This is a genomic window from Chitinophaga sp. RCC_12 (genome assembly GCF_041360695.1).
Taxonomy (GTDB): Bacteria; Bacteroidota; Bacteroidia; order Chitinophagales; family Chitinophagaceae; genus Chitinophaga.
The window spans coordinates 57,672-519,044 of the sequence record NZ_JBFUPS010000002.1 but is presented as its reverse complement, the minus strand read 5'-3'; the positions used below and the strand labels follow the sequence as shown (position 1 = coordinate 519,044).

Annotated in this window: 396 protein-coding genes, 2 tRNA genes and 1 pseudogene (1 of these 399 cut by a window edge); 237 read left to right on the top strand and 162 right to left on the bottom strand. The window is 46.0% G+C overall.

The window, feature by feature from the left end:
* Positions 1-95: 95 nt before the first annotated feature.
* On the top strand, positions 96-461 hold the full coding sequence (locus AB6805_RS07380) for a hypothetical protein (protein WP_370908795.1): 366 nt from the start codon (positions 96-98) through the stop codon (positions 459-461).
* On the top strand, positions 448-993 hold the full coding sequence (locus AB6805_RS07375; RefSeq protein ID WP_370908794.1) for an N-acetyltransferase: 546 nt from the start codon (positions 448-450) through the stop codon (positions 991-993). Before AB6805_RS07380 ends, AB6805_RS07375 begins: the two co-directional genes overlap by 14 nt.
* 83 nt (positions 994-1,076) lie before the next feature.
* On the opposite strand, the gene AB6805_RS07370 is transcribed toward AB6805_RS07375, so the two are convergent.
* From AB6805_RS07370 to AB6805_RS07360, 3 genes are all read right to left on the bottom strand, one after another.
* On the bottom strand, positions 1,077-1,784 hold the full coding sequence (locus tag AB6805_RS07370; RefSeq protein ID WP_370908793.1) for a hypothetical protein: 708 nt from the start codon (positions 1,782-1,784) through the stop codon (positions 1,077-1,079).
* Between the two features lie 62 nt (positions 1,785-1,846).
* On the bottom strand, positions 1,847-2,872 hold the full coding sequence (obgE, locus tag AB6805_RS07365) for a GTPase ObgE (RefSeq protein WP_370908792.1): 1,026 nt from the start codon (positions 2,870-2,872) through the stop codon (positions 1,847-1,849).
* Between the two features lie 166 nt (positions 2,873-3,038).
* Positions 3,039-3,629, bottom strand: a complete 591-nt coding sequence (locus AB6805_RS07360; RefSeq protein WP_370908791.1) for an adenylate kinase — start codon at positions 3,627-3,629, stop codon at positions 3,039-3,041.
* A 281-nt stretch (positions 3,630-3,910) separates the two neighbouring features.
* Between AB6805_RS07360 and AB6805_RS07355 the strand changes: the two genes are divergently transcribed.
* Positions 3,911-6,895 carry a glycoside hydrolase family 3 N-terminal domain-containing protein gene (locus AB6805_RS07355; protein WP_370908790.1) on the top strand — a complete coding sequence of 995 codons (2,985 nt, stop codon included), beginning with the start codon at positions 3,911-3,913 and terminating at the stop codon, positions 6,893-6,895.
* A gap of 81 nt (positions 6,896-6,976) precedes the next feature.
* On the opposite strand, the gene AB6805_RS07350 is transcribed toward AB6805_RS07355, so the two are convergent.
* Complete coding sequence (locus AB6805_RS07350) at positions 6,977-7,432, bottom strand: hypothetical protein (protein WP_370908789.1); 456 nt, start codon at positions 7,430-7,432, stop codon at positions 6,977-6,979.
* A 186-nt stretch (positions 7,433-7,618) separates the two neighbouring features.
* Here AB6805_RS07350 and AB6805_RS07345 point away from each other — a divergent pair, with 186 nt between their 5' ends.
* Together AB6805_RS07345 and AB6805_RS07340 are read left to right on the top strand one after the other, a co-directional pair.
* On the top strand, positions 7,619-8,671 hold the full coding sequence (locus tag AB6805_RS07345; RefSeq protein WP_370908788.1) for a COX15/CtaA family protein: 1,053 nt from the start codon (positions 7,619-7,621) through the stop codon (positions 8,669-8,671).
* A gap of 74 nt (positions 8,672-8,745) precedes the next feature.
* Positions 8,746-10,977 carry a patatin-like phospholipase family protein gene (locus tag AB6805_RS07340; protein ID WP_370908787.1) on the top strand — a complete coding sequence of 744 codons (2,232 nt, stop codon included), beginning with the start codon at positions 8,746-8,748 and terminating at the stop codon, positions 10,975-10,977.
* Positions 10,978-10,979: 2 nt separating this feature from the next.
* On the opposite strand, the gene AB6805_RS07335 is transcribed toward AB6805_RS07340, so the two are convergent.
* Complete coding sequence (locus AB6805_RS07335) at positions 10,980-11,978, bottom strand: alpha/beta fold hydrolase (RefSeq protein ID WP_370908786.1); 999 nt, start codon at positions 11,976-11,978, stop codon at positions 10,980-10,982.
* 264 nt (positions 11,979-12,242) lie between these two features.
* On the opposite strand from AB6805_RS07335, the gene typA reads away from it, so the two are divergent.
* On the top strand, positions 12,243-14,051 hold the full coding sequence (gene typA / locus AB6805_RS07330; RefSeq protein ID WP_370908785.1) for a translational GTPase TypA: 1,809 nt from the start codon (positions 12,243-12,245) through the stop codon (positions 14,049-14,051).
* A gap of 236 nt (positions 14,052-14,287) precedes the next feature.
* Here typA and recA read toward each other — a convergent pair whose 3' ends face one another.
* The 5 genes from recA to AB6805_RS07305 all read right to left on the bottom strand — a co-directional run bounded on the left by recA (position 14,288) and on the right by AB6805_RS07305 (position 19,308).
* On the bottom strand, positions 14,288-15,298 hold the full coding sequence (gene recA, locus AB6805_RS07325) for a recombinase RecA (RefSeq protein WP_370908784.1): 1,011 nt from the start codon (positions 15,296-15,298) through the stop codon (positions 14,288-14,290).
* A gap of 593 nt (positions 15,299-15,891) precedes the next feature.
* Positions 15,892-16,587, bottom strand: coding sequence for a hypothetical protein (locus AB6805_RS07320; RefSeq protein WP_370908783.1), 696 nt, complete (start codon positions 16,585-16,587; stop codon positions 15,892-15,894).
* 10 nt (positions 16,588-16,597) lie between these two features.
* On the bottom strand, positions 16,598-18,085 hold the full coding sequence (rpoN, locus tag AB6805_RS07315; protein ID WP_370908782.1) for an RNA polymerase factor sigma-54: 1,488 nt from the start codon (positions 18,083-18,085) through the stop codon (positions 16,598-16,600).
* A 96-nt stretch (positions 18,086-18,181) separates the two neighbouring features.
* Positions 18,182-18,781, bottom strand: a complete 600-nt coding sequence (locus AB6805_RS07310) for a ribonuclease HII (RefSeq protein ID WP_370908781.1) — start codon at positions 18,779-18,781, stop codon at positions 18,182-18,184.
* Between the two features lie 89 nt (positions 18,782-18,870).
* The gene (locus AB6805_RS07305; protein WP_370908780.1) at positions 18,871-19,308 is read right to left on the bottom strand and encodes a hypothetical protein; all 438 of its coding nucleotides are present in this window, start codon (positions 19,306-19,308) and stop codon (positions 18,871-18,873) included.
* A gap of 208 nt (positions 19,309-19,516) precedes the next feature.
* Between AB6805_RS07305 and AB6805_RS07300 the strand changes: the two genes are divergently transcribed.
* The 3 genes from AB6805_RS07300 (at position 19,517) to AB6805_RS07290 (ending at position 23,180) form a co-directional block, all read left to right on the top strand.
* Positions 19,517-21,679: a S46 family peptidase gene (locus tag AB6805_RS07300; protein ID WP_370908779.1), complete on the top strand. Its 2,163-nt coding sequence runs from the start codon at positions 19,517-19,519 to the stop codon at positions 21,677-21,679.
* Positions 21,680-21,946: 267 nt separating this feature from the next.
* Positions 21,947-22,291: an IPT/TIG domain-containing protein gene (locus AB6805_RS07295; protein ID WP_370908778.1), complete on the top strand. Its 345-nt coding sequence runs from the start codon at positions 21,947-21,949 to the stop codon at positions 22,289-22,291.
* A gap of 121 nt (positions 22,292-22,412) precedes the next feature.
* Positions 22,413-23,180 (top strand): DUF6597 domain-containing transcriptional factor, encoded by a 768-nt coding sequence (locus tag AB6805_RS07290; RefSeq protein WP_370908777.1) that lies wholly within the window; start codon positions 22,413-22,415, stop codon positions 23,178-23,180.
* A 91-nt stretch (positions 23,181-23,271) separates the two neighbouring features.
* On the opposite strand, the gene AB6805_RS07285 is transcribed toward AB6805_RS07290, so the two are convergent.
* The 11 genes from AB6805_RS07285 to rlmD all read right to left on the bottom strand — a co-directional run bounded on the left by AB6805_RS07285 (position 23,272) and on the right by rlmD (position 35,333).
* A complete protein-coding gene (locus tag AB6805_RS07285; protein ID WP_370908776.1) occupies positions 23,272-24,705 on the bottom strand; it encodes an META domain-containing protein in 1,434 nt (477 codons plus the stop codon).
* A gap of 111 nt (positions 24,706-24,816) precedes the next feature.
* A complete protein-coding gene (locus AB6805_RS07280) occupies positions 24,817-25,719 on the bottom strand; it encodes a hypothetical protein (protein WP_370908775.1) in 903 nt (300 codons plus the stop codon).
* Positions 25,720-25,734: 15 nt separating this feature from the next.
* Positions 25,735-26,352, bottom strand: coding sequence for an alpha-ketoglutarate-dependent dioxygenase AlkB (locus tag AB6805_RS07275; RefSeq protein WP_370908774.1), 618 nt, complete (start codon positions 26,350-26,352; stop codon positions 25,735-25,737).
* Positions 26,353-26,393: 41 nt separating this feature from the next.
* On the bottom strand, positions 26,394-27,035 hold the full coding sequence (locus tag AB6805_RS07270; RefSeq protein WP_370908773.1) for a DNA-3-methyladenine glycosylase: 642 nt from the start codon (positions 27,033-27,035) through the stop codon (positions 26,394-26,396).
* Between the two features lie 57 nt (positions 27,036-27,092).
* A complete protein-coding gene (locus AB6805_RS07265) occupies positions 27,093-28,085 on the bottom strand; it encodes a M28 family peptidase (RefSeq protein WP_370908772.1) in 993 nt (330 codons plus the stop codon).
* 20 nt (positions 28,086-28,105) lie between these two features.
* The gene (cysS, locus tag AB6805_RS07260; RefSeq protein ID WP_370908771.1) at positions 28,106-29,605 is read right to left on the bottom strand and encodes a cysteine--tRNA ligase; all 1,500 of its coding nucleotides are present in this window, start codon (positions 29,603-29,605) and stop codon (positions 28,106-28,108) included.
* 143 nt (positions 29,606-29,748) lie between these two features.
* The gene (locus AB6805_RS07255) at positions 29,749-30,891 is read right to left on the bottom strand and encodes an endonuclease/exonuclease/phosphatase family protein (RefSeq protein WP_370908770.1); all 1,143 of its coding nucleotides are present in this window, start codon (positions 30,889-30,891) and stop codon (positions 29,749-29,751) included.
* A 28-nt stretch (positions 30,892-30,919) separates the two neighbouring features.
* Positions 30,920-32,017, bottom strand: coding sequence for an endonuclease/exonuclease/phosphatase family protein (locus tag AB6805_RS07250; protein ID WP_370908769.1), 1,098 nt, complete (start codon positions 32,015-32,017; stop codon positions 30,920-30,922).
* Between the two features lie 42 nt (positions 32,018-32,059).
* The gene (locus AB6805_RS07245) at positions 32,060-32,992 is read right to left on the bottom strand and encodes a rhomboid family intramembrane serine protease (RefSeq protein WP_370908768.1); all 933 of its coding nucleotides are present in this window, start codon (positions 32,990-32,992) and stop codon (positions 32,060-32,062) included.
* Between the two features lie 47 nt (positions 32,993-33,039).
* Positions 33,040-33,867 carry a rhomboid family intramembrane serine protease gene (locus AB6805_RS07240; RefSeq protein ID WP_370908767.1) on the bottom strand — a complete coding sequence of 276 codons (828 nt, stop codon included), beginning with the start codon at positions 33,865-33,867 and terminating at the stop codon, positions 33,040-33,042.
* 5 nt (positions 33,868-33,872) lie between these two features.
* Positions 33,873-35,333 (bottom strand): 23S rRNA (uracil(1939)-C(5))-methyltransferase RlmD, encoded by a 1,461-nt coding sequence (rlmD, locus tag AB6805_RS07235; protein ID WP_370908766.1) that lies wholly within the window; start codon positions 35,331-35,333, stop codon positions 33,873-33,875.
* Positions 35,334-35,408: 75 nt separating this feature from the next.
* Here rlmD and AB6805_RS07230 point away from each other — a divergent pair, with 75 nt between their 5' ends.
* The 6 genes from AB6805_RS07230 (at position 35,409) to AB6805_RS07205 (ending at position 40,710) form a co-directional block, all read left to right on the top strand.
* Positions 35,409-36,815: a redoxin domain-containing protein gene (locus tag AB6805_RS07230; protein WP_370908765.1), complete on the top strand. Its 1,407-nt coding sequence runs from the start codon at positions 35,409-35,411 to the stop codon at positions 36,813-36,815.
* A gap of 125 nt (positions 36,816-36,940) precedes the next feature.
* Entirely contained in the window at positions 36,941-37,645 is a 705-nt protein-coding gene (locus tag AB6805_RS07225; RefSeq protein WP_370908764.1) for a porin family protein, read from the top strand.
* A gap of 150 nt (positions 37,646-37,795) precedes the next feature.
* Complete coding sequence (locus AB6805_RS07220; RefSeq protein ID WP_370908763.1) at positions 37,796-38,416, top strand: porin family protein; 621 nt, start codon at positions 37,796-37,798, stop codon at positions 38,414-38,416.
* Positions 38,417-38,585: 169 nt separating this feature from the next.
* Positions 38,586-39,272, top strand: a complete 687-nt coding sequence (locus AB6805_RS07215) for an outer membrane beta-barrel protein (protein ID WP_370908762.1) — start codon at positions 38,586-38,588, stop codon at positions 39,270-39,272.
* Positions 39,273-39,329: 57 nt separating this feature from the next.
* Positions 39,330-40,004 carry a porin family protein gene (locus AB6805_RS07210; RefSeq protein WP_370908761.1) on the top strand — a complete coding sequence of 225 codons (675 nt, stop codon included), beginning with the start codon at positions 39,330-39,332 and terminating at the stop codon, positions 40,002-40,004.
* 31 nt (positions 40,005-40,035) lie between these two features.
* Entirely contained in the window at positions 40,036-40,710 is a 675-nt protein-coding gene (locus AB6805_RS07205) for a porin family protein (RefSeq protein WP_370908760.1), read from the top strand.
* Positions 40,711-40,987: 277 nt separating this feature from the next.
* On the opposite strand, the gene metF is transcribed toward AB6805_RS07205, so the two are convergent.
* Entirely contained in the window at positions 40,988-41,941 is a 954-nt protein-coding gene (gene metF / locus AB6805_RS07200; RefSeq protein WP_370908759.1) for a methylenetetrahydrofolate reductase [NAD(P)H], read from the bottom strand.
* A gap of 168 nt (positions 41,942-42,109) precedes the next feature.
* Here metF and lptB point away from each other — a divergent pair, with 168 nt between their 5' ends.
* The 8 genes from lptB to AB6805_RS07160 all read left to right on the top strand — a co-directional run bounded on the left by lptB (position 42,110) and on the right by AB6805_RS07160 (position 55,114).
* A complete protein-coding gene (gene lptB, locus AB6805_RS07195) occupies positions 42,110-42,871 on the top strand; it encodes an LPS export ABC transporter ATP-binding protein (RefSeq protein WP_370908758.1) in 762 nt (253 codons plus the stop codon).
* Between the two features lie 22 nt (positions 42,872-42,893).
* Positions 42,894-44,426 (top strand): GH3 auxin-responsive promoter family protein, encoded by a 1,533-nt coding sequence (locus AB6805_RS07190; protein WP_370908757.1) that lies wholly within the window; start codon positions 42,894-42,896, stop codon positions 44,424-44,426.
* Positions 44,427-44,443: 17 nt separating this feature from the next.
* Complete coding sequence (gene fabG, locus AB6805_RS07185) at positions 44,444-45,193, top strand: 3-oxoacyl-[acyl-carrier-protein] reductase (protein WP_370908756.1); 750 nt, start codon at positions 44,444-44,446, stop codon at positions 45,191-45,193.
* Positions 45,194-45,303: 110 nt separating this feature from the next.
* Positions 45,304-45,867 (top strand): RNA polymerase sigma-70 factor, encoded by a 564-nt coding sequence (locus AB6805_RS07180; RefSeq protein WP_370908755.1) that lies wholly within the window; start codon positions 45,304-45,306, stop codon positions 45,865-45,867.
* A gap of 81 nt (positions 45,868-45,948) precedes the next feature.
* On the top strand, positions 45,949-47,058 hold the full coding sequence (locus AB6805_RS07175) for a FecR family protein (RefSeq protein WP_370908754.1): 1,110 nt from the start codon (positions 45,949-45,951) through the stop codon (positions 47,056-47,058).
* Between the two features lie 242 nt (positions 47,059-47,300).
* Positions 47,301-50,471: a TonB-dependent receptor gene (locus AB6805_RS07170; RefSeq protein WP_370908753.1), complete on the top strand. Its 3,171-nt coding sequence runs from the start codon at positions 47,301-47,303 to the stop codon at positions 50,469-50,471.
* 22 nt (positions 50,472-50,493) lie between these two features.
* Positions 50,494-51,975, top strand: a complete 1,482-nt coding sequence (locus AB6805_RS07165; RefSeq protein WP_370908752.1) for a RagB/SusD family nutrient uptake outer membrane protein — start codon at positions 50,494-50,496, stop codon at positions 51,973-51,975.
* Between the two features lie 118 nt (positions 51,976-52,093).
* Positions 52,094-55,114 carry a glycoside hydrolase domain-containing protein gene (locus AB6805_RS07160; protein ID WP_370908751.1) on the top strand — a complete coding sequence of 1,007 codons (3,021 nt, stop codon included), beginning with the start codon at positions 52,094-52,096 and terminating at the stop codon, positions 55,112-55,114.
* A 202-nt stretch (positions 55,115-55,316) separates the two neighbouring features.
* Here the strand turns inward: AB6805_RS07160 and AB6805_RS07155 are convergent, their stop codons facing one another.
* Positions 55,317-56,219 (bottom strand): SMP-30/gluconolactonase/LRE family protein, encoded by a 903-nt coding sequence (locus AB6805_RS07155; RefSeq protein ID WP_370908750.1) that lies wholly within the window; start codon positions 56,217-56,219, stop codon positions 55,317-55,319.
* 153 nt (positions 56,220-56,372) lie between these two features.
* On the opposite strand from AB6805_RS07155, the gene AB6805_RS07150 reads away from it, so the two are divergent.
* Positions 56,373-57,425, top strand: coding sequence for a nucleoid-associated protein (locus AB6805_RS07150; RefSeq protein WP_079471359.1), 1,053 nt, complete (start codon positions 56,373-56,375; stop codon positions 57,423-57,425).
* Positions 57,426-57,848: 423 nt separating this feature from the next.
* Here AB6805_RS07150 and ricT read toward each other — a convergent pair whose 3' ends face one another.
* The 6 genes from ricT to radA form a co-directional block, all read right to left on the bottom strand.
* A complete protein-coding gene (gene ricT / locus AB6805_RS07145) occupies positions 57,849-59,429 on the bottom strand; it encodes a regulatory iron-sulfur-containing complex subunit RicT (RefSeq protein ID WP_370908749.1) in 1,581 nt (526 codons plus the stop codon).
* 146 nt (positions 59,430-59,575) lie between these two features.
* Positions 59,576-60,715, bottom strand: coding sequence for an ATP-binding protein (locus AB6805_RS07140; protein ID WP_370908748.1), 1,140 nt, complete (start codon positions 60,713-60,715; stop codon positions 59,576-59,578).
* Between the two features lie 32 nt (positions 60,716-60,747).
* Positions 60,748-61,362, bottom strand: coding sequence for a hypothetical protein (locus tag AB6805_RS07135; protein WP_370908747.1), 615 nt, complete (start codon positions 61,360-61,362; stop codon positions 60,748-60,750).
* 50 nt (positions 61,363-61,412) lie between these two features.
* Entirely contained in the window at positions 61,413-61,934 is a 522-nt protein-coding gene (locus AB6805_RS07130) for a glutathione peroxidase (RefSeq protein ID WP_370908746.1), read from the bottom strand.
* Positions 61,935-62,029: 95 nt separating this feature from the next.
* Positions 62,030-62,719 carry a ComF family protein gene (locus AB6805_RS07125; protein ID WP_370908745.1) on the bottom strand — a complete coding sequence of 230 codons (690 nt, stop codon included), beginning with the start codon at positions 62,717-62,719 and terminating at the stop codon, positions 62,030-62,032.
* 28 nt (positions 62,720-62,747) lie between these two features.
* Positions 62,748-64,124: a DNA repair protein RadA gene (gene radA / locus AB6805_RS07120; RefSeq protein WP_370908744.1), complete on the bottom strand. Its 1,377-nt coding sequence runs from the start codon at positions 64,122-64,124 to the stop codon at positions 62,748-62,750.
* Positions 64,125-64,683: 559 nt separating this feature from the next.
* On the opposite strand from radA, the gene AB6805_RS07115 reads away from it, so the two are divergent.
* The 8 genes from AB6805_RS07115 (at position 64,684) to pyrH (ending at position 74,206) form a co-directional block, all read left to right on the top strand.
* Complete coding sequence (locus AB6805_RS07115) at positions 64,684-65,373, top strand: zinc metallopeptidase (protein WP_370908743.1); 690 nt, start codon at positions 64,684-64,686, stop codon at positions 65,371-65,373.
* A gap of 252 nt (positions 65,374-65,625) precedes the next feature.
* On the top strand, positions 65,626-68,724 hold the full coding sequence (locus AB6805_RS07110) for a SusC/RagA family TonB-linked outer membrane protein (RefSeq protein ID WP_370908742.1): 3,099 nt from the start codon (positions 65,626-65,628) through the stop codon (positions 68,722-68,724).
* A 17-nt stretch (positions 68,725-68,741) separates the two neighbouring features.
* Positions 68,742-70,133 (top strand): RagB/SusD family nutrient uptake outer membrane protein, encoded by a 1,392-nt coding sequence (locus AB6805_RS07105; RefSeq protein ID WP_370908741.1) that lies wholly within the window; start codon positions 68,742-68,744, stop codon positions 70,131-70,133.
* A 264-nt stretch (positions 70,134-70,397) separates the two neighbouring features.
* Entirely contained in the window at positions 70,398-70,841 is a 444-nt protein-coding gene (gene rplM / locus AB6805_RS07100; RefSeq protein ID WP_079471351.1) for a 50S ribosomal protein L13, read from the top strand.
* A gap of 14 nt (positions 70,842-70,855) precedes the next feature.
* The gene (rpsI, locus tag AB6805_RS07095; RefSeq protein ID WP_079471350.1) at positions 70,856-71,245 is read left to right on the top strand and encodes a 30S ribosomal protein S9; all 390 of its coding nucleotides are present in this window, start codon (positions 70,856-70,858) and stop codon (positions 71,243-71,245) included.
* 92 nt (positions 71,246-71,337) lie between these two features.
* Positions 71,338-72,333: a 30S ribosomal protein S2 gene (rpsB, locus tag AB6805_RS07090; RefSeq protein WP_370908740.1), complete on the top strand. Its 996-nt coding sequence runs from the start codon at positions 71,338-71,340 to the stop codon at positions 72,331-72,333.
* A 133-nt stretch (positions 72,334-72,466) separates the two neighbouring features.
* Positions 72,467-73,291 (top strand): translation elongation factor Ts, encoded by an 825-nt coding sequence (gene tsf / locus AB6805_RS07085; RefSeq protein ID WP_370908739.1) that lies wholly within the window; start codon positions 72,467-72,469, stop codon positions 73,289-73,291.
* 201 nt (positions 73,292-73,492) lie between these two features.
* Positions 73,493-74,206, top strand: a complete 714-nt coding sequence (gene pyrH, locus AB6805_RS07080) for a UMP kinase (protein WP_079471347.1) — start codon at positions 73,493-73,495, stop codon at positions 74,204-74,206.
* Positions 74,207-74,275: 69 nt separating this feature from the next.
* Here pyrH and AB6805_RS07075 read toward each other — a convergent pair whose 3' ends face one another.
* Complete coding sequence (locus AB6805_RS07075) at positions 74,276-75,394, bottom strand: DUF3298 domain-containing protein (protein ID WP_370908738.1); 1,119 nt, start codon at positions 75,392-75,394, stop codon at positions 74,276-74,278.
* An 85-nt stretch (positions 75,395-75,479) separates the two neighbouring features.
* On the opposite strand from AB6805_RS07075, the gene pdxH reads away from it, so the two are divergent.
* Positions 75,480-76,127: a pyridoxamine 5'-phosphate oxidase gene (gene pdxH, locus AB6805_RS07070; protein ID WP_370908737.1), complete on the top strand. Its 648-nt coding sequence runs from the start codon at positions 75,480-75,482 to the stop codon at positions 76,125-76,127.
* Between the two features lie 75 nt (positions 76,128-76,202).
* On the opposite strand, the gene AB6805_RS07065 is transcribed toward pdxH, so the two are convergent.
* The 6 genes and pseudogenes from AB6805_RS07065 to AB6805_RS07040 all read right to left on the bottom strand — a co-directional run bounded on the left by AB6805_RS07065 (position 76,203) and on the right by AB6805_RS07040 (position 81,983).
* Positions 76,203-76,322 (bottom strand): 30S ribosomal protein THX, encoded by a 120-nt coding sequence (locus AB6805_RS07065; protein WP_079471345.1) that lies wholly within the window; start codon positions 76,320-76,322, stop codon positions 76,203-76,205.
* 152 nt (positions 76,323-76,474) lie between these two features.
* Positions 76,475-76,744, bottom strand: a complete 270-nt coding sequence (locus tag AB6805_RS07060; RefSeq protein ID WP_029465307.1) for an HU family DNA-binding protein — start codon at positions 76,742-76,744, stop codon at positions 76,475-76,477.
* A 316-nt stretch (positions 76,745-77,060) separates the two neighbouring features.
* Positions 77,061-77,363 carry a DUF4286 family protein gene (locus AB6805_RS07055; RefSeq protein WP_370908736.1) on the bottom strand — a complete coding sequence of 101 codons (303 nt, stop codon included), beginning with the start codon at positions 77,361-77,363 and terminating at the stop codon, positions 77,061-77,063.
* 12 nt (positions 77,364-77,375) lie between these two features.
* Complete coding sequence (locus AB6805_RS07050; protein ID WP_370908735.1) at positions 77,376-78,140, bottom strand: exodeoxyribonuclease III; 765 nt, start codon at positions 78,138-78,140, stop codon at positions 77,376-77,378.
* 16 nt (positions 78,141-78,156) lie between these two features.
* Positions 78,157-80,880 (bottom strand): annotated as a pseudogene (metH, locus tag AB6805_RS07045) (methionine synthase); the annotation flags it as partial.
* Positions 80,881-80,966: 86 nt separating this feature from the next.
* Complete coding sequence (locus tag AB6805_RS07040) at positions 80,967-81,983, bottom strand: homocysteine S-methyltransferase family protein (protein ID WP_370908734.1); 1,017 nt, start codon at positions 81,981-81,983, stop codon at positions 80,967-80,969.
* A 421-nt stretch (positions 81,984-82,404) separates the two neighbouring features.
* Between AB6805_RS07040 and AB6805_RS07035 the strand changes: the two genes are divergently transcribed.
* Positions 82,405-82,623 carry a hypothetical protein gene (locus AB6805_RS07035; RefSeq protein WP_370908733.1) on the top strand — a complete coding sequence of 73 codons (219 nt, stop codon included), beginning with the start codon at positions 82,405-82,407 and terminating at the stop codon, positions 82,621-82,623.
* Positions 82,624-82,710: 87 nt separating this feature from the next.
* On the opposite strand, the gene recR is transcribed toward AB6805_RS07035, so the two are convergent.
* Positions 82,711-83,331 (bottom strand): recombination mediator RecR, encoded by a 621-nt coding sequence (gene recR / locus AB6805_RS07030; protein ID WP_370908732.1) that lies wholly within the window; start codon positions 83,329-83,331, stop codon positions 82,711-82,713.
* A 60-nt stretch (positions 83,332-83,391) separates the two neighbouring features.
* The gene (locus tag AB6805_RS07025) at positions 83,392-84,849 is read right to left on the bottom strand and encodes an Ig-like domain-containing protein (RefSeq protein ID WP_370908731.1); all 1,458 of its coding nucleotides are present in this window, start codon (positions 84,847-84,849) and stop codon (positions 83,392-83,394) included.
* A gap of 106 nt (positions 84,850-84,955) precedes the next feature.
* Here AB6805_RS07025 and AB6805_RS07020 point away from each other — a divergent pair, with 106 nt between their 5' ends.
* Positions 84,956-85,432 (top strand): SRPBCC family protein, encoded by a 477-nt coding sequence (locus AB6805_RS07020; protein WP_370908730.1) that lies wholly within the window; start codon positions 84,956-84,958, stop codon positions 85,430-85,432.
* Here the strand turns inward: AB6805_RS07020 and AB6805_RS07015 are convergent.
* The 3 genes from AB6805_RS07015 to AB6805_RS07005 are packed head-to-tail and all read right to left on the bottom strand — an operon-like array spanning position 85,419 to position 87,380.
* Positions 85,419-85,961 (bottom strand): hypothetical protein, encoded by a 543-nt coding sequence (locus AB6805_RS07015; RefSeq protein ID WP_370908729.1) that lies wholly within the window; start codon positions 85,959-85,961, stop codon positions 85,419-85,421. The two genes, AB6805_RS07020 and AB6805_RS07015, sit on opposite strands and share 14 nt — an antisense overlap.
* A 23-nt stretch (positions 85,962-85,984) precedes the next feature.
* A complete protein-coding gene (locus AB6805_RS07010) occupies positions 85,985-86,992 on the bottom strand; it encodes a lipid A deacylase LpxR family protein (RefSeq protein ID WP_370908728.1) in 1,008 nt (335 codons plus the stop codon).
* A gap of 16 nt (positions 86,993-87,008) precedes the next feature.
* Positions 87,009-87,380, bottom strand: a complete 372-nt coding sequence (locus AB6805_RS07005; RefSeq protein WP_370908727.1) for an acetyl-CoA hydrolase/transferase C-terminal domain-containing protein — start codon at positions 87,378-87,380, stop codon at positions 87,009-87,011.
* Between the two features lie 220 nt (positions 87,381-87,600).
* Here AB6805_RS07005 and AB6805_RS07000 point away from each other — a divergent pair, with 220 nt between their 5' ends.
* The 6 genes from AB6805_RS07000 (at position 87,601) to AB6805_RS06975 (ending at position 91,203) form a co-directional block, all read left to right on the top strand.
* Positions 87,601-88,101, top strand: coding sequence for an RNA polymerase sigma factor (locus AB6805_RS07000; protein WP_370908726.1), 501 nt, complete (start codon positions 87,601-87,603; stop codon positions 88,099-88,101).
* Positions 88,092-88,565, top strand: a complete 474-nt coding sequence (locus tag AB6805_RS06995) for a hypothetical protein (RefSeq protein WP_370908725.1) — start codon at positions 88,092-88,094, stop codon at positions 88,563-88,565. Before AB6805_RS07000 ends, AB6805_RS06995 begins: the two co-directional genes overlap by 10 nt.
* A 129-nt stretch (positions 88,566-88,694) precedes the next feature.
* A complete protein-coding gene (locus AB6805_RS06990) occupies positions 88,695-89,186 on the top strand; it encodes a hypothetical protein (RefSeq protein ID WP_370908724.1) in 492 nt (163 codons plus the stop codon).
* Between the two features lie 130 nt (positions 89,187-89,316).
* A complete protein-coding gene (locus AB6805_RS06985) occupies positions 89,317-89,808 on the top strand; it encodes a hypothetical protein (RefSeq protein ID WP_370908723.1) in 492 nt (163 codons plus the stop codon).
* Positions 89,809-89,918: 110 nt separating this feature from the next.
* Positions 89,919-90,668, top strand: coding sequence for a metal-dependent hydrolase (locus AB6805_RS06980; protein ID WP_370908722.1), 750 nt, complete (start codon positions 89,919-89,921; stop codon positions 90,666-90,668).
* A 28-nt stretch (positions 90,669-90,696) separates the two neighbouring features.
* Positions 90,697-91,203 carry a GNAT family N-acetyltransferase gene (locus tag AB6805_RS06975; protein ID WP_370908721.1) on the top strand — a complete coding sequence of 169 codons (507 nt, stop codon included), beginning with the start codon at positions 90,697-90,699 and terminating at the stop codon, positions 91,201-91,203.
* Positions 91,204-91,219: 16 nt separating this feature from the next.
* On the opposite strand, the gene AB6805_RS06970 is transcribed toward AB6805_RS06975, so the two are convergent.
* The 3 genes from AB6805_RS06970 to ispG form a co-directional block, all read right to left on the bottom strand.
* Positions 91,220-92,113, bottom strand: a complete 894-nt coding sequence (locus tag AB6805_RS06970) for a LysR substrate-binding domain-containing protein (protein WP_370908720.1) — start codon at positions 92,111-92,113, stop codon at positions 91,220-91,222.
* 200 nt (positions 92,114-92,313) lie between these two features.
* Entirely contained in the window at positions 92,314-92,613 is a 300-nt protein-coding gene (locus AB6805_RS06965; protein ID WP_370908719.1) for a hypothetical protein, read from the bottom strand.
* Between the two features lie 80 nt (positions 92,614-92,693).
* Positions 92,694-94,655: a (E)-4-hydroxy-3-methylbut-2-enyl-diphosphate synthase gene (gene ispG / locus AB6805_RS06960; RefSeq protein WP_370908718.1), complete on the bottom strand. Its 1,962-nt coding sequence runs from the start codon at positions 94,653-94,655 to the stop codon at positions 92,694-92,696.
* Positions 94,656-94,798: 143 nt separating this feature from the next.
* Between ispG and AB6805_RS06955 the strand changes: the two genes are divergently transcribed.
* From AB6805_RS06955 to AB6805_RS06940, 4 genes are all read left to right on the top strand, one after another.
* Positions 94,799-95,662: a helix-turn-helix domain-containing protein gene (locus AB6805_RS06955; protein WP_370908717.1), complete on the top strand. Its 864-nt coding sequence runs from the start codon at positions 94,799-94,801 to the stop codon at positions 95,660-95,662.
* Positions 95,663-95,773: 111 nt separating this feature from the next.
* On the top strand, positions 95,774-97,186 hold the full coding sequence (locus AB6805_RS06950; protein WP_370908716.1) for a TolC family protein: 1,413 nt from the start codon (positions 95,774-95,776) through the stop codon (positions 97,184-97,186).
* Between the two features lie 35 nt (positions 97,187-97,221).
* The gene (locus AB6805_RS06945) at positions 97,222-100,464 is read left to right on the top strand and encodes an efflux RND transporter permease subunit (protein WP_370908715.1); all 3,243 of its coding nucleotides are present in this window, start codon (positions 97,222-97,224) and stop codon (positions 100,462-100,464) included.
* Positions 100,465-100,480: 16 nt separating this feature from the next.
* The gene (locus AB6805_RS06940; RefSeq protein ID WP_370908714.1) at positions 100,481-101,629 is read left to right on the top strand and encodes an efflux RND transporter periplasmic adaptor subunit; all 1,149 of its coding nucleotides are present in this window, start codon (positions 100,481-100,483) and stop codon (positions 101,627-101,629) included.
* A gap of 619 nt (positions 101,630-102,248) precedes the next feature.
* Here AB6805_RS06940 and AB6805_RS06935 read toward each other — a convergent pair.
* The 4 genes from AB6805_RS06935 to kbl all read right to left on the bottom strand — a co-directional run bounded on the left by AB6805_RS06935 (position 102,249) and on the right by kbl (position 106,387).
* Entirely contained in the window at positions 102,249-103,040 is a 792-nt protein-coding gene (locus AB6805_RS06935; protein WP_370908713.1) for a tetratricopeptide repeat protein, read from the bottom strand.
* A 10-nt stretch (positions 103,041-103,050) separates the two neighbouring features.
* Positions 103,051-104,070 (bottom strand): VWA domain-containing protein, encoded by a 1,020-nt coding sequence (locus AB6805_RS06930; protein ID WP_370908712.1) that lies wholly within the window; start codon positions 104,068-104,070, stop codon positions 103,051-103,053.
* 150 nt (positions 104,071-104,220) lie between these two features.
* The gene (gene blaOXA, locus AB6805_RS06925) at positions 104,221-105,030 is read right to left on the bottom strand and encodes a class D beta-lactamase (RefSeq protein ID WP_370908711.1); all 810 of its coding nucleotides are present in this window, start codon (positions 105,028-105,030) and stop codon (positions 104,221-104,223) included.
* 169 nt (positions 105,031-105,199) lie between these two features.
* Entirely contained in the window at positions 105,200-106,387 is a 1,188-nt protein-coding gene (gene kbl, locus AB6805_RS06920; RefSeq protein WP_370908710.1) for a glycine C-acetyltransferase, read from the bottom strand.
* A gap of 379 nt (positions 106,388-106,766) precedes the next feature.
* Here kbl and AB6805_RS06915 point away from each other — a divergent pair, with 379 nt between their 5' ends.
* The 6 genes from AB6805_RS06915 to AB6805_RS06890 all read left to right on the top strand — a co-directional run bounded on the left by AB6805_RS06915 (position 106,767) and on the right by AB6805_RS06890 (position 113,455).
* Positions 106,767-107,252, top strand: a complete 486-nt coding sequence (locus AB6805_RS06915; protein WP_079471317.1) for an RNA polymerase sigma factor — start codon at positions 106,767-106,769, stop codon at positions 107,250-107,252.
* Between the two features lie 23 nt (positions 107,253-107,275).
* Positions 107,276-108,340 (top strand): hypothetical protein, encoded by a 1,065-nt coding sequence (locus AB6805_RS06910; RefSeq protein WP_370908709.1) that lies wholly within the window; start codon positions 107,276-107,278, stop codon positions 108,338-108,340.
* Between the two features lie 19 nt (positions 108,341-108,359).
* Positions 108,360-109,298, top strand: coding sequence for an outer membrane beta-barrel protein (locus AB6805_RS06905; RefSeq protein ID WP_370908708.1), 939 nt, complete (start codon positions 108,360-108,362; stop codon positions 109,296-109,298).
* Positions 109,299-109,327: 29 nt separating this feature from the next.
* Positions 109,328-109,666, top strand: a complete 339-nt coding sequence (locus AB6805_RS06900; RefSeq protein WP_370908707.1) for a hypothetical protein — start codon at positions 109,328-109,330, stop codon at positions 109,664-109,666.
* A 154-nt stretch (positions 109,667-109,820) separates the two neighbouring features.
* Positions 109,821-112,760 (top strand): M16 family metallopeptidase, encoded by a 2,940-nt coding sequence (locus tag AB6805_RS06895; protein ID WP_370908706.1) that lies wholly within the window; start codon positions 109,821-109,823, stop codon positions 112,758-112,760.
* A gap of 128 nt (positions 112,761-112,888) precedes the next feature.
* A complete protein-coding gene (locus tag AB6805_RS06890; RefSeq protein ID WP_370908705.1) occupies positions 112,889-113,455 on the top strand; it encodes a murein L,D-transpeptidase family protein in 567 nt (188 codons plus the stop codon).
* Positions 113,456-113,630: 175 nt separating this feature from the next.
* On the opposite strand, the gene AB6805_RS06885 is transcribed toward AB6805_RS06890, so the two are convergent.
* From AB6805_RS06885 to AB6805_RS06870, 4 genes are all read right to left on the bottom strand, one after another.
* A complete protein-coding gene (locus AB6805_RS06885; protein ID WP_370908704.1) occupies positions 113,631-114,617 on the bottom strand; it encodes an alpha/beta hydrolase in 987 nt (328 codons plus the stop codon).
* A gap of 31 nt (positions 114,618-114,648) precedes the next feature.
* Positions 114,649-116,562, bottom strand: coding sequence for an acetate--CoA ligase (gene acs / locus AB6805_RS06880; protein ID WP_370908703.1), 1,914 nt, complete (start codon positions 116,560-116,562; stop codon positions 114,649-114,651).
* Between the two features lie 112 nt (positions 116,563-116,674).
* Positions 116,675-117,832, bottom strand: a complete 1,158-nt coding sequence (locus AB6805_RS06875; protein WP_370908702.1) for a hypothetical protein — start codon at positions 117,830-117,832, stop codon at positions 116,675-116,677.
* A 266-nt stretch (positions 117,833-118,098) separates the two neighbouring features.
* Positions 118,099-118,374, bottom strand: a complete 276-nt coding sequence (locus AB6805_RS06870; protein ID WP_370908701.1) for a hypothetical protein — start codon at positions 118,372-118,374, stop codon at positions 118,099-118,101.
* Positions 118,375-118,863: 489 nt separating this feature from the next.
* On the opposite strand from AB6805_RS06870, the gene AB6805_RS06865 reads away from it, so the two are divergent.
* Entirely contained in the window at positions 118,864-119,463 is a 600-nt protein-coding gene (locus AB6805_RS06865; protein WP_370908700.1) for a helix-turn-helix domain-containing protein, read from the top strand.
* A gap of 147 nt (positions 119,464-119,610) precedes the next feature.
* The gene (locus AB6805_RS06860; protein WP_370908699.1) at positions 119,611-120,150 is read left to right on the top strand and encodes a hypothetical protein; all 540 of its coding nucleotides are present in this window, start codon (positions 119,611-119,613) and stop codon (positions 120,148-120,150) included.
* Between the two features lie 18 nt (positions 120,151-120,168).
* On the opposite strand, the gene AB6805_RS06855 is transcribed toward AB6805_RS06860, so the two are convergent.
* Positions 120,169-120,726 carry a 5'(3')-deoxyribonucleotidase gene (locus tag AB6805_RS06855; protein ID WP_370908698.1) on the bottom strand — a complete coding sequence of 186 codons (558 nt, stop codon included), beginning with the start codon at positions 120,724-120,726 and terminating at the stop codon, positions 120,169-120,171.
* An 84-nt stretch (positions 120,727-120,810) separates the two neighbouring features.
* On the opposite strand from AB6805_RS06855, the gene AB6805_RS06850 reads away from it, so the two are divergent.
* A complete protein-coding gene (locus tag AB6805_RS06850) occupies positions 120,811-121,557 on the top strand; it encodes a DeoR/GlpR family DNA-binding transcription regulator (protein WP_370908697.1) in 747 nt (248 codons plus the stop codon).
* 26 nt (positions 121,558-121,583) lie between these two features.
* A complete protein-coding gene (locus AB6805_RS06845) occupies positions 121,584-122,738 on the top strand; it encodes an MFS transporter (RefSeq protein ID WP_370908696.1) in 1,155 nt (384 codons plus the stop codon).
* On the opposite strand, the gene AB6805_RS06840 is transcribed toward AB6805_RS06845, so the two are convergent.
* The 4 genes from AB6805_RS06840 to AB6805_RS06825 all read right to left on the bottom strand — a co-directional run bounded on the left by AB6805_RS06840 (position 122,733) and on the right by AB6805_RS06825 (position 125,453).
* A complete protein-coding gene (locus AB6805_RS06840; protein ID WP_370908695.1) occupies positions 122,733-123,395 on the bottom strand; it encodes a hypothetical protein in 663 nt (220 codons plus the stop codon). The genes AB6805_RS06845 and AB6805_RS06840 overlap by 6 nt on opposite strands.
* A 5-nt stretch (positions 123,396-123,400) precedes the next feature.
* Positions 123,401-124,327, bottom strand: coding sequence for a DUF692 family multinuclear iron-containing protein (locus tag AB6805_RS06835; protein ID WP_370908694.1), 927 nt, complete (start codon positions 124,325-124,327; stop codon positions 123,401-123,403).
* 49 nt (positions 124,328-124,376) lie between these two features.
* Entirely contained in the window at positions 124,377-124,622 is a 246-nt protein-coding gene (locus AB6805_RS06830) for a hypothetical protein (protein ID WP_370908693.1), read from the bottom strand.
* A 219-nt stretch (positions 124,623-124,841) separates the two neighbouring features.
* Positions 124,842-125,453, bottom strand: a complete 612-nt coding sequence (locus AB6805_RS06825) for a hypothetical protein (protein ID WP_370908692.1) — start codon at positions 125,451-125,453, stop codon at positions 124,842-124,844.
* A gap of 198 nt (positions 125,454-125,651) precedes the next feature.
* On the opposite strand from AB6805_RS06825, the gene carB reads away from it, so the two are divergent.
* The 5 genes from carB to AB6805_RS06800 all read left to right on the top strand — a co-directional run bounded on the left by carB (position 125,652) and on the right by AB6805_RS06800 (position 134,463).
* Entirely contained in the window at positions 125,652-128,468 is a 2,817-nt protein-coding gene (carB, locus tag AB6805_RS06820; RefSeq protein ID WP_370908691.1) for a carbamoyl-phosphate synthase large subunit, read from the top strand.
* Positions 128,469-128,921: 453 nt separating this feature from the next.
* Positions 128,922-131,018, top strand: coding sequence for a ComEC/Rec2 family competence protein (locus AB6805_RS06815; RefSeq protein WP_370908690.1), 2,097 nt, complete (start codon positions 128,922-128,924; stop codon positions 131,016-131,018).
* Between the two features lie 12 nt (positions 131,019-131,030).
* Entirely contained in the window at positions 131,031-132,545 is a 1,515-nt protein-coding gene (purH, locus tag AB6805_RS06810) for a bifunctional phosphoribosylaminoimidazolecarboxamide formyltransferase/IMP cyclohydrolase (RefSeq protein WP_370908689.1), read from the top strand.
* A 150-nt stretch (positions 132,546-132,695) separates the two neighbouring features.
* The gene (locus AB6805_RS06805; protein ID WP_370908688.1) at positions 132,696-133,274 is read left to right on the top strand and encodes an RNA polymerase sigma factor; all 579 of its coding nucleotides are present in this window, start codon (positions 132,696-132,698) and stop codon (positions 133,272-133,274) included.
* Positions 133,267-134,463 carry a TonB family protein gene (locus AB6805_RS06800; RefSeq protein WP_370908687.1) on the top strand — a complete coding sequence of 399 codons (1,197 nt, stop codon included), beginning with the start codon at positions 133,267-133,269 and terminating at the stop codon, positions 134,461-134,463. Before AB6805_RS06805 ends, AB6805_RS06800 begins: the two co-directional genes overlap by 8 nt.
* On the opposite strand, the gene AB6805_RS06795 is transcribed toward AB6805_RS06800, so the two are convergent.
* The 6 genes from AB6805_RS06795 to mutY all read right to left on the bottom strand — a co-directional run bounded on the left by AB6805_RS06795 (position 134,464) and on the right by mutY (position 140,356).
* Entirely contained in the window at positions 134,464-135,837 is a 1,374-nt protein-coding gene (locus tag AB6805_RS06795; protein ID WP_370908686.1) for a LutB/LldF family L-lactate oxidation iron-sulfur protein, read from the bottom strand. It lies immediately after the preceding gene.
* Between the two features lie 46 nt (positions 135,838-135,883).
* A complete protein-coding gene (locus tag AB6805_RS06790) occupies positions 135,884-136,453 on the bottom strand; it encodes a DUF3109 family protein (RefSeq protein WP_370908685.1) in 570 nt (189 codons plus the stop codon).
* 72 nt (positions 136,454-136,525) lie between these two features.
* Positions 136,526-137,128: a hypothetical protein gene (locus AB6805_RS06785; protein ID WP_370908684.1), complete on the bottom strand. Its 603-nt coding sequence runs from the start codon at positions 137,126-137,128 to the stop codon at positions 136,526-136,528.
* A gap of 22 nt (positions 137,129-137,150) precedes the next feature.
* A complete protein-coding gene (gldE, locus tag AB6805_RS06780) occupies positions 137,151-138,503 on the bottom strand; it encodes a gliding motility-associated protein GldE (protein ID WP_370908683.1) in 1,353 nt (450 codons plus the stop codon).
* 123 nt (positions 138,504-138,626) lie between these two features.
* The gene (locus tag AB6805_RS06775) at positions 138,627-139,085 is read right to left on the bottom strand and encodes a single-stranded DNA-binding protein (protein ID WP_079471287.1); all 459 of its coding nucleotides are present in this window, start codon (positions 139,083-139,085) and stop codon (positions 138,627-138,629) included.
* 197 nt (positions 139,086-139,282) lie between these two features.
* Entirely contained in the window at positions 139,283-140,356 is a 1,074-nt protein-coding gene (gene mutY, locus AB6805_RS06770; RefSeq protein ID WP_370908682.1) for an A/G-specific adenine glycosylase, read from the bottom strand.
* A gap of 220 nt (positions 140,357-140,576) precedes the next feature.
* On the opposite strand from mutY, the gene AB6805_RS06765 reads away from it, so the two are divergent.
* From AB6805_RS06765 to AB6805_RS06755, 3 genes are all read left to right on the top strand, one after another.
* On the top strand, positions 140,577-140,864 hold the full coding sequence (locus AB6805_RS06765) for an HU family DNA-binding protein (protein WP_073084475.1): 288 nt from the start codon (positions 140,577-140,579) through the stop codon (positions 140,862-140,864).
* Positions 140,865-140,888: 24 nt separating this feature from the next.
* A complete protein-coding gene (locus tag AB6805_RS06760) occupies positions 140,889-141,731 on the top strand; it encodes a M48 family metallopeptidase (RefSeq protein ID WP_079471284.1) in 843 nt (280 codons plus the stop codon).
* Between the two features lie 456 nt (positions 141,732-142,187).
* The gene (locus AB6805_RS06755) at positions 142,188-143,738 is read left to right on the top strand and encodes an Rne/Rng family ribonuclease (RefSeq protein WP_370908681.1); all 1,551 of its coding nucleotides are present in this window, start codon (positions 142,188-142,190) and stop codon (positions 143,736-143,738) included.
* 36 nt (positions 143,739-143,774) lie between these two features.
* Here the strand turns inward: AB6805_RS06755 and AB6805_RS06750 are convergent, their stop codons facing one another.
* Positions 143,775-144,101, bottom strand: a complete 327-nt coding sequence (locus AB6805_RS06750) for a cupin domain-containing protein (RefSeq protein ID WP_370908680.1) — start codon at positions 144,099-144,101, stop codon at positions 143,775-143,777.
* A gap of 166 nt (positions 144,102-144,267) precedes the next feature.
* On the opposite strand from AB6805_RS06750, the gene AB6805_RS06745 reads away from it, so the two are divergent.
* The gene (locus tag AB6805_RS06745; protein WP_370908679.1) at positions 144,268-145,938 is read left to right on the top strand and encodes a murein L,D-transpeptidase; all 1,671 of its coding nucleotides are present in this window, start codon (positions 144,268-144,270) and stop codon (positions 145,936-145,938) included.
* Positions 145,939-145,990: 52 nt separating this feature from the next.
* On the opposite strand, the gene AB6805_RS06740 is transcribed toward AB6805_RS06745, so the two are convergent.
* Positions 145,991-146,374: a RidA family protein gene (locus AB6805_RS06740; protein WP_370908678.1), complete on the bottom strand. Its 384-nt coding sequence runs from the start codon at positions 146,372-146,374 to the stop codon at positions 145,991-145,993.
* 98 nt (positions 146,375-146,472) lie between these two features.
* Between AB6805_RS06740 and AB6805_RS06735 the strand changes: the two genes are divergently transcribed.
* From AB6805_RS06735 to AB6805_RS06715, 5 genes are all read left to right on the top strand, one after another.
* Positions 146,473-147,138, top strand: coding sequence for a 3-hydroxyacyl-CoA dehydrogenase family protein (locus AB6805_RS06735; protein WP_370908677.1), 666 nt, complete (start codon positions 146,473-146,475; stop codon positions 147,136-147,138).
* Positions 147,139-147,148: 10 nt separating this feature from the next.
* The gene (gene tsaB, locus AB6805_RS06730) at positions 147,149-147,826 is read left to right on the top strand and encodes a tRNA (adenosine(37)-N6)-threonylcarbamoyltransferase complex dimerization subunit type 1 TsaB (protein WP_370908676.1); all 678 of its coding nucleotides are present in this window, start codon (positions 147,149-147,151) and stop codon (positions 147,824-147,826) included.
* A gap of 213 nt (positions 147,827-148,039) precedes the next feature.
* A complete protein-coding gene (locus AB6805_RS06725; RefSeq protein WP_012788619.1) occupies positions 148,040-148,399 on the top strand; it encodes a helix-turn-helix transcriptional regulator in 360 nt (119 codons plus the stop codon).
* 132 nt (positions 148,400-148,531) lie between these two features.
* A complete protein-coding gene (locus AB6805_RS06720) occupies positions 148,532-149,935 on the top strand; it encodes a rhodanese-like domain-containing protein (RefSeq protein ID WP_370908675.1) in 1,404 nt (467 codons plus the stop codon).
* A gap of 121 nt (positions 149,936-150,056) precedes the next feature.
* Positions 150,057-150,572, top strand: a complete 516-nt coding sequence (locus tag AB6805_RS06715) for a BON domain-containing protein (protein WP_370908674.1) — start codon at positions 150,057-150,059, stop codon at positions 150,570-150,572.
* 70 nt (positions 150,573-150,642) lie between these two features.
* On the opposite strand, the gene AB6805_RS06710 is transcribed toward AB6805_RS06715, so the two are convergent.
* The 5 genes from AB6805_RS06710 to AB6805_RS06690 are packed head-to-tail and all read right to left on the bottom strand — an operon-like array spanning position 150,643 to position 156,632.
* Positions 150,643-151,503, bottom strand: coding sequence for a lysophospholipid acyltransferase family protein (locus AB6805_RS06710; RefSeq protein WP_370908673.1), 861 nt, complete (start codon positions 151,501-151,503; stop codon positions 150,643-150,645).
* Positions 151,504-151,556: 53 nt separating this feature from the next.
* Entirely contained in the window at positions 151,557-153,155 is a 1,599-nt protein-coding gene (nadB, locus tag AB6805_RS06705) for an L-aspartate oxidase (protein ID WP_370908672.1), read from the bottom strand.
* Between the two features lie 19 nt (positions 153,156-153,174).
* Positions 153,175-153,849 (bottom strand): lysoplasmalogenase, encoded by a 675-nt coding sequence (locus AB6805_RS06700; RefSeq protein ID WP_370908671.1) that lies wholly within the window; start codon positions 153,847-153,849, stop codon positions 153,175-153,177.
* Positions 153,850-153,885: 36 nt separating this feature from the next.
* The gene (locus AB6805_RS06695; protein WP_370908670.1) at positions 153,886-155,226 is read right to left on the bottom strand and encodes a PAS domain-containing sensor histidine kinase; all 1,341 of its coding nucleotides are present in this window, start codon (positions 155,224-155,226) and stop codon (positions 153,886-153,888) included.
* Between the two features lie 56 nt (positions 155,227-155,282).
* The gene (locus AB6805_RS06690) at positions 155,283-156,632 is read right to left on the bottom strand and encodes a sigma-54-dependent transcriptional regulator (protein ID WP_370908669.1); all 1,350 of its coding nucleotides are present in this window, start codon (positions 156,630-156,632) and stop codon (positions 155,283-155,285) included.
* 216 nt (positions 156,633-156,848) lie between these two features.
* On the opposite strand from AB6805_RS06690, the gene AB6805_RS06685 reads away from it, so the two are divergent.
* From AB6805_RS06685 to AB6805_RS06630, 12 genes are all read left to right on the top strand, one after another.
* Positions 156,849-158,096: an efflux RND transporter periplasmic adaptor subunit gene (locus AB6805_RS06685; protein ID WP_370908668.1), complete on the top strand. Its 1,248-nt coding sequence runs from the start codon at positions 156,849-156,851 to the stop codon at positions 158,094-158,096.
* A gap of 47 nt (positions 158,097-158,143) precedes the next feature.
* Complete coding sequence (locus AB6805_RS06680; RefSeq protein WP_370908667.1) at positions 158,144-158,833, top strand: ABC transporter ATP-binding protein; 690 nt, start codon at positions 158,144-158,146, stop codon at positions 158,831-158,833.
* Positions 158,834-158,863: 30 nt separating this feature from the next.
* Complete coding sequence (locus AB6805_RS06675) at positions 158,864-161,272, top strand: ABC transporter permease (protein ID WP_370908666.1); 2,409 nt, start codon at positions 158,864-158,866, stop codon at positions 161,270-161,272.
* 2 nt (positions 161,273-161,274) lie between these two features.
* A complete protein-coding gene (locus AB6805_RS06670; RefSeq protein ID WP_370908665.1) occupies positions 161,275-163,632 on the top strand; it encodes an ABC transporter permease in 2,358 nt (785 codons plus the stop codon).
* 10 nt (positions 163,633-163,642) lie between these two features.
* The gene (locus AB6805_RS06665; protein WP_370908664.1) at positions 163,643-166,030 is read left to right on the top strand and encodes an ABC transporter permease; all 2,388 of its coding nucleotides are present in this window, start codon (positions 163,643-163,645) and stop codon (positions 166,028-166,030) included.
* A gap of 2 nt (positions 166,031-166,032) precedes the next feature.
* Positions 166,033-168,426 carry an ABC transporter permease gene (locus AB6805_RS06660; RefSeq protein WP_370908663.1) on the top strand — a complete coding sequence of 798 codons (2,394 nt, stop codon included), beginning with the start codon at positions 166,033-166,035 and terminating at the stop codon, positions 168,424-168,426.
* 71 nt (positions 168,427-168,497) lie between these two features.
* Complete coding sequence (locus tag AB6805_RS06655) at positions 168,498-170,894, top strand: ABC transporter permease (protein WP_370908662.1); 2,397 nt, start codon at positions 168,498-168,500, stop codon at positions 170,892-170,894.
* Between the two features lie 16 nt (positions 170,895-170,910).
* Positions 170,911-173,295: an ABC transporter permease gene (locus AB6805_RS06650; protein WP_370908661.1), complete on the top strand. Its 2,385-nt coding sequence runs from the start codon at positions 170,911-170,913 to the stop codon at positions 173,293-173,295.
* Positions 173,296-173,388: 93 nt separating this feature from the next.
* Positions 173,389-174,054 carry an ABC transporter ATP-binding protein gene (locus AB6805_RS06645; protein ID WP_370908660.1) on the top strand — a complete coding sequence of 222 codons (666 nt, stop codon included), beginning with the start codon at positions 173,389-173,391 and terminating at the stop codon, positions 174,052-174,054.
* A gap of 148 nt (positions 174,055-174,202) precedes the next feature.
* Entirely contained in the window at positions 174,203-175,558 is a 1,356-nt protein-coding gene (locus tag AB6805_RS06640; RefSeq protein WP_370908659.1) for a TolC family protein, read from the top strand.
* Between the two features lie 25 nt (positions 175,559-175,583).
* Positions 175,584-176,969, top strand: coding sequence for an efflux RND transporter periplasmic adaptor subunit (locus AB6805_RS06635; RefSeq protein ID WP_370908658.1), 1,386 nt, complete (start codon positions 175,584-175,586; stop codon positions 176,967-176,969).
* 473 nt (positions 176,970-177,442) lie between these two features.
* Complete coding sequence (locus AB6805_RS06630) at positions 177,443-178,465, top strand: NAD(P)H-dependent glycerol-3-phosphate dehydrogenase (RefSeq protein ID WP_370908657.1); 1,023 nt, start codon at positions 177,443-177,445, stop codon at positions 178,463-178,465.
* A gap of 48 nt (positions 178,466-178,513) precedes the next feature.
* On the opposite strand, the gene AB6805_RS06625 is transcribed toward AB6805_RS06630, so the two are convergent.
* The gene (locus tag AB6805_RS06625) at positions 178,514-178,792 is read right to left on the bottom strand and encodes a hypothetical protein (protein ID WP_079471254.1); all 279 of its coding nucleotides are present in this window, start codon (positions 178,790-178,792) and stop codon (positions 178,514-178,516) included.
* Positions 178,793-179,222: 430 nt separating this feature from the next.
* On the opposite strand from AB6805_RS06625, the gene AB6805_RS06620 reads away from it, so the two are divergent.
* The 3 genes from AB6805_RS06620 (at position 179,223) to AB6805_RS06610 (ending at position 183,382) form a co-directional block, all read left to right on the top strand.
* Positions 179,223-181,496 (top strand): glycosyltransferase, encoded by a 2,274-nt coding sequence (locus AB6805_RS06620; RefSeq protein WP_370908656.1) that lies wholly within the window; start codon positions 179,223-179,225, stop codon positions 181,494-181,496.
* A 7-nt stretch (positions 181,497-181,503) separates the two neighbouring features.
* Positions 181,504-181,872, top strand: coding sequence for a response regulator (locus AB6805_RS06615; RefSeq protein WP_370908655.1), 369 nt, complete (start codon positions 181,504-181,506; stop codon positions 181,870-181,872).
* 73 nt (positions 181,873-181,945) lie between these two features.
* Positions 181,946-183,382 (top strand): sigma-54-dependent transcriptional regulator, encoded by a 1,437-nt coding sequence (locus AB6805_RS06610; protein ID WP_370908654.1) that lies wholly within the window; start codon positions 181,946-181,948, stop codon positions 183,380-183,382.
* 48 nt (positions 183,383-183,430) lie between these two features.
* Here AB6805_RS06610 and AB6805_RS06605 read toward each other — a convergent pair whose 3' ends face one another.
* Both AB6805_RS06605 and AB6805_RS06600 read right to left on the bottom strand, forming a co-directional pair.
* Positions 183,431-184,873: an ATP-binding protein gene (locus AB6805_RS06605; protein WP_370908653.1), complete on the bottom strand. Its 1,443-nt coding sequence runs from the start codon at positions 184,871-184,873 to the stop codon at positions 183,431-183,433.
* A gap of 61 nt (positions 184,874-184,934) precedes the next feature.
* Positions 184,935-186,377 carry an ATP-binding protein gene (locus AB6805_RS06600; RefSeq protein ID WP_370908652.1) on the bottom strand — a complete coding sequence of 481 codons (1,443 nt, stop codon included), beginning with the start codon at positions 186,375-186,377 and terminating at the stop codon, positions 184,935-184,937.
* Between the two features lie 301 nt (positions 186,378-186,678).
* On the opposite strand from AB6805_RS06600, the gene AB6805_RS06595 reads away from it, so the two are divergent.
* From AB6805_RS06595 to AB6805_RS06580, 4 genes are all read left to right on the top strand, one after another.
* Positions 186,679-186,906: a hypothetical protein gene (locus tag AB6805_RS06595; RefSeq protein WP_370908651.1), complete on the top strand. Its 228-nt coding sequence runs from the start codon at positions 186,679-186,681 to the stop codon at positions 186,904-186,906.
* 31 nt (positions 186,907-186,937) lie between these two features.
* A complete protein-coding gene (locus tag AB6805_RS06590) occupies positions 186,938-187,492 on the top strand; it encodes a ferritin-like domain-containing protein (protein ID WP_370908650.1) in 555 nt (184 codons plus the stop codon).
* Between the two features lie 79 nt (positions 187,493-187,571).
* Positions 187,572-188,438: an SDR family oxidoreductase gene (locus AB6805_RS06585; RefSeq protein WP_370908649.1), complete on the top strand. Its 867-nt coding sequence runs from the start codon at positions 187,572-187,574 to the stop codon at positions 188,436-188,438.
* Positions 188,431-189,498 carry a DNA topoisomerase IB gene (locus AB6805_RS06580; RefSeq protein WP_370908648.1) on the top strand — a complete coding sequence of 356 codons (1,068 nt, stop codon included), beginning with the start codon at positions 188,431-188,433 and terminating at the stop codon, positions 189,496-189,498. Before AB6805_RS06585 ends, AB6805_RS06580 begins: the two co-directional genes overlap by 8 nt.
* Positions 189,499-189,516: 18 nt before the next feature.
* Here the strand turns inward: AB6805_RS06580 and AB6805_RS06575 are convergent, their stop codons facing one another.
* Complete coding sequence (locus AB6805_RS06575; protein ID WP_370908647.1) at positions 189,517-189,864, bottom strand: hypothetical protein; 348 nt, start codon at positions 189,862-189,864, stop codon at positions 189,517-189,519.
* A 107-nt stretch (positions 189,865-189,971) separates the two neighbouring features.
* Here AB6805_RS06575 and AB6805_RS06570 point away from each other — a divergent pair, with 107 nt between their 5' ends.
* The 4 genes from AB6805_RS06570 to AB6805_RS06555 are packed head-to-tail and all read left to right on the top strand — an operon-like array spanning position 189,972 to position 195,128.
* The gene (locus AB6805_RS06570; protein ID WP_370908646.1) at positions 189,972-190,757 is read left to right on the top strand and encodes a Ku protein; all 786 of its coding nucleotides are present in this window, start codon (positions 189,972-189,974) and stop codon (positions 190,755-190,757) included.
* A complete protein-coding gene (gene ligD / locus AB6805_RS06565) occupies positions 190,754-193,270 on the top strand; it encodes a DNA ligase D (RefSeq protein WP_370908645.1) in 2,517 nt (838 codons plus the stop codon). The genes AB6805_RS06570 and ligD overlap by 4 nt, the downstream gene beginning before the upstream one ends.
* A 27-nt stretch (positions 193,271-193,297) precedes the next feature.
* Positions 193,298-193,762: a DUF4199 domain-containing protein gene (locus AB6805_RS06560; RefSeq protein WP_370908644.1), complete on the top strand. Its 465-nt coding sequence runs from the start codon at positions 193,298-193,300 to the stop codon at positions 193,760-193,762.
* 16 nt (positions 193,763-193,778) lie between these two features.
* Positions 193,779-195,128 carry a sigma-54-dependent transcriptional regulator gene (locus tag AB6805_RS06555; RefSeq protein WP_370908643.1) on the top strand — a complete coding sequence of 450 codons (1,350 nt, stop codon included), beginning with the start codon at positions 193,779-193,781 and terminating at the stop codon, positions 195,126-195,128.
* Here the strand turns inward: AB6805_RS06555 and chrA are convergent.
* The 4 genes from chrA to asnS all read right to left on the bottom strand — a co-directional run bounded on the left by chrA (position 195,123) and on the right by asnS (position 200,007).
* Entirely contained in the window at positions 195,123-196,283 is a 1,161-nt protein-coding gene (gene chrA, locus AB6805_RS06550) for a chromate efflux transporter (RefSeq protein ID WP_370908642.1), read from the bottom strand. The genes AB6805_RS06555 and chrA overlap by 6 nt on opposite strands.
* A gap of 353 nt (positions 196,284-196,636) precedes the next feature.
* Positions 196,637-197,593, bottom strand: coding sequence for an isopenicillin N synthase family dioxygenase (locus AB6805_RS06545; protein ID WP_370908641.1), 957 nt, complete (start codon positions 197,591-197,593; stop codon positions 196,637-196,639).
* A gap of 45 nt (positions 197,594-197,638) precedes the next feature.
* The gene (locus AB6805_RS06540; protein WP_370908640.1) at positions 197,639-198,160 is read right to left on the bottom strand and encodes an ExbD/TolR family protein; all 522 of its coding nucleotides are present in this window, start codon (positions 198,158-198,160) and stop codon (positions 197,639-197,641) included.
* 407 nt (positions 198,161-198,567) lie between these two features.
* Positions 198,568-200,007, bottom strand: a complete 1,440-nt coding sequence (asnS, locus tag AB6805_RS06535) for an asparagine--tRNA ligase (protein ID WP_370908639.1) — start codon at positions 200,005-200,007, stop codon at positions 198,568-198,570.
* Between the two features lie 444 nt (positions 200,008-200,451).
* On the opposite strand from asnS, the gene rho reads away from it, so the two are divergent.
* Entirely contained in the window at positions 200,452-202,167 is a 1,716-nt protein-coding gene (gene rho / locus AB6805_RS06530) for a transcription termination factor Rho (RefSeq protein WP_370908638.1), read from the top strand.
* Between the two features lie 73 nt (positions 202,168-202,240).
* On the opposite strand, the gene AB6805_RS06525 is transcribed toward rho, so the two are convergent.
* The 10 genes from AB6805_RS06525 to trmB form a co-directional block, all read right to left on the bottom strand.
* On the bottom strand, positions 202,241-202,414 hold the full coding sequence (locus tag AB6805_RS06525) for a hypothetical protein (RefSeq protein ID WP_370908637.1): 174 nt from the start codon (positions 202,412-202,414) through the stop codon (positions 202,241-202,243).
* A 119-nt stretch (positions 202,415-202,533) separates the two neighbouring features.
* On the bottom strand, positions 202,534-203,139 hold the full coding sequence (locus AB6805_RS06520) for an outer membrane beta-barrel protein (protein WP_370908636.1): 606 nt from the start codon (positions 203,137-203,139) through the stop codon (positions 202,534-202,536).
* 63 nt (positions 203,140-203,202) lie between these two features.
* Positions 203,203-203,838, bottom strand: a complete 636-nt coding sequence (locus tag AB6805_RS06515) for a TetR/AcrR family transcriptional regulator (RefSeq protein ID WP_370908635.1) — start codon at positions 203,836-203,838, stop codon at positions 203,203-203,205.
* Between the two features lie 258 nt (positions 203,839-204,096).
* Positions 204,097-204,849 (bottom strand): LytR/AlgR family response regulator transcription factor, encoded by a 753-nt coding sequence (locus tag AB6805_RS06510; RefSeq protein WP_370908634.1) that lies wholly within the window; start codon positions 204,847-204,849, stop codon positions 204,097-204,099.
* Between the two features lie 29 nt (positions 204,850-204,878).
* Positions 204,879-206,963 carry a histidine kinase gene (locus AB6805_RS06505; protein WP_370908633.1) on the bottom strand — a complete coding sequence of 695 codons (2,085 nt, stop codon included), beginning with the start codon at positions 206,961-206,963 and terminating at the stop codon, positions 204,879-204,881.
* 20 nt (positions 206,964-206,983) lie between these two features.
* On the bottom strand, positions 206,984-207,214 hold the full coding sequence (locus tag AB6805_RS06500; RefSeq protein ID WP_370908632.1) for a 4a-hydroxytetrahydrobiopterin dehydratase: 231 nt from the start codon (positions 207,212-207,214) through the stop codon (positions 206,984-206,986).
* 87 nt (positions 207,215-207,301) lie between these two features.
* Positions 207,302-207,745, bottom strand: a complete 444-nt coding sequence (locus AB6805_RS06495; RefSeq protein WP_370908631.1) for an IPExxxVDY family protein — start codon at positions 207,743-207,745, stop codon at positions 207,302-207,304.
* 44 nt (positions 207,746-207,789) lie between these two features.
* Positions 207,790-208,212, bottom strand: a complete 423-nt coding sequence (locus tag AB6805_RS06490; RefSeq protein WP_370908630.1) for an MGMT family protein — start codon at positions 208,210-208,212, stop codon at positions 207,790-207,792.
* Positions 208,139-208,342: a DUF5522 domain-containing protein gene (locus AB6805_RS06485; RefSeq protein WP_370908629.1), complete on the bottom strand. Its 204-nt coding sequence runs from the start codon at positions 208,340-208,342 to the stop codon at positions 208,139-208,141. Before AB6805_RS06485 ends, AB6805_RS06490 begins: the two co-directional genes overlap by 74 nt.
* Positions 208,314-209,021 carry a tRNA (guanosine(46)-N7)-methyltransferase TrmB gene (gene trmB, locus AB6805_RS06480; RefSeq protein WP_370908628.1) on the bottom strand — a complete coding sequence of 236 codons (708 nt, stop codon included), beginning with the start codon at positions 209,019-209,021 and terminating at the stop codon, positions 208,314-208,316. Before trmB ends, AB6805_RS06485 begins: the two co-directional genes overlap by 29 nt.
* Positions 209,022-209,554: 533 nt before the next feature.
* Between trmB and AB6805_RS06475 the strand changes: the two genes are divergently transcribed.
* Together AB6805_RS06475 and AB6805_RS06470 are read left to right on the top strand one after the other, a co-directional pair.
* A complete protein-coding gene (locus tag AB6805_RS06475) occupies positions 209,555-210,022 on the top strand; it encodes an Lrp/AsnC ligand binding domain-containing protein (RefSeq protein ID WP_079471223.1) in 468 nt (155 codons plus the stop codon).
* A gap of 63 nt (positions 210,023-210,085) precedes the next feature.
* Positions 210,086-211,015 (top strand): tryptophan 2,3-dioxygenase family protein, encoded by a 930-nt coding sequence (locus tag AB6805_RS06470; protein WP_370908627.1) that lies wholly within the window; start codon positions 210,086-210,088, stop codon positions 211,013-211,015.
* A gap of 7 nt (positions 211,016-211,022) precedes the next feature.
* Here the strand turns inward: AB6805_RS06470 and AB6805_RS06465 are convergent, their stop codons facing one another.
* Both AB6805_RS06465 and AB6805_RS06460 read right to left on the bottom strand, forming a co-directional pair.
* The gene (locus AB6805_RS06465; protein WP_370908626.1) at positions 211,023-211,730 is read right to left on the bottom strand and encodes an alpha/beta fold hydrolase; all 708 of its coding nucleotides are present in this window, start codon (positions 211,728-211,730) and stop codon (positions 211,023-211,025) included.
* 109 nt (positions 211,731-211,839) lie between these two features.
* Positions 211,840-212,592 (bottom strand): SDR family NAD(P)-dependent oxidoreductase, encoded by a 753-nt coding sequence (locus tag AB6805_RS06460; protein ID WP_370908625.1) that lies wholly within the window; start codon positions 212,590-212,592, stop codon positions 211,840-211,842.
* A gap of 142 nt (positions 212,593-212,734) precedes the next feature.
* On the opposite strand from AB6805_RS06460, the gene AB6805_RS06455 reads away from it, so the two are divergent.
* From AB6805_RS06455 to AB6805_RS06380, 16 genes are all read left to right on the top strand, one after another.
* Positions 212,735-213,454, top strand: coding sequence for a DUF4290 domain-containing protein (locus AB6805_RS06455; RefSeq protein WP_370908624.1), 720 nt, complete (start codon positions 212,735-212,737; stop codon positions 213,452-213,454).
* Entirely contained in the window at positions 213,451-214,761 is a 1,311-nt protein-coding gene (gene murA / locus AB6805_RS06450; protein WP_079471218.1) for a UDP-N-acetylglucosamine 1-carboxyvinyltransferase, read from the top strand. Before AB6805_RS06455 ends, murA begins: the two co-directional genes overlap by 4 nt.
* A 100-nt stretch (positions 214,762-214,861) precedes the next feature.
* Positions 214,862-215,431, top strand: a complete 570-nt coding sequence (gene gmk / locus AB6805_RS06445) for a guanylate kinase (RefSeq protein WP_370908623.1) — start codon at positions 214,862-214,864, stop codon at positions 215,429-215,431.
* A gap of 42 nt (positions 215,432-215,473) precedes the next feature.
* On the top strand, positions 215,474-216,745 hold the full coding sequence (locus AB6805_RS06440; protein WP_370908622.1) for a hemolysin family protein: 1,272 nt from the start codon (positions 215,474-215,476) through the stop codon (positions 216,743-216,745).
* Between the two features lie 619 nt (positions 216,746-217,364).
* Positions 217,365-218,222 (top strand): twin-arginine translocase subunit TatC, encoded by an 858-nt coding sequence (gene tatC, locus AB6805_RS06435; protein WP_370908621.1) that lies wholly within the window; start codon positions 217,365-217,367, stop codon positions 218,220-218,222.
* Positions 218,223-218,252: 30 nt separating this feature from the next.
* Positions 218,253-218,708 (top strand): ribose 5-phosphate isomerase B, encoded by a 456-nt coding sequence (gene rpiB, locus AB6805_RS06430; RefSeq protein WP_370908620.1) that lies wholly within the window; start codon positions 218,253-218,255, stop codon positions 218,706-218,708.
* Between the two features lie 128 nt (positions 218,709-218,836).
* Positions 218,837-220,348, top strand: coding sequence for a M28 family peptidase (locus AB6805_RS06425; RefSeq protein WP_370908619.1), 1,512 nt, complete (start codon positions 218,837-218,839; stop codon positions 220,346-220,348).
* A 406-nt stretch (positions 220,349-220,754) separates the two neighbouring features.
* Entirely contained in the window at positions 220,755-221,291 is a 537-nt protein-coding gene (locus AB6805_RS06420) for an HdeD family acid-resistance protein (RefSeq protein ID WP_370908618.1), read from the top strand.
* Between the two features lie 286 nt (positions 221,292-221,577).
* On the top strand, positions 221,578-222,078 hold the full coding sequence (locus AB6805_RS06415; RefSeq protein WP_370908617.1) for an RNA polymerase sigma factor: 501 nt from the start codon (positions 221,578-221,580) through the stop codon (positions 222,076-222,078).
* Between the two features lie 378 nt (positions 222,079-222,456).
* Positions 222,457-223,527 carry a fatty acid desaturase gene (locus AB6805_RS06410; RefSeq protein ID WP_370908616.1) on the top strand — a complete coding sequence of 357 codons (1,071 nt, stop codon included), beginning with the start codon at positions 222,457-222,459 and terminating at the stop codon, positions 223,525-223,527.
* 314 nt (positions 223,528-223,841) lie between these two features.
* On the top strand, positions 223,842-226,169 hold the full coding sequence (locus AB6805_RS06405; RefSeq protein ID WP_370908615.1) for an ATP-dependent helicase: 2,328 nt from the start codon (positions 223,842-223,844) through the stop codon (positions 226,167-226,169).
* Between the two features lie 5 nt (positions 226,170-226,174).
* Positions 226,175-226,633: a regulatory protein RecX gene (locus AB6805_RS06400; protein ID WP_370908614.1), complete on the top strand. Its 459-nt coding sequence runs from the start codon at positions 226,175-226,177 to the stop codon at positions 226,631-226,633.
* Positions 226,634-226,698: 65 nt separating this feature from the next.
* Entirely contained in the window at positions 226,699-227,502 is an 804-nt protein-coding gene (locus AB6805_RS06395) for an amidohydrolase (protein ID WP_370908613.1), read from the top strand.
* 30 nt (positions 227,503-227,532) lie between these two features.
* Positions 227,533-227,922, top strand: coding sequence for a VOC family protein (locus AB6805_RS06390; RefSeq protein WP_370908612.1), 390 nt, complete (start codon positions 227,533-227,535; stop codon positions 227,920-227,922).
* A gap of 21 nt (positions 227,923-227,943) precedes the next feature.
* Positions 227,944-229,041: an N-acetylglucosamine-6-phosphate deacetylase gene (nagA, locus tag AB6805_RS06385; RefSeq protein ID WP_370908611.1), complete on the top strand. Its 1,098-nt coding sequence runs from the start codon at positions 227,944-227,946 to the stop codon at positions 229,039-229,041.
* A gap of 40 nt (positions 229,042-229,081) precedes the next feature.
* Complete coding sequence (locus AB6805_RS06380) at positions 229,082-230,761, top strand: ArnT family glycosyltransferase (RefSeq protein WP_370908610.1); 1,680 nt, start codon at positions 229,082-229,084, stop codon at positions 230,759-230,761.
* A 253-nt stretch (positions 230,762-231,014) separates the two neighbouring features.
* On the opposite strand, the gene thiL is transcribed toward AB6805_RS06380, so the two are convergent.
* Together thiL and AB6805_RS06370 are read right to left on the bottom strand one after the other, a co-directional pair.
* Complete coding sequence (thiL, locus tag AB6805_RS06375) at positions 231,015-232,049, bottom strand: thiamine-phosphate kinase (RefSeq protein WP_370908609.1); 1,035 nt, start codon at positions 232,047-232,049, stop codon at positions 231,015-231,017.
* 11 nt (positions 232,050-232,060) lie between these two features.
* A complete protein-coding gene (locus tag AB6805_RS06370) occupies positions 232,061-232,831 on the bottom strand; it encodes an inositol monophosphatase (protein WP_370908608.1) in 771 nt (256 codons plus the stop codon).
* A gap of 180 nt (positions 232,832-233,011) precedes the next feature.
* On the opposite strand from AB6805_RS06370, the gene AB6805_RS06365 reads away from it, so the two are divergent.
* Together AB6805_RS06365 and AB6805_RS06360 are read left to right on the top strand one after the other, a co-directional pair.
* Positions 233,012-234,550, top strand: coding sequence for a GH3 auxin-responsive promoter family protein (locus AB6805_RS06365; protein ID WP_370908607.1), 1,539 nt, complete (start codon positions 233,012-233,014; stop codon positions 234,548-234,550).
* 29 nt (positions 234,551-234,579) lie between these two features.
* Entirely contained in the window at positions 234,580-235,218 is a 639-nt protein-coding gene (locus AB6805_RS06360) for a LysE family translocator (RefSeq protein ID WP_370908606.1), read from the top strand.
* A 67-nt stretch (positions 235,219-235,285) separates the two neighbouring features.
* On the opposite strand, the gene AB6805_RS06355 is transcribed toward AB6805_RS06360, so the two are convergent.
* Positions 235,286-236,326: a 2-oxoacid:ferredoxin oxidoreductase subunit beta gene (locus tag AB6805_RS06355; protein WP_370908605.1), complete on the bottom strand. Its 1,041-nt coding sequence runs from the start codon at positions 236,324-236,326 to the stop codon at positions 235,286-235,288.
* Positions 236,327-236,392: 66 nt separating this feature from the next.
* Positions 236,393-236,737: a carboxymuconolactone decarboxylase family protein gene (locus AB6805_RS06350; RefSeq protein ID WP_370908604.1), complete on the bottom strand. Its 345-nt coding sequence runs from the start codon at positions 236,735-236,737 to the stop codon at positions 236,393-236,395.
* A gap of 236 nt (positions 236,738-236,973) precedes the next feature.
* On the opposite strand from AB6805_RS06350, the gene AB6805_RS06345 reads away from it, so the two are divergent.
* On the top strand, positions 236,974-239,175 hold the full coding sequence (locus AB6805_RS06345) for a transferrin receptor-like dimerization domain-containing protein (protein ID WP_370908603.1): 2,202 nt from the start codon (positions 236,974-236,976) through the stop codon (positions 239,173-239,175).
* A gap of 244 nt (positions 239,176-239,419) precedes the next feature.
* On the opposite strand, the gene AB6805_RS06340 is transcribed toward AB6805_RS06345, so the two are convergent.
* A complete protein-coding gene (locus AB6805_RS06340) occupies positions 239,420-241,168 on the bottom strand; it encodes an N-acetylmuramoyl-L-alanine amidase (RefSeq protein ID WP_370908602.1) in 1,749 nt (582 codons plus the stop codon).
* Positions 241,169-241,289: 121 nt separating this feature from the next.
* Positions 241,290-243,083, bottom strand: coding sequence for an acyl-CoA dehydrogenase family protein (locus tag AB6805_RS06335; RefSeq protein WP_370908601.1), 1,794 nt, complete (start codon positions 243,081-243,083; stop codon positions 241,290-241,292).
* Positions 243,084-243,565: 482 nt separating this feature from the next.
* Between AB6805_RS06335 and AB6805_RS06330 the strand changes: the two genes are divergently transcribed.
* From AB6805_RS06330 to AB6805_RS06220, 23 genes are all read left to right on the top strand, one after another.
* Entirely contained in the window at positions 243,566-244,342 is a 777-nt protein-coding gene (locus AB6805_RS06330; RefSeq protein ID WP_370908600.1) for an alpha/beta fold hydrolase, read from the top strand.
* 5 nt (positions 244,343-244,347) lie between these two features.
* Complete coding sequence (locus tag AB6805_RS06325; protein ID WP_370908599.1) at positions 244,348-245,490, top strand: glycosyltransferase; 1,143 nt, start codon at positions 244,348-244,350, stop codon at positions 245,488-245,490.
* A gap of 21 nt (positions 245,491-245,511) precedes the next feature.
* Positions 245,512-246,633, top strand: a complete 1,122-nt coding sequence (locus AB6805_RS06320; protein WP_370909246.1) for an ABC transporter permease — start codon at positions 245,512-245,514, stop codon at positions 246,631-246,633.
* 48 nt (positions 246,634-246,681) lie between these two features.
* A complete protein-coding gene (locus AB6805_RS06315) occupies positions 246,682-247,113 on the top strand; it encodes a hypothetical protein (RefSeq protein WP_370908598.1) in 432 nt (143 codons plus the stop codon).
* A 75-nt stretch (positions 247,114-247,188) separates the two neighbouring features.
* The gene (locus tag AB6805_RS06310) at positions 247,189-248,328 is read left to right on the top strand and encodes a glycosyltransferase (RefSeq protein ID WP_370908597.1); all 1,140 of its coding nucleotides are present in this window, start codon (positions 247,189-247,191) and stop codon (positions 248,326-248,328) included.
* Positions 248,329-248,357: 29 nt separating this feature from the next.
* A complete protein-coding gene (gene gldC, locus AB6805_RS06305) occupies positions 248,358-248,711 on the top strand; it encodes a gliding motility protein GldC (protein ID WP_370908596.1) in 354 nt (117 codons plus the stop codon).
* An 18-nt stretch (positions 248,712-248,729) separates the two neighbouring features.
* Positions 248,730-249,182 carry a GatB/YqeY domain-containing protein gene (locus AB6805_RS06300; RefSeq protein ID WP_370908595.1) on the top strand — a complete coding sequence of 151 codons (453 nt, stop codon included), beginning with the start codon at positions 248,730-248,732 and terminating at the stop codon, positions 249,180-249,182.
* Between the two features lie 105 nt (positions 249,183-249,287).
* Positions 249,288-249,830, top strand: a complete 543-nt coding sequence (locus tag AB6805_RS06295; RefSeq protein WP_370908594.1) for a CvpA family protein — start codon at positions 249,288-249,290, stop codon at positions 249,828-249,830.
* A gap of 71 nt (positions 249,831-249,901) precedes the next feature.
* A complete protein-coding gene (locus tag AB6805_RS06290) occupies positions 249,902-250,678 on the top strand; it encodes an alpha/beta fold hydrolase (RefSeq protein ID WP_370908593.1) in 777 nt (258 codons plus the stop codon).
* A gap of 117 nt (positions 250,679-250,795) precedes the next feature.
* Positions 250,796-251,455, top strand: coding sequence for a CBS domain-containing protein (locus tag AB6805_RS06285; protein WP_079471185.1), 660 nt, complete (start codon positions 250,796-250,798; stop codon positions 251,453-251,455).
* A gap of 238 nt (positions 251,456-251,693) precedes the next feature.
* Positions 251,694-253,109, top strand: coding sequence for a POTRA domain-containing protein (locus AB6805_RS06280; protein ID WP_370908592.1), 1,416 nt, complete (start codon positions 251,694-251,696; stop codon positions 253,107-253,109).
* Between the two features lie 34 nt (positions 253,110-253,143).
* A complete protein-coding gene (locus tag AB6805_RS06275) occupies positions 253,144-254,034 on the top strand; it encodes an NAD kinase (RefSeq protein ID WP_370908591.1) in 891 nt (296 codons plus the stop codon).
* A gap of 156 nt (positions 254,035-254,190) precedes the next feature.
* Positions 254,191-255,057, top strand: a complete 867-nt coding sequence (locus tag AB6805_RS06270) for a DUF6089 family protein (protein WP_370908590.1) — start codon at positions 254,191-254,193, stop codon at positions 255,055-255,057.
* Positions 255,058-255,277: 220 nt separating this feature from the next.
* The gene (locus tag AB6805_RS06265) at positions 255,278-256,039 is read left to right on the top strand and encodes an isoprenyl transferase (protein WP_370908589.1); all 762 of its coding nucleotides are present in this window, start codon (positions 255,278-255,280) and stop codon (positions 256,037-256,039) included.
* The gene (locus AB6805_RS06260) at positions 256,020-258,776 is read left to right on the top strand and encodes an outer membrane protein assembly factor (protein ID WP_370908588.1); all 2,757 of its coding nucleotides are present in this window, start codon (positions 256,020-256,022) and stop codon (positions 258,774-258,776) included. Before AB6805_RS06265 ends, AB6805_RS06260 begins: the two co-directional genes overlap by 20 nt.
* Positions 258,777-258,840: 64 nt before the next feature.
* Positions 258,841-259,356 (top strand): OmpH family outer membrane protein, encoded by a 516-nt coding sequence (locus tag AB6805_RS06255; protein WP_079471180.1) that lies wholly within the window; start codon positions 258,841-258,843, stop codon positions 259,354-259,356.
* A gap of 57 nt (positions 259,357-259,413) precedes the next feature.
* Positions 259,414-259,923, top strand: a complete 510-nt coding sequence (locus AB6805_RS06250) for an OmpH family outer membrane protein (RefSeq protein ID WP_079471179.1) — start codon at positions 259,414-259,416, stop codon at positions 259,921-259,923.
* A 182-nt stretch (positions 259,924-260,105) separates the two neighbouring features.
* The gene (gene rpmH, locus AB6805_RS06245) at positions 260,106-260,261 is read left to right on the top strand and encodes a 50S ribosomal protein L34 (RefSeq protein ID WP_012788729.1); all 156 of its coding nucleotides are present in this window, start codon (positions 260,106-260,108) and stop codon (positions 260,259-260,261) included.
* 13 nt (positions 260,262-260,274) lie between these two features.
* Positions 260,275-260,667 (top strand): ribonuclease P protein component, encoded by a 393-nt coding sequence (locus AB6805_RS06240; protein ID WP_370909245.1) that lies wholly within the window; start codon positions 260,275-260,277, stop codon positions 260,665-260,667.
* A gap of 93 nt (positions 260,668-260,760) precedes the next feature.
* Positions 260,761-260,991 (top strand): membrane protein insertion efficiency factor YidD, encoded by a 231-nt coding sequence (gene yidD / locus AB6805_RS06235; RefSeq protein WP_079471177.1) that lies wholly within the window; start codon positions 260,761-260,763, stop codon positions 260,989-260,991.
* Between the two features lie 51 nt (positions 260,992-261,042).
* On the top strand, positions 261,043-262,716 hold the full coding sequence (locus AB6805_RS06230) for a S41 family peptidase (RefSeq protein WP_370908587.1): 1,674 nt from the start codon (positions 261,043-261,045) through the stop codon (positions 262,714-262,716).
* Positions 262,717-262,902: 186 nt separating this feature from the next.
* The gene (locus AB6805_RS06225) at positions 262,903-264,294 is read left to right on the top strand and encodes a Gfo/Idh/MocA family protein (protein WP_370908586.1); all 1,392 of its coding nucleotides are present in this window, start codon (positions 262,903-262,905) and stop codon (positions 264,292-264,294) included.
* Positions 264,295-264,310: 16 nt separating this feature from the next.
* On the top strand, positions 264,311-265,093 hold the full coding sequence (locus AB6805_RS06220; RefSeq protein WP_370908585.1) for a DUF1080 domain-containing protein: 783 nt from the start codon (positions 264,311-264,313) through the stop codon (positions 265,091-265,093).
* An 81-nt stretch (positions 265,094-265,174) separates the two neighbouring features.
* Here AB6805_RS06220 and AB6805_RS06215 read toward each other — a convergent pair whose 3' ends face one another.
* Positions 265,175-265,780 (bottom strand): superoxide dismutase, encoded by a 606-nt coding sequence (locus AB6805_RS06215; RefSeq protein ID WP_370908584.1) that lies wholly within the window; start codon positions 265,778-265,780, stop codon positions 265,175-265,177.
* A 284-nt stretch (positions 265,781-266,064) separates the two neighbouring features.
* On the opposite strand from AB6805_RS06215, the gene AB6805_RS06210 reads away from it, so the two are divergent.
* The 3 genes from AB6805_RS06210 to AB6805_RS06200 all read left to right on the top strand — a co-directional run bounded on the left by AB6805_RS06210 (position 266,065) and on the right by AB6805_RS06200 (position 268,122).
* Positions 266,065-266,769 (top strand): LuxR C-terminal-related transcriptional regulator, encoded by a 705-nt coding sequence (locus tag AB6805_RS06210; RefSeq protein ID WP_370908583.1) that lies wholly within the window; start codon positions 266,065-266,067, stop codon positions 266,767-266,769.
* 121 nt (positions 266,770-266,890) lie between these two features.
* Positions 266,891-267,100: a hypothetical protein gene (locus tag AB6805_RS06205; protein WP_370908582.1), complete on the top strand. Its 210-nt coding sequence runs from the start codon at positions 266,891-266,893 to the stop codon at positions 267,098-267,100.
* Positions 267,101-267,192: 92 nt separating this feature from the next.
* The gene (locus AB6805_RS06200) at positions 267,193-268,122 is read left to right on the top strand and encodes an SPFH domain-containing protein (protein ID WP_142684834.1); all 930 of its coding nucleotides are present in this window, start codon (positions 267,193-267,195) and stop codon (positions 268,120-268,122) included.
* On the opposite strand, the gene AB6805_RS06195 is transcribed toward AB6805_RS06200, so the two are convergent.
* A complete protein-coding gene (locus AB6805_RS06195; RefSeq protein ID WP_079471170.1) occupies positions 268,123-268,560 on the bottom strand; it encodes a nucleoside deaminase in 438 nt (145 codons plus the stop codon).
* A 50-nt stretch (positions 268,561-268,610) separates the two neighbouring features.
* Positions 268,611-270,719 (bottom strand): NAD-dependent DNA ligase LigA, encoded by a 2,109-nt coding sequence (ligA, locus tag AB6805_RS06190; RefSeq protein WP_370908581.1) that lies wholly within the window; start codon positions 270,717-270,719, stop codon positions 268,611-268,613.
* Between the two features lie 165 nt (positions 270,720-270,884).
* On the opposite strand from ligA, the gene AB6805_RS06185 reads away from it, so the two are divergent.
* From AB6805_RS06185 to AB6805_RS06135, 11 genes are all read left to right on the top strand, one after another.
* Positions 270,885-271,604 (top strand): NUDIX domain-containing protein, encoded by a 720-nt coding sequence (locus AB6805_RS06185; RefSeq protein WP_370908580.1) that lies wholly within the window; start codon positions 270,885-270,887, stop codon positions 271,602-271,604.
* Positions 271,605-272,240: 636 nt separating this feature from the next.
* The gene (locus AB6805_RS06180) at positions 272,241-275,642 is read left to right on the top strand and encodes a methylmalonyl-CoA mutase family protein (protein WP_370908579.1); all 3,402 of its coding nucleotides are present in this window, start codon (positions 272,241-272,243) and stop codon (positions 275,640-275,642) included.
* A 147-nt stretch (positions 275,643-275,789) separates the two neighbouring features.
* Entirely contained in the window at positions 275,790-278,219 is a 2,430-nt protein-coding gene (locus AB6805_RS06175; protein WP_370908578.1) for a beta-propeller fold lactonase family protein, read from the top strand.
* 62 nt (positions 278,220-278,281) lie between these two features.
* A complete protein-coding gene (locus AB6805_RS06170; RefSeq protein WP_370908577.1) occupies positions 278,282-279,712 on the top strand; it encodes a glycoside hydrolase family 125 protein in 1,431 nt (476 codons plus the stop codon).
* 102 nt (positions 279,713-279,814) lie between these two features.
* Positions 279,815-281,596, top strand: coding sequence for a hypothetical protein (locus AB6805_RS06165; RefSeq protein WP_370908576.1), 1,782 nt, complete (start codon positions 279,815-279,817; stop codon positions 281,594-281,596).
* 40 nt (positions 281,597-281,636) lie between these two features.
* Positions 281,637-282,719, top strand: a complete 1,083-nt coding sequence (locus AB6805_RS06160; protein ID WP_370908575.1) for a PA0069 family radical SAM protein — start codon at positions 281,637-281,639, stop codon at positions 282,717-282,719.
* A gap of 580 nt (positions 282,720-283,299) precedes the next feature.
* Complete coding sequence (locus tag AB6805_RS06155; RefSeq protein ID WP_200817306.1) at positions 283,300-283,866, top strand: DinB family protein; 567 nt, start codon at positions 283,300-283,302, stop codon at positions 283,864-283,866.
* 826 nt (positions 283,867-284,692) lie between these two features.
* Positions 284,693-285,757 (top strand): AAA family ATPase, encoded by a 1,065-nt coding sequence (locus tag AB6805_RS06150; protein ID WP_370908574.1) that lies wholly within the window; start codon positions 284,693-284,695, stop codon positions 285,755-285,757.
* Between the two features lie 101 nt (positions 285,758-285,858).
* Positions 285,859-286,590: a hypothetical protein gene (locus AB6805_RS06145; protein ID WP_370908573.1), complete on the top strand. Its 732-nt coding sequence runs from the start codon at positions 285,859-285,861 to the stop codon at positions 286,588-286,590.
* Positions 286,591-286,602: 12 nt separating this feature from the next.
* Positions 286,603-288,015, top strand: a complete 1,413-nt coding sequence (locus AB6805_RS06140; RefSeq protein ID WP_370908572.1) for an RtcB family protein — start codon at positions 286,603-286,605, stop codon at positions 288,013-288,015.
* Between the two features lie 219 nt (positions 288,016-288,234).
* Positions 288,235-289,452, top strand: coding sequence for a sterol desaturase family protein (locus tag AB6805_RS06135; RefSeq protein ID WP_370908571.1), 1,218 nt, complete (start codon positions 288,235-288,237; stop codon positions 289,450-289,452).
* A gap of 62 nt (positions 289,453-289,514) precedes the next feature.
* Here AB6805_RS06135 and AB6805_RS06130 read toward each other — a convergent pair whose 3' ends face one another.
* Entirely contained in the window at positions 289,515-290,015 is a 501-nt protein-coding gene (locus tag AB6805_RS06130; RefSeq protein ID WP_370908570.1) for an RNA polymerase sigma factor, read from the bottom strand.
* A gap of 516 nt (positions 290,016-290,531) precedes the next feature.
* Between AB6805_RS06130 and AB6805_RS06125 the strand changes: the two genes are divergently transcribed.
* The 19 genes from AB6805_RS06125 to AB6805_RS06035 all read left to right on the top strand — a co-directional run bounded on the left by AB6805_RS06125 (position 290,532) and on the right by AB6805_RS06035 (position 311,022).
* Complete coding sequence (locus tag AB6805_RS06125) at positions 290,532-293,000, top strand: SLBB domain-containing protein (RefSeq protein ID WP_370908569.1); 2,469 nt, start codon at positions 290,532-290,534, stop codon at positions 292,998-293,000.
* 42 nt (positions 293,001-293,042) lie between these two features.
* Positions 293,043-294,128, top strand: coding sequence for a lipopolysaccharide biosynthesis protein (locus AB6805_RS06120; RefSeq protein ID WP_370908568.1), 1,086 nt, complete (start codon positions 293,043-293,045; stop codon positions 294,126-294,128).
* Between the two features lie 48 nt (positions 294,129-294,176).
* Positions 294,177-295,175, top strand: a complete 999-nt coding sequence (locus tag AB6805_RS06115; RefSeq protein ID WP_370908567.1) for an NAD-dependent 4,6-dehydratase LegB — start codon at positions 294,177-294,179, stop codon at positions 295,173-295,175.
* Positions 295,176-295,184: 9 nt separating this feature from the next.
* The gene (locus AB6805_RS06110) at positions 295,185-296,330 is read left to right on the top strand and encodes a LegC family aminotransferase (protein WP_370908566.1); all 1,146 of its coding nucleotides are present in this window, start codon (positions 295,185-295,187) and stop codon (positions 296,328-296,330) included.
* A gap of 19 nt (positions 296,331-296,349) precedes the next feature.
* Positions 296,350-296,574, top strand: coding sequence for an acyl carrier protein (locus tag AB6805_RS06105; protein WP_370908565.1), 225 nt, complete (start codon positions 296,350-296,352; stop codon positions 296,572-296,574).
* Between the two features lie 47 nt (positions 296,575-296,621).
* Positions 296,622-297,377, top strand: a complete 756-nt coding sequence (locus tag AB6805_RS06100; protein WP_370908564.1) for an SDR family NAD(P)-dependent oxidoreductase — start codon at positions 296,622-296,624, stop codon at positions 297,375-297,377.
* A gap of 8 nt (positions 297,378-297,385) precedes the next feature.
* Positions 297,386-298,387 carry a 3-oxoacyl-ACP synthase III family protein gene (locus AB6805_RS06095; RefSeq protein ID WP_370908563.1) on the top strand — a complete coding sequence of 334 codons (1,002 nt, stop codon included), beginning with the start codon at positions 297,386-297,388 and terminating at the stop codon, positions 298,385-298,387.
* A gap of 36 nt (positions 298,388-298,423) precedes the next feature.
* The gene (locus AB6805_RS06090) at positions 298,424-299,059 is read left to right on the top strand and encodes an acetyltransferase (protein WP_370908562.1); all 636 of its coding nucleotides are present in this window, start codon (positions 298,424-298,426) and stop codon (positions 299,057-299,059) included.
* A gap of 2 nt (positions 299,060-299,061) precedes the next feature.
* A complete protein-coding gene (gene neuB, locus AB6805_RS06085; protein ID WP_370908561.1) occupies positions 299,062-300,069 on the top strand; it encodes an N-acetylneuraminate synthase in 1,008 nt (335 codons plus the stop codon).
* An 11-nt stretch (positions 300,070-300,080) separates the two neighbouring features.
* On the top strand, positions 300,081-301,019 hold the full coding sequence (locus AB6805_RS06080) for a GNAT family N-acetyltransferase (protein ID WP_370908560.1): 939 nt from the start codon (positions 300,081-300,083) through the stop codon (positions 301,017-301,019).
* A gap of 14 nt (positions 301,020-301,033) precedes the next feature.
* Positions 301,034-302,209, top strand: a complete 1,176-nt coding sequence (gene neuC / locus AB6805_RS06075) for a UDP-N-acetylglucosamine 2-epimerase (RefSeq protein WP_370908559.1) — start codon at positions 301,034-301,036, stop codon at positions 302,207-302,209.
* A 50-nt stretch (positions 302,210-302,259) separates the two neighbouring features.
* Entirely contained in the window at positions 302,260-302,934 is a 675-nt protein-coding gene (locus AB6805_RS06070) for a PIG-L deacetylase family protein (RefSeq protein ID WP_370908558.1), read from the top strand.
* Entirely contained in the window at positions 302,934-303,977 is a 1,044-nt protein-coding gene (locus AB6805_RS06065) for a nucleotidyltransferase family protein (protein WP_370908557.1), read from the top strand. Before AB6805_RS06070 ends, AB6805_RS06065 begins: the two co-directional genes overlap by 1 nt.
* A gap of 1 nt (position 303,978) precedes the next feature.
* Positions 303,979-304,692 (top strand): cytidylyltransferase domain-containing protein, encoded by a 714-nt coding sequence (locus AB6805_RS06060; protein ID WP_370908556.1) that lies wholly within the window; start codon positions 303,979-303,981, stop codon positions 304,690-304,692.
* Positions 304,689-305,624 carry a Gfo/Idh/MocA family protein gene (locus AB6805_RS06055; protein WP_370908555.1) on the top strand — a complete coding sequence of 312 codons (936 nt, stop codon included), beginning with the start codon at positions 304,689-304,691 and terminating at the stop codon, positions 305,622-305,624. The genes AB6805_RS06060 and AB6805_RS06055 overlap by 4 nt, the downstream gene beginning before the upstream one ends.
* A complete protein-coding gene (locus tag AB6805_RS06050) occupies positions 305,602-306,345 on the top strand; it encodes an SDR family oxidoreductase (RefSeq protein ID WP_370908554.1) in 744 nt (247 codons plus the stop codon). The genes AB6805_RS06055 and AB6805_RS06050 overlap by 23 nt, the downstream gene beginning before the upstream one ends.
* A gap of 279 nt (positions 306,346-306,624) precedes the next feature.
* Positions 306,625-307,917, top strand: coding sequence for a hypothetical protein (locus AB6805_RS06045; RefSeq protein ID WP_370908553.1), 1,293 nt, complete (start codon positions 306,625-306,627; stop codon positions 307,915-307,917).
* Between the two features lie 6 nt (positions 307,918-307,923).
* Positions 307,924-309,735, top strand: a complete 1,812-nt coding sequence (locus tag AB6805_RS06040) for a hypothetical protein (protein WP_370908552.1) — start codon at positions 307,924-307,926, stop codon at positions 309,733-309,735.
* 39 nt (positions 309,736-309,774) lie between these two features.
* A complete protein-coding gene (locus AB6805_RS06035; protein ID WP_370908551.1) occupies positions 309,775-311,022 on the top strand; it encodes a glycosyltransferase family 4 protein in 1,248 nt (415 codons plus the stop codon).
* A 13-nt stretch (positions 311,023-311,035) separates the two neighbouring features.
* Here AB6805_RS06035 and AB6805_RS06030 read toward each other — a convergent pair whose 3' ends face one another.
* Both AB6805_RS06030 and AB6805_RS06025 read right to left on the bottom strand, forming a co-directional pair.
* Positions 311,036-311,734 carry a class I SAM-dependent methyltransferase gene (locus tag AB6805_RS06030; protein ID WP_370908550.1) on the bottom strand — a complete coding sequence of 233 codons (699 nt, stop codon included), beginning with the start codon at positions 311,732-311,734 and terminating at the stop codon, positions 311,036-311,038.
* A gap of 15 nt (positions 311,735-311,749) precedes the next feature.
* Positions 311,750-312,481: a TylF/MycF/NovP-related O-methyltransferase gene (locus tag AB6805_RS06025; RefSeq protein WP_370908549.1), complete on the bottom strand. Its 732-nt coding sequence runs from the start codon at positions 312,479-312,481 to the stop codon at positions 311,750-311,752.
* Between the two features lie 465 nt (positions 312,482-312,946).
* On the opposite strand from AB6805_RS06025, the gene AB6805_RS06020 reads away from it, so the two are divergent.
* From AB6805_RS06020 to AB6805_RS05965, 12 genes are all read left to right on the top strand, one after another.
* On the top strand, positions 312,947-313,516 hold the full coding sequence (locus AB6805_RS06020; RefSeq protein ID WP_370908548.1) for a DapH/DapD/GlmU-related protein: 570 nt from the start codon (positions 312,947-312,949) through the stop codon (positions 313,514-313,516).
* Positions 313,517-313,627: 111 nt separating this feature from the next.
* Positions 313,628-314,494 carry a glycosyltransferase family 2 protein gene (locus tag AB6805_RS06015; protein WP_370908547.1) on the top strand — a complete coding sequence of 289 codons (867 nt, stop codon included), beginning with the start codon at positions 313,628-313,630 and terminating at the stop codon, positions 314,492-314,494.
* Positions 314,495-314,510: 16 nt separating this feature from the next.
* Positions 314,511-315,290, top strand: coding sequence for a glycosyltransferase family 2 protein (locus AB6805_RS06010; protein WP_370908546.1), 780 nt, complete (start codon positions 314,511-314,513; stop codon positions 315,288-315,290).
* Between the two features lie 560 nt (positions 315,291-315,850).
* Positions 315,851-316,546, top strand: a complete 696-nt coding sequence (locus AB6805_RS06005; protein WP_370908545.1) for a hypothetical protein — start codon at positions 315,851-315,853, stop codon at positions 316,544-316,546.
* A 16-nt stretch (positions 316,547-316,562) separates the two neighbouring features.
* Positions 316,563-317,693: a DUF1972 domain-containing protein gene (locus AB6805_RS06000; RefSeq protein WP_370908544.1), complete on the top strand. Its 1,131-nt coding sequence runs from the start codon at positions 316,563-316,565 to the stop codon at positions 317,691-317,693.
* 13 nt (positions 317,694-317,706) lie between these two features.
* Complete coding sequence (locus AB6805_RS05995) at positions 317,707-318,735, top strand: glycosyl hydrolase family 18 protein (protein WP_370908543.1); 1,029 nt, start codon at positions 317,707-317,709, stop codon at positions 318,733-318,735.
* A gap of 47 nt (positions 318,736-318,782) precedes the next feature.
* On the top strand, positions 318,783-319,895 hold the full coding sequence (gmd, locus tag AB6805_RS05990; RefSeq protein ID WP_370908542.1) for a GDP-mannose 4,6-dehydratase: 1,113 nt from the start codon (positions 318,783-318,785) through the stop codon (positions 319,893-319,895).
* 4 nt (positions 319,896-319,899) lie between these two features.
* On the top strand, positions 319,900-320,832 hold the full coding sequence (locus AB6805_RS05985; protein ID WP_370909244.1) for a GDP-L-fucose synthase family protein: 933 nt from the start codon (positions 319,900-319,902) through the stop codon (positions 320,830-320,832).
* A 233-nt stretch (positions 320,833-321,065) separates the two neighbouring features.
* Positions 321,066-322,958 (top strand): cytochrome-c peroxidase, encoded by a 1,893-nt coding sequence (locus AB6805_RS05980; protein WP_370908541.1) that lies wholly within the window; start codon positions 321,066-321,068, stop codon positions 322,956-322,958.
* A gap of 71 nt (positions 322,959-323,029) precedes the next feature.
* The gene (locus tag AB6805_RS05975; RefSeq protein WP_370908540.1) at positions 323,030-324,385 is read left to right on the top strand and encodes a N,N-dimethylformamidase beta subunit family domain-containing protein; all 1,356 of its coding nucleotides are present in this window, start codon (positions 323,030-323,032) and stop codon (positions 324,383-324,385) included.
* A gap of 162 nt (positions 324,386-324,547) precedes the next feature.
* Entirely contained in the window at positions 324,548-326,125 is a 1,578-nt protein-coding gene (locus AB6805_RS05970; protein WP_370908539.1) for a hypothetical protein, read from the top strand.
* Positions 326,126-326,358: 233 nt separating this feature from the next.
* Complete coding sequence (locus AB6805_RS05965; protein WP_370908538.1) at positions 326,359-328,260, top strand: ABC-F family ATP-binding cassette domain-containing protein; 1,902 nt, start codon at positions 326,359-326,361, stop codon at positions 328,258-328,260.
* Positions 328,261-328,320: 60 nt separating this feature from the next.
* On the opposite strand, the gene AB6805_RS05960 is transcribed toward AB6805_RS05965, so the two are convergent.
* The 5 genes from AB6805_RS05960 to AB6805_RS05940 form a co-directional block, all read right to left on the bottom strand.
* Positions 328,321-329,502, bottom strand: coding sequence for a glycosyltransferase (locus tag AB6805_RS05960; protein WP_370908537.1), 1,182 nt, complete (start codon positions 329,500-329,502; stop codon positions 328,321-328,323).
* A 4-nt stretch (positions 329,503-329,506) separates the two neighbouring features.
* Positions 329,507-330,619: a DegT/DnrJ/EryC1/StrS family aminotransferase gene (locus tag AB6805_RS05955; protein ID WP_370908536.1), complete on the bottom strand. Its 1,113-nt coding sequence runs from the start codon at positions 330,617-330,619 to the stop codon at positions 329,507-329,509.
* A 355-nt stretch (positions 330,620-330,974) separates the two neighbouring features.
* Positions 330,975-332,381: a hypothetical protein gene (locus AB6805_RS05950; RefSeq protein ID WP_370908535.1), complete on the bottom strand. Its 1,407-nt coding sequence runs from the start codon at positions 332,379-332,381 to the stop codon at positions 330,975-330,977.
* A gap of 169 nt (positions 332,382-332,550) precedes the next feature.
* A tRNA-Arg gene (locus tag AB6805_RS05945) sits at positions 332,551-332,622 on the bottom strand.
* 49 nt (positions 332,623-332,671) lie between these two features.
* Positions 332,672-333,238 carry a MarC family protein gene (locus AB6805_RS05940; RefSeq protein ID WP_111579865.1) on the bottom strand — a complete coding sequence of 189 codons (567 nt, stop codon included), beginning with the start codon at positions 333,236-333,238 and terminating at the stop codon, positions 332,672-332,674.
* Positions 333,239-333,326: 88 nt separating this feature from the next.
* Between AB6805_RS05940 and AB6805_RS05935 the strand changes: the two genes are divergently transcribed.
* The 4 genes from AB6805_RS05935 to AB6805_RS05920 all read left to right on the top strand — a co-directional run bounded on the left by AB6805_RS05935 (position 333,327) and on the right by AB6805_RS05920 (position 340,478).
* Positions 333,327-333,911, top strand: a complete 585-nt coding sequence (locus AB6805_RS05935; RefSeq protein WP_370908534.1) for a helix-turn-helix domain-containing protein — start codon at positions 333,327-333,329, stop codon at positions 333,909-333,911.
* Positions 333,912-334,014: 103 nt separating this feature from the next.
* Positions 334,015-337,227, top strand: coding sequence for a SusC/RagA family TonB-linked outer membrane protein (locus AB6805_RS05930; RefSeq protein ID WP_370908533.1), 3,213 nt, complete (start codon positions 334,015-334,017; stop codon positions 337,225-337,227).
* Between the two features lie 26 nt (positions 337,228-337,253).
* The gene (locus AB6805_RS05925) at positions 337,254-338,840 is read left to right on the top strand and encodes a SusD/RagB family nutrient-binding outer membrane lipoprotein (RefSeq protein WP_111579867.1); all 1,587 of its coding nucleotides are present in this window, start codon (positions 337,254-337,256) and stop codon (positions 338,838-338,840) included.
* Positions 338,841-339,152: 312 nt separating this feature from the next.
* A complete protein-coding gene (locus AB6805_RS05920; RefSeq protein ID WP_370908532.1) occupies positions 339,153-340,478 on the top strand; it encodes a DUF5690 family protein in 1,326 nt (441 codons plus the stop codon).
* An 81-nt stretch (positions 340,479-340,559) separates the two neighbouring features.
* Here the strand turns inward: AB6805_RS05920 and tatA are convergent, their stop codons facing one another.
* The 12 genes from tatA to AB6805_RS05860 all read right to left on the bottom strand — a co-directional run bounded on the left by tatA (position 340,560) and on the right by AB6805_RS05860 (position 351,647).
* On the bottom strand, positions 340,560-340,781 hold the full coding sequence (gene tatA, locus AB6805_RS05915) for a twin-arginine translocase TatA/TatE family subunit (RefSeq protein WP_370908531.1): 222 nt from the start codon (positions 340,779-340,781) through the stop codon (positions 340,560-340,562).
* Positions 340,782-340,910: 129 nt separating this feature from the next.
* A complete protein-coding gene (gene cobC / locus AB6805_RS05910) occupies positions 340,911-341,468 on the bottom strand; it encodes an alpha-ribazole phosphatase (protein ID WP_370908530.1) in 558 nt (185 codons plus the stop codon).
* Entirely contained in the window at positions 341,453-342,229 is a 777-nt protein-coding gene (locus AB6805_RS05905; RefSeq protein ID WP_370908529.1) for an adenosylcobinamide-GDP ribazoletransferase, read from the bottom strand. Before AB6805_RS05905 ends, cobC begins: the two co-directional genes overlap by 16 nt.
* Positions 342,226-343,272 carry a nicotinate-nucleotide--dimethylbenzimidazole phosphoribosyltransferase gene (gene cobT, locus AB6805_RS05900; RefSeq protein WP_370908528.1) on the bottom strand — a complete coding sequence of 349 codons (1,047 nt, stop codon included), beginning with the start codon at positions 343,270-343,272 and terminating at the stop codon, positions 342,226-342,228. Before cobT ends, AB6805_RS05905 begins: the two co-directional genes overlap by 4 nt.
* Before the next feature lie 11 nt (positions 343,273-343,283).
* Positions 343,284-343,796 (bottom strand): bifunctional adenosylcobinamide kinase/adenosylcobinamide-phosphate guanylyltransferase, encoded by a 513-nt coding sequence (gene cobU, locus AB6805_RS05895; protein ID WP_370908527.1) that lies wholly within the window; start codon positions 343,794-343,796, stop codon positions 343,284-343,286.
* 61 nt (positions 343,797-343,857) lie between these two features.
* Positions 343,858-345,186: a DUF5074 domain-containing protein gene (locus AB6805_RS05890; RefSeq protein WP_370908526.1), complete on the bottom strand. Its 1,329-nt coding sequence runs from the start codon at positions 345,184-345,186 to the stop codon at positions 343,858-343,860.
* A gap of 191 nt (positions 345,187-345,377) precedes the next feature.
* Entirely contained in the window at positions 345,378-345,971 is a 594-nt protein-coding gene (locus tag AB6805_RS05885) for a DUF6580 family putative transport protein (protein ID WP_370908525.1), read from the bottom strand.
* 17 nt (positions 345,972-345,988) lie between these two features.
* Positions 345,989-347,935 carry a TonB-dependent receptor plug domain-containing protein gene (locus tag AB6805_RS05880; protein WP_370908524.1) on the bottom strand — a complete coding sequence of 649 codons (1,947 nt, stop codon included), beginning with the start codon at positions 347,933-347,935 and terminating at the stop codon, positions 345,989-345,991.
* 111 nt (positions 347,936-348,046) lie between these two features.
* Positions 348,047-348,697: a tetratricopeptide repeat protein gene (locus AB6805_RS05875; protein WP_370908523.1), complete on the bottom strand. Its 651-nt coding sequence runs from the start codon at positions 348,695-348,697 to the stop codon at positions 348,047-348,049.
* Positions 348,698-348,764: 67 nt separating this feature from the next.
* The gene (locus AB6805_RS05870; RefSeq protein WP_370908522.1) at positions 348,765-349,637 is read right to left on the bottom strand and encodes a DMT family transporter; all 873 of its coding nucleotides are present in this window, start codon (positions 349,635-349,637) and stop codon (positions 348,765-348,767) included.
* A gap of 66 nt (positions 349,638-349,703) precedes the next feature.
* Positions 349,704-350,924: an MFS transporter gene (locus AB6805_RS05865; RefSeq protein WP_370908521.1), complete on the bottom strand. Its 1,221-nt coding sequence runs from the start codon at positions 350,922-350,924 to the stop codon at positions 349,704-349,706.
* Positions 350,925-350,972: 48 nt separating this feature from the next.
* Positions 350,973-351,647 (bottom strand): FadR/GntR family transcriptional regulator, encoded by a 675-nt coding sequence (locus AB6805_RS05860; protein WP_370908520.1) that lies wholly within the window; start codon positions 351,645-351,647, stop codon positions 350,973-350,975.
* A gap of 408 nt (positions 351,648-352,055) precedes the next feature.
* On the opposite strand from AB6805_RS05860, the gene AB6805_RS05855 reads away from it, so the two are divergent.
* From AB6805_RS05855 to AB6805_RS05825, 7 genes are all read left to right on the top strand, one after another.
* Positions 352,056-354,452: a prolyl oligopeptidase family serine peptidase gene (locus tag AB6805_RS05855; RefSeq protein ID WP_370908519.1), complete on the top strand. Its 2,397-nt coding sequence runs from the start codon at positions 352,056-352,058 to the stop codon at positions 354,450-354,452.
* 130 nt (positions 354,453-354,582) lie between these two features.
* On the top strand, positions 354,583-355,461 hold the full coding sequence (locus AB6805_RS05850) for a helix-turn-helix transcriptional regulator (protein ID WP_370908518.1): 879 nt from the start codon (positions 354,583-354,585) through the stop codon (positions 355,459-355,461).
* A 14-nt stretch (positions 355,462-355,475) separates the two neighbouring features.
* Positions 355,476-355,937 carry a DUF983 domain-containing protein gene (locus AB6805_RS05845; RefSeq protein ID WP_370908517.1) on the top strand — a complete coding sequence of 154 codons (462 nt, stop codon included), beginning with the start codon at positions 355,476-355,478 and terminating at the stop codon, positions 355,935-355,937.
* 261 nt (positions 355,938-356,198) lie between these two features.
* Entirely contained in the window at positions 356,199-357,494 is a 1,296-nt protein-coding gene (locus AB6805_RS05840; RefSeq protein ID WP_370908516.1) for a TolC family protein, read from the top strand.
* 13 nt (positions 357,495-357,507) lie between these two features.
* Positions 357,508-358,740, top strand: a complete 1,233-nt coding sequence (locus AB6805_RS05835; protein ID WP_370908515.1) for an efflux RND transporter periplasmic adaptor subunit — start codon at positions 357,508-357,510, stop codon at positions 358,738-358,740.
* Positions 358,737-359,486 (top strand): ABC transporter ATP-binding protein, encoded by a 750-nt coding sequence (locus AB6805_RS05830; protein ID WP_370908514.1) that lies wholly within the window; start codon positions 358,737-358,739, stop codon positions 359,484-359,486. The genes AB6805_RS05835 and AB6805_RS05830 overlap by 4 nt, the downstream gene beginning before the upstream one ends.
* A gap of 12 nt (positions 359,487-359,498) precedes the next feature.
* Positions 359,499-360,719 carry an ABC transporter permease gene (locus AB6805_RS05825; protein ID WP_370908513.1) on the top strand — a complete coding sequence of 407 codons (1,221 nt, stop codon included), beginning with the start codon at positions 359,499-359,501 and terminating at the stop codon, positions 360,717-360,719.
* A gap of 4 nt (positions 360,720-360,723) precedes the next feature.
* Here AB6805_RS05825 and AB6805_RS05820 read toward each other — a convergent pair whose 3' ends face one another.
* From AB6805_RS05820 to AB6805_RS05810, 3 genes are all read right to left on the bottom strand, one after another.
* Positions 360,724-361,050 (bottom strand): hypothetical protein, encoded by a 327-nt coding sequence (locus AB6805_RS05820; RefSeq protein ID WP_370908512.1) that lies wholly within the window; start codon positions 361,048-361,050, stop codon positions 360,724-360,726.
* 139 nt (positions 361,051-361,189) lie between these two features.
* Positions 361,190-361,483 carry a hypothetical protein gene (locus AB6805_RS05815; protein WP_370908511.1) on the bottom strand — a complete coding sequence of 98 codons (294 nt, stop codon included), beginning with the start codon at positions 361,481-361,483 and terminating at the stop codon, positions 361,190-361,192.
* Positions 361,484-361,892: 409 nt separating this feature from the next.
* The gene (locus AB6805_RS05810; protein ID WP_370908510.1) at positions 361,893-362,288 is read right to left on the bottom strand and encodes a nuclear transport factor 2 family protein; all 396 of its coding nucleotides are present in this window, start codon (positions 362,286-362,288) and stop codon (positions 361,893-361,895) included.
* A gap of 142 nt (positions 362,289-362,430) precedes the next feature.
* Here AB6805_RS05810 and AB6805_RS05805 point away from each other — a divergent pair, with 142 nt between their 5' ends.
* A complete protein-coding gene (locus tag AB6805_RS05805) occupies positions 362,431-363,429 on the top strand; it encodes an AraC family transcriptional regulator (RefSeq protein ID WP_370908509.1) in 999 nt (332 codons plus the stop codon).
* Here the strand turns inward: AB6805_RS05805 and AB6805_RS05800 are convergent.
* Positions 363,417-364,004, bottom strand: coding sequence for an SMI1/KNR4 family protein (locus AB6805_RS05800; protein WP_370908508.1), 588 nt, complete (start codon positions 364,002-364,004; stop codon positions 363,417-363,419). The genes AB6805_RS05805 and AB6805_RS05800 overlap by 13 nt on opposite strands.
* Before the next feature lie 146 nt (positions 364,005-364,150).
* Between AB6805_RS05800 and AB6805_RS05795 the strand changes: the two genes are divergently transcribed.
* Complete coding sequence (locus AB6805_RS05795) at positions 364,151-364,432, top strand: hypothetical protein (protein WP_370908507.1); 282 nt, start codon at positions 364,151-364,153, stop codon at positions 364,430-364,432.
* 59 nt (positions 364,433-364,491) lie between these two features.
* On the opposite strand, the gene AB6805_RS05790 is transcribed toward AB6805_RS05795, so the two are convergent.
* Positions 364,492-365,337 (bottom strand): AraC family transcriptional regulator, encoded by an 846-nt coding sequence (locus AB6805_RS05790; RefSeq protein WP_370908506.1) that lies wholly within the window; start codon positions 365,335-365,337, stop codon positions 364,492-364,494.
* A gap of 86 nt (positions 365,338-365,423) precedes the next feature.
* On the opposite strand from AB6805_RS05790, the gene AB6805_RS05785 reads away from it, so the two are divergent.
* From AB6805_RS05785 to AB6805_RS05760, 6 genes are all read left to right on the top strand, one after another.
* On the top strand, positions 365,424-365,822 hold the full coding sequence (locus AB6805_RS05785) for a DoxX family membrane protein (protein WP_370908505.1): 399 nt from the start codon (positions 365,424-365,426) through the stop codon (positions 365,820-365,822).
* Positions 365,822-366,766 carry a polysaccharide deacetylase family protein gene (locus AB6805_RS05780; RefSeq protein WP_370908504.1) on the top strand — a complete coding sequence of 315 codons (945 nt, stop codon included), beginning with the start codon at positions 365,822-365,824 and terminating at the stop codon, positions 366,764-366,766. Before AB6805_RS05785 ends, AB6805_RS05780 begins: the two co-directional genes overlap by 1 nt.
* Positions 366,767-366,845: 79 nt before the next feature.
* Positions 366,846-367,787 (top strand): helix-turn-helix domain-containing protein, encoded by a 942-nt coding sequence (locus AB6805_RS05775; RefSeq protein ID WP_370908503.1) that lies wholly within the window; start codon positions 366,846-366,848, stop codon positions 367,785-367,787.
* 85 nt (positions 367,788-367,872) lie between these two features.
* Positions 367,873-368,613 carry an SDR family oxidoreductase gene (locus tag AB6805_RS05770; protein WP_370908502.1) on the top strand — a complete coding sequence of 247 codons (741 nt, stop codon included), beginning with the start codon at positions 367,873-367,875 and terminating at the stop codon, positions 368,611-368,613.
* A gap of 43 nt (positions 368,614-368,656) precedes the next feature.
* Entirely contained in the window at positions 368,657-369,409 is a 753-nt protein-coding gene (locus tag AB6805_RS05765) for an SDR family oxidoreductase (protein ID WP_370908501.1), read from the top strand.
* An 11-nt stretch (positions 369,410-369,420) separates the two neighbouring features.
* Positions 369,421-369,768, top strand: a complete 348-nt coding sequence (locus tag AB6805_RS05760) for a hypothetical protein (protein ID WP_370908500.1) — start codon at positions 369,421-369,423, stop codon at positions 369,766-369,768.
* A gap of 16 nt (positions 369,769-369,784) precedes the next feature.
* Here the strand turns inward: AB6805_RS05760 and AB6805_RS05755 are convergent, their stop codons facing one another.
* The 12 genes from AB6805_RS05755 to AB6805_RS05700 all read right to left on the bottom strand — a co-directional run bounded on the left by AB6805_RS05755 (position 369,785) and on the right by AB6805_RS05700 (position 381,780).
* Positions 369,785-370,375 carry a 2'-5' RNA ligase family protein gene (locus tag AB6805_RS05755; protein WP_370908499.1) on the bottom strand — a complete coding sequence of 197 codons (591 nt, stop codon included), beginning with the start codon at positions 370,373-370,375 and terminating at the stop codon, positions 369,785-369,787.
* 103 nt (positions 370,376-370,478) lie between these two features.
* A tRNA-Arg gene (locus AB6805_RS05750) sits at positions 370,479-370,550 on the bottom strand.
* Positions 370,551-370,609: 59 nt separating this feature from the next.
* Positions 370,610-372,424 carry a long-chain fatty acid--CoA ligase gene (locus tag AB6805_RS05745; RefSeq protein WP_370908498.1) on the bottom strand — a complete coding sequence of 605 codons (1,815 nt, stop codon included), beginning with the start codon at positions 372,422-372,424 and terminating at the stop codon, positions 370,610-370,612.
* Between the two features lie 29 nt (positions 372,425-372,453).
* The gene (locus tag AB6805_RS05740; protein WP_370908497.1) at positions 372,454-372,741 is read right to left on the bottom strand and encodes a 2TM domain-containing protein; all 288 of its coding nucleotides are present in this window, start codon (positions 372,739-372,741) and stop codon (positions 372,454-372,456) included.
* 84 nt (positions 372,742-372,825) lie between these two features.
* A complete protein-coding gene (locus AB6805_RS05735; RefSeq protein WP_370908496.1) occupies positions 372,826-373,491 on the bottom strand; it encodes a YceI family protein in 666 nt (221 codons plus the stop codon).
* 61 nt (positions 373,492-373,552) lie between these two features.
* On the bottom strand, positions 373,553-375,208 hold the full coding sequence (gene paaN / locus AB6805_RS05730; RefSeq protein ID WP_370908495.1) for a phenylacetic acid degradation protein PaaN: 1,656 nt from the start codon (positions 375,206-375,208) through the stop codon (positions 373,553-373,555).
* Positions 375,209-375,302: 94 nt separating this feature from the next.
* Positions 375,303-376,376: a tetratricopeptide repeat protein gene (locus AB6805_RS05725; RefSeq protein ID WP_370908494.1), complete on the bottom strand. Its 1,074-nt coding sequence runs from the start codon at positions 376,374-376,376 to the stop codon at positions 375,303-375,305.
* A 95-nt stretch (positions 376,377-376,471) separates the two neighbouring features.
* Positions 376,472-377,323 (bottom strand): CPBP family intramembrane glutamic endopeptidase, encoded by an 852-nt coding sequence (locus AB6805_RS05720; protein WP_370908493.1) that lies wholly within the window; start codon positions 377,321-377,323, stop codon positions 376,472-376,474.
* A gap of 79 nt (positions 377,324-377,402) precedes the next feature.
* Positions 377,403-378,647, bottom strand: coding sequence for a DUF1015 domain-containing protein (locus tag AB6805_RS05715; protein WP_370908492.1), 1,245 nt, complete (start codon positions 378,645-378,647; stop codon positions 377,403-377,405).
* A 121-nt stretch (positions 378,648-378,768) separates the two neighbouring features.
* Positions 378,769-379,839: a 3-phosphoserine/phosphohydroxythreonine transaminase gene (gene serC, locus AB6805_RS05710; protein ID WP_370908491.1), complete on the bottom strand. Its 1,071-nt coding sequence runs from the start codon at positions 379,837-379,839 to the stop codon at positions 378,769-378,771.
* Positions 379,840-380,032: 193 nt separating this feature from the next.
* On the bottom strand, positions 380,033-381,013 hold the full coding sequence (locus AB6805_RS05705; protein WP_370908490.1) for a zinc dependent phospholipase C family protein: 981 nt from the start codon (positions 381,011-381,013) through the stop codon (positions 380,033-380,035).
* 158 nt (positions 381,014-381,171) lie between these two features.
* Complete coding sequence (locus AB6805_RS05700; protein ID WP_370908489.1) at positions 381,172-381,780, bottom strand: DUF502 domain-containing protein; 609 nt, start codon at positions 381,778-381,780, stop codon at positions 381,172-381,174.
* Between the two features lie 166 nt (positions 381,781-381,946).
* Between AB6805_RS05700 and AB6805_RS05695 the strand changes: the two genes are divergently transcribed.
* The 6 genes from AB6805_RS05695 to AB6805_RS05670 all read left to right on the top strand — a co-directional run bounded on the left by AB6805_RS05695 (position 381,947) and on the right by AB6805_RS05670 (position 391,754).
* The gene (locus AB6805_RS05695; protein WP_370908488.1) at positions 381,947-382,558 is read left to right on the top strand and encodes a TetR/AcrR family transcriptional regulator; all 612 of its coding nucleotides are present in this window, start codon (positions 381,947-381,949) and stop codon (positions 382,556-382,558) included.
* A 4-nt stretch (positions 382,559-382,562) separates the two neighbouring features.
* Positions 382,563-383,921: a TolC family protein gene (locus AB6805_RS05690; RefSeq protein ID WP_370908487.1), complete on the top strand. Its 1,359-nt coding sequence runs from the start codon at positions 382,563-382,565 to the stop codon at positions 383,919-383,921.
* Between the two features lie 36 nt (positions 383,922-383,957).
* Positions 383,958-385,082 (top strand): efflux RND transporter periplasmic adaptor subunit, encoded by a 1,125-nt coding sequence (locus tag AB6805_RS05685; protein ID WP_370908486.1) that lies wholly within the window; start codon positions 383,958-383,960, stop codon positions 385,080-385,082.
* 29 nt (positions 385,083-385,111) lie between these two features.
* Positions 385,112-388,669 carry an efflux RND transporter permease subunit gene (locus AB6805_RS05680; RefSeq protein ID WP_370908485.1) on the top strand — a complete coding sequence of 1,186 codons (3,558 nt, stop codon included), beginning with the start codon at positions 385,112-385,114 and terminating at the stop codon, positions 388,667-388,669.
* 394 nt (positions 388,670-389,063) lie between these two features.
* Entirely contained in the window at positions 389,064-390,332 is a 1,269-nt protein-coding gene (gene kynU, locus AB6805_RS05675; RefSeq protein ID WP_370908484.1) for a kynureninase, read from the top strand.
* A gap of 9 nt (positions 390,333-390,341) precedes the next feature.
* Entirely contained in the window at positions 390,342-391,754 is a 1,413-nt protein-coding gene (locus AB6805_RS05670; RefSeq protein ID WP_370908483.1) for a 2'-5' RNA ligase family protein, read from the top strand.
* Positions 391,755-391,859: 105 nt separating this feature from the next.
* Here AB6805_RS05670 and AB6805_RS05665 read toward each other — a convergent pair whose 3' ends face one another.
* From AB6805_RS05665 to AB6805_RS05655, 3 genes are all read right to left on the bottom strand, one after another.
* On the bottom strand, positions 391,860-392,606 hold the full coding sequence (locus AB6805_RS05665; RefSeq protein WP_370908482.1) for a head GIN domain-containing protein: 747 nt from the start codon (positions 392,604-392,606) through the stop codon (positions 391,860-391,862).
* Between the two features lie 178 nt (positions 392,607-392,784).
* Entirely contained in the window at positions 392,785-393,102 is a 318-nt protein-coding gene (locus AB6805_RS05660; RefSeq protein ID WP_370908481.1) for a carboxypeptidase-like regulatory domain-containing protein, read from the bottom strand.
* Between the two features lie 261 nt (positions 393,103-393,363).
* Positions 393,364-394,104 carry a Bax inhibitor-1/YccA family protein gene (locus tag AB6805_RS05655; RefSeq protein ID WP_370908480.1) on the bottom strand — a complete coding sequence of 247 codons (741 nt, stop codon included), beginning with the start codon at positions 394,102-394,104 and terminating at the stop codon, positions 393,364-393,366.
* Positions 394,105-394,385: 281 nt separating this feature from the next.
* Between AB6805_RS05655 and AB6805_RS05650 the strand changes: the two genes are divergently transcribed.
* Positions 394,386-396,236, top strand: coding sequence for a 2-oxoacid:acceptor oxidoreductase subunit alpha (locus AB6805_RS05650; protein WP_370908479.1), 1,851 nt, complete (start codon positions 394,386-394,388; stop codon positions 396,234-396,236).
* A 140-nt stretch (positions 396,237-396,376) separates the two neighbouring features.
* Positions 396,377-396,964, top strand: a complete 588-nt coding sequence (locus AB6805_RS05645) for a DUF6134 family protein (RefSeq protein ID WP_370908478.1) — start codon at positions 396,377-396,379, stop codon at positions 396,962-396,964.
* A gap of 57 nt (positions 396,965-397,021) precedes the next feature.
* Here AB6805_RS05645 and AB6805_RS05640 read toward each other — a convergent pair whose 3' ends face one another.
* The 8 genes from AB6805_RS05640 to gldA form a co-directional block, all read right to left on the bottom strand.
* Complete coding sequence (locus tag AB6805_RS05640) at positions 397,022-398,212, bottom strand: Gfo/Idh/MocA family protein (protein WP_370908477.1); 1,191 nt, start codon at positions 398,210-398,212, stop codon at positions 397,022-397,024.
* Between the two features lie 20 nt (positions 398,213-398,232).
* Entirely contained in the window at positions 398,233-399,450 is a 1,218-nt protein-coding gene (locus tag AB6805_RS05635; RefSeq protein ID WP_370908476.1) for a nucleoside permease, read from the bottom strand.
* Positions 399,451-399,554: 104 nt separating this feature from the next.
* A complete protein-coding gene (locus AB6805_RS05630) occupies positions 399,555-400,283 on the bottom strand; it encodes a YqjF family protein (protein ID WP_370908475.1) in 729 nt (242 codons plus the stop codon).
* A gap of 1 nt (position 400,284) precedes the next feature.
* Positions 400,285-400,932, bottom strand: coding sequence for an endonuclease III (gene nth, locus AB6805_RS05625; protein WP_370908474.1), 648 nt, complete (start codon positions 400,930-400,932; stop codon positions 400,285-400,287).
* A gap of 39 nt (positions 400,933-400,971) precedes the next feature.
* The gene (locus AB6805_RS05620) at positions 400,972-401,190 is read right to left on the bottom strand and encodes a hypothetical protein (RefSeq protein WP_370908473.1); all 219 of its coding nucleotides are present in this window, start codon (positions 401,188-401,190) and stop codon (positions 400,972-400,974) included.
* Between the two features lie 112 nt (positions 401,191-401,302).
* Positions 401,303-401,614, bottom strand: a complete 312-nt coding sequence (locus tag AB6805_RS05615) for a septum formation initiator family protein (RefSeq protein WP_370908472.1) — start codon at positions 401,612-401,614, stop codon at positions 401,303-401,305.
* Positions 401,615-401,701: 87 nt separating this feature from the next.
* A complete protein-coding gene (eno, locus tag AB6805_RS05610) occupies positions 401,702-402,991 on the bottom strand; it encodes a phosphopyruvate hydratase (protein WP_079471070.1) in 1,290 nt (429 codons plus the stop codon).
* Positions 402,992-403,089: 98 nt separating this feature from the next.
* The gene (gldA, locus tag AB6805_RS05605) at positions 403,090-404,010 is read right to left on the bottom strand and encodes a gliding motility-associated ABC transporter ATP-binding subunit GldA (protein WP_370908471.1); all 921 of its coding nucleotides are present in this window, start codon (positions 404,008-404,010) and stop codon (positions 403,090-403,092) included.
* 324 nt (positions 404,011-404,334) lie between these two features.
* Here gldA and AB6805_RS05600 point away from each other — a divergent pair, with 324 nt between their 5' ends.
* Positions 404,335-406,023, top strand: a complete 1,689-nt coding sequence (locus tag AB6805_RS05600) for a M23 family metallopeptidase (RefSeq protein ID WP_370908470.1) — start codon at positions 404,335-404,337, stop codon at positions 406,021-406,023.
* A 31-nt stretch (positions 406,024-406,054) separates the two neighbouring features.
* Complete coding sequence (bcp, locus tag AB6805_RS05595; RefSeq protein WP_370908469.1) at positions 406,055-406,516, top strand: thioredoxin-dependent thiol peroxidase; 462 nt, start codon at positions 406,055-406,057, stop codon at positions 406,514-406,516.
* 206 nt (positions 406,517-406,722) lie between these two features.
* On the opposite strand, the gene AB6805_RS05590 is transcribed toward bcp, so the two are convergent.
* Entirely contained in the window at positions 406,723-408,273 is a 1,551-nt protein-coding gene (locus tag AB6805_RS05590; RefSeq protein ID WP_370908468.1) for an SUMF1/EgtB/PvdO family nonheme iron enzyme, read from the bottom strand.
* A 153-nt stretch (positions 408,274-408,426) separates the two neighbouring features.
* On the opposite strand from AB6805_RS05590, the gene porU reads away from it, so the two are divergent.
* From porU to AB6805_RS05550, 8 genes are all read left to right on the top strand, one after another.
* Complete coding sequence (gene porU, locus AB6805_RS05585; protein ID WP_370908467.1) at positions 408,427-411,828, top strand: type IX secretion system sortase PorU; 3,402 nt, start codon at positions 408,427-408,429, stop codon at positions 411,826-411,828.
* 104 nt (positions 411,829-411,932) lie between these two features.
* Entirely contained in the window at positions 411,933-413,105 is a 1,173-nt protein-coding gene (porV, locus tag AB6805_RS05580) for a type IX secretion system outer membrane channel protein PorV (protein ID WP_370908466.1), read from the top strand.
* Positions 413,106-413,228: 123 nt separating this feature from the next.
* Complete coding sequence (gene ispF / locus AB6805_RS05575; protein WP_370908465.1) at positions 413,229-413,717, top strand: 2-C-methyl-D-erythritol 2,4-cyclodiphosphate synthase; 489 nt, start codon at positions 413,229-413,231, stop codon at positions 413,715-413,717.
* Positions 413,718-413,754: 37 nt separating this feature from the next.
* Positions 413,755-414,198, top strand: coding sequence for a dUTP diphosphatase (dut, locus tag AB6805_RS05570; protein ID WP_111579902.1), 444 nt, complete (start codon positions 413,755-413,757; stop codon positions 414,196-414,198).
* A 3-nt stretch (positions 414,199-414,201) separates the two neighbouring features.
* Entirely contained in the window at positions 414,202-415,938 is a 1,737-nt protein-coding gene (locus AB6805_RS05565; RefSeq protein ID WP_370908464.1) for a tetratricopeptide repeat protein, read from the top strand.
* A gap of 24 nt (positions 415,939-415,962) precedes the next feature.
* Positions 415,963-416,799 carry a DUF4292 domain-containing protein gene (locus AB6805_RS05560; protein WP_370908463.1) on the top strand — a complete coding sequence of 279 codons (837 nt, stop codon included), beginning with the start codon at positions 415,963-415,965 and terminating at the stop codon, positions 416,797-416,799.
* Positions 416,800-416,889: 90 nt separating this feature from the next.
* Positions 416,890-418,326, top strand: coding sequence for a murein hydrolase activator EnvC (locus tag AB6805_RS05555; RefSeq protein WP_370908462.1), 1,437 nt, complete (start codon positions 416,890-416,892; stop codon positions 418,324-418,326).
* Between the two features lie 89 nt (positions 418,327-418,415).
* Positions 418,416-419,789, top strand: coding sequence for a murein hydrolase activator EnvC (locus AB6805_RS05550; RefSeq protein WP_370908461.1), 1,374 nt, complete (start codon positions 418,416-418,418; stop codon positions 419,787-419,789).
* On the opposite strand, the gene bshA is transcribed toward AB6805_RS05550, so the two are convergent.
* Positions 419,786-420,925 (bottom strand): N-acetyl-alpha-D-glucosaminyl L-malate synthase BshA, encoded by a 1,140-nt coding sequence (gene bshA / locus AB6805_RS05545; protein WP_370908460.1) that lies wholly within the window; start codon positions 420,923-420,925, stop codon positions 419,786-419,788. The genes AB6805_RS05550 and bshA overlap by 4 nt on opposite strands.
* A gap of 180 nt (positions 420,926-421,105) precedes the next feature.
* On the opposite strand from bshA, the gene AB6805_RS05540 reads away from it, so the two are divergent.
* A complete protein-coding gene (locus tag AB6805_RS05540; protein WP_370908459.1) occupies positions 421,106-422,479 on the top strand; it encodes a M20/M25/M40 family metallo-hydrolase in 1,374 nt (457 codons plus the stop codon).
* 23 nt (positions 422,480-422,502) lie between these two features.
* Positions 422,503-422,892 (top strand): hypothetical protein, encoded by a 390-nt coding sequence (locus tag AB6805_RS05535; protein ID WP_370908458.1) that lies wholly within the window; start codon positions 422,503-422,505, stop codon positions 422,890-422,892.
* A 40-nt stretch (positions 422,893-422,932) separates the two neighbouring features.
* On the opposite strand, the gene AB6805_RS05530 is transcribed toward AB6805_RS05535, so the two are convergent.
* The 5 genes from AB6805_RS05530 to AB6805_RS05510 all read right to left on the bottom strand — a co-directional run bounded on the left by AB6805_RS05530 (position 422,933) and on the right by AB6805_RS05510 (position 428,388).
* A complete protein-coding gene (locus AB6805_RS05530) occupies positions 422,933-423,646 on the bottom strand; it encodes an SAM-dependent methyltransferase (protein ID WP_079471054.1) in 714 nt (237 codons plus the stop codon).
* Positions 423,646-424,410, bottom strand: a complete 765-nt coding sequence (locus tag AB6805_RS05525; RefSeq protein WP_370908457.1) for an EI24 domain-containing protein — start codon at positions 424,408-424,410, stop codon at positions 423,646-423,648. Before AB6805_RS05525 ends, AB6805_RS05530 begins: the two co-directional genes overlap by 1 nt.
* A 190-nt stretch (positions 424,411-424,600) precedes the next feature.
* Positions 424,601-425,614 carry a PorP/SprF family type IX secretion system membrane protein gene (locus tag AB6805_RS05520; protein WP_370908456.1) on the bottom strand — a complete coding sequence of 338 codons (1,014 nt, stop codon included), beginning with the start codon at positions 425,612-425,614 and terminating at the stop codon, positions 424,601-424,603.
* 169 nt (positions 425,615-425,783) lie between these two features.
* A complete protein-coding gene (gene upp / locus AB6805_RS05515) occupies positions 425,784-426,437 on the bottom strand; it encodes a uracil phosphoribosyltransferase (protein ID WP_370908455.1) in 654 nt (217 codons plus the stop codon).
* A gap of 43 nt (positions 426,438-426,480) precedes the next feature.
* On the bottom strand, positions 426,481-428,388 hold the full coding sequence (locus tag AB6805_RS05510; protein ID WP_370908454.1) for a von Willebrand factor type A domain-containing protein: 1,908 nt from the start codon (positions 428,386-428,388) through the stop codon (positions 426,481-426,483).
* A gap of 101 nt (positions 428,389-428,489) precedes the next feature.
* Here AB6805_RS05510 and AB6805_RS05505 point away from each other — a divergent pair, with 101 nt between their 5' ends.
* Positions 428,490-429,581 (top strand): anhydro-N-acetylmuramic acid kinase, encoded by a 1,092-nt coding sequence (locus AB6805_RS05505; protein WP_370908453.1) that lies wholly within the window; start codon positions 428,490-428,492, stop codon positions 429,579-429,581.
* Between the two features lie 55 nt (positions 429,582-429,636).
* On the opposite strand, the gene ade is transcribed toward AB6805_RS05505, so the two are convergent.
* Positions 429,637-431,277: an adenine deaminase gene (ade, locus tag AB6805_RS05500; RefSeq protein WP_370908452.1), complete on the bottom strand. Its 1,641-nt coding sequence runs from the start codon at positions 431,275-431,277 to the stop codon at positions 429,637-429,639.
* Between the two features lie 110 nt (positions 431,278-431,387).
* Here ade and AB6805_RS05495 point away from each other — a divergent pair, with 110 nt between their 5' ends.
* On the top strand, positions 431,388-432,110 hold the full coding sequence (locus AB6805_RS05495; RefSeq protein ID WP_370908451.1) for a hypothetical protein: 723 nt from the start codon (positions 431,388-431,390) through the stop codon (positions 432,108-432,110).
* A gap of 48 nt (positions 432,111-432,158) precedes the next feature.
* Here the strand turns inward: AB6805_RS05495 and AB6805_RS05490 are convergent, their stop codons facing one another.
* Positions 432,159-433,163: a helix-turn-helix transcriptional regulator gene (locus AB6805_RS05490; RefSeq protein WP_370908450.1), complete on the bottom strand. Its 1,005-nt coding sequence runs from the start codon at positions 433,161-433,163 to the stop codon at positions 432,159-432,161.
* A gap of 139 nt (positions 433,164-433,302) precedes the next feature.
* Between AB6805_RS05490 and AB6805_RS05485 the strand changes: the two genes are divergently transcribed.
* The 7 genes from AB6805_RS05485 (at position 433,303) to AB6805_RS05455 (ending at position 443,986) form a co-directional block, all read left to right on the top strand.
* Positions 433,303-433,929, top strand: coding sequence for a hypothetical protein (locus tag AB6805_RS05485; RefSeq protein WP_370908449.1), 627 nt, complete (start codon positions 433,303-433,305; stop codon positions 433,927-433,929).
* A 380-nt stretch (positions 433,930-434,309) separates the two neighbouring features.
* A complete protein-coding gene (locus AB6805_RS05480; RefSeq protein WP_370908448.1) occupies positions 434,310-434,945 on the top strand; it encodes a peroxiredoxin in 636 nt (211 codons plus the stop codon).
* Positions 434,946-435,202: 257 nt separating this feature from the next.
* Positions 435,203-435,766 carry an RNA polymerase sigma-70 factor gene (locus AB6805_RS05475; RefSeq protein WP_370908447.1) on the top strand — a complete coding sequence of 188 codons (564 nt, stop codon included), beginning with the start codon at positions 435,203-435,205 and terminating at the stop codon, positions 435,764-435,766.
* 354 nt (positions 435,767-436,120) lie between these two features.
* The gene (locus AB6805_RS05470) at positions 436,121-437,116 is read left to right on the top strand and encodes a FecR family protein (RefSeq protein ID WP_370908446.1); all 996 of its coding nucleotides are present in this window, start codon (positions 436,121-436,123) and stop codon (positions 437,114-437,116) included.
* A gap of 205 nt (positions 437,117-437,321) precedes the next feature.
* Positions 437,322-440,678 carry a SusC/RagA family TonB-linked outer membrane protein gene (locus AB6805_RS05465; protein ID WP_370908445.1) on the top strand — a complete coding sequence of 1,119 codons (3,357 nt, stop codon included), beginning with the start codon at positions 437,322-437,324 and terminating at the stop codon, positions 440,676-440,678.
* Between the two features lie 20 nt (positions 440,679-440,698).
* Positions 440,699-442,243 (top strand): RagB/SusD family nutrient uptake outer membrane protein, encoded by a 1,545-nt coding sequence (locus AB6805_RS05460; protein ID WP_370908444.1) that lies wholly within the window; start codon positions 440,699-440,701, stop codon positions 442,241-442,243.
* 21 nt (positions 442,244-442,264) lie between these two features.
* Positions 442,265-443,986 (top strand): metallophosphoesterase, encoded by a 1,722-nt coding sequence (locus AB6805_RS05455; protein WP_370908443.1) that lies wholly within the window; start codon positions 442,265-442,267, stop codon positions 443,984-443,986.
* Positions 443,987-444,031: 45 nt separating this feature from the next.
* On the opposite strand, the gene AB6805_RS05450 is transcribed toward AB6805_RS05455, so the two are convergent.
* The 4 genes from AB6805_RS05450 to AB6805_RS05435 all read right to left on the bottom strand — a co-directional run bounded on the left by AB6805_RS05450 (position 444,032) and on the right by AB6805_RS05435 (position 449,655).
* Positions 444,032-444,775, bottom strand: coding sequence for an RluA family pseudouridine synthase (locus tag AB6805_RS05450; RefSeq protein ID WP_370908442.1), 744 nt, complete (start codon positions 444,773-444,775; stop codon positions 444,032-444,034).
* A 15-nt stretch (positions 444,776-444,790) separates the two neighbouring features.
* Entirely contained in the window at positions 444,791-446,476 is a 1,686-nt protein-coding gene (locus tag AB6805_RS05445; protein ID WP_370908441.1) for a pseudouridine synthase, read from the bottom strand.
* 57 nt (positions 446,477-446,533) lie between these two features.
* Positions 446,534-447,577, bottom strand: coding sequence for a 23S rRNA (adenine(2503)-C(2))-methyltransferase RlmN (rlmN, locus tag AB6805_RS05440; protein ID WP_370908440.1), 1,044 nt, complete (start codon positions 447,575-447,577; stop codon positions 446,534-446,536).
* A gap of 149 nt (positions 447,578-447,726) precedes the next feature.
* Positions 447,727-449,655, bottom strand: a complete 1,929-nt coding sequence (locus AB6805_RS05435) for a hypothetical protein (protein WP_370908439.1) — start codon at positions 449,653-449,655, stop codon at positions 447,727-447,729.
* A 201-nt stretch (positions 449,656-449,856) separates the two neighbouring features.
* Here AB6805_RS05435 and AB6805_RS05430 point away from each other — a divergent pair, with 201 nt between their 5' ends.
* Positions 449,857-451,056, top strand: coding sequence for an acetyl-CoA C-acyltransferase (locus AB6805_RS05430; protein ID WP_370908438.1), 1,200 nt, complete (start codon positions 449,857-449,859; stop codon positions 451,054-451,056).
* A 283-nt stretch (positions 451,057-451,339) separates the two neighbouring features.
* Here the strand turns inward: AB6805_RS05430 and AB6805_RS05425 are convergent, their stop codons facing one another.
* On the bottom strand, positions 451,340-451,921 hold the full coding sequence (locus AB6805_RS05425; RefSeq protein ID WP_235015960.1) for an RNA polymerase sigma factor: 582 nt from the start codon (positions 451,919-451,921) through the stop codon (positions 451,340-451,342).
* Between the two features lie 286 nt (positions 451,922-452,207).
* Between AB6805_RS05425 and uvrA the strand changes: the two genes are divergently transcribed.
* Entirely contained in the window at positions 452,208-455,027 is a 2,820-nt protein-coding gene (gene uvrA / locus AB6805_RS05420; protein ID WP_370908437.1) for an excinuclease ABC subunit UvrA, read from the top strand.
* Positions 455,028-455,099: 72 nt separating this feature from the next.
* Here the strand turns inward: uvrA and AB6805_RS05415 are convergent, their stop codons facing one another.
* Positions 455,100-455,540, bottom strand: coding sequence for a DUF4293 family protein (locus AB6805_RS05415; protein ID WP_370908436.1), 441 nt, complete (start codon positions 455,538-455,540; stop codon positions 455,100-455,102).
* Between the two features lie 145 nt (positions 455,541-455,685).
* Here AB6805_RS05415 and AB6805_RS05410 point away from each other — a divergent pair, with 145 nt between their 5' ends.
* The 5 genes from AB6805_RS05410 to sucD all read left to right on the top strand — a co-directional run.
* A complete protein-coding gene (locus AB6805_RS05410; protein WP_370908435.1) occupies positions 455,686-457,998 on the top strand; it encodes an NADP-dependent malic enzyme in 2,313 nt (770 codons plus the stop codon).
* A gap of 218 nt (positions 457,999-458,216) precedes the next feature.
* Positions 458,217-459,248, top strand: coding sequence for a hypothetical protein (locus AB6805_RS05405; RefSeq protein WP_370908434.1), 1,032 nt, complete (start codon positions 458,217-458,219; stop codon positions 459,246-459,248).
* Between the two features lie 62 nt (positions 459,249-459,310).
* Positions 459,311-460,054 (top strand): MlaE family ABC transporter permease, encoded by a 744-nt coding sequence (locus AB6805_RS05400; RefSeq protein WP_370908433.1) that lies wholly within the window; start codon positions 459,311-459,313, stop codon positions 460,052-460,054.
* A gap of 2 nt (positions 460,055-460,056) precedes the next feature.
* Complete coding sequence (locus AB6805_RS05395; RefSeq protein ID WP_370908432.1) at positions 460,057-460,872, top strand: ABC transporter ATP-binding protein; 816 nt, start codon at positions 460,057-460,059, stop codon at positions 460,870-460,872.
* Between the two features lie 226 nt (positions 460,873-461,098).
* Positions 461,099-461,373, top strand: partial view of a succinate--CoA ligase subunit alpha gene (gene sucD, locus AB6805_RS05390; RefSeq protein WP_370908431.1) — the 5' end (the start) only. 613 nt of this gene lie beyond the right edge of the window; the window shows 275 of its 888 coding nt (coding positions 1-275); its start codon is at positions 461,099-461,101; its stop codon lies off the right edge, out of view.

Sequence of the window (461,373 nt, the reverse complement as noted above, 5' to 3'; positions counted from 1 at the left end):
CGTTTCCTTTGCAAGCCCTTGCTCCCGCTAAGTTTTAACATTCCTACACAGAATATGGAATAGCATTTGGCATATACCTGCAAAATGATGTTACCATGATTAATCAGTTTGAAGTGCCAGCTTGCATAGAGGACACGATACCTGCACTAAAAGAAGAACTGCACCAGTTTCCTGCCGTACATCATATTAACGAAACCATGGGCTGCTTTACGAAGTATACCGATAAGCAGCTGAGGGCGCAGAATTTTTCGGCAGCAGGCAAGTGTTTGCAGCTGGCCGGCCGGTTATACGAACGGGGTAATACGGTTGTGAAAGAAGCGATTACCCGTATTTTTTTACCGGTACTTTGCCGGGTTCCCCTGGCAGATGCCGTGAGCCGGATCCGGATGTATTCACTGATACCGGATTCAATTTATCCACTTTACATACAATATCAACTTACTGGTAATGGAAACAGATGAGGAAATTGTCGTTCGGTTAGCTACGGCTATGGACGTTGATTTTGCGCTGCCTATTGTGGCAGAAATGGAAGCCTCTGCGAAGGCAAGAGGTACCGGGATTGCGAAAAGAAATCCCCTTACGATAAAGGAAAAGATCCTGGAAGGGAAGGCCGTTATTGCTTTTACGGCGAAGGGCATATGGGCCGGGTTTTCCTATATACAATCCTGGGAAGAGAACAGGTTTGTATCCAACAGCGGTTTAATTGTAGCGCCGGCATTCCGTGGATTGAAAGTGGCGCAGGCCATCAAGCAGAAAATATTTGAGTTAAGCCGGCTGCTTTATCCAGCGTCAAAAATATTCAGTATCACTACGGGGTTACCTGTCATGAAACTAAATACCCGGTTGGGTTTCGAGCCGGTTACCTATCATGAAATTACGCAGGACCCTCTTTTTTGGGAGGGCTGTAAAAGTTGTGTAAACTATCCTATCCTGGCAAGCAAAAATTACAGGAATTGTTTGTGCACTGCCATGTTGTTTCAGCCTTTTCAATAGTTGGAGTAAGAGTACCCTTATGGTGAAATTACAGCCAATGAATAACCGGCGATGCTTTTGCATTGCTGGTTAATTCATGTGTATTATCCATTAAAGTTTACATCAATGATGAGTAGTTTATTGATCCTGTTGGTTGTTTGTTTGTAGCAACCATCCAGCCGTATATAGTACCGGCTGATTTCAATTTGCAGCGGTGGTTCCGGGAAGTTATTCATTTGGGCAACGCGTGAATATGCGGCAGGGGAATAATGCTGTTTTACATGTTGCTGTAAAGCGTGGAGGGTAGCTGGTGGGAACCGGCGTTTTTCGGCAGCGGTATATGTTCTGCAGATGAAGAAGTTGCTGGCTTCGGGGAACAGTGTTTCCCAGGGAGAGCGGTAATGTTTCCACAGGAGCAGTGGTTCCTGCTCAATAACGGCGCTGGTTTCGTAGCACTGTGATACTTTTATCCTGTTTGATTCGCCGGTGGTAACGGCCAGCATCTGGCCCTCGATGGTACGGAGGTGTGCCAGCCGAAAGTAGAGGGTATCCGGATGCAGTTCAAAGTCGTTGAGTTGTGTATCCGGTATGATCCAGTCGAGGGAGAAATAGCAGTCACCGAAACGGATATACGTAGTAGAGTCGCGGCACACTACGTATACTTCGTTGGAGGCAACTTTCGCTGTTGGTGCAGGCATGGCTATCAGCTGCATGGTATCGATCTGCACCGGTTTTTCCTTTACGGATGTTACGGTTCGATGGCAGGCAGGCAGCAACAGCAATGCGATTGCGGGGAGAAAAAATATCTTCATGGCATACGGGATACTGTACGAACATTGACGTCAGGCATAGTCCCCTTTTACGGAAGGAACAGTTATTCTGCGTCTACAGCGTCGGTAGTATCTACTTTCCTGTTAAGGGCTTCCCACAAGATATCTTTTAATTCACTGAGGCCCTGGTTTGTAACAGAGGAAATAAATACATGTGGAACATCTTCCGGCAGCTCCGCTGATATAGCGGTTTTCAGCTCATCATCCAGCATATCGCTTTTACTGATGGCCAGCAGAAACTGTTTATCCAGTAATTCGGGATTATATTGTTCCAGTTCATTTACCAATACTTCAAAATCTTTGCGGTGGTCTGCACTATCAGCTGGAATAAGGAATAATAATACGGCGTTTCTTTCAATATGTCGTAAAAAACGGTGGCCTAATCCTTTTCCTTCATGGGCGCCTTCGATGATACCGGGGAGGTCGGCGATACAAAACGACTTATTGTCGCGGTATTCCACCATTCCGAGTTGTGGGGTTAACGTAGTAAAGGCGTAGTCGGCCACTTTAGGTTTAGCTGCGGTGATAGTAGACAGGAGGGTGGATTTGCCGGCATTGGGGAAACCTACCAGTCCAACATCTGCCAAAACTTTTAGTTCCACTACTTTCCAGCCTTCCCTGCCGGGCATACCGGGTTGAGCATATTCTGGTGTTTGGTTGGTGGCAGATTTAAAGTAGGCGTTACCTTTACCGCCTTGTCCGCCGGGAATCCAGATCACTTCCTGTCCGTCGTGAAGGATTTCGGCTTCTACCTGGCCGGTTTCTTCGTCTTTAGCCTGGGTACCCAGTGGAACTTCGATGATAATATCTTTACCGAAACGGCCGGTACAGTTGTCGCCGCTACCGTTTTCGCCGTCTTCTGCGAGCAGGTTTTTATGCCAGCGGAGGTGCAGGAGGGTCCACAGCTGTGAATTGCCTCTTAAAATAACATGTCCGCCTCTGCCGCCATCGCCGCCATCAGGGCCGGCCTGCGCATTAAACTTGGTACGCATAAAGTGCATACTGCCTGCGCCACCTTTCCCGGATTTACAAAATACACGGATATAATCTACAAAGTTTGCTTTTTCCACTAGTTCTCAATTTTTAATACTCTGGGGTCCATTACCACAGAAAAACAAAACGCAAAGATCGTGAAGTTTGAGCTAATTAGCACCATCATGTGCCAGGAGCTCTTTACTTACAATCTTTGCGTTGTATAATAAGATGCTAAAAGTCTTAATCACAGCGGGATTCCGCTTACTGCACTTTTTCTCCTACCAGTTCATCCAGTTCTTTGGAGAGCAGTTCGAATACTTCTTCTTCTGTACCATCGCCTTTCACTTTTTTGAATTTGCCGAATTTGGCATAGTGATCAGCCACCGGAGCCGTTTTATTATGGTATTCCACGATACGCGCTTTCACTACATCTTCAGAGGCATCGTCGCTGCGGCCGGAGGTTAAGCCACGGTTCAGCAGGCGTTTAATGAGCGCATCTTCCGGTACTTCCAGTGAGAGAACGGTGGAGATAGACGTTTTTTTCAATGCGAGCAGTTTATCCAGGGCCTCTGCCTGCGCAGTGGTACGGGGAAAGCCGTCGAAAATGAAACCACGTGTATCTGGATTAGCGTCCAGCTTAGAGCTGATCATGCCAATCACCACTTCATCCGGTACCAGCTGGCCCTGATCCATAAACTTTTTGGCTTCCAGTCCCAGGGGTGTTTTATCACCGATCTCGCTGCGAAGCAAATCGCCCGTGGAAAGATGAATAAGTCCGTATTTCTGGATAATGTTAGCACTTTGTGTACCCTTGCCGCTACCGGGAGGGCCAAATAAAATGAGATTGACCATGTTTTATTAAAATCTACTTTACTCGCAAGGTTGCAAATATAAGAAACAGATGAATGTATTGGTAATTAAAATTACGATTGATTAAACTAAATGTAAATATTCTGACAAAATAGTGAACACATTTCAATTTTTTACCAGAATCCATAAAATATCTTCAACAGGGTATTCTAATTTAATGAAATAGTTTGGATCTGACAAAATCATATGATTATTATTAGTAATTCTTTGATATTCAGGGCTGTCGGGCTGGATTTCCGCATGAATATTTGTAAGTTTATGATATGAGGAAACAATTATTGGTTGCAGGACTTACAGGCCTAATGATGACAGGCAGCGCCATTTCTGCGCCCCTGGTATTTAAGGAAAAGAAGAGGCATAAAAAAGTGACTACACAAAAGGTGGCGCCACAGCAGGACAAAGCCTCACAATGGGCAGACAGTGTGTTTCAATCGCTCACCCCCGAAGAACGTATCGCCCAGCTGATCATGATCCGCGCGCATTCCAATCTTGGGCAGGACCATATTAACGCCGTCGTTAAAGATATACAGGATAACAAAGTAGGAGGCGTCATTTTTTTCCAGGGCGGCCCGGTGCGGCAGGCCAATCTCACCAACTACTACCAGTCTATTTCAAAAGTACCCTTGCTGGTAGCCATTGATGGCGAATGGGGGCTTGGCATGCGCCTCGACAGTGTTATTTCATTACCCCGGAACATGATGATAGGCGCCATGCAGGATACCACCCTGGCGTATGATGCCGGAAAGCTCATGGGAAAACAATGCCGTCGCCTGGGTATTCATATTGATTTTGCGCCCGACATGGATGTGAATAATAATCCTTCCAATCCGGTGATCAACGACCGTTCCTTTGGAGAAAATAAATACCAGGTAGCCCGCATGGGAGTAGCTACCATCAGGGGGATGCAGGATGCCGGCATTATGGCCTGCGCCAAACACTTTCCCGGCCATGGCGATACCAATGTAGATTCACACCTGGACCTGCCCACCATCAATAAAACCAGGGCACAGCTGGATTCCCTGGAGTTGTATCCTTTCCGCGAAGCTATTGCCGCCGGCGTGCAATCTGTGATGATTGGCCATCTTTATATTCCTTCTATCGATAAAAAACCAAATACACCTACCTCTATTTCTTATAATGCCGTTACTAAACTGCTGAAGAATGAAATGGGTTTTAAAGGACTGATCGTTACCGATGCACTTGAAATGAAAGGCATCGCAAAATTTTATACCAACGGACAGGAGTCCTTACAGTCGCTGCTCGCCGGCAACGACCTGATGATTCTTCCATCTACCGCAGAAGGCAGCGTGGAGGCCATTAAGAAGGCTATCAAAGCCGGTAAAATCAGCCAGGAAGAAGTAGACGGACGGGTGAAAAAAGTATTGCGCGCCAAATACGAGCTCGGACTATGGCAGCCGCAGCACATCGATACTGATCATCTGGCAGAAGATATCAACGCCAAAACAGATACTTTACGTAAACGTATTGCGGAGAAAGCCATTACCCTGGTACGCAACGATAAGAAACTGGTGCCTTTTTCACCGGCCATGACCCAGCAAAAGCTGGCGGTAATTGCCGTAGGAGCCGATGCCAGCAACACTTTCGTGGAATCGGTGAAGAAATACAAACCCGGTACGGATGCGTTTATTTTCACCTCGCGGCAGTCCGTACAACAGATCGCACCGATCGTATCCCGCATACAGCGCGACTATAAGGCGGTTATCATCAGTTTGCATGACTACAGCCGCCGGCCCGCCGGAAACTTCGGGTTGTCGATGGCAGAGCGGCTGATTATCCGCCAGCTCCAATCGGAAATGCCTTCGGTGACGGTTGTTTTTGGCAACCCCTATGCGATCCAGTATTTCTGCGACGCGCCTCACCTGGTGGCCGCGTATGAAGATGATAGCACCACCCAGAGAGCCGCTGCAGACCTGCTTTTCGGGCAACTGGGCCCATCCGGAAAACTGCCGGTAACCGTATGCCCGGATTTGCCTTCCGGCACCGGCATCACTTATGAAGTGAACAAGTTTAATTTGTTGCCTACCGCTACTGCGCTGGAAGCCGGCATCAATGAACAGGCACTGCTGCAGATCGATGGTTTGGCCAACGATATGATTGCGCGCGGTGCAGCGCCGGGAGCGCAGGTATTAGCCCTGAAGGACGGGAAGATTATTTATAACCGCTGCTTCGGTCATTACGAATACAACAAACAGGAACCGGTGTCGCCCACTTCTATTTATGACCTGGCATCGGTGACCAAAGTATGCGCTACCACCTTATCGGTGATGCGGTTATATGATGAAGGGAAACTGAACCTGGATGCCACGCTGGGCGTATACCTGCCGCAGGTGCTGGGTACAGATAAAGCAGGGTTGCGCATCCGCGATATTCTTTTGCACCAGGCTGGACTGGTAGCTTTTATACCGTTTTATAAGGAAACCCTTTATAACAATGCACAGCCCGATACGGTGTTTTATCACGCCAGTCCGGACGCTACCCACGGCATCCGCGTGGCGGATGAGATGTACATGGAAAACAGCTATGTAGATACCATGTGGCAGCGGATACTGGATAGTAAGTTGTCGCCGCCGCAGGGGTATGTTTACAGCGACTGCGATTTTATTTTCCTGGGAAAAATTGTGGAGCAGTTAACGGGTAAGAAGCTGAACGAATATGTGAGTGAAACTTTTTACGTTCCGATGGGATTGGCGACCACGGGCTTTTTGCCGAGAACGCGTTTTCCTTTGACACAGATTGTTCCTACGGAGCGGGAGTATTCTTTCCGCATGCAGTTATTGCGGGGAGATGTGCATGACCCGGGAGCTGCTATGTTTGGCGGGGTGGCCGGTCATGCCGGATTATTTTCCGATGCGCATGATGTGGCGGTAATCATGCAGATGTTGCTGAACAAAGGATCTTTCAATGGTGTGCAGTATATTAAGCCGGAAACGGTGCAGTTGTTTACGGCATATAACAGCCATATCAGTCGCCGTGGTCTGGGGTTCGATAAGCCGGAAAAAGACAATGCTACCCGGCGGGAACCTTACCCAGCCAGGAGTGCTTCTGCGGCTACTTTCGGGCATACCGGCTATACGGGAACATGTGTGTGGGCGGATCCAACATCGGGGCTGGTATTTATTTTCCTGAGCAACAGGGTGTATCCTAACGGCGGCGTTAACACGAAAATAACGGCGCTGCATACCCGGGAAAGAATGTTTGAGGCCGTGTATGAATCTGTACGTAAATAAGAGATTGTAAATAATAAAAGAAGAGGTGGTACCGTTTTACGGATACCACCTCTTTTCATTTTTCAATTATGCGATGTGGGACTACTCTGATACGGAAACGCTCCTGTTGATCATGGTCTGCGTTTTTATGGCAATAGCTTTTTCTGCCAGTTTGTTTTTTCCGCTTCTGATTTCGAAGATGTAGTCTCCATCCTCAAGAGAACCGAGGTTGTAACGTGCTTCGAAGCGCAGGGTAGCGGGCAGTGTTTCGCGGTGCAGCGTGTTATTGAAATTGTCTTTTATGTAGAGCGTCAGCTTTTCGTTGGAAGGATTATCCACAGAAAGCTGGAATAACAGCTGATCCTTTTGCAATTGCGTGATATGTACGTTGAAAGCCTCAATGGGAGTTTCCCGTACAGGTTTTTCCTTTGCCAGTCGTGCTGCATTATAAGCAAATGTTTTTGACTGTGCCGCAGCATGTAAAATTGGAAACAGGATAGTAACAAATACCAACAAAGCTACTTTGGGTGCTAAAACAACAAAACGTAAATGTTTCATGACATTATTTTTTTAATGTGTTCGTCTTTTTTTTAATTAGGGCGGTATTAGCTAATACAATGGTGCCGTTTAAATTTTCAATGCAAAGCTCCGACCTGCGGATTAACAGAACATTACGCCTTTGTTAAAATAATGTGAGTATTTAACCGGCTTGTTAGGCATTCATTCCCTATTTTTGCACCGTTTATGGAAGCAGTTACAATAAAAAATAACCGCCCCGTGGCCATCTGGTTATATATAGGCGTGGGCATGTTGATAGTTCAGGTATTGCTGGGAGGGATCACCCGTTTAACCGGCTCGGGCCTGTCCATTACCGAATGGCAGCCGCTATTGGGCGCTTTTCCGCCCATGAATGAAGCGGCCTGGCAGAAAGCATTTGACGGCTATAAACAAATAGCGCAGTATAAGTATATTAATAGCCACTTTACCTTATCGGATTTTAAATTTATTTTCTTCTGGGAGTGGTTGCATCGAGATTGGGCAAGGCTGATGGGGTTTGTGTTTATTATTCCGTTTATCTACTTTGTTATTCAGAAGAAGATTAACAAGAGCATGATAAACCCGATGATCATCCTGTTTGTGTTAGGTGGTTTGCAGGGCTTGATAGGATGGATCATGGTGAAGAGCGGCCTGAATGAGGAAAATTTGTATGTTAACCATATCCGTTTGGCCATTCACTTTATATCTGCGCTGGTGTTGCTGGCATATGTGTTCTGGTTTGCGCTGAAGCTGAGTGTGCATCCAATAGAAATATTAAAAGTTCCGGCTTTATACAAACTGAATATCTGGTTGCTGGTATTACTGGTAGTGCAGCTGGTGTACGGCGCCTTCATGGCCGGATTGCATACGGCATTGGTGGCAAACACCTGGCCGGACATCAATGGCTCCTGGGTACCCGCCGGTATGTTTTCACAAGGCGGATTCGCTACAGATATTGCGCATAACCCGATTACCATCCAATTCATTCACCGCGGACTGGCGTACCTGATTACTATTCTCATCGCCATCTGGTGGTGGAAAGCTGCACAAACACCGGCTAACAGCCTGTTACACACCATCCGTTACCTGCCATTGCTGTTGGTATTGCTGCAGGTGCTGCTGGGCGTGCTGACCCTGTTAAACAGCCAGGTGAAGATTCCCATCAGTTATGGAATTTTGCACCAGGGTGTGGGGATGTTGCTGATGCTGTCGCTGATCTGGACCCTGTTCCTCAGCCGGGGCGTGAGAAGCGGGAATTGATTTTCTGCCCGGCGGAAATTCCCGCCGTCATAAATCCGTAAATTTTCCGTAGGTTTATTCGTAATAATCGTCTGATGAAGGTGAAGTTATTACTGATAAAAACTTACTATTCTTTCCCTATACAGTTGCTGCTCCTGCATTTCAGGAAGTACCAGGTATTACTTATTTTTTGGGTGATCCTGTTCAGCACCATCAATGGCGGTTTTGCCAAGGTGTTTGGCGGAGATGCACTTTACCTGGCGCCGGAATACCTGGGCAAAGTAAATTTCTACAGTACTACTATCCTGGGACTAGCCACGGGCATGTTTATCATGAGCTGGCAGATTACCACCTTTATATTGCATACCGGCCGGTTTAAGTTCCTGGCCACCACTTCGCAGCCATTTTTCAGGTATTGCCTTAATAATGCCATCATACCGCTGGTATTTATTTTCAGTATGCTTTACCGCGGATGGGAATACCAGCGTTATGAACAGCTCAATACCGTTCCGGATATCATGTTGCTGGGAGAAGGGTTTATCTGCGGGGTATTGTTTATATTCTTCTTCTGTTTTTTTTATTTTTTTAATGCAGATAAAAATATTGGCCGGCGCCTGGAAAAGCGTTTCGGTAATCCGCGTAACTTCCTGCGGATGATCCTGAAACCCAACCAGGATCCGGATGAAAATGCGCTGCCAGTACATAATTATTTCTCTACACCCTGGCGTATCAGAAGGGCGAGGAATGTGGATCACTACAATAAGCATTACCTCGACAGTATCCTTAAGCAGCATCACTTTGCTGCCATGATCACCGTAGGTTGCTCGCTGGTTTTCCTGGTGATACTGGCTTACATGATGGATTATGATGTGTTCAGAATTCCTGCGGGCGCCAGTGTGCTCATCTTTTTTGCGTTTCTCATCGGGGTGGCCGGCGCCTTTTCCTATATGCTGCAAACCTGGTCTATTCCCATATTGCTGGTGATGTTGTTTGGTTTAAACTGGATGGTGGAACATAACTGGGTAGATAACCGTAATAAGGCTTACGGGTTGAATTACCGGGAGAAGAAGGCCCGTCCGGAATACAGTGTGGCCGCCCTGCAACAATTTTTTACCCGGGAGCGATATGAAGCGGATAAGAAACAAACCCTGCTGATATTAGAGAACTGGAGAAAGAAGTTCCCGGCGGGGAAAAAGCCCCCGCTGATCGTAATGAATTTCAGCGGCGGCGGCAGCCGTTCTGCCACCTGGAGCGTAAACGTATTACAGCGGCTGGACAGTATGCTGCAAGGCCGGCTAATGAAGCATACGGTGCTGATGACCGGCGCTTCCGGGGGCATGCTGGGGGCCAGTTATTTCCGGGAATTGTATTATGAACAGCAGCAGGGGAAGCCTATCCGCCTGTCTGATAATATATATGCAGAGAAGGTATCACAGGACTTACTCAATTCTGTATTTTCTGCTATGGCCGTGAATGATTTTATTACACCGTGGAGAAGTTTCAGTATCGGGAAAAATCACTACGCAAAGGATAGGGGTTATGCATTTGAAATGCAGTTGAATGAGCATACCGACAGTGTGTTGGATAAAACGCTGAAAGACTACCGGGAGCCGGAAGCCCATGCAGAAATTCCCATGCTGATATGGAATGCTACTATTAATGCAGACGGGCGCCGGTTAATGATTTCCCCGCAGCCAGTCAGTTACTTATGCAGTCCGCAGTACCAGTATCCTACACGGCAGGTGAGGGATATCGACGGGGTGGATTTCGGGCAATACTTTGCGGCACAGGATGCGATGGACCTGCGAGTAACCAGCGCGATCCGTATGTGTGCTACGTTTCCTTATGTACTGCCAAATGCGTTTCTTCCCAGCAATCCTATTGTGGATGTGATGGATGCCGGTATCCGCGATAATTTTGGTCAGCAAACCACCTTGCGATATTTATATACATTTAATAAATGGATCAATGAAAATACCAGCGGGGTGATATATATCCAGATCCGCGATACCCGCAAGAATGATATTTCCCCGATCAAAAAAACGAAGGATCTGAGCGACCTGTTATTTGAGCCGTTGTTTACCATGCAGCAGCATTGGAGCGCCATGCAGGATTTTGACCAGGATGATTTACTGAATTATATGGAGGGATATTTTCCGGATAAATTTCACCGGGTAATTTTCCAGTATGTGCCGCAGAAGCAGGACAAGGCGGCGGCTTTATCCTGGCATCTTACCTCCCGGGAGAAGCTGGATATCGCACATGCGCTGGACAATCCTGCGAATCAGAGTGCGCTGGAGTATGTGGTAAAACTGCTGGAGGAATAGCATTATTCTTTCAGGAACTTCAGCAGGGGCGCAATAAATTTCGTATAGGCTTCAATGTGGGGAAGATGTCCTACACCTTCGATAGGTACCAGTGTGGCGTGTGGAATTTTTTTCGCAGCAGCGTTTCCCAGTTCAGGATAATTCCCCATTGTTTTTCGCACTTCTTCCGGAACGTTGGCTTTTCCTAAAGCAGTACGATCGCGTTGCCCTATAATGAGGAGGGTAGGGGCGGTAATATTCTGGAACTCGTACAGCACGGGTTGGGTAAAGATCATATCGTAGGTAAGGGCGGAGTTCCAGGCTACCAGGGAATAGTCGGGACTGCTGGTCCAGCTGGCTTGCAGCTGCGCCCATTTATCGTAGGCGGGCGACCATTTGCCGGCGTAGTAGCTGTCCATCATATATTGTTTGATCTTCTCATAGTTCTGTTGCAGTTCTGCTTTATACCATTTATCTACTGACTGATAGGGCACTTTCACTTTCCAGTCTTCCAGCCCGATGGGATTTTCGAGTATGAGTTTTTCAGTTACCTCCGGGTACATCAATGCGAACCTGGTGGCGAGCATGCCTCCCATTGAATGACCGAGCACGGCTGTTTTGGTTATTTGCAGCGAGTCGAGCAATGTTTTGGTGTTTTGCGCCAATTGTTGGAAGCTGTATTGGAGGTGTTGGGGTTTGGATGACTTGCCAAAGCCGATCTGGTCGGGGATGATAACCCGGTAGCCGTTGTTGCTGAGGTCTGCCGCGGTGCTGTCCCAGTAGGCGCCGCAGAAATTTTTGCCGTGGAGGAGTACAATTGTTTTACCGTTTGGGCGGGAGGGTTGAACGTCCATGTAGGCCATTTGAAGGGCTTGTCCTTGTATTTGCAGTTTCAGGAAATGTACCGGGAACGGGTATTTATATTCAGAGAGGTTAATATCCTGGGCTGGTATTTGTGCGTATATGCGGGAGGTGATGAGGGAGAGGCAGGCGATGGCGAGGAGATATAGTTTCTTTTTCATGCGATCGGTATTAAGCGGTTAAAACGCTGTGGGGTGGGGCAAAATTGACGCCATAAAACTATTTGTTTACAATATTTGGATATAATTAATTGTAAATCAATGATAACCAGCCTATTGCAAGGGCGTTTTCCGGGCTGACCAAATGATTACATTTATTTAAAACGTGACACCTTCATTCTCGCTATGTTTTCGTACCTTTGCGCCTTCTTTTTGTAGCTATTAGCGTAAATTTAGTTAATGGCTGATAGCTAAAGATTTAAGTATATGAACATTCGTAATATCGCAATTATTGCACACGTAGACCATGGTAAAACTACTTTGGTTGACAAAATCCTTCATCAGGCTAATGTATTCCGGGCTAATCAGGAATCAGGAGATCTGATCATGGATAGTAACGATCTTGAAAGAGAGCGTGGTATCACCATATTCAGCAAGAACGCATCTATTGAATATAAGGGAACCAAGATCAATGTGATTGATACTCCAGGCCACGCCGACTTTGGCGGTGAGGTGGAAAGGGTATTGAAAATGGCTGATGGTGTTATCCTGTTGGTGGATGCTTTTGAAGGTCCGATGCCACAAACCCGTTTTGTGTTGCAGAAGGCTTTGCAGCTGAATCTGAAACCTATTGTTGTAATCAACAAGGTAGATAAAGCTAACTGTCGTCCTGATGAAGTACATGATGCAGTTTTTGAATTGTTCTTTAATCTGGATGCAACAGAGGATCAATTGAACTTCCCGACATTTTATGGCTCTGGTAAAAATGGCTGGTTTAACAGTTCATTAGAGCAGAGTGAAGATATTTCTCCTTTGATGGATGGTATCCTCCAGTACGTTCCGGAGCCAACCACTCCAGAAGGTAACCTGCAGATGCAGATCACTTCATTGGATTACTCTTCTTTCCTTGGTCGTATTGCTGTAGGTAAGGTAGCCCGTGCTTCTATCGAAGAAGGACAGTGGGTTACTTTGATGCAGACAGATGGTACCAGCAAGAAGCAGAAAGTGCGTGAGCTGTATATCTTCGAAGCGTTAGGTAAGAGAAAGGTAACTAAGGTATATGCCGGCGATATTTGCGCGGTAGTTGGTATTGAAGGTTTTAACATTGGTGATACTATCGCTGATGCTGAAGAGCCGGAAGCATTGCCAATTATCAGTGTGGATGAGCCTACCATGAACATGTTGTTTGGTATTAACAACTCTCCGTTCTTTGGTAAAGATGGTAAGTTTGTTACTTCCCGTCACCTGCGTGACCGTTTGATGAAGGAAACTGAAAAGAACCTGGCACTGCGTGTAATGGATTCTGACAGTGCTGATAGCTTCATGGTTTATGGTCGTGGTATCCTGCACTTAGGGGTATTGATTGAAACCATGCGTCGTGAAGGTTATGAGTTGACTGTTGGTCAGCCTCAGGTAATTGTGAAGCATGTGGATGGTAAAAAATGCGAGCCGTACGAAACCCTGGTGGTAGACGTTCCGCAGGATTTTGCCAGCAAGGTAATTGATCTGGTAACCCGTCGTAAAGGTGAGATGCTGATCATGGAAACCAAGGGTGAAATGCAACACCTGGAATTTGAAATTCCTTCCCGTGGTTTGATTGGTTTGCGTACACAGATGCTTACTGCTACCGCAGGTGAAGCTGTGATGGCGCACCGTTTCAATGATTACAAACCATGGAAAGGTGCTATCCCAGGCCGTAACAACGGTGTGCTGATTGCCAAAGAAGCTGGTACTACTACTGGTTACTCTCTGGACAAACTGCAGGATAGAGGATCTTTCTTCGTTGATCCGGGAGAAGAAGTATACAAGGGTATGATCATTGGTGAAACCAACAAACCAGGTGACCTGGTGGTGAATCCAAATGAAGGTAAGAAACTGACCAACATGCGTGCGAGCGGAACCGATGGTGCTGCTAACATTGCGCCTAAGATACTGATGACACTGGAAGAATGTATGGAGTACATCCAGCATGACGAGTGTATAGAAGTTACTCCTAACTTTATCCGTATGCGTAAAGTAATACTGGATGAAGAAGAGCGTAAGAGATCAGCTAAGAGCATGAAAGCAGAAGCTTAATTGCTTTTGTTTGTAAGATAATAGTGAAAAAAAACAAAGCCGCTCCGTTTAGGGGCGGCTTTTGTTTTTGGAGGGAAGTAGAGGGGGGACTTCACTCCCGGGCAAAAAAATCCCCGCCCAGGATAAGGCAGGGATGTGCATACTAACCCAATGCTTACTAAAACTAAAACTAACTTCTATGTATGTTTAATACTAAGTTTCAATTCAATGCTTATTCAATTCAATGGCAGCCAATATTAAGCGGCATCCTGCTTTTCCTGAATCTTCACTTTAATCTTGGCTTCGATTTCTGCTGCCAGTTCAGGGTTATCATTCAGCAGTTGTTTCACTGCATCACGGCCCTGGCCTAATTTATTGGTATCATAGCTGAACCAGCTACCACTTTTCTGAACAACGCCATATTCAACACCCATGTCGATGATTTCTCCTGTTTTGGAGATACCCTGACCGTAAACGATATCGAATTCTGCCTGGCGGAACGGAGGGGCTACTTTATTCTTTACCACTTTCACTTTCACGCGGTTACCGATTGCTTCGTCGCCATCTTTAATCTGGCTCATGCGGCGGATATCCAGCCTTACGGATGCGTAGAACTTCAGCGCATTACCACCGGTGGTAGTTTCAGGGTTACCGAACATAACACCTATCTTTTCACGCAGCTGGTTAATAAAGATGCAGCAGCAGTTTGTTTTGGAGATAGTGGCGGTTAATTTACGCAGTGCCTGTGACATCAAACGGGCTTGTAATCCCATTTTGCTTTCACCCATTTCACCTTCCAGTTCACTTTTTGGTACCAGGGCGGCAACGGAGTCAATTACTACTACGTCTACTGCTCCGGAGAGGATCAGGCGATCTGCTATTTCCAGTGCCTGCTCACCGTGATCCGGCTGTGAAATTAACAGGGAATCCACGTCAACTCCCAGTCTTCTGGCGTAGCTGCTGTCAAAAGCATGCTCCGCATCTATAATGGCGCAAATGCCGCCTTTTTTCTGTGCTTCAGCGATTGTATGGATGGCGACGGTTGTTTTACCGGAAGATTCAGGACCATATATTTCTATGATTCTTCCTTTGGGTAAACCGCCAATTCCAAGTGCGATATCAAGGCCCAGGGAACCCGTGGAAATGATCTCCATCGGCGCTTCTGCTTTTTCCCCCATCATCATCACAGATCCCTTACCGAAATCTTTCTCAATCTTGTCCATTGTGAGGCGCAGGGCCTTCAGTTTTTCTGCATTGGCTGTAGACATATAAGTAATGTTTTTACAAATTTAATAGATAGCTGATCACAATTAGAAAGCAAATTAATTGGACTGCTAAGTTATGATCTAATTTTTTATTTTCCTAAATATTTTAGCATTTTCTTTTAAATGCTAAATAAAGTAGTAATCCTTTTCCGTGCTGTTCAAGAACTTCCTGTCAAAAAATTTATTCTTAAAACCTTAAAAGGGTTAACCCCTAATGGCATAACAAAGATGCGAACCCATTACGCATTGAATGTGCGTAACAACAAAACCTCAAAAAAATAATTAGCCGGCGGAAGTGAGAATTCTACTGCATTTTTAAAAAGCGTAGTTATACGCTTGAGTATCAGCGCAGAAAGTTTCACTTTTGTACTGTCAAGTTTAGTTGTTGAAGTTAATCCCCTACTGTTTGTTAAAATTGTTTGTTAGCCTGCCTTGCGGCCTTGCATCCATGTGAAGATGAAATGGTGAAGTGGTCAAGGTTAAACCCCAAAAATTTTTATCGCCGTTCTAAATGTTGTTCTCCCTGATCCCTGGCTGGTGGGCTGACTTGTTTCAGCATTTACCGGCAGGGGAGCAGGGATAGAATGGTGAAATACCTATTTTACGAGGATCCAGCACGCTGCCAGCTGCGAAACAATACCAATCAGGAAACCGATGTAGATTTCACGTGGTTCATGTGCTCCCAGCACCAGGCGGGAGGTAGCTACAATGCCGGCCACAAAAAAAGTAATGACCAGTGGGATGGATACATTCATATGCATTCCCCACATCAGCGATAATAAAAGGCCGATTATGCCGCCCCAGCCTACGGTATGCATGCTGGTTTTTATAAAATTATTGGTAACAAAAGCGATAGAAACACTCAGGAACACGCCCAGGAAAAACGCGGTATAGAATTTTGGCGCCCGGCCTTCCTGTTGAAAAGTATAAAATGCCCAGAAGTAATAAGTGATCATCGCTACGTAAGGAATGATCCTGTCGCGCTGGGTTTTCATATGAACGGAAGAAACAAATTTCAGCGCCTTGGCCAGTAAAAGCGTGAGCACCGGGAACCCGATACTGATAATAGCCACCCTGAAATACAGCATATCGAAGGCGAACCTTTTGCTCAGTGGTTTAAAGGCGACCATATATTCCGGAATGGATTCCAGTACCAGGAATGTTACCAGCAGGGGAATGAACAGCGGATGTGAGAGATAGGAAATGATTAAAGCCAGGGATTTCATTGCCTTTGGAAACTCCGGCTCCAAACGTATATTTCCGTTCCGGTCTAAAACAGCTTGTTCTTGCATGGTATGGTGCTTATAATTCTTTACGTAAACGGGCTACCGGAATATTCAGCTGCTCCCTGTATTTGGCCACCGTACGGCGGGCAATGTTATATCCTTTATCCTGCAGCATCTTCGTGAGGTTTTCATCACTGAGTGGTTTACGTTTGTTTTCCGCTTCAATGAGGTCTGACAGGATCTTCTTTACTTCCCGGGTGGATACTTCCTCGCCGCTGTCGGTAGACAGGGATTCGGAGAAGAAGAATTTCAGTTTGAAGGTACCGAACTCGGTTTGTACGTATTTGCTGTTGGCCACGCGGCTTACGGTAGAAATATCCAGTTGCGTGCGATCCGCGATATCTTTCAGGATCATAGGCTTCATGGTGGTTTCATCTCCCGTAAGGAAAAATTCGCGCTGGTAATCCATGATGGATTCCATGGTAGACAGCAAAGTATGTTGCCGCTGCTTGATGGCGTCTATAAACCATTTGGCAGCGTCTATTTTCTGTTTGATAAACAGTACGGCTTCTTTCTGGCGCTTATCTTTTTTATCGCCCCGGTCGTACTCCTTCAGCATTTCGCGGTAGCCACCGGAAATCCGCAGATCGGGAGCGTTCCGTGAATTCAGCGTAAGTTCCAGTTTACCGGCGTTGTTTAAAATAAAGAAGTCGGGCAGTACGTAGCTTTCTGCTTTATTCAGCGTGGCGAAATTGCCGCCTGGCTTTGGAGTGAGCTTGATGATCTGGGTGATGGCTTCCTTCAGTCCTTCGTCAGAAAGGCCCAATGCCTTCTGGATCTTCTCGTAGTGCTTCTTGGTAAATTCGTCGAAGTAGTTTTCGAGGATGGAGTAGGCGTTTTGCACGCCGGGATCGTCCTGTGCTTTGCGTTTCAGCTGGAGCAGGAGGCATTCTTTCAGATCGGTGGCGCATACGCCTGCCGGATCGAAGTCCTGGATCTTTTTGATCAGGGAGTTGATTTCTTCTTCAGTGGTGTCAATATTCTGTGAAAAGGAGAGATCATCCACCATGGAGCTGATTTCCCTGCGCAGGTAGCCGTCGTCGTCGATGCTACCAATGATATGTTCGGCAATGGCATTCTGGTGGTCGTCCAGCTCGAGCATACCCAGCTGGCTCAATAAGTGTTCATGAAAAGACGTTTCCACCCGGATCGGGATGGTTTTATTGCTTTCGTCCGGATCAGGATAGTTATCGTCACGCAGTTTGTAATCCGCCACATCATCATCTCCTTCACTTACATATTCAGAAATATCGATATTGTCGTATTCATTTTCACTGCCATCGGGCTCAAATTCATCTTCTTCTGCGGGAGCTTCATACTCTTCCTGTTCTTTGAACTCGTCTTCTCCTGCTTCTTCGCCATATTCCAGCGCCGGATTTTCTTCCAGTTCTTCTTTGATCCTTTCTTCCAGGTTCACAGTAGGGACCTGCAGCAATTTCATGAGCTGAATTTGCTGGGGAGAAAGTTTCTGTAATAATTTCTGCTGTTGTGTCTGCTTTAACATAATTATTCCCTGTCAGGGCAAAATTAATAAGTATAAGGTTAACAGAGCTATCGCTGTCAGCATTTAGCTTTTAGATAACCCGTTAACGGCTAAAAGCTATAAATCCAGTTCCAGCTGCTCCGGCAGCAAACGGAATGTTTTGCGGTGAAATGGCGTATCGCCAAATTCCCGGATAGCATCCCGGTGTTGCCTGGTAGGGTATCCTTTGTTCTCATTCCACCCAAAGTGTGGATATGTAGCATGTAACTGCTGCATATATTCATCACGATAGGTTTTGGCCAGAACGGAAGCTGCTGCAATGGAGGCGTATAAGCCATCGCCTTGTATAATACAGGCGTGTGGCGTATTGCCGTATGCATAAAAGCGGTTACCATCTACCAGTATAAATTCAGGTTGCTGCTGTAACTTCTCCAATGCCAGGTGCATGGCTTTGAAAGAAGCTTTCAGTATATTTATCTTGTCTATTTCCACATTATCCACACTTGCCACGGCATAACATACTGCTTTTTTTTCAATCACCTTTCTCAGTTTTTCCCGGTCGGACTGTTTCATCTGCTTGGAATCGTTCAGCAACGGGTGTCTGAATTTCTTCGGCAGGATAACGGCTGCGGCAAACACCGGACCCGCCAGGCATCCCCTTCCGGCTTCATCACAGCCGGCTTCTGTTAGTAATTCCTGATAGTAAGACAGTAGCAAATTCAAATCTATTAAGCCGGGTAAAATTACAAGATTAATGTTCAAGGAACAAGGATTGTGGATTTTTGAAGTAATCCGGCCACCTTCTTTTAATCTTTCTTAAAGAGATCTTTAAAGTCCTGTTTGAAATCGGTCCACTCTTTATCGGATTTTTTCATCAGCTGGTCGGCGGCTTCCCGGGTGCTGTCCCATTTGTCGGCGCTGCTGTTTTTTACGTCGTCCAGCTTTTTATTCATCTGTGCTCTCAGTGTTTCCAGTTTTTTACGGGCGGCCACGCTTTTCTCGTCCCCGTCCTTTTTTAATTCCTGCGTGGTTTGGTCTATTTCTTTGATACGCTCCTGAATAGCTTCTTCCGCCTGTTTCTTTTGCTCAGATAAATAATCGCCCGTGCTGCTGGCGGCAGATTTTATTTCCTGACCGGCTTCTTTAATATCTTCTTTTATTTCTTCTTTCTTTTCCTGCTGAGTGCTACTTTCATTACAGGCAAATAGAGCGGCAATGCCCGCCAGTAAGAATACCTTTTTCATGTTCCGACGATTTTTTTTGTGATTTTTAAATACTGGCACAGCCTTCCGGCCGTACCCCTTTATCAAAACATATTCCAGTTTTTTTGTTCAGGCCCTCATCATATTTTTATATTTATCAGATGTTTGCTGCCGCTGGTCCTTATACCTGCGCCCGGTAACGAAAAATTAGCTAGGTTTGAGGTCCTTAAAAAACAAAACCTGACTTAATATGAGAAAAAAATTACTGGTTTTGCTCTTATTGCTTAGCGTAAGTATCAAATGGGCTAAAGCAGATGAGGGCATGTGGTTGCCTTATTTACTCGGGCAGCAAACGTACAACGACATGGTGAAGAAAGGCCTGAAGCTGACGAAAGAACAGTTGTACAGTATTAATAAAGCCTCCCTGAAAGACGCCATCGTTATTTTTGGTGGTGGTTGTACCGGTGAAATTGTAAGTAATGAAGGTCTCATTTTTACGAACCACCACTGCGGCTACGGCGCTATTGCTGCAGCCAGTTCTGTAGAACACAACTACCTGAAAAACGGTTTCTACGCAAAAAATAAACAGGAAGAAATTGCTTCTGCCCAGTTGTCTGTACAATTCCTGGTACGGGTAGAAGATGTGAGCAAGCAGGTGGAAGAAGCCCTGAAAGGCCTTGATGGTGCCGCAAGAGCCCAGAAAGAACAACAGGTATACGGTGAAATTGTCTCTAAAACCATTGCCAATACCGGTTATGAAGCGAAGGTGGTGCCTATGTTCAAAGGCAATCAATACCTGCTGTTTGTATACGAGCGCTATAAAGATATCCGCCTGGTAGGTACGCCTCCCGAAAGCGTGGGTAAATTTGGCGGAGATACCGACAACTGGGAATGGCCCCGTCATACCGGCGACTTCTCCGTATTCCGTGTATATACCGGCAAAGATGGTAAGCCTGCTCCTTATGCAGCTGATAATGTGCCTTTAAAGCCAAAGCATTTCCTCCCCGTATCTATCAAAGGTGTAAAGGAAAATGATTATGCCATGATCTTCGGTTACCCCGGTGGTACTAACCGTTACGAAACTTCTTACGGTATACAGCTGAAAACAACTATCGAAAATCCTTCCGTGGTAAATCTCCGCGATGTAAGGCTGAAGGCCATGTTTGAGCAGATGAAGAAAGATCCTGCGGTAAAATTGCAGCTGGCTTCTTCCTATGCCGGCATCGCCAACTACTGGAAATTTTTTGACGGCGAAACAAAGCAACTGCAGAAACACGGCGTACTGGCTGATAAGCAAAAACAGGAAGCTGCTTTTGCCAAATGGGCACAAGGCAAACCTGAATTTGCCAATATACTTTCCGACTACGAGGCAGCCTACAAAGCCTGGGCTCCTTACGCCAAACAACGCACTTACCTGAATGAAGGTATCCTGGGCTCGCCGGTAGCCGCTTTTGCAGCGTCTTTAACGGGCGTGGAAAGAGCACTGGTAACACCAGGCGCTCCCAAAGATGCGGTTAAACAGGCCGTAGAAGCAGCAGATAAAGCGCGCAAAGGATTCCTGGAAAGCGAAAACAAACCAAGTGACCAGAAAATCCTTGCTGCTACCTGCCGTATGTTCTATACAGACATCGCCAAAGATCAACAGCCCATCGGTTTTTATGATGCGCTGAAAGCGAAATACGGTCCGCTTGATGAAGACAAAACTTACAATACCTGGGCGGCTTCCTTAATGGCCAACACCTTTATTTTTGATGATGCCAAATGGAACGCATTCGTAGCGAACCCCGATGCAGTAACCCTGCAGAATGACCCGGTATTCGCCTATGCCAGCACATTCCTCAAGAGTTATGTAGGTAAGTATCTGCCGATATACAACCAGTTCAATACTAAAAATAATGATCTGGGCCGCGCCTACCTGAAAGGGGTGATGCAAATGAACCCTAACGCCAACAGGTATCCTGATGCCAACTTTACCATGCGCTTATCTTATGGTCAGGTAAAATCATACGCTCCGCGGGATGCGGTACACTACGACTACGTAACTACTATGAAAGGGGTGATAGAAAAGTATGTACCAGGTGATTACGAGTTTGACCTGCCTGAAAATTACGTAGACCTGTATAACAAAAAAGATTTCGGTCAGTATAAAGATGCTAAACGCAATGATATTGTAGTGGGTTTTATTACTACTAACGATATCACCGGCGGCAACTCCGGTTCTCCTGTTATCAACGCCAATGGTGAACTGATTGGTCTGGCTTTCGATGGCAACTACGAAGCGCTGAGCCATAAAATTCAGTTTGATTCTGAATACAATCGTACTATCTGTGTGGATGTACGTTATGTATTGTGGTGCATCGACAAACTAGGTGGTGCAAAAAATATTATCAATGAGCTGAAGCTGGCGAAATAACCGGCTGGTAAGCGTTTGATCAGAAAGTCCCGTACCGGAATTACCGGTACGGGACTTTCTGCATTAATCACAAAATCATATACCCGTATCCGTAATTCTACGCATTTTTTTGATGAATTGTTTTTTTATTGAAGGAATGATTGTACCTTTGCGTCCGTTTGAATACCGAATATATACTGTTGCCGATAAGAGTTGCAATTGCAATAGTGTTAACCCCGGTGAATTATTTGTAACAGGGTTTGACCCCCCAAAAAGAAGAAAAATAAGATGACACATTTTAAATTGTTTGTGACAGCCCTTATGCTGTTAATTACGGCCATGACGGCTTGTTCCCCGAATTCAACAGAAAACACCGCTGAAGTAGTAACTGTAGAAGGACGTGCAGGAAATTTCCTCCTCATCAAAGGACACGGTTTTAGTGAAGATAAACACGGAAACAAAGTGAACTTTGGTAACGTACCTGCGCAGATTCTGCGTGCAGATGGTAACACCCTCCTGGTACAGGTACCAGCGCAGGCTGCATCTACAGTACCTGTAGTTGTTGCAGTAGGAGATAATGTATCCAACGCGATGTTGTTTGCATATCATCCCAAGCTGGTAGCATCGAAGTAAGCGTGATGAATTAAAATTACGGATGAGGGTTTTATACGCAGATAGTAATGCGAAGATTTTCTTCCATTGGCGGAGCTGTGTATAAAACCCTCATTCGTAATAATGTTTTAATTTGCAGGCTATGTATAAAGAGTTCCGGCCACATCCCCTATTAGCTACGTATGTAGATGCCTACTGGGCAGGAGGCGGTCCGCATTTTGTGCAGCAGCGTATATTACCGGATACCTGTGCGGATATTATTTTTAATATCAGTGAAGATGTTATTGCAGCAGGTGACGGGGTGTTGAAAATAATGCCAGGTAACGCTTTTGTAACAGGTACTATGACTACCTTCTGTGATACAACCATTCACGCAAATACCTATTTGTTAGGAATCCGTTTCAAACCGGGCGGCCTGAGTGGTTTTACCGGGTTGCCTTTGCAATTGATTACAGATGATCATGTTCCCCTGCGGGACATTTCCTCCGGATGGCATGTTGCGCTGGAGCCTTTGCTGCTGAAGGCTTCCGGGATAGTTGGGAAAATAAAATGCCTGGAAGCGTTTCTCTTACAGCGGTTGCCAGGCGGAAACATCATCTCTGAAAAAATACAACATAGTATTACACTGATCAGGCAAACGAAAGGTGATATAGCAATAAATACTTTGGCCGCGCAGGCGTTCATGAGCCCGCGTAATTTTGAACGGCACTTTTTGCAAACAGCCGGCGTATCTCCGAAAATGTTCACACGCATTGTCAGGTTTCTGAGTTTAAAACAGCAGTTGAAAACATTGTCTAATCCCCACTTATTATCGCTGGCGCTGGACCACGGCTTTTATGATCATGCACATCTTACCCGCGAGTTCAGGGCGTTTGCAGGGGAAAGCCCAACAGGTTATATGCAGCGGTGAGACAGGCATTATTTTTAACCGGCGATAAAAAACATTAAAAAAGCAGCAAGAGTCCTTGCTGCTTTTTTAATGTTTTTTACCTGCAAATGATTTACAGTGTTTTATCCTGCATGCCAAATATCACTACAATTTTCCCGTCTTTATACAGGTTTAAAGTTTGTTCGGCCACATCATACCGGAAGGTGTTATCGCTGACAAGTTTCAGGAATTCAGCTTCGCGGCGCATCACTTCAGCATCGGTGCAGGCCATGCGGGTACTGATGGCTTGTGTGAACTTTATTTCACTGCCGCCGGCGCTGTATCCACCGGAAATGCTGTTACATCCACCTTTGCCGTGGAAGCGTTTTTGATTGGTATCAAATTCCAGCCAGATACCTGAGTTGGTCAGTGTGGCATCGTTCAGTTTGATCACGCTCCATTTTTTTGCGCCAATGAAAGCCCACTGCGTGTCGCTTGAGGCGTTGCCTTGCTGATCATTGTCATCACCTTCCAGTGTGAACTGCATCACTAATTTACCACTTTCATAGAGGTCAACGGTTTCGCCGTTTACGGTGTAGGTAAATGTATGTCCGCCGAGTTGTTTCAGGAACTCTGATTCCCGGCGCATTACATCTGCATCTCCGCACATCATGCGGGTGCTCATGGCTTGTGTGAAGGTGATTTTATTTTTAACGGCGGTATACCCACCGGAAATATTGTTACAGCCTCCTTTGCCGCTGAAGCGTTTTTTATCTTCATCAAACTGCAGCCACACACCGGAGTTGCTGATTACTCCTTCATTTATCATTTTCAGGGTCCATTTTTTATTGCCGATAGCTGCCCAGTTGTTGTTGCCAGAAGCATTGTCGTCTTTATTTTCCAGGCGGAATTGCAATACGATATTACCATTTTGGCGGAGGTTCAGCGTTTGACCGGCTACGGCGTATTGAAATGTTTGATCGCCTATTTGTTTCATGAAGGTTGTTTCGCGGCGCATCACATCCCTGTCGGGGCAGGCCATCAGGGTGCCGGCAGTTTTGGAAAAGGTAATATCGCTGCCGGAGGTGGTGTATGCACCCATCATGCTGTTGCAGCCGCTTTTACCGTGCATACGTTTCTGGCTGCCATCGAATTCCATCCAGATGGCGCCATCGGAAATGGCTTCATTATCCATTTTTACCAATACCCATTTCTTTCCGGTGATAGCCGTTGAACCGGTATTGCTGATCTTCTTTTTTTCCAGCACTTTAGCGAGGGTATATTTCAGGGAAGCGCCATCTGCCGGTGGGTTCTTTACCCGGGTAATTTTTACCCTGAGTTTATAACGGTAGCCAGGGGTATATTTAAAGCCGCTGATATTGGTATATAAGTTTGACCAGTCTGTATCATTTACTCCTTTTATCTGCAAACATTCCATGGGAGCCACGCCGGTACAGGGTTCCTTTGATTCTTTTACATAGATGACCTGCGTTTTGGGGGGTGATTGTTTGCTTTGTACCGGGGCCATAAAGGTAGTGGCGAGAGTGATTGCTAATTCGAATAACATAAAATATAGATTTTAATAGTTAACAACAAAAGGAGTCATGAGGTTGTCTCTTTTGAAGGATTGTACTGTATTTTGCAAAAACGCTGCCAGTCTCACTTTCAGGCCCTGGTATTACCTGGTGCTGCTATGGTGGGCCGTTTGACGGGTCTTCCCGATTTGTTTGATGATAGATTCGTAATATCCCAGTTTATCTTTACCGGGCAGGCTTACAATGGTCACATCATTTGCAGTGAGCAGGTCCAGTTTGAATTTAGAGGTTGCCACATATTCTTCCGGGATATAGTAGAAGATGTGATTGGGAACCGGCACATTTTTATGATGAAACTTTTGCCGTGCCCTGTAGGTGAGCAGCCACCAGAGATCAGTTTCCACAAAGTCGAGCGACAGTCCGAAGATGTGTATATCCTCTGTGAAAAAAAGATCGATCCAGGAGTGAAAATATACTTCCCGGGAATGAATGCGCCGGAGCAGGGAGGGCTTGGGTACTTCTTTGGAAGAGTACACGGTGCCGCTTACCACGTAATTGCGCATCAGTTGTAACTGGCCGCCATAGTGTTCAAACCCCAGATTTATGCTCATGGGGTTGAGGCAATCGCCGTGAATATGCCAGTAATGGATATTATCTACTTCATATCTCCTGAAAATACTGTAAAACTTTTCCTTGATGACGCTGGTGTTTTCTAGTGGTATTTGTCCTTCCAGCGTGAATTCATAGTTGGTGGTCAGGATATGTGCAGGCTTCAGTTCGCGGATAGCGCTGTGCAGCGGGTTGGCCTTTATTTCCGCTGCTTTGATAGCGATGAAAGACTTGAGGTCTTTTTCTCTGATACGGTGATTTTTACTGGCGGTTAAAAAGATTTCTTCATACAGGAGCGGAAAAGGTTTTTTATCATCCAGTTCCACGCAATCGCCGGCGTGGCAGAAGGTGATGATGTCCTGCAGCAGGTCTTTCCAGCTTTGGCCGCGTGAGATGTTGTTGATGTCATTTCCGATTAATAATACAAGGTTTTTCATAGTACATGCCATCTTTTAGGGGTGGATAAACCGGAAGGTGAGGTTAATTCTTCCGTTTGATATTTTAGTGGTTTTCGGGACCTGGTGTTCCCAGTATTGCTGTAATGGTCCTTTCATGATGAGCAGGGAACCGTGTTGCAATAATAATTCATACTTCCGTTGGTAATCACTTTTATAGCGCAGCTGAAAGCGGCGGGCTGCGCCAAAGTTCACCGAGGCAATTACCGGGTGATGGCCCAATTCCGGTTCATCATCTGCATGCCAGCCCATAGAGTCGTTGCCGTTGCGGTAGAGGTTGAGCAATACGCTGTTGAACTGTTGGCCGCTCACTGGCGTTATGCGATCGCGTATGTGTTGTAATGCTGTTGTCCATGCTTGCGGGGAGAAGGTATTCCCGGAGAACTTGTAGGAACTGGCAGTGTCGCCATACCAGGCCATTAAACGTGGGAATAACACCTCTTTGCCGTACATTTTCATGGACTCCTGTTTCCAGGTGATGGTTTCCTGCAGTACCTGCATAAAATGATTACTCTCCGCCAGGTTAAAAAACTGCGGATGGTAAGCCAGCTCTCCATTCAGTAATGCAATCTTCCCGGCATCCTCATCGTTAAAAAAACTTCCCTGCACATTCATAACACAAATTTACAACCGTGCTACGCACTGTATATGTCTAGTTATTTATCGGGCGTATTATCTTTCCATGCCCAAAGGTAGCGACAGGCATGTGTACGGTAGGGCGACCATTTTTCAGAGATTTTGACCAGCTTCTCCCGGAATGCTTTTTTGTCTTCCCGGTTCAGCTTGTAGATTTTAATCATCGCCTGCTGTAAACCCCAGTCGTCCATGGCAAATACGTCTTCGCGGCCGAGGTAAAACATCAGCAACATTTCTACTGTCCAACGGCCAACACCTTTGATTTGTGTGAGATAGGTGATCACTTCGTCGTTCCCCATCTTTTTAAGCTTGCTGTCGGTTAGTTTTTCGGCGATGATAAACGCTGCCACATTTTGCACGTAGGTTACCTTGGCATTGGATAAACCGATACCACGAAGGGTTAATGGCGGGGTATCCAGTATCTGCTGCGCTGTTGGCTCCCGGCGGCCATAGAGGTCGAGGAACCGGGAATAGATGACGTCTGCTACTTTGGTGGACAGCTGCTGGCTCATAATGGAGCCAATCAGTTTCAGGCAGATGTTTTTTCGTATAGTCAGCTCCGTTAAAGGACCACTGATAATTTTCTGCAGCTTTTTATCTTTGCTGAGATGGGCTACATAATGTACCGGAACGGCGTCCGGGGTGCTTTTGGACCTGGGCATAAAACTATTTTTAGCGCTAATACGTCACATCACTCTTCACCCCGGACCTTCCGGTTATTAATAACTAAACGGCTGTGTATAGATTACCTGCAACAGTGTTTGTCCGACTGCCTGCAGCGTTTTCTTGTCAATCACATCCATATTGTCGTTTTGTGTATGCCAGTGAGGAGCAAAGTCGTTGTTCGACTGTAACGCAATGATATCGAATGTTGGGATATTAGCGATGGTATTTACCGCGATATGGTCGTCCGTGATAAATGCGCCATTATTTTCATAGCGGAATATATCAGAATAGCCGAGTTTATTGGCTACATCCCAGAACATTTTCATCTGGGCGCCTGCATATTGTTTGGAGGAGCCTTCCATATAGAACTGGGTGCCACGGCCACCTACCATATCCAGCAGGATACCGTAGTTTGCTTTATAGCCAGGGATATGCGGGTTTTTAGCCCAGTACTGGGTACCTAAGCAAAATGAGTTTTCGTCATTTTTAGCGCCGTAATCTTCCACGTCTACCAGCAGGATATCCACGCCGGCTTCCGGTTTTTGTTTGCGGAATTGCCGGGCGGCCTCCATTAGTACGGCAACGCCGCTGGCGCCATCATCTGCACCGTCCAGCTTCTTGGTTTTATCAAAGGCGTCTTCGTCTGCCCAGGGACGGGTATCCCAATGGGCCAGCAGTAAAACACGCTGTTTGGCCGCGGGGTTGAAGCTGGCGATGATATTGATGCAGGGCAGTTTTTCGTTTTTGGGACCGGTAACGGTAGTGCGCTGCACGTACACAGAATCCGCCCAATTGCGTAGGCTGCTGATCAGCCAGCTGGCACATTTCTCCTGCGCGGGCGTATTAGGTATCCTGGGGCCGAAACTTACCTGCTGTGCGGTGTACGCATATGCAGAATCTGCCTGGAAAACGGGTACCGGTACATCCACTTTCGCTACTTTGCTTTCGCCGGTACTGTCGGTGGTGTTATCGGTTGTCTGACTATTCTGCTGGCATGCGCCGGCCAGTAAGGCCAGCGCTGTCAGTGTAATAAGAGCTTTACGCATTATCTTCCGGAATATTTATTTTATTGAAGACTGTAAGATACGGTGCCGTCTTTTTCATCTTTCAGCTGAATGCCTACAGACAATAATTCGTTACGGATTTTATCGGAGGTAGCGTAATCCTTGCGGCTTTTAGCTTCCTTCCGCATTTCAATCAGCATTTTTAATACGCCGTCCAGTTTATTATCTTCCCCGGTGATGGCTTCCTGTTGTATACCGAGGATATCCACGAGATAAGTTTTCCAGGTTTGCTGCAGCAACCGGAAAGTATCTTCGCTGATTTCATGCATTTTTATTTGTCCGCCTTTCAGGGAGTTGATCACTGGTGTGAGCTCAAACAGGTTGGCGAGCACTTTGGCGGTATTGAAATCATCGTTCATGAAATCCGGGCATTCCAGGCACCACTGACGTACCTGTTTATCCAGTTCTTCATTAATGGTCTGGCCGTTGGCAGGGGCATACGTCAGTTTCTGCAGGGTTTCATAAGCAGCCCATAAACGCTGAAGTCCTTTTTCGGCGGCCTGCAGGGCCTCGTTGGAGAAATCCAGGGTACCGCGGTAATGTGTTTGCAGCACAAAGAAGCGGATGGTCATGGGGCTGTATGGCTTTTCCAGCTGGGGGCTTTCACCGGTGAACATTTCGGTGAGCTTTATGGTGTTGCCATAAGCCTTACCCATTTTACGGCCGTTGATGGTGATCATGTTATTGTGCATCCAGTAGCGGGCCATCATATTGCCGTGTGCAATTTCACTTTGCGCAATTTCGCATTCGTGGTGCGGAAACTGGAGGTCCATACCGCCGCCGTGAATGTCGAACTGGGCGCCCAGGTATTTGGCGCTCATGGCAGAGCACTCAATGTGCCATCCGGGGAAGCCTTCGCCCCAGGGGCTTGGCCAGCGCATGAGATGTTCCGGCGGCGCTTTTTTCCAGAGTGCAAAATCTGCTTTGTTATGTTTATCATCCTGGCCTTCCAGTTCCCTGGTGGTTTCCAGCATGTCTTCCAGTACGCGGCCGCTGAGGATACCATAATCGTAGTTGGCGGCGTATTTTTTAACATCGAAGTACACGCTGCCGTCTACTTCATACGCATAGCCTTTTTCTATGATCGTTTTGATCATTTCAATCTGTTCAATGATATGCCCGGTGGCGGTAGGTTCAATGCTGGGTTCGAGGTTGCCAAACTGCAGCATGGCCCAGTGGTACAGGTTGGTGTATTTCTGTACCAGTTCCATTGGTTCCAGCTTTTCCAGTATGGCAAATTTGGAAATTTTATCTTCCGCTGCGCGGCCTTCTTCTTCAAAGTGGCCGGCGTCGGTAATATTACGCACATAGCGTACTTTATATCCCAGGTATTGTAAATAGCGGAATACTACATCAAACGTAATATAGGGGCGGGCATGGCCGAGGTGTGATTCGCCGGACACGGTAGGACCGCACACATACATACCAACGTGGCCCGGGTGTAAAGGTGTAAATACTTCTTTCTGACGGTGTAATGAATTATATATCCTTAGTTCTGACATATGCTGTAAATGACAGATGCCATATAGCTGACATCTTATTTTTTGTTGATGGATGGCAAAGATAAAAATTGTTTTCCTGGTACAAGCAGGCAACAACATCGGTCAGCCCTAAAAATATTATACATTTTCATAATCGATTACAGTTATTTATTTACTTCTACTGCTGTTTTTCCGCTACCTATCAGGCTAAGATTGGCAATTACAGGATAATGGTCAGACAGGTCTGAATTTATTTTCCGGAAGCTGTTTACCTTAAAATGGTTACTGACAAACACATAGTCAATACGTAAGGTAGGCGCCAGCCCTGTAAAAGTACGGCCAATTCCGAAACCTTTTTGCAGAAAAGCGTCCTGGAGATCGCCTTTAATGGTAAAGTAGGTATACGACGCGGGGGTGTCGTTAAAGTCGCCGCAAACGATTACAGGATATGGGCTTTGCCGGATAAAGTTACCTACAATATCGGCTTGTTGACTGCGGCGGATATACGCTTCCCGCATTTTCTGGATAATGCTTTTGGTGGCCTTTAGTCCCGTGTCTTCCTGGTTTTTGATTTTCCTGATGGCAGAATAATCTTTTTCGTTGAAGCGATAGGATTCCAGGTGCATATTAATGATCCGCAGGGTATCCTTATCTTTTACAATATCAGCATAGATAAGGCTTTCACTTCTCGGGCCATCGCTCATTTTCATTTTATCCGATGCTATAATAGGAAAGCGGGAATAGATGATAGATCCCCAGTGTTGCATGCCATCGCGGTTAAAATCGCTGGAAAAGTAGCGGTATGGCAGTTCCATTTCCCGGGAAATATCCTCGCGGTTATTAAAGTCGTTTTTCTTTTCGGAGGTATAAAAATCCTGGAAGCAGGCAACATCCAGCTCTTGTTTTTTGATCATGGCAAACATGGCCTGCCGGTTGTATTTACTGTCCCTTTCGCGGTACAGGCCAAACTGGCTTACATTATAGCTCATTACGGTAAGGGTATTGCCATTGGTGGCTACCTTATTCCCGGCGGGCATTTTAAAGGCCACAAAGGCGCTGATAGATTTCCAGCCGAGCAACAGGGCGATCAGTGACAATAACGTATAACGATAATTAAAAAACAGCCACCCGATCAGGAATATCACCAATAGCCCCAACAGGAACGGGAAGGCCAGCGTAATAAAACTGATGGGCCAGAACCAGGCCGGGGATATATACGGCGCCATACAGGCTGCCAGGAAAAGTAATACCACGGCGAAATTGATGATCAGAAAAAATCCTTTCGTAAATAGTCTTAAAAAGCGCACCGCGTCATACTTTGTTGAAGTACTAAAGTTAGTTTTTTTTCAATGAAAGACAGGCCATAACCGGGAAATGCTCTGATGGCCGGTTATGGAAAACCTTACTTCCGTGGATGTTTACCGCAGGCTGTGCCAGGATGTAGTCGATCCGCAGGGAAGGCGACAGGTAGGAGAGTGTGCGTCCCCAGCCCGTGCCGGTTTTGAGGAAGGCGTCCTGCAAATTGCGGCTGATGGTTTTATAGGTGAACGAAACGGGCGTGTCGTTGAAATCGCCGCAAACAATAACAGGATAGGGGCTTGCGGCAACCAGAGCTGACAGCTGGAGCGCCTGTGAGGATCTTGTTGGGAAAGTGCGCCGCATTTTATAAACCAGGCCTGTACCTTTCGGGGCTTTCATGTTTTCATAATCCTCACCCTTAAACATATACGAAATGAGATGAACATTGAATACCCGGATGGTATCGCCGTTTATGGCAATATCCGCCTGGAGGAAGGTGCTGCCACTGCCAGTACTGCTTTTCACTGAGGGGATGGCCGAAGCAGTAATAATGGGATACCGGGAAAATAATACAATGCCGTAATGCCAGCTTTCCCAGTGGGTTTTATCGCGGGTGAAATAATGATATGGATAGTTCCCGGTGGATGTAATGCGTTGCAGATGCTGTTCGTTCCCCGGTTTATCATTGGTGTAAAATTCCTGCATACAAAGAATGTCCGGGCTGCCGGAGGCAATGGTGTTATAGATCGCCGCTTCTTTGTCTTTATTCGTTACATATCTCTCTAAACCCATACTGCTGGTATTATAGGTCATCAATGTGAACTGCCCGCTGTTGGTTTGTTTGCTGATAATATTTTCCCGGAAGATATGAACGCCCCAGGTAGTTAATGCTGCGGGCATGGCACAGAGTATAGCGATTATATTCATCCACCCGTATTTCCGGTTTTTACGCCAGGCCCATATGGCGGTATATAAAAGGCAGAGCAGGAAGAGAAACGGAAAAAAGAATCCGGAGAAGCCCGCGGGCCACCATTGGCCCGGGTTTACACAGGGAAGGAAAACGCTGAGGAGCAGGGCAGCTATGCTACAAATGTTACTCCAGAGCAAGGTACGGCGTACAATGATTTTCAGCATAGGGGAACAAGCAATTTCAAGGTATTTTAATCCGTCATACTTTTATTCAGTTTTGCTTGCCCGTAATAAAGTATCCCGTTCTTCTGCTGAAAGCGACGATAATCCGTTTTCATTGATCTTATCGAGGATTTCGTTCAGTTTTTGTTCAGGTACTTTGCCAATGCGTCTGTACGGTTGCTGATCAGCATCTGCCGGGGAATTCTTCCTTTTAAAATCGTCCGGGTTAATGCGTTGTGATGCGGGGTGAAATACGTGGGTCAGTTTAAAGGCCAGTTTGTTAAATCCTGCGCCCAAGTCCCTGCCTTTTTTCCACTGGTACATATATAACCAGCCTGCGAGTCCGCCGCCTGCGAGTACCGGGATATAGGTGTATCCATAGCTGGAAGACGCCATTAATGCGCCAACAGAAAGCACAACGAAAACCAGGGTAATGATCCAGAGGGAAATACCTCCTGCCAGTAAAGGGAATATGCGGTAACGCGGAGCAATAGCGGTAACGCCTACAGCGATCGCCATAATACTTCCGGCGGCGCCCAGGGTGTATTCATTGCCTGCGAGTGCATGAAAGGATGGGATCAGCTGCATACCGGCCACATAAAAGAGGTTACCGCAGAGACCTCCGAAGAGATATAACGGTAAAATCCGCTGGTAGCCAGCCAGGTGCTGCATGAAGGTGCCAAAGCACCACAGCCACACCATATTGGAAAAGATCTGCCAGAAGCTGATGTGTGTAAATAGAGAGGTGACCAGCGTCCACGGACGGGTCAGTAATTTGGATGGATCTGCCGGAAGCCTCAGCCAGGTCATAATATCCTGGTGAAACCGGGGCTCACCCACTTGTTCCATCTGGTATATTACAAGCGTAAAAAACAGGAAAACGAAAATCGTAAGATTAACGACCATCAGGTGTGTCACCATATTTCTTCCTTCTCCTAAAGAGAGGCGGGGCAATTTCTCTTTTTCCAACGCATGCATGGTACAAATATTTTTCAATACAAAAATACGTCAATAATACAGTTGTCTTAGTAAAAATCTGTTCTCTTTTTGCTCCAGTTCCTTAGCAGCAGGTAAGCAAAGAGTGCGCCACCGAGGTGGGCAAAGTGAGCCACATTATCTCCTGCTGAGTTCTGGATACCCGAGTACAGTTCACCCAGGATCATGAAGCCAACCACAAACTTGGCCCTGATAGGGATCATTGCAAAGAAATAGAGGTACCGGTTAGGGAACAGGTATCCGAAGGCGAACAGGATACCGTACACCGCCCCGGATGCGCCCAGTGTGGCACCATTGCGGTAATAGCTTACATAATTTTTGACATACAGGCTGGCCATTTCTATGGCTGCCGGGTCGCGGGCGGCCAATGCATTTTTCAGGCTGGCCATGTCGAAGTTGGCGAGGTTGCCGATATCGAACTTATTATCCAGCAACACAAAATTCGAGAAACTGGGATCATTCAGGAACTGCGCTGCATACCTGTTCAGGCTGAGGTTCTCATAAGTGAGTACGCCCATGTGGCACAGTGCAGCGCCCAGTCCGCATATCAGATAGAAAACCAGGAAACGCTTGGGTCCCCACAGGTTTTCCAGGGTGGCGCCAAACATCCACAGCGTAAACATGTTGAAGAGCACATGCGTAATGTTCTTCGGATCATGCAGGAACAGATGGGTAATGAACTGGTGTGGTTTGAATAGTTCGGAGCCCCAGTAGTGAAGGGCAAACAAACGACTCAGATCATAATCAAATTTGCTCAGCAGCGTAATCTGCACTAACCAAACCAAACCATTAATGATCATCAGATTTTTGATCACCATCGGCAGGTACTGAAATTTTCCGGGCCTGTACTCGTTCATTGTTGCTAGTTATTATCTCTTTTTTTCAACAACACCACATTTTCGATGTGATGGGTGTGCGGGAACATATCTACCGGTTGTACCTTTTCCACTGTATAGAGGGAATCCAGCAACGCCAGATCCCTGGCTTGTGTAGCGGGGTTACAGCTAACATATACAATTTTAGGAGCACCGATCTCCAGCAGTTTATTGACCAGTTTTTCGTGCATACCTGCCCGTGGGGGATCGGTAATGATCACATCCGGCTGGCCATGTTGTGCAAAAAACTCGTTATTACAAATATCCACTACATCGCCTGCAAAAAAGGTGGCATTATCCACATTATTACGGGCGGCGTTTTCCTTTGCGTCGTCTATGGCTTCCTTTATCAGCTCAATACCCACCACTTTGCGGGCATTGCGCGATACAAAGATGCCGATGCTTCCGGTACCGCAATATAGGTCATATACGATCTCGGATCCGGTTAAGCCCGCAAAATCCCTTGTTACCTTGTATAACACCTCTCCCTGGTAAGTGTTGGTCTGGAAAAAAGATTTAGGACCTATCTTGAATACAAAATCTTCCAGTTTCTCTTCTGCATATCCTTTACCAAAATAGACTTTTGGTTCCAGGTCGAAGATGGTATCGTTTCCTTTCGGATTAATAGTATAAAGCAGGGTAGTAATGGCCGGTACTGTTTTCAGCAAATGGTCCAGCAGGGCAATCCTGTTGGGCTTGTCTTCATGATGGATCACGAGGTTCACCATGATTTCACCGGTAGTGCAAAGGCGGATCACCAGGTTACGCAGCCATCCCTGTTGGGCACGGATGTCATAAAACGTAAGGTCGTGGGAAACCGCATATTCACGGACGGTGTTGCGGATCAGGTTTACCGGCTCCTGCATCAGGTAGCAGGTATCTATATTCAGTACTTTATCGAAGAGCTTAGGTACATGAAAGCCCAGTGCGGGCCTTACAGGTATTTCGCCGTCGTTGGCCCTGATTTCTTCGCTGGTAAGATATGCTTTGTTGCTAAAGGTAAACTCCAGCTTATTGCGGTAATGCTCGGTATGGGCGCTGCCCAGGATAGGGTCCATTGGCGGCAGGGCCAATTTCCCGATGCGTTGCAGGTGGTCTGCCACCTGTTGTTGTTTGTACTCCAGTTGGAGGGAATAAGGCAGCATTTGCCATTTACATCCTCCGCAGGTACCAAAATGCTGGCAAAAAGGAGTAACTCTTTTATCCGAATAGCTGTGAAAGTGAACTACTTTCCCTTCTGCCCAGTCTTTTTTGTTTTTACCAAGACGAACATCCACCACATCGCCGGGCACTACCCCGCCTTCAATAAATATCACTTTCCCGTCATGACGGGCCAGGGCTTTACCTTCTGCCGCATAAGCAGTAACCGGTACATTTTCTAAAACAACGTTTTTTTTCCTCACGGCTGCAAAGGTAATTGAAATGCTGAATCCTGCATCGTAATTCATACGAATTACCACTCAGCACACCGCTTTCCTTTTTTACTTTTTTCCGCTTACATTTACATATTGCTTTCAAATATTATGCGTAAACTATTTCTACTGCTGATAGCGGCCCTTTTAGCGCAATATAGCCTGCGGGCGCAGGGTTACCAGATTACTGTGAAGCTGAAAAACTTTACCGGCGGGAAGTTTTTCCTGGCCCATTACATGGGCAGATCTACCTACCTGGCCGACTCTGCAGCAGTAAGCCCTGCGGGAGAAGTTGTGCTGAAAGGCAAGGAAAAACTGCTGCCAGGCATTTATCTGCTGGTACTGCCCGGTAAACAGCAGTATGTAGAAACCCTGATAGATAAGCAGCAGGTTTTCAGCGTAGCCATCGACACCAGCGATCTTGTTAATAAAACAGTATACAAGGGCAGCCCCGATAACGAGGGGTTCCTGGCCTACAATAAATTTCTTTTCCAGCAGGAAACGCTGAGCCGCAATATCCAGCAACAGCTGCAAACTGCCCGCACGGCCGCAGATTCTGCCAAGGTGCAGCCATTGCAACAGGAACTGGGAAAGAAGATCCAGGAATTCAGGACCAGCTTTATTGCCCAACATCCCGGCAATATCCTCAGCACCATTTTCCTGGCCATGAAAGAACCGGTGGTTCCGCCGGCACCAGCCGGAGCGGATTCTTTATTTGCCTATCATTATTTTAAAAATCATTACTGGGATGAGGTGGACCTGGAAAGCGACCGCCTGGTGAGAACGCCTATCCTGGAAGGAAAGCTGAAAAAATATTTCACTCAGCTGGTACCGGTACATCCGGATTCTATTATTGTAGACTGTGATGCCATGATTGCCCGTACCCGCAAAAGCAAAGAGGTTTTTAAGTTTGTGTTGTGGTGGCTTACTTATACTTACGAGAGCTCGCCTTATATGGGTATGGACGCGGTTTTTGTACACCTTGTGGAAAAATATTACGTTCCTGGGGAAGCGTTCTGGCTGACGGATGAGCAACTCAATAAAATTGTGGACAGGGCATATACAATGGCGCCAAACCTGATTGGCCGCCAGGCCGCCCCGCTGCAATATAAAGATACTGCTGCCAGGCCGCTTTCCCTGTATAAGACCCCCGCGAAGTTTACGGTCCTTGTTTTCTGGGATCCCACCTGCGGACATTGCAAAACAGAGATTCCCCGTTTGGATTCTGCCTGGAATGCAAGCTGGAAGAGCAAAGGAGTGGCCATGATCGGCGTTAAAACGGAAGGTACCCGTGAGGAATGGCTACAGTTTATCCATGAGCATCATCTTAATGGCTGGATACATGGTTCAGATCCGCAGGGAGAAACGAATTACCGCAGGCTCTATGATGTGTACAGCACACCAATGGTATACTTACTGGATGAAAAGAAGAAAATTGTGGCAAAAAGACTAGGTGTGGAGCAATTGCAGGAGTTCCTGGATAGGGTTGCCCCGAAAGATACTGCCACAAAACTGTAGAAACAGGAGTGTAGAACGTAGAATATATGCCTCTATACGCATTGAAAACCAAATAGTTGATAACTTTTAACATTCCTTTGGCATAGTCTTTGGCTCTGTGGTTGCAGACCATAAAACCAAAGATTATGAAGAAGATGTTATTATCACTCGCAGCGTTAACGATTTCAGTAGCAGCGATGTCTCAGGCGAGAGTTGGGATTAAGGCTGGCTGGAATCTCTCCAACATTACTTATGATAACTCCGGAAATACAGATGATAGTCGTTCATTATCCGGTTTTAATGTGGGAGCCATTGCAGATTTACCGTTAGTTCCAAAGATTTTATCATTTCAGCCCGGTGTATTTTATACCACCAAGGGTACCAAGCTGGAAACAGGAGATAAGAATAATCCCACCACTAATCCTTATGCAAAGTATACCATCAACCCATCTTACATTGAGATTCCGCTGAACTTCGTGGCGAAGTTGCCAATAGGTGAAAGTTCCAGTCTCTTTGCAGGTGTAGGTCCTTATTTTGCATTTGGTGTTGCCGGTAAGCAAAAGTATGAAACGACTTCTATTGCCGGTGTGCATGCCAGTGGTTCAGAAAGTATTAAATGGGATGATGATACCCCGTTTAATGGTGACCCGAATACAGCGTATAATAAAATGAAACGTTTCGACTGGGGCGGTAACGTACAGATTGGTGCAGAGCTCAGCAACTTCCTGGTTTCAGCTCAATACGGTATCGGCTTTGCCAAAGTTAGGTCTGGCGAAGACAATAGTACAGATGATAAGGGTAAAAACCGTGTATTCAGTGTTTCTGTAGGTTATTTGTTCGGTGGAAAATAACCGGTTAATAAACAAATACGGAATTAAATTGTAATAACTGCAAGCAAGCAAAAAACAGGTTCATTCATTAGTTGGCAATCAAAAAATTAGGGAAGCGATACCTGACCTGTGGGTATCGCTTTTTTTAAAATCATTCAAATTACATCACACATGAAAAAGGTATTATTATCTGCAGCCGCATTACTGGTAGCTGGTCTTTCTTTTGGCCAGGCTAAATGGGGTATTGTTGCAGGACCGCAGTTCTCAAGTATGACTGCAAAAAATGCTGTTCTAAGCAGTGGAAAAGAAACCAGCTCTATTCTTACCGGCATAAGGGCCGGGGTTACGGTAGATATTCCGCTGGCAGATGAATTTTATATCGGAACAGGATTACTTTATTCCGGTAAAGGAGGTAAGGACAAGGATACAGATGTGAAAACTACTTTGTCTTACCTGGAGTTGCCTGTTCACTTTATGTTTAAACCGGAAGTAGGTACCGGCAGGCTGGTATTATCCGCAGGGCCTTATTTCGCGTATGGTTTGGGCGGAAAAATGAAGGATACCGGGTTGGGCGATCTGGATATATATGATGATGAAGCCACCGTGTTTAAACAGAAAAGATTCGACGCAGGTTTAGGTATTAATGTAGGTTATGAACTGCCTGTGGGACTGTACTTCGGTCTGAATACCGACCTTGGTTTGGTTAATACGGCAGATAATACCGACAACGACCGTAGCTTTAAGAATACGTCTTTTGGCGTGTCCGTTGGCTATAAGTTTGGTGGCAGGTAAACCTGCTTCCGATGAACTTTTTATTAACCACCCGGGAATTTCGGGTGGTTTTTTATTTTTATGAAAACGTTTGTTTAATTTCGCTTACAATAACCGACTGAGCATTAAGACTTTTCCCCCAAAATGATGTCACTGTGATATTCTTAATCCTTTTATTACCGAACCACTGATGAAAATTTTTACTCCTCTTTTTGTAACAGTATTTTTTGTTACAGTTACCTCACATGCACAGGTAAGTTTGGGTATTCGTGGCGGCTATATCAATACCGGGCTGGAGTCTTCCGGGAGTGGATATGCGCCGGGAACCCAAAAAACGGATAGCTGGCAGGCAAGCTTCTATACGAACATACCGCTGTTTAAAAATGGCTATCTGCAGCCAGGCGTCAGTTACATAAAAAAAGGTGCGGGACTGGAGTATGCGGTATCCCATCCGGTTAACCTGTTTACATCCGGGGCAACAAAGCTGAAACTACAATACCTGGAACTGCCGGTACACCTGGTATATAAGGTGCCGGTAAGCTTTGGTAAACTGCTGGTAGGTGCGGGGCCTTATGCGGCTTATTGTATCCGTGGCGATTACAGTGTAGCGGCTTACACCGAAAATAAACTGGTGCAATCGGGATCCCAACGGATCGATTTTAAGGGGTCTCCCAATATCTTCGGTACTAACATGAACCTGCAACGCTGGGATGCCGGGGTTAACTTTATTGCGGGTTTGGAGTTGAATTGCTGCCTTTCACTGAGTGCACAATATGGATACGGCATGATGGATATCGATCAATCGGTGGATAATAATTATAAAAACAGGTATTGGGGCGTGAGCCTTGGTTTTTTCTTTGACAGGGAAGACTGGTAGTCTTTTTACGCAGGGAACGGTTTTTGTTAACAGGGAGCGGATTTATACTTAAAAAGCATGAAAAGAAATATTCTGATTGTTGTAGCCCTGCTGGTTGTTCAGATAGCAACTGCGCAAGTTAGATTTGGACTTAAGGCCGGCTTTACCGGCGCCAGTATGAAATTGACTGACCCTGCTGATGTTCCGGACCGGAACGAGTTTATGTTGCCTGCTTTTCATGCAGGCATTTTAGCAGATATTCCCCTGGCAAAATGGTTGGCGGTACAGCCAGGACTCCTTTACAGCGTTGCTGGTTACAGAACCCGGCCGGAGCAATCAACCGGGAACTATTACTATATCGTCAAATTCCGGTATAACTATCTTGAATTACCTGTCAACTTTCTGTTTAAGCAAAAACTGGGGCAAGGTAAAATTGTAGCAGGATTTGGTCCCAGCCTGTCTTATGGTATTGGTGGCAAGGCTACTTATATCAAAGAAGGCACTAAAGAAGAAACAAAACGGGTAAAGTTTGACGGCGATGAAGTGGTTTCCGCAAACGCCTCTGAAATACATGCTAACCCGGTAGACGTTTCGGCTAATTTCCTGCTGGGCTATGAGTTTAATGAAGGATTTTTGCTTACAGCAGGTTATTCTTCCGGCTTTATAAATGTAACTACCAGGGAGCATGCAGAAGAGCTGAACCGAAGCTTCCGGATTTCCTTTGGGTACTTGTTTCCCCGGGCCCGCCGGTAGCAAATTGACAGACAACATTCCTTAAACCTATATGAAAAAGAACATCCTGATTATTGTAACCTTGTTAAGTTCGTTAACCCTGAGTGCCCAGGTAAGATGGGGAGTCAAAGCCGGTTTTTCAGGCGGAAACATGAAACTGAAAGACCGCACCCAGATGACATTATTTCACGACCGGACGCTGCCCGCCTACCATGCAGGGATACTGGCAGACATCCCGCTTGCGAAGAGTTTTGCCGTTCAGCCGGCACTGTTATACAGTGTTAAAGGCACCAAAGCCGTTAATACTTTTATGACGGGCATGGGCAGTAACGAGGAAGCTACTACCAGCTACCGGTATAACTACCTGGAGTTACCTGTTAACTTTTTATATAAAGGCGAAGCGGGCAAAGGAAAAGTTTTTGCCGGGCTGGGACCTTATGTAGCCTATGGTATAGGCGGAAAAGTTACTTATAAGGGATACAATGCCGAAACAAAAAAATCCAGGCAGATTAAATTTGATGGAGATGATGTTGCGAACCTGGAAGAGTTACATGCCAACGCCATAGATGCGGGAGTTAACTTACTGGCCGGCTATGAATTTAAAAACGGGTTATTGTTTAGTATAAACTATACTTCCGGCTTTTTAGACGTTAGTGCCAGCGACAGAACCCAGGAAAAGCACCGTTATTTTGGCTTGTCTGTCGGATATCTCTTTACACGAAAATAGTAAGTATACTATACAGACAATAGAAAGACTGCCTCTTACGGCGGTCTTTTTTATTTTTTTTAAAAGAAGATAGGGGTCATTCCTTTTTACCGCGTCTTATTAGCGAAAGATGCCATCGGAAGATGGCTTCGATCATTGGACAGTTATAATTAAAAGTGTGACAGTTATAGGGATATGCCACTACGTATCTACGTGATGGCATTTTTTATATGAAAGACAGCAAAAAAGGGAAAGACTTTCGTCCTTCCCTTCTGCTTTTATAAGGAGTTAGGATAAGCTACATAATTGCTTCCACAGCCTGACGCACCACCTTGGGTTTACCCAGCGTGTAATAGTGCAATACCGGCACGCCAAAGGCTTTCAGTTCTTTCGACTGTGCAATGAGCCACTCAGTACCCACTTGTTCCACATCCTTGTCTGTTTTGCATTTCAGGATTTCTGTAGAGAGGTCTGTAGGGAGGTCCACATGGAAAATACGTGGCAGCATGGTCATTTGCTTCCTGGAAGTTAATGGCTTCAGTCCGGGGATAATAGGCACGGTGATACCCATTTCACGGCATTTGTTTACGAAGTCGAAGAACTTCTGGTTGTCGAAAAACATTTGAGTAACGATATAATCGGCCCCGTTTTCCACCTTACGTTTCAGGTGCGACAGGTCTGTTTGCATATTGGGGGCTTCAAAATGTTTTTCGGGGTAACCGGCTACGCCGATGCAGAAATTGGTTTTTACACCGCTTTGCAGATCATCTTCCAGGTAAACGCCGTTGTTCATATGTGCCACCTGGTCCAGCAATTCAATTGCATAGGAGTGTCCATGTGGGTCGGGTTCAAAGAAAGTTTCATTTTTGGGAGCATCTCCGCGTAAAACCAGTACATTGTCGATGCCCAGGAAGTTAAGGTCTATCAGGGCATTTTCTGTTTCTTCCCGGCTAAAACCGCCGCAAATGAGGTGTGGTACCGCATCTACGTTATAATGGTTCATAATGGCCGCGCAAATACCCACGGTGCCGGGGCGTTTACGGATTTCCACCTTTTCAAAGGATCCGTCCGCCTTTTTCTTGAACATATGCTCGCTGCGGTGGTAGGTCACATTGATAAATGCGGGCTTGAATTCCATCAGCGGATCCAGGTGGTCGTAGATAGACTCAATACTCTTTCCTTTAAGCGGAGGGAGGATTTCGAAAGAAATCAGGGTGTCTTTGGCCTTGGCAATATGTTCAGTTACTTTCATAAAGTTATAAGCTTTGAGGAAGGCGGCTGAATATAAAGCCAGCTTCCTGCTAAAATTACGCGGGCAAAAATAAGATATCCCCTTATTATTATCAGATCATTTTTAATCTTAGGATAACTATAACTAGGCTAACTGAATGAATTGTTTATTTTTGCTAAGTTTGATCATATGACATTAAGAATACATACAGACCAGCTGGTAAAGCGTTACGGCAACAGAACCGTGGTAAACCACGTATCTGTGGAAGTGTCCCAGGGGGAGATTGTAGGGCTGCTGGGGCCTAACGGCGCCGGTAAAACCACCTCCTTTTACATGGTGGTGGGGCTTATTAAGCCCGATGAAGGGAATGTGTACCTGGATGGCCAGAACATTACCAAGCTGCCCATGTACAAGCGGGCGCAGATGGGCATTGGTTATCTGCCGCAGGAGGCTTCCGTGTTCCGGAAGCTGAGCGTGGAGGATAATATTTCCGCTGTGCTGGAAATGACCACCCTGAAAAAGGCGGAGCAGAAAGAGAAGCTGGAAAGCCTTTTGTCTGAGTTCCGGCTCACGCATGTAAGGAAAAGCCCCGGCGACGTATTGAGCGGGGGAGAACGCCGTCGTACCGAGATTGCACGCGCCCTGGCCGTAGACCCGAAGTTTATCCTGCTGGATGAACCTTTTGCCGGTATCGACCCCATTGCCGTAGAGGATATCCAGGGAATAGTAGCCAAACTGAAATACAAAAATATAGGTATCCTGATCACCGACCACAACGTTCAGGAAACATTGTCCATTACTGACAGGGCTTATTTATTGTTTGAAGGTAAAATCCTGAAATCAGGATCCGCCGAAGAGCTGGCAGCCGATGAACAGGTAAGAAAAGTGTATCTTGGCCAGAATTTTATTCTTCGCCGTAAAGATTACCTGGACGAAGCAGCTAAACAATAAAAATAATTCTACAGCATCCTATATGAGAATTTTAAGTCCTGCAATATCACAACTGGCAAGATTGCGAATGGGGCGTATTGCGTATTTCATGCAGTATCCCGTGCAGGTGCAGCAGCAGGTATTCCAAAACCTTATCAGTGCCGCCCAGTATACCGAATTCGGTAAGCAGTACGGCTTTTCAAAGATTTATAAGATAGACGAATATAAACAGCGCGTTCCTATTCATACTTATGATACCATCAAGCCTTATATACAGCGCACGATGGAGGGACAGCAGAATGTACTCTGGAATACACCCATCAAATGGTTTGCAAAATCCAGCGGTACCACCGCGGATAAAAGCAAATTTATCCCTGTAACAGTGGAAAGCCTGGATGAATGCCACTATCGCTCCGGCAGGGATGTGATCTCCCTTTATTACAATAATTTCCCCGACTCCGACGTATTTACCGGTAAATCACTGGTAATAGGAGGCAGTCACCAGGTGAACAAGCTTTCCGAAAACAGCGATTCCTATTTCGGGGACCTGAGCGCTGTAATGCTCCAGAATATGCCGTTTTACGGCAATATGATCCGTACACCGGACCTGGAAATAGCGCTCATGGACGAATGGGAAGAGAAAATAGAACGTATGGCCAACGCCGTGATCCATGAAAATGTAACCTCTATTGCAGGGGTGCCTACCTGGACCATTGTGCTGATCAAACGTATTTTTGAACTCACCGGTACCGACAACCTGGCCGATGTATGGCCTAACCTGGAGCTTTATATGCATGGCGGCGTAAGCTTTACCCCTTACCGCGAGCAGTTTAAAAAACTGATCCGCAAGCCTTTAATGCATTACCAGGAAACTTATAACGCTTCCGAAGGCTTCTTTGCAGCCCAGGATGTGGTAGGAGAAGAAGGGCTGTTGCTGTTCCTCAACCACGGCATCTTCTATGAGTTTATGCCAATGGAGGAACTGGACAAGGAAAATCCGCAAACCCTGCAACTGCAGGAAGTGGAGCTGGGTAAAAACTATGCCCTGGTAATCAGTACCAATGGCGGCTTATGGCGCTATATGGTAGGAGATACCATCCAGTTCACCTCCCTGATTCCTTACCGTATTAAAGTCAGCGGCAGAACAAAGTCGTTTATTAATGCCTTCGGGGAAGAAGTGATCGTGGAAAATTCAGATACTGCAGTGGCCAAAGCCTGCGAAGCTACGGGTGCAGTGGTAAATGACTACACCGCAGCTCCCGTGTATTTCAGTGATCATGGCAACGGCGGACACGAATGGCTGGTGGAATTTGAAGTAGCGCCGGATGACCTGAACCGCTTCATTACGGTACTGGACAGTACTTTAAAAGCCATTAACTCAGATTACGAGGCCAAAAGATACAAGGATATCGCCCTGCACATGCCGGTAGTGCGTGTATTGCCGGAAGGAACTTTTTGCGAGTTCCTGAAAAGCAAGGGCAAGCTGGGCGGACAACATAAAGTTCCACGACTGAACAACGACCGCAAATACCTGGAAGAAATCCTGCAATTTGCGGCAGATCACATGAATGCTTAAAACCTATCAACTATAACATGAAATTACTGGAGAACAAAGTAGCCATAGTAACAGGCGCCAGCCGTGGTATCGGGGAAGCAATTGCTTTGAAATTTGCAGCACAGGGAGCAAACGTTGCATTTACATACGTAAGCTCCGATGAAAAAGCCCAGGCACTGGAAGCAAAGCTCACCGCTTTGGGTGTAAAAGCAAAAGCTTATAAATCCAATGCAGGCGTTTACGAGGAAACTGAAGCGCTGGTAGCGGATGTATTGAAAGAATTCGGTAAAATTGATATTTGTGTAAACAACGCCGGTATCTCCAAAGATAACCTGCTGTTGCGTATGAGCCCTGATCAATGGGATGATGTAATGAACATCAACCTGAAGAGCGTGTATAACATGACCAAACATGTAATACGCCCCATGATGAAGGCAAAAAGCGGTAGCATCATTAATATGAGCTCCGTAATCGGTATCATGGGTAACGCCGGCCAAAGCAGCTATGCCGCTTCCAAAGCCGGTATCATCGGTTTTACCAAGTCCATTGCACAGGAGCTGGGCAGCCGTAACATCCGCTGTAATGCCGTGGCCCCGGGTTTTGTAGAAACAGACATGACCAGCTACCTCAAAGAAGGAGAGGGCGCTGCCAATTATATTGCTCAGATTCCGCTGGGCCGCTTCGGCACACCGGAAGATATTGCCAACGTTTGCCTGTTCCTGGCTTCTGATATGAGCGGTTACGTAACCGGTCAGACAATCAGCACCTGTGGCGGTTTGTGTATGTAATTCAACGAGTTAAAGATGGTAAAACGCAGGTCTATGACCTGCGTTTTTTTATTGAACCTACTTTACGTATCTTTTGCCGCAGTGAACAATCTTGTGGACGAAGGAATACTTTGGAGGAAGTAAGTAAAAATATTAACCGGAAACAACGTCAGCTACCCGCTTTTGAATCATTATTCAAAGAGTATTACGCCGCGCTCTGTACATTCGCCTTTGATTTCGTAAACAGACATGAACTGGCAGAAGAAATTGTGCAGGATACTTTTTTGAAGATATGGGAGAAGTACAGGGAGCTGGACATCCAGGTATCTGAAAAAGCATACCTGTACCGCGCTGTTCAGAATAATTGCCTCAACTACATCAAGCAAAACAAGGTAAAAACGCAATACGGCAGCGAAGAGCTTCAGCAGCTGGAGTCCCGTATTTCCCTGTTCAGCATCACCTCCGGTCATTCGCCGGCAGAAAAACTCGAACAATCCGAACTGGAGCTGATAGCGGAAAAAGCTATCCGCAAATTACCACCCCAGTGCCAGGATGTATTCCGGCTTAGCCGCTTTGAAGAACTGAGTTACCCCGAAATTTCCCGCCACCTCGGCATCTCCATCAACACCGTCAAAACACAGATGACCCGCGCCCTGCAAAGGTTACGCGACGAACTACTCCCTCTTTTGAAGTAGGGGTTTAAAAAAAACAACATTTATTTTCTTCGCTTGTCACCCTACCCGGCATTAAATGTTGTCTTACTACTTGTTTTCTATATGATGGGTCCTAACTATACACAGGAGCAGGCAGATGACCTGATCGCACGTTTTTTATCCGGTAATATCTCCCCGGATGAGCAGGCAGCGCTAACGCACTGGATCAATGCCTCAGCGGAGAACCAGTCTTATTTCCTGCAGCTCAGGGATGCGTGGCAGGCAACGGCACGGGAAGGGAGTTATGATACCGGCGCCGCCTGGGATAGTTTGCAGTATAGCACGGCTATAGAACCGCCATTAGCGCTAAACAAGTGGAAATACTATTTCCGTGTGGCCGCCACCTATACATTGCCTTTTTTAATCGGCGGCGGCCTGGTGTATGCCTGGGCCTCCGGTAAAAAAGATAACAGCAGTAACGCGCTGGTAACGGTGACCAGCCCGAAAGGGGCTACCACCAAAATTGAATTGTCTGATGGTACGGAAGTATGGCTGAATGCAGGCAGCAAGCTGCAGTACGCACAGTCCTACAACCTCCGCGGCCGCGAAGTAAAACTGGAAGGAGAGGCCTTCTTTAAAGTGCATACCAACGCACAAAAGCCTTTTACGGTAAGAGCCTCCGACCTGAGAATACTCGCGCTGGGTACATCTTTCAATGTAAAAGCATACCCGGAAGATAAAACCGTAGTAACCACGCTGGTAGACGGAGAAGTGAAGATAGACGGCAGTAAAACCACTACGCCTTTCGGACTGATGATGAAACCACATCAACATGTTGTGTATAAAAAACCGTTATCAAACGGCAGTGAACAATTGAAAACGCCTGTATCAGGCGGAGACAGCTCCACCGCTGCTCCGATAGAAAGCAGGGAAGTGAACAATACGGAAATATATACCGCCTGGAAAGACGGCAACTGGATAGTGGCCGCTCAAACCATGGAAGAACTGGCGGTAACAATGGAACGCAGGTTTAATGTAAAGGTGATCTTTAAAGAACAGGAACTGAAAGAATACCGCTTCAGTGGCACTTTCCGTCAGGAAACGCTGGAACAGGTACTGAACATTCTAAAGCTCACAGCACCGCTGAAATACACCATCAACAAAGGTGTAGTTACCCTGGCGCTGGACGAAGAGCTGAAAGAAAAATATAATAAAGCATTTAAAAGCCGGTAATGGCCGGATAGAAGGGACAACCATCATTCAATCACCTGTAAAACCAACTTACATGCCGGACATGAAGGACTAAAAAAATTGGGGTAATGCGACTTACCCCAATCAACGAAAATCACTTAATGGCGAATTGCCTTTGCGACGGGCAATCGCCGTAATTATCGTTTAACTAAAATCTATACAAGTTTATGAAATCCACTGCAAACCTGGCGGCATTATTTTGCCCCGGGCGAAAATTATTGCTCATGATGAAATTGACGGGTCTGCTGATTTTCGGAGGTTTTTTACAGGTATCCGCTAATGCATACGCGCAGGATAATATAAAGGAACTGCATGCTGAAAATAAAAGCGTGAAAGATGTATTTAAACTCATCGAAAACAACAGCAATTATCGCTTCTTCTACAACGAGAACTTTACTGATCTGAATAAGGCAGTGACTATTGATGTGAAAGATAAAAAGATCAGTGAAGTGCTGAAGGAACTCTTCAACAACTCCAATGTTACCTTCCGCGTGCTGGAAAACAACCTGGTGGTGATTACTCCCACGGGGACCGCACAGGTGAAAGTAACGGGATATGTAACAGACGCCACTACCAAAGATCCGTTGCCCGGCGTAACGATCACCGTAGAAGGCGCCAGCACCGGCGCGGTAACTGATGCCACCGGTAAGTTCACAATCCAGGCGCCTTCAGAAAACAGCGTGTTGATATTTTCCTACATCGGCTACCTGCAACAGAAAGTAGCAATAGGCGGCCGTTCCGAACTCAATATTAAACTGGAACCGGATACCAAGAAACTGGAAGAAGTAGTAGTAATGGGATACACCACTACTACCACCAAAAACCTCACCGGTGCAGCGCAGGCAGTAAGCGGCGCTAAACTGAAAGACGTTACCGCCAGCAGCATGGATAAAATGTTGCAGGGTAAAGTAAGCGGCGTATTTGTAGGTAATACTTCCGGGGATCCGGCCTCGGCACCCGTTATCCGCATCCGCGGTAACGGAACCCTTACTGCGGGCAACTCCCCCTTGGTAGTAGTAGATGGTATCATTGGCGGATTACCCAACCCCAGCGATATTGAAAGCGTTACCATCCTGAAAGATGCCGCCGCCACTACACTGTACGGCGCCCGCGCCGCCAACGGCGTAATGGTAATTACCACCAAAAGAGGTAAAGCCGGTAAAACCCAGGTAAACTTCCGCACCAACGTAGGAACCGCCCAGCTTAATACAGGACATTTTCACCTCATGAACGGAACAGACCTGTACGACCTGCAGAAAGCCGCAGGCGCCACGCTGGATCCATCTCTCCGTAATATCAATACCAACTGGCAGAAGCTGGCCTTCCAAAATGCCACCAACCAGAACTACGAATTATCTACCAGCGGTGGTAACGAAAAAACAAAGTTCTATCTGGGAGGTAACTACTATAAAGAAGATGGTATCCTGAAAGGTACCGGGGTAGAGCGTTTCAGCGCCCGCCTCAACCTGGATCATAACATTACCGATAAGTTCCGCATCAGCGCCAACTTCGCCGGAACACAAACTTCCGACCACGATAATTCAAACGGCTCATTGTATCAATATTACACCAATCTCCCCTGGGATAAGGCGTACGACGAACAAGGCAAGCCGGTAAACCCACTCACCGCCGCTACCTGGTACGGAAGGGATATGACTAACTTCCTTTACGACCAGCAGTATAACTATATTAAAAATAAAAGGCAGTCGCTCGAAGCACTGGTAAAACTGGAATACGACATCACCAAATGGTTGTCCTTCAGCTCTACCAACCGCGCGCAGTATTATCATTTCAACCAGGAAAGCAACGGGGATGTGCGGACTTCCTCCGGCACCGACGACCGTGGTAACCTGTATAATTACTACCAGGATTCCGCGAGCTATATCAGCTCCAACCTGTTGAAAGCAAGATATACCATCAATAAGGTGCATAACATCGACGGACTGGTGGGCGCTGAGTTTCAGCAGGCCAATCTTAATGATATCAATGCAAAAGGTAAAGGTATTTTACAGGGAGTGGAGGTACTGGATGGTACTTCTTCACCGATGTCTATTGGCGGTACCAAAATAGCCCGCGCCTTTAATTCCTATTTTGTACAGGCGAACTATAACTACAATTATAAATACTACTTCACTTCTTCCTTTAGAAGAGATGGATCTTCCAAGTTTGGCGCCAACCAGCAGTATGGTAACTTCTATGCCTTTGGCGCATCCTGGGCAGCATCTGAAGAAAATTTTATTAAGCAGATAAAAGCCATCACCAACCTGAAGTTAAGGGCCAGCTACGGAACTACCGGTAACGCGGAAATAGGCGACTACAGCGCTATCGGGGCATATTCGATCAATACGCAGTACAACGGTTTCCCCGGTGCTTACCAAAGCGTGTATAATGTACCTAACCTTTCCTGGGAGAAAGCATACAATACCAACATTGGTATCGACCTGGGATTATTTAACCGCATTAACCTGACCGTAGAATTATACCAGAAAGATAACAAAGACCTCCTGTTCAATGTGCCGCTGCCTGCTACTGCCGGTTACAGCTACATTTCACAGAACGTAGGATCTGTGCGTAACAAAGGACTTGAAATCAACCTGAGTACAGATAACCTGGTAGGCGCCTTCAAATGGAGCACCGACTTCAACATCGGCTTCAATAAAAACAGGGTAACCGAACTGTATACCGGGAAGAACCAGATCGTAGATCCGATCAGCGGCTATTTCATCCTGCAACAGGGCCAGGATATGCGCAGCTTCTACATGCGTAAATGGGCCGGTGTAGATCCTGCCAATGGCGATCCGCTGTGGGAAAAACTCGTGACAGATGCCAATGGCAACGTAACCGGTAAAACTACTACCAATAACTATAACGATGCGTCCCTGCAGATTGTGGGTTCTGCCACGCCGAAATTCTTTGGTGGTATGCGTAATACTTTCTCCTATAAAAATTTCCAGCTGAGTGCCTTCCTGGCGTTTGTTTCCGGTAATGATGTGTATAACAGCACCCGTGAACTGATGGACAATGACGGCGCATATTATACCTATAATATGATGTCGCTGGATAAAGACTGGAGCCGCTGGGAAAACCCGGGCGATGTGGCTACCCATCCAAAGTATACTATCAAAGGAAATAAAAACTCACACAAACCATCTTCCCGTTTCCTGGAAGACGGAAGCTACCTGCGTCTGAGAAACGTAAACCTGAGCTATGCGTTGCCTAAAGCCTGGCTGGACCGCGCGCATATTGGAAACGCCAGAATTTCTGTTGGCGGTGATAACCTGTGGACCTTAACCAAATTCTCCGGTCTGGATCCGGAAGTAGATGATCGCGGTATCAACTACATCAAGTATCCGTCCAGCACCAAGTGGTTTGCAGGCCTTGAAATTAATTTTTAACAGGAGCTAAAAAGAGATGATCATGAAACACATGTCAAAATACTTTGCAGGGCTGTTGCTGTTATCAGTGGCCACTTCCTGCTCATTGAAGAAAGACCCGTACAGTGCTGTTCCGGATGATAATATTCTGAAAGATGAAACTAAATGGCCGGCGGCCACTGTAGGTAATTATGCGTTACTGAAAGAAGAAAATTTTACGCGCAACTATTTCCAGATGGGGGAGTTCCCCAGTGACGATGTAGCGCTGAGCGGCGCTACCACCGATGCGCTTTTCTATTCATACACTTACGGGCACCTGACCAACCAGGCCAACGCGCTGCAGATCTGGCGGGCAGGGTATAAGGCAATCAACGGCTGTAATAAGCTGCTGGAAGTAATGACAGAAGGTAAGTCGGACGCCGTGAATAAGATGATCGGGGAAAATCTGTTCATCCGCGCCTTTGTACATTTCAGCCTGGTAAGGTCTTTCGGCCGCCCTTATACACAAAGTCCTGCAACCAACCTGGGCGTACCGGTGGTGACCAAATTTGATATAACTGCCATGCCTAAACGTAGCACTGTACAGGATGTATACGCGCAGGTGGTAGCAGATCTGAAGAAAGGAAAAGACCTGATGGACAACTCCAACACCAACAGCTATGCCACCAAATACGGCGCCATGGCTTTACTGGCAAGAGTGTATCTCTATATGGGAAAAAATGATTCTGCCCGTATTTATGCAGATTCAGTGATCACTTCAGGTCAGTATTCCCTGGTGAATACTTCTGATCTTCCAGGTTATTACACCAAAACCAATGAAAACAACAAGGAAACCATCTTCGCTATTCATCATACCCTGCAGGACGACCGTACCTGGAGCTCTATCGGCTCTATGTATTATATGTCTCCCGGTGGCATGGGCTATGGCGAAATGTATGCTTCCCAGTCGTACCTCGACCTGCTGCACAAATATCCGGCAGATGCCCGTAACTCCTTTGTGCAGGCCGTGTACCTGAAAGGCGCTGATGGCCGGGATTCCGTGAATGCCGGCGGCCAGAAGGTAATGGCTTCCCGCAACGGCGTTCCAAAATGGTATGTGCTGAAATATTCCAACCAGGATAATGTACCTACCCTCAGTTCACCGGTGGTATTGCGCCTGGCTGAAATGTACCTGATCCGTGCGGAAGCGAATGCGAAGCTGAACAATAACGCTGCCGCCATCGATGATGTGAATACCATCCGTAAAAGGGCCGGGTTAAGCGGCGCTGCACTGTTTACCGTATCAGACCTGCATGGCTATGCCTCCGTACTGGATGTAGTACTGGACGAACGCCGCCTGGAACTTGCCTTTGAAACACATCGCGTATTTGACCTGTTCCGCAATAACCGGAATGTATACCGCAATTATCCCGGCGTACAAAACAATCCGCAAACAGTTTCTTATACAGATGCAAGGGTGGTACACTTTATTCCTGAACAGGAAATATTGCTTGATCCTAACCTGGTGCAAAACCCGATTCAATAGTATTACCGGTGAAAGCCCCGTTCTGCGGGGCTTTTGCTTTTATAAAATAATCGGGAAAAGAAACCGCAACAGTAGTAAATTTATAACCGGTGAACATTTAAAAAATTGCTTATTCTTCATGTATCAGACAAACCACCCTTCCCGCAATTTCAGGAGAGGATTGCTGCTGGCAGGACTTACTTTCAGCTTCCTTACCACAGCACTCGCCCAGGAATTGAAGTATACCAATGGCAACAATAACTGGAATGCAGACTCGCTCGGTAACCACCGCGCGGTAGTTTCCTTTAATGGCGCCGCCGGCGTAGCCCGCGTTATAATCCCCTGGCGCCGTAGAGACGAGCATCCGGAGCTGAAACGTATCATTGTTGAAGATGCAAAAACAAAACAAAAAGTTACCAATGTAAAAACGTTGACACTTAACCGTGAGCAGGGCGATATCTGCTTTGAACCAACTTCCGGTAAAGGCGACTACTATATTTATTACCTGCCGTCCAAAAACGAAGGCCGCGACAACTATCCGAAAGGCGTGTACCTGGCGCCGGAACAAACCGCCGATAACAGCTGGCTGCAATCCATACCAGCGGGTATAAAGCCCAATACCACAGTGAAGCAACTGGAAGCTATCGACAGCTTCAATACTTTCTACCCGATGGAGGTAATCGCCACGGAAGCAGAAAGAAAGCAGTTGCTGCTGAAACATCCTGGTGGCGGCTATATGCTGTTTCCCGAAGACAGGCAGTTCCCTATTAAAATGACGGACGACCTGCCACAGCGCTGGATAAAGAAAGGGCCTTCCCAATCCTTCTCCGGCGAAGCCGATAAAGGCGAATACTATGCATTTCAGCTGGGCATTTATGCCCGCCATGAAATGAAGGAGGTACAGATTTCTTTTGCCGACCTGAAAACCACTGGCGGACAAACCATCCCGGCAACGCAACTCAACTGTATCAATACCACCGGTACCACTTACGATGCCAAACCTTTTTCGGCAACGGTGAATATCCCCGAAGGAAAAGTACAGGCCCTGTGGTGTGGGATAGATGTGCCGGAAAACGCTGCAGCAGGCATCTATAAAGGCATTGCCACCATAAAGGCAGTCGGTATGCCTGCCATGCCGGTAAGGATCGCGCTAACGGTAACGAATAAACGGGTCGTGAACAGCGGCTTTAACGAACCCTGGAAACAAACCCGCCTGAAATGGCTGAATTCCACGCTGGCACAGGACGATGCCGTGATTGCACCTTATACGCCACTGGAAATGAAGGACAGCGTGATCAGTTTACTGGGCCGTAAAGTAGGTATCCATAAAGATGGCTTCCCTGCGCAGATCCAGACTTTTTTCACGCCTGAAATGACGTCACTATCCACACAGCCTAAGAATATTTTCACCGAACCGGTACACTTTCATTTCATAGAAGCCGCTACAGGAAAGGATCTTCGCTGGCAAAGCAATGGCTGGAAAGTTACCAGTCAAACGCCGGGAAAAATCAGCTGGAAAGCGGTGAACACCACTACAGGCCTGGAGATGGAAGTAACCGGCACCCTGGAATTTGATGGTTTCCTCGACTATACCGTGAAAGTAACAGCGCTGGAAGACGTATCCCTGAAGGATATCACGATGCACCTGCCGTTTGATAAAGGCGCCGCAAAGTACATGATGGGCCTGAACCAAAAAGGTGGCATGCGCCCGGAAAAGATCGACTGGAAGTGGGACGTGAAAAATAAAAACCAGGATGGCGCCTGGATTGGTGATGTGAATGCGGGCATCCAGTTTAACCTGCGGGATGAAAATTATGTACGCCCGCTGAATACAAACTTCTACCTCCAGAAACCGCTGCTGCTGCCCACTTCATGGGGGAATGGCGATAAAGGCGGTATCACCGTGGGTGAAAAAGGAAAGGCTATACTGGTAAATAATTATAGCGGTGAAAGAACGCTGCATAAGGGAGAGGTACTGTATTACAACTTCCACCTGATCATCACGCCGTTCCACCCGGTTAACACCGATTTCCAGTGGTCTACCCGTTTCTATCACCGGTATAATAACCTCGACAGCATCAAGGCTACCGGCGCCACAGTGGTAAACATTCACCATGGCAACGAGATTAACCCCTGGATCAACTATCCGTTCATTGAATGGAAGGCGATGAAGGACTACATTGCGGAAGCGCGTCAGAAAGGACTGAAAGTTAAGATCTATAATACCGTAAGGGAGTTATCGAACCATGCCTGGGAAACCTTCCCGCTGCGCAGTTTAGGACATGAAGTATACAGTCCGGGCAAGGGCGGCGGCTTCTCCTGGCTGCAGGAGCATGTAGGAAAAGACTACATCGCGGCATGGTTTGTACCGGAGTTTAAGGATGCCGCCATCATCAACAGTGGCATGAATCGCTGGCATAACTATTATGTGGAAGGGATGAACTGGCTGGTGCAAAACGTAGGGATTGATGGTATTTACCTGGACGATGTGGCTTTTGACCGGGTAACCATGAAACGTGTAAAACGCGTGCTGACAAAGGATAATCATCCGGGTATTATTGATCTGCATTCCGCCAACCAGTATAACAAATCCGATGGATTTATTAACAGTGCGGTGCTTTATATGGAGCACTTCCCTTACCTGAACAGGCTTTGGTTTGGGGAGTACTTTGATTATGAAAAAAACAATCCTGATTTCTTCCTCACAGAAGTAAGCGGTATTCCTTTTGGTCTGATGGGCGAAATGCTCCAGGATGGCGGTAACCAGTGGCGGGGTATGGTGTATGGTATGACTAACCGCATGCCGTGGACTGCTACTTCCGATCCGCGTCCTATCTGGAAAGTGTGGGATGATTTTGGTATGCAGGGAACAAAGATGATTGGTTACTGGGTAGAAAATAACCCGGTTAAAACCAATAACCCGTTGGTACCGGCCACCATTTACCGTAAGGATGGGGCAGTACTGGTATCCCTCGCCAGCTGGGCGCCGGAAAACACCACCATTAAACTCACCATCGACTGGAAAGCACTGGGCATAGACCCCACAAAGGCAACGATAACGGCGCCGGACATACGCAACTTCCAGCAGGGACAGGTATTTGGTGCAGATGCCGGTATCCCCGTAGAAAAGAACAAGGGCTGGCTACTGATTATAAAGTAGTTTGATCGCCAGCGGATTTTGTCTTTCTCGCTGATTACGCTGATTATACTGATTTAGGGATTTGATCACTTTTGATTTTAAAGGATTCAGGGAGATATAAGCGAATATATCTCCCTGAATTATTAAATCAAAAAAAATCCAGAAGTAAAAATCCAATTAATCAGTATAATCAGCGTAATCAGCGAGAAAGACAACATCCGCGTTAAAAGCGTTTACCCGGTACGTTTACCCGGAATGTTTCCACGCATTTACGGTCTTGCAGGGTTACGTATACGGTTTTGCCGTCTTTATCCCCGAATACCAGGTTGCTGCATTGTTTTCCTTTGAGGGGTACTTCCTGGATCAGTTTTCCTGTTGGCGAGAGTACAGCGATCACGCCTTTTCCCCACCGGGCTACGTAGAGGTTGCCTACTTTGTCGCATTTCATTCCGTCGAAGCCAAAGTCGGGGAAGCTGGCGAATAGGGTTTTACGGGAGATGTTACCTGCTTTATCCACCTTGTATTTCCAGATCTTCCGTTGCACGCTTTCGTTCACATATAATGTTTTTTCGTCGGGGCTGAGTTCAATGCCGTTGGTGGTGCCCATATTGCCTTCGAGCAGGATGGGGGTGTGGTGGCCGGGATCTATCCGCCAGATCTGGCCGGTGTTGCTGGCCCATTTGGGGTCGGTGACAAAGATCTGATCCTTGCTATTGATACAGAGATCATTGGGCTGGTTGAACTGATCGGAGTGAACGTATACGCCTACTTTTTTGGTTTTCATATCAATAGTGAGCACATTATGCCGGATGAAATCCGGGAGGAACATGGTTCCTTTGCTGTTGAAATGAATGCCGTTGGCTACGCTGCTATCGGGGAGGGTAACGAATATTTCGCCGGCGCCGGTTTTGGTATTTATTTTACCGATGGTGCCATCGTGTTGAAAATTTACTACGTAAAAATTGCCTGCTTTGTCAAAGTTGGGTCCTTCGATATTTACGGAAAACATATTTTCTGCCGTGAGGTCGCGGGTTTCGAATACGGGCCTGTTTGTATGTTTTTGCTGCGCTATCAGCGGGAGGCCGTATCCGGCCGTCATTGCCAGCAGGCAGATATATTTTTTCATGTTCGTTTTGTTTTGAAACTTTAAATTAAGGAACTATTCCAGATTTTTCAGCGTATATGGATGGGAGGGAGGGTATGTAATGAAATTATCAAGAAATAATTACCGGGAGAAACGGATCTGTTGCCTGTCAACTAATTTATTAATTTTGCGCCCATGATCCATGTTTCGGAGTTTAAAGATTTGGCGCAATTAACGATACACAAGGTAGGGAATCCCACTAACGATGAGGCCCTGCTCTGTTCCAAAGCGCCTTTGCAGCTGGAGGATGAAACGATCAGCCAGTTATTGGTGACTTATTTTATTCAGCCGTTTGCCAATGCAGCAGAGTATTTCAGATTCCGTCATGACGCAGATCTGCAATTGAATGAAATATTTCAATATTGTCGACGTATATTTACTGACCAAAATGAATTCCAGGAGCAGTCGGTCAATATTGCCAAACATCTATATAAACATTCCACCCATCCAAAAATAAAAGGGGGAGAGCTATATATAGCCTACTTTAGCAAGTGCCAGGTGGATGGTGAAGAGGTGGAAGCCATAGGCATTTTTAAGTCGGAGAACCGCGATACCTATTTAAAGGTATTTCTGGCAGACGAGAATTATCAGGTAAATTACGAGGACGGTATAAATATTAATAAGCTGGATAAAGGTTGTCTGGTATTTAATACAGAAGAAACAGAAGGCTTTAAAGTAAGTATAGTAGACAGTAACAGCAAACAAACCGAGGCGGTGTATTGGAAGGATGCCTTTTTACAGGTACAACGCCGGGAGGACAGTTATCATCAGACAGAAACCGCGGTGGACATGTGTAAACAGTTTATACACAACAAATTGCCAACGGAGTATGAGATGGACAGAGTAGATCAGGTAGATCTGTTAAATAAATCAGCCGCTTATTTTAAAGAAAAAGAACAATTCCAACTGGACGATTTTGCGAAAGAGGTACTAGGTCATCCCGACGCTATTGCTTCTTTTAAGGAGTACCGAAACGAATATGCGAATCATTTTCAACAAGATATCCCTGACGAGTTTGAAATATCTGCACCTGCTGTAAAGAAACAGCAGAAAGTATTTAAGAGCATTCTGAAATTGGATCGTAACTTTCATGTATATATTCATGGCAACCGTGAGATGATTGAGCGCGGATTTGATGAAGCCACCAACATGAACTATTATAAACTACTGTTTGAGAATGAAGCGTAAGAGCGTGTGATAAGCAGTAGAGGCGCCTGTGTGATTGATTTTGTGAAGAGATATAAAATAGCATTTTTTAAGTTTTCTCATAAGCAAAAACCAATTGTTAACAAAGGCTGCCTCGTCTGGGCGGCCTTTTACTTGGTTTTCTCTGACAATTTTTCCTCACTATCTGATATTCAAAAAATAATAGGTCCCGGAAGGGGCATAGTGTATTCATAGTGCATGGGGAGTGCATTGATAGTGCATCATGAGTCCATGAAGAGTGCATGGATACCCTATGGGATACACAGGTATGCGGCATGGAAGAGGCATCCGTGAAGTAAGGGGAATGAAGGTCGGTCAGCTCCGTGTACCCGTCCGAACATATAAGAAAGGCTTGCAGTATGCAACAAAAAAGACAACCAGGCCGGTTGTCTTTTTTGTTTTTATTTATTGTCCTTTTTCAGGATTGTTGTTCTTGTTAGGATTGGGCGGCCGGTGTTTATGCCGTGGTGGACGCCTGTCCTGTTTGGGATTGGTAGGTCCCTGTCCTCCGGGCATGCCTGGTTGGGCTGGTTGCTGACCGGGTTGCTTTGGCGCAGGTTGTCTTTGTCCCTGTTCCTGCCGGTTTGATGGCTGCTCGTTACGGGGTTGTTGTTCACGTCCCTGTTTTGGCTGGCCTCCGCCTTGTTGCCGCTGGCGGTTATCCGGTTTGGGTTTACGCTCTGAAGGCTGGCGGTTGTCGGGCCTTTGACCTGCCTTAGGGGAATCAGTTCTTGGCTGACCCTGACCCTGGGCTTGTTTAGGTTCCCCGCGTTCGCCACGATCCGGACGTTCGCTACGTTCGCCGCGTTCACCACGCTCGCCGCGTTCACCACGTTCTCCTCCGCGTTGTTGTTTTTGTTTGTCTCTATCCTTCTGTTTACGCTTCTGTGCAGTTTTTTCGAGAGATTTCAGACTGATTAATCCCACCACATCTGCGTATCCGAGATCCGCTTCTTTTGGTTTGGCGGTTACTACTTCTACCGGTTTCAGGTCGTCTGGTTTAACGCCCTGCTTGTTCAGGAGGCGTATTTCCTTAGCCCTGGAAATGGTGAGTGGATACTGTTTGTTACTGCCTTCATAAGAGTACCACATGAGGCTTTTGAAGATATCCCGTTTCTGCAGGTGGGCAACGCCGCCGGCAGTTTCAATGTTATCGGCATCATCGGGGAAATCTTTCAGGGCATCGAGGTAGGTATCGAGCTCATAGTTAAGGCAGCATTTTAAACGGCCGCATTGTCCGGATAGCTTGGCCTGGTTGATAGACAGGTTCTGGTACCGGGCAGCGGTAGTATTCACGCTTTTGAAGTCAGACAGCCACGTGGAGCAGCATAACTCCCTGCCGCAACTGCCGATGCCACCTACTTTTCCGGCTTCCTGGCGGGCGCCTATCTGGCGCATTTCCACCTTGGCCCTGAATTCAGAGGCATATACTTTAATCAATTCCCTGAAATCCACGCGATCATCTGCGGTATAGAAGAAGGTGGCTTTACGGCCATCGGCCTGTATTTCCACTTCTGCCAGTTTCATTTCAAGTCCGAGGTTGCGGGCAAGGGCTCTGGATTTTATGAGCGCCTCTTTCTCGCGGGACTTGTTGTCATTCATTCGCTGCAGGTCGTCGTTCGTTGAACGGCGCAGCACTTTTTTTACTTCGGGTGTGTCTTCAGCGCGTCGCTTCTTCATCTGTAGTTTTACCAGCTCGCCCGTCAGGCTTACTGTTCCAACGTCAAAACCGCTGACCCCTTCTACGGTAACCATTTCTCCTTTATCAAAGAATTGTTTGGTTACGTTACGGAAAAAGTCCTTGCGGCTGCCATTGTTAAAACTCACTTCTATAATGTCAAATGGTGCTAAGCTATCACCAAGGGGAATATTGGACAGCCAGTCAAACACGTTCAGTCTGTTACAACCTCCTGTGCTGCATCCTCCATTACTCTTGCATCCTGACGGCTTCCCTTCCACACCCGTACCACATCCGGCACAAGCCATATTATTAATTAGTTTAAATTTTATAAATAAGCATTTCAGGTTATTCCAGTTCTTCAAAATACGTTTTTCCTTTCAGAAAAACAAAAGGCCGGAAGCAACAAAGATAGGGAAAAGGAGCTGATAGCCCCGCAGGAAGCCGGTGGTTATTACATAACCGGTATAGGTTTCTTTTTAAATATATATTGCAGCTTGATGGACAGGGCATGAAATAGCATCTTTCCGTTGGCATTGCGTTCTATATAGTAGCTGGCGTTGTTCAACGCCTCTGTGATTTCCTGCATTTGGTCCAGGTTGGCCAGTTTAGCCAGCTTGGCGGCGAAGTCCATCTCCTCTGTGGAAAAAGCCAGCTGGCTCTTATCCAGGTATTGCAAACGGAGCGTATGTTCCAGCAGGTTAATGAAATAGCGGAGGAACTGCTTTTGGTTTTCCCTGCCGGTTTTTGCACTGGAAATCCCTTCTATCCATTCCTGGAGCGCTACCCGGTTGCCGGTAAACAGGTGATTCAGCCAGCTGCGGAGCAGCTCGTGGTAGTCGTCGTCTGAATGCTGCAACAGGTACAGGGCTTCCCGGTAATTGCCTGCTGTAATGGTGGCCATTTGCTGGGCCTTTGCAGGGGGCACATTACTTTTCTGGACCAACGCTGTGACCAGGTCCTCTTTTGCCAGCGGGTTTATTTTGATAAGATGTGTTCTTGATAAGATGGTGGCCAGTATCTGTTCCTGGTTTTCGGCGATCAGGATAAACAGTGTATTCTGAGGCGGTTCTTCAATCAGTTTCAACAGGCGGTTCCCTTCATTGCCTAAGTATTCGGGCATCCACATCACCAGTATTTTATAACCGCTTTCAAAACTTTTCAGGTTCAGTTTATGGATAATGTCCTGGCACTCGGTGGCAGTAATGTTACCCTGTTTGTTTTCGGCGCCTATAAATTGCAGCCAGTCGTACGCATTACCATAGGCATGGGTTGTTACAAACTCCCGCCATTCTGTGATATAGTCGGTGCTTACCGGTTTATCGCCGGTTTTGCGCGGAATAACCGGGTAGGAGTAATGGATATCCGGGTGTACAAATTGTGAAGCCTTGGTGCAGGCGGGGCATTGTCCGCAGGCATCGTGTGCTTGTTTGTTTTCACAAACCAGGTATTGGGTAAAGGCCAGTCCGAGCGGAAGGCCACCTGCACCTTCCGGGGCAAGCAGTATCATGGCATGACTTAGCCGGTTATGCTGTACGGATTGAACGAGCTGTTGCTTTACCTCCCCTTGTCCTATAATATCAGAAAAAAGCATGGGCGCAAGATAATGAAAAGGGGGCTAATCATTTATTGAAGAGATACGTAACAGGCATTTTCAAAGGTGCCGGTGCCGTTGATGTTCTTCTCATTATCTGTAAAATAAAAGCTGCCGGATATGGTTTGTGTCCGGAGATTCATTTTACGGATGGTTACGCTGGAAGAGTCGGTGGTAAGGTAGGTGAATTCTCCATTGTTTTTGATGGCTACGGCCACCAGTCCGCCGGTTTGAACTCCCCGCCGGGTGTAGGTATAAGTTTTCAGGTGCAGGCTGTCATTCTTCAATCCGGCTTCGTCGTACATACCATCCGTGATATTAAATACCACCCTGCAGGAATCCGATACGGTTTCCACGCTGAGGAATTTGAGTCCGCCGGTATCCGTCCGTTCGCGGAACAGGAGGCTGCGGCTAAAGGTCATGTTGCTGCTGCCGGTTCCTATGGTAGTAACCATTTGCATTTCCGGGCACGAAAGTGAAGGGGGATCTACATCGTGCTGGCACGCGGAAAGTAGCAGTAAAAAGCACAGCAATGCCATTAGCGGCAAGGCATTATTAGTAGGAACATGGTAGTGTTTCATGAATACGGTTGCGCGTTGTATAATTAATAACAGGATACTTACGTAAACGGTTATACGTTTACGCAAGTATCTGCAAAATTTTTTGTCTACGCAAAAGTTGGTAACAGTTATAAAGACTATTTTTCAATGGCCGCAATCACTTCCGCTGACTCGGGTTGAGTTTTGGGAGAAAATACTGCTACCAGGTTACCTTTTTCATCCAGCAGGTATTTCTGGAAGTTCCAGGTAACTTCTGCCGGCTCCATGTGTTTGGCTTTGCTTTCATCCAGCAACCATTTGTACAGGGGATGAATGTCTGTTCCCTTTACAGAAATTTTGGCTGCCATGGGGAAGGTTACTGCATACTGTTTTGTGCAGAATTGTTGTATTTCCTTGTTGCTGCCGGGTTCCTGTGAACCAAAGTTATTAGCAGGGAAACCAACGATAACGAGTTTGTCGTGGTATTTCTTGTAGAGTTTTTCCAGGCCTTCATATTGCGGCGTGTTACCACACAGGGAGGCGGTATTCACGATCAATACTTTCTTTCCTTTGTATTTGGAGAAATCGATTTTTCCTCCATCAACAGCATCTACTTTGAAATCATAAAGATGGGATGAGGCAAAAAGCATAACAACTGATAGTATAGCTAATCTGAACATATAGATTTTTTTTAAAGACAGATTAAAATACAGCGCGGGGCTGTATTTGTAAAGTTAGCATTCCCGGAATAAAAAAAGAGAAGAATTTAGCCGTCTCATTTCCAGGCATAGGCAAGGCAGCAGATGCTTACCCGGGCGCCCGCCTGTTGAAGGGCCCTGGAGCAGGCTTCGGTGGTGGCGCCGGTGGTAATAACATCATCGACCAGTAATACGTGCGATCCGGCTGAAAGGTTGCCATTGGCACTGAAGGCGGTGGCTACGTTCTCCCACCGGTCTGTTCGTCCCTTTTTTGTTTGGGTGGCGGTGAACTGTTCCCTGCGGAGGGTGGCCGGATATACCGGCAGCTGTATTACCTGCGCAATGCCATTGGCCAGCAGGGTGGCCTGGTTATAGCCACGTTTTTTTTCCTTGCGGGGATTGAGTGGAACCGGCGCCACGAAATCGATGGTGCTGATCCAGTTGCTTTCCTGCAGCTGGTAACCGGTTTGTTTGCCAAGCCAGGTAGCAATATCCGGACGTTGTCCGTATTTGAACCGGTGGATCAGGTGTTGCAAACCGGACGACTGGTTATAATAATAAGTGGCAGTGGCCTGTTGTACAGGTACCCTTCCGTTGAATATCTGCGCTACGGGATTGTTGGCGTAACGCTGGAAATGGGTGAGGGGTAGGGCCTGCACGCAGCGCAGGCATAACAGTTCATCTGTTTGATGCAGATCAGTGCCGCACAGCTCACAGCAATGCGGATAGAACAGATGAACCAGTGGGGAAAACAAACTGGTGAGCATCGAATGGTTTTTTAAAGATATGTGGTAATCAGAATAACCGCTGGTATACTTCTTCCACTCTTCCTACAGCAATTACTTCGATATGGAATTTACTGAAATCAATTCCTTTTTTGTTGTAACGGGAAATAAATATTTTCTCGAAGCCAAGTTTTTCGGCTTCTGCAATGCGTTGTTCAATGCGGTTTACAGCTCTTATTTCACCGCTAAGGCCCACTTCTCCCGAAAAACAAATTTTGGGTGAAATGGCATTGTCTTCATAAGATGAAAGCAAGGCGCATAACACAGCGAGGTCAATGGCGGGGTCCTCCACGCGGATACCACCGGCGATATTGAGGAATACATCTTTTACCCCGAAGTGGAATCCGCCGCGTTTTTCGAGTACGGCCAGCAGCAGTTGCAGCCTGCGCAGGTCGAACCCTGTGGCGGTACGTTGCGGGGTACCGTAAACGGATTGTGTAACGAGTGCCTGTACCTCTACCAGGAGCGGGCGCATTCCTTCCATGGTGGCAGAAATGGCAACACCGCTCAGGAGATCTTCCCGTTGCGAAATGAGGATTTCTGAAGGGTTGGTAACTTGCCGGAGCCCGGTGCCGGTCATTTCATAAATACCCAGTTCGGCGGTAGAACCGAACCTGTTTTTGATGGTACGGAGAATGCGATAAGCGTAATGTTGGTCGCCTTCGAACTGTAAAACCGTATCCACCATGTGTTCCAGCACTTTCGGCCCTGCAATGGAGCCATCTTTGGTAATGTGTCCGATGAGGAAAACCGGGGTATTACTTTCTTTGGCGAAGCGTTGTAATTCGGCGGTAGTTTCCCTGATTTGTGATACGCTTCCCGGTGCAGATTCTATAAATGGTGAATGCAGTGTTTGAATAGAATCGACAATGACCAGTTGTGGTTGTAATTTTTTAATTTCCTGGAAGATTGTCTGCGTAGAAGTTTCTGTGAGCAGATAGAATTGTTCATTGGAATTCTGGATGCGGTCGGCCCGCATTTTTATCTGTTGTTCACTTTCTTCACCGCTGATGTAAAGTGTTTTGATATGCTTCAGCTGTAATGCGTTCTGGAGGAAGAGTGTTGACTTCCCGATGCCGGGCTCTCCGCCTACCAATACCAGCGAACCCGCTACTATACCGCCTCCCAGCACACGGTTCAATTCATTGTCGGGTGTTAATATTCTTTCTTCATCTTTCGCAACTACTTCCGAGAGGTTAATTATTTTGTGTGTCCGGGGAGAGGAGGTATCGTTGTTTTTCCATTCAGCTTGTTTGAGTGGAATGTCTTTTTGCACTCTTTCTTCCACAAACGTATTCCATTCTCCGCAACTCGGACATTTTCCATTCCATTTCGCTGATTCATATCCACAATTCTGACAAAAAAAAGCGGTTTTAATTTTACTCATAATTTTCATAAAAAAGATGCGTTACAAAGTAACGTTTTTACGTTTATTGAACCGAAATGATAAGAAGAGAAGTGTTAAAAAAGGAGAGGAGGAGGTATAAAAAGAGAAAAGAGCCAAACGGAAGATTCCGCTGACTCTTTCTACTTACTAACCCATTAAATTCAGGTCTAAATTACAAAATGGCTTCAGAATAAAAAAGTTTATTTAATTGATGTGAATAACTTTTGGGGTATTTGCCTGATCTGAGAAAGTGGCTGCCATCGCTTGTTTCAGGGGTTGTTTTTATCTAATATTACTTTCATTGGGGGCTCGTAAAATGTTGATAAATAGGGTTGATGTTGATGATTTTTGTATATGAATAAAATTTAATAAAACACATTTTTGTAAATGACAAACAGGCGCTTTTTCGAGTAGAAAAATTATTTTAACGCCATAATGACAGTGTTAAATTTATAATTTACAGACAAAAAGCAGGGATGGCAGTCAAGTGCTAAATAAACCTTAAAAGGGATGATCTGGTGAGATATTTGTGCCATAAGATCACCTAACATTTATCATTATGACACCTGGAATCATGTTTTTATCGTTGATTTTTGTGGGGATCAGCCTGCTGGTAAGCTTCGTACTCAAAAGTAAGTTCCGGGCTTACAGCGAAATACCCACCTCTTCCGGTTTAACCGGTAAGCAAATTGCAGAGAAGATGTTGAAAGACAATCAGATATACGGCGTTCAGGTACGTGAAACAGCAGGATTTCTGTCGGATCACTACAACCCGGCCGATAAAACGGTGAATCTGAGTCCCGATGTGTACAATGGCGCCAATGTAGCGGCTGCGGCAGTGGCCGCCCATGAGTGCGGGCACGCGGTGCAGCATGCGGCAGCTTATCCCTGGCTGGGCCTCCGGTCCACCCTGGTACCCATTGTTCAGTTCAGCTCCAATATCGTTTCATGGGTATTGCTGGCCGGTATTCTCCTCATAAATACCTTTCCGCAGCTGTTATTGGGGGGTATTATCCTTTTTGCCCTCACCACGCTATTTTCAGTGGTAACGCTGCCTGTAGAGTTCGACGCTTCCCGCAGGGCGCTGGCCTGGCTGGATAATACCACTATCATGCGCAGGGAGGAACACGACAAGGCGAAAAACGCCCTCTGGTGGGCTGCCATGACCTACGTGGTAGCGGCACTTGCTTCTATTGCCACACTGGTATATTATATTTTGATATATACCGGGGCAAGAAGCAGAGACTAATTAAATAATATTGTTATATTGATAAAAGGCGGCCTTTGGTCGCCTTTTATCGTTTAATAACCTGTAAATAAGCGCTTTAACATTTTGTTAAGAAAAACAGAAAATATTTTTTAGTTTTACCATACGGATGACGATTAACCAGTTTCCGGTGTTTTTGCTTATATGAGAGTTGAACCCGATGTAGCATTCAACCAAATCATTCAATCAAATAGTTCAGCCTGCTGACATTAAACCAAATCTAAACTAAGAACCATGATACGATCCTTCTCGTTTATGGGCATCCTATTGCTATTTTGCATGCTTTCGTTTGCCCAATCCAAACCAGTTACCGGTAAAGTTACCGACCAGAAAGATGGCAGCGCCCTGCCCGGCGTTACTGTCAAAATTAAAAACGGCACTATAGGAACCGTCACTGCCTCCGACGGAACATATAAACTGAACGTTCCCGCAAAAGGAACCACATTGGTCTTCTCCTTTGTTGGCTATGGCGATAAAGAAGTGATTGTAGGCGACCAGCAGGTGGTGAATGCCGAGCTGGGAACCGGTAACAAAGAGCTTTCTGAAGTAGTGGTAGTAGGTTATGGTACGCAAAGCAAGCGGGAGGTAACCGGCGCAGTAAGTAAAATTGCGGCGAAGGAAATCGAGAATCAGCCGGTAGTGAGCTTTGAATCGGCCATCCAGGGTAAATCGCCCGGAGTGGTCATTGAATCCGGTAGCGGTAAAGTAGGACAGGCAATGAAAATACGCGTGCGCGGTACTTCTTCTGTTTCTGCCAACAGCCAGCCGCTGTATGTGGTGGATGGAATGCCCGTATTGTCTGTAAGTAGCTCTGACATAAATAATGACCCCACCAATCCCCTGGCAGACATAAACCCTAACGATATTGAGTCCGTTGAAGTACTGAAAGACGCTGCTGCATCCGCCATCTATGGTGCACGCGGTTCTAATGGTGTTATCCTGATCACTACCAAAAAAGGTAAAACAGGTGAGAAAACAAGGCTGGAGCTGAATGCAGCCAGCAGCTGGGGTAAACCAACCCGTAAAAGAGGATTCTTAAACGCACAGCAATATGTAGACCTGCTGGAAGAAGCAGCTACTAATGATGGCAGAACCGCCTTTGCTACACAAGACCCCGATAATCCCGAATATGCTACAGTAGAAGAGGCAATTGCTGCGTTTAAAGACGGACTTGAAAACCCCGACTATGGCTTGTTCCCTTATCTGACTGTTGGAAAGGACTGGCACAACCCGGGTGTAGGTACTAACTGGGAAGACTTGTCGTACCGGGATGTGGCCCACACTAACCAGATTGACCTTTCTGCCACAGGAGGAACCGAAAAAACGAAGTTCTTCGTTTCCGGATTTTATAACAACCAGGAAGCTATTGTGATAAACAACAAGTTTCAGCGTTATGGCGGCCGCCTTAACCTTGAACATAGCGCTACAGACAAGCTTTCATTTGGTATGAACCTGAATGTAAGCCGTACACAGCTGGACAGGGTAGCGAATGATAACATATTCTCCACACCGGGTCAGCTGGTAGCACAATCGCCATTGTCGCCACTCTATTATGAGGATGGTACTATTAACAACGACAATGTGCTTTATTCAAACGGTTTGTATGATGCGCAGTATAACAGGGATAAACAGGTTACTTTCAGAACCCTCGGCAATGTGTTCCTGAACTACAGGATCCTGCCGTCATTAAGCTTCCGTTCAGAGCTTGGAACAGATATCACCAACCTCACGGAAGATCAGTTTATCAGCAGGCTGGCATCTGATGCCATTGGAAAAGGTTTTGCACAATCCTACTTTACGCAGAATGTGGGCCTTAATACCAACAACTATTTTACATTCACACCAAATCTCGGCACAAAGCATTCCCTGAGCACCACCATTGGTATGAGCTATCTGCAGAACGATTTGTCCCGCACCCAGGTACAGGGCGAATACCTTCCTTCCGATCTTGTGAAAACAGTATCTGCAGCAGGTTCTATCGTTTTTGGTTCTTCTGAAGTACAACGTTATACCTTTCTTTCTTACTTCCTGAGAGCCAACTATACTTTCAATAACAAGTATATTGCTTCCTTCAGCATCCGTTCAGATGGATCTTCCCGTTTCGGACCTAATAACCGTTATGGTGTATTCCCTGCGGGATCCCTGGGCTGGATTATCTCTGAAGAAGATTTTCTTAAAGAAAATAAAACCCTTAATTACCTGAAACTCCGCGCGAGCTATGGTAATACCGGTAATGCTGAAATCGGCGAAAACAGGTACCTCACTTTGCTGGAAACAACGGCTTATCCTTTCCTGCCTGGTTACAGGCCAAGCCAGATGGGTAACTCAAATCTGAAATGGGAAAAAACAGCGCAGTTTGATGTGGGGCTTGAATTCGGATTATTTGACAACAGGTTAAGTGGTGAAGTGGATTACTATAACAAGCAAACTTCCGACCTGCTGTTGAGAGCAAATCTGCCATATTCCACCGGTTATGAGTTCCAGTACCTGAACGTTGGAAAGATGGAAAACAAAGGAGTTGAAATTCTCCTGAACAGTGTGAATATAGACACCCGTAATTTTAAATGGACCACCACCCTGAACCTTGCCTATAATAAAAACAGGGTTAAAAACCTGAATGGACAGATTATCGAAAGTCCGGCTAAAGAACAACGTGCGGTGGAAGGCCAACCTATCGGTGTATTCTTTATGCCCAAATTTGTGGGTGTGGATCCGGCTACCGGAGACGCTTTATACCAGGATTCTACCGGTAAGGGTACCACCGATTATTCGAATGCGCCACGTGTAGTAGTTGGAAAATCCAATCCTGATTGGACGGGTGGTCTTACCAATACCTTTACCGGTTACGGCTTTGACCTCAGTGCGTTCTTCTCTTTTGTACAGGGTAATGACATCTTTAACCGTGCAGGTCAGTACCAGGACAATAGTTTTGCCGGTTACGACAACCAACGCAGCACTATTCTGAAAAGATGGCAAAAACCAGGCGATATCACCGATGTACCACGGTTAACACAAGCGTTTGCTGATGGAAGTTCTGCTGCAGGTTTATCCAGCCGCTGGATTTCTGATGGTTCTTATGTGCGTCTGAAAGCATTAACACTGGGCTATACACTGCCAAAGAGTGTAGTGAACACGCTTAAAATATCCAGCCTGCGTGTATATGTAGCCGGATACAATCTCTGGACAATCACCAATTTCGATGGCGATCCGGAAGTGAACTCAGGTGCTTCATATAGCACAGCCGGTGAACCTGATAATATTGGTGGTGGTATTGATTATTACACACCGGCACAGGCCAGGCAGATCACAGTGGGACTGAATGTTAAATTTTAAGCTTTAAAAGAGAAAAGATGAAAATCTATAACAAATATATCAGCGCAATAATGTTGGTGGTAGCAGTAGCTACGTTCTCAGCATGTAATAAAAAACTGGACGTGACGCCTGGTAAGGACATTGTTCCTGACCAGATTAAAACGGCAGATGATGTGCGGGGCGTTTTAATGGGTGCATATACCAACCTGCAAAATTCAAGTTCCCTGGGGGAAAGATTGATATTGATTCCTGATCTGCTGGCTGGTAATGGAGAGTTGAGTTTTCGCGGAACCTTTTTTAACTACGGGCAATATGATTCCAAAACCCAGGACGCTACCAGTGATATTGCAGAAGAGATCTGGAGACGTAGTTACTTTACTATTAATAATATTAATCTTGCCATAAACAAGATCAACCTGGTGCCGGAAGACGAGCGTCCGGCCATACTGGCCGAGGCCAAATTTATCAGGGGGATGATTTACTTCTACCTGGTTAATTTATATGGCAAGCCATATTCTGCCGGTAATATTACTACTAACCTGGCGGTGCCGCTGGTAACAGATGCCATCACTGATATTGCAGATCTTCCCAAAGGCTATCAGGGCAGGGCTACTGTAGATGCGGTATACAAGCAGGTGGTAGCGGATTTGCAGGATGCCGCCACTAATTTGCCGGAAGACAATGGCAGCGAAGGCCGTGCAAATAAATATGCTGCATATGCTTTCCTGTCGAGGGTATACCTGGCTGAAGCGAAATATACCGAGGCAGTAGCGATGGCTGATTCTATTATTCAGAGCGGCGCATATACACTGAATAATGCTTATGATAAGGCGTTCAACAGTGTTATTAATACTTCTGAAGATATTTTTGCTATTCAGCAAACTGCTCAGAGCAACGCGGGTACTTCCAATAATGGTCTGCAAACTTTCTATGCGGGCAGGGGATTTTCAGGCAGGGGTGATATTACCGTTGACCTGACCGTTGTGCCTGGTTTTGAGAGTGGTGATGCGCGCAGAACCTTTACGTATCTTGACCGTGGTATCAATGTGGGCAGCGGTACTTATACTACCAAGTGGCAGCGCCAGTACAAAGTGATCCCGGTGGTACGCTATGCGGAGATCCTGCTGACCCGTGCGGAGGCTAATCTTCGTGCAGGAACGGCTGTTGGTGCGCCTCCTTTGGAGGATGTCAATGAAATAAGGGCGAGGTCCAATGCTTCACAGCTGGCAGCTGTTACGGCAGACCAGGTGGCGGACGAGCGTGTACGCGAGTTGTTGTTTGAGGGGGATAAGTTATGGACATTTAAAAGATTAAAGAGGAATATCGGCAATAAGAGCTACGATGATAATAAGCTGGTGTTACCTGTTCCCCAGCGGGAAATAGATGCCAGTCAGGGTAAATTGACCGGACAGCAGAACCCAGGGTATTAAAAAGTATTATATAATATAAAACAGTAAGGGCGCTCAGGCGCCCTTTTTTTATTCATTTATATGAGAAAAAAAGCAGTTATTAACCGTACCGGTACTTGCTGTTAATAACTTTTATACAAATTTTTTATTGAAAATCAATCTATTGCAAAGGTGCCCTGTAAAAAAGTCTCCAAAATGTATGGTTATTAAGAATGGGCAATGTACCTTTGCACTCCCCATAATCGGGGAATTGTTTACAAGACGTAATTTTTATCGTATACAACAATGAATACATTAAGTTTCAGAACTAAATCGGCTAACGACGCTTACGTAAAGCGTGACTGGCATATAGTAGATGCAACAAACCTGACACTGGGAAGAGTTGCTGCTAAGATGGCTGCTATCCTGAGAGGTAAAAACAAGCCATACTATACGCCTCATACTGATTGTGGTGATTATATCATCGTAATCAATGCAGAGAAGATTGCCCTGACCGGCAATAAAATGCAGGAAAAAGAATACATGCACTACACTGGTTTCCCAGGTGGTCAGAGAATCGAATTAGCAAAGGACCTGATCCGTCGCCGTCCTGAAGTGTTGATCGAAAAGGCTGTTAAAGGTATGTTGCCTAAAAACCGTCTGGGCCGTGCGATGTACAAAAAATTATTTGTATATGCTGGTGCTGAACATCCTCATGCTGCGCAGAAACCACAACCATTAACTTTCTAATTTTTCTCTGATACATGGAAAAGCAAAAAAATACAATAGGTCGTCGTAAGGAAGCTGTTGCCCGTGTTTACATCAACAAGGGTACCGGTAACATTACAGTTAACGACAAAGATTATAAAAACTACTTTTCTTTGATCTACCTGCAGAACCAGGTGGAACTGCCTTTCAAAACTATCGAGGCGCTCGATAAATTTGATGTGAAAGTGAATGCACAGGGTGGTGGTATCAAAGGTCAGGCAGAAGCTATTAAGCTGGGTATTGCCCGTGCTTTATGCGAAGTGAACATTGAGTTCCGTCCTGCATTGAAAGCTGCAGGTTTGCTGAAACGCGATCCACGTGGAGTTGAACGTAAGAAACCAGGTAAAGCGAAAGCAAGAAGAAGCTTCCAGTTCTCTAAACGCTAATATTTTTGAGCTATTGGCCGTTAGCTCCGGGCTAATTCGCCGGATGCTAAAAGCTAAACATTATTTGATCCTTTTAATTGAGCAATATAAACATGGAAAATAATACCTCATTGCAGCAGCAGTTACTGGAGGCAGGTGTTCACTTCGGTCACCTGAAGAAAAAGTGGAATCCCAAGATGCTGCCTTATATTTTCGCAGAAAAGAAAGGTATTCATATCATTGATCTGAACAAAACCGTAGAAGGATTACAGGAAGCAGCAGCTGCCCTGAAATCTATCGCTAAGAGCGGTAAGAAGATCATGTTCGTTGCTACTAAAAAGCAGGCGAAAGAAATCGTGGCAGATGCTGCGCGTAACATCAACATGCCTTTCGTAACTGAAAGATGGTTAGGTGGTATGCTCACTAACTTCTCTACGATCCGTAAGAGTGTAAAGAAAATGCAGAGCATTGAAAAAATGCTGCAGGATGGTACATTCGATAACATTACCAAGAAAGAACGTCTTACTTTAAGCCGCGATAAAGAGAAAATGGAGAAAGTGCTGGGTGGTATTGCCCAACTGGCACGTGTACCGGCAGCGCTGTTTATGGTTGATATCAGCCACGAACACATTGCACTGGCAGAAGCTAAGCGTCTGGGTATTTCTACTTTCGGTATGGTGGATACCAACTCCGATCCTACTAAAGTAGATTTCGCTATCCCTGCGAATGACGATGCTACTAAATCTATCGCTATTATCACCAGCTACATCTGTGCAGCTATCGCTGAAGGTCTTTCTGAAAGAGCTACAGAGAAATCTGAAGAAGTAGAGGAAGAAGAAGAAGCAGACGATAAAGCACGCAAATTTGAAGTTGAAGGTGGTGAAGACCGTGAAAGAGGTCGCAAACCAGGAGCACCAGGTGGTGGTCGTGGTCCAGGCGGTCCCGGTGGTGCTAACCGTGGTGGCGGCGGCCGTGGTCCTGGTGGCCAGGGTGGCGGCGCTAACCGTGGCGGTGGCGGTCCTAACCGTGGTGGCGGTGCAGCAGGCGGACAACGTCGTCCATCTGGTGCCGGCAGCAGCGGTCCTAGAAAACCAGGCGGCGGAAGATAATATTTTAAGCTTTAAGCTATTAGCCTTTAGCAGTTAGTTCAACCATCATGGTCCCTAACAGCTAAAGGCTAATAGCTGAAAGCAGATTAAGTACTTGCAATAATTTTTACAACAATTAAACTAATTATAGCTCATGGCAACAATTACAGCAGCTGATGTAAATAAACTGCGTCAGCAAACTGGTGCTGGTATGATGGATTGCAGAAAGGCACTGGTAGAAAGTGATGGCGATTTTGAAAAAGCAGTAGACTATCTGCGTAAGAAAGGTCAGAAAGTGGCCGCTTTACGTTCCGATCGTGAAACCAAAGAAGGCGTTATCATCGCTAAAACATCAGCAGATGGTAAATCCGGTGTTATCGTGGGTCTGGGTTGTGAAACTGACTTCGTTGCCAAAAACGAAGACTTCGTAAAATTTGCACAGTCAATCGTTGATCTGGCACTGTCTAACGGTATCAAAACCGTTGAAGACCTGAATGCCGCTCAACTGGATGGCGCGAGCGTTGCTGATAAAGTAAACGACCAGGTTGCAAAAATCGGTGAAAAAATCACCCTCAATAAATTTGAATTCGTTGAAGCTGGTGGCGTAACCTCTTACATTCACGGTAACTACCGTATGGGTGTACTGGTTGCTTTCTCTAAGCCTGTTTCTGAAGAAGTAGGTAAAGATATCGCTATGCAGATCGCAGCAATGAGCCCTATCGCAGTAGATGCTGACAGCGTTCCTGCTGAACTGATTGCCCGCGAAAAAGAAATCGCTGTTGAACAGGTGAAAGCAGAAGGCAAACCTGCTGAAATGGCGGAAAAGATCGCTGCCGGTAAAGTAAATAAATTCTTCAAAGAAAGCACCCTGCTGCAACAGGCTTTCGTTAAGGACAATAACAAGTCAGTAGCGGATTACCTGAAATCAGTAGATGCTGACCTGAAAGTAACTGGCTTTAAGCGAATTGCTTTAGGTTAAGAAAAACATATCAAAAAAAAGGAGAGAATTCGTTTCTCTCCTTTTTTTTGCGCATAACTAATCATACACATAAAAGGACAGTAAACAGGTATCAGAAAAGGCATTTTTTTCTTCCTTTCCTCCTTTCTGCATTTAAGTTGTATATTAGAATACCGTAATCAGTATTAGGAAAATCACAATCTTACAATATTTTATAGCGTCATGTTGCCAAAGTATAAGCGTATTTTGCTCAAATTGAGCGGTGAGGCCCTCATGGGGGATGCAAATTATGGTATTGATCCGAAGGTGATATCTCAGTATGCCTACGATATTAAGGCAGTTACCGATCTGGGAGTTCAGGTAGCCATCGTTATAGGCGGAGGTAATATCTACCGCGGAATGAACGAAGCCGATACCGGTATTGAAAGAGCCCAGGGAGATTACATGGGAATGCTCGCTACCGTTATTAATGGTATGGCTCTCCAAAGCGGCCTGGAAAGAGTGGGACTTTATACCCGTCTCCAATCTGCCATCAAAATGGAACAGATCGCAGAACCCTATATCCGCCGCCGCGCTATCCGCCACGTGGAAAAAGGCCGTGTAGTAATTTTCGGAGGAGGTACCGGTAACCCGTACTTTACCACCGATACCGCCGCTTCCTTACGCGCTATAGAAATTCAGGCCGATGTAATCCTCAAAGGAACCCGTGTAGATGGAATCTATACTGCGGATCCCGAAAAAGATAAAACAGCCACCCGCTACGAAACCATTACTTTCTCAGAAGTATACCAGAAATCCCTCAACGTGATGGATATGACAGCCTTTACCCTTTGCCAGGAAAATAAGCTGCCTATTATCGTGTTTGATATGAACCGCCAGGGTAACCTCCTGAACGTGATCATGGGTAAAAATGTGGGTACCTTAGTAAAGGGATAAGTAAACGCATAAAAAAAGCAGCGAAGAGCATTTGTTCTTCGCTGCTTTTTTTATGCCGTCAAACGGCCGTTATTTTAATATACTCTTCATCTCCGCAAGCGGGATGTATAAAGTTACCTGGCCCAGTGCATACGGCCCGATCTCGTAGGGCACATAACTAAACGCTACTCCCTTGCCGGTAACAATCATATTATTATTCGGAGGGATGTTTTTTACCAGCAGGTGCTGATCCAGCGCATCTTCTTCACTCATATTGAACCGTTTCCTGAAAGCTTTATCCAGCAAGCCGCTCAGCGTTTCTTTATAACCTGATTTGAAAATATCGTCGGGGGTAAGCACTGTACGTTTCGACAGGTCCAGTGTGTAATACGTGGCGCCCCAGTTGCCATGCGCGCCGCCGGTAAAGTTGTAAGCATACTTTTCTATCACCAGCAAAGGCCAGGTGTTATACACTACTTTCATGTCGTTATCTGTGGTCCAGTTCCACGACGCGGCAGTGGTGTTATCATTAAACGTTGTGCTGTCGGCATCTTTGGCCGAATAACGGTAGATCAGGATAAAGGAGTCGATTCCTTTTCTCAGGAATTTCTGCGGGTCGGCAGCCCGGCTGTTCCCTGTTACCTGACCGATAATAAACCGGGCGGTGGTGCTATCCACCAGGGAGTCGGGCCATATGATACTGTTGGACACGGTGCCCGCCGGTGATTGGGCCATGGAAGGCGCCAGCTTTGCAGAATCAATCTGGTAGAATACTTTCAGGGGTACGGCGTTTTTCAGATCGGTGTGCAGTTCAAAATGATAGGAAGTGCCGTTGCCATGCCATACACCTTTGAATTTTCCGTCGTCAGAAAGATAGCCGCTGAAGAGGCGGTCTTCTGAACTGTTATTGGTTTCTTCATAGATGTTCGCCAGGGTTGAATCCAGGGTGCCCCATAAAGGAATGGGCTGACCGGTGCTATCATCGCAATAGTAACCGCGGAACAGGTGGGGCGCGGTTTTCAGCAATTGCATGGTAATTTCTTTATCGCCCAGTTTTCCTTTGAGCTGGGTATAGAACAGGGGAGTAGAAGCCAGTGGTACAATCAGGTTGGCTGTGTTAGCCGGTGCCTTGCTGTTGTTGTTATTCCGTGTGTTACAGGAGAGGAGTACAACAGCTATCAGCAGTACCAGTAGAGAAACTCTTTTCATAGTATGATTTATATCAGGTACCTCAAAATTACTATTATCCTTCCATACCTTTGAGTACCCGTTTGAATCATAAAAATAACAGACCATGTTGAACCAGAAAATAGCTGATTTACGAAAAGATTATAAACTGGCTTCCCTGGATGAAAGCGAGGTGGCGCCTTACCCCTTGTCCCAGTTCGGGAAATGGTGGCAGGATGCGATCACCAGTGAAATTGATGAAGCCAATGCTATGACATTGGCCACCAGTACGGCGGATGGCCGCCCATCTGCAAGGATTGTATTATTGAAAAGCTTTGATGAGGATGGCTTTTTGTTTTTTACCAATTACGAAAGCCGTAAGGGACAGGAACTGGCAGAGAATCCGCATGTTAGTTTATTGTTTTTCTGGCGGGAGCTGGAACGCCAGGTTCGTATAGAGGGCACCGTTAGTAAGGCGCCGGTATCGGTGAGTAATGAGTATTACAACAGCCGGCCGGAAGGCAGCCGGATTGGCGCCATCGCTTCGCCGCAAAGCAAGGTCATTCCGGACCGTACTTTCCTGGAGGAACAGGTAGACCAGGTAGCGGCAAAATACCGGCAGGAGGCTCCTCAAAGACCCGATTACTGGGGTGGTTATGTGGTGAAGCCACAGGTGATGGAATTCTGGCAGGGGAGAAGCAGCCGGTTGCACGACAGGATCCTGTATACATTACTGCCGGAAGGCGGTTGGAAAATTGAGCGGCTGGCTCCATGATATTCCAGGTGTTAAAATAAAAATGCCGCTAAGATTATGTGAATAATCTTAGCGGCATTTTACTAAAGCGTAAAATTAAGCTTTTGGTGCAGCAGCTTTTGCGGCAGTATTTTTCCTGGTCTTTGCAGATCTAACCTTACCGAAAGATTTACTGAAGATCTTACCTTTTTTGGTTTTAATATCTCCTCTACCCATAACGAATAATTTGAAGTTTGTTGTTGTTAAATATGATGTTATCAGGCTGCAAAATACTGTAATTCGATGAAATAGCGTAGTACTGGCCGTTTGATATAAAAAAAAAGCAAGAAACATAACTGTTCCTTGCTTGAATAAGTTGTGTTAACTGATTAGAGCTTGTCGGATAAAGCTTTACCAGCCTTGAACTTAGCAACTTTCTTAGCCTTGATCTTGATGATCTGACCGGTTTGTGGGTTTCTACCGTTACGTGCTGCACGTTTAGAAACGGAGAAAGTACCGAAACCAACCAAAGTTACTTTACCACCTTTTTTCAGGGTATCAGCAACAGCTTTGGTGAAAGAGTCCAGAGCTTCGTTAGCCTGGGTTTTGGTAATAGCTGCATCTTTAGCAAGCTTGTCGATTAATTCGGCTTTGTTCATAGTTAGTAAGATTTAACTAGTGAAAAAATGTTTGATGTGAGCAAATATAGCGCGTTTTATCAGATTACCAAATTTTTTACAGCTTTTTTATAGAAAATTTTATCGGCTGAAAAACGCTACTGGTAACGGTTACAGCTGATTGGTCTTTTATCTGCTAAAGGACTCCCCTTTAGCAGAATCGCATAGAACCCTGTACCGTGGCATGTTTGCATGCTTTTTTACTATTAACGCAGGATCGAACCAACTATTGTACCAGACTCCGGACACCCCGAAAATAGTGGATTTCCTGTGGATAAGTTTAGTAAAGACCCCTTACTTACAGCACTTCCATTACGGTGTTAAAGGCAATAAAACGATCGCCGAAAAGGTCATATCCTCTTTGCCGCAGGGCCTGTTGGTGCTGGTCTGCAAAGGATTGATAGTCGTCCAGGCTGTCCGCAAAATATTGCACAACATAGGTAGGACCCTCTTCATCATCCTGTTCCAGCAGGCGGCTGATGCGGTAATCACGGAATAATCCGGTGGCCAGCATAGCCGGAATATGTTCTTCCCGCAACCATTGCATCCACTGTAAATATGTATCTGTGGCTACTTTCGTGGTTACATTATATATAATCATACGCCTCTTTATTTATACGGCCAGCTCCACGAATACCGGACAATGATCCGAGTGCTTTACCTGCTGGTAAATAGTGGCATGTTTGAGCTGTTCTTTCAGTGGTGCGGAAACGTTGATATAATCAATACGCCAGCCTTTGTTATTGTTCCTTGCATTGGCCCGGAAGCTCCACCAGCTGTACTGATGGGGATCCGTATTAAAATGACGGAAGCTGTCTACAAAGCCGCTTTCAAAGAAGCGGTCCATCCATGCCCGTTCTTCCGGCAAAAAGCCGGTGGAGTTCTTGTTACTCACGGGATCATGGATATCTATCGGCTTATGGCAAATATTGTAATCGCCGCATACAACCAGGTTCGGGCGGGTTTTCTTTAATTCTTCCAGGTATTGAAAAAACTCTTCCAGCCATTGGTACTTATAGGTCTGACGCAGCTCGCCGCTGGTGCCGGATGGGAAGTAAGTATTGATCAGGGTAATATTGCCGAAATCAAGCCTTATAAAGCGGCCTTCCAGATCGCTTTGTCCGTGGCCACTGCCATACTGTACAAAATCGGGTTTAATACGGGTGAGCACTGCTACTCCGCTGTATCCTTTCTTTTGTGCAGGATACCAGTAATGCGCATAGCCGAGGTTGTCGAATTGCTGAAAGTCGATATTTTCCTGGTGGGCCTTTATCTCCTGCAGGCAGATAATATCAGCGGGATCTGTTTGTAACCATTCTGTGAAGCCTTTAGTCATGGCTGACCTCAGGCCATTCACATTGTAAGAAATGATTCTCATGTTGGGTGTAATGCTTTTAGATATCGTATTCGAGGTTTGGACGGAGCCATTGTTCGGCTTCTTCCACTGTCCAGTTTTTACGGGCAGCGTAGTCTATCACCTGGTCTTTTTCAATTTTTCCGAGGCCGAAATATTTGCCTTCCGGGTTGGCAAAATACCAGCCGCTTACACTGGAGGCGGGGTACATCGCCAGTGATTCGGTAAGGGTAATACCAGTGTTCTCGGTAGCGTTCAGCAGATCAAACAACTTCCATTTTTCGGTATGGTCGGGGCAGGCGGGATATCCCGGCGCCGGACGGATACCTGCATAGGCTTCCTTGATGAGATCTTCGTTGCTCAGGTGTTCTTCGGTAGCATATCCCCAGAACTCTTTACGTACACGTTCGTGCATCAGTTCTGCGAAGGCTTCGGCGAGCCTGTCGGCCAGTGCTTTCAGCATGATGCTGTTATAGTCGTCGTGTTCCGCTTTGAATTTATCCAGCCACTTTTCAATGCCAACACCGGTAGTTACCGCAAAGCCGCCGATATAGTCGGTTTTGCCGGATTCCACGGGAGCAATGAAATCTGCAAGGGAAAGGTTCGGCTGGCCCGGTGCTTTCTTTACCTGCTGACGGAGGAATTCCAGTTGTGCCGGTTTGATCTCCGGTTGTTCTGGTGTTACCAACACAGAGTCAGCAGCCACCCTGTTGGCAGGGAAGAGGCCAATAACAGCGTTGGCGCCCAGCCATTTTTCTTTAATCACCTTGTTTAATAACTCCTTTGCATCATTAAACAGGCGGGTGGCTTCCACGCCTACTACTTCATCGGTAAGGATCTGTGGGTATTTACCATGCAGTTCCCAGGCAATGAAGAAGGGCTGCCAGTCGATATACTTTGCAATTTCCCCGAGATCGTAATTCTCAAACTTCATTACACCGGTCATTTTAGGTTTTACCGGGGTAAAGGTATCCCAGTTAATGACGGTTTTATTGGCTTGTGCAGCAGCGATCGGGAGGAATTGTTTAGTTTGTTTTTTATTCTTGAAAGCCTCGTTGAGCTTTTGATATTCTGTTTGTATACCCGCGAGGAAGCCGGGTTTCAGTGCTTTATTGAGCAGGCTGCCGGTAACGGTTACGCTGCGGGATGCGTCCAGTACGTGTACTACCCCATGCGCATATTCCTGGGCTATTTTAACGGCCGTATGTGTGCGGCTGGTGGTGGCGCCCCCGATGATCAGCGGGATATTGAAATCCTGCCGTTTCAATTCACGGGCCACGTGTACCATTTCATCGAGACTGGGGGTGATGAGGCCACTCAGACCAATGATATCCACTTTTTCCTGGCGGGCGGTCTGGAGGATCTTTTCAGCCGGTACCATTACACCGAGGTCAATGATTTCATAGCCGTTGCAGGCCAGTACCACGCCTACAATGTTTTTACCGATATCGTGTACGTCGCCTTTTACGGTGGCCAGCAGGATTTTTCCGGCTGCCTTTATTTCTCCGCCGTGTTCGGCCTGTATGCGTAATTTCTCTTCTTCAATATATGGCGTGAGGATGGCTACGGATTTTTTCATCACGCGGGCGCTTTTTACCACCTGCGGGAGGAACATTTTACCACTGCCAAACAAATCGCCTACGATGTTCATACCAGCCATCAGCGGACCTTCAATTACATCCAGCGGACGCGGGTATTTCTGACGGGCTTCTTCTGTATCTCCATCTATATAGTCGGTAATGCCATTTACCAGGGCGTGGCTTAAGCGGTCTTCCACAGAGCCCAGGCGCCAGGTTTCATCTTTCTCTACTACTTTTCCTTTGGCCTTAACGGTTTCTGCAAATTGTATGAGCCGTTCGGTAGCATCATCCCTTCTGTTTAGTATGGCATCCTCACAAAGTTCGCGGAGCGTTGGTTCTATGTCATCATAGATCTGCAGCATCCCGGCGTTCACAATACCCATATCCATTCCCGCTTTGATGGCATGGAACAGGAATACGGAGTGCATGGCCTCTCTCACGGTTTCGTTACCGCGGAAAGAGAAGGATACGTTACTTACGCCGCCGCTTATTTTTGCCAGGGGCATCAGTTGTTTGATGCGGCGGGTAGCGTTAATGAATTCTACCGCGTAGTTATTATGTTCTTCGATACCGGTGGCGATGGCGAAGATATTGGGATCGAAGATGATATCCTGCGGATCGTATCCTACTACTTCCGTAAGTATTTTATAGGCACGGTGACTGAAGCTTACCCTTTTATCTTCGGTGTCGGCCTGGCCATGTTCATCGAAGGCCATTACAACCACGGCGGCGCCATAGCTTTTGCAGATATGCGCCTGTTCAATGAATTTGGCTTCTCCTTCCTTTAAGCTGATGGAGTTCACAATACATTTACCCTGTACGCATTTCAACCCGGCTTCAATCACGGAAAACTTACTGGAGTCGATCATTACCGGGATACGGGAAATATCCGGTTCTCCTGCCAGCAGGTTAAGGAAGGTAGACATGGCCGTTTCCCCGTCGAGAAGGGCGTCGTCCATGTTTACGTCGAGGATCTGCGCACCGCTTTCCACCTGTTGGCGGGCAACAGACAGGGCTTCTTCGAACAGTCCTTCCCTTACGAGGCGGGCAAATTTCTTGGAGCCGGTTACGTTGGTACGTTCCCCTACGTTAATGAAGTTGGTTTCAGGTCTTACCACCAAAGGTTCCAGTCCGCTCAGGCGCATAAAGGGTTTGATGACCCTGCGTTCTTCGCTGATAATAGGTTCGTTGACGATATCTGTATTATTTATAGTTGTTTCGCTCATTTCTGCTGTAAGTGATGTTTAAATAGAAAACCTGCCACGGTTGATCAGGCGAGTGTTTCGGCCAATACGGGTTTGAGGCGTGGTTTGATATGTTTCACATGTTCTGCAATGTGGCGTATATGATCGGGTGTAGTACCGCAGCAGCCACCTACTATGTTAACAAAGCCGGAGGCGGCAAAGTCTTCAATGATGCAGGCAGTATCTTCCGGTTCCTCATCATATTCCCCGAAGGCATTCGGCAGACCGGCGTTGGGGTAGCAGCTCACATAGCAGCTGGCTATGTTGGAGAGCTCCTCTACATAAGGGCGCATCTGCTGACCGCCTAAGGCGCAGTTTAAACCGATGGAGAACGGGTTGGCATGCATCACGGAAATATAGAATGCTTCCAGGGTTTGCCCGCTGAGGGTTCTGCCGGAGGCATCTGTGATGGTACCCGAAATCATTACGGGGATTTCAGGTTTCCCTGTTTCGCGGTAGTATTTCTTGATGGCATAGATCGCTGCTTTGCAGTTCAGCGTATCAAAAATGGTTTCTATCAGGAGGATATCCACACCGCCTTCAGAGAGGCCCCTTACCTGTTCTTCATAGGCGGCGGCCACTTCATCGAAGTATACGGAGCGGAACCCGGGATTATTTACATCCGGCGACAGCGACAGCGTTTTGTTCATGGGGCCGATGGCGCCAGCCACAAAACGGGGCTTATCAGGGTTTTTAGCGGTATACTCAGCAGTAGCTCTTTTGGCTATTTGCGCAGCGGCTACATTCAACTCATAGGCCAGCGATTGCATATCGTAGTCGGCCATGGCAATAGAGGTGCTGCTGAAAGTATTGGTTTCAATAATATCCGCGCCTGCTTCCAGGTACTCCTTGTGAATGGCTTCAATAATTTGAGGCTGGGTAAGATTAAGGAGGTCGTTATTGCCTTTAAGATCACTGGGATAGTTAGCAAAGCGGGTGCCCCTGTAGTCGGATTCCTGGAGTTGATATCGCTGGATCATGGTGCCCATTGCACCATCGATGATAAGTATGCGCTCATTGGCGCAGTCTTGTAAAGATTTCATATTTATCAAGGCGTTTATTAGTTACAGTTAAGAAAAGAACAGGGTCGAACAATAAACAAATCCACCCTGAACGAGTTCACAAATATAACCTTTTCCCGGCTAATTTATTGTTTTGTGATTTGCATGGATTCCCGGACCTGACCGGCTTTGATCTTTCTTTTTGAGAGCATATATCTTTGTGAATAAATATAGATTTTGTTTATACCTATAAATTTAATTTGGAAGTAGTCTACAAAGTCTACTATATTTGTAGGGTAATAGAAAAATACAATGCAACAAAGTGATAGAAATATAGTGATTTACCCGGTTATGGCCACCCACCAGCCCTCCGCCCGCACTCTTTGTAGTTGCCGTTGCTGCAATTAACAGATTCATCATTAGTTCTTCTCAAATATTTATTACAACAAAACTAACGTCAGTCATGACTATATCAGAACATATTCATACCCTTCATCAGCACCTGGCGAGTCTGGGATTGCAACCAGTACCGCAGTCCGGCAACGGAAACCAGTCTGAAGTGTTTAAGGTATGCTTCTTAAATAAATATGAAATGCAGCGGTGGAAAGAGCTGCAACAACAACAGGAATCAGAAACCAATCATACAATATTTACAGACCATCCTTCAAAGGATGCTGTCTGACAACTTTTCATAACGTGGAATTACAGGTTAAACGAAGACGGGTGCTATTGAGCACCCGTATTTTTTTACATAACCTCAAGAAGTTGTTTATTTGTTCTGTACATAGCTTTCCAGCGGTAACCGGTTGCTGATAGACCTGGCCAGCGTCATTTCATCCGCATATTCCAGCTCACCCCCAAAAGCAATACCACGGGCAATAGTGGTAATTTTTACCGGGAATTCTTTTAATTTTTTAGAGAGATAGTAAATGGTAGTATCCCCTTCAATAGTAGGGCTCACCGCCATGATCACTTCTTCTACACCCTGGTACTGAACTCTTTCTACCAGTGAATGAATATTCAGCTGGTCCGGGCCAATACCGTCAATAGGAGAAATGATACCACCCAGTACATGATATAAACCATTGAACTGCTGTGTGTTTTCGATTGCCATCACATCGCGGATGCTCTCCACTACGCATACTACCTGCTTTTGCCTGGAATGACTGCTGCAGATGCTGCATACTTCCGCATCGGATACGTTATGGCAAACCTTGCAAAACTGTATCTGTTGCCGCATCCGTGCTATCACATCGCCAAACTGTTCCACCTGGGCTGTTTCCAGCTTCAGCAGGTGCAGCACCAGCCGCAGGGCGGTTTTTTTACCGATGCCCGGCAGTTTGGCAAATTCATTTACCGCGTTTTCTATCAGCGCAGAGGAAAATATCATAGTGCAAAGTTAGGAATATTGGAGCGGAGGGAGCAGCACTGTTCCCTCCGCTGCGATTATTTAGATGCTTATCTTTTTGGGTACCGTCCAGTACGCCTTCAGATTTACTTTTTCAACATTGATGACCCGTTCCGGCTGCTTCTTAGGCTTGGTATAATAATTACCACGGTCCCATTTGCCATTGCCATTGGTATCGAGCAACAGGCGGATTTCGTATTCACCGGGTGTAATAAACCGCTGACTCCATTTACCGTTTACAATGGTGCCGGAATATTTAATGGTTTTATCCTGCACCAGTTGCACCACATAATTCATGGCAGTATCGTTGATGGCTTTTTTGGTACTATCGCTGATATTGAGTTCTGTAACCGTGAAAATGGCATAATCGGCCACCTTTTTGGTCCTGAAATTAAGTGTATCCGGCCTGGCCAGTTGCTGCCCCGCAGTATCTGTAGGCGCATCTTTAGGAATAATGAACCGGTACGGCGTACCTTCTTTCCAGGTATAACCAATCGTTAATTTGGTGCGTGTGGAATCCATTGTGCTGGTAAAGGTAACCGGGGTATAGGCGCTGTCTTCCGCAAGAATGGTCCTTGCACTGTCCAGGTTCCTCAATGGCAGCGAAAACGTGATTCTCAACGGCGCCGGCAATTCCTGCATCCCCCCGTCGAGCGTAGGGGTGACCGTTAATTTAGGCAGCTTCTTCTTTTTCTTTTCTTCTTCTTCCTGTTCAAGCATCGACGAATCCACGGGCTCCGGTGGCGGCTTAATGGTACTATCTGCTTCCATAAACAACAGCAGGTTCACATCGGCCAGGTTGCTTTCTGTTAATACAACCGGCGCTTCCACGAAGGCAATCATTTCTGTAGGCTGATTATACTGCAGGTCGCGGTCTTCTTCTTTCAGTGCAAAAATTTTATAAGAACCGGGTGCAATATTTTTAAAACGGAAGGAGCCATCCCCTTTGGTTTTGGCGTAATACACCGGCTTTTCCTTCGTTACAACGGAGTCGGTCAGATCGCGGTACAGCATAACGGCTACATTACTGTCTACCCGGCCGTTTTCCGCATCTATCAGGTGACCGGACACCTGGAGACTGTCGAGATAATCGCCTGTGGACACCACATACTGGAAATCAGCGGCAATATTGCGTTCGTTGATATCCCGGATGGCATCTGCAAAATTGAACGTGTAGGTAGTATTGGGCTTCAGCGTATCCTTGATTTCCAGGGTTACCGTGTGCAGTTTGGCTGTTACAATCGGTGTGCGTTTCAGTGTTGGCGACACAATCAGCTTATCGTTCACATTATCCAGTTCCACATATTCATCAAAGATAAACGTCACTTTTTTGCTTTTAAAGTGAAGCGTAGAGTCGCCGGGAGTCGCCTGCAGTAATACAGGAGGCAAGCTGTCCCTCGGCCCGCCGCTGGGAGGCACAATGTTGGCACATCGCGTAAATGAAATGGAAACGAGTATAAACATCAGCCAGAAAATCCAGCCCCTGATATATTGATTCATGTACCTGATCGGATTAATCAGGCACAAACTTACGAACTCATTTCAAAGAATCACGAATTTGGCAGCTGCTTATGACCAGAACCATATTTTTTCCTTAATCTTATATATGGCAAGTATTTATTTGATGCAGCACACCCAGGTGATCCCGGCCCGGCCGGAGGAGGTTTGGAACTATTTTTCCAATCCCAATAACCTGGCGCATATTACGCCTCCCGCTATGCGGTTCACAGTAACTTCTCCGCCTTATACCGGGCAGGTATACCCGGGACAGATCATCACCTATTTTGTATCGCCGGTAGCGGGTATCCCGCTGGAGTGGATGACCGAAATCACCCATGTGGCCTACCTGGATTATTTTGTAGATGAGCAACGGGTGGGTCCCTACAGCATCTGGCACCATGAACATCATTTCCAGAAAGTGCCCGGTGGCGTAAAAATGACGGACCTGGTTCATTACCGCCTGCCTTTTGGCTGGCTGGGAAAGCTGGCCCACTGGCTGTTTGTAAGAAAACAGCTGGAGGACTTGTTCCGATACCGGTTTCAGGCCGTTGAAAAAATATTTGGCCCGCCTACTGCTGAGTAGTAATCGTTTTTGTTAAATGCTCACCACTGTAAAACCGGAAGGTGCTTTTGCCGCTTTTGGGAACGGCGCCCAGCCACAGGGGAACGGTACTGGCACTTCCTCTGCTGGGATTGGAAGTAGCCACGAAATGCAGTGCGGCATTATTGTTTACGTTGTCTGAGGTAGCAGATTCCAGTTGAATTTGCGTGCCATAGAATGTAGGCGGCATAGTGGCTGCCACTACGATATGGGTGCCAAAGTCGGGTTGATCGATGGTGTTGTTCATGGTTTTAGCCGCGCCAAACAGGCTGTCGAAAGATGCCTGGTTATCAATGAGCCAGAAGGTAAGGCTGTCGTTCACTATAATGGTGTTTTTCAGGAAATAGCCGGAGAGGGGTTTTACTTCGAGCTGGCTGCTGGGGTTTGCTTGTACATTTAAGGAAGAATCACCGCTGGCGGCAGTGCTGTCGCTCCCCGTTTTTGTACCGCTGCTGGCGCAGGAAACAACAACCATTGTACAAACAGCAAGTACCGTTAATTTAACATGCATGGGATATAGTTTTGATAATAACATTAATGGCCGGGAATAGTTTTACGGGAGATAGGAATGAGGAGGGTTATATTGCCTACAGAATGTTTCCCCGTACCGCTCATCCATGCCGTCCGGGTTTTCTGTGTATAGCTGATGGTGGCGCGGTTAATAACAATGCCGATGCCGTAGTCCATCCCAATGGTAAAGTGCCGCATACGTGTTTGCCGGTAGTTGGATAATTCTTCAAAATTGGTATCCCTCGATTTAAAAATACCTCCCTGCAGCAGCGCATTGTAGCCTATGAAACTGAACTGGGGCCTGGCCATTGCATACAGCTGAAATCTTCTTTTAACGGCCACTGACAAATCGCGGTGGCCAAAGTAAGGATTGAAAACTCCCGCCCGGATGTAAGTGAGGGCGCTTACGGCGGTGGTCATGGTACCCACCCTGGCATTGGCGCTACCAATAATTTCCAGGTAGTCAACAGGATTCCACAACATTTTTTCATAGGTGAAGTTATAGTTGATCAGCGGGGCATTGGGCACCTGGTATTCCCAGCCCCTGGGCGGCTGGTAGCCGATCAGTTTATGAAAGAAGGTTTGGGTTTCTTTAGCGCCCGACCACGGTCCCAGCACACCAAATACAAATTCCGAGTGGAAGCTGTACTTTTTTTCCGGGTTGTAGGAGGTGAGCCCGTGGGTGGCATACAAAGCGCCCGCATAGTAATAGTCTTTGGGAATATAATTGGTATCTGCGATCTGGTTGGGGGTGATCATGACCTGCATGCCACTCCATTCAAATACGTTAATGGCGTTCCTCCCGGCCGTTGGAAGTATCCACTTATCGAGGAATACCGGTTTCTTTTTTTTCATGTAGAGATATCCTATGCTGCTGCCATTGCTGTAGCCGCGGTCTGTTCCCCGTCCCCATACATTAAAGTAGTCGTCGTCTTCGTATATCCTTAATTGTTTGGTCGCATCCTGTGTGATTTGCGCAGATGCGGCTGTTGCCATGATGCAAAGGAATATGACGGGAAAGAATCTCTTCATAAAACCGGTATTAGTGTCAGAATACCTTGAATATCTCAAATGCGCTTCTTTCCAGTGCTTCGCGGTGATCCGGATGAGCAATACCAATGAGCGCCTGCGCCCTTTGCCGGAGATTCTTCCCCCGCAGATGGGCGATGCCGTATTCCGTGACTACATAATGTACATGCGCCCGGGTGGTAACCACGCTGGCGCCGGGTTGCAGCTGGGATACGATGCGGGAAATGCCTTTGGAGGTGGTAGACGGAATGGCAATAATGGGCTTGCCTCCTTCGGCCAGGGCGGCGCCGCGCATGAAATCCATTTGTCCCCCTACGCCGCTTTCCACGAGATCGATGATGCCATCAGAAAACATTTCCGTGTAGATGCCGAGGTCTTTGAGCGTTGTCATGTTGTAATTTAAACCTTGTTGCGCTGATAAGTGTCAGGCCCGACGGGAAATAGCCGTATCTGAGGCGCCTCTGCCGGGCCATAACAGCTGGCTTTTGGCCCGTAGTTATCCATTTTAGCTAACCATGTTGATAAATTCATATAGGTGTTATGACGTACACCTATTTTATTTCTATATATTAGCATTCTAAACCTGGTACACAATTTCTTTGCGGCGAGATTTGGCAAATATAAGTGAGCATATGCTCATTGAGCGGTTAATGATAGGGGATCCTGCGGCGAAAGAGCAGCTATATGACCGTTATGCCGGGGCCCTTTATAACATTGTATTACAGCTGGTACCAGTAAAAGAGCGAGCAAATGAAGTAATTGTAAAGGTATTTCTCTGGTCGTTCCAGCACATTGGAACATTCCGGACTTCGGGCCACCATACTTTATTTGCCTGGTTATTGCGCAAAACGAGAGAATTCGCCATCAAGGAGGCCCTGCCGGAAACCGCGTTAGCCGGCACGGAGCTGATGAAGCAGGAAGATGGCTTACTGCAGCAATTCTACCTGATGCTGCCGGCCGATCAACAACAGGTGTTCCGGCTTAGTTATTTTAAAGGATTATCAATCACAACGATAGCCCGTTTGCTGGCTTTGCCGGAGGGGCAGATAAATGAAATCCTGAAAGAGGCGATAAAGTCTTTCAGACAATTCTTAAAAAAGACTTGGAACTAAAATTTTACATAGAAAGCGGTATTATCGAGTCCTTCGTGTTGGGCCTGGCTTCTGAAGAGGAAGTAGAAGAGCTGCAGCACATGAGAAGGCTGTATCCGGAACTGGATACAGAAGTCGAATACGTTGAACGCCGCCTGGAAAGAGCCGCGTTTGATGAGCCCGCCATGCCGCCCGTGGAAATACGCGAACGGGTGCTACAGAAGATCAGGTGGGAGGAGGGACATGCCTATTCAGATCCTTCTTCCAACTATACTTTTATTAACATTCAGCCAAAAGACGGCAGTCATATCACTGTTCACCGCTGGTGGAAGATCTTCTTTATTATCTTCTTTATCATGTCCAAGGTATTTCTTTTCCTGGCCATTTTTTATTACCTCAAGTATCGTATGTCGCAGGAGCAGCAGCGCAGCGACAACCTGCACCAGATGATCCGGCAGGAGCAAACGCAAAGCCACTTGTTATAATTTTCTATCCGGATTATCGTTATTTTAAAGATTTTACAATTTTGAGAATCCACCTGAAGTGGGTTTAACGTATCTATAGATATAGTATTTATTATTTATATTTCGTATCCGTTGGTTAAAGCGAAGGGTTTGAACATCAGTAACTATATAGAAAGCGGCATTATTGAGCGTTATCTGCTGGGACTTGCTTCTCCTGAACAGGAGGATGAGTTGCTGCACCTGCGCCGTATATACCCGTTGCTGGACCTGGAATTCACCGCCGCAGAACTGCGTATAGAAGATAAACTGATGGAAGAAGGCGCCTTACCCCCGGTAAAAATAAAAGCTGCCGTTTTGCAGCGGATTAAGCCGGATAAGGACTGGACAGACCGTTCCCGGAGCAGTTATAACCCTTATGAGTACACGAATTTTCATCATACCTACATTCCCCTCGACTCTTTCTGGAACCGCCGGATCACGGTGAGCGTATGGTGGCGGTGCGCCTTTATTGCCCTCGCGGTAACCGCCATGGCGCTGGCAGCCAGCACCTGGCACTTCTACCACCGCGCCCAGAGGCTGGAAGAAATCCTGTTTAAGCTTAAAGTCCCTCCTGCAGCCTATCCCGCTCCTGTAACCCGTTAAGCGGGGATACTTTCATTTGGTACGTTTATTGCAAATGCTGAAATTGCCCCTGTATTCCGGCTGTTATAAAACCTTATCCGATAGCTGCGTGTTGAATACATTGGCATTTAAACACACAAACTAACTTCCCATGAGAAAATTTTCATTTGCAGCGTTATTAATGGCGATAGTTGCCGTTTTTGCATCTTCCTGCTCTCCCAAACAAGGTGTTACCCAAGACATTAATAAAGGCGCCGTAAAAGGTAATTGGGTTTTAACTGATATTAAATACGAAGGAATCCCTGAAAACGCCAAAGTAACTGTATTTGATGAAGCCAACGCCAAGTGCTTTATCGGTAGCCAGTGGATCCTTCCGGACAACTATGCCATGGGTTCCTACACGCTCACCTCAACAGATAATGGTTGCAGCGCAGTTACCCAGAAAATTGCCTGGTCGCTGACCAAAAGTGGCGGCGTAAGCATGTTCGGCTTCAAGAAACTGTACAGCGGCGATAAAGCAAAGAATGTAACCGAAGGTTACCGCATGGAAATTACCGGCGCGGGTAGCGTGATGACCTGGAGAGCAAATATCAGCTTCGAAAATAAAAGTGCAGCAATTATATATACCCTGCAACGTAAATAACCACTGTCACGCATCGTGTCAGCTCATTAAATGCAGCGGAGATCATGTTCCATGATCTCCGCTGTCTTTTTTTCAAAAGATGTATATTTAGATCATTAACCAGCAGTACTATGAGCACGCAACAGTCACAGATTCAGTTCCTGGCGCATGCAAGCTTCAGGATTACCACCCCCGAAGGTCATGTGATATTGATAGATCCCTGGTATACAAATAATCCTGCACTGCCTCCTGGTTTAACAATTCCGGATAAGATAGACCTCATCCTTATCACACACGGGCACCGGGATCACCTCGACAGCAAAATGGTGGACATTATCCGTACCAGGTCGCCGAAAGTGATTGCCAATCCCATAGTGAGGTTTTACTTGCAGGAACAGGGCGTGCCCGATCATGCGTTTGAACCACTGAATGCCGGGGGAACCTTATCTGTAATGAATGTAAAAGTGACCATGACCAATGCCTTTCATTTTGCGCACATCAACCTGCCCGATGGTAAGATCGGCTACCCGCATGCCAGCAATGGATTTATTGTCTGGATGAGCGACGATATCTCTGTATATTATTCCGGAGACACGTCTGTGTTTGGCGATATGGAATTGATTGGGGAGATATATCAACCGGATATCGCCATTTTGCCTATCGGCGACCGTTTTACGATGGGCCCACTGGAAGCTGCATACGCAGCGCGTTTGCTGAAAGTAAAGCATTTGATCCCCTGTCATTACGGAACAATGCCCACCCTCACCGGTACGCCTGAGCAACTGCGGGCGCTGACAAAAGACCTGGACCGCTTACAGATCCATGAACTGAAACCAGGCGAAATACTGGATACCGCCATGGTGAAGGCCGGCAATCATTAGTGAACAATTATGCCTTAAATCCTGATATATGTTACCCCTCAATACCAACCGACTGTTCATACATCCCTGCCGTTTACCACTGCTTACGGAGATATTCCTGGGGCATCCGCATGCCCGGGAAACGCTGCAGGCAAATATCCCGGAAAACTGGCCACAACCCGACCTGAAAGAACAATTACCTCATTTTATTGAATTGCTCCAGCACGACCCCAGGTCGTTTCCCTGGATGCTCTGGATCATCGTAAATAAAGAAGAAGGAACCGTGATCGGGGACATCGGGTTTAAAGGCCGGCCCGATAAAAACGGCGTGGTGGAAATCGGCTATACGCTGCTGCCTTCCTGGCGCAAAAAAGGTTATATGCGCGAAGCCGCCACCGCATTGGTGGAATGGGCTTTCCGGCAACCTCATGTGAAAAAGCTCATTGCTGAATGCGACGTTACCAACACGGCATCCATGAAGGTGCTGCAACACCTGGGAATGGAAGAAGTGAAATCGCCCGGGGAAATGCTGCACTGGCAACTATTGAATAAATAACGTAGGTACATGACCGTTACTCCACCATGTTCTGTTTTGCAAAACGGATGAAGAGCTGGCAGAGCTTATCCTGTAAGCCCTGGAGATAGGTGAAGTGAAGTTTTCTCACCAGTTTGAAATTCTTTACCGGTAATATCCTGAATTCGCCCAGTTCCAGTTCGCGCTGCACGGCCTGTGAGGAAATAAAGGCTGCACAGGGCGAATGATGCAGGTAGGATTTAATGCTTTCAGTACTACCCATATACATGGCTACGTTCAGATCGGTGATCTTTAATTTCAGGCGTTTCAGTTCCTCGGTGATCACTTCCAGCGTGCCGGAACCATGTTCCCTCATCAGCAGGGGAATAGTTTTAAGATCGGCCGGGCCAAGCGGTTCGCCATTGCCATACTGATGCTTCATATTGCCGACCAATATAATTTCATCTTTCGCAAACTCCACATATTTCAGTAAAGGATTTTTAGAGCTGCCTTCAATGATACCCAGCTGAATACTTTTTTCAAATAACGCCTGTTCAATCTGTTCTGTATTTCCGCTGGTGAGCGATGTTTTAACATCCGGGTACCGCTGGTTGAATTTGGCCAACAACGGCGGGATCAGGTATTGCGCAATGGTAGTGCTGGCGCCTATGGGCAGCAGGCCACCCTGCATGTGTTTCAGCTGGTTTACATCATACTCCAGGTTGCGGTAATCGGTAAAAATGATTTCTGCGTGATGCATTACCAGCACGCCGGTGCGGGTAAGTTTTATTTTATTCCCGATCCTTTCGAACAACGCCATGCCCAGTTGCTGCTCCAGTTCATGAATATGTTTGGTAACAGCCGGTTGTGAAATATATAATTCCTCTGCAGCCTTGGTGAAGCTGAGACGCTTGGCGACGGTGTGAAATACCCTGAGTCTGAAATCGAACATGCACTAAAAATACAAAAATACCTTACAACTAAGGCGGCGTAAAACCGAAGTGTTTATAAATACCCTGGCCGGCAGGGCTCCAATCCTTATTGGCGATCTGTATAAAAAGTAAAACGATGAAAATATAACTGAAAAAGAAAACCCCGTACAGTATCGGCTGTGCGGGGTTTAAAGATTTTTTATTCAGTAACAGGTAATGGTTATGCTTTTTTCTTACCTGCGCTTTTATTGTTTGATTTGTAGCGCATATCAGGCGTTCCGTCTTTCTTTGTTGGTCCTGCAGGAGCTGCGGCTGTTTTGTTTTCTTTATATCGTTTATCCGGTGTGCCGTCTTTCTTTGTTTTAGTAGTAGCGGCTGGAGCGGGAGTAGCAGGTGTTGCTTTCTCTGCTTTCTTTTCTGTTTTTGGTTTTGCTTCTTTTTTGGCGGTGGCGGGTGTTTGAGCCATTGCTACGGTTAAACCCATAAACATGGCCAATAATCCGGTGAGGAACTTTTTCATATTAAATATGTTTTATGAAAATTAAGCTTTTCCCGGCATTGCTGTATCCGCTGCTGCTGTTTTTAAGCCAGATTTAATAATCAGTTTTTTTCCACCCACATGCCGTTTTCCCGGATCAGGTTTATCAGTTCGTTGACGGCTACATCGCTGTTGAGGCCACGTTTCACAATTTCCTTACCGCGGTAAAGAGTAATTTTGCCTACGCCGCTGCCAACATAACCAAAGTCGGCGTCGGCCATTTCACCCGGACCGTTTACGATGCAGCCCATGATGGCGATTTTTACGCCTTTCAGGTGATGGGTCACGGCGCGGATGCGGGCGGTAGTTTCCTGGAGGTCGAACAAGGTGCGGCCGCACGACGGGCAGGAGATATACTCCGTTTTGGAAATGCGGGTACGCGTAGCCTGCAGGATGCCGAATGAAATATTGTTCAACGTAGCATGCTGACCGGGTTGTGATGGTTGATTACTCAGCCATAATCCATCGCCGAAGCCATCGAGCAGCAGTGCGCCGGCTTCGGTGGCATGGTGGATCAGGTGTTCATCTGCCGAAGGCTGATTACTGATACTATGGATGATGACAGGTACCTTGATATTTTTGTTGAGCAGTAAGATGAACAGGCGCCTGATAGCCGCCATCGCATTGCTGCCGGAAGCGGTGGCCACAAGTACGGTGCCGGCAGCTACGGCGGGGTTACCCAGTTGCAGCAGCAGTTGTTCATGATGTTCGGTATCCAGGTGATTGCAGTCGAATTGTACAAAGTTGATACGGCCAATTTCCTGTTGTTCGCAGGCGGTTACATAATGACGGGCATCAAAGTAAGGCACCAGTTCCTGTTTATTGGCGATGCTCAGCCAATACTCCGCATCTATCACTACCCGCAGGGTGCCGGGCAGGCCGAAGGCGGGTAACTGTTTGCCGGTGTAAATGTAATCTGCGGCGGCATCCCCGATATTCCATTTATCGCTGGGCTCATCGTACGTATACCCGATGGCATTCAGATCGGCGGGCTGTAAGCCGTTGTTATCGCTGAAATCTGCCACTACCACCGGTACCTGCTTTTCGCCGGTATTCTCTACAGGCGTGCTTTCGCGGCGTTTGTATTCGAAAGGGGAATAGGGGATATCTGTTACCGGCGGAATAGCCGTATAGTCGTTGCGGTTAGTATATCTTTTCACAATATCCTTACAAACCGGCAGTTCAAATTCAGGATCTTCTGTGAGGGAAACACGGATGGTATCACCTACGCCATCTTCGAGGAGTGTGCCTATGCCGATAGCAGATTTAATGCGGCCATCTTCCCCGTCGCCGGCTTCTGTTACACCGAGGTGCAGCGGATAGCAGTGGCCCAGTTCCTGTTCCATCGTTTGTACCAGCAGGCGGTAGGCCTGCACCATTACCTGGGGGTTACTGGCCTTCATGCTCAGCACTATATTGCGGTATTGCAGGTCTTCCGCAATACGTAAAAATTCCATGGCACTTTCCACCATACCCATCGGGGTATCGCCGTAGCGGCTCATGATCCGATCGCTCAGAGAGCCGTGGTTGGTGCCTATCCGCATGGCGGTGCCATATTCTTTACAGATTTTTACCAGGGGAGAGAAGCGCTCGCGGATGCGGTCTATTTCCTCAAGGTATTCGCTGTCGGTATAATCGATTTGTTCAAATTTCTTTTTATCTACATAATTTCCCGGGTTCACCCGCACCTTTTCTACGATCCGGGCGGCTATTTCGGCGGCATTGGGCGTAAAATGGATATCGGCTACCAGGGGAGTCGTATACCCTTGTTTGCGTAGTTCGTTTTTGATGACCAGCAGGTTATCGGCCTCCTTTTTACTGGGGGCGGTGATGCGTACCAGTTCTGCACCGGCTTCGATACAACGGATGGTTTGCGCCACGGTAGCAGCGGTATCCATGGTATCGGTGGTAGTCATGGTTTGAATGCGGACCGGGTTAAAATTTCCGATGATAAGATCTCCCACCTTTACTTCCAGTGTGGCCAGTCGTTTGTATTCTGTCAGAGAGTTGCAATAAAGCTGCATACGTTGTTTTTGTTTTCCTGCGGAAGCAAAGTTAGTAAACCTGTGGTATAATAAAGCCGCAGCTTAAAGCTACATTAAATTCCACGAACGGCGGGCGCCAAAGGGCACAAATAGGGGATAAAAGTGTATTTTTGAGCCACTGTATGTTACTGAATAAAAGCATAGATATACCTTACCAGCAATTGCCCTTTTCCGGGCAGTTCAACGTAGCTTCCCTGGGCATGTTCCGCAATGAATTAACGGACCAGCCTCACCGCCATGATCATTTTCAGATTATATGGATCACCAAAGGGAAAGGACGGCACATGGTGGATTTCGTGTGGTATGAGGTGGAAGATGATATGATCTTCCTGCTTCGCCCGGGACAGGTGCATCAGCTGGATTGTGAGCGGGAAGGGTATTTCCTGTATTTCACGGAACAATTTTACTTTACCAATAAGCACGATAAAGAAACCCTTTACGATTTTACTTCGCTTTTCGATAACTGGCACGGATACGGGCCCATCAGTACCAGCGGCCATACCTCGGAGTCTCTCCTGGGGCTGATACAACTGATGAGCAGGGAAAAATCCTGCGCGCCTGCCGGCAGCTGGGGCATTGTGAAACATTACCTGAATGCCTTCCTGTTGCTGATAGAACGGGAAAAGAAACGCAATGCCGCGGAAACCATGATGCCGCTGGCGCACGACGCACGTGTTGTGCAGCTGCGCCGCCTGCTGGAACAACATTACCGCACAGAACACCAGGTGGCCTTTTATGCAGGCGCCTTTGCCCTCACCCCCAAAAGACTGAACGAAATCACCAAAGAAACCACCGGTCGTACCGTCACCGAATTATTACACGACCGGATTGTGCTCGAATCAAAACGAAACCTGGCCTTCAGTCACAAAAGTGTCAAGGAGATCTGTTATGAGCTTGGATTCGAGGACCCTGCTTACTTTAGCCGCTTTTTTAAGAACAATACCGGTATCTCTCCCCAGGATTTCCGGGATATGATGTTCAAATAGTCCAAGTCAATAGCTGATTTGTCCTAACACCCGCCACTTACCCCGTTCTATATTTGCATTCTTATTTGTGAGCCCGCATCAGCCGGCTTTTAAGACGCTATAGATTAATATATGAACATCTGGAAACCGCTTTGCCTGCTGGTGATTGCAGGCTGCTGTTCGGTGGCCGTGATGGGTCAGCCCCGCCCGCTCACCTTACAGGAAGCACTACAAACAGGATTGAAAAATTATCAGTCCATCAAAGCAAAAGAAAACTATGCTAAAGCAGCTACAGAAAATATCAGTGCAGTAAAAAGAGAATACTTACCTGATCTGAACCTTGCCGCCCAGAATAGTTATGGTACCGTGAATGGTGAAAATGGTCCTATGTGGGGATATAAAGGCTGGACTACCGGCGCTTCCGGTCCGGCCCTGCCATCACAGAACTGGAATGCCGCCTTCGGTGGATTATACCTGGCCAATATCAGCTGGGATGTAGTCACCTTTGGCCGCCAGCACGCAAAAGTGCAGGCCGCGAAAGAACAATTGTATACCAACCAGGCTGACCTGGAACAGGAGAAATTTGAACAGCAGGTACGTATCGCGGGGGCATATCTTAACCTGCTGGCAGCACAGCGGTTGCGGGGCTCCATGGAATCGAACCTGAAACGTGCGCAGGACCTGCAGCATATCATTGTTTCCCGCGCATTGAACGGGCTCAGTGCCGGAGTAGACAGCTCTATCGCCAACGCAGAAGTATCCAAAGCAAAACTGACGCTGGTAGACGCGGTGAATTACGAAAATGCACAAAGCAATAAGCTCGCGGAAATGATGGACGTGCCTCCGCAGGACTTTACACTGGATACCACGTTTATTACCAAGATACCCAACCAGCTGCTGGAAACGGTGTCTGCACAGGATTCTGTATCACTGAAGAATCAGCCCTTGCTGAAACTGTTCAGCTCCCGTGTAACATTGAGTGACGCCAATCAAAAGCTGATCAGCAAAAATGCCATGCCGCGACTGTCCTTTATGGGTGTGATGCAAACGCGCGGTTCCGGGTTTGACTACGACTACGGCGCTGCTAATCTCAGCCACTACAGCCAGGCATACTGGTCGGGCGTGAAGCCGCAGGTATCCAATTACCTCGTGGGCCTCAATCTTTCGTGGACGGTGACGGATCTGTGGCGCACACATTCGCAGGTTGCCCGTCAGCACTACACTACAGAAGGATTAAAGAATGAATACAATCAAACCTACAGCCGTTTGCAACATCAGCTGCAGCTGTCGGAACAACAGATAGATAATGCGGTGAAGAAATACCGGGAAGCGCCCATTGGCCTGAAAGCCGCCAGCGACGCCTTCCTGCAGAAAAGTACCCTGTATGAGAACGGGCTCACCAACATCGCCGACCTGGCCCAGGCACTGTACAATATTAACCGCGCTGAAACAGACCGGGATATTGCATACAATGGCGTGTGGCAGGCGATATTGTATAAATCCGCTACCGTTGGGAATCTGCAATTGTTTTTGAATCAACTGTAATTAACCGGAAAGCATCATTTCCTGAATATAACTGTATGAACCTGATTAAAACCGCATTACAAAAGCCGATAGCCATCATCGTGGTAGTGATGGGACTATTGTTTTTTGGTATTCAAGCAACGCGGGATATTAAAATAGATATCTTTCCGGATCTTAACCTCCCGGCTATATACGTATCACAGCCATACGGCGGCATGTCGCCGCAGCAGATGGAAGGCTTTATTGCTACCAACTACCAGAACCTCTTCCTGTATGTAACCGGCGTAAAAGATATTGAGGCCAAAAATATCCAGGGCCTTACCATGATCAAGATCTCTTTTTACGAAGGGACAAACATGGCCCAGGCCGCGGCAGAAGTAACAGCGATGGCCAATCGTGCCTTTGCATCGATGCCGTCTGGTACGCAACCGCCCTTTATTATCCGTTTTGATGCATCTACCTTACCCATTGGTCAGCTGGCACTGAGCAGTCCTACACGCACCAATAATGAACTACAGGATCTGGCGATGACCGTTGTACGTCCGTCGTTCAGCCGGATTGCCGGTCTTACTTCACCTGCGCCTTTTGGTGGTAACTCCCGCACCATCGTGATCCATGTGGATCCGCAACTGATGCGCAGCCACCATCTTTCGGCCGACCAGGTAGTAGCCGCTATAAAAGATAATAACCAGATATCACCGGCCGGCAACGTGCGTATCGGCGATATCACCTATCTCACACCCGCTAACACCGTGATACGCACGGTAAAGGAATTTGAGAATATTCCGCTGGTAATGGGAGATGGCCCTACCGTATTTGTACGGGATGTGGCGAAGGTAGAAGATGCCGCAGACATCACCAGTAGCTACGCCGTGATCAACGGAAAGCGCTCTGTATATCTCCCTATCATAAAAACTGCAGATGCCTCCACGTGGACGGTAGTAAATAACCTGAAGGGAGCATTACCCAATATTCAGAAATTATTACCGGAAGACGTAAAGATTTCCTTTGTATTTGACCAGAGCGTATATGTGATCAATGCCGTGAAAAGCCTTATCAGTGAAGGCGTAATAGGCGCTGTACTCACGGCGCTGATGGTGTTGCTGTTCCTGGGCGACCGGCGCAGTGCCTATATCGTGATCATCACCATCCCGGTATCCATCATCATTGGCGTGATGTTGCTCAAGCTCTTCGGGCAAACGATCAACATCATGACGCTGAGCGGACTGGCGCTGGCCATAGGTATCCTGGTAGATGAGTCGACGGTAACCATTGAAAACATTCACCAGCATCTGGAAATGGGGAAGCCAAAAGCCCAGGCAATCTGGCATGCCTGCCAGGAAATTGCCTTTCCAAAACTGCTGATCCTGTTGTGCATCCTCGCGGTGTTTGCACCTTCCTTTACCATGAAAGGCGTGCCCCGTGCGATGTTTATGCCCCTGTCGCTGGCCATCGGCTTTTCCATGATCGCTTCTTACCTGTTGTCGCAAACGCTGGTACCCATTCTCGCCAACTGGATGCTGGATGCCAATAAATTCAAGCATCATGGCCACCCGCATGTGCATAGCAACGACGTGCATAAAACAGCCGGGTATATTGAAACAGAAATTGCAGATGAAAAGCAACACGCCAAAACTATTTCCGGCTTCGATCGCTTTAAGCTGCGCTTTATCGGCTGGCTGGAAACGCTGCTGAAAAGGCGGAAGCTGGTGATTGGCGCCTACTTTATTGGGGTTATTGGTATAGTAGCGCTATGTATGAGTATTATAGGCCGTGATATTTTACCTAAACTGAATAACGGGCAGTTCCAGTTAAGGCTGAAAGAACCTACCGGAACGCGCCTGGAACGGACGGAAACCATGCTTATTAAATCCACGGAAATTCTGAAGGAGGTGGTCGGCGCCAAAAACATCGACATTACTTCTTCCTTCATCGGTACTCATCCATCGTCCTATTCTACCAACCCCATTTACCTGTTTATGGCTACCCCTAATGAAGCCGTGTTGCAGGTGAACATGAAAGAGGATTTTAAGATCAACATGGATGAGTTCAAAGAGAAGCTGCGCAAGCGGATCCATGAGCAGATGCCGGAAGTAAAGATGAGCTTTGAGCCAATAGATCTTACCGACAAGGTAATGAGCCAGGGCGCCTCTACGCCGATTGAAATTGCCATCATGGGTAAAAATCTGAAGGAAAGCGTACCGTACGCGAAAAAGGTATTGGCAGAAATGAAGAAGATTCCCTTCCTGCGGGACGTGCAGATCAATCAGGCGATGGATTACCCGGCTATCCGGATAAACATTGACCGGGAGAGGGCCGGACAGCTGGGCGTAAGCGTTACAGACATCGCTAAATCACTCACGGCTTCCACCTCCTCCAGCCGTTTTACGGAAAAAAATAACTGGCTGGATGAGAAAAATGCAACGTCTTATTTTGTTCAGATCTCCGTACCGGAAAATGAGATGTCGAGTATCAATGATATGGCGGCTATTCCTATCAGCAAAAACAACACCCGGCCTTCATTGGGAGATGTGGCTATGTTACAGCCGGATACCGTGGTAGGAGAATATGACCGTATCGGCGCCGTGAGGATTGTTTCTATTGGCGCCAATATTCACAAGAAAGACCTGGGCAATGCCTCTACTGCTGTGGCGGCGGCCATCAAACGCGCCGGCGAGCCGCCGCGTGGTATTACCGTAGAAAAGCGTGGTTTGATGAACCTGCTGAATGAAACACTGGATAGTTTACAATCGGGATTGCTGGTAGCCATTATTGTGATCCTGTTATTGCTGGCGGCTAATTTCCAGTCGTTCAAAGTAGCGTTGGTGGTGGTGTCTACGATCCCGGCGGTACTGGCAGGGTCACTGATCATGTTGCTGATCACAGGTTCTACGCTTAACCTCCAATCATATATGGGGATTATTATGTCGGTGGGCGTGTCGGTAGCCAATGCGATCCTGCTGATCACCAATGCGGAAAAGCTGCGGCTGGAAAATCATGATGCCCGCAGATCGGCACTGGAAGGTACTTCTATCCGGTTGCGTCCTATTCTGATGACGAGCATCGCCATGGTGGCAGGTATGATCCCGATGGCATCGGGACTGGGTGAAGCGGGTGACCAAACAGCACCGCTGGGCCGCGCGGTAATTGGCGGGTTGATAGCCAGCACTTTTGCTTCCCTGTTTATTTTACCGCTCATCTTCGCGTGGGTACAACAGAAGTCAACAGTGAAATCGGTATCACTGGACCCTGAAGATGAAAACAGCCCGTATTACGTTCCGGGGGCGGCACGTGTTTAACACAGGTATAACTATAATGACTAAACGACATATCAATATCATGAATATAAATAAATACAGCCTGTCGTATCGGGTCATGACAGCTGCTGCATTATTATCTGCCGGTTTGTATTTCACCTCCTGTCACAGTTCCCGGGCAGACGATGAAAATGAAAAAGAAGACGGAAGTGTTCAGGTGAAAATTATTCACCTGCAAAAAAGCCAGCTGGATGCATCCCTGAAATTACCCGGAGAAATAAAGCCGTTTCAATTTGCTGATCTCTATGCAAAAGTGAACAGCTATGTAAAAAATGTAAATGTAGATCTGGGCAGCCAGGTAACTGCCGGCCAGGTGCTGGCAACGCTGGATGCGCCGGAAATGAATACACAGTTGCTGGAAGCGCAATCCAGGCTTCATACAAAGGAAGCGATGTTTCGCGCCAGCCGCGCCACGTACGAACGTTTGCTCAAAACCAGTAAGGTGCCGGGTACCATTTCTCCTAACGACCTGGATATGGCGTTTGAGAAAATGAGTGCCGATAGCGCGGAATTGTTATCCTCCCGTTCTTCTTACCATGAAGTACAGCAAATGCTGGGCTACCTGGTGATCCGCGCTCCGTTCAGCGGAGTGATCAGCCAGCGTAATGTGCACCCGGGTACTTATGTAGGCCCTGCCGGTAAGGGTTCAGATAAACCGTTGTTCCGTTTGGAAGAACAGCAGAAACTGCGTTTGTCCGTGGCCGTGCCTGAAATCTATACAGATGATGCACACCACGCCGGCAATGTGCGTTTTACCGTGAAGTCCTTGCCGGGAGACACTTTTACGGCGAAGGTGAACCGCATAGCCGGCAGCCTGGATGTAAAGCTGCGTTCTGAAATACTGGAAATGGATGTGGCCAACAAAGAAGCCCGCCTGCTTCCGGGTATGTATGCGGAAGTGCTGATGCCAATGCCAGGCAAGAAAGATGTGTACATCGTGCCTAAATCTGCCATCATTAGTAATTCAGAAAGGGTATTTGTGATTAAGTCGGTGAATAACAAAGCTGTGTGGATACCGGTGAAGTGTGGAAATGAATCCAACGGACAGGTGGAGGTTTTCGGTGATTTGTCCGACAACGACCAGCTGGTACAGAATGGCAGCGATGAAATAAAAGAAGGAACGCTGTTAACGGCAGTCGCAAAATAATGTGTGTTTAAAGGGGGAAGTTGTTTGCAGGAAAAATGGATCAACAGGTAAATGAATCGTCAGGAAAAAACAGGAATCAACGGACAAAAGAATCATTTAACAGACTGTATTCGGCAAGGTAAAGAGTGACGGATAGCAGGCAAACATACTTCCCTGATGAATCAGGCAATACAGCGCTTCCGCAAGGGGCGCTGTTGCTTTAAAACACGAAGAGAATTGTTACGCCGCGTAACAATTGTAGGTTTAGGTAAAACGGCCGGAATATTCCTATTCCGGTTTTTTTATGCGCGGATGTTGTCTTATTCAGGATTAGGAGGATTAGACGAATTGCTTTTTTTTTAAAGAAATTTCATTGGATAAGGTGTTTTTACTTTGCCTTTTGTGATGGCCTGCAGTTTATTTTTCAGCAGCATTTTTTTAAGGGAGATAGATAGTCGAGATAGAGTTTAAAGCGGCGCAGCCATTAACCGGTATAGCCCTGGATAATGGCTACTACGATCAGAATCATTTCATTAAGGCATATAAGAAGTACACGGGTAGCGTACCTTCTGCCCTTAAATAAAACATCCCAAAGCGGGACTACCAGCTTTGGGATGTGTGATATGGAGAGGATGAAAATTTACCAGTCTTTGTCTTTTGGTACAATCTGACCTTTTACTTTCTTCGCTTTGTCCTGCAATTTCTTTTCTTCCTGTGATAAAGCCTGCAACAGGCGTTCTGCTTCCTGCTTGCTCAACTTACTGGGTTGTGGCTCCGGCTTCTGCTGATCCTCTTTGTCTTTATCGCCTTTGTCCTGGTCTTTATTCTGCTGATCCTTGTTCTGGTCTTTGTTTTGATCCTTGTTTTGATCCTGTTGGTCTTTGTTCTGATCTTTATTTTTGTCTTTGTTCTGATCGTTTTTGTTCTTGTCTTTATTCTTGTCCTTGTCTTTGTTATCTTTTTTATCATTGCCGCCGCCGCCTTGCTGTTGTTTTTTCAGCATGGCCTGGGCATAGGCGAGGTTATAACGGGCATCTTCATCGGAGGGATTGACCTTCAATGCCTGTTTGTAGGATTTGATGCTTTCTTCCCATTTTTTGCCTTCCATGAAGGTATTGCCGATATTATAATCAGCGTCGGATTTGATGGCTGGTTTGCCACCCAGTTTCAGGCTGTTGGCATATTGCGCGCGTGCGTCATCGTAACGCTTTTGCTGATAGAGGGAGTTGCCGAGGTTATAACTGCCTTCGGCGGATTGGGCGTTTTGTTCCAGCGCTTTTTTGTAATTGGCTTCGGCATCGGTGTATTGTTGTTTTTTATACAGTTCGTTGCCTTTGCGGATATACTTATTGGAGCCGTTCTGCGCGAAGCCGGTAAGGCTGGCGAGCATTACTGCAATAAGGAAACTATATTTTATAAAAATGATTTTCATGAGTAATGAATTAAACTGCCGGTGATTCAGGAGTGCGCTTGAAGCGAACTTCAGGAATAAAAAATTCAATCAGCAGCAATGCCAGGCATACGCCCAGGAAATACTGAAAATAACTGTTGTAGTCGGTGAATACGTTCTCTCCAAATTCTTTCTGCTCCATGCCGTCTATCTTACTAACGAGGGTATTTACCACATCGTCGGTATTATTATCCAGGTGCTGGTAAATGCCTTTACCGGCCGCCGCAATGCCTCTGAGCTCCGCTTCATTCAGTTTGGAAATAACGGTATTGCCCTCGCGGTCTTTTTTATAGCTCCCGGTTTCCGGGTCCGGCAGGGGAGAACCTGCTACAGAACCGATGCCGATAGTATTGGTAACGGCGCCGTTCTCAAAAGCGGCTTTGGTACGCTGGATAGCGGTTTCATCATGATCTTCCCCATCAGAGATAATGATGAGGGCTTTATGTTTACGTTCTTTTTTATTAAAAGCGTCGTCAGATACCTGTATCGCCTGGCCGATGGCGGTACCCTGCGTTGGGATCATATCCGGGGATACGGTGCTGAGGTACATTTTGGCGGCAGAATAATCAACTGTGAGGGGCATTTGCAGGTAAGCGTTACCGGCAAATACCACGAGGCCAACGCGGTCATTATCCAGTTTGTCCATCAGCTTACTGATCAGCTGGCGGGCGCGGGTAAGGCGGTCCGGCTGCACGTCCGTAGCCAGCATACTTTTACTTACGTCCAGCGCTATCATCACATCCACGCCTTTGCGGGTGATTTTTTCCATGCGGCTGCCTTTCTGCAGGTTGGCCAATCCAACTACGCCGAAGAAGAAAGCCAGGAAAATAAGCAGGAACTTTAATATAAATAGTTTGCGGGAGTAGCCGGTAAAGAGTTTTTCTACCAGTGCCTGATCCCCGATGCGGCGTATAGAGCGGCGTTTCCACCACGACACGCCCAGGAAGGCCACCTGTAAAACCAACAGGAGCACCAGTGCCCATAAATATTCACTATGCTGAAATCGTAACATATTCGATTTTAAGATAACCGTTACCGGGAGTACACCAGGTAAGGTATCAAAAATAATTTTTTTGTCACGTATTGCAAGCTGTAGGAGTGGGGTTTTATCGTTTTTTTAACGATCCCGGTCCCCAGGCCGGGGCAGGGGAAGCCCGAATTGCTACATTTCGCCCTTAAAGTAACCGGCATCCGTGAGGATGTTTCTCAGGATGGCCATCCGTACTTTAGGAATATCCACTTTAGGATCTTCTGTTTCTATATTCAGCACAAAAAAGGTAGGGTGCCTGTTTTCTTCAATCCATCCTACTACCCAACCTAATTTTTTCACGTCGTTATAGTCCCATCCTGTTTTGTAAGACAGTTCATATTTCGGCGTTTTTTCCATGAGCATCACTTCCCGTACAGTTTTCATGGTTGTTTTTGCAAAAGGCAGCTGGTCGAAATAGAGTTTTTTTACAAAGCCCAGTTCTTCATCCGGTGAAATGAGCAGGGAGTTATCCAGCCAGAAAGTATCCAGGCGGCTGATTTTCATATTGCCGTACTTAATGGAGTCGAGCCACAGTTGCATCGTTGGCTGGCCGATGCGCCGGGCTACTTCCTGGAAGTAGGGTACGGCCGATTGTTTAAATGCCTGGGCCATGGTGAGGTCCTGGTTCCATGCGGGAAACTGGCGGGTTACGCTATCCCAGCGGATTACCATGCTGGTATCTTTGATAACGCCGGTATGCAGGCCCACGAGTGAATTGAATATTTTAAAGGTAGATGCAGGCTGAAAGCGCTTTTTAGCCCTGTCGAGGTTATATACTTTAAAGGTGCCCTGACTGTTGTTGAATAACATGAAAGTGCCTTCTACTTTGTATTCGGCAAAATATTTTTCCCAGTCTTGTTCTTCTTTTACATTATTCGGTGCGCAGGCAGCGAGGAACAGGCCAACCGCCAGCAACATCCAGCCAAATCGTTTCATCTGCATAATGATTGAGTAGTTATGAGGTGCAAAAGTAAGAATTACGGCGTAAGAAAAACGATTACGGGTTAGCAGGGAGATGGCAACCGGGATTATTCCGGCGTCCATCTCCCCACTAACCCGCAGTCTTATTTAATCATACTCAGTCTTTATGCACCGGGTACGGCAGCAAGTCTTATTTAATCACGCCCAGTTCCTTACCTACTTTGGTAAAGGCGGCGATGGCCCTGTCGAGGTGTTCCTGTTCGTGGCCGGCGCTGAGCTGTACGCGGATGCGTGCCTGGCCTTTTGGTACCACCGGGAAGAAGAACCCGATTACATAGATGCCTTCCTGGAGCAGTTTGTCGGCGAACTGGGCGCTCAGTACAGCATCATAAAGCATTACCGGAACAATCGGGTGGTCGCCTGGTTTGATATCAAATCCGGCTTCCGTCATTTTGCTGCGGAAGTATTTGGTATTGTATTCCAGTTTGTCGCGCAGGGTGGTGGTTTCGCTCAGCATATCCAGTACCGCGATGGAAGCGCCCACGATGCTGGGGGCCACCGAGTTGGAAAAGAGGTAGGGACGGCTGCGCTGGCGCAGGATGTCGATCACTTCCTTTGGTCCGCTGGTGAATCCGCCGGAGGCGCCGCCCAGGGCTTTACCGAGGGTGCCGGTAATGATATCCACCCGGCCCATTACACCACGGTACTCATGGGTACCGCGACCGGTTTTACCCAGGAATCCGGAAGAGTGGCTTTCATCGGACATTACGATGGCGTTGTATTTATCGGCCAGGTCGCAGATTTTGTCCAGCTGGGCAATGGTACCATCCATGCTGAATGAGCCGTCTGTAACAATGATCCGGCTGCGGCAGTCTTTGGCTTCCTGCAGTTTTGCCTCGAGGTCCGCCATATTGTTATGCTCGTAGCGGAAGCGCTGTGCCTTGCAGAGACGAACGCCGTCGATAATGGAGGCGTGGTTCAGGGCATCAGAAATGATGGCATCCTGTTCATTGAACAGGGGCTCAAATACGCCACCATTGGCGTCGAATGCCGCTACGTATAAAATAGTATCTTCTGTACCGAGGAATTTGGAGATCTTTTCTTCCAGTTCCCGGTGAATATCCTGTGTGCCGCAAATAAAGCGAACGCTGCTCATGCCATAGCCATGGGTATCAATTGCATCTTTGGCAGCTTTCACCACAGCGGGGTGTGACGACAGACCCAGGTAATTATTTGCGCAAAAGTTAAGCACGGTTTTGCCACCCACCTGTATTTCAGCTCCCTGCTCAGATGTAATAATGCGCTCTCTCTTGTACAGGCCGGCTTTATTGATATCGCCGAGTTCCTCCCGTAAACGGGTTATAAACTTCTCATTCATAAAAATTGCAATATTTAAAGTGGATCTACCAAAGTTATGGCAATAAATGTATTACGATTATTTATCGCGTAAATCAGTAACGACCGGATAAGCAAAAAGTTTGACCCAGGTGTAACATTTGCCCGCCGCCCTCCGTCATAGTACTATCATGATTATTAATGCCATGAAGTGGAAAACTGATAATTCACCCCTTTGGTAAAAGATGCTAAAAGAGCATACTTGATAAGAGGTTGATGCTCAGTTTGAAAGGAACTGTTACTACAACTGTGGGGAGAATGTACCAGCTTTAGAGTAGGTGTGGGTAACAAATATGGATTTGGTCAATGATGGGTATTAAAGTATTTGTCGGAACTTAGCACTAAAATCCCGCACCACCGGAATGACGGAAAAGGAGTACAATAAATGCGTGGATCTGTATTCGGACAATTTATTCCGCTTTATAGTAAAGAATCTGGAGCATGCGGAAGATGCCAGAGACGTAGTACAGAATTCATTCGAGATATTGTGGAAGCACTGCCAGGATGTGCCTTTTGAAAAGGCAAAGTCATACCTGTTTACAGTCGGCTACCACAATATGATAGATCATGTACGTAAGGTAAAGCGGATCACACTTGTAGACCAGTTCAAAGACGAGGATAAAGTATCGGATCATAAGATACATAACGCGAAGGAAGTCATAGAAAAAGCATTATCCAAGCTCAGTGAAGTACAGCGCTCCTTAATTATGCTCAAGGATTATGAAGGATATTCCTACGAGGAAATAGGAGAAATGATGGAGCTGAATCCTTCCCAGGTAAAGGTTTACCTGCACAGGGCCCGGATACATCTGAAGAACTACCTGGTAAAAATGGAGAATGTTATATAATATTTTTATAATAAATTAGATTTTTGTCGATAGAAATTAACATATCAAACTACGAGTCCTATCTCCTCAGCTACATTGATGGTGAGCTGAATGAGACAGAGCTGGCTGCGCTGGAACGTTTCCTGGAAAAGCATCCTCCTTTCCGTCAGGAACTGGAACTGCTGGAAGGAGCGAAGCTGACGCCGGATAAGCACGTTGTTTTTGATAATAAAGCTGCTTTATATAAAACAGCTGCCGTTGATTACGAAGTATTAATGCTGAGCCATATCGACGGGGAGCTGAGCGCTGCTGAGGAAGCCACTTTGCAGGAATACCTGCAGCAACATCCGGCTGCGCAGCGGGAACTGGCATTATTGGAGGCCACCAGGCTGGTACCTGATACCACTTTGGTATTTGCTGATAAAGCATCTCTTTACAGAAGCAGCAAACGCCGGGTTAGCCCGGTATACCGCCGCATGATGTGGGGAACTGCTGCCGCCGCGATAGTAGCGGGTCTGCTTATCTGGTTATTGCCAGCCGGCGATCAACCGGCACAAAAACCTGCCATTGCGGTAAACACACCACCTGCGGTTACTGTACCTGCGCCGGCCGTGACTCCTGAAGTAACTACACCGGTTGCTTCTGACCAATCCGCAGCTGCAACACAGGATGCGCCTGTTGCTGTATCGCGCAGCAACCAACCGGTACTGGCCAAAAACCATAAAGCCGTAACGCCACGCGAAAGCAAACCAGTTGCCGCTCCTGCAAATGGGCCCGCGCTGGCTGCTGCAGACGCCCCCAAAGCAGATTTGCCGGTTATTTCCCAGTTGCCGCCGCAGCGCAATTCTATGAGTGAAGTAGTGGAAGAGCACCTGCAACAGGCTGGTAACGCCCATGTGGTGGCGGTTCGGCCGGAAGTTAATAAGGAAGCGGTACTGGCAGCCAATACCACCAATACAAACGATCATTTAAATAATAAAATAGTTCCTGCAACCGAACAGCCAGGCGCTCCCGGTGAGCTGATCATGTCTGTTAGTGGCAGCGACAGCCGGATTTTAGATAAGGTAACCAATGTTGCAAAGCTTTTTTCCCGGAGAAGGAATAAATAATAAATCATGGTCATAGCATATGAAGCATAAATTTTTACTCATTTTGTTACTGGTATTATGTGGCGGGTGGGCTCATGCGCAAAAGGCAGATAAAACTACACCGGCACCACCGGACACCATACAGATCAAAGGGTTGATCATTATCAAAGGAAAGAATGATAAGGGACGGACCAGTTATAAGTTCTATAACGATACCGCCTATGCACGCCAGAAGCTCAAAAAGAACCTGCAAACCAAATGGTTCGTTTTTGACCTGGGATTCAACAATTATATTGATCACAGCGACTATAACGGAGCCAGCTTTATTAATTATTACCCCAATAACAGCGCTTATTACAATGGAGCACCTGCCCCGGTGTCCAAATCATATGATTATTCTGCTGTAGGCCTCGCCACTTTTGCCCCAAGGGATGCCAGTGCGCCGTTGACGCCTTCAGAATTTAAGCTAATCACCGGAAAATCAATCAATTTTAATATCTGGTTATTTCAACAGCGACTTAATATAACAAAACACAAACTTAACTTGTTATATGCTTTAGGATTAGAGATGAATAACTATAGGTATGCCCGGAGCATCACGTATTTACCGGGTTATCCTACACAAATAATCAGAGATTCCGTAGAATTTTCAAAGAATAAGCTGTTTGCCGAATATATATCGATCCCGGTAATGCTTAATTTTAATTCTAACCCTGCCCGCCCGAGCCGTGCGTTCCAGGCGAGTTTCGGTGTCTCTGGTGGTTATCTCCTCAAATCCAGAACCAAGCAGGTAAGTGAAGAAAGAGGCAAGGTTAGAAAAACGGACGACTTTAATCTTAACAAGTGGCGTTTCGGCCTTACCAGTGAACTGGGCTATGGACCTGTAAAGTTGTATGCAAATTTTGCCCTTACGGCATTACATGACTATGGGTTACAACAATACCCATTTTCAATAGGTATCCGGTTAAACGGATTCTAAGATTTATTAGCCAGTCCTAAATTGTGTTTATGCGTTCTTTTGTTGCTTTGATGACATGTATTGGTTGCATTGCATGGATTCACTCCTGTGAGAAACGTTTGTTAGGCGTTAGACTCGAAAAAAATAATTTACTTATTGATCAGCCAGAGCAGTTGCCCGTAGCAGTTGCACCAACCAGCATTCCCGCTGCCCGGTACATTTCCCAGGTAATTCCTGCCACCAATACCATAACCGTTCCCGTTAGCCATAACAGGCGCCGGGTGAAAGCGAAAAAACAGGCCGGTAACAGCATGGCCATCGACTCGCTGCTGCTTAACCAGGTTTTTGTGCGCGGAAAGTATACCATTTATAATAACCAGAACCCCTGATATCAACCCTCTTCTTGTTAATTTGATCACCGGCCAGGCAACCGGTTGCAATTCCTATGCATCTACCGCTCATACAATTCTCCCTTTTTTCCCGCTTTATAATTTTGACTTCCGGTATATTTGACAGACTAATTTCAAAAAACCAACTATTTGTATGAGTCTTAAAAGAGTCGTATTACTATTCCTGTTTGCCTGCTCGCTCAAAGTAGCGGGAGCCCAGGGAAAATATCAATGGAAGGAGGGTACTGGTGGCGGTTATACCTATAAGTACGTTTCCGATGATCCCATGAAGGCGCGCTTTTATACGCTGAAAAACGGCCTGACAGTTATCCTGAGTGTCAATAAAAAAGATCCCCGCATCCAGACACTGATCGGTACCCGCGCCGGCAGCGATAATGATCCAAAAGACCACACCGGCCTGGCACACTACCTCGAACACCTCCTGTTTAAAGGCACTGAAAAATTTGGTTCGCTCAACTGGGCAAAAGAAAAACCACTGATCGATGAGATCTCCAATTTGTATGATAAATACAATAAAACAGTGGACCCTGCTGCCCGTAAAGCTGTTTATCATGAAATAGACAGCGTTTCCGGAGTAGCCGCCAAATATGCCATTGCCAATGAATACGACAAAATGATGTCGGGCATGGGCGCACAGGGCACCAACGCCCATACCTGGGTAGAAGAAACTATTTATGAGGAAGATATTCCTTCCAATGCCATCGACAAATACCTGACCGTACAGGCGGAGCGTTTCCGTGACCCGGTTTTCCGCCTGTTCCACACCGAACTGGAAGCCGTATACGAAGAAAAGAACCGCGGACTGGATAATGATGGCCGGAAAGTGTACGAAACCATGCTCGCAGCCCTGTTTCCTACCCATAACTATGGTCAGCAATCTACCATCGGTACCGTTGAACATCTCAAAAATCCAAACCTGAAAGTAATCCGCGAATTCTACAACGAATACTATGTGCCTAATAATATGGCCATCGTAATGGCGGGTGATTTTGATCCGGATTATGTGATTAAATCTATCGATCAGAAATTCAGCTATATGAAAGCCAAACCGGTAAAGGAATACAAGCCTGCCCCGGAAGCGCCGATCAAATCGCCGGTAATGAAAGAAGTACTTGGCCCTGATGCTGAAAGCGTAGATATCGCCTTCAGAATGCCCGGCGCCCTCGATACCAAATCCAACCTGGTACTGGGTGTGCTCTCTTCCATTCTCCAGAATGGTAAAGCCGGTTTGATGGATCTCAATATCAACAAGCAGCAGAAAGTACTGAACGCCAGTGTAAGTGTACTTGGCCTGAAAGACTACTCCATCTTCTCGCTGAGCGGTAAAGCCAAACAAGGCCAAACCCTGGAAGAAGTAAAAGCGCTTTTACTGGGCCAACTGGATATCCTGAAGAAAGGAGATTTTGATGAAACCCTGGTGAAAGCCATCGTTAATAATGCCAAGCTGAGCGAACTGCAGGGCCTGGAAAGCAATAACAACCGCGCTACCGCCCTGATGGACGGATTCATTAAGAGCAGGGGTCAAAACTGGTTATATGATGTAGCTTATGTGGATGATATGGGTACGGTTAACAAAAAACAAATTGTTGACTATGCCAATAAATTCCTCAACGATAACTATGTCATTGTTTACAAACGCAAGGGCGAAGACAAGAACATCGAAAAGGTAGAGAAACCTGCCATCACCCCCGTGGAAGTAAACAGGGAAGCACAGTCGACTTTCCTGCAACAGGTGGCTGCCATGCCTGCCACGCCGGTAAAACCACAGTGGCTGGATTATGAAAAAGATATCCAGAAAACCGCGATAGGTAATACCGATATGATGTATGTACAAAACAAAGACAATGGTCTTTTCCACCTGTACTACCGTTTTGATATGGGTACCTGGAGCAATAAGAAACTGGCCCTGGCAGCGCAATACCTGCAATATCTGAGCACCGACAAATACACCTCTGAGCAGATCAGCAAAGAGTTTTATAACATCGCCTGTAACTTCAGCGTATCCGCTTCTGCTGAAAACACCACGGTGGTGATCAGCGGTTTGCAGGAGAATTTCGATAAGGCCGTTACCTTATTTGAACACGTGATTGCCAACTGCAAGCCTAATGAAGACGCACTGGCAGCACTGAAAGGCCGCATCCAGAAAGGCCGCTCCGACAGCAAACTGAATAAGGGCGCAATTATGAAAGGAGTAGTAAACTATGCAATGTATGGCGCAAAAAATCCGTTTAATAACCAGTTAAGTCAGGCTGAGCTGGATGGTGTTACTGCATCAGAACTCGTTACTATTTTGCATGAACTGCCTGCTTACAAGCATACTATTATTTACTGGGGACCTCAGCCACTGGCTGCTGCTGCGGCCGAAGTGAAAAAGCTGCACCCGCTGCCGGCAACCTTTAAGCAGGCACCGGAAGCTATAAAATTTGCGAAAGATAACCAGGATAAAAGCCAGGTGCTGTTTGCAGACTATGATATGGTGCAGACAGAAGTAAACTGGGTAAGGAATTCAGCGGCATACAGTCCTGCCAACACAGGCGTGGTGACGCTGTTCAACAGCTACTTTGGTGGCGGAATGGGATCTGTTGTATTCCAAACCATCCGCGAATCCAAAGCATTGGCTTATTCTACCTATGCCTACTACGCATCTCCCGATAAAAAAGACGACCGTTATTCTGTATTGGCCTACGTTGGTAGCCAGGCAGATAAAATGAATGACGCCATTTCAGGTATGAACGAATTGCTGAACGATATTCCCCGTGCCGATAAACTGCTGCAAACTGCTAAGGAAAGCATGAAGCAGGATATTGAAACAGAACGTATCACCAACGATGGAATTGTTTTCAGTTTCCTGGCCGCACAGAAGCTGGGATTAAATACGGATATCCGCAAACAGGTGTACGAGTCGATCGACAAAATGAACTTTGACGAAGTGAAGAAGTTCCATGATGAGAACCTGGCGCACAAACCATATACTTATTGTATTGTTGCTTCTGAAAAGAAGATCAGCACAGACGATCTGAAAAAATATGGCGATGTGAAGAAGCTCACGCTGGAAGAGATCTTCGGCTACTGATTACCGTAAGAAAAAATCTGATAAAATACAAAGGCACAAAGTTTTACGCTTTGTGCCTTTGTATTTCCAACCATCTCCCAAACAATAAATGATTATTCTGCTACGTTATCTGCATATTTATTACTCCTATGAAGAAGTGCTGTCATTACTGGTTGGTAGCTGTTCTGTTGCTGCTGCCGCTAAGTGGATTTATCAACGAATCTGATTTGTATAGTGTAAGGTTAAATGCTGCCAACATTGATCCTGATAAAATTTTCCTGCTGATAGATAAAAGCGATTACCGGTTGTATGTATACGAAGACGTGACGTTGAGAAAAATCTACAAGGTGGTATTTGGTAACCGCGACCAAACCGATAAACAAGTTGAAGGTGATCGCAGAACACCGGAAGGAACTTTCCATATTTTAACCAAAAGAGTGGATAAAAGCTGGAGCAGGTTCATGCTGCTGGACTATCCCAATGAGGTGTCCTGGCAGAAGTTCCGTGTGCGTCAGTCACAGGGCATGGTGTCCTCCAGCGCCAGTATTGGCGGGGCTATCGGCATCCACGGAGTGGAATATAATTCCGGTATCCGGGATAGTTATGTGGAAGGACGTATTAACTGGACACTGGGTTGTATCAGTATGAAGAACTCAGATGTTAACGAATTATACGAGGTCATCAAAGTGGGAACCCCGGTGGTTATTCGCCGGTAAGGTTTTTGCTGATTATTTTGCAGTGACTCCCGGTGACAGTTGCCTATTGTAATTTAGCATCCACCACAAACCGGTACGGCATCTAGTGGGGCAGTACTACTGCACCATGACTCAAATATAAACGGCGGGTCAGATCCTGTGAAGAGCGCGCTCCACTCGTATGGTGCGCGCTTTTTTATGGTTGCAGAAAAGCGGTGACTTCCTTCATCCAGGTTGTGGAATCTTTGCCGCAAAACGACTGGTGTCCGGCGTTGGGGAAGATGTACAGCTTTTTTTGCCGGGTACCTAAATGAGCAAATACCTCCCGTGTTTCCTGTTCCGTAACCCGGATATCCTGTTTCCCGTAAAAATATAATACCGGCATATGTATTTGGCGGGCGTAGCTTTCCGGCTTAAAACCAGCGCCCCAGAAGCCTTGTTCTATTCCTCCCCAGAAGGTAAGGATCTGTGAAAAAGGAAATGCCGGCAGATGTACCGCGCGCATCCTGCTTTTTACGGCGTCTGTAAGCGTAGCAAACGGGCACTGGAGGATGAGTTGCTTTGGTGTGAGCCCGTATTCAGGAACAGCCTTTAAAATAGCGGCAGCGCCCATGCTTACTCCCCACAGGATCACCGGTTGCTTGTTTTTCTGTTTTACATACTCCCATGCCAGCGTTACATCTTCTGCTTCTTTGTAGCCTACGCTGCAGGTATATCCTTCGCTGTTGCCATGGGCGCGGAAATCCAGTAAAAAAGTATTGTAGCCCAACGAGCGGAAACGATTTGCCTCCGGCAACAGTGAGCCTTTATTGCCATTGTAACCGTGGAACAGGATAACTGTGCCGGTAGCCGCTTTGGCTGGGATCCACCAGCCTTCCAGCCGGAGGCCGCCGGCAGTGTGCAGCAATACGGTTTCGTAAGGTACTGATGGGAAACTGGTGGTAGCGGATTTGGCAATGCGTACACCAAACAAAATGGTTTTTATCTTTTCACCCGTACTCATTTGTTCCGGGAGTTTGTTCCTGCGGCCGCCGTCGTCATAAAAGTGGGTAAACTTCCACGCATGAAAGGCCCCGATGATATTAAGTAATACGAAAAGGATGATGCAGGTCCAGGCCAGCTTTTTGAAGAAACGCTTCATAGTATAATCAGGTACAACAAAGGGATGCAAATTAATCTGCATCCCTTTGTTTTTTAAAAAGCTTTGGAAGCTGTTACAGTTTTCCTCTTTTGATTTCGTCTACCACGCCAGGATCCAGCAGGGTAGAGGTATCGCCTAAGTTGTCCATATCGTTTTCAGCAATTTTGCGCAGGATGCGGCGCATGATTTTACCGGAACGGGTTTTAGGCAAACCGCTTACGATCTGTATCTTATCCGGCTTGGCAATGGGACCGATGATGCGGGCCACTGTTTGTGCGATATCTTTTTTAGTCAGTTCAGGATCATGCGTGAGACGTTCGGTGATCACATAAGCATAAATGCCCTGGCCTTTAATATCGTGAGGATACCCAACCACGGCGCTTTCCACAACGCCGGCGTGCATATTGATGGCATTTTCCACTTCCGCTGTACCGATGCGATGACCGCTTACATTGAGTACGTCGTCCACGCGGCCGGTAATTCTATAATAGCCATCTTCATCTCTCAGGCAGCCGTCGCCGGTGAAGTAGAGATTTTCGTAGGTAGAGAAATATGTTTTACGGAAACGTTCGTGATCGCCGTAGGTGCTGCGCAGCATGCCGGGCCAGGGGAACTTGATGCAGAGGTTCCCGCTTACGCCGTTGCCTTTGAGTTCTTTACCGGTTTCATCTACCAGGATCGGTTGTACACCCGGCAGTGGCAGGGTGGCGTATCCTGGTTTTTCTTTGGTGATGCCTGCAATAGGGGTGATCATGATACCACCGGTTTCTGTTTGCCACCAGGTATCTACGATCGGGCATTTGCCTTTGCCGATATTATCTTTAAACCAATGCCAGGCTTCTTCGTTGATCGGTTCTCCTACGCTGCCCAGTTTTTTGAGGGAGCTGAGGTCTTTATGATTAACGGGGCCGAGGCCATAGCTCATTAGGCTGCGGATGGCTGTTGGTGCGGTATACAGGATATTGACACGGAATTTATCTACAATTTCCCACAGCCGGCCGGCGTCGGGGTAGGTAGGCACCCCTTCAAACATGAGCGTGGTGGCGCCTGCGCTGAGCGGACCATAGGCAATGTAGCTGTGACCGGTAATCCAGCCGATATCTGCAGTACAGAAATATACTTCACCGGGTTGGTACTGGAAGGTATTTACGAAGGTATAGTTGGCGTATACCATGTAGCCGGCGCAGGTGTGAACCACGCCTTTGGGTTTGCCGGTAGAGCCGGAAGTATAAAGGATGAACAGGAGATCTTCTGCATCCATTTCTTCCGCCGGGCAGGGCGGGTTGCCCATTGTTTCTACCTGTTTTATTTCATCTTCCCACCACAGGTCCCTACCTTTCAGCATGCTTACCGGGGTGCGGGTACGTGTACATACAATTACTTTTTTTACAGATGGACATGCCATTAATGCGTCGTCCATAACGGATTTCAGCGGGATATCCTTTGCGCCGCGGTATGCGCCGTCGCAGGTGATTACCAGGCTGCACTGGGCATCCTGTATCCTGTCGGCAATAGACTGTGCGCTGAAACCCCCGAATACTACGGAGTGAACAGCGCCGATACGGGCGCAGGCCAGGATGGCGATCGCCAGCTCCGGGATCATGCCCATGTAAATACATATCCGGTCGCCTTTTTTAACGCCGTTGTTCTTGAGCACATTCGCAAACTGGCAAACCTTGTTGTATAAGTCGCGGTACGTGATAATGCGGTGGTGTTCTTCCGGGTCATTGGGTTCCCAGATGATGGCGGGAGTATTGCCCAGTGTGCCCAGGTGGCGATCCAGGCAGTTTTCTGTAATGTTCAGTTTAGCGCCGGTAAACCATTTAATTTCCGGGTCTTTGAAGTTCCAGTCCAATACCTTGTCCCATTTGCGACGCCAGTAAAAATGGTCTGCTACATTGGCCCAGAAGCCTTCCGGGTCAATCACACTCTGTTGATAAGCCTGCTGATAATCTTCGATACTCTTGATCTGGTATGGGTACGACATAGCACCGTAATTGTTTATTGGTTAAGTACAAGCATTTTCCTAACGGGCTTTAAATTTAAGAAAAACCAGATGGTTTGGTAGAGATAATCTAAAAAATCATATTAAAAGCAGATTATTTTTCAACATATGAGCGGAGGTATTTGTAAATATCTGCTTCCTGGGGATTAGCAGGGTTGCCCAGTTGCAGGTAGCGTTTATAGTAACGGGTAGCCAGCGGTTTGTTGCGGAGATGTACCTCGTAGATGCGGCCAATACTGTATTGGTGCAGGGGTTGGTGAAAAAGATAGTAGGCGGTATCCAGGTTGGCGACGGCTGATTTGTATTGGCGGAGGCCTTCGTAGTTCACCGACTTCCCGCTGTAGTAGCTGTTCAGGCTTTTCGAGGTAGCCATGTCGATGCAGGTTTGCAGCAGTTCATTGCTGGCGGTATAGTTTTTTAATGCGGTATAGGCAAGGGCTGCGTAATACGTAATGGTTTCAGACTGCCCTTTATTGGCCTGCACGTATTCATACACGTTGATGCATTGCGGGTATTGTTTGAGCGTATACCAGGCAGCAGAAACGATGCTGAAGGTGTTGGGTGACAGGATATTCATGCGCATCAGTTGCGTGCCGAGGTCGGTACAGCGGGTATAATCTTTCAGGAACCAGGCGGACCTGATGGCGGTCATGATAACGGTGGGCTGGAGCGAGTCTGTTTTCAGAAAGGTCCGCAGGATGCTGTCTGCCAGCGGATATTGCTGCTTTTCGATCAGTTCTTCCCCTAAACGTGCGGTTACTTTTGGATCTGCCGGATTGAGCGCATATGCTTTTTGCAGGTAGAAAAATGCCGTATCCGGCTGTTGTGCTGCGAAGCAGGCGAAGCTGAGTTGTTTGTATGCAGTGGCATTGGCGGGTTGTAGCCGGACAATTTGCCGGTAGTGAAAAATGGCAGGCAGCGGGCTTTCCAGCTGCATGCTGATGCTGGCCAGGTATTGATGTGCCGGCACATTGTTGCTGTCCAGTGCCAGTACCTTTTCATAATGGGTCATGGCATCTTTTGTTTTTCCCGAGAGGTAGTACGTATATGCCAGGAGGGAAAGCTGCCCGATATTATTTTCCTGTACGCGCGGCTGCAGGTAGTTGATGGCGGCTTCATATTGCTGGTTCTGGAGGTATTCCATCAGCTGCGTGCGGTCGATAGATTCCTGTGCCAGGGCCACGGTAGCGATATTTATAAGTAGCAGCAGGCTGATAAACCACTGGGTTATCCGATATATAATCCGGTTCATAGACATTGTATTTATCCTTAAAACTAATAATTTAGTTTTAAAAAGAAAAACTTAGTTGATCGTAATCCGGAAGTTAAAATCCTAAAAGATATCTCAGTGAAATCAGTATAATCAGCGTAATCCTGCTCCAAGACAATTTCCATCGCCGAAGGCGATGCTAGTAAAAGTAAAGCCTCGTTTGCCCGGGGTGGGGAACAAGGCTTTACGGAGCATGATTACTTTTACGTAAGATGTTATTACAAACGGCGGATGAAAGGCAACAGGGATCATTTGGAAGGTTTCCGGTATTTGGCCAGGTCATCTTCACCGGATGCAAATACTTCTTCCATAATTTCAATGATTCGTTGCTTTTCCGCATTACTGAGTGCAGGAATGATTTTTCCTTTCTCATTTGGATTCGGCTTATCTCTTCCGCGCATCTTGCGATAAAATGTGGGTGTGCTCCAGTTACATTCTTCACATACTTTCTCCCTGAACAGCACAGGAAGACTGGAAAGTTTGGTGTGAATGTCAAGTAGCACATTTATTGGTTCTTTGCTCATAGTGGGTATTATTTTCAGAATGATTGGATATGGTTAACAAATGAATTGTCGGAATAGTAGAACATGTTTTAAAGTTACTTTAAGGTGTAAGCAAATATATTTATAATCATGCAATTTATAATTATAAAACTTTACTTTCTTCAAAAAAAATATGTGATGATATAACTGTTTACAGTAGCGGGTTTGAGAGAATTATTATGCTTTTGTTTATGATTCGTTAATCTATAAATGATGTGTATCGTTTACACAATAATCCTGTTTGTTATCATTCTGATTTCATCGTTATTAAATCGATAAATATTTCTTGTTATTTTTTTGCGTATACCCTTTGTAGTTAGTACGGATATTTGTTGCCAGGGCTGGTTACGGACTTATATTTTTTTCGTTAAATTGATATTTTTATTTACAGAATGAAATATTAATTGTTAAATTATACGATAATACGACAGGTCATCCTGTATGTAGCATCATAATTTAAAATGAAAAGGGATGCAGTCGAGCCTGATACACATGGGACACCGGTTGAAACAGATCTTGAAGCAAAAAAAAATAAAGATTGTTGATTTCGCCACTATGGCCGGTTTTACAAACCAAATCGCTCATTATCACTTGCGGAAAAGTGATATGAAACGCGCTACGATGGAGCGCTTTTGCGCGCTTATTGGTATTACCCCTGAGGAATTTATGAGATGGAATGGCGCGATGCAGCTAACGAATGGTAAAAGTATACATCACGGAGAACGCTTACAGCATATCATTGCAGAGAAAGGGTTGAATAAAAGTAAGCTGGCCGGCCGTTTGGATATGAGCCGTCGTACCATGTATAACTTATTTGAGAAAGAAAGCTTTTCGCCGGACGAACTGGACAGGGTGGCAAAAGGATTGGATATGAGCGTGGATGCCTTTCTTAACCCTGGTACCGTGCAGGAAGCCCGTAATACGGACAGCGAAGAAATGATGTTGCTTAGGGAGAAATATTATAAGCAGCTGGAAGAATATACGCAGTTGCTGAAAAGTCATGCTGCACTGAAAGATGAGTTGCTGCAGATAAAGAAAGAACTGGCGGCTTTCCGCAAACAAAATAGTTAAAATAGCATCCAGTTTGTTATAATGATATTTGTTGATAGTTTTAGCCACTGTACTTTAAAATTCAAGAGAACAACCGCTGTTTTGAGAACATAAAAGTATTATATTTGTATACACACCCCATTCTTCACCAAAACAGGAATCGTATAAATGTCAGTTCCATATTATGTTCATGCAGGCGCCAGGTTGCGGCGTATACTGAGGCAAAAGGAAATTGTGATCCTGCATTATGCTAAGAAAGTTAAATTAACCCCGCAAGGCCTGTATCGTTATTTTTCGCAGGCAGCTATTAAAAAGGAAAAGCTGGATATATTGCTGGAAGCCGTTCCCGTTACGCTGGAGGACTTTTACCATTGGAACTCACTGGAAGGAAATACCTGCCATCAGGGGGAACTGCTGCAGTTATATCTTGCGAAGCAAAAAATAACAGATGAGCAACTGGCGGCTCAACTGCACATATCGTTAAATAATATGCATGAATGGCTGGATACTGCGGTATTCAGCGATAAGCAGCTGGAGCTGTTACGGGAACATTTGCAATTATCTCCCGGTTACTTTACCGGTCCACCCGCCCTGAAACAGGAAGTTAACTGGGTGGAAGCCTACCTGGACAAATGTATGGAGGTACAACAGTACGCCCGCAAGGTAAGCACCCTCGAAAAAAGGATCAGTACCCTGGAATCCAGGTAAGCCGGGATCAATCCGGTGTTAGCTCACAGCCAGCAAATGGTTTTCATTTTTTACAGCACTCAATTCAAAATATTCAGCTACTTCTTCCCAGTTGTTTACCCGTTTGTAATCGGTAAGAGGTAAATTGTGCGGTGCTGTAAACAGGAGTGGTGTTCCTTTAAAAGTAGACAGGTTTTTATCGTGGTCGTCAATCATGTAATCCGCTTCCACAATGGTTTTGGACCCGCAGAATACTATGTTTTTCCAGCTGATAAAAGGGAAATGTTCATTCAGCCATGCGTGTTTTTCCGCCAGTGACAATGGAAATTCCATGGCTGCGGATACTACAAAAACTTCGTGTTGGTCTGCCAGTGCCTTTACTACTTCCTGGCTGCCCGCCATTACCGGTATCCCCCTGAAAAATCCCGGGGCACTCAGTATTTTCGTGGCTACTCCCTCAGGGAAAGCGCTGCCTTCGGGGATGTTGTTCAAACGCTCCGGATCTATTACTTCACCATATTCCTTTGCGTATACGTCCAGCAGATGTTGGGTAAGGTCTGCCATTACATTGTCCATGTCGATTGCTATTCTTGCCATATTTTGCTATTTTATGCAAAGTTATGCGATATTCTGCAAATTATTGCATAATCTTTCATAATATTGCATAAAATAGCACGACCCATGTTGAGAGAGGAAAGATTGGATTATATCCTCAAAAAGCTGCAAACAGATCATAAAGTGCTGCAAACAGAGCTTAGCAGTGATTTGCAGGTATCGGAAGACACCGTGCGCAGGGACCTTGAATCGCTGGCGCAAAACGGGCAGCTGATCAAAGTACGGGGAGGAGCGATCCCGCATTCACCGAATCCTTATTCTTTTAAGGAGCGTATCGTATATCATGAAGATGATAAGAAGCATATTGCCACCAAAGCCCTGGCGTATCTGCATAATGGTCAAACCATTATTCTTGATGGTGGAACTTCTACTTTAATGCTGGCAAAACTGTTTCCTGCTAATCTTCATATCACGGTTATTACGAACAGTGTACCGATAGTGGCACAACTGATAGAGCACCCCGTTATCGAAGTGATTTTCACGGGTGGGCTGATTGGTAAAGATTCCCAAACAGCCGGTGGTATGGATACGATCCGTATGCTGGAGAAAATGCGGGCGGATATCTGCTTCCTGGGCATCTGCAGTTTGCATCCGGATGCGGGCGTAACAGGCCTGGATCTTGGTGAAGCAGATGTGAAAAGCGTAATGGTTGGATCTGCCAATAAAACCATCGCACTGGCTACCAGTGATAAAATGGGTACAGCAGAACCTTTTAAAGTATGTGATATCACAGGCCTGGATACGATTATTACAGATAATCCGGACCTGCCATCTCTAAAACCTTATATTAACCTTGGAATACAGGTGATCTGATCAATTCAACTTTTATCTGACCGAAGATGTTACACGATCTACCGATGGTAATGATTAATAAAAGAGCCACGCGTATTGCGGTGAGCGCCTTGTTTTTTTTAACCGGACTATGCTTTTCCAGCTGGGCTTCCCGCATTCCGGATATTCAGCTCGCATTAAAATTAAATGATGCCGGGCTGGGAAGCGTGCTGCTGGCGCTGCCGGTGGGTTCCATCATTTCCCTGCCGGTTGCCGGCATACTGGTATCGAAATACGGCAGCCGCCAGGTACTGCTGATTGCCGCGGTGGCGTATGCCGCGGTACTGCCGGTGCTCGGACTGGCGCATACTTCCCTGGAGCTGAGTGCATTCCTGGTATTCTTTGGCTTTTTTGGTAACCTTGCCAACATTGCGGTGAACACACAGGCAGTAGGCGTGGAGGCCATGTATGGCCGTTCTATTATGGCTTCGTTTCACGGATTGTGGAGTGTAGCGGGTTTTACCGGGGCGGCTTTTGGTACCTGGATGACAGGTTTGCACCTGGCGCCGGTATATCACTTTTTAATTGTTACCGCGGTTTCCTGGATCCTCATCGTCATCACAATGAACCGGCTGGTGGTTCGTGTAACCAATGAAAATAATGCACCTTCTTTATTTGGCAGGCCGGATGCTTTCCTGTTTACGCTGGGAATTATCGCCATGTGCTCTATGATCTGCGAGGGTACTATGTTTGACTGGAGCGGGGTTTATTTCCGCAGGGTGATACAGGTCAGGGAGGGATGGTCCGGCGCGGGTTATGCTGCCTTTATGAGTACCATGGCATCCGGACGTTTTATAGCAGATTACCTGACTACACGGCTGGGTGTTAAAAAGATGCTGCTGATAAGCGGTGGACTTACTGCCAGTGGTTTGCTGGTAGCGGTTATCTTTCCTTACTTTGTTCCGGCCATGCTGGGCTTTATGCTGGTGGGCGCCGGTGTATCGGCAGTGGTGCCGCTGGTATACAGTGCTGCGGGCAGATCTACAAAATTACCGCCGGGGATGGCACTGGCCACGGTATCTACCATCGGTTATTTCGGATTCCTGTTTGGACCTCCGCTGATTGGGTTTGTAGCCCAGGCTACCAATCTTGGCGTGGCTTTTACGATGATTGCTGTTATGGGCGCTGCCATAGCCGTGATGTCTTCCAGGATTAAATTATAATCCTGCTACCGCCGCTGCTCCATTTTTGTGGGGCAGCGCGCGGAAAGAAAGTTCCTCTTCCCGGTGGTCGAGCATCAGCCAGTATTCACCGGTATCTTCTTCCCGTTCGGGTAACTTCATGCCCGCAAGCGCTGTGAGCAAGGGTTCCGGCGGATGATCAAATGGCACCAGCCTGACCAGCGGATGTAAGCTTGTTTCATCGTCACCGGTTTCCATCAGTGATTCCCGCGGTAAAAATTTCAATTCATTCATGGCGAGCTCCATCACTACAATTTCCCGCAGGTAAGGGTTCACAATTTCCCTGCTTAGTAATTTCTGCAACAGGAATTCCCCAAAGATGTTGATTTCCCTTTTAAACTGAAGATCCGATCGGTTGTCGATGGCCCAAAACGCTTCTATTACCGGCATCAGTTGCCCGCCCAGTAAAAAACAGGTATAAGGAAGCATCGTGTAAATGGGCGTGATCCTGTTTACCCGGTACAGGGTACAACTTACCGACATGCCCTGCTGGTACACTACTGTTTGCAGCCGTCGCTGCTCACGGCCGGTAAGATCGTACCGTGATAATACTGCTGCGGCATCATTCCGCAGCTGCAGGCATAATTGCGGGGAGGCAATCAGGTCTGTCAGTGCTTTCTGAAAAGATAGAAGTGACATAGTATTCAGGTATGATAAAGGTTCCAGGCTGCTTTCGCCCTGTTCAGCTCGCGGGTAACACCGTCGAATTGCAGCAGGTGAAAATAAGATTCATGAAACTCGAAGGTGATGCCGCATAAATTGGGTACTAACGGTAACGTATAATCGAGTAGTTCCCATACTTCCGGCGGACACGGCCCTGCGTGGGAATCAGTGTACATGCCGGCCATTTCGTTTCCGCCTGCAATATGTATTTCAATGACTTTATCCAGTTCCAGTTGTGCTATGAAAGCTTTTGCATCGAAGTGATGATTCACTGCATTCGTATATACATTGTGGATGTCCAGCAGTAAACCGCAAGAAGTATCGCGTGATAACTCATTAAGAAAGGCGGTTTCGCTGAGTTCCTGTTCGGGAAGGTCGATAAAGTATACATTATTTTCCACCAGGAAAGGTGTGCTGATGGAGCGTTTGATGGCATTGATGCGACCACCGATCATATCCAGTACTTCATAATCATATGGTACCGGTACAGCAAGTCCTGCATTGTGTTCTTCCTGTTCTTCGTTGTGCACTTTTACAAAAGAGAGGTGATCGCTATGCCATTTAAAGCGATAGCGTTCATGCCATTCTTTCATTTTTTGCAGATAAGCTTTATCGAAGATACCTGCACTGCCGAGGGAGTAGGAGATATTGTGAGAAGTTAAAGGATATTGGGCTGCTATTTTATCCAGGACTTTCATCCAGGATTCAATTTCTTCAAACCGTTGTGGAGTATTGTTTCCGCGATCCGTCCAGAACATATCCGGGATAATCTCCACGTAATCGCAAATGCCGGGGCATGCATCCAGGTATAGTTCCAGCGCAGGATTGTAGAGGAGGCCTACGCCCAGCTGTGGAATAGTTTGCTGATAAAGACGGCCCACCCTGGCTGTTGATAATACTTGTGACATGGTGAGGAGGTTTAAGAACCGTCCCGGCAAGGCCGGGACGGTATCCGCATTAATGTTGTTGTTTGATAGCAATGTCTTTGATGACCGCCATTTTATCCAGGTCAACTTTAATCACTTCTTCCAGTTTTTCCCGGATGTTAAAGTGAACGCCGGATAAGCAGGCCTGGCATCCGCGGGGATTGATTTGTTTGATCACCATAGATTGCAGTTTGGCGATGTCTTCCATTTTGGTGCCTTTAGGAACGGCAACATCTACGTGACCATTGTCGCCGTAATGAATTTCAGCTGTGCGCATGACGTTTAATTTTGGGGTGTTTAACTATAAAATAAAAGGAGGATTCCCTGCAGGGCAGGGCTGTCGTAGAATTTAGTGCCAGTCTTTTTGGGGTTGCAGCGCAGTTTATTTTTAACTGCGGATGATAAAGTTAGGAGAATAAGATGAAATCATGATAAGTATTTATACGGGAAAGTGAGGAACGGGTAATTCCTGAAGATCATGAGCAGGGGATCTTTATCAGCATCGGCTTAATTGATTCGTCAGTTTAAAGGTATTCGCCAGGATGAATTCGAGGTCTTGTTCATCTGTTATCAATTGGTTGATTTTTAGTCTTAGGTAGAATAGTGCAGTTTCTGCATCTTGCCAACTGATATTAAGCGACAATGAACGGCCAAGTGAGGGATGCAATAAAAAGCCCAGATATGGCATCAGACTTGGTACTATGGACGCTGGTTTCGCAATGGTGATGAAGGTTTCATCAAAGTTGGCGTGGCCTGTGCTAATTTTGCCCGGATATAGCCAGTTTAACAGGTTCATGAGCGGACCAGTAGTGAAAATTTTCAACCTGTTTTTTTGCACCGGTAGCTCCATTAACAGCACTGTTTGAGTATCATAGATGTTTCCGATTTGCCGCCTGGGGTCATCGATTGCGTGCCATTTGAATTTTTGCTGTTGTTCGTAGGTATTCTTGGTGTGTCTCCAGGAAAAAGACAAATGTCCTTCTGTAAGATGATAATTAAAATCAAGGTTGAAGCGGTAATTCGGCTGGATATAATCACCTTCAATAAAGATTGCCTTGCTTCCGTATTTTATTTGAACAGCTTTCCAGGCTTCAGGGATTTCTTGCATGTCGGATTATTTCTGCCAAATAACGTATTTATTCTATATAAATTCAACTACATTCATCCATCTCCCAAAAAAATCTTCCCCTAAAACAAAATTTATTTCTGTTTATAAATTTCAAATCCCGTAACTTTGCACGATTTTTTTGTTCCCTCACACGGCAGAAAAATCAATTTGGTTTTTCATTTTCAATAGATTACACAAATGCCAAAAGACTCATCTATCAAATCTGTACTCATTATCGGTTCTGGACCCATTATTATTGGGCAGGCTTGCGAATTTGATTATTCCGGTTCCCAGGCAGCACGTTCGCTGCGGGAAGAAGGAATTAAAGTGATTTTGATTAATTCCAATCCGGCTACCATCATGACGGATCCTATGATGGCCGATAAGGTTTATTTGCTGCCGCTGACCGTGGAAAGCATTGAGCAGATTCTGGAAGAAAACCAGATAGATGCCGTATTACCTACTATGGGCGGCCAAACTGCGCTGAACCTTTGTAAGGAAGTAGACGAACTGGGAATATGGGAAAAAAATAACGTTCGCCTGATTGGAGTAGACATCAAAGCCATTGATAAGGCGGAAGACCGCGAACAGTTCCGTCAGTGGATGATCCGGCTGGGAATACCCGTAGCGCCTGCCAGAACAGCCAACTCCTACCTGGAAGGTAAAGAGTTTGCCCAGGAAATAGGATTTCCGCTGGTAATCCGTCCTTCTTTCACGCTGGGTGGTACCGGTGGTGGTTTTGTACATAGCAAAGACGACCTGGATGAAGCACTGGACCGTGGTTTAAAGGCTTCTCCGATCCATGAGGTTCTGGTGGAAAAAGCCGTACTCGGATGGAAAGAATTTGAACTTGAATTGCTGCGGGATAAGAATGATAACGTTGTTATCATTTGTACCGTGGAAAATCTTGATCCCATGGGGATCCATACCGGTGATTCCATTACAGTAGCTCCTGCGATGACCCTGAGCGATACCGCTTTCCAGGACATGCGTAACAAAGCGATGGTTATGATGCGGGACCTCGGCAACTTTGCCGGTGGTTGTAATGTGCAGTTCTCTCTTAATCCTGAAAATGAAGAGCTGATCGCCATTGAAATCAATCCCCGTGTAAGCCGCTCTTCTGCACTGGCATCCAAAGCAACCGGTTATCCGATTGCAAAAATCGCTGCGAAACTGGCGATTGGTTATACACTGGATGAACTGGAAAACCAGATCACCAAAACTACTTCCGCATTTTTTGAGCCGGCACTGGACTATGTAATCGTTAAAATGCCGCGCTGGAACTTTGATAAATTCAAAGGAGCTGATGATACTTTAGGATTGCAGATGAAGTCGGTAGGAGAGGTAATGTCTATCGGACGTACTTTCCCCGAAGCCTTGCAGAAAGCCTGCCAGAGCCTCGAGAACGATGCGTTGGGATTGGGTTACTATGGTAAATCACTCATGAAGAGCGAGCAACTGATTGAAAAATTAAAGCGTCCAACCTGGGATCGTATTTTCCGTATCAAAGATGCTTTGATGGCGGGCGTATCGGTAAAACATATTCATCAGCTTACCTTTATTGATCGTTGGTTCCTGCACCAGATACAGGATATCGTGAACCTGGAAAAACAATTGCTGGAACTTGACTTGCAGACTGTTTCCGTTGATATGCTGAGAGACGCCAAGAAAATGGGCTTCTCTGATGCGCAGCTGGCTATCCTGTTTGGCGATTGTGATGAAGATGAAGTATACGCCAAACGTAAAGAGCTGGGAATCCGCCGCACATTTAAAATGGTAGATACCTGCAGCGCAGAGTTTGAAGCAAAAACGCCTTACTTCTATTCTACTTTTGATACAGAAAACGAAAGTGTTCCTACCGATAAGAAAAAGATCATTGTACTCGGTTCCGGTCCAAACAGGATTGGACAGGGTATTGAGTTCGACTACTGCTGTACGCATGGTTTGCAAGCCATCCAGGATTGCGGATATGAGGCCATCATGGTGAACTGTAACCCTGAAACGGTATCAACCGATTTCGATATGGCCGATAAGCTGTATTTCGAGCCGGTGTTCTGGGAAAACCTCTGGGAAATAATAGAACTGGAGAAACCCGAAGGTGTGATTGTTCAGCTGGGTGGTCAAACTGCGCTGAAACTGGCGAAGCGCCTGGAAGCAAATGGCGTGAAGATCATAGGTACATCCTTTGACAACATGGATATTGCGGAAGACCGCGGCCGTTTCTCCGATATGTTGAAAGAACTTGGTATTCCTTATCCTAAGTACGGTACTGCTTACAACACGGATGACGCTATTGATGTGGCGAAAGAAGTGGGTTACCCGGTGCTGGTGCGTCCTTCCTACGTATTGGGTGGGCAGCGCATGAGGATTGTTATCAATGAAGAAGAACTGGAAGAATCTGTACTGAGCCTGCTCAGACACCTGCCAGGTAATAAAATATTAATTGATCACTTCCTGGATCGTTGTCAGGAGGCGGAAATAGATGGTATTTTTGATGGTACTGATTTCCATGTAATGGGTGTGATGGAACATATTGAACCCGCGGGTATTCACAGTGGCGACAGCCATGCGTTGCTGCCGGCTTTCAACCTGTCGCCAATTGAGGTAACCACTATGGAGTACTATGCAGAAAAGATTGCACGTGCACTTGATATCCGTGGTTTGATCAACATCCAGTTTGCCATTAAAGATGGTAATGTGTTTGTGATCGAAGCTAATCCGCGTGCATCGCGTACTACACCGTTTATTGCGAAAGCTTACCAGGTACCTTACCTGAACATTGCCACTAAAGTGATGATAGGCGCCAATAAGCTGAAGGACTTTACCATTGTAAAGAATCTTACAGGTTTTGCTATCAAGGAGCCGGTATTTTCTTTCAATAAGTTCCCGGGTGTAAACAAGGAACTCGGACCTGAAATGAAATCTACAGGAGAAGCGATCCGCTTTATCAAGGATCTGCGTGACCCGTATTTCAGACAGCTTTTCAAAGAAAAGAGTATGTATCTGAGTAAATAGTTTCCTGTTAAGGAACCAAATATTAAAAGCCCTTCCGTTATATCGGAAGGGCTTTTTTATGTATAAATCGTTTTATCTGAAAATGAACAGAGCCTGATAAAAATCAGGCTCCTTCTTTTCCCTCAAAATAACCATTAAAGACACGACTATTGAATCTTGATACAATTCATATAGCGTGACCGGTAATGCAGTTTACAAATAATATTATATTTAAAAGAGATGTTAACTAATCAATAACAGATGCGATAGTGTATAATATGATACTATATGATTATTAATAACTTAAAAAGAAGATGAGCTTTATTAGTTTGCCGGGATTTATTTAGGTGAAGTGAAAGTTTTCAAGATATCATATATAAATATTAGCAGTCAGAAACATCCCTTTTAACATTTCCAAAACGCTTTTGCCACTCATAAATGCGAGGTTTGTTTACCCGATAAAGTTAACCCTGTATGGAATTTGAATTTGCATTGTTTGTTGTGAAATGGTGGAAGCGTGCACCTTTTCTGCGTATCATCGCACCATTGGTAGCTGGAATTACCCTTCAGCTATATATACCGGTGAACCCTGTTTGGTACATTACAGTAACCTGTTGTTGCATGGCAGGTGTATCAGCGTTTCGTTTTTTACCGCTGCAGTGGCGTTTTGCCGCCGCCTGGCTTCCGGGAATATTATGCTCCCTGTTGATCTGTTGCTGTGGCGGTTTGCTGTTATATAATGCCGATATCCGCCATAGCAAAGGCTTTTATAACAGGTACCTGGCTGATACACCATTTTACCTGTTGCGCATAAATGAACCTCCGGAGGAAAAGCCCCGTTCCTTTAAAACCACCGCACAGGTAATAGCCGTTTGCAAAGAGGGTGAATGGGTGCCTGTTAAAGGCTGTTTATTGCTTTATACGGGCAAGGACAGTCTTTCGCCTGCTCTTCACTACGGAGACGAATTAATTGCCCGGAAACGGCCCGAATTCATCAAATTTAACGGTAACCCCGGGGCGTTTAACTATCAGCAATATATGGTAACGCAACAGGTTTACCAGCAGGTATATCTCGGTCCGGCAGACTTTTACCTGTTACCGTATAATCGTGGGTATCCGGTACGCAGGTTATTGCTGCGGGCAAGGGATTATTGTCTGTATAATCTGAAAAAATATATTGGTAACGGACCGGAAGCCGGTATGGCAGAAGCATTGCTTATTGGTTACCGCCAGGACCTTGACCAGGATGTGGTGCAGAGCTACAGTAATACTGGTATTGTGCACGTGATTGCTATTTCGGGAATGCATCTTGCCCTGTTGTACAGTACACTGCTATGGTTGCTGCAATGGCTACCAGCCCATCGCTGGATGCATGTAACAAAAGCAGTGATCATCCTCGTTGTGCTGTGGGGATTTGCCTTACTCACCGGTGCATCTGCCTCTGTACTCCGTTCTGCCGTGATATTTACAGGTATTACTATCGGGCGTTTTGTATTGCACCGACATAGCAGCATTTACAATACTTTGGCGGCTTCCGCAGCCATGTTACTATGTTTTAATCCCTACCTGGTAGTGGATGCAGGGTTTCAGTTGTCGTACCTCGCCGTGCTTAGCATCCTGCTTTTTTACCAGCCCATTTACCGCCTGTTCGAGTGGAAATACCAATGGGCAGACTGGCTCTGGCAAATGACAGCGGTGTCGCTGGCGGCACAACTGATCACCACACCGGTGAGCCTATTTTACTTTCACCAGTTTCCCAATTACTTTTTGCCGGCTAACCTGATCGCGGTGCCGCTGTCAACCCTAATCATTTACGGAGAAGTAATATTGTTGCTCCTGTCGCCTTTCGGAAAGCCGGCGGTTTGGCTGGGCAGTGCATTGAAATATATGATCCTCGGAATGAATAGCTGCATCAGGTGGATAGGAGAGCTGCCTGGTGCCGTGATCAGGGATATTCACTGTTCGCTGGCGCAAACTGTACTGCTTTATCTGCTGATCGCGGCACTGGCGCTATGGCTACTGGTAAGGTTCCGGCCCGGATTGTGGATGGGACTTCTTTGTATCTGGGGACTTCTGATCGCCCGTGTCAGCTGGGTGACCGCCTGCAAGAGACAATGCAGTATTATTATCTATAACGTGCCCGCCTATACGGCCATTGATTGTATTAAAGGTAACCAGGTACAATTTGCCGGTAATGATAGTGTATGGCAATTATCCATAGCACAGCAACTCCTGAACACGCGCGCAAACCTGCGCGTGCATGCCGGTACACCCGCTTCTTTTCAGCAATATGGCCGCTTCCTAAGCTTTGAGGGAAAACGGATACTGATTATAGACAGCGCATTGCCGGATCGGGCGCCATCAGAAAAATTTCAGATCAATTATATTTTATTAACACGTAATCCACCAGTGAATATCAGGCAACTGTGCGATTTTTATGCGTTTGATACACTCATTTTTGCGGCTTCAAATAGTGCACGAAGGATTGAGAAATGGAAAAGTGATTGTTACGTGTTAACTTTGCGCTTCTTTTCGGTTCCGGACCAGGGAGCCTATGTTATTAATTTCTAATGTTTTCCATTCATGCAAAAGCAAATTAAATCAGCGCTGATCTCCGTTTTCTATAAAGATAACCTGGAGAACATTGTTAAAAAATTAGGTGAACAAGGTGTTACCATCTATTCCACCGGCGGTACCCAAAAATTTATTGAGGACCTGGGTGTGAAATGTGTAGCAGTAGAAGACCTGACTGCTTACCCTTCTATTTTGGGTGGACGTGTTAAAACCCTGCATCCTAAGGTATTTGGTGGTATTCTGGCCCGCCGCGATAATCCACAGGATCTGGAACAACTGAAGGAATACCAGATTCCGGAAATAGACCTGGTAATCGTTGACCTATATCCGTTTGAGGAAACCGTAAAAAGCACGACGGTAGAACAAACCATCATCGAAAAAATTGACATTGGCGGGGTGTCACTGATCCGTGCAGCCGGTAAGAACTATAAAGATGTGGTGATTGTTGCTTCGAAAGATCAATACGTCGACCTCGAAAAGGTACTGATCGATAACAACGGCGCTACCACCATTGAAGATCGCAGGAGCTTTGCTGCCAAAGCGTTTGAAGTGTGCGCTCACTATGATGTGGCGATCTCCCGGTATTTCCTGAATAATGAGCCCGGCGTAAATTTCCAGCTCTCTGTTCCGGAAGGACAAGTGAACCGCTACGGCGAAAACCCGCATCAGCGTGGTGTTTTCTATGGTAACCTGGATGAAATCTTTAACAAATTACATGGTAAGGAATTATCCTTCAACAACCTGGTGGATGTAGACGCTGCGTGCCAGCTGATCCAGGAATTTGAAGCGACTACCTTCGCTGTGATCAAGCATACGAACGTTTGCGGCATTGCTTCCCGTGGCACACTGAAAGAAGCCTGGGATGCAGCACTGGCAGGCGACAAGGAAAGCGCTTTTGGCGGCGTACTGGTAACCAACAGGGTAATCGACAAAACCACTGCCGAATCCATCAGTGAAATTTTCTTCGAAATCCTCATCGCTCCTGGTTTTGATGCCGATGCACTGATCGTACTGCAGGCCAAAAAGAACCGCATCCTCCTGGAACAGAAACAACCGGTAAAGAGCAAGTACATGTTTAAAAATGTATTGAACGGCGTTTTACTGCAGGACAGCGATAATGGTAACTACAAAGAATGGAATGAAGTGGGCGCCCGTCCTGCTACACCCGCTGAAAAATCTGACCTGGAATTTGCCAACATCGTTTGTAAACACCTGAAATCCAATGCGATCGCATTGGTAAAAGATCAACAGCTGATTGGTAAAGGATGTGGCCAAACCTCCCGCATCGACGCACTGCGCCACGCCATTGAAAAGGCCGGCCAGTTTAGCTTCGATCTGAAAGGTGCAGCAATGGCTTCCGACGCTTTCTTTCCTTTCAATGATTGTGTAAGCATTGCCCACGAACATGGTATTACAGCAGTAATCCAGCCTGGTGGCTCTATGAGGGATAACGACTCCATTGAGTTCTGTAAAGAGCATGATATGGTAATGGTAATGACCGGCATGCGCCACTTCAGACACTAATCGTAATTATTGGAATTTATAAGAGAAAGCACCGGAATTCCCGGTGCTTTCTTATTTTCATCTTATAATATTCAAAAAAAATAATAGTATTGTCGACTTGTAAATCAATATCATCCTAAAAGCTAAGGCCATAAGCAATAGCTGCTACAAATGTCTTTTATTCAACAAAATATCATGCAGGATGCAGATGATACCTGGTTGATCGGGGAGTTTAAAACCACCGGTAAACTGGATTTTCTTGCCGCCCTTTACCAGCGTTATATGAACCTGGTATATGGGGTATGCCTGAGATATTTTGATGAAGAAGCCAGCAAGGATGCCGTAATGCAGATCTTTGAGGAACTAATTATCAAGGTAAAGCAACACGAAGTCCAGAATTTTAAAAGCTGGTTGCATGTACTTGCCCGTAATCATTGCTTAATGAAGCTGCGGGCAATGAAAAATAAGGAATCCCGGCAGGTATCTATTGATGATCACCTCGTTGTGGAAAACGGCGAAAACGGGCATCATGAAAACGGCGTATCACTGGAAGATAACCTGCAGAGCATGGAAAAATGCCTGGAAACATTACCGGAAGAACAAAAACGCAGTGTAGACTTGTTTTACCTGAAAGAAAAGAGCTACAGGGAAGTGAGCGTTATTACAGGATATGAAATGAATAAGGTAAAAAGCTACATCCAGAACGGAAAGCGTAACCTGAAAATATGTATGGAACAACAAGATGACTGACAAGCGGCCACATATAAAACCGGAAGAACTCGCCGGGCTCATCCGCCAATACCTGGCGGGAGAGCTGGACGATAAAGCCATGCATGCCCTGGAACGCCAGGCCCTGGACGATCCGTTCCTGGCCGACGCGCTGGAAGGCTATGCACTGCACGCTCCGGAACAAACCGCCCACCAGGAAGATCTTGCCTCCCGACTATTAGAAAGGGTTGCGCCCAGAGGCCGCATCCGTCCCCTGATTTACCGGGCAGCAGCGGCAGCAGCTATTTTATTGTTGATGTTTTCTGCAGGCTGGTTCCTTTGGAACCAACAGCGAACAGCACCTATTGCCAACGTAAGCACGCCGAAACCATCACCGGAGACGGCACCGGTATACTCCGAACATGGAGACACCGCCCCATCGCCGGTAAATGCTGATCATCCCGCTAAAAAAATTACGCCTACAACACCCGTTAAGCCGCTAACAGTTGAGAAGCAAGCAGAAAAGCAGGATCAGGCAGCAGGTGCCTATAAAACAAAGCCCGACTTCAAAAGCGAAGCAGCCGACGAAACAATTCCTCTTGCAAACAAAAGAGTGTCTGACACAGCAGATATGCTTGCTGCCGCACCGGGCGTTCAGGCCGAACGCACGGACCATCAGCGGAACTTTATTCCTCCTCCTTCTGCCGAAAAAGAGAAACAGATAATGATCAGGGGACGAAGTAAGATGCTGAATATACCGGACAGCCAGCATAACGCACTAAACGATGTAGTAGTAGTGGGTTACGGTGTGCAAAAGAGGAAAAATGTCACAGGGTCGGTGAGTGTGCTCACACGCGACACTGTTTCCAACTCCGGTACAGAAACTGTATTAACCGGAAAAGTGGCCGGGGTAGCGGTATCTTCCGACGATGCCGATGACACTGATTACCGGGAACCCGCTCCAATAACAGGAGAAACAGCCTTTGAAAACTATCTGAAAACCAAAACGGTTAACCCGGAAAATAAATACAGTGGTACAGTACGTGTATCCTTCATCGTTATGCCGGATGGTAGCCTGCAAAACTTTAGAGTCATCCGTCATCTGAATGAGGCCTGTGATGCGGAAGCTATACGGGTAATCAAAGAAGGCCCCGCATGGACACCCGCTTCAGACGGGAAACCCGCTAAAGTAAAGGTGAGGGTAAAGTTTACCGTGCAAAAAGATAAGTAGTTATTTCCGTTCCTTCCACTGCTGGTTAAAGGATTTAGACGCGAATACAGGCAGCTCCCTGTTATCTCCCCAGCTTTTGGCAAAGAATCTTCGCAGCAGGAAATTTTTCATTCTGCCGCTGGCCATGTTCATCATTTTACGGCTGGTACTCCCTTGTTTCCACATAAACCACGCAAATTTTTCTCCACCGGAAGTATAGTTTTCCTCTACGGCTTTCTGACGGTTATGCAGCAGCAGTTCATGCAGGTTAATGCGCACCGGGCATACTTCGGTACAATTACCACACAACGATGAAGCAAAACTCAGGTGCATGTAGGAATCCATCCCTTTGAGATGCGGAGTAATAACAGCGCCGATAGGGCCGCTGTAAGTGGCAGCATAAGAGTGACCACCAATATTTTTATAAACAGGGCAGGCGTTGAGGCAGGAGCCGCAACGGATGCAGTATAAGCTTTCACGTGCAGTCGTGTCCTGCAGGATGTTGGTACGGCCATTGTCCATCAGGATGACATACATTTCTTCGGGACCGTCTATTTCACCTTCCTGCCGGGGACCGCTGAAAATACTGTTATAAGCGGTGATCTGCTGACCGGTACCATAGGTTGCCAGTAAAGGCCAGAACAGGCTGAGGTCTGTAATAGAAGGAAGTACTTTTTCAATACCTACCAGTACGATATGCGTTTTGGGAAAAGCAGTGGTTAAACGTGCATTGCCCTCATTTTCCGTAACGGCAATGGAGCCGGTATCTGCTATAATGAAGTTGGCGCCGGTGATACCTATTTCGGCCTGGAGGTATTTGTGGCGGAGTTTTTCGCGGGCAACAAGGGTTAATTGCTCCGGAGTGAGACCGGGATCAGTGCCAAGTTTTTCCGCAAACAAGCGGGCCACGTCTTCCTTGCTTTTGTGCATGGCCGGGGTAACGATGTGGTAGGGCGGCTCTCCGTCGAGTTGCTGTATGTATTCGCCAAGGTCAGTTTCTACACATTCGATGCCATTACTTTCCATAAAGGCGTTCAGGTGTACTTCTTCGGTGGCCATCGACTTGCTTTTTACAATGCTTTTGCATTGTTTCGCCTGGCAGATGGCCAGTATTTCCTGTTGTACCTGTTCGGCAGTTTCAGCCCAGATAACCTTGCCGCCGCGACGGGTAAAGTTTTGCTCAAATTCTTCCAGGTGATTATCCAGGTGCTCAATAGCTCTCCACTTGATATTCTTGGCCCTTTCCCTTGCGCCAGGTAAATCCGTAAACTGTTGTTTACCGGCCTTTACAGCTGTATTGTATTTGCCTATATTGAAGTTGATCGTCTGGCGGTGGCCGAGATCAGACGCTTTCTTTTCACTTTCTTCCAGAAAAGTAGATGCTGTTTGATGCATAAGCAAGCAATATTCCTAATTAAAGATAGTTAAATCCGAAAATGATTTACCCGTGTTCTTTTCTTGCGATGTTATCCAGCACTTCATAAAATTCCGTGCCGTATTTTCTGACCAAAGCATCTTTAAGGAAACGATACACTGGCACTTGAAGGGTTTTACCGTTCTTGCACGCGGGTTTGCAAACCTCCCAGCGGTCATAATTTACTGCTTCAAATGTTTCGTACTTTTTAATACGGATAGGGTACAGGTGACAGGAAATCGGTTTTTTAAAATCAACCACACCATCATTGTATGCTTTCTCGATGCCACAACCTACTACGCCGTGATCGTCTATGGTTGCGTATGCACAAATGCCTTTATTTACAATCGGGGTTACATATCCATACTCATCGTCGGTAGTATTGGTACCAGTGTGTTCAATTTCTTTGATACCATCTTCCCGCAGGTAAGATTTAATCTTCGGATAAATTTTCTTCAGGGTTTTAACTTCTGTTTTATCCAGCGGAGCCCCACAATCGCCCGCTACACAACATGCGCCTTTGCAGGCGGACAGGTTGCATACGAATTGCTCCTCAATTACTTCGTCACTTATATATTTATCGTCAATGATAATCATCTGGAATGCTCTTTTGCCTGAAATAACAGACAGACAATCTTGTTAAGACCACAAAGTTACAGCATTCAGGGCTTATCTCCAGCGCAGGGTTTCCACCATATGCCACATATCCTGTTCCAGGAACCGGTAAACAGGTGCGAGGGAATCTGAATTGGGGGTAACATCAAAATAAAGGGCGCCGCGAAGGAAGTGTTTTACGGAATCGGTAGCAAAGAATTGCTTCGAAGAGGCGGCATTACCACCTACTTCATAGAAGGTGCCGCTTACGTTATTAGCTGTATGGATCTTGTTTTCGTCAATGTATTCGGCCTTATAGGTATGCTTGTAAGTCATTTTAAAAGCATCGTCCACCAGTTTGCGGAAATTGTTGTTACCGGGTCCGATAATCTTGTAGCTCATATAAATTTTCCCGTTCAGGGAGGGGAAGTCTATGTTGATCCAATAAGGGTTTTCCGGTGCTGCACCAAAAAAGGAGGTGTCTTTGATGATATTGGCGTATGCCGGGTACTCAAATGTGTAGGGGTATCCGGGCATATCGAAGGTGCGGTATTTTCTCTCCGGAAATTTTACCTGGAAATAGCCTCTGGGCTTTGGTGTAGGTACGTTTTCACAGGCGGCAAATATACACATCAGCCCCACGAGCAGGGTGAGGGCCTTTCCTTTAATCGCTGGCATTTTACGCTTATTTAGCAGGCAGTTACACTTTATCAGCTGCATCCGGCCTGATGGTTACCTGTACTTTCTGGATCCTCATTTTATTGACTTCCAGTACAGTGAAATCGAAGTTATTGTAATTAATAACGCTGTTTTCTTCAGGAAATTTTCCGGCCAGTTCCAGTATAAGACCACCGAGAGAGTCACTTTCACCTTTTACGGTTTCAAATGTTTCAGGGGAGATGTTCATGATGCGGCAAACATCGTTCAGCATGGTTTTGCCTTCAAATACGTAAGTGAAGTTATCTACTTTGTTGTAGTTAAATTCTTCTTCATCAAATTCGTCTTTAATATCGCCAATTACCTCTTCCATGATATCTTCCAGGGTTACAATGCCGGAGGTACCACCAAATTCGTCCACTACGACTGCAAAGTGCATTCGCCGGCTCTGGAATTCAGAAAGGAGGTCTTCGATCAGTTTATGGCCATGTACAAAGAAAGGCTGGCGCATTACCTCGTGCCAGTCGAAGGTGTTGCCTTTGTCGAGGTGAGGCAGCAGGTCCTTGGTATGGATAACGCCTACGATGTTATCCAGGTTATCCTTATAAACAGGCAAACGGGAATAATGCAGGTCGGCTACGCTTTTCACGATATCGCCGAAAGTGCTGTCATATTCCACGCCGTTTACATCCAAACGGCCGCGCATGATCTGTTTTACGGTAATATTGCCAAATTTCAGAATGCCTTTCAGGATATTTTTTTCTTCCTGGGAGGCGGTGGCATCCACGCTCATTTCGATGGCCTCATCAATTTCGTGGTAATTTACCGGGCCGCTGCCACGGTGAAAGAAACGATCTTCAATGCTGGTGCTGAGACCCACAAAAAAATCGCTGACAGGCTCCATGGTGGCATGTACACCGCTAACGAACCAGGCGAAATAGGTGGCAAAACGGATATTGTTTTGGGCAGCCCATACCCTGGGGAGTATCTGGCCGAAGAACAGTAAGATGAGACAGATCGCGGAAATCCTTACCAGGAGGGATACTACCGGCAGCGTTTGCAGGTCTTCCATCTGGGTAACGAGGTAATTGGTGATCATGATAAAGGCGATCATGAGCAATATACCTGCGATTTGTAAGGACGCGAGCAGCGATTTGGGTTTTTCCAGCAACCGGGTAATTAGTTTGCCGGAGGCGTTCTGGCGTGTTTTAAGCACATTCAGGTCCTTATGATTAAGGGAAAAGAAAGCTACTTCCGCACCGGAAACAATAAAGGTTAGCAGCAGCAGAATAAAAATAACAAGCAGGAATACCACCACGTTAGGGGCGCCAATTGGTGCGCTGGCTTGTAAAAAATAGGATACGTAGCTTGCCGAAAGGATGCCCAAGATGTTCAACTTTGATGTAATTAATCAAAAAATAGGGGAAAGTAATTCATGGAATTGCTTTCCCTGCACGCAAATATAAGTAATGTCCCTATATGGGATTACGTACATTCAAAACTTAATATTTTTTTGCAACTAAAAAGGCAGATCGTCTGCGGGTTCGTTCAGTGAAGGTGGTATTTCCAGTCCCGGAAAGCTTTCTCCACTGCCTGACCCTGTACTGCTATGGTGAGGTATGGGGTGATCTTGGTTGTTGAGGTCCATGCGTTTATCCAGCATAACCAGGTTATCTCCTACAACTTCGGTGGCAAATTTCTTATTGCCTTCTTTGTCTTCCCAGCTGCGGGTGCGCAAGCGGCCTTCAATATAAACAAGACTGCCTTTGTGCAGGTATTTCTGCGCCAGTTCGGCCAGTCCCCGCCATAGCACCACCGTATGCCACTCTGTTTGTGAAATGAGCTTACCGGCTCTGTCCTTGAACGTTTCAGTGGTAGCCAGTGAAAATTTGGCCACTGCAATATTCCCTTCCAGAAACTGTACATCCGGATCTCTGCCCAAATTGCCTATCAGGATTACTTTATTAACACCTCTCATAGTTGTAGGTTTTTTTAGTCTATTGTTAAAAAGTTCTTCTTTTAATAAATAAACAACCTTCTTAAAGTTAATATTTTTTTCCAATCGATAGGGAAAAATTTCTTACTGGCAGCAGGTTAAGCCGGATTTTGTTACCAGGCACTATTCCTAAAGTGCCTTAACGCTTAATGTATATTTTTATTCTCTATGCGTGTTCACTAGAATAATTGCAGGTGATTACTTTCCAGAAAAGTGGTGATGGTCTTCGGAAAGGCATAGCTATTCAGGTTGTTGCGGGGTACCAGGGTATACCCGGGAATGGCCGGCGCCTTCTTCACCGTGATGCTAATGAACTGGCTGTGAATGGTTTGGTGGGTGAGTTGTTGTTTAAATGGAGCAGACACCCGGTCTATTTCAAAAGGCATTTTTCCCAGCAGCGGCTCAAAGGCTCCGGACGATTGCAGGGCGGTGATGTCTGACGGACCAACCGTTTCAATGAGAACAAACTCATGCAGGTTTTGCCAGATATCGCTATCTGTTCTTTTGCGGATATATATACCTTCCTTATAATGAACAAGCAGATAATTGAAATATCTTTTTTTGATCAGGAGTTTTTTTGTTTTTATTGGGAGAAGTGGAACGAGTTGTTCATGCAGGGCCACGCATTTTTTGCGGAGCACGCATTCCCCGCAAAGAGGCTGCTGGGGCTTGCATACCACTGCACCAAAGTCCATGATGCTCTGGTTGTATTCAGCAGAATGGCCTTGCGGCAGGAGTTCCTGGGCAAGCATATCGAACTGCTTCTTTCCCGCGGTGCTGTCGATCGGCGTTTCAATCCCGAAATAGCGGGAGAGGACCCTGAAAACGTTGCCATCCAGCACGGCGTAGGGAAGATTGAAGGCAAAGGAGGCGATGGCTGCGGCCGTATATGGACCTATTCCTTTAAGCGCTTTAATCCGTTCATACTGGTCGGGGAACTTACCTTGATAGGTAGCCGAAATTTCCCTGGCGGCTGCCAGCATATTTTTACAGCGGGCATAATATCCCAATCCCTGCCATAAACGGAACACTTCTTCATCCGGTGCGGCTGCCAGTTTTTCAACAGTGGGGTAGTGTTGAATAAACCGCTCATAGTATGGCCAGCCTTGCTCCACGCGGGTTTGCTGGAGAATGATTTCTGACAACCAGATCCGGTAGGGATTTTTTTCACCCTTCCAGGGCATGTTGCGGGTATTCGTTTCCCGGTTCCATTCCAGTAATTTTTCCGTAAAAAATTGTCGGGGTGATATCATTTATATATTATTTTAATAAAATTATTTAGTATATTGATATGGCAAATGCTGTACAAAAACCCTATGAGGTATACCGGATACCTATTTCCGGGCCTGCAAATAAATATAATTTATCGCCAATACCAGTTATAAGAAAAAATGATAAAATTTATTTGCTTAAAATTCAGCAATTAGAATTTTTAAATTAACTTTGAGAGTAAAGTAATCCTCTCGCTTTCATATGAGAAAAGCTGATTTAATTAACAACATTGCTGAAAAAACCGGCATCCCCAAAGTTGATGTATTAGTCACACTTGAGGCCATGTTTAAAGAGGTGAAAGAAGCTCTTGCTAACGGAGAACATATTTATATCCGTGGGTTTGGAAGTTTTATCACAAAAAAACGGGCCGCCAAGATTGGGCGTAACATCAAGAAGAACGTAGCTGTGGAGATCCCCGAGCACTTTATTCCGGCATTTAAACCTTCGAAAGAATTTGTTGCTGAAGTAAAGAAGCTCAAAAGTTCTTAGTTTTGCAGCCTAATAATTTAGGCGATGCAAAAATCACAAGTTCTTCTGGTGGGTGCTGCGGTAGCACTATTGGTGATATTATTCGCCTTTGGCCGTACTGTGCCCCGGTCAGAAAAGAAACCTATGTCATCTGCCGCCCCTATGCAGGGGGGACAGGATGTAGCACCTATTGCCTTCTCCGAACTGCTGGAAACAGCTAAAGGGAAAATTCCTGCTGAAAAACTTTTACAGGTAAATACTATTGAAACAAATGTTGTCCGCGGGGATGTGAAAACCCAACAGATAGCCGCGTACCATCAATTGTACAACACCTGGGACAGCCTCAACCAGCTGCCCGTAGCCGCATATTATCTTGGCGAAGCCGCTAAGTTGGAAAATTCCGAAAAAAGCCTCACCTTTGCAGCCAATTTATTTTTGGCCCACTTGCAACATGCAGAAGATCCGCGCGTAGCAAAATGGGAAGCCCAGCAGGCAATCACTTTGTTTGACCAGGCGATACAATTGAATCCGGCAAACGATACGCTGAAAATATCACAGGCCATGGTGTACATGAACACCGGCGAACCTATGACCGGCGTAGCAAAGCTGAGAGAAGTCGTTGCAGCACACCCTGATAATATTGATGCACAGGTTACTTTAGCTAACCTCGCTATTACATCAGGTCAGTACGATAAAGCTATCGAAAGACTGGAAGGCGTTGCGAAGAACCACCCGGATAACGCAAAAGTGTTATTTGTGCTGGCAGAATCGTACAGAAGCAAGGGAGATAAAAAGAAAGCGATTGAACTGTTTGAAAAAAGCAAACAACTCATGACCGATCCGGAACTGAAGAAGGAAGTAGATAGTTATATTAAAAGTATTCAATAATATTATTTTTCAATCATTTAAAAAAGTATCAGCGTATGCCTTGCGGTAAGAAAAGAAAAAGACATAAAATTGCCACTCACAAGCGTAAAAAAAGACTGAGAAAGAACCGGCATAAAAGTAAGAAGAAATAATTACTCCAGTTTCCCGCCATTTATACTAACAAGGTATGCTCCCGGCGCGGTGGTCGGATAAAAATTTTCATATATCCTGCATGATTCTAGCATTTACTTCTTAAATTGCTATTGTCATGCAGGTTGTTTCCATAGATCCCGCAATTGAATTCTCCGGACATTACCTGCAGTGATCGCTGAACCCTTAAGCAATCCATTCATCACGAACGTGAAGAAATACGCTAACTTTATAGGTGAGCTATTGTTTTGGTATGCAGTAAGCTGTTCTTAAATAGCCGTGTGCATAGCATAAAGGTGAAGTTTTAAAGGTTAAAATTTTGGACGCTTGAATAAGGAACTTATTATAAATGCGGCTCCCACAGGGGTGGAAATTGCGTTACTGGAAGATAAGAAGCTAGTGGAGTTACATCACGAAAGTGGCAATCCTAACTTCTCAGTAGGCGATTTGTACCTGGGCAAGGTGAAAAAGCTGATACCCGGCTTAAATGCTGCATTTGTCGACGTAGGCTTTGAAAAAGATGCCTTTTTACATTACACGGATCTCAGCCCCTATATCCGCTCCATTCTTAAATTTACTTCAATGGCCATCAGCGATAAAACGCCCGATGGATTTGATTTTACCAAATTTAAAAATGAACCGGAAATAGTCAAGACCGGTAAAATTACGGATGTACTGGGCGGTAAACCCAATATCCTCGTACAAATTCTGAAAGAACCCATTTCTTCTAAAGGCCCACGCCTTAGCTGCGAAATTTCTTTACCCGGAAGATTTATAGTGTTAACACCCTTTAATGATATTGTTGCGGTTTCTAAAAAAATCCACTCCTCCGAAGAAAGAAAAAGATTGCAGAAAATCGTGGAAGCCATCAAAACGCCCAACTTTGGCGTTATTGTACGCACCGCCGCTGAAGGAAAGAAAACTGCAGAATTACACGAAGATCTGACCACCCTCGTTCAAACCTGGAAAAATATCCAGGCAAATCTCAGTGGAGGCGTAGCCCCGCAAAAGATCCTGAGCGAGCAAACCAAAACCGCCAGCATCCTCCGTGATCTGCTCAATGAGAGCTTTAACCGCATTGTTGTAAACGATAAAAATATCTACACTGATACCAAAACGTATATCCAAAAGATTGCGCCGGAAAAGTCCGATATCGTTAATTATTACAACAACGGTTCCCCCATTTTCGACAACTTCGGGATTACCCGGCAGGTGAAAGCCTCCTTCGGTAAAACCGTGAACCTCGACAGCGGCGTATATCTCATCATTGAAGCCACAGAAGCACTACACGTTGTAGACGTAAACAGCGGATATAAAAGCTCCAGCAACAACCAGGAACAAAATGCCCTCGCATCCAACCTGGAAGCAGCTGCTGAAATAGCCCGTCAATTAAGACTGCGCGATCTGGGCGGTATCATTATCATTGACTTCATTGATATGAAACTGCCGGAAAACAAGAAAGCTATCTTTGAAGCCATGGAGAAATTCATGGCCCAGGACAGAGCTAAACACACCATCCTGCCTATCTCGAAGTTTGGACTCATGCAAATTACCCGCCAACGGGTAAAACCTGAGATCACCATCTCCGTGGCAGAAGATTGCCCTACCTGCAGAGGAACCGGTAAAATCGGTGCATCCATGCTGATCCTCGAAGACATAGAAAAGAACCTTCAATACCTGCTTAATCACCAACATAAAGGCCTCACCATCCGCGTTCACCCCATACTGCATGCCTTCCTTACCAAAGGATTCCTGGCATCCAAACAATGGAAATGGTACTTCCATTATAAAAAATGGATCAAACTCAAAGCTGACTCCAATTACCACCTTACTGAATATCGCTTCTTTGACGCTAACGACGAAGAAATCAAATTATAAAAGAAAAGGTCCTGATACTATCAGGACCTTTTCTTTTTAATATCTGTAATCATCCCGGGCCGGACTGAAACTGTCGATGATCTTACAATCTTCCAACGCCCGCCCGCCATGCGGCGTATCCGGCGGAATCACCAGCGTATCATGCTGTTTCAGCGTATACTTCCGCCCGTCAAGGCTCATCTCAAAAGTACCTTCGGCTATATAAGTGATCTGCTCATGCGGATGCTGATGTACCGGCGATTCAAATCCCGCCTTTATCTCCCAGAAGGCCAATGTACTCTTACTGCCATGCACAAACCGGCCGTAATGCCCGGCAATCGTATTTTTTACAGGAATCGTATCCAGAGGAGCAGGTTTGTTCATTTTTATATCTTTTAGAGATTAAATATAACTGATGCAGCAGATTTTAACAACGGTCTGAAGCGATAAGTACATATATTTCATACATTTACCACATAATACCCTTCTGATCCCAACAGTTTGATTGTCATGTTTGTTTTTAAGTAAATATTCAACATCCATTACGCTTATGACTATACGTCTCTATTCCTCATTGGCCTTACTGACATTGATTATTTTTGCTGCCTGTCAGCAGCAGAGCGGCTCCCGGAAAAGAACAAAAGCAAGAGATACTACTCACTATACCAAAGAAGAGTATATTGATCAGGCTCTCGACAGCAATTATGTCAATAATTTCCTGCAGTCGCATTCATCGTATGACGCCTACGACGAATATATCCGCAACTTTTACCGCAAACGCGATTACCATTTTGCCTGGATTAATAAAGATGGTCTTACCGAACAGGCGGGCAACTTCATCAACATGATGAAGAACGATGCCGCCTATGGTATTAAAGACAGCAGCCTGATGAACCCTGACCTGCAAAGGCTCACAGATACCCTGCTGGTGAGTGATGTGGGCCTGAAACCCGGCGATACTGCTATTCCCCGCATTGAAATGCTGCTTACCGCGCAATTCTTTGCCTACGGAAATAAAGTATGGGGAGGGCTTACCGCCGATTCCGCGAAAGACCTGGAATGGTTTATCCCCCGCAAAAAAATAGATATGGAGAGCCTGCTGGACTCTATGGTGAATAAAAAGAATAATGCTTTTGAAGATGACGAGCCGGTGAACAGGCACTATATCATGCTGCGTCAGCAGCTGAAAAAGCTGGCGCAGATTGAATCTTCCACCAAATGGGATTCTATTCGCACCACCCAGAAGAGCTTTAAAAAAGGAGATTCCTCCGAAGTAATTGCCACCGTGAAAGAACGGTTGAAAGCTTATGGCGACCTGAAAGAAGCCGATACCACCAGGAGGTTCACCGTCGCGCTGGACTCTGCAGTGCGTAATTTTCAGCTGAGAATGGGATTGAAAGAAGATGGCCTCATTAACAAAGGGGTACTGGATGCACTGAATACGCCCATACAGGACCGTATTCAAAAGATCCTGCTTAATATGGAACGTTTACGCTGGGTGCCATTAGAGCCCACCACAGATTACATCCTGGTAAATATCCCCCAGTTTAGAATGCATGTATATGATAAGGGGAAATTATCGTGGAGCTGTAACGTGGTAGTAGGAAAACCGGGCGCCAGCACGGTTATCTTCACAAAAGACCTGCGTTATGTAGTGTTCAGTCCTTACTGGAATGTACCCCCGGGCATCCTGGGCGGAGAAGTGCTGCCTGGCCTCAAACGTAGCGGCAGCGGTTATCTTGCCCGTCAGAATATGGAAATAGTGGGTGCCAGCGGTAAAGTTATTTCACCGGGCTCCATTAATTTCGCGAGGTATTCAGGCGCGAATTTCCCTTACATCGTCCGGCAAAAACCTGGTGGTAAAAACTCACTGGGCAAAGTGAAGTTCCTCTTTCCAAATGAGTACAACATTTATCTTCATGATACGCCTGCACGTTATCTCTTCGGAGAAAACAAGCGATCCTTCAGCCATGGCTGCATCAGGATTGCTGAGCCTAAGCACCTTGCGGAATGGCTGCTGCGGGGAGATTCTTCCTGGACAGAAAAGAAAATTGATGAGGCGATGAATGCAAATAAAGAGAAGTATGTGACGATAAAAGATAAAGTGCCCGTGTTCATTGTATACTTCACCGCCTTTGTAGACAGCGATGGGCGGCTGAATTTCAGGGATGACGTGTATGGCCACGATAAGAAACTGGCCGCCTCTTTATTTGGTAAATAACAGGAAATGCAGCGGAGGGAACAACTGTTTCCTCCGCTGCATTGCTGTAAAGTTAAGCCCCTACTGCGATTACAGAGATCTCCACGTTTACGCCTTTCGGTAATCCAGATACCTCTACGGTTTCCCTGGCCGGAAAGTCGCTGGTAAAATAACTGCCATATACTTCGTTCACCTGCGGGAAATTTTTCATATCCGTTATAAAGATGGTGGTTTTTACAATGTGCTGGAATCCCAGCCCGGCTGCAGTGAGAACGGCCTGTAAATTCTTCATTACCTGGTGGGTTTCATCCACAATACCTGATTTGATCAGTTCGCCGGAAGCGGGGTCCAGGGCTATCTGACCGGATACATACAGGGTGTTACCTGCCTTCACAGATTGGTTATAAGGCCCTATAGGAGCGGGCGCATTGTTGGTATTAATGATTTGCTTTTCCATGAAAACGAAAGTAAATAATAATTGAGAACGCACCAATGTATGGAAAGCAGATGTACTATAATTAATGATTCTTTATTAGGTTTGCCGAAATTTAACGCATGAATATCCTGGTAATAGCAGATGCGCAGCGCTTTGATGAATTGCAGGAGAAGGGAATGGCCAAGCATCATGATGTACAATGGAAAACAAGCCTGGAGGAGGTATTATCTCTTAAGCCTTTTGACCTGGTACTGGATCTTATTTTCGATGACCGGCCGGATCATGCGCAGGTGTATGCGAAAAATCCGGGTATCCCGGTGCTGGCAGGAATAGTGAAAACCTCCCTGACGGAAATCATTGGCCAGTATGCGTTTGAGCAGGGATTCAATATCATTGGCTGTAATTTTTTGACAGGGATGGTGAATATGCCGGTACTGGAAGTATCGGTGCTGGATGAAGGGCAAAAGGAAACATTGGATACCCTCATGTATAAGCTCGGCTGGCAGTACTTGCTGGTAGCGGATGCGGTTGGACTGGTAACACCGCGGGTAATCTGCATGATTATTAACGAGGCTTATCTCACAGCGCAGGAGGGCACTGCAACACCGGAGGATATTGATACATCCATGCGCTTGGGCACCAATTATCCTTACGGACCATTTGAATGGAGTGAACGGATAGGCATCAAGCAGGTGTATGAAGTATTAAAAGCTATACATGATGCTACCGGTGATGACCGGTACCAGGTGGCCGCCTTACTGCAAACAGCCTACGAAGCGATTTAATTTTTCTTACATGGCACTTATACTGAATATAGATACCGCAACAACAATAGGCTCTGTGAGCCTTTCCCGCGATGGGCAGGTGATACAAACGCTGATAAATGAAAAGCAGCAGGACCACGCCGCTACTATGATCGTGTTTGTTCAGCAGATATTGAAGGAGCAGGGAATTACTCCTGAGCAGCTGGATGCGGTAGCGGTAAGTGCCGGACCCGGTTCTTACACGGGGCTACGTGTAGGCGTGGCTACTGCCAAAGGATTATGTTATGCCTGGAATAAGCCACTGCTGGCCGTTTCCACGCTTCAGATGATGGCGCAGGGTTTAATCTCCGAAGTAAAAAATGAGCAGGCGCTGTATTGCCCTATGCTGGACGCCCGCAGGCAGGAAGTGTTTATGGGCTTGTATGACGCCCGTTTACAGGAGATCATGCCACCACAGGCAATGATCCTGGATCCAAATTCTCTTGATGGTCCCCTGGCAGCGCACCCGATCTACTTTTTCGGTGATGGCAGCCCTAAGTGGCAAGTAATGGTATCTTCACACAAAAATGCTATTTTTGCAGAATATGTGATAAGCGCTGCACATATGGCGCCGCTGTCGGCCCAGGATTATGAAAAAAAGTTATTCGTTGACCTGGCCTATTTCAGTCCATTTTACCTCAAGCCTTTTTATTCTCCTCAAAAGCCCTGACATATATCTTAGTTTTGTCATGGGAGAGTCAAATTACATCTAATTTGCAAGTATCCGGGGCATATATATGATAATTTAAGGTATGGAAATTTTTTTTATTGTGATAGATATTATATTTTTGTATAAATCGATTACCGCAGTTGTTGTCTAACTGTTTGCGAGTACTGTCCGTTGATCCCTTTCATTTCATCATTTTTTTAAAACTATTATGCGATGGAAAAAACATTATTAACTACCTCTTCTAATACTCTTATTATTTCTAGAGGTACCAATGAAAAAGACCAGATCAAATTGGATTACATTGCCGTAAAGAAGGCTGCTATGGTTTTACGTGCTATCAACCATAAGCTGCGCCAGCAGATGATTAAGCTGCTGGAAGATCACAAGAAAATGACCGTGACGGAGATTTACGTGAAATTGCGTCTGGAACAATCGGTAGCATCGCAACATCTCGCCATATTAAGGCGTGCTGGCATTGTAATTACAGAAAGAGATGGTAAGTTTATTCACTACACCATCAACAAGCAACGTATTGCTGAAGTGGCGAAGTTTGTGGAAGAACTTGTTGGTTAAAAGCATTGATCCGTGTACTACGGAAAAGTATTATATAAAAAAGTAGCCCCAGGGCTACTTTTTTATTTTGGTATAGATTTTATCCATAAGTGTACAGCCTCAGAAGTTGTAAATTTGTAAAAATCAAAAACCATGTACGTAAAACAATTGTACACCAGCTGTTTGTCGGAAGCGGCATACTTCATAGAATCCAACGGGATCGCGGTAGTGATTGACCCGTTGCGTGATATTGAAGTATACCTGGATCTGGCAAAAGAACGCAACGCCACCATTAAATACATCTTTGAAACTCATTTTCACGCTGATTTTGTTTCAGGACACCTGGAACTGGCAGAAGCTACCGGCGCCAAAATCGTATATGGCCCGGATGCAGAAACAAGCTTCGATGCTTATATAGCAAAAGATAATGAAGTATTCGACATCGGCGCAGTAACCTTTAAAGTGCTGCATACACCCGGCCATACGCTGGAATCTTCCTGCTACCTGCTATCGGACGAACAACAACAGCCGTATGCCTTATTTACGGGTGATACCTTATTTGTTGGAGACGTTGGCCGCCCGGATCTTTTCAGCGGTAACCTCACCAAAGAAGAATTGGCCGGACACCTGTTCGATTCGCTTAATAACCGTATTAAAACACTGCCGGACGCTGTAATCGTATACCCTGCACACGGCCCCGGCTCCGCCTGCGGCAAAAATCTGGGACCAAACACTTACAGTACCATTGGTGAGGAAAAAGCCACTAACTACGCATTGCTGGCTACAGATAAAGATAAATTTATCGAAGAGGTGACCAGTGGCTTAGCTACGCCGCCATCTTACTTCCCGATCAACGCAAAAATAAACAAGGAAGGATACGATGCCCTGAAAGCCGTAATGGAAAAGGCAATGCAGCCGCTTACCCCTGCAGCATTCAAAGCAAAAGGTAAAGCCGGCGCATTAATCCTCGACACCCGTCCCGCTACTGAATTTGGCGACGGATATGTACCCGGCTCCATCAGCATTGGCCTGGAAGGACGCTTCGCCGAATGGGCGGGCAGCCTCCTGCCGTTTGACCAGGACATTATCCTGGTTACCCCCATCGGTAAAGAAGAGGAAACCGTGGTGAGAATGGCCCGCGTGGGTTTTGATAATGTAGTAGGCTACCTGGATGGTGGCTACCCTGCATGGGAAGCCGCCGGTGAAGCAAAAGACCTGATCATCACCGTAGAAGCAGATGAACTGGCAATGGACATTCCACATGATCCCAACCTGGTGATCATCGACGTTCGCAAGCCTATTGAATTTGCAGATGGCCATATCAAAGGGGCACTCAATATCACCCTCGGTGATATGATGGACCCGGGAAAATTAGCTGACCTGGAAGATAACCACAACCTGTATGTACATTGTCAGGGTGGTTACCGCAGCATCATTGCCTGCTCTATCATGAAAAGAGAAGGTATCCACAATTTGCGTAACATAGAAGGTGGCTTCGCTAAAATGAAGGACCAGAAAGGATTACAGGTTGTACAGGAAAAAACGGTATTGAACTAATTACCTCCATATTTTTAAACGGGATCGATAAAAAGAAGCACTGGCTTCTTTTTATCGATCCCGTTTTCTTTTGGCCATTCCCTGCGTATTTGTTAACTTCTTGCTATAAAATTGTTTGGGCATGAGGATCAAAACCCTGGCAATAGCCTCGCTGATGTTTATAAACATACTGATGTTTGGCTGTAAACCTTCAGATGAAGAACTAAAGGCAGAAGTAAATGAAAAGCTGAGTCATATCCCCGGCATCACTGCAGACGTGAAAAACGGCGTCGTGATCCTGGGTGGTGAAGTGGGTGACGAAGTGGCCAAATCAGCTGCCGAAGACGCGCTGAAAGGAATGAAAGGAGTGAAGTCGGTACAGGATAATATCACCGTGAAAACAGCCATAGTGGCACCGCCAACACCACCACCACCAACAACAACGCCAACGCCTGCGGGGCCTGATCCCGACGTTATCCTCAAACGTTCCCTGGACTCTGTTTACGCTGCCCGCAGGTTTACGAATGTTACTGTTACTGTTTCAGACGGGGAAGTCATCCTCAGCGGAGCCGTTAAAAGAAAAAACGTTCATAATATGCTGCAAATCGCACAAAAGTATGCCACGAAAAAAGTAACGAATAACGTACAGGTCAAATAAGAAAGCCGGGTGAAAGCATGAAGCAACACAGGAGATCATCAGGTATCCATCTCCTCTAAAAAAAATATTTTTAGTTCCCTTTATATTCATGTTTCCAGCGCCGGTGGCTCCATACCCAAACTTCCGGTTGTTCATGAATATTTTTCTCGAGATATTTTACAAAAGCTTCCGTGATAGCGCCCTCGGGCTCCTGTTGCGGATTTTCAAAGGCCAGCTTCAGTGAAGCATGGTAATAACCTCTTTTTACTTTACGGATATCCACAAACACTACCGGGATATTACTTCTCCTGGCGCCCATTTCCGGGCCTTTGTAGAACGGCGTCATTTTATTGAGGAACGGGTACCAGTAGCAGCTGCGCGGATTACCGGGATTCTGATCTGCCACCAAAGCAATTAAATATTGTTTGTTGGTCCATGCCCGCATGCTGTTGCCCATATCATTGGCAGGAATAAGGATAGTACCGAATTTTTCCCTGAAATGCCGGAACATCCGGTCGGCCGGCCTGCTCGTAAGCGGCATATATACTACCAGGAAAGGAAATGCCACGCCCTGCATGCAAAACAGGTTAGCCCATTCCCAGTTAAAGTTATGCCCGAGGTGCAGCTGGCAGCTTTTACCCTGTGCGTACAATTCATGCAATACTGTAAGGTCGCAGCGGAAACGTTTTTGCAGCTGCGCTTTGCTCATGGTGAGCAGTTTGATGGTTTCCACCATCATATCGGTGAGGTTGTGATAATATTTTTTTGCAAGAAGGGTGAGTTCTTCCTTTGACTTATCCGGAAAGGCCTGGGTCAGGTTCTCCATCACTACTTTCCTGCGATATCCGATCACATGGTACACCAGCACGTATAATACGTCGCTGATGAAGTAAAGCACCGGAAATGGCAATATGGAAAGGCTATAACAAAAAGCAAGCAGCAGATAATACATATTCCTGATGGTTGTAAATCCAACGCAAAGGTAATGAAAGACAGCCGTTTAGCTTACAGTACAATGTTTTGTACGAGATCGCTCTTAAACGGATAATCAGTGTTGAAATGAAGTCCCCTGCTTTCTTTACGGAAGGCGGCGCCTTTTACGATCAGGTAACCTGCAGTAATAAGGTTACGCAGTTCACATAATTGCGGCGATACCATTGTTTTTTCGTAGAGGTCTTCCGTTTCTTCGTGCAGGATATCCATCCTGCGGAGGGCGCGTTGTAAACGTACATCGGTCCGTACAATCCCTACGTAATCGCTCATGATCTGCTTCAGCTCTTTCAGGCTTTGGGTGATCAGGATCATTTCTTTGGGAGCGCTGGTGCCGGTGGCATCCCAGTCGGGCACATTATCCTTAAACTCCAGCAGGTCTATTTTGCTGGTAGCATCCATAAAACAGCGGTGGGCAAATACCATTGCTTCCAGCAGCGAGTTGGAGGCAAGGCGGTTGGCGCCATGAAGGCCGGTGCTGGCGCATTCGCCGCATGCATATAAATTGCGGATAGAGGTGAGTCCCCATTCATTGGTTTTGATACCGCCACAGCTGTAATGCGCGGCAGGCGATACCGGGATCATTTGATGGGCCACATCAATTCCCGCGGCTTTACAGGTTTCATAGATATTGGGGAAATGATGGATAAATTTCTCCAGGTCCATGTGCCGGCAATCGAGGTATACGTGTTCTGTACCGGTGATCTTCATCTCACTGTCGATGGCGCGGGCAACAATATCGCGCGGAGCCAGCGACAGGCGAGGATCGTATTTCTGCATAAAGTCCTCCCCGTGGATATTCCGGAGAATGCCGCCGTCGCCTCTTACTGCCTCAGTAATGAGGAAGGAAGGGCTTACGCCGGGCTGGTAGAGGGCTGTAGGGTGAAACTGGATGAACTCCATGTTTTCGATACGGCCCTTTGCACGGTACACCATTGCCACGCCATCGCCGGTAGCGATGTTTGGGTTAGTGGTGCTGCGGTATACCTGGCCATTGCCGCCGGTAGCCAGCAGGGTTACTTTGGAAAGGATCTTTTCTATTTTATTGGTAGCGAGGTTTAATACATATACCCCGTAGCATTCTATATCAGGTGTGGACTTGGTAACCAGGTAGCCCAGGTGGTGCTGGGTGATGAGGTCTACCACAAAGCAGTGTGTGATCAGTTCTATATTCGGGCGGCGGTGGATGGCGTCCAGCAGTGCGCGTTCAATTTCTTTGCCGGTAATATCCTTGTGGTGGATTACCCTGAAAACGGAGTGTCCGCCTTCGCGGCCAAGAGAAAAGTCGCCATCGGCGTTTTTGTCGAAGTTAGCGCCCCATTCAATGATCTCATTCACTCTTTCCGGCCCTTCGGTCACCACGATCTTTACTATCTGTTCGTTACAGAGTCCGTCGCCCGCAATGAGCGTATCGTCGATATGTTTTTCGAAACTGTCATTCTCCAGGTCATTTACTACCGCTACGCCGCCCTGGGCATATTTGGTATTGGTTTCATCTTCCCGGCTTTTTGTGATGATGGTAATCTTTTTATCCGGACATTGTTGTGATACCTTGAGCGCATAAGTGAGCCCTGCAATTCCTGAACCGATGACAAGAAAGTCTGTTTGCTGCATAGTTAGACAAAAGTAAGAATTACCGGCTAATTTTTACCCGGAAGTACTCCGTACTGCCATACACCAATCCCCATTGTGCAAAACCATAGGTGAGCATCACCAGGATATCGCCGCCGGGAAACGGATGATAGAATTTACCCACGGCGATCATAGCATCTGAAATAACGAATAGCATTGCGCCCACCAGCGCATACCAGCCCGTAGGTTGCCGCCGGAAATGAAAGGCATGCAGTACGCATTGCACCAGGAAGAAAAGGGTAATTGAATACGCGATAACGGGTATGGCTAAACCGCCCAGATAGGGTAGCAGGAAGAGGATGAACAGGATTATCACTGCAGCGTTCAGGAATATATACGGATACCGGCACAACGGCACCGGCAGGTTGCTGTATCTTATTTTCAGGAAGAAGATACAATACATCACCTGTGCAATGAAAAAGCTGCCGAGGCCCGGCAGGAAAAGATTTTCAAACAACAACAGGTCATCTCCCAGGGAAGAGAAAAATAATGCCAGCAATAAAAAAATACGGAAGGAGCGGGGCATCTTTACATTGGCATACAACACATACACGGCCAGGAAAATCATCAGCAGCGGCTTGGTGGCATACCGGTATTCTTCCCTGCCGAAGGCAATCAACAGGATATCAGCCAATAGTACAAGAAAATAAATAATCAGGTGTTTTGGGCGGAACATGGAAAGGGATTGTACCAGTAATTTACAAATATTCTGCTAAGTATTCAACAGGATATAAAACGTAGTACCGTTACCGTTAATACCCGGACTCATCACTTTTAGCTGCCCGCCATGCATTTGTATGATCTGTTGGGATAAGCTCAGGCCAATGCCGGACCCTTTCTTTTTGGTGGTAAAGAAAGGGATAAAGATTTTGTTCATGGCGTCTTTATCAATGCCAGGGCCATTGTCGGTAATTTCAATACATATCTGCTGGATGTTGTTAAGATACAGCTTCATGCTGATGGTCGCCTCAGGTGTGTGTTCCAGGGCATCCATCGCATTTTTAACGAGGTTGATCAACACCATTTGCAACTGCGATATATCCGCGTGGATCTCCATATTTTCGGCGTCCGTTTCTACGGAGAACCGGATGCCTGCCTGCTTCATATCGGCCTGGAACAGGCTGCTCACAGAGTTTACCAGGGTCCGTACATTCACCGTGGTAAACTGTGGTTGCGGAAGGGTGGTATAGTCGCGGTATGCATTTACAAAATTCATGATGCCTTTACTGCGGCTTTCCACGGTTTGCAGCGCTTCGCGCAGGTCGGAAATACCTTCCTGGTGCTGTGCGCCGGGTGCAATATCCAGGTCCACAATTTCCTGCATGGTACCAATCAACGATACAATAGGCGTTACGGAATTCATAATTTCATGGCGCAATATTTTGGTGAGATTTTGCCATGCTTCCAGTTCTTTTTTCTGTAATTCCGAGTGGATATTCTGGATGGAAATAAGTTTAATGAGCCGGCCCTGTAACCGCACGGTAGCAGCGTGAATAGACAGTTGTTGTTCCTGCCTTGTGGCATACAGCGTTTTATTTCCCGACGACAATTCCATCAGTAATTCCGACAGGCCCGGATGAACTGTTTTCAGTTCGTGAATATTACGCAGCCGGTAGATGCCCATCAGGCGGAAAGCGGCTGGGTTAATGAGTTCTATTTTCCCTTCTGCATCAAACGACAATACTCCGATGCTGATGTGCTGCACGATGGTGTCGATATACTTCAGGTTAGCTTCTTTTTCTGCGCGGGTTTGCCGGAAGGCCTCCAGTACTTCGTTGAACTGGTGGTTCAGCATACTGAAACTTTTGCCGAGCTTATTATCGGCGCTGAAGCGGATAGAAAAATCTTCGTAGCGGATTGACTCGAGGAACAGGGTAAGTTTCCGGTTGATCCGGTTGAGATAATGATAGATGCCGTACAGCTGTATAAATATCAGCGGGATCAACAGGAATGTGAGTGGCTGCATACCGTGCATGAACAGCCAGATAGCGGCTGTAAGCGTGGCGGCCAGCAGGATGACCCGGAAGCTGATATTAATGCTGAAACGATTCATTGGAGCGCTTTTAGCTGTTTGGCTTTCAGTGATTATTAACCACTGAAAGCCAACGGCTATATGTTATATTTTTCCAGTCTTCTGTAAAGTGCGGCCCTGCTAAGTCCCAGTTCTTTGGCGGCTTCGGTGATGTTGCCGTTGCATTTTTTCATGGCCTGGGAAATGATGTTGCGTTCCATTTCTTCCAGGTTATAGCCGGTGTCCATCGCCTGATCGGCGCTGTTATTGTTTTTTACAAATACATCCTTTGGCTGGAGGGTTTTTCCCTGTGAGAGGATAACGGCTCTTTCCAGTGCATGTTGCAGTTCGCGGATGTTGCCGGGCCAGTCGTACCGCTGCAGTTGCGTGATGAGTGATTCATGCATGCTGTTTACCGGGCGTTTATATTTATCGCGGTACAGCTGCAGGAAGTGTTCTGCCAGCGGGATGATATCTTCCACGCGCTCGCGCAGTGGCGGCAGGTGTACTTCGATGGTATTGATACGATAGAGCAGATCCTGTCTGAACAGGTGTTGCGAAGCCATGTGCGAAATGTTGCGGTTGGTGGCGCAGATCAGTCTAACGTCAATGGGTATACTTTTATTGGAACCTACTTTTGTAACCGACCTGTTTTGCAGCACGGTAAGCAGTTTTGCCTGGAAGGGGATAGAGATGTTTCCTATTTCATCCAGGAAAATGGTGCCGCCGTTGGCTTCTTCGAAGCGGCCGGCGCGGTCTTCGCGGGCATCGGTGAAGGCGCCTTTTACATGGCCAAACAGTTCACTTTCAAACAGGGTTTCGCTGATGGCGCCGAGGTCTACACTTACGAAGGGTTTGCTGCTCCGGTTCGACTGTGCATGTATCTGGCGGGCCAGCATATCTTTACCGGTACCATTTTCACCGAGGATGAGGATATTGGCATCCGTGGCAGCTACTTTGGATACGGTATCAAATACGGCCAGCATGCCGGGGCTTTTGCCAATTACCTGGTTGCCCGGATGATGTACGGCAGCGGGAGGTTTATCCTGTTGGGCTGCACGTTTGTTATAGGCAGTTTGAATGGTAGCCAGGAGCTTTTCGTTTTCCCAGGGTTTAAGTACAAAGTCAACCGCACCGGCCTTGATGGCCCTCACCGCCATTTCCACATCGCCATAGGCAGTGAACAATACAACCGCCGTTTCCGGTTTTATATCCAGGATCCGGTCCAGCCATTCAAAGCCTTCTTTTCCGCTGCTCAGGTCGCGGGTAAAGTTCATATCCAGCAGGATTACATCGTAATCGAAGTTGGATACGAGATAGGGAATTTTTTGCGGATTCTTCTCAAAATCAACCTGTTCGAAATGTCTTTTGAGTAACAGGCGGGCCGCACGTAAAACATCTACATCATCATCTACAATTAAAATCTTTCCTGGTTGCATGGTAGTCATATGCGAATGGTGAATAGGTGACAATATTAAACAAAGATTCTTTCAAACCCACAGCTAATTTCAGGATCTTTTAAAAGTGTCCGATTATGGACACCGCTTGTCCGGCAAAGGACGTTTTTTTAAACCATTTTTCCTTGAAAACGTTGATGGTAAAAGGTTTTCAGCTTTGGCATGTGGATTGACTTTCTCCGGTCAGCAAACTTTTCGCTAAAGAACATGGATAGAAAATTAGAAAAGAAGTTTTGGAATAAAAAGCGCATCCTGATGATAGGTGGCGGAGCAGTAGTAGCAATGCTGCTGTTGTATACGTTGCTTTTTGCGGATCACAGGGCCACCCTGAATGTAGAAAAAGACAAGATCACTATCTCTACAGTAAAGAAAGGAACCTTTGACGTATATATTGCTGTTACCGCAGTGGTAATGCCCCTGAAAACTATCCGCCTGGATGCCATTGAAGGCGGATATGTAAGCCGCAAGTACCTGGATGGTGGTAGTATGGTAAAGGAAGGCGACTCTATCCTGCGGCTGGACAACCAGCACATGATGATGGACTTCGTAAACCATGAAACAGAGATCTACCGTTTACGCAACGAACTGCAGAATACCCGCCTGAGCATCCGCCAACAGGAATTTACCATGCAGCAAACCATTTCAGACATAGACGCCAAGATAGCCGCCGCACAGGACCTGTACGACCGGAACAAACAACTGGTGGAAGAAAAGATCGTGGCCCGCCAGGAATTCAACAAAAACAAGTTTGAACTGGAAGGACTCCTGCGTCAGAAAGATATCCAGCTGCAATCCCAGAGGTACCAGCAGGACAATGCCAAAATGCAGATTACCCAGCTGGAAGGCACCCTGGCCAGAACCCAGCGCAACCTGGACCTGATGCGGGAAAACCTGAACAGCCTGATTGTCCGCGCCCCGGTATCCGGGCAGCTCTCTTCCATCGATGTGGAAGTTGGTTCCAGCATCACCGCCGGCCAGAATATTGGCCAGATCGATGACCTGAACGGATTTAAACTACGCGCCGATATAGACGAGCATTATGTTTCGCAGGTATTTGCCGGGTTGAAAGCCACCTTTGAATTCGATGGGAAATCTTACGAAATGCTGGTTACAAAGGTATATCCTGAAGTGAAAAGCGGCCGTTTCCAGGCCGATATGACCTTTCAAAAAGATACGCCGGAAGGTATCCGCCGCGGACAATCCTCTCCTATCCGCCTTGTATTGGGTAAGTCCGCAGAAGCCATCCTTTTACCGCTCGGCGGATTTTTCTCCGACACCGGTGGTAACTGGGTATACGTAGTAGATAAAAGCGGCAACCGTGCAGTAAAACGTAATATTTCGCTGGGCCGTAAAAATCCGCTATATTTTGAAGTACTGGAGGGCCTGCAGCCAGGCGACCAGGTAATTACTTCTTCCTATGAGAATTTCGGAAACAAAGATGTTTTATCCTTTTAGTTCATCCATTTTTTTATATAAACTAGCATTTAAAATTAAAAACACATATGATACGCACTGTTAACTTACAGAAGCTGTTTACAACAGAAGAGGTAGAAACCACTGCTCTCAATGGTATTAACATGGAAGTGCAGGATGGAGAATTTGTGGCGATCATGGGACCCTCCGGTTGCGGCAAATCCACTTTGCTGAACATATTGGGTTTGCTGGATAACCCCAGCGATGGCGAGTATCACTTCTGGGATAAGGAAGTAGCGCGTATGAGTGAAAGACAAAGGGCACAGCTCCGCAAAGGTTCTATTGGTTTCGTGTTCCAGAGCTTTAACCTGATCGATGAACTCACCGTTTTCGAGAACGTTGAATTACCCTTACTTTATCTGAAAGTTCCTGCGGCTGAAAGAAAGGTGAAGGTAGAAGAGGTGCTGGAACGCATGAACATTATGCACCGCCGCAACCACTTCCCGCAGCAGCTGTCCGGTGGCCAACAACAAAGAGTAGCTATTGCCCGCGCCGTGGTAGCCAAACCTAACCTGATACTGGCGGATGAGCCTACAGGTAACCTGGATTCCACCAACGGGGAAGAAGTGATGAAGTTATTGCAGGAGCTGAATAACTCCGGCACCACCCTGATCATGGTAACACACTCCCCATATGATGCAGGGTTTGCACACCGTATTGTCAACCTGTTTGATGGACGCGTGGTGACAGAGAATATCAAGGAGCAGTTTCATGTGTGATTTTTTTTTCCGCCATTCTAAAACCACATCATGATGTTTCGGAACTATTTCAAAATTGCTGTCCGTCATTTACAGCGTCATAAGTTCATTACGGTGATCAACATCTCCGGGCTGGCTGTAGGCATGGCCTGCTGCATATTGATTACGCTGTACGTGCGCGATGAGCTGGGTTTTGACAGGTTCCACCGCAATGCGGACCGTCTCTACCGCGTTACAACTCAAACCACCCGTCCTACGGGTAATACCGATTATGACGCCGCTACCCAGTTCCCTGTTGGCCCCAATCTGAAAAAAGATATCAGCAGTATCAAAGAAGCCGTACGTATTTACGCACCGGGAAATACCCTCTATACTGCAGGAGATAAAAGAATATGGGAAGAAAATACAGGCTTTGCCGATGAACCTTTCTTCCGGGTTTTCGATTATCCGCTGCTGGAAGGAAATCCGGCTACTGTTTTAAAAGAACCATACTCCATTGTACTAACCGCATCTGCTGCAAAAAAATACTTTGGAAATGAATCGCCCATTGGAAAGCTGATAAAGGTAGGCAATGGTTACAGCTGCACGGTAACCGGTGTGGCCAAGGACTTTCCATCCAATACAGATCTCCGCCTGACCATGATCATATCGTACCCCACCATGCTGAAAGAAGCATTAAAAGCGGGCACCGATATGGAAAAGCAGTGGTTTATGTTTGGCAATAACGTTACTTATGTACAGCTGGCAGACCACACAGATCCTGCTAAACTTACCAAAGAACTGGCCACTTTTGTATCTACTCATATTGGTAGAATACTGAAAAAGCATAATATACAGTTTGCGCTGGAATTACAACCCATTCAGCATGTACATCTGCACCCACAGGGCGACAAAGGAATAGATAACTCCCCGTTGATCTGGTTATACATTGCTATTGCAGTTTTCCTGATCCTGATTGCCTGTATCAACTTCATGAACCTCACCACTGCGCGGGCACATGAAAGAGCGAAAGAAGTGGGGCTGCGTAAAGTACTGGGCGCTGAAAGAAAAAGTCTTATCCTGCAATTTCTTACAGAATCACTGGTGATCAGCCTTATCTCTTTTGTGCTGGCTATTTTGCTGGTAGGATTGGCGATGCCATTGTTTAATACTATTACCGGCAAACAGTTGCTGTTGCTTTCTTCCGCAGATAGTTTTTTATATGCCGGCTTATTATTGCTGGTATTATTGGTGGGCCTGGTGGCCGGAAGCTATCCTGCTCTCTACCTGTCCGGGCTGATACCCGTACGCGTATTGAAAGGCAATTTTGTTACCTCCGGCTCCCGTGTGCTGGTACGCCGTGGATTAGTGGTGGCACAATTTGCAGTAGCCGTGGCATTGATCATTTCCACGGTGGTTGTATTTTCCCAGCTCCGCTACTGGCAAACAAAAAACCTCGGATTCGATAAAGAACACCTCGTAAATATATACCTCTCCGGCGTAGATGGCGCTAAAGTTGCCTCGCTGAAATCTTCGTTCCTAAACCAGTCGGGCGTGCAGCAGGCTTCCATGCATAATTTTTTAATGGGCAGCGGCGTGTTTAATAATAACCCGATAGTACGTGAAGGGGGAGATGATAAAGACGGCTTTGTTGCAGGAATCATTCAATCGGATTTCGACCTGCTTAAAACAACTGGTATCAAACTGGTAGCCGGACGTGATTTTGACCCTGCGCTGGCTACTGATTCTTCCGATGCCTATATCGTTAACCAGGCCGCTGCACGGCAGTTAGGCTTTAAGGATGATGCAGTGGGCAAACGGATTGAGTGGCGACCCGGGTATATGGAAAGACATGGTACCATTATAGGCGTGGTAGAAGATTTCAACCTCCGCTCCCTGCAAATGCCGGTAGAGCCTATCGTCTACCTGGTAAGGCAGGAGGAAGTAGCAATCATTACCCTGCGGCTTGCAGCAGGCGATCAAAAGGCTATATTAAAACGTGTGGAAGCCGCATGGAACAGTATGATTCCCGATGTGCCATTTAATTTCACTTTTGTGGAAGATGATATACAGGCACAGTATGCATCTGAACGGACACTGGGCAAACTATTCGGTATCTTCTCCGGCCTCGCCATCTTTATAGCCTGTATGGGCCTCCTGGGATTGTCTATGCTCATTTCCCGGCAGCGTACAAAAGAAATCGGTATCCGCAAAGTGCTGGGTGCTTCTATTGCCAATATTTCACTGTTGTTATCTAAAGACTTTCTCAAACTGGTTTTGATAGGGATCTGTATCGCTTCTCCCATAGCCTGGTACGGAATGGAAAAATGGCTGCAAAACTTTGCTTTCAGGGTGCACGTGGAATGGTGGGTGTTTTTACTCACCGCTGGAATGGTGGTGCTGATTGCATTGTGTACCGTTAGTTTGCAATCCATAAAAGCGGCGTTAATGAACCCGGTTAAATCACTTAGATCCGAATAAACATGATTAAAAACTATTTCCAAATTGCCTGGAGGAATCTGAAAAGAAGCCAGTTTTTCGCTGCTGTGAATATTGCAGGATTGGCCTTTGGCATGGCGGTATGCATGTTTATCCTCTGCTGGGTTTTAGATGAATATAGTATTGATAAGTTCCATTCAAACGGAAAGAATATTTACCGGCTGCAGGCGAATGTCGACTGGGGCGGTATACGCACCATGACTGTCACACCTACTGTGCTGGCAGACGATCTGAAAAGTAACTTCCCGGAGATCATGGCGAATGTGAAAGTCCGGGTGACCAACAGCAACATGCTGTTTAAAACAGCGCAACGATCCGCGCTGGAAAAAAATTACATATTCGCCACCTCCAACCTGCTGGAAGAGATGGACTTCCCGGTAGTATCAGGAGATAAGCATACCGCATTGACGCAACCTGAATCTATTGTACTGACGGAATCATTTGCAAAAAAATATTACGGCACCACCGATCTTATCGGGAAGATCATTAACGTGGAAAAGAACAAAGCGTTACAGGTAACGGCTATCGTAAAAGATGTGCCCGCTGCATCCTCTATTCAGTTCGATTTTATACTGCCCTTTGCGCTTTCCCTGAAGCAGGATCCCTGGCTGTTGAGGCCGGGCAGCTATAGCATCTATAATTACATGGTGGTAAAAGCCGGAACAGATATTCCCCGCCTCACCGCAAAAATGCAGCAACATTACGCTAAACTTAATCCTGGCAATAAGAACGAAGTATGGCTGCAACCTTTCGAAGACATCTATCTGCATGAAAAATATGAAAATGGAAAAGTAGCCGGTGGAAGAATTGAATATGTACGTTTGTTTTTCATCACGGCGCTTATTGTACTGGCCATTGCCTGTATCAATTTCATGAACCTTTCCACTGCACAGGCATCTAAAAGAGCCCGTGAAGTAGGCGTGCGTAAATCGATGGGCGCGTCCAGGCTTTCGCTGATGTTGCAGTTTACCGGGGAAGCAATCCTGATGTGCGCTATAGCCGCTGTTGCCGCAGCAGTAGTGGTATACTTGCTGATGCCGGTATTCAATAATTTTACCGGCAAGCATATAACGTTTACACTGTCTGTTACCATTAAATACCTGTTGGGGCTGTTGGGTGTAACATTGGTCACCGGCGTGCTGGCAGGCAGTTACCCCGCTTTTGTGTTATCGCGTTTCCTCCCGGTGAAGGTATTGAAAGGTGACCTGAGCAGTGGCAGCGGCGCTTCCCTGTTCCGGAAAAACCTGGTGGTATTGCAGTTTGTGCTCTCTTTCATTTTTATTGTGAGCAGCGTAGTGATCTACAACCAGATGCAGTACATCTACCACCGTAACCTGGGTGTTGACAAAGAAAATGTAATGTATGTAGAATTGGGCGAAGGCTTTGCCGCAAACCAGCAGGCGATTGAGCAGTCAATGTCGCAACTGCCGCAGGTGAAGTCATTTACCTATAACAGTTTCCTGCCATTGTCTATTGGCGGCTCAAGTGCCGACCTGGGCTGGGAAGGAAAACCGGATAAGCTGATTGTGAACACGGCGCCGCAGCAGGTAGGATACGACTATGTTTCCACCATGGGAATGACGATGAAGGAAGGCCGGGATTTCTCCCGGGACTTTGCTTCCGACTCCGCTGCCTATATTATCAATGAAACAGCCGCCCGTGTAATGGGAATGAAGGATCCTGTAGGAAAACAAATCAGTTTCTGGAAAGGAAAAGGCACCATCATCGGCGTGGTAAAGGATTATCATTTTACCTCTATGAGGGAAAATATTTCGTCGATGGTAATGATGCTGGAACCGAAAGATAATAATTACATGATGATCCGCCTGGCAAAGGGAGAGGTTTCCAGCCAGGTGGCCGCCGTGGAAAAAGTATTCACTACGCTGAATGCCGGCTACCCGGTAGATTATCACTTCCTCGATGAAACTTTTGACAACATGTACAGGTCGGAAACCATGCTGCGTAAACTGGCGCAGGTATTTGCGGTAGTAGCAGTAATGATTTCCTGCCTGGGGCTGTTCGGACTATCTGTTTTTACTGCAGAACAGCGCAGGAAGGAAATTGGTATCCGGAAAGTATTAGGTGCTTCCGTAATGAACGTTACCCGTTTGCTTTCAAAAGAATTCCTGACCCTGGTGATCATTGGTATTTTACTGGCCACGCCTATCAGCTGGTACATGATGAATAACTGGTTATCCGGATTTGCATATCATACAAATTTATCTGCCTGGATCTTTGTCATTGCTGGCTTACTGGCAGTGGTGATAGCCCTGGCAACGGTGAGTTTCCAGTCGGTGAAAGCCGCCATGGCCAACCCTGTAAAATCTTTAAAAGCCGAATAATTTAACGTATATGTTTAAGCGTTATATCGTCATAACATTCAGAAATCTGCAGCGGCAAAGGTTGTTTACCTTTATCAACATCGCCGGGCTGGCTGTGAGCATGACAGTATGCTTGATCGTATTGATATCTGTCAGGGAAAATTTCAGTTATGATAATTTTCATCCTGCTGCTTCGCGTACCTGGAGAATCACTACCCATGCGCAAACGCCGGATGGTAGAAAATATCATATGGCCAGTGTGCCTTTGCCAATGGGAGCGGCATTAAAAAATAATTATGCTGCTGTTGAAAATGAGGCCACCTTATATGGTGTTTTAAATGGAGACGGGAAAATAGATAAGAAGAAGATCCATATCTATGGGGCATTTGCCACGCCTTCCTTTTTTGAGGTGTTTGGCTTTAAGCTGGCGGCAGGCAATCCCCGCACCGCCCTGCTTACGCCCAACAGCATTGTGCTTACTGCAGAAACCGCCCAACGTTTTTTTGGTACTACTGATCCGATGGGAAAAGTAATCCTGTTCGATCGCTTTGGCAGCTTTATCGTTAGTGGCGTAATGGAACCTGCTCCCGCCAAATCCCATATCGATTACGAAGCCTTTGCAGCGATGTCGTCGGTGCCTTTACTGGAACAAAGTAAAGTATTGCCGGATAAGCTGAATAACTGGGACCAGGTACAGAGCAGCTATACCTATGTGGTGCTGCGCCGCGGCGAAAAGGTATCCGCCCTGGAATCGGCGCTGAAGGACCAGGCCCATCGCTACGACGGGCTGGTGCAGAAGGGACAAGGCAGCATGGCTTTTGAACCACAGGCACTTGGCAAAATCACACCGTCGCAGGAGCTGATGGACGATATTGGCGGTACGCCGCCCTGGGGCAAAATACTCGCGGAAATAGGCGTGGCACTGGGACTAATTATCTGCGCCTGCTTTAACTATACCAACTTATCCATTGTACGTTCCCTGCAGCGGGCCAAAGAAGTAGGCGTACGAAAAGTAAACGGCGCACAGCGCTGGCAGATATTCGTACAGTTTATTACGGAATCTGTGATCATGTGCATATTATCGCTGATCATGGCGGTTTTACTGCTGCTGCTGATGCAGTCCACTCATTTCAGCGGATTACCGGTTCCGGATAACAACCTCCTGGAACCCCGGTTACTCCTGCTTTTCCTGTTGTTTAGCATCGTTATTGGCATAGTAGCCGGGGCCATCCCGGCATGGGCTTTATCCGCCTTTCAGCCGGCCAAGGTGTTAAAGAACCTCATCGACATTAAACTTTTTGGCGGATTGGGACTGCGGAAAACGCTCATCGTCATCCAGTTTTCCCTGTCGTTAACCGCAATCATCTTCCTGGTCACCGTTTATCGTCAGTTCCATTATAAGGCCATTAAGGACATGGGCTTCTACCGGGAAGATATCCTCAATGTTCCGCTGGCAGATGTGGATTTTCAACGGATGAAAGAACGGATGATGCAATTGAAAGAAGTGACAACGGCAACAGCCAGCTCCGGAACATTAGGCATGCCAAGACATTGTAACTTCTGCGTTATCCGCACCGGTGACAGCAAAGACAGGATGGAGTTTGGCTACTATGCCGGGGATGCGGACTTCCTCAAGGTAATGCACCTGAAACTATTGGCGGGCACTACTTTCCCTGCATCCGCTTCTGCTGAAAAAGAACAATATATCATCGTCAACGAAAAGGCGGTTAGTGTAATGGGTATAAAATCACCGGCAGATGCTATCGGAAGAACGCTGTTCCTGTCGGATTCCCTTCCCGTAAGTATTGTTGGCGTGGTAAAAGATTTTAACTATCAGCCGATAGAAGTAAATATCCGCCCGATGGCGATCCGTTTTGCTCCCAACGAATTCCGTCAGCTGCAATTAGCGATGCTGAAAGGAGATAAAGAGCAGCAGGTAGCGGACGTGAAAAAAATATGGACAGCCATGCATCCCGGAGAAGTATTCACCTCGGAATGGATGGATGAGCAGCTACGTAGCCGGAATGGGAGAGAAGTAATTTCCATGCTGGGCTTCCTGGTGTTCATTACCACTTTGATAGCTGCATTAGGGTTGCTGGGCATTGTAGCCTACACTTCTTTCACCCGCAGAAAGGAAATTGCTATCCGCAAAGTACTGGGCGCCAGTGCAGCGGGGCTATTAATGCTCTTGTCTAAAAACTATATAAAATTAATCGTCATAGCAGGCTGTATTGCCCTGCCACTGGGATATATAAGCAGCCTGCTTTTCCTGCAGATATTTGCTTACCGGGTAAGCACGGGCATTTTGGCAATGCTGGGAAGTTTCCTGTTCCTGGTATTCCTGGCATTGATTACCATCTTTTCACAAACCTGGAGAGCTATTGAAGTGAATCCGGCAGATAACCTGAGAAACGATTGACTATGCTGCTATTCAACTACATAAAACTTGCCTGGCGCAATCTTGCAAAAAGAAAGCTGTACAGCTTCATCAACATCGGTGGACTGGCAGCGGGTTTGTGCGCCTGCATGCTGATTATGTTGTATGTAGTGCATGAGTTGAGCTATGATCGTTTTCATAAAGATAATTCCAGGATTTATTCGCTGTTTGAGAAGATAAGACTGGAAAAAGATACGATGCAGCTGGAGCGTTTTAACGCAACAACGGCAGCCTCTATCCAGCAACAGAACGCGGCCGTGGAGAGTTATATCCGCATGGGCAACCTCGCCAGCGAATCCATTATCATGCAGAGTGTGGCCAATCCCAATATTAAAAGCGAGGAGCGTGACACCTGGTTTACAGACGCCAACTACTTCAGCTTTTTCTCTTTCCCCTTGCTGTCCGGTGATAAGAATGAGGTATTGAAACAGCCTTTTACGGCAGTAATTTCGGCCTCTACTGCCAGGAAATATTTTGGAAGTACGGATGTAATAGGAAAACAGCTGCGATATAACGGCAAATACATTTTCCAGGTATCGGGAGTAATGGCCGATGCACCTTCCAATTCCAGTATCCAGGCTAATATACTGCTGTCGTATTCCAGTATGGCCGGCATCGAATCAATGAGGGAAATTATTTCCGGCGAACGTGGATTTGCCGGCATCTTTTTTAAAGTGTTCCTGAAGCTGGATGATCCCGCTCACGCCGCCGCCGTAGTACAGAATATCGACCGGCTGATAGCCGCTCAGTTGGATCAGGGCAGAGCGGTGATGGTACCCATCACCCGGATCCATACGGATGCTAATTTCAGCCCTGGGTTTAATCTTCGCTATCTGAAGCTGTTCCCGCTGGTAGCCGCACTGATCCTGCTGATGGCGTTGATCAACTATATGAGCCTTTCTACCGCCCGGGCAACGGTGCGCGCCCGTGAAATAGGCGTGCGGAAATCGCTGGGCGCCGATCATAAAAGTATTGCCAAACAGTTTTATGTAGAATCGGCCCTCTATGCTTTCCTGGCATTTTGCCTGGCGCTGTTGTTGTGCCAGTTATTACGCCCCTGGTTTTTCAACCTGCTGCAGCTGAAGGTGGATGTAAGCTTTCTTTACCACCCGGTAGTACTCATGATTTATGTGCTGTTATTGCTGATCACTATTTTACTGGCAGGCAGTTATCCTTCGTTTGTTCTTTCCCGTTATAATCCTGTTTACATTTTGTCGGGGAAGATGAGCCGCGTAAGCGGCGGCGCCTCCGTAAGGAAAGTATTAACGGTATTGCAGTTTGGAACCGCAGCAGTGCTCATCATTTGCAGCATTGTTATTAACCGGCAGCTGTATTTCTTCCGTCATGCTGCAACTGGCATCAATAAAGAGAACGTGGTAATGCTGCCATTTCAGGGCTCTATGAGGAATCACTACCAGGCTTACCGGCAGCAGGTGGCTGCTTTGAATGGTGTGCAGCAAACGGCTACAGCCCGTTATCCGTTGTATGGCGGTTACGATATGTGGTTTGTGATGGGAGAAGGTAACCGTCCGCCAATGGCGTTGTCTATGCTCAGCATGGATCATTCCCTGTTTGGGTTAACAGGACTGCAATGGAAATTTCCGCCGGCAGATTCCACACAGCTGGGCATGCCGGATAAAATAGTGCTGAATGAATCTGCCGTGGAAAGCTTTGGTTTTTCGGGATCTCCGTTGGGGAAGTATATAAATTTGGGCGATAAGAAGGTAGAGGTGATTGGCGTAGTAAAAAACTTTCACTATAAATCATTGCATTCAGCCATCACCCCGCTGGGCATAAATGTGGAGAAGGATAATACCGCTTTATGGGGCGCTAACAGCCCAGGATGCATGTTTGTAAAAGTGGCGCCAAAACAGAATATGCCTGCCCTGATGGCGAAAATACAAAAGATATATGCTGCGTACGATATGCAGGAACCTTTTGAATATACCTTCCTGGACGACGCATTTGGCAGGTTGTATACTGCGGAAGACCGGCTGGCCGGGATCTTTGGCTGGTTTACTGTACTCACCGTGCTGATATCGGCACTGGGATTACTGGGACTGGCAGCCTTTTCGGCTGAGCAGCGTACACGCGAAATTGGCGTGCGTAAAGTATTGGGCGCCAGTGTGGCGCAGATTACCACCTTACTGTCGAAAGAATTTATCCGGTTAGTAGTGATCGCATTAGTGATTGCCTCACCGGTGGCGTGGTACCTGATGCGGCAATGGTTACAGCAATTTGCTTTCCGCATCGATCTGCAACCCTGGATGTTTATATTGGCTGCCATTATCGCCGTAACAACAGCGTTACTGGCCATCGGCCTGCAAACCGTAAAAGCCGCCGTCAGGAACCCGGTAAACGCATTAAAAATTGAATAACAAGTGAACAGCAAATCAGAGTGTGTGTCTACACGCCCTGCTTTTATTTTTTTCACTTTAAATATAACCGTATGTTAAAGAGTTATTTAAAAATTGCCTGGAGGAATTTGCGGAAACAGAAAGTGTTCGCTGCGGTTAACATCGTGGGAATGAGTACCGCATTATGTGCTGCATTGCTTTTGTCTCTTACCGCATACCGGGAATGGACTTACGATAATTTTCATAAAAATGGGGAAGATATATACCAGCTGATTGGCGTGGAAGATACCGGAGGCCAGGTAAAAACAGGCGCCAGTATGTCGAAGCCACTGGCAGTAGCTTTGCAGAAAGAAGTACCGGGCGTAAAGTATACCACTTTTATAGCCGGGTATAACGTGCCTGTAAGATATGGTACCAACCACTATTACCTGGGTGCGCAAATGGTAGATAAGGATTTTCTGAAGATGTTCACCTTCCCCCTGGTAAAGGGAGATAAGAATAGCGCACTGCAGCAGCTGAACCAGGTGGTGCTCACAAAGCGCGCTTCCGGCATACTGTTTAAGGATACCGATCCGGTAGGCCAAACCGTAGAACTAAACCTGGGTGGTAAATGGCAGCCTTTCATTGTAAGCGCAATAGCAGCAGATATTCCCGATAATTCAGGTATGGAGTTCGAATTACTTACACGGTTTGAGAATGAACCAGAGTATAACACCACCAAAAACGATTGGACCGCTTCTAATTTTCCGTTGTTTGTTCAGCTGGAACCCGGCGTCAGTAAAACTTCTTTCGAGAAAAATATGAGTGTGGTGGTGAACAAATATTATAAAGGGAAAATAGAAGACCTTCAGAAGAATGCGGGCGGCGTTAAAAATGTGTTTTACCTGAAAGGATTGCCGCTGAAAGATTTTCACCTCAATGCAGAAAGCACTTTTTACAGTGGCCTGAATAAATTTTATCCCTGGCTGATGATCATCCTTGCAACGCTGATCATCAGTATAGCCGCTATCAATTTTATAAACCTGTCCATTGCCAGATCCTTTGCCCGCAGCGGTGAAATAGGATTGCGGAAATCACTGGGTGCACAAAATGGCCAGCTGCTGCTGCAGTTCTGGGCAGAAGCTTTTCTTCTGTGCTGCTTCGCACTGGTACTCAGCCTTGGCCTGATGATCCTGCTGTTGCCTTATTACAACCAGGTGTTTGGACATCATATTGCGCTGGGCATTTTCCGTAATATATGGGTGTTAACCGGCACCATTGCCGGCTTCTTCGGGATTACATTACTGGCAGGTGGTTACCCCGCCTGGAAAGTAGCGCGGCTCAATATCCTGGAGGTGCTGAAAGGCAAGCTGGGCATGGGTAAAAGCAGTGGGGTGCGCAACGGGCTTATTATAGTACAGTTTATGGTGGCAGTAGTACTGATCAGCTGTACCTCCATCATCTGGCAGCAGCTTAATTTCATACAGTCGGCCCCGTTAGGATACAATTCTTCCCAGGTGATCAGTATCCCGCTCGATAATGCCACGCCGTCTGATATCACTTCCATGAAAAACAGGCTTACAGAGCTGAGCGAAGTAAGAAGCGTGAGTGGCAGCATGTTAAACCTCGGCCTGGGAAAGGACGGGTCTTCCGGCAACTGGACCAGGGGCTTTATGTATAAAGATCGCCACGTTTCCACGCAATGCCTCGCAGTAGACTACGACTACGCCAAAACACTGGACCTGAAAATATTATCCGGCCGCGATTTCTCCCGGGAGTATGGAACAGACAGTAACGCCGTGGTGATCAATGAACTGATGGCGAAACAATTAGGCGTAACTGATCCTATAGGTGTAAGCTTCCGCATGAGCGAGGATGAGCCGCCGCTACACGTGATCGGCATGGTGAAAGATTATCACTTTGAATCATTACATAAGAAAATCAGTCCGCTGGTGATGATCATGAACGCTCCCCTGAACTATATCTTCGTAAAAGTAGAAACATCCAACCCGGTGGCATCACTGAAAAAGATCACTGCACTCTGGAAGGGAATTAATGAGCTGTCAGAAAGTGATCCTTCTTTCCTCGATGAAAATGCACAACGGCTATATACACAGGAGCAACGGTTTTCAAAGATATTTATGAGCGGGGCCGTACTCGCCGTCATCATTTCCTGCATGGGATTATTTGCTATTGCAGTACTGGTGATGGCACACCGCAAAAAAGAAATCGGGATCCGTAAGGTATTGGGCGCATCAGTGAGTGGCATTGTAATGCTGTTATCGAAAGATTTTCTTCGCCTGGTACTCGTAGCCGTATTGATAGCCGCCCCGGCAGCCTGGTATTTCATGCATCAATGGCTGGAGGGCTTTGAATACCATACCACCATTCACTGGTGGGTATTCGGGGCAGCAGGGCTGATGGCGGTATGTATTGCGTTCTTAACCGTGAGCCTGCAATCGGTGAAAGCCGCCCTGGCAAACCCGGTAAACAGTTTAACAAGGGATTAATATTAAAATATCACCTATGATGTGGCGTAATTATCTGAAAACAGCTTTAAGAAATCTGAAGAAACGTAAACTGTATTCGGCGATCAATATCACCGGTCTGTCTGCGGGCATTGCCTGTTTCATACTGCTGGCGCTGTATCTGAGGAATGAATGGACCTACGATAATTTCCATGCACATGCCACGGAATTATATCGTATCCGCTTCGACTATGGCGAAAAAGACCAGGAGGTAACCCACACCGCCCTTACGCCAAACGGACTGGCGCCGGTGATGAAGGATTTTCCGGAAGTGAAATACATCTCCAGGGTCTATCCTTCAGCTACCACGGTGGCTTATGGCGACAAGGTAATGAACGAGAAGGGGTTTCTTTATGCAGATCCTGCTTTTTTCAGCATGTTTTCTTTCCCGCTGATAGCCGGAAATGCAGCCACTGTTTTGAGCGGTCCCAATATGGTAGTACTGTCTGAAACAATGGCCAGGAAGTATTTTGGCACCACGGATATAGTAGGTAAAACACTGAAGATTAATAACAAAAATGAATACCAGGTAACCGGTGTAGCCATAGATGCTCCCGCGAACACCCACCTGAAATTTGATTTTGTAGCCAGTTATGCCTCGCTGGGTAAGCAGGACACCTGGAATTCAGCCAATGACTACACTTATGTACAACTGGCCAGCAAAGCCACTGCCGGCGCGCTGCACGGGAGGTTAAAGAACCTGGTAAAAGAACAGATGGGGAGTGTTACCAGGAGCGGCGTTACGCTTGATTTTGTGCCGGAGTCCGTACCGGGAATTCATCTCCATTCTATAGCCCTTAACTCAACAGAAGCTGGCGGGGATATCCGCTATAATTATATTCTTACCATCATAGCCGCGCTGTTGCTGCTGATTGCATGTATCAACTTTATGAACCTCGCCACAGCCCGTTCCGCGGAAAGAGGCCGTGAAATCGGTGTGCGGAAAGCCCTGGGCGCCGTACGCGGGCAGCTGTTCTGGCAGTTCATTGCCGAATCTACGCTGATTAGCTTCTGCGCTGTGGTACTGGGAATAATGATTGCTTTGGTATTACTGCCGGTATTTAACAATATGGCCGGCGTTACCCTGAAGCTCGGACTGGACAGCTATCACATCTACCTGTGGCTGGCAGGTGTTTTTCTTTGTACCACCTTTTTTGCGGGTACCTATCCGGCCTTGTTCCTGTCGGGCTTCCGGCCGGTACAGGTATTAAAGGGACGGGTCATGCATACTTCAGGTGGCAGCATCCGTAAAAGCCTCGTCGTATTCCAGTTTGCGGCTTCCGTGTTCTTTATCATCTGCACATTGGTGGTGAGCAACCAGTTAAAGTATATCCAGCAAAAGAAATTAGGACTGGACAGGTCGCAGGTGTTGGTATTATCAGGAGAAAATTTTAGCCGGCAGATGCTGGAAGCCTTCAAGGGCAGGCTGTTGCAGCAGTCAGGTATCAAATACGTCAGCGCCTCGTACGACTCACCGGTATCAGTGGGCGGTGGCTACACTATTGGTAACCTGGAAGGGAAGCCGGCGGATTACAGTATGAATATTACCGCGATTCCCGTGGAGAAAGATTACCTGCAAACAATGGGAATTTCATTGCTGGTCGGTGCAAACTTAACCGACGCGGATGTACAGGATATTTTAAAGGAAGATAAAGACCGGGTATATCATTTCCTGCTCAACGAAACCGCCATAAAGCAGCTGGGCTGGACGGCTGAAACGGCAGTGGGAAAACGCATGGTGATGAATGGCCGCGCAGGAACCATCAAAGGGGTGATGAAGGACTTTCACTTCGCTTCCATGAAAACCAAAATTGAACCTATTGTTGTTTTCCCGGAATATGAATGGTTTGGGGAAGTGCTCATCAAAACTTCAGGGGATAACCAGCAGCAGGTGATAGCAGGGATAGAAAGGATCTGGAAGGAATACCTGCCCGCCGTGCCTTTCGGATATCATTTTATGGACGAAGACTTTAACGGATTATATAAATCGGAATTCAGAACCGGTACCATTTTATCAACCTTTTCTATTGTTATTATCCTTGTTTCCTGCCTGGGTTTACTGGGGCTGGCCGCGTTTACTGCAGAACAGCGTACCCGCGAAGTGGGTATCCGCAAGGTGTTGGGCGCTTCTGCCACCAGTGTGGTGGCATTGCTGTCGAAAGATTTTATTAAGCTGGTGCTGATATCGCTTTGTATTGCTTCCCCGTTTGCCTGGTATGCTATGCATCAATGGCTGGAAGGCTTTGCCTACCACACCCGTTTACATGCAGGCACCTTTCTCCTGGCAGGCACTATCGCCATTGTAATCGCTTTGCTCACCGTGAGTTTGCAGTCGGTGAAAGCGGCATTAATGAACCCGGTTAAAAGCCTGAGATCAGAATAAACTAATCTGGATAACCGGAGCAGCTACTTTTAATTATATTGCTGAGCCGATATGCAGAAAATATCAACATAAATTAAAAACAAATTACCGATCATGATACAATTGCAGAAAATTTCCAGGCATTACCCGGTTGGATTCGGAAAAAATTATATCCTGAAAGATATCGACCTCACTATCAATGAAGGCGAGTTTGTATCTATTATGGGGCCTTCCGGTTCCGGGAAATCTACCTTGCTGCATATTATGGGTTTACTGGAAGAACCATCCGAAGGACAATACCTGTTTGAAGGAGAGCGTGTGGACAGGATGAACGAGAAAAAAAGGACCCAGTTGCACCGGGGTTCCATTGGATTTGTGTTCCAGGCCTATCACCTGATTGACGAATTAACCGTGTACGAAAATATTGAAACGCCGTTACTGTACAAGAACATCCCCACTTCAGAAAGAAAAAGCCGGGTGGCAGATGTACTGGACCGCTTTAATATGGTAGCTAAAAAGGACCTGTTTCCCAACCAGCTATCCGGCGGACAGCAGCAACTGGTAGGTATTGCCCGCGCTATTGTAGCCGAACCCCGGGTGATCCTGGCCGATGAACCCACCGGTAACCTGCACTCCGATCAGGCGAAAGTGATCATGCAGCTGTTTAAACACCTGAATGAACAAGATAAAATTACAATCGTGCAGGTAACCCACTCAGACGTGAATGCCACCTATGGCAACCGCGTTATCCAGATCCGCGATGGACATATTCAGCCATAAGAAAGGCGGATCAGTTTTAAGAATTTGTAAAAAAAAGATTATGTTGTACACTCAATTAGTGAGGTATACTGCCATACCTACTAAATTTTTGCCTTCTATCAAGAAGGGTGGAAAAGTATCATCACAATTATTATATTTTTGGAATGTTATGAGAATATCCCGAATAGCAGGAGTAATCCTGATTTTATTGTTTGCTAACATAACATCCGCTGATGCGCAGGATACGTGGAGTTTACAACGTTGCGTGGATTATGCCTTGCAAAATAACCTGACAGTTAAACAACAGGAAGTTCAAAAACGCCTGGCAGATCTCACTTTACAGCAAAGCCGCCTGCAAATGATCCCCGGTTTCAGCGGGTCAGTAACAGGAGGGTATACGGATGGTAGAAGCGCCAGCCTGGGAGATAACCAGTATGTAAATCAAACCGTGTTTAACTCCAGTGGTAACCTGAATATGCAGGCGAACCTTTTTAGCTGGTTTTATCAGCAAAAAACAATTGCCGCCAACAAACTGGATGCACAGGCCAATAGCTTCCTGCTGGAAAAAGCCAGGAATGACCTCGCGTTTAACGTAGCCACAGCTTTCCTGCAGATACTGCTCAATATTCAAACAGAGAAAGTAAACGAAGAAAACGTCCGGCTGACCAATTCCAACCTGGATAATACCAAGAAACTGGTCATCGCAGGTTCCGTACCGGAAAGCAACCAGGCCGACCTGGAAGCACAGCTGGCACTGGACAGCAGTAACCTGGTAACCGCCCAGAACAACGTAACCCTGGCCATTCTCCAGATGAAGGCTTATCTCAACCTCGGATTTGAGATCCCTTTCAAACCGGATGTACCTGAAAATATTTCTTCCCTGCCATTATCTGCTCTGCAGGAAATGGCCCCGGAAATGGTGTACAGTGCCGCTTTAACCAACTACCCGCTGGTAAAATCGGATGAACTGAAGATCCAGAGCGCCGCCAAAGCATACCAGGCGGCCAAAGCGCAGTTGTATCCCAACCTGAGCATAAACGGCGGCCTCAGTACCTACTACGCCAATAACTATTATGAGGATATTGCGCAAACGAAGGTGCTGCCGTTTCATGATCAGATCAGCAACACCTACCGGAAAAATATCGGGTTATCGCTTAACATACCTATTTTTAATGGCTGGCAGCAACGTACTACTGTAGCCAGGGCTAAAATAAATGTATACAGCCAGGAACTGATCCGCGACCTGGATCACCAGAAGCTCCGGCAGGATATTTATACCGCCCATGCCAACGCCATAGCCGCATTACAGAAATATAATGCATCTGCCACAGGAGTAATGGCGGCTCAGAAAGCGTATGATTTTGCCACCAAACGCTTCAATCTCGGATTAATGAACACCATTGATTATATCACAACACAAAGTAAATTGTATAATGCGCAGGTAAACAAGGTGCTTGCTCAATACGATTACATATTTAAAATGAAATTGCTGGAATTCTACCGGGATCAGAAAATATCACTGTAGCCGTTCCGGGAAATTAAATTGCTTTATGAAGAAGAAACAACTTTACTGGTTCATAGGCATACTTTGTTCACTCGTTATTTTGTTCCTGGTGCTTAAAGCGGCCGGGGTAATTGGTAAGGAAGAAGGACTTAAAGTTGCTGTAGACAATGCTTCTAATAGAAATATTATAGAAGTGGTTACCGCCAGCGGTAAAATTTATCCTGAAATAGAAGTAAAAGTAAGCTCCGACGTTTCCGGCGAAATTACAGACCTTCCCATCCTGGAAGGCGACTCCGTAAAAAAAGGACAGGTACTGGCACGTATATACGCAGATATCTACGGATCGATGGTCGACAAAGCGGCGGCCTCCATGAGCCAGTCGCAGGCGCAGCTGGCCAATTCCGCTGCAGCGCTGAACTCCTTTAAGGCCCGTCTTGATCAGAACAAGGCTGCCTATAACAGGAACAAGGAACTCCTTGCCCAGAAAGTAATCTCCAAATCAGAGTTTGAAACAGCCGAAGCAACTTATCTCGCCTCCCTGGCAGATTATAACGCTGCTGTGCAACAGATCAACGGAAACAAGTTTGCCGTGGCCAGTGCGCAGGCCAACCTGAATGAAGCCAATAAAAACCTGGGTCGTACCACCATTTCCGCTCCCATGGGCGGTATCGTTTCCCTGCTTTCTGTAAAGAAAGGAGAACGCGTGGTGGGTACCGCACAAATGACCGGTACCGAAATGCTGCGTATCGCTGATATGAACACCATGGAAGTACAGGTAGACGTAGGCGAAAACGATATTCCAAAAGTAAAATACGGCGATACTGCCATTATTGAAGTGGATGCGTATAACAGCCGGGAGTTTAAAGGTATTGTAACACAAATTGCCAGCTCCAGCAAAGGCGCCGCCACCGCTACGGTAAGCACCGCATCCTCCGCAGAGCAGGTAACCAGCTACATTGTACATATCCGTATCCTGCAGGAAAGCTACCAGGATCTTCTTGATAAGAACAAGAAAACGTATCCCTTCCGCCCAGGTATGAGTGCCAGTGTGGATATTCAAACCAGGCATGTAAATAATGTACTGGCCATCCCAATTAACTCCGTAACTACCCGCGACGCCGATTCTACCAAAGGAAAGGACGACAAAAAGAAAGCGGCGCCGGTACAGGATAATACTACCCCAGGCTCTTCTGCCGATACCAAACCAGTGCTGAACGAGGTGGTATTTATACTGCAGAAAGATGGTACCGTTAAAATGGTACCCGTTAAAACCGGTGTACAGGACGATGCCTGGATCCAGATCACTTCCGGCCTGAAAGCCGGCGACCAGGTGATCAGCGCTCCTTATACCGCCATCTCACGTACCCTCGAAAATGGCAAAAAAGTAAAAGTAGTACCGAAGGCCGAACTGTTTGAAGGGCAGGCAAAATAAACGCAGTTACACAACTTCCTATAAAAAAGAGGTCGTTTTTCAACATAGAAAAACGACCTCTTTTTTTGGTATTTTCACTGATCAGTTTTATCTTTGAAAGATGTATAAAGCATTGATATACAACACGCATTTCCTTGAAGCGCGTCTAAGCAGCACACCAAAACCCTGTGCAATAAACTGACTACCAACATCTTACCGATCAAGTCCACGTCACCTCCACATCAGCTCCATGTTATCTCCACATTAAAGACATGTTCAAAGTATCTCCATAGTATCTCCAAAGCATGTTAAAAGCAACTGCAAAGCATCACGTACATCATCTTCCCTCACTTCTTTAATTACCCCATCTCCAAAAGAAAAAGAATAAAAATCGTGGTAATCAGCAAAATCAGCGTAATCAGCGGGAAAGACAACCTCCGCTCCCGCAAAACTCCTTTATTGCTTTTTAATTACATTGCATAAAAATTTGCATTGTGAGCAAGAGCATTGGAATTATAGGCAGTGGCAGTTGGGCTACTGCACTGGCTAAGATCCTGACAGATAACGGGCATCATATACATTGGTGGATAAGGAATGAAGACACCATACGTCATATGCAGCTGCGTCATCATAATAAACATTATCTCACCTCCGTGTATTTCGATACCAGCCTGCTGAGCCTTAGTAGTGATGTAAAAGCAGTAGTGGCGGCCTGCGATGAGCTGGTGCTGGCGGTTCCCAGTGCCTTTTTGGAAGATGTGTTAGGCTTGTTACCCGCCGATGCACTGATCAATAAAAAGGTCATTTCTGCGATTAAAGGGCTGGTACCAAGTACCAACGACCTGATAGGAGAATATCTTCTCAAACAATTCAATTTACCGGCAAGCCGGTATTTCACGATTACAGGCCCCTGCCATGCAGAAGAAGTGGCGAGCGAAAAGCTGTCTTACTTAACTTTCTCCGGCGCTCAGCTGGACACTACCCAGTCCATTGCCGATAAATTTACCGGCAGTTACCTGCAAACAATTGTAAACACCGATGTAATTGGCGTACAGCTGGCGGCGGTACTTAAAAATATTTACGCCATGGGGGCGGGTATTGCACACGGGCAGGAATATGGAGATAACTTCCTCAGCGTATTTATTACCAACTGTTTCCGGGAAATGCAAAGCTTCCTCGAAAAATATGAAGAGCAGAAAGCTGCGGTGGCCGGAACTGAGCCGGTAGTGCATAATTACAGCGCCAGCGCTTACCTGGGCGATCTGTTGGTTACCTGCTATTCACTGCATAGCCGTAACCGTACTTTTGGCAATATGATCGGGAAAGGGTACAGTGTAAAAGCGGCCCAGCTGGAACTGAATATGATCGCAGAAGGTTATTACGCCAGTAAATGTATGCATGAAATGAACAGGAATATAGGGGCGTATATGCCGGTTGCCCAGGCCGTATATGCTATCTTATGGCAGCAGGTGCATCCTTCAGAGGCATTCCTGTCCCTTGAAAAAGGATTTATATAAAATGGCCGGCTGTTAGTCTTCCCGGGCTAACAGCCGTTTGCCAGTCGCCTAAAAATCATCGTAGTCCTCATAATTATCTTCCCCGATCTTCATAATTGCCCGCACATTCGGGAAATACTGCTTAATAAGGCTGGCAATCCGGGTGAAAAGATACTCGCTTAACACCGGTCCCTCGTAATACTCAATCTCATTGGTCTCGTCCGAGATGATATATTCCGTGATATTACGGTCAATAATGGCTTGAAAGCGCCTTTGCCGGGGGAGTTTCCTCAAACTGATTTTGGTTGGAACACCATCTACATTAAATGTACATGCAATGTTTCGCATAACGGCGATTGGGTTTAAATGAGAAAATGGAATGGTTAAAATTTGCTCTTCACATGGTAGCTTGGGTGCTTACTTCAGCTAAAATAAGCTGAAATGGACAAAGAAACATTATTGTTTACTAATTACGATAATAATGTTGCTATTTGTATCCCAAATTACCACAATTTCCGGCAAATTGTAATACAATTATAAATAATTATGATTACATGGACTGTTAATCAAATGTAAATGGTCCCCCTTTATTTTATCCACACCTCCTACCTGTGGATACGGGACAATATGTGTAGAATTATCTCTACACTTCCTGGTGGCCAGATCCCCTGAAACCCAATACAGCAGGCATTGGATTGATATTTGAAACATCCTATGTCCCGATCCGGAAAATTGAGGACCTGGTTACTTGTTAACTGCGTAGTATAAAATTTTTACCATGAAGATTAGAACCTTGCTTTTTGTTACTTCTTACCCGCCCCGGGAATGTGGAATTGCAACTTTCGCACAGGACCTGGTAAACGCAATGAATAAGAATTTTGCCGGTAATCTGAATATTGAGGTGGCAGCACTGGAAGAAGCAGGCAAACCTGCCAATATGAAAGAAACACCCGTTACTTATTCGGTAAACCCGTTCGATATTGATGCGTGTATTGATTTTGCACAAAAAATAAATGAGAACGATAAAATAGACCTGGTTTGTTTTGAGCACGAATTCGGCCTGTATGGCGGAGAATACGGTCATAACCTCCTGGCCATGCTTTCCTTACTGGATAAACCTTTCGTGGTACGTTTCCATACCGTACTGCCTTATCCCGATCATAAATGCACCAAGGTAGTAAGCCTGATCAGCGCACTCGCGGCAAAAGTGATTGTAATGACACGCTCCTCTGCCACCTTGCTGCAGCAGGTATATCATGTGCCCGCCGAAAAGATTGTGCATATACCACATGGTACACACGCACACATCGTGGAAGATGTGGACGCACTGAAAAAACAATACAATGTGGAAGGCAGGATGGTACTGAGCACATTTGGTTTGCTCAGTGAAAACAAAGGCATCGAAACAGGCATCAGGGCCATGAAGGATATTGTTAAGCAATATCCCCGCGCCATTTACCTGGTGCTCGGGAAAACCCATCCCGTAGTATACTCCCGTGAAGGAGAAAAATACCGCGAGTCACTGGAACAACTGGTACAGGAACTCGGCCTGGAAAACAATGTACGATTCGTAAATAATTATCTTTCCCTGAAAACATTACTCGATTATTTATCTCTTACAGATATCTACCTTTTTACGTCAAAAGACCCGCACCAGGCAGTAAGCGGAACTTTCGTTTACGCCATGAGCGCCGGCTGTGCGGTGATTTCCACCTCATTTGTACAGGCACGCGAAATGCTGGAAGATGGCGCCGGTTGCCTGGTAGATTTCAATAACCCGGAACAAATTGCTGCCTGCGCGATACCGCTGCTCGGCAATCCGGAACTGCGCGCACAGATGAGCCAGTCGGCCATCGAAAAAACACGCAGCTCCATCTGGGAAAACGTAGCCATCGCACACATGAGCGTAATCAGCGAAGCACTGGCAGAAGACAAGATCCTGCCCAACCTGCCGCCACCATACCTCGATCATATCGATCGTATGACCGACGAAATCGGTATGCTGCAGTTTTCCAAACATGACATCCCGGATCCCGCATTCGGATATACGCTGGACGACAACGCAAGGGCGCTTATTGCTACCTGCATGTACAGCAGCGAATTAAATTCCAGCAGCTTCGTCAACTCGCTGACCCGTAAGTACATCGACTTTATCGCTTACTGTCAGCAGCCTTCCGGTAAGTTCCTGAACTATGTGGATATCAACCGCCAGTTCGATAAAATGAATGAGGAAGTAAACCTGGAAGATGCCAATGGACGCGCGGTATGGGCGCTGGGGTATGCCCTCGCTTCGCAGCATCACCTGCCCTTTGACGCCGTGCAGGACGTATCCGCCATATTCAGCAAATGCTTCAACTGGATGGAATCACTGCAATCACCCAGGGCCATGGCTTTCACCATCAAAGGACTGTACTATTACCTTTCTTATAAACCCGGTGGCAAAGCAGTGGAAATTTTGCAACATCTGGCTGCAAAATTGTACGACCATTACAAACAGGAAGCAGATGAAACCTGGCATTGGTACGAATCCTACCTTACCTACGGTAACGCCGTATTGCCTGAGGCAATGATGATGGCCTACCAGGTAAGCGGAATTGAAGCTTACCGCAGAACCGCGGAAAACAGCCTGGCTTTCCTTTGCAGCAAAACCTTTACAGACAGCCATATGAAGGTGATCAGCAATAAAACATGGTACCACAGGAATAACACCCAGCAACAGGAAGACGGTGGCGAACAATCTATAGAAGTAGCCTATACCATGCTGGCTTTGAATACGTTTTATAACACCACAAAAAATAAATCATATTTGGAGAAGATGCGTCTGGCATTCAGTTGGTATTTAGGGAATAATCACCTGAAACAACTTGTTTATAATCCATTAACTTACGGTTGCTACGACGGACTGGAAAAAAATAATATAAACCAGAATCAGGGCGCCGAGTCAACTGTATGTTACCTGATTGCCAGACTATTAATGGAACAATGGAATAAACATAAGTATGTTACACCGAAACAAAACAGCCTGGCACCAGTCAGACTTGGCTACAACTGAGAATAACATGAAATATCCCAGCATATTGATTATAGATGATGAGCCGGATATATGCAGATTATTGCAACTTACGCTTGTACGTCATGGCTATAATGTGAAATACGTACATGAACTGGAGGCGGGCATGAAGTCCATTTTCAAACATCAGCCTGATCTCCTTTTTCTGGACATCCACCTGCCCGACGGATCGGGCCTCGAGGCTTTGCCGGTGATCAAGGAACGTTGTCCCACGTTACCCGTGATCACTATCAGCGCCTATGACAATGCGATGGAAAAGCAAACCGCACTGAAAGCCGGAGCCGCTTTTTTCCTGGCTAAACCTTTCAGTCTCAAAAATGTTGATGAACTGATCGATAGTATCAAAATAAAAAGCTGATAACGCCCGATTGGTTATAATCAGTAATTTTAACCAGCTATTCTGTTGCCAATTACCACTATATTAAAGAAGTATGAAAAATATTCTAATTATAGACGACGAAATTAATATCTGTACACTCCTGAGTAAATTTCTCGGGAAACATGGTTTTGATGTAGATACCACCATGACGGGTGGTGCTGCACTTAAAATGATGAAAGAAAAAACCTATGACCTTGTACTCTGCGATTACCGGCTGAAAGATACAGATGGTGCACAACTGCTGCAGGATATCCATCAAATCAATCCTTCAACCATTGTTATCATTATTACAGGTTACACAGATGTAAGAGTAGCTGTGGAAATGGTGAAAAATGGCGCTTACGATTATCTTTCCAAACCACTGTACCCGGATGAAATTCTCAACCTGGTACATAAGGCCTTCGCTCATAAAGAGGCGGAACAGGAAAGACGCGCATCCAGGCCAGTGGAGTCGGGCAGTGAACCCGAAGAAGTACGGGAAACGTTATTGTCCCGTAACCAGGACGATAAGAATAATAAATATGTATACGGTGAAAGCGAAGGTGCGAAAGAATTAATAAGACAAATCAAACTGGTGGCGCCCACCGATTACAGCGTCATCATTTTCGGGGAAACCGGTACCGGTAAGGAATCCGTGGCCCATCTTATTCACCATCACAGTAAAAGAAATCAACAGCCTTTTGTTGCGCTGGATTGCGGCAGCCTCTCGAAAGAACTGGCAGCAAGCGAATTATTCGGTCATGAAAAAGGCTCTTTTACCGGCGCTATCAATACCAAAATAGGCGCTTTTGAACAGGCCCAGGGTGGTACCCTGTTCCTGGATGAAATCTCCAACTTATCATACGACATACAGGTGGCCCTGCTACGCGTGCTACAGGAAAAGGTAATTCGCCGGGTAGGGAGCCTGAAAGAAATTCCGATCGACGTACGTATCATTGTAGCCTCCAACGAAAAGCTCTCTGAATCAGTACAGCGCGGCAAGTTCAGGGAAGACCTGTTCCATCGCCTCAATGAGTTCACCATTTATATTCCGCCTTTGAGGGAACGCCGCGAAGACCTGCCACTGTTCACTACCGCCTTTGTAGACCAGGTGGAAAGGGAACTGGATAAATCATGCGGTAAAATTTCTTCTGAAGTATGGGACTGCTTCCAGCAATACAATTGGCCCGGTAATATCCGCGAACTGAAAAATGTGATCCGGAGAGCCTGTTTGCTTACGCCGGAAATGGAAGATATTACCATGATTGCATTACCGCTGGAAATGAAAGAATCATTTAACCAGATCCCGGAAGAAGTACACGTTTCCGGTGAACTGGCGCTGCTTTCCAACGACAACGACCTTAAAACAGTAGCCCTCCAGGCAGAATACAATAAGATTATAAATGTGCTGAAAGAAGTGAAGTATAATAAAACAAAAGCAGCACAGGTATTGAATATCGACCGTAAAACCCTGTATAATAAATTACGGTTGCTGAATATAAATTATTGATCAAACAAATGTTTATTCCCTGGGAGAGCCGTCTCCCAGGGAATAAATTTATACGATAGCGGGTATTGCAATCGTAAATACCGCTCCCTTTCCGGGCTCACTATCTACATGTATAGTTCCTTTGTGATTTAGTAAAATGTTCTGCGTGCTGGTCAACCCAAGACCGGTGCCTTTCGCCTTACTGGTATAGAAAGGATCAAACAAACGCGCCAGCTTGTCCTCCGGTATACCAGCGCCATTGTCGCGGATCATCAGTTTTGCCTTATCCTGGTTACGCACAGTGGTAATGGTGAGTACGCCTTTCCCCGGTACCATCGCCTCAATAGCATTGATAATAATATTCAGTAAGGCAATCACCACTTTTTCTTCATCTGCATTAATGATCACATCCGGCGATACGAGGTTTTTTTCTACACGGATTTCACTCAGTTTCAAACGGTCCGCGGATAGCTGCAGCGCTTTCTCTATCAGGTTGTTGATCCCCACGGGCTCCATATGGAGTTCAATCATACGGGTGCTGTGCAGCAGTTCCGTAATCAATTGGTTAATGCGTGTGCAATTGCGTTCAATGATATCTGTATACATCAGCGTATCATCGTTGGCCACCACTGCTTCTTCTTCCTTAAACTGACTTACCGCCAGCAATATATTGGTGAGCGGGTTTCTTACTTCATGCGCTATCACTCTGGCAATACGCCCGGTGATTACAAATTTCTCCTGGTGTTGTTTTTCCTGTTCTTCTCTCTTTTTATCAGTGATATCCTGGATTACGCAAAGGAATATCTGCGCTGCTTCGTCCAGCATTACAGCATTGATCAGCACCACCATTTTTTTGTTGCCGGCAGTTTTGAAATCATATTCCTGTAAATTGGCAACGCCGGCGTTGCAGATGTTATTCAGGAAATTCTCGCTCTGGTCTTTGGAGATGAAGAGATCCCGCAGATGCAGTTTTAGTATTTCTTCCCGGCTGTATTGAAGGGTTCTTAATGCGGCAGGATTGGCATCGATAATATTCCGGTCGCAGTCGGCCAGCACAATCAGGTCATGTGCTTTTTCGAAAATGCCATAGTATTTCTTCTCACTTTCCTCAATAGACCGGCGATGGTTAAATTCATCGAGCGCGTACCGGATGGATCTTTCCAGCAGGTCGGCGGTCATTTCTCCCTTCACCAGGTAATCGTAGGCGCCGGCCTGCATCGCTTCCCGGTCGATGTTATAATCGCCTTTACCGGTAAGCATAATTACCGGTGGCTGATGATGCATCTGATGCAGTCTTCGAAGGATATCAATACCCGTATTTGGCCCCAGCCGGTAATCTACCAGGAATACGTCGTGCGTATTGTCTTCTATGGCAGCCAGTCCCTTCTGATAGGTAGAAGCCCATTCAAGTACATATTGGCCGGGTGAAATATCATGCAATAATTCTGTTACGAGAAAGAAATCGTCTTCATCATCGTCTATCATTAAAATGTGTATCGGGCGCTCGCTCATCGCAATAGATTAGGAGTTTTGCAATTTGTGACAAAATTCACAGCAATAAAGGTGCTAACCTTTATTGCTCCGCAGATTCATCATTCCGGTTTCTCTGTCGCAGGGGGAGGATAATAACAAAGGAGGCGCCTTTCCCCGGGTCTCCGTGGGCTTGTATAAAGCCATTGTGGCTGTCTACAATTTTTTTGCAGATGGCCAGTCCTATCCCTGTGCCGGAATACTCGCTAATGCCATGTAACCGTTGGAAAATGAGAAAAATGCGGTCGGCGTAAGCCTGCTCAAATCCAATACCATTGTCATCCAGGCTGATACGGCAGTAAGGATCGTTCCACCGGCTTTCTTTTACAATGCCCAGTTCCTTCCCGGTTACCACCTCGTGATGGATATTGATTTCCAGGCGCCTGTCCGGACTGGCAAACTTAATGGAATTGGCCAGCAGGTTCTGGAACAGCTGGTGAAAAGAAGTGTCGCTGCCTTCTATTACCGGCAGCTGGTCGTATTGAATCTGCACGTTCTTCTCTTCAAGGGTCACCTCCAGGTCGCTGATCACTTCCTGCAGCAGTTTGGTCATATCCACGGGGGTGATGCTTTCGGGGGTAATGCGGCCGGCCCTGGAAAAGATGAGCAGGTCATTGATCAGTACCCGCATCCGGGAAACGGCCGACACCATACGGTCTATCAGCTGTGTGGCATCCGGCGGCAGCTGGTCTTTATATTTCATCTGCAACCGGTCACTGAAGGTCGATATCTTGCGTAACGGCTCCTGCAAATCGTGCGAGGCCACATAGGCAAACTGCTCCAGCTCCTGGTTGGTTTTATTCAGGAGGGATATATTTTGTTGCAGATCACGCTGATAGGATTTCATCCGGCTTTCAATATGCAGCTGTAATTTGAATTCCCTGGTGAGGGTAATATAAGAGTAGATACCTATCAGGATGGCTACCAGTGAGGATATAAAGATCATGGGCACCCACATCACCGCGAAGAAATGATATAGTTCCGATTTCTCCTGTACCAGGCTTTCCTCAATCCGGATCATGTCACGCACCTTATTGTCGATGAGATCCATGGACTTTTCGCCTTCCTTAACATCAGAGAGCTGTTTCAGCTGGGTGGAATTTTCTCCGCCCAGCTGCAGTTGCTGGTATTTGATGGCCAGCAACCTACGGAGGGTATCCAGGTGTCTTTGCTGAACAGGGTTATCGTTGGTGATTTTCCGGAGCAGGAGGTATTCCCGCTCAATCCTGTTGCTGCGTTCCTGCATAGTGGGATCCAGGAAGGCGCTGTCTTTTGTAAGGGCATATCCCCTGATGGCGGCTTCCGCCTCCTTGAGTTGCCGGGTAATTACCTCCAGCCGTTTGGAAACTTCAATGGCGTGATTAAGTCTGCCGGCATTGTCCAGCAGGTTCTTTGCCACCAGGTACGAAAATACCGAGGCCGCCACGATAACGGTAAATGCAATGAAAAACCCGAGCCGGATTTTCTTGTGTACTGAAAAATGCATCTGTATGTATGAGATCTTGAGAAAGCATTTCAAGTTACTATTTCTGCCTGAATTTCGCTACTAAAAAATATCCTTTTTCCGTGAAGGTCTTTCTGAGCAACATATTCCACAGAATGCCGGTAAATTCTACAAGCAATGTAAGCACACCTGCCTCACTGTTACCGCAGAGATACAGGTGCCTTTAAACGCTGTTCTGTAGCGGGTTTTAGAAAGTTGTTTCCGGAGTAAAAATAACCTGTTCCGGTAGTGGAATGAACTTTGGATAACTAACTATAGTTCTTAACCAATAAAATTGTGAGTTATGAATAATCCGGATAGAAATAAACAGCCGATTCCTGATCCAACTCCAGATAAACAACAGCCGGGAAAAGAAAACCCAACACCGGTTCAACCGCCGCCAGACAAGCCGGAAATTGAACCCATCCCGCAGGAGATACCGGACAGGGATACACCTCATACCCCCGCTAATCCGCAGGCTATTGAGGGAAAAGAAGAAGCTTTTAAAAGACAATCACCTGATAAACATTAACCATTCTTTCATCTAAAAAAAATCTGTTACAATGCCTACCACTAAATCCGCCGGCAACGGCACCGCAAGAAAAGCAGGCAGTGAAAAAATGCCGGAATCCAAATTCCATGAACTGTTTTTGGACGAACTGAAAGACATCTACTGGGCAGAAAAAAACCTGGTAAAAGCACTGCCCAAAATGCAGAAAGCTGCTACCTCGGAAGAATTGAGCGAATGTATCGGCAACCATTTGGAAGAAACCAAAGAACATGTAGCCCGCCTGGAACAGGTATTTGAAATACTTGGTAAAAAACCGCAGGCTAAAAAATGTGAGGCCATGGAAGGCCTGATAGCTGAAGGCCAGGAAGTGGTAGCAGATACCGATGCCGATACTGCCGTAAGAGATGCCGGTATTATCATTGCCTCCCAGAAAATTGAACACTACGAAATTTCTGCCTATGGCAGCTTACGTACGCTGGCCAATGTAATGGGACATTCACAGGTAGTTAAACTACTGGAGCAAACATTACAAGAAGAAAAGAACGCTGACAGCCTGCTCACAGAAGTAGCTGAAACTACTGTAAACGAGGAAGCTGCAGCAGAATAGGTTAACGATGATTTGTATAATTGTTAATGGAAACTGCAAAAGTCCCTGCATATACAGGGACTTTTTTTAACCTGATACTATGCAAAAATCCAATCCCAAAAAGCCAGTAAGGCCCGCCCGGAAACAATCCGTACAACCCGGACTGGAAGAAGTCATGAGCCCTGCCCCGGTGTTTGAAAAAGACAACGCAAAAAAAGGCAAACTGTACAATAAGGTAGCCCTTATCACCGGCGGCGACAGCGGCATTGGCCGGGCAGTAGCGGTGGCTTTTGCCAAAGAAGGTGCAGACGTAGCCATTGCCTATTTTAATGAACATACAGACGCTGAAACCACCTGCGAACATATTACCCTCGCAGGCCGCGAATGTATGCTCATTGCCGGCGATATCAGCAATGAAAAGCATTGTAATGATATTATTAAGAAAGTAATAAAGAAGTTTAAAAAGATAGATATCCTGGTAAACAATGCGGCTGTACAATACCCGCAGAAAAGTATCGAAGATATCAGTGCCGCCCAGCTGCATAAAACTTTCGAGACTAACATTTATCCGCACTTCTATCTCACCAAAGCAGCGCTGCCGTATATTCCCAAAGGCGGAAGTATCATTTGTACCACTTCCGTAACGGCTTACCGCGGCAGCAGTCATCTTATCGATTATAGTTCCACCAAAGGAGCCATCGTTTCTTTTGTAAGGTCGTTATCCGCTTCCCTGTCTGAAAAAGGAATCCGGGTAAACGGCGTGGCGCCGGGCCCCATCTGGACCCCGCTCATCCCCGCTACTTTTACCCCGGAGGAAGTAGCAAAGTTTGGGACAGACGTACCGCTGAAACGCGCCGGCCAACCAGTGGAAGTAGCCCCCTGCTACGTATTCCTGGCCAGCGATGAAGCCAGTTATCTCACCGGTCAGATCCTGCATCCCAATGGAGGGGAGATCGTAAATGGTTAGCATAGACCTGATAACAGACCCCGTAGCCGTAGCCAGATCAGTGAAGCTCCGGTACGTAAAAGCAGATGCACCAGGGTATACACGCGTCCGCAAAGGGAAAGACTTCATCTACCTCGACCCCGACGGCAAAATAGTGAAAGATCCCGAAGTGCTGGATCGCATCCGGAAACTGGTGCTGCCGCCCGCCTGGGAAAACGTGTGGATCTGTACCTGGGCCAATGGCCACCTGCAGGCCACCGGCACCGATGTAAAAGGACGTAAACAGTACCGGTATCATCTCGACTGGGGCAAAGCCCGCAACGAAACCAAATACTATCGCCTCCTGCAATTTGGAGAGGCGTTACCGGGAATACGGAAACGTATAAACGAAGATCTGAAACGGCCTTCTCTGGATAAAGAAAAAGTCATTGCCATTGCCTTATCCGTGATGGAGGAAACGCTGATCCGGGTTGGCAACGCCTCCTATGAAAAGCTATACGGCTCGCACGGGCTTACCACCTTACGGGATAAGCACGTGAAGATCAATGGCAACACCGCTTTTTTCCGGTTCCGCGGAAAAAAAGGAGTGGAGCATAAAATAGAACTTCATGACGCTGCACTTGCAAAACTGCTGAAAAAAGTGCAGGATATTCCCGGCCAGGTATTGTTTCAGTATTACGATGAAAATGGTGAACATAAAGGCCTCGACTCAGGGGAAGTAAATGAGTATATAAAACAGTGCTGCGCCGATAATGAATTTACCTGTAAAGACTTCCGTACCTGGGCAGGTACCGTGAACGCATTAAATTTGCTGGCAGACCTTACACCCTTTGAATCCATTACGGAATGCCGCCGGAATATTGTAGCGATAATCGACGGTGTGGCGGGCAAGTTGGGGAATACCCGCGCCGTGTGCAAAAAATATTACATTCATCCGCAAATCCTTAACAGCTACGAAAACGGCGAACTGGAACCCTGGCTGCAACAGTTACGGGCTAAACGCAATAAACCCGCCAGTGGCGGGTTACATGCGGATGAAAAGTTACTCATGCAATTTCTGAAGGAAGCCGGTAGCAGGTAAAGGCGCCTGCATAGCGGGCTACCCAAATATCAGCTGATCTTCTCTGTCTTCTACTTTGATCTTCTGGATAAATTCGTCAAAACCTGCCTCTTCGTGTGAACTGTAAGCGCCATACGCATCCAGTATATAGCCCTTATTGCCTTCCTGGTCTTCCATTACATATAAAATTGAGGAATCTGAAGGATCTGACTCTCCCTCAAAACGATAGGTTTTAATGATAGTCAGGTCTTCCGGGTTATAGATTTTCTGCTCATCCGTATTCTGCAACCTGCCATGATCACTCATCTTTAACTCGTGATCAAATCCTTTTTCATGCAGCTTCTCCAATACCCTTGATAAAGTTGTCATTTCGCCTGGCTTTTCCATAAATAAAGGTTTTAGTTAAACCTAAAAAACCAAAAGTTATGCCGCGATGTTTTAAGATCATGGTACCATTTGTGTTAACTTTTATTTAATACCAAAAATATCATTTTATGCGAGCTATATGGTCAGGATCCATAGGATTCGGGTTGGTAAACATCCCGGTAAAACTATTTAGCGCTACCCAGGACAGCCGCCTGGACCTGGACATGCTGGACAGCAAAAACGGGGCGCACATCAAATACCAGCGCATCAATGAAAATACAGGTAAAGAAGTGCCCTGGGAGCAGATCGTAAAGGGCTATCTGTATAAAGATGAGTATGTTATCCTGGAAGATGAAGATTTTGAAGCAGCCAGTCCTAAGAAAAGTAAAATCATCGAAATAGAGTCTTTTGTGGAAGAAACAGAGATCGACGATATCTATTTCGAAAATCCTTATTTCATTGAACCTGCCAAAGGAGGCGAAAAAGCATACGCCCTGCTGCAGCAAACCCTCGAGAAAACGGGTAAAGCAGGCATCAGCCGGTTTGTACTGCGCAGCCAGGAACACCTGGCCGTGATCCGGCCGCGGGAAAATTACCTGCTGTTGCAACAACTCCGCTTTGCGGAAGAAATCCGTTCCGCTGAGGACCTTACCCTGCCAACGCATGTAAAACTGGCCAAGAAAGAGCTGGATATGGCCATAGAACTGGTAAAACAATACACCACCGAATTTGATATCAGCCAGTATAAAGATGAATACAAGGCGGAACTCCTGAAAATTATAAAGGCCAAAGCCGGTGGTAAGAAGCCGGTAGTGAAGAAAATGCGCGTGGTACACACCAAGAGCGATAACCTGTTCGATCAGCTGAAAGCCAGCCTCGGAGGTAAACCGGCCACCAAAAAACGCGCATCATGAGTTTATCGGAATATAAAAAGAAACGAAACTTCACGGAAACTACTGAACCTGCTACAGGTAAGCCGGTGGCCGGGAAACATATTTTCGTGGTACAGCGGCATCATGCTTCCCGGCTGCACTATGATTTCAGGCTGGAAGTGGATGGCGTGCTAAAAAGCTGGGCAATACCAAAAGGTCCATCCATGAATCCGGCAGATAAGCGGCTGGCAATGGAGGTAGAGGATCATCCCTACGATTACAAGGATTTTGAAGGCACCATTCCCGCCGGGAATTATGGCGCAGGTACCGTGTACATCTGGGACAAAGGCACTTTTGAGCTGATGAATCCCGATGGGAAAAGCTTTGATAAAGAAGCTCTCCGGGAGCTGAAATCCGGCGATCTGAAAATTGTAATGAAAGGAAAGAAACTAAAAGGAGAATTTGCACTGGTAAAGATGAAAGGCCGCGAAGAAAATGCCTGGCTGCTGATTAAACACAAAGATAAATATGCCGTTGATGAATATAACAGCGAAGACTATACGCCGGAAAGAATAAAAGCACAGGGAGAAAAAAATAAAGCTGCCACGAAGGTGGCAAAAAAAAAATCAACAGCAGTAGTCAGCGCTGAGGTGAAAAAGAAAACAACCCGCGCCGCCCGGAAAATAAAGAAAGTATATAAACCGATGCTGACAACCCTCGTCAGTGAACCATTTGATGGCAACGACTGGCTCTTTGAAACCAAGTGGGATGGCTACCGGGCCATTGCCAGCGTGGAAAACCATCAGGCAAATTTGTATTCCCGCAATGAGAAGTCTTTTAATGAAGACTATCCCGCGGTAGTGGCTGCCGTGGAGAAAATTTCGCATAATGTGGTGCTGGACGGAGAAATTATTGTACTGGATAATAAGGGCAAATCCCATTTTCAAACGCTGCAAAACTACAGGACTACAGGTAAGGGAAAACTGGTATATGTGGTATTCGACCTGCTTCATCTGGATGGGAACGACTTGCAGCACCTGAGCCTGCTGGAGCGGAAAAGTCTGCTGAAAGATGTGATAAAGGAATTGAATGATAAAACCATCCGTTTTTCCCCCCATGTGCTTAAAAAAGGAATAAACTTTTTTGAGAAGGCCCGTACACAAGAATGGGAGGGCATCATTGCCAAAAAAGCAGACAGCGTGTATGAAGAGGGCAGAAGAGGAATGGCATGGCTGAAGATAAAAATTGTGAACGAGCAGGAAGCCTTGATCTGCGGTTATACCGCGCCCCGTGGCAGCCGGAAACAAATAGGCGCCCTGGTGCTGGGAATGTATGAAAACAAAAAACTGAAATACATCGGGCACTGCGGAGGTGGCTTAAATGAAGCCACTATCGGGCAGTTATATGCGCTACTGCAGCCGTTAATCACCAAAACATCGCCGTTCTCCGAAAAGGTAGGTACCAACATGCCGGTTACCTGGGTAAAGCCGGAACTGGTATGTGAAGTGAAATTCCAGGAATGGACCGGCGACGGACATCTGCGGCAACCGGTTTTCCTCGGCCTGCGGGAAGACAAGCCGGCGAAAGAAGTACATCCTGAAACAGCAAAGAAGATAAACATGGCTACTACTATTGAAAAAGAACGCACCCTCACGCTCAACAGCAAGAAAGTATCCCTTACTAATCAAACAAAATTATACTGGCCGGATGAGCAGATCTCAAAGGGACAACTGATCGATTACTACCTGTCGGTGGCAAAATATATTGTGCCTCATCTGAAAGACCGGCCCCTGTCACTGCATCGTTTTCCCAACGGCATCAAGGGACCTTCTTTTTACCAGAAAGATCTCGACCTGGAGCAGGCCCCCGCATGGATAAAGAGCGTGCCGCTGCGGGCAGATTCTACCGGAAAGGATGTAGACTACCTGGTGTGTAACAACGAAGCCACGCTGGCCTATATGGTCAACCTCGGGTGTATAGAAATAAACCCCTGGTTGTCGAGGCTAAGCAGCCTCGACAAACCGGACTTCATGATACTGGACCTCGATCCGGAAGATATTGATTTTAAGTACGTAGTAGAAACGGCCTTGCATATCAAAAACATGCTGGACAGTTTCCATATCACGTCTTTTTGTAAAACCTCCGGCTCTACCGGTTTACATATTTATGTGCCCACATCGGCAAAGCATCCTTATGAAACTACCCGGCTGTTTGCGGAATATATTGCACGGCATGTTAATGAGGAGTTGCCGAAAAGCACCAGTGTGGTTCGCGCCAAATCTGCCCGGAATAAAAAAGTGTATATCGACTTTTTGCAGAACAGTAAGGGCCAAACTGTAGCGTCTCCTTATTCTGTCCGTCCCAAACCCGGTGCTACCGTGTCTATGCCGCTGCTGTGGGAAGAGGTAAACGAAAAGCTCCGTATCAGCGACTTTAACATCCACAACTCACTGGAACGCGTAAACGAAGTTGGCGACTTGTGGCACGATATTAAAAGTGTTAAAAATGACCTGCGTAAAGTGATCCGTGAAATAGAAAGCAATGCGCACGCCTGATCATTTTGTTCATTTAAAACTGATGTCATGGAAAAGCCTTTATCTTCAAAATCATTACCGGCATATGGTTTCATTCTTGGAGCAATATGCATCGTTTTTACCCTGATCTTTTATGTAACAAAGTTATACGGTAATTTATGGATGGGATATTTTGGTAACCTTATCATGTTCCTCGGTGTGCTGATTTCCATTATCCATTACAACAGGGTACATAAGGATAAAACATCTGCTACGTCGGCCTTTACGATGGGGTGGCGTACTACGCTTATTGCCACCATCATATATGCTGTTTTTTTGCTCATATTTCACCTGGTGGTAGGTGGTAATCCTTCGCACACGCTGGTGGAAGAAGATACGGTGAAAGGAAATTTCTGGATCTATTTCCTGGGGAATGTATTGTTTGTAAATCTTTTTGTGGGTGTGGTAGCCGCCTTACTCGGCGGGTTGGTATTTAAGGCTAACCAAAAAACAGATAAATCACGGAAGCCATAGGAACTATTATCTTTGCATGGCTATGTCTAAAGGCCATATTTTAATAATCGATGATGAGGACCAGCTCCGCAAGCTTTTAAGCCGCCTGCTGGGCCTGGAAGGATATACACTTCATGAGGCGGGCAATATAAGGTCCGCCTTAAAGGTCCTGGAGAAAGAAGAAGTACAGGTGATCCTGTCTGATGTAAAGCTGCCGGATGGCAACGGGGTGGAACTGGTACAGCAGATACGCACCAGGTACCCCGAAATTGAAACCATTGTACTCACCGCTTATGGTAACATCGCCGATGGCGTACAGGCCATTAAAAACGGCGCTTTCGATTATATCACCAAAGGAGATGATAACAACCGGATCCTCCCGCTGGTGAGCAAGGCAATGGATAAAGCGCATCTGCAATTCCGCATCCGCGACCTCGAAAAGAAAATCGGAGGCAAATATAATTTCGGCAGCATCCTGGGAGAATCCCCTGAAATACACGCCGCTATTGCTTTAGCGGAAAAAGTAGCGCCATCGGATATGACCGTGCTGCTGCTGGGTGAAACCGGCGCCGGTAAGGAAGTATTTGCACAGGCCATACACCAGGGAAGTCAAAGGAAGCAACAACCCTTTGTTGCCGTTAACTGCAGCGCCTTTGGTAAAGAAATCCTCGAAAGCGAATTATTCGGGCATGTAGCCGGCGCCTTTACCGGCGCAGTAAAAGATAAAAAAGGTTTTTTTGAAGAAGCCCGCGGGGGTACCATTTTCCTGGATGAAATAGGAGAGATGGCCATAGAGCTGCAGGCTAAAATGCTCCGCGTACTGGAAACCCAGGAGTTTTATAAAGTAGGGGAAACAAAACCTACTAAAACGGATGTGCGGATCATCGCCGCTACCAACCGGCAACTGGAACAGGAAATAGCCGCCGGGCATTTCCGTTCCGATCTCTACTACCGGCTGTCTGCCTTCCAGATTTCCCTGCCCTCACTGAATGAACGGCGGAAAGATATACCCCTGCTGGCTACCTGGTTCCTTCAGCAGATAGCGCCCAAAATGAATAAACGTATCACCGGGATGACGCCCGCCTTCCTGCACGCGCTGCAACAACACAGCTGGAAGGGAAATATCCGCGAACTGCGTAATGTAATTGAAAGAGCGGCCATCCTAACGGATACGGATATCCTGGATACCCCCGTGCTGCCGTTCGATTTCCAGCAAGGGAACGCGGAGGACGCATCTTCCCTTAAACTGGCAGATATGGAGAAAGCACATATTATCCGGGTGCTGGCCCACGCCAAAGGCAACAAAACCAGGGCGGCAGAACTGATGGGCATCGGCTTAACCACCCTTTACAACAAAATTAAGGAATACAATATCAGCGCATCATAACAGCCAGCCTAATAACAGGCACGCCAGTACGATAAAGGGCGAGGGCACCTTGGTAAGGCACAGCAGTGCCAGCGTACTGGCCATGATCAGCAGGTTGTACCAGTTCACCGGGATTACAAAGAAGAGAATAAAAGTGGCTGCCCACATTATGCCTACTACCACCGCATTGATCCCCTCCAGGGCACGGTATATCACCACGTATCTTTTCAGGTTGTTCCAGATCGGGAAGAAAAACAATACCAGCAACAGGCTGGGCAGAAAGATAGCGATAGGCGCTATAATACATCCCAGGAACTGGTATCCCATACCCAGGTTCCGCATGGCCATACCGCCAACATAGGCGGATATGGAAAACGTAGGACCAGGGAGCGCCCGCATAATACCGGCGCCGGTAAGCAGTTCCTCCGCAGAAAGGTATTGCGATTTAGCGCGTGTTACATACTGTTCCAGCATCATGGCAATCAGGATATCGCCACCGCCAAATACGAGGCTGCCGAAACGGTAAAAGTTTTCAAAGAGGTTAAAAGGACGCCGCGTTATCCATTCATGGGTACGCGCCAGCTCAGACAGCACCCCGGCCAGGATAAACAGCGACACAAATAACCAGATATTGCCCCACTGTATTTTACGTGGTTTTTCCGCCACCCCGGGAATACGCTTGTTACTGAAGTTGGAAACAATACCACCCAGTATAATCAGCGCAGGAAAGGTCCATGGCGATTTCAGGAAGAAAGCGGTGAACATGGATACCACCATGATGGCAAATGTTGCCATACTGTTAATACTGATCCGGAAAGCACGGATGCCGCCATAAGCAAGGAAGCCTACCGCCATCGGCTGTACGTACTTAAAGATATCTGTATGCAGGGCGTTCTTGCCGAAGTATTGTAACAGGAAACTCAGGGAGCCCATGATCAAACAGGCCGGAGAAATCCATATCAGCAGGGTAATAATAGCCAGTATCGCGCCACCGCGCTTATAGCCGATTAAGGTAAGGGTTTGGGAAGAAGAAGCACCGGGAAGCAGCTGGCAGAAAGCATTGTATTCCATTAGCTCCTGTTCCGTTACATCCTTCCGTTGCTGTACAAATGTTTTCATCATCATGGCCAGATGACCCTGCGGGCCTCCGTAGGCAGTGATGCTATGTAATAGCACAGCTTTAAGAAAAGGTATATGACGTAGAAGCACAGTTATTTTAGTGTATGCCGATTGGACAGGTTATAAGGTAATCAAATATCCGGACAAAATACAACGGTGCTGCTAATATCGGAAATCCCCAAAACAATAAAGGCACAATACTTGTAATATCGGTGACTATTATAACGAATATGGCCTTTTGTCCGTTGTATCAGTTTGTCAGACAGGTTAATCACCCACCGGCATGAAAAATGTTCGGATCTAAAGAATAACCATATCAGGAAGAACCGTTAAAGAAGAGACTTGCTTATACGCAGGATATTTATAAAGTCCCGGTAAACAATTTACCGGGACTTTGCTATGTAATAGCTTTATTTTTTCAAGCCTATTTCGCGTAAGCGTTCATCCAGGTACTCACCGGCGGTGATAGGCTCATATGCCAGCGGGTTCTCTGCAGTAACGCAGCTTTCCAGGCTATCCAGTTTCATATTGGATTTAGGATGCAGGAAGAAGGGAATCGAATAGCGGGAAGTATTCCACATTTCGCGGGGAGGATTTACCACCCGGTGTGTGGTTGATTTCAAACGGTTATTCGTTAACCGCTGCAGCATATCCCCCACATTTACCACAATCTGTTCCGGCAGGGAGGTAACCGGTACCCAGTTATCTTGTTTATCCAGGATCTGCAAGCCATCGGCAGAAGCGCCTACCAGTAAAGTGATGAGGTTGATGTCCTCATGCTGCTCCGCACGGATAGCCGATTTTGGCTCCTGTGTAATAGGCGGATAATGGATGGCCCTTAGTATAGAATTACCGTTATGGATTTTATCATCAAAATAGTTTTCCTCCAGTCCCAGGAACAGGGCGATAGCCTGTAACAGGTACCTGCCGGATTTCTCAAATCCCCGGTATGCTTTAAAGAAGGTAGGCGTAAACTCCGGCACTTCCGCCACCTGTACGTTGGCAGGGTATTCGGAGCTGATAGGATCGTTGTCCTCTACCGTTTGCCCAAACTGGAAAAATTCCTTCAGGTCCGGCGCGTCATAACCTTTGGCGTGTTCCTTACCAAAGGAGGTATAACCGCGTTGACCGGCGAGCTCCGGAATTTCATACTGGTGTTTGGTGTCAGCGGGAAGCTGGAAGAATTGTTGTACGTATTTGTAGAGGTCTGCAATCAGATCGTCAGGAATCCCATGATTCTTTACCGCTACAAAACCAACTTCTTCATAAGCCTTACCTAACTGCTGCACAAAGGCTGCTTTTCGCCCTGCATCTCCGGATGTGAAGTCTGCAAGGTCCACTGAGGGGATAGAGTGGGTAGTTGCCATATTTTGAATTGTTGTTTTGGAGCGATAAAGGTAGGGAAAAATAGCTCATTTGAAGTAGCCGGCCTCTTTATCGTTAATATCCACCACGGCATAGCGGTCTACTTTATTGATGAGCATTTCATCCATCATATCCACCACATTTTTATAGTTCGACGCCTGGTGTGCTTTGATCAGTACCATCAGTTCATTTTTTTGGAAAGCTTCATACACGGCAGCCTTCTTTGCCATGATCACATCCCGGATACCATTGCGGTTGGCATAGCTGCTATAGTGTACCTGTGGCGGCATAGCGGGATCGTCGCCAATACCTTCATACCAGGCAATACGGTTGTCCGGACCAAGGATTACAGTCAACGCTTTTTTTGCCGGCAACGACATCGGATCGCCGTCGTCTTTTGGCATAATCAAATCCATTGTTTTGGGTTTGGCCATCGTGGTAGTGAGCATAAAGAAAGTGATCAGCAGGAAGCCCAGATCTACCATAGGTGTCATATCTACACGTGTGGATTTTTTATTGCTGCGGGTTCCCCTTTTACCCTGTTGCGGAGCAGTATTCATTTCAGCCATATATAACGGTTTAGGTTAAACGAAATTGGTTGAAAGCGCTTTCATTGTTATAGATGCGCGAAGTGTGCGATTCCATAAAAGCGGGTGGGGGGCGCCTTCGGCGCTTTTAAATTGTCTTGGCTCAGGATTACGCTGATTATGTTGATTACGCTGATTTTCCCACCATTTGTTGTAAGTATTTCGGGGAGATAAGAGCGGGTTTTGTCTTTCTCGCTGATTACGCTGATTATACTGATTACCTTGATTTTATTTTTTTGAAATTTTGAATATGGTTAGAATGAAAAAGGAGACAAAAGCGAATCGCTTCTATCTCCTTTTTCATCTATAAAATCCATTAAAAAATCCAAAAAACAAAATCAAGGTAATCAGTATAATCAGCGTAATCAGCGAGAAAGACAAAATCCGCGCTAGAACTCCGCACTCTTCGGGGTCCGCGGGAAGGCGATTACATCGCGGATGTTCGTCATACCGGTAACAAACAGCATTAGGCGTTCGAAGCCCAAGCCAAAGCCTGCGTGTGGTGCGGTACCAAAGCGGCGGGTATCCAGGTACCAGCTCAGTTCTTCTACTGGTACGTGCATTTCTTCCATACGTTTTACCAGTTTGTCGTAGTTCTCTTCACGCTGTGAACCGCCAACCATTTCACCGATGCCGGGGAACAGGATATCCATTGCCCGCACGGTTTTATTGTCGTCGTTGAGCTTCATGTAGAAAGACTTGATCTCTTTAGGATAATCGGTTAAGATCACCGGTTTCTTAAAGTGTTTTTCTACCAGGTAGCGTTCGTGCTCGCTCTGCAGGTCGGCGCCCCAGTCTTCGATCAGGTACTGGAACTTCTTGTTCCTGTTATGCTTGCTGTTTTTCAGAATGTCGATAGCTTCTGTATAGGTAATACGTACAAACTCGTTATGCAGCACAAATTCCAGCTTTTCAATCAGGCCCATTTCACTGCGTTCCTGCTGTGGTTTTTGTTTATCTTCTTCGGTGAGGCGGGTAGCCAGGAAGTCGAGGTCATCACGATTGTTATCAAGTACATATCCGATAACGGACTTGATAAATGCTTCCGCCAGGTCCATATTATCTTCCAGCTCATAGAAGGCCATTTCCGGTTCAATCATCCAGAACTCCGCCAGATGGCGGGCTGTGTTGGAATTTTCAGCACGGAAAGTTGGGCCGAAAGTATAGATATCACCAAATGCCATAGCACCCAGTTCGCCTTCCAGTTGCCCGGAAACCGTGAGGTTGGTGGATTTACCGAAAAAGTCTTCTTTGTAATCAATATCGCCGTTTTCGGTCAGTGGCGGGTTTTTCATGTCCAGCGTGGTTACACGGAACATTTCACCGGCGCCTTCTGCATCGGAAGCGGTGATAATAGGCGTGTGCAGGTATACGAATCCGCGATCGTTAAAGAAGCGGTGTACTGCAAATGCCAGTGCATGACGTACCCGGAAGATGGCGCCGAAGGTATTGGTACGGAAACGCAGATGCGCTATTTCACGCAGGTATTCCAGGCTGGGCTTGTTCTTCAGCTGCAGCGGGTATTTTTCCGGATCACAGTCGCCCAGTATTTCCAGGGTGGTAGCTTTTAATTCTACTTTCTGCCCTTTACCCAGGGAAGGTATAATTTCGCCGGTGGCGCTGATAGCCGCGCCGGTAGTGATACGCTTCAGCAGCGCGGCGTCCGTATCCTCAGTATTAATTACAATTTGTAAATTATTATTGGTGGAGCCATCGTTCAAAGCTATAAACTGGTTGTTGCGGAATGAACGCACCCAACCCTTAACTGTAACTTCGTAATGCGCCTTGTCGTCTGACAAGATTTGCTTGACTTTCACCCTTTGGCTCATAATATATATAATTTTAGGACTGCAAAAATAAGTGGAAAACTTCATAGTAGGTAGTACGGGTTCCGGCCTTTTTCCGGGATGCCACTGCAAAGGAAATGTTAAAAAAGAGGGGTTAAACAGGCGCTACCCCAGTATAAACAAGGGTTTGGGCGCCCGGCTAACAGTAGGATACAGCCCGGAGAAGAGCGGTTTTAGGGGCCACTTTGGGGCAATTTGTACTTAAATATTTTTGGATAATAGTAAAACTTGTTTTAATCTTGCGGTATATTCTGCCTGATTAAGTTCATTTTTCCATCTTCATCGGCAGTTCCTAAACTCAATCATTCCCTATCAAATTTAATAAGCTAATTAAATTTATTGACTCAAAAACAATTATTTGTAATTGGTGTATGTTGGTATGCAGTGGTACCCGCCTCACAACACTTCTAAAATTTGACAACACAGATGATGTACGACATCTTACAACTGAACGACATGCTCGTTCCTGAGCTGCTTGATATTGCAGAGAAACTGGACGTTCCCAACGCAAAAAAACTGAACAAACAGGACCTCATCTACAAAATTCTTGATAAACAAGCAGTATTAGCCTCAGAAGATAACCAATCCAACGGAGACGAAAAGAAAGCACGGAAACGCAAACCTGTAAAGAAAGACGAAGCAAACAACGCTGCTGAAGAACCTGCTCACGCTGAAGAAAAACCGGCTGCTAAGAAACCAGCAGCAAAAAAAGCTACCGGAACGAAATCAAAAGATAATGACGAAGACGAGAAACCGGTATCTTCTGCCAAACCTAAAATAAAAGATTTTGAAATAGACCTGGACAGCATTCCTTCTCTCACTTTCGATGATGATGATGATATCATTATCCCTTCTTTTACAGAAGACGAAGATCCGGAAGAGGAAGAAGAAGTGGTAGTAATTCCTCCGGCAGAAGATGAGCTGGATGAAGACGACGATTTTGTAGTGCCCGGAGAAATCCCGGTAGCGCCTGCAGCACAGAAGAACCGCTTCCCTAACAAGAAAGAACCAGTTTTCAATATAGAATTTGATGGTGTTATTGTAAGTGAAGGTGTACTGGAAATGATGCCCGATGGCTATGGTTTCCTCCGCTCTTCCGATTATAACTACCTCAGTTCCCCGGATGATATTTACGTATCTCCGTCGCAGATTAAACTCTTCGGCCTCAAAACCGGCGATACCGTGAAAGGCTCTGTACGTCCGCCTAAAGAAGGGGAGAAGTACTTTGCTTTGCTGAAAGTGGAAACAATTAACAACAAGTCACCGGAAGAAGTACGCGACCGTGTACCTTTCGATTACCTGACACCACTGTTTCCTTTCGAAAAACTGAGATTAACCACTACCTCCAATAACTACTCCACGCGTATCATGGATATGTTTACGCCTATTGGTAAAGGACAACGCGGACTGATTGTAGCGCAGCCTAAAGTAGGTAAAACCATGTTACTGAAGGAAGTAGCCAACGCCATTGCTACCAATCACCCGGAAATTTACCTGATGGTGGTACTGATCGATGAGCGTCCGGAAGAGGTAACAGATATGGAACGCAGCGTAAAGGCAGAAGTGATTGCCTCTACCTTCGATGAACCAGCTGAAAAACACGTGAAAGTATCTGCCATCGCACTGCAAAAAGCAAAACGCCTGGTAGAATGCGGTCATGATGTGGTAATCCTCCTGGATTCCATTACCCGTCTCGCCAGAGCGCACAATACCGTGGCACCTGCTTCCGGTAAAGTACTGAGCGGTGGTGTGGAAGCTAACGCCATGCAGAAACCAAAACAGTTCTTCGGTGCGGCACGTAAAATAGAACATGGGGGTTCACTGACCATCCTGGCTACCGCATTGATTGACACCGGTTCTAAAATGGACGAGGTGATCTTCGAAGAATTTAAAGGTACCGGTAACATGGAACTGTTGCTGGATCGTAAACTGGCTAACAAACGTATCTTCCCGGCGATCGATGTTTCTGCATCTTCTACCCGTCGTGATGATCTGTTGCTGGATAAAGATTCCCTGAAACGTATCCACATCCTGCGCAACCACCTCGGTGATATGAACACAGATGAGTCGATGCACTTCATGCTGCAACATATGCGCGGAACCAAAAACAACGAAGAATTCCTGATCTCTATGAACAGCTAGAAACAGGTTATCTCATAAAAGTAAAAACCCGTTACGGACAACCGTAACGGGTTTTGCTTTTATGAGATACGAGCTATTGTTTTTTCTGCTGGCCTGGTGCAAATGGTTTGGCGGATTTAGTGCCATAGATCTTTTTTTGCTGACCGGGTGGTAGTCCATGTGGATTACCTCCGGGATGAGTAGTTACACAGCCACTGTAAATGATGGCAGCTGCAAAAAGCGACAGTACAAGTTTTAGGTTTCGCATGACGGTTGTTTTAAGAGAATATCCATACAAATGCAAAAATCCCGCCACAGTATTACTGCGGCGGGATTATCCAATCTATCTAACCTTATAACTATCTTACATAAAACATCATATGATGCTTAGAATATCCAGTTTACACCAACCTGAAATTCTTTAGGGAAATCGAAGTTAAAAGTGCTGGTGTTGGTTTTAACACCTGTTGCTTCTGCTTTCTTCTGATCGTAAGCATAGCTCAGACCACCGAATGCACCTTCCAGCATGAAATGTTTGCTTACGAAGTAAGTGATACCAGGCAATACTCTCACGGAGAAACCGTTGTAAGTAGCTGTTTTTGTATCATCGGTTTTGTCTGTACCAAAGTGGTAGCCAGCATTGGCTTCAGCGAAGAATGCAAATTTGCTTTCACCGATCATGTGGTAGTTACGAACAAAAACGCCCGGAGTGATATCGGATGATTTGGTTTTAACACCTGCAACATTTTTGTCGTTGCTGAATTCTGATCTTGCAAATACACCGATAACCCAGTTAGGAGTCAGTGCCACACCAACTTTCGGGCTGATACCGAAGGAAGTGCTGGTGGTTTTGTTGTCTGTGTCTTTTACTTTCTGTGAGCTGGTCGTAACATTCAGATTACCTCCTAAAATTACATCGCCTTTCGAAAACTGAGCCTTTGCTACTTGTGTGCCGAACAGTGCTACTGCGGCCAATACAATCAACTTTTTCATCTGTCGTTAAATTTAAATATTCATTAAAACTATTCCTGTGTTATTGATTCTTCTACATACGTTCTAGCAACCCTGGTTGATGTTTGGTCGATATCTTAAGCCATTAAAAAAAATGGTCAGTACTTGTTTTTCACGATCCATAAAGCATTTCAGCGCTTCCCGGTCGTGCGGATCAAAACCTGCTGCCTGCCACTTGCACCATATTACCCATAAACCGAATAATACATTTACCAGCAGCTGCGCCGTGAGTTCCGTATCCGTGTCCTTGTTGAGTTCCCCGCTGCTCACCCCTTTCGAGATGGTAGCCGAAAGAAAAGATATTTCCACCTGCTGCAACAACTCAATCGTTTGCCGCATCCGGCTGGAAGGAACATCCTTGATCCATTCGTTTACACCAAACAGAAAATGATACTCCAGCAACATTCTTTCCTTCAATGCGAGGTAGCGATCCATGATATCCGCGGTGCATCGTGCTTCTTCCACATATGCCGACATGTCAATAAAACAATCGGCTATCATACGCTCTACCACCGCTACATAGATGGATTCTTTATCTGAAAAATAATAATACAAAGAGCCTTTTGAAATTTCCAGATCCCTGGCTATTTCCTCCATGGTAGTTTTCGATAACCCAAACCGCTTGAAGCGCTTTAACGCCGCTTCCAGAATCATCGTTCGTTTCAGGTCCTGTTCTGCCATAGTGTGATGCAAACCAAAACTGACTGTTTGACTATTTCGTTTTGCGGGTCAAATGTACGACCAAAACTAAAACCACCAAATTTTTTTGTTAAGAAATTGTTACGTACCCTTCGCGCAACACATTAAAACGAAAGGAAACCCATCGAAATACTTACACGTTCACAAAAACGTTGGCAAATTGTTAACTAAATCGAAAGTATGACCCCGTAAAAATTGAAATTGTATAATTACCGGGAAGGGATATACGAAGCGGAATGACTAATGATGAGCCATTTTGTGTAGCAGATCACGTTGTCTTTTTTCAGTGATATCCAATGTGGTACCGCCTTTCAGCACTACCTTCCCTGAGGGGCCATCCAGGTGACTGATGTTGGATATCTGGATCATCTGGTTGTTATTGATCTGGTAGAAGTGAAGGGACGTAAAAAGATCAGCATAGTAGCGGAACGACTGTACTGCCGTAATCAGCTTACCGGAGTTTAAGCGGAATATACAGTTATCGCCTTTTACTTCCAGGTATTCGATAGCGGGGATATTAATAGTATAGGCTTCCCCGTTAGTAGCAGGGATCAACAGCTGCCAGGCTACCGGTTTGCTGTTATTGAAATTTTCCAGTAATACACGGTAGCGGTCTTTGCTGCTGCCGGTGTTAATGCGCTCAGTTATGAGCGCCACGGCCTGCAACAGGCTTTCTTTGTCAATAGGCTTCAAAATCAGTTCCACATCGCTGAAGCGGATCACATGCAGGAACTTTTTTTCAAATGCGGTTACAAATACTGCTTCAAAAGGGATGTCAGGTAAGGTGCCGGCCAGCACGTCGAAGCCGGTGCCATCAGGCATTTCCAGGTCAAGAAATACCAGTTCGGGGCGGTGCGCTTTGATCTTTTCGATACCATCCGCACAGTCGGAGGCCATGTCGGCAATCGTAATTTCGGGGCAGTATTTACCGAGCATTAACGCAATGATGTCCCGGCTGTTTCTCTCGTCATCAATTATAATAGCCTTTATCATAAAAAAGTAACATTAACGGATATACTAAATTATAACTGGGGGATCAGTATTTTAACGATCGTGCCGCTGTCCGATTCATCTTCAGATGATCTGTCAATAATTTCTATATGGATTTCAGTATTATACATTTTGTTCAGCAACTCTGCACGGTTCTGGCTTATTTCCATGCCGGACGACTGGTGATGCTTTGGCAGCATGCGCAATGATTTGGAACGTGCAATGCCAATTCCGTTATCCGCGATCACACATTCCAGCATATCCGACGCCACCTGGTTAAAATAAATGGAAAGCTTTCCTGTTGGCTGTTTGGGATTAGTCATACCATGCTTTACGGCATTTTCTACATAAGGTTGCAACAGCATTGCGGGGATTTCCAGTTCGGCGGTGGCAATCACGGGGTCTACTACTATTTCATACTCCATCCGGTTTTCAAACCGCATCTTTTCTAACCCAAGATAAGTATTCAAATAGGTAATTTCATCTGCCAGCGATATAAAATTACGCCGGGAGAAGTCCAGCGTTTTACGGATCAGGTAAGAAAAATCGGAGAGATATTTCTGCGCATACTCATAATCCCGCTGCATTACAAACAATTGTATGGAATTCAGGCAGTTGAAAATGAAGTGCGGATTGATCTGGGCCCGGATGGCTTTGAGCTCAATTTCTGTAAGTTTCTTATCGTATTCTGTTTCCAGTTGCTTTTTCCGCTGCTCTTCCAGCTCCTGCTTTTTGCGCAGGATTTCTGTGGTTTGCTCTTTTACCAACTCTTCCAGCTGCTCATTCAGCTTTCGCTGCAGCTCTTTATTTTTATTCAGTTGCTTAATCAGGAGCTCCTGTGTACGGGTTCTTTCGAGGTGTACCAATTTATTGCGGTAACTCAGCCCCGCAAGGAAAAACATGGCCTGCAACAGTACGCCGCCTATCAGGAGGATAGTGGGCGCTGCCAGTTCACCCAGGGCGCCGAGCAGCCCCAGTGGCCGCACATGCATCAGGAAGGAGCCCAGGCAGGCCAGGTATAAACATACGGATCCATACAAAAAGAATCGCACCAGCGGATGATGGCGGGAGCGCCGCGCCAGTGCCACAAATACTGCCAGTAATGGAACCAGCGTTACAAAATATACATAACTGTATATGATGGTGGGCATATGGTATTGGCCTATCCTGATAAAATACACGCATAGGATGATCAGCCCCCCTACTATTGCCGCTACCCATGTAAATGCCCGTTCCATAAAAGGATACCGTTCGGTCAGGTTAAGAAAGGCATTGCCGAATAGCAGGTACATCAGGTAAAAGCAAAACAGCAGGCCCGGAATGTCCCAATAGTATTTGAGCATGGGCCAGCGGTGGAAAAAAGACAACTGGTAAGGCTTATCGTCCAGCCGTAAGGCAAAAAAGAGGATCAACCCAAGTATATAGGTCGCAAAATAGATATACGATTTGTCGGGTAACTGGATATAATTAATAATGGAAATGCTGAAAAATACCAGCAGCATACCCAGCAATACCTGGATTACCACGGCTTCTTTACGGAAACCATCCAGTTGTTTATCCCGGAAAACGCCATAGGATTCAGTATTGAAGAGTGCCGGCATCAGGGCGCCTTCGTTGTACGACTTATTGACGATGTGAAGGTAAAACGTGCGAAGCGCTCCTGCCGGTACCTGTACGGCAAACGCGTAGTGGTTCCATCTTTCCACCCCTCCCTTGTCCAGCATTAAACCGGTTTCCATCAACAGCCGGGGCTTATCACCCGGCGTTTGCACATACCAGTACATATAGTCGTGCCAGCCTGAAAACAGCTGATACGAGAGTGGTTTATTGCTTTTATTTTTTACGGTAAGTCGCAGCCAGCAGTTGTTAACCCGTCCGTTATTCTGGGTATTACTATGAAAGATGCTTTCCTGCCGGGTAAAAGGCATGTTGGCAGCCTGCTCCGGGGTCAGGTGCTGCTCGCCGGCTGTCAGCACGTACATATAAGGCCGCAGGTCCAGGTTCGCAGGGGCGAAAGCAGTATCAGTGATCAGGGTGTCTACTGGGGTACGATCTACAGTGGCAAAGGATTCTGCAGTGTAACAATACAACAGCAGCATTAGAATAATGCGCTTCACAAAGTGTAATATAAGTTTGGTTATAGCAATTTGTCAATAGCTTTTGCCATTGCTTCATCCTTAGCGGTGATGATATCACCGGCATCATGTGTGCTCAGGAATATTTCCACTTTATTATAAACGTTGCTCCAGTTAGGATGGTGGTCCATTTTCTCTGCAATCAGTGCAACCTTGGTCATAAATGCAAATGCATCCCGAAAATCTTTGAATTCAAAAGCCCGGTAAAGCTGTTTATTTCTTTCTTCCCACATAAAAAATCAGGAATTTAAAAAGTAAAAAAACATCGGGTCTGTCATGGAATCTGGTCAAAATACTACCGCTGATGCGTTGTGCCTCTTCTAAAAAATAAGGTTCATCTTATTTTTGATATCTCTGATATCAAGTAAAGATACTAATTGTACAAGCGGAACAAGGCGTAATTCTTCTAATAATTTTTTTACATCGCCGGGTTGATAGTAATCACCCTTTATCATCCACAGAAAATTGATCTGTTTAAGTTCCGGCAGCAGGAATTCTGCCTGGCAGCGATTGTTGTAAAGATAATGCGCTACCGAGTTGGTAGGTTCGTGAAACTCAAATACGGGGAAATGAAAGGACCTTGTTTTTTTGGACAGGGCGATTTCCAGGTTGTTATTCACCCTGAAATTGGTATGCAACTGCCGGTTGATATGCCAGCACAACTGATAATCCCGCGTGGTGGAAGCAATGCCGATTACGTAGGTACTTTCAAAGAAGTCCTCTACCAATTGGTCGTTGTCCAGTTTAAGCTTGAGTATTGTCATATAGAAAAGTAGCGCTGCACCCGGTCCGGATGTTGAATAAAAATTTATCCTTTCTTTTTACTGCCCTTTTTTAAAGGTTGTCCCGGGTCCCAAAATACGGCTTTAAAATTTTCTATTTTATCTTCTTTTACAACTACACCTTCCTGTTCCAGTAGTTCCTGCATCAGGGTAGGGGTGGCAAAATGACTCCGGCCGCTGAGTTCTCCTTTGCTGTTTACCACACGATGCGCGGGAACAGCCGGTTTGGCGCTGCCGGCTGCATTCATTGCCCAGCCTACCATACGGCCGGTGAGTTTTAAACCGGAAGCGTCGGCAATGGCGCCATAGGAGGTTACCCTGCCGCGCGGTATGGTGCGTGCAATTTTGAAAACCGTTTCAAAAAAAGAAACCGGCTCAGCGGCTTTCTTTCCCTTCGTCCCTGCGACGGGCAAGGAGTGCTGATCTTTCGGGTTCGGGTACTTTTTCATAATTAAAAGGACAGTGCTTACAGCCATTGCCACAACAGAAGCCCCGGTCGAGGTGGAATTTTTCGGTAAATACCATATAGCCCTGGGCATTATAGTAAAAATCAATCTTCTCCACCAACGGTTGCTTCATCGGAAGGCAGTTTAATGCTTTGCCAGTTCAACGGTGCAGCAGGCAATTGAAATTTAAGATAACGGATCGTTCTGCCATCGGCGAGGTGCATGCCTTCATAAAAGGTCTGGATCTTCAGCAACGGCGGTACTTCCGGTAATGCATATACATCAGGAATATCTTCTATCAGGGTGCATCCGGCCGCGGCAATTACTTCCTGCGTGAAAGCATACAGCTGCGGGGAGTCCGTTTTCAGGTTAATGGTGGCTCCCGGCGCCAGCAACGGCTGGAACAGCTGCAGGAATTTAGGATGCGTTAACCTTTTCTTCGACTTGGAATTGCGCAGGAAGGGGTCCGGAAAGGTAATCCAGATGTCCTTTATTTCTCCCGGTGCAAAATAATTAGGGAGCTTATCTATTTGTGTACGTAAGAAGGCCGCGTTTGGCAGCGGTTCTTCCAGTGCGGTTTTGGCGCCTCTCCAGATGCGGTTGCCCTTGAGGTCCACACCCAGAAAATTCTGATCAGGAAACAGCCGGGCCATGCCCAGGGTATAATCTCCTTTGCCACAGGCCAGCTCTAATGTAACAGGGTGGCTGTTTTTGAAGAATTCATTCCATTTTCCCTGCATACCTTCCGGGTATATCAATACATTGGGGAAGGTTTCGATTTCAGCAAATCGTTGTAATTTTTTTTGTCCCATTTGCCGCAAAAGTAAGCCGAAAGAAGAAAATATAAATGGGATCGGGAGGGGGAGCGGAAGAAGTTTACTTTCCGGGGAACTCTTTCAATTCGCTGAGGCGTTTATTTGCCTTGGATAATTTGTTGATATTCAGGTCTTTAGGTTAAATGCTGCCCATTCCCAATAAAAAAAGCCCGTAAGCATGATAACTTACGAGCTCTTTAAACCAATTAAGCTGTAGGAGGAGGAGTCGAACCTCCACGGGGCAGTTAGCTGTAGCACAAGTAAGATTAGTGGTCAACCCAATTATACTACGTTTATCCTGTGATCCCCACCCTCGAGACAAGAGGGCATGTCTGCCAATTTCATCATCCCACAATGTGTTTGAATCGTTACCAGCTGTTGCTTTCCGTGAGCCGTTTTCGTAATGATTATGATGCAAATCTAAAGAGAAGGTGACTTTCTTGCAAATTTTTTAAGAAGAATTTTGGAATTTTCGATATTTTTTAAATATTTGCATATAACTTTAAAACAATCAAAAACAAATTGTAAAAATGAGCCACAATTTGAATATTGACAAACTAGATTTGCAGATTATCAGCGAGATGATGTCTAATGCTGAGATCTCCTACGCCGACCTGGGGAAGAAATTGTTCGTTTCCGGCGGGACTATCCACGTGAGAATGAAGAAATTACAAGAACTGGGTGTAGTTAAAGGTACTAAATTACATGTAGATTTAAAAATGATCGGCTATGATGTGATCGCTTTTATCGGCATTTATCTGGAAAAAAGCTCCATGTACGACACGGTAGCCAAGGAATTAAGGAAAATACCCGAAATGGTACGCCTTAACTATACAACGGGCAGTTACAGCATGTTTGCAGAAATTATCTGTAAAGATATCACCCAGCTCCGCCGTATCCTCCACGATGAACTGCAGAAAATTAAAGGCATTGAGAGAACTGAAACCCTGATTTCCCTGGAAGAAAGCTTTTACAGAACAATTAACGTGGTAGAGTAATTAGTTTTTAAGGATGAAAGGCTTACCCTGTTGCTATTTCATTCTTAATTATTAATTTTCGCCATGGTTACAACAGAAATCGCCGAAAAAATTCAACGGCTGGAAGAAAAGTATGCCGCCATGGGCCAGAACCTGTCATCCTACCTGGATGGCCTTCTGTACGCGGACTACCTCACTTATTGGGATTATATTCAGCTTGATGTATTGCTTAATCTGCAACATCCACGCACACCAATTCCTGATGAAAGAATATTCATCATCTATCACCAGATCACGGAATTGTATTTGAAATTATCGTTGCAGGCAATCGAACAAATCAGCCTTGCACCTGTACTGTCAGCTGAGATATTTAAAACCCAGCTTAAAAGGATCAACAACTATTTCCACAGTCTTATCAGCTCATTTGAAATAATGGTAGATGGGATGGACAAGGAACAGTTCCTGCAATTCCGCATGGCGCTGTTACCTGCCAGTGGCTTCCAGAGCGGACAATTCCGCATGATCGAGATCTGCTCTACCCGGCTAAACAACCTGGTATACGAACCCCAGCGCCCGGAAGTGGAAGGCCTGGAACTGAAAGACGTGCTGGACAAAATCTACTGGAGAAGCGGCGCCACCGAACTGGCTACAGGTAAAAAAACACTTACCCTCCGCCAGTTTGAACTGAAATATATGGATACCTTCCTCAAACTGGCCACTGAGTACAAAGACAGTAACCTGCTGGCCAGCTATAAAAAGCTCTCCCCTGCGGAACAAACGGAATTAATCCCCCTGCTAAAGGAATACGATCTCAATGTAAACGTACGCTGGCCACTGATGCACTACAAGTCCGCGGTAAGATACCTGCATAAAAGACCGGAAGACATCGCCGCCACCGGAGGCACCAACTGGCAGCAATTCCTGCCTCCAAAAAATAAACGCATCGTTTTCTTCCCCGAACTATGGACGGAAGAAGAACTCAACAACTGGGGCAAAATTGCTATGGGCGAGTAAAACGCCGTCAAATATCCTGCGTGGTAAATCTTCTTAAATAATAAGCCAGTAACGGTACATCCGCTTTTTCCAGTGGATGTGCCGTATCCGGCATCACCGTTAACTGCGCCAGCGGAAGGGCGCTGTATACTTCAATGGTTTCATGGAAAGACACCATGTTGTCCCGGTCGCCCATCATCAGCATGCAAGGGGTTACTACCCGGGCATAATCGGCTGCCTTCAGCAGCGACTGATGCCCCAGTTCCTCTATCAGCTGTGCAGTGCGCGTTACAACGGTTTTCCAGTCGCTGGCAGTATGCCGGGCTTCCAGCACCCTGGCAAAGGCGGGCACTTTCTCCTCAATTAAATCCGGATTCAGCTGCCGTATCTCTTTTCCGGCAGTAGCCTCGTTCCAGTTAAACTTGGTGGCCAACGTAATCACGCGCCCGGTCTTTTCCGGGTAATGCCGCGCCAGGTACATGGCTACATAACCACCCATGCTGTATCCGAAAATGTGTACAAAGTCGAGTTGATGGGTTTCAAGATAGGATAATACTTCCGCCGCAAATACCTGGATGCTGAACCCCTGCTCCGAAAAAGGCACATCGCCGTGCCCGCTGAAATTAATCAGGTGCACATCGTAATGGTCAGACATTTCCTTAGCCAGCGGTTCAAATTGGGAAGAGGCGCCCAGTGCGCCATGTAAAAAAAGTATGGGGAGTTTATGTGTTTGCATTGACTAAAACTAGCAAACATTTTGGATTTGCCTATTTGATTATTTGAATTTTTCAGGGAGATAGCTATTTTTTATCTCCCTGAAATACCCAAAAAACAACATAACCAAATCATCTGGCCAGGTATGCTCCATCGATGGGATAGTAGCTGCCGGTTACGAAAGAGGATTGCGGAGAACTGAGCCATAATACCAGTTCTGCAACCTCTTCCGGCTTGCCCAGCCGGCCTATGGGATGCAAACCCACAAGAGCCTGCATCTCCTGCTGGCTCAGATGTTTGGTTAATAATGGGGTTTCAATAAATCCCGGTCCTACCGCATTTACCCGGACGCCTTTGGCGGAATATTCTACTGCCGCCGCCTGGGTAAGCCCTACCACGCCATGTTTGGCCGCCACATAAGCACAGGACCCTGCGAAACCTACCGCTCCAAGTATGGAGGCCATGTTCACAATTACACCGCTACCGGCTTTTTCCATCACCGGCAACTGGTAGCGCATACCATAAAAAACGCCGTTGAGATTTATGTTAATAACTTTTTGCCACTCCTCCAGCTTATACTCACCTGTGGGCGCTGCTGCTCCGCCAATACCGGCATTATTACAGGCAATATCCAGCTGCTTGAACTCCGCCAGGGTTTTGGACACCAGTTGCTCACAGTCGGCCGGGCTACTGCTATCCGATTTTACAAAGATGGCTCTGCCTCCTTTGCTGTTGATCCCATCTGCCACAGCATTTCCACCCTTTTCATCAATATCGCTGATCACCACGGCCGCGCCATTGGCGGCATACAGCTCCGCTACACATTTACCAATGCCGGAACCCGCGCCAGTAACCAGCGCTACCTTGTTTTTCAATTGGTCCATAACAATGTTTTTGCTCTAATAAACAATACAGCCCAATGAAATGTTCCTCATATTTTTTTATTATGTTTGCATAGATGTTGCCGATTAATTTTCTTCACTTAAGATGTCCCATCATCAAATCATGTTTTTTTAAATACTAGTAATGGAATACAATACCACGCGCAATTACCTGATAATGAAGGAATATGGCAGGAATATCCAGAAAATGGTGGAGTACCTGGTAACCATAGAAGACGACGAAGAGCGCCAGCGTAATGCTATGGCTGTAATAGAGCTGATGGGTACGCTGAACCCGCATTTACGCAATGTGGAAGACTTCAGGCATAAATTGTGGGATCATATTTTTAATATCTCCGGCTTTAGCCTGAAGGTGGAATCACCCTATCCAATCCCCACTATTGAAAAGCTCAGAGCCAAACCCGACAGACTTCCTTATCCAAAAAAATATCCCAGGAACCGTCACTTCGGTAAAAACCTGGAAATGATCATTGACAAAGCCGTACACGAAGATAATCCCGAAAAAAAGGAAGGATTTACCCAATGTATCGGTAATTATATGAAACTGGCCTACAGTAACTGGCACAAGGAAAGTGTACACGATGATGCCATCAAGGCAGAATTACTGGCTATTACAGACAACCAGCTGGAATTCCACCCGGGTCATACTGCCCATATTCCAGCCCCTGTAAGCTTTGTACCAAGCGGTAACGTAGCAGGTGCAGCTGACCAGTTCCGCTCCAGTAAGCGCAAAAACTTCCAGCAAAACAAGTTCAAAAGCAGCAATAGCGGCAGTGGCGGCAGCAAAAGCCGGGATAATAACAATAAGCACAATAACAAATACAACAAAAACAGGAACAAGTGAGTAGTGCTTTTGAAGTAAGAGGCGGCAACCGCTTAAAGGGGGAAATTATACCCCAGGGTGCCAAAAACGAAGCTTTACAAATCATCAGTGCTGTGATGCTAACCCCCGAAAAGGTTACTATCACCAATATTCCGGATATAGTAGATGTAAATCTGCTGATAGAGCTGTTAGGAGATGCTGGCGTAAAATTGAATCGTATCAGCAGGGATACCTGCGAATTTCAGGCAGATGCAGTAGACCTGAAATACCTGGAAAGCCCTGAGTTTAAAAAGAAATCCGGCCGTCTCCGTGGCTCGGTGATGATTGCAGGTCCGCTGCTGGCAAGGTTCGGACGCGCCTTCATCCCAAAACCCGGTGGCGATAAAATAGGCCGCCGCAGACTGGATACCCATATCATCGGGTTCGAGAAACTGGGAGCCAGGTTTGTATATGATGCGGATGATAATTACTTCCGCCTGGAATCTTCCGGAGGGCTCAAAGGCACTTATATGCTGCTGGATGAGCCAAGCGTTACCGGTACTGCCAATATTGTAATGGCTGCGGTAATGGCCGAAGGAACCACCACTATTTACAACGCTGCCTGCGAACCATATCTCCAGCAGTTGTGTAAAATGCTGAACCGCATGGGCGCCCGCATCAGCGGAGTAGGCTCCAACCTCCTCACCATTGAAGGCGTGAAATATCTTGGCGGCTGCGAACACAGCATGCTCCCGGATATGATCGAAATAGGCTCCTTCATTGGCCTGGCCGCCATGACGCAAAGCGAAATCACTATTAAGAATGCAGGTGTAGATAACCTGGGTATCATCCCGGAAAAATTCCGTCAGCTAGGTATCCAACTGGAAATCAGGGGAAACGATATTTATATTCCTTCGCAGGACTCCTACGAAATCCAGACATTCCTCGATGGCTCCATTCTTACTATTTCTGATCATCCCTGGCCCGGGTTTACACCGGACCTGCTCAGTATTGTGCTGGTAGTAGCTACACAGGCAAAAGGCAGCGTGATGATCCATCAGAAGATGTTTGAAAGCCGCCTGTTTTTCGTGGATAAACTGATAGACATGGGCGCACAGATCGTATTATGCGATCCGCACCGTGCAGTGGTAATCGGTTTGGGCCGCCAGCACAACCTGCGCGGAATCACCATGTCATCTCCCGATATCCGCGCCGGCGTATCCCTGCTGATCGCTGCACTCAGCGCAGAAGGAAAGAGCACCATTCAGAACATTGACCAGATAGACCGTGGCTACCAGTACATCGACGAAAGGTTGAGAAAGCTGGGAGCAGACATAAAGAGAGTATAAACAGTTGTTGATACTTCATCAAACCCAAATACCAGCAAAACATTTTACTGGTTTTTGGGTTTTGCATTTGAAGTAACCGCTACCTTGATTGTAATTAATAATGGAAAGAAAGATCATCATCGTTACCGCTCCATCAGGCGCCGGTAAAACCACCATCGTGAAAAAACTGCTGGCTAACATGCCGGTACTGTCCTTTTCGATTTCCGCCAGCACCCGCACCCCGCGTGCCAGCGAAGTACACGGAAAAGACTACTACTTCCTGTCCTCCGATGAATTTCATCAGCGGATTGAAGAAAACGCCTTCGCAGAATATGAAATGGTGTATGCCGGTAAATATTACGGCACCCTGAAAAGTGAACTGGAGCGTATCTGGAACAACAACCAGATCCCGATGGTGGACATCGATGTAAAAGGTGCATTATCTATCAAAGAAAAATATCACGACAACGCACTCACTATTTTCATACAGCCCCCCTCGTTAGATGCCTTGCGCGTCCGGCTCAGTGAAAGAGGAACGGAATCACAGTCCTCACTGGACGAACGGCTCGCCAAAGCACGCTATGAGCTGTCGTTTTCCCATGAATTCGACCAGATTGTGGTGAACGACGAGCTGGAGCATGCCTATGAAGAAGTAAAAAAACTGGTGACAGATTTTTTAAATATAAAGTAGCGACGTGATCGTTGGTTTTCCTAATTCGTTATTTTTGTTAGGATGGACGGATACACAATAATTATTTTGGTTTTCCTGGTATTGCTGGCAGGCTTCTTTTCAGGTATCGAAGCTGCCTTTGCCAATGTTAACAAACTTAGCATTGAGCTCAAAAAAAAGCAAGGCAGGGCTACTGGCAAAATATTAGCCAGTCTGAATGAAAACCCCAGTCGCTTCCTGGCCACCAGCCTGGTAGGATTCACGATCACCATAGTTGTTTATGGGATCCTTGTGGCAGGCGTATTTCAGCCGGCCCTGGACACTATTATGCGGACGCCTGATTCCGCCAGCATTCAACCCTTTATTATTTTCGTTGAAATAATACTGGCCACCCTGCTGGTATTATTCCTTGGCTTTTTTATTCCACGGGCAATTTTCAGGTCAAGACCGGAAGCACTGCTCAGTTTCTTTGCACTGCCCGTTTCCTTAGTGGCCAAGCCATTGTATGTGATCGGTAATGTACTCGCTTCAATCTCCGAATGGATGCTGAAATATTTGTTCAACGTCCGTATCGTGGAAAATGGCGAATCCTTCACCCGCGTGGATGTAGAACATTTTATCCGGCAGTCGCAACAGCACTTCGGGGAAAATAACCAGGAGCTGAATACAGAGCTGTTTGAAAATGCCTTGTCACTCGCACACGTAAAAATCCGTGGCTGCCTTATTCCCCGCAAGGAAATAGAAGCGCTCGAAATACACCGGCCACTCAGTGATGCCCGGAGTAAATTTATGGACACCAAACTATCTAAAATCATTATTTACGAAGGTTCCATCGATAATATCCTGGGCTATATCCACCAGTTGGATATGTTTAAGAGCCCGCCTGATATTAAAAGCATCATTCATCCCATATTGGCGGTGCCGGAAACAATGAGCGCTATTGACCTGCTCAGTAAGTTCAACAAAGAACGTAAGAGCATTGCCTGGGTAGTAGATGAGTTCGGAGGAACAGCAGGTATCGTAACTATTGAAGATGTACTGGAAGAAATTTTCGGAGAAATCAAGGATGAACACGATGAAGAAGAATTTGTAGAAAAGCAGATCGCCGAAAAAGAATATATTTTTTCAGGAAGATTAGAACTCGATTACTTGAATGAGCGATATGGACTGGACTTTCCGGAAGATGAAAGTGAAACATTGTCGGGATACATTATCAACCATCACGAAACCATTCCAAAGATCAAGGAACGCATTATAATCGATGATTATGAGTTTGATATTCTGAATGTTACGGATACCAGGATCGAAATGGTGAAGATGAAGATGTTAGTATAAGGGTTACCGTTAAATCGGTTGACTTATCTGATATTAATATGATATAATTATTTCCGTAATGTAACGATTAACGATACAATAACAATTTTGCTAAAACGTTTTTAAAAAAAGTAGTAGGAATTTAACACGGATTGTATACATTTGCTCCAGATGATGTAACACAATGATTTGATTTTTGTTAAAAGGTTGTAAAAAAAGTGTTCCAACATTGATAATAAAATAATTCTTGTTATTTTTGTATTACAATATAAAACGCAACCAGGGATTCTTACTTATTCTGAACGCTTGCCATCAATTAGGTAAGTAGCATAACTGGAAGCTAAAGACATTCTCGAATTCAACTTTTTTGGGGTTAACAAACAATGGATGAAAGGCCGGCTCTTGATTCTTCTCGGGCTGGCTCTTTTTTTTCTCCCAACTGCTCCCACGCTTTTCTTCTTTTTCTTCTTCCTGATTTTTTCTTTTTACGTACATGCCATTGGCATAGTCACCACCTTCGATTAAAGCAATATTAAAATAGGGTACTTTATGGCTGCACACTGTAATTTGTAGTATGCAACCGCTATATTTGTGATCCTTAATAAGAAACTGTATTCAACATCGTTCGACCGTATAAAGTATGTTAAAGAAATTATTCGCAAGCAATGAGGATAAGGCAGAGATGTCTTTTTTCGACCACCTCGAGGATCTCCGGTGGCACCTTGTCAGATCGGCCCTGGCACTTGTTGCATTCAGCGTATTCGGCTTTTTATATACAGAGGAAATTCTGGACAACGTAATTTTTGGACCTACCAACGCCGACTTCCCTTCTTATGTGATACTATGTAAAATCAGCCATTGGATAGGCATGGGCGACCGGCTCTGTATTACGCCTGTAAAGGTCCAGTTTTTGAATTATAAGATGGTGGGGCAGATTATGCTGCAATTTAAACTGGCGTTCATGATCGGCTTTATTTGCGCCTTTCCGTACATTTTCTGGGAGTTTTGGCGCTTCGTAAAACCAGCGCTGAAAGAAAGAGAACTGAAAGGAGCAAGAGGCGTGATCTTCTGGGTATCTTTTCAGTTTTTCCTCGGTATCGGATTCGCCTATTTCCTGATGGCGCCCTTCACTATCAACTTCCTCGCTTCCTATACTGTTACGGCAAAAGCTGTAAACCAGTTTTTTATAGATGATTACTTTGATCTGATGACACAGATCGTACTGGGTATGGGGATCCTGTTTGAATTGCCTATCCTCGTATTTTTCCTCACCAAACTGGGCATCCTCACACCGGATTTCCTTAAAGCTTACAGGCGCCATGCCATCGTGGTGATCCTGATCCTGGCTGCAGTAATTACGCCGCCGGATCTGATAGATCAGCTGATCGTATTTGTACCCTTATACTGTCTGTATGAAATCAGTATCTTTATATCGAAAAAGGCGCTGAAAGATCGTGAAGACAAGATGGCTAAAACAGATGTGGAAGAGTGGTCTTAATTATCTCTAACAGTTAATAAGATATTGAAAATGGAAAATATATTTAACCTGACATTGCCCGTGGCTATCGGTTCTGATCATGCAGGATATGAATATAAAGAAGAAGTAATTTCTTTCCTGGAGTCGAAAGGCTTGCAGGTAAAGGATTACGGCACCCACTCGAAAGATTCTGTGGATTATCCTGATTATGCGCACCCGGTGTCTACAGCAGTAGAAAGGGAACAAGCGGCCTTCGGCATCCTTATTTGCGGCAGCGCCAACGGGGTGGCCATTACTGCCAACAAGCACCAGGGGATCCGTGCTGCTATCTGCTGGGGAGAAGAACTGGCGCGGCTGGCACGTTCACACAACAACGCAAATGTGTTGTGTATCCCTGCCCGTTTTGTGGATATTCCTGCAGCCAATCAAATGGTGGAAGTGTTTATGGGTACGCCGTTTGAAGGTGGCCGCCACCAGGACCGCGTACGTAAAATGGTTTGCCTGTAACGGTTTAAAGCCATATATCATTTTTTACTGTAACGAATACACGAAATTGTAGTAATATTAAAGAGCCGGCTTCCAACCGGCTCTTTTTATTTAATATTCATGTGAATCTGACTATAAAAAAATACTCCATGAGAGTTCTGTTTGCTGTCGCCTTACTGTTGCTGATGAATATTGCGCAGGCACAAACCAATAACGGAGTGGCTGCTGAATATGGTGAAACCATTACCGCCGCCGGTCTTAGCCGGCAACTGCACATTATTGCAGGCCCGGAAATGGAAGGAAGGGAAACCGCTACAAGAGGACAGGAGCGGGCTGCAGCCTATATCATCAGCCAGTTCTCGGCCGCAGGACTTCAACCCGGCGCCCATGGGAAATGGGAACAATATTATCCCATCTATTCAGATAGTTTACTAAAAAGCACCATCACCGTAGGTAATAAAACATATTTATTTGCACAGGATTTTCTGGCGGATCTTCGCTCCGGCAACAAACAGGATCTCCGCGTATCCCGTGTATTTTATGCAGATGCAGGTGTGGTAACGGCAGATCACAATGATTATGAAAACATGGACGTAAAAGGCCAGGTAGTGATGATCAGGGATGATGTCAGGAAAGGATTGCAACGGGACCGCCGCAGCCTCGACGAGAGGATCAGCATCGCGAAAAATAAAGGTGTGGCTGCCTTACTGATCATCAGTCCCGCAGCCGGCAGATACCGCTCCCTGGAGCAGAAAAAACTCCATACCACCGGACTTTACTGGCAAAAAGATACCTCCTGGAATCCAAATATTTACTACATCACCCCCGCACTGGCCGCCGATATACTCCATACCGATAAAGGCGATAACCTCCTCGAAGAAATAAACAGGGGCTGGAAGCCATCGCCGGTTACGCAAATACCGGTTCATCTTGTTTTTGATAAAGCAGCTACCGTTTTACAACCTTCCAATGTACTGGCTTACCTGGAAGGCACCGATAAAAAAGAGGAAATTGTTTTTGTAACTGCCCACTATGATCATCTTGGTAAAAAAGACGACGAAATTTTTTATGGCGCAGACGACGACGGCTCAGGTACCAGCGCCGTGATAGAAATTGCCGCCGCTTTTGCACACGCCAAAAAAGCCGGCAACGGTCCGCGGAGAAGTATGGTATTCATGACTGTATCCGGCGAGGAAAAAGGATTGCTGGGCTCCCAGTATTATACCGAGCATCCCGTTTACCCGTTGACCAACACCGTAACCGATCTGAACATTGACATGATAGGACGCATTGATCCTGCACATGAAAAAGATACAAATTATGTGTATATAATCGGCGATAATAAACTCAGCTCTGAATTGCGGCCGGTTAATGAAAAAGCCAATGATACCTATACCCATCTTAAACTGGACTATAAATATAACGATCCCAACGATCCGGAAGGATTCTACTACCGCTCAGATCACTATATGTTTGCACAACATGGCATTCCCATCATTTTTTATTTTAATGGCACACATGCTGATTATCACGCCCCAACAGATACTGTGGAGAAGATCAGCTACGACCTGCTGGCAAAAAGGGCCCGCCTGGTTTTTTACACCGCCTGGGAAATTGCCAACCGCGAGCAGAAACTGGTGGTTGACCGGCACGAAAAATAAACCGATAAGCTCAAATCTTCCAAAAAATCCCCGATTCCGGTATTGATGTACCGGCTAAATCCTTTTTGTTTTTTTTAACAAATTTTTTTAAATTGTGTATAGAGTCTCTTTTTTAAAAAATGAACAGGTGAATCAAGTTACAAGTAGTTAAGGCGATTATTAACCATATAAACTTACAGTATGGAAACACCTGCCACCTTTCTGTTTTTATAAAATACTATCCCACAAGGCGAGCACCCTTGTGCCCTGATTGTTTACGACGGAAACACCTAGTTAATGCATTGAAGTATTTGTAGCTAATAATCCTGGTTGTTCAGAATGTTGAGAAACGGAAATGCTCATAGCGCGCAATGGTACACCCTGCCATAACACAGCACTCGTAGTGGAAACCTAAAACTGAGAATGCATGCCTGATTTTTATAACGCTTACTGGTGGCTCTTTTTGTTAAGAGGAACTTTCGCTCTCGTATTGGGAGTACTGGCCGTAGGTTGGCCTGGTGCTACTTTTACCACATTGATCGTTTTCTTAGGCGCATATCTTTTTATCGCCGGCCTTTTTGCTGTGGCAGGTGCAATAGCAGCCAGGAAAACGAACGAGAACTGGGGTATTTTCCTGCTTTCAGGCCTGCTGGGCGTTATATTAGGCATCCTCACTTTTTATAATCCTTTTGCTACTGGTGCTGCACTCATTTACCTGGTTGCTTTCTGGGCTGCGCTGGCAGGCCTGTTTGAGCTGATTATTGCCATCAGGTTGAGGAAAGTGATAACTGGTGAGGGCTGGTATATTGCAGGTGGTTTGCTGACCATTATCTTTGGGATTCTCCTCGTCGCAAACCCCGTGGCTGCCGCCGTTACACTTACCTGGATCTTTGGCATATACGCAATTTTCACAGGAATCATGCTCATTTTACTATCATTCAGACTGCGCAGCATTAAACGATAGCTATATAATTGAAGGATACAGTACCCTGATTTACTATTTTTTAAAGCACCCCATTTATGCAAGCTTATTCTTTAACTAAAACCGTTCTTTATGATTGTCACAACACCTGACTAGGGCGCCTGTTGCTGCCGTTTATCAGGGTGTTGATACCTCCCTTTTAAATTAGCGTGGCAGGTGCAGGCAGTATCCGCCGGAAGGAGACCCGCGGTACCCCAGATGCTATTTCTCCCGGCCCATTTACAGGCTGTTGTTCTAGCTAATTGTGAATACTTTAAAGTTAACCGTTATGTCATCCACCGAATTTAATAACTTATTACTCGGAAATGCCGATTTCCTGCGGCCATATGCTGTAACACTGACTAAAGACGCTGAATCCGCAAAAGATCTTTACCAGGAAACCTTATTCAGAGCACTGTCTAATCGTGATAAGTATCTCGCTGGCACTAACATCCGCGCCTGGCTATATACGATCATGAGAAATATCTTCATTAATAACTATCGTCGCGGTAACCGCCAATACCGGTTGCTGGATAATGCAGTAGGAGATTACCTGTTGAGCCACCAGCCTTCTGCCATCGGAAACTTCGCGGAATCAGACCTGCGGGTGAAAGACGTGCAGATGGCAGTGTATAATCTGCCGGTTATTTTTAAGCAACCATTCCTGTTGTATTTTGAAGGCTATAAGTATTATGAAATTGCAGCTATACTCAATGAACCATTGGGTACGGTAAAAAGCCGTATCCACTTTGCCCGGAAAATGCTGAAGACGCGTATCACAAGGCATTAGCCGCTCGTTAATCTAACAATAATATCATCAGACTTGGATAACAGAAGTCTGCAAACCCTCAGTGTGACCATTGAAGACGCTGCTAATACCCCGTAGCAGGTGTTGTTGTTTGTGTGTTTTATTGTCTGCCCCGGCAGATAACCGGTTATTGCTGTAGCCTGTTTGTGAACTTCTGTTATCCCCATTTTGCCTCCGATTGTCATCCCCCTGCTTCCAATCCCCTCTATAAGCACAAATCTTTGTTAAATAACCATTTATTATCGGGGGAAATATATAAAAACCGGTTTAAAAGCCGTTTATTAGCGTAGACTTTTCAATTTTTTTCCGGTTTCTCTACAACTAAACTGTACGCCCGGCAACAACAATGCTTATTTTTTTATGCCTAAAGTAACTTTCAACAACAAGAATGCCTTATTCTTTCCAGCACTCAAATCCGCTGTAGAGGACTATTTCAAATCAAACAACATTCAGAAAACAGGTAACTGGAAACTATATGTAAAAACCGCTGTCCTTATTCCGGTGGCAGTGGGGCTGTACCTTTCGGTATTATTTATATCAATGCCGGCCATGCTCTCGGTAACTTTATGCGCTTTGCTGGGGTTTGTACTGGCAAGTATCGGGTTTAATGTAATGCATGACGCATGCCATGGCAGTTATTCTACCAACAGCAAAGTAAACGACACGCTCGGTCTTACCCTTAACGCATTGGGCGGCAACGCTTTCATTTGGAAACAGAAACACAATATCATTCACCATACTTACACCAACGTTGACGGCCTGGATGACGATATCGCCAAAAGCCCGCTCATGAGACAGTGCAGCTCCCAGAAATGGGTGCCCATGCACCGGATCCAGCACATTTACGTAGTACTGGTATACGCTATATCTTCTTTCGCATGGGTATTTATCATGGATTTTGTGAAATACCTGAGCCGGAAAGTATATACTACCCCGCTGCAACCCATGAAATTAACCGATCACATGGTGTTCTGGGGAAGCAAGGTATTATACCTGGCGTTTTATATCGCATTACCCATCGCATTGGTAGGCTGGCAGGCCTGGGCCATCGGCTTCGCAGTAATGCACGTGGTAATGGGTTTCACCCTCGCCATCGTATTCCAGCTGGCTCACGTGGTGGAAGAAACCGAATTTGAAGCAGTAGGCGAAGATGCCAAACTGATCGAAAACGAATGGGCTATTCACCAGATCAAAACCACCGCCAACTTCGCACCCGGACATAAAATCATTTCCTGGTTTGTAGGTGGCCTGAATTACCAGGTAGAACATCACCTGTTCCCAAGGATCAGCCATGTGCATTACCCGGCCCTCAGCAAAATTGTGGCCGCCAAATGCGCAGAACATAACCTTACTTACAATTCCATCCCTACCATGCAGGGAGCAGTAGTGTCGCACTTCCGCTTCATGAAAGCGCTCGGCGCGAAACCATAGCGGAGGTTGTCTTGGCTCAGGATTACGCTGATTTTACTGATTAGCTGGATTTTTACTTTTGGATTTTTTTTGATTTTTAGATTTAATAATAATTAATAATTAAGGGAGATAAGAGCGGATATCCGCTTCTATCTCCCTTAATCCTTTATAAATCCAAAAGTAAAAATCCAGCTAATCAGTAAAATCAACGTAATCCTGAGCCAAGACAAAATACGCATCGCCGGAGGCGATTCTATTCCCCGCCTTTTTCGTACTTTTACACCCTTCAGAAATACTATATCTTTTCTACATATAAAATATAAACAGCAGTCGTGATGAAGGCAAATTATTTAGACGAGCTTAACGAACAACAGCGGGAAGCAGTAATACATATCAACGGCCCTTTGATGATTGTAGCGGGCGCCGGTTCGGGAAAAACGAAGGTGCTCACCACCCGTATTGCACACCTGATGCGGAATGGCGTGGATGCGTTTAATATTTTATCCCTCACCTTTACCAATAAGGCTGCCCGGGAAATGAAGGAACGTGTGGAAAAGATCCTCGGCGGCAGCGAAGCCCGTAACCTTTACATCGGTACCTTCCACTCCGTATTTGCCCGCCTCCTGCGTGCAGAAGCACACCGGCTTGGCTATCCCAACGACTTTACCATCTACGATACCGATGACGCCAAAAGCGTTATCAAAACCATTATCAACGAGCTGAATCTCGATGATAAACACTATAAACCCAACTTCGTTTATAACCGCATCTCAGCTGCCAAAAACAGCCTCATGGGACCGGACGAATACCAGTTGGATAACCTGGTGCAACAGGAAGATATGCGCGCCAACAGGCCGCTGATCGGCAAAATTTACGACATGTACGCCAAACGCACCTTTAAAAACGGCGCAATGGACTTCGATGACCTGTTGTTTAAAATGTATATCCTCCTCAAAACATTCCCGGAAGTACTGCATAAATACCAGCACAAGTTCAAATACATCATGATCGATGAGTACCAGGATACCAACCCCGCCCAGTACGAAATCATCAAATTACTCGGCGCTGTTAATGAAAATATTTGCGTAGTGGGAGATGATGCCCAGAGTATCTACTCCTTCCGAGGCGCCACTATCGAAAATATCCTCCAGTTTGAAAAGGATTATGATGATGTGAAAGTGGTAAAACTGGAACAAAACTACCGCAGCACCAAGTCTATCCTCAATGTAGCCAATGAAGTAATTGCACATAACAAAGGACAGATAGAAAAAAATCTCTGGACAGATAACACCGAAGGCGATACCATCAAACTGGTACGCACCATGACCGACAACGAAGAAGGTAAATTTGTTGCGGATACTATTTCGGAACAGAAACTGCGGAATCATTATGATAACCGCGACTTCGTTATCCTGTACCGCACCAACGCCCAGAGCCGCTCCTTTGAAGAAAGCCTGCGCCGTAAAGCCATTCCATACCGCATCTTCGGAGGCCTGTCTTTCTACCAGCGTAAGGAAATCAAAGACTACGTGGCTTACCTGCGCATTACCATGAATACCCGCGATGAGGAAAGCCTGAAAAGGATCATCAACTACCCCGTTCGCGGTATTGGTAAAACCACCATCGAAAAAACCATTGTGCTCAGCAATGAACACAATATCACCATGTGGGAAGTGCTGGAAAGGGCCAGGGAGTTCGGCTTTAAAGGTGGTACCGTAGAAGCCATAGAAGCATTCGTGATCATGATCAAAAGCTTCCAGGCAATGCTCACCTCGCACAACGCCTATGATGTGGCCGTGGCAGTGGGTAAATCTACCAACATTGTAAAAGAACTGTTTAACGATAAAACTACGGAGGGGCTTGCCCGTTATGAAAACGTGCAGGAGCTCTTAAACTCCATCAAAGAGTTTACAGAAACCCCCGATGAAGAAGGAGAACTGCTTGATAAAAGCATGGGCTCCTATCTTCAGCAAATCACCCTCCTCACAGATGCCGACCAGGGCAGCGATGAAAACAGCGATGTGGTGAAACTGATGACCATCCACGCCGCAAAAGGACTGGAATTCCCGGTGGTATTCACTGTAGGACTGGAAGAAACATTGTTCCCCAGTGGTATGTCTATCAACACCCGGGAAGAACTGGAAGAGGAAAGAAGACTGTTTTATGTAGCCATTACCCGCGCAAAGGCGCGTTTATGGCTTACATACGCCAATAGCCGTTACCGCTTTGGTAACCTGGTGCAGAATGAACCGAGCCGTTTCCTGGAAGAAATGCCGGAGAAATTCATTGACCGCAGTTATGCCGGCGGAGGCAGCGTACGCAACGCTTTCGGCGGTGGCAGCACCTCCGGATGGAGCAACAGCAACAATATGTTCGACCGGAAAAAGGCGCCGTCACAACCGTCGCAGCCGGTAGCACAGAAGCCCGCTGCCAAACCCACCTTTTCTCCTGCCACTACCCACGTACCCTCCGCTGATTTTGCCCCGGATGATCCGGCTGGCATGGAGCCAGGTATGCAGGTAGAGCACCAGAAATTTGGATTTGGTATCATCGCAGCATTGGAAGGAGCGCCTAACAACAGGATTGCTACCATCAACTTCCCTAAAGGCGGCGGTGAAAAGAAAATTATGCTGAACTACGCCAAGCTGAGAATAGTAAGATAACGGACATGAAAACCGCGATGTTAAAACTCAGGCAGTTTTGTGCCTACCAGGAACGGAGCCACCAGGAAACAAAATACAAATGCCTGGAGCTGGGCCTGAGAGGAGAGGAAGTAGACGAAGCCATTGCTGAGCTCATCGCTGAAAATTTCCTTAACGAGGAAAGATTTGCCAAAGCCTACGCCGGCGGCAAATTCCGGATCAAGCAATGGGGGCGCAAAAAAATTATGATGGAGCTGAAGCAGAAACAGGTATCTGCCTACTGCATCAAAAAAGGAATGGAGGAAATTGATGGAGATGATTATATCGCAGTACTCTACAAGCTGGCAGAGAAAAAATACCAGTCGCTTAAAGGCGAAACAGCCATGAAGCGGAAGTATAAGGCCATGCAATATCTCCTTCAAAGAGGTTTTGAACCGGACCTTATCAACGAAGCACTTGAACAAATCGCAAAGAATGAGGCTTAAGCGGGCAATAATTTGAAAAGTTTCTAACCCGTCAGGCCGTAATTTTGTGATCACAATAACCGATAATGTCAGATCTGATAGTAACACTCATACAAACCCAATTGCATTGGGAAGACAAGGAAGCCAACCTGCGTATGTTTGATGAGAAAATCAACAGCATAAAGGAGAGGACCGAAGTGGTATTTTTACCCGAAATGTTCAGCACCGGCTTCAGTATGCAGTCAGCGCTCCTGGCTGAAACAATGGATGGAACCGCGGTACAGTGGATGAAGAAGAAGGCGGCGGAGAAGAATATCATCATCACCGGCAGCCTGATTATTGAGGAAAACGGAGAATACCTGAACCGCCTGATCTGGATGCTGCCCAACGGCACTTACGGTACCTATGATAAGCGCCACCTGTTTGGTTATGCAGGCGAGCACGAACACTACACGCCCGGAGATAAGCGCCTTATTGCGCAGGTGAAGGGCTGGAAAATCAATCTGAACATCTGTTTTGATATGCGTTTTCCGGTATGGTCGCGCAATACCATCCAGCCGGATACTAACGAACCAGCTTACGATCTGCTGGTGTATGTAGCCAACTGGCCGGAAAGGCGTAAAACTGCCTGGACTACCCTGTTGCAGGCCCGCGCTATTGAAAACCAGGCTTTTGCCATCGGTGTAAACCGGGTAGGCAATGACGGCCACAATATTTATCACAGCGGGGAAACCAGTTTGATTGATCCGATGGGAGAAATCATTTACCGCAAATCGCACGATGAAGACATATTTACGTATACCCTTCAACGTGAGCGGCTGGAAGAAGTGAGAAAGAATATTCCTTTCCTGAAAGATGCCGATGCATTTACTATTCTTCCAAAGGGATAATAGCAACGTTCTAACTAAAGATATTTTTATATGTTGTTACAGGCAGTCCATCACATCGCGGTTATTTGTGCAGATTACTCCCGGAGTAAAACATTTTATACCGATGTGCTGGGCTTGCAGGTAATACGCGAAGTATACCGGGAAGAACGGGATTCCTGGAAGCTGGACCTGGCACTGGGCAACCAGTATATTATTGAGCTGTTTTCTTTCCCGGACCCGCCGCCACGGCCAAGCCACCCGGAGGCATGCGGGCTTCGCCACCTCGCTTTCGCAGTGGCCGATATTGAAGCCGCCGTTGCACAACTGCAGCAGAAAGGCGTGACTACCGAACCACTACGCATTGATCCCCATACCCAACAACGATTCACCTTTTTTGCAGACCCCGACGGTTTGCCTTTAGAGTTATACGAAGTCATTTAACACCCGTAAAATTTTATTGCTATGTCTGTTGCCTACATCAATGCCCGGATCTTTACCGGGGAAGAGATATTGGATGATCATGCAGTGATTACACAAGGAGGGAAAATTACCAGTATTGTTCCCACTTCAGAATGGAAAACAACCGGCAGTGAAACAGACCTGAAAGGAGGCCTGCTGGCCCCTGCTTTTATAGACCTGCAGATCTATGGAGGCAACAGCCACGTATTTTCCATGTATCCTTCGGTTACCTCCCTGGCGGCCACTGTGGCTTACAGCAAAGGTGGCGGCGCCGCCTGGATCATGCCCACCGTGGCAACCATCAGCCCCGAAATTATGCTGGAGGCCATGAATGCAGTAAAAGCGTATTGGGAACAGGGCGGGCAAGGCGTGCTGGGACTGCACCTGGAAGGACCTTTTATCAACCCTAAGAAAAAAGGCGCACATCTCGAACAATACATTCATTCCCCTACCCAGGAAGATATTAACTGGATCCTGGAAAACGGCCGTGATGTGGTGAAGATCATGACCCTGGCGCCGGAATGCTGTGATCCCGAACTGGTAAGGCAGCTGGAGGCAGCCGGTATCGTGATATTTGCCGGCCATAGCAACGCTACTTACGCGCAGGCCTATACGTCGTTTGACAGTGGTATTCATCATGCTACGCATCTTTTTAATGCCATGTCGCCGCTGGAAAGCCGCGCTCCCGGCCTGGTGGGCGCTATTTATGATCACCCGCGGGTATCCGCCAGCATCGTAGCAGATGGTGTGCATGTGGACTTTGCCTCCGTCCGGATCAGCAAAAAGATCATGAAAGAACGCCTGTTCCTGATTACAGATGCAGTGGAGGAGAATAAAGAAGGCGGGTATGTGTATATTAAGGAGACGGACCGCTATGTAAGTGCCTCGGGTGTTTTGTCCGGCTCACGGCTCACCATGACCAAAGCTGTCCGCAATTGTGTGGAACAGGTGGGCATTCCGCTGGAGGAAGCCTTACGCATGGCGTCACTGTATCCGGCCCGTGCAATTGGCCGTGAACAGGCATTGGGCCGTATTGCGGTAGGCTATGACGCGGCATTGGTAGCCATCGACTCTAACTGGGAAACTACAGTATACTGTTAATAGCCCTATCTTCGCAGGATTAATAATACTGTATATCCGCATGAGCGCACTAACTCGCTTTCTGAAAAAAGACCGGTATAAAAATTTGTTCCTGCTCTCCTGGCTGGTACTGGGCCTGTTACAGGCCTGCTTTTCTGAGCTATGGGATGATGAAGCCTATTACTGGGTGTATTCACGCCACATGGACTGGGGCTACTTTGATCATCCGCCTATGATTGCGCTGCTGATCAAAATCGGGTACGGGATCTTTCATAATGAACTGGGAGTGAGGCTGCTCATTGTTGTGGTAAACACACTCACCCTGTGGATTACCGCTAAACTGATTGCTTCAAAAGACAATAAACTCTTTTACCTGCTCATCGGATCTATGGGCGCCATGCAGATCGGCGGCATACTGGCAGTGCCGGATGTTCCCCTGATCTTTTTTGCCGCCGTATTTTTCTGGGTCTACCGCAATTTTGTAAATGAGCAAACCTGGAGAAACACCCTGCTGCTGGGCATTTCCATGGCACTGATGTTTTACAGTAAATACCACGGCATTCTGCTGGTGTTCTTCACTGTTTTATCCAACGTAAACCTGTTAAAAGTATTCAAGTTTTATGTAGCCTGCGTGCTCACCACGGTGTTGTTCCTGCCGCATATTTTCTGGCAATATACCCACGGTTTCCCTTCGCTGCAATATCACCTGGTAGACAGGAACGCATCTTCCTATGATATCAGTTACTCGCTCGATTATCTCGGCGGGCAACTCTTATTATTCGGTCCTTTACTGGGCTGGCTCATACTGTATTATGCTTTCCGCAGCCCCATCACCAACTCCTTCGAACGCGCCCTGAAATTTTGCGTGATCGGCGTGCTCTCCTTTTTCCTGCTCAGCACCTTCAAAGGCAGGGTGGAAGCCAACTGGACGGTGATGCTCTTTACCCCGGTAGTCATACTGGCGCATCAGGCCATTGTACGGAAAGGCTGGTCGCAGAAATGGTTGCTGTATACCTTGCCGGTTACGTTGCTGCTGGTACTCGTGGTACGGGTATACATGGTCTGGGATTTTATGCCGGGAGTGGAGATAAGACCTGAAATCCATCATAACAAGGAATGGACGGCACAGGTAGCCGCCCGCGCCCAGGGTAGACCAGTGGTTTTTGTGAACAGCTACCAGCGCCCGTCGAAGTATATGTTTTACACCGGGCAGCTTTCCTACAGCCTTAACAGCCGCTATGCCCGCAGGAGCCAGTATAATTTCTGGGACACCGAAACACAGTTATGGGGTAAGCCCGTAATGGTGGTATCTGATCCTGGCACAGGAATCCCTATCACAGATAGCCTGAAAACTATTCATGGCACCTGGGACTACTACATTCAATCTGATTATTATTCTTACTCACTGATACAGTTGAAGCCCGCACTGAAAAGTATCCGGGCAAAACGTGGTGAACATGTAAATGTGATCCTGCAACCTACCAATGGCTACCACCAGCCCATCCGGCTCGACAGGACCAACGAACCGGTACTGGGTTACGGATTCATGGCCAAAGATGAATCCCTGCCACCAGTGAAATCCTCCATGACCCTGGAACGAGCCGTGCTGCGCCGCCTCATCAACCTGGAAGTGGTGATGCCCGACAAACCGGGCAAATACCAGCTGAAATTCTCCGTGTTTGCCGGCGACATGCCGCCCACGCACAACAGCCCGGTGATACCCGTGATCGTGGAGAAGTAATGCAGCGGAGGGACCGCCTTCGGCGGTTGTAAATTGTCTTGGAGCAGGATTACGCTGATTTTACTGATTAACTTGATTTGATCACTTTTGATTTTAATAGATTAAGGGAGATATAAGCGGATATATTCGCTCGTATCTCCCTTAATTATTTCTAAAATCTAATAAAATCCAAAGAATAAAAATCAAGCTAATCAGTAAAATCAGCGTAATCCTGCTCCAAGACAATTTACAACCGCCGAAGGCGGTCCCCCGCTTACTGCTGGAACGCGTTCCAGCCCTGTGCCACCAGTTTGTATTTGTTGCCTCCCTTAGTGAGGATGTGTGCTCCTTCGGTGATATCGGTCATGTAGCCGATCACGCTGATCTGCTCATTGAGTACAATTTTGTCGTAGTCTGCTTGCTTCATGGTAAAGAGCAGTTCGTAATCTTCGCCACCGCTTAGCGCGCAGGCGGTGGGGTCCAGGCCAAATTTCATGGCTATTTCCTTGCTTTCCTGGGCAATAGGAATTTTTTCTTCATATACAATAACGCCCAGGTTACTCTGTTTGGCGATATGCAGTATTTCAGAGCTGAGACCATCGCTTACATCCATCATGGAAGAAGGCTTAATGTCTTCCTGCTGCAGGAATTCGATAATATCCTTACGGGCTTCCGGCTTCAGCTGGCGGCCAATGATGTAGGTCTGGTCTTCCAGGTCGGGTTTTACTTCCGGGCTTTCCAGGTAGATCTTCTTCTCTCTTTCCAGGAGTGTAAGACCGAGGTAGGCTGCGCCGAGGTCGCCGGTAACGCAGAGCAGGTCGCCCTTTTCTGCGGTCGACCGTTTTACGAACTGGTCGGGGGTTACTTCGCCGATGGCGGTAACGCTGATAATAAAACCTTTTTGTGAGTTGCTGGTATCGCCGCCAACCAGGTCTACGCCGTATTTCTCGCAGGCAGCATATACGCCTTCGTAGAATTCATTGAGCGCTTCCAGGGAGAAACGGTTGGAGAAAGCAATGCTCACCGTGATCTGCGTAGGCGTGGCGTTCATCGCGTAGATGTCCGACAGGTTTACCACTACCGATTTATATCCCAGATGTTTCAGTGGCGTATACATCAGGTCGAAGTGAATGCCTTCCACCAGCATATCGGTGCTGATTACCGTTTGTTTGCCGAAGTGATCAATCACGGCGGCATCATCGCCCACACCTAATACGGTGCTGGCGTTTTGTATTTCTATGTTCCTGGTGAGATATTCGATCAATCCGAATTCTCCCAGGTCCTGTATTTCAGTTCTTTCCTGTTCCATCTTCCCAATACTTATTTACCGTTAACAAGATCTTGTAATGCGCTATGGATATGACCGTTGGTGGCCAGTATTTCTTTCTGATAGGGGGAGTAACGGTTGCCTGAAAAGTCTGTTACCTTTCCACCCGCTTCTTCTACAATGAGATAGCCGGCGGCAGAATCCCATGCCTGGAGATGGTGTTCATAAAATCCATCAAAGCGGCCGCAGGCCACCCAGCAGAGATCTATGGCTGCAGACCCCAGCCTGCGAACAGGAATGCCCTCCTTAATAACGCGCTGAAGTACCTGTAAGGGATTGTTGGCACTATCCTGCCATTGATAGGCAAAACCTGTTACCAGGCAGGAGGTTGACACATCGCCTTTGGTAGAAACCTGGATCGGTTTACCATTCAGCGTAGCTCCCTGCCCTTTTTCTGCCAGGAAAAACTCGTTCATAAAAGGGTTGTATACCGCTCCCAGTATCATTTCTCCGTCTTTTTCCACGCCTATGGATACACAACAAATGGGAATACCATTGGCGTAGTTAACGGTACCATCGATGGGGTCAATGATCCATTTCACGGAAGAATCCGTCTTCATCTCGCCCACTTCCTCACTCAGGATAAAATGATCTGGATAAGTTTCCCTGATAATATTGATAATAGCGGTTTCCGACTTTTTATCCACTTCCGTTACCAGGTCGTTAACTGTACTTTTACTGCTCACCTCGAAAGGACCGTTGAAATATTGTTGCAGTATTTTTCCGCTGGCTTCAGTAGCTTTGAGTAAAGTTGTTTTTAACATGCCGCAAAGGTAATTACGAATTACGAATTATGAATTGCGAATTATAACCTACATGTTTTGGATATTTTATATGTATAGATGACTTAATGATACTACATAATCTGTAATTCCGAATTATCAGTCAACTTATATTCAATATTCCACTTATTTTTGTAGTTCAATTAAAGAGAGGGAAAGTTAATGGCCATCATAGGTAATCTTATTTCCAGGTCACTACGCATCAGGAAGAAGTTCACATTTAAATTAGGAACACCGCGCCAATACCAGCTGCAGGTGCTGCATCGTTTGCTGGAAAAGGCCAAGGATACAGAATTTGGCCGCCACTACCAATTTCAGGAAGTATTGGATAGCGCTAATTTTATTAGTCATTACCGCGATAAAGTCCCCGTGCATAACTACACTAAAATGCATGCGGAGTGGTGGTACCGCTGCCTGGAAGGGGAAGCAAACGTGAGCTGGCCTGAGAAGATCAAATACTTTGCGCTGAGTTCAGGTACTTCGGAATCTGCGAGCAAACATATACCTGTTACCAAAGCCATGTTGAGAACGGTGAAGAAAGTGGGGGTGAAGCAGTTGTATTCCATGGCCAACTTTAACATCCCGCCACGCTCTTTTGAAAAAGGCATCCTGATGCTGGGCGGCACTACCTCATTGTATGAGAAAGGCGATTATTATGAAGGTGATATGAGCGGCATTCAGGCCAAAAATATCCCGAAATGGTTCCGCCGTTTCTATAAGCCGGGAGGCAAAATATCCCGCAAACCCAACTGGGAGCAGCGTATCAAGTTAATTGTGCGCAAAGCGAAGGAGTGGGATGTAGGTACTGTTTGCGGCGTACCTGCCTGGGTACAGATCGTACTGGAAGAAATCATCAAATATCACGGCGTTAAGAATATTCATGAAATATGGCCCAACCTGGCGGTATATATTCATGGCGGGGTATCTTTTGAGCCTTACCGCGATAGCTTCCAGAAGCTGCTCGGAAAGCCCATAGCGTTCATTGAAACCTATATGGCTTCTGAAGGTTCTTTTGGCTTCCAGGCCCGTCCGGGTACAAAAGGCATTAAGCTGGTGCTGAATGCGGGGATCTTCTACGAATTTATTCCTTTTAATGAAGAGAACTTTGATGCAGAAGGAGAAGTAAAACCCAACCCTAAATCTTACATGATCCACGAGGTAGTGGAAGATGTGGAGTATGCGGTGATGCTGTCGACCTGTGCAGGAGCCTGGCGTTACCTGATTGGCGATGTAGTGAAATTTACTTCCGTAAAAGAACATGAAATAGTGATTGTTGGCCGTACCAAACAGTTCCTCAGCCTCTGCGGGGAGCACATGAGTATCGACAACATGAACAAGGCGATAGATAATGTGCAGAAGAAACTGGGTATTAACGTCCGTGAGTTTACGGTAGCCGGGTTCCCTTATCAGAACCTGTTTGCACACCGCTGGTATGTAGGCACGGATACACCTGGTGTGGATGCGGAAAAAGTGCGTGAAATCATCGACCAAACCCTCGCAGAGGTAAATGATGATTATGCCGTGGAACGCTCTGCAGCACTGAAGGAAGTATTTGTAGAGATATTACCGAATGATGCGTTTATAGATTACCTCCGTTGCAAAGGCAAGGAAGGCGCCATGAATAAATTTCCCCGTGTAATGAAAGGAGAGAAACTGAAAGACTGGGAGAAATTTCTTGCGGGAAAAACCGTTAAGAGTTAAGTTGCACCTGTGACACGGAAATTATACGCATGATAGCATCAATTGTAGCGGGACTGGGACTGGGATTATTTCTTTCTTTATCAGTAGGCCCGGTAATATTCGCAATTATAAAATACAGTATCAATAACGGCTTTAAGGCAGGGATCAGTTTCGCACTGGGCGTGTCTTTCAGCGATATTATTTTTGTGTTGACAGGTAACCTGACCACCTCTTTTATCAGTGGCCTCGAAGAATATAAAAGGTCAATAGGTGTTGTAGGAGGGGCGTTACTGATATGCATGGGGGTATACGGACTGTTGTTTAAAAAAGTAAAGATCAGTACGGGAGAAGAAAAGCCGGAAATGTTCCGCACCCATGATTATCTTAAAATATGGCTTGCGGGTTTTTTGATGAATACCCTCAATCCCGGTGTTATTATCTTCTGGTTAGGGGTTTGTGTAGCGAACAGTGCCACCACGGCCGGTCACCGGATTATTATGTATACGGTTTGCCTAAGCCTGGTGTTATCGGCCGATATCCTGAAGGTATTTGTATCTGATAAGATCCGCCACAAACTAACGCTTGCCAATGTAGAATGGCTGAACCGTATTGCCGGCGCCAGCATGATCATTTTTGGCGTGGTGTTGCTTTATAAAGTATTGTTCGACGTAGGCGCCATGGGACACTAAAAATAGTTGGATATAAAAAAGCCTTCCGTATTACACGGAAGGCTTTTTCTTTTATTGGAGGTATTTATTATCCTTTGATAGTCCAGGTTTCGCTGCCTGCCAGCAATTTATCCAGGTCGCCGGGGCCTTTTTTAGCCAGCGCTTCTGTTAACTGGAAGCCCATGATATCTTCATAAGTAGGGCGGAAAGCCTCGTAGAAGAGGCCGAATGGACGGGGTAAATGCCCTTCAATACGTACATCATCAAACATACGGGTGAGCAGCTGGGCTTTGTAGAAATCATTTTCATCATGGATCCACAGGTCGCTTTCTGTATACTCACTGCCCAGTTCCACTACTACTGGTCTTAAACCATCGAGACGGATTCCTTTGTTTTTGGTGGCGCCAAATACCAGTGGTTTACCGTGCTCCACAAAAATGGTTTCATCTGCTTTGCTGCTTTTTTCGGTAAAGGCTTCAAAGGCGCCATCATTGAAGATGTTACAGTTCTGGTATATTTCCAGGAAGGAAGCACCTTTATGTGCATGGCTGCGTTTCAGCATTTCCTGCAGGTGTTTCGGGTCGCGGTCCATACTGCGGGCAATAAAAGTAGCATCAGCACCCAGGGCCAGGGCCATTGGGTTGAACGGATGGTCAATACTACCCATCGGAGTAGATTTGGTCACTTTATTTTCTTCTGAAGTCGGAGAGTACTGCCCTTTTGTTAAACCGTAGATCTGGTTGTTGAACAACATGATGTTCACATCAAAGTTACGGCGCAGCAGGTGAATGGTATGGTTACCGCCAATGGATAAGCCATCACCGTCGCCAGTTACGATCCACACGCTCAGCTCCGGACGGGCTGCTTTCAAACCGGACGCAATCGCTGTAGCACGGCCGTGGATAGAGTGCATACCATAGGTATTCATATAGTATGGAAAGCGCGAAGAACAACCGATACCGGAAACGATCACAATGTTTTCGCGGGGTACGCCTAGCGTAGGCATAATAGTTTGTACCTGCTTAAGTATAGAGTAGTCGCCGCAGCCAGGACACCAGCGGACTTCCTGGTCCGTTGTAAAGTCTTTTGACGTAAGTGGCGCCTGCGGGGCTATAGTTGCTGTTGACATTAGTATGAGTTAAAATAATATATTATAGAGTCCGTAAAGTTACGATAGATAGCTGTAATTCTCAGCTCACTGTGCCTGTAATTCTTCCCAAAATTCTGCCGCCCGGCGGGTATGCGGGATCACTATCGTGCCGCCTACGATATTGGCTACCGCAAAAATTTCATACATTTCTTCGGTGGTAACGCCCTGCTGAAACGACTTCTCCAGGTGATATTTGATACAATCGTCGCAACGGAGTACCATTGAGGCCACCAATCCAAGCATCTCCTTCGTTTTGGTGCTCAGTGCTCCCTCTGCATAGGTATTGGTGTCCAGGTTGAAAAGCCTGTTAATCACTTTGTTCTGCTTTCCAAGTATTACCTCGTTCATCTTAGCCCGGTAGTCGTTAAACTCCTGAATCGCATTGGCCATATAACTGCTGTTTATGTGTTTTGTTTATCGTTTCACCCAATAAAGCTATGAAAGGATTTACAAATATAGATTAATCTACTGGTTAAGTAGACTATTTGGCCTATAACCTATATTTATGGATCATAACTAAAAGTTATTGCATCAAAAACATCCGTTAAATTAGTCTATTGATATAATAGACTATTTGTATATTGAGCAGATAAACCCTCTTTTTCAACAAGATCTGGATCGAAATTATGACAACAACCAACTTCTCCCTGCTCATAGCGCTGCTATTGTGCACAGGCGGGGCAGCACGGGCGCAGGATAAAAAGCTCACCGGGTATGCCGGGAACGCCGCCGCCCAGCAGCTGGAACTGGAAAGCCGCTTCGATAAACAGTTAAGCAGCAATCACATCGGTGAAACCATCAAAGCTCTCTCTTCCCAACCACATCACATTGGCTCCGCGCGCGGCAAAGCAGTAGCGGAAGACATCCTGCAACGCTTCAAAAGTTACGGCTGGGACGCGGAAATAGTTACCTACCAGGTACTTTTTCCCACTCCCAAAGAACGCCTCGTGGAACTTACAGGTCCTACCACCTATAAAGCACTGCTGAAAGAACCTGCCCTGAAGGAAGACGCTACCTCCGGCCAGGAAGGCCAGTTGCCTACTTATAACGCCTGGAGCGCCGATGGCGACGTGGAAGGGGAACTGGTATACGTGAATTACGGTCTACCGGAAGATTACGAGTACCTCGACCGGGCAGGCATCAGCGTAAAAGGCAAAATTGTAATCGCCAAATACGGCCGCTCCTGGCGTGGCAGCAAGCCGAAAGTAGCACAGGAACACGGCGCCGCCGGTTGCATCATCTACTCCGATCCGAAAGATGATGGCTACTACAGCGGCGATGTATACCCTAAAGGAGCGTTCAAAAATGAATACGGCGTACAGCGTGGCTCCGTGATGGATATCGTCATCTATCCCGGCGACCCGCTTACCCCCAACACCGGCGCCACCGCCAATGCACAGCGCCTCGATCGCCTGCAGGCGCCCAATCTCCTGAAAATACCGGTATTGCCCATCAGCTACCACGATGCCACGCCACTGCTGCAGGCCCTGGAAGGTCCCGTAGTACCGGACGAATGGAAGGGCGCACTGCCGTTTACTTATCACATAGGCGGCGGCAAGGCCAGGGTACACCTGAAGCTGTCGTTCGATTGGCAGATACGCCCCTGCTATAACGTGATCGCCAAACTGAAAGGCAGTGAGCAACCCGACCAATGGGTGATCCGTGGCAATCACCATGATGCCTGGGTGAACGGCGCGGCCGATCCCATCAGCGGACTGGCAGCCCTCCTGGAAGAAGCCAAAGCCATCGGCGCGTTGCATAAGCAAGGCTACCAGCCAAAACGCACACTGGTGTACTGCGCCTGGGATGGTGAAGAACCCGGCTTACTCGGGTCTACCGAATGGGTGGAAGATCACGCTGCCGAATTGAAAGAAAAAGCAGTGGTATATATCAACTCAGATAACAATGGCCGCGGGTTTCTCAATGCCAGCGGTTCCCATGCGCTGGAAACCCTCGTGAATGAAGTCGCCCGTGATATCACCGACCCGCAAACGCAGGTCAGCATCCTTGCCCGTAAACAGGCGGCAGAGGTGTTGAAGGCAGCTACTCCCAAACTGAAAAAGGAAAAGCTGGCCAAACAAGGCATCGCTATCGGGGCCATGGGTTCCGGTTCCGATTACTCTTCCTTCCTCCAGCACCTGGGCGTGCCCTCTCTTGATTTTGGTTTTGGGGGAGAAGATGCAGGCGGTGAATACCACTCCATCTACGATTCCTACGACGATTATACCCGGTTTAAAGACCCCGGATTTAATTACGGCGTGGCACTTTCTCAAACTGCCGGTCATGCCGCTTTGCGTGTAGCCAACACCGTTACCCTGCCATTCGATTACCGCAAACTCTATGAAACAGTAAACGGTTATGTGAATGAGCTGACGGAACTCACCAGCAGCCTGCGTGAATCCACTGCTATCGACAATCAACTGATCCGCGATCGCAAATATCAGCTCACCACAGATACTGCCAAACATTTGTCACCGCCACTTCCCAAATCAGAAGTGCCGTATCTCGACTTTTCTCCCTTGCAGAACGCTCTCACCGGTTTAGACACCGTTACCGCATCACTCGCCACCAGGAAACTCCCTGCCACAGCCAACAAAGCGCTGTACCAGGGCGAGCAACAACTGCTGAACGATGCCGGCCTGCCCACCCGCAACTGGTATAAACATACCCTGTACGCTCCCGGATTTTATACCGGCTATGGCGTTAAAACCATTCCCGGCGTAAGGGAAGCCATCGAACAACGCCGCTGGAAGGAAGCCCAGGAACAAATAACGGTGGCGGCAGCAGCCATCAACCGGCTGTCTGCTTACTTAGAGAACATTCATTAGCACGGGCCGCCTTCGGCGGAGCGGATTTTGTCTTGGCTCAGGATTACGCTGATTATACTGATTACCTGGATTTTTATTCTTTGGATTTTATTTTGATTTAAAAAGATTGTGGGAGATATAAGCGAATACATCCGCTTATATCTCCCACAATCTTTTTAAATCAAAGTGATCAAATCCAGCCAATCAGTAAAATCAGCGTAATCCTGAGCCAAGACAATTCCCACCGCCGAAGGCGGTCCTCCGCTCACCGCGTTTTCACCGCTTCGCGAAGGTAGTCCTTCACGCCTTCCACGATGCCGGTTACCAGTTCCCGCTGAAACGCAGGGTCCAGCACCTTTTCTTCGTCGCCGGGATTGCTGAGGAAAAGTGTTTCCACCAGGGCGTCCGGGAATTCGGTGGGGTTGTTGAGGATGAAGTTGAAGCCGGAGTTATTGCCGAAATCATAAAGGCCGGTTTGCAGCAAGCGCTCATGGATGGCTGCATTGAGCGGTTCGCAGAAAGGCTGTTTGTAATAGGTGGCGGTGCCGTATACATCTACAGGATTGCCGGAAGCATTGAGATGGATACTCAGCAGCAGATCGGGATCGGCCCTGCGGAAAAAAGATAAACGGTCTTCGTTGGCAACAAATTTCTCGGTTGTGCGCGACATGATCACCGTAGCGCCTTCTCTTTCCAACAACGCTTTCAGTTGTAGCGAAAGTACCAGGGTCATGTTTTTTTCCACGGCGCCGGTAAGACCGGTAGCGCCAGGGTTGCTGCCGCCATGGCCCGGGTCCAGGCCGATCACCATATTTTTCAGCGATAAGTTTTGTGGTACGCGTTTAACCTTCACCGTTATACGGTTATTGTCGTAGTACACCTGGTAACCCCATGGCGCATGTTGCAGGGAAATTACCATGCGGCATACATCGGGCGATGGCTGGCCCCAGGCCACAGATGTGATTTCTCTGGTGTTTTGCAGCAGGGAGTTCAATCCTTTCTCTGCATAGGCGCCGTGTATATCGATGATGATCTTTTTAGAAGAAACCAGTTGCGTGGAAGTGTATGGCATTTTATCCGACAAGGCCACTGACACGTAATCATATTTTTCATCTCCCCATATTTTGGCATCGTCTGCAATGCTTACGGGAAGCTCTTCCTGTGGAATGTCGGTGTCTACCAGCGGCTCCGGAATAAAGGCGGTAGTGCGGGACGACAGCTTTACTTTGTAATAGTCGCCCTGTCTGCCTACAATATGTAAAAGCACATCTTTATCCAGGTAACCGATTTTATCAGGCCCCAGCCGGTCGCCATGCGGACTGGCAGTGAGGTAGGTCATATTATCGATTGTGCGGCCGGTGAAGGGTATTTCATTGTGCATCACGCTGTAGCGGTAGGTGCTGCCGAGGATAGCGGTTTCGCCGCTTTGTTTGCGGAGGCGTACCATAATTTTTCCATTCAGCAGGGAGTCGCGCGGTTGTATAATATAGCTGCCGCTGTAATAGCCAGGTACGCCGCCTGTTTGCGAAACGGGCATTTCCTTCAGTGGCACATCATTGAACCAGCTGGCGCTTTGACCGGGATAGCCTTTCATCTTTATCCGCAGCGTATCGCCTTCGGAGAGCTGAACATTCCCGGAGGGGGATATCTCCATATAATCTATCCGGAAAACGGTAGTAGCAGCCGGTGCTGGCGGTTGGTTATAGTAATAGCTGATGTTCTTCGTATATGTTTCGCCGTTAGGAGTGGTAGCGGTAACGGAAAAGGAGTTTCTGCCGGTGGTCAGTTCATATTTTGCGGCAAAAGTGCCGGTGTTATAAACGTGTACGGTATCGTTATTGATCCTTACCGTACAGCCGGTACAGGTGCGGCCGGCGATAAATTGCCGGGAGGTGTTCACGTTATTCTGATCCCTTGAAGGCTGACTGATACGCAGTGTTGCCTGACTGATTGCAAAAAAGGGGACACAAATAGTAATAAGAAACGTAGGAAAAAACTTTGCTGTTAGCGTCATACCCTGTCATCAATATCTTTGAAAGATGGTAAAGATAAGCAGGTGAGGGGAATAGGAAAAAAAGCATTTAGAAAAAATGCAGCAGGATGTGCACCCACTGCATTTTTTCAGGCGCCGGTTGTTACCAGCTGTATTTATTATCTGCAATCAGTTTGTCCGCAATTCTTCTGCGGGCATCTTTAGCATTAAATGGTTCTGCTTTGGTAAAGCGTTTGAGGCCCAACAGCATCATACGTTGTTCATCGCCTTCTGCAAAGGCATTGATGGCATCTTTCCCGGATTTATTGATACGGTCGGCCGCATCATAAATGAAGGTGCGTACAATATCTGCCTGCAGGGAAGCGGCGCTTTCACCTTTGCTGTTGGTAAGCTTAATTAAGCGCAGGAGGGCACTTTCAGCTACAAAGGTTTCAATGGCCATATCGGCAATATCCATCAGGATTTCCTGTTCGTTTTCCAGCTTCACCATCAGCTTCTGCGCAGCGGCGCCAGCAGCCATCAGAATTGCTTTTTTGAAGTTAACGATCATCTTCCTTTCCTTGCTGAAGGCACTTTCATCATCATTGCCGAAGTCGGGAATGCTCATCAGCTCCTTCATTACATTCATGGCCGGTGTCATCAGGTCCAGTTTACCTTTCAGGGCACGTTTCAGTGTCATGTCCAGGGTTAATAACCGGTTGATTTCATTGGTACCTTCAAAAATGCGGTTGATGCGGGAATCGCGGTAAGCTTTTGAAATGATGTATTCATCGCTGAAGCCGTTGCCACCATGAATTTGTACACCTTCATCCACTACATAGTCCAGCACTTCGGAGCCATTTACTTTCAGGATGGCGCATTCCACAGCATATTCTTCCGCAGCGCCCAGTAAGGCTTCGTTGAAAGGTTTACCTTCTGCCAGCAGTTCCCTTTCCTTGTCATCGATCAGCTGTGCGGTGCGGAACAGGGCTGATTCTGATGTCCAGGTGCGGATAGCCATTTCCGCCAGTTTATGTTTGATGGCGCCAAAGTTGGCGATCGGTTGTTTAAACTGCGTGCGGGTATTGGCGTATTGTACGGAGGTATTGATACATTTTTTAGATGCGCCCAGTGCGGCCGCACAAAGTTTCAAACGACCTATATTCAGGATGTTGAAGGCAATGAGGTGGCCCTTGCCAATTACGCCCAGTACATTTTCTGCCGGTACTTTGGCGTCCTGGAAATAGATCTGGCGGGTAGAGGATCCTTTGATCCCCATTTTGTGTTCTTCCGCGCCCAGTGTGAATCCGGGTGTGCCTTTGTCAACAATAAAAGCGGTGAATTTATCTCCGTCAATTTTTGCAAATACAGTAAACACGTCAGCGAAACCGGAGTTGGTGATCCAGCTTTTTTGCCCGTTTAAGATATAGTACTTACCATCATCGGTTAATTTGGCGGTGGTTTTAGCGCCCAGTGCATCGGAGCCGGAATCAGGCTCTGTAAGGGCATAAGCGCCTTTCATTTCGCCGGTAGCCAGCTTGGGTATATACTTTTGTTTTTGTTCTGCGGTACCAAAATAAAGGATCGGTAAAGAGCCAATGCCCGTATGGGCGGCCATGGCAACGGAGAAAGAGTGACCTGCACCCAGTCCTTCGTTGATGATCGTTGCTGTCACAAAATCTTTACCTAAACCACCATACTCCTCCGGAAAGGAAGCGCCCAGCAGTCCCTGTTCGCCCGCTTTTTCCAACAACAAGGGCATCAATCCTTCTTCCTGCTTATCTATCCGCTCTACTATCGGTGTTATTTCCTTACTGATGAACTGATCTGCCATGTCTTTAATCATCAGCTGCTCTTCCGAAAAATCTTCGGGAGTAAACACTTCTTCGGGAGCACTCTCCTTAACGAGGAATTCTGCGCCTTTTAACGCAGTCTTATTTTCAACTGTTGCGTCCATGTTACTGTATTTTTGGTAGTTCTGTAATTTACTGAAAAAAGCATTAGGCAAAACCGGTCACCGGGAGGGCTAATCTGATTTTCCCGCTACCTGCCATATTAACTTACTGAATGTAAGTTAAATGCGGCACTCCTGTTGAGAGGCCGCTATTTTTAACAAAAAATAAATAGGACTGCCCGGGGCGGTTTGCACTGATCCCACTCAAAAGCTATATCTGGATTATACCAGCGCCACCCCTATTCTAAGATAATCCATAGATAAGCCGTATGTAAGTCATAGATAAGCCGTATCTATTAGGTACGGGTTATCTATGGCTTATCACTGTCTTTTTTACAGGTATAGTATGAATTTAACCAGGGAGATCCCATTCTACCGGTTATAGAGGCGGTGGGTTACGGTCCCACCAATAATCATATCCATCGTCATTAGGCATTTATTCTGTATCATTGTTGCCCTTTATGCCTGATTTTTATCTGTCATATTTGAAAAGCCGGTTTCATGGCACCGTGGAAGGTGCCGGGGAGGAACTATTGATCTGTTTACACGGGTTTGGCGAAAGTGCGGCTCATTTTCAGCCGTTAACCGCCACCTTGGGCGATACTTTTACTTTAGTGGCGCTGGACATGCCCCTGCACGGAGGCACCCAATGGGAGGAAAACAGGGGGCTGGAGAAAGCTGACCTGGTGGCGCTCGTGGAGCTGGTACTGCAGCAGCATGGAAAGGAGCGCTTTTCCCTATTAGGCTACAGCATGGGCGGACGCCTGGCGCTTTGCCTCGTGGAAAAGATGGCCAGCCGGATCAACCACCTGGTCATCGCCGCCGGGGATGGACTGAGAAATAACCCCTGGCATATGTTTGTAACCCAAACCACTGCCGGAAACAGGTTGTTTAAATATAATACTTACCACCCAAGGCTGTTTTTTACGTTATTGCATACCTGGAGAAGACTGGGACTGCTGAACCAGAGCGTATACAAATTTGCGTTGCACCGTATGAATGAAACGGAGAAAAGGGAACTGGTATACAACGTATGGACCAATTTACGCCGTATGATGCCGGATAAAAAGCAGTGTAAACAATTATTGGGCAGATATAACGTTTTAACACTCCTGATATTCGGGAAATACGACCGTGTAATTCCACCTGTGCTGGGTACCCGCTTTGCAGACGGGTCTTTTCCCTGCAAAATACTGGTAATGGAAAAAGGCCACCAGTTGATTTCTGCCCAGCTGGGGCTTATCATCAAAACAAACCTTTAACCCGGATGTATCTTTTTGTAATTATATTATTGGTGCTGGCTTTAGGATATGGTATACTGATGCTATGGTATAGCCTGGGCTGGAAGCGCCTGAAGAGTTTTTCTCCGGCAGCGCCATCGGTTGGTCATACCGCGGTTACCGTGATCATTCCTGCCAGGAATGAAGCCGCTAATTTGCCCGCCTTGCTGGAGGCATTAAAGAAGCAAACGTACAACCCGGCCTTGCTGGAAGTGATTGTAATAGATGATTTTTCTACAGATGAAACAGCCGCAGTAGTGCGCAATTTCGCAGCAGAAAATATTCACCTGCTGGAGTTAAAGCAGTATCTCAATGATGAGGAACGGTTGAATTCTTTCAAGAAGAAAGCAATAGAAATTGCGATCTCAAAAGCTGCCGGCGACCTTATTGTAACTACAGACGCCGATTGCGTAATGGGGCCGCGCTGGATTGAAATACTGGTGCAGTTTTATGAACATCATCAACCTAAATTTATAGCCGCACCGGTCAGCTTCTATAAAGAACATAACTTTTTTAAGCGGTTACAATCGCTCGATTTCATGACCATGCAGGGCATTACCGGCGCTGCAGCCCAACTGGCCTCCGGTACCATGTGTAACGGTGCTAACCTGGCCTATGAAAAAAAGGCCTTCCTGGAAGTGGGCGGTTTTAATGGCATCGATAATATCGCCTCCGGCGACGATATGCTGCTGATGTACAAAATTTACAGCGCATACCCCGATAAGGTCAGCTACCTGAAGTGTGAAGAAGCCGTAGTGCGTACACTCGCGGTAGATACGCTCCGGGACTTTATGAACCAGCGGATCCGGTGGTCGTCGAAAGCAGATAAGTATGAAGATAAACGACTGACCTGGGTATTACTGCTGGTTTACCTGTTCAACGCCGGCTTGCTGGCGCTGGCCGTAATGGCCTTGTTCCTGCCGGTATGGTGGCCCTGGTTCCTCATCATTTTACTGTTTAAAATAACCCTGGAACTTTATTTCCTGCTTCCTGTAGCCAGGTTTTTTAATAAAACAGAACTCTTGCTATGGTTTATTCCGGGACAGATATTTCATATTCCTTATATTGTTGTTGCCGGGTGGCTTGGGAAGTTTGGCAGTTATCAGTGGAAAGGCCGGCAGGTAAATTAAATCCTGGTTCTTTTGTCAGATATGCAGCCTTATTGGAAAAAGTTATACCGGAATAAAGGTGCGGTAGCCGGTTTACTGGTGATTGCCGTGGCGGTGTTTATCAGCATAACCGCTTATTTTATTGCGCCGGATCATACACCCAATGCCAACAGGATGGTGCTGGAAATAGAGGGGCAGCATCCCGGCTTCCGCATCAATATGCTGGCCATGCGGAAAGAACAGCCCATACAAAAGGTGTCTGTTTTTCACCGGTTGTTATACGGCCAGGAGTCTGATGTAAACTGGATCCCTGTCCGGTCGTGGCAATTCAGGGACAGCGTGCTGGTAGTACAACGGTACGTGGATGAATCTACCAGCAGGGAGGAAACCTACTCCCTGGAGCAGGTGTGGTACGGCCATCCGCCGGGCCGCCCGATGTCATCGAAAGCGTTACAGGAAAAGATATTGGCCGAAAGAATTTTCCCCCGCACTTACTGGCTGGGCACCGACAAGTTTGGCCGGGATATCCTGAGCCGGTTGTTGATTGGCACCCGCGTGAGCTTAGGTGTGGGTTGTATCGCCGTGGTTATTTCCCTGAGCATCGGCGTATTGCTGGGCGCCATAGCGGGCTACTTCAAGGGGCGGACGGATGATGTGGTGATGTGGCTGGTAAACGTGGTGTGGTCCATGCCCACGCTGCTGTTGGTATTTGCGCTTACCCTGGCGCTGGGCAAGGGATTCTGGCAGGTATTTATTGCCGTGGGGCTTACGATGTGGGTGGGCGTGGCCCGCATTATCCGCGGGCAGGTACTGGGCATCCGGGAGCTGGAATACGTGGAAGCCGCAAGGGCGTTGGGTTATGGGCATGTGCGGATTATAGTAAAACATATTTTACCCAATATTATGGGGCCTGTGATGGTAGTAGCCGCCGGCAATTTTGCCACCGCTATTGTGGTGGAGGCGGGACTCAGCTTCCTGGGTGTGGGGGTGCAACCGCCGCAGCCGTCGTGGGGGCTGATGATCAAAGAAAACTACAACTTCATCATCACCCATAATCCCTTGCTGGCGTTGGCGCCCGGAGTGGCCATCATGCTACTGGTGCTGGCTTTCAACCTGTTAGGTAACGGATTACGGGATGCGCTGGATGTAAGAAGTAAAATTTGATTTGCATATTAAAAAAAGCTAATTTCATGCTCCTATATAACTGGAAATATGTTATTGAAAACCTTTCTCCCTGCCTTCTTAGCTATTGCCTTGCTTACTTTTTCTTCCTGTAAAAAGAAGAAGAAAGATAATCCTGCACCCAGTACGCAGGAAGAAACACTGGCTTTCGAGCTGCCTGAAGTACAGGTGGGAAAATATAATATGGCGCAGGACAGCACCTATGCCCTGAAGGTGAACATCACCAGCAAGCTGCCCGATAAAGGTGTGAAAGTTACGCTGAACGTAGCCACAGAAACGGGTCTTATTCCGCTGCCCCAGGACGATATAGCAGATATTAAAGCAACCCCCTTTACCATTACGCTTCGTCACCTGAAGCCGTTGAAAACATACGAGGTAACTGTCAGGCTGGCGTCCCTGGGTAATACCGGCAATGTAACTCCCCCGCAGGTGTTTTTTCTTACCAATAAGTCAGGAGAATAGCCGGGTCATTAAAATCCGGCAGTCCCGAATCTAAAATTGTGTAGGTTTGCAAGCTCGCAGACAAAGGAATCGTTTATGCAAATTGCTGTTAATGCCGCTTGTTTACGACAGGACATGCCTGCCGATACCGGGAATGTGGCAACGGAGATAATACTGGCGATGTGCCGGCAGCAGCCAGGCCATCAGTTCACATTTTTTTTTGACGGAAAGGTACCCGCCGGCCTGAAAGTACCGGCCAATGTGACCAATGTAGTGTTGCCCCTGAAAGGCAATAAGCCCTGGCATTTGTACTGGTGGCAGGAGTGGCAGCTGGTACGGGCCATGAAGCCTTTCCGCCCGGACCTGTTCCTGGGGCTGGATGGCACGCTGCCGCTGCGTAGCAAAATTCCTGCGGGACTGTTGCTGAGAGACCTTTCGTTTTTGCGCAATGCCGGCCTGCAGCCGGGCGTGCAACAGCGGTCGCTTAAAAATAATATGACGAAATACCTCGACCGGGCGCGGCGTATAGCCGTGCTGTCTAATGCCGCACAGGAAGAATTGCTGCGTTATGCACCGGGCGTAAAAGATAAGCTGATCCGGCTGGAAACCGGTATCAGTGAGCAGTACAAACCCCTGGAGTGGGAGCAGCGCGAAACGGTGAAGCGAGCTTTTTCCGGCGGGGCGGAGTATTTCCTGGTAACAGGCAGTATGCATCCCCGGAACAATATTATACCGGTGCTGAAAGCTTTTTCAGCATTGAAGAAACGGCAGCGGAGCAATATCAAGCTGGTGCTGGCGGGGAGTGTAACTCCGGCGGGAGCAGACATTGCTACGGCCTTGCAGAGCTACAAGTTCCGGCAGGATGTGGTGTGTATAGAAGATGCCGATGAAGATACCCTTGCCCGGCTCACCGGGGGCGCTTATGCCCTCGTGTATCCGTCGAGGTTGGAAGGGCTTGCATTGCCGGTATACGCGGCGCAGCGGTGTGAGGTGCCGGTGATTGCGCTGGACGGCGCCGCCGCCAGGGAGGCAGGGGGAGAGGCGGTATTATACGCTGATCCGGCGAGTTTGGACGATTTATCAGAAAAAATGAGTCTTTTATATAAAGATGAACAATTAAGATCCCGTTTGCTGGCCAAGATCCCTGCGGCAAAGCCTTTCAGCAGCTGGGAGCATGCTGCGGAGCAGCTGTGGAGTCATCTCACCGGGACGGGTTTTTCCAAAATCAGCAAATGATGGCTATTTTTGCGCTTTAATTGAAAATCATGAGTAAAGTATCTACCATAAAGATCCAGGTTGGACTGGATGATCAAAAGGTGCCCGAGTCGATAGAGTGGAGCGCTACAGATAACAAGGAAGAAAGAATGATCAAGGCCAAGGGCATGATCGTGTCTTTCTGGGATCCGGCTGAAAAGGTGGCGCTGCGCATCGACCTGTGGACAAAAGACATGATGGTGGATGAAATGGCGGACTTCTTTTTCCAGACCATGATGACCATGGCTGACACTTACGGAAGAGCCACTCCTTATAAAGACCAGGCAGACGATATGCGTGCCTTTGCAAAGGATTTCTTTAAGAAATTCCAGGACAGGCAGGCTGCCGAAGAAGCAGGAAAATAATCCATTAAACCTAACCATATGTCATTAGAACTAAATATCAACGCAGAAATCAAAGCTGCGATGCTGGGTAAAAAGGAAGCTGACCTGCGTGCGCTGCGTGCCATCAAGGCGGCTATCCTGGTAGCCAAAACAGCTGAAGGCGCCAGCGGAGAGCTCACAGAAGCGGATGAGTCCAAATTATTGCAGAAGCTCGCCAAGCAAAGAAAGGATTCCCTTGAAATTTTCCGCGCCCAGAACCGTGAAGACCTTGCCGTGAAAGAAGAAGAGGAGCTGGTGGTGATTGAACGCTTCCTGCCCAAACAAATGGATGAAGCCGAATTACGTACAGCCATTACTGATATCATCGCTTCCACCGGCGCCAGCTCACCCGCTGATATGGGTAAAGTAATGGGCGTTGCCACCAAACAACTGGCCGGTAAAGCTGATGGGAAAGCAATTTCCGCCCTGGTGAAAGAATTGCTTACTAAATAGTGCTGTCTGGTATTTAACTGGCTGATAAGCGGAAACCGGGCAGATAACATCTACCGGAACAAAAAAAATCAGAGCGTTAAATACCGGATTCCCTATATTTCAACCATGCCTATAGACATTATTTTTGCTATCATCATGGTTTTTGCCATCTACCGGGGATACACCCGGGGTTTGATAGTAGCCTTATTTTCTTTGGTAGCCGCCATATTGGGATTAGCGGCAGCCCTGAAATTAACAGCCATTACTGCATTATATGTACAGGAACACTGGGATATGCATTCCCGCTGGGTGCCTGTAATCTGTTTCGTGTGCCTTTTCCTGGGAGTAATATTGCTCGTGAGGTTGGGAGCAGGAGCTTTGCAGAAGTTGGTAGAGCTGGTAATGTTGGGCTGGCTGAATAAACTGGGTGGAATACTGTTGTATAGCGTTATATTTATAATAATTTACAGTGTAGTGCTGTGGATGGCTAACCAGGTATACTGGCTGAGTCCTGAAACAAAGCTGCAATCTGTGGTATATCCTTATATAGAGAATATTGGCCCGTGGGTATTGGATCATATGGGAAGTGTGATCCCGGTTTTTAAGAATATGTTCACCGAGTTACAGTCTTTTTTTGAGCAGGCAGCCCGGCATATTCAACCTGGATAACTCGTTCCAAAGATTATTTAGATTAATAAAAAGAATTATTTTAGCGTAAAATTGACTTTCAAGATTTGGCAATGGATTACGAAATCAAAACACAGGGTAAGTTTAATTTTATAGAAGAAGGAGAAGGAGAACCACTGGTATTATTGCATGGACTTTTTGGTGCTTTGAGCAATTTCTCGCACATGATCGAATATTTCCGGCAGTATAACAAGGTTGTGATCCCGATGTTACCCCTGTACGATTTAAACATCCTGGAAACATCGGTAGGCGGTTTGGCCAAATATGTGCACAAGTTTATTGAAGCCAGGGGGTACAAAAATGTGCACCTGCTGGGCAATTCACTCGGAGGTCACGTAGCCATCGTATACCTGTTAAAACACCCTGAAGCACCCGTAAAATCCCTGATCCTAACCGGCAGCTCCGGCTTGTTTGAGAATGGAATGGGCGAAACCTATCCTAAACGCGGCGACTATGAATACATCCGCAAAAAAGCAGAACTTACTTTCTATGATCCGAAAATAGCTACCAAAGAACTGGTAGATGAAATGTTTGAGATAGTGAACAACCGCCTGAAAGTGATCAAGATCATTACGCTGGCAAAATCAGCCATCCGCCACAACCTGGGAGATGAACTGAAAGATATCCAGCAACCAACCTTACTGATCTGGGGCCAGAACGATACCGTTACTCCTCCTATGGTGGGCGAAGAATTTAAAAAGCTGATACCTAATTCTGAACTGCAGTTTATTGATAAATGCGGACACGCTCCCATGATGGAGGTGCCGGAAGAATTCAACAAAATTCTGCACGCTTTCCTGGAGAAACTGAAGTTTCAACCTGCCACTTAAACCGGCACTTTACCGGCAGCCCGACGACTGTACCAACCGGTGCAGCGACTTCGCGTACATGTAATTTCTTTTTCTGTTGGCATATTCTTTACTATTATTGTATCAGAATACGCTAACATGATCGCCAGAGAACTCATATCTTCAGTACCTGTTCTGCATCCCTCGGATTCAGGAACAAAGGCACTGCGCCTGATGAACGAATATCATCTCACGCAGCTCCCGATGGTAGTAGATAGCAAATACCTGGCCCTGGTGGAAGAAGACGATATCATGGATCTCGAAGATCCGGATGTACCCCTGGAATCTATGGAGTACAGCAGTACCCGCCCGGCTGTCATGGAATACGCTCATCTATTCGAAGCACTCAAACTTTTTTACGACTTTAAATTGTCCGCCCTCCCGGTAGTAACGAAGGAAAATGAATACCTCGGTATCATTACCAAAGATAACCTGCTGGCAGCTTTAGCAAGATATAACGGGGTAAAGGAACCTGGCGGTATCATCGCGTTTGAAGTAGACCCGCGCGATTACGCCCTCAGCGAAATTGCCCGTATCGCTGAATCAAATGATGTTACGCTCCTGAGCGTAAACACCATCACCAACCCCGTTACCGGTAAACTCGAAGTGGTACTTAAAACAAACCGGCAGGAACTGCAAGGTCTGGTAGCTACTTTCGAACGCTTCAATTATGTAATCAAATACATCTTTGCGGAAGAACCGGAAGAAGAGCTGCTGAAGAAAAACTACGACCTGCTGATGAATTATATCGGCATGTAAGCGGATTTTGTCTTTACTCAGGATTACGCTGATTATATTGATTTAAAGGATTTGAACCTTTTTGATTTTTCTGATTTTATCACTCAAAATCAAAAAAACAAAAGGTGAATTGCTTTTATCTTTTAAAATCAAAAAAATCAAAAAGGTTCAAATCCTTTAAATCAATATAATCAGCGTAATCCTGAGTAAAGACAAAATCCGCGCTATTGTCAACTTTTAAAATGTTTTAAGGACCTACATGCTGAGATGCTGTTACTACCTGCTGGCCTTAGTCTGCCTGTTTGGAATGGTGATACCGGAAAATGCGGAAGGACAGTCATCGTCGCCTGCAATGGATACCAACTACCTGGTAGTGCGCAACATCCTGGTATCCGGTAACAAGAAAACCCGGACCTCCATTATTCTCCGGGAAATAAGCACCGTACCCGGAGATACCATCTATCTCCGCGATCTCTCCAATACCCTGGAAGAAAGACGAAAACAATTACTCAATACCTCCCTCTTTCTCAACGTTACCGCCAATGTGAAAAACTGGACCGGTAACGAAGCCGATGTGGTATTTGAAGTATGGGAACGATGGTACACCTTCGCCTATCCCATTTTCAAGCTGGCAGACCGTAACTTCAACCAGTGGTGGGTGGAAAAGAACCACAGCCTTAGCCGTATCAACCTCGGCGTAAGCGGTACCCAGGAAAACCTCACCGGCCGCAACGATGCGCTGAACGCCGCGCTGCAGTTCGGCTATACCCAGCGATTCGCATTGCAGTATAATATACCGTATATCGATAAACGTTTCCGTCACGGCCTGGGTATCATCGCTTCCTATAACCGTAACCGTGAGGTGAACGACAGCACCAGCAATAATAAACAGCAGTTTTTCCGGAAAGATGATTTTCTGCGCCAGGTATATATGATCGGGCTTAACTACAGCTACCGCAGGGCCATTAACACCCGGCACCAGGTATTTGTAAATTATAATTATGAAAAAGTGGCGGATTCGGTGGCTATCATCAACCCCAACTACCTGGGGAAAGGCCGCACCAATGTACGTTACATAGATATCACCTACCGTCTCACTTATATTAAGGCAGATAGCTGGGTATATCCCCTCAAAGGATTCCGGTTGCTGGCAGAAGTTGGCAAAAAAGGGATAGGTCCTCTTAATGATGTGGATGACGTTCACTTCCGGCTTAACATGGCCAAATACTGGCAGCTACGGCCCAAAACCTATGCTGCATTAGGTATCCGCAGTGCGGCCAAGCTCTCCAATGAACAGCCTTATATCAATCAGCAGGCGCTGGGTTACCGGGATGATTACCTGCGCGGACTGGAATATTACGTGATAGACGGCACCAGCTTCGCCATCCTGAAATCAACCCTCCGGCAGGAACTCCTTTCCTTTAAAGTAAAGCTGCCCATTGTTCCAAAGAAATTTAATACCGTTCCGGTGCGCATCTTCGCCAAAGCCTTTGGCGACGCTGGTTACGCCTACAATAAATTCCCCGGCAACAGCTTCCTGAATAACCGTTTCCTGTATACCGGCGGGGTAGGACTGGACATCGTTTCCTTCTATGATACCTGCCTCAGGATTGAATACAGCTTTAACCAGTTAGGGCAAAAAGGACTATTTTTACACACGAGCGTGGATATGTAGCACATCAGAGCCGATCGTTAAAAGCTTAAAAATTATGCAGGTAGCACTTTATAGCAGGGGATTTATTACAGAAGATATTTCAAACATCCGCTTATTGCTGGAGGAATTAAAGCGGGCAGAGATAGAGGCCATCATCTATGAACCTTTTTTTCATACGCTGCAGCAACACATTCCTTTCGATAACGTACCAACGCTGTTTTCCTGTGCGGAAGATCTACCGGGAAAAATCGACTTCCTGGTAAGTCTTGGTGGAGACGGTACCCTGCTGGATACCGTTTGTTACGTGCGCGATACCAACATCCCGGTAATAGGGATCAATTTTGGCCGCCTCGGGTTCCTGGCCAGCATCGGTAAAAACGAGATCCATGCACTGGTACAGGCGCTGCTGAACCGCACCTATGTGGTAGACCAGCGGTCGCTGCTTCACCTGGATGCCAACATCCCCTTGTTTGGTGATGTTCCTTATGCCCTTAACGAATTTACCATCCATAAGAAGGATACTTCCGCGATGGTGAAAATACATACTTACCTGAACGGCGAATTCCTGAACACCTACTGGGCCGACGGATTAATTGTAGCCACGCCCACCGGCTCCACCGGTTATTCCCTGAGCTGCGGCGGCCCTATTGTGTTTCCGGACGCTGGTAACTTCGTGATTACGCCCGTGGCGCCGCATAACCTGAACGTACGGCCTATCATTGTGCCCAACAATAATATCATTTCCTTTGAAGTGGAAGGTCGCAGCGACCAGTTCCTTTGTACCCTCGACAGCCGTATGGAAACCATCGATAACCGGGTGCAGCTGGCTATTAAGAAAGAGGAGTTCAAACTGAGCCTGCTCCGGCTGGACGACAGCAATTTCCTGCATACACTCCGGAATAAATTGCTGTGGGGAATTGACGCCCGGAATACGATTAAAATATAGAAATGTAAAATATATTGTTACATTTACAAATACATTCCATGCTGATTGTAATAGAAATTATGCCCCGTGAGGAAAGCAAACGCCAATTAAGTAAGCATAATCATCAGCCATACATTAAATAAATCCGGCATTTTAGCGTTTAAGTAGAACTGATTTATGCTGAAACCTTTTCTATATTCCAAATACATCGTTTTTATATGGCTGGTATCGGCCGGTTGTTTGTTCGCGGAACGTGCTTCGGCGCAAAATGAGCTGGAATATGTGGGAGAGTTGGGTTTTTCTGTGGGAGGCGCGCAGTATTTCGGGGATCTGAACACCCGGGGAGCATTAAATACCCTGAAGCCTGCTGTTGGCATTTACTACCGTAAATATATGAACGACTACGTGGGCCTCCGCGCTCATGGCCGGTTTATGCAACTCGGCTATTCGGATACCTACAATAAAAATGAATTCCAGAACCGCCGGAACCTCAGTTTCAATACTAATTTATGGGAGTTGTCCCTCCAGGGGGACTTTAATTTCTTCCGGTTTGAACCGGGCAGCTTATATGAGCGTTTTTCTCCCTATCTGACTGGTGGCGCCAGTATTTTTTATTACAATCCATATGCTTATCTTAACGGCGTCAAATATTTTTTACAGCCCCTGGGTACGGAAGGGCAGGGTACCGCCCTTTATCCGGAGCGCAAGCCCTATAGCCTGGTTTCTTATGCCTGGTTGATCGGGGGAGGTTTTAAATATAATATTTCCAAAAAAGTAAATGTGGGCCTGGAAGCGCTATACCGGTTCACACAAACGGATTATCTGGATGATGTAAGCACTACATACGCCGGCCCTGCCGCATTCCCGGCGCTTCCTGACGGTCAGCCTACGGTGGCGGCCCAATTGCAGGACAGGTCGGCGGTGAAAGGCAGTCCTATCGGGGTGATAGGGAGGCAAAGAGGAAACAGCAGAGATAAGGATCAGTTCGTAACAATCGAATTAACCATTAGTATTCTTTTCACTTCTTACAATTGTAAATTTTAATTTACAATAAAAAATACTTTCTGCGGGTGGGCTTTCCGTACCTGCCAACCGCCCTGATAAGCCTCCCAATTTGCTAAAATCCCCACTGGTATTGAATTCGCTGTTAAAACTACGTTAAAACACCTTCTTAGGCTTTGCCAAAAAAGTCATTACTCTATTTTTGTATCTTTGCACCCTTTTAGTAAATCTGTTATAATCTGTTATAATACGCCTGACACAAATGAGCTTGAAGGAAAAATTGGACTTACAACGGTTGCCGTGCCATATAGCCATTATTATGGACGGGAACGGCCGTTGGGCAAAGGAGCGGGGACAAGACAGGCTGTACGGGCACCACGAAGGGGTAGAAAGTGTGCGTAATATAGTGACGACCTGTGCAGAACTGGGAATAGGTTATCTGACCCTATACGCGTTTTCTACTGAAAACTGGGACCGCCCGGTTTATGAAGTTAATGGCATTATGGAACTACTCGTAAACACTATCCGCATGGAAGTGAATACGTTATCGAAAAATAATATCCGGCTGAGCGTAATAGGCGACATGGGAATGTTACCTCCCCAATGCCAGCGGGAAATGGAGGAGGCCATTGCCCTTACCAGCCAGAATACCGGCCTCAATCTCATTATGGCTCTTAGCTACAGTGCAAGGTGGGAAATCGTGAATGCAGCCAGGAAAATAGCCCTGGATGTGAAAAGCGGAGCCCTGGACCCGGTAGCTGTGACGCCAGAGGTATGGGAAAAATATCTCTGTACCGCCGGCCTGCCGGACCCTGAATTAATGATTCGTACCAGTGGAGAGTGCCGGATCAGTAACTTCCTACTATATCAACTGGCCTATGCGGAACTGTATTTTACAGATACCCGCTGGCCGGACTTCCGCAATGAACATCTTTACCAAGCCATCTTAAATTACCAAACCAGAGAACGGCGCTTTGGCAAAACAAGCGAACAAATTCAGCAGAATGAAGAAATTATTTCCTAAGGGCCTTCTGGCTATAGCATTATGTTGCAGTGCAGGCATTCGTGTATCCGCTCAGCAAAAAGATACCGTGCCTCCTACGCAGCCCCCTGCTAATCCGCCGGCCGTTTCTCCTATCAACACAGGTATTCCGCAACAGTATGAAATTGCCGATATCACCGTTGCCGGTACACAATACCTGGATAAATCACTGCTGCTGTCGCTTTCCGGCCTCACTGTGGGCGATAAGGTTACTTATCCCGGCGGTGACCAGTTTACAAAAGCAATCCAGAGTCTCTGGTCACAAAGACTGTTTGCCGACGTAACCATTTATGTAACCAAGATAGAAGACAATAAAATCTGGCTGGAAATAGGATTAACGGAAATGCCCCGCATGTCCTCCTTCGTTTTCAGGGGAATCAAAAAAACAGAAGCAGACGATATTACCACCAAAGCCGGCTTACGTAAAGGAAATGTGATCACACAGGCCCTGAAACAAAACGTAATCGGGGTAGTACATAAATTTTATGCAGATAAAGGATTCGGAAATGCTACCGTTAAAATCGAGGAAAGAGGGGATACCGGCCAGGTGAACTCCAAACACCTGATCTTTAATGTTACCAAAGGTAGTAAGGTACGTATCCAGGATATCAACATCGTAGGTAATGAAAGTATAGCCGATTCCAAGATCAAGAAGAAGATGAAAGGAACCAAAGAGCGTTCCCGCTTCACGCTTCACCCGGATCTGGAACAGGTGTACGTGGATTCCCTGGCCCAACCGGATGATTTCTGGCAAACCTATGGCTTCCTGCAACCCACCCGCGCATTTGAGAAACTGGACCCTTATTTCCGCTTTAAACTGTTCAGCTCTGCTAAATTCAACGAAAACAAATACTTCGAGGATAAAGGTAAAGTGATCGGGCTCTATAACTCTAAAGGTTATCGTGATGCGGTGATTGTAAGAGATACCACCTATAAAACCCACTCACAGAATCTGAATGTGGATATGCAGATCTCTGAGGGTAAAAAATATTATTTCGGGGATATTACCTGGAAAGGAAATACCCGTTATTCCGATTCCGTACTGACCCGTATCCTGGGTATCAAAAAAGGAGATATCTATAACCTGGAACTGCTGGAAAAAAGAATCGGTAAACAAATGTCACAGGAAGGCGGCGATATCAGCGGCTACTACATGGACTATGGCTATCTTTTCTTCCAGATTGACCCGGTGGAAGTTGGTATCCGCGGCGATACCATTGATTACGAAATCCGTTTACGTGAAGGACCACAGGCAACCATCAAGGAAGTACGTATAGCCGGTAACGAAAAAACCAACGAACACGTTATCCGCCGTGAACTGCGCACTATCCCGGGTGAAAAATTCAGCCGCCAGGATCTGATCCGTTCTAACCGTGAAATCGCCAACCTCGGCTTCTTCAACCCGGAAAAGATCGGCATGAACCCGGTGCCGAACGTACAGGATGGTACCGTGGATATTGATTATACCGTGGAAGAAAAAGCCAATGACCAGCTGGAACTGTCGGCAGGTTGGGGTGGTTATATCGGTTTAACCGGTACCCTCGGCGTTACCTTCAATAACTTCTCCCTGCGTAATATCTTCAAAAAAGAAACCTGGGATCCATTGCCAAGTGGCGACGGACAGAAATTGTCTGTACGTGTATCTTCCAATGGTAAAGCTTACCGTTCCTATAACTTCTCCTTCACGGAACCGTGGCTGGGAGGTAAAAAAAGGAACCAGTTCTCTGTAAGTCTCTACAGCAGTTACCAGAACCCATACGCATACAACGATTATTATAAGCTGCCGGGCGATACCACTACTTCTACAAATGGTCACTTTAAAGTGTTAGGCGCCTCTGTATCACTGGGTAAACAGCTGAAATGGCCGGATGATTATTTCACCCTGATCTATTCCGTGAACTATCAGCAGTATAAGCTGAAGAACTATAACTACTTTGGTATTCCCGGATTTGAAAGCGGTACTTCCAATAACGTTAACATCAAGCTGACGTTGTCGCGTTCTTCTGTGGATCAGCAGATCTTCCCGCGCAGTGGTTCCAACTTCATGGTATCTGCGCAGTATACGCCGCCATATTCCCTGTTTAATCCCGACAAGGATTACTCCAAAGAGCCGGCTTCTGAGCAGTTTAAATTTATTGAATACCAGAAATACCGCTTTAACGCAGAATGGTACGTGCCTTTGAGCCGTCCGATGGGTAGCGATAACAAAACATTTGTATTGAAAGTAGCTGCGAAATTTGGTTATATCGGCCGTTACAACAACCGTACAACCCTGTCGCCTTTCGGCAGGTTTGAAATGGGTGGTGATGGTTTGAGTAACTTCGCGATCTACGACCGTGATATCATCTCCCAGAGAGGTTACCCGGTGTATTATACTTCCGATCCGAGCATCAATCCTGAAAACGGTCAGCCTGCCAACTATTCCGGCTTCACCGTATTTAATAAGTACGTGATGGAACTGCGGTATCCGTTCAGTTTGAATCCCAGCTCCACCATCTTTGGTTTGGCGTTCCTGGAAGCAGCTAACGGTTATAAAGACCTGAATGAATACAACCCGTTCAGATTACGCCGTTCTGCCGGTATCGGTATGCGTTTCTACCTGCCGATGTTTGGATTGCTTGGATTTGACTATGGTATCGGGTTTGACCGTCTGCAGCCAGGGGGTGGTTTGAAAGACGCTGCTAAGTTTACATTTATGCTCGGCTTCGAACCAGAATAATGTGGAAAATAATTATATATTGCAAGTTTAACCGTCATTTGGTTTTGCGAAAAATTATTGTAGCATGAAGAAATTATTTATTACAGCCGCCATTGTGCTGGCTATGGGCGGTGCAGCAAGTGCACAGCGCTATTGCGTGATAGATACAAAATATATCCTGGAAAGCATTCCGGAATACAAGGAGTCACAGAAAAAGCTGGATGCAGTTGCGGAGCAATGGCAGAAGGAAATTGACGCTAAGTTCCAGGAAGTGGATAAGATGTATAAGTCTTACCAGGCAGAACAGGTAATGCTCACCGAGGAATTGAAACGTAAGCGGGAGGATGAAATAGTAGCCCGGGAAAAAGAGGCAAAGGATTTGCAGAAGAAGCGTTTCGGTTACGAAGGTGATCTTTTCAAAAAAAGGGAAGAACTGGTAAAGCCCATTCAGGATAAGATCTATAATGCAGTGCAGAAGCTTTCTGCCGGCAGGATGTATGATTTTGTACTGGATAAGGCTGCAGGCGCCACCGTTATATTTTCTGATCCAAAGCTGGATAAAAGCGAAGAAATCCTGAAATCTTTGGGAGTCAAGAAATAAACCCGTACCTATTTTTTAACTATAAGTATTTAAATTTTTTTAAACACAGACAACATCATGAAGAAGTACGTAATTATTGCTTTTGTGGCGGTTACCGGTTTGTTCAGCGTGAATGCAATGGCACAATCCAAAGTAGCGCATATCAATGCACAGGCACTGGTAGCAAGCATGCCAGAAGCTAAAAAGGCAGAAACTGATCTGCAAACTTTTGCACAAGGACTGGAAGGTGATGGTAAAGCACTGGTAGATGAGTATACGAAGAAAATGAAGGAATTCGATGATAAAGCGGCCACTATGACCGACAATATGAAAGAAATCAAAGGCCGTGAAATCCAGGACGCACAGAAACGTATCCAGGACTACCGTGAAGGCGCTGAACAGAAAGTACAGGCTAAACAACAGGAGCTGCTGAAACCCATCTACGATAAAGCCCGTAAGGCAATTGAAGATGTGGCAAAGGAAAAAGGTTACAACTACGTAATCGACAGCTCTGCCGGTATGCTGCTGGTTTCTCCTGCTGCAGACGATATCCTGGCTGCTGTAAAGACTAAACTGGGAGTTAAATAGTTAATATTTTTAATACTTAAAGGTGGAATGTGGTGAAAACTGCATTCCACCTTTACATTTAAGAATTCGTATTTTAATTTTACTTTTCAAATATTTTCTGCTACCTTTGCCTTCCGTTTTAAAAACCACAATCCTTTAACACGGGAGTTTTAGTATAGTACAGGTAAAAACAAAAAAAAGAAATGAAACGTACTTTTCAACCGCATAACAGACGCAGAAAGAGCGTTCACGGCTTCAGAAAGAGAATGGAAACTGCTAATGGCCGTAAGGTATTGGCTTCCCGTAGAGCAAAAGGTCGTAAGAAGCTGACTGTTTCTGACGAGCGTAAGCTGAAATGATTATAGTAGCTAAATACTATTTGCCATAAAAACTTATTCTTTTACAAAGGAAGAAAGGTTAAAAAGCAGAAAACTTATTGAAACGCTTTTTCGTGAAGGAAAAGCGTTTTCTGTTTTTCCCTACCGGGTTGTTTACATGCCGTTGAAAGAACCGGGTAAATACCCCGTGCAGGTAGGCTTTAGCGCCGCTACCCGCCGGTTTCCCCATGCGGTAGACCGTAACCGCATCAAACGCCTGGGCCGGGAGGCCTGGCGCCTCCAAAAGCAGGAACTCTACGACCATCTCCGGTCCGAATCAAGACAGATCGCCGTTTTCCTCATCTACACCGACAAAAAAATCGCCGGTTTTTCTACCCTGAAAGACAAAATTTCGGTAATTTTAAAGAAGCTGCAAACCAGTATTTAGCACTCAGTGGTTAGCTTTTAGCTGATTGCAGCAAACCCGGCATTCAACATGCTGTTAAATGCTCCGCTTATTTTTTACTGCTAAAAGCTGCTTATGAATCGTGTTGTGCGCTGGCTTAGTTTCCCTTTTATCTTCCTGATAAAAATTTATCAATGGTTTATCTCGCCCCTCCTGGGCAGTAAATGCCGTTATACCCCCACCTGTTCACAATACGGGCTGGAAGCATTTAAAAAATATGGCCCTTTCAAAGGTGGCTATCTCACCATAAAGCGTATCTTGTCGTGTCACCCCTGGGGTGGACACGGATATGATCCGGTGCCATAAATAATCACCACCGGTTGCCAACTAATATCTTTCATCTTATACACTCGTTGCATGCGTGCGTTTTTTAATAAAAGAAGGAAACTGACAGCAGTCCTGCTCCTGGTTATTACTACAGCAGGGATCTTCGCTTTCAATGAAAACGATAAATATTTCCAGATTGCCAAAAACCTGGACATATTCGCCGCTTTCTACCGGGAACTGAACACGTATTACGTAGATGACCTTCCTCCTGAAAAGGTGATGCGGAAAGGCATTGAAGCCATGCTGGAGGAAACCGATCCTTTTACTGATTTCGTTTCCGAAGAAAACCTGGACGATCTTAAATTCATGGCTACCGGCAAATATGGCGGGGTAGGCGCCTCTATTAATACCAGCGGCGAATGGACCGCCATCACCGATGTATATGAAGGCAGCCCGATGGACAGGGCCGGCGTAAAACCTGGCGATATCATCGTGAGCATGGATGGCAAGTCCAGTAAAAATGTAGCCCAGGAAGAAATCAGCAGGCAGCTTAAAGGCGCTGCCGGTACCCCGTTGGATATGGTGTTCCGCAACCCGGTAACCGGCGTGGAAACCCCGAAAAAAATCATCCGCGAAGAAATTAATGTAAAAGCGGTGAGCTATGCCGGCATCCTGAAAAATGATATCGGCTATATCAAAATGACCCAGTTCACAGAGAACAGCGGCGCCATGGTACGCACGGCGGTACAACAACTGAAACAAACCAACCCCGCGCTGAAAGGATTGATCCTCGACCTTCGCGGCAACCCCGGCGGATTATTGGATGAAGCCGTTGTAGTCGCCAACATCTTTGTAGATAAAAATAAACTCATCGTCAGCACCAAAGGAAAAGTAAAGAACTGGGACCGCAACTACGAAACATCCGAACAGCCGGTAGACCTGCATCTTCCGTTAACCGTGCTCACCAACCACTCCTCCGCTTCTGCTGCCGAAATAGTGGCCGGCAGCATACAGGACCTCGACCGCGGCCTGGTGATAGGACAACGCTCCTACGGCAAAGGCCTGGTGCAAACCACCCGCCAGCTGCCTTACAACACCAAACTGAAAGTAACTACCGCTAAATATTATACGCCAAGTGGCCGCTGTATCCAGGCCATCGACTACTCACACCGTAATGATGATGGCAGCGTGGATTATGTACCGGATTCCCTGCGTAAATCATTTACCACCACAGGCGGCCGTGCCGTAAAAGACGGCGGCGGCATTGAACCGGATGCAAAGGTAGATCCCACCTATATCAGCCAGGTGGCCATTACCCTCATCCGTAAACAATTTATTTTCGACTACGCCACCAACTATTACTATGGCCATCCTAAAATAGCCGCTGCAGGCTCTTTTGCACTGTCTGAAAGCGACTTTGAAGATTTTGAACGCTATCTTGATAACAAAGATTACAGCTACAAAACGCGCAGTGAAGAAGCCCTGGATTCTTTCAAAAGCACCGCAAGAAAAGAAAAGTATTATGATGCTATCGCTAAAGAACTGGAAACGCTTGAAACGAAAATGAAACACGATAAAAAGCAGGATCTGCTGAAAAATAAAACAGAAATAAAACGGTTACTGGAAGAAGAAATCGTGAACCGTTATTATTTGCAGAGAGGCCGTATTATCAGGTCGCTCGAGTGGGATAATGATGTAAATGCCGCCATCGATTTATTACATAGTCCGTCAAAATATAAGCAGTTGCTTACCGCAGCGAAGTAACCGCTTTTAGCCCTGGTAATAATGAAGCCTGCAAATAAGCCCGGTTGTCACCGGAGTTTGTTTGCAGGCTTCATTATTCCTCCTTTTCCAATTCTCATATAAATTATGAATTCCGGGAGAATAATTATATTTTGAGAGTCCAGTGAATAATAAACTTATATCATTTCTCAATCTAAAAGGGTTATCATGCCAGTAAATTCCAATGAAGACTCTCGCCGGAGTTTCATCAGTAAATTTGCCAAAGGAGTAGTAGGAGCATCGCTGCTGCCAAGTATCCTGACCGCAGCTGATAAGCAAAGAAACATTCAGTCACTTTCCCGCCTGAAAGAAAAATACAGTGCAAACGACCAGATACAGATAGCGCTGATAGGCGCGGGTGGTATGGGAACAGCAGATGCCAATACGGCAATCACCGTGCCCGGTGTAAAGCTGATAGCCGCCTGTGATTTGTATGATGGCCGTTTGGCAGATGCAAAAAAGAAATGGGGAAATGATATTTACACTACCCGCAGTTACCAGGAAATCCTGGAGAGAAAAGACATTGATGCCGTGATCATCGCTGTGCCGGATTTCTGGCATAAAGATATTTCCGTGGCAGCCATGAATAAAGGCAAATCCGTGTATTGCGAAAAACCAATGGTACATGATATCAGCGAAGGACCCGCAGTAGTGGAAGCCCAGCAACGCAACGGAAAAGTAGTATACCAGGTAGGTAGCCAGGGTATGAGTTCCCTGGGTAATGAAAAAGCCAGGCAGCTCCTGAAAGATGGCGCTATCGGTAAGCTTAATTATGCCGAAGGCTTCTGGGCTCGTATGTCGCCCACCGGCGCATGGCAATATCCTATTCCTGCGGATGCCTCCACTAAAACAGTAGATTGGACCACTTACCTCAAAAACGCGCCTAAGCGCGATTTTGACCCATTGCGTTTCTTCCGCTGGCGTAATTATAAAGATTATGGCACCGGCGTTTCCGGCGACCTGTTCGTTCACCTGTTTTCCAGTCTGCACCTGGTAACCGGTTCACTCGGTCCCAATAAAGTAATGGCCACCGGCGGATTACGTTACTGGAAAGACGGCAGGGAAGTACCCGATATTATGCTGGGAATGTTTGATTATCCGGAAACGGAAATACACCCTGCGTTTAATCTGTCGCTCCGCGTAAACTTCGTGGATGGTACCGGTGGCACCAACTACCTGCGCATGGTGGGCAGTGAAGGCTCCATGACGGTAGAATGGGATAAGGTAACGCTGTTCCGCAATAATGTACAGGTGGATGAAAACGATCCGCTGGCTGCTGCCAATGCGGCTGCATCCAACAACGGAAAATCGTATGCCTATCACCGTGCGAACATGCTGGATCCTGAAAAGATGATCTATGAGGCAGAGAAAGGATACAAAGGAGCGCACTTCGATCACTTCTACAACCTGTTTAACGCCATGCGGACCAACGGTAAAGTAGCGGAAGATCCTACATTCGGTTTCCGTGCAGCTGCACCGGCGCTCTTGTGCAACGAAAGCTATTTCGATAATAAGATCATCCACTGGGATCCTAAGAATCTGAAAGTAGTGAACAAGTAATTAAACACGTGTACATATGAAGCACCTTTTGGTTCCTGCCTTGTCCGTGATAACTATTGTGGCGGCGTCTTGCGGAGGTAATACCGTAAATAACGAGAACAAGAATGCCATTGCGGTGGCGGATTCTCTTGTAAGCACTGCGCTTGCAGATTCTACGGGAGCTGTATTAAGTGAAGCAGAAAAGGCAGCAGGCTGGCAACTGTTATTTAACGGCCATACGCTGGAAGGCTGGCGGACTTACAAAAATAAACCGGCAGACTCCTGGGTGGCGGAGAAAGGGATTCTGCATTGCCTGGGTAATAAAACAGACAAGTCTGATAAACGGGGTAACCTGATCACCGATAAGCAGTTTGAGAATTTTGAGTTGACGGCCGACTGGAAGCTGTCGCCGCAAGGCAACAGCGGCATCATGTATATGGTATCGGAAGAATTTGAGACCCCTCAGTTGAGTGGGCCGGAATATCAGATCATTGATGATAAAAATTTCCCGGAGAAGCTGGAGCCCTGGCAGAAAACAGGCGCCAATTATGCCATGAATCCTCCTTTGGCAGATGCTGCGAATCCCATCGGCGAATGGAACACTACCAAGATCATTGTAAACAAGGGTCATGTAGAGCATTGGCTGAATGGAAAGAAAACGGCCGATTACGAACTGTGGACGCCTGAATGGAAGAAGCACAAGGAGGAAGGCAAATGGAAGGATGCCAAAGGCTACGGGATGTCTAAAAAAGGCCATATCGCATTGCAGGACCATGGCAGCGAAATATGGTTCAAAAATTTAAAGATCAGGGAACTATAAACAATTGGTCAAGCATATAAAAATCCCGTCAAGGTTTACCTGACGGGATTTTTTTATACAGTTCCATGAACTGGTGATAGCTTATACAGCTGCTTCGTAGCGTTTGCTGATGGCGTTCCAGTCTACCACATTCCAGAATGCTTTCAGGTATTCCGGACGGCGGTTCTGGTATTTCAGGTAGTAAGCATGTTCCCATACGTCTACACCGAGGATAGGAGTGCCTTTTACTTCAGCAACATCCATCAGTGGATTATCCTGGTTAGGTGTGGAAGAAACTTCCAGTTTACCATCTTTTACGGTTAACCATGCCCAACCGGAGCCGAAGCGGGTAGCGCCGGCAGTGTTGAATTTTTCCTGGAAGGCTTCAAAAGAACCAAAAGTGCTGTTGATAGCATCTGCCAGTTTACCGGTTGGAGCGCCGCCGGCATTGGGTGCCAGGCTGGTCCAGAAGAAACTGTGATTCCAGTGACCACCGCCATTGTTTCTTACAGCCGGGCTGATTTTACCGGCATTAGCTACCAGTTCTTCCAGCGATTTGTTCTCGTTTTCTGTGCCTGCTACTGCTTTGTTCAGATTGTCTACATAAGCCTGGTGGTGCTTACCATGATGAATTTCCATTGTCAGTTTATCGAAATTCGGCTCTAACGCGTCTGGTGCGTAGGGTAAGCTCGGAAGTGTAAATGCCATAACTCAAAGTTTTATGGGTTTTAAAATATGATTTCTTGATAGTCGCCAAATTTACTGCCAATCCGTTAAAATTTAGACATTTAATTATTAAGTTAATGAGATAACCGGTTTAGTGATCAACGGGCAACCTTGTTAATTAGGTGAAATCAATCAGCGCCCGGGCTTGATCATATGGAAAATTATTTTATATTTACGGATACTCGGTTTAACAGAACGTAACGTCAGGCATATTTTTCAGGTGCGCCTGGCAGTTGTTTACCTATTGTTTGTTTAAAACTTATAGTATGCAGACAGGCTCGGACTCGGGGCTACATTTTTCCCTCAATGCCTTACAGAAGGAAAATGAGCATTTAAAAAATCGTATCCATTGGTTGGAAAGCGTTTTACATCATGTACCCGCCATGATTTACAGTTATGATAACAATAATAAAAGTGTGACGTGGTGCAATGACCGTCTCGCGGAAACCGTTGGTTTTTCTGCTGATGAGATGACGGGTATGGGCATTGAATTTTTCCGGCACATCATGCATCCCGACGACTTTAAGCTGGCTGCAGTAGCACAGCAATCGTTTATTAATAACAAAGCACAATTTGGGGGACTGGCCCGCATCCGCAAAAAAGGAGAAATTGATTACCGGTGGTTGCTTGGGCTGGAAGTGCCGTTTACGCACGATAAAAACGGAAGGGTGGTGGAAATCATCTGTGCCTTCCTGGATCTTACCAATGCTGTTGATACCAATGCCCAACTGTCTGAAGCGCTGGCTGCTATTATGCGCCGGCAAAATGAAACCCTTTTCAACAAACTGACCCCACGGGAGAAAGATGTGTTGGGGATGGCCGTAAAAGGACTGAACAACAAGGAAATAGCCCAATCGTTGAACCTTAGCCGTTATACAGTAGAAACCCACCGGAAAAATATCCGGCTGAAACTGAAAGTACGTAACACCTCAGAATTGGTGGCCATTGCCCGTAAGATAGGATTTGAATAAAAATACCCAACATTGGGTATTTGCTCGTTTTTCAAACTCGACTAATTTAGTGGATTAAATATTTACGTGTGTTTTTTAAACATCCGGGATGATTACTATCTGAAACACCCCTATAACTACTATGATAACCGAGGAAAGAGCATTTGACATCTTACAACTGGAGGAATCTGCAACCGCAGAAGAAATTGTGGCCCGCTACGAAATCCTTAAAGATCAATACAGAAGGATAAAAGATGAAACCGAGGACCTGAGAACACGGTTGGCGTACCAGTTGAAACAAATAGAGCTGGACGACGTATTTATATATTTCAGAAGAAAACAAAGAATATAGAGACTGCGACTAATCGCAGTTTTCGTCCACATCTGCCGTTGGCTTTAATTCATTATATTTACCAGCCTAAACCCTACCTAAACAATCATTCTATGAATGTTATCTTGATCGTTTTGATAGTACTGGCTTTAGTCGTCATACTATCATCGTTTGTAACGGTGCAGCAGGGAAACATTGCTGTTACCACTATATTCGGGAAATACAACCGGGTACTTTTTCCCGGGCTGAACTGGAAAATACCCATCATTGAAAAGGTATTTAAAAGGGTATCCATCCAGAACAGGTCTGTGGAACTGGAATTCCAGGCTATCACCATTGACCAGGCGAATGTGTACTTTAAAGCCATGCTGCTGTATGCCGTATGGAACCAGGAAGAAGAAACGCTGAAGAACGTGGCGTTCAAATTTATGGATGAAAGAAGCTTCATGCAGGCGTTGGTGCGCACCATTGAAGGCTCTATCCGTGGATTTGTAGCTACTAAAAGACAGGCGGAGGTATTAGGTCTGCGTAAAGATATTACGGAACACGTAAAAGAACAGATCGACAAAACCCTGGAAGAATGGGGCTTCCACCTGTTGGATCTGCAGATGAATGATATCACTTTTGATGAGGTGATCATGAAGTCGATGGCGCAGGTAGTAGCTTCCAATAACCTGAAAGCGGCTGCTGAAAATGAAGGTCAGGCATTACTGATCACTAAAACCAAAGCGGCGGAAGCAGATGGTAACGCTATTAAAATTGCAGCAGAAGCTGAACGCCAGGCTGCCCAGCTGCGTGGTATGGGTGTGGCCCTGTTCCGTGAAGAAGTAGCCAAGGGTATGAGTATGGCCGCCAAAGAAATGCAGCAGGCCAACCTGGATACCTCTGTGATCCTCTTCTCCATGTGGACCGAAGCCATTAAACACTTTGCTGAAAACTCAAAAGGAAACGTCATCTTCCTGGATGGTTCTTCCGAAGGGATGGATCATACCATGAAGCAAATGATGGGTATGAATAAGCTGATGGATTCCACCAAAAAATAATTATCTCCTTTGTTCAAAGAAGGTTTTCATCAGCTGTAAACTTTCTTCGCTGCACGGGCCGGCCTCCAGTTTTGTTTTGGGATGAAACGGGGACCGGTCACCGGTGGCTCTCCGGTAGCTGTTCTTGTCATCTGCCGCTGCATAAACAATCCTGCCTATCTTACTCCAATACAGTGCTCCCGCACACATCAGGCACGGTTCTACGGTTACATATAGTGTAGCTTCCATCAGGTATTTACTGCCGAGCGTATTGAATGCAGCTGTTAACGCAATCATTTCTGCGTGCGCGGTACAGTCGTTCAATCTTTCTACATGATTATAGCCACGGCCAATAATGCGGTTGTTTAATACCACTACGGCGCCAATAGGCACTTCTCCGTCTTCAAAGGCCTTGCGTGCTTCCTGCATCGCCTGCCGCATAAAATGTTCGTCTGTCATAACCGCTGTTGGTATTCAGCCTTTAATTGCAAGCAATCAAAGGCTGATAATTATTTGTTGATCATTGCCAGGAATTCATCTTCCGACAGGATCTTAATCGTATTAATTTTCTTGGCCTTTTCCAGTTTGCTGCCGGCATCATCGCCTACTACAAGGTAGTTGAGTTTGCTGCTCACGCCGCTCACTATTTTACCGCCTTCCTGTTCTACCATTTCCTCTGCCTCTGTGCGTTTCAGCTTATGAAGGGTGCCGGTAAACAAAAACGTTTGTCCGTTGAGGTGACCCGGCGCATGCGCTTCCTTTTTCGTATTGGTCATGCTGATACCCAGTGCTGCCAGCTTGTTCAGCATTTCGATGTTATCGTTGTTGGCGAAGAACAACCGGATGGAGCCTGCTACTTTAGGACCGATATCTTCCAGCGCCAGGATCTGTTCTTCTGTCCAGTTTTGCAGGTCCATGATATGGTTCACTGCATTGGCCAGTGTTTTGGCGGTAGTTTCACCAACGTACCGGATGCCGAGCCCGAATATCAGGCGGTGCAGCGGCTGCGTTTTGGATTGCTCAATAGCGGATTGGAGGTTGGTCAGTGATTTTTTACCAAAGCCTTCCAGCGCGCCTATCTTCTCAAAATCCAATTCATAAATACCGGGTATATCTTTCAGGAGTCCTAATAAAAAGAATTTGCGCACATTACTTTCGCCAAAGCTTTTAATATCCATGGCATCTTTGCTCACGAAGTGGATCATTCTTTCTACCACCTGTGCTTCGCAGTTGATATTGGTGCAGCGCCAAACGGCTTCGCCTTCCGGCTTTACGAGTTTATCATGACATACGGGGCAGCGGGTAGGGAAAACGATTTCCTGTTCGCTGCCATCGCGCAGGTCCGCTACGGATTTCACGATGTAAGGAATTACATCTCCGGCTCTTTCTACCAGCACGGTATCCCCGAGTTTGAGATCTTTCTCTTTAATTACTTCCTCATTGAAAAGGGAAATGGATCCCACGGTTACCCCACCAATGGGTACGGGGTCAATCTTTGCCACGGGCGTGACAGAGCCGGTACGGCCCACCTGGAACTCCACGCTGCGGAGCTTACTGGTGGCCTGCCGTGCTTTAAATTTATAGGCGATGGCCCAGCGTGGGTGATGGGTGGTCATACCCAGCCTGTCCTGCAGGTCATAGTCGTTTACTTTGATTACCATGCCATCTATTTCATAAGGCAGGTTGTCCCGTTCGGTTTCAAATTTCAACACGTAGTCGATAACACCCTGTATGCCTTTTATTACTTTCTTTTCTTTGGCAGGACTGCGGAAACCGAGAGTAGATAACAATTCCAGCGTGCCGCTATGCGTTTTGAGCGCATCCGGTTCTGTTTTTCCTGTATTCATGTTATGATAGCTCATGTGATACAGGAAGGCTTCCAGTCCGCGTTTGGCTACTTCACTGGGATCTACCATCCGCAGTGAGCCGGAGGCCGCATTGCGCGGGTTGGCCAGCGGGGGCAGGTTGTCGGCAATACGTTTATCGTTAAAGGCTTTGAAGGTGTTTTTATTAATGAGTACTTCCCCGCGTATTTCTATCTGGTGAATGCCATATTCTGAGAAGGAGGCAGACAACGGGATAGAGCGGATCTGTTTGATATTGGTGGTGATGTCTTCTCCTGCTACGCCATCGCCACGGGTGGCGCCACGAGTCAGCCGGTCGTCTTCATAAATGAGTGAAATGCTGGCGCCGTCGAACTTGGGTTCAACGCAATATTCAATTTCGGTAAGGCGGGCGCTTTCGCGTGCTTTACGGTCCCAGTCCAGCAGGTCGTCTGCATTGTAGGAGTTTTCCAGGCTGAGCATGGGTACCAGGTGAGGTACCGTAATAAATTCTTTAGTGAGGCCCTGTGCTACCCGCTGGGTGGGGGAGTCGGATGTAACGAGGTCAGGATTTTCCAGTTCGAGTTTTTTCAGCCAGGCATACAACTGGTCGTATTCATAGTCGCTGATCACGGGTTCACTTTCCACGTAGTAACGCCAGTCGTTATAACTGATTACACGGCGAAGGGCATCCAGGGTTTCATCAATGGATTGCAGCAGTTGTTCCTGCTTTAAATGGCTGAGCAGTTGTTTGGCCAGCTGCGTCAGGGTTATTTCTATCTCCTTTGTGTACATAATTGATATAACTGAGCCGTAAATTTAAACTTATCTTTCAGGTTAGAGATATCTGTTGAAAAAAATCCGGGCACTTTTGTTTTAAATGTGATATTTTTTTCTTTCATTTGGATATAGTTCCGCGTGTTATTGATAAACTGAGTTTTACTGTAATTCCACGTCTTTATGATGTCTATGTACACCAAGAACATCAACACGCACCTTGTTGAAATAAAGGATTATTTCAAGGTAGCCATTTCTGTCGACTGCGTCATTTTCGGGTTCAACAACGACGAGTTGAAGGTACTGTTGATAGAATCGGATCTCAAAGAGTTTAAGGGTAAGTGGTCGTTGCTGGGCGATATTGTACGGCCGGAGGAAGAGCTGGATGAAGCAGCTTACCGGGTGCTGAAGGCGCGCACCGGGCTGGATAACGTATACATGGAGCAGGTACAAACCTTTGGGGCGGTGGAGCGTCATCCCGCAGGCAGGGTGATTACCGTGGCCTACTATTCACTGGTGAATATTGAGCATGTGGAATTGAAGATGAGTAATAACGAATTGCATTGGCACAGTGTAAAGGAACTGCGTGAAATGGCCTTTGATCATAAGCAGATCCTGGATACCTGCCATGAGCGGCTGAAACAGCAGGTGCTGGTGCAGCCTATCGGCTTTAACCTGTTGCCACGTAAGTTTTCTCTCCGCGAATTGCAGAACCTGTACGAGGCTATCCTGGATATGGAACTCGACCGCCGTAATTTCAGAAAGAAGTTTTTGTCGATGGATTTGTTGATGGATTTGAATGAAGAAGAGGAAGATGTACCTCATCGTCCGGCAAAGCTCTATAAATTCAATTTCGACAAATATGACCAAAGAAAGAAGCGTTATCTTGGAATAGGCTTCTAATGGCGACGGTCTGATATTTTTTTCTCCTTCACTTTTGCATTCTCTTGTATTCCTGTTAATTTGAATGAGGTTGAAATCCTTTGTCACGAAGGATTTGCGATGGCCTGTGTCTGTCAAAAAACAGCCAGGTTAATTTTCTATCTAAATAGAAAAAAAAGTTGGTTTTTAACAAAACTTTAAGTAAGATTGTGTAAGATATACACATCTTAGAAGCAAACAATAGTCGTTATAAAACCAAAATTTAACTTGTTCGCCAAAAGCAATTTTTCGTTTGTTTATTTCCGTATGTAGAAATTCCATTTAATAAGTTTGAAAAGCTATAAATCATTTATCATTCGTTTGATTTTATAGTTCCACGTTATGAAACAAAAGACCGCTAAGCACTAATGCCTTGTGTCTTACTTTATGCTTTCCCTTGTACAGGTAATGTACAGGGGAAAGTTGTTTTAGGGAAATACTAACCCGATCGGGGATCAGTTAAATATTTTGCAATAAGATCCGGTAGCTGTTCAATCAATTCTAATTCTGGGTAAACCCGCGCTATACCGGCAGTTCAGCTGCTTTTTCCGTAACTTGCATTCTTCGTGGATTTCATGCAGGAAGCATGAAACCCTGGTCAAAAATCCGGTAATTGATATGTCTTATACACCACAACATAAGGTTCGCATTGTAACAGCGGCAGCTTTATTCGACGGGCATGATGCGGCCATTAATATTATGCGGCGCATTATGCAGGCAAAGGGAGCCGAGGTCATTCACCTGGGGCATAACCGTTCTGCAGCTGAAATTGTAGACTGTGCCATCCAGGAAGACGCACAGGGAATCGCCGTCACCTCCTACCAGGGAGGCCACGTGGAATTTTTTAAATACATGTACGACCTGCTCCAGGAAAAAGGTTGCGGTCATATCAAGATCTTTGGCGGCGGCGGTGGTACCATTCTCCCGGTAGAAATAGCAGAACTGCATGCCTATGGCATTGCACGCCTTTATTCACCGGACGATGGCCGGCAAATGGGACTGGAAGGTATGATTGAAGATCTGATCAGTCAGTGCGATACGGCCATCAAGCCATTAACTGCCGGCGCCGGTGTGGAGGATATCCCGCAGCTGCAGGCAGACAAAAATCCTAAGATCATTGCCCGGGCTATCAGCCTGGCAGAAAACGATATGCCGGTGGCTATGCTCACCGGGCAAAAAACAAGAACCGCTGTTACTGTAGATGAAACTGCCGGTACACACATCACCCACACCGCCGCAGATCCGGAAAAATCTCCTGTACTCGGTATCACCGGAACAGGCGGCGCCGGTAAAAGCAGCGTAACAGATGAACTGGTGCGCCGCTATCTCAATCATACTACCGATAAAACGGTGGCTGTAATTTCCGTAGACCCTTCCAAGAAGAAGACCGGCGGCGCATTGCTGGGCGACAGGATCCGGATGAATGCCATCCACCATCCACGTGCCTATATGCGTTCGCTGGCAACCCGTGAAAGCGATAAAGCCATCAGTGAACATATCCAGGAAGCCATCGATGTCTGCAAACTGGCAGCCTACGATTTCATTATCCTGGAAACATCCGGTATTGGGCAGAGCGATACGGCTATCACCGATTACTGCGATGTATCGCTGTATGTGATGACACCGGAGTATGGCGCCGCTTCCCAGCTGGAGAAGATCAACATGCTGGACTATGCCGACGTGATTGCCATCAACAAATTTGATAAGGCCGGCGCACTGGATGCCCTGCACGATGTGCGTAAACAATATAAGCGTAACCATAACCTCTGGAACGCCAAGGAAGAAGAATTGCCGGTAGTAGGCTCTATTGCTTCCCAGTTCAACGATGCAGGCATCAACCTGCTGTTTGAAAAAGTAATGGAAAAAGTGGAAGAGAAAACCGGGGCCAGCTTCGGCCCTATGGCGCATGAAAGCATTAAATCCACTTCTACCAAATCACAGATCATTCCCCCGGCCAGGGTACGTTACCTGGCAGAGATCTCCGAAGCCATCGGCGACTACAGCAAATGGGTGGATGAACAATGTACACTCGCTACACAACTATACCAGGTACAAGGTGTGATGGCGCTGCAGCCGGCATCTGCCGCTGCACTGGCCGACGTTAAAGCCCACCTGGAAAAATCATTACATCCCGAGTGTAAAAAACTCGTGGAGGAATGGCCTGCACTGGTAGAAAAATATACTGCCGATTTTTACGAATTCCAGGTAAGGGACAAAGTGATCAAACTGCCGCTGTACAGCGAAAGTCTCAGCCACAGCCGTATTCCGAAGGTGTCGCTGCCTAAATATAAAGACTGGGGCGATATTCTCCGCTGGCAGCTCACCGAAAACCTGCCTGGTGAATTTCCATACGCCGCAGGCGTGTTCCCGTTGAAACGCGAAGGAGAAGATCCTACGCGCATGTTTGCGGGGGAAGGCGGCCCGGAAAGAACGAATAAACGTTTCCATTACGTATCACTCGACCAGCCGGCAAAGCGGCTGTCTACGGCGTTCGACAGCGTTACCCTTTACGGTGAAGATCCGGCAGTACGCCCCGATATTTACGGTAAAGTGGGTAACTCCGGTGTGAGCATCGCCACGGTAGACGACGCCAAAAAATTATACAGCGGATTCGATCTCTGCGATCCGAAAACGTCGGTGTCCATGACCATCAACGGCCCGGCGCCCATACTGCTGGCGTTTTTCATGAATGCCGCCATTGATCAGCAATGTGAAAAATATATCAAGGAGCAGGGGCTTACAGAAAAAGTAAAGGCCCTCATCAAAACTAAATTCAAAGATCATCCGCTGCCGCATTACAGCGGCGACCTGCCCGCAGGTAACGATGGTTTGGGTTTGCAGCTGTTGGGAATTTCGGGAGAAGAGGTACTGGATAAAGATGTGTATGAAAAGATCAAAGCGCATGCCCTCAGCACTGTTCGTGGCACCGTGCAGGCAGATATTCTGAAGGAAGACCAGGCACAGAACACCTGTATCTTCTCTACAGAATTTGCATTAAAACTGATGGGCGATGTACAGGAATATTTTATTACTCAAAAAGTACGCAACTTCTATTCCGTCAGCATTTCCGGCTACCACATTGCAGAAGCCGGCGCCAATCCTATCACCCAGCTGGCGTTTACCCTGGCCAATGGTTTTACCTACGTGGAATATTACCTGAGCCGTGGCATGAACATCGATGACTTCGCGCCCAATCTGTCGTTCTTCTTCAGCAACGGGATGGATCCTGAGTATGCGGTGATTGGTCGCGTGGCCCGCCGTATCTGGGCTAAGGCCATCAAGTATAAATACAAAGGAAACGACCGCTCCCAGAAACTGAAGTATCACATTCAAACTTCCGGTCGCAGTTTACACGCACAGGAAATTGATTTTAACGATATCCGTACCACCTTGCAGGCGCTGTACGCCATCTATGATAACTGTAATTCCCTGCATACCAACGCCTATGATGAAGCCATCACCACACCTACAGAAGAAAGTGTAAGAAGGGCAATGGCTATACAGCTCATCATTAACCGTGAACTGGGTACCGCTAAAAACGAAAACCCGGTACAGGGAGCGTTTTTTATTGAGGAACTTACCGACCTGGTGGAAGAAGCCGTGCTAACGGAATTCAACCGCATCACCGAACGTGGCGGCGTATTAGGCGCCATGGAAAGAATGTACCAGCGCAATAAAATACAGGAAGAAAGCCTGTACTATGAATCGCTGAAGCATACCGGCGAATTCCCGATCGTGGGCGTAAATACCTTCCTGAATAAAAACGGCTCACCTACCATTATCCCAGCAGAAGTGATCCGCTCTACAACAGAAGAAAAGGAATTCCAGATCCATACCCTCGAAGCTTTCCAGCAAAGGCACCAGCATAAAAGCGCTGCTGCACTTAAGCAATTGCAGCAGGTCGCGGTCAGCAATGGCAACCTCTTTGCGGAGCTGATGGAAACAGTGAAGCATTGCTCATTAGGGCAAATCACGCATGCACTGTATGAAGTAGGAGGGCAGTACAGGAGAAATATGTAATCTTAATACTATTATAAAAAGCCTGTATCAGATTTTGATGCGGGCTTTTTTATGCCGCTTTGTATTATATTAGTATTACCTTTTTGATGGCCGTTATCAGCCGGGCATGTCTATCCTATTTTTACAGCTTCACTTATCGGAACTACTATGAAGAAAATACTCTTGGGTTTGGTTTTATTGAGCGCTTTGCAGGCAAATGCCCAAACGGCAGATACCATGGCAAAGCGGGTGTTGCTGTCCAATGGTTGGGCCTTAACGCCAGTGGGGCATTCGTTGCCGCTCGGAGATTTACCCCTGAATATGGTAGTATCGCCGTCAGAGAAACTGATAGCGGTTACCAACAACGGGCAGAGCAAACAAACCATACAGCTGATAGACGCCAGGAAAGAGATGATACTTGATGAAATGAGCATTCCCAAAGCCTGGCTGGGTCTTGCATTCAGCAGGGACGAAAAGAAACTGTATGCTTCCGGCGCCAATGACAACGTGATATGGCAATATGCTATCAATAATAATAAATTACAGGTAACAGATAGCATCCGCCTGGGATTGTCGTGGCCCAAAGAGAAAATTTGTCCTACCGGGATGACCATTGATTACTCACGTAACCGGTTATACGTAGCTACCAAGGAAGACAACAGTTTATATAGTATCGACCTGCTTACCAATAAGGTGGTGAGTAAAGTGGCATTGGGTGCGGAAGCATATACTGTTGTCTTATCTAAAAACAGGAACCTGTTATACATCTCTCTCTGGGGAGGCGATGCGGTGGCGGTATTTGATATTGCCACCAACAAGATTATAAATACCATCAAAACGGGTAGTCATCCTAATGAAATGATATTGTCGGCCAACGGGAAATATTTGTACGTGGCCAATGCCAATGATAATTCGGTATCGGTGATCAGTACTGCTGGTCAACGGGTGATTGAATCGCTGCAAACGGCCCTGTACCCGGATGCCCCGGCCGGATCCACCACTAATGGCCTGGCGCTGTCTGCCAATAACAACACACTTTATATTGCCAACGCCGATAATAACTGCCTGGCTGTTTTTGATGTGGAAACACCAGGTAAGAGCAGGTCGGAGGGATTTATCCCGGTAGGATGGTATCCTACTTGTGTAAGAAGGATCGGCAAAAGAATATTTGTAGCCAATGGCAAGGGATTTACGTCGATGGCTAATCCCGAAGGACCCAATCCCGTGAGCAGGAAAGATGAAAGCGGATCGCACCTGGCTAATACCCGTAAAGACAAGCCCGTACAGTATATTGCCGGTTTGTTTAAAGGTACGCTATCAGTGTTCAATGAACCGGGCGAAGCACTGCTGGGCCGCTGGTCCAAACAGGTATATGAAAATACGCCTTACACAAAAGAGAAAGAGCAGCATGCCGCCGGAGAAGCGGGGAATCCGATCCCACGTGCCGCCGGACAATCATCTCCCATTAAGTATGTGTTCTATATTATCAAAGAGAACCGCACCTACGACCAGGTGTTAGGTGATATACGGCAGGGTAATGGCGACAGCAGTTTATGTATTTTCCCGGAGCGCATTACTCCTAATCAGCATCGTTTATCCAACGAGTTTGTATTACTGGATAATTTTTATGTAGATGCGGAAGTAAGTGCCGACGGGCATAACTGGAGCATGGCAGCTTATGCTACTGATTACGTGGAGAAGACATGGCCTACCAGTTATGGTGGTCGCGGTGGTAGCTACGACTATGAAGGCAGCCGTAAAGTGGCTTATCCGGAAAAAGGATTTATTTGGGATTATTGTCAGCGTGCCGGTGTGAGCTACCGCACCTACGGTGAGTTTGCCGGCAAGGGAAAGGCGGCGCTGAAATCGCTGGACAATCATTTCTGCAGCGATTATCCTTCTTTCGACCTTTCCATACAGGATATTGCGCGGCAGGAAATCTGGCAGCATGATTTCGATTCATTGCTGGCGATAGATGCGGTACCGCATTTTAACAGCATCCGTTTGGGGAATGATCATACCAGCGGCATGCGGAAGGGCGCCTATTCGCCGTATGCTTCCGTGGCCGACAACGATCTGGCGGTAGGCCGGCTGGTAGATTACATCTCCCACAGTAAGATATGGAAGGAGAGCGCCATTTTTATACTGGAAGATGATGCGCAGAATGGCCCGGATCATGTGGATGCCCACCGTTCACCGGCTTACGTGATCAGCCCTTACGTAAAACGGAATGCCGTAAATCATAACATGTATTCCACATCAGGTATGCTGCGTACCATGGAGCTGATCCTGGGTTTGCCGGCGATGAGCCAGTATGATGCTGCGGCCACTCCCATGTGGGAATTATTTTCCGCTACGCCTGATCTGCGGCCGTACACCGTATTGCCTGCAAATGTTGATATTAACGAAAGAAATACTGCCTGGAATGAAAGTGCCCGCCGGTCGGCCAGCTTCGACCTGGCGCAAGAAGACCGGGTGCCTGACCTGGAGCTGAATGAGGTGGTGTGGAAGGCTATTCATGGCGAACAGGCAGTGATGCCGGCGCCCAGGAGAAGCGCTTTTGTGAAGTTACAGGCTGCCGAAGAGGAGGACGATTGATAAATCGATTAAGCAAATCCGCAAAACTTTTCTATTTTAGGGTTTCCTAAATTCAAAACGTTATGGTTGCAAGGAGAGATTTTCTTAAGAACGGCGCCCTGGTAGCAGGCGTTGTTGGGCTTGGATTGCCCAAAACAGTATTTGGCTGGAATGGGTATACCTCCCAACGTCCGCCCCTGGCAAAGCGGAAATTCACCAGTGAAGCGGTGGAAAAGACAATTATCAAGGTAAAGTCCCAGATTGCGGATACTAAATTGGGGTGGCTGTTCGAAAACTGTTTCCCTAACACGCTCGATACAACAGTTAACTTTAAGAAAGAAAACGGCCGGCCCGATACTTTCGTGATCACCGGCGATATTAACGCCATGTGGCTGCGCGACTCCTCTGCCCAGGTATGGCCTTACCTGCCACTGGTAAAGGATGACGCGAAACTGAAAGAAATGGTGGTGGGCGTTATCAACCGTCAAACGAAATGTATCCTCATTGATCCGTATGCCAACGCCTTTAATGAAGGCCCTACCGGCAGCGAATGGGATAAAGATCTGACCACCATGAAGCCGGAGCTGCATGAACGCAAATGGGAGATTGATTCCCTGTGTTACCCGGTGCGGTTGTCTTATAATTACTGGAAAATCAGCGGGGATAATACCCCCTTCGATGATAAATACAAACAGGCGGCGCAGCTCATCGTGAAAACATTTAAGGAGCAGCAGCGTAAAGACGGCCACGGTCCTTACAAATTTCAGCGCAATTCACCTGTACAATCGGATACTGTTGCCAACGGAGGCTGGGGGAATCCTATTTCCCCGGTGGGACTGATCGTTTCTATTTTCCGTCCTTCTGATGATGCTACAGTATTTCCTTTCCTGATTCCATCCAACATGTTTGCCGTAGTATCCCTGCGTCAACTGGCGGAAATCAGTGAAACGATATATAAAGATGCGGCCTTTGCGCACGAATGCACAGCACTGGCTGATGAGGTAGACCGTGCTATTAAGGCGCATGCTATTGTGGAGCATCCTAAGTTAGGTATGATGTATGGTTTTGAGGTAGATGGTTTCGGAAACCGTTTATTCCTCGATGATACCAATGTGCCCAGCCTCCTGTCTATTCCTTACCTGGGATATACCGGCATTGACGATCCGTTGTACCAGGCATCCCGCCACTTTGTATGGAGTAATTTCCAGCCCTGGTTTTACAGGGGTAAATACGGTGATGGGGTAGGGAGTCCGCATACCGGCAATGATTATATCTGGCCAATGAGTATTATCATGCGGGCATTGACCAGTCATGATAAGGAGGAAATAGCTTCCTGTATTAAAACCTTGCGGAATACCGACGGAGAAACCGGCTTTATCCATGAATCTTATCACAAGGATGATCCGTCTAAGTTTACCCGTCCGTGGTTTGCCTGGGTGAATACGCTCTTTGGTGAACTGATCCTGAAGGTAAGCCAGGAGTATCCTGATCTGCTGAAGAGACAATACGCATAAATAATCCTGATATTTCTACCAGGGATTTTGTGGTTTATGTTCAATATATTGCGAACATACATCATGAAATCCCTGATTTTTTTAGTTACTAATACCAGATAAATGACGCCAGCAGATATTTACCAGCAAAGGATCCACCAGTTCCGGGAAGCGATAAAAAAAGAGAAGCGGTTAACCGCCAGCCTTTCATGGGCCCGGCTGGCCAGTTTCCTGGTGATGGTAGCTGGCATCGTGTTTTTTATCCGGAATGGCTGGGAAGCGCCGTGGTTACTGGTAACAGCCGCCGGTATGCTTGCGTTTATAATGTTGCTGATATGGTATTCCAAAGCGCAGCAGCAATTGCAGCTTTTTAAATCCCTGTTGGAATTGAATGAGAAGGAATGGCAGCTGGTAACTACCGGTCAATCGGCTTTTGACAACGGGAATGAGTTCGTGGACGACAGCCATGATTTCAGCAGCGATCTCGATGTTTTCGGGCCATCTTCTATTTTTCAGCATATTAACCGCACGGGTACTTTGTCTGGCAGGCGGGAACTGGCCACCGCGCTGCGAAACCCACTGGAAGATACCACGGCTATATTGGGTACACAGGAGGCTTTACAGGTACTCACACCGGAACTGGAGTTCCGGCAGCTGCTTGCTGCCAATGCCATGCTGGCGAAAGAAGAAGAAAGCGATCGCCGGGAAATCAGCGCATGGCTGGAAATGCCTTTCCACTTTCTGCACAACAAATTTATAAATGTGGTTATCTGGCTGAGTCCTTTGCTGGTAACCGGCTCCATTGTATATTATGCCATCACTGGTAAATACTACCTGTTGTTGATACTGATCATGTTAAACTGGTTGCTGCTGGGCGCTAGTCAGAAAAAGATCATGGCACAATATGTATTGATTTCGCATAAGGAAAGGATACTGGATAAGTTTTCTATCTTATTACATCTTATAAAAAACGGCAGTTTCAAAAAATCCGCGTTGCTGCAGCAACAACAGGATAAGGCTAAAGAGGCCGATGTAGCATTGCGGCAGCTGTCTAAAATATGTAATGCCTTTGATCAGCGGCTAAACCTTTTGATTGGACTGGGGCTTAACTCCCTGATGCTGTACGACCTCCATTGCATCCTCCGTTTGGAACGGTGGAAGAAACAGCATAAGCAGCACATTACCGGGTGGTTTGATGTGATTACCCAGCTGGAGGTGTGGAACAGCCTGGCCACCTATGCCTTTAATCACCCGGAATTTTCGTGGCCGGCGCCGCAGGCGGAAGGGCGTATCCTGGAAGCTACGGCGCTGGGGCATCCGCTGATCCCGGCCGCTGAATGCGTAAAGAATGACGGCGCCGCTGGCCGTAAAGATCATTTCCTGATCATTACCGGGTCCAATATGTCCGGTAAAAGTACCTTCCTGCGGAGCGTAGGCTCCAACCTGTTGCTGGCCATGTGCGGCGCCCCGGTATGTGCGGACCGTTTTGTATTCAGCCCTATGCGTATCATGACTTCCATGCGAATCAAGGATTCGATTGCCAGTCATACTTCCTATTTCCAGGCGGAGTTGCTGCGGTTACAACATATTATCCATCACCTGAAAACCGGTGCGCGGGTTTTTATTTTGTTAGATGAAATTCTCAAAGGCACCAATTCTGAAGATAAATTATCGGGCTCGCGCAGCCTGATTGAGCATTTCCTGCAATATAACTGCCTGGGCATGATTGCCACGCACGACCTCGAGCTGGGGCAACTGGAATCGGCTTATCCGCAACAGATCAGGAATTATTGTTTTGAAAGTACGATACAGGACAACCACTTGTTTTTCGACTACCGCATCCGGGAGGGTATTGCAAGGAATAAAAATGCCACTTTCCTGATGAAGCAAATGGAAATTATTTAAATCCTAAATATTTTAGTATTTTTACTAAAATATTTAGTCTATGACTTTGCCATTCCAGGAGGGCGCACCGGAAAATCCATACTATAAAGGGCGCGGAGCACAGATTAATCCCAAGAATAAATACCTGGCAGATGAATATGCGCAGGAGCATGCCGAAGGCATTGATGAATGGTGGCAGGCAGATGTACCTACCCAGGTGTTCGAGGAACATGCGAAAAATCTCGTTAATAAGGTGGATAGTCCGGATGTGGGGATGTGGTATTCCATGAACCCCTACCAGGGCTGTGAGCATGGCTGCATTTACTGTTATGCCCGTAACACCCACCAGTATTGGGGTTTGAGCGCGGGTTTGGATTTTGAAAGAAAGATTATTGTAAAACATAACGCCCCGGAACTGCTGCGCAGGTTCCTGGATAATAAGAAATGGGACCCCAAGCCGATTTCCCTTTCGGGGAATACGGACTGCTATCAGCCGGTAGAACGTAAGATGTGGCTTACCAGGCAGTTGCTGGAGGTAGCGCTGGAATACAAACAGCCCATAGGGATCATCACTAAAAACTCGTTGGTATTACGGGATCGTTACCTGTTACAGCAGCTGGCACAGGATAACCTGGTATGCGTGTACCTGTCTATCACCACGTTGCAGGAAGACCTGCGGCAGAAAATGGAGCCCCGTACCGCTACGGCGGCGCAACGGCTAAAGGTGGTGAAGGAGCTGAGTGATCTTGGGATACCCGTTGGCGTTATGACGGCCCCGCTCATTCCGGGACTCAATGACCATGAAATTCCACGCCTGCTGGAAGCTGCAGCAGCCAATGGCGCTAAATATGCAGGGTATACGGTAGTGCGGCTCAACGATGCGGTGAAGATCATTTTCAACGACTGGCTCTATAAAAACTTCCCCGACCGGGCAGATAAAGTGTGGCACCATATAGAAAGTATGCACGGGGGAAAGGTGAATGACAGCGACTTTGGGCGGAGAATGAGGGGAGAAGGCAACATTGCGGACCTCATAAAGCAGCAGTTTAAAATCCATACAAAGAAGAATGGCTTGAACCAGGAACGCTTCGAATTCAATACAGCAGCCTTCCGCCGGCCGAATTCACAATTAAGCCTGTTCTGATTATCAATGATATGTAGTTGCACTTTAAACTAATTGTTAAGTCTGGGAAAAAAGTAGGGTGTTTTTTTGTGTAATAAAAAAAATAAAAATTATCTTTGCTTCAAGAACAAAAATAACTGTGCAACTTATATCAACATACGAGATTTCAGCGATGGCCTGCCAACACAAGCAGGTCAAGGCCAGAATGCGGGCATGTTGCACCGATTGTTAACGAACGAAAAGTTATCAAACGATATAAACAAGAGTCCCGCACTAGAGAAAAGTGTGGGACTTTTTGCTTTTGAAGCAGTAATGAAATGACGACATTGAAAGAATTTCAAGCGATAACTGTAATGCAAGAAAAATGCGCCTCATGGCGTAAACGGAATGGCTTTGCCTTAAAAAAGCCATACGGACATGGTATGCGATAATGTGAGATAACCCCTCTGCATTATTTATCCCGGTCCGTAAATACGGCCGGGTTTTTTTGTGGCCAAATCCGGCATAAAAATGGCAAACAAAATATTTTTTCAAAGATGTTATGCGCTAACCCGTTTGATTAGCAAAGAAGTAAAGTGCATAATCCCAAAAACGTTAGATGATGAGAAACGTTATTCAAGTTGTAAGAGAGGCCTTACTCACCAATTTCAGGGAGTTGGATCAGTGGTTTGAAAAAGAACCGGCATTACTGGATTTCAAACCAGACCGTGATCAATGGAGCATACGGGAAGTACTGGAGCATATTACGCTCACCAATTACTTTTTGCTGCTGATCATCAATAAGAGTACCCGCCGGGCGCTGGAACGTAAGAAAACCGGCCACTCCGTGATACTCCCGGCAGATTATGCCAATAAATTAGAACAAATAGATGTCATCGGCAGCAAATCCTTTGGTTGGGTAAGACCCGAACATATGGAACCTACCGGACTTAAAAATATGCAGGAAGTAAAAGCCCTTCTGAAGCAACAGTATGCACAGTGCATGTACAACCTGTCTTTACTGAAAAACGGTGAAGGAGTGCTGGTGTTCACCAACATGTCTGTAAATCAGCTGGGCAAGCTGGACATCTATCAGTACATCTATTTCCTCACCAAGCATATCGAACGGCATATCCGTCAGATGCAGCGCCTTCAGAAGGAATTCGAAGAAAGCGCGGTGTTAATATAACTTAGGTCGACCACCACCATCTGTTTTTGTTAATCCTGATCATAACTACAGCCGGAAGTTTACCACTTCCGGCTTTTTAGTGCACTTGTATTTTGTATACCTGCTACAAGTCATTAGTCCTGCTTCAGACTTTTGAAAATCAGAAAGCATAAATAAAATAGTTGAAAATATTTTGTTAAAAATTTGCAAATTCAAAATATATCCTGTTATCTTTGCATCGTTAAAATTTAATAAACAAATTGATAAACATGAAACGCATTAATCTATATATGGACAACGCAACACCTTGCTCAGAGCAGGATGGCAGCGGATTCCGGGCGTTTTATGATTACAGGTAGATAAAAAATATTTGTAAGTATAACAGCAGCCCGGGTCCTTGGATCCGGGCTTTTTTGTTATCGCTTTATTGGAATGATGAATTTACCGGGAATGACAGAACGGATTCAAATCCGCCGCAGCAAATGGTTTAGAGATAGCATTAATTCAATTAATGCTAAACGGACGAGGTATGTCTTGACGTAGTGTATGCGTTAACGTTATATGACCCGGTCCGTTTTAAACAGACCGGGTTTTTTTATGCGGCAGTATAAAGATTATTTGAGGAGGTACATAAAAAACAGGCAGGCGGAGTAATCCTGCTCCGCTTTCATCTCCTTTTTAAGATATTTTTTTTCGTCTCTGTTTGCATTTTTAACCCCTTATCGTCAGGTTATCAGAAGGATAACCTGTAATTTACCCCATGATAAATACGATTTACCCGGGCCCGGCCTGGTCCCGGGAAATCTTTATCATCAGGACAACATCACATTAAAGAGAACAAGCAGCTATGAAGCAGATAGTTAATAATAACATAGATATCACAGATGGCGAACATTTTGATCCGAAGGGAGTGTATACCGTTCATTTTAGTGCTATCCCCGATATCAATAACATTTACGAAGTAGATGGTGATAAAGCCGCCGCTGCCTTTGCAAAGAAATATGAAAGTATAATTGTTCATACGCATCGCTATACCGATTATGACAACAAAAAGAAGAAGTATAAGCATAATCAAACGCTGTTCGTATTAAGTAATAACAGCGTGGTAGCGTTCTGGCAATCGTGGTGCGAGATATTGCATAATGGAACTATTCCTGCGTTTGTATCAGAGGTAACGGAAACGGTTACACGATATAAAGAAAAGCAACGCAGGGAACCGCATGAAATTAACCTGATCACCAGCGGACGTAAAGGACTGGAGCTGAAAAGCCTGGAAATAAAACGTACCAAGCTGGATATAGGTATGTTTTATGAAGATGATTTTAAAGAGATAGATAAAGTGATCCAGCAGCGGCTGAAGAAGGATAAAGACAAGGGGATCGTATTGCTGCATGGCTTGCCGGGAACAGGCAAAACTACTTATCTGCGTTACCTGATTGGCAGGATAAAGAAGCGGGTGCTTTTTGTTTCGCCCGACCTGGCAAACAACATTATGAATCCTGAGTTCATGGAACTGCTGATCGATAATCCTAATTGTGTGGTGATCATTGAAGATGCTGAAAATGTAATTATGGATCGTAAGTTTTCAGGTAACTCATCTGTTTCAAATTTGTTGAACCTGTCGGATGGATTATTGGCAGATTGTTTGAATATACAGCTGGTTTGTTCTTTCAACAGCGACTTATCCGCTATCGACAATGCGTTGTTGCGTAAAGGCAGACTGATTGCAAAGTACGAGTTCAAACGGCTGCCGGTGGCTAAGGCACAGGCATTATCAAAGCACATGGGTTTTGATACGGTGATCAATAAGGCGATGACTATTGCAGAAATTGCCAATCAGCATGAGCCCTCTTTTGAAACCAAACAACATGTGATCGGGTTCAGGCGGGAAATGCTGGAAGAGATCGCGTAAATAATATTTATTCATCTTGAAAAAATTAATAAAAATGAAAAGAAATCAATTGTCCATATATATCAGCCGAGTAAACAATTTTGAACATTTAATGACTGATGATGGACAATCAGGAAATCGAAAATTATATGGCGGCCTCACGGATAAGAACGTGCAGGCGCAGAAAGCGCGATGCGCTTAAACAATACGACAAACAGTTATTGCAATACAGCAGAAGGCGGAAGGAATTGTGGCAGGCATGGAATCAACGGGGTTATACGGAGCTGGATCCGCCTGTAATGAAAGGTTACAAACGGTACTTTGTTTTACGGGAAGATGTGGCGCGGAGCCGCGATGGTGAGTTTTTCCAGGAGTTGCTGAAAAAGATCAATACGTATGATTATAGCCACCGGAAAGATTTTAAAGTAAAGAAGCGACAGAGAGGAAGGAAGATACATGTGCTGAGGGAGCAGCATTTACTGCAACCGGTGGATTATCATTTTAAGAAGATGAAACTCTCCCCAAAAGAGATCAACTGTTTTGAAGAACGGGTCCGTTATTGTAAGAACGGTATTGATCAGATAAAGTATTTTGTTGTAAAAGAACCCTGGCGATTTGTATTGCAGGTACGCCCCAATATGATCACCAAACAACGGGTAGCAGCGCCCGAACTGCAATCAGAGATGGACCAGTTAGATAACTTTCTGAAGCAGCATCAATTGGAACACAAGATATGGAGCCTTACCAGGAGCCAGCAATCCAGCCGGAGAAAATGGTTACCGGAGTATAAGAAGAAATATCAATTTAAGCAATTTACCCTGCAGCAGCTGTTGCAGGAAGAATGGTACGAATAAAATTAACCCTTTATGTCAAGTTTAAAAATCAACGGTAAAAAATTACTGGAGATAGGTTACCCCCAAAGTCCTGTTTTCCGTATAGCCATGAATGTTATAGAACAACATTATGGACACTTAACGGAAGAAGCAGCAATTGAATTATTGACCAAAATACTGGCGGATCCTGCTGCATATGCAGATGATGCGATACTGGGTGAAATAGCCCGTGAACTGTTGACGCCAGCAGCGCCGGCAGTGATTGCCTTGCGTGAAACGCCGGTACCTTATTCCGTTTATGGGGAATCCTATATAGAGGAAGGCGCGGTGCAGCAATTAAATAACGCGGTTCGTTTACCCGTTGCCGTTGCCGGTTCACTTATGCCCGATGCCCACCAGGGATACGGGTTACCGATAGGCGGTGTGTTGGCGGCGGATAATGCGGTGATACCATATGGAGTGGGCGTGGATATTGGTTGCCGTATGTGTTTGAGTGTATTGGATTTACCGGTGCAAACGTTGTTAATGAATGAAACATCATATGCAAAGCAATTGATGACCTTCACAAAATTCGGGGCCGGTGCAGAGTGGAAAAAACGGGAGGCGGACCCGGTGCTGGAGAGAAGTGAATTTAAGGAGATAAAGTTTGTCAGAAACCTGTTTGATAAAGCGGCGGGGCAGCTCGGAACATCCGGATCCGGTAACCATTTCGTGGAATGGGGAATTGCCACAATTACGGATCCGCAGAATGAATGGCAGCTGGCGCCGGGTGAGTATGTGGCATTGTTGTCGCACTCCGGTTCACGTGGAATGGGTGCGCAGATAGCGGGGCACTATACACAGCTGGCGAAAGAGATTTGCCCGTTGCCCGAACATGCAAAGCACCTGGCTTACCTGGACCTGGATACAGCGGAAGGGCAGGAGTATTGGCTGGCGATGAACCTGGCGGGTGACTATGCGTCTGCTTGTCACCACCTGATCCATAAGCGGTTGATTGCCGCTACGGGCGCCACTTTGCTGGCGAGGGTAGAGAATCATCATAATTTTGCCTGGAAAGAAATATACCGGGGAAAAGAGGTGATTGTGCACCGGAAGGGGGCTACACCGGCAGGGAAAGGAGTACTGGGTGTAATCCCGGGATCCATGACAGCGCCCGGATTTATTGTGCGTGGAAAGGGTGAAGAGGAAAGTTTACAATCTGCGTCGCATGGCGCCGGAAGACTCATGTCGCGTACCCGGGCAAAGTCATCTATCACTGAACAGGTGTTAAGGCAACAATTGCAGGAACATGGTGTAACACTGATTGGAGGTGGTTTGGATGAGGCGCCGGGGGCGTATAAGAATATTGATACGGTGATGGCGGCGCAAACAACGCTGGTGGAAGTAATTGGCCGGTTTGTACCGAAGGTGGTAAGAATGGCTGATGGCGGACCTCCGGAGGACTGATAAAAATATATGCAATGAAGCGAAGGCGGATAACGGCGAAAGTTGTTTCCGCCTTTCGTTTTTATTAGTCTATTAAAATAGTAGGATAATTAAATTTTATTCCTTATCATTGTGGTAATTTACCACCACCAGTTTTACCAGTTAAACCTATGCATGGGCTGGCACCGTGTATTAGCCTATGTCTTACTATTTGGATTTCCGGATTTAAAATTATATCAAGTGCATTTAAACTACCTGGCATTGGCAGTTCCTTTTTTCCTGACTTTTATTGGGTTAGAATACCTGGTGGCGCGAAAAAACGGAAAGACTTATTTCAAGTTTAATGATTCTATTACCAACCTGAGTGTGGGTATTGCGGAGCGCTTACTGGATACTTTTACAGTAGGGCTTTTTTATTTTGTATACGACTACCTGTATCGTCATTTTGCCTTTTTTGATATTAAATCCAGTGTGTTGTTGTGGGTGGCGTTGTTGATCTGTACAGATTTTATCTGGTACTGGTATCACCGGTTGGCCCATGAAGTTACCGTGTTCTGGTGCGCGCATGTGGTGCATCACCAGAGTGAAGAGTTTAATTATACGGTATCTGCGCGGATTACAGTGTTCCAGGCTTTCATACGTACGGGTTTCTGGGCGATACTTCCTGTAATCGGTTTCCCACCTGCCATGATTACCAGTATGCTCCTGGTGCATGGACTGTATCCGTTTTTTATTCACACGCGTACCATCGGGAAGTTGGGGATACTGGAATATATATTGGTAACGCCTTCGCATCACCGGGTACATCATGCGAGTAACCCTCAGTATCTTGATAAAAATTATGGTGATGTATTTATAATATGGGATAAGTTATTCGGCACTTTTGTAAAAGAAGAAGAGGAGCCGGTGTATGGTTTAACCAAGCCGCTGGAAAGTAATAGTTTTTTGTGGCAGCATTTCCATTTTATCCTGGAGATGTTGTATTCTGCCCGGCGGGCGAAAGGCTGGCGGAATAAGCTGCGCGTGGTTTTTGGTAAACCGGACAATGTAGATCCGGGGGCGCGGAAGATCCTGGAGGAAAAGTTTTTGCTGCGTAATCCTCATATCACGGAGGCGCCTAAACTGTTTAATTATGTATTGTGGCAGATAGTAGCCACATTGGTTGTGTTGTTTTCCTTTCTGTTGCTGGAGCACTATGTGCCGGTATTTATACAGGTATGTGTAGCGCTGCTCATCCTGCTTACGCTGATCAACTGCGGCGCTATTATGGAGCAGAAGAAATGGGTGTTTTACCTGGAGTATGCGCGTTACCTGGTATTGTGCCTGGCAGGTTATTATTGCTGGCCTCATCCTGCATTCCTCTGTGCAGCTGCTATTATTATGATTACTGCTTTTTATTTCCAGTCGCACCTCAAGGAGCATTACCTGCGCCTGGTGTACGGCTATCCCCGTTCATAGCAATGCTTATCCGGCGTTAGGGCCGGACGGATGCGTGTGGGATTTTCGGTAAGGGTAAGGGATTATTGTCTTGGAACCTGTGATTTGAGAATTTTGCGGGCGAAATGTATTCTGCTTTTAATGGTGCCCAATGGTTCTTGCAGCATATTTGCAATCTCGAAGTATTTGTAACCCTCGTAGTAAAGCATAAAGGGCTTTTTGAAGATGCCGGGCAGATGATAAACTGCCACATGGATATCTTTCATCTGTAAGTTAGAGGCCGCTTTATTGCTGACGATGTTCTCATGATGGTTTATAAAGAATTCACTGGCACTTGGTTCTGCGACGGTGCGATGTTTCAATTTTTTCCGGTAATGATTTATAAAGATGTTCCGCATGATGGTGAATAGCCAGGCGCGGATGTTTGTGCCTTCCAGGTATTTTTCCCGGTTGGACAGGGCTCTGAAAAGTGTTTCCTGGTAAAGATCTTTTGCCTGTTCGGCATCTTTGGTGAGGGTAAAAGCAAAGGGTTTCAGGAAATCAGCGTTTCCGACAAGCAAGGTGTTAAATTCAACAGACGACATAATGTTTAAGTTTTGCCTTAACTAATTTAAACAAGAAAAGAGGGTAAATAGTTTTCAAAGGATACCGCGGGGCGGTTAATACATGATTTCTCCGTTATATTTTATTGATTATCAAGTAATTTGTCTTATGCCAAGTATTTAGATCGGTAAAACAGGTGGTAGTTTAAGTAGTGATCCAAATTTTCTCAAACAGGTAAATACAGGTGACTCTCTATATGCATTAACGTAAAAGAGTGGGAAAAGGATTTGATTTGTTGTATTAATAATATTCACATATTATAAATAACTTAAAATTAACGAATAGGTGATATTTGGATGCATATTTGCAGCGGGGTGTGCCCAACACCCGTTAAGATGTTTAAACGTATATCAGACAGCTCATAAGGTTTTCAGGTTAAAAGTGTTAGGAACTAACATTTATATGTTATTTTTAATAGATTTGCACCTTATTTGGCCGGCGCCGGATAAGATTGTTTCCAAAAAAGGTATTCGAGAAAGTTTTAGATCCTATTATACATGTTAAGAAAAATACTGTTGGTCCAACTGTTCCTGTTTGTAGGGTTTTGTGTAATGGCACAGGTACCGTCCCCAGCTCAGATAAAACAAGTAAACGTAGATAATTTATCAGATGATCAGATCAGGCGTATCGTTGCTGAGATGAAACAGAATAATATGTCTATGGATGATATTGACTCGTATGCGGAGCAGAAAGGGGTGCCTCCGGCCGAGGCGGCGAAATTGAAAACGAGGATACAGGCAATGGGATTGGATAAATCACTGGAAAAAAAGAAAAGTGGTGAGATTTTTCAGCAGGACACGCAATATTCAGGAAGGTCATTCAATGATTCGGATACCACTCAGGTTGATTTATTCAGGCAAAATGCGAGTCCGTCGGAAATTAAACGAAAGAAGATATTTGGCGCTGAATTGTTTACAAATAAGAATCTGACTTTTGAACCTAACCTGAGAATACCAACTCCCTCTAATTACAGACTAGCTGCAGATGATCAGGTAATGATAGATGTGTATGGCTACTCTGAGGTGCAGTATAAATTGACGGTCACTTCGGAGGGGTATATCCGTGTTCCTAATCTGGGACCGGTATATGTGAATGGCCTGACAATGGATGAGGCTAAGAACAGAATAACAAAGCAGTTGTCTACGATATACTCTACTATTTCCAGCGGTAAAACCTTTGTACAGGTATCACTGGGTAACATTCGTAGTATAAGGGTGTTGCTTATAGGTGAGATTCAGCGGCCGGGAACGTATACGTTGCCGTCATTGGCTACTGTAGCCAATGCCTTGTATGTGTCGGGAGGTCCGGATGAAAATGGTTCCTTTCGAAGTATTCAGGTGATCCGTAATGGTCATGTAGCTGCAACATTTGATTTGTATGATTTTCTTACGCAAGGTGATCTCACCAATAACATTGTGTTACAGGATCAGGATATTGTGAAAGTGAATCCGTATAAGACCCGTGTTGAATTAGTCGGGGAAGTTAAGCGGCCGGCAATTTTTGAGGCAAAGGAAAATGAGACATTGCAGAATATACTGGACTATGCAGGCGGATATACAGATGGTTCATTTAAGGAGAACATAACAGGGTATCGCATTAATAATAAGGAAAGAGAGGTCATCAATGTCCCCGCTGATCAGATTGCCACGTTTAAGCTCAAGTCGGGAGATCAGTTTTTTGTAGATTCTATTTTGAACCGGTTTAGTAACCGCGTGACTATCAGTGGCGCTGTTTTTCATCCGGGAAATTATGGTTTGGAGCCAGGAATGACGGTGGCCGATTTGATTAAAAAAGCAGATGGCATAAGAGAAGAGGCTTCTTTGAACAGAGGTATTATACGGCGTTTGCAGGATGACTTTACGCCAGCTATCATTAGCTTTAATGTACAGGATATTGTCAGTGGTAAATCCAGCATTCCTATTAAGAAAGAAGACAGTGTAATTGTATTCTCTAAACTAGATCTGAGACAGCAATATTTTGTATCAATAGGAGGTGAGGTTAACAAACCAGGGGCATTCCCTTATGCGGATAGTATGCGGCTGGAAGATCTGATTTTGTTATCCGGAGGGCTCAGGGATGCAGCATCATTGAAACGTGTAGAAATATCAAGGAGAATCAGGAAGGGCGATTACAATAGCAAGGATAGTGCAAAGGCTATCATTAAACAATTTGATATCAACGCAGATTTGAATGCTATAGCGGGTGAACAAGTATTACTGGAGCCGTTTGACGAGGTTAGTATTCGTAAATCTCCGGTTTACAGTGAGCAGGCTAATATTTTGATTGATGGAGAAGTAGTTTATCCAGGACAATATTCCATTGTTAATAAAGGAGAACATATTTCTAATCTTATTGAGAGATCTGGAGGCCTTAAGCCGGAAGCTTTTCCTGAAGGAGCGGTATTGTTGCGTAAAACCTACATAAATGGTTCAGATTCGGCTCTGCTTACGAACAAGCTTGCTTTATTCTACAACAAGCTGGAAGACAGCTCAAGTATTAATAGCGTTAAGAGTATGATGGAGCGGAAGTATCAACTATTAGGGATTAATCTGGCAGATATCATAAAGAAGCCTGGATCGAAATATGATATTCTGTTAGAAGAGGGAGATGTATTAAAAATTCCTAAAAAATTACAAACTGTTCAATTATTTGGAGAGATTTATTTTCCGAAGAAAATTCGTTTCGATAAAGCTTATGCATTTAGGGATTATATAAGAGGAGCAGGTGGGTATACATCAGCAGCTTTGAAAAGAAGAAGTTACGTTGTATATGCAAATGGAGAAGTAAAAAGTACCAGGAAGATATTCTTCTTTAATAAGTATCCCAAAGTAAAGCCAGGTGCAGAAGTATATGTTCCGAGTAAAAGAGAGAGGAAGGGTTTATCAGGACAGGAAGTAGTTGGACTAAGTAGTGGTATTGCGTCCATTGCATTAATAATTGTTACAATCCTGACAAGAGTTAAATAAACACCGTATAAAAAAACAGGAATTGCAATTAAATATAACCAAATGGAGATTTCTAATATAAATACGAATGTTAGTGATAAAAACAATGATGAAATTTCTGTCAGAGAACTTGTTATAAAATTGGGCATTTGGTGGAAATACTTCCTTAAGAACTGGTATATTATTTTGCTGTTTGGTATTTTAGGTGGAGCTACGGGATTAATATTATCGTTTATTTTAAAAACCAAATACGTCGCTGAACTTACCTTCGTTGTGGAGGACAATAGCGGCAGTCCGTTAGGAGCTTATGCCGGACTTGCCAGCCAGTTTGGAATTGATCTTGGTGGTTCGGGGAGTAATGGTGTTTTTCAGGGTGATAATATCATGACTTTTCTTAAATCAAGGTTAATGATTGAAAAGGCTTTGCTTTCTACTGTGATGATAAATGGTAAAAAGCAAACGCTTGCTGAGAGATATATAGATTTTAATGAGCTTCGTTTAGGGTGGGCCGCCAAACCTTCGTTGAAAGGCATTTCTTTCCCACCGGGTGGCGATAGAAGACGATTTTCCCTGCTTCAGGACAGTATTCTGCAAACATTGCAGGAGTCAATTGGAAAGTCGGTACTGAAAGTAGAAAAGGTTGACAAGAAACTTAACTTTATTGTAGTCAGGAGTACAACCAGAGATGAGCTTTTCGCGAAAGCATTCACGGAGCGTTTAATGACTGAGGCAACCAATTTTTATATTGACACCAGGACACAGCGGTCCAAAACGAATGTTGACCGTTTACAGGCAGAAGCGGATTCGTTGGAAAAAATGTTGAATCGGAAAACGTATTCTGTAGCACTTGCCCAGGATATTAATATGAATCCGGCCCGTCAGGTAGCGAGTATAAATACACAACTGGCGAGTAGAGATAAAATGGTACTTGAAACAATGTATGGTGAAGTTGTCAAGAATCTTGAGTTAGGTAAAATTGCTATGGCGCAGGAAACTCCGATCATCCAGGTTATTGATACGCCCATTCTGCCGTTGAAAAAAGAAAAACTGGGAAAAACGAAGGGGGTGATTATTGGAGGTTTGATGGGTGGTTTCTTCATTGTTATTTTTCTTACGCTGAGGAAGGTACTCAAAGATATACTGGCATAATTATACTATTCAGAGTGGATTGAAATCAGGAAATAATTTAGAATAATCATGGAACTAAAGAATAAAAGGGTTTTAATAACAGGTGCAGATGGCTTTATAGGAAGTCATTTGACTGAACGTTTACTAGAAGAGGGTTGTAAAGTGAAGGCTTTTGTATATTATAACTCTTTTAATAGTTGGGGTTGGCTCGATACATTATCGCAGGATCAGCTGTCCCAGCTCGAAATATTTTCAGGAGATATCCGGGATCCTAATGGTGTAAGAACCGCCATGAAAGACATTGATGTGGTGTTTCACCTGGCGGCACTAATTGCAATTCCCTTTAGTTATCATTCCCCTGACTCATATATTGACACGAACATCAAAGGAACATTAAATATCATACAGGCGGCTAAAGATCTCAATATAGAGAGGGTACTTGTCACCTCTACCTCGGAGGTATATGGTACTGCCCAATATATTCCTATTGATGAAAAGCATCCGAGGCAGCCGCAATCACCGTATTCCGCCTCAAAGATTGGTGCTGACTGTATTGCAGAATCGTTTTACAGGAGCTTTAATTTACCGGTAACAATTGTAAGACCCTTCAATACTTTTGGGCCGCGGCAATCGGCGAGGGCAGTAATCCCAACTATTATTTCACAATTACTGAATGGTAAAACTGAAATAAGTCTGGGAGACCTTACGCCTACCAGGGATCTTTTATACGTGAAAGATACCGCAAATGGATTTATTGAGATTGCTAAAGCGGATTCCTTGATCGGACAGGATTGTAATATTGCAACTCAATCTGAAGTGAGCATCGGTGATCTTGCTGCCAATCTGGTGAAACTCCTGAATCCAGCTGCAAGGATCGTTCAGGATGAAAACAGATTGAGACCTGAAAAAAGTGAAGTGTTTCGCTTGTATGGATCCAAAGAGAAGATTAGTCAGCATACAGCCTGGAAGCAAAAGTATACGCTGGAAGAAGGGCTAAAAGAAACGATCGAATGGTTTTCTATCCCTGGTAACCTCAGTAGCTATAAGGCAAACATATATAACATTTAAAGAATGGTTATGGATTTTGAGCCCATTATAAATTTCATCAGGACAGTTTTTAATCAGCAAGATACTTTTATACCATTACATGCTCCCCGTTTTACAGGCAACGAGAAAAAGTATGTTTTAGATACAATAGACTCCACTTTTGTTTCCTCTGTAGGTGCTTATGTTACGCAGTTTGAGAAGATGATGACTGAGATTACAGGCGCAAAATATGCTGTTGCTACCGTAAATGGCACAACAGCCCTGCACCTGGCACTTTTGCTGGCTGGTGTGAAAAATGGAGATGAGGTGATTACACAGCCGCTTACATTTGTTGCTACGGCCAATGCCATTGTTCATGCAGGTGGAATACCTGTATTTGTAGATGTGGACAGGGATACAATGGGGATGTCGCCAATAAGCCTGGAACAGTTTTTACACGATCACACTTATATTGATAGTAGCGGAGATTGCATCAACAAAGTATCCGGGAAGCGGATTGCAGCGTGCGTACCGATGCACACTTTTGGGTTTCCATTGAGGATACAGGATATTTCAAATATTTGCAGGAAATACAATATTGCTTTGGTTGAAGATGCTGCGGAGTCACTCGGTAGCTATTATAATGGCAAGCATACAGGTACAATCGGAAAAATAGGCACCTTCAGTTTTAATGGTAATAAAACCGTAACCTGTGGTGCGGGAGGAGCAATTGTTACTGATGATGAATCCATAGCATTGCATGCGAAGCATTTATCCACAACAGCAAAGCAGCCCCATGCCTGGGAGTTTGTACACGATGAGGTAGGCTATAACTACCGAATGTCGAATCTTAATGCAGCTTTGGCCTGTGCACAGCTGGAGCAACTGGAAATGATGTTGCAGAACAAACGGGAACTCGCCGATTTATATGCTGAATTCTTTACGGGAACAGACATAAAGTTTGTAAGGGAAATTGAGAACACAAAGGCTAATTACTGGTTAAATGCAATCATTTTGCCGGATCATACGGCCCAGCATTTGTTTCTTAAAGAAACAAATGAGCAGAAAGTAATGACAAGGCCAATCTGGAGATTGATGAATAAATTGCAGATGTATGCTGCATGCCAATCTACAGATCTCACAAATGCTTTATGGCTGGAAGAAAGAGTCGTTAATCTGCCAAGCAGTGTTAGATAATTATATTAAATACTAATAAATGGGAATACAAGAGTTTATTACAAAATTTGAGCAGCAGCTTGAAGATGTTGAGCCAGGCACAATCACAGCCGCCACTAACTATCGTGAATTAGAGGAGTGGGATTCAATGACCAGTCTCGTTATAATTGCTATGGTCGACAGGGAATATAATAAACAGATCTCGGGAAATGATATTATGAATGCTGCTACTGTTGAGGAGTTGTATAATATTATTGCGAAATAGAAGATAGTTTTCAACTATATAGTAATTGCATAATAATAGTTTGATTGATGCCAGAATCCCCGTTTAATCTTCAAGAGAAAACAATACTTATTACCGGAGCATCGTCCGGTATCGGTAAGCAAATTGCGATCTCAATTGCGTCGATGGGCGCGAAAGTTATTTTAGTGGCAAGAAACACTGAGAAACTAACGAACGTTAAGGAGCTGCTTGATGGGGCCGGCCATATTGTGTTATCATTAGATATTACAGATGAAATTGCAATTGCTGCGGCTGTTGATAAGATACCTCCTCTGGATGGAATTGTTCATGCAGCTGGTATATTGAAGCTTGCTCCAATAAAAATACTGGACTTCAATCAGTTAAAGCAGATTACCGAAACCAATTACCTGGCTCCTGTTAATCTTACACGCCTTTTGTTGAATAAAAAAAAGATTCAATCAGCCGCCTCGGTGGTTTTTCTGACTTCTGTGAATGGAGTTTATACTGCAGTTAAAGGTTTTGGAGCCTATGCCGGTTCAAAAAGTGCACTTAACAGCATAAGTAAAGTAATGGCGCTGGAATATGCATCCCGGAAGATCAGGTTTAATACCATCGCTCCTGGCATGATAAAAACAGAGATGTATCATGAGATGATAAAACAAGTGTCTGACGAGAGCGTGAAAGAAGATAAATTGAAGTATCCTTTAGGCGATTATGGTGAGCCGGAAGATGTTGCGAATGCAGCTATCTTTCTGCTTTCAGCTGCCAGCAAATGGATTACCGGAACAACTTTGGTTGTGGATGGAGGTTTAACAATTATATGAGGTTAAAGATGATAACACTTGATGCAATTTCATATTATTTACCGGAGGAAACATTGACCAATGATGACCTTCATGAATTATTTCCTGATTGGTCAGTAAATAAAATAGCTGCCAAAACCGGTGTGATAGAGCGCCGGATTGCAGCAAAAGATGAGTTTGCTTCGTCGATGGCTATCAAGGCAGCAAGCAAGTTGTTTGAGGAACATAAAATAACTCCTTCGGAGATACAATTTATTTTACTGTGCACGCAGAGCCCGGATTATTTTTTACCTACAACGGCTTGTATTGTGCAGCACGCTTTAGGTATTCCAACCACGGCAGGTGCCCTCGATTTTAATCTTGGTTGCTCCGGCTACGTATATGGCTTGAGCCTCGCTAAAGGATTAATTTGTTCCGGAGACGTGGAGAACGTTTTATTGATAACTTCAGAAACATACAGTAAGCATATTCATGATCACGATAAAAGCGTAAGAACTATTTTTGGAGATGCTGCCAGCGCAACTTTCATTAAAAGAAATGGTCACGGGGCAGACATAAGGGCTATTACTTTTGGTACTGACGGTAGCGGTGCGGAAAACCTCATAGTGAAAGGAGGTGGCATGCGCCATCCCCGTGTTTCAGATGCTGAAGGTACCATCCCCAGTCCTAATGGCTTATCTGGTACCACCTTATTCATGAATGGCGCCGAGATATTTTCGTTTACCCTCAGATCTGTGCCGGTGATGGTGAAACAGGTATTACAAAAGAATAGTCTGGAACAAGAGGATATTGATCTGTTTGTTTTTCACCAGGCCAACAAGTATATGCTTGATCATTTACGACTTAAACTTGGAATCCCGGAAGAGAAGTTCTTTGTTAGCATGGCCAATTGTGGAAATACGGTGTCATCTACCATTCCCATAGCCCTTAAACAGGCGGAGGAGCAGAAGAAGATTAAATCAGGTATGAAGGTATTGGTGGCTGGTTTCGGTGTGGGATATTCCTGGGGCGCAGGAATTATACAGTATTAACAGATTAAATAGTCCTTTGTCGGAAAAAATAATGATATGGGGAAACCACTGATTTTAATAGGAGGAGGAGGACATGCAAAATCATGTATCGATATAATTGAGGAATCAGGGAACTTTACAATTGAAGGAATTATTGATGTTCCGGATAAATTGGATTCGCAGGTATTGGGTTACAGGGTTATTGGGAATGACAATGATATTGCCGGACTGATAAAGCAGGGCTATTGGTTTCTCATAACCATTGGCCAGATTAAATCAGCACTGCCACGAACAAAGATCTGGCAATTATTGTCATCAAATAATGCAAATATAGCCACTGTGATTTCTCCATTGTCGCATGTTTCAAAATATGCTATTGTAAATAAAGGCAGTATCATCATGCATGGAGCTTATATCAATGCGGGAGCAGTAATCGGATGCAATGCTATCATCAATACAAGGGCTGTGATTGAGCATGACTCCACCATCGGTGATCATTGTCATATCTCTACCGGTGTATTGGTGAATGGGAGTTGTAAAATCGGCGAAGAAGTATTTGTGGGAAGTGGTGCAACAATTAACCATGGTGTAAGTATTGTCAATGATGTCAGGATAGGTTCCGGCTCATTAGTCCATAAGAATATTAAAGAACCGGGCACTTACATAGGTGTTCCATTTACAAGAATTGCATGAGCATGAATAGCACGATTATAATTGCAGAAGCAGGTGTTAATCACAATGGCAGCATTGAACTGGCAAAGGCGCTCATCGATGCGGCTTCCGATGCAGGAGTTGATTACGTGAAGTTTCAAACATTTAAAGCGGAAAATATAGCCAGTAAGCATGCACGCAAAGCGGATTACCAACTGAGAAATACCGGAATACAGGCCGAAGATCAGGTGAGTATGTTAAAGAAGCTTGAACTGACCCCCGAAGCCCATGACGAGCTTATTTTATACTGCAACGAAAAGAATATCAGTTTCCTTTCCACCCCATTTGATCTTGAAAGCATTGATTTACTCAAGTCAATGGGAATTAAGTTAGGAAAGATCCCATCAGGAGAAATTACCAATTTGCCATATCTGAGAAAAATGGCGCAAAGTTTTAAGGAGCTTATTCTCTCTACGGGTATGGCCACGATAGATGAAGTAGCAGCGGCATTGGATGTTATATTTGCCGAAGGTAAAACCGCGAAAGAAGTTACTGTACTGCATTGTACCAGCGAATATCCGGCACCAGTTGAAGATATCAATCTTAAAGCTATGCTTCAAATGAAAGAGAAATTTGATATTGCTGTTGGATATTCTGATCATACCCTGGGAATAGAAGTACCTGTTGCTGCTGTTGCATTAGGTGCCACTCTTGTGGAAAAACACTTCACGTTGGATAAGACTATGGAGGGACCAGATCATGCAGCCTCGCTCGATCCTACTGAGTTGAAGCAGATGGTAGCTGCCATCCGGAATATTGAAAAAGCACTTGGTACAGGAAATAAGGCTCCTACTGCTATCGAAGAGAAGAACAAATTGGTGGCAAGAAAAAGTATTGTGGCCGCTGCTGATATAAAGAAGGGGGAACTGTTTTCCGAAAAAAACCTCACTGTTAAACGACCGGGGAATGGTATCAGCCCGATGGAATGGGATCATGTTATTGGCAAAATAGCCGTGAAGGATTTTGAAGCAGATGAACTGATCACACTTTAAATAAGATAACTATGGAAATCCGTGATTATACAGGTGGAGATGAGAATGAGATAATAAAACTGTTCGAACTGGTTTTTGGGAAACCAATGCCTATAGCATACTGGCGCTGGCGGTTTAAAGATAATCCATGTAATAAGTACGCAATAAAACTGATGTGGAATGAACAGAAACTGATTGGTCATTATGCTGTTTCCCCCGTGTTATTGGATGTTGCAGGGAAACAGCAGCTAACAGGTCTTTCCATGACCACAATGACACATCCGGAGTACACAGGATTAGGAATATTCCAGCAATTATCTGAGGCACTCTACAAGGATATGATGCAGATTCACGGGATGACGGCAGTATGGGGATTTCCTAACAATAATTCCCACAGAGGATTTATTAAAAATCTGGACTGGAAAGATATAACAACCATACCAATGATGTCTTGTGATGTAGCCGTTATAACAGCTAAAAAGTCGGCATCGCTTAGTATCGTTACTAAGTTTACAACCCAGCATGAAGATTTGCACACAGGAATATTTAATAACTACAGGGTAAAAGTGAAGAGAAGCACGGAATATTTGAACTGGAGATATATTAATAATCCCTCCAATAAATATGTGATTCTGGAAAACACTTCCGGGGATGAAGGATTTGTAGTGCTAAAAGAATTCCAGCTTTCCGGTAAGAAAAAGGAATTAGATATTGTCGAATGGTGTTTCGCAGATAATGAGAGAATTACGAAAGTAGTACTTCAGCATCTTGCAGCATTATTTCCTGCGGAAGAGTATGAAAAATTTAATATTTGGATACCGCTGAAAGATGGCAGGCATTTATCTTTTGAGAAGCTAGGATTTAGCAACGGTCTGCCGGTAACTTATTTCGGAATCCGGAGCTTTGCTTCCCAGACGGTGGAATCCGCAGATAATTGGTGGTTCCAGCTTGGAGATTCAGATGTTTACTAATAACCCCACTGCAAATGATTCAAAAACGTAAAATATTATTTGTTACAGGTGCAAGATCGGAGTATGATATTATGCAGCCGGTACTTGAACAGTTAAATAACTGTAATGATATTGAACTGAAGTTAATAGTAACGGGAGCTCATCTTTCCGAGACATTTGGCAAAACAGTTAAGAATATAGAAAACGATGGATATGAAATTGCTGACAGGATCTATAATCTAGTCAGTAGTGAAGATAAAGTAGGAAGAGTGGTAGGAATAGGTACCCAGATTACAGGCCTGGCTCATGCTTTTGCACGGGAGCAACCGGACATTGTTGTGGTGGTTGGTGACCGTGAGGAGGCTATTACTGTGTCTATGACAGCTGCGTATTTAAGTATTCCGGTAGCTCATCTGGCTGGTGGCGATATTGCTAATGATGGCAATATCGATAACGCTGTCCGATATGCAACCTCCAAGTTTGCGCACATCCATTTTACTTTTCTTGAACAGCATGCCCAGGTATTAAGATTGCTGGGAGAAGATGACTTCAGGATTTTTAATACAGGGAATCCTGCATTGGATAAATTTGTTCATTGCCCGGTGATTCCAAAAAATGAAATTGCGCCGCTAAAGGTATTAAAAACAGGCAATGAGCCATATTTGGTTTTAATACAGCACCCAATTATAACCGAAGCCACTGATGCGGGCAAGCAGATAGTGGAAACATTGGAGGCAGTCGTTGATCTGGGCATAAAGTGTTTTATTAATTATCCCAATTCTGATGCAGGGAACTTCGCCATCATAGAGATGATAAGTAAATATGCCGGTGAGTATCCTGAAATTTTTTACCTGTTTAAAAATCTGGACCGGGTCAATTATATTAACTTACTCAGAAATGCCGCTGTGCTGATTGGAAATTCAAGTTCCGGTATATTGGAAGCGCCTTCCATCGGCCTGCCGGTTGTAAATATTGGTAGCCGTCAACGCGAACGGTTTAGTGCCGGAAATGTAATTTATGTTGACTATAACAGAGTGGAAATTGCAACAGCCATCCGGGAATCGATTTATAACCCTGTTTACCGTGCTACCGTAAAAGGCATAGTGAATCCTTACGGAGATGGCAATAGTGCAAAGAAAATAAGTGATGTGCTGAGAAGTATTTCTATAAATGATAAGTTGATATATAAAAATATCACTTATAAGGTTTAGTGATTTTATCTGATATAACTAATTGGTTATATTTTAATATCTATAGTATTATGGCAAATATTATTATTATATCTGCACATCCTGATGACGAGGTAATAGGTGCTGGAGGTACATTACTGAAGCATACGAAGAATGGCGATAACATTTTTTGGCTGATTGTTACCAAACTGTTTGAAGAGTATGGATTCAGTCAGGAAAGAATTCATAGCCGTCAACAGGAGATTGAAAAAGTTGCCAGCTTATTGGGGATAAAAGAGACCTTTCAACTCGACTATCCTACGATGCATTTACATGGCGCCTCGCTAATAGAAATGGTTCCGAAGATCTCAGATATTTTTAAACAGGTAGACCCGGAATATGTGTATGTTATGAATCGGTCGGATGCACATAGTGATCACAGGGTTGTTTTTGACGCGGTTGTGGCATGTACTAAATCATTCCGGTATCCCGGAATCAAAAGAGTGCTAATGTATGAGTGTCTCTCGGAAACAGAGTTTGCACCTGCCTTGCCAGAGAAAGTATTTATGCCTAATTACTATGTGGATATTTCTGCATTTATAGAAGATAAACTCTCCATAATGGAAATATATGAATCAGAATTAGGAGAACATCCGTTTCCCAGAAGTCTGGAAAATATCAGAGCACTAGCGCATTTCCGGGGTGCGAGTGTGGGTGTAAGATACGCGGAAGCTTTTCAATTGATCAAATTTATTGATAAGGTCTAATGGAATTTACTAAACATCTTATATCAGGAAATGCCAGTATTAAAGATGCGCTTAATAAACTGAATTTATTGGCGATTGATGCTGTACTGTTTGTTGTAGATGATAGCAATAGACTGATCGGATCACTTACTGATGGTGACATCAGGAGAGGATTTATCAAGGGCCTTACATTTGATACTCCCATAATGGAGTATATCCAACCAGATCCTATATTCATTTATAAGGATAATTATTCTATTGATCAACTGGAAATATTCGCAAAAAAGAATTTAAAAATAATCCCGATAATAGATAACAACCGTAGGATTATTGACATTCTGAACCTGCGTATTAAGTCATCGTTGTTGCCGCTGGATACTGTATTGATGGCAGGGGGAAGAGGAGAACGTTTGATCCCGCTCACAGACAAATGTCCCAAGCCGTTGTTGAAAGTTGGGAATAAACCTATTATTGAACACAATATAGACAGATTAGCCAGTTACGGAATAAACCGTATCATCATAAGTATCAGGTATCTGGGTGATCAGATAAAAGCGTATTTCAATGATGGCTCTTCCAAAGATGTGAATATTCAATATGTTGAGGAAGATGTTCCTTTAGGCACCTTTGGGGCGCTAAGCCTGGTCGAGTCGTTCAATACAGAGAATATTTTATTAATGAACTCTGACATCCTGACCAACATTGATTTTGCTGATTTTTACAAATCGTTTATTGATGCCGACGCAGATTTAATGGTGGCGAGCATTCCATACCAGGTGAAAGTTCCTTATGCCGTATTGGAAATAGATAATGGCCAGGTAATTTCATTTGATGAAAAGCCTACCTACAGCTATTACTCAAATGGGGGAATCTATCTATTTAAAAGAAGCCTGCTTGAGTTCCTGCCAGTAGGTTCTTTCTATAATGCTACCGATTTTATGGAAATGCTGATTTCAAAAAAACGGAAAGTGGTTCATTATCCAATTCTTGGCTATTGGCTGGATATAGGAAGACATGAGGATTTTGAGAAGGCCCAGAATGACATTAAACATATCAAATTCTAAAATGAGTATATTAATTACCATATGTGCCAGGGGAGGGTCCAAAGGAATACCAGGAAAGAATATACGTTCCATGGCCGGTAAACCCTTGATCGGTTATACCATTGAGATGGCGAAGAATTTTGCATCAACAAAGAACTGTGTAATAGCTCTTTCTACGGACTCGGAGGAGATTATTAGCACCGCGGCGGGTTTCGGACTGACTACCGATTATAAAAGGAGCGCTGAACTTGCAACAGATACTATTGGTAAAATGCCGGTGATTATCGATTTGATGCATTTTGAGGAGAAGAAAAGGGGAGTAACATTTGACTATCTGATTGATCTTGATATAACTTCTCCTTTCAGAACAGCCAACGATCTCGACATAGCGCTGCGGATGCTGACGGCTGATGAGGAAGCAGTGAATATTTTTTCTGTTAGTCCGGCTAAACGGAATCCGTATTTCAACATGGTAGAAGTGAATAAAAACGGGTATTTTGAACTGGCAAAAAAGGGAGAATTTGTAACGAGGCAGTCCGCACCCAAGGTTTACGACATGAACGCTTCATTCTATATCTATAAGAGAAGATTTTTTGATGGCGGGTTTCATACAGCTGTTACGAATAGATCGCTTGTATATGAAATTCCTCATATGTGCTTTGATCTTGATGATGAGGTTGACTTTGACTTTATGGAATACTTGTTGGTCAATAATAAACTGGATTTCATATTATGAAAGTACTGATCATTGGCCTCGGATCAATTGCTCAAAAGCATATTCAGGCATTAACAAACATCAGTAGCGGTGAAATTTCGTTATATGCTCTTCGTAGTAGCGCGTTACCCAATCAAGTTCCTGACATTACCAATATTTCTTCTATCGGGGAGGCGGGAGTTTCTTTCGATTTTGTTATAGTTTCCAATCCTACTTTTTCTCATTACGATACGCTCCGCAAATTACTGGATTATAACATTCCACTTTTTATTGAAAAACCACTTTTTCATACACTTGACGGTGGGCAGCAATTGGTTGACCAGATCATTAGTAGTAAAGTAAAAACTTATATAGCCTGCAATCTGCGATTCCATCCATGTATTGTATTTATTAAAGATCTGCTCCGCCAGAAGCGTCAACGGATAAACGAAGTGAACATCTATGCTGGTTCGTATTTACCAGACTGGAGGCCGGGAATTGATTACAGACAGGTTTACAGCGCAAATGAAAAAATGGGAGGCGGAGTACATCTTGACCTGATCCATGAACTCGACTATGTGACCTGGCTTTGGGGAACACCTAATTCATCAGCCGCTACCCTTAGAAGCACTTCTTCATTGAATATCGACGCCGTTGATTACGCTAATTATCTCCTTCAGTATGAGCAATTCACCGTTAATATTGTACTGAATTATTATAGAAGAGATACAAAAAGGACCTGTGAAATATTATTTGAAGACAATACTGTTTCTATAGATTTGATAAAGCAAAAGGTCTGGTGTAATGAGGAATTGATATTTTCATCAGACATAGATCCACTGTATACATATAAAGAACAGATGAAGTATTTCATCTCAGCTATAAAAGAGGATAACGGTTATATAATGAATGATATCCAATCTGCTTTTAATGTTTTAAAAATTTGTTTGAATGATGAGCAAGTTAAAAGATAAGGTGATTGCTGTTACAGGAGGAAACGGGCAATTGGGCAGCAATTTTGTTACATATCTGCGTGACCATGGTGCAAAGGTAATTGCTATTGATAAGGTAATTACCACTGAAGATGACTTTAACCTGTGCGCCGACGTGACAGATGAGCATTCCATCAAACAGGCTTTGCAGATAATTCTGGACAGGTTTGGCGCTATTGATGGATGGGTGAATAATGCTTATCCAAGAACCGACGACTGGGGTAGACTTCCGTTTAACGAGGAATCAATGGAATCGTTTGAGAAGAATGTTAACTGGCATTTAGTCGGCTACGTAAAATGCTGCCAGATTGTACTGAATCAGATGATGAAGCAAAAAAAGGGCTCCCTGGTAAATGTTGCATCTATTTATGGTATTACCGGACCTGATTTTACGATATATGAAGGAACACCAATAATAAACCCTTCTGCATATGCAGCTATAAAAGGTGGAGTCATTAATTTTACCAGATATCTTGCAGCCTTTTATGGTCCTCATAATGTTAGGGTGAACTGTATTTCCCCGGGCGGCATATTTAATCATCAGCCAGAGAAATTCATTGAACAATATGAACATAAAGTTCCTCTAAGAAGACTTGGCACACCTTCAGATATTTCGCCTTCTGTTGGATTTTTGCTAAGTGATGATGCCGTATATATCACGGGGCATAATCTGGTTGTTGATGGCGGGTGGACTGTCATTTAATGACCTAATACTAAAAACGTAATTCAAACGATCCGCGTAATGTTGGGTAAGTACATCAAAATATATTTGTGGCAGTTTATTTCTATCCTGCTGAATTTCGGAACTTTATTCGTAGTAACACCTTTTTTGTCTTCAAATAAATCGTTATTTGGTATCTATACCATTATAGTTTCATTGAACATTTTCCTGTCTTACGCGGATTTTGGTTTCATTTCCGCCGGGTTAAAATATGCAAGTGAATCATACGCCAGAAACGACAGGAAAGGAGAAATAAAGATTGTGGGATTTGTTGCATTTATCTTCACAGTATTTGTGGGATTATTCCTGGTTATTATGCTGGGCATTTCTTTTCGTCCTGATTTAATTGTTAATGGCCTTAAACCTGACGAAACAAAAACTGCCAGTACCTTACTGGTTTTATTGGCTTTGTTTTCTCCAACCTTTATCCTGCAGCGTATGTTGCAGGTCATTTTTTCGGTAAGGATGGAGGACTATCATTTTCAGCGCCTGCTGATAGTATCCAATTTGTGCAAAATATTGTCTACTTTTTATTTCTTTGGAAGAGGAGAATATTCGCTGGTGGGGTATTTTCTATTTACCCAAGTATGTAATGCGGTAGCAATGATAGCAGGATTGTGGCAGGTGAAAAAGCGACTGAATTATGATCTGTTTTTTTTACTTCGCTCGTTTAAATATTCCAGGGAGTTATTTGATAAAACAAAGAAGCTAGCCTTTAGCTCCGTTTTTCTCACAGTCTGCTGGATACTTTATTATCAGCTTGATCCTTTTGTAATTGGGAAAATGATCGGAGCGGATGCGGTGGCGGTGTATGCTATTGGTCTTACTATGCTGACCTATATCAGGTCGTTGTATGGGATCTTGTTTTCGCCATTTACAGCAAGATTTAATCACTATCTCGGAGCCAACGATATTGAGGGGCTGAAGCGGGTTTTTGTGAATGTCCTGGTAATAACCCTACCGTTAACACTTTTTCCCGTTATTTGCCTTTCCATCACTTCTGAGGCGTTAGTTATTAACTGGGTGGGACATGGCTATGCTTCCTCTGTATTTATCACACAATTGCTGATACTTTGTTATAGCTTAAGTTTTATCTCGTCTCCGGCGGGTATCCTCATTATGGCGTATGAAAAGGTGAAGATGATATATGTTACAAGTGCTATGTTGCCAGTTATTTTCTGGGTTGGTATCGCCGTTACCTATTCATTCTGGGGACTTACTTCCTTTGCGATATTCAAGTTGTTGTCGTTTGTTTTGTCGGCACTGGCGTATTTTTTTATGAGTTGTAAATTATTACAATTCAACGTGAAGGATACAATAAGAACCGTATTATTACCGGCAGTTTTACCAGCTCTGGCAGTAATAATATCATGTATATTTGTTAAATCGTACATACCGATAGGACATAACAGGTTAAACCTTTTCTGGTATTTACTTATCATTGGTACTATTTGTCTGATGGGATTATTTTTATATTACATCTGTTCCCGTATTTTCAGAAAGTATGTATTAGAGATGATAAGCCAGCTAAAACCAAAACTTTTTTTTAAATAAGACTAAATGGAACGTGCATTTGTTGGTATTCCTGAAAGGGATTTTAACAGGGTCTTTATTGTGGAAGACAGGAACCACTGGAATTCTTGTAAACCATTGTTTAATGAAGAAACAGATCTCGTGTTGGTAATAGATCTGGGCTTGATGAAAATGCTGAAAAAGGAAAAAATAGAAGTTTTTTATTTAGATAATATACTTGACAGAAATTACCTTGAAGAGAGAAACTATGAACTGCATCATTTTCTGAATAAGTGGTATCTCGACAAAGATGGAAATGACATTATTGTTTATAAAGGAGTGCCGGTTGGAAGCGCTTATCTTTTAAACATACTTAATGATGTGACCTATAACTTTCACTTCTTTATTTATTTGAGTGCAGTCAAGGTTGTATCATGCAGGGAAATCATTTGTGCGGTAACGGATGAGGTAATCAAAAAGTGGGTGAAGATACTTCTCCCCGCGGCAAGATTTATAGAAGAAGTGGATCGGAGCGAAGTGCCCACTTATTATTTCCCGATATCTGCCTGGATGGAGGAGAAAATGAAAACGGATACATTTGCAAAAAAAATAAAGCGTTGGGGGGTAGGCCTGTTCGAGTATATAGGCAGGGTAAGAGAAACCTTAATGAGAAACGACGCTCCCGCCATTTACCTGCAAAATTATCATCCAACTTTTCCTATCATTGATGAACTTAAAAAGAATCGTGATGTCAAAGTCATCATGGCAAATTATTCGAGCCCGGTTAACGCGTTAAAAGAACGGAGGGTATTTTACCGTAACAGAACGATACCCGCTGATATAATAGAATCCAGCCTGACCGCTTTCAAAAACAGGTCATTTTACGACTGGAAAATTGATGGCTTTGATATAGGTGCCAATTTGCTGGAATTGATTGTTCCCAAATTACCCAAACTCCTGCAAAGTGCTTTTTCGAGGATTGAGGATATTGAGAATTATTTTGGTCCGCAAGATGTGCGGCTAATGGTACCTGTAACAGAGCTGTGGCTTGAGAATAACCTGATCATCAATTATTGTAAGTTAAAAGGTATCCCGGTTTATATGATCATCAATGGCTTATTGGTGAATAACTTTTCCTATGATGCGAGAAGAGTCGATTGGGTAAATAGTTATAGTGAGGCGATTAAGGAAGATTACTTTGGAGGAATGGATAATGCAATCTGTCTTGGCGACCCGAGAATGGACCATTATAGCAATCAGCAGCCTAAGGTTATTGACAGGGAGAATCCTGTTATTATTATTGGTGCGGGAGGTTATAATCTTATTGATATGAACTCCTATTTAGCCTACGAATTTGACTTTCTATATGATTTACTGGAAGTTTTATCGGATCTTGAAAGGGAGGGCTACAAACATAGTATTGTGTTGAAAGTCAGGGAGAATGGCTATGCTTCACAGTATAGTCGTTTTTTGGATGAATACTTCCCACATATGAAAGTGCGGATTGAACAGCAAAAACCATTTAAAGAGGTAATAGCAGAAGCTGACTTTTATCTTTCTTTTTATTCACAAACATTGTTTGAGGCATCTATCCTCGGAATACCAGCATTGTACTATAAGAAAGACCAGCATATCATCAACAAACCATTTGATGGTAAATCAGAGCTTGTAACGGCGTTTGATAAAACGTCCCTTAAAGAGAAGATCATTGCGTTCTATAAAGAAGATCCGATTTATGATGTTTTTCTTAAGAAATCAGTTCTTGAGAAATATATTGGTAAACTTGATGGAAAAAACCTGGACAGAAATCTTCAGTTTATCAACAGATTTTTGAGTAAGAACAGAAAGGAAAATAACTAATCTGTTCACCTGACTATTTAACACAGAAGAAGTATTCCAATGAGAAAAGTTCTGATTTACAGTGATTGTTTTGTTTATAGTGGAAGTGAAAATGTCATTGAAAACATTTTGCGCTCAGAAGAAATCCAGGAGGAGTTCTTGTTGAATTTCTATTATGCCTATAATAAAGAATACGAGAAGGGGATCAAAAGAAAGTTTGGCGGAGCCGAAAATGTAAAGTCAGTAAAAAAACTTATCAATCCGTATCCGCAATGGGGACATCCATTGCAATCCGGAGAAATAAAAGGAAAGGCAAAGCGTATTTACACGAGGGTGTTATATACACTAGGACTGGTTTTTAATAAGATAGGGCTTCTTCAGTTGTATAATGGCCTCGTATTATTCAGGCTTTTCAGAAGGGAACGGCCTGATATATTATTGATCAATAATGGGGGGTATCCCGCAGCTGAAACATGCAGAATAGCTGCAATTGCCGCCAGGATTGCAGGGATCAGAAGTGTGCTTTTTGTAGTTAATAATATGGCATATCCGCAAAAGAATATTTGGGATAAATGGAAAGACAGATATATTAACAAGTATGTCAGTTACTTTATAACGGCTTCAAAAGCTGCGAGTGACCGGCTGGCTGAGGCCAGGAATTTTGACCAGCAAAAGTGCTTCAATATTCCCAATACGTTATTAACCCAGACAGAAGAAACGAGTATTGCCGGATCAGGGATTTTAAGGCGTGAGTTTGGTGTTGATGATGATAGTATCGTAATGGGGGCCGTGGGGCTGTTGACCCGTAGAAAAGGCTATCACGTCTTAATTACAGCAGTGGCCATGTTAAGACAAAAACAACCATTGGCCAGGTATAAGCTGGTAATATTTGGTGAAGGAGAGGAAAGGTCTGCACTCGAGAAGCTCATAAAGGATTATAATCTGGATGATGTCGTTATTTTGCCGGGCTTCAGGCCAAATGTAATGGAGTATGTGAGGGATATGGATATATTCATAACACCTTCAATTGCCAATGAGGACTTCCCATATGTCATCATAGAAGCAATGATGATGGGTAAGCCAGTAGTTGGCTCAAGGGTAGCCGGTATCCCGGAGCAGATTGATAACGGGGTGACTGGCTATGTTGTTGCTCCCGATGCTCCGGACGAATTGGTAAATGCTATTCAAAAAATGTTGGACAAAGAAAAAATAGCAACCATGGGGCGTAGCAGTCGGGAGCGATATTTCGAAAAATTCAGCAATCGTCTGATAATGAAACGTTATCTGGAAGTTTTTCGATCGATTTAAACTTTACCTGCTGTTAGCCGTTTTTTTCGCATAAAACAATGTTGTTCAGATATAGGGTTTTCCGCTTAGGCAGGATCTTACTGAGCAGCAGGGCAGAAAGATTCATCCAGATAACCACCACCCTCCAGTAGATACCATTGATGATTCGTATCCTGGATTTGTAGGAAACCATATGGATAATCTGAAGTTGCATGATGGCCTGAATACTGTCACCGGTTTTCTCAATAGATAACACATTAAAACCATGTTTACCCAGCAGCTCCTTTAGTGCGAAAACAGTGTAACGGGCGTAGTCATAAGGCTCTTCGTGTTCGGGGAAGGCAAAAGGACAGGTGATCAGCATTTTTCCACCTTTTTTCATTACCCGGTTTATCTCTTTAAGTATATCATCCAGATTGAAAACATGTTCAAAAACCTCACTACTGAACACCGCATCAAAATGTTCATCGGGAAAAGGAATGGTTTTCCCGTCATAGAATACGTCTACCGGCTCGTCATCATGCAAGTGTGCGGGGTTGTACAGGTCAACACCAACATATTCTTTTACATCAAATAAGCTTCGATATGGTTTGGATCCGCAACCAAAATCCATTAAGGTGCCTTTTAATTGCGGGCAGTATTTCTTTACAGCCTTTAGGATGCCATTACGGACAAGATAAATAGGGTAACGGATATCCGGATTAAAATTATACGGTACTTTATCAGCAGACATAATATAGCGAAGTTATTATTGCTTAATGGCGATTCTTCCGGTATCATCAATACGACTCAGGAAAACAGGAAATTGATATTCATCGAAATACTCGTCTACAGCTTTTCTGGCGCCCTTCCAAAAGCCGTAGTCGTCAATAATAAGAATTCCTCCTCTTTGAAGAAGAGGGAAAAGGTGAATTAACTCATGCTTGGTTGATTCATACCAATCTGTATCCAACCGGAGTAAGGCAATTTTTTGAGGTATCCTGGCAGGAATAGTGTCTTCTACCTTTCCGGCTATATAGTTTATTTTTTCAGGGTTGTATTGGCTCAGCCCCATAGTTTGCTTTACAGTGTCCAATGCGGAGTAAGCCCATATGAGTCCTTTTTTCGCCTGGTCCTGTTGCAAAAGGTCAGAGGCATCTTCTCCATTAAAGGTTTCGTCTTCGGCTGAGGGGGCAGACATTCCTTCAAACGTATCGTACAGAAACAATTCCCTGTCGGTATCATTTAAGGCCTTCAGTGTCTCAGCAATAGCCAACATACTGCCACCTTTCCAGACACCACACTCCACAATATCCCCCTGAATTTTATATTTATGTATATACTTTACTGCTTCAATAAGACTAAAAACCCTTTCCTGGCTGGTCATTGTAAATGGGGCAACCTTGGCGCAGATACGTTGGTGCTCAGCTTCAAAATCTGCTGGAAACTTCGGTGAAGAATCAAGACGGTTGATAATTTTTCGATAGATTTTCTTTATCATAGTCGTAAACAAATATTATATGCTGAAATAATGAAACATAAATTGGCTTTTAACCGGTTTATGTACTACATGCTTATTAAAATAGTTGTATAAATGCAATGGCCTATATTTGTCAGCACATCTCGATTTCCGGCATCTAATTATCTTTGGCAGACGTTGCTCATCCTTTCGACGGGAACCCCAACCATATAATATACAGAGATATCGTTTTCATAAGATTTAAAGATATTGAAAAAAAATGATCTCTTCTTGTTTATCCCTGTTTTTTGCTGTAAACTTGCGCTAGCAAGGTATTTTGTCTCTGCTGAGAGCGTTTTATTAATTGTAAACAATTTCACCCTAACTTGTTTCCCTTTAAGGAACGGAATCCGGAATTCTCAGTATCGTTGCCGGACTAGTTGCACCAGGTATAGGAAGGACGTCAAGCTTTAAAATCATCAAAACAAGCACGCTTAGATATTTATCATGTTCATCAAAGAATTGAGCGATAAACTGAAATTTTGGAGGCTAGCCGACAGGATAGGGCCTGACATACCTTCTACACATTGGAAGCTACATTTTCAGTCGACCATGTTGAAACTTTGCCGGAAAAAGTTTTATCATTTTGATAAAACCGCCCAGTTCCGGGCCGGAGCATATGCTGTGGGTTGTTCACAGATATCGATAGGGAAGCGGGTGGTTATCCGGCCATGTTCACACTTACATGGGGCGTCTGCCAATCTTGACGTTAGTATCACTATTGAAGATGATGTGCTGATAGGGAGTGGTGTTCATATTTATGTAACAAATCATAATTTTGACAATCCTGAAATACCAATTTATTACCAGGGACATTATCCGTCCATGCCTGTAGTGCTGAAAAAAGGATGTTGGATAGGAGCTAATGCAATTATTCTTCCCGGGGTAACTGTCGGGGAAAACAGCGTGATTGGGGCCGGATCAGTTGTAACCAGATCTGTACCAGATAGAGTGGTTGCCGCGGGAATTCCTGCCAAAGTAATAAAATCGCTGGAAGATGCAGCTAAGAAAAGCTGAGGTACGGAACAGTTTTCAAGGCCTTTTGCCACTATCGATTGGATATCAGCAGTTTGTGCCAGAAGCACTGGTCTTTCCGACCTTTTATAATTGGTTAATCCAAATATTTTTATGAACCGTCAGCAGGCGAATATATCAGTAGTATCGGCTAATTACAATAATGGAAAATATCTCCGTCAGTTTATTGACTCATTGATGAACTCCTCGTTGCTACCGAGGGAGATCATAGTAGTTGACGATGGATCTAAAGATGATTCTGTAAGGATCCTGACAGAAATTGCAGGAGAAACTGAGATACTAAAACCGGTATTCCTGAACAAAAACCAGGGTTTCGCCAATGCACTTAATGCAGGATTAAAAATGGCCTCTGGTGATTATATCTTAAGGCTTGATCCGGATGATTTCGTACACGAAGATCGCATCAGGTTACAATATGAGTTGTTGGAGCGTAACCGGGAACTGGACGTAGTGGGTAGCAATGCTGCTTATTTTGATAGCGATACAGGTAAAATTATTTTCAAAACCAACTTTCCAGCTACTTACGAAGAAATAAAAAAACGCTACCATACTGCTATGCATGGAGTATTGCATGGAACCGTAATGGGTAAAACGGCGCTTTTCCAAAAATATGGTTATCAACAGGAATATGTCCCTGCCGAGGATTATGCTATCTTTGCCAGGATGATTGCAGATGGTGCTGTTATGCAAAACCTGACAGCATCACTTACATTTGTTCGCATACACGCAGGAAGCGTTTCAAACGACCTTAAATACAAAGCAATCCGCGAACCTTATGCTATTTGTAATGAATTGTTTCACACCAGCTATGGGCCGTTGAGATCAAAGCTTACATATTATCATCTGAAATTTTATCGCAGGTTTCTCTTTCAGAAAAATCTTTTGAAACGGATGTGGTATCTTTTCCTGGCAATTAGCCTTAATCCGGCTAAATTAGTGGCTAGAATAAAACGCCAGTAAAAAGTAAGTTAAAAGTATGCAGCATCTAATTTCAGTCATAGTACCTGTTTATAACGCGGAGGCATATATTGCTGATACTATTGATTCAGTATTGCAACAAACATATACTAACTGGGAATTGTTATTAGTGGATGATTGTTCTACTGATAATAGCGCATCAATTATCAGGGCATACGTGGAAAAGGATGATAGGATTAAGTACTTTAAACCTGCACAGAACTTTGGAGGCCCCGCCGGACCGCGTAACATGGGAATCAGAGAGTCAGCCGGCACTTATCTGGCTTTTTTAGATGCAGACGACATTTGGCTTAGCGATAAGCTGGAACGCCAGTATCAGGTAATTACTACAGAGAATGTGGACCTGGTGTCTACTAACATTTTCTTTTTCGGAGATCGTGTAAAAACCTGGTCTCCAAAGTTGCCGGCATTACCTACACTTGGGGAGATGTTGCTGCATAATAAAATCTGTACCTCATCGGTAATGGTACGAAAAACGCCGGATGTTATATTTGAAGAAGAGAAGAGGCTTATCAGTGTAGAAGATTATTATCTCTGGCTAACTTTGTTTTTTAAAGGATATAAAGTCAGGATCATTACGGAGCCATTAGTCAAATACAGGGTAACAGCCAACTCGCTGATACATAAAAATGAATTTATTTCAATTCTGAAAGCCAATTATGTCGTATCCAGACTGGTAGTTGATTTCAAGTATACCAACTGGATATTGATGAGGGTGTTTTTTAGAGCAGTTAAGGATCTTGCAAAGTTGCGGGTAAAAAAAGTAATCGGTAAATGAATACAATACAGGTCAATAAGGAGCTCTCTGGCGGAATAGTGTGGTCGAAGCAAAAGCTCCGGGAAAAGATCCTGCTCTCTTTATTGACTTTTCAATTATTACTGCCGGTCATCTGTCTTTTAGTATTTATTTATCTGGGCAAATTTTTAAACCCGTTCGGGGCATATTTTCTTATTTCGGTATCCGTTCTTGTATTTACATTTATTTGCATTTCAAGAGCGGCGAGCCCCGCAATTTATACTCATTTCATTGGCTTTTTGTTATTGCAGGCGGTTACAGTGCTCGGTCATATTGCAGCTTTAGGAGTTGCAGATGGTGCACTGGAAGGCCTGAGAACAATTTCTAATTTTTATTTTTACTGGTATCTCGGTTATGCCTGCTATTTCACGTTTTACAGAACCGGTAGAATGGAAGTTTTGCTCAGGTGGATTATCAGTGCAGGACTTTTTATAGCAGCAGTAAATATTATTCACTTTTTCTTCAATACGATATTGGGTAATTATGCGGCTGTAAAATCATACCTGGAAATACTGAACCAGAATCTCGCTGATTACCTGGATATGGAAGGAACTAATGGTTTTTTGAGGCATGCAGGGTATTTTCTGGATACGCACAGCCAGTTTTACATCCCTCTTGCCACACTTATTATCCTGCAGATAGAGAAATTCCCCGTTAAAATGAAGGGATGGAAGATTGCCCTGATCGTTGTGTCTATCTTACTGTCGGGAGTAAAAACTGCCTATCTTATCATGCTGCTGATGTGGCTTATTATATTGATGAGAACCAATGTTAAAGCCGCCATTAATTTTTTTCTGGCATTGATTGTGCTCAGTATTGCGGTCATGTTGTTTTTTAATGAAATGATAGTGAATATGGTTGTAATGATCTTCACGCATGATATGGATATTTTGGTGGAGCATATTTATCACAACCCTATCCGTTTGTTTAATGACTATACGCTGGTTTTTTTTCTGGGGGGAAACCCCGGACTTGTTGAAAAAATCTATTCAGAAGTATATCTGATCACTACTATGTACTTCATTGGATTGGCAGGACTTCTTTTATATTTGTCACCTTTAATTGTGTTGCTTTTTAATAGGAATAAAAAATATTTTCTGGGTTTAATCATTTTTGTTTATTTCATTTTTACGTTGTCGCATTACCCTGTCTTTAAGGTAGGGATTAACAATATTGTCAGTGCGCTGCCAGTGGTGTATTTATTAGCCGCGATTAATGATTTTAAAATTAAGAAATGATAAATAGTAGAGTAAGATGAAAATAGCCATATTAGGCACAAGGGGAATTCCCAATAATTACGGAGGATTTGAACAGTTTGCCGAGTATATTTCTGTGGGCCTTGTTGAGTTAGGACACGAGGTAACTGTATATAATCCGCATTTTCATGGTTATCAGGAAGATACTTTTAAAGGGGTAAAGATTGAGAAAGTGAAAAGCCCCGAGCAGAGCATCGGAGCTGTTGGGAACTTTATTTATGATTACAGATCCCTTAAGCATGCGCTGACAAAAGACTTTGATCTCATTTATGAGGCAGGATATGGTACGGCATCTCCATCTTACTTTCTACTGAAGAACAGTAAAATTCCGGTGTTAACCAATATGGATGGACTGGAATGGAAGCGTTCTAAATGGAATTTTATTACCCGCCGGCTGATGCGGTATTTTGAGACGTTGGCTATAAAAAAATCTCATTACCTGATTTCCGATAATCTGGGAATTCAGCAATATTATAAGGAGTTTCATAATACGGACACGATTTATTTGCCATACGGTGCGGATGCAGTTTATGATTTTGAGGAGAAACTGTTGTCAGAGTATGATCTCAAGGCTAATGAGTACTTCCTTCTGGTTGCCAGGCTCGAGCCTGAAAACAGTATTGCTATGATATTGGATGGATACCTTGAATCAGGGCATTCTTCTCCATTTATTGTTATCGGAAACCATCAGAACAAATATGGAAATTATCTGAAAGAAAAATATAAAAATAAGAATATAAGATTTCTTGGAGGGGTATATGATAAACAAAAGCTGGATTCGCTCAGGTGTTATTGTAAGGCCTATCTGCATGGGCATACCGTGGGAGGAACCAATCCTTCATTATTAGAAGCAATGGCTTCAAATGCTTTTATTTTTGCGCATGGTAATAACTTTAACAGAGGGGTATTGGGAGCAAACGCGCTTTATTTTACTAGTAGCCGCGAGCTTGCAGTATCTATTTCAGAAGTAGATATGCTCGCTGCAAAAAATAAAGATGGTTTTCTGTCGGGTAATAATAGCAAGATTAACAACTATTATAATTGGAAACGTGTTATTAAGCTTCATGAAGAAGTTTTTGCTGATGTAATAGCGGGAAATAGAAAAAGTTTTTCCCGGCGTAAAAGTTAGAAAAATGAATCATATGAAAATTAGATCTTTTCAGCTGCTCCTGCTTTTGATGAGTGCGATAGTCGCCATTCCTGTTTCAGGCCAAAGAACAAAAAAGAAAAAGAAAATAACCCAAACAACTAAGTCTGCGGCTACTGCCCCGTTTAGAATCATTGGGTATTTCTCTAATTGGGGACCGGTAACAAAAATTAAATATGATAACATTACCTGCGTAAATTTTGCTTTCCTAAAGCCAATGCCAGATGGTACAATTGCCAATGATAAGACCTATGACAAGCTATATGATATTGTAGCCAATGCAAGGCCTAAAAAAGTGAAAGTAATTGCGGCGCTTGGCGGACAATACACAGATAAGACATTCTCAAAGATTGCGGAAAGTGACGCGCTGATGGATAAGTTTGTTGATAATGTAATGGCTATCGTCGACAAATATCAACTGGATGGTATCGATTTAGACTGGGAATATCCAAAATTTAATTCAGATGAGCCGCAGAAGTTGGTACAGTTAGCTAAAAAGTTTTCTGTGAGGCTTCACCAGAAAGGGAAATTATTAACCATGGCTGTATCAGGTAAGCCTAAGTGGGGCGCTTTAGCGCCAGATGAATTATATCCGGTGGTAGATTATTTTAATATTATGGCTTACGATGATATGGAACAAGCTTCGCACTCAAGCTATGATTTCGCTGTAAACTGCCTGAACTATTGGATTATTGACCGCAAGCTTCCCCGGGAGAAGGCGAATCTTGGTTTACCTACCTACGGCCGTAACCCTAAGGTAGTGCCGCCGTATTACAAAGACCTGATAAGTAAAGGTGCTGATCCCAACGCAGATTCTTTTAATGGAGTCTATTATAATGGGATAAACACCATCAAGAAGAAAGTTGATCTTGCCATGAGAAATGTGGGTGGGATTATGATATGGGAGATAAATGGTGACACCGACGATGACAAAACTTCACTCATCAGGGCCATGAAAGAGGAGACTAAAAGTAAACCAAGCTCACAAATTAATAAAAGTAAAAATATGAAGGTTGTTCAATAACAATAACCATATCTTGTGAGTATTTTTGCGGAGAATTAATATCAATAATGAAAAAAGCTATTATAACTGGAATTACTGGCCAGGATGGAGCCTACCTGGCACAGTTACTTTTGGATAAGGGATATGAGGTTCATGGTATTAAAAGAAGGAGTTCCCTTTTTAATACAGACAGGATTGACCATATCTATCAGGACCCGCATGAAAGAGGGGTCAGGCTTAAACTGCATTATGGGGATCTTACCGATTCCACCAATCTTATCCGTATCATCCAGGAGGTACAACCTGATGAAATTTACAACCTTGGTGCCATGAGCCATGTACAGGTTAGTTTTGAATCACCTGAATATACGGCCGATGCAGATGGGATTGGTACACTCCGGGTACTTGAGGCTGTTCGTTTGCTCGGCCTTACTAAAAAGACAAGGGTATACCAGGCATCCACCTCAGAATTATACGGGCTGGTTCAGGAAGTACCGCAATCTGAGAGAACACCCTTCTATCCCCGTTCTCCCTACGCCGTAGCTAAAATGTATGCATATTGGATTACTGTCAATTACCGCGAGGCTTATGATATGTTTGCCTGTAACGGTATATTGTTTAATCATGAAAGCCCTTTGAGAGGGGAAACTTTTGTGACCAGGAAAATAACCAGAGGCGTTGCCAAAATATCTCTCGGTATGCAGGAGAAGTTGTATATGGGAAATCTGGATGCTAAAAGAGATTGGGGACACGCTAAGGATTATGTGGAAGCGATGTACTTAATCCTTCAGCAAGACAGACCGGAAGATTTTGTGATAGCTACAGGAATTACTAATACAGTGCGTGATTTTATTAAAATGGCCTTTTTAGAAGTAGGAATAGAAGTGGAATTTAAAGGTACAGGTGTTGATGAGAAGGGAATAGTGAAACATGTTAACTCATCCGGTTCACTGCTTAAACCTGGCCAGGAAGTTATTGCCATTGACGAGCGCTATTTCAGACCCACAGAAGTGGAGTTGTTAATAGGAGATCCGGCAAAAGCGAAAAGACAGCTTAATTGGGAGCCCAAATATGACCTGGCTGCACTGGTAAAAGAAATGGTGGAAGCGGATGTTGAGCTGTTCAAACGTGAGAAATTATTAAAAGATTCGGGTTATAAAGTATTAAACCAGTTTGAGTAAGAAGATGCAAAAGGATAGTAAAATATATGTTGCGGGACATCGTGGTATGGTAGGCTCAGCAATCATGAGAAGATTGGCAGCTGCCGGATTTCACCATTTTATTACACGAACGTCTTCTGAATTGGATCTTCGTAATCAGCAGGCTGTAGCCACATTTTTTGAAAACGAGAAGCCCGAATACGTATTTCTTGCAGCAGCAAAGGTCGGTGGTATCGTAGCTAATAACACCTACCGGGGAGATTTTATTTATGAAAATCTGATGATCCAGAACAACGTGATCCATCATTCTTTTAAGGCAGGGGTAAAGAAGCTGATGTTCCTGGGATCCTCCTGTATTTACCCAAAAATGGCACCGCAGCCGTTAAAGGAAGAATATTTGCTAACCGGTCCGTTGGAACCAACCAACGAGCCTTATGCCATAGCCAAGATTGCAGGCATTGAGATGTGTGACGCATACAGGGCGCAATATGGATGCAATTTTATCTCGGTAATGCCGACCAACCTATACGGCCCCAATGATAATTACGATTTGAATAATTCACATGTTTTACCTGCGCTGCTTCGAAAAATTCATGAAGCACACGTTAAGAGCGTACCGGAAGTAGTTATATGGGGAACCGGAACACCGAGACGGGAGTTTCTTCACGCGGATGATATGGCGGATGCTTGTTTCTACCTTATGGAGAACTATGATGAAAAAGGATTGGTTAATATTGGTGTTGGAGAAGACATCAGTATTGTAGATCTGGCAAAGCTGATTTGCGGGATTGTTGGCTACAAAGGCCAACTGAAATTTGACCATACCAAACCTGACGGCACTCCACGTAAATTGATGGATGTAAGTAAACTTCATTCTTATGGCTGGAGGGCCAATATAGAGCTGGAAACAGGTATAAAGAATGTTTACAGACAATTATTAGAAACCGGCTGGTCCTGACCAGCTTTAACGGGATTTTTTTTTGCTTAAAAAGTATTCCCTGTTAAATTTTGACAACAGTTTATGACCACCATCTTCCTTCCAGCTAAAATATGCTACCTATACCTGTAACTTTTCCTTTCCCAGGGCGTTTTAAATTTTAGCTGAGACGCTATGCCGTGAAAAAAGCGGGGTCTGGTTTAATATATCCTTTATCCTGAGGGTTGTATTGTTATTTCAGGAATCCAATATTTATGAATTTATCCCTAAGAGTAAGCTGCCTGTTGCTGTTTTCTTTTTTGCAGGCGTGTAACCGCGGTACCGGCACCATTGTAAAAACTGAAGAGGTACAATATTATTACCTCGAACACCTTAAGGGTACAGATGCAAAAGTAAAGGAATTGGATAGAGCAGTCAGAAATAAGGCTTCCCTTCCTCAGATCCGGGAACTATTCAGGCAAGCCAGGCTGTACTATAAAAAGGTGGAGTTTCTAACAGCATACATAAATCCTGAATTGGCCAAAGTAATTAATGGCGCTCCAGTTCCTGAAGTGGAAGAAGAAGATAATGCCAATACCATCCAGCCCCCTGAGGGCTTTCAGGTGATAGAAGCATTATTGTACCCTGAATATAACAGTAAGGATAGTACAGAATTGTCAGGGCTGACAAAAGAACTTATTATAAGCTTACGACAAGCTATTTATATTTCTGAAAAAAAGCAACTCACAGACACTATAGTTTTTAAAGCACTTAGAAAGGAATTATTCCGGTCTTCTGTACTTGGACTTGCTGGATATGACACTCCGTTGAGCGGAAATGCTATACAGGAAGTTGCTTCGGTTTGGTCGTCATTCCATGATATTATAGCTATTTACAACGACGAGTTAGGTAAATCTGATCCTGCGGCGTGTAAGAAGATGAATAATCTTGTAGACAGTGGCATTGCTTATTTACAGCATAACCAGGATTTTGATTCATTTGATCGGCTGCATTTTTTTACGACGTATGCAAACCCTCTGGGGACAATGATTGTAGGTTTGTTGAAGCAGGCAGGGATAGTGATAAGCGGTTCAAAAGAACTTGTGAGTACCTCAGCAGGGAGTCTCTTTGATAAGAATGCTTTCTCTTTTGATTTTTATATCAGTGATGAAGAAGAATATCCCGGTGAAGAAAAAGAGGCGCTTGGTCGCTATCTGTTTTTTGACCCGGCTCTTTCCGGAAATGGCAAACGTTCATGCGCCACCTGCCATCAGCCGGGGAAAGCATTTACAGATGGCTTTGCAAAAAGCCCGGCTATCAGTGGCCAGGTTTTCATAAACAGAAACACCATTACCTTGTTGAATGCAGGTATACAACCGGCACTATTTTATGATGCACGGGTAACTTACCTGGAGGACCAGATCTCCGACGTATTGTCCAACCCCAACGAAATGCACGGTTCTATTGCAAAAACAATGGATGTAATACGTGGAAGTAAGGTATATGCCGCACTTTTTAAGAAAGCTTTTCCCCGGTCGGCAGAGGCACTTACGCCATATCATCTGCAAAATGTAATTGCCACTTATATTAGATCCCTGACCAGCTTTAATTCGCCATTTGACAGGTATATGCGCGGTGATCATTCGCAGTTAAACCGTGAGGAAATACATGGTTTTAATCTCTTTATGGGGAAAGCTAAATGTGGCACATGCCATTTTGCACCTTTATTTAATGGCTCGCTTCCTCCTGATTTTGCCAGGGCAGAGGTGGAAGTCATAGGTGTTCCCCGGTTTCCAGGATCAAGAGAGGTTGACGAAGACCGGGGACGCTACAACCTATACCCAGCGGACCCATACCTATATGCCTTCCGTACACCAACACTTAGAAATATTGCGCTTACTGCACCATACATGCATAACGGAATCTATTATACTTTGAAAGAAGTACTGGATTTTTATAATGATGGTGGAGGGATTGGACAGGGTATTGCGTTAGTAAATCAGACGCTCCCTCCGGAAAAGTTAAATCTTACAGAGGAAGAAAAACAAAGTATAATCTCTTTTCTAAAGAAATTAACAGATACCGCTGCAGCCCATAAGTTACCAGTCGCGTTGCCTCCCCTGGATAGTGAACAGGCTGTATTCAGAAAAGTAAATCTGTATAATTGATATCCTTTGATGTCGGATTTTAAGTTTAGCTATTAGTAATCAAATTTCCTAACCCAAGCAATTGTTGCTTCATGTATCATCTGAAAATTAAGCAGGTAGCCGTGCTGGCTCTACTCACTGTTACTGCTGTTATTTATTCCTGTAAAAAGTCTTCCAACAACGAATCAGTAGCACCACCAATACAACCCGGCGCGGATTCAGTTATTAGTGACGGTGCTATACTAAATGGTTATCCCGATAAGATGTCTTATTTCCCCGGAGATAGCGCTGCGCTCTTTATATCTACAGACAGTGTACATAAAAAGAAATCAGTTAACGTATATGACATGGCTGGTGACGTGAGTTTTGTTGTAAAAGTTGAGCAGTCATATCACCAAAGTCCTAAGGGAGAACTCCCATCAGAGGATGGTTTCCAATATGAACATCCCATTCGCTTCAGGATTCCAGCCAATGCGAAGACGGGCGTCTACCTGGTTGGTAAGAAAATTCCCTTTGTAATTAAATCAAAAGATGCTGCGGACTTTACAGTAGTATACCCATCCAACACCGAGAACGCCTACTCGGAATCCGGCAGGAGAAGTCTTTACACGCTTCCTGTAGCAAAGAAAGTTTCCTTTCTTCGACCTATCCGTTTTTCCGAATATGGTGGCCCCGGCTTCCTTAAATGGATGTTAACGCAAAACTATAAATACACGGTTATCTGCGACCAGGACCTGGAAAACTTCGATAACATAAAAGGCAAAATCCTGATCATTATTGGGCACAGTGAATACTGGTCAAGGCCAGCCAGACGGAACTTTGACAGGTTTGTAGCTGAAGGAAAGCATGCGTTGGTACTTTCCGGTAATGTAATGTGGTGGCAGGTTAGAGTGGACAGCCTGCAACATCAGCTTGTTTGTTATAAAGGATTGGGTGAACCCCCTATTGCCGATAGTCTGAAGACAATTTACTGGAAAGAATCAAAATTAAAATATCCTATTATCGCAAGTATTGGATGCGATTTTGATGGAGGCGGCTATGGCACTATAGCTAAGAATGATGGTTGGGAGGGATTTAAGGTAACCAGTCCCAATTCCCCTCTTTTTGCCGGTTTGGGTCTTAAAAAGGGGGATATTATCAGATGTCCCAGCAGAGAGTATGATGGCGCCCCTCTGACTGGTTTCGAGGCGGATGGCACACCGATTCTTAATACTAAACTGCTCAAATTTGAAAAAGTAGAATTATTGGGATATGATTTTGCTTTCAGAACAATAAAAACGGTGCCTACGGCTATTGTGTTTAAAAAAACGCCCGCATCCGGAACGGTTATCAATATACCGACCACCGATTGGTGTACTATGTATTCCTTTACGCTGCCAAGGATACCGCAAATCACTACCAATGCTATAAATGGGTTACTAAAAGACCAAAACATGTTTTCAAGGTAGTTTTCCTGTATCGGATTTATAAACAAAGACAGCCGGGCCCATTAGCGCTTCCGGCTGTCTTTGCTTTTCAGGAAGGTGGCTGCTAACTTAATTCTCAGTTATAGTAGTGATACTAATGTGCTTAAAAGCATATATTTGCGTCTTGCAAGCACACATTAATACATGTTACATACAAAGATTGTTAAAGCCCTTTTCACTTTAAGTTGTCTCGCTATTAGTTTTGGATCATTTGCGCAGAGTGCCGGCAGACAGTTTTCCTTAGGCTTTTATAAAGCCACCGCTGATACCAACAGTTTCAGCTATCATTCTTCCCAACGGGACTACATGATACAACCAGAGTTTCAACTCCCCCAGGAAGATTCCACGAAGAAGAGAAGCTGGTTTCACCGTAAGCTCTTCAACGAACACCTGCTCCAGTATAGTACGGCAGACTATGATTTTTATGCCAGTTTTTTACCTGATCTGCTTATTGGGAATAGTTCTGATAATGGCACTACATGGTTGAATACACGAGGTGTGATTGCCGGAGGACGTTTGGGGAAAAACTTTACATTTCGTACAGAGTTTTACGAGAACCAGGGCAAGTTTCCAGAGTACATTGATCGCTACGGTCGTCAAACGATGATTGTTCCGGGGCAGGGGCAATGGAAAGACTATAGCAACGGGAAAGCTTTTGACTTTGCGTATTCATCTGCCTTACTCAGTTATAAGGCCGGGAAATTTCTTGATTTCCAATTGGGATATGACAAAAATTTCATAGGTGATGGATACAGGTCCATGCTCCTTTCTGATAATTCGTTTAACTATCCCTTCCTTAAGGTAATAGCTAATGTAGGAAGAGTACAGTATACCACAATGTGGGCACAGTTTATTGATATGAAATATCCGAGGGCCTCGTACGACAATGGCTATCGGAAAAAGTGGGGGGTGTTTAACTACCTCGACTGGAATGTATCAAAGAAAGTTACGATTGGCTTTTTCGAGGCTGTTATTTGGCAGGACTCCGATTCAACCGGAAAAAGAGGGTTTGATATGAGTTATCTCAATCCTATTGTTTTCCTGCGCCCGGTGGAATTCTCAGTAGGCTCTCCGGATAATGCACTCATGGGGCTGAATGTAAAATATGCACCTTCGGTTAACTCTACCATATATGGGCAGTTTTTGCTTGATGAATTTAAATTCAGTGAAATGACCAGTGGAAAAGGCTGGTGGGCAAATAAATTTGGAGGACAAATAGGGTTCCGTTCAAACAATATCTTTAAGGTGCCCAGGCTGAATGTTCTGACTGAAGTAAATGCAGCACGACCATATACTTACTCACAGCGGTCTACGTTAAACAACTACGGACATTATAATCAACCGCTGGCACACCCAATGGGGGCTAATTTCATCGAGTGGGTTAATATCGCAGACTATCAATACCGTAGATGGTTCTTTAAAGGCGAATTAATGGTGGCAAAATATGGCCTGGATACTGCGGGTATAAATTATGGGAAAGATATTTTTAAGTCTTATAATACACGTAACGAAGATTACGGGAACCATATTGGTCAGGGCTTGAAAACTAACTTAACCTATGTTCAGGGCTCAGTAGCCTTTTTGCTCAATCCAAAATATAACTTGCGTTTGGAACTGTCTGTAACAGGTCGAAGAGAGAAAAATAGCCTGTACGACAACAAAGAGCTGATATTTCAGTTTGGCCTACGCAGTAGCTTCAGACAACTTTATTACGACTTCTGATGAAATTATATACAGACACAAGCCCTTCCGCACCAGCGCAAGGGCTTTTTTATTTTTCATCGCAAAGAGGGGAGGATAATAATGGACAAAGGCCGAAATAACTATTTGTCGAAAAAAATGTCAGGTACAGGAAACCCTGATTATCCTGTAATGAATATACGAAAAAAATCATAATATCAAATACATAATCCCTGTTCCCTTCCAGTGTTGCCGATAATTTATAACTTCGCACCATGCATTACGTTACAGTAGAAGGGCTTACCAAATCTTTTGGAACCAAACCATTATTCAGGGATATTTCTTTTCATATCGAAGAAGGAGATAAAATAGCGCTGGTGGCGCTTAACGGAACAGGAAAATCCACCTTGCTCCGCATTTTATGCGGAAAGGATGTGCCCGACAGTGGGAAAGTCTGGATTCATAAAGACGTAACCGTTGTAATGTTGGAGCAGCAATCCGACTTTGATCTCTCGAAAACTGTAATCGAAAACATCTTCAATCATAATAACCCGGTACTAAACGCTATCAAAGAGTATGAACTGCTTACCGAGGAAGGACATGAGCCTGATCTGGATAAGTTAACCGACTCCATTGCTAAAATGGACGAGTTGAATGCCTGGCATTTCGATACCAAAGTGAAACAGATATTAGGAAAACTTAACATTCATAACCTGGATCAACCAGTCGGCTCCCTTTCAGGCGGCCAGCAAAAAAGGGTAGCACTGGCTAAGGTGTTGATCGAAATTGGCTTCGAGCATAAACACGTATTGCTTATCATGGATGAGCCCACCAACCACCTGGACGTATCTATGATTGAGTGGCTGGAGAATTACCTGGATCAGGAAAAGGTAACGCTGCTGCTTGTTACGCACGACCGGTACTTCCTGGATAGCGTTTGTAACGAAGTCATGGAACTGGACCAGGAACAGCTTTTTATTTACAAAGGAGATTATGAAAATTATCTCGAAAAGAAGGCTGCCAGGGAAGAAAGCGAAAAATCAAGTGTGGATAAAGCCCGTAACCTTTACCGTAAGGAATTGGAATGGATGCGTAAACAGCCTAAAGCCCGTACTACCAAATCCAAATCCCGCCAGGATGCTTTTTACGAGGTAAAGGAAAAAGCCAGCACCAAAGTAGCTGACCAGCAACTGGAACTAAATGTGAAGATGACCCGCCTGGGCGGAAAAATCCTGGAGCTAAAGAAAGTCTATAAATCTTTTGGAGATCTGAAGATCCTGAAAGGGATGGATTATACCTTCAAAAAAGGAGAACGGGTTGGCATTGTTGGTAAAAACGGGGTTGGTAAATCTACCTTCCTGAATATGTTGTTGGGTACAGAACAGCCCGATTCCGGGAAGATCAATATCGGTGAAACCATTGTGTTTGGTAATTATTCCCAAACGGGTCTGGTGGTAAAAGAAGATATGCGGGTGATAGAATTCGTAAAGAATATTGCCGAGAACTTTCCATTAGCAGATGGTACTAAAGTAAGCGCCGCACAATTCCTGGAGCTATTTCTTTTCCCGGCGGAAAAGCAATATACCTACATCTCAAAACTGAGCGGTGGTGAGAAAAGAAGGTTGCACCTTTTATCGATCTTATTCCGCAATCCAAACTTCCTGGTATTGGATGAACCTACCAATGATCTCGATTTACCAACCCTTAGCATCCTGGAAAGTTTCTTACAGGAATTTCAGGGTTGTGTAATCATTGTGAGCCACGACCGGTATTTTATGGATAAACTGGTGGAGCACTTGTTTGTTTTTGAAGGAGATGGCGAAATCCGCGATTATCCTGGCAACTATACTCAGTACCGTGAATGGCAGAAGGAAGAAGACAAGAAGAAGACCATTGCACCTAAAAAAGAAGCGGTACCGGAACCCACGGTAACAGTGACTCCTGTTGTAGAGAACAAAGGCCGCAAGATGTCTTTTAAAGAGAAACGGGAACTGGAGCTGCTGGAGAAAGAGATTGAGCAACTGGAAACAGAAAAGAAAAAAATTGAAGCCTCTTTGTCAAGTGGAGAATTGCCCTTTGATAAGATGGAACCCCTGACCCACCGGATTGGTGAAATTATTCAATTACTGGATGAGAAGGGAATGCGTTGGCTGGAGCTGAGTGAAATAAATGGATAAATAGTGCCATTATCTATAGAGGAGGACTGATATCTTCCTCTATAGATAAAATAAAGGTCATCAAATCGAATCAATAAGTGCTGAGAGAACATCTCCCAATACGCTTATTCTTTGTGCTGCTTCTTCTTCCAGTTTATTAACGTCTAATTTCCAATGGCTGCTTTTATGTTGTTCAAGCACCGTTTTCATTTTATCTGCGAGGTCAGCATGATTGTTTACCTGGAAAAAAGTTACCAGCGGATCATTGATTTCTTTATTAATATCTATATCAGAGATGATGGCTGGCTTTGAAAAAGCAATAGCGTCATAGGTAGCTCCGCCACCGGGTCCACCTTCGAATAGAGTGGGCTGTATCAGCGCTATTGAATGCAATAACAGCTGGATCTGATCCGGCTTTGAAATGTACCCCAGAAAAAATACGTTGTCTTCAATTCCTAAATCCCGGATTTCTTTTTTCAGCGAGTCAAAATAATCAGCGCGCCTGGAATCGCCGGTATCACCTGTGCAGACGATAGCAATCCGTTCATTCGATATGGAATGTAAAATGTGCAGGGCACGGAAAGCTGTAATATGTGATTTGTGTATCCAGAACTGATTGGAGATGATGAAATACTTATCAGGTAAGGCATACCGGCTCTTTATCTCCGTAAAATTACTGCTAAGTAATTGCCTGTTGAATAAAGGCGTAAAAGGAAGATTGGTGACTTTGGCAGTACTGTCCGGATAAAACTTTCCAATATCTTTTTTTACTGCGTATGAGTTTACAATTACATGTTTGGCGGTGTGTACAGTGTTGCCAAATTGTACTTGCCGGTGTTTAATTTCTTCAGGGGTGAAAAACTGTGTAAGATATTCATGCTGGAAATCGTAGATGTAGCCCACCCAGGGAATATCAATATCCGGGTTTACTGCTTCTATGCAGGGAATAAGCAGGTCGATACGGTGCCGCTTTACTGCTTTCTTTAAGCTTTTTTTATAGGTAGCACTTTTCGCTTCCTGGCTAAACTCCTGAAATAAATCCCGGTGATCGCTGAATTGCCGTGGGGCATTATTTTTTTTATTCGTGAAACGTGACAGGCTTCTTCTTACCCTATCCCTGAAGCTTAACTGATCAGGTAATAATATGACTACCTCATATTTCTTTGTAGCAAGAATACTTCGAATGATCATCCTGAGAAAATCAATTCCACCTCCCCATCCGATGAAGCCTGCAGCATGTATACCTATTTTTCTTTTCTGCATAACCTCAAACGGTTTCCCTGTTTTTATAAAAATCAAGAATGAGGTTAGAGATGTAGGTGATCTCTTCAGAAGTCAGTTCAGGAAAGCTTGGAAGATTGATACCTCTCCAGCCTAAGTCTTCGGCTACGATATGTCTTTCATATTTACCGGAGTACATCGGCATGGTGTGGGCGGGATAAAAGAGTGGTCTTGTTTCAACGCCGGCTTTTTTAAGGACGTCCCGCAATTCATCCCGTTCATCGGCATTTTTTACCAGGATGGAACACATCCAATAGGAGTGAAAAGCATTTTCAGCTTCTGCATGAAAAGTAACACTGCTGCCGTTAAAGGCATGTTGGTATGCTTTTGCAATCTCTCTTTTTCGGGTGATGATTTCTTCCACCCTTGATAGCTGTGCCACTCCGATGGCCGCACAGATGTTTGTCATGCGGTAATTATAGCCAATCACATCATGCCAGTACTCCCGGTGCTTAGCCAGCCCCTGGCCTTTGAAATGCACCATGCGGTCGTAAAGGGTTTGGTCGTTTGTTACTACCATGCCACCTTCGCCTGTCGTGATTGTTTTATTACCGAAGAAACTGAAGGTAGAAATATCGCCAAAGGTGCCGGCGTACTTGTTTTTGTATTTACTGCCAATGGCTTCTGCGCAGTCTTCTATGAGAAAAAGGTCATGCGCTTTACATATAGCCGCCAGTGTATCCATTTCACAGGGATGTCCGTATAAATGAACCGCAATCACTGCTTTGGTTTTGCTGGTGATCTTTTTCTTCACGTCTGCCGGGCTGATCTGCCAGGTTTCTGCTACAGAATCAACGAAAACGGGTGTGGCGCCGGTATAGGCGATGGCGTTTACAGATGCGATGTAGGTTAAAGTAGGTACTATCACTTCATCTCCGCTGCCAATACCCAATGCTACCAATGCCAGGTGCAGCGCAACGGTGCCGTTACAAACAGCTGCGGCATGATCCATACCTAAATAGTCAGCAAACCCCTTTTCAAATTCGGTGATGAATTTTCCTTTGGATGAAATCCAGGTAGAGTCCAAACACTCGAGCACATTTTTCTTTTCCAGTTCTCCTAAAGAAGGCCGGTAAACAGGTATTTTATAATTATTCATGGATAATTATTATCAGGATGAATGATTTTAACGGGTATTCAGCGATCAATTGGTACTTTATGGATTCCCGCGGCTTAAATGAAATTCAGGATATGCATTTACTTCTAAAAAGCCCCTGAAAATCGCTTGCAAAGCTAAACATTAACATACAAATAAACGCTTTCCCGCTGTAAAAATCGCTTTGTTGAATATGTTTTTTATTATATGCAATGCTTCACGGATGCAGTGGCAAGTCTCGATTTTCAGCACCGGGCATAGAGAGGTAAGACTTTCCGTATGGAAGGGTTATAAAAATAAACTACCGGCAATCCTGGAAGTTGCCGGTAGCTTACAGATTAATAGTATGTCCTGGTAATTATGGATGAACAGGAAGTTTCTCCTGCTGCTTCTTCCACTCTTCCAACGCTGTGATCTTCTTATTCTGTTCTATCAGGTACAGCGTTAATTCCTCTACTTTCGCCAGTAACTTCTTATTCATTTCTCCCACATCGATACCTTCTTTTTCTACTTCGGCTGCAGAAGGAATGCCTTCCAGGTGCTGGTTAGAGCGCACATAGCGTTCTACTTCCGCTAAAGAAGGAAGCTGATAACTTTGATGGAATACATAATCTGCCCAACCAGCCTGGGTTACTTTTACCCGCTGGGCGGTAATGGTGCCTTTAACGGAAAGCTCCGACTGTGGAGTATATGTTCCGATGCCAACGCCAACATCGGTAATAATGAGCGTTTTTTGATTATTTGCTGTGGTACCTCCAACAAGCAGCACGGGTAGATATTTCGTGGATCCGGGTGTCCGGTCAAATCCAATGAAGGATGCCCGTCCGCCAGACATCCCTATTTCTGCAGCAGGCCCGGTCCCGTTGGCGGTATACCAACCTTTAAATCTGCCTTGACCTTCCCAGTCGGTTGCGCCCATGCCATCGATTCTGCCAATCTGCGTAGTACCTCCATAAAATTTAAAGCCCTGGGTGTTTAAAGCTCCAGGGATGCCAAACCACATATGACTATTTTCCATCCCGATGTCCCAGCCGGAAGTAGTAGCATTCAATGCGGAATTCCACAAAATAACTTTACTGCCAATACTCCGCGTGGTAAAGGAAGGCCCGGCTAAGCCCACTGCATTGAAGCTTATATTATTGGAAGTAGTGTTCGACATCAGGAAGGTGCCGGTTGTATTCTGTACCTGTGCACTGGCTACCTGGAGTATACCGCCACCGGCTTTTGGTACCAGATTAACATTGCCATTGTCACTTGCAAGATAAACATCCTTATTAGTTGTACTCCCCAAACCTACGAATCCATCCCTGGTGGTATTGTCGCTTTGCATAAATTGCAGATAGGATGCGTTAGCGGTGGTACCAGTACCCTGTATTTTAGACCCGTTGGCAGCAGTAAGATTATTAACAATAACATTACCGGTTGCCCTTTCTATGGCCAGTCCGGTTCCCAGGAAAGCGCCAGTGTTTGAATACCGGAATAGTCTGAAATCAGCGCCCGCATTGGAAGCCCCCTCAGCCCCAATAAAGCCCTGGGTCCATCTGAGATTAGCAGGCGTATTACCGTCGCCGGTGAACATATGGAAGTGGGCCGTTCCTGTCGCACTTGTACCTGCCGTTGTTTTCAGGGTATTAGATTGCGCTGTTCCGGAAATGTAGAAATTTGACGAAGGCTGCAGCGTAGTCTGATTGTTAATATAGGTTTGCGCATGACCTACCGATACGATACCTGTTAGCAATAACAGCGATGATAATTTTTTTTTCATAGATTAAATCAGGGATGGGTTAATCGTTAAATCCGGTACTTTAATTTTTCAGGTGACCGGTGTCGTCCGAAGTTAATAAATGATTCAGATATTGCAAACTTCAAAAAGCTGCTGCTATCTGATTAAAAACGCCCAATTCCAGTTATACTGCAATTGGGCGTTGATGTAGTAGCCTCGTCAAGAATCGAACTTGAATCTGGAGCTTCGGAAACTCTTATACTATCCATTGTACTACGAGGCCATAAAACTCGCGCAAATCTACATTTTCTAATGTAGAATCCCAAATTGCATTAAAGATTGATATTACTTTTAAAGATTTTTACGGCAATAGCCAGCAGGATCACCCCGAAAAATTTACGGAGTACCATCAGCCCGGCCTTGCCCAGCAAGCGTTCTATATAGTTCAGGCTACGGAGTACCAGGTATATGATCACCAGGTTGAGGCAGATGCCTGCCAGGATATTATATTGCCCGAAGTTGGCCTTGAGCGACATAATGGTGGTCAGGGTACCGGATCCGGCGATTAGCGGAAAGGCAATAGGTACCACGCTGCCGGCTTTGGCATCAGGGTCTGTTTTAAAAAACTCCAGCCCCAGGATCATTTCCAGCCCGATTACAAATATTACGATAGAACCCGCTACAGCAAAGGAGTGTACGTCTACGCTCAAAAGTTTAAGGAAAGGTTCTCCTACCAGGAGGAATAAAATCATCAGGAAACCCGATGCCAGCGTGGCTTTGCCGGCATCTATGTGTCCGAGCTTTTCCTTCAGGGATACCAGTACCGGGATGGAGCCAACAATATCAATCACTGCAAATAACGTAAAGGTAATGGCCAGAATTTGGTCGATGCTGAACATGAATGCTATTTTGTGTAAATATAGGGAGATTGATGAACGTTTTTATCCTGGCCGCTTTCTGCTTATATTTGTTTTAATTACGTTTAGTATGACAGAGGATATCATCATTCAGATCAGTAATAAGATCAAAGAAAAGAGAAAGGCAAAAGGAATTACCATCCAGGAGCTGGCCGACAGGGCCGAGGTGAGTAAAGGGCTGATATCCCAGATAGAGAACAACAGAACAGTACCCTCCCTGCTGGTACTCATCAATATTATCAAGGCCCTCCGGCTGGACATGAACGAGTTCTTCAACGAAATCGATCAGCAAACCCAGAGCGCAAAAGTCATCATCAAACAAAAAGCCGCCTACCAGGAGTTTGAAAAAGAACCCGCCAAAGGATTTGTTTATAAAAGAGTGCTCACCAAAAATGTAAAGAATTTCCCGGTAGATATCGTGCTGCTGGAGCTGAAAAAGGGCGCCCACCGCTCACAGACAGTAAAAACCGATGCCTATGAGTATAAATATATTATCAAAGGCAGCGTTGAATACCTCATCGATAATGAAAAATATGTGCTGGAAGAAGGCGACTCCCTCTTCTTCGACGGCCGCCTCGGACACAAACCCCGCAACATAGGCCCGGACAATGCACAGATCCTGGTCGTATATTTCTTCCTCGGCAACGACAAATAAGGATTACAAATACTTAACATTAAATTTAGTATAGGTTAACATTCCGGTCACATAGGATTTTGAGCTTTGCATGTAAAATAAAATTATCCAAACCTACATTTACATGCAATCAAATCTACATCGGGCGCTCAAAAGGCAGCTATGCGCCATGTTATTGCTGCTGTTCATCACCCTATCTGTACATGCCCAGCAGGCAATTACAGGAAAAGTTATCGCGGGCGACGACCGTCAGCCGGTAATAGGAGCCACCGTTAAAGTAAAAGGCGCCAACCGCGGCGCTGTTACCGATGCCACCGGCAGCTTCGCTATCTCCGCCGCCAGCACCGATGTACTCCAGGTCAGCTTTATTGGCTTCCTCCCTGAACAGTACGCACTGAAAGGCGCTTCAGATGTAACTATCATCCTTCAGCCGGATAAAAAAGCCCTCGACGAAGTGGTGGTAACGGCCCTGGGTATACGAAAAGAAGTAAAACGGGTAGGTTATTCTGTACAGGAAGTAAAAGGAGCAGACCTGATCAAAGCCAGGGAACCCAACCCGGTAAACGGTTTGGCAGGTAAAGTAGCCGGTCTTACCGTAGGTGCCTCTGCTGAACTGCTGTCGGCCCCACTGGTATTGCTCCGAGGTAATAATATAGGTTTGTATGTAGTAGACGGCGTACCCATTAATTCCGATACCTGGAATATTTCTCCCGATGATATTGAAAGCTATACCGTACTGAAAGGGGTAACTGCTTCCGCATTGTATGGCTCCCGTGGCCTCAATGGCGCCATCATGATCACCACCAAAAAAGGAACAAAAGATAAGCGCGGCCTTTCTATTGATTTTAACTCCAGTACCATGTTCGAAAAAGGATTCAATGCCATCCCAAAAGTACAGGATGAATACGGTCCCGGCGATCATGGTAAATATGCTTTTGTAGATGGTAAAGGTGGTGGAACCAACGATGGCGACTACGACGTATGGGGCCCTAAATTCGAAGGGCAGCTCATCCCTCAGTACGATAGCCCGGTAGACCCGGCAACAGGTAAACGTACCGGCACCCCATGGATTGCCCGAGGCAAAAACAACCTGCAACGCTTCCTGCAAACAGGTATGCTGAGTACCAATAACATCGCGGTATCTTCCCACACAGAAAAAGCCGATCTGCGCTTCTCCCTGTCGCATTCCTACCAGAAAGGAATTGTTCCCAACACCTCATTGAACATTACCAACTTCAATATCTCCGCAGGTTATAACTTCAACTCCCGGTTACGACTGGATGCCTACATGAACTATAACCGCCAGTATTCCAACAATTTCCCGGATGTAACCTACGGCCCCAACAGTATCATTTACAACACCCTGATATGGGCAGGCGCCGACTGGAGCATGGACGATATGCGCAACTACTGGCAGCCAGGCAAAGAAGGTATCCAATCTATTTACGCGGAATATCAACGCTATCATAACCCCTGGTTCATGACCTACGAATGGTTACGCGGCCACTATAAAACAGACGTAAACGGGTATGCAAAACTGAACTATAAGTTCAGCGATAAGCTGGAACTGCTGGCCCGTACACAAATCACTACCTACGACCTGATGAGGAATGAAAAAGTGCCTTTCTCCGCACACCCTTATGGCCGTGAAGAAGGAAAAGGCGACTACCGGGAAGACAAACGCAGCATGTTTGAAAACAACACCGATGTACTGTTGTCTTACACCAATACCTTTCCCCATAAAATAGGCATCCACGCCTCCGTAGGCGGTAATGCACGCTCTTACAGGTATAACTCCAGCTACGTGTCTACCGGTTACCTCAATGCGCCGGGATGGTACGGATTTGCTAACAGCCGCGATCCATTGTTTGCTACCAACTACTACGCACCTATGCTGGTATTGAGCGCGTATGGTTATATAGATATCGACCTGGGGAAATATGCTACCATCTCCCTCACTGACCGTATCGATAAAGCCTCTAACCTGCCAATTCAAAACAACGTATACTCTTATCCATCTGTTGCAGTCAGCACCGTATTGTCGGATTACATCCAGCTGCCGGAAGTGGTTTCCTTCCTGAAGCTGCGCGGCTCCTATGCTAACGTGAAAGGCGGCTTTACGCAGGCCACCATCGGCGCTACACCGCTGGCTACCTACCCGCTCGGATATGGCTCTGAATACCAGTCGTCTTATGATGGCCCTATCTACAATACTTCTTTCTATAATGTGGCCCCGGTTTACCAGAACCAGGCAGGCGCCTATATCTCACAAACGATCGCTAATCCCGACCTGAAACCATTTGCCAGCAAGGTGGTGGAAACAGGCGTGGATATCCGTTTCCTGAAGAATCGTATAGGCATCGACGGTACTTACTTTACCAGTCAGAATGGCCCACAGATCTACGATGTAATTATTCCAAGTGCAACCGGTTATGCAAAGAACCGTATCAATGGCGTAAACACCCGTAAAACAGGCTACGAAGTATCCCTGAACGGCAGTCCGCTCAGGAACCCGAATGGTCTTAACTGGAACGTAACCGCCAACTGGTCTACCTTCCAGGAAAAGTATACCAAGATCTACGATGGGGAAGACAAGCTGAACGCCTTTGTAGGCGTGGGCGACCGGGTAGACAAGATCTATGGTACCACTTTCGTGAGGTCAGCCGACGGCCAAATCATTAACGGTTCGGATGGCCGCCCGGTGGTGAACCCAACGCAGCAATTCCTCGGTAACGCCAGCGCCGACTGGGTTTGGGGTATCAACAACAGTTTCAGTTATAAAGGCATCAGCCTCAGCTTCCAGTTCGATGGCCGCGTAGGTGGCAACATGATCGATTATATCCAGCAGCAAACTTTCCGTGGAGGACGTAATATCCTTACCACAGAAGGCGCAATGGGAGAGGCCCGCTACCAGGATTATAAAGGCGTGAAATCTTACCTTGGCCAGGGCGTGGTAGTTAGCAACAACGTACCTATCCAGTATGATAACAACGGCAATGTTACCAACTACGATAAACTGCAGTATGAAGGAAACACTACCAAAACATTCCTGCAGGATTATATCAGCGTATACTACAGAACAAACGAAGCTAACCTGATCAGTAAAACATTTGCAAAACTGCGTGAGGTAACCATTGGTTACGCACTGCCGCAAGCCATATTGAGAGGCACTTTTATCAGATCAGCCAATATATCATTTGTAGGTAGGAACCTGCTCTATTTTGCAAAGAATAAAGATGTGGATCTCGACCAGTATCCGGGTGCGGACCAGGGCGCTTCTACCCTGCAAACACCTACTACAAAGAGATATGGCTTTAATATCAATCTCAGCTTCTGATCTGTCACTTTAAAACAATGTATTGTATGAAATCTTTCAAAATATTAACCTTCCTTGCTTTAACAGGTGCTGTACTCAGTAGCTGTAACAAGAAGTACGATGACTATGCTATCAACACCAACAAGCCTGCGCAAACGCCTCCCAGCCTGGTATTGGGTGGGGTGCTGGCAGATATGAATACAGATAAACCATGGAGCAATGTGATGCGCTGGAACCAGTTCGACTGCTGTAACTACAACTATTACGGCGATCAGCGTTACGACTGGGGCGGTGCAGACCTCAACAGTTATTACAGCATGACTAACGTGCAAAAAATGGAAGTGGAAGCCACCCGTTTAGGCGGACAGGCAGTGAATCCATATTCTGCATTGGGTAAATTTTTCCGGGCCTGGTTCTTTTATCGTATGACCAACCTGGTAGGGGATTTACCAATGAAAGATGCACTACAGGGAAAAGATAACCTGACGCCGGCATATGATGAACAGAAGAAAGTATTTGTTCAGATCCTGCAATGGCTCGATGAAGCCAACACACAGCTGGGACAGCAGATTGCCAACCCGGATAAAAGCAATACCGCCGAAGGACAGTTGTTGAAAGGTGATTTTTATTATGGCAATGACCTCGGCAAATGGCAGCGCGCAGTAAACACTTTCCGTTTGCGGGTGCTCATTACTTTAAGTAAGAAAACAGCCGATGCAGATCTGAAAGTAGCCCAGCAGTTTAAAGATATTGTTAGCAATCCTGCTAAATATCCGCTGATGGAATCGGCCGATCAGAACCTGCAGTTTATCTACAACAATATCAATAAATATCCATCCAACCCGGATAACCTCGGCTTTGATGCTACGCGGTATAATATGTCTGCCACCTACCTGAATACTCTGGTAGCGCTCAATGATCCGCGGGCATATATCACCGCCGAACCCGCCACAGAACAGGTGAATAAGCTGGGTAAGTCACCAGCTGATATCACTGCTTATGTGGGCGCCGCTTCCGGTGAAAGCCTGGATAATATGTCTTCAAAAATGTCTGATGTAAATAATGCAGTATATTCCGTTCGCAGCCGCAGCCGTTATTACAGCAGTTATGCCGCTGAGCCGGGCGTATTGCTTGGTTTCCCGGAGTTATGCTTTAACCTGGCCGAAGCGGCCAACCGTGGCTGGATACAGGCAGATGCAGAAGCCTGGTATAAAAAGGGGATCAAAGCCTCTCTCAGCTTTTATAGCATTCCGGCCGAAGCTGCCGGCTCCATTATTAAAACGTATGGTGGTCAACGTTATGAAGTACCGTTCGATTTTGAAAACAGCTATTATAAACAAGCGAACGTGCAATACAAAGGCAACAATGCACAGGGACTTGCGCAAATCCTGACCCAGAAATACCTCGCCTTTTTTGAAAACTCCGGCTGGGAAGCTTATATCAACTGGAGAAGAACCGGCATCCCCACTTTCAGCGTAGGCTCCGGTACGGGCAACAGCGGCATTATCCCCAAACGTTTCAAGTATCCTGATTCCGACCGCTCTTCTAATACCATTAACTGGACCGCCTCCCTGAAAAACCAGTTTGGCGGCACAACAGACGACATCAACGCGGATATGTGGCTGCTGAAGTAGGAGTGTGACGCGGATTTTGTCTTTCTCGCTGATTACGCTGATTATACTGATTACCCGGATTTTTACTTTTGGATTTTTTTAGATTTTTAGATTAATAATTAAGGGAGATGAAAGCGAATATATCCGCTTCTATCTCCCTTAATCCTTTAAAAAATCCAAAAGTAAAAATCCGGGTAATCAGTATAATCAGCGTAATCAGCGAGAAAGACAAAATTCGCTCCTGTGTTTAATAATACTTAACATTAAGTTCAGCATTTGTTAACAATGGGTTTACATTGGACCCTCACCTTTGTCCCAAACCATTTGTTTACGATGTTGAATATTACCTGGATACAGAAGCGGTTGCAGCAGGCGCATCATCTTACATTTTCATTGTATGCTGCCCTGGTGGCCTTTGGTACTTATTCCTGCATGTATGCTTTCCGTAAGCCTTTTACGGCGGGGATTTTCGAGGGCGTTACTTTCCTGGGTATTGATTACAAGATCTGGCTGGTAATTACCCAAACAATTGGTTATGCCTGTAGTAAATTTTATGGTATCCGTTTTATTGCGGAAATGAAGGGGAACAAGCGGGCGCAGAGTATTATGGTGTTGATAGGGATAGCGTGGATAGCGCTGTTTTGTTTTGCGGTGGTACCGGCGCCGTATAATATCGCATTTCTTTTTCTCAACGGGTTTCCGCTGGGCATGATCTGGGGACTGGTGTTCAGTTACCTGGAAGGCCGGCGCAGCACCGAATTTATGGGTGCGGTGTTGTCTGTCAGCTTTATTTTTTCTTCGGGATTTGTAAAGTCGGTGGGTAAAATGACGGTGGTGAACTGGCATGTAACAGAGTATTGGATGCCTTTTATCACAGGCCTTATTTTTATAGTGCCTATCATGATCTGCATATTGTTGCTGGAACAGATACCGCCTCCTACGGCAGCAGATGAGCAATTGAGAACACGCCGGGCGCCTATGAATAAACCGGAGAGAAAGGCGTTTCTCCAGGCTTTTTTACCGGGGCTGGTGCTATTGATTGCCAGCTATGTGTTGCTCACCGTATTAAGGGATATGCGTGATAATTTTGCGGCAGATATCTGGAAAGATCTTGGTTATGGGGCCCAGGCAGGCATCTTCACTCAAACGGAGATTCCTGTATCTATAGCTATCATTGTGATCATGGGATTGCTGGTATTTGTGAAGAATAATTTCCATGCCTTTATGCTGAATCACTTTATTGTGATCACGGGATTTCTGGTGGCATTGATCAGTACCCTGTTATACAAGCAGCACCGGCTTGACCCGGTATGGTGGATGACTTTAACCGGATTGGGCTTGTATATGGGATATATCCCGTTTAACTGTATTTTCTTTGAACGCCTTATCGCGGTGTTTAAATACGTCAGCAATGTGGGCTTTATCATTTATGTGGCCGATTCCTTTGGTTACCTGGGAAGTGTGCTGGTGATGCTGTTTAAAAACTTCAGTGGCATGGCTTTGTCGTGGAGCCAGTTTTTTATGGATGCAGTACTGGGCGTATCCGTTACCGGCATCGTAATGATGATAGCTTCTGCCTGGTATTTTAAAAAAAGATATGAATCAGTGAACAATAAAAGTACTTCAAACCTCGGGGGAGAAGTACAGATTGCAGCCTGACCAATGGCGGGGAATGCATAAAAAAACGGCAAATCGTGCATGCTGAATGCGCAATTTGCCGTTCGTTTTTATAACAGGAATTTAATTCGCTTTGGCGTCTGTCGCGTCAGCTTTAGTTCCTTTTTTGCCTGGTTCATCTTTGGCATCTTTAAATTCACGTATGCCGCTACCCAAACCACGCATCAGCTCAGGTATCTTCTTACCACCAAACAATAACAATACTACTAATGCTATCAGCAGTAATTCTTTGATACCTATTTCCTGCAAAAACAAAAGCGGGATGTTCAGAAAAGATGTTGTCATTATAACAGATTTTATTATGTGCTTTTATATACGGTATATGCAAACATAAAGTTAGCACGAATTACCAGTTTTTTTGTTTTTTAGGGAGATATTTAAAAATATTAATATAATTGGCTTAAAGACAGTTGTTTACAGATTAGAAAATATCACTTTTGCCTCTCCGTTCTCCACTTGCAAATGCGAAATATGCCCATAATCCACCGAAATATCGAACGCATCCACGAGTGGCGTATCGGTCACATGCGCCACTATACAGCGGATCACCCCGCCGTGTGTAATTAACACGGTATCCCTTCCGGCGGCGGTTATTTCTTCCAGAACCTGTATACTACGGTTATATAATTCTTCATAGCTTTCCCCGCCGGGAATGTGCTCAAACACTACGTTATCGGCCCATTTGCTTAATGCATTTTTGCTGATGTTATCCCAGGGCAACATTTCCCAGTTCCCAAAATTCATTTCCTTTAGCCGGTCGTCTTTAATGTAATTGCTGCCATACAAGGCGGCAGCCAGCTTCTCACAACGCTGCAAAGGGCTGGTATATACATCTACAGGGCCGGCCGGCAGGAGCGGCTTTATACGGGCTGCTTCGGTATCAAAACTGCCTGCTACATCCACGTCCGAGGCTCCATAACAAATACCACTTTCTATTGCCGGCGTGGTATGCCGGATCAGATATATTTCCATGTAAGAATACAAAAGCATAAATAAATAACAGTTTCCGATACCTGCTGTACGGCGCCCAGGCAATCGCCGGTATAGCCGCCTATCCATTTCTGCATGAGCCGCACCATATACCAGCGGGCCAGTACCAGGGTGGGGAGGGTAAGCAGCAGGGTATAGTTATGCAGGTAAATCATGGCTGCAATGAAAGGAATAAAGCCCCATATGGCGGCTATTCCCAGGTCCGGTAAAGAGATGCCCTGGGCAATGGGCTTTGCTTTGCTGTCTTCGTTTTCCCGGACATATTTGTGGGTATACACTACCGTTACCGCTACAAAGCGGCTCAGTGGCTGCGCACTTGCGATCGTCAGCATTACTTTGTAAAGCGACAGTTCGCGCAGCGACAGGTATTTGAGGGTCATGATCAGCAACAGCCCCAGCATCCCGTAAGTGCCAATGCGGCTGTCTTTCATGATCTCCAGGATCTTCTCTTTGGTCCAGCCGCCGCCAAAACCATCACACATGTCGGCAAATCCGTCTTCATGAAAAGCGCCGGTTACCCATACGCCCACAATAATAGCCAGCAGGATGCTTACCATTGGCGGAGCAATGCCCCCCAGGATGTACAATACGCCTATCATAATTGCACCGGTTATCCATCCTATCAACGGGAGATAGCGGGTAGCTTTGCTAAGCATCTCCGGGGAGTAGGGGATATTAACGGGAACGTGTATACGCGTATAGAACATGATAGCGGTTAGCAATAGCTGCCACTGTTTTTTCATATAGTACGGTTTGATACCTGAGCACTGTTAAAACTGGCCATTTCTTCCAAAAAAGCTACCGCGCTTCGAATCAGCGGAATGGCCAGTGCCGCGCCGGTGCCTTCTCCCAAACGCATGTCCATCTGTAAAAGCGGCGTTACTTCAAGATGCTGCAGCATGGCTTTATGCCCTTTTTCTTCAGAGCAATGGGCGAAGATGCAATAGTCTTTCACCGCAGGTTGCATTTTCACGGCTGCCAGCAAAGCGGCGGTTACAATAAAGCCATCTATTACTATCAGCATTTTTAAGGCCGCGGCCTGTTGTATGGCGCCGCAGATCATGGCAATTTCAAAGCCGCCGAATGTAGCGAGGGCCTGCTCCGGCGATGCCGGCGAGGCATGTTTAGCCATTACCTGTTGCAGAATAGCCCTTTTTTGCGCCAGTTGCTGCGTGTTGCTGCCAGTGCCGGCACCGGTGCATTCGGCCACCGCTATGCCGGTAAAGTGGCTCATCAGCAACGATGCTGCGGAGGTATTACCGATGCCCATTTCTCCAAAACCAACCACATTGCAACCTTTTTCGTGGAGCAGCTTTACCTCGGCGGCGCCCGCCTGCATGGCCAATTTACACTGGTCCAGCGACATGGCCGGCATATGCAAAAAGTTTTGCGTACCCATACCCATTTTACGGTCTTTCAATTGCGGATGCGGCGCAAACTCATGATTTACCCCGGCATCTACCACTGTCAGGTCCAGCTGATGCTGCCTGCAAAACACGTTGATAGCTGCACCGCCATTCAGAAAATTATATACCATCTGCGCGGTAACGGCCTGTGGAAAAGGATTCACCTGTCCGTCGGCGGCGATGCCATGATCGCCTGCAAATACAATGATAGCCGGGTTCTTCACGGAGGGCGTCAGTGTATTTTGCACCAGGCCAGCCTGTAACGCAATTTGTTCCAGTCTGCCCAGCGATCCGGGCGGCTTGGTCTTCTGATCTATCTTGTCCTGTAAGGCAGTTCTCAGCTCGGGTGATACTGGTGTTATCCGGATATCATTCATCATGAGGAATTTTTTTACGCGTCTTTTTTAATTACAACCGGGATACCGGAAATCATCAGGGTAACGGTGCCGGCTATACGGGCAATGTACTGGTTCACCCAACCCTGTAAGTCTGTAAACTTGCGCCCCGCTTCCGTTTCGGCATGCACGCCCATTCCAATTTCATTGGTCACTATAATAAAAGTACCTGCTTTCTGGTGAAGTGCGTGTATTTCTGCCTGGATGGCCTGGAGGGTATTATCAGTATGGTATTGGTGTTCAGTAAAGAAGTTAGTAAGCCACAGGGTAATACAGTCGATCACTACGGTATGGCCGTCCAGCGGGAGCCGGCTTACATACAGTTCTTCTTCATAGTTCACCCATGCGGAGCCTCTTTCTGCTTTATGCCGTTGTATGCGTTGTGCAAAGTCATCGTCCCATACTTTGGCGGTAGCCACGTATACCGGGTGAGCGCTTTGTGATAAGGCCAGCTCCTGTGCGTACCTGCTTTTACCCGAACGGGCGCCGCCTGTAATTAAGTGAAGCATAGAAAAGCTTTTAGCCTTTCCCGGTGGCTGGCTTTTATAGAAAGCCAACCACCGGAAGTTATTAGTTAAATAACGGCATTGCCGGGAAGAAGAAGCCCATGAAGTTCACGCTTTTCTTCAGGCTGCCGCTGCTGGCATCATAGATGTACAGCGTATTATCTTTATAGTTATCGCCGTAACCTGATTTTACGTCAGTTACCACGATGGTATTGTTACCGGGATTATATCTTACACCTGCACCATACATTTCACGGCCGGCCGGAATGGTTACAAACGGCGCAGTCAGGGAGTTAGGGTTCCCTACTGCATATTTGTATACTTCCCTGCCACCGGCGCCCCAGGCATTGGTTTTGCCAATGAATACGGCGTTTTCAATAGTGGATGCGCTGAGCATACCTGCATTCCATGCGCCCCATGCGCCATATACCGGGAATGGAACGGTAACGGTATCTATTTTCAGGTTGTTGGCATTAATAGCAAACAGCATGTTATTGCGGGCGGCCCAAACGGTACCATCCGGTGTGCGGGTAAAACCTACATCCGCAGGACCTAATACTTTTGACACGCTTAAATCGGTTTTGTTCAACGCCACCATACCCTGTGATTCCGACATAACGATGATGTAGCCTTCTGCTGCTACCATACCACCTACCTGTCCGGTTACGCCGGCCAGTTTACTGCCCAGGGCCAGTGTTTGCAGATTTACGGGGTATACGCCATCAGCAGTGCTTATTAAACCGGTATTGCTGTTCACGCCGCAAAAGGAGTTGGCGAAAGCCGGCAGCTGATCAATACGGCCGGTTTCTTTCATGGTGCCGGGATCTGCTACCACAAAGGCGCCCTCTTTGGACACGAGGTACATTTTATTGTTGTAAATGGCGCCGTAGTCGGTGGTGCCACCGAGTTGCTTGCCAGGATTATTACGTTTAAATACATACTGGTAAACGGAATCTTCCCCATTGCGGTAAAAATTCACATCGCCGCTTTCCTTACCATACTGGCCTTCATTTACCAGGAAGAAACCATTTTCAAATTTGCCCAACACCTTGATGCGGTAATAGTAGGTGGCGAGTGCGTTACCGGAAATTATTTTATAAGAGATGGTATAATCACCCCTTTCTGCTGCGGTGAAAGTATAGGTAGAATCGGTGCTCACCTGCACGCCATTTACCAGCCAGAGAAAAGTAGGGTTCTTCACTTCGGCCAGTTGCGGGCTCAACACCCGGGTGTCGCCAATATAGATGGTATCTTTGCCGTCTTTTAAGCCCGGAGCTACAATCTGTGGTACAATTACTTCTGCCTCATTATCTTTGGAACAGGAGGCTAATCCTGCAATAGCGAATACTGCTGCAATAAAGGAAACCTGAAATTTGCGTGAAATGCTGCGCATGTGTTGTGATTTATTTTCGTATGTCTTGTTTTCGTATGGGTGTTACAGTTAAACTGTAGCCAGGGTGCTAATACAGAAATGCTATGCAGAAGAGAGAAATAGTGAATCCCTATAATAATTTAGAGATTTAGAGTCAGACAAATGTGTTCATCTGCCTGAGCCCAAATCTCTAAAAAACAAATGTAAAAATATTATTGAGCAAAACGCAATCTGCGTTTAACCAGTTCGAAGCTGCCAAAGAAAATGCTGCTGTAAACGATGTTACCTACCAGTACATACCACATGTAAGGAATCGCCTGGATATAGCAGCTGGCTAATCCGGCGGCATCTTTGGTGTACGGTAATCCGGTGAGCAGGTTGGTAGAACCGCTTACCCACACGCCGAAGTTGGACACCAGGAAGTGCAGCAGCGCTGCGCCTGCAGAGCCCATCAGGATGTTGGCCACGCTTGCTTTCTTGATTAAAAGCTGACCCAGTAATACGATCAGCACAAAGCTGGCGTAGTTCCATACCCAGCCCCTGTACAGCAAGCCTTCCGCATATTGCTTATGGAAAACCTGCATCAGGATAATGTCGCTCACAAACAGCGTCAATAAAGGAAAGGCGTATGATTTCCACTTCTGTGAAAAAGAAGCGCCGCCAAATAAAGCCATTGCGCCTACCGGCGTAAACATAGCGATTGGTTGCATGGTGGCATCTGATCCCAACACGATACGTATTACACCAGCTGCCAGTATGAACAGCAGCAGTACGCCAAACCGTGGATTAAGATTCTTTAAAGACATTATGTTGGTTTTAATGTTTACAAATTAAATACAATACCGGTATTAAAATTGAACCGGCGTGAATTATAACCCGAAATATCAAAATACTGATAATCTGTAATATTTCTGAAACCGGCGAAAATTTTAAGCAAGTTACCAAATTTATATTCACCATATAAATCCAGGGTATAATAATCCCCCATCGGTTTGACGCCTTCAAACCGCTTATCTATGTATTTACCGGTGGCGGCCACGTACAGCGACCGCGTTGCCTGGTAGCCTAAAGTGGCGTTCACGGCGTGTTTGGGTATCCTGTACAGGTTGTAGTAGGAAGAATCCTTGCCGTTCTGGTTCACCGTAACGCGGCCATCCACATAGGCGTAATTGGCCGTTAGCTGCAGCGTCCTGGTAATTCTCCAGGTAGCTTCCACTTCAGCGCCATATGCCTTTTGTTTATTGGCATTACGGTACTGGCTGAAAAAGGTGACAGGATCAAAATAAAAGATCACCAGGTCGCGGGTATTCCGGGCAAAACCGGTTACCCGGAAATCTATTTTGCCATCAGCCACATTGGCCTGGTAACCGGCTTCGTAATTGGTAGTGGTTTCCGGCTTCAGATCCCGGTTACCATAGCCATTTGCATACAGCTGGTATAAAGTTGGAACGCTGTAGGCAGAAGATATATTGATAAATACTTTATGATGCGGATTAATCAGGTAAGATGGATTAATGGAGAAGGTTTGGTTATTACCATACAGGTTGTGATGATTAAACCGGCCACCCACTTCGAGATTAAAGCCACCCATATTACGCAGCAGGAACGAGGCGTATACGCTGATCTGGCTGGTGTGTGAGCTATCCGGCGATAACGTGGTGTTAACTATCCCCGGCATGAAGGTGCTTTCCAGGAAGTCTTTTTGATCGGTGGCGGAACGGTTATAGGCGGCGCCTCCGATCAGCCTGATCCGGCTGCTCAGGTCCAGGTTCACATAACTTTCCACCTGGTGGGTGTTGGCGGTAAACAGGGAGCTGTCGTACCGGGCATAAGCGCCCACGCCCACATAGCCGGAATCGTTTAAAATATCCCGTTTGGTATGCTGGTAGCTGTATAATACATGCCAGGAGCCGTTTTTAAAGCGGTATTCACTGTTAAACCCGTTGAGCAGGTACTTTGATTTGCCGTTATAATCCGTTTCGTCTTTATAGCCACCTTCATCGAGGTCGTGGTGGTAATTGCTGTAATTTAGCAGGTAGCCGAAGTTCCAGCGTTTTCCTGCAGCCAGGCCCAGTTTGGCAAAAACGCTGTTTTGCCGGAAGCCGTCTTTATCAAATCCGGCTTTATAGGTAGAGTCGTAAGCATCGGAGAAGCCCCTGGTTTTTTCGTGTTTATAGCTAACCAGGTAAGAGAAGCGGTTAACATTGCCATGTACATTTACATTGCCCTGGAAATCGTGATAACTGCCATAGCTGGCAGTGGCGCCCACACCGAACTTTTTACTGCCGGTTTTACGGGTAATGATGTTGATCACACCTGCTACTGCATTGGAGCCGTACAGGGTGGACTGGCTGCCCCGGAGTATTTCTATCCGTTCTACCTGGTCGGGGGAAATGAAGTTGAGATCAAAGGTATTATTGATCTGGGAGGCGTCGCTTACCGGCAGCCCGTCTACGAGGATCAGGGTGTTACCGTTGGAGGCCCCGCGCATATATACATTGGGTACGGTGCCCGGGTTGTTTTCAGCGCCGTTGATGATCAGGCCGGTTTGCTGGTTGAGGATGCCGGCAATGCTTCTGCCGCTGTTGCGCTCCAGGTATTCGTGTGAAAGGATGGTAACCACCTTGCCGGTTTCCCCGGCCTTTTGCGGACCTTTAGCGGCGGTAACGGTAATTTCATTCAGCTGGCTGATACGGCTGGTATCCTGTGCGGTAGCAGCAGTATACAGCACGGTAGATAAAAATAAGGAAGTGTAAAGTTTTAATTGCATCCGCGAAATATTAGTTGAAGGTTTATCAAAATAAAAATGCAGCTGGGACAAAGGTTAGGTTACTTTATCTCCGCTGCATTTTCAAAGGTAAATTGCCCTGGGGCAATTTACTTATCCCGGCATCCGGGAAATATATTTATCCATTTCTTTGATCTGGCTTACGATCTGCGCAGTGGTAGGCTTTTGAGCTTTGGCCCTGCGAAAATATTCTTTGGCAGATTTGAAGTCGCGGCGGCTCATGGCAATAGAAGCCAGGGTTAACAGGGCTGCTGCCGTGTTTTCCTTGTCTGGCAAACCTTTCCGCATTGCAATTTTCAGGTTCTGATCAGCTGTTTTCAGGTCATTTTTCTGATAGGCGATAGTACCCAGCTGAAAATACTGCATCCCTTCGTATTCCTTCATCGGGCTGCCGGAGTTAATACTCTGGCGGATGGTGGATTCAGCTTTATCAAGATCATTGGAATACATGGCCATGTTGCTTTGCATAAAATAGTACACAGAGCGGATAGGTTTGTACAACAGTTTCGGGAACTTTACCTGGTTCATCAGGGCGGTGGCCCTTTCAATGTCGCCGGCTTCCACGGCTTCCTGTACCATTCTCATGGGACCAAACATCACATGTGTTACCAAACATACCAGTGCCAGCACCAGCACAATGGTGGCTTCCCACCAGCCAACAGTAAGGCCCAGCGCAATACCACCTGCCAGTAAAATAATACCGATCGGGAGGCGATATAGAATAAAAAAATTAAATGCTTTCATGAAAAAACAGTTCGTAAATCACTAATAGAGGGTGCAAAGATAAATAAAAAAAACACCTCATGGGTTTTCATTTCCGGCGTTTCAGATTCGCCATGGCGATGGCGCTTAATATGATGGCCACTCCGAGTATCTGCAGGGGCGATACGGATTCATGAAGGAAAATGGTAGCGGCCAGCATGGCCACGGGCAGCTCGGCAGCGCTGAGAATGGCGCCCAGCGATACCCCCGTTTGAGGCATCCCCTTTGAAAAAAGGAAAGGTGGCAGCACGGTACCGAAAAGCGAAAGGGGAATTCCCCAGATCCACAGGCTGGTGCCGGTAAACCGGCCATTAAACAGGTACAGCGGAGGGAAGATGAGGCTGATGAGTACAAATGCGCCGGTAACGATCCAGGCGCTTTTCAGCACCGGTCCCAGCGATGCCGCTACCCGGCCGCTTACTACTATAAATACGGTGTAACACATGGCTGCCAGCAAACCGAAGCCAATACCTTTCCAGTTCAGCGCGGTTTCCGTGTGGTTAAATACGCCTCCCGCCAGCAGGGTGCCGCCAAGAATAAAAAATACTGCCAGCCACTGTATAGGGGAAGGCCGCTTTTTATAAATGATCCATTCGGCCAGCATGCTCATCCAGGTAAACTGCATCAGTAATATGATGGCAATGCTTGCCGGAATATATTGTACACTCTGATAATAAGCAATGCTTACTAATCCTGTGGAACTGCCCAGGATAAAGCAGGTACGGGCATCCCTGTTAGCCAGGCCCACTGTTTTCCTGCCGGAAAATGCCTGGATAATCCATAACGCAAGCATGCCGAAACCCGCCTGTACACTGCATAATTCGCCTAATGTATACCCTTGCTGATAGCCTGATTTAACGATCGTTGATAATATCCCAAAGCTGCATGCGCCAAGCAACACAAGCAGTATGCCTTTCCACATAAGAATTGTTTTAGTGCTGCGAATGTATGTGAATTTAGCGGAGGCCATCGCCTCCGCTAAACGAGGCTATTTCTTTTTTTCAAGATTCGGTAACAAACCGGTAAGGAGCCCTATTAAAGGAAGATAGGCACAAACCTGGTATACGTAGGAAATACTGGTGGCATCTGCCAGGCGGCCCAGCAGGGCGGAGCCTACGCCGGCCATACCAAAGGCAAGCCCAAAAAATAATCCCGCAATCATGCCCACTTTACCCGGTACCAGTTCCTGTGCATAAACAAGGATGGCAGAGAAAGCAGAAGAGAGTATAACGCCAATGAATACACTGAGTACTGCCGTCCAGAACAGGGTGGCATGTGGCAGCAATAATGAAAACGGCGCCACACCCAGGATAGAGATCCAGATCACATATTTACGCCCGATCCGGTCGCCGACAGGGCCGCCGATAAAGGTACCTGCCGCTACGGCAAACAGGAAGATGAACAGGTACACCTGCGAAGCCTGCGTGGAAATATGGAAGCGGTCCATCAGGTAAAAAGTATAGTAGCTGGTCATACTGGCCATGTAAAAGTATTTGGAGAAGATCAGCACCAGCAGGATACCCAATGAAAATATCACGGTGGAATTGGATAGTTTCGGCCTGTTCAGGTCCAATGCAGCTTTTTTGGGTTTGATGCGGTGTGTATTGGAAAGATACCATTTGCTGATGTTCAGCATTACCACAATCGCGAGTAAGGCGGCTATGGAAAACCAGATCACATGAAACTGTCCGAAAGGAACAATCACCATCGCAGCGAGTAGCGGTCCGAGCGAACTGCCGGCGTTACCACCTACCTGGAATAGTGATTGCGCCATGCCGTGTTTCCCGCCGGAGGCCATATGCGCCAACCGGGAGGCTTCGGGGTGAAACACCGCAGAGCCAACGCCTACCAGTCCTACGGATACCAGCACCATCGGGAAGCTGTGCGACAAGGATAAACATACCAATCCAAGCAGGGAGAAACTCATGCCAATGGCCAGTGAATAAGGCTGTGGCTTTTTATCGGTGTACAGGCCCACCAGCGGTTGAAGCAGTGATGCCGACATCTGGAAGGTGAGGGTAATAAGCCCTACCTGTGTAAAATTTAATTTCAATGAATTTTTGAGTACCGGGTACATCGCAGGAATGAGCGATTGCAGGGTGTCGTTCAGGAAGTGGGTAAAACTTAACGCCAATAGGATCGACAGCACCGTTTGTTGTGCTGCCTGTTGTGTGGCTGCTTTGTGCTGTTCTGGTAATGTTGTTTCCATTTCTGTTCTTTTAAGATCAGATCATCTGATGTTTAAGGGTAAAAAAAATTATTTGTTCTGGTCACTGATTTTCGTTGCCCAAACCAGCGCCTTTTTGGGATCTTTATCTATAATGCTTTGCAGCAGTGCGTCGTGATAATGCTGTGTGTCAACAAAAGAATCCGTGTTGGCATACCGCAGCAGGAACGACTTTTTCAGGTGCTCTGCCACTGTTTTGTACAGGTCCCGCATAATTTCATTTTTACCTGCTTCCGCTATAGCGTTGTGAAAGTTGATATCCGCCTGGATACAAAGTTCCAGCTGGTTGGCGGATGCATATTCAAAACGTTTTTTCAGGAAGCCTTTCATCTTTTCGATATCCTTGTTGTTGCGGTGCATGGCGGCTTTTTCCGCAATCTTTACTTCCAGCAGGAAGCGCACTTCATTCAGGTCTTTGAAATCGGCCCGCTGCAGCCGCTGTGATAGTGCTTCTCCGGTACCTGATTGTGATAATACAAAGGTACCCAACCCCTGTTGCACCCGCACCAGCCCCCGGTGCGCCAGTATTTTTACTGCTTCCCGGATGCTGGAACGCCCCACGGAAAACTGTAACATCAGCTCCGGTTCTGTGGGCAACTGTTGTCCTACGGCATATTTACCGGAAGCAATCAGCTCCTGCAGTCGGTCCGCTACCTCTTCAGCCAGGCTGAGTCGTTTTAAAGGAGAAGTATTTGTAGTCATCATATCATCTGATGTTTGCAAAGGTAATAGAACTTTTTACCTTTTTCATTTTTTTTCGGAAGAGGAGGAGATGGACAGTGTGATGACATAGGCAGGTATTACTTGTCGGATACTTCTTGGATACTTCTCAGTTACTTAGGACTAGCGTATGTGTCGTACTCCCTATATAGTCCCCATACAGTCCCTATATAGTCCCCATATAGTCCCCATACTGTTCCCATACACTCACCATACACTCATGATACACTTCCCATACACTCCCCATACACTATGTCTCGTCCTGAAATAGCTTTACACCTTTGTCAGATAATCCTGTTTTAAGTTTGCATACTTTCATTCATCATTTTCTGCTTTGCAAACTGTGGCAATAAGTTTATTTTGGCCGGATTGCTTATCAACATTACCTGCTATATGAGAAAATTAATACTGTCGTTATCCTTATTCATCACCTTCCATGCCTATGCGCAGGATGCGCTGAAGTACCAGACTCCCCCAAAGAGTATCCTGGAGCTGGCGATGGCAGCCCCTTCACCATCAACGGACTTTAGCAGCAAAGGAGATGTGATGCTGATCATGGAACGAACCAGTTACCCAACTATTGAAGAATTATCGCAACCGGAATACAAGCTGGCAGGAACACGTATTAACCCTGCTAACTTCGGGCCAAGCCGTGCAGGTTACATCACAGCTATCCGTATTAAAAACATTAAGGGCAACAGCGAATACGCCGTCACCGGCCTGCCAGCGAATGCACGTATTGGCAATATCAGCTGGTCGCCGTCGCAGAAAAGCATTGCCTTCACCCTTACAGACAACAGCCGCATTACCTTATGGAAAGCAGATGTTGCTACCGGCGCCGCCACACAGCAAAGTACCCGCGCCCTCAATGACATTGCAGGCCCGGCATTTACATGGATCGATGATAACCGCATCCTGGCGCTGGCAGTACCCGCCGCTATTGGCAAAGCACCGGAAAAGCCCCTGGCGCCTGCAGGCCCCACCGTGCAGCAAACTTCCGGTAAAGCAGCGCCGGCAGCCACTTACCAGGACATGCTCAAAAATCCATACGACGAGCAGCTGTTCGATTATTACTTTCAATCCGAACCGGTGATGATCAGCGCCAGCGGCGAACAGGTAATTGGTAAACCAGCTATTTACATCACCGCGGCTCCATCGCCGGATAATCAATACCTGCTGATGGAAAGCCTCCACCGTCCATATTCTTACCTGGTAGGCGCCCACCGTTTCCCCACGGAAGTGGAAATATGGAAAATGAATGGCGAACTGGTAAAGAAACTCGCCAGTAACCCGCTGGATGAGGTACGGCCCAAAGGTTTTGACGCCACCAGTAATTATCCGCGTTATTTCTCCTGGCGTAACGACGCACCAGCCACTATCTGGTGGGTACAGGCCCTCGATGGCGGCGATCCTAAAAAGGAAGTACCTTTCCGCGATGTGGTAAATACCCTGGCTGCCCCGTTCAGCGCAGCACCGCAGGAACTGGTGAAAACCGTGAACCGCTTTGCAGGCATCAGCTGGGCAAACGACCAGCTGGCACTGGTGTATGACGCCAACAGTACGCAGCAGAAAATAAAGGTAAGCCGCATAAACCCTGCAAACCCTTCGCAGGCGCCGGTTACGCTGATCGATCGTTCTGAAAACGACCGGTATAACGATCCGGGCACACCTGTAACAATAAAGAACCAATACAACAGGGCTGTTTTATACGTGTCGCCTTCACATGATTTGCTGATGACGGCGCCAGGCGCTTCCCCTGAAGGAGACCGCCCGTTCCTGTCTTCCTTTAATTTAAATAACGGCAAACAAAAAATCCTGTGGCGCTCCGCTGCACCTTATTACGAACAGGTGGCCGATGTGATTGACCCTGCCAGGCTCGTGGTAGTGATAGCACGCGAATCGGTTTCATCTCCCGTAAACTACTACCTGCAAAACCTGAAAAAGAAGTCATCCGTGGCGCTGACCGCATTTCCACATCCACAGCCGCAACTGAAAGGCGTGCAGAAACAACTGCTGAAATACAAACGCAAAGATGGGGTGGACCTCACCGCTATGTTATACCTCCCGGAAGGTTACGACCCTGCCAAAGATGGCCGCCTGCCGGTGCTGATGTGGGCTTATCCACGTGAATACAAATCTGCCAGCGATGCCGCCCAGGTACGTGGCTCCGCCTACAGGTTTACCCGCGTTAACTATGGCTCGCCCATTTTCTGGGTAACCCGCGGCTTTGCGGTAATGGATGCTACCGAAATGCCCATTGTGGGCGAAGGCGATAAAGAACCTAATGATACTTTTATCGATCAGCTGGTGATGAATGCGGAAGCCGCCGTGAACAAGATCACGGAAATGGGCGTGGGCGATAAGGACCGTATAGCAGTTGGTGGCCATTCTTACGGCGCCTTTATGACATCTAACCTGCTCGCACATACGAACCTGTTTAGAGCAGGTATTTCCCGCAGCGGCGCTTATAACCGTACATTAACGCCATTCGGATTCCAGAACGAACAACGCACTTACTGGCAGGCGCCGGAAGTGTATTATAAAATGTCGCCTTTCTCTTATGCAGATAAGCTGAAAACGCCCATTCTCCTGATTCACGGGGAAGCCGATAATAACTCCGGCACATTCCCTATCCAAAGCGAGCGACTGTATAACGCCATTAAAGGCAATGGCGGCACGGCGCGCCTGGTATTCCTGCCGCAGGAAAGCCACGGCTATGCCGCTAAGGAAAGTATCCTGCATATGCTGTGGGAAATGGACGAATGGCTGATGAAATATGTAAAACAATAAATATTACCCCGTAATTTCTGTGATGATCCGCCCGGATCATCACAGAAATTATTACGATAAGTAAAAAGTACCATTAAAGCCCCTAATACCACAACCCCCGTTCTTACTTCCTTTGTACCTTTGTTGCATCATGTCAAAGGCGCTCATTCCAACATACGATATCTGTTCCCTGGCTATGGGAAAGCCGGCATCGGAAGATATACTGGTGGCCAGGTTTTCCGATTACCTGGCAGCACACCGGGATATTCATTTTCCTCACCGGCATTCATTTTATCACCTGGCATTTTTTACTGCCGGGGGTGGAAGTCATACGATCGACTTTGAAAAATTCCCGGTAAAGCCCGGACAATTATATTTTATGGTACCCGGCCAGGTACACAGCTGGTTTTTTTCCGGCGGGATAGAAGGTTACGTAATGAATGTATCTGCCGGTTTTTTTAATGCCTTCCTGCAGGATGCTGATTACGTGGAACGGTTTCCTTTTTTCAGCGGGGTAAGCGCAGAAGGAGTAGTACAGTTGCCTAAAGCCGCTATCCCCGTTGTAACCGCGCAGTTTGAAGGCATGCTGAAAGAAATGAAAGGTGACCAGGCTTACAGCCAGGATATGCTGCGGTTACAGGTGCTGGGAATGTTCATAGCCGTAAGCCGCGCCAGCAGGCAGGGGGAAACCCGTCAGGAATTGCCGCATAATTATGTGCTGCTGCGCAATTTCCGCAAGCTGGTGGAACAGCATTATATGCAGCTGCGGTTGCCGAAAGAATATGCCGCCCTGCTGTATGTAACACCTAATTATCTCAATGCCTTTTGCCGGCATATGCTGGGGAAATCGGCCGGGGAAATTATCCGCGACCGCGTACTGCTGGAAGCAAAACGGTTATTGATCAATGCTGATATGAGTATTGCCACTATTGCCTACCAGCTCAATTTTGCGGACAATTCTTACTTCACGAAGTTTTTTAAAAAATACGCAGGAACAACACCGGAAGAGTTCCGGAAACATATTTCCTGATAAATCTTCATTATATGTGTGCAGATAAAAATAATGTAAAACCCAGCCTGCTGAAAAGCCTGTTGGGAAATAAGTGCGCCCGTTGCAGAAGGGGATCTATCTATACTACCCCAAATCCCTACGACCTGAAAAACTGCTTAAAGATGCCCGATGTTTGCCCGGTATGCGGTCAGCCGGTGGAAGTGGAAGTAGGCTTTTACTACGGTACCGGCTATGTGAGCTATGCACTGTCTATTGCGGTGTGTGTGGCCAGCCTCATTGCCTGGTGGCTGTTCATCGGCTTCTCCATTTACGACAACCGGATTTTCTGGTGGCTTGGGGTAAACGCCCTGCTGCTGGTAATACTGCAACCCCTGCTGATGCGATGGTCACGTACCATCTGGATGGCCTTTTTTGTATACTACGATGAAAACTGGCATCAGGGCCCTCCACAGGGAACGGGCCGGTCAAACGCAACTTTTAAGAACGCTATATAACAGGCCGGCAAACCAGGCAAAGAAACCGATAGGACGGAGATGGTAATTTACGGATCTATGGAGAGAACAAACGGACGAGTTATCCGTTATTATCTTTCTATGGGTCCGTTTTTCGTTTATTAATACCATCATAATTCGTTATCTTGTATTACTATTTGGCCCCTTATTCCAGTTGTAGCCTTTACTAACATCAATGATTATACGATGATGTTTTTCAGACAGCCCGGAAAATTTCTATTCATTTTTATTTTTTTGTTGTCAGTGAAGCCCAGGCTGAACGCGCAGGATAGCACCGTGCAGCAGCTCCCCGCACAGTGGACTTTACAGCAGTGTTTCGACTATGCGCTGAAAAACAATATCCAGTTAAACAGCCTGCGCCTGAGCAAAATGAGCAGCGACCAGGACCTGCTGCTGTCGCGTGCCGCCAAGCTGCCTAATCTTACGGGGTCCGTTTCCCAGGATCTTAACGGCGGCAAATCTGTTACCGCTGCCGGCAATTCTTCTTACCGGGTAAATACCACCGGTAATTATGGCGTTAACTCCAATGTTACCCTTTTCCAGGGCGGATATCTCAATAATGATATTAAACAGAAGAACCTGCTCACACAGATGGCAGGACTGAATATTGCCCAGCAGGTAAATGATATCACGGTACTGATTACACAAGCCTATCTGAATATCCTGCTGGCAAAGGAAAACACTGTATATGTGCAGGATGTGGTAGCCACCTCTGAAGCGCAGGTGAAGCAGGGACAACAACAATATGATGTGGGCAGCATTGCCCTGATAGGATTGGTGCAGTTAAAGGCGCAGCTGTCGAACGACCGTTACCTGCTGGTAACCGCCGAAAACCAGCACAGGCAGAACAAGCTGGTGCTGAAGCAACTGTTGCAGCTGCCCAGCAGCTATAATTTTGAAATCCAGGAGCCGGATACATTGATCACCAACACGCGGCTGTATGCCTTACAGGAAGTACAGGATTCTGCACTGGCCAACAGGCCGGAAATTAAAAGCAGTGAACTCGGCATCCAGGTATCAGACCTGGATCTGGCAAAGGCGCGGGCCGGGTATTTGCCCACGCTTACAGCCGGAGGCGCATTAGGATCTTCTTATGTTAGCGGAGGAGCCAACAGCGCTTACTTCAAGCAAATGGATAATAATTTTTATCAGCAGATAGGGCTCACTTTATCTGTTCCCATCTTCACCCGGCGGGTCGTGAAAACCAATGTGGAAAAAGCAAAAATAGAAGTGGATCAGTCGAAGCTGGTGTTGCAGGATACCAAAACAAATCTTACCCAAACGATAGAACAGTCATATATAGATGTGCTCAATGCGCAGTCGCAGTACGATGCTGCCGTGGAGCAGCTAAAATATTCACAGGAAGGTTACCGGATTGCCAGCGAACAATTAAAAGTGGGCGCTGCCAATATCGTGGTTTTTCTTCAGCAGAAAAATTTATATATACAGGCATTACAATCTTATATACAGGCGAAATACAATGCTGCTCTGAACATCAGGATATATGATTTTTACAGGGGCATACCGGTAAAACTATAAATGTAATTGAGGTATGAGAAAATATAAAGGTGTTATCATAACGGTGGTGATCGTACTGCTGCTGGTGGCGATCTGGTTTTTCTTTATCAGGAAGAAAAAAGAACCGGTCAGGTTTGATACCGCCAAACCGGAATATGGGCACATCGCCACTACCGTAACCGCTACCGGTACTATACAGCCGGTAGATACAGTGGCGGTGGGTACCCAGGTGTCCGGCACGCTCAAATATTTATACGTGGACTTTAACACCCAGGTAAAAAAAGGACAACTGCTGGCGGAACTGGATAAAGATCTTTTCCAGGCACAGGTAGATCAGCTGCGGGCCAACGTACAGGTAGCGCAAACCAACCTGGAATACCAAAGGAATAATTTCCAGCGGCAGGAGCTGTTATATAAAACCGGCGCCATCAGCAAAGCCGACTACGATATTGCCGCCAACCAGATAGGGCAGGCCAAAGCAAACGTGGCCAGCGTAACCGCCCAGCTGAATTCGGCATTAAAGAATTTCTCTTTTACAGAAATCCATTCACCGATCGACGGGGTGGTACTGAACCGGAATGTAAGCGTAGGACAAACCGTAGCCGCCAGTTTCAATACGCCTACCTTGTTCGTCATTGCCAAAGATATCACCAAGATGCAGGTGGAAGCTAGCGTAGACGAAGCAGATATCGGCAATGTAAAAGATTCACTTCGTGTAACCTTCACCGTAGATGCTTACCTGGAAGATATTTTTGCCGGAAGTGTCCAGGAAATCAGGCTGCAGCCGTCGGTATCTTCCAATGTGGTTACCTACAATACCATTATTAACGCACCGAATGATAACAGGAAGCTGAAACCGGGAATGACTGCCAACGTTACGATTTATACAGCGGAGAAAGATTCCGCACTGCTGCTGCCCGTAAAGGCGCTTAAATTTATTCCCGACTCTGTACAGCTAAAGGATTATGTGATACAAAGCGCCGTGAGAAGAACCCGTAATCCTGCTCAAACAAAAGATACCACGGGTGGTAAGTTTAAAAGTACCACGCGTATAGGTTCCTCCAATTATGTATGGATATTACGTGGCGATACGCTGGTGCAAAAACATGTAAGAACAGGACTAAACGACAATACGCATATTGAAGTACTCTCAGGGCTAAACGAAAATGATGTAGTGGTAACGGGCGTCAGCGCCGGGGGAGCCGTGGCGGCAGCGGGTGGAAGTACCAGTCCGTTTTTACCAAAAATGGGAGGGCGAAGACGATGAGCAGCAGCAAAATATTGGAACTACAGCAGATCAAGCGTGAGTTTGTGATGGGGACTGAAACGGTCCGCGCATTGAAAGGCGTGTCTTTTGATGTGTTTGCAGGTGAATTTGTGACGATTATGGGAAGTAGCGGTTCGGGAAAAACCACGTTGCTGAATATTCTCGGCTGCCTCGATAAACCTACGTCGGGCAGTTACCTGCTGGATGGCGTGAATGTGAGCAACCTGTCGCGCAATGAACTGGCCCGGTTGCGGAATCATAAAATTGGGTTTGTGTTCCAGGCGTACAACCTGTTACCGCGTACCTCTGCATTGGAGAATGTGGAGCTGCCGTTGTTTTACAACCCCGAGTTATCTGTGCAGGAGCGGCGTAACAGGGCGCTGGGGGCGCTCCAGGCGGTGAAACTGGCCGACAGGGAAGATCATACGCCCAGCCAGCTTTCCGGCGGGCAGCAACAAAGGGTGGCCATTGCGAGGGCGTTGGTTAATCAGCCGGTCATGATCCTGGCAGATGAGGCCACCGGTAACCTGGATACCCGTACTTCTTACGAAATTATGGCCCTGATGCAGGACCTTAACCAGGAAGGCAAAACGATTGTATTTGTTACGCATGAACCGGATATAGCTGCTTTCAGCAGCAGAACGGTGATGTTGCGGGATGGAAAAGTGGTGAAAGACAGCAAGAATGAAAACATACGCTCGGCAAAGGAAGCACTGGCATCATTGCCTCCCGCCGAAGATTATTAATTCAGCGAAAGCATGAGTGCAGTCAATCTCATAATGATAGCGTTAAAGGCGTTGCAGCGCAACAAGCTGCGGGCATTCCTGACGATGCTGGGAATCATCATCGGTGTGGCCGCTGTTATCGCGATGGTGGCCATCGGGCAGGGTTCGAAGGAAAGTATCCAGTCGCAGCTAAGCAGCATGGGCTCCAACATGATCACCATTTTGCCAAGCAGCAACGTAGCCGGTGGGGTGAGGATAGGAGGAGAGAGCTTTCAGTCGCTTACCATCACAGACGTACTGGCGATACAAAAGAATGCGGAATATGTAAGCGCGGTGTCGCCGGTGGCGTCTACCAAAGGGCAGGCTATTTACGGCGCGCTGAACTGGCCTACGTCCCTGCAGGGCGTGGCCCCTTCTTATTTTGATATCCGCAAGCTTACGGTGAATGATGGCATCAGTTTTTCCGATGCAGATGTGGCTACTGCTGCGAAAGTGTGTGTATTGGGGCAAACGGTGATCAACAACCTGTTTCCCAGTGGAGAAAGCCCTGTAGGAAAAGTAATCCGCCTGGGTTCCATTCCATTGCAGGTAATAGGCACGCTGGCGCCGAAAGGACAGAGCTCTTTCGGGCAGGACCAGGATGATATCATTCTAACGCCTTACACCACCGTGCAAAAACGTATCCTGGCCACCATTTATTTCCAGAGTATTTATGCTTCCGCCGTGAGCGAAGGCGCTTCAGAGCAGGCTACCAACGAAATTATAGATATACTCAGAACAACACATCGTTTGCGGCCTGCCGATGAAAATAATTTCCAGGTGAGGACCATGGAGGAACTGATAAAAACGCTGAGTTCCACTACCAGCCTGCTTACTATCCTGTTGACCGCTATTGCGGGTATTTCACTGGTGATTGGCGGCATTGGTATCATGAACATCATGTATGTATCAGTAACGGAACGCACCCGGGAAATAGGGCTGCGCATGTCTATTGGCGCGCGGGGCATTGATATTTTATTGCAATTCCTGGTAGAGGCAATTATTATCAGTGTAACGGGTGGTTTAATAGGGGTGGTGCTGGGGATTACTTCCGCCAAGGTAATTACGCTTACGCTTGGCTGGCCTACGCTGGTGTCGGAGTCTTCTATTATACTTTCCTTTGTGGTATGTGCGTTTACGGGAGTGTTTTTTGGTTACTATCCGGCACAGGCAGCCTCCCGGCTGGATCCTATTGAAGCGTTGCGTTACGAGTAATTATTTACGCGTTACAGTCGTACGGCTCCGCAATGCCTTCTGTGATCCATTTTATAAAAGCGCTTTCCCTTTCAAATTGTACCAGGTTAAGTTGATGCCCGGTAATATCTTCCAGTGAGAAACCATCGGCATGGGTTTCTACGGCCTGGCGGGTGGCTATTTCCTGTTCGGTGCTGTAGTGTCCCAGCAGTTTTTTAAGTTCAAAAACCACGCTGTCGGAGGTATCGTTGGCGTGAATAACGGCTACTACAAACTCGTATTCACCAAATTGCTGCAGCGCTGCAATGGTCCTGGTATTTACCTTGTAACAGGTGCCTGGTTTCAGTTGCATAAGCGGGTATTTAACGGCAATATGAATATACGTAACAAATACTGGCTTGTTGTCATGGAAATATACTTCCATCTGTGTTTTGTGGCAATAAAAAAGCCGGTAGGTTTCCCTGGCCGGCTTACTTTATGGCAGTGTAGATTTAGTCTTTCTTCTTATCATGTATCTGTGATTTCTTCAGATACACTTTCTTACCTTTCCCGTCTACAATGTATTTCCTGTCTTTTCTGTCGATATAAACGGTTTCTCCGTTGGGGCCTTCCTTGCCTTTAAAGGTTTTATCTGTAATGGTGGAGGCTCCTTTAACAGCGATAGAGGCTGTTTTATTTCCCACTTTTTTTGCAGTGCTGTCGATTCCCTGTGCAAATGCATGCTGACCGGCCAGTGTTACTGCTACGCCGATGGCCGCAGCTATCAGAAGTTTTGGAGTTTTCATGTTATTACTTTTTTAATTTTAAAAATGATTGCCTGACGTTGGTTATTATTCAACAATAGTGCCACTTGGTTTGTTATTGTAATACAGTTTTTTACAAATGTGTTTTTTACCGTATTGCTGGTACATACCGGGGATTTTCCCGGGGCGGGATCATTTAAATTTCGTATATTCATTTACGGTAACCCTCTGCCTGTGAAGTAGTCGAAGGTCTGTATCTATCTGTTCCTACACCTCACGGGGAGAATTAAAGTAACGCGTAGCTATTATATAAACGATAGTTGATTTCTCCTTATTAGTTGATGCTTAAAAAAATGACTGTTATCCGTAACAGCGGGAGAATTATTTGCATAAAAAACACCCTCCAGACTGCCCGTGGTCCGGAAGGTGTTGCCCGTGTTTGAATTGTAATTTAATTGCCCCAGAAAATATTTTCCTGCCGGATATCTTCCGCATATATTTTCGCTGCCACAATTTTACCGTCTTTCACCGTATATACGTCTACGTTATCTGTATGCAGTTCCGCTCCCGGCCGCGATGCTTTCCAGGTAAGTACTACTGACGCCTGGTCGCCGTGTACTGCGATGGTTTTGATGGCAGCGAGCGACATGGTGTTTTGTGATACCTCAAACATGCCGCCTACCATCTGGAATACTTCCCCGCTGGATTTTTTAGTGCCGGAGAAGCGGTTGCTGCCCGGTTGTTCCCAGTTTATTTCGGGATGTAGCAGTGCGCCTAGTTTTTCAAGGTTTACCTGTTGTACGGCATTTACAAAATCTGTTACTACCTGTAATGTTTGTTGTTCCATTGTATACTTTTTTAGTTGTTGATGAATTGATAATGCAAAGCTACCACCTGCCACCCCCTTATCATTTACCTTTACACGACAATTACTTACCATTTAGCGACAGGATGATTTTTGTAAACACCGGACGGAATACCTTTGCTATATGAAACAGCTGGTATTAAGTATTATCGCATATGCGGTACAGCGGGATGTAGATGCTGCACAGCTTTGTAAGCTGGCAGGTATTGACCTGGCGGCATTGAAAAAGAGCCATGCAGCGCCGGTAACTGCGCAACAGCTGCAGGATTTGTGGCTGAATGCGGGCAGGTTAACCAACGATCCCTTGTTCGGGTTGCATTTCGGCGAGTCCCTGCAACCTGCTGCCCTGGGGGTAGTGGGAGAAATTATCCGGAGCAGCGCTACCGTAGGGGAGGCCTTAACTCATGCAGCGGCGTTAACGCACCTGGTAACGGACGAGTGCCGGATGGAAGTAACCCGCACCGCTAAAAACTTTACGGTGAGGTTGCTGCCAGCGGTTGATTATGGCGCAGCGCCGCCCTATGCTTTCCGGCAATTGATAGATCTTTTAATGATGATGGTGATTCACGAACTGGATGGCCTGCTGCTGGAAAAAATAGTTCCGCAGGCAGCGCGGCTGGCCTACACGGTTCCGGACCCTGCTGAATACGAGCGTGTTTTTCGTTGTAAGCCGTCGAAACGGGCAGGAGAGTATGTATTGGTATTTGACAGCAGGTATTGGGAAGAGCCATTGTTAACGGCCAATTATGAGCTTCAGAACCTGTTGTTGCAGAAGGTGAGCAGTTTACCCCAAGCAGCAGGTCAGCATAAAACTTTACAAAACAGGATCTATAACTACCTGTTGGCGAATTCCTACCTCGGCGTGTCGTCGCTGAACGACATGGCGGCCAATTTCAATATGAGTCCCCGGAGTTTACAGCGTAAGCTGAAAGAGGAGGGTGTAAAATACCAGGATATTGCAGATGCGGTGCGGCATTCACTGGCGGTGTATTATATTTCGTCCGGTAATTACCCTTTGAAAGATGTTTCCTGGATGCTTGGTTATAATGAGTTAAGTGCTTTTACAAGGGCTTTTAAGCGGTGGACAGGCAGTTCGCCGGTACAGTATAATCAATCGTTGTAGTTCAGGAAAGTGTCTTTGTGCACGATTCCCCATTTCTTCACAAAAATATATTCTCCCTTTTCCAGGGCAGTGAGATAATCCTGCAGCCATTCTTCAAAAGAACCGGCTACAATGGCGCGGTGACTGTCGTCGTGCCAGAACGTGATCACTTGTCCGTGCTTGCCTTCCGGTGCGGGGTCCAGGTCGATACACAGGTGGTTACCAAAGCCGTCGCCGGTAAAAGGGATCCATAAAGGATTCCACCAGTCGTTTTTTATGCCGGTATCGGGTGTGGAGAGCACGGGTTCTTCGTGATAATTGAAAGTTCCGGCATCCAGCAGGTCTTTCCAGTGATGCCATTGGGTGGTGATGTCTTCCACGCTTAACAGCTGATCCGCATCTACGAGCCCGGCCCTGGCTTTCTGCTGCCCGTTATGAATAGCATAAAATGCTTTAAAAGAGGCCGGCATGGCCGTTCCTATTAGTTTTTCAAGAGATTCCACCGCCTCAAAAGTAACGCCGGGATGGAGGATGTTAAGCAGTCTGGGGGCGTGCTGCTGCATCCAGTTCTCCCATCTTAGCCAATATTGCTGCATATGGTATGGGTTTTAACGACTATAAAGATGTGAAATTTAATCAATAAATTTATTCATTCCCACTGCATGTTTTTTATAAGCTAATTATCAATAATTTTGTAGCTCTTGAAAAGAGTACAACATCATTAAAAGTAAATAACTCCTTTATGGCACAGCTACCTAAATTTCTGATTGCAGACGATCCTGTAACAGATCCGGAAAATGAATATATTTTTCATACCGAGAAACCCCGCTTCTTTGCCAAACGGGTAGAAGAAGATGAAGAAACTGCCTACATCGATATCATTCATGAAATCGATAATGTAGAGGAATTCTATAAAAGCGCTCCGGAAAAGAAACAGGAACTGCTGGAACAGCTGGAAGACTGGTACTACTCTTACATGGAGTGGCTGGAAGATGATGGAGAAGAAGAAGAGGAGGAAGAATAGTAACAGGAAAAGGTATTGTAAAAAAGCGTCCGCATATTGCGGGCGCTTTTTTATGTCCGTCAGTTAGCCTGCAGCTGCAGTTCTTTCCGGTAAGCAGAAGGATTTACACCTTTATATTTTTTAAACATCCTGTTCAGGTGACTTTCATCTGTAAAGCCCAGTTCATCCGCAATTTCCCCTACCCGCATACTGCTGTACTGCAGCCGTGTTTCCACCAGCTTCAGTTTGTACTGGGTAATGTATTGCTGGAGGCTGTCGCCATTGTTACGTTTAAAATATTCACTCAGATAAGTGGGCGAGATATTAAAGTGGGCTGCAATCTGCTCTGCCCGCAGCTTTTCAGGCGTGTAAATATTTTCGTGTATATAGTGCAATATATTCATGGAAGCATCCTGTTTCGCAGGATGCTTGGGCTGTTCCGGCATTTGCAGCAGTATATTCCGTGCAATCACCATGATCATGGTATTTACAATTTGCTGGGCCATTTCCCGGTGATAGGGCTGCTGGTTTACCAGCTCGCGGATCAGCGCCTCTACCAATGCTTTTACCAGCGGTTTATCATTTTTATTTTTTAAGATACATCCAGGCAGGTGGTTGTGATTCTGGAAAATAAATTCCAGTTGCTGTATCCAGTCTTTATGCTGATTTTTAAGGTAGATGTTATTAAAGCGGATAAAGAAGAATTTAGTAGATTCCTGCACATCAAATGAGTGGCAGTCCTGCGGCATAACCAGGAAGAGTTTCCCGGGGCTGTATGGCAGCTGGTTCTTATTCACACACTGCATCCCACTGCCTTCCACAATATACACCAGTTCAAAAAAGTTATGTTTATGCGGATCTATCGGGCATTCTGTGCATTCCCGGTATTCTATCTCAAAAGGCTGATATAAATTCTCTTGTAGCATACCTGCAAAAGTACAGAATGATCCTAAAAAAGTACAAATTATTTCCCGGGTTCCGGCTGATCTTTGTGTCACAAAAAATCAAACAAATGGAAAACAACCCTATCGTATTTCTGTTGCTCCGGCTGGCAGTAGCTGCCAGCATGTTCGGTCACGGCCTGGTAAGGCTCCCTAAATTAAATGGCTTCAGCGCCTGGATGGTAAAAAGCTTTGAAAAATCCATGCTGCCTGATTTGCTGGTAGTGCCTTTCAGCTATGCTTTGCCTATCGCCGAATTTATAATCGGGCTGCTGCTCCTGCTGGGGTTATTTACTCGTGCCTCCCTTATTGGCGGGGGCGTAGTAATGGTGATCCTGATATTTGGTACTGCCATGATAGAAAACTGGGAAGCATTGCCCTCCCAATTGATCCATGCTGCCTTCTTCGCCGTACTGCTGGCTTTTATCCAATACAACACGATCGCAGTTGATCATCTTATTAAAAAATAATGGCTACAAGAAAAGAATTCCTGAAAACAGCCGGCCTCGCAGGTTTAGCCGGTATGGTACTGCCCCGAACGGTATTGGCACAGGCGAAAGCCACTCCAACAGCCAAATCCGGCGCCGGATGGGCAGATGGCTCGCGCCTGGTAGTATCTGTATCTATGCAGTTTGAAGCCGGCGGCCAGCCGGACAGGCCCGAAAGCCCTTTTCCACAGAACATGCTCAAAGGCTATAAAGATCTTCCTGCCACTACATGGTATGAGTATGGCTTCAAGGAAGGCATTCCCCGCATGCTGGATAACTGGGACAAACACGGCATAAAAGTAACCTCCCATATGGTTGGCAGCGCGGTGGAAAAGCACCCGGCCCTCGCGAAAGAGATTGTGCAGCGTGGGCACGAGGCAGCCGCACATGGCCGCGACTGGTCGTCGCAATACATGCTGCCCTATGAAGAAGAAAAACAGTTTATCAGCGATGGCGTGGAAGCAGTAAGAAAGGCTACCGGCGTAACACCAGTGGGCTACAACGCCAATTGGTTGCGCCGTGGCGATAATACCCTTAACATCCTGCAGGAACTGGGTTTCCTGTATCATATCGATGACCTGAGCCGTGATGAACCTTTTATCACTGAAGTGAACGGCAGCGATTTTGTGGTAGTACCATATACCTTACGTTGTAACGATATCCAGCTGGTAGCGGGCCAATGGTTTTCTACCGATCAGTTCCTGCAACAGGTAAAGATGGAATTCGATCAGTTGTACGAAGAATCTGCCCGCCGCAAACGCATGATGTCTATCAGTTTTCACGACAGGATAGGCGGTACCCCGCAAATGGTAAAAGCTACCAGCGAGTTGTTTGCCTATATGAAAAAGCATGCCGGCGTAACGTTTAAAAGGAAAGATGATATTGCTAAGTTGGCACTGGCGGATAAGAATACGATCAGGGAGTAACCTGGTGTGAAATTAAATAAAAGACAGGCGGGTGATGCCTGTCTTTTTATTTAATTTCACATAAAGCAACCTACATCGAATGCCAGAAAAGAAAGCACCCCAGCAGGAAAGGATTATATTCAATACCCTGCTGGATCAGTATATTTACCAGGGTTTACCGGTGGACAGCATCGACGCCAAAACCGCCTTTACCATTCACAACCTGAAGGATATTCATTTCGAGCTGCCTTATACTTCTATCGTATACCGGACTAACTTCTTTTCTTTTGTTTTCGTGAAAGACGCTATTGGCAGGTATACCACCGATGAGCAAACTTTTAACACTTCTCCCGGAACTATTTATTTCACTAACCCGGGTCATTTTAAATCTTTCGAATGGCAGGAAATTAACGATGTACACCTGATTACACTCAGTGAATCTTTTCTAAAGGAAAATGTACACCAGAAGATCTTTGAGGAATTTCCTTTTCTCCTGGCGGAAACCGTACCGCCAAGGACATTGCAGCCGGAAGTGTTTGCGGAGTTTGAACAATTGTATCTGCAGATAGAAAAGGAATATTTCTCGGCTTCCACGTACAGAACGCGGATGATAGGGAACCTGTTTGTGGTGCTGCTGCTGAAGATCAAAGAATATTTCTGGGAAGATTATAACCCTATATATGAAGGCAACCGCAGCTCACAGATTGTAAAACAGTTTAAGAGAACCCTGGAGCAGCACTACCGCGACCTGGTAAGCGGGAAGGCGGATAAGGTATTCAGGGTACAGGATTATGCCGATGCACAGCACCTGCATCCCAATTACCTGAGCAATGTGATTAAAAGTAAAACCGGAAAGCCCATAGGCACCTGGATTACAGAGAAAACGATCACCGAAGCCCGTACATTGCTGCAACATTCCCCTGCCTCTATCAAACAAATTGCCGCTCAACTGGGCTTTACAGAGTCCACGCACTTCAGTAACTATTTTAAGAAACAAACCGGTATTTCCCCCGTTTTATACAGAAAGCAACATGCATCTTAGATATTTGTAACTATTAGTGTAATTCTTATACTTTTCAGGGCAACGGTTGGCTCATCTTTGTGTTATCAAAATAAAAACACAAAATATGAGCACACTAAAAGATAAGATCATCCTGGTTACCGGTTCTTCAAGAGGTATTGGCGCTACAATAGCCCGCCAACTGGCGGCCGCAGGCGCAAAAGTAATTGTTAACTATGCCGGTGGTAAAGATGCCGCACAACAGGTAGTAGCAGACATCAAACAACAGGGCGGCGATGCCATTGCACTGCAGGCAGATGTAAGCAAAAGCGATGAGGTAAAAGCCCTGTTTGACGCCGCTATCGCGCATTATGGCCGTATCGATGTACTGGTGAATAACGCCGGCATTATGATCACCAAACTGATTAAAGATACCACCGATGAAGATTTTACCCGTCAGTTTGACATTAATGTAAGAGGCACCTTCAATACCATGAGGGAAGCGGCTACCCGCCTGGCCGACAAAGGCAGTATCATTAACTTCTCCACTTCTGTAAACCGTATTATGCTGCCTGCATATGGTACCTATGTGGCCACCAAAGCAGCAGTGGAACAACTCACCCGCGTGTTCTCCAAAGAAGTAGGCGCCAGGGGCATCAATGTAAACTCCGTTTCTCCCGGCCCCACCAATACCGAATTATTTACGAATGGTAAATCAGAAGAAGTGATTGCGCGACTGGCTTCCCTTTCAGCCTTCAACCGTATTGGCGAACCGGATGATATCGCACAGGTAGTAGTATTCCTTGCAGGTGACGACGCCAAATGGATCAACGCCCAGAATATCGGTGTAAATGGCGGTATGGCCTGAGGATAAAGTATCCTTCTTTCTAAAAAATATTAAATACAATATCATGAACAGCTTAAAAAATAAAGTAGCGCTGATTACAGGATCAGCCAGGGGATTAGGTAAAGCCATTGCAGAACGGTATGCCGCCTTAGGTGCGGATGTAGTGGTTAACTACTCAAAAGACAAAGCGTCTGCAGATGAAGTAGTAAGCAACATTACTGCTATGGGCGCCCGTGTAATCGCTGTACAGGCAGATGTGAGCAAAGTAGCCGATCTGGAAAAATTGTTTGCAGCCGCAAAAGAGGCTTTTGGTAAGATAGATATCGTGGTGGCCAATGCAGGTATTGAAATGGTGGAAGTGCCGGTAACAGATTTTACAGAAGAGCAGTTTGATAAAGTATTTTCCATCAACACAAAAGGAACTTACTTTACCATGCAGCAGGCAGCAAAACATGTATCGCATAACGGTCGTATTATTTATATCGCATCCAGCACCACCTCCTTCCCGGTACCTGGCATGGCCGTTTATGGCGGAAGTAAAACCACTCCAAGATACCTGGTAGATATTTTGTCGAAAGAAATAGGACATAAAGGAATTACCGTAAATTCGATTATCCCTTTTGCGGTAGATCATTCCGGCATTTTTGCCGACCCGGCGGCTTATCCTGCACTAAGAAAACAATTACTGGATAGTTGCCCGATGGGAAGACTCGCAGAAGTGGAAGACGTAGCTAACCTGGCTGAGTTTTTTGCCAGCGATTTATCCTCTTTTGTTTCCGGTCAGCACCTGTTGGTGAACGGAGGCGCCACCAACTAAAATCTATTATTATGGTCCTTAAAGTACTCAATGCCGTCCTGATCATTTTTACTGTATTCATGGGCCTGAAACAAGGCCTGGCAATGATTGGCCAGAAGCCGGAAATGATTACGATGTTCAGCCGGTGGCACTTTAGTAAAACAGCCATCATCATCAATGGAGTGGTAACGGTGTTGAGTGCTTTAATGATCCTGTTTCCCAGAACATTTTTGTTGGGTAACTTCCTCATGGCCGCAACGATCCTGATGATCATCTGCTTTTCTTTGTATGGCCGTGATGTGAAAGGTGCTGCTATCGAGGTGCCTTTCTTCCTCCTGAATCTTGTTATCATTTATTTGCAGCATCCGCTCGCAAAATGAAGATGTTGTTATTGGCTTACTCCTGTGGAACGGACAGTAGTACTTCAAAGAGTATATCATACTGTTTATCGCCGGGCTTTTTCTTTAGGATAGTGATTTTCCTGCAAAGAAATGAATCGTAATACTCGAATCCGGAGAGATCTATTTTGCGGAGTTTATTGTGTGGTATATCTTTCACAATGGTCATGTGTGGCGCTATCTTTAGCGGTTTCCGTTTAAGCGCTTTAAACAGTAATTTATGGAGCTCAATGATTGGCTGGGGATTACTGATCCGCAGCACCAGCGAATCTGAAGTATATCCATGGGGGAAAATTTCGCATCCATTAAGCCCCACTTCAAAAGAGGGTAAAGCAGCTACTGCATTTTTAACCAGGTTGATGATCCAGGCATCCTCCTCTTTTGCCGGTAATTTTAGCAAAGAGATATGTGCTTTTGAATACCGGTGTTTTACTTCCGGGAGCAGATGATAAGCCTGGTTCTCCATGAATTTTACATGATCCGTTATGTTATCGGGCGGTGAAATGATAACAGAGTAGGATACCATTGGCGTAGGAACGTCGTCCAATGGAAATAAGGTGAGCTGATCAGGATTATGGCGACGCGGCATAACCCAATAACAAAGTAAGTGTGGGGATGGTTTGGTGAGATACAGGCGCTAAATAAATTCGCCTGAATTCAGCATAGCCAAATTCAGGCGAATAATACTTTTGTAGCCTCAACAGGGATCGAACCTGTATCTAAAGTTTAGGAAACTTCTATTCTATCCATTGAACTATGAGGCCATCACTTTTCACCCCAATCCTGGGATCGGGTGGCAAAAGTAAGGGTTTTAAATTAATATTTAAAGACTTTCTATATCTACTTTTCCACCGGCGGGGGCATAGATACTATCGATTTCTTTTTTGAATTTCTCCAGGATTACCTTCCGTTTTGCCTTGAGGGTGGGGGTGAGTTCGCCGCCATCTACCGTCCATTCGTGGGGGAGAAGGATATATTTTTTCACCTGTTCTATATGGCTGAAAAACTGGTTGTATTTGTCTACTGCCTGTTTGTAGAGGTCCTGTACATCCGGGTTTTTCACGAGTTCTTCGTTAGAGGTAGCGGTGATACCGCGTTTCTGCGCCCAGTTGCGGAGGTTACTGAAGGAGGGTACGATCAACGCTGCCGTGAATTTACGGTCTTCCCCAACGATCATGATCTGTTCAATATAGGGCGACTCCTTAAACTTGTTTTCGATGGGCTGCGGCGCCACGAATTTGCCGCCGGAGGTTTTAAAGAGTTCTTTTTTCCGGTCGGTTATCTTCAGGAACTTGTTGTCGATCATTACGCCGATATCACCGGTATGGAACCAGCCATCTTTGATGGCATCGGCAGTGAGATCGGGGCGTTTATAGTAGCCAATGGTTACATTGGGGCCTTTACAGAGGATTTCCCCATCTTCCGCAAGTTTTACCTCCACCCCGCTGATAACGGGACCTACGGTGCCAAACATGCGGTCTTCCACGTTGATGCGGTTTACGCTGATTACCGGGGAGGTTTCCGTAAGGCCGTAGCCTTCCATGATGGGAATGCCGCCGGCGGTGAATATCTTCAACAAACGGACCTGGCAGGCAGCGGCGCCATTTACAATGCACTCGATATTGCCGCCCAGGGCCGCGCGCCATTTGCTGAAGACCAGCTTATTGGCCAGTTTGAGCTGCAGGTTATACCAGGCGCCCTGGTTTTTATTGATTTCATACCGTTTGCCGAGGTCTACTGCCCAAAAGAACAGGGCCCTTTTAATGCCTTTGAGTTCCAGACCGGTAGTCATGATCTTTTCGTACACTTTTTCCAGCAGGCGGGGAACGGTGGTAAAGATGGTAGGCTTCACCTCTTTCAGGTTATCACCAATGGTTTCCATGGTCTCTGCATAATAAACCGGTACGCCGGCGCGGAGATACAGGTAGGTTACCATTCTTTCAAATATATGGTTCAACGGCAGAAAGCTAAGGGCTTTTGCCTCGTTGTTAACGGGGAGGTAAGGCTGGCAGGCCAGTACGTTGCTCATAATATTGTGATGACTGAGCATTACGCCTTTTGGTGTGCCGGTGGTTCCGGAAGTGTAAATGATGGTGACCAGTTCTTCCGGGGAAATATTCTTTTTTACTTCTTCTATCTTTTCAAAATCGGCGGGGTCGGCCAGTGCCGGAACTTCCGTCCAGTGGCGGGCGCCTTCTACTTTATTGAAGGTGAATATTTCACGGATGGAAGGAAATTTATCCCTCATGGCGGTTACCTTATCCAGCAGGTCTTTGTCGCTCACAAAAAGGATGCGTGCTTCCGCATCATTCAGTACGTAGGCGAGCTCCGTTTCGCTGATGGTGGGGTAAATGGGTGTGAGGGCGGCGCCCAGTTGCTGACATGCCAGGTCGGTAATAATCCATTCCGGTCTGTTGGGTGAAATGATGGCTATTTTATCTTTCTCCTCATTTTGCTTGATTCCCGGTCTGATACCCAGTTTAAGCAGGCCGGAGCTGAATCTGAGAGTGAGGTCCGCTATTTCTTTTGTGCTGTACTTTTTCCATTGCCCGTTTTCTTTCCCGGCCAGCATATCCTCTTTGGGAAAGTTGGCTAATTGGTAAGAAATCACATCGAATAGTCGTTGCGGTTGGTCCATGCTGCTGTAATTTTGTTTTGGCTCAAATATCAGATACGTGTGTGCTGTTGTTCTTTCAGCTTTTCATATTCCCCTAACGCATCGCCGAAAGGATCTTTGTGGTATGCATTGAAATACTGGAAAGCCAATGCAATGCCCCATCCTAATGCGGGCCATACCGGCCAGGGAGTACCGCTTGTTTTATCACTGTCTGTCAGAAACCATACTGCCCATAGTCCCAGGTTAATCACGAGATAGATGATCAGGTGGGACTTAAATCCTGCCCTGGCTTTTGCTATGCGCCAAAGTCGGTTATCTCTTTCTTGATTTGTTTCCATGGAAGTCAGTTTTAGGTACCAGAGGTTGTACTAAATTTAAAATATTTTATTGGCTTCACGCAGAAAAAAACGAAAAAAGCGGGCTTAACGGGTAGCCTTTATGTCGAAGGAGATATTTACCTGTGAATTGATGAGTTTGTCCTGTAATGATTTGTCGGCGCGATAGCTGATACCCCATTCGGTGCGGTCGATGTTAAAATTGGCTATTGCGATGATGGTGTTGTCTTTAAGCGTTATCCTGGCAGGGAAGGATATATTTTTGGTAACAGCTTTCAGCGTCAGGTTTCCTTTGACAATATGAGTAGCATTTCTGAGGGTGAGTTCATCGCCATCCGTGGGATGGAATGCCGTTACCTCGGTTATTTCAAAGGTGGCGGCGGGATATTTTTTTACGTCGAAGAACATCTCTCCTTTCAATTCGTTTTCCAGCTTGCGTTTCATGGCGGAATCGGCTGCGAGGTCTACATCCTGGAGGGATTTCATGTCAATAATGAACTGGCCGCCGGTGATAAGGCTGTCTTTTACATACAGTGCGCCACCAGCCAGTTTCAATGCGCCGTAATGTTTACCGGTAGGTTTTGTACCGATCCATCGCACCACACTTAAGGCGGTATCCGGAAGATAAGCGTTACCGGTGCCGGTTTGCACGGTCTGCGCATCGGTGATCCGGGCTTTATCAGCTTTGGGCGCCTGTTCGCATGCCACGATGCCGCAGGTAATAACGAATACTATACATAAGAGTTTCTTCATAATTACTGGTATGCTTTAAAACAAGCGCCCTGTTTAAGCGGGCGCTTGTCAGAAAATTTCGCTATTCCGCCAGTTCCCGGTTGCCTACCCACACAAACCTTTTCACAATAAATTCCTGGTTGGTGAAGCTGGCATTACCTGCCGGATTACCGCCTGTAACATGGAAATCGGAAAACGCAGCATGCTGGTTTACCCAGATAAATCCTGTAAGGTTAAAAGATACAGGTGTGAAAACGCTGTTCATTTCTTCTGCTATTTTTTCTTTGGCAGATGGATCTGTGGTATAAGCCCCGCAGGTAATGGCGCCGTATTTCGATGCCATTTGTTTGGCCAGTTGTATACTATGTGTCGTGTCCCTGGTTTTGATGATCAGGATCACCGGCCCGAAAAGTTCTTTTTCATAGATGGCAGTATCCGCGCTGGTTACTTCCAGGATAGTGGGAGCGCATACCCTGGCATTGGAGAATTCTTCATTCACTACCGGGGTACCTTCCAGGATCACTTTCCCTCCGAGGTGACGGGCTTCCTGTGCGCGGGAGAGGGTGCTGTCGTTTTGTATAGCGCCGAGCGTACCTGCGCCCATTTTCGGATGGTTTACGAGGCCTACTACTGCTTCCTTGAACCTTTGCACTACCTCATTGAAAGATACCTGGCCATTAGCTGTTTTGACGCCCTGCTCGGGAATGAAAAAGTTTTGTGGCGCAGTACACATCTGCCCGGAATATAAGCTAACAGAAAAGGCCAGGTTCTGAATCACCGCATCGAGGTCGGTTACGCTGTCGAGGATCACCGAATTGACGCCTGCTTTTTCTGTAAATACTGTTTTGCCTGGAAGTGATTCCACATAGTTACCAAATGCGCTGCCCCCGGTATAATCGATCAGCTTTACATCGGGGTGTCCGCAAAGTTCTTTTGCAATGAGGTGATCGGAGCTGTCGGCGGCCAGCTGGCAGAGGTTGGGATCATAGCCGTTGTCCTGAAGTGACTGCTGGATGGCGCTCACGGCAATGGCAATCGGCAGCACTGCTTTCGGATGCGGTTTCACAATCACAGGATTGCCGGTGATGAGGTCGGCGTAAACGCCGGGGAGTGTGTTCCATACCGGGAAGGTGGAGCAGCCAATTACTACGCCGGGGCCTTTGGGTACCGGTTTAAAAGTTTTGTACAGTTTGATACTGGCTTTACCCATTGGTTTCTCCCAGGTTAATGATGGCGGGTACCGTTGCAGCTCGTGATAGCCGGTAGCTACTGCTTCGAGGGCGCGGTCGTTGGCATGCGGACCGGAAGCCTGGAAGCTCATCATAAAGCTCTGGCCGGTAGTATGCATGGTAGCGTTGGCGATATCAAAAAAGTAGTCTTTTATTCTTTCCAGCGTTTCGGTGAGCATACCTGCTCTTTCGGATACAGGTACTTTCGCCCAGCTTTTGCCGGCTTCTGTGGCTTTCTTTATCAGGTCGCCAACAGGAAAAACGGGATAGGTAACTCCCAGTACCTCGCGGGTGTAGGGGGATACTTCTTCCCCGGCCCAGCTGGTTTCGCCGGTTTGCAGTAACTGTTTGAAAGGTTTTCCCAGTAATTGCTGATAGCTCTGTACGCCTTTGGCATGGGCTTCTTCCCCGTAAGCTTTGGGATGCTCCGGGTATTGCGAATAGAAAGTTCGTTCGTGGTTCGCCTTTACAGCATTGTCGATAATGTTTTGGTGTTTGTTAACGAGCATATTCAGATTTTGAGATTTACAATTTACGGATTTAGTCATTCAGTTGCTACAGCAACTAATTGACTAAACCGGTAAATCAAAAATTATCTAAATACTAATACCCGGAATTGATCAGCGTAAACCTTCCATCATTGTAATATTCATCAGGTTTTGGCTTTAATGGATTGCTGCGCTGAAATTTCAGGAAAGCATCATAATCGGTTTTATGTAATCCCACCCACGCTTTGTAGCTGGCCTGGTTGGCCGACGGGCCAAACAGCCATTGGTTATACGATTCAAACATTCCTTCCCGTAGCAGGCTGCGCTGATAATCGAAAAGGGCGTACGGATATTTCATACCGTAAAAGTTGTACCAATCCAGTAAAAAGCGGGTACGCACCATAATTAATACATCCGGATCTATTCCCCCGGTTACTACACTGATTTGCTTGCCCATACAGGCTTTATAAGCTTCTACGAATTCGTTGCTGCTTTTTCTGCCCTTCTTATCCTCTGGTATGGCGCTTTCAAACAGCGAAGGGTCATTGAATAATTTTTTATAAGATTCCAGTACAATATTCCTGATTTCAGCCGTGCGTGTGGTGAAACTTTCCATATTCATGAAGGTTTCGCCGTAGAGGATGCACCACAGCGGATTATTGCTGAAGTCGTATGTTTTGGTGGCGTTGTAATAGTTGCCGGGAAAACCGGGGTCCTGTTCAATGCCTTTGATCCAGCTCCGCAGGGCGCCGTCATACATTTTGAAGTTCATCAGCAGGGTACCGTTATCATTGTATAACTCGCCGCTGTTGGGGAACTTTTTGATGGCCCGCTCAAACATGCGTTGTGCTGTTTTCCACTCTTCCCTTCCCACATAAATATTGCCTGCAATCTGAAATACCTGTACGTCTGCTTCCCTGCTGCCAAGTAAAGGTTCAATAATGCTTTTTGCCTTTACAAGGTCTCCCTTCAGGTAGTAGGTAAAACCCAGCTGTTTCTTTAATTCAAAATTATCCGGTTCCAGCTGCAATGCCTGGTTTAATACCAGTATGGCATTGGAATAATCTCCTCCGCGGATAAAGCCTGTGGCCGTATTATACAGCTCTTTGGCGTCCTGTGCAATGGCAACCTGTGAAAATAAAACTCCCGCAACAAAAAGTGCTTTCAATAAAGAAGACCGTATGTTCATCCCTGTCTGTCGTTTGCTGTAAAAGTAAGGAAAATGGGGTAATGTCCCACAGATCAATCTATGGGAAGGGAGATAGAAGGGATATCTTTGTTATATTATTTTATTACTTTATTTGTTGACGGAAAACTGGTTTGCAATATAATCACGCAGATGATAGCAACAACACCGCTCACACCTACCCAAACAGTTGAATTCAACACCAATGGCACTGATGTCTCAAACTGATCCTGCAGGATAAATACCAGCAGGGCGGGTATGAGGCCGCATAACACCTGCATATAAAGGGTATTGCCGAGGTTCCCTGTTTTCATATATATCCACGACAGCATTAACGAAAAGGAGACAGTATATAAAAAAGTGTAAGGCGACAGGCTGAAGGCAAAGCTGATAGCGGCCACATTCAGGAGAGCTTTCAGCGGGGAATAGTTTTTCAGGAAACTATCCAGGATAACCCCTCTCATCAGGCTTTCCTGAATAAAGGGATCAATGAGGAAATAAACGAAGCAATAGAAAAGCGGTTTCTCCCGGATGAGTAAAAAAACGGAGTCCCATTCTTTCAGTGCGCTCAGATGCAACCATTCCTGGACGCCAAAGGCAAACAAATAGAGGGAGAGCATCAGGAAAGGGCCCGCCAGTAATATGGCAGGAGAAGGCATTCCAAAGTGGAGATGATAATCCGGTTCCACTTTCTTTTTCCGGTTGTAGCTGTAAATCAGGACCACCAGCAACAGGCTGCAATAGATGGGTATTGTGATTAAGCTGCTTAACACTTTGTCGTTTGTAATGCCCGGGTAAGCACCGGCGGCGGCAATATAAAAAGCGAGGAACACTACCAGGCTATAAACGGGTATCAGCCAGGCGTGGCCGAGTGTGGGATAAAACTTTTTCTTTTCTGCCAGTAAGGGATCATCATCAAAAATAGAGCGGGTATTGTCAGTCGTTTTCATGGATGTGGGTATAAAGGGAGACAATGAAATAACGGGCTTTCCCGGCGGATGCATATCGCCGGGAAAGCGTATAGTATGTTTAGATAATATGCGTGATCAGTCCGTCGCGCAGCTTCGGCTCAAACCAGGTACTCTTCGGAGGCATTACGTTTCCGCTGTCTGCAATGTCAAACAGCTGCTGGATGGTGACAGGGTAAAGGGCAAATGCTACTTTCATTTCCCCGCTGTCTACCCGTTTTACCAGTTCGTTCAACCCGCGGATGCCGCCAACAAAGTCGATGCGTTTATCGGTGCGCTGGTCTTTGATGCCCAGCAGCTTATCCAGTATGTTACTGGAAAGGATGGTTACATCGAGGATGCCTATGGGATCGGTGGTATAGGTGCCTTCTTTTGCTACCAGGCGGTACCACCTGCCATCGAGGTACATGCTGAATTCATGCAGCATGGAGGGCTGTTGGGGCAGGTGCCCGATTTCTTCCACGGTGAAGTCGTAGTCCAGGCGCGAGAGGAGCGCTTCCTTACTGAGGCCGTTAAGGTCTTTTACCACGCGGTTATAATCCAGGATGGCCAATTGGCTGGCCGGGAAAATGGTGGTGAGGAAATAGTTGACGGGGTTGTCTATCGAGGTGATTTTTCCTTCTTTTTCAAATGCGGCCTGCACGAGGCTGGCGGAGGCGGCGCGGTGATGGCCGTCGGCGATGTAGGTGCAGGGCACTTTTTCGGCGAACAGGGTAGTGATGTCCTGGATGGCAGCGGGGGTGTTGATCACCCATATGGTGTGCCGGATACCATCTTCGGCGGTGAAATCATACACGGGTTGGTTGTGTTCCTGCCAGTGGTCTACCAGGGCGTTTACTTCCGGTACGTCGTTGTAAGCGAGGAATACGTTGCCGGTTTGCGCTTTGGTGGTTTTAATATGATTAATGCGGTCCAGTTCTTTATCGGGCCGGGTAAATTCGTGTTTTTTAATGATACCGTTGTTATAGTCTGATATGGCGGAAACGCATACCAGTCCGGTTTGGGCGCGGCCGTTCATCACCAGTTTGTAGATGTAATAGGCAGCCTGTGGTTCCAGGAAAAGGGTGCCTTCCTGTACCATGCGATGCAGGTTTTCGGCTGCCTTATCGTATACCGGCTGACTGTGGGTATCCGTTCCGTCGGGCAGATCTATTTCAGATTTTGAAACATGATAATATGAGTAAGGGTTACCGGATGCCGCTGTTTTGGCTTCTTCCGAGCTGAGTACGTCGTACGGCCTTGCAGCTACTTTTGCTGCGAGATCTGCTGTAGGCCTTAATCCGTTAAAGGGTCTGATAATAGCCATGATGTAGATATGTGTGAGTGGTAAATGTAATAATAAAAAAAATACGGATTACCGCTAACGAATTACGGAGTTGCAGATAGCTGATCTACCCGCAACTCCGTAATACAATAAGGATATTTTCTTATGCCTTTTTCAGGGAGAAGTATTTCATGGCTTCCACCATTACTTCTACGCTTTCATATGGCAATGCGTTATACATAGATACGCGGAATCCGCCGGAGAGACGGTGTCCTTTGATACCAACGATATCTTCTTTCTTACAGAATTTGAGGAATTCTTCTTCCATTTCCGGTTTATCCATGATGAAGCAGGCGTTCATTTTACTACGGTCTTCTTTCACAACGGTACCGCGGAACAGCGGGTTGTGGTCGATTTCATCGTAAAGGAGTGCTGCTTTTTTATCATTGATCTTTTCAATGGCAGGAATGCCGCCCTGTTCTTTGAGCCAGCGGAGTGTGAGCATGGAAATGTACACAGCGAATACGGGAGGGGTGTTTAACATAGAACCATTTTCTATGTGGTTCCTGTAATCCAGTATAGCTGGTATTTTGCGCGTTACCTTGCCCAACATGCTTTTGCGTACAGCTACCATGGTAGCGCCTGCGGCGCCCATATTTTTTTGTACGCCGGCATATATCAGCGAGTACTTGTTAAAGTCCATGCTGCGGCTCATGATGTCACTGCTCATATCTGCTACCAGGGGTACATCGGTAACAGGTGTCATTTGCCACTGTGTACCATAGATGGTATTGTTAGTGGTAATGTGCAGATAACTTGCCTTTTGGGGGATGGTGAACTGTTTGGGAATGTGATTGTAGTTGCTTTCTTTGGAGCTCGCCACAACGTCGGCGAAGCCAAACAATTTTGCTTCTTTGATGGCCTTGTTGGACCATACTCCGGTATCCACATATGCGGCAGATTCGCTGCTTTCCAGCAGGTTCATTGGCACCTGCATAAACTGCGTGGTGGCTCCGCCATGTAAAAAGAGTACTTCAAAGTCATCATCAAGCTGCATCAGTTCCCTCACCAGGTTGCGCGCCTCGTCCATCACCGCTATAAACGGTTGCGTTCTGTGGCCAATTTCCAGTATAGACATCCCTGACCCTTCAAAGTCAATCAGAGCTTTACTGGCCTTGTACAATACCTCGTTGGGTAATACAGAAGGACCTGCGTTAAAATTATGCACCTTCATGTTGCGATTCAGATTAAATTCATTTTTTGATCTTTCCACTTTGTTTTGGTTTTTCTAAGGAAACGGAAAAAAAACGGCACGGGTGTTTTAAAACCAGTAAGGCGCGTGGTGTAGGACAGGCTAAAAGATGGTATGGGCAAAGATAAAATTTCTTTTCTAATTATTAAGTATTACCATAAATATTTTAACCGGCTCATTCCTCCCTCACCGGCAGCTTGCCTTCCAGCCATTGACGTTGCAGTTGTTCCATCTCCTGTACCTCCTCCGGGGTAAGAGTTGTATGGGTGAGCTCCTGTAAAGAGGGCTGTCCTGCATTTACCCAGGCGGTGTACCAGGCTGCTGCTACGGCTGCTATCGCATTTTTCATCCTTCGTTCAACCATGTCGCCCATCGAAAGTGCGTATGCTTTCGTATAGTCTTCCGCGTAAGTACGGATTAATACCCCATTCCGGTTTTCATAACCATACCTCCTGCCGGGCGGAAGTTTTTCACTAAGCCGCTTTTCACAGGCCAGTACTGTATCTGCGGCCATTCCGCTTGTCCTGATAATGTCCCATATATATTTACGCGGTTCAGATATATACACGGCTTTTCCAGCCCAGTAATCGAACGTTTTATCAGCGAGTAATTCGGGGATACGGGATTCCCACAAGCCATGAATACCCTGCTGGCCGGTAAACTGGCCGTTATGATTGGAGCAGGCATGCAGGGGCACGTGTGCATCTGCCATATAATGTCCCAGTTCGGCAGACAGCCGGAGGATGCGCTGCTGGTCCTTTTCCCGGAATGCGGCGGTGAGCATGGCCAGCATCTTTTCAAGATGCCAGGGCAGAATGCCGTTGCGGTTCAGGGAATCTGCCGTGTATCTGGCGACTGCATCGGCCCAGTTGCGGGGAATCTGCGCGTAAGGCGGCTTGTCGAACAGGTCGATATCAATATAATGCCGCGCACCTTCCGCGGCAACGGCGTATCGCCGCTTGTCCGGATCGGTGGCATGTGCCGTAATGTACTCCAGTTGCGGCTTATAGAGGACCATCATTTCCGGCGGCAGGCAAAATACCGCCAGCCGGTTAATACGCTGATGCGCAAAAAATCCCCATGCACAAACATCTGTACAGGAAAATATGATTACAGTAAATAATACGGGAATCCGTAGCCAGGTGTGGGTTAACATGTCACTATATTTTTGGGAAGACGAATATAGCGAAAAAAAGTATGCTGATATTTTATCTCCAGGGATAATAAAATATCAGCATTGTTATAGCAACAGAAAAAATGTAAGCACGCTTTAACCACGAGGTATCTACGCTTCATCTACGAAGCATCCCCGGATCAGATATGGGTTACACCACCGCTTACGGCAAACTTCATGGCTTCGCCGGCAGAAACGTTGGTCAGCGGTTTAACCCGCTCTTTTGGTACCATAAACACCTTACCGGTAATGGCATACGCATGGGGAACGTATACTGCCATATATCCTTCGAGGCCCAGGTTGCTGACATCGGTCTGCGTAATAAATCCCATCTCCCACACATCCACCCCGTATACCTGCACCAGTACCGGGTGATCGAATTTTTTCTTTTCACCTACAAACGCATCAAAAACATCTTTAATAGAGGTGTAAATATATTTGATAAAAGGCGTGCGCTCCAGCAGGTGGTCAAACAGATCAAAGATCCGCCCGATAATAAAGGAGGAGCTGAGGTAACCTACCCCGATGATCAGCAGCAGCACCAATGCAAACCCTACTCCTTTGTACCTCAGGAAACTGAAAGAAGCGCCTTCCGGAATCAGCTCTTTCGGAATAAGATTATCAATAGTAATAAAGGCCCAGTACAAGGTAAGCGCAGTAATACCAATGGGCGCCAGAATGAGCAATCCCTGAAAGAAGTAACGCAGCAATCGTGATGCAAATACTTTTAATCTAAGCTTTGGCGACATGGTTTGTGATTAGGGCTGCAAATTAGACAATAAAGCGCAAAGCAGGAAGCTGGGACGGTTAATTGAATGTTGCCACATGTAAAAAAATAGTACTGGAAACTTTGGAAGTTTGGAAAGTTTCCATAGTTTTGTCCAGCATAACAACAGGGTTAATGCGATAAAATCTATGGAAGTACAGGAACGCATTATGGACACGGCTTTTGGCCTTTTTCGTCAATTTGGTACCCGCTCCATCACGATGGATGACATCGCTGTGAGAATGGGGATTTCGAAGAAAACGCTTTACGCCCACTTCACCGATAAGGACGATATGGTTTGCCAAACCATCGGCCGGTTCATAAATATCGTTACCGAAGACTGTATCGAAGACCGGAAAAAATCGAAAGACGCCATTGACGAGTTATTCCTTGTAATGGACATGCTGGACCGCCGCCTGCGCAATATGAACCCTGTCATTATCCTGGACCTGCAGAAATTTCACTCGAAAGCCTACCAGCTGTTCCTCGATTACCGGAACAATACCCTGGCCACTATGATCCGTGAAAATATGGAAAGAGGCATCAGTGAAAAAGTATACCGGCCCGATATCGACATTAAAATACTGACCCAATACAGGATATACGCCTGTATGATCTGTTTTCAACCGGAAGTGTTCCCTGGCGCCAATGATATGAACAAAGTGCAGAAAGTGTTGCTGGAGAATTTTTTATATGGGGTGGCTTCTGTAAAAGGATACCGGCTTATTGAAGAATATAAACAACTATCGCAAAATAAATAACACTATGCTATCAATCAAAAGGCTCACCAGTATGGCTTTTATGGTGTGGCTGCTGTCCCTGGCGACCATCGCCGGCGCCCAGCAGCAGATTACGCCTGAACCCATCCGTTTGTCTGCCAAAGAAGCGGTAGACTACGCACTGGCTAATCAGAGCACCGTTAAAACCGCCAAACTGGACGAACTCATCCAGCTGGCCAAGAACAAGGAGGTTAGCGGTCTGGCACTGCCCAATGTCGCTGGTACCGGCTCTTACCAGTACAACCCGATCACCCAGAAACAGATGTTTAACATGAGGAACTTTGGCCTGCCAAAAGATTCCTTTACAGCAGTTTCCTTCCAGCTACCGCATAACCTGGTTGGGGAAGTGAAACTTACACAGGTACTCTTCGATCCCAGCGTACTCGTAGCTTTACAGGCACGTAAAACACTGGAAGACCTGGTATCACAGGGCGTGGAAAAAGCGGAAATAGACGTGAAATCCACCGTGTATAAAGCCTATTACAATGTACTGTCTGCCAACAAAGCATTGACCATCCTTTCCGAAAACATCCACTCCCTGGAAAAGATCCTCAATGAAACCAAAGAGATCTACAAAAACGGTCTTGCGGAAAAACTGGATGTAGACCGCCTGGTAGTGCAATATACCAACCTGCAAACGGAGCAAACCAAACTCCGTAACCTGATTGAACTGGGTATCGCTTCACTGAAATACCAGATGGGCATGCCACTGAAACAGGCTATAACGTTAACGGATACACTTTCTACAGAAAGGATTGCAGCGGATGTACTGGACATGGATAAATTCGACTACTCACAGCGGATTGAATACCAGTTGCTGCAAACGCAAAAGAAAGCAAATGAATATGATCTGAAAAGATATAAGCTGAAAGGTTTACCCTCCCTGCAACTGTTCGGTTCTACCGGCGCACTGAGGGGAAGTGATAAATTTGATTACCTCCAGAACCAGATGTGGTACGGTTATGTAAACACAGGACTGAACCTCTCTGTTCCCATCTTTAGTGGTATGCAGCGCAAACGGCAGGTAGACCAGGCATGGCTGGCAGTAAAGAAAAGTGAAGTGGCCATCGAAAATGCGAAGCTGGGCATCGACCTGGAAAGAGAGCAGTCATACTCTACTTTCCGCAACAACGTACTCACGCTGGAAGCACAGGAGAAAAACATGGAACTGGCACAGGACGTATATAACACCACCCAGATCAAATACAGGGAGGGTGTAGGTTCCAGCCTGGAAATGACTACTGCTGAAAACGATTTGCTCACTGCACAGAATAATTATTTCACTGCATTGTTTAACGCTATTGTTGCTAAAGTTGACCTGCTGAAATCGTACGGCAAACTATAAGCTTCATTATTTCAATCACTATTTACTACTAACTATATGATCAAAAAATATTCTTTCCTGATCCCTTTTGTCACCCTGATGCTCGCATCCTGCGGTGGTGGTGGAAATAAAGCTGAACAGCTGGAGAAGCTGAAACAGGAGAAAGTAAAATATAACGAAGACATCGACAAAAAAATAGCAGCGCTGGAAAAGGAAGTGGGTGTGAAAGATACGACGCAGCAGAAAATGAAGGATGTGACCGTAACTGCTATTACTGATACCATATTTGAACATTATATAGATGTGCAGGGAAGTGTGGACGCCCGTGAAAACGTAAACGTTTCCGCCCGCGTACCCGGCGTAATTACCGGCATCTTTGTAAGGGAAGGACAGGCAGTAAAACAGGGACAAACACTTGCCCAGGTAGACGACCAGGTGCTGAGAGCCAACATGGCCGAACTCCGTACCCAGATGGACCTGGCTAATACCCTGTTTGAAAAACAGAAAAACCTGTGGTCACAGAAAATAGGTTCTGAAGTACAATACCTCAACGCCAAAAACCAGAAGGAAAGCCTGGAAAGGAAGATGGCCACCCTGCAGGATCAGCAGTCGCAAACCCGCATCATTGCACCTATCAGCGGTACCGTAGATGCGGTAATCGCCAAGGTGGGAGACAATGCAGCCCCGGGCGCACCAGCCTTCCGCGTGGTAAACGCCAACAACCTGAAGGTAACTGCCAACGTAGCGGAAGCTTACGCCGGTTTGTTGAAATCAGGAGATGCAGTGATCTTATCTTTCCCTGATATTAACCGCGAAATACGCAGCACTATCGGGTTTGCTTCGAGGACCATTGATCCGCTGAGCCGTACCATTAAAATTGAAGTGCCGCTGAAACCGGATGCCGGCCTGCGTCCTAACATGATTGCCCGCATCAGGATCGTGGATTATGTTGCTAAAAATGCAGTGGTAGTTCCGGTAAGCGTGATCCAGTATACCTCCGGAAAGCCTTATGTAATGGTAGCGCAGAATGCCAACGGTAAAATGGTGGCACAACGTAAAACAATAGATATGGGCCGCACCTACAATGATAAGGCTGAAATAAAGAGTGGTTTGACAACAGGTGATAAAGTTATCACCACCGGTTTTCAGGGATTAAACGATAACGACCTGATTAAATTATAAAGCTGATTCAAACAGCTAAAACCAAGTGTATGCAAGACAATCTCCATAAAGAATTTAAGCCTACCAGCTGGTCCATTGATAATAAGGTAAGCGTATACGTGGCTACCATTATCATTGCATTGGCAGGTATACTTTCCTATATTAACCTGCCAAAGGAACAGTTTCCCGAGGTAGTGTTCCCGCAGTTCTATATCAACACCGTTAATGCCGGTACTTCCCCGGAGGATATGGAAACAACGGTGACCAAACCGATAGAAAAACAACTGAACGGTATCTCTGGCGTAAAGAAGATCAAGAGTACTTCCATGCAGGATTTCTCTGCGATCACCATTGAGTTCAATGCCAATGAAGATATTGAAGCTGCGCGTCAGCAGGTGCGGGAAAAAGTAGACGATGCAAAGAAAGATCTGCCGAAGGACCTGACCCAGGAACCGCAGATTGTGAAGATAGATGTGTCGCAGATTCCTATCATGAACGTAAACCTTTCCGGCGACTTTGACCTGCAAACACTGAAAAAGTATGCGGATGATATGAAAGACCGGATTGAGGCGCTAAATGAAATTACCCGTGTGGACCTGGTAGGTGAACTGGAACGCGAAATCCAGATCAATTTGGACAAATACAAAATGGATGCGGCCAGGATCAGCTTTGAAGATATTATCGGCGCCATCCAGGGGGAAAACAAGACCATCTCCGGTGGTCTTGTTGCGATGGATGGTCAGAAACGTAGCCTGAGCATAAAGGGAGAATATAAGGATCCGGGAAAAATAGGTAACATCATTGTACGCGGCCAGTCCGGCGCAACAGTATACCTGAAAGATATTGCCAACGTGGTAGATGGTTTCCTGGAACAGGAAAGCTATGCGCGGCTTGGCGGCAAGAACGTAATCACACTCAACGTTATTAAGCAGAGTGGTAAAAACCTGATCGATGCATCCGATAAGATCCAGGCGATTACAAAGGACATGAAGGAAAACTACTTCCCTAAAAACCTGGAAGTAACTATCACGGCAGACCAGTCGAAATCTACCCGTGTAACCCTGCACGACCTGATCAACACCATTATTATCGGCTTCCTGCTGGTAACTGTTATCCTCATGTTTTTCATGGGAGCGGTCAACGCGATCTTCGTGGCATTGTCGGTACCTATTTCCATGTTCATCGCGTTTTTACTGATGCCGATGTACGGGTTTACGTTAAACATGATGGTGCTGTTCTCCTTCCTGCTGGCATTGGGTATTGTAGTGGATGATGCCATTGTGGTAATAGAAAACGTACACCGTATTTATAACCAGCGAAAGGACCTGGGTATTGTGAAGGCAGCTAAAATAGCTGCGGGAGAGGTGTTCCTGCCGGTGTTTTCCGGTACCCTTACGGTGTTAGCGCCGTTTGTGCCGCTGCTGTTCTGGCCTGGTGTGATCGGTAAGTTCATGTTCTACCTGCCGGTTACGCTGATCACAACACTCGGCGCATCGCTGGTGGTGGCCTATATCATTAACCCGGTGTTTGCGGTGGATTTCATGGACAGGCACGAAGGTGAAAACCATCCGAAGCCTAAGTTTGATAAGAAATTTACGATCCTCTCCGGTGTGTTTGCCTTACTGGCGCTCGTAGGTTATGCCAATGGCAGCATAGGGGTGGGCAACTTCGTGGTATTCCTTTACCTGTTGATCGTATTGGAACGTTTCTGGTTAGGTGGCGTGGCCCGCCGCTTCCAGCATGGATTCTGGCCGAAAGTACAGGACCGTTACAAACGCATATTGCAGTGGTGTTTGCTGGGATGGCGCCCGGTATGGATCGTGGTGGCTACGTTTGGGTTACTGATCTTCAGTATTATGCTAACGGCTATACGAAATCCGAAAGTGGTGTTCTTCCCGCAGGCAGATCCCAACTTCATCTATACTTACATAGAATTACCCAATGGTACCGACCAGAAGTATACCGATTCTATCACTAACCTGGTGGAAAAGCGTATCACTAAAGTAGTGGGCGAAAAGAACCCGATAGTGGAATCTATTATTTCCAATGTGGCCAAAGGCGCCGGCGATCCTTCCCAGATGGATCTCAGCACGCAGCCGCAGAAGGGTAAGGTAACAGTAGCCTTTGTGGAATTTGGTGCAAGGGATGGGCAGTCGACCGTACAATATCTCGATAAAATCCGTAATGCCGTTAAAGGTATCCCGGGAACCAATATCACGGTAGAGCAGGAGCAGGGTGGTCCGCCAACCGGTAAGCCTATCAATATTGAAATCAGCGGCGATAATTTTGATGAGCTGACCAGTTCTTCGTTCAGACTTAAACGTTATCTCGATTCGCTGCAGATTGCGGGTGTAGAGGAACTGAAGAGCGATTTCGAGGACAATAAGCCGGAGATAGTAGTAGATATAGACCGGGAGCGGGCGAATGCAGAAGGTATTTCTACCGGCCAGATCGGTGGAGCTCTCCGTACAGCGCTATTCGGAGCTGAAGCCTCCAAGATCCGTGATGCAAAAGATGAGTATAAGATTATGGTAAGATTAAATGAGGATCAGCGGAACAATATTAATAACCTGATGAACCTCAACCTGGTGTACCGCGACATGAATATGGGCGGAGCAATACGCCAGGTGCCGTTATCGGCGGTAGCGGATATTCATTATTCCAACACTTTTGCAGGTATTAAGCGTATCGATCAGAAACGTGTGATTACGCTGTATTCCAACATCTTAACAGGTGCGAATGCGAATGAAGTGGTACAGCATATTGAATCATCTCTGAAGGACTTTACCCATCCGAACTCCGTGACTATTAAAATGACCGGTGAGCAGGAAGACCAGCAGGAAACCATGAACTTCCTGATGATGGCGATGCTGGGAGCATTCGGGTTGATCCTGATGATTATGGTGACCCAGTTCAACTCCATCGGCCGCCCGATGATCATCTTTATGGAGATCCTGTTTAGTATCATCGGTGTGTTCCTGGGCTTCTCCATCTTTAAAATGGACATTTCCATTGTAATGACGGGAGTGGGTATTATGGCCCTGGCAGGTATTGTGGTGCGTAATGGTATCGTACTGGTAGAGTTTACGGATCTGCTGATCCAGCAGAAGATGCCGGTATATGAAGCGGTGGTGGAAGCGGGTCGTACCCGTATGACGCCGGTAATATTAACCGCAATTGCTGCTATTTTGGGTCTGATTCCGCTGGCAGTGGGCTTTAACATCGATTTTGCCGCGCTGTTCAGTGAGTTCAAACCGCATATATTCTTTGGAGGGGATAACGTGGCCTTCTGGGGTCCGCTGGCCTGGACAATGGTATACGGGTTGATTTTCGCGACTTTCCTGACCCTGGTACTGGTGCCGGTGATGTACGCCATGAACAAGCGTTCCATTGATGTGCTGGACCGGTACAATATGCCACGGTGGCTGAAATACGTGCCTTTTCTGGTGCTGATTATCAAAGCGGTGTTCATGAAGCGGGATGAAGTGAGGAAGCTGCATGATCCAAAGTACCTGTCGCCCAAGCCATATGACTTTTTCCCGGAGCCGGAGGTTGCTGAAGAGCCGGTGCTGGGGAAGAAGAAAGTGGATGGTATCTCCGTTAATTAAGTCTTTTTTCAATACAGTGTAACAGTTGTAGGTTAACAGTCTCCGTCCCGATTCTTCGGGACGGATTTTTTTTGTATATTACAGCCGGAATGACTTTTTTTCTTTCATTAACAAATTTTAACATTTGGAATGAGTGGCATTTGAAAAGCCTTTATTACTTTTGACCCCTCAGACAGTTGTTGACACGTTACTAGCCATATACAGCCTTAGCCTTATATGCCATATGATAAAATAAGAGATAATATAAATAAAGACGCCTGTTTTGAACAGTTCAGTTAGGCCATTAGCCTGTAATAATCAGTAAGTAGAGAAATAAGATAATCAGCACAGCTTTCTTGACAATAGCAGCACCGCCATTAAAAGATAACTAAGGCGCAGACAAGATTGGAAGACCATGGAGTATGTAGCATCATTAGCATTTGCTAAAGAGAAGGACCAACAGGATACCTTAAATAAATTCAGAGCACAGTTTTATTTTCCACAACGTAACGGGAAGGATGCTATTTATTTATGTGGCAACTCACTGGGATTACAGCCAAAGAACGTGAAAGCGGCGATAGAGCAGGAGTTGGCGGATTGGCAACAATGCGCAGTAGAAGGGTATTGGGCGGCTAAGAATCCATGGTTATATTATCAGCAGTATTGCAGTAAGCCTTTAACGGCGATATTGGGTGCGAGTCAGCAGGAGCTGACGGTGATGAATACGCTGACGGTGAATCTGCATTTAATGATGCTTAGTTTTTACCGGCCAAACAAACAGCGGTTTAAAGTGTTAATGGAAGCAGGGGCTTTTCCGAGCGACCAGTACGCAGTTGAAACCCAGGTTAAGTTCCATGGTTACGATCCGGAAAGTGCAATCATAGAAGTTTCCCCGCGACCCGGAGAACATTTGATAAGATTAGAAGATATTTTAGAGATTATTAACACAGAAAGTGATAGCTTAGCATTGGTTTTGTTTGGAGGTATAAATTATTATACCGGACAGTTTTTTGATATACCCGCTATAACGGCAGCTGCGCATAAGGCCGGCGCTTATGCAGGTTTCGACCTGGCACACGTAGCAGGAAATATACCGGTAGAATTGCACAATTGGGAAGTAGATTTTGCCGTTTGGTGCTCATATAAGTACCTGAATGGTGGACCCGGCGCAGTAGGAGGCGCATTTGTACATGAGAAACACGCCAGCGACCGTAATTTTCTTAGACTGGGCGGCTGGTGGGGCAATGAAGAGAGTGCACGTTTTAAAATGGAAAAAGGGTTTGTGCCTAAAAAAGAAGCTGAAGGATGGCAACAGAGCACCGCTCAGGTGTTTAACATGGTTAGCCTGAAAGCATCCCTGGAATTATTTGAAGCGGCCGGTATCGGCGCTTTACGTAGCAAAAGTGAAGGAATGACCAATTATCTTGAATTTCTTTTGCAACAGTTAAAAGGCATAAATTTCCAGATTATAACACCGAAAAATTGTAATGAACGTGGCGCTCAGTTATCTTTGTTGTTCCTAGACAAAGGTAAAGAGATACATCAACGGATGACCGATGCCGGTATAATCGTTGACTGGAGAGAGCCCGGAGTTATCAGGGTATCACCGGCACCCTTATATAACTCCTATCAGGACGTATTTCATTTTTATGAAATCATAGCTAATATTGCTTCAAACGCTTAATTAAGTAAGATGACTTTTGAGAGAAACGAACGCCCCCGCAGGCCTTATTCTTCTGATACCAACAAAGAGAATGATCCCAATAAGGAGAAAGGCGATGACAAACCCAATTTAAATAACGAGCGGGAAGGCGGCAAACCCGACTACAACAGTGGTGGCTCAGAAGGGCGCACTGGTTACAATCGAGAAGGCGGATATCGTCCGCGCACAGACTACAATCGTGATGGCGGCACAGGTGGCGGCTACAACCGTGAAGGCGGTAGTGGTGGTTACAACCGTGATGGCGGTAGTGGTGGTGGCTACAACCGGGATGGTGGTGGTGGCAATTACAACCGTGATGGCGCAGGTGGCGGCTACAACGGTGGTGGTGGATACGATCGCGGCGGAAGCGGCGGTGGTGGCTACAACCGCGGTGGTGGTGGTTACAGCGGCGGCAGTGGCGGCGGTGGATACGATCGCGGCGGCGGTGGCGGAGGCTACAACCGTGGTGGTGGTGGCTACGGCGGCGGTAGTGGCGGTGGTGGATACGATCGCGGCGGAAGCGGCGGTGGTGGATACGACCGTGGCGGCAGTGGCGGCGGTGGTTATAATCGCGGCGGCAGCGGCGGTGGTGGATACGATCGCGGCGGAAGCGGCGGTGGTGGATACGATCGTGGCGGCGGCGGTGGTGGTTACAATCGCGGCGGTGGCGGCGGTGGTTACGATCGTGGCGGTGGCGGCGGTGGTTACAATCGCGGCGGTGGCGGCGGTGGTTACGATCGCGGCGGCGGTGGCGGTGGATACAATCGCGGCGGTGGCGGCGGTGGTGGATACCGTGGCGGCGGCGCTCCAAGACAAGGTGGAAGACCTCAGCGCTTCGAACCAAAACCAGATAATAAAATATACTTTATCGCACTCCTGCCAACTGCAGAAGTAGGTAAAGAAATTATAAAGATCAAACAGGAATTTGCAGAACAATACGGTCCTATGTACGCACTGAAAGTGCTGCCGCATATTACCCTGCAGGTACCTTTCACTGCTGATCCGGCATTGGAAAAAGCTTTCTGTGATGAACTGACGGAATTTGCCAAAACTCAGGCTCCTTTCGAAGTTTCCCTGAAAGGCTTCGGTACTTTCCCGAATAAACAGAACCGTGTACTGTTCATCAACGTGGAAAAAAGTGAAACCATGTCTGCTATGCACCGTCAGCTGATCAACTTCCTGCGTAAGGAATTTGGATTCAGCACCATGCTGGCACGTACAGGATTTACGCCTCACGTTACCGTGGCTTTTAAAGACCTGGAAGATGATCAGTTCAACAAAGCATGGCCCGAATATGAAAACAAGGACTACGAGGCTACTTTTAAAGTAAACAACCTCTACTTCCTCCGTCACAACGGTAAATCATGGGAAGTGCTGCAGAAATGCAAATTAGGTGGCGCCTGATAAATGCACCATCTTTAAAATAATAAAAGGCCCCCGCAAGTGCAGGGGCCTTTTCATTTTAAACACAGACAGTATAACAGTGTAGGTTAAACGAAGTTTATATCATTACTGCTTCACTATCTTACCGGAACCCTTTACCTCCGCTACTACCTTCGCTTCACCGGTATAAAATATATTTCCGCTGCCATAGATCCTGGCATCCAGGTTCTTCCTTACATACACGCGATGCTCACCGGAACCACGGATGGTAATACTGGCATGCTGCACTTCCAGGTTCATGGCGGCGATATTGCCGCTGCCGTTAATATCGCTGTTCAGTGAGCCCGCAAATCCACGCAGGTTAATATTGCCCGAACCGTTGATAGTTGTGTTAAGCGTAGCGGCATCCAGTATAAGTGCGGCATTGGCGCTGCCATTGAGTTCATACTTAAATAAGGAAGTATGTATGGTATCCTGATTATCTAAGGATCCCGAACCATCGAATTTTACCCGCTGAAAGAGAGGATTGTGTACATATATTTTCATGGGCTGATGATGCCGGATGTTAACCTGGTTTTTTACCCGGATAAATAAGGTATTGCTCCGCATTCCTGTTTCTATCACTCCCATAATATTATCTTCTGCTTTTATTTCCACCTTGGCGTTGTTTTCCTGTAACAGGTGTACCTCAAATGGTCCTGATATTTCCACATCTGTGAAAGGGCCTGTGGTACGGACTTCCGTTACTACGTTGCCGGAGCCGGAAATGTTTTCTTTGGTACAGCCGGATAAGATAATACTAAAGATGGCAATCATCAGCAGCAACCATCCAATACTCAAACTTGTATACGTTATAATAAACTGCTTTTTCATAAACATCATTTTAAAAAAGGGGTACTTTAAGAAATGACGTTTAGAGAAAGGCTTACCCCTATGAGGGAAGAAAAGATAATATTTTCCGGGAGAAGGTATAAATGAAAGAAGCCGGCCGTACAGACGTACGGAACCGGCTTTTTGATTAACCCCTATGAAAACAAACTATTGCTCTTGTTTAATGTGCTAATTTAATTTCTCCTAAATCAGTGGATTTTCCATCATCCACTTTAACATCTGTAACAGTTGCAGGCTTATATGGCGCTTTCGCTCCTATTATAACGGTATATGCACCAGCTTTCGCATGCTGAAAATTAAATGCGCCATCTGTAACAGGCGATGTCAACGTATCTGTTCCCTGAATGGCCCAGGCTTCGGTAGCTCCTTCAGCCGGTGTTACTTTACCTGCTATGGTTCCACCATCAACGCCCTTAAAGGCGAAGGCCCCAAACGCTACAGCTGCAAGTGCTAACATGCTTACTTTTATCTTCTTCATAGCTTACAATTTTAAACGGTTTACCAATAAAGGTTACATGGTAAGTAAAGGTGTTAGCATTTTTTTTACTACTGTTTTAAGATGTAAAAGAACTTGTTGTTATAACCCCGATTTTGCAATTACGATGCCATAATATTTTGGAGAGATGCCATTTAACATATCTTTTGGAAGACATTAACAAAAACAATGGCCGGTATATTTAAAAAGAAAAGGCCGCCACAGCGAATGTGGCGGCCTTTTTAATGTGCTTATAGCTGTAACTTATCTTCTGTTTAATTTGCTCATGAGGCGCAGTATTTCCAGGTATAACCATACCAGGGTTACCATCAAACCAAACGAAGCATACCACTCAAAATATTTGGGTGCACCCTGCAGCGCACCTTGTTCAATCATATCAAAATCCATGATCAGGTTCAGGGCTGCAATAGCTACCACCACCAGGGAAAATATAATACCGAAAGTACCACTGCTGTGAATCAGCGGCATTTCAATGTTAAACATGCGCAGTACAATGGCAATCAGGTAAAAGATACCGATACCCAGCGTAGCAGTCATCACAATGGATTTAAAACGCTCAGTTGCCCGGATCACCCCTGTGCGATAGAGGATCAGCATGGCAATGAAAGTACCAAAGGTTAAACCGACTGATTGCATTACAATGCCCGGCCATTTGGCCTCAAACATAGCGGAAATAGCTCCGAGAAATAAACCTTCTGCTATAGCATATGCGGGGGCGAGGTAAGCCGACCATTCTTTTTTGAAGATAATCACCAGTGCCAGTATAAATCCACCGATGGCGCCACCAAAGGCCAATGGCATTACCATGCCGCTATTCCTGTAAAATTCTCCCCATGAAAAAATCGCTGCCGCCATTAACATCAGGAGCATAAAAGACATTTTGTTAACGGTGCCACGGATGGTCATGGACTCCCCTGCGATGTGAGGCGCTTTATCAAATATACTTTGCTTCAGTACAGGGTTGTTCGATTCAAAGAGTGCCATAAAGTATAGTTTAATTTTATGGGTTAAAAATACGATTTGATTTGATATCAGCCGTAGTTATACTGCTGAAAACGCGCAAAATTAGCATTTCTATAACCATAACTTCCCGTTATCAGCCATAACTATAAGTAATGGGAATGCTTTATTCAGGTAAGAATAGTCTACTAAAGTTGTGTACTTTTGTGATCGGATCGGGAATAATATTGCAGGGCAGTGGGTTCCTACCTCCCGATTACCTAAATTTACATCTTTAAAAAGAATATCTTAAAAAGAATAAATAGATGCCTAATACTTCGATTCAACAGCTGGAGGATGTAGTGATAAAATTTGCAGGCGACAGTGGAGACGGGATGCAGTTAACAGGTACCCAGTTTTCAAACAACACCGCATTATTCGGTAATGACCTGAGCACGTTCCCGGATTTTCCGGCAGAAATCCGTGCCCCAATAGGTACGTTACCCGGCGTGAGCGGTTTCCAGCTACACTTTTCTTCTAACAGAATATTCACCCCGGGTGATGCCTGTGATGTGCTGGTAGTGATGAACGCGGCAGCACTGAAGGCCAACCTGAAAGGACTTAAAAAAGGCGGCATTATCCTCGCCAATACAGATGGTTTTGATGCTAAGAACCTTCGCCTGGCCAATTACCCGGAAGGCGTAAACCCGCTGGAAGATGGTTCCCTGGCGCCATACCAGCTGCATACCATGGATGTAACCAAAATGACGCGCGAAGCGCTGAAGGATACTACCCTGGGTATGAAAGAGAAAGATCGCGCCAAAAATATGTTTGTGCTGGGATTCCTGTACTGGCTGTACGACCGTAACATGGAAAATACAGAAGTGTTCCTGAAAGAGAAATTCGGCAAAAAACCGGAAATCCTGGACAGTAACCTGAAAGTACTGCATGCCGGCTACAACTTCGCCGATACCGTAGAAGCCTTTACCACCCGCTATCGTGTGGAAAAGGCCCGGATGGAACCAGGTACCTACCGCAGCATTACCGGTAACACAGCCCTGGCTTACGGCCTGGTGGCAGCATCGCAGAAGGCAAACCTGCCCCTGTTCCTCGGTACCTACCCGATCACACCGGCTTCCGATATCCTGCATGAACTGAGCCGCTTCAAGAATTTTGGTATCCGTACTTTCCAGGCGGAAGACGAAATTGCCGGTATCACCTCCGCCATCGGTGCGTCCTATGGCGGTCATATGGGCGTAACCACTACTTCCGGCCCCGGTATGGCGCTGAAAGGTGAAGCCATGGGACTGGCAGTAATGCTGGAAATACCTTTGATAATCGTTGATATTCAACGCGGTGGCCCCTCTACCGGGTTGCCTACCAAAACGGAACAGTCCGACCTGTTACAGGCCTATTATGGCCGTAACGGAGAGTGCCCGATGCCGATTGTTTCTGCATCCACTCCGGCAGATTGTTTTGACGCGGTATTTGAAGCGTTCCGTATCTCTGTAAAACATATGACCCCGGTTATTTTCCTCAGTGATGGCTATATCGCCAATGGTTCTGAACCCTGGCGCTTCCCTAAAGCCGCTGACCTGCCCGCCATTGAAGTAAAATTCAAGAAAGGCCTGGAAGAAGGAGAGGAACAATTCCTGCCATATCACCGTGATGAAAACCTGGTGCGCCCCTGGGCAGTACCCGGCACGCCCGGCCTGGAACACCGTATTGGTGGCCTGGAAAAACAGAACATCACCGGTAACGTAAGCTACGATCCGGAAAATCACCAGCTGATGGTGAAGATCCGCCAGGAAAAGGTAGATAAGATCGCAGATCATATTCCATTACAGCAAATAGAACTCGGTCCGGAAAAGGGCAAGGTCCTCGTATTGGGCTGGGGCTCCACCTATGGCGCCATTAAAAGTGCCGTGCTGGACCTACTGGCAGAAGGACACGAAGTAGCGCATGCACATATCCGCTATATCCGTCCGTTCCCCAAAAACCTGGGCGAAATACTGCACAGCTATGATAAAGTGCTGATTCCTGAAATCAATAACGGCCAGCTGATCAAAATTATCCGTGATCAGTTCCTTATTGACGCACAAGGCTATCATAAAATTATGGGCGTACCTATTACCAAAGGTGAACTGATTACCAAAATCAGGGAAATGCTGGCATAAACTACGGCTACATATTATTTTAAAGTACACAATAAAAAATCCTGTCCGTCGTGACAGGATTTTTTGTATTTTCCTTGATGGGGGGAACACTTACAGCTACTACTTCCCCCGGAATATATTGTTAGTTTAAGTCAACTATTATGAATAGTCTTTTTAGGATTTTGTTTATCACCTTCACAGTAGCTGTATTGTTTTTGCAGGTAAATGCGCAAACCAATACTTTCGAAGTGCGTATTGCCAATCACGCAGTAGGGACTATTGAGGCTAACCGCAAGCTCGCCGGAAGCGCTAAAAGCATCATTATAAAAACACGGATCCAGATCATGCTGTCGAAGATCAACAGCGACATTGCAAATGAATACAATAACAATGTACTCACCAATGCAAAGGTTTCGCGTGTATCCGGTAAATCGGGAGAAGATAAACAGACAATTATCCGTCGTAACGGTAAAGAATATACGATAATAGTGAACGGAGAAAAATCCGTCATAGATACGGAAATAGAGGAGTGTGTTGCCGATCTTTATTTTATTGAACCCCGGCAGCTGAACCGTGTATTCTCTGAAACACTGGGCCGCTTCCTGCCCGTGAAACCCCTGGGTGGAGGTGTGTATGAGCTGATACTACCGGAAGGGAAAAAGAACATATTCAAATATGAAAACGGGATCTTAAAGCAGGTAGAGGTAAATCATGCACTGGGTAAAGCCCTGTTTGTAAAAATAAGCTAACGGCGGGGATGTGATTATCCTGATAGCCTACCAGGACAATCACATCTATCATAAAAATTACAATACCTGTTCAATGATCTGCCCGCTCACTTTATCTTTCAGGATCAGTTTCTTAGCCCCGAAATGTGTCATTTCTTCTTTTACGAGATAATACTGATCGTTATATTCTGTTAAGGTTTTTGCTTTGGTAAGCCCTTCCTGTCCACGCCAGATTTCCAGTTGCACCGGTTCCCACTGCTTGGTGGCAGCGCTTTTATAGGCCGCATCGAGGATAGCGTTTACCACGTAGCCGTCGTAAAACGTTTCATTGGCTTCCTTACCGGCTTCCATGGCATCAAACATATTGGTGAACATGTGATTATAGCCCAGTTCATTCAGCTCATCGCCTACGGGAAACAACCAGCCGGAATTACTTTCGGCTTTCTCTGCTACGTAGTCGGCGCCTTTGCCGGTGGTAAACATATCAAAGCCGGTACGCAGGAAGCTGTTGAGCCAGATGGTTCCTTCTGTGCCCATTACTTCATCGCGCAGATCGAGGCCACCGCGGAAAGTCCAGCTTACTTCAAATTGTCCGATAGCGCCGTTCTCATATTTGACGAGACCAATAGCATGGTCTTCCGCATCAATCGGTTTTACCTGCGTATCTGCCCAGCACATCACTTCTACCGGCTTAATATCCTTCCCGATAAAGTTGCGGCCAATTTCCACGCAGTGGCAACCCAGGTCCAGGATGCAGCCGCCGCCGGCCTGTTCTTTATCCCAGAACCATTCGCTGTGGGGGCCAGGATGCGTTTCCCTGGACTTGGCCCAGAGGATCCTTCCCAGCGCACCCTCTTTCACGCTTTGCAGCGCTTTCAGGAATTTGGGAGTGTACACCAGGTCTTCCAGGTAACCATGGAAGATGCCCGCTTTTTCTACTGCTTCCAGCATGCGCTTCGCTTCTGCTGCATTACGTCCCAGCGGTTTGGTGCAGATCACGGCTTTTTTGTGTTTGCAACAAAGGTTAACCGCTGTTTCATGCAGGTTATTGGGAAGAGATACACAAACTACGTCTACTTCCGGACGGGCAATGGCAGCTTCCATTTCCGTGGTCTGAAAAGCAACATCGTAATCTGTGGCGAATTTTTGCGCGCTTTCTTCCCGGCGAGAGTACACACTTACAATTTTATCGCGGCTACGCTGTCCCTGCAGGGAATCGGCATAGAACCGCGCAATAAAACCTGAACCAAGCATTGCTATTTTTGCCATAATAATCGTTTTGCCGATGATTAATGTTTAACAACCGTATTCTTATTACTATCTCTGAAAAACAACATAAACAGTACTAATACTACCGCAGCAATACCCGCGGGGATCAGCCAGATGGTATGCCAGTTGTGGCTGTTGGCGCCTGTTTTATATGCGTCTACAATCGGGCCGGAGATGATAAAACCAATTAACATTCCTACGCCATAGGTAGCCAGTGTTACAAAGCCTTGTGCGGAGCTTTTGAATTCTTCACCAGCAATTTTATCGGTGTAGATCTGCCCGGTTACAAAGAAGAAATCGTAACAGATACCATGTAAGATGATACCTACGATCAGCATCCAGTAGTTGGCGTCAATGTCGCCGAAAGAGAACAATGCGTAGCGTACCACCCAGGCGAGCATACCTAATGCCAACATCTTTTTTACGCCTAACCTGGCGAAGAACAGCGGCATTACCAGCATGAACAGGAATTCCGACATCTGACCCATGGATTGCTTGCCGGCGGCAGCGTTCATGCCTATTTCGTTCAGGAATGGATTGGTGAAGTTATAATAAAACGCCAGCGGAATACAGATGGCAATAGAGGCGAGGAAGAACAGCAGGTAGGAGCGGTTTTTCAGCATCCGGATGGCATCCAGGCCGAGGATTTCTTTTACAGAGATCTGTGTGCCTTTTTTTGCCGGCGGGGTTTTAGGCAGCGTGAAGCTGAACAATCCCAACAGGAGGGAGGCGCCTGCGGCCATTTTAAAGGTAAGGTCGAGCGAATTGGTTTTTTCCCACTGCAGCCACCCGATGAGTAAGCCCGCGATGATCCAGCCCACGGTGCCGAATACACGAATAAAAGAAAACTCTTTACTGGGATCACTCATCTGCCGGAAGGAGATGGAATTAACCAACGCCAGGGTAGGCATGTAAAGGATCATATAAATGAGCAACACCGGGTAGAAGCTGTCGTAGCTGGTCATGCCCGAGCAGGTCCATAACAGCGCCGCGCCGGCGAGGTGTATCACCCCGAGGATGACTTGTGCAGAAATAAACCGGTCGGCAATAATACCCACAATAAAAGGCGCTATTACTGCACCGATGGACTGCGTAAGAAAGGCATAGCCTACCTGGGTATCGGTGGCGCCCTGCAGATTTTTTAATACGAATGTGCCCAATGTCACAAACCATGCGCCCCAGATAAAAAATTCCAGGAACATCATAAATGATAGTTGTACCCTAACAGCTGATCTCATAGCGACTAATGCTTTATTGATTGAATCTTGATGAACCGCTTAAGATAATAAAATTTCATAATTGCCGCATGAAATTATTGATGGATAACAGAAACTTCTGCGGTTCACAAAGTACTGTTCCTGATCTTTTTACCGGGCATTACCGTAATGCCGGAGCCGGCAGCGAGTAAAGCACTTGTGGGTGTTTGTTGCAGCATGTTTTCAAATGCGGCGCCGTATAATAGCCTGGTACTGCAATGATAATCAAATCCGGTGACCGGGTGAATGTCCCATTGCGGATGCGTTACCTGGTATTCACCGGTGGTTTGGCGATCAAGGCGGGTATAGCCCCAGTAATGGTCTGTAATAAATTGTTCTTCACTGCCGGCAATGACCGGCTGACTCGCCTGCATGGCGGTAGCCGACAAATGATTCCATTCGTTTTTTACTTTCCAGCGGTAGGCTACTTTCAGGGTGCCCTCATCGGGATTTTCCCAGGAGTGGGTCATAATATGGGTGGCATACTTCTCCCCGTACAGGGTATTGGCTACAAAGGTGATGAGTGCTTTGGGCACCAGTTCCTTTACAAACACAACTCCACGTTTCCATTCACCGGCCTGTTTGTATCGTACGTAGAAGCGGAGGTTTACTTCTTCAAAAGTGCGGTGACCGGGAAAAGAAAATCCTTTCACCCGCGTGTCCTGGAAGAGAAAGCCAACGAGGCTTATGTAGGTGGTATTATTCCAGGTGTCCAGTTCTGTATGAGCCGGTACATATGCCTTGAGTACGGCGGGATCTGCTTCAAAGTTAATCATCAGCAGGTTTCTCCAGTCGGCGGTGAGGAATGGACGCATATCAGCTGGCCTTTACAAGTTTTGCGTAATATTTACAGGCGGGCCTTAGTCCGCATTCGCCGCACTTCGGGCTCCGGGCTACGCAGATATAGCGGCCATGCAAAATGAGCCAGTGATGGGCGATGTGTACTTTTTCTTTCGGAATATTTTTCAGCAGCTGCAGTTCAGTTTGCAGCGGTGTTTTGGCGTTGGTGGTGAGTCCTATCCTGGCAGACACCCTGAATACGTGGGTGTCTACGGCCATGTTGGGTTGCTGGTGTACTACGGAGGTGATTACATTGGCTGTTTTACGGCCTACGCCGGGCAGTTTTATCAGTTCCGGTACGGTAGCGGGTATTTCACCGTTAAAGTCTTCCACCACCATTTGAGCCATCCCGATAAGGTGTTTGGTTTTATTATTGGGATAGCTGATGCTCCGGATGAGGGGAAACAGGTCGTTGAAGGTGGCAGTGCTGAGGGCATATACGTCCGGATACTGCGCAAAGATAGCAGGGGTGGTCATGTTCACCCTTTTATCGGTGCACTGTGCAGACAGGATAACGGCTACCAGCAGTTGGTATGGATTGTCGTAGATGAGTTCCGTTTCGGCATTGGGAGCATGTTCCTCAAAGTATTTGAGAACAAATGCATAACGCTCTTTTTGAGTCATGCCATAAAGATAGGAAAAATGAAAAAAGTATGGTCGCTGTTACTGTTCTTCCGCTTTTTGTTTATTGGCGGCGTAGTCGAAAATCAGCTGGAGGGTGGCTACTCTTGGCGAATAACGTACGGTGTTCAGGGCTGCTTTGGTGTTGTCAAAGCTGGCTTGCTCTTCCCGGGTTAAAGAAAGATCCTCCTGGTGATGTTTTATATCGCTTTTGGTAACAAGACACAGGGTTGAAAGTACAGAAAGTGTAAAATTACTCATGCATTATTATTTTAATACTAATAATAGGTTCTCTTTTATAACGGATTTTGCCCGGAATCTATTGTTAATTTAAGATAAATTTTTAAGATGCACAAGGGGAAAGGAAGCGGAGTTATTGGGTGGGGGCAGGGGTGATAATGAACAGGTCTTCATTATCTTTTTTCATATAATATTTTTCGCGGGCAAATTTTTCCAGTTTTTCGGGGCTGGAAAGCAATTCCTGTTGTTCTTCGCGGGTTTGTTTGATTTGCTGGATAAAGAATTCCTTCTGGTTTTCGAGTTTGTTTACCTCCGACTGGAACTGGTATTGGTACATGAGGTTGGTTTTGTCCAGGAAGGCGATCCAGATTACAAAGGCAGCAAAAGCTATGAAGAACTTATTCTTCAGGACCTTTGGCACTTTTATAAATTTTAATCCGGACATACAGCAATTTACAAATCATTTTTGGATTTCAGATATCCGGCGGTGAGGTTGCCGGATATCCGAGATCCAAAAGTTTTTCCCGAAGGATTATTTTTTAACACTGATAGAGTTGGTAGGATAGATCGCTACTTCGCCCAGTGCTTCTTCGATACGGAGTAACTGGTTGTATTTCGCCATACGGTCGGTACGGGAAGCGGAACCGGTTTTGATCTGACCGCAGTTCAGTGCTACAGCGAGATCAGCGATGGTAGTATCTTCTGTTTCGCCGGAACGGTGGCTCATGATGGAAGTGTAACCGGCTTTGTGCGCCATGTTCACTGCATCGATGGTTTCTGTTACGGTACCGATCTGGTTTACTTTTACGAGGATGCTGTTGGCGATACCTTTATCGATACCTTCTTTCAGGCGGAGTACGTTGGTTACGAACAAGTCGTCGCCTACCAGCTGTACGCGGTTGCCTACTGATTCGGTCAGTTTTTTCCAGCCATCCCAGTCGTCTTCTGCCATACCATCTTCGATGGAAACGATCGGATATTTATTTACCCACTCCGTCCAGTAAGCAACCATTTCGTCGCTGCTGATTACTTTCTGGGAGCTTTTGTAGAATTTGTAGCTCTTGGTAGCATCGTCATACATTTCGCTGCTGGCGGCATCCAGGGCAATAGCTACCTGGGTACCTGGCTCGTAGCCGGCTGCTTTGATGGCTTCCAGTACAGTTTCGATAGCTTCTTCGTTGCTCTGGATTTCAGGAGCAAAGCCGCCTTCATCACCTACGTTGGTGCTGTATCCTTTCTTTTTCAGTACGGATTTCAGGTGGTGGAAAATTTCCACGCCCCAGCGCAGGCCTTCAGAGAAAGAAGGAGCGCCTACCGGTACGATCATGAATTCCTGGAAGTCGATTTTATTATCCGCATGCGCACCACCATTGATGATGTTCATTAAAGGAATAGGGAGGGTGAAAGCGTTTACACCGCCGAGGTAGCGGTACAGTGGCTGGTTGCTTTCTTCAGCAGCAGCTTTGGCTACGGCCATGCTCACTGCCAGGGTAGCGTTAGCACCGAGTTTAGCTTTATTAGGAGTACCATCCAATTGAATCAGCATCTTATCAATACCGGCCTGGTCCGTTACTTCCCAGCCAATCAGTTCTTCAGCGATGATATCGTTTACATTGCTTACAGCCTGCAATACGCCTTTGCCCATGTAAACAGCCTTATCATTATCACGCAGTTCTACTGCTTCGTGTTTACCGGTAGAAGCACCGGATGGAACTGCTGCGCGGCCAAAATGTCCGTCTTCTGTGGTTACATCAACCTCAATTGTAGGATTACCACGGCTGTCGAGGATCTGCCTGGCATGGATTTCTGAAATGATACTCATAATTCGAAAAGTTATTATTGTTAGCTATTTATTTAGCATCTGGCGTTAGCTGCGGCTGTTAGTCCCCTTCACCACTCCCGGGTTGCTAAAGGCTACAGTTAGTTGCCGGAGGCTTTTGTCAGTTCCCGGAAAATTGTTTCCAGGCTCTGTGAATTGCTCTGCAAAGAAAGTATGTTCCTGTTATTAATCAAAGCAAATTGTAAGAGGTTTTTTCGCACTTCATCTACCTGGCTGGTAAATAACTGCCAGCTATGGTCTTCCCGGGCCACCACACGGCTTATGCCGGTGATTGCCAGTAATTCGGCTTCGCTTACCGGCTCCGCAAAGGTAACCTGTAAATAACCATTCCCGGTGTTGTTTTGCTGGATTAACGATAATTTATCGTCGGCGATGATTTTTCCTTTGTTAATGATGATTACCCGGTCGCAAAGCGCCTCTACTTCCTGCATTATATGCGTGGAAAGGATCACCGTTTTATTGGCCCCCAGTTCCCTGATCAACCGCCGGATATCCGCCAGCTGATTGGGGTCCAGCCCGGTAGTGGGCTCGTCCAGGATCAGTACTTCCGGATCATGCAGCAGGGCCTGGGCCAGTCCAACCCGTTGTTTATAACCATTAGACAATGCGCCGATCTTTTTGTGCCGCTCTGGTTGAAGCCCCGTTAGCTCAATTACGGATGTAATCCGCTGTGTGCCCGCCTTTCCCAGCTGATGGATGCCCGCCACAAATTCCAGGAACTCCCGGATATACATATCATAATACAGGGGATTGGATTCAGGCAGATATCCTACCCTTTTCCGTACCTCCAGCGATTGCGACACAATATCAAACCCGCATACACTGGCCTTCCCGCTGGTAGGCGGTAAGAAACCGGTGATCATCTTCATGGTAGTGGATTTCCCCGCGCCGTTTGGCCCCAGGAAACCAGTGATCTCTCCCTTTTTTAGCTCAAAGGAAATAGCATCCACCGCCCGTTGTTCGCCGTATACTTTACTGAGTTCTGATACCTGGATAGACATGTATGCTTGCACGTTTTGCGGGAACTAAAGTACTTAAAAAAGCGGATTTACGCGGATTTTGTCTTTTTCGCTGATTACACTGATTATGCTGATTATTTTGATGTTGTTTTTATTTTTTGGGCAGATGAATAACGGATATACTACCATTGAATTCCGGGCTTTTAAACGGCTGTGTTTAACACGTATACGGGCATACGAAAATGGAATTCTCAAAACACAAAAGCAAAACACAAAAAAGCAAAATCAAAGTAATCAGCATAATCAGTGTAATCAGCGAAAAAGACAAAATCCGCATAAATCCGCTTTTCCCTACATTTGCATATTATGAAGAGAGTCATCGGTCTACTTTGTTTGCTTCCGCAACTATTACAGGCGCAATCCATCCCGGTAAAGGACTATCCGCAAGGCTATTTCAGGAATCCATTAAATATTCCGATCATACTGGCCGGTAACTTTGGGGAGCTGCGGCCCAACCACTTCCATTCAGGGATGGATATTAAAACCCAGCAAAAGGAAAATCTGCCGGTACACGCCGCTGCTGATGGCTATGTAAGCCGCATCGGGGTATCACATACCGGTTTCGGGAACGTACTTTATATTACTCACCCTAATGGCTATACGACAGTATATGCGCATCTCAATGCTTTTTTTCCTGCCCTGCAGCAATATGTGAAGAAGCAACAATACCAGGCGGAAAGCTGGGCCAGCGACCTTTCCATTCCCGCAGGCATGTTCCCCGTAAAAAAGGGCGACTTTGTAGCCTGGAGTGGTAATACAGGCGGATCTGCAGGCCCGCACCTGCATTTTGAAATCAGGAATACAACAACAGAAAAACCACTGAACCCCTTGCTCTTTGGTTTCGATATCGCAGATACCAAAGCCCCGGATGTATACCGCCTGGCGATATACGACCGGGAGAAAAGTATTTACGAGCAAAAGCCACTCGTAATACCGGTTAAGAAAGTGGGCGGCGAATATGTAACCACCCAGCCGGTTGTTAAAATTAATGCAGCGCAGGCGGGCATCGGCTTAAGCGCCATCGACCGGATGAATACCGGTAATATCTATGGCATTTATGAAGTGACCCTGTTCCAGAATAATGAACCGGATATCGATTTCCAGCTGGATAACATCGGGTATGAGGAAACCCGTTACCTGAACGCACACATCGATTATAAAACAAAGAAAGGCGGCGGACCCTACTACCAGCTGGTGTTTTCCCTGCCCGGAAATAAACTGGATATTTACCACGACCTGAAAGGTGATGGTACCATTCACCTGTCGGACGGCGCTGTACATAATGTAAAGCTGCTGGTAAAGGATGCCTATGGCAATACTTCTACGGTGAAACTGGCCCTGCAGCAGTCAGGTGCAGACGATGCACAGAAAGCATGCGCCAACACCATGTACCCCGATTCACGTAATATCTTTGAAAATAACCAGGTGGAATTTTACCTGGATGAAACAGCGCTCTACGACCAGGTATGTTTCAATTACCTGGAAACAGCGTCTGTAAGCACCAAAGCATATTCCAATGTATACCACCTGCACAATGCACTGGTGCCTGTTCACGACTTCTTTGACGTACGCCTTCGCGCCACCCGTAATGTTCCGGAAAACCTGCAATCGAAAATAGTGATGGTGAGAGAAGGACAGGGCAGCAGCACTTCCGCCACCACCCTGGAAAACGGCTGGTACAAAGGTACTTTCCGCGACTTCGGCAACTTCCACCTGGAAGTAGATACTGTGGCGCCAAAGGTAACCCCGCTGGGCGTGAAGCCGGGCGCTGTTCTTTCAAAAGCTGCTAAAATATCTTTTGCCATGAATGATGCCAGCGGTATTAAAAGCTATCGTGCAGAACTGGATGGCAAATGGTTGTTGTTGTCGCGGAGAAGTAACGTACTTACCTATACGTTTGATGAACATTGTGAGCCGGGATCGCATATCCTGGTACTGAAGGTAACCGATGTAGCCGGAAATGAAGGCAGCTACAGATTATCATTCAAACGTTAAGATATCATTTCAAACAGCTAAAACCGTAAATATGGGAAACTTACAAGAAGGCGATAAAGCGCCCGTTTTCAAAGGAAAAGATCAGCATGGCAAAACCGTATCCCTCACCGATTTTAAAGGCAAACGGGTAGTGCTGTATTTTTATCCGAAAGATATGACGCCTGGATGTACGGCCCAGGCCTGTAACCTGCGCGACAACTATAGCACCCTGCTGAAAAAGGGCTATGCTGTGGTAGGTGTAAGCACCGACAGCGAGCAGAGTCACCAGAAATTTATTGAGAAATATGAACTGCCTTTTACTTTACTGGCAGATGAAGATAAAAAGATCGTACACCAGTATGGTGTGTATGGCGAAAAACAAATGATGGGCAAAACATACGACGGTATTCACCGTACTACTTTCCTCATCGATGAAAATGGTGTGATTGCGCATATCATCAAAAAACCTGACACAAAGAATCATACAGAGGAGATCCTCGAGTTATGGAAGTAAGCGAAGGTTGTCTTTCTCGCTGATTACGCTGATTATACTGATTACCTGGATTTTTACTTTTTGATTTATAAATGATTAAGGGAGATATAAGCGGATATTCGCTTTTATCTCCCTTAATTTTTATTCATAAAATCTTAAAAAATCCCAAAAGTAAAAATCCGGGTAATCAGTATAATCAGCGTAATCAGCGAGAAAGACAAAATCCGCTATCGTTTCTGGCGTTGTTTCTTGAACAGGTTACCTGTTTTGAATTTGTTGCCTTCAGGGCTACCTACACGGTCCATTGCGCAACGGAAGCCAACGGTGTTAGTGGCCATATCTTCCTGCATGTAACGGCGTGTACCTGGTGAAAGCCAGTAGGCGCGATCGTTCCAGCTACCACCTTTAATCACGTGTGATTTATCGTTGATCAGGGTAGTGACACCATAACCATATTCCACCTGTGAAAGGGAGTCACCATCGAGGTAGTTGATTACATCACCCTTCTGGTAGTTAAGACGGTTGGCACTTTCTTCATCTGTTACATCACGCATTTTCAGGTGACCAAGACTATCTTTTTCGAACTCTTTATTTTCGTTCTGGTAAACAGTCTGGAATTTATTACCACGGAAGTAGTTGAAGTCTTCCCCATCGATCGGGTTGAGTGGTCTGTATACGTCCAGTACCCATTCTGCCACGTTACCGGACATGTTATAGATGCCGAATGTGTTAGGGTAGAAGGAGCGGATAGGACCAGGGATGGAAGCACGGTCGTTCAAGCCGCCGGCCACACCCATGTTATCACCGGAACCACGTTTGAAGTTGGCCAGGAACTGACCCTGCATGGTACCGCGGCGGATATCACGTAAGCCGCTGGTATTGGTTCCCCAGGAGTAAACCTGTTTGTTCATGATCAGCTCTTCCCCGTGTTTGCCTTCTTTTTTGGAAGGACCAGGGTTCTGACCTATATAGCCCAGTGCGGCGTATTCCCATTCTGCTTCTGTTGGGAGACGGTAGTTCGGTAACATGATACCATCTTCAAAGGCAGCATTGCGGGGCGTACCATCGGAATTTTTGAACTGGTCTTTCGTACCCTTCGACATTTTACCGGGTGTACCTTCGTATAAACCGGCGGTGTAAGACTTGGTGTCAAAGGTGTTGTCGTCTGACTGGTTGCCTACATCCGCTTTGGAGAGGAGACCTTTGTCCATCAGCAATTTCTCGTTTACACGGTTGGAACGCCATTTACAATAGTCGGTTGCCTGTTTCCAGGTAACACCTACTACGGGATAGTCGTTGTAAGCCGGGTGACGGAAATAGTATTCTACCAGCGGCTCATTGTAAGCCAGCTCACTACGCCATACCAGGGTATCCGGCATTGCGTTACGGTATACGTCCGGGAATGATTCCCCGTATACGCGGTTCAGCCAGTAGAGATATTCGCGGTAATGTACGTTGGCTACTTCAGATTCATCGATATAGAAGGAGGAAACAGTAATACGGCGCGGAATATTATTCCAGTCGCCCATTACATCCTGTTCCGTAGCTCCCATGGCGAAAGTACCACCCTGTACAAAAACAAGGCCCGGACCAGTTTGCTGGTTCACGTTTTTTGCTACGCTGAAACCGCCCATTTTCTGGTCGTTATAGTTCCAGCCCGTAGCGGAAGAAGATTCCTTCTTCTTACCGAAAAGTCCCCCGCCGTCTTTATGACAGGCACTCATGGATAGCATTACGCTGGTACCTACGAGCAATGATAAAGAGGTTAATCTACGCATGCGATACAGCTTTAGTCTAGTATATTTACAGTAAACGCAAATGTACTCTTTTTTATTTTATGGCGAAAAAAATTAATTTGTAATTTGCTGCCAATCGTTCCCGCTGATAAGGGTCTTTCTACATCAACCGGCCGAAAAACTGCGATTAAGGTAATGAAACTCAATTATATTTTTATAGGTCTTTTCCTGCTTTCTTTTTTAGGGAAACGGGAAATATATGCCCAAAGCAGCCTTCGGCAGTATAAAAAAAATTCTGTACTGGCCTCAGGCAGCTGGTATAAGATAGGTATCAGCGCCCCCGGTATTTATAAAATAGATGCAGCCTTTCTTCAGAGTATGGGGATCACGGGGTTGCCATCTGCCGGGTTGCGGCTTTTTGGAACCGGAGGGCAGATGCTGGCCGAACCCAATCCGGCGCCGCGGTACGACGATCTGCCGGAAGTGGCCCTGCACGTGGAAGACGGCGGTGACGGCGTGCTTAATGGCAGCGACTATGCCCTTTTTTACGCCCCCGGACCACATCGCTGGCTGTATAACAGCAGCACTAAAACCTTTACCCATCAGCGGAACCTGTATGCGGATACCGCCTGGTATTATATTACCACTGGCGGAACAGGCCTCCGGGTGGCCGCAGGGGATGAGCCGGCGGGAGCCACGCCTGAATATACCTTTGATTACCACGACTTTTATGAAAGAGACAGCCTAAATTTCCTCAATAGCGGCAAGCAGTGGTGGGGGCAGGAGTTCAGCAAGGTAGTGGGCTTAACGCGCAGCTACCGGTTTAACCTGCCTTCCGCCGGAAAAGGAAAAGTATGGGTAAACATGCGGGCAGCTGCACGAAGCAGCGTTGGGAGCAACTTCAATGCCACCATAAATAAATTGCCGGCTGTAACCAATATGTACCTGCTGCCGGTAACAGGTAACATTTTTGAGGGAGTAGCTACTGCCGCTGCCGCAACAGGTGGGGCAGATGCCGGTCAGCCGGAACTGGAAATAGGCGTGGAATTTTTGCCGGGAAATATCAACGATAAAGGCTGGCTGGATTACCTGGAGGTGCAAGCCCGCTGCAAGCCGGTGATACCAGCTACCGGGATGCTGGATTTTCGCAGTACCCGTTATGCCGGCAGCGGGCAACCCAGCCGGTTCGCGGTATATAACGCCAACACGCAAACGTACATCTGGGATGTTACGGACCCGTTGAACCCGGTGGTGATGAAAACAACCCTGCAGGAGGATTCCCTGCTGTTTACGGGTAAAAACGACCAGTTGCATGAATACATTGCTTTCCGCGCCGCTGCCGCCGGGAAGCCTGATTTCGCAGGAACGGTGCCCAACCAGGATCTGCATGGCAGCGGCCCCGCAGATATGCTCATTATCACCACACGTGCGCTCCTGCCGCAGGCGGAGCGGCTGGCAGCCATGCACAGGGCGGCCGATCAGCTGTCGGTGCAGGTAGCCACCATCGATCAGGTATACCAGGAGTTTGCCTCCGGAACGCCCGATCCTACCGCGGTGAGGGACTATGTAAAAATGTTTTACGACCGCGGACCTGCACCCCGTTACCTGTTGTTGTTCGGCGCGGCCTCCTATGATTACCGGCAACGCATAAAAAATAATACGAACGATATCCCCTCCTGGCAAAGTGAGGCCTCGCTCGATGCCATCCGGTCGTACGTATCCGACGATTACTTTGGGATACTGAAAGATGAAGGGGATATCACGGGAACGGCTAAACCGGATCTGCTGGATATCGGCATTGGCCGTATTCCTGCACGCAATGAAGCGGAAGCCCGCCTGGCGGTGGATAAGATCCTGCGTTACCGGCAGCCGGCAGCGTTTGGCGCCTGGCGTAACCAGGTAACTTTATTGGCCGATGATGAAGACGATAACCTTCATTTCGATGATGCGGAAAAAATGGGGACCATCCTTTCCGGCGACGCGAAACTGCTGAATACAGATAAGATCTATGCAGACGCTTATCCGCAGGAGACAGGCAGTTCGGGCCCCGTGTACCCGGAAGTAAACAAGGCTATTGCCTTAAAGATCAATAAGGGAACGCTGGTGTTGAACTATACCGGTCATGGCAGTAACTCCCGCCTGGCCGCAGAAAACATCATGGATGCGGGTAGTATGGCCGACTGGCATAATGAGAATAAGTTACCGCTGTTTATTACCGCTACCTGCGATTTTGCGCCGTATGATGATCCGGGTATCACTTCATTGGGACATAAGATATTACTGCAGCATACCGGCGGCGCCATTGCGCTGATGACCACCACCCGCGCGGTTTTTTCTGCATCCAACCAGTTGATGAACGCTAATTATTTAAAAGTGGCCTTCACGCCACTCGCAGATGGGCGTATGCCTGCATTGGGCACCGCTGCCATGCTGGCCAAGAACCTCACCTACAGCAGTTCCGGGGATGCAGTGAATAACCGGAAGTTCCAGTTGCTGGGCGATCCGGCGCTTTCCCTGGCATTCCCAACTTACCGGGTGATCACTGATTCCATTAACGGCAGGGCTGCTGCGGGACAACCCGACACGGTGAAAGGGCTCGGCCTGTATACGGTAAAAGGACATATAGAGGATGCACAGGGCAACCCGGTGCCAGCTTATAATGGCATTATGTATACAACGGTGTATGACCAGCCGGCCCTGTTGAAAACCCGTGGCAATGATGCCGGTAGCCAGGTGGCGGGCTATAAATTGCAGCGTAATGTATTATTCCAGGGTACACAAACAGTAAATGGTGGCAGATTTTCTTTTACATTTGTGGCCCCCGGAGATATCAGGGAAGGCGACGGCAAAGGGAAAATCAGTTATTATACCAGCAACGACCAGCAGGATGGCAATGGTTATTTTGATAATTTCACCACCGGTGGCCTGGTAGTTCCACCAGTAGCTGATGTCAGCGGACCAACAATAAATGCCTGGCTCGATAGCCGCAGTTTCCGGAGTGGCGATATTACAGGCCCTGATCCTTTATTGATAGTGGACCTGGCAGACAGCAGCGGCATTAATATTTCAGGGAATAACGAACTTTACCTGCTGACCGCAATTCTGGATAGTACAGAATATATTGTGTTAAATGATTATTTTGGGGCATCTTTGGATAGCTATAAAAAGGGTAACGTACTTTTCCCGTTAAAGGGATTGTCAACAGGAGAACACCGGATTACAATCAAAGCATGGGATTCCCGGAACAATGGTGCTGCTACCACCATTTATTTCAAAGTAGCAGACCAGGGAGTACTGACTGTAGATGAAGTAAGGAACTTTCCGAATCCTTTTCATGATGTAACACGGTTTTCTTTTTTACACAACCGGCAGGGAGAAGAGCTTGAACTCACGTTACAGGTGTTTACGTTAGGAGGAAAACTGGTAAAAACTATGCGTAGCACAATAATTTCCACCGCAGGCCGTTTTGAGGGCATGCCCTGGGATGGTCGAAATGATTCGGGAGCAAAACTGTCCTCAGGATTGTACGTGTACAGGATAACAATCAAGACTTCCACGGGAACGAAGATAAAAGGTGGTAAGCTGGTGTTATTATAGCCTATGCAGGAAAATAATTTTTACCATTATCCCAAATAAACCCCTTTCTATGTTATATTAATAAATAAGATTATTTTTACATCCTTATCAAATACAAAATCTGCATGATCCGAAAGGTAACAATGAGCCTTGTGTTCATTTACGGTACTTTCATAAGTTTACAAACCTCAGCTCAAATTCCTAATCCCGGGCAAACAGATGGTCGTACCAACACCATCAATACCGCGGTTCCTTTTCTGAGAATTACACCGGATGCACGCAGTGGAGCCATGGGCGACGTGGGAGTGGCAATATCGCCGGATGCATCTTCTATTTATAACAATCTCTCCAAACTTCCATTTGCGGAAAAAAATGGCGGTTTGGCAGTAACTTATACCCCCTGGTTAAAAGAACTGGTAAACGACGTTTTCCTGGCTACCGTTTCCGGCTATACTAAGCTGGACGAACAACAGGCCATTTCCGGTTCCTTGAGATATTTTTCTCTTGGAACAATCAATTTTACGGATGTTACAGGTACGCCTACCGGTGATTTCCGCCCGCGTGAATTTGCACTGGATGCAGGTTATGCCCGTAAGCTGTCGGATCATTTTGGTATTGGCTTAACCGCCCGTTATATTTACTCCAACCTGGCCGGCGGACAAAGCAATGGTAGCGTTAGCATTAAGCCGGGTAAAGCCTTTGCAGCCGATTTGTCAGGATTTTATACCAAAGATTTCGAGAAAGATGACGGCCTGGTGAACAGGTTGAACATTGGTATGGCCATTACGAACATAGGTACCAAGATTTCCTACACCAGTTCTGCCGCCAATAAAGACTTCCTGCCCACTAACCTGGGTATCGGTACCGCCTATACGGTGGCACTGGACGAAGCCAATCAACTGACGTTTGCCTTGGATATCAATAAATTACTGGTACCTACCCCGGATTCTGCCGGACTATATAAAGAGAAAGGTACACTCGAAGGAATATTCAGTTCCTTTGGCGATGCCCCCATCAAGGAAGAAATGCAGGAACTGATGTATTCTATTGGTATGGAGTACTGGTACAACCAGCAGTTTGCAGTAAGGGCAGGCTATTTCAACGAAAACAAGAACAAAGGAAACCGCAAATATTTTACGGCGGGTATCGGTGTTAAGTACGATATCTTCGGGCTTAATTTTTCTTACCTGGTTCCTTCAGGATCAGGTATACAGCGTAACCCGCTTTCCAACACACTGCGCTTCACGCTCACATTCGACCTGGGGCCAAGAGATGAGGAAAGCCGGACAGGATGGTAACACATATTTAGTCGTTTAATGATATAAAATAATTATCCGCTTTAATCCCTCCGCAAAACGGGGGGATTTTTATATTTATTGGCTTACCTTGCGGATTGGCAAAATGATTAAATTATTACAAATATGAGTAGGATACGTATAGGATTGGGAGTAGATTTCCATCAGCTGACGGAAGGACGTGAATTCTGGCTTGGAGGCGTACTGGTACCACATCATAAAGGAGCGCTGGGGCACAGCGATGCCGATGTATTGTTACATGCTATTTGTGATGCCATGCTGGGAGCGCTTTCCCTGGGAGATATCGGGGTGCATTTCCCGGATACCGATAACACCTACAAGAATATCGACAGTAAAATATTATTAGCACGCTGCGCGCAGCTGATCGGGGAAAAGGGATACCAGGTGGTTAACGTAGACAGTACCCTGTGTTTGCAGGCGCCTAAAATAAAAGCATACGTGCCGGAAATGCAGGCAGTGATTGCCCAAATCCTGCATGTAAGTACAGAGGACGTGTCTGTAAAGGCAACTACTACGGAAAAACTGGGCTTTGTTGGTCGTGAAGAAGGGGTTACAGCCCATGCGGTAGTACTGCTGGAGCATATCACCCAGTAATTCTTCATTCATAATTATTTTAAAATATCTTTGTTCAATGGCGGATATCATTGTGAAAATAATCAATAAGTCGGGTAATGAATTACCAGCTTATGCAACGGCAGATGCGGCAGGAATGGACCTCCGCGCACATTTGGAAACAGCAGTTACCCTGCAGTCGCTGGAAAGGATGCTGATCCCTACTGGTTTATTCATGGAACTGCCGGCTGGATATGAAGCGCAAATCCGCCCCCGTAGCGGTTTGGCCATTAAACAGGGACTTACGCTCCTGAATACGCCTGGCACGATAGATGCAGATTACCGGGGAGAGATTAAAATTATAATGATCAACTTATCCAACGAACCGCAAACCATACAACCCGGCGACCGTATTGCTCAGATGATCATTGCTCCCTTTGTTCAGGCGGTCATAGAACCGGTAACCGTGCTGACAGAAACCGTTAGAGGTGTGGGAGGATTTGGACATACCGGTAAATCCTGATAAATGCGGATATACTTCACCGTTATAGGGCTGGCTGGTATTTTATTAATGGGAGCCTGTAGTGGTGCCAAATCATCAGCATCACGTAAAGACACTACCGTTAATAACGCCGCTGTGCTGTCACAGCGGGCTGATAGCCTCTTTTTTGCCGCCCAGCGCTCTAAAATGCTGGGTGACTACCGTACGGCTATTACCCAGTATGCCGACTATCTGCGGCTGAATAAAAATAATCCCACCGTCAATTATGAATTAGCCCGTCTTTTTATAGAAGTACAAAACGCCGGTAATGCGCTCATCTTTGCCCGTCGCGCTGCTGCGCTGGATCCACAGAACCACTGGTTCCAGGTAACCCTCGCAGACGCTTATGCGGTGAATGAAAAATTTGACAGCGCTGCCTATGTTTTTGAAGGCCTTACCAGCAGATACCCTGATAACGAAGATTATCTTTATAACAAAGGAATTTTACTGGCAAAAGCCAATAAGCCCGCCTCTGCACTGGCTGCATTTAATGAGCTGGAAAAGAAGGTAGGCATAGTGGAAGAACTCATTTACCAGAAACAGAAGCTGCTGTTGAAAATGAGCATGGTGGATGATGCAGCCACAGAAATAAAGAAGCTGATTAACCAGGAGCCAGAGGAAATCAGGTATTATTATCTGCTGGCAGAAATATACGATGCCAACGACCGTGTGCCGGAAGCCGCGGAAGTGTATCATACCATTCTCTCTAAAGATCCTGATAATCCAAGAGCCCTGATAGCACTGGCTTCTTACGCAAAGAAAAATAACGACACCGTTACTTATTGGAATAATCTTACCAAAGCATTTGCCAATCCGGGTTACAGCATCGATGAAAAAGTAGCGTATGTATATCCGTACCTGCAAATGATGAACACGGATACCACCAAGCTGGAAGAAGGATTGCACCTCACTTCCCTCATTATTAAAGCGCACCCGGTGGATGCCAAAGCATATGCGCTCCGCGGTGATATGTTTTCACAGGCGGATATGCTGGACAGTGCGGAGGCAAGCTATAAAAAAGCCCTGAGCCTGGATGACAGCCGTTTTTCAGTGTGGTATCAGCTGATGTGGATCTATTCCCGTAAGGATGATCCCACCGCCTTGCTGGCACTCAGCAACAGTGTAACCGGTAAGTTCCCGAAAGAATTTATGGGCTACTACTTTAAAGGAGTAGCCAGCTTCCTGCTGCAACAGTATCCCGCTGCGATCAATTCGTTGAATACCGCACTGGACATAGGTAACGGGGAGAAGAAATTCCTGGGAGATATTTACTCCCTGCTCGGCGATTCCTACCATGCTACCGGGCAGCACCGGCAGTCGGACAGCAGCTACGAACGCGCCTTACTGCTCCGTCCGAAAGATGCGCTGATCATGAACAATTATAGCTACTATCTTTCGTTAAGAGGAGAGAACCTCGAAAGGGCAGCAGAAATGTCGAAACAATCACTGGAACTGGAACCGGAAAGTCCAACCTACATGGACACCTACGCCTGGATCCTTTTCCGACAGGAAAAATTTGCAGAAGCAAAAGAGTGGATCGAGAAAGCTTTGCAATACCCGGAAGCACAGAAAAATCCGAACGTTCTGGAGCATTACGGTGATATCCTGTTTAATCTGAAAGAAGTTACCAAAGCAGTGGAATACTGGCAGATGGCTAAAGATAAGGGAGCATCCTCTGTAGACCTCGCCCGTAAGATCGCTGAAAAAAGATATATTCAATAAGCATTTGCTATAAGTCATCGCTCAATGAAGAGAAAAATAGAAGTCACACTTTTAATTATAACCATCGGTTTGGGAATGATGGCCTGCCGTCATCCTAAGAAGCTGGCCCGTACTACATTCCCCGCCGCCGATACCAATAGGGTAACCCTGGGAAAAGATAGTTCAACGAATGAAGAACTCACCCGTTTTACCAGCGAAATGCTGAAAGGTATTCACGCCAATCATATTGAGTTTAATACTTTTTCCGCCAAAATGAAGCTGGCATTTGAAACAGACAAGAAGAGCCATAATAACCTGAATGCTACTTTCCGTATAAAGAAAGACAGCATCATATGGATATCTGTTTCCGCGCCGATTGTAGACGAAGTGATCAGGGCAGTGATCACACCAGACAGTCTGAAGATGTATAACCGCCTGGATAAACAATTATTTTTACGGAAGATGTCGGACGCGGAGCAATTGCTGAATATCCCGTTTGATTTTAATACCCTCCAGGATATGTTGATCGGCAACCCGGTATATCTTACGGATTCCGTATACCAGGTAGTGAAAACGCCGGCTATTATTTCTTTCAGCTGCGATCATGCAAAGTTTATCAGTCTCTTTAACGTATTTGCGGATGACTACGGATTGCAGCAAAGCAAAGTGATGGATAAAGACAGTACCAGTACTGTGAAACGTTCCTGCGAGCTGACCTACGGAGACTACACAAAAGTGGCCGGCCGTAAATTCCCCACTACGCGCCGTATTTACATCGAAGAAAAGAACGTGACTAAAGTTGCACTGGACTTTACACGTTATGATTTTGATGTGCCGCTCACCTTCCCATTCAGCACGCCTGCCAGCTATAAACGCATGTAAAATGTTAATTGCGTAAATGTCGTCTTCATTAAACTAATAAACGTTGTATATTTATTTAATTTGCAGTCACTAAATTAAGTCATGTTGTATTTGAAGAAGATTATCCCGTTTATGTTGGTGCTATGGTTAATGCCAGCCATGTTGGTTGCTCAGAATACTGGGCAGCAGCAACAATCGCGGGAAGAACTGGAGCGAAGAAAGAAGGAGCTGCAAAGAGAAATAGATGAGGCAAACGAACAACTGAAGGAAACCAAGAAGTCTACCAAAGAAAGTCTTGGTCAACTCCGTGCATTGCGCGACAAGATCACGCTGCGCAGCCGTTTGATCAATAACATCAACGAAGAGATTAACTTTATCAATGGAGATATCAATACTGCTGCACGGGATGTAAAAACCCTGCAGAAAGACCTCGATACCCTGAAGGCCCAGTATGCCCAGCTGGTGATCTACGCATATAAAAACCGTTCCTCTTACGATATGCTGAACTTCGTGTTTTCCGCGGAGAATTTTAACGATGCAGTAAAGCGTTTTCAGTATTTAAAGCAATATCGTGAGTACCGCCGCCGGCAGGCAGATAACATTGTGTCTACACAGGATCAGCTGAATCAGAAGATCCAGAACCTGGAGTCGCAGCGCGTAAGACGTTCTGATGCGCTTAAAACCGAACAGGAGCAACGCAACACGCTGGAAATAGATAAGAAAGAGAAAGATGAAGTGCTGAATAAGCTGAAGGGCCGTGAGAAGGAGCTGGTAACCGATATTAACCAGCGTAAGAAAGATGCCCAGAAAGTACAGCTGGCGATTAGGGCAGTAATCCGCAGGGAAATAGAAGAAGCGCGTCGTAAAGCGATAGAAGAAGAAACGGCCCGCCGCAAGGCCGCAGAAGAAAGACGTAAGCGTGAAGAAGAAGCCCGCAAAGCCGCTGCACTGGCTGCTGCTGAAAGAGCGAAAGCTGCCGCTGCCAATAATAACAATAGTAATGCTGCCAATACGCCACCACCGGCACCGCCTCCCCCGGTGAAAGCGCCGGAGCCTGCACCGGAACCTGAAAAAACAGCGACCACCCGCACAGAAAACGTGCTGGAAGCCACTCCCGAAGCACTGGCATTGTCAGAAAGTTTTGAAGCCAACAGGGGTAAACTACCGTGGCCCGTTGATGCCGGTAATATCATCGAGCATTTTGGTATACACCAGCATGCGGTAATGGAACATATCCAGGTGCCATCCGATGGGATTGTGATTGCCACTAATAAGGGCGGCGCCGTGAAATCTATTTTCGATGGGGAAGTGAAATCAGTAGTAGTAATGCCGGGATCAGGATATGTAATTATTATTCGTCACGGACAATACTTTACTACATATGTACGTTTGCAAACTACCCGTGTGAAGAAAGGCGATAATGTGAAAACCGGACAGGTAATTGGTACTGCCAGCACCAACGATATTGAAAATACCGGTGAAGTGGAGCTGCAGATCTGGAAAGGCATTACCAAGCAGAATCCTGAGCAGTGGATCCGGAGAAGATAATTTAAACATAGCTGAAACTATACGAGATAAAGCTGAAAGCATTTAAGGGTGCTTTCAGCTTTGCGCTTACTAACCAAATGCATTTTTTTTTGAGAAAGTTGATCCCTCTTTTGATGGCTCTGTGGCTATTGCCTGCGCTGTTGTATGCTCAGCGGGGCAGCAGGCAATCGCGCGCGGCACTTGAAAGCCGTAAACAGGAGTTATTGAAAGAAATAGAAGAAGCAAATAAATCCCTGCAGCAAACAAAGAAATCCACCCGGCAAAATGTAGCCCTGCAGCGCGAGCTGCTGCAAAAAATTTCCACCCGCAATGCACAGATAGTTAATATTAACAAAGAAATCAGTTCAATAGAGGGAGACATCAGCAATACTAACAGTAACGTACAAACGCTGGAGAGGGAAGTTGATTCTCTCAGGGCAAGGTATGCGCAGCTGGTGGTGTATGCCTACAAAACCCGTGATTCGTATGATGTGCTGAATTTCTTTTTTTCTGCCACCAGTTTTAATGATGCTATCCGCAGGTATCAATACCTGCAACAATACCGTGAAAACAGGCGCCGGGAAGCGGAAAGCCTGCTATCCACCAAAGCGCTGCTGGGCGAGAAGCTGACCGCATTGCAGCAGCAACGGGCGCAGAAAACTGGTGCATTGAAAACAGAACAACGGCAGCGGATAGACCTGCTGGAGGATAAAAAGGAAGCAGATAAAAACATTGCCCAGCTGAAAGACCAGGAGCAAGAATTACAGCAGCGCATCAATAAAAATAAAGCCGAAGCCCGGCAGGTAGACAGGGCTATCCAGGATGCCATCCGGCGGGAAATAGCTGCTGCGCAGAAGAAAGCGGCGGCGCAGGCGCTGGCCCGTAAAAAGGCTGCTGATGCCCGGCGGCGGGAACAGGCTGCGGCCCGAAGAAGAGCGGCTATTGCTGCGGCAAAGAAAGCGGGTAAGAAAGCACCGGTAAAAGTGGAGAAAGAAGAAGAGGAAGAAGACGATGCGCCGGTAGCTAAAACCTCCAGTGAAGATGCGCTGGTAGCCACTCCGGAAGCGCTCAACTTATCGCGTGATTTCGAGGCAAATCGTGGCCGCCTGCCCTGGCCCGTAGATGCAGGCCGTGTTACAGGTCATTTCGGTGCCGGCAGGGTTGGTAAAATTGATGTGGATCACAACGGCACTATCATCGCAACGGCGAGGGGCGCCGCAGTGAAGGCCATTTTTGACGGGGAAGTAATTATGGTATTTATGGTACCAGGCGCAGGGTATATGGTCACCCTGCGCCATGGAAAATATTTTACCAACTATGTGAGATTACTGGATATCCGTGTCAGCAAAGGAGCATCTGTAAAACGTGGTCAAACACTGGGTGTGGCCGCACCGGGTGCAGGTAGCAATACCGGGGAAATAGAATTACAGATATATCGCAACATGGTAAAACAGAATCCGGAAAAATGGATACGTGCCCGTTAAAGTAACTGCACCTGTTTTTGCAGTACTTCTTCGTATAAAGCTTCGTATTGTGGAATGATATTATCGATATGGAAGCGTTGCGCCTGTTCCCATGCTCCCTGTCTTACCTGCTCCAGTAATTTTTCATCTTTCAGCAGTTTGATCGCATGGGCAGCCATTCCATCCACATCGCCTACATGGCTCATGTAACCGGTTTGCCCGGGAATATTGATTTCCGGTAAACCGCCCGCGTTGGAGGAGATCACAGGCACCCGGGCAGCCATTGCTTCCAGTGCAGCCAATCCAAAACTTTCATATTCTGACGGCAGCAGGAACAGGTCACTGATCGACATTACATCTTCCAGTTGCTCCTGTTTACCTACAAATCTTACATCATCACAAATCCCTAATTCCCGGCAAAGACACTCGATCGACGGCCTGTCGGGGCCATCGCCTACCAGCAGCAGTTTGGCCGGCAGTTCTTTACGTACCTGGGCGAAGATCTTTACCACATCAGGTACCCTCTTTACCTTACGGAAATTGGATACGTGCAGCAGGATCTTTTCGCCGTTGGGAGCTATGGCCTGCCTGAAATGAGGCAGTTCCCGGCGGCTGAAGCGCAGGGTATCCACAAAGTTGTAGATCACCGTGATATCCTTTTCTATCGGGAACGATTTATAGGTTTCTTCCCGCAGGTTCTCGGAAACCGCGGTAATAGCGTCCGACTCGTTGATGGAGAAGGTAACCACCGGTTCGTAGGTTTTATCCTTACCCACCAGGGTGATATCTGTACCGTGAAGCGTAGTGATAAAAGGCACGGTTCTGCCATGTTTTTTCACGATCTGTTTGGCCATATAGGCGGTAGAAGCGTGAGGAATGGCATAGTGAACGTGCAACAGGTCCAGTTTCTGGTTAATGATAACGTCCACCATCGTACTGCTGAGGGCAGATTCATAAGGCGGGAAATCAAAAAGCGGATATGTAGGAACCTGAACCTCGTGATAATATATATTAGCGTGAAATGCATTAAGCCTTACTGGCTGTTGATATGTAATAAAGTGGACCATATGGCCTTTGTCTGCCAGGGCTTTCCCCAGCTCTGTGGCCAGCACCCCACTACCACCGTAAGTAGGGTAACATACTATTCCTATGCGCATGAGTTAATTTTTTGCATTCTGCAAAGGTACTAAAAAGCAGAACGATATCACATAATGCATAGGGGAGTGGGATGAGCGGTACCCGGAGGGCTGTTGAACAAAAGAGTTGACAACTAGATACCTTTATGCTTTGCTCCTTCAGCTTTTTTAGTAGTTTTAACCATAAATTAACCTGCTGCAATGAGAAAATCTATAATGCCAATTTTGTTAGCCTGTACCCTGCCGGCCCTGGCAGTGGCGCAGGAGAAGGATTCAGTGACGTTGAGGAAATTAGCGGATGAAGTATTAACCCACAGCACTGCCTACGAAAACCTGCGGATCCTCACGAAGCAGATAGGCGGCCGTTTGGCCGGATCTCCACAAATGGTGAAAGCCGAAGACTGGGGCGTAAAGGCGCTTAAAGCGGCCGGTGCAGACACCGTGTATCTCCAGGAGTGTATGGTACCGCATTGGATCCGAGGTGCAAAGGAAGAAGCCCGCATCATCTCTAAACGCCGGGATTTTATACCACCACTGGAAGTACTGGCCCTGGGTAACTCAGTGGGCAGCGGACCGGATGGCGTAACCGCGCCGGTACTGGAAGTGGCTTCTTTCGACGACCTGGAAGCAAAGAAAGACCAGGTAAAGGGGAAGATCGTTTTCTATAACTATCATTTCAACCCCACCTTCATAAAAACGTTTCATTCTTATGGCGATGCCGTAAAGTACCGTGGCCAGGGCGCCAGCCGGGCCGCTAAATACGGCGCGGTGGCAGTGATTGTAAGATCTATGACGCATGGCGCCAATAATTTCCCGCACACCGGGGCCATGCAGTACGACAGCGCCTATCCTAAAATTCCGGCGGTGGCTATCGGGTTGGAAGATGCGGACCGTTTGAGCCAGCGCCTGAAAGATGATAACAGCGCCAGCGTGTTTCTGCGTACCAATTGCGAAATGAAGAAAGACACCATCGGGCATAATGTGATCGGGGAACTGAAAGGCAGCAAATACCCGGATCAGTACATCACGGTTGGCGGCCACCTCGATTCATGGGATGTGGCGGAAGGTGCGCACGACGACGGTACTGGTTGCGTTCAATCCATCGAAGTGCTGCGCGCCTTTAAAGCACTGGGCATGAAACCGGAACATACGCTGCGCGTAGTACTGTTTGCCAATGAAGAAAATGGTACCCGTGGAGGTAAGAAATATGCCGAACTAGCCAAAGCGCGCCAGGAGAAACACGTTTTTGCCCTGGAAAGCGACGCCGGCGGCTTTACGCCACGCGGTTTCACTACCACTATGGACGCGCCCCTGAAGGCAAAAATGAATAGCTGGAAGCCACTTTTTGAGCCGTATGGTATTTATGATTTTGAAGAACCGGGAGGCGGGGTGGATGTAGGCCAGCTGCATGAAGCAATTGGTACGCCAATGGCTGAACTTTCTCCTGATTCGCAGCGTTATTTTGATATCCATCATGCGGCGAACGATGTGTTTGAAGCGGTGAATAAAAGAGAACTGGAATTGGGTGCGTTTGGTATGGCGGGTTTCATTTATCTTGTAGATCAGAATTTCTGATCATCCATCACTAAAAACTAACTATGGGTCGGTTTGTCTTTATCATTGTATCTGTTATTATACTGGTACTGGGAGGTATTTTCTTCTATAAATACTATTTTGTTTTCGGACAGGGCGTTAAAGCCGGGGAGCTGAATTATTTTGTGCAGAAGGGATACATCTTTAAAACCTATGAAGGCAAAGTGATCCAGTCGGGCTACCGCGGCAAGGTAGCCGGTACTATACAGTCGAACGAATTTGAGTTTTCCGTGAGCAGCGAACGCATTGCGCAGCAGCTGATGACGGCCAGCGGGAAAATGGTGGAGCTGCACTACAAAGAGTACCTGGGAGCCATTCCGTGGAGGGGATACAGCGCATTTATTGTAGACAGTATTATTTCCATCAAGGAGCCGGTGAAGTCGGAGCTGCCTTAAAAATATAAAGGGGAATTACGGTTTCGTAATTCCCCTTTCTTTATTCGTTACCTGCATACAGCAGGAAGATAGCCGGTCGTTTATGAAGATCGGGTAATTGTTTCTTCCACTCCTTTACCGTTTTTGTTTTAATATACTCCGTTGGTGCAGTGATATCTGCTGCGATACAAATCTGCGTATAGTCTTTACAGTTATCCAGTATATCTTTCAGCAACTGGTTGTTGCGGTAAGGCGTTTCAATAAACAACTGTGTTTGTTTTTTCTTTTCGGATTCCTGTTCCAGTTCCCGGATCATCTTTGTTCTTTCGGGTGGTTTGATGGGGAGGTATCCTACAAACTGGAAGTTTTGTCCGTTCATACCGGAGGCCATGAGGGCCAGCAGCATGGAGTTGGGGCCAATCATCGGGATTACCCTGGCGTCGATACTTTGCGCCAGTTTTACGATGAGGTGGCCGGGATCAGCGATAGCAGGGCATCCGGCTTCGCTGAGGATGCCAATATCTTTTCCTTCGAGCAGTAATTTTTTTGCAAGTACCAGGTCGGGCGCCTGGTTTTCATTCATCAGCAGGAGTTGCAGGTTATCTATCACGATGTTTCTGTCCAGCGACTTCAGATACCTGCGGGCTGTTCTTTCATTCTCTACATAAAAAACAGATAATTGCTGTACGATAGCGGTTACATAAGCGGGAATGCTGAATAGGGCGTCGGCGCTCAAAACAGTAGGAACCAGGTACACTTTGCCGGTGGTATTCATTATTTCAGTCTTTTTGTTTGTAAGTCAATAGTAGCTGCAATTACAGCATAGGAGGGCGCCAGCATCCAGCCCAATACGGGGATGAGCATAAACAGGTAAAATACCATTCCATTACCGATGGCCATGCCACGGTGCTGGCGGATAAAGTTGATGCTTTGCGACATATTCAAACGATGCCTTTCACAGCTGTAATCCATCATGGAGAAGCCATAAAAATAGGATTCGATAAAGAACCCCAGCATCGGGGTGAGCCAGCCGATCACCGGTATAAAGGAGATCAGCAGCAGGATGAGTATAGCGGCTGTTTGATAAACAATATTGCGGCACGACATTTTGATCCCGCGCAGGATATCCTGGCCCAGTTGCGACCAGCTGAAAGGGAAGTCTTTATGATCCAGTATGGCTTCTGTCTTCTCAGATAAATAAGAAAACACGGGAGAAGCTACTATCAGGAACAGGTATTTAAAATAGGAGAAGTACCAGAATACAAATACAATGCGGACAGAAAACGCGACAAGTATAAAAAGAAAACTTACCCAGCTGCTTTCCAGGTCCTGTACCCATTCTGTGATATGCAGCAGGCGGGTGAGATATTCCACAAAGTCGCCCGAGTAGCCCCACACAAAGTAAAAGCCTGCAAAAAATAACAGGCAATAGATCACGCCCGGAATCAGGATCCATTTCCACAATTTATGCTGTAATATGAATTGATGGGCTTTCCCGTAAGACTGGATCGCCGACAGTACTTCTCTGAATGAAAACAACGCCTGATATTTTATTGTAACTGAATTGGTTTTTCCTGGTTTTTATGAAAGAGTAACGAAACTAACGCAAAATTAACAATGATTATCATGATTTTAAATGATTATCCTGATTTGGGAGATTATAGCACGTCAATTTTGTTGCTATGATCTCTCAAATCAGGATAATTATTTTATCAGGAAAGGCATTGTCCTAGAAACGTGGACAGAGCGTTTTGTATTTATTGTTTTCGTTCCGGGTGTGGATATAGATCAGTGAAATTTCCAGGCCACCGCGGTAATTGGAGGCTGGTTTCAGGCTGGAAACGTTGGTGTCGTAGGTAAGGCCTATCTGGAAGCCTTTTATTTCGAGGCCTACATAGGGGATAACGGCATCTTTCAGTCGATACCAGCTACCCAGGTAAAAAGTGGTGGGGTTATCGTCCATGTCGTTGAGCATGAAGCCATAGGCGCCACCAAAGGTGAATTCAGAGGCAGTACTTTGTTTCATGTACAGGATGCTGGCATGGAACCTGTCTTGCCCGTTTACGGGAACAGAACCGCCCCCGTGTAAGGTCCAGCGGTAGCTGAGCCTGTTCTGGGTAAGGTTCATGAATGATTCGGTAGGTTGGGTAATATGATAATAGGAGGCGCCCATGTAAATATTGGATGCTTCGCCGATTAAACCATTGTAGAGGATCCCGATATTGGGATCGAAGTAGGAAATTTTTGGATTTACCAGCGTTTCATTGCTGGGAATCATAGGGTTATACCCATTGTTGTCGATCTGGTTTTCAAACTGCAGTTTGGTATTGTCTATCCTTTTCTGCACCAGTGTACCCTGTAAGCCGATGGCCAGGGTATGATTGCCTTCCGGATCCAGGCCTTTGTGATAGGCTGTGCTGAAGGAAAGGTAGCTGGATGTGAGCGCCCCACCGCCGCTTCTGTCGTACATTGCCATCAGGCCCACGCCCCAGATATCGGTATAAGAAATAACGTTTTTCAAAATGCCGAAATCAATGGCGGCAGTACCTGTTACAAAGGGAGTGGAAATGCTTCTCCATTGTGACCGGTAGTTACCGGATAAACGATAATCTCCTGAAAATAAACCTGTAAACGCTGGGTTAAGGGTTAGCGGCGACGCAAAAAACTGCGAAAAGTGCGGGTCCTGCGCCCGCAACGGATTAAAATAAAGTAATATGGCCAGGAATAGTAAAGCTCTTTTCATATCATTAAGCTTAAAGCATAGGGTTTATGCAATACGGGTGAAGGTACACTAATTAAATCATATCTCAAATTAAATTCATGTATAAGCGATCCGGTCCTGCAAAAAACAAATAGCAGCTTTGTACTTTTTAAAGATACAAAACTGCTATTCGTAAAACGATTATTCAAGGTTATTGTTGTAATTTATTTCCGAAAGCCAGATCGCCGGCATCTCCCAGCCCTGGTACTATGTAGCCTTTAGCGGTTAATTCGTCATCAATATCACCAGCCCAGATGGTTAAACTTGCCTTGGTGTTGCGTAATACATATTCGATTCCTACAGTACAGGCAATAGCGACCACCAGGTGGATATGACTGGGTTTACCTATTTCCTCGAGGTGTTCTATCGTTTTTACCAATGAAGAGCCGGTGGCCAGCATCGGGTCGGAAAGGATAAGCACCTGTCCATCGATAGAAGGAGTACTCACATATTCCAGGCTGATATCAAAAGTGCCGTCGTGATTATGCTTGCGGTAAGCAGAAACAAACGCATGGTCTGCCTTATCGAAGTAGTGCAGCAATCCCTGGTGTAATGCCAGCCCAGCGCGTAAGATAGTAGCCAGTACCGGTTGTGATTTCAGCACCCGGCAGGTAGCAATGCCCATGGGGGTAGTTACTTCCTTTTCTTCGTAGCTCAGTGTTTTACTGATCTCATATGCAGCTACTTCTCCCAACCGTTCCATATTACGCCGGAAGCGCATACGGTCCTGCTGAACATCTATATTCCTGATCTCGCTTAACCATTCTCCCACCAATGAATTGGTTTCACTTAAATTGATAATCATGAGCTATCCCTTTGAGGCCGCAAATTACCGAAAAATAGTGGAACTACTGTTTGTCCAGCAGCATCGCTTTTTTTACCAGCTGGATGAATTCAGCGCGATAGCCTTCGGTATCTGTTCCTTTGGAATTGCCTGCCCAGGATAATACCTGGTTGTAGGTGGCGGTGCCTTTGAACGCGGAGTTGCGTAATAACTGCCCGAAAGCTGCTACGGAAGCGGCCATCCGGAAATCCTCCGGAGCTTCAGTGATCTCCTGGTTGCTGTAGGGCAACACCTTCTCCATCAATATGCTCTTTTTGGCATCAGGTTGTTTGTAGCGCAGCTTTACGGTAAGCACTTCGGATTTATTACCAATCACTTTGCCTTCCTGGTATTTGAGCGGATCTACCCAGTTTACGGCCGTTCCCTTTGTGCCGGTGGGGATAATTTCATACAGGGCGGTTACAGTATGGCCTACGCCCATATCTCCGGCATCTTTTTTATCGTTGTTGAAATCTTCATTGGCCAGCACGCGGTTTTCGTAACCAACTAACCGGTACGACTGCACGAATTGCGGGTTAAATTCTACCTGCAGTTTTACATCTTTTGCAACGGTAAAAAGTGTGCCGCCAAATTCGGTCACAAAGGTTCTGCGGGCTTCTTCAAAGTTATCAATATAGGCATAGTTACCATTGCCTTTATCTGCCAGCAGTTCCAGTTTATTATCTTTATAGTTACCCATACCAAAACCCAGCACAGAAAGAGAGATACCTTTTTCTCTTTTCTCTTCGATCATCCGGGTAAGTTCACCGTCGCTGGAAACCCCTACATTGAAATCGCCGTCGGTGGCCAGTATTACGCGGGTATTGCTGTTTTTGGAATACAGTTCACCGGCAATGTCGTAGGCCAGTTGTATGCCTGCACCGCCGGCAGTGGAACCGCCTGCCTCCAACTGATCCAGTGCGGCCAGGATCCTTTTCTTATCGCTGCCACTGGTGGCCGGGAGCACCACTCCTGCGGCGCCGGCGTATACCACTATCGCTACTTTGTCTTCCGGGCGAAGCTGCTCCGTTAAAACCGCAAAGGCGCGCTTAACAAGCGGCAACCGGTTTTCACCCGACATGGAACCTGAAACATCTATCAGGAAAACCAGGTTGGAAGGAGGGAGCTCGCGGGTATCCACCTGTTTGCTTTTGAGGGCCACGCGTATCAGCTGATGCGCGGCGTTCCAGGGACAAATTGCCATGTCGGTATAAATAGCTACCGGGTCTTTTCCTTCCGGCGCCTGGTATTGATAGTCAAAATAATTGATCATTTCTTCCACTCTCACTGCATCCGGCTCGGGCATCATGCCCTGGTTCAGGAAGCGGCGCACATTGCTGTAGGAGGCCCTGTCCACATCAATACTGAAAGTACTCAGCGGCTGGTCTGTGGCGGAGTGGAAAATGTTTTCGTTAATGGGGCTGTAGTCCTCTGTGTTGTAAACCGGAGCAGGAGCGTAGTTCATTTTGTTTCCCCTGATCCTGGTAACAGAACCGGTTACGGACTTCCGGCGCTGCACACCATAACCTACCACTACCACTTCCGACAGCGCCGAGTTGGTAACACCGGCAACTTTGCCCTGCAATGCCCCGATTACCCTGTCTTCCGTTAAGCGTTGACTATCGGACACCTGTGGCCTGGTCAATTGTACAGTTAATTTGTTTTGCCTGGCATTCACGGCTACGTCCACCGATGGATAGCCGGTAGCGTTTATTTCGAGTATTAGCGCACCTGTGGGAGTTTTCAGGCTGAATTCCCCTTTTTTATCCGTGGCCGTCAATACGTCTGTGCCTTTTACCCGTACCACTACATTGGCGAGGGGGCTTTTAAGCAAACTGTCTGTTACAATACCCGTGATAACCCGCACCTGTTGGGCGGAGGCAGTAAATGCCATCAGGCAGCTGAGCAATAGTAAAGAGAGATATTTTTTCATAACAAAGTAGTTTTTCTACCTGTAGGATGTGCCGGGAGATCCTGTTTCCATAAATCGTTAAAAAAATATTTTAAAACTACCTTTGCTGAAATTTTTTGTCGATGGTATATAACGTGATTGGCACCATGTCTGGTAGCTCATTAGACGGATTAGATATAGTTTTTGCAGAACTGACCGAGATACGCGGACAATGGACCTATGTTATCAAGGCCTCCGAAAGCCTGCCGTATGAGCCGGAATGGGTGGAGCAGCTGGCACAGGCCACTTCCCTGCCGGCAAAGGATTACCTGCTGTTGCATACTGCATACGGCCATTATACCGGCCGGCGCATCCTGGATTTCATTGAAAAGAACCAGCTGGATCATAAAATTCATTTTATCGCATCACATGGTCATACTACCTTTCATATGCCTGCGCAGCAAATGACTGCCCAGCTGGGGGATGGTGCGGCCATTGCAGCAGTAACAGGGTTACCTGTTATCAACGACCTCCGTGCGGTAGACGTAGCATTGGGCGGGCAGGGAGCTCCCATTGTTCCCATTGGCGAAAAGTACCTGTTACCGGGATACCAGTACTGGCTTAACCTGGGTGGGATTGCCAATATTTCGGCACAGCTGCCGGAACAGTTTGTGGCGTTTGATATTTGTCCGGCCAACAGGGTGCTAAATGCACTGGCAGCAGCGCTGAATAAACCCTACGATGATGGTGGCGCACTGGCTGCCGGTGGTGTGGCCGACAACAACCTGCTGGAACAGCTGAATCAACTTGATTATTACACCAAACCGTGGCCCAAATCACTGGCAAACGATTTTGGTACCCATACCATATTGCCACTGATAGCGCCTTTACGCATTTCCGTGCAGGGTAAGCTGCGCACTTATGTAGAGCATATCGCCGTGCAGATCACCAGGGCCGTAAAAGCGCTGAAGGCACAAATGCCGGAGGGACCAGGCAAGATGCTGGTGACCGGTGGCGGTGCGTTTAATACTTTCCTGGTGAATACGATCCGGGAACAGCTGGAGCCATTGGGAATTACCGTGGAAGTGCCGGATGAGCAAACTGTTAGTTTCAAAGAGGCATTGATCATGGCGCTTATCGGAACATTACGCTGGAGGCAGGAGGATAATGTACTGAGCGGGGTTACGGGGGCTTCCCGCAACTCTATTAATGGCGCGCTGTGGACCACCCACTAACCCGATATTATTGCATAAAAAAAGCAGCGGTTATTTTCCGCTGCTTTTTTATGCGCTAGTGCGTTGCTGTAAATTGAAAACTATCTCCATCGAAGAGTCCGAGGTCACTCAGTTTTAAATGCGGTATTACCAGTAGCGCCATAAACGACAAGGTCATAAAAGGCGATGCCAGCGTGGATCCCAGGTCTTTTGCGGCTTTGTCGAGTGCACTGTATTGGGCCGCCACCGTATATCCGTCAAGGTTACTCATCAGCCCTGCTACCGGTAGGGGAAGTCCATGTATTGCATTGTTTCCCACCGCGCTGATCCCGCCCTGCGCTGCAATAACGGTATTGATAGCCGCAGCGAGACTTTCATCATCGGTACCTACCGCAATAATGTTGTGACTGTCGTGTGCCACAGAAGAGGCGATGGCGCCCTCTTGCAGGCCGAAGCCATGGATAAATGCCATGGCCGGCGGCGCTTTTTTATAGCGGTTTACTACTACAAGTTTCAGGATATCCTGCTGTGTATTACTTGCTATTGCGTCGTTGGTAACGGGCAATACCGCTGTAAGGGCATTGGTGATCAGCTGCCCATCCATAGCGCCGATTACTTTCACCGTTACTTCTTTTGCGTTGCTATCGTTAACGGGCATACGAAAATCGGCAGCTGTTACCGGGTCTGCTATAAAATTATTTACGGGAGATGAAGGGATGGAAGGTATCAGCGTTTGTCCGTTTTCCGCGACTTTCACGCCATTGATATAAGTGGCGAGAATGTTAAAGTTTTGCAGGTCATCTGTTACAATAAAATCTGCAGGGTCGTTCACGCGGAGCAAACCATTGTCCAGTTTGTAATGCAGTACCGGGTTAATACAGGCGGCCCTTAGTACTTTGAAAAGATCAACGCCATAAGCTAATGCACGCTTTACCAGCAGGTTAATATGGCCTTCCACGAGATTGTCGGGGTGCTTATCGTCGCTGCAAAACATAATATGTGAGGCGTGGTCGTGCAGCAGCGGGTACAATGCTTCAAAGTTTTTGGCAGCGCTTCCTTCGCGGATGAGGATATGCATGCCGTATTGCAGTTTGTCTTTTGCTTCTTCGATGGTAAAGCATTCATGATCGGTGCTGATACCGGCGGCAATATATGCTGCGGCGGTTTCGCCCCGGAGGCCGGGAGCGTGGCCATCCACAGGTTTGCCTGCTTTTTTGGCGGCGGCTATTTTAGCGAGTACTTCCGGGTCTTTATGCAGTACGCCGGGGAAGTTCATCATTTCCGTCAGATACCTGATATCATCTCTCTGAAGTAAAGCTTCGATATCGGCCACGGTGACTACTGCCCCGGCGGTTTCAAAAATGGTGGCAGGTACGCAGGAAGGGGCGCCGAAGTTAAACCGGAAGGGAACTTTCCTGCCATTTTCGAGCATGTATTCCACACCTTTTACGCCCATCACATTCGCTATTTCATGGGGATCGCTTACGGTGGCAATAGTACCGTGTACAACGGCCAGCCTGGCGAATTCTGAAGGGATCAGCATAGAGCTTTCCACGTGTACATGCGCATCGGTAAATCCGGGGAGCAGGTAAGTGGTATATTGATTATTGTTGCGTTCAATGCTGCTGATATAACCATCCGTAATATGTATAGTAGCCGGATATATTTCCTGTTGCAGTATATCTACCAGGTTGCCTGAGATCTGGAATGTATTCATGTTGCAAAGCTAAGGAATAGGTCGTATTTTCAATGCTGGCGTATTTTTTGGAAAGAGATGCCGGATGTGTTTTAGGATATTTTTATTTATCAGGGAAAAACAAATTTTTTATGATGACAGGAACCAGGTTTTATACACTGTTAGCAGCTTTACTGATCGCTGGTTATTGCACCAGTGCGCAATCTGCAGATGAATTGATCGCAAAGAATATTGTGGCGATGGGAGGTGAGGCGAAGTTAAAAGGAATTAAATCGCAGTATGTAGAGGGAAATATGGAAGTACAGGGGCAATCCGTTCCTATAAAGCGGTGGGTGAAGCAGGATGAAGCCATGCGGCTGGAGTTTACGGTGAATGGTACCAGCAATGTGCAGGTAGTAACCCGTAATGCGGGCTGGAGCCTGATGCCGGTGATGCAGCAAACAACGCCGCAGGAGATGAATCCTGAAATGCTGAAGCTGATGAAAACCCAGCTGGATGTGAGAGGGGAGCTGTATGATTACAAGAACAAAGGTAAAAAGATAGAGTTATTGGGGAAGGATTCGGTGAACGGGTCGCCGGCATATAAGCTGAAGATCACGGCAGCGGATGGAACATCGGGTATTGCCTACCTGGATGCCAAAACTTATCTGCTGGTAAAGGCTACCAATCATATGAATGTACAGGGACAGGATATGGAGCTGGTAACGTTGTTGTCTGACTACAAGAAAACGCCGGAGGGGCTTACTTATCCGGGTGTTACAGAGCAGGACCCTGGAGGAGTTAAAATTAATATCCTGAAAATTGAAACGAATCAGCCGGTAGCAGATAGTTTGTTTACCAAACCAAATCTTTAAGAGGTTGTTCCGCTATTGCGCCGGTGGGTGCAATAGCGGGCTACGGTATTATTTATACAACGCCGCCATGGCTTTGGCTTCTTCAGCCATTTTCTTAGCCAGGTGTGCGGGTTTCAGCACTTTTACCTGGGCGCCATAGCTGAGTAGTGTCATGGTAAGTTCCGGGTTAATAACAACGTTAAGGGATATACGGCATTCATCACTGTTGTCTTCCACTATTTCCTGGGAAGTATGGATGGGCTGCGACTTGATGTATTTTCCCTGCCGTGGTGTAAAGCTCAGCAGTACATGTTCGGGATCTCCGTCGTGTACGGTGATGCCTACTGCATGCTGGAAGTAGCTGGCTTCATCAAAATTCTTTTCATCAAAATGTTTATTGGTGGGCCAGAGTTTCACCACCCTGTCGAGCGCAAAGGTAACCACTGCGCCACCGCGGGTTTGCTGGCTTTTCCCGATGAGGTAAAAGCGGTGCTGGTATTCGCGGAGGTGGTAGGGTTCCACCCAGTGTTCCTTGGGCTCGTCGCGGTCGAAGCTCTGGTAAGCGATGCGGATCACTTCCAGGTTTTTGATGGCATCCACTATTTCGGGGATATGTTCTGCGCCTTTGTAGTGGGATGCCCGGGTAAATTTGATGAGTCCTTTATGCTGGAGGGCTTCCCGGTTCATTTTGAGGCTGGCGGCAATTTTCAGGATGGCATCTTCAAACTGCTGTACTACCGGGAGGCTCCGGAATTGTTCCAGTATGCCAATGGCAATTTCCAGCCCCTGCAGATCTGCTTCTTCAATAGGGGAATTACTGATGGAAAAGCTATCGTCTGAGTAGCGGTAGGTGCCGCTGCTGCGTTCGTAAACGATAGGCGCCATATAGTTCAGTTCAGGGTCCTGGCGCATATCCTGGATATCTTTCTGGATAGTGCGGGTAGAAATTGCAGTGCCCATCTTGTCCGATACATATTCAATCAGGTTATCCAGGGTAGGTTTGGGCTTCTGCTTGCTGCGCAACCGCTCGTCGATCCAGCGGTAGCGCGACACCGCGTCTTTGTTCTTTGGCAAAAGATAAAATTTAGATAATAAAAATAAACAATTCCCGCTTTTGCGACGAGGATTAAAAAAAATATCATTAAAAGATCACTACGCAAATCCCTTGCGTGCGGCGCCGGTAAATTTGTAGTGTTATTAAAACCTGATGGTTATGAATAAGGTAAATACAACTACAGCAATTACGCAGGTACAGGCCATTTCAATTGGGCAGATCATTATGGATGATTCCAATTACCTGACGCTCTGGGGCCAGGCGCTACTGGATGAGGTGTGGTATCCCTGCGATTTTGTAACTACTTACGAAGTAATGAACACCATGCTGCGTTTCAGCCAGGACAAGCACGATGCCGTGCAGATGACGATTGTAAAGAAGCTGGAAGACATGCGCCGCACACCGGACATCATTGACCTGGAAGCAGAACTGGGCGGAGCCGTGGTATTCGACCACCTCGTATTTCACATGAGGAGGCCCTGTTTGCAGCAGGAGGATAACTGGGAGGCCTATGCCGATGAAGAGTGCTATTATATAGAACGTGTGATCCAGATGCCGGTGCCCACTCTGCCTACCTTACCGCCTGCAGCCCGGTACAATTCAAACGATGCCAATGAGAAAATGGAGTATTGTATCCAGATGCTTCATGACGCATATAACCTGTATCTCGGTTTTATCGAATTAGAATTGGGGGAAAACGCTGCCCGGGTAATGGCCGCACTGGAAGATGATAATAAGTTCAGTATGGCATATTATGCCTGGCAGCTGTATACCTCAAATACCTAAATAGTTATTAGCCATATTTTTTATCTGTTGAAAACCCTGATAATCCGTTTACGTTAACCCTGAAAGACGCACATTGATGAAAAAGCATCCCTTTATGTTAGCCCAGATGTCCATGTATGTTAATTCCCGGACATCTGTTTATGTTAACCCCGGTATCCATTTACGTTAACCGCCATGCCTTGCATCCATTTATGTTAACCCCTGATATCCATTGGTGTTAGCCCTGGTATCCCGTTTGAATTAACCCCTGATTTCCATTGTTTGTTAGCCCCCAAATCCTTTGCCCCGGAAAAAAAAACCGCAAAATTCTGAAAAAAATCCCTTAAAGTCTATAAATTTTGTAGGAAAATGCTATTTTTGGTCAATTAAAATCGTAAGCTATGAGTTTAAGACTGGGAGACGCTGCTCCTAATTTCAAAGCCAATACCACTTTAGGGGAAATAGATTTTTACGATTACCTGGGTGAAGGTTGGGGTATCTTGTTTTCCCACCCTGCAGATTTTACACCAGTATGTACAACCGAACTGGGTAAAACAGCTTTGTTAAAGGACGAGTTTGCAAAACGTAATACTAAAGTACTGGCTGTCAGTGTAGATCCATTGGATAAACACCTGAGCTGGATAAATGATATTAATGAAACACAACAGTGTGACGTAACTTTTCCTATTATTGCAGATGAAAACAAAACAGTGGCAAACCTGTATGATATGATTCATCCAAATGCCTCTGAAACATTTACGGTAAGATCCTTGTTTATCATAGGACCCGACAAGAAGATAAAACTTATCATCACCTATCCGGCCTCTACCGGCAGAAACTTCATCGAAGTGCTCCGCGTATTGGACTCCCTGCAGCTGACCGCTAAATACAGCGTGGCTACACCGGCCGACTGGAAAGATGGTGAAGACGTAATCGTTACGGCAGCGGTGCCAACAGCAGACATTCCTGCACGTTTTCCGAAAGGCCACAAAATTATCAAGCCTTACCTGAGAACAACACCACAGCCCAACAAATAATACTTAAAGAGCCGTAAGGCTGCTTCTATAAAGATTTTTTAATGGTTGGTTTTTGATTTTTACGAAACGGGGATTTCTCCCCGTTTTTTTTATGCCCTGTACCCGCCGGTGCTTACTGCTCCGGGAAGCCCCTGCACTTCTCCCCATCAGAGTTTATATGGAGGTAACAGTTTATTAATGCACAGTTAACATCCCACGTAGCACAAAAACAACCGCCGGACGCTAGTTTTGCTGAAAAATACATTCAATCCATTTTTATGGAATATCGATTACTATCAGATAAGCAGCTACTGGAAGAATGTACCAACGACAATCTCAAAGCATTTAATACTTTATTTGATCGTTATTTCGGACGACTGTACAATTACGCACTTGGCTATGTGAAGGATGAATATTTTGCAGAGGAAGCAATAATGGACCTGATGATGTGGGTATGGGATAAAAGACATACGTTACAGATAGCGGGCGAATTTAAGCCATACATCTTCAGAGCCGCCAAAAACGCTACGATTAAAGCTATCCGTAAAAAAGCAGTTTCAATAGCGCCGATAGAATTTATTGAAAATAATCTTTCCTTTGTGGCTACCCCAGCCGATCATGAACTGGACTCCAGGGAACTGGAAGAGAAATATCATTTCCATCTCGACTCACTGAGCCCCCAGCGCAAAATTGTATTTCAAATGAGCCGGGAAGGAGATTTAACCCACGCCGAAATAGCCAATGACCTCAAGATCTCTGTTAATACCGTGAAGAACCATATTAAGTTTTCCCTGAATCATTTCAGAAAGCAGCTTAGTAACCATAATGCCAGGTTAGGTTAGCCTTCGGGATAATGCAGCCAATACTTCAGGGTTACTTCTCCCATGCCTGAAACCTGCGTATACCATGGAGCATCTATGCACTCTTCATGCACTCCTGATGCACTTCCAATGCACTCCTCATGCACTTCCAATACACTTCCAATACACTATCCCGTCCTGAAATAGCTATACAGTCAGGTAAATAATCCTGGATTTGGGTTACAGATTATGTCTTCGTCCATGATATTTTTTATCTATATAATAATATTCCCGGTAAATTATGTTTCTGTTTTTTCTTCGAAAGCGAATAGCCCCTCGTCATTTTTTTTGTCCCTATATGATTAACAGGGACCTTTTGTACACTGTTAAACCAGCATGTCAAGACAAATAAACCGGGAATTAATTGAGAAATTTTTAGCAGGCGAATGTTCCGCTGAAGAGGAGCGGCTGGTAAACCTGTTGCTGAAAGATCCCGCATCTGAAAAACTGCTGGACGAGATCCTGTCGGCAAATGCGGCTAAAGACTGGTCGGCATTTGAAAATAACAAATCTGTTCATCCCCGGCAGCAGGATTTAAAAAAATCAATGCAGGCAAGAATAGGATATGTGAATACCAGGCGTACAAGCTTACTATCTCTGAGGAATGCTGCCATCTGGATTGGACTGATCCTGGCTTGTATGGGTATTTATACCATCAGTTATTTAAGTAATAAAGAAGGACGTAAGGTGGCTTTCGCAGAAAGCTATAATCCAAATGGACAGCGGTCAAAAATAATGCTTGCTGATAGCAGCGTGGTATACCTCGGTGCAGGCAGTCGCTTGAAATATCCGGAAAATTTTTCCGGGGATACCAGGGATATCTATTTGTATGGAGAAGCTTTTTTTGAAGTAACAAAGGAGAAACATAAACCATTCACCGTTCATACCGGCGATGTGCAAACCAAAGTATTGGGCACTTCTTTTAAAATAGAAGCATTTAAAAATAAACCACTACTGGTGGAAGTGGCCACTGGTAAAGTAAAGGTAGACCAGATACACCATGACTTTTCCAGATCGCTGGCAGTTTTAACACCCGGACAGAAAGTGTTGTTTGATCATGGCGAGATTAAAAGGGAAACAGTTGATCCGGAAGAAGTGCAGGATCTGAAGGAAGCCAGGTTAACGTTTAACAATACTTCACTCAATGATATTTCAGAAGTATTACAGCGGTGGTACAATGTGAAGATCACATTTAAGCAACACACAAAATCAGCGGAAAGAATGACGCTGACACTGGATGCCAGGGTACCAATAGATAAAATATTGAACGTGCTGGCCGTAGCAGGCCATTTCAGCTATGAAATGAAAAACGGGGAAGTCGTTATTCGCTAAACTTAAAAATATACAAACGATATGTATTAAAAAAAACTGTCCATAATTGGATACGGACATCGTATGCGCTGTTGTGAAAACAGCTCGCCTGCCCAGGGCAACACAAGAATAAAGCGAAAGGAATTAACAACGATTCCGGCTGACGCCGGGCCAACTACTAATACAAAAATTAATGCAAAAAGGATTACATCCCACAATTAAGTTTATGATGAGATGTTCATGTATACTTTTAATCGCACAGCTCACATTTATTGGCGTGCTGCTGGCCGGAAATGCCCGTGCCCAGCAACTGGACAAAGTAATTGCTGTTAAGCTGGATCGTGCCAGTGTGAAAGAAAGCCTGTTGACTATCCAGGCAAAGAGCGGAATCCGGTTTGTTCTGCCGGAAAAACTGATGGCAGGTCTGAAGCAAAAAATCAGTATTGATTCAGATCATTCCACCGTAAAATACCTGATCGAAAAAGTATTGGAATCTACCAATCTCGATTATAAATTGGTAGAAGGTTATGTGGTGATCGATACCAAACCTGTTCCGCAGGAGCCGGGTAAATTATCAGGAAGAGTGGTGGATGAAAAAGGCGCACCATTGCCTGGTGCAACCATCAGGGCACTGGAAACCGGGCAGGTTGTTCAAAGCAATGCAAACGGCGATTATACGTTCAATCTTAAACCCGGCAACTATACACTGGAAGTATCTTACGTTTCTTTCAGGTCTCAGAAATCGAACAACGTTGTTATAAAAGAAGGAAAAACCACCTCGCTTGATTTTTCCATGCAGCTGGCAGATAACAAGCTCACAGAAGTGGTGGTTAGTTACGGTAAACAGAAAAGCCGCGAGATCACAGGTTCCATTGCAACAGTAGAAGCAGCCTCCCTGCAGGATATGCCGGTAGCACAGTTTGCCCAGCAGTTGCAGGGAAAAGTAGCAGGTGTGCAGGTGTCACAAACCAGCGGCCAGCCCGGACGTGGTATGGGTTTTATTATCCGCGGCGCCGCCTCTTTTTACTCGAGCAACCAGCCGCTTTTTGTAATTGATGGCAACCCCATCACAGGAAGTATCAACAACATCAACCCAGCAGAAATAGAAAGCTATAGTTTTCTTAAAGACGCCTCCGCTACCGCATTGTATGGATCAAGAGCCGCAAACGGTGTGGTACTCATTACTACCAAACATGCAAAACCAGGCGATGCGAAAATTGAGTTTTCAAGCTACTACGGTTTGCAGAAAATTCCTACCGGTAAACTGCCAAGGATGATGACGGCAAGAGAGTTTGCTACATTCATGAAAGAACGTGCAGAAGATGGAATGAAGTATGAACCCGGCTATTCAGTATCGGCCGATTATCATGCAGCTTACGACAACCCTGAGCAGTATGGAGAAGGAACGAACTGGTTTAAATTGTTAACCAGAACAGCCCCCATTCAAAGTTATGACCTTACGGTGCGGTCGGCCCGCGAACACTCTTCTTCCACCGTAATAGCTGGCTACCAGGAGCAGCAAGGAGTGTTGATCAATACCGGCACCAAGTTATATTCCATGCGTTTTAACCAGGATTTTACTACTGAAAACAATAAACTCAAATTAGGTTTTAACCTGGCGCCCAGCTACAGGCTGGATCATAATAACCGGCTGAATAGTGATGGCGTGGGAGGATACTTTGAAAGGTTTTTCGAGGCAAGCCCGTTGGCAAGTCCTTACAATGCAGATGGCAGCTACACACGCAACGTTTCTTCTCCCGGTATGGTGGCCTATATCAATCCACTGGCTACCTATGAATTAACCAACGACGATTATAAAACAACGCGCATATTAGGTAACGTTTACCTGAACTATGAGTTCTTACCAGGATTAAGTATCAAGGCTAACCTGGCGGCAGATAAAGGAGCTGAAACCCGTAAATATTTCCAGTCGGGGTTAGTGACCGGTACACAGGGGCAAACCACCGGAACCAGCTCGGCGGTTGATAACGGTTCATGGACCGCAGAAGGAAACCTGGTGTATAATAAAACCTTCTTTAAAGATCATAATATAGAAGCATTGGTAGGCTACTCGGCACAGGAATTCAGCAGCTATAGCAATACACTTACAGGTTTAGGTTTTACTAGTGATGATATTGAATACCTGAGCGCTGCCACCAGTGTTACCGGCAGCAGTGGTGCGGGATCTTATTCATTGCTGTCAACAATAGGCCGGGTGAATTATAATTACAAAGGGAAATATCTTTTGTCGGCAGCACTCCGGCGCGATGGATCGTCAAAGTTCGGAATGAATACTCAGTGGGGCAGCTTCCCGTCTGTAGCCGCAGGTTGGGTTGTTAGCGATGAATCATTTATGAAGCATGTAAAAGGCGTTAACTTCCTCAAGCTCCGCGCGAGTTACGGCATCACAGGTAATAACTTCTTTGCCGGCAACTATGATCCGCAGGCCACTATAGGTACTTATTACTACAACTTTAATAACGTGGTTACCCAGGGCCAAACCATCAACCGGCTTCCCAATAAGGATCTGAGATGGGAGCGTAACAAACAGTTTGACATTGGCCTGGAACTGGGCGTATTAGACAACCGCCTCACCTTTACGTACGATTACTACCGCAAATTAACTGACGGCCTCATTCAGCAACGTTCCATACCTACATCGTCCGGGTTTAGCCAGATCATTTTTAATGTGGGCGAACTTAAAATGTGGGGACATGAATTCTCTGTAAGTTCTAAAAACCTCACAGGCAACCTGAAATGGAATACCAACCTGGTGCTGTCTTTCGACAGGAACCTGATCACCAACCTCGTAGATCCCGGTTATATCAGGAGAAATGTAACGGTGAGTTCCGATTATTACCGTCAGCAGGTAGGGCATCATCTTGGTGAATTTTATGGATTTGTTTTTGAAGGATTGTATAAAGATGCTGCCGACCTGGCCAACTCTCCCAAGTATTTAAGTACCACCGCCAAGCCCAATGGTAACTCGGATATAGGCACCATAAAAGTAAAGGACATCAACGGTGATGGCGTAATTGACGACGTGAACGACCGCACTTTTATTGGCGATCCCACACCTGCATTTACTGGTGGCATCGTCAACAACTTCAGGTATAAAAACTTTGACCTGAATATTGACATGACCTTTTCTGTTGGCGGAAAGATCCTTAACGCCGCTAAATGGGCGTATCAAACCAACATGGACGGTTCACGTCTTCTGTTAGCCGCAGCGGCCGACCGCTGGCGTTCAGAAGAGAACCCGGGTTCCGGTATTTACCCGCGTACTAAATCAGGTACCACGGCCATGGGCCGGCAGGTAAACAGCCAGTGGATTGAAGACGGATCTTACCTGACCGCTAAAAATATAACACTCGGATACACCGTGCCTGTAAGAAATGCAATGATAAAGAACCTGCGGGTGTTCGCTTCTGTGCAGCAGGCGTTTGTATTAACAGGATATTCAGGGATGAATCCGGAAATAAATGTGGGCGGAGCTGATCCTACGTCAGGTGTTGGTGTAGATGAAAATGCCTACCCTATACCAAGAACCTTTTCTATTGGATTCACCACCACATTTAAATAATCATTTAACGCTGACAAAATATGAAAAAGCTATATGCAGTGATTGCCCTTTTGTGTGCAGCAACAACATCCTGCACCAAGGACTTTATTGAACGGGCGCCGGAAGATACGTATACCGACGGCGTATTCTATAAAACAGAACAGCAGTTCAGATCGGCTGTAGTGGCTGCCTATGCGCCACTCAGAGATGTGCTTGTGAATGATTATTTTACTTCAGAGATGCATTCTGATAACACCATTTACCAGGCCATACCTGGTAACAGGGGTACTTCCATCGTGGAACGTGAAAACATCTCCGACTTTACCAATACCTCTACCAATGCCTACGTTGCCGCCACCTGGCAGCATAGTTACACCGGAATTTCCCGTTGTAATATCATTATTGAAAGATTAAAAGGCAGTGATCTTAAAGATGAAGTAAAAGCCACCCTGGATGGACAGGCGAAATTTTTAAGGGCCCTCAACTATTTTAAACTCGTACGGTTATACGGCGGAGTTCCACTGTTTATAAAAGAAGTAACCACGGCGGAAGACGCATTTAAGGCCCGCTCCACCGAAGCAGAAGTATATGCCCAGATCATTGCTGATGCACAGGACGCCATCGCTGAGCTGGCGCCGCCTTCAAAGTTCCCGCAAACAGGAGAGGCTACAAAAGGTTCGGCTACCCTGTTGCTTGCGGAAGTGTATGCCTTACAGAAGAAATGGGCGGACGCGGAAAAGCTGTTAAACAGCATGCTGGCTATGGGTTATGACCTTAACGCTAACTACGCAGATGCGTTTATGCCAGCCAATAAGAATGGCAAAGAATCTGTTTTTGAGATCCAGTTTCTCGGCGGTACACTAACAGGAGCTACGCCTAATGTGCTGCCTTTTCATTTTTTACCAAGAAGTAAGGACACCAAACTGTTAACAGGTATTTCTATTGACAATACGGGCACAGGTGGATGGAATACGCCCAGCGATGATCTCATCAATGATTTTGAACCCGGCGACAAACGCCTGGATGCATCTATCGGCATTGCTGAAGGGACTTACGATGCCAGCAGGTATTTTAGTTATTCAGCTGCCAAAAGCATCATCAATTACGTTCCTGCAACGGGGAAAATTGGTGTTCCCTACATAAAAAAGTATTTGCATGCTCCGTTGGAATCACCTACCGGATCTGGTGACGACTTCCCAATTTATCGTTTTTCCGACGCATTATTGTTACTGGCAGAGGCCTTAAATGAACAGGGCAAATCTTCCGACGCACTGGCGCCGCTGAACCGGGTAAGGAGAAGAGCGGGACTGGCCGATTACACAAATACAGATGCCGCGCAGCTGCGTGCCGCTATTTTTCATGAACGCAGGGTGGAACTGGCATTTGAAAACCATCGCTGGACAGACCTGCTCAGAAGTGGTAAGGCAATATCTGTGATCAACACCTTTGGCGTAAAAATCAGGGAACAACTTCCCTATCTTTCATCAGATGCGTACGTGATCGATCAGCATCACCTGCTGTTCCCCATACCACAAAACGAGGTCGGGCTCAATCCAAAGATCATCCAGAACCCCGGGTACTTTTAATAGTTTTCAAACCAGCATATCATGATGATGAAAAGAGGCTTTTGTATACTGCTACTGTTATCTACCAGTAGCTTTAACAATACACAACAAAAAGAGGAAGACGAGTTTTCAATTGCCATACTTCCTGATACCCAGTATTATACCGCGGAGAAGAACGGTGGGAAGAAAGAAATGTTTACTGCACAAACAGAATGGATCGTAAAAAATGCAGCAAAGGAAAACATCAAATATGTGATTCACCTGGGAGATATATCTGACGACGGTGAAAAGTTTCCGCAACAATGGGTAAATGCCGCTGCATCCATGTATGTGCTGGAAAAGCCGCAACCCGGTTATCCGCAAGGGATTCCGTATGGCATGGCCGTAGGAAATCATGATCAAACGAAAAGCCAGTATCCGCTAAGCGGTAAAACAGATCAGTACAATAAGTATTTCGGCATCGGGCATTTTAAAGATAAAAAATGGTATGGAGGTCACTATGGTGATAACAACGACAGTCACTATGATCTTTTTGAAGCCGGCGGCATTCCCTTTATCAGCATCTTTTTAGAGTACGATTCTTACGGGGAAGATATTGAAGGAATGAACAAGTGGGCCAGCCAGGTGCTCGAAAAATACAGCAACAGGAAGGCGATATTGGGGAGTCATTCTATCCTTCATTTTAATAAGACACCAGGTACCAACAGGAAGGGATTCCCTAAGTTTTCAAAACAGGCCCAACGTATGTTCGACCGGTTAAAAAGTTATCCCAATGTGATGTTAACCTTATCAGGGCATGTGGGGGATAATGGTGAGGGGTATCGCCAGGATGGTTACGCCGGGAATGTTATCCGGTCGTTTTTATCTGACTACCAAAGCCGTCCGGATGGCGGTCATGGATTAATGCGTTTGATGAAGTTTTCGAAATCAAAAGACCTGATCAGTGTCCGCACATTTTCGCCTTATACCGGCGAAGAAGAAAAGGATGCGGATAGTGAGTTTACACTTCCCTGGTTGCATCATACCACGGTAGCCCGCTACCACGATTATGACAATGACCAGCTTACGGATATTGCCTTCTTTTCCGGTGGCTTATGGAAGATAGCAGGACAAAAGGATATTGAGTTTGGCAAGGCCGGGGATATTCCAGCACCGGCTGATTATAACGGGGACGGCAAAACGGAGCTTGCGGTATTCCGGCCTTCAGAAGGTAAGTTTTATATGCAGGGCGGGGAAGTAGTTGCGCTTGGTCAGCCGGGCGATATCCCGGTGTGCGGAGATTACGACGGTGATGGTTTTGCAGAGGTGGCAGTGTATCGTCCATCTACGCTTACCTGGTATTTTGATGGCATGGACAGCATCCGGTTCGGACATAAAAACGGGATTCCCGTTCCGGCAGATTATGATGGGGATGGTATGCTGGATGTAGGCATATTTCGTACCGACAATTCGTTGTGGCAAACAAGTTTGGGAAATATCCCGTTGCAGCTAAAACATGTGCCGGGCGATATCCCCGTTCCCGGTGATTATGATGGCGATGGCAGGGCAGAAATGGCCGTATTCCGCCCTGCAACCGGTGAATGGATTATTGACAGGTTTAAAGAACCGGTCAAGCTGGGAAGGGAAGGAGATATTCCCGTTCCGGGAAATTATTGCAGGGATGGGAAAACATCCCCGGCTGTTTACAGGGATGGTAAGATCTATCTTGAAAACGGGAACACAATAGCAGCTAACCTGGGTAAAGCCGCAGAGCTGGTAAAATAAAATATAAAAAGAAAGGGCCGTGTACATTACACGGCCCTTTCTTTTTTATTCTTCGCCTGCCGGCTGCTTACCACGGTGTTTCCGCAGCTGCGTGAGCAGGGCGCTCATATCTTTGGGCAGTGGCGCCTCTATTGTATATTCTTTACCGGAAGGGTCTTTAAAGATTAGCATAGACGCATGCAGGGCAAGCCTGCTGAGTAATGGCCGCTCTTCTTCCGTGTGCTTGCCTAATTTGAATTTTTTCTTGATAGAGGATAACAGCACAGGTTGTGCGCTGCCATAAAATTCATCTACCGCAATGGGATGCCCCAGGTACTTCATGTGCACCCTGATCTGGTGGGTACGACCGGTATGGATCTGCATCCTGACCAGGCTGTAAAGACCAAATTCCTCCAGCACTTCATAATCTGTAGAAGATGGTTTCCCTTTACGGTTAGTAACCATCTTTCCCTTCTGTACCGGATGCTCCATGATTCCTTCGCTCACATTTCCTTGCTTAGGCATTGGCTGGCCGCTTACCAGGCCGAGGTAAAACTTTTTTACATCCCGGCTTTCAAAAAGCTGCGAGAAATATTTATGCGCTGCTTCGTTGCGGGCAAACAGGATAATGCCACTGGTTTCGCGGTCGAGCCGGTGTACCGTGAATATTTCGCCGTAAGCCTTTTTCATGATCGCTATCAGGGAGGTTAGCTCATTATCATGACGGTCGGGCAGCGTAAGCATTCCTGAAGGCTTGTTTACTACAACAAAATCAGGCGTTTCTAGTATAATATGTTCAGATAATCGCATTCCGTAATTCGGCAGTTATTTTTTAAAGTGTTTCAGCAGGATCACTTCTTTCTCATTGAGGAAGCGCCACTGGCCACGGTTCAGTGTTTTTTTGGTAAGACCAGCATACATTACACGGTCCAGCTTTTCCACTGTATACTCCAGGTGTTCAAAGATACGGCGGACAATACGGTTTTTACCACTGTGGATTTCGATGCCTACCTGCTTTTTATCTTTCGGATCTACATAACCCAGTGCATCTACCAGCGCCACGCCATCTTCCAGGGTTACACCTGCAATGATTTGCTCGAAGTCGGTTTTAGTCAGTGGTTTATCCAGTTCTACCTGGTAAATCTTTTTGATGTTGTGTTTAGGATGCGCCAGGCGTTGTGCCAGTTCACCATCGTTGGTGAGCAGCAATAAACCGGAGGTATTGCGGTCGAGGCGTCCTACGGGATATACCCTTTCATTTTCTGTAGCGTCCTGGATCAGGTCCATTACAGTTTTGCGGCCTTCCGGATCATCGGTAGTGGTAATGTAGCCTTTGGGTTTATTCAGGAGAATGTACACCAGGTTTTTAGTCGGGGTGATTTTTTTATCCTGCATAGTTACCACATCGCTGCTGGTGACTTTGGTAGCGGGTTCTGTAACCACTTTGCCATTCACCGTTACCTTACCTTCTTTGATCAGGTCTACTGCTTTTCTGCGGGAGCAAAGACCACAATGGGCCACAAATTTGTTCAGCGGCATTTCGCCGGGGCCAAATATGCTTTCTTTGCCTTCGTTCGTATGTTCGTGGTCGTTAGCGCCTCTTACTTTTGTGCCTTTTTTTTTATCTTGTTTATCGGCGAAGCGTTCGTTGGTTTTATCAAAGAATTTCTTGCGGTTGAAGCCACTGGGAGTTTCTTTTCCACCTTTTTTCTTTTCTCCGTGGAAATGAAACGCGCTGCTGTCATCAGTTTTTTTAGCTGCTCCTGCACCGTAAGTACGTTTGCGGGGAGCTCTTTCACTGCCTTCTTCTTTATCGAAGCTGCGTACGCGTTCCGGGCGTTCTCCGTCTCTTCTGAAAGCGCTGAAAGCGCGATCGCCATCTGGTTTATCTTTCCGGTCTTTAAAGTCGTTGTCGTTGCTGCGTTTATGGAAAGGCTTTTCGTCTTTGTCGAAACGTTTGCGTGCGCCTGGTTTCTCATCGCGGCCAAAGGAACGTTTGTCGTCGCTTTTACCGAAAGAACGCTTGTCGTCACTTTTGCCAAATGAACGTTTATCATCGCTTTTGCCAAAGGAACGTTTGTCGTCGCTTTTACCGAAAGAACGTTTATCATCACTTCTGCCAAAGGAGCGTTTTTCTTCGCCTTTTTCGCCAAAGCTGCGTTTGAACGGAGGTTTCTCTTCGCTGCTGCCGGTGCTGCGTTTGCTGCGTTGAGGTTTATCGTTTCCAAAGCTATCGGTAGCCGGGCCTTTTTTACGGGCAGGTCTGCCGTTGCTGTCGAAAGTACGTTTGCGGAAAGCAGGTTTTTCATCACCGGCGCTTTCGCCACCAAAGCGGGGCTTGCGGGATGAGGAACTGTCGTCAGCGCTGCGGTTATCTTTTGCAGATGCTCTTCCTGGCCTTTCGCCATCAGCGGAGGAGCGATTGCGGTTGCCTGCTGGTTTGTCGCTTTTACCAAATTTGTTATCCCTTGATGGACCAAACCCTTTTTTAGCAGGTTGTTTTTTCTTCATAAATTATTATTGATTGATGATCATGCGTACATGACCAGTAGATATATTATTATAGAATCAGCCTTTATTGGCGAGTTGTCCGCATGCAGCATCAATATCTTTACCACGGCTGCGACGCAACCTTGCGTTCACCCGGTTTTTGGCAAGATATTCCATGAACTCTTCTGCTTTTTTGGCGTCCGGTTTCTGGAACCGGGCCATATCAATCGGGTTGTATTCGATGATGTTTACCAGATCAGCAGGGACCTGCCTGTATATTTTAATCAGCTCATCAGCATCTTCTTTTGAGTCGTTAAAATCTTTGAAGAGGATATATTCGAAAGAAATTTCGTTTTCAGTAGCCTTGTAGAAGTAATTCAGCGCGTCTATCAGTTCCTTCAGGTTATTGGAATCGTTGATAGGCATAATTTCGCTGCGTTTCTTATCATTGGCGGCGTGTAAAGACAATGCCAGGTTAAAACGTACTTTATCGTCGCCCAGCTGGCGGATCATTTTAGCCACGCCGGCGGTAGAAACGGTAATACGTTTTGGCGACATGCCCAGTCCGTCGGGGGAAGTAATGCGTTCGATGGCCTGTAATACGTTCTTGTAGTTAAGCAGGGGTTCGCCCATGCCCATGAATACGATGTTGCTCAGCTTTTTGCCGGATGATTCCAGGGCCTGTTTATTAAGCAGCGCCACTTCATCATAAATTTCATCGTAGTCGAGGTTACGCTTGCGCTCCATATAACCGGTGGCACAAAACTTACAGCTCAGGCTGCAGCCTACCTGTGAGGACACACAAGCGGTTTGCCGGCTGTCTGTTGGAATCAGCACGCCTTCTACCAGGTGATTATCATGTAGGCGGAAACGGCTCTTTATAGTGCCATCATTGCTTTGCTGTACGGCGTCTACCTTTACAGCAGGAAGGGAAAAATGCTCCGTTAATTTTTGTCGTAATTCTTTGGAGAGGTTGGTCATCGCTTCAAAACTATCGGCATGCCGCAGCCAAAGCCACTCGTATACCTGTTTTGCACGGAAAGGCTTTTCGCCTATTGACCCGAAATATTCCTGTAAAGCCGGTAAACTTAAATGCCGGATATTTTTATTGTCAGACTTCATTATCATTAATTGAGCAGTTGGCTGCCTTACGGCAGTCGGAAAGTAACGGCAAAGATACGTAATATTGGCGTACTGACAGAATGTCCCTTAAAACTGAATGCCACAGCCGTTTCCAGCTGTGGCATCCGCTTATATATGATGTATTCGGCTTATTTCATCCAGATAGCGGCAAAATGGGAGGAATTGTCGTATCCCTGCACCCTGAACAGGCGGTATCCCTGTGCAGAGAGGTCGGTGAATTTCGCCTGGTAGTCGGACGGGGTCATATTCATATAAGAATAGTATGCCTTGCTCTTCGGCCACCAGAGCCCACCTACGTTATTCTGGCTCCCGTTTTCCTCGATGTTTACGTTTACGGTCATCAGACCTGCTTTATTTAATTCCTCGAACTTCTTGGTGAAGTCAGTGGTATTCATGCCATAATACATGTAAAATCCTCCGGGGTTGCTGCTGCCAAATACCCCGGCATGGTAGCGTTTACCGCCTGCGTAGTATACTACGTGTTCGGTTACGCGCATTTTCTGCTGTTCTACATATGTTTTCCATTTGGCGGCATATACTTCATCTGTAGCATTGTGTACAGCGGCGAAGTTTTCATTGCCTCTTTTCTGCCAGATGGCGGTAAACAGCGGATTACCGGCATTGTCGTTGGTAACGGAGATCTGCCGGGGAATATATCCTTTTCCGTAATACTCGTCGAAGTACTGCTGGTACTGGGTGCTGTTCATATTAATGCGGCAATACCAGGCGCCGGGAAGTCCCTGCTGGAAAGAGCCGGATGCCAGGTATTGGTTACCGGATTTATGTACGCTAAGTGTTTGCAGCGCCATGCCCATGCCGGTATAATAGCCCCAGTATTGGGTAATATACTGCACCGGTACATTATGAAAAGAAGGATAGAAGGGTGCAAAGAAGCGGTTGAATCCGCCGTTGGCGCCTATTTCATAGCAGGAGCTGTTGCTGCTTTCTGAGGTAGCATACACGCCATAGGGGTCTACTTCCATCCAGTCGGCGCCCGCACCGGGGCTTTTCACCCACAGCATAAAATGAAGGTGGTTGTTGCCGGTATTGGGATTGGTAGGGGTGCCATCCTGGTTAAGTCCCCAGCCGGCGCCACCAAAGCCTGTATTACCCGCCCAGGCAATTTGCTGGCCGGCGTATACATTATCTCCTGCTTTTACCTTCAGCTTTTGAGCGTTGGTACCCCACAGTAACTGCGATGGGTTGGGCAGGTTGGCAAATTTTTTATACTTGGTATCGCGGGCATCTTTATCATTGGGGTCATTCACTTTAATAACTTTCGCATTAGCCACATCATGATCAAAGCCGCCACGGAGGTGGAAGTAACCAGTGCGGTAGGATGTTCCGTCTGCCGCTTTGTGTTCTATGATCACCACGTTGCCGAAGAACGGATCCCACATGGCGGTCACTACTTTTCCGGAGGCGGAAGCATATACGCCAAAAGTAGGATCAATGCCGGCGCCGTAGGCGTCGCTGGTTTTTAGGAAGTCTACAGAGCCGTGACCACTGCCGTTATCATATTTCCATGCACCGGCCGGGTATACCTTGCTGTTGGTATATGGCAGGTAGAACGGAACTTTTGGCGACAGGCTGCTGGCAAAAGTGCGGGCATCGGTTTCGTTGCTGAACACTGCTGCAGGCGAGGCATACATCAGGTTTTTATTGGCTACTTCATCTTTGATGGAATAGCTGCAGCAGCCGATGGTTACTGTTGGAGGCGTGCAATACAGGGGTGCATTTACTTTCTTAACAGTAATCACTTTTTCCGGCAGCAACTGGAGGTTATCGATATTGATTTGTTGTGCCGTGTTATTGGTAACCAGGTTCCACTTAGGGGCGGCGCGTAGATTTCTTACGTTTACGGCGCCACGGGGAGTTGCTACCTGCCGGGAAGGTTCCGTGCCTTCCATTATTTTGGCAGTGGGTTTAATCGGTCTGTACAAAAGTTCGGAGAGGTTTGTCTCATTTTCGCCCGCGGGTTGTTGGGCTTTCACAATTACAGGTGTAGTGCTGAGCACACAGGCTGCCAGCCACACCACGCTACTAAGGTGTTTCATTTTTGGGGTTATTTTTTGATAGAATTAATGACAGCGGCAAAACTAGGCCCGGCAGGGTGATGAGTCAAGCGACAATTACTGGAAGGCGGGAATAGGGTTATATCTGGCGGTTTTTGTGAATTCCCGTACAAAAGGGGGATGATGTTTTATTGGTTGAGTTGGCGGGATGTGTTTTATTTGCATATAAACCAAAACAACCACATGCAAGTTGCATATATTGTAGATGCGGTGCGTACGCCGATAGGCCGTTACGGGGGCGCATTGAGTACTGTCCGCCCGGATGACCTGCTGGCTCATCTGTTGAAGGCGCTGATGGAAAGAAATCCTTCTCTCGATCCTGCTGTAATAGAAGATGTAATTGCCGGCGCTGCCAACCAGGCCGGGGAAGATAACCGGAATGTGGCGCGTATGGCTGCGTTGCTGGCTGGTTTGCCGGTAACGGTTGCCGGGAACACGGTGAATCGTTTATGCGCTTCCGGTATGCAGGCCATCATGGATGCCGCCCGCGCAGTGATGTGTGGTGAAGGAGATGTATACCTGGCCGGCGGCGTGGAAAGCATGACGCGCGCGCCTTTTGTAATGAGTAAATCGGATGGTGCTTTCAGCCGCAAAACAGAGATGTATGACTCCACCATCGGCTGGCGTTTTACCAATAAGAAACTGGCTGATATGTACTATCCTTTTTCCATGGGGGAAACCGCGGAAAATGTGGCGAACCAGTGGAATATTGGCCGGGAGGAGCAGGATCTTTTTGCCTTACGGAGTCAAACCCTTTACAGGCAAGCCCTGGATGCCGGCAAATGGCAGGATGAAATTATTGCTGTCCCCATCACGCCCAATAAAGAAGAGCAGGTGATTTTTTCAAAAGATGAACATCCCCGCGACACTACGCTGGAAAAGCTTTCAGGGTTAAGGCCCGCCTTTGCAAAAGGCGGCTCAGTTACTGCCGGTAATTCTTCCGGCATCAACGATGGAGCAGCAGCGGTATTGATTGTATCTGAGAAAGCGTTGAAGCAATTTAATCTTCAGCCGCTGGCCCAAATAAAAAGTATGGCGGTAGCAGGCGTGGATCCTTCCATTATGGGGATTGGCCCGGTGCCTGCCTCCACAAAGGCTTTGCAGCGTGCCGGTATCACAGCTGCCCAGCTGCACCTGGCAGAACTGAACGAAGCTTTTGCAGCCCAATCGCTCGCCTGTATACGTGACCTGGCATTGAATCCCGACATCGTAAATGTAAATGGCGGCGCCATTGCCATTGGCCACCCGCTGGGATGCAGCGGTGCACGTATCACAGCCACCCTGCTGCATGAAATGAAACGGAGAAGCGGCGCCAAATATGGTTTGGCCACCATGTGCGTGGGAGTAGGCCAGGGCGCGGCGATGGTGTTCGAACGCGTTTAACGCGGATGTTGTCTTTCTCAGGATTACGCTGATTTTAAGGATTACCTGGATTTTTACTTTTGGATTTTATAAAGGATTAAGGGAGATAGAAGCGGATATATTCGCTTTTATCTCCCTTAATTATTAAATCTAAAAATCTTAAAAAAATCCAAAAGTAAAAATCCAGGTAATCCTTAAAATCAGCGTAATCCTGAGAAAGACAACATCCGCACCTCCCTAAAATAGCGAGCGGTCGGACATTACATCCGGCCGCTCGTTGCTGGCAAGCAAAAAAAAGGGTTCCTCATAGACAGATTTGCTTCTCCGTCATCATTTTCCGGAGATTGATCAGACCATAACGCATCCGACCTAGTGCGGTATTGATACTCACTTGCGTGAGATCGGCAATTTCTTTAAAACTTAATTCTGCATAGTGTCGCAGGATAATCACTTCCCGCTGCTCTTCCGGCAGCATGTCCAGCATTCTGCGAACGCGGTCGTGACTCTGACGGGTAATCAGCTTCTCCTCTGCACAGCTGTCGCTGAAGCCCAGTACATCAAAGATGTCTTTGTCATCTCCGGTCCTGATCATTGGAGTACGCTTGATCTTCCGGAAATGATCCACACACAGGTTATGCGCAATACGCATGGCCCAGGGTAAAAACTTTCCCTTTTCAGTATAACGTTCAGCTCTGATGGTGTCAATAATCTTAATGAAGGTGTCCTGGAAAATATCTTCCGCAAGGAATGAATCTTTAACCAGTAACAGGATAGAGGTGAACACCTTATCTTTATGACGGTGAACCAACTCTTCTAATGCGGAAGAATGCCCCTTTTTAAAGAGGGTAATCAACTGCTCATCGCACAATTTGTACATTACTTGCATAAACTTCTACAACTAGGCGGGTTAGTAAATAAATTACAGACTTTACAGCCAGTTTGGTTGTTTTAATTAAGTAGAGTTTAGGCGATACGAACAGTTTTTAGTTAATGATGATTTTTGGAATATCCAGCGAGATAGATCTGGTCCTATGCAAATATAGAAGATTAGTTCAATAAAACAAATAATAAAAATAGCTTTCCGGGCTTAGGTATTAGCTTTTAGCGTATTGCAGACGCGTGTAAAAAGCAAGCGACCGAGCTAACATCTTTTCCCTTAAATTTGTTCTGTCATGGCAACAAAAGTAAAGAAACAAACAAGCATAATTGATCCTCAGGAAGTTAGCCCACAGGACCAGATTTTCATAAAAGGAGCCAGGGTACATAATCTTAAGAATGTAAGCGTCTCCATTCCCCGCAGTAAACTGGTAGTTGTTACCGGTGTGTCCGGTTCCGGGAAATCATCCCTCACCATGGATACCCTTTACGCGGAAGGACAGCGCAGGTATGCCGAAAGCTTAAGTTCTTATGCCCGCCAGTTCCTGATGCGGATGAACAAACCGGATGTAGATTACATTAAAGGAATTTGTCCCGCGATCGCAATTGAGCAGAAAGTAATTACACGCACGCCCCGCTCCACTGTAGGGTCGATGACGGAAATATATGACTATCTGCGGCTGTTGTATGGAAGAGTGGGTAAAACCTATTCCCCTATCTCCGGAAAACTGGTAAAAAAACATGAAGTAAGTGATGTGGTAGACTATATCACCAAACTGAAAAATGGCACAAAAGTGTTACTGCTCGCACCCTTCCGCAGGCATGCCAAAAGAGAGGTGAAAGAAGAACTGAACATATTGGTGCAGAAAGGCTTTTCCCGTTTATATATGCCTGGTGGTGAAGGCACCGGGTTGGTACGCATAGAGGAACTGCTGGAACAGAAAAAAATTACTGTTCCCGCCGACGCCTGGGTGCTCATAGATCGTTTGGTAGCAAAGGATTTTGAGGAAGATGATAAACATCGTATAGCCGATAGCGTGCAAACCGCTTTTTATGAAAGCGAAGGCGATTGTTACGTGGAAATTGATGGTAAAGAGATGCAGCATTTCGCAAACCGCTTTGAACTGGATGGTATCCAGTTTGAAGAACCGGTTCCCAACCTGTTCTCTTTCAACAATCCATACGGTGCATGTCCTACCTGTGAAGGATTCGGACAGGTGCTGGGCATCGACGCCGACCTGGTGATCCCCGACAAACGGTTAAGCGTATTTGAAGGCGCTGTAGCCCCGTGGCGCGGAGAAAAGATGGGAGAATACAAAGAAGCGCTGATCAAAACTGCGCGGAAATTTGGTTTCCCGGTGCATAAGCCCATCGCAGAACTCACCGATGAACAGGTGAAATTACTCTGGACCGGCAACGAACATTTTTACGGACTCAACGAGTTCTTTAAAATGGTGGAACAGAACCTGTACAAGGTACAATACCGCGTGTTACAGGCCCGCTACCGCGGACGCACTGTATGCCCGGATTGTGGCGGCGGACGGTTACGCAAAGAAGCGCTTTATATAAAAGTAGGCGACCGCAGTATCGCCGAACTGGTAGATATGCCGGTATCCAACCTGAAAGAATGGTTTGATAACCTGCAACTCAATGAGTTTGAACAACAGATCGGGAAACGTATCCTGCTTGAAATTAACCACCGGATTAAAACCTTACTGGATGTAGGTTTGGGATACCTTACCCTGAACCGGGTGGCCAATACCCTCAGTGGTGGCGAAAGTCAGCGTATCCAGCTTACCCGCACACTGGGAAGTAACCTCACCAATTCCATGTATATTCTTGATGAGCCGAGCATAGGATTGCATGCGCGGGATACACACCGCTTGATTGCAGTACTGAAAGAATTGCGCGACCTGGGCAATACGGTAGTGGTAGTGGAACATGATGAGCAGATGATGGAGGAAGCCGATTATATCATCGATATGGGGCCATTGGCCAGTCATTTGGGTGGTGAAGTTATTTTTGAAGGTACTTATCCGCAGATCTTAAAAGATAGTAAAAGCCTCACCGGTAAATACCTCAGCGGTCAGTTTACCATTGATCCGCCGGCGAAAGTACGCAAATGGAAAAAAGCGATTACCATTGAAGGCGCCCGTCAGCATAACCTGAAAGACATCACGGTTGATTTTCCATTACAGGTATTAACAGTGATCAGTGGTGTGAGCGGATCGGGTAAAACCACGCTGGTTAAGCAGATCCTATATCCTGCGCTGATGAAGCTGAAAGGCGAGTTTGCGGAAAGGGTAGGCAATCACAAAGCGCTCAAAGGAGCGCTGGATGATGTTACGCAGGTGGAAATGATTGATCAGAATCCAATTGGAAAATCGTCGCGTTCCAACCCGGTAACTTACATCAAAGCATATGATGAGATCAGGGATTTGTACGCCAAACAGCCGCTGAGCAAGATGCGCGGCTTCCAGCCAAAACATTTTTCCTTTAACGTAGATGGTGGTCGCTGCGACGCATGTAAAGGCGAAGGGGAAGTGATTGTGGAAATGCAGTTCCTGGCAGATGTACATCTTACCTGCGAAAGCTGCGGTGGTAAACGCTTTAAAGACGAAGTACTTGAAGTAACCTATAAAGGGAAGAATATTTACGAAGTACTGGATATGGGCGTAGACGAGGCGTTGGACTTTTTCAAGGACGAAAAAGATGTGTGCAACAAAATACGCCCGTTGAGCAGTGTGGGATTAGGATACGTAAAACTCGGACAAAGCAGTGATACCCTGAGTGGCGGCGAGGCGCAGCGTGTAAAGCTGGCTTCCTTCCTGGGCAAGGGAAAGGCGCAGGGGCATATCATGTTTATTTTTGATGAGCCTACTACCGGTCTGCATTTTCATGATATTAAAAAATTACTGGACTCCTTTAATGCCCTCATCGAACAGGGACATACGGTACTGGTGATTGAACATAACCTGGATGTGATCAGGAGTGCCGACTGGGTAATAGATCTTGGCCCTGAAGGTGGTGCTGGTGGCGGTAACCTGCTGTATGCCGGCGTGCCGGAAGGACTGAAGAAAGTAAAAGAAAGTTATACCGGGAAGTTCCTGAAATAATGATATACATAAAAAAGCCATTGCCTTTACACACGTAAAGGCAATGGCTTTTCTATGTGAAGGACTTTATGCTTATCTGAGCCTGTCCAGTGACTTGATCAGTTTCTCATCTTTATAAATTCCCCTGGCTGCGAGGAATAAAAGTATAATGACAACAATCGGTAAGAAGGAGGCAGGCAAATAAGATGCGGAGGTAATAGTAATGCCGCCGGTATTCAGTTTATTCGCCGTTTGCTGCACTACATAATATTGATAGGCCAGTGCCCCGAAACCAAAAAGAATATTAAATATTGTCAGCCGGAACTGCAGTTTACGTTTCTTAAAAAGAAAAATGGTAACGAGGGCCAGCAGGATAATAATAATATACAGTACAAACAGGAGATAGTTGCTGGAGGCGTTTACAGATTGTTTTACACCATTGGAAAGGGTAGCTCTCCACAAATCGAAAGACAGAGCAGCAGCGCCTGCGGCGGCAGCCAATAGCAGATAGAGAATCTGGATGCGTTGTATCATGATATTTACGAATGTTTAACGCTGTAAAAGTAAGTAATTTTAATGGTTAGCATGCTTAATTATGAGAGGATATCCCACTATTTGGGTGGCTGCCCTTAATTCAATACTTCGTATATTGCACGCCCAATAACAATCTTATATTTATATGGCAAAGAAACTGAATAAGCAGGATGCGTTGGATTATCATGCAAAGGGCAGGCCGGGCAAAATAGAAGTCATACCTACGAAAGACACAAAATCACAGTGGGATCTCTCCCTCGCATACTCTCCCGGAGTGGCAGAGCCATGCAAAGAAATTTTCAATGATGTAGAAAACGTTTACAAATATACCGCGAAAGGCAACCTGGTGGGCGTTATCAGCAATGGTACCGCTGTATTGGGTTTAGGAGATATTGGCCCTGAAGCCGGTAAACCGGTGATGGAAGGGAAAGCAGTATTGTTCAAGATATTCGCTGACATTGACGTATTTGATATAGAGCTGAATGCAAAAGATCCGGATACCTTTGTGGCCGCTGTAAAGGCGCTGGAGCCAACTTTCGGGGGCATTAACCTGGAAGATATTAAAAGCCCGGAGTGTTTTGAAATCGAAGACAGGCTCAGGAAAGAGCTGAAAATTCCGATCATGCACGATGATCAGCACGGTACGGCTATCATTTCCTCCGCCGCCTTGCTGAATGCACTGGAACTGGTAAAAAAGAAAATAGAGAAAGTAAAAATAGTGGTGAATGGTGCAGGAGCCGCTGCCATGGCTTGTGTTAAGCTGTATGTGGCACTGGGCGCCAAGCCGGAAAACTTTATCATGTTTGATAAAGATGGTGTACTGAACAAAGATCGCCAGGATCTTTCCGACAGGCATAAACAATTCACTACCAACACGAAAGTTAAATCGCTGGCAGAAGCCATGAAAGGCGCGGACGTGTTCCTGGGATTGTCTGTAGGAAATGTGGTAACACCCGAAATGATCAGGAGCATGGCTAAAAACCCGATCGTATTTGCCATGGCAAATCCGGATCCGGAAATTGCCTACGAAGCAGCGATCGCAGCCCGCCCGGATATTATTATGGCTACCGGCCGCTCCGATTATCCCAACCAGGTGAATAACGTATTGGGCTTCCCTTACATTTTCCGTGGGGCCCTCGACGTGAGAGCCACACAAATTAACGAGGCCATGAAACTGGCAGCAGTAAGGGCTTTGGCCGATATGGCAAAGTCGCCGGTGCCGGATATCGTAAACCTGGCCTATAATGAAAGAAATATTTTCTTCGGTCCGAAATATATTATTCCCAAACCGCTGGATCCACGCCTGCTCAGCACTGTAGCACCTGCCGTAGCCAAAGCGGCCATGGAAAGCGGTGTGGCGCATCAGCCCATCACCGACTGGGAAGCATACCGGAATGAATTGAATCATCGCCTGGGACTGGACAATCAGCTTTTCAGGATCATTGGTACCAAAGCCCGCCGCGACCCGAGAAAGGTTGTTTTTGCGGAAGCAGATAACCTGAAAGTGCTGAAAGCCGCACAGGTAGTGAACGACGAAGGTATCGCCTACCCGATCCTGTTGGGTAACGAAGCCCGCATCCGTGAGCTGATGCTGGAAAACGCCATCGAAATTGATGACGTGGTGATCATAGATCCGAAGAGCGAACAGATGAAGGAAATGCGTCACCGCTTTGGTGACCTGTTTTTCAAGAAACGCCAGCGCAAAGGACTGAACCTCTACGAAGCGCGTAAAATTATGCGGGAACGTAACTACTTCGGCTGTATGATGGTGGAAACCGGGGAAGCAGACGCCCTCATTTCCGGCCTCACCCGTAAGTATCCCGATACCATCCGCCCGGCGTTGCAGGTAATTGGTATGGAAGACGGCGCAAAGCGTGTAGCCGGCATGTATATCATCCAAACCAAACGCGGACCACTATTCCTCGCGGATACCACCGTAAACTTCAACCCAACAGCGGAAGAACTGGCGGATATCACCATGATGGTAGCAAAGGAAGTGAAGCATTTTAATATGACGCCGCGTATTGCCATGCTGTCGTATTCCAACTTTGGCAGCAGCCAGACGCCGGAGGCGCAAACCATGAGCAAAGCCCGCGAAATAGTGAAGCAACGTGATCCTTCCCTCATTGTAGATGGAGAAATCCAGGCCGCCATGGCTTTTAATAAGGAAATTCTGAAAGATAATTATCCGTTTACGGAATTACTGGAAGAAGAAGTAAACACACTCATCTTCCCTAACCTGGCCGCCGGTAATATCGCTTACAACCTGTTGCAGGAAGTGGCCGGATTTGATGCCATCGGTCCCATCCTGTTGGGAATGAAGAAACCGGTGCATATTCTCCAGCTGGGCAGCACCGTACGACAAATCGTAAACATGGTGAACATCGCCGTGGTAGACGCCCAGGAGAAATGCTGCAGAGACGAGAAGAACGCGAAGGATAAGAAGAAAAAGAAGTAAAATGCAGCGGGTTTTGTCTTTCCCGCTGATTACGCTGATTATACTGATTTTTACTTTTGGATTTTATAAAGGATTAAGGGAGATGGAAGCGGAGATTCGCTTTTATCTCCCTTAATTATTAAATCTAAAAATCTTAAAAAAATCAAAAAAGTAAAATCAAACTAATCAGTTTAATCAGCGTAATCAGCGGGAAAGACAAAATCCGCTATATTTATCCCATGCAAACCATCTCCCGAAAGAAGATATTTTTTCCGATTAACTCTGCTTTCCGCAATTACCTTAAAATGTATGAGCGGGAAGTGAAGCTGCCGATATCTTACGAGGAACTGCGGTATTACGATCAGGCGATATCGGTGTACGACAAGGAAGGGAAAGATACTTTGTGGGAAACCGTTTTTTATCCACAGAGTATGGTTGGGTCCATTCATGCGGGGTTAAAACGGGTGTACTCCATTCTGAAGGCCGGTGGCGACCAAACGGCGGAAGAGCACCTGCATATTGAGCGGATCGACTACTGCACGTTTGGGAATTCCCATCCTTTCCGGATTAAGATTGTCAATAATTACAACGAGGTATACGACTATTTTTATATCAAGATCGCCGATGCCTCCCGTATTTATGGATTGGAACTGGAGCATATTTTATCTCCCTACTGGATGAACTTCCTGATCGATGGTAATACCCTCGTGGAAGAACATATTGCCGGGGTGCCTGGTGATCAGTTTATCCTTCACTACCTGAACAGGCCCGAATTTAACCCGAAACGTATTGCCAAGGAATTTGTAAAGTTCAATGAACGGTGCTTTGTACGGTTGCTGGGCGATATGCGTTCCTATAACTTCATTTTTGATATTACCCCGGATTTTGATGATGTGCAGTTCCGTATCCGTGCCATTGATTTTGATCAGCAGTTTTACGAAGGCCGGCGTACTTTATATATGCCACAGTACTTCAAAGAGAACCGGATATTTGTGGACCTTGCCATTAAACATCTCAATGCAGAAGTGGTAAAACAGTACCAGCAGGAAGAACGTGCGGTAATTGCCCGCCGTATTAAAGTGCAGCGGCATCGTATCAAAGACCTCAGGGATGTAATCATGACAGACCGCGTTTCTTTCCCCGAAAAGATCCAGCAGCTGGGCGATGAGCTGGCAGAATATTATCATGATGCCGTATTTTCCCGTTGTAAAACGATGGGAGAGATCATTGAACGCAGTTTGAAGCGTTTGCTGGTAAGTAGTTTACGTTAAGCCCTGCATTAAATCTTAAATTAGGATATGATTGAAAAAATCCTTCCTATCTTTGATCAGTTATGGAGTTCAAATTCTTCTATCATTTCGGAAACTTCCTGCTCATGCTTAAAGGCATGTTTTCCCGCCCGGAAAACATGAAGATGTACTGGAAGCAATTTATGCAGCAATGTGTGGATATCGGCGTAGGGTCGTTTGGGATAGTATTTATTATTTCCCTGTTTATGGGAGGGGTAACTACCTTACAAACTGCCTACCAGCTGGTAAGTCCTATCATTCCAAAAAGTACCATCGCGCAGGTGGTAAGAGATACTATTATCCTGGAATTTGCGCCAACGCTTACCTGTATTGTACTGGCGGGCGTAATCGGATCAAAAATAGCTTCGGAACTGGGTAACATGCGGATATCCGAACAGATTGACGCCCTGGAAATTATGGGTATCAATACCAAAGGATACCTGATAGCACCTAAAATTATGGCCGCCATACTGATGATACCGGTGCTGGTAGCCATTGCGGGTTTCCTGGGTATCTGGGGTGGCAAGGAAGCAGGCGTGCTTTCAGGCATTATATCTTCCGAGCAGTTTATGCAGGGACTCCGCCAGGAGTTCAAGGCATACAACGTATTTTTTGCGATGGCCAAATCCTATACTTTCGGGTTTATTATTGCCAGCGTATCAGCTTATTACGGCTATAACGTAACCGGCGGCGCACTGGAAATAGGTAAAGCCAGCACTACTGCCGTGGTGGTAAGCTGCGTGCTGATATTATTCATGGACTACGCATTAACGGCCATATTACTGTAATCATGATTGAACTGCAAGACATAAGAAAGGGTTTTGGGGATAAGGAAATACTGAAGGGCGTATCAACCATAATGGAACCCGGCAAGGTAAATCTCATTATTGGCGCCAGCGGTAGCGGCAAAACCGTGATGATGAAGTGCATCGTAGGACTGATGGGAGTGGATGATGGAAAGATACTGTACGATAAGCAGGACTTCACCGCCATGGATGAAAAAGAGAAAAAAACAATACGCCAGGAAATAGGCATGCTGTTCCAGGGTTCCGCCCTGTTCGACAGTATGACCGTTGAACAGAATGTGATGTTTCCCCTGGAAATGTTTGGCAAAGGCACAGTGAAAGAAAAGAAGGCCAGGGTAGCAGAATGCCTCGAAAGGGTACAGCTGAAAGAAGCCGCAAAAAAGTTCCCCGCTGAAATCAGCGGCGGTATGAAGAAAAGGGTAGGCATCGCCCGCGCCATTGTGCTCAACCCGAAATACCTTTTCTGCGATGAGCCCAACTCCGGTCTGGACCCGCAAACCTCCCTGCTTATTGATAAGCTCATTACAGAACTTACCCAGGAATACAATATTACTACGGTGATTAATACCCACGATATGAACACCGTAATGGAAAGCGGGGACCATATTGTATATATGTACCAGGGCCAGAAACAGTGGGAGGGTAGCAATAAAGATATCGTGTTCAGCAAGGACCAGAAATTAAATGACTTCATTTTTGCCTCCGAGTTCCTGCGGGAAGCAAAAGAAATGCGGCAGCTGGAATTATTTAAAGATGGAAAGTGGCGGGATCAGCTGAAAAAGGAACAGGGAGGACAGTAATGTTTATATGTATATGATTGTCAGTTTAAAAGATAATATATAGTATTTAAATCTGTTGTTATTGGCACTACCTGCCCGGGTACTCTCCTTATTTATTGCCAATTATTTTCCAAACCAATTGGTAGCTTTATCTTAAAGGCACTAAATTGCAGAATTATGGAAATCGGCTTATTTTTGCCGTCCAGAAGAATCAGACATATAATATTAAACCAATAAAACAAGCGCGATGAGTGTTTTAGTTAATAAGGATAGTAAAGTGATTGTTCAGGGATTTACCGGTACAGAAGGTACTTTCCACGCTACACAGATGATCGAATATGGTACCCAGGTAGTGGGTGGTGTTACACCCGGTAAAGGTGGCAGCACACACCTGGAACGCCCGGTGTTCAATACGGTAGCCGATGCAGTAAAGGCAACCGGTGCGAATGTTTCTATCATTTTTGTACCTCCTGCATTTGCAGCTGACGCAATCATGGAAGCTACCGAAGCTGGTATTGCCCT

Coding starts and splice junctions, on each gene's coding strand:
- AB6805_RS07380 (WP_370908795.1), top strand. CDS start 96: ATGATTAATCAGTTTGAAGTGCCAGCTTGCATAGAGGACACGATACCT.
- AB6805_RS07375 (WP_370908794.1), top strand. CDS start 448: ATGGAAACAGATGAGGAAATTGTCGTTCGGTTAGCTACGGCTATGGAC.
- AB6805_RS07370 (WP_370908793.1), bottom strand. CDS start 1,784: ATGAAGATATTTTTTCTCCCCGCAATCGCATTGCTGTTGCTGCCTGCC.
- AB6805_RS07360 (WP_370908791.1), bottom strand. CDS start 3,629: ATGGTCAATCTCATTTTATTTGGCCCTCCCGGTAGCGGCAAGGGTACA.
- AB6805_RS07355 (WP_370908790.1), top strand. CDS start 3,911: ATGAGGAAACAATTATTGGTTGCAGGACTTACAGGCCTAATGATGACA.
- AB6805_RS07350 (WP_370908789.1), bottom strand. CDS start 7,432: ATGAAACATTTACGTTTTGTTGTTTTAGCACCCAAAGTAGCTTTGTTG.
- AB6805_RS07345 (WP_370908788.1), top strand. CDS start 7,619: ATGGAAGCAGTTACAATAAAAAATAACCGCCCCGTGGCCATCTGGTTA.
- AB6805_RS07340 (WP_370908787.1), top strand. CDS start 8,746: ATGAAGGTGAAGTTATTACTGATAAAAACTTACTATTCTTTCCCTATA.
- AB6805_RS07335 (WP_370908786.1), bottom strand. CDS start 11,978: ATGAAAAAGAAACTATATCTCCTCGCCATCGCCTGCCTCTCCCTCATC.
- typA (WP_370908785.1), top strand. CDS start 12,243: ATGAACATTCGTAATATCGCAATTATTGCACACGTAGACCATGGTAAA.
- recA (WP_370908784.1), bottom strand. CDS start 15,298: ATGTCTACAGCCAATGCAGAAAAACTGAAGGCCCTGCGCCTCACAATG.
- AB6805_RS07320 (WP_370908783.1), bottom strand. CDS start 16,587: ATGCAAGAACAAGCTGTTTTAGACCGGAACGGAAATATACGTTTGGAG.
- rpoN (WP_370908782.1), bottom strand. CDS start 18,085: ATGTTAAAGCAGACACAACAGCAGAAATTATTACAGAAACTTTCTCCC.
- AB6805_RS07305 (WP_370908780.1), bottom strand. CDS start 19,308: ATGAAAAAGGTATTCTTACTGGCGGGCATTGCCGCTCTATTTGCCTGT.
- AB6805_RS07300 (WP_370908779.1), top strand. CDS start 19,517: ATGAGAAAAAAATTACTGGTTTTGCTCTTATTGCTTAGCGTAAGTATC.
- AB6805_RS07295 (WP_370908778.1), top strand. CDS start 21,947: ATGACACATTTTAAATTGTTTGTGACAGCCCTTATGCTGTTAATTACG.
- AB6805_RS07290 (WP_370908777.1), top strand. CDS start 22,413: ATGTATAAAGAGTTCCGGCCACATCCCCTATTAGCTACGTATGTAGAT.
- AB6805_RS07285 (WP_370908776.1), bottom strand. CDS start 24,705: ATGTTATTCGAATTAGCAATCACTCTCGCCACTACCTTTATGGCCCCG.
- AB6805_RS07280 (WP_370908775.1), bottom strand. CDS start 25,719: ATGAAAAACCTTGTATTATTAATCGGAAATGACATCAACAACATCTCA.
- AB6805_RS07275 (WP_370908774.1), bottom strand. CDS start 26,352: ATGAATGTGCAGGGAAGTTTTTTTAACGATGAGGATGCCGGGAAGATT.
- AB6805_RS07270 (WP_370908773.1), bottom strand. CDS start 27,035: ATGCCCAGGTCCAAAAGCACCCCGGACGCCGTTCCGGTACATTATGTA.
- AB6805_RS07265 (WP_370908772.1), bottom strand. CDS start 28,085: ATGCGTAAAGCTCTTATTACACTGACAGCGCTGGCCTTACTGGCCGGC.
- cysS (WP_370908771.1), bottom strand. CDS start 29,605: ATGTCAGAACTAAGGATATATAATTCATTACACCGTCAGAAAGAAGTA.
- AB6805_RS07250 (WP_370908769.1), bottom strand. CDS start 32,017: ATGCTGAAAATCATTGTACGCCGTACCTTGCTCTGGAGTAACATTTGT.
- AB6805_RS07245 (WP_370908768.1), bottom strand. CDS start 32,992: ATGCATGCGTTGGAAAAAGAGAAATTGCCCCGCCTCTCTTTAGGAGAA.
- AB6805_RS07240 (WP_370908767.1), bottom strand. CDS start 33,867: ATGAACGAGTACAGGCCCGGAAAATTTCAGTACCTGCCGATGGTGATC.
- rlmD (WP_370908766.1), bottom strand. CDS start 35,333: ATGAATTACGATGCAGGATTCAGCATTTCAATTACCTTTGCAGCCGTG.
- AB6805_RS07230 (WP_370908765.1), top strand. CDS start 35,409: ATGCGTAAACTATTTCTACTGCTGATAGCGGCCCTTTTAGCGCAATAT.
- AB6805_RS07225 (WP_370908764.1), top strand. CDS start 36,941: ATGAAGAAGATGTTATTATCACTCGCAGCGTTAACGATTTCAGTAGCA.
- AB6805_RS07220 (WP_370908763.1), top strand. CDS start 37,796: ATGAAAAAGGTATTATTATCTGCAGCCGCATTACTGGTAGCTGGTCTT.
- AB6805_RS07215 (WP_370908762.1), top strand. CDS start 38,586: ATGAAAATTTTTACTCCTCTTTTTGTAACAGTATTTTTTGTTACAGTT.
- AB6805_RS07210 (WP_370908761.1), top strand. CDS start 39,330: ATGAAAAGAAATATTCTGATTGTTGTAGCCCTGCTGGTTGTTCAGATA.
- AB6805_RS07205 (WP_370908760.1), top strand. CDS start 40,036: ATGAAAAAGAACATCCTGATTATTGTAACCTTGTTAAGTTCGTTAACC.
- metF (WP_370908759.1), bottom strand. CDS start 41,941: ATGAAAGTAACTGAACATATTGCCAAGGCCAAAGACACCCTGATTTCT.
- lptB (WP_370908758.1), top strand. CDS start 42,110: ATGACATTAAGAATACATACAGACCAGCTGGTAAAGCGTTACGGCAAC.
- AB6805_RS07190 (WP_370908757.1), top strand. CDS start 42,894: ATGAGAATTTTAAGTCCTGCAATATCACAACTGGCAAGATTGCGAATG.
- fabG (WP_370908756.1), top strand. CDS start 44,444: ATGAAATTACTGGAGAACAAAGTAGCCATAGTAACAGGCGCCAGCCGT.
- AB6805_RS07175 (WP_370908754.1), top strand. CDS start 45,949: ATGATGGGTCCTAACTATACACAGGAGCAGGCAGATGACCTGATCGCA.
- AB6805_RS07170 (WP_370908753.1), top strand. CDS start 47,301: ATGATGAAATTGACGGGTCTGCTGATTTTCGGAGGTTTTTTACAGGTA.
- AB6805_RS07165 (WP_370908752.1), top strand. CDS start 50,494: ATGAAACACATGTCAAAATACTTTGCAGGGCTGTTGCTGTTATCAGTG.
- AB6805_RS07160 (WP_370908751.1), top strand. CDS start 52,094: ATGTATCAGACAAACCACCCTTCCCGCAATTTCAGGAGAGGATTGCTG.
- AB6805_RS07155 (WP_370908750.1), bottom strand. CDS start 56,219: ATGAAAAAATATATCTGCCTGCTGGCAATGACGGCCGGATACGGCCTC.
- AB6805_RS07150 (WP_079471359.1), top strand. CDS start 56,373: ATGATCCATGTTTCGGAGTTTAAAGATTTGGCGCAATTAACGATACAC.
- ricT (WP_370908749.1), bottom strand. CDS start 59,429: ATGGCTTGTGCCGGATGTGGTACGGGTGTGGAAGGGAAGCCGTCAGGA.
- AB6805_RS07140 (WP_370908748.1), bottom strand. CDS start 60,715: ATGCTTTTTTCTGATATTATAGGACAAGGGGAGGTAAAGCAACAGCTC.
- AB6805_RS07130 (WP_370908746.1), bottom strand. CDS start 61,934: ATGTTCAGATTAGCTATACTATCAGTTGTTATGCTTTTTGCCTCATCC.
- AB6805_RS07125 (WP_370908745.1), bottom strand. CDS start 62,719: ATGCTCACCAGTTTGTTTTCCCCACTGGTTCATCTGTTCTATCCGCAT.
- radA (WP_370908744.1), bottom strand. CDS start 64,124: ATGAGTAAAATTAAAACCGCTTTTTTTTGTCAGAATTGTGGATATGAA.
- AB6805_RS07115 (WP_370908743.1), top strand. CDS start 64,684: ATGACACCTGGAATCATGTTTTTATCGTTGATTTTTGTGGGGATCAGC.
- AB6805_RS07110 (WP_370908742.1), top strand. CDS start 65,626: ATGATACGATCCTTCTCGTTTATGGGCATCCTATTGCTATTTTGCATG.
- AB6805_RS07105 (WP_370908741.1), top strand. CDS start 68,742: ATGAAAATCTATAACAAATATATCAGCGCAATAATGTTGGTGGTAGCA.
- rplM (WP_079471351.1), top strand. CDS start 70,398: ATGAATACATTAAGTTTCAGAACTAAATCGGCTAACGACGCTTACGTA.
- rpsI (WP_079471350.1), top strand. CDS start 70,856: ATGGAAAAGCAAAAAAATACAATAGGTCGTCGTAAGGAAGCTGTTGCC.
- rpsB (WP_370908740.1), top strand. CDS start 71,338: ATGGAAAATAATACCTCATTGCAGCAGCAGTTACTGGAGGCAGGTGTT.
- tsf (WP_370908739.1), top strand. CDS start 72,467: ATGGCAACAATTACAGCAGCTGATGTAAATAAACTGCGTCAGCAAACT.
- pyrH (WP_079471347.1), top strand. CDS start 73,493: ATGTTGCCAAAGTATAAGCGTATTTTGCTCAAATTGAGCGGTGAGGCC.
- AB6805_RS07075 (WP_370908738.1), bottom strand. CDS start 75,394: ATGAAAAGAGTTTCTCTACTGGTACTGCTGATAGCTGTTGTACTCCTC.
- pdxH (WP_370908737.1), top strand. CDS start 75,480: ATGTTGAACCAGAAAATAGCTGATTTACGAAAAGATTATAAACTGGCT.
- AB6805_RS07065 (WP_079471345.1), bottom strand. CDS start 76,322: ATGGGTAGAGGAGATATTAAAACCAAAAAAGGTAAGATCTTCAGTAAA.
- AB6805_RS07060 (WP_029465307.1), bottom strand. CDS start 76,744: ATGAACAAAGCCGAATTAATCGACAAGCTTGCTAAAGATGCAGCTATT.
- AB6805_RS07055 (WP_370908736.1), bottom strand. CDS start 77,363: ATGATTATATATAATGTAACCACGAAAGTAGCCACAGATACATATTTA.
- AB6805_RS07050 (WP_370908735.1), bottom strand. CDS start 78,140: ATGAGAATCATTTCTTACAATGTGAATGGCCTGAGGTCAGCCATGACT.
- AB6805_RS07040 (WP_370908734.1), bottom strand. CDS start 81,983: ATGAAATCTTTACAAGACTGCGCCAATGAGCGCATACTTATCATCGAT.
- AB6805_RS07035 (WP_370908733.1), top strand. CDS start 82,405: ATGACTATATCAGAACATATTCATACCCTTCATCAGCACCTGGCGAGT.
- recR (WP_370908732.1), bottom strand. CDS start 83,331: ATGATATTTTCCTCTGCGCTGATAGAAAACGCGGTAAATGAATTTGCC.
- AB6805_RS07025 (WP_370908731.1), bottom strand. CDS start 84,849: ATGAATCAATATATCAGGGGCTGGATTTTCTGGCTGATGTTTATACTC.
- AB6805_RS07020 (WP_370908730.1), top strand. CDS start 84,956: ATGGCAAGTATTTATTTGATGCAGCACACCCAGGTGATCCCGGCCCGG.
- AB6805_RS07015 (WP_370908729.1), bottom strand. CDS start 85,961: ATGCATGTTAAATTAACGGTACTTGCTGTTTGTACAATGGTTGTTGTT.
- AB6805_RS07010 (WP_370908728.1), bottom strand. CDS start 86,992: ATGAAGAGATTCTTTCCCGTCATATTCCTTTGCATCATGGCAACAGCC.
- AB6805_RS07005 (WP_370908727.1), bottom strand. CDS start 87,380: ATGACAACGCTCAAAGACCTCGGCATCTACACGGAAATGTTTTCTGAT.
- AB6805_RS06985 (WP_370908723.1), top strand. CDS start 89,317: ATGAGAAAATTTTCATTTGCAGCGTTATTAATGGCGATAGTTGCCGTT.
- AB6805_RS06980 (WP_370908722.1), top strand. CDS start 89,919: ATGAGCACGCAACAGTCACAGATTCAGTTCCTGGCGCATGCAAGCTTC.
- AB6805_RS06975 (WP_370908721.1), top strand. CDS start 90,697: ATGTTACCCCTCAATACCAACCGACTGTTCATACATCCCTGCCGTTTA.
- AB6805_RS06970 (WP_370908720.1), bottom strand. CDS start 92,113: ATGTTCGATTTCAGACTCAGGGTATTTCACACCGTCGCCAAGCGTCTC.
- AB6805_RS06965 (WP_370908719.1), bottom strand. CDS start 92,613: ATGAAAAAGTTCCTCACCGGATTATTGGCCATGTTTATGGGTTTAACC.
- ispG (WP_370908718.1), bottom strand. CDS start 94,655: ATGCAGCTTTATTGCAACTCTCTGACAGAATACAAACGACTGGCCACA.
- AB6805_RS06955 (WP_370908717.1), top strand. CDS start 94,799: ATGTTACTGAATAAAAGCATAGATATACCTTACCAGCAATTGCCCTTT.
- AB6805_RS06950 (WP_370908716.1), top strand. CDS start 95,774: ATGAACATCTGGAAACCGCTTTGCCTGCTGGTGATTGCAGGCTGCTGT.
- AB6805_RS06945 (WP_370908715.1), top strand. CDS start 97,222: ATGAACCTGATTAAAACCGCATTACAAAAGCCGATAGCCATCATCGTG.
- AB6805_RS06940 (WP_370908714.1), top strand. CDS start 100,481: ATGACTAAACGACATATCAATATCATGAATATAAATAAATACAGCCTG.
- AB6805_RS06935 (WP_370908713.1), bottom strand. CDS start 103,040: ATGAAAATCATTTTTATAAAATATAGTTTCCTTATTGCAGTAATGCTC.
- AB6805_RS06930 (WP_370908712.1), bottom strand. CDS start 104,070: ATGTTACGATTTCAGCATAGTGAATATTTATGGGCACTGGTGCTCCTG.
- blaOXA (WP_370908711.1), bottom strand. CDS start 105,030: ATGCAGATGAAACGATTTGGCTGGATGTTGCTGGCGGTTGGCCTGTTC.
- kbl (WP_370908710.1), bottom strand. CDS start 106,387: ATGAATGAGAAGTTTATAACCCGTTTACGGGAGGAACTCGGCGATATC.
- AB6805_RS06915 (WP_079471317.1), top strand. CDS start 106,767: ATGACGGAAAAGGAGTACAATAAATGCGTGGATCTGTATTCGGACAAT.
- AB6805_RS06905 (WP_370908708.1), top strand. CDS start 108,360: ATGAAGCATAAATTTTTACTCATTTTGTTACTGGTATTATGTGGCGGG.
- AB6805_RS06900 (WP_370908707.1), top strand. CDS start 109,328: ATGCGTTCTTTTGTTGCTTTGATGACATGTATTGGTTGCATTGCATGG.
- AB6805_RS06895 (WP_370908706.1), top strand. CDS start 109,821: ATGAGTCTTAAAAGAGTCGTATTACTATTCCTGTTTGCCTGCTCGCTC.
- AB6805_RS06890 (WP_370908705.1), top strand. CDS start 112,889: ATGAAGAAGTGCTGTCATTACTGGTTGGTAGCTGTTCTGTTGCTGCTG.
- AB6805_RS06885 (WP_370908704.1), bottom strand. CDS start 114,617: ATGCAGATTAATTTGCATCCCTTTGTTGTACCTGATTATACTATGAAG.
- acs (WP_370908703.1), bottom strand. CDS start 116,562: ATGTCGTACCCATACCAGATCAAGAGTATCGAAGATTATCAGCAGGCT.
- AB6805_RS06875 (WP_370908702.1), bottom strand. CDS start 117,832: ATGAACCGGATTATATATCGGATAACCCAGTGGTTTATCAGCCTGCTG.
- AB6805_RS06870 (WP_370908701.1), bottom strand. CDS start 118,374: ATGAGCAAAGAACCAATAAATGTGCTACTTGACATTCACACCAAACTT.
- AB6805_RS06865 (WP_370908700.1), top strand. CDS start 118,864: ATGCAGTCGAGCCTGATACACATGGGACACCGGTTGAAACAGATCTTG.
- AB6805_RS06860 (WP_370908699.1), top strand. CDS start 119,611: ATGTCAGTTCCATATTATGTTCATGCAGGCGCCAGGTTGCGGCGTATA.
- AB6805_RS06855 (WP_370908698.1), bottom strand. CDS start 120,726: ATGGCAAGAATAGCAATCGACATGGACAATGTAATGGCAGACCTTACC.
- AB6805_RS06850 (WP_370908697.1), top strand. CDS start 120,811: ATGTTGAGAGAGGAAAGATTGGATTATATCCTCAAAAAGCTGCAAACA.
- AB6805_RS06845 (WP_370908696.1), top strand. CDS start 121,584: ATGTTACACGATCTACCGATGGTAATGATTAATAAAAGAGCCACGCGT.
- AB6805_RS06840 (WP_370908695.1), bottom strand. CDS start 123,395: ATGTCACTTCTATCTTTTCAGAAAGCACTGACAGACCTGATTGCCTCC.
- AB6805_RS06835 (WP_370908694.1), bottom strand. CDS start 124,327: ATGTCACAAGTATTATCAACAGCCAGGGTGGGCCGTCTTTATCAGCAA.
- AB6805_RS06830 (WP_370908693.1), bottom strand. CDS start 124,622: ATGCGCACAGCTGAAATTCATTACGGCGACAATGGTCACGTAGATGTT.
- AB6805_RS06825 (WP_370908692.1), bottom strand. CDS start 125,453: ATGCAAGAAATCCCTGAAGCCTGGAAAGCTGTTCAAATAAAATACGGA.
- carB (WP_370908691.1), top strand. CDS start 125,652: ATGCCAAAAGACTCATCTATCAAATCTGTACTCATTATCGGTTCTGGA.
- AB6805_RS06815 (WP_370908690.1), top strand. CDS start 128,922: ATGGAATTTGAATTTGCATTGTTTGTTGTGAAATGGTGGAAGCGTGCA.
- purH (WP_370908689.1), top strand. CDS start 131,031: ATGCAAAAGCAAATTAAATCAGCGCTGATCTCCGTTTTCTATAAAGAT.
- AB6805_RS06805 (WP_370908688.1), top strand. CDS start 132,696: ATGTCTTTTATTCAACAAAATATCATGCAGGATGCAGATGATACCTGG.
- AB6805_RS06800 (WP_370908687.1), top strand. CDS start 133,267: ATGACTGACAAGCGGCCACATATAAAACCGGAAGAACTCGCCGGGCTC.
- AB6805_RS06795 (WP_370908686.1), bottom strand. CDS start 135,837: ATGCATCAAACAGCATCTACTTTTCTGGAAGAAAGTGAAAAGAAAGCG.
- AB6805_RS06790 (WP_370908685.1), bottom strand. CDS start 136,453: ATGATTATCATTGACGATAAATATATAAGTGACGAAGTAATTGAGGAG.
- AB6805_RS06785 (WP_370908684.1), bottom strand. CDS start 137,128: ATGCCAGCGATTAAAGGAAAGGCCCTCACCCTGCTCGTGGGGCTGATG.
- AB6805_RS06775 (WP_079471287.1), bottom strand. CDS start 139,085: ATGAGAGGTGTTAATAAAGTAATCCTGATAGGCAATTTGGGCAGAGAT.
- mutY (WP_370908682.1), bottom strand. CDS start 140,356: ATGATATCACCCCGACAATTTTTTACGGAAAAATTACTGGAATGGAAC.
- AB6805_RS06765 (WP_073084475.1), top strand. CDS start 140,577: ATGAGAAAAGCTGATTTAATTAACAACATTGCTGAAAAAACCGGCATC.
- AB6805_RS06760 (WP_079471284.1), top strand. CDS start 140,889: ATGCAAAAATCACAAGTTCTTCTGGTGGGTGCTGCGGTAGCACTATTG.
- AB6805_RS06750 (WP_370908680.1), bottom strand. CDS start 144,101: ATGAACAAACCTGCTCCTCTGGATACGATTCCTGTAAAAAATACGATT.
- AB6805_RS06745 (WP_370908679.1), top strand. CDS start 144,268: ATGACTATACGTCTCTATTCCTCATTGGCCTTACTGACATTGATTATT.
- AB6805_RS06740 (WP_370908678.1), bottom strand. CDS start 146,374: ATGGAAAAGCAAATCATTAATACCAACAATGCGCCCGCTCCTATAGGG.
- AB6805_RS06735 (WP_370908677.1), top strand. CDS start 146,473: ATGAATATCCTGGTAATAGCAGATGCGCAGCGCTTTGATGAATTGCAG.
- tsaB (WP_370908676.1), top strand. CDS start 147,149: ATGGCACTTATACTGAATATAGATACCGCAACAACAATAGGCTCTGTG.
- AB6805_RS06725 (WP_012788619.1), top strand. CDS start 148,040: ATGGAAAAAACATTATTAACTACCTCTTCTAATACTCTTATTATTTCT.
- AB6805_RS06720 (WP_370908675.1), top strand. CDS start 148,532: ATGTACGTAAAACAATTGTACACCAGCTGTTTGTCGGAAGCGGCATAC.
- AB6805_RS06715 (WP_370908674.1), top strand. CDS start 150,057: ATGAGGATCAAAACCCTGGCAATAGCCTCGCTGATGTTTATAAACATA.
- AB6805_RS06710 (WP_370908673.1), bottom strand. CDS start 151,503: ATGTATTATCTGCTGCTTGCTTTTTGTTATAGCCTTTCCATATTGCCA.
- nadB (WP_370908672.1), bottom strand. CDS start 153,155: ATGCAGCAAACAGACTTTCTTGTCATCGGTTCAGGAATTGCAGGGCTC.
- AB6805_RS06700 (WP_370908671.1), bottom strand. CDS start 153,849: ATGTTCCGCCCAAAACACCTGATTATTTATTTTCTTGTACTATTGGCT.
- AB6805_RS06695 (WP_370908670.1), bottom strand. CDS start 155,226: ATGAATCGTTTCAGCATTAATATCAGCTTCCGGGTCATCCTGCTGGCC.
- AB6805_RS06690 (WP_370908669.1), bottom strand. CDS start 156,632: ATGACTACCATGCAACCAGGAAAGATTTTAATTGTAGATGATGATGTA.
- AB6805_RS06685 (WP_370908668.1), top strand. CDS start 156,849: ATGGATAGAAAATTAGAAAAGAAGTTTTGGAATAAAAAGCGCATCCTG.
- AB6805_RS06680 (WP_370908667.1), top strand. CDS start 158,144: ATGATACGCACTGTTAACTTACAGAAGCTGTTTACAACAGAAGAGGTA.
- AB6805_RS06675 (WP_370908666.1), top strand. CDS start 158,864: ATGATGTTTCGGAACTATTTCAAAATTGCTGTCCGTCATTTACAGCGT.
- AB6805_RS06670 (WP_370908665.1), top strand. CDS start 161,275: ATGATTAAAAACTATTTCCAAATTGCCTGGAGGAATCTGAAAAGAAGC.
- AB6805_RS06665 (WP_370908664.1), top strand. CDS start 163,643: ATGTTTAAGCGTTATATCGTCATAACATTCAGAAATCTGCAGCGGCAA.
- AB6805_RS06660 (WP_370908663.1), top strand. CDS start 166,033: ATGCTGCTATTCAACTACATAAAACTTGCCTGGCGCAATCTTGCAAAA.
- AB6805_RS06655 (WP_370908662.1), top strand. CDS start 168,498: ATGTTAAAGAGTTATTTAAAAATTGCCTGGAGGAATTTGCGGAAACAG.
- AB6805_RS06650 (WP_370908661.1), top strand. CDS start 170,911: ATGATGTGGCGTAATTATCTGAAAACAGCTTTAAGAAATCTGAAGAAA.
- AB6805_RS06645 (WP_370908660.1), top strand. CDS start 173,389: ATGATACAATTGCAGAAAATTTCCAGGCATTACCCGGTTGGATTCGGA.
- AB6805_RS06640 (WP_370908659.1), top strand. CDS start 174,203: ATGAGAATATCCCGAATAGCAGGAGTAATCCTGATTTTATTGTTTGCT.
- AB6805_RS06635 (WP_370908658.1), top strand. CDS start 175,584: ATGAAGAAGAAACAACTTTACTGGTTCATAGGCATACTTTGTTCACTC.
- AB6805_RS06625 (WP_079471254.1), bottom strand. CDS start 178,792: ATGCGAAACATTGCATGTACATTTAATGTAGATGGTGTTCCAACCAAA.
- AB6805_RS06620 (WP_370908656.1), top strand. CDS start 179,223: ATGAAGATTAGAACCTTGCTTTTTGTTACTTCTTACCCGCCCCGGGAA.
- AB6805_RS06615 (WP_370908655.1), top strand. CDS start 181,504: ATGAAATATCCCAGCATATTGATTATAGATGATGAGCCGGATATATGC.
- AB6805_RS06610 (WP_370908654.1), top strand. CDS start 181,946: ATGAAAAATATTCTAATTATAGACGACGAAATTAATATCTGTACACTC.
- AB6805_RS06605 (WP_370908653.1), bottom strand. CDS start 184,873: ATGAGCGAGCGCCCGATACACATTTTAATGATAGACGATGATGAAGAC.
- AB6805_RS06600 (WP_370908652.1), bottom strand. CDS start 186,377: ATGCATTTTTCAGTACACAAGAAAATCCGGCTCGGGTTTTTCATTGCA.
- AB6805_RS06595 (WP_370908651.1), top strand. CDS start 186,679: ATGAATAATCCGGATAGAAATAAACAGCCGATTCCTGATCCAACTCCA.
- AB6805_RS06590 (WP_370908650.1), top strand. CDS start 186,938: ATGCCTACCACTAAATCCGCCGGCAACGGCACCGCAAGAAAAGCAGGC.
- AB6805_RS06585 (WP_370908649.1), top strand. CDS start 187,572: ATGCAAAAATCCAATCCCAAAAAGCCAGTAAGGCCCGCCCGGAAACAA.
- AB6805_RS06580 (WP_370908648.1), top strand. CDS start 188,431: ATGGTTAGCATAGACCTGATAACAGACCCCGTAGCCGTAGCCAGATCA.
- AB6805_RS06575 (WP_370908647.1), bottom strand. CDS start 189,864: ATGGAAAAGCCAGGCGAAATGACAACTTTATCAAGGGTATTGGAGAAG.
- AB6805_RS06570 (WP_370908646.1), top strand. CDS start 189,972: ATGCGAGCTATATGGTCAGGATCCATAGGATTCGGGTTGGTAAACATC.
- ligD (WP_370908645.1), top strand. CDS start 190,754: ATGAGTTTATCGGAATATAAAAAGAAACGAAACTTCACGGAAACTACT.
- AB6805_RS06560 (WP_370908644.1), top strand. CDS start 193,298: ATGGAAAAGCCTTTATCTTCAAAATCATTACCGGCATATGGTTTCATT.
- AB6805_RS06555 (WP_370908643.1), top strand. CDS start 193,779: ATGGCTATGTCTAAAGGCCATATTTTAATAATCGATGATGAGGACCAG.
- AB6805_RS06545 (WP_370908641.1), bottom strand. CDS start 197,593: ATGGCAACTACCCACTCTATCCCCTCAGTGGACCTTGCAGACTTCACA.
- AB6805_RS06540 (WP_370908640.1), bottom strand. CDS start 198,160: ATGGCTGAAATGAATACTGCTCCGCAACAGGGTAAAAGGGGAACCCGC.
- asnS (WP_370908639.1), bottom strand. CDS start 200,007: ATGAGCCAAAGGGTGAAAGTCAAGCAAATCTTGTCAGACGACAAGGCG.
- rho (WP_370908638.1), top strand. CDS start 200,452: ATGATGTACGACATCTTACAACTGAACGACATGCTCGTTCCTGAGCTG.
- AB6805_RS06525 (WP_370908637.1), bottom strand. CDS start 202,414: ATGCGAAACCTAAAACTTGTACTGTCGCTTTTTGCAGCTGCCATCATT.
- AB6805_RS06520 (WP_370908636.1), bottom strand. CDS start 203,139: ATGAAAAAGTTGATTGTATTGGCCGCAGTAGCACTGTTCGGCACACAA.
- AB6805_RS06515 (WP_370908635.1), bottom strand. CDS start 203,838: ATGGCAGAACAGGACCTGAAACGAACGATGATTCTGGAAGCGGCGTTA.
- AB6805_RS06510 (WP_370908634.1), bottom strand. CDS start 204,849: ATGATAAAGGCTATTATAATTGATGACGAGAGAAACAGCCGGGACATC.
- AB6805_RS06500 (WP_370908632.1), bottom strand. CDS start 207,214: ATGTGGGAAGAAAGAAATAAACAGCTTTACCGGGCTTTTGAATTCAAA.
- AB6805_RS06495 (WP_370908631.1), bottom strand. CDS start 207,745: ATGACAATACTCAAGCTTAAACTGGACAACGACCAATTGGTAGAGGAC.
- AB6805_RS06490 (WP_370908630.1), bottom strand. CDS start 208,212: ATGAAAAAGTACCCGAACCCGAAAGATCAGCACTCCTTGCCCGTCGCA.
- AB6805_RS06485 (WP_370908629.1), bottom strand. CDS start 208,342: ATGAAGCAACCGTTGGTGGAGAAGATTGATTTTTACTATAATGCCCAG.
- trmB (WP_370908628.1), bottom strand. CDS start 209,021: ATGGGACAAAAAAAATTACAACGATTTGCTGAAATCGAAACCTTCCCC.
- AB6805_RS06475 (WP_079471223.1), top strand. CDS start 209,555: ATGAGCCACAATTTGAATATTGACAAACTAGATTTGCAGATTATCAGC.
- AB6805_RS06470 (WP_370908627.1), top strand. CDS start 210,086: ATGGTTACAACAGAAATCGCCGAAAAAATTCAACGGCTGGAAGAAAAG.
- AB6805_RS06465 (WP_370908626.1), bottom strand. CDS start 211,730: ATGCAAACACATAAACTCCCCATACTTTTTTTACATGGCGCACTGGGC.
- AB6805_RS06460 (WP_370908625.1), bottom strand. CDS start 212,592: ATGGACCAATTGAAAAACAAGGTAGCGCTGGTTACTGGCGCGGGTTCC.
- AB6805_RS06455 (WP_370908624.1), top strand. CDS start 212,735: ATGGAATACAATACCACGCGCAATTACCTGATAATGAAGGAATATGGC.
- gmk (WP_370908623.1), top strand. CDS start 214,862: ATGGAAAGAAAGATCATCATCGTTACCGCTCCATCAGGCGCCGGTAAA.
- AB6805_RS06440 (WP_370908622.1), top strand. CDS start 215,474: ATGGACGGATACACAATAATTATTTTGGTTTTCCTGGTATTGCTGGCA.
- tatC (WP_370908621.1), top strand. CDS start 217,365: ATGTTAAAGAAATTATTCGCAAGCAATGAGGATAAGGCAGAGATGTCT.
- rpiB (WP_370908620.1), top strand. CDS start 218,253: ATGGAAAATATATTTAACCTGACATTGCCCGTGGCTATCGGTTCTGAT.
- AB6805_RS06425 (WP_370908619.1), top strand. CDS start 218,837: ATGAGAGTTCTGTTTGCTGTCGCCTTACTGTTGCTGATGAATATTGCG.
- AB6805_RS06420 (WP_370908618.1), top strand. CDS start 220,755: ATGCCTGATTTTTATAACGCTTACTGGTGGCTCTTTTTGTTAAGAGGA.
- AB6805_RS06415 (WP_370908617.1), top strand. CDS start 221,578: ATGTCATCCACCGAATTTAATAACTTATTACTCGGAAATGCCGATTTC.
- AB6805_RS06410 (WP_370908616.1), top strand. CDS start 222,457: ATGCCTAAAGTAACTTTCAACAACAAGAATGCCTTATTCTTTCCAGCA.
- AB6805_RS06405 (WP_370908615.1), top strand. CDS start 223,842: ATGAAGGCAAATTATTTAGACGAGCTTAACGAACAACAGCGGGAAGCA.
- AB6805_RS06400 (WP_370908614.1), top strand. CDS start 226,175: ATGAAAACCGCGATGTTAAAACTCAGGCAGTTTTGTGCCTACCAGGAA.
- AB6805_RS06395 (WP_370908613.1), top strand. CDS start 226,699: ATGTCAGATCTGATAGTAACACTCATACAAACCCAATTGCATTGGGAA.
- AB6805_RS06390 (WP_370908612.1), top strand. CDS start 227,533: ATGTTGTTACAGGCAGTCCATCACATCGCGGTTATTTGTGCAGATTAC.
- nagA (WP_370908611.1), top strand. CDS start 227,944: ATGTCTGTTGCCTACATCAATGCCCGGATCTTTACCGGGGAAGAGATA.
- AB6805_RS06380 (WP_370908610.1), top strand. CDS start 229,082: ATGAGCGCACTAACTCGCTTTCTGAAAAAAGACCGGTATAAAAATTTG.
- thiL (WP_370908609.1), bottom strand. CDS start 232,049: ATGGAACAGGAAAGAACTGAAATACAGGACCTGGGAGAATTCGGATTG.
- AB6805_RS06370 (WP_370908608.1), bottom strand. CDS start 232,831: ATGTTAAAAACAACTTTACTCAAAGCTACTGAAGCCAGCGGAAAAATA.
- AB6805_RS06365 (WP_370908607.1), top strand. CDS start 233,012: ATGGCCATCATAGGTAATCTTATTTCCAGGTCACTACGCATCAGGAAG.
- AB6805_RS06360 (WP_370908606.1), top strand. CDS start 234,580: ATGATAGCATCAATTGTAGCGGGACTGGGACTGGGATTATTTCTTTCT.
- AB6805_RS06355 (WP_370908605.1), bottom strand. CDS start 236,326: ATGTCAACAGCAACTATAGCCCCGCAGGCGCCACTTACGTCAAAAGAC.
- AB6805_RS06350 (WP_370908604.1), bottom strand. CDS start 236,737: ATGGCCAATGCGATTCAGGAGTTTAACGACTACCGGGCTAAGATGAAC.
- AB6805_RS06345 (WP_370908603.1), top strand. CDS start 236,974: ATGACAACAACCAACTTCTCCCTGCTCATAGCGCTGCTATTGTGCACA.
- AB6805_RS06340 (WP_370908602.1), bottom strand. CDS start 241,168: ATGACGCTAACAGCAAAGTTTTTTCCTACGTTTCTTATTACTATTTGT.
- AB6805_RS06335 (WP_370908601.1), bottom strand. CDS start 243,083: ATGGACGCAACAGTTGAAAATAAGACTGCGTTAAAAGGCGCAGAATTC.
- AB6805_RS06325 (WP_370908599.1), top strand. CDS start 244,348: ATGTATCTTTTTGTAATTATATTATTGGTGCTGGCTTTAGGATATGGT.
- AB6805_RS06320 (WP_370909246.1), top strand. CDS start 245,512: ATGCAGCCTTATTGGAAAAAGTTATACCGGAATAAAGGTGCGGTAGCC.
- AB6805_RS06315 (WP_370908598.1), top strand. CDS start 246,682: ATGTTATTGAAAACCTTTCTCCCTGCCTTCTTAGCTATTGCCTTGCTT.
- AB6805_RS06310 (WP_370908597.1), top strand. CDS start 247,189: ATGCAAATTGCTGTTAATGCCGCTTGTTTACGACAGGACATGCCTGCC.
- gldC (WP_370908596.1), top strand. CDS start 248,358: ATGAGTAAAGTATCTACCATAAAGATCCAGGTTGGACTGGATGATCAA.
- AB6805_RS06300 (WP_370908595.1), top strand. CDS start 248,730: ATGTCATTAGAACTAAATATCAACGCAGAAATCAAAGCTGCGATGCTG.
- AB6805_RS06295 (WP_370908594.1), top strand. CDS start 249,288: ATGCCTATAGACATTATTTTTGCTATCATCATGGTTTTTGCCATCTAC.
- AB6805_RS06290 (WP_370908593.1), top strand. CDS start 249,902: ATGGATTACGAAATCAAAACACAGGGTAAGTTTAATTTTATAGAAGAA.
- AB6805_RS06285 (WP_079471185.1), top strand. CDS start 250,796: ATGATCGCCAGAGAACTCATATCTTCAGTACCTGTTCTGCATCCCTCG.
- AB6805_RS06280 (WP_370908592.1), top strand. CDS start 251,694: ATGCTGAGATGCTGTTACTACCTGCTGGCCTTAGTCTGCCTGTTTGGA.
- AB6805_RS06275 (WP_370908591.1), top strand. CDS start 253,144: ATGCAGGTAGCACTTTATAGCAGGGGATTTATTACAGAAGATATTTCA.
- AB6805_RS06270 (WP_370908590.1), top strand. CDS start 254,191: ATGCTGAAACCTTTTCTATATTCCAAATACATCGTTTTTATATGGCTG.
- AB6805_RS06265 (WP_370908589.1), top strand. CDS start 255,278: ATGAGCTTGAAGGAAAAATTGGACTTACAACGGTTGCCGTGCCATATA.
- AB6805_RS06260 (WP_370908588.1), top strand. CDS start 256,020: ATGAAGAAATTATTTCCTAAGGGCCTTCTGGCTATAGCATTATGTTGC.
- AB6805_RS06255 (WP_079471180.1), top strand. CDS start 258,841: ATGAAGAAATTATTTATTACAGCCGCCATTGTGCTGGCTATGGGCGGT.
- AB6805_RS06250 (WP_079471179.1), top strand. CDS start 259,414: ATGAAGAAGTACGTAATTATTGCTTTTGTGGCGGTTACCGGTTTGTTC.
- rpmH (WP_012788729.1), top strand. CDS start 260,106: ATGAAACGTACTTTTCAACCGCATAACAGACGCAGAAAGAGCGTTCAC.
- yidD (WP_079471177.1), top strand. CDS start 260,761: ATGAATCGTGTTGTGCGCTGGCTTAGTTTCCCTTTTATCTTCCTGATA.
- AB6805_RS06230 (WP_370908587.1), top strand. CDS start 261,043: ATGCGTGCGTTTTTTAATAAAAGAAGGAAACTGACAGCAGTCCTGCTC.
- AB6805_RS06225 (WP_370908586.1), top strand. CDS start 262,903: ATGCCAGTAAATTCCAATGAAGACTCTCGCCGGAGTTTCATCAGTAAA.
- AB6805_RS06220 (WP_370908585.1), top strand. CDS start 264,311: ATGAAGCACCTTTTGGTTCCTGCCTTGTCCGTGATAACTATTGTGGCG.
- AB6805_RS06215 (WP_370908584.1), bottom strand. CDS start 265,780: ATGGCATTTACACTTCCGAGCTTACCCTACGCACCAGACGCGTTAGAG.
- AB6805_RS06210 (WP_370908583.1), top strand. CDS start 266,065: ATGCAGACAGGCTCGGACTCGGGGCTACATTTTTCCCTCAATGCCTTA.
- AB6805_RS06205 (WP_370908582.1), top strand. CDS start 266,891: ATGATAACCGAGGAAAGAGCATTTGACATCTTACAACTGGAGGAATCT.
- AB6805_RS06200 (WP_142684834.1), top strand. CDS start 267,193: ATGAATGTTATCTTGATCGTTTTGATAGTACTGGCTTTAGTCGTCATA.
- AB6805_RS06195 (WP_079471170.1), bottom strand. CDS start 268,560: ATGACAGACGAACATTTTATGCGGCAGGCGATGCAGGAAGCACGCAAG.
- ligA (WP_370908581.1), bottom strand. CDS start 270,719: ATGTACACAAAGGAGATAGAAATAACCCTGACGCAGCTGGCCAAACAA.
- AB6805_RS06185 (WP_370908580.1), top strand. CDS start 270,885: ATGATGTCTATGTACACCAAGAACATCAACACGCACCTTGTTGAAATA.
- AB6805_RS06180 (WP_370908579.1), top strand. CDS start 272,241: ATGTCTTATACACCACAACATAAGGTTCGCATTGTAACAGCGGCAGCT.
- AB6805_RS06175 (WP_370908578.1), top strand. CDS start 275,790: ATGAAGAAAATACTCTTGGGTTTGGTTTTATTGAGCGCTTTGCAGGCA.
- AB6805_RS06170 (WP_370908577.1), top strand. CDS start 278,282: ATGGTTGCAAGGAGAGATTTTCTTAAGAACGGCGCCCTGGTAGCAGGC.
- AB6805_RS06165 (WP_370908576.1), top strand. CDS start 279,815: ATGACGCCAGCAGATATTTACCAGCAAAGGATCCACCAGTTCCGGGAA.
- AB6805_RS06160 (WP_370908575.1), top strand. CDS start 281,637: ATGACTTTGCCATTCCAGGAGGGCGCACCGGAAAATCCATACTATAAA.
- AB6805_RS06155 (WP_200817306.1), top strand. CDS start 283,300: ATGAGAAACGTTATTCAAGTTGTAAGAGAGGCCTTACTCACCAATTTC.
- AB6805_RS06150 (WP_370908574.1), top strand. CDS start 284,693: ATGAAGCAGATAGTTAATAATAACATAGATATCACAGATGGCGAACAT.
- AB6805_RS06145 (WP_370908573.1), top strand. CDS start 285,859: ATGGACAATCAGGAAATCGAAAATTATATGGCGGCCTCACGGATAAGA.
- AB6805_RS06140 (WP_370908572.1), top strand. CDS start 286,603: ATGTCAAGTTTAAAAATCAACGGTAAAAAATTACTGGAGATAGGTTAC.
- AB6805_RS06130 (WP_370908570.1), bottom strand. CDS start 290,015: ATGTCGTCTGTTGAATTTAACACCTTGCTTGTCGGAAACGCTGATTTC.
- AB6805_RS06125 (WP_370908569.1), top strand. CDS start 290,532: ATGTTAAGAAAAATACTGTTGGTCCAACTGTTCCTGTTTGTAGGGTTT.
- AB6805_RS06120 (WP_370908568.1), top strand. CDS start 293,043: ATGGAGATTTCTAATATAAATACGAATGTTAGTGATAAAAACAATGAT.
- AB6805_RS06115 (WP_370908567.1), top strand. CDS start 294,177: ATGGAACTAAAGAATAAAAGGGTTTTAATAACAGGTGCAGATGGCTTT.
- AB6805_RS06110 (WP_370908566.1), top strand. CDS start 295,185: ATGGATTTTGAGCCCATTATAAATTTCATCAGGACAGTTTTTAATCAG.
- AB6805_RS06105 (WP_370908565.1), top strand. CDS start 296,350: ATGGGAATACAAGAGTTTATTACAAAATTTGAGCAGCAGCTTGAAGAT.
- AB6805_RS06100 (WP_370908564.1), top strand. CDS start 296,622: ATGCCAGAATCCCCGTTTAATCTTCAAGAGAAAACAATACTTATTACC.
- AB6805_RS06095 (WP_370908563.1), top strand. CDS start 297,386: ATGATAACACTTGATGCAATTTCATATTATTTACCGGAGGAAACATTG.
- AB6805_RS06090 (WP_370908562.1), top strand. CDS start 298,424: ATGGGGAAACCACTGATTTTAATAGGAGGAGGAGGACATGCAAAATCA.
- neuB (WP_370908561.1), top strand. CDS start 299,062: ATGAATAGCACGATTATAATTGCAGAAGCAGGTGTTAATCACAATGGC.
- AB6805_RS06080 (WP_370908560.1), top strand. CDS start 300,081: ATGGAAATCCGTGATTATACAGGTGGAGATGAGAATGAGATAATAAAA.
- neuC (WP_370908559.1), top strand. CDS start 301,034: ATGATTCAAAAACGTAAAATATTATTTGTTACAGGTGCAAGATCGGAG.
- AB6805_RS06070 (WP_370908558.1), top strand. CDS start 302,260: ATGGCAAATATTATTATTATATCTGCACATCCTGATGACGAGGTAATA.
- AB6805_RS06065 (WP_370908557.1), top strand. CDS start 302,934: ATGGAATTTACTAAACATCTTATATCAGGAAATGCCAGTATTAAAGAT.
- AB6805_RS06060 (WP_370908556.1), top strand. CDS start 303,979: ATGAGTATATTAATTACCATATGTGCCAGGGGAGGGTCCAAAGGAATA.
- AB6805_RS06055 (WP_370908555.1), top strand. CDS start 304,689: ATGAAAGTACTGATCATTGGCCTCGGATCAATTGCTCAAAAGCATATT.
- AB6805_RS06050 (WP_370908554.1), top strand. CDS start 305,602: ATGATGAGCAAGTTAAAAGATAAGGTGATTGCTGTTACAGGAGGAAAC.
- AB6805_RS06040 (WP_370908552.1), top strand. CDS start 307,924: ATGGAACGTGCATTTGTTGGTATTCCTGAAAGGGATTTTAACAGGGTC.
- AB6805_RS06035 (WP_370908551.1), top strand. CDS start 309,775: ATGAGAAAAGTTCTGATTTACAGTGATTGTTTTGTTTATAGTGGAAGT.
- AB6805_RS06030 (WP_370908550.1), bottom strand. CDS start 311,734: ATGTCTGCTGATAAAGTACCGTATAATTTTAATCCGGATATCCGTTAC.
- AB6805_RS06025 (WP_370908549.1), bottom strand. CDS start 312,481: ATGATAAAGAAAATCTATCGAAAAATTATCAACCGTCTTGATTCTTCA.
- AB6805_RS06020 (WP_370908548.1), top strand. CDS start 312,947: ATGTTCATCAAAGAATTGAGCGATAAACTGAAATTTTGGAGGCTAGCC.
- AB6805_RS06015 (WP_370908547.1), top strand. CDS start 313,628: ATGAACCGTCAGCAGGCGAATATATCAGTAGTATCGGCTAATTACAAT.
- AB6805_RS06010 (WP_370908546.1), top strand. CDS start 314,511: ATGCAGCATCTAATTTCAGTCATAGTACCTGTTTATAACGCGGAGGCA.
- AB6805_RS06005 (WP_370908545.1), top strand. CDS start 315,851: ATGGAAGGAACTAATGGTTTTTTGAGGCATGCAGGGTATTTTCTGGAT.
- AB6805_RS06000 (WP_370908544.1), top strand. CDS start 316,563: ATGAAAATAGCCATATTAGGCACAAGGGGAATTCCCAATAATTACGGA.
- AB6805_RS05995 (WP_370908543.1), top strand. CDS start 317,707: ATGAAAATTAGATCTTTTCAGCTGCTCCTGCTTTTGATGAGTGCGATA.
- gmd (WP_370908542.1), top strand. CDS start 318,783: ATGAAAAAAGCTATTATAACTGGAATTACTGGCCAGGATGGAGCCTAC.
- AB6805_RS05985 (WP_370909244.1), top strand. CDS start 319,900: ATGCAAAAGGATAGTAAAATATATGTTGCGGGACATCGTGGTATGGTA.
- AB6805_RS05980 (WP_370908541.1), top strand. CDS start 321,066: ATGAATTTATCCCTAAGAGTAAGCTGCCTGTTGCTGTTTTCTTTTTTG.
- AB6805_RS05975 (WP_370908540.1), top strand. CDS start 323,030: ATGTATCATCTGAAAATTAAGCAGGTAGCCGTGCTGGCTCTACTCACT.
- AB6805_RS05970 (WP_370908539.1), top strand. CDS start 324,548: ATGTTACATACAAAGATTGTTAAAGCCCTTTTCACTTTAAGTTGTCTC.
- AB6805_RS05965 (WP_370908538.1), top strand. CDS start 326,359: ATGCATTACGTTACAGTAGAAGGGCTTACCAAATCTTTTGGAACCAAA.
- AB6805_RS05960 (WP_370908537.1), bottom strand. CDS start 329,502: ATGCAGAAAAGAAAAATAGGTATACATGCTGCAGGCTTCATCGGATGG.
- AB6805_RS05955 (WP_370908536.1), bottom strand. CDS start 330,619: ATGAATAATTATAAAATACCTGTTTACCGGCCTTCTTTAGGAGAACTG.
- AB6805_RS05950 (WP_370908535.1), bottom strand. CDS start 332,381: ATGAAAAAAAAATTATCATCGCTGTTATTGCTAACAGGTATCGTATCG.
- AB6805_RS05940 (WP_111579865.1), bottom strand. CDS start 333,238: ATGTTCAGCATCGACCAAATTCTGGCCATTACCTTTACGTTATTTGCA.
- AB6805_RS05935 (WP_370908534.1), top strand. CDS start 333,327: ATGACAGAGGATATCATCATTCAGATCAGTAATAAGATCAAAGAAAAG.
- AB6805_RS05930 (WP_370908533.1), top strand. CDS start 334,015: ATGCAATCAAATCTACATCGGGCGCTCAAAAGGCAGCTATGCGCCATG.
- AB6805_RS05925 (WP_111579867.1), top strand. CDS start 337,254: ATGAAATCTTTCAAAATATTAACCTTCCTTGCTTTAACAGGTGCTGTA.
- AB6805_RS05920 (WP_370908532.1), top strand. CDS start 339,153: ATGTTGAATATTACCTGGATACAGAAGCGGTTGCAGCAGGCGCATCAT.
- tatA (WP_370908531.1), bottom strand. CDS start 340,781: ATGACAACATCTTTTCTGAACATCCCGCTTTTGTTTTTGCAGGAAATA.
- cobC (WP_370908530.1), bottom strand. CDS start 341,468: ATGGAAATATATCTGATCCGGCATACCACGCCGGCAATAGAAAGTGGT.
- AB6805_RS05905 (WP_370908529.1), bottom strand. CDS start 342,229: ATGAAAAAACAGTGGCAGCTATTGCTAACCGCTATCATGTTCTATACG.
- cobT (WP_370908528.1), bottom strand. CDS start 343,272: ATGATGAATGATATCCGGATAACACCAGTATCACCCGAGCTGAGAACT.
- cobU (WP_370908527.1), bottom strand. CDS start 343,796: ATGCTTCACTTAATTACAGGCGGCGCCCGTTCGGGTAAAAGCAGGTAC.
- AB6805_RS05890 (WP_370908526.1), bottom strand. CDS start 345,186: ATGCGCAGCATTTCACGCAAATTTCAGGTTTCCTTTATTGCAGCAGTA.
- AB6805_RS05885 (WP_370908525.1), bottom strand. CDS start 345,971: ATGTCTTTAAAGAATCTTAATCCACGGTTTGGCGTACTGCTGCTGTTC.
- AB6805_RS05880 (WP_370908524.1), bottom strand. CDS start 347,935: ATGCAATTAAAACTTTACACTTCCTTATTTTTATCTACCGTGCTGTAT.
- AB6805_RS05875 (WP_370908523.1), bottom strand. CDS start 348,697: ATGAAAGCATTTAATTTTTTTATTCTATATCGCCTCCCGATCGGTATT.
- AB6805_RS05870 (WP_370908522.1), bottom strand. CDS start 349,637: ATGTGGAAAGGCATACTGCTTGTGTTGCTTGGCGCATGCAGCTTTGGG.
- AB6805_RS05865 (WP_370908521.1), bottom strand. CDS start 350,924: ATGGAAACAACATTACCAGAACAGCACAAAGCAGCCACACAACAGGCA.
- AB6805_RS05860 (WP_370908520.1), bottom strand. CDS start 351,647: ATGATGACTACAAATACTTCTCCTTTAAAACGACTCAGCCTGGCTGAA.
- AB6805_RS05855 (WP_370908519.1), top strand. CDS start 352,056: ATGAGAAAATTAATACTGTCGTTATCCTTATTCATCACCTTCCATGCC.
- AB6805_RS05850 (WP_370908518.1), top strand. CDS start 354,583: ATGTCAAAGGCGCTCATTCCAACATACGATATCTGTTCCCTGGCTATG.
- AB6805_RS05845 (WP_370908517.1), top strand. CDS start 355,476: ATGTGTGCAGATAAAAATAATGTAAAACCCAGCCTGCTGAAAAGCCTG.
- AB6805_RS05835 (WP_370908515.1), top strand. CDS start 357,508: ATGAGAAAATATAAAGGTGTTATCATAACGGTGGTGATCGTACTGCTG.
- AB6805_RS05830 (WP_370908514.1), top strand. CDS start 358,737: ATGAGCAGCAGCAAAATATTGGAACTACAGCAGATCAAGCGTGAGTTT.
- AB6805_RS05825 (WP_370908513.1), top strand. CDS start 359,499: ATGAGTGCAGTCAATCTCATAATGATAGCGTTAAAGGCGTTGCAGCGC.
- AB6805_RS05820 (WP_370908512.1), bottom strand. CDS start 361,050: ATGCAACTGAAACCAGGCACCTGTTACAAGGTAAATACCAGGACCATT.
- AB6805_RS05815 (WP_370908511.1), bottom strand. CDS start 361,483: ATGAAAACTCCAAAACTTCTGATAGCTGCGGCCATCGGCGTAGCAGTA.
- AB6805_RS05810 (WP_370908510.1), bottom strand. CDS start 362,288: ATGGAACAACAAACATTACAGGTAGTAACAGATTTTGTAAATGCCGTA.
- AB6805_RS05805 (WP_370908509.1), top strand. CDS start 362,431: ATGAAACAGCTGGTATTAAGTATTATCGCATATGCGGTACAGCGGGAT.
- AB6805_RS05800 (WP_370908508.1), bottom strand. CDS start 364,004: ATGCAGCAATATTGGCTAAGATGGGAGAACTGGATGCAGCAGCACGCC.
- AB6805_RS05795 (WP_370908507.1), top strand. CDS start 364,151: ATGGCACAGCTACCTAAATTTCTGATTGCAGACGATCCTGTAACAGAT.
- AB6805_RS05790 (WP_370908506.1), bottom strand. CDS start 365,337: ATGCTACAAGAGAATTTATATCAGCCTTTTGAGATAGAATACCGGGAA.
- AB6805_RS05785 (WP_370908505.1), top strand. CDS start 365,424: ATGGAAAACAACCCTATCGTATTTCTGTTGCTCCGGCTGGCAGTAGCT.
- AB6805_RS05780 (WP_370908504.1), top strand. CDS start 365,822: ATGGCTACAAGAAAAGAATTCCTGAAAACAGCCGGCCTCGCAGGTTTA.
- AB6805_RS05775 (WP_370908503.1), top strand. CDS start 366,846: ATGCCAGAAAAGAAAGCACCCCAGCAGGAAAGGATTATATTCAATACC.
- AB6805_RS05770 (WP_370908502.1), top strand. CDS start 367,873: ATGAGCACACTAAAAGATAAGATCATCCTGGTTACCGGTTCTTCAAGA.
- AB6805_RS05765 (WP_370908501.1), top strand. CDS start 368,657: ATGAACAGCTTAAAAAATAAAGTAGCGCTGATTACAGGATCAGCCAGG.
- AB6805_RS05760 (WP_370908500.1), top strand. CDS start 369,421: ATGGTCCTTAAAGTACTCAATGCCGTCCTGATCATTTTTACTGTATTC.
- AB6805_RS05755 (WP_370908499.1), bottom strand. CDS start 370,375: ATGCCGCGTCGCCATAATCCTGATCAGCTCACCTTATTTCCATTGGAC.
- AB6805_RS05745 (WP_370908498.1), bottom strand. CDS start 372,424: ATGGACCAACCGCAACGACTATTCGATGTGATTTCTTACCAATTAGCC.
- AB6805_RS05740 (WP_370908497.1), bottom strand. CDS start 372,741: ATGGAAACAAATCAAGAAAGAGATAACCGACTTTGGCGCATAGCAAAA.
- AB6805_RS05735 (WP_370908496.1), bottom strand. CDS start 373,491: ATGAAGAAACTCTTATGTATAGTATTCGTTATTACCTGCGGCATCGTG.
- paaN (WP_370908495.1), bottom strand. CDS start 375,208: ATGCTCGTTAACAAACACCAAAACATTATCGACAATGCTGTAAAGGCG.
- AB6805_RS05725 (WP_370908494.1), bottom strand. CDS start 376,376: ATGAACATACGGTCTTCTTTATTGAAAGCACTTTTTGTTGCGGGAGTT.
- AB6805_RS05720 (WP_370908493.1), bottom strand. CDS start 377,323: ATGAAAACGACTGACAATACCCGCTCTATTTTTGATGATGATCCCTTA.
- AB6805_RS05715 (WP_370908492.1), bottom strand. CDS start 378,647: ATGGCTATTATCAGACCCTTTAACGGATTAAGGCCTACAGCAGATCTC.
- serC (WP_370908491.1), bottom strand. CDS start 379,839: ATGAAGGTGCATAATTTTAACGCAGGTCCTTCTGTATTACCCAACGAG.
- AB6805_RS05705 (WP_370908490.1), bottom strand. CDS start 381,013: ATGTTAACCCACACCTGGCTACGGATTCCCGTATTATTTACTGTAATC.
- AB6805_RS05700 (WP_370908489.1), bottom strand. CDS start 381,780: ATGTCGCCAAAGCTTAGATTAAAAGTATTTGCATCACGATTGCTGCGT.
- AB6805_RS05695 (WP_370908488.1), top strand. CDS start 381,947: ATGGAAGTACAGGAACGCATTATGGACACGGCTTTTGGCCTTTTTCGT.
- AB6805_RS05690 (WP_370908487.1), top strand. CDS start 382,563: ATGCTATCAATCAAAAGGCTCACCAGTATGGCTTTTATGGTGTGGCTG.
- AB6805_RS05685 (WP_370908486.1), top strand. CDS start 383,958: ATGATCAAAAAATATTCTTTCCTGATCCCTTTTGTCACCCTGATGCTC.
- AB6805_RS05680 (WP_370908485.1), top strand. CDS start 385,112: ATGCAAGACAATCTCCATAAAGAATTTAAGCCTACCAGCTGGTCCATT.
- kynU (WP_370908484.1), top strand. CDS start 389,064: ATGGAGTATGTAGCATCATTAGCATTTGCTAAAGAGAAGGACCAACAG.
- AB6805_RS05670 (WP_370908483.1), top strand. CDS start 390,342: ATGACTTTTGAGAGAAACGAACGCCCCCGCAGGCCTTATTCTTCTGAT.
- AB6805_RS05665 (WP_370908482.1), bottom strand. CDS start 392,606: ATGAAAAAGCAGTTTATTATAACGTATACAAGTTTGAGTATTGGATGG.
- AB6805_RS05660 (WP_370908481.1), bottom strand. CDS start 393,102: ATGAAGAAGATAAAAGTAAGCATGTTAGCACTTGCAGCTGTAGCGTTT.
- AB6805_RS05655 (WP_370908480.1), bottom strand. CDS start 394,104: ATGGCACTCTTTGAATCGAACAACCCTGTACTGAAGCAAAGTATATTT.
- AB6805_RS05650 (WP_370908479.1), top strand. CDS start 394,386: ATGCCTAATACTTCGATTCAACAGCTGGAGGATGTAGTGATAAAATTT.
- AB6805_RS05645 (WP_370908478.1), top strand. CDS start 396,377: ATGAATAGTCTTTTTAGGATTTTGTTTATCACCTTCACAGTAGCTGTA.
- AB6805_RS05640 (WP_370908477.1), bottom strand. CDS start 398,212: ATGGCAAAAATAGCAATGCTTGGTTCAGGTTTTATTGCGCGGTTCTAT.
- AB6805_RS05635 (WP_370908476.1), bottom strand. CDS start 399,450: ATGAGATCAGCTGTTAGGGTACAACTATCATTTATGATGTTCCTGGAA.
- AB6805_RS05630 (WP_370908475.1), bottom strand. CDS start 400,283: ATGCGTCCATTCCTCACCGCCGACTGGAGAAACCTGCTGATGATTAAC.
- nth (WP_370908474.1), bottom strand. CDS start 400,932: ATGACTCAAAAAGAGCGTTATGCATTTGTTCTCAAATACTTTGAGGAA.
- AB6805_RS05620 (WP_370908473.1), bottom strand. CDS start 401,190: ATGAGTAATTTTACACTTTCTGTACTTTCAACCCTGTGTCTTGTTACC.
- AB6805_RS05615 (WP_370908472.1), bottom strand. CDS start 401,614: ATGTCCGGATTAAAATTTATAAAAGTGCCAAAGGTCCTGAAGAATAAG.
- eno (WP_079471070.1), bottom strand. CDS start 402,991: ATGAGTATCATTTCAGAAATCCATGCCAGGCAGATCCTCGACAGCCGT.
- gldA (WP_370908471.1), bottom strand. CDS start 404,010: ATGTCTATCCAGGTATCAGAACTCAGTAAAGTATACGGCGAACAACGG.
- AB6805_RS05600 (WP_370908470.1), top strand. CDS start 404,335: ATGAAGAGAGTCATCGGTCTACTTTGTTTGCTTCCGCAACTATTACAG.
- bcp (WP_370908469.1), top strand. CDS start 406,055: ATGGGAAACTTACAAGAAGGCGATAAAGCGCCCGTTTTCAAAGGAAAA.
- AB6805_RS05590 (WP_370908468.1), bottom strand. CDS start 408,273: ATGCGTAGATTAACCTCTTTATCATTGCTCGTAGGTACCAGCGTAATG.
- porU (WP_370908467.1), top strand. CDS start 408,427: ATGAAACTCAATTATATTTTTATAGGTCTTTTCCTGCTTTCTTTTTTA.
- porV (WP_370908466.1), top strand. CDS start 411,933: ATGATCCGAAAGGTAACAATGAGCCTTGTGTTCATTTACGGTACTTTC.
- ispF (WP_370908465.1), top strand. CDS start 413,229: ATGAGTAGGATACGTATAGGATTGGGAGTAGATTTCCATCAGCTGACG.
- dut (WP_111579902.1), top strand. CDS start 413,755: ATGGCGGATATCATTGTGAAAATAATCAATAAGTCGGGTAATGAATTA.
- AB6805_RS05565 (WP_370908464.1), top strand. CDS start 414,202: ATGCGGATATACTTCACCGTTATAGGGCTGGCTGGTATTTTATTAATG.
- AB6805_RS05560 (WP_370908463.1), top strand. CDS start 415,963: ATGAAGAGAAAAATAGAAGTCACACTTTTAATTATAACCATCGGTTTG.
- bshA (WP_370908460.1), bottom strand. CDS start 420,925: ATGCGCATAGGAATAGTATGTTACCCTACTTACGGTGGTAGTGGGGTG.
- AB6805_RS05540 (WP_370908459.1), top strand. CDS start 421,106: ATGAGAAAATCTATAATGCCAATTTTGTTAGCCTGTACCCTGCCGGCC.
- AB6805_RS05535 (WP_370908458.1), top strand. CDS start 422,503: ATGGGTCGGTTTGTCTTTATCATTGTATCTGTTATTATACTGGTACTG.
- AB6805_RS05530 (WP_079471054.1), bottom strand. CDS start 423,646: ATGAATACCACCGGCAAAGTGTACCTGGTTCCTACTGTTTTGAGCGCC.
- AB6805_RS05520 (WP_370908456.1), bottom strand. CDS start 425,614: ATGAAAAGAGCTTTACTATTCCTGGCCATATTACTTTATTTTAATCCG.
- upp (WP_370908455.1), bottom strand. CDS start 426,437: ATGATTATCAATTTAAGTGAAACCAATTCATTGGTGGGAGAATGGTTA.
- AB6805_RS05510 (WP_370908454.1), bottom strand. CDS start 428,388: ATGAAAAAATATCTCTCTTTACTATTGCTCAGCTGCCTGATGGCATTT.
- AB6805_RS05505 (WP_370908453.1), top strand. CDS start 428,490: ATGGTATATAACGTGATTGGCACCATGTCTGGTAGCTCATTAGACGGA.
- ade (WP_370908452.1), bottom strand. CDS start 431,277: ATGAATACATTCCAGATCTCAGGCAACCTGGTAGATATACTGCAACAG.
- AB6805_RS05495 (WP_370908451.1), top strand. CDS start 431,388: ATGATGACAGGAACCAGGTTTTATACACTGTTAGCAGCTTTACTGATC.
- AB6805_RS05485 (WP_370908449.1), top strand. CDS start 433,303: ATGAATAAGGTAAATACAACTACAGCAATTACGCAGGTACAGGCCATT.
- AB6805_RS05480 (WP_370908448.1), top strand. CDS start 434,310: ATGAGTTTAAGACTGGGAGACGCTGCTCCTAATTTCAAAGCCAATACC.
- AB6805_RS05475 (WP_370908447.1), top strand. CDS start 435,203: ATGGAATATCGATTACTATCAGATAAGCAGCTACTGGAAGAATGTACC.
- AB6805_RS05470 (WP_370908446.1), top strand. CDS start 436,121: ATGTCAAGACAAATAAACCGGGAATTAATTGAGAAATTTTTAGCAGGC.
- AB6805_RS05465 (WP_370908445.1), top strand. CDS start 437,322: ATGATGAGATGTTCATGTATACTTTTAATCGCACAGCTCACATTTATT.
- AB6805_RS05460 (WP_370908444.1), top strand. CDS start 440,699: ATGAAAAAGCTATATGCAGTGATTGCCCTTTTGTGTGCAGCAACAACA.
- AB6805_RS05455 (WP_370908443.1), top strand. CDS start 442,265: ATGATGATGAAAAGAGGCTTTTGTATACTGCTACTGTTATCTACCAGT.
- AB6805_RS05450 (WP_370908442.1), bottom strand. CDS start 444,775: ATGCGATTATCTGAACATATTATACTAGAAACGCCTGATTTTGTTGTA.
- AB6805_RS05445 (WP_370908441.1), bottom strand. CDS start 446,476: ATGAAGAAAAAACAACCTGCTAAAAAAGGGTTTGGTCCATCAAGGGAT.
- rlmN (WP_370908440.1), bottom strand. CDS start 447,577: ATGAAGTCTGACAATAAAAATATCCGGCATTTAAGTTTACCGGCTTTA.
- AB6805_RS05435 (WP_370908439.1), bottom strand. CDS start 449,655: ATGAAACACCTTAGTAGCGTGGTGTGGCTGGCAGCCTGTGTGCTCAGC.
- AB6805_RS05430 (WP_370908438.1), top strand. CDS start 449,857: ATGCAAGTTGCATATATTGTAGATGCGGTGCGTACGCCGATAGGCCGT.
- AB6805_RS05425 (WP_235015960.1), bottom strand. CDS start 451,921: ATGCAAGTAATGTACAAATTGTGCGATGAGCAGTTGATTACCCTCTTT.
- uvrA (WP_370908437.1), top strand. CDS start 452,208: ATGGCAACAAAAGTAAAGAAACAAACAAGCATAATTGATCCTCAGGAA.
- AB6805_RS05415 (WP_370908436.1), bottom strand. CDS start 455,540: ATGATACAACGCATCCAGATTCTCTATCTGCTATTGGCTGCCGCCGCA.
- AB6805_RS05410 (WP_370908435.1), top strand. CDS start 455,686: ATGGCAAAGAAACTGAATAAGCAGGATGCGTTGGATTATCATGCAAAG.
- AB6805_RS05405 (WP_370908434.1), top strand. CDS start 458,217: ATGCAAACCATCTCCCGAAAGAAGATATTTTTTCCGATTAACTCTGCT.
- AB6805_RS05400 (WP_370908433.1), top strand. CDS start 459,311: ATGGAGTTCAAATTCTTCTATCATTTCGGAAACTTCCTGCTCATGCTT.
- AB6805_RS05395 (WP_370908432.1), top strand. CDS start 460,057: ATGATTGAACTGCAAGACATAAGAAAGGGTTTTGGGGATAAGGAAATA.